The sequence below is a fragment of the Brevibacterium sp. 'Marine' genome (assembly GCF_012844365.1).
GTDB lineage: Bacteria > Actinomycetota > Actinomycetes > Actinomycetales > Brevibacteriaceae > Brevibacterium.
Genome location: NZ_CP051626.1, coordinates 1,209,890 through 1,671,262, shown reverse-complemented (window position 1 = coordinate 1,671,262; position 461,373 = coordinate 1,209,890). Strand labels below are relative to the sequence as shown.

Annotated in this window: 421 protein-coding genes, 7 tRNA genes, 3 rRNA genes and 1 pseudogene (1 of these 432 running past the window's edge); 159 read left to right on the top strand and 273 right to left on the bottom strand. The window is 64.8% G+C overall.

Features of this window, described 5'->3' with window-relative positions; genetic code table 11:
- Window positions 1-63 precede the first annotated feature (63 nt).
- Window positions 64-138, bottom strand: a pseudogene (locus tag HF684_RS18755) (nucleoside deaminase); the annotation flags it as partial.
- 12 nt (window positions 139-150) lie between these two features.
- Between HF684_RS18755 and HF684_RS07410 the strand changes: the two are divergent.
- Window positions 151-624: a phage tail protein gene (locus HF684_RS07410; RefSeq protein WP_169251977.1), complete on the top strand. Its 474-nt coding sequence runs from the start codon at window positions 151-153 to the stop codon at window positions 622-624.
- A gap of 35 nt (window positions 625-659) precedes the next feature.
- On the opposite strand, the gene HF684_RS07405 is transcribed toward HF684_RS07410, so the two are convergent.
- Entirely contained in the window at window positions 660-1,100 is a 441-nt protein-coding gene (locus HF684_RS07405; protein WP_169251976.1) for a YtoQ family protein, read from the bottom strand.
- Between the two features lie 364 nt (window positions 1,101-1,464).
- Between HF684_RS07405 and HF684_RS07400 the strand changes: the two genes are divergently transcribed.
- Both HF684_RS07400 and HF684_RS07395 read left to right on the top strand, forming a co-directional pair.
- Window positions 1,465-2,199 carry a dihydrofolate reductase family protein gene (locus tag HF684_RS07400; protein WP_169251975.1) on the top strand — a complete coding sequence of 245 codons (735 nt, stop codon included), beginning with the start codon at window positions 1,465-1,467 and terminating at the stop codon, window positions 2,197-2,199.
- 154 nt (window positions 2,200-2,353) lie between these two features.
- On the top strand, window positions 2,354-3,235 hold the full coding sequence (locus tag HF684_RS07395; RefSeq protein WP_169251974.1) for a helix-turn-helix transcriptional regulator: 882 nt from the start codon (window positions 2,354-2,356) through the stop codon (window positions 3,233-3,235).
- Window positions 3,236-3,251: 16 nt separating this feature from the next.
- Here HF684_RS07395 and HF684_RS07390 read toward each other — a convergent pair whose 3' ends face one another.
- From HF684_RS07390 to HF684_RS07350, 9 genes are all read right to left on the bottom strand, one after another.
- The gene (locus tag HF684_RS07390; protein WP_169251973.1) at window positions 3,252-4,205 is read right to left on the bottom strand and encodes an oxidoreductase; all 954 of its coding nucleotides are present in this window, start codon (window positions 4,203-4,205) and stop codon (window positions 3,252-3,254) included.
- 16 nt (window positions 4,206-4,221) lie between these two features.
- Window positions 4,222-4,593: a DUF2255 family protein gene (locus HF684_RS07385; protein WP_169251972.1), complete on the bottom strand. Its 372-nt coding sequence runs from the start codon at window positions 4,591-4,593 to the stop codon at window positions 4,222-4,224.
- Between the two features lie 70 nt (window positions 4,594-4,663).
- A complete protein-coding gene (locus HF684_RS07380) occupies window positions 4,664-5,521 on the bottom strand; it encodes an aldo/keto reductase (protein WP_169251971.1) in 858 nt (285 codons plus the stop codon).
- A gap of 10 nt (window positions 5,522-5,531) precedes the next feature.
- A complete protein-coding gene (locus HF684_RS07375) occupies window positions 5,532-5,960 on the bottom strand; it encodes a cupin domain-containing protein (RefSeq protein ID WP_169251970.1) in 429 nt (142 codons plus the stop codon).
- Between the two features lie 34 nt (window positions 5,961-5,994).
- Window positions 5,995-7,011 carry an aldo/keto reductase gene (locus HF684_RS07370; protein ID WP_348981440.1) on the bottom strand — a complete coding sequence of 339 codons (1,017 nt, stop codon included), beginning with the start codon at window positions 7,009-7,011 and terminating at the stop codon, window positions 5,995-5,997.
- Between the two features lie 91 nt (window positions 7,012-7,102).
- A complete protein-coding gene (locus HF684_RS07365; RefSeq protein WP_169251969.1) occupies window positions 7,103-8,092 on the bottom strand; it encodes a zinc-binding dehydrogenase in 990 nt (329 codons plus the stop codon).
- Between the two features lie 15 nt (window positions 8,093-8,107).
- Complete coding sequence (locus HF684_RS07360) at window positions 8,108-8,776, bottom strand: NAD(P)H-binding protein (protein WP_169251968.1); 669 nt, start codon at window positions 8,774-8,776, stop codon at window positions 8,108-8,110.
- 46 nt (window positions 8,777-8,822) lie between these two features.
- Window positions 8,823-9,614: a carboxymuconolactone decarboxylase family protein gene (locus HF684_RS07355; RefSeq protein WP_169251967.1), complete on the bottom strand. Its 792-nt coding sequence runs from the start codon at window positions 9,612-9,614 to the stop codon at window positions 8,823-8,825.
- Window positions 9,615-9,631: 17 nt separating this feature from the next.
- Window positions 9,632-10,183, bottom strand: a complete 552-nt coding sequence (locus HF684_RS07350) for a cupin domain-containing protein (protein ID WP_169251966.1) — start codon at window positions 10,181-10,183, stop codon at window positions 9,632-9,634.
- 135 nt (window positions 10,184-10,318) lie between these two features.
- Here HF684_RS07350 and HF684_RS07345 point away from each other — a divergent pair, with 135 nt between their 5' ends.
- The 7 genes from HF684_RS07345 to HF684_RS07315 all read left to right on the top strand — a co-directional run bounded on the left by HF684_RS07345 (window position 10,319) and on the right by HF684_RS07315 (window position 15,116).
- Window positions 10,319-10,903 carry a hypothetical protein gene (locus tag HF684_RS07345; RefSeq protein ID WP_169251965.1) on the top strand — a complete coding sequence of 195 codons (585 nt, stop codon included), beginning with the start codon at window positions 10,319-10,321 and terminating at the stop codon, window positions 10,901-10,903.
- 143 nt (window positions 10,904-11,046) lie between these two features.
- On the top strand, window positions 11,047-11,385 hold the full coding sequence (locus HF684_RS07340) for a carboxymuconolactone decarboxylase family protein (protein WP_169251964.1): 339 nt from the start codon (window positions 11,047-11,049) through the stop codon (window positions 11,383-11,385).
- Window positions 11,386-11,431: 46 nt separating this feature from the next.
- Window positions 11,432-12,454, top strand: coding sequence for a zinc-dependent alcohol dehydrogenase family protein (locus HF684_RS07335; protein ID WP_169251963.1), 1,023 nt, complete (start codon window positions 11,432-11,434; stop codon window positions 12,452-12,454).
- A 55-nt stretch (window positions 12,455-12,509) separates the two neighbouring features.
- The gene (locus tag HF684_RS07330) at window positions 12,510-13,772 is read left to right on the top strand and encodes an MFS transporter (protein WP_169251962.1); all 1,263 of its coding nucleotides are present in this window, start codon (window positions 12,510-12,512) and stop codon (window positions 13,770-13,772) included.
- Window positions 13,769-14,134, top strand: coding sequence for a cyclophilin-like fold protein (locus HF684_RS07325; protein WP_211168089.1), 366 nt, complete (start codon window positions 13,769-13,771; stop codon window positions 14,132-14,134). Before HF684_RS07330 ends, HF684_RS07325 begins: the two co-directional genes overlap by 4 nt.
- Window positions 14,131-14,349, top strand: a complete 219-nt coding sequence (locus HF684_RS07320) for a hypothetical protein (protein WP_169251961.1) — start codon at window positions 14,131-14,133, stop codon at window positions 14,347-14,349. The genes HF684_RS07325 and HF684_RS07320 overlap by 4 nt, the downstream gene beginning before the upstream one ends.
- A complete protein-coding gene (locus tag HF684_RS07315; protein ID WP_169251960.1) occupies window positions 14,346-15,116 on the top strand; it encodes a glucose 1-dehydrogenase in 771 nt (256 codons plus the stop codon). The genes HF684_RS07320 and HF684_RS07315 overlap by 4 nt, the downstream gene beginning before the upstream one ends.
- A gap of 358 nt (window positions 15,117-15,474) precedes the next feature.
- Here the strand turns inward: HF684_RS07315 and HF684_RS07310 are convergent, their stop codons facing one another.
- Genes HF684_RS07310 through ychF form a run of 3 tightly spaced genes read right to left on the bottom strand, consistent with a single transcriptional unit; the run spans window position 15,475 to window position 17,170 of the window.
- The gene (locus tag HF684_RS07310; protein ID WP_169251959.1) at window positions 15,475-15,795 is read right to left on the bottom strand and encodes a HigA family addiction module antitoxin; all 321 of its coding nucleotides are present in this window, start codon (window positions 15,793-15,795) and stop codon (window positions 15,475-15,477) included.
- Entirely contained in the window at window positions 15,770-16,051 is a 282-nt protein-coding gene (locus HF684_RS07305) for a type II toxin-antitoxin system RelE/ParE family toxin (protein WP_169251958.1), read from the bottom strand. The genes HF684_RS07310 and HF684_RS07305 overlap by 26 nt, the downstream gene beginning before the upstream one ends.
- A 33-nt stretch (window positions 16,052-16,084) precedes the next feature.
- Entirely contained in the window at window positions 16,085-17,170 is a 1,086-nt protein-coding gene (ychF, locus tag HF684_RS07300; protein WP_169251957.1) for a redox-regulated ATPase YchF, read from the bottom strand.
- Window positions 17,171-17,242: 72 nt separating this feature from the next.
- On the opposite strand from ychF, the gene HF684_RS07295 reads away from it, so the two are divergent.
- Entirely contained in the window at window positions 17,243-18,439 is a 1,197-nt protein-coding gene (locus HF684_RS07295; protein ID WP_169251956.1) for a DNA recombination protein RmuC, read from the top strand.
- 72 nt (window positions 18,440-18,511) lie between these two features.
- Here HF684_RS07295 and HF684_RS07290 read toward each other — a convergent pair whose 3' ends face one another.
- The gene (locus HF684_RS07290) at window positions 18,512-19,528 is read right to left on the bottom strand and encodes a 4-hydroxy-3-methylbut-2-enyl diphosphate reductase (RefSeq protein ID WP_169251955.1); all 1,017 of its coding nucleotides are present in this window, start codon (window positions 19,526-19,528) and stop codon (window positions 18,512-18,514) included.
- A 91-nt stretch (window positions 19,529-19,619) separates the two neighbouring features.
- On the opposite strand from HF684_RS07290, the gene xseA reads away from it, so the two are divergent.
- Both xseA and HF684_RS07280 read left to right on the top strand, forming a co-directional pair.
- Window positions 19,620-20,927 carry an exodeoxyribonuclease VII large subunit gene (gene xseA / locus HF684_RS07285; RefSeq protein ID WP_169251954.1) on the top strand — a complete coding sequence of 436 codons (1,308 nt, stop codon included), beginning with the start codon at window positions 19,620-19,622 and terminating at the stop codon, window positions 20,925-20,927.
- 52 nt (window positions 20,928-20,979) lie between these two features.
- Window positions 20,980-21,219, top strand: coding sequence for an exodeoxyribonuclease VII small subunit (locus HF684_RS07280; protein ID WP_169251953.1), 240 nt, complete (start codon window positions 20,980-20,982; stop codon window positions 21,217-21,219).
- A gap of 19 nt (window positions 21,220-21,238) precedes the next feature.
- On the opposite strand, the gene HF684_RS07275 is transcribed toward HF684_RS07280, so the two are convergent.
- Complete coding sequence (locus tag HF684_RS07275; RefSeq protein WP_248279165.1) at window positions 21,239-21,808, bottom strand: DUF4245 domain-containing protein; 570 nt, start codon at window positions 21,806-21,808, stop codon at window positions 21,239-21,241.
- A gap of 198 nt (window positions 21,809-22,006) precedes the next feature.
- On the opposite strand from HF684_RS07275, the gene glpX reads away from it, so the two are divergent.
- The 3 genes from glpX to HF684_RS07260 all read left to right on the top strand — a co-directional run bounded on the left by glpX (window position 22,007) and on the right by HF684_RS07260 (window position 25,313).
- A complete protein-coding gene (gene glpX / locus HF684_RS07270) occupies window positions 22,007-23,131 on the top strand; it encodes a class II fructose-bisphosphatase (RefSeq protein WP_211168088.1) in 1,125 nt (374 codons plus the stop codon).
- Between the two features lie 60 nt (window positions 23,132-23,191).
- The gene (locus HF684_RS07265; RefSeq protein ID WP_169251950.1) at window positions 23,192-23,818 is read left to right on the top strand and encodes a carbonic anhydrase; all 627 of its coding nucleotides are present in this window, start codon (window positions 23,192-23,194) and stop codon (window positions 23,816-23,818) included.
- Between the two features lie 91 nt (window positions 23,819-23,909).
- Complete coding sequence (locus HF684_RS07260) at window positions 23,910-25,313, top strand: class II fumarate hydratase (protein WP_025778098.1); 1,404 nt, start codon at window positions 23,910-23,912, stop codon at window positions 25,311-25,313.
- Window positions 25,314-25,539: 226 nt separating this feature from the next.
- Here the strand turns inward: HF684_RS07260 and HF684_RS07255 are convergent, their stop codons facing one another.
- On the bottom strand, window positions 25,540-26,847 hold the full coding sequence (locus HF684_RS07255; protein WP_169251949.1) for a PhoH family protein: 1,308 nt from the start codon (window positions 26,845-26,847) through the stop codon (window positions 25,540-25,542).
- Between the two features lie 211 nt (window positions 26,848-27,058).
- Window positions 27,059-27,820 carry an isoprenyl transferase gene (locus HF684_RS07250; RefSeq protein WP_169251948.1) on the bottom strand — a complete coding sequence of 254 codons (762 nt, stop codon included), beginning with the start codon at window positions 27,818-27,820 and terminating at the stop codon, window positions 27,059-27,061.
- Between the two features lie 104 nt (window positions 27,821-27,924).
- Between HF684_RS07250 and HF684_RS07245 the strand changes: the two genes are divergently transcribed.
- The gene (locus tag HF684_RS07245; protein WP_169251947.1) at window positions 27,925-28,710 is read left to right on the top strand and encodes a hemolysin III family protein; all 786 of its coding nucleotides are present in this window, start codon (window positions 27,925-27,927) and stop codon (window positions 28,708-28,710) included.
- A 129-nt stretch (window positions 28,711-28,839) separates the two neighbouring features.
- On the opposite strand, the gene HF684_RS07240 is transcribed toward HF684_RS07245, so the two are convergent.
- Window positions 28,840-29,223, bottom strand: a complete 384-nt coding sequence (locus tag HF684_RS07240) for a hypothetical protein (protein ID WP_248279164.1) — start codon at window positions 29,221-29,223, stop codon at window positions 28,840-28,842.
- Window positions 29,220-30,230, bottom strand: coding sequence for a mycothiol conjugate amidase Mca (gene mca / locus HF684_RS07235; RefSeq protein ID WP_169251946.1), 1,011 nt, complete (start codon window positions 30,228-30,230; stop codon window positions 29,220-29,222). The genes HF684_RS07240 and mca overlap by 4 nt, the downstream gene beginning before the upstream one ends.
- Window positions 30,231-30,353: 123 nt before the next feature.
- Here mca and HF684_RS07230 point away from each other — a divergent pair, with 123 nt between their 5' ends.
- Both HF684_RS07230 and greA read left to right on the top strand, forming a co-directional pair.
- Window positions 30,354-30,779, top strand: coding sequence for a DUF4307 domain-containing protein (locus HF684_RS07230; protein ID WP_169251945.1), 426 nt, complete (start codon window positions 30,354-30,356; stop codon window positions 30,777-30,779).
- Window positions 30,780-30,968: 189 nt separating this feature from the next.
- Entirely contained in the window at window positions 30,969-31,463 is a 495-nt protein-coding gene (gene greA / locus HF684_RS07225) for a transcription elongation factor GreA (RefSeq protein WP_025778091.1), read from the top strand.
- Between the two features lie 97 nt (window positions 31,464-31,560).
- Here greA and HF684_RS07220 read toward each other — a convergent pair whose 3' ends face one another.
- Window positions 31,561-33,030, bottom strand: a complete 1,470-nt coding sequence (locus HF684_RS07220) for an AI-2E family transporter (RefSeq protein ID WP_169251944.1) — start codon at window positions 33,028-33,030, stop codon at window positions 31,561-31,563.
- A gap of 63 nt (window positions 33,031-33,093) precedes the next feature.
- Here HF684_RS07220 and HF684_RS07215 point away from each other — a divergent pair, with 63 nt between their 5' ends.
- From HF684_RS07215 to HF684_RS07205, 3 genes are all read left to right on the top strand, one after another.
- Window positions 33,094-34,071: an SGNH/GDSL hydrolase family protein gene (locus HF684_RS07215; protein WP_248279163.1), complete on the top strand. Its 978-nt coding sequence runs from the start codon at window positions 33,094-33,096 to the stop codon at window positions 34,069-34,071.
- The gene (locus HF684_RS07210) at window positions 34,068-34,805 is read left to right on the top strand and encodes a Maf family protein (protein ID WP_169251943.1); all 738 of its coding nucleotides are present in this window, start codon (window positions 34,068-34,070) and stop codon (window positions 34,803-34,805) included. Before HF684_RS07215 ends, HF684_RS07210 begins: the two co-directional genes overlap by 4 nt.
- A gap of 123 nt (window positions 34,806-34,928) precedes the next feature.
- Window positions 34,929-36,740, top strand: a complete 1,812-nt coding sequence (locus HF684_RS07205) for a biotin carboxylase N-terminal domain-containing protein (RefSeq protein ID WP_169251942.1) — start codon at window positions 34,929-34,931, stop codon at window positions 36,738-36,740.
- Window positions 36,741-36,809: 69 nt separating this feature from the next.
- Here the strand turns inward: HF684_RS07205 and HF684_RS07200 are convergent, their stop codons facing one another.
- From HF684_RS07200 to HF684_RS07185, 4 genes are all read right to left on the bottom strand, one after another.
- The gene (locus HF684_RS07200; RefSeq protein WP_169251941.1) at window positions 36,810-38,087 is read right to left on the bottom strand and encodes a DUF6596 domain-containing protein; all 1,278 of its coding nucleotides are present in this window, start codon (window positions 38,085-38,087) and stop codon (window positions 36,810-36,812) included.
- On the bottom strand, window positions 38,087-38,428 hold the full coding sequence (locus tag HF684_RS07195) for a YciI family protein (RefSeq protein ID WP_169251940.1): 342 nt from the start codon (window positions 38,426-38,428) through the stop codon (window positions 38,087-38,089). Before HF684_RS07195 ends, HF684_RS07200 begins: the two co-directional genes overlap by 1 nt.
- A gap of 121 nt (window positions 38,429-38,549) precedes the next feature.
- A complete protein-coding gene (locus HF684_RS07190) occupies window positions 38,550-39,974 on the bottom strand; it encodes an NAD(P)H-quinone dehydrogenase (protein ID WP_169251939.1) in 1,425 nt (474 codons plus the stop codon).
- Window positions 39,975-40,043: 69 nt separating this feature from the next.
- Window positions 40,044-40,595, bottom strand: coding sequence for a gamma carbonic anhydrase family protein (locus tag HF684_RS07185; RefSeq protein WP_169251938.1), 552 nt, complete (start codon window positions 40,593-40,595; stop codon window positions 40,044-40,046).
- Window positions 40,596-40,878: 283 nt separating this feature from the next.
- On the opposite strand from HF684_RS07185, the gene HF684_RS07180 reads away from it, so the two are divergent.
- Window positions 40,879-41,127, top strand: coding sequence for a WhiB family transcriptional regulator (locus tag HF684_RS07180; RefSeq protein WP_009374875.1), 249 nt, complete (start codon window positions 40,879-40,881; stop codon window positions 41,125-41,127).
- A 164-nt stretch (window positions 41,128-41,291) separates the two neighbouring features.
- Here HF684_RS07180 and HF684_RS07175 read toward each other — a convergent pair whose 3' ends face one another.
- Together HF684_RS07175 and HF684_RS07170 are read right to left on the bottom strand one after the other, a co-directional pair.
- The gene (locus HF684_RS07175; protein WP_169251937.1) at window positions 41,292-42,806 is read right to left on the bottom strand and encodes a PAS domain-containing sensor histidine kinase; all 1,515 of its coding nucleotides are present in this window, start codon (window positions 42,804-42,806) and stop codon (window positions 41,292-41,294) included.
- Between the two features lie 185 nt (window positions 42,807-42,991).
- On the bottom strand, window positions 42,992-47,872 hold the full coding sequence (locus HF684_RS07170; RefSeq protein ID WP_248279162.1) for an NAD-glutamate dehydrogenase: 4,881 nt from the start codon (window positions 47,870-47,872) through the stop codon (window positions 42,992-42,994).
- Between the two features lie 141 nt (window positions 47,873-48,013).
- Between HF684_RS07170 and HF684_RS07165 the strand changes: the two genes are divergently transcribed.
- Window positions 48,014-48,478: a DUF2505 domain-containing protein gene (locus tag HF684_RS07165; protein ID WP_169251935.1), complete on the top strand. Its 465-nt coding sequence runs from the start codon at window positions 48,014-48,016 to the stop codon at window positions 48,476-48,478.
- A 48-nt stretch (window positions 48,479-48,526) separates the two neighbouring features.
- Here HF684_RS07165 and HF684_RS07160 read toward each other — a convergent pair whose 3' ends face one another.
- Genes HF684_RS07160 through HF684_RS07150 form a run of 3 tightly spaced genes read right to left on the bottom strand, consistent with a single transcriptional unit; the run spans window position 48,527 to window position 50,953 of the window.
- Complete coding sequence (locus HF684_RS07160) at window positions 48,527-49,018, bottom strand: hypothetical protein (protein ID WP_169251934.1); 492 nt, start codon at window positions 49,016-49,018, stop codon at window positions 48,527-48,529.
- Window positions 49,019-49,028: 10 nt separating this feature from the next.
- Complete coding sequence (locus HF684_RS07155; protein WP_211168087.1) at window positions 49,029-50,306, bottom strand: DNA-binding response regulator; 1,278 nt, start codon at window positions 50,304-50,306, stop codon at window positions 49,029-49,031.
- The gene (locus HF684_RS07150; RefSeq protein WP_169251933.1) at window positions 50,306-50,953 is read right to left on the bottom strand and encodes an SAF domain-containing protein; all 648 of its coding nucleotides are present in this window, start codon (window positions 50,951-50,953) and stop codon (window positions 50,306-50,308) included. Before HF684_RS07150 ends, HF684_RS07155 begins: the two co-directional genes overlap by 1 nt.
- A 159-nt stretch (window positions 50,954-51,112) precedes the next feature.
- Between HF684_RS07150 and HF684_RS07145 the strand changes: the two genes are divergently transcribed.
- A complete protein-coding gene (locus HF684_RS07145; RefSeq protein ID WP_169251932.1) occupies window positions 51,113-51,334 on the top strand; it encodes a helix-turn-helix domain-containing protein in 222 nt (73 codons plus the stop codon).
- 37 nt (window positions 51,335-51,371) lie between these two features.
- Here HF684_RS07145 and HF684_RS07140 read toward each other — a convergent pair whose 3' ends face one another.
- A complete protein-coding gene (locus HF684_RS07140) occupies window positions 51,372-51,887 on the bottom strand; it encodes a hypothetical protein (RefSeq protein WP_169251931.1) in 516 nt (171 codons plus the stop codon).
- Window positions 51,888-52,036: 149 nt separating this feature from the next.
- Between HF684_RS07140 and HF684_RS07135 the strand changes: the two genes are divergently transcribed.
- Both HF684_RS07135 and HF684_RS07130 read left to right on the top strand, forming a co-directional pair.
- Window positions 52,037-52,864 (top strand): LysM domain-containing protein, encoded by an 828-nt coding sequence (locus HF684_RS07135; protein WP_169251930.1) that lies wholly within the window; start codon window positions 52,037-52,039, stop codon window positions 52,862-52,864.
- Window positions 52,861-53,331 (top strand): Rv3235 family protein, encoded by a 471-nt coding sequence (locus tag HF684_RS07130; protein ID WP_169251929.1) that lies wholly within the window; start codon window positions 52,861-52,863, stop codon window positions 53,329-53,331. The genes HF684_RS07135 and HF684_RS07130 overlap by 4 nt, the downstream gene beginning before the upstream one ends.
- A gap of 18 nt (window positions 53,332-53,349) precedes the next feature.
- On the opposite strand, the gene secA is transcribed toward HF684_RS07130, so the two are convergent.
- From secA to mtrA, 7 genes are all read right to left on the bottom strand, one after another.
- Complete coding sequence (gene secA, locus HF684_RS07125; RefSeq protein ID WP_169251928.1) at window positions 53,350-56,040, bottom strand: preprotein translocase subunit SecA; 2,691 nt, start codon at window positions 56,038-56,040, stop codon at window positions 53,350-53,352.
- Between the two features lie 54 nt (window positions 56,041-56,094).
- The gene (locus tag HF684_RS07120) at window positions 56,095-57,336 is read right to left on the bottom strand and encodes a crosslink repair DNA glycosylase YcaQ family protein (protein WP_248279161.1); all 1,242 of its coding nucleotides are present in this window, start codon (window positions 57,334-57,336) and stop codon (window positions 56,095-56,097) included.
- A gap of 87 nt (window positions 57,337-57,423) precedes the next feature.
- The gene (gene raiA / locus HF684_RS07115) at window positions 57,424-58,086 is read right to left on the bottom strand and encodes a ribosome-associated translation inhibitor RaiA (protein ID WP_169251927.1); all 663 of its coding nucleotides are present in this window, start codon (window positions 58,084-58,086) and stop codon (window positions 57,424-57,426) included.
- A gap of 66 nt (window positions 58,087-58,152) precedes the next feature.
- Window positions 58,153-58,875: a ComF family protein gene (locus tag HF684_RS07110; RefSeq protein WP_169251926.1), complete on the bottom strand. Its 723-nt coding sequence runs from the start codon at window positions 58,873-58,875 to the stop codon at window positions 58,153-58,155.
- Between the two features lie 85 nt (window positions 58,876-58,960).
- Window positions 58,961-60,685, bottom strand: a complete 1,725-nt coding sequence (locus tag HF684_RS07105) for an LpqB family beta-propeller domain-containing protein (RefSeq protein WP_169251925.1) — start codon at window positions 60,683-60,685, stop codon at window positions 58,961-58,963.
- Window positions 60,682-62,562, bottom strand: coding sequence for an MtrAB system histidine kinase MtrB (mtrB, locus tag HF684_RS07100; RefSeq protein WP_169251924.1), 1,881 nt, complete (start codon window positions 62,560-62,562; stop codon window positions 60,682-60,684). The genes HF684_RS07105 and mtrB overlap by 4 nt, the downstream gene beginning before the upstream one ends.
- Window positions 62,559-63,239: an MtrAB system response regulator MtrA gene (gene mtrA, locus HF684_RS07095; RefSeq protein WP_025777175.1), complete on the bottom strand. Its 681-nt coding sequence runs from the start codon at window positions 63,237-63,239 to the stop codon at window positions 62,559-62,561. The genes mtrB and mtrA overlap by 4 nt, the downstream gene beginning before the upstream one ends.
- Before the next feature lie 259 nt (window positions 63,240-63,498).
- On the opposite strand from mtrA, the gene HF684_RS07090 reads away from it, so the two are divergent.
- From HF684_RS07090 to HF684_RS07070, 5 genes are read left to right on the top strand one after another with little or no spacing between them, the layout of a single operon-like run.
- Window positions 63,499-64,548: a hypothetical protein gene (locus tag HF684_RS07090; RefSeq protein ID WP_169251923.1), complete on the top strand. Its 1,050-nt coding sequence runs from the start codon at window positions 63,499-63,501 to the stop codon at window positions 64,546-64,548.
- Window positions 64,545-65,234 carry a DUF4129 domain-containing protein gene (locus HF684_RS07085; RefSeq protein ID WP_169251922.1) on the top strand — a complete coding sequence of 230 codons (690 nt, stop codon included), beginning with the start codon at window positions 64,545-64,547 and terminating at the stop codon, window positions 65,232-65,234. The genes HF684_RS07090 and HF684_RS07085 overlap by 4 nt, the downstream gene beginning before the upstream one ends.
- A complete protein-coding gene (locus HF684_RS07080) occupies window positions 65,231-66,490 on the top strand; it encodes a DUF4350 domain-containing protein (RefSeq protein ID WP_169251921.1) in 1,260 nt (419 codons plus the stop codon). Before HF684_RS07085 ends, HF684_RS07080 begins: the two co-directional genes overlap by 4 nt.
- Window positions 66,487-67,572, top strand: a complete 1,086-nt coding sequence (locus HF684_RS07075) for a MoxR family ATPase (protein WP_169251920.1) — start codon at window positions 66,487-66,489, stop codon at window positions 67,570-67,572. Before HF684_RS07080 ends, HF684_RS07075 begins: the two co-directional genes overlap by 4 nt.
- Window positions 67,573-68,859, top strand: coding sequence for a DUF58 domain-containing protein (locus HF684_RS07070; protein WP_169251919.1), 1,287 nt, complete (start codon window positions 67,573-67,575; stop codon window positions 68,857-68,859).
- Window positions 68,860-68,900: 41 nt separating this feature from the next.
- On the opposite strand, the gene HF684_RS07065 is transcribed toward HF684_RS07070, so the two are convergent.
- Window positions 68,901-69,899 (bottom strand): stage II sporulation protein M, encoded by a 999-nt coding sequence (locus tag HF684_RS07065; protein WP_169251918.1) that lies wholly within the window; start codon window positions 69,897-69,899, stop codon window positions 68,901-68,903.
- A 113-nt stretch (window positions 69,900-70,012) separates the two neighbouring features.
- Here HF684_RS07065 and HF684_RS07060 point away from each other — a divergent pair, with 113 nt between their 5' ends.
- Window positions 70,013-70,849 (top strand): RDD family protein, encoded by an 837-nt coding sequence (locus HF684_RS07060; protein ID WP_248279160.1) that lies wholly within the window; start codon window positions 70,013-70,015, stop codon window positions 70,847-70,849.
- Here HF684_RS07060 and ahcY read toward each other — a convergent pair.
- From ahcY to HF684_RS07045, 3 genes are all read right to left on the bottom strand, one after another.
- Window positions 70,843-72,303: an adenosylhomocysteinase gene (gene ahcY, locus HF684_RS07055; protein ID WP_169251917.1), complete on the bottom strand. Its 1,461-nt coding sequence runs from the start codon at window positions 72,301-72,303 to the stop codon at window positions 70,843-70,845. The genes HF684_RS07060 and ahcY overlap by 7 nt on opposite strands.
- Before the next feature lie 95 nt (window positions 72,304-72,398).
- On the bottom strand, window positions 72,399-73,883 hold the full coding sequence (manB, locus tag HF684_RS07050) for a phosphomannomutase/phosphoglucomutase (protein ID WP_169251916.1): 1,485 nt from the start codon (window positions 73,881-73,883) through the stop codon (window positions 72,399-72,401).
- Window positions 73,880-74,236, bottom strand: a complete 357-nt coding sequence (locus tag HF684_RS07045; protein ID WP_169251915.1) for a DUF3499 domain-containing protein — start codon at window positions 74,234-74,236, stop codon at window positions 73,880-73,882. The genes manB and HF684_RS07045 overlap by 4 nt, the downstream gene beginning before the upstream one ends.
- Before the next feature lie 88 nt (window positions 74,237-74,324).
- Between HF684_RS07045 and HF684_RS07040 the strand changes: the two genes are divergently transcribed.
- Window positions 74,325-74,687, top strand: a complete 363-nt coding sequence (locus HF684_RS07040) for a hypothetical protein (protein WP_169251914.1) — start codon at window positions 74,325-74,327, stop codon at window positions 74,685-74,687.
- A gap of 61 nt (window positions 74,688-74,748) precedes the next feature.
- On the opposite strand, the gene HF684_RS07035 is transcribed toward HF684_RS07040, so the two are convergent.
- Genes HF684_RS07035 through HF684_RS07025 form a run of 3 tightly spaced genes read right to left on the bottom strand, consistent with a single transcriptional unit; the run spans window position 74,749 to window position 79,573 of the window.
- On the bottom strand, window positions 74,749-76,206 hold the full coding sequence (locus HF684_RS07035) for a DUF5719 family protein (RefSeq protein ID WP_169251913.1): 1,458 nt from the start codon (window positions 76,204-76,206) through the stop codon (window positions 74,749-74,751).
- Window positions 76,203-79,295, bottom strand: a complete 3,093-nt coding sequence (locus HF684_RS07030; RefSeq protein WP_169251912.1) for a glycosyl transferase — start codon at window positions 79,293-79,295, stop codon at window positions 76,203-76,205. The genes HF684_RS07035 and HF684_RS07030 overlap by 4 nt, the downstream gene beginning before the upstream one ends.
- Window positions 79,292-79,573 (bottom strand): WhiB family transcriptional regulator, encoded by a 282-nt coding sequence (locus HF684_RS07025; RefSeq protein ID WP_035319769.1) that lies wholly within the window; start codon window positions 79,571-79,573, stop codon window positions 79,292-79,294. Before HF684_RS07025 ends, HF684_RS07030 begins: the two co-directional genes overlap by 4 nt.
- Before the next feature lie 508 nt (window positions 79,574-80,081).
- Between HF684_RS07025 and HF684_RS07020 the strand changes: the two genes are divergently transcribed.
- The 4 genes from HF684_RS07020 to HF684_RS07005 are packed head-to-tail and all read left to right on the top strand — an operon-like array spanning window position 80,082 to window position 83,379.
- Window positions 80,082-81,209, top strand: a complete 1,128-nt coding sequence (locus HF684_RS07020; RefSeq protein WP_101555251.1) for a coenzyme F420-0:L-glutamate ligase — start codon at window positions 80,082-80,084, stop codon at window positions 81,207-81,209.
- A 44-nt stretch (window positions 81,210-81,253) separates the two neighbouring features.
- On the top strand, window positions 81,254-81,946 hold the full coding sequence (locus HF684_RS07015; protein WP_169251911.1) for a hypothetical protein: 693 nt from the start codon (window positions 81,254-81,256) through the stop codon (window positions 81,944-81,946).
- Window positions 81,934-82,704 (top strand): CoA transferase subunit A, encoded by a 771-nt coding sequence (locus HF684_RS07010; RefSeq protein ID WP_127364167.1) that lies wholly within the window; start codon window positions 81,934-81,936, stop codon window positions 82,702-82,704. Before HF684_RS07015 ends, HF684_RS07010 begins: the two co-directional genes overlap by 13 nt.
- Window positions 82,705-82,716: 12 nt before the next feature.
- The gene (locus tag HF684_RS07005; RefSeq protein WP_101594807.1) at window positions 82,717-83,379 is read left to right on the top strand and encodes a 3-oxoacid CoA-transferase subunit B; all 663 of its coding nucleotides are present in this window, start codon (window positions 82,717-82,719) and stop codon (window positions 83,377-83,379) included.
- A gap of 172 nt (window positions 83,380-83,551) precedes the next feature.
- Here the strand turns inward: HF684_RS07005 and manA are convergent, their stop codons facing one another.
- The 8 genes from manA to HF684_RS06965 form a co-directional block, all read right to left on the bottom strand.
- Window positions 83,552-84,871, bottom strand: a complete 1,320-nt coding sequence (manA, locus tag HF684_RS07000; RefSeq protein ID WP_169251910.1) for a mannose-6-phosphate isomerase, class I — start codon at window positions 84,869-84,871, stop codon at window positions 83,552-83,554.
- A 290-nt stretch (window positions 84,872-85,161) separates the two neighbouring features.
- Complete coding sequence (locus tag HF684_RS06995; protein WP_248279158.1) at window positions 85,162-87,927, bottom strand: NlpC/P60 family protein; 2,766 nt, start codon at window positions 87,925-87,927, stop codon at window positions 85,162-85,164.
- A gap of 265 nt (window positions 87,928-88,192) precedes the next feature.
- Window positions 88,193-89,713: an LCP family protein gene (locus HF684_RS06990; protein WP_169251909.1), complete on the bottom strand. Its 1,521-nt coding sequence runs from the start codon at window positions 89,711-89,713 to the stop codon at window positions 88,193-88,195.
- A gap of 332 nt (window positions 89,714-90,045) precedes the next feature.
- Window positions 90,046-91,194: an acyl-CoA dehydrogenase family protein gene (locus HF684_RS06985; protein ID WP_169251908.1), complete on the bottom strand. Its 1,149-nt coding sequence runs from the start codon at window positions 91,192-91,194 to the stop codon at window positions 90,046-90,048.
- 38 nt (window positions 91,195-91,232) lie between these two features.
- The gene (gene purE, locus HF684_RS06980) at window positions 91,233-91,760 is read right to left on the bottom strand and encodes a 5-(carboxyamino)imidazole ribonucleotide mutase (protein WP_169251907.1); all 528 of its coding nucleotides are present in this window, start codon (window positions 91,758-91,760) and stop codon (window positions 91,233-91,235) included.
- A gap of 101 nt (window positions 91,761-91,861) precedes the next feature.
- A complete protein-coding gene (locus HF684_RS06975; RefSeq protein WP_169251906.1) occupies window positions 91,862-93,064 on the bottom strand; it encodes a 5-(carboxyamino)imidazole ribonucleotide synthase in 1,203 nt (400 codons plus the stop codon).
- Window positions 93,065-93,078: 14 nt separating this feature from the next.
- A complete protein-coding gene (locus tag HF684_RS06970; protein ID WP_169251905.1) occupies window positions 93,079-94,269 on the bottom strand; it encodes a nucleotide pyrophosphatase/phosphodiesterase family protein in 1,191 nt (396 codons plus the stop codon).
- Window positions 94,269-94,856, bottom strand: a complete 588-nt coding sequence (locus HF684_RS06965) for a DUF5998 family protein (RefSeq protein WP_169251904.1) — start codon at window positions 94,854-94,856, stop codon at window positions 94,269-94,271. Before HF684_RS06965 ends, HF684_RS06970 begins: the two co-directional genes overlap by 1 nt.
- 80 nt (window positions 94,857-94,936) lie before the next feature.
- On the opposite strand from HF684_RS06965, the gene HF684_RS06960 reads away from it, so the two are divergent.
- The 3 genes from HF684_RS06960 to HF684_RS06950 all read left to right on the top strand — a co-directional run bounded on the left by HF684_RS06960 (window position 94,937) and on the right by HF684_RS06950 (window position 101,345).
- Window positions 94,937-97,609 (top strand): bifunctional GNAT family N-acetyltransferase/acetate--CoA ligase family protein, encoded by a 2,673-nt coding sequence (locus HF684_RS06960; protein ID WP_169251903.1) that lies wholly within the window; start codon window positions 94,937-94,939, stop codon window positions 97,607-97,609.
- Window positions 97,610-97,886: 277 nt separating this feature from the next.
- On the top strand, window positions 97,887-98,441 hold the full coding sequence (locus tag HF684_RS06955) for a TetR family transcriptional regulator (RefSeq protein WP_169251902.1): 555 nt from the start codon (window positions 97,887-97,889) through the stop codon (window positions 98,439-98,441).
- Between the two features lie 147 nt (window positions 98,442-98,588).
- A complete protein-coding gene (locus HF684_RS06950) occupies window positions 98,589-101,345 on the top strand; it encodes a DNA topoisomerase IV subunit A (protein ID WP_169251901.1) in 2,757 nt (918 codons plus the stop codon).
- Between the two features lie 6 nt (window positions 101,346-101,351).
- On the opposite strand, the gene HF684_RS06945 is transcribed toward HF684_RS06950, so the two are convergent.
- Together HF684_RS06945 and HF684_RS06940 are read right to left on the bottom strand one after the other, a co-directional pair.
- Window positions 101,352-102,959, bottom strand: a complete 1,608-nt coding sequence (locus tag HF684_RS06945; RefSeq protein WP_248279156.1) for an adenylate/guanylate cyclase domain-containing protein — start codon at window positions 102,957-102,959, stop codon at window positions 101,352-101,354.
- Window positions 102,959-103,831 (bottom strand): biotin--[acetyl-CoA-carboxylase] ligase, encoded by an 873-nt coding sequence (locus HF684_RS06940; RefSeq protein ID WP_169251900.1) that lies wholly within the window; start codon window positions 103,829-103,831, stop codon window positions 102,959-102,961. Before HF684_RS06940 ends, HF684_RS06945 begins: the two co-directional genes overlap by 1 nt.
- 67 nt (window positions 103,832-103,898) lie before the next feature.
- On the opposite strand from HF684_RS06940, the gene HF684_RS06935 reads away from it, so the two are divergent.
- Both HF684_RS06935 and HF684_RS06930 read left to right on the top strand, forming a co-directional pair.
- Window positions 103,899-105,479: an acyl-CoA carboxylase subunit beta gene (locus HF684_RS06935; RefSeq protein ID WP_169251899.1), complete on the top strand. Its 1,581-nt coding sequence runs from the start codon at window positions 103,899-103,901 to the stop codon at window positions 105,477-105,479.
- Entirely contained in the window at window positions 105,476-105,856 is a 381-nt protein-coding gene (locus HF684_RS06930; protein WP_248279155.1) for a hypothetical protein, read from the top strand. Before HF684_RS06935 ends, HF684_RS06930 begins: the two co-directional genes overlap by 4 nt.
- A gap of 116 nt (window positions 105,857-105,972) precedes the next feature.
- Here HF684_RS06930 and HF684_RS06925 read toward each other — a convergent pair whose 3' ends face one another.
- From HF684_RS06925 to HF684_RS06915, 3 genes are all read right to left on the bottom strand, one after another.
- Entirely contained in the window at window positions 105,973-106,668 is a 696-nt protein-coding gene (locus HF684_RS06925) for a TetR/AcrR family transcriptional regulator (protein WP_169251898.1), read from the bottom strand.
- Between the two features lie 60 nt (window positions 106,669-106,728).
- Window positions 106,729-107,526 (bottom strand): nitrilase-related carbon-nitrogen hydrolase, encoded by a 798-nt coding sequence (locus HF684_RS06920; protein WP_169251897.1) that lies wholly within the window; start codon window positions 107,524-107,526, stop codon window positions 106,729-106,731.
- Window positions 107,527-107,679: 153 nt separating this feature from the next.
- Window positions 107,680-108,876, bottom strand: coding sequence for an MFS transporter (locus HF684_RS06915; RefSeq protein WP_169251896.1), 1,197 nt, complete (start codon window positions 108,874-108,876; stop codon window positions 107,680-107,682).
- A gap of 118 nt (window positions 108,877-108,994) precedes the next feature.
- Between HF684_RS06915 and HF684_RS06910 the strand changes: the two genes are divergently transcribed.
- Complete coding sequence (locus HF684_RS06910; RefSeq protein ID WP_169251895.1) at window positions 108,995-110,668, top strand: DUF885 domain-containing protein; 1,674 nt, start codon at window positions 108,995-108,997, stop codon at window positions 110,666-110,668.
- Window positions 110,669-110,676: 8 nt separating this feature from the next.
- Complete coding sequence (locus HF684_RS06905; protein WP_169251894.1) at window positions 110,677-111,426, top strand: GntR family transcriptional regulator; 750 nt, start codon at window positions 110,677-110,679, stop codon at window positions 111,424-111,426.
- Here the strand turns inward: HF684_RS06905 and HF684_RS06900 are convergent.
- The 6 genes from HF684_RS06900 to HF684_RS06875 all read right to left on the bottom strand — a co-directional run bounded on the left by HF684_RS06900 (window position 111,342) and on the right by HF684_RS06875 (window position 119,778).
- Window positions 111,342-112,142: an aspartate/glutamate racemase family protein gene (locus HF684_RS06900; protein ID WP_169251893.1), complete on the bottom strand. Its 801-nt coding sequence runs from the start codon at window positions 112,140-112,142 to the stop codon at window positions 111,342-111,344. The genes HF684_RS06905 and HF684_RS06900 overlap by 85 nt on opposite strands.
- Window positions 112,143-112,155: 13 nt before the next feature.
- Complete coding sequence (locus HF684_RS06895; protein WP_169251892.1) at window positions 112,156-113,673, bottom strand: NCS1 family nucleobase:cation symporter-1; 1,518 nt, start codon at window positions 113,671-113,673, stop codon at window positions 112,156-112,158.
- A gap of 331 nt (window positions 113,674-114,004) precedes the next feature.
- A complete protein-coding gene (locus tag HF684_RS06890) occupies window positions 114,005-115,495 on the bottom strand; it encodes an MFS transporter (RefSeq protein WP_248279154.1) in 1,491 nt (496 codons plus the stop codon).
- Between the two features lie 143 nt (window positions 115,496-115,638).
- A complete protein-coding gene (locus tag HF684_RS06885; protein WP_169251891.1) occupies window positions 115,639-116,922 on the bottom strand; it encodes an MFS transporter in 1,284 nt (427 codons plus the stop codon).
- A gap of 89 nt (window positions 116,923-117,011) precedes the next feature.
- Window positions 117,012-118,391, bottom strand: a complete 1,380-nt coding sequence (locus HF684_RS06880; RefSeq protein WP_169251890.1) for an LLM class flavin-dependent oxidoreductase — start codon at window positions 118,389-118,391, stop codon at window positions 117,012-117,014.
- Between the two features lie 55 nt (window positions 118,392-118,446).
- A complete protein-coding gene (locus tag HF684_RS06875) occupies window positions 118,447-119,778 on the bottom strand; it encodes an MFS transporter (RefSeq protein ID WP_169251889.1) in 1,332 nt (443 codons plus the stop codon).
- 308 nt (window positions 119,779-120,086) lie between these two features.
- On the opposite strand from HF684_RS06875, the gene HF684_RS06870 reads away from it, so the two are divergent.
- From HF684_RS06870 to HF684_RS06860, 3 genes are all read left to right on the top strand, one after another.
- Window positions 120,087-120,617, top strand: coding sequence for a flavin reductase family protein (locus HF684_RS06870; protein WP_169251888.1), 531 nt, complete (start codon window positions 120,087-120,089; stop codon window positions 120,615-120,617).
- A gap of 61 nt (window positions 120,618-120,678) precedes the next feature.
- On the top strand, window positions 120,679-121,755 hold the full coding sequence (locus HF684_RS06865) for an Rv2578c family radical SAM protein (RefSeq protein ID WP_169251887.1): 1,077 nt from the start codon (window positions 120,679-120,681) through the stop codon (window positions 121,753-121,755).
- A 46-nt stretch (window positions 121,756-121,801) separates the two neighbouring features.
- Window positions 121,802-122,524, top strand: a complete 723-nt coding sequence (locus tag HF684_RS06860) for a DsbA family oxidoreductase (protein WP_169251886.1) — start codon at window positions 121,802-121,804, stop codon at window positions 122,522-122,524.
- Window positions 122,525-122,636: 112 nt separating this feature from the next.
- Here HF684_RS06860 and HF684_RS06855 read toward each other — a convergent pair whose 3' ends face one another.
- Entirely contained in the window at window positions 122,637-123,293 is a 657-nt protein-coding gene (locus HF684_RS06855) for a TetR/AcrR family transcriptional regulator (RefSeq protein ID WP_169251885.1), read from the bottom strand.
- A gap of 133 nt (window positions 123,294-123,426) precedes the next feature.
- Here HF684_RS06855 and HF684_RS06850 point away from each other — a divergent pair, with 133 nt between their 5' ends.
- Together HF684_RS06850 and HF684_RS06845 are read left to right on the top strand one after the other, a co-directional pair.
- Window positions 123,427-125,823, top strand: coding sequence for an ABC transporter permease (locus HF684_RS06850; protein ID WP_211168085.1), 2,397 nt, complete (start codon window positions 123,427-123,429; stop codon window positions 125,821-125,823).
- A gap of 105 nt (window positions 125,824-125,928) precedes the next feature.
- Window positions 125,929-126,675 carry an MgtC/SapB family protein gene (locus HF684_RS06845; RefSeq protein WP_169251884.1) on the top strand — a complete coding sequence of 249 codons (747 nt, stop codon included), beginning with the start codon at window positions 125,929-125,931 and terminating at the stop codon, window positions 126,673-126,675.
- A gap of 13 nt (window positions 126,676-126,688) precedes the next feature.
- Here HF684_RS06845 and HF684_RS06840 read toward each other — a convergent pair whose 3' ends face one another.
- A complete protein-coding gene (locus HF684_RS06840) occupies window positions 126,689-127,291 on the bottom strand; it encodes a TetR/AcrR family transcriptional regulator (protein ID WP_248279153.1) in 603 nt (200 codons plus the stop codon).
- Window positions 127,292-127,381: 90 nt separating this feature from the next.
- Here HF684_RS06840 and HF684_RS06835 point away from each other — a divergent pair, with 90 nt between their 5' ends.
- Window positions 127,382-128,566 (top strand): ABC transporter permease, encoded by a 1,185-nt coding sequence (locus HF684_RS06835; protein ID WP_169251882.1) that lies wholly within the window; start codon window positions 127,382-127,384, stop codon window positions 128,564-128,566.
- A gap of 105 nt (window positions 128,567-128,671) precedes the next feature.
- Window positions 128,672-129,499 (top strand): hydrolase, encoded by an 828-nt coding sequence (locus HF684_RS06830; RefSeq protein WP_169251881.1) that lies wholly within the window; start codon window positions 128,672-128,674, stop codon window positions 129,497-129,499.
- Between the two features lie 45 nt (window positions 129,500-129,544).
- On the opposite strand, the gene HF684_RS06825 is transcribed toward HF684_RS06830, so the two are convergent.
- From HF684_RS06825 to HF684_RS06805, 5 genes are all read right to left on the bottom strand, one after another.
- On the bottom strand, window positions 129,545-130,720 hold the full coding sequence (locus HF684_RS06825) for an acyl-CoA desaturase (RefSeq protein ID WP_248279152.1): 1,176 nt from the start codon (window positions 130,718-130,720) through the stop codon (window positions 129,545-129,547).
- 105 nt (window positions 130,721-130,825) lie between these two features.
- Complete coding sequence (locus tag HF684_RS06820; protein WP_169251880.1) at window positions 130,826-131,476, bottom strand: response regulator transcription factor; 651 nt, start codon at window positions 131,474-131,476, stop codon at window positions 130,826-130,828.
- Window positions 131,473-132,825, bottom strand: coding sequence for a histidine kinase (locus HF684_RS06815; RefSeq protein ID WP_169251879.1), 1,353 nt, complete (start codon window positions 132,823-132,825; stop codon window positions 131,473-131,475). Before HF684_RS06815 ends, HF684_RS06820 begins: the two co-directional genes overlap by 4 nt.
- A 120-nt stretch (window positions 132,826-132,945) precedes the next feature.
- Entirely contained in the window at window positions 132,946-134,319 is a 1,374-nt protein-coding gene (locus tag HF684_RS06810; protein WP_248279151.1) for a cytosine permease, read from the bottom strand.
- Window positions 134,316-134,795 (bottom strand): nuclear transport factor 2 family protein, encoded by a 480-nt coding sequence (locus tag HF684_RS06805; protein WP_248279150.1) that lies wholly within the window; start codon window positions 134,793-134,795, stop codon window positions 134,316-134,318. Before HF684_RS06805 ends, HF684_RS06810 begins: the two co-directional genes overlap by 4 nt.
- A 310-nt stretch (window positions 134,796-135,105) precedes the next feature.
- On the opposite strand from HF684_RS06805, the gene HF684_RS06800 reads away from it, so the two are divergent.
- A complete protein-coding gene (locus HF684_RS06800) occupies window positions 135,106-136,371 on the top strand; it encodes an SLC13 family permease (protein ID WP_169251878.1) in 1,266 nt (421 codons plus the stop codon).
- A gap of 38 nt (window positions 136,372-136,409) precedes the next feature.
- Here the strand turns inward: HF684_RS06800 and HF684_RS06795 are convergent, their stop codons facing one another.
- The 3 genes from HF684_RS06795 to HF684_RS18750 form a co-directional block, all read right to left on the bottom strand.
- Window positions 136,410-137,915: an acetyl-CoA hydrolase/transferase family protein gene (locus tag HF684_RS06795; protein ID WP_169251877.1), complete on the bottom strand. Its 1,506-nt coding sequence runs from the start codon at window positions 137,913-137,915 to the stop codon at window positions 136,410-136,412.
- 10 nt (window positions 137,916-137,925) lie between these two features.
- Entirely contained in the window at window positions 137,926-139,275 is a 1,350-nt protein-coding gene (locus HF684_RS06790; RefSeq protein ID WP_169251876.1) for an MFS transporter, read from the bottom strand.
- A gap of 247 nt (window positions 139,276-139,522) precedes the next feature.
- Window positions 139,523-139,939 carry a hypothetical protein gene (locus HF684_RS18750; RefSeq protein WP_248279149.1) on the bottom strand — a complete coding sequence of 139 codons (417 nt, stop codon included), beginning with the start codon at window positions 139,937-139,939 and terminating at the stop codon, window positions 139,523-139,525.
- A gap of 50 nt (window positions 139,940-139,989) precedes the next feature.
- Here HF684_RS18750 and HF684_RS18745 point away from each other — a divergent pair, with 50 nt between their 5' ends.
- Window positions 139,990-140,385, top strand: coding sequence for a LysR substrate-binding domain-containing protein (locus HF684_RS18745; protein WP_248279148.1), 396 nt, complete (start codon window positions 139,990-139,992; stop codon window positions 140,383-140,385).
- 9 nt (window positions 140,386-140,394) lie between these two features.
- Here HF684_RS18745 and HF684_RS06780 read toward each other — a convergent pair whose 3' ends face one another.
- Both HF684_RS06780 and HF684_RS06775 read right to left on the bottom strand, forming a co-directional pair.
- Window positions 140,395-141,402, bottom strand: a complete 1,008-nt coding sequence (locus tag HF684_RS06780; RefSeq protein ID WP_211168084.1) for a formylglycine-generating enzyme family protein — start codon at window positions 141,400-141,402, stop codon at window positions 140,395-140,397.
- A 102-nt stretch (window positions 141,403-141,504) separates the two neighbouring features.
- Complete coding sequence (locus HF684_RS06775; RefSeq protein ID WP_167443931.1) at window positions 141,505-141,648, bottom strand: GPGG-motif small membrane protein; 144 nt, start codon at window positions 141,646-141,648, stop codon at window positions 141,505-141,507.
- A gap of 273 nt (window positions 141,649-141,921) precedes the next feature.
- Between HF684_RS06775 and HF684_RS06770 the strand changes: the two genes are divergently transcribed.
- Together HF684_RS06770 and ribA are read left to right on the top strand one after the other, a co-directional pair.
- Window positions 141,922-142,677, top strand: a complete 756-nt coding sequence (locus HF684_RS06770) for a CDP-alcohol phosphatidyltransferase family protein (protein WP_169251875.1) — start codon at window positions 141,922-141,924, stop codon at window positions 142,675-142,677.
- Window positions 142,678-142,705: 28 nt separating this feature from the next.
- Window positions 142,706-144,094 (top strand): GTP cyclohydrolase II RibA, encoded by a 1,389-nt coding sequence (ribA, locus tag HF684_RS06765; RefSeq protein ID WP_169251874.1) that lies wholly within the window; start codon window positions 142,706-142,708, stop codon window positions 144,092-144,094.
- Here ribA and HF684_RS06760 read toward each other — a convergent pair.
- The 5 genes from HF684_RS06760 to HF684_RS06740 form a co-directional block, all read right to left on the bottom strand.
- Window positions 144,009-144,854: a lysylphosphatidylglycerol synthase transmembrane domain-containing protein gene (locus HF684_RS06760; protein ID WP_169251873.1), complete on the bottom strand. Its 846-nt coding sequence runs from the start codon at window positions 144,852-144,854 to the stop codon at window positions 144,009-144,011. The genes ribA and HF684_RS06760 overlap by 86 nt on opposite strands.
- 25 nt (window positions 144,855-144,879) lie before the next feature.
- Window positions 144,880-145,776 (bottom strand): hypothetical protein, encoded by an 897-nt coding sequence (locus HF684_RS06755; protein WP_169251872.1) that lies wholly within the window; start codon window positions 145,774-145,776, stop codon window positions 144,880-144,882.
- Window positions 145,773-146,918, bottom strand: a complete 1,146-nt coding sequence (locus tag HF684_RS06750) for a glycosyltransferase family 4 protein (RefSeq protein ID WP_169251871.1) — start codon at window positions 146,916-146,918, stop codon at window positions 145,773-145,775. The genes HF684_RS06755 and HF684_RS06750 overlap by 4 nt, the downstream gene beginning before the upstream one ends.
- Window positions 146,915-147,298: a 6-carboxytetrahydropterin synthase gene (locus HF684_RS06745; RefSeq protein ID WP_169253801.1), complete on the bottom strand. Its 384-nt coding sequence runs from the start codon at window positions 147,296-147,298 to the stop codon at window positions 146,915-146,917. The genes HF684_RS06750 and HF684_RS06745 overlap by 4 nt, the downstream gene beginning before the upstream one ends.
- 94 nt (window positions 147,299-147,392) lie before the next feature.
- Window positions 147,393-148,412 carry a zinc-binding alcohol dehydrogenase gene (locus HF684_RS06740; RefSeq protein WP_169251870.1) on the bottom strand — a complete coding sequence of 340 codons (1,020 nt, stop codon included), beginning with the start codon at window positions 148,410-148,412 and terminating at the stop codon, window positions 147,393-147,395.
- A gap of 83 nt (window positions 148,413-148,495) precedes the next feature.
- On the opposite strand from HF684_RS06740, the gene HF684_RS06735 reads away from it, so the two are divergent.
- Window positions 148,496-149,284 (top strand): fructosamine kinase family protein, encoded by a 789-nt coding sequence (locus HF684_RS06735; RefSeq protein WP_169251869.1) that lies wholly within the window; start codon window positions 148,496-148,498, stop codon window positions 149,282-149,284.
- Between the two features lie 2 nt (window positions 149,285-149,286).
- Here HF684_RS06735 and HF684_RS06730 read toward each other — a convergent pair whose 3' ends face one another.
- Window positions 149,287-150,105, bottom strand: a complete 819-nt coding sequence (locus HF684_RS06730; protein WP_169251868.1) for a DUF4352 domain-containing protein — start codon at window positions 150,103-150,105, stop codon at window positions 149,287-149,289.
- Window positions 150,106-150,264: 159 nt separating this feature from the next.
- Here HF684_RS06730 and HF684_RS06725 point away from each other — a divergent pair, with 159 nt between their 5' ends.
- Together HF684_RS06725 and HF684_RS06720 are read left to right on the top strand one after the other, a co-directional pair.
- Window positions 150,265-151,686, top strand: a complete 1,422-nt coding sequence (locus HF684_RS06725) for a histidine kinase (protein ID WP_248279147.1) — start codon at window positions 150,265-150,267, stop codon at window positions 151,684-151,686.
- 149 nt (window positions 151,687-151,835) lie between these two features.
- A complete protein-coding gene (locus tag HF684_RS06720; RefSeq protein ID WP_169251867.1) occupies window positions 151,836-152,501 on the top strand; it encodes a response regulator transcription factor in 666 nt (221 codons plus the stop codon).
- A gap of 29 nt (window positions 152,502-152,530) precedes the next feature.
- On the opposite strand, the gene HF684_RS06715 is transcribed toward HF684_RS06720, so the two are convergent.
- Window positions 152,531-153,895, bottom strand: coding sequence for an MFS transporter (locus HF684_RS06715; protein ID WP_169251866.1), 1,365 nt, complete (start codon window positions 153,893-153,895; stop codon window positions 152,531-152,533).
- Window positions 153,896-153,953: 58 nt separating this feature from the next.
- Entirely contained in the window at window positions 153,954-157,064 is a 3,111-nt protein-coding gene (locus HF684_RS06710) for a cytochrome P450 (protein ID WP_169251865.1), read from the bottom strand.
- 111 nt (window positions 157,065-157,175) lie between these two features.
- On the opposite strand from HF684_RS06710, the gene HF684_RS06705 reads away from it, so the two are divergent.
- A complete protein-coding gene (locus tag HF684_RS06705; protein ID WP_169251864.1) occupies window positions 157,176-158,090 on the top strand; it encodes a LysR substrate-binding domain-containing protein in 915 nt (304 codons plus the stop codon).
- Between the two features lie 49 nt (window positions 158,091-158,139).
- On the opposite strand, the gene HF684_RS06700 is transcribed toward HF684_RS06705, so the two are convergent.
- Window positions 158,140-158,937, bottom strand: a complete 798-nt coding sequence (locus HF684_RS06700) for a PaaX family transcriptional regulator C-terminal domain-containing protein (RefSeq protein ID WP_169251863.1) — start codon at window positions 158,935-158,937, stop codon at window positions 158,140-158,142.
- 150 nt (window positions 158,938-159,087) lie between these two features.
- Between HF684_RS06700 and HF684_RS06695 the strand changes: the two genes are divergently transcribed.
- The 6 genes from HF684_RS06695 to HF684_RS06670 are packed head-to-tail and all read left to right on the top strand — an operon-like array spanning window position 159,088 to window position 166,817.
- Complete coding sequence (locus HF684_RS06695; protein ID WP_169251862.1) at window positions 159,088-160,461, top strand: MFS transporter; 1,374 nt, start codon at window positions 159,088-159,090, stop codon at window positions 160,459-160,461.
- The gene (locus tag HF684_RS06690) at window positions 160,458-162,035 is read left to right on the top strand and encodes a long-chain fatty acid--CoA ligase (protein ID WP_211168083.1); all 1,578 of its coding nucleotides are present in this window, start codon (window positions 160,458-160,460) and stop codon (window positions 162,033-162,035) included. The genes HF684_RS06695 and HF684_RS06690 overlap by 4 nt, the downstream gene beginning before the upstream one ends.
- A complete protein-coding gene (locus tag HF684_RS06685; protein ID WP_169251861.1) occupies window positions 162,032-162,856 on the top strand; it encodes a crotonase/enoyl-CoA hydratase family protein in 825 nt (274 codons plus the stop codon). Before HF684_RS06690 ends, HF684_RS06685 begins: the two co-directional genes overlap by 4 nt.
- A 2-nt stretch (window positions 162,857-162,858) precedes the next feature.
- Window positions 162,859-164,925: an acetoacetate--CoA ligase gene (locus HF684_RS06680; RefSeq protein WP_169251860.1), complete on the top strand. Its 2,067-nt coding sequence runs from the start codon at window positions 162,859-162,861 to the stop codon at window positions 164,923-164,925.
- On the top strand, window positions 164,922-165,890 hold the full coding sequence (locus HF684_RS06675; protein ID WP_169251859.1) for a 3-hydroxyacyl-CoA dehydrogenase NAD-binding domain-containing protein: 969 nt from the start codon (window positions 164,922-164,924) through the stop codon (window positions 165,888-165,890). The genes HF684_RS06680 and HF684_RS06675 overlap by 4 nt, the downstream gene beginning before the upstream one ends.
- A 42-nt stretch (window positions 165,891-165,932) precedes the next feature.
- The gene (locus HF684_RS06670) at window positions 165,933-166,817 is read left to right on the top strand and encodes an amidohydrolase family protein (protein WP_169251858.1); all 885 of its coding nucleotides are present in this window, start codon (window positions 165,933-165,935) and stop codon (window positions 166,815-166,817) included.
- A gap of 56 nt (window positions 166,818-166,873) precedes the next feature.
- Here the strand turns inward: HF684_RS06670 and HF684_RS06665 are convergent, their stop codons facing one another.
- From HF684_RS06665 to HF684_RS06650, 4 genes are all read right to left on the bottom strand, one after another.
- Window positions 166,874-167,455 (bottom strand): PadR family transcriptional regulator, encoded by a 582-nt coding sequence (locus HF684_RS06665; protein ID WP_169251857.1) that lies wholly within the window; start codon window positions 167,453-167,455, stop codon window positions 166,874-166,876.
- A 78-nt stretch (window positions 167,456-167,533) separates the two neighbouring features.
- A complete protein-coding gene (locus HF684_RS06660) occupies window positions 167,534-168,937 on the bottom strand; it encodes an aminomethyl transferase family protein (protein WP_169251856.1) in 1,404 nt (467 codons plus the stop codon).
- Between the two features lie 125 nt (window positions 168,938-169,062).
- Complete coding sequence (gene purU / locus HF684_RS06655; RefSeq protein ID WP_169251855.1) at window positions 169,063-169,938, bottom strand: formyltetrahydrofolate deformylase; 876 nt, start codon at window positions 169,936-169,938, stop codon at window positions 169,063-169,065.
- Between the two features lie 12 nt (window positions 169,939-169,950).
- Window positions 169,951-170,856, bottom strand: a complete 906-nt coding sequence (locus HF684_RS06650; RefSeq protein ID WP_169251854.1) for a methylenetetrahydrofolate reductase — start codon at window positions 170,854-170,856, stop codon at window positions 169,951-169,953.
- Between the two features lie 256 nt (window positions 170,857-171,112).
- On the opposite strand from HF684_RS06650, the gene HF684_RS06645 reads away from it, so the two are divergent.
- Entirely contained in the window at window positions 171,113-172,429 is a 1,317-nt protein-coding gene (locus tag HF684_RS06645; RefSeq protein ID WP_248279146.1) for an aromatic acid/H+ symport family MFS transporter, read from the top strand.
- 104 nt (window positions 172,430-172,533) lie between these two features.
- Here HF684_RS06645 and HF684_RS06640 read toward each other — a convergent pair whose 3' ends face one another.
- The gene (locus HF684_RS06640; protein ID WP_169251852.1) at window positions 172,534-173,742 is read right to left on the bottom strand and encodes an acyl-CoA dehydrogenase family protein; all 1,209 of its coding nucleotides are present in this window, start codon (window positions 173,740-173,742) and stop codon (window positions 172,534-172,536) included.
- A gap of 463 nt (window positions 173,743-174,205) precedes the next feature.
- Between HF684_RS06640 and HF684_RS06635 the strand changes: the two genes are divergently transcribed.
- Window positions 174,206-174,940 (top strand): phosphatase PAP2 family protein, encoded by a 735-nt coding sequence (locus HF684_RS06635; protein WP_248279145.1) that lies wholly within the window; start codon window positions 174,206-174,208, stop codon window positions 174,938-174,940.
- Window positions 174,941-174,946: 6 nt separating this feature from the next.
- Here HF684_RS06635 and HF684_RS06630 read toward each other — a convergent pair whose 3' ends face one another.
- The gene (locus HF684_RS06630) at window positions 174,947-176,803 is read right to left on the bottom strand and encodes an acyl-CoA dehydrogenase (protein ID WP_248279144.1); all 1,857 of its coding nucleotides are present in this window, start codon (window positions 176,801-176,803) and stop codon (window positions 174,947-174,949) included.
- A 174-nt stretch (window positions 176,804-176,977) separates the two neighbouring features.
- Between HF684_RS06630 and HF684_RS06625 the strand changes: the two genes are divergently transcribed.
- From HF684_RS06625 to rraA, 6 genes are all read left to right on the top strand, one after another.
- Window positions 176,978-177,205 (top strand): hypothetical protein, encoded by a 228-nt coding sequence (locus HF684_RS06625; RefSeq protein ID WP_169251851.1) that lies wholly within the window; start codon window positions 176,978-176,980, stop codon window positions 177,203-177,205.
- Between the two features lie 113 nt (window positions 177,206-177,318).
- The gene (locus tag HF684_RS06620; RefSeq protein ID WP_169251850.1) at window positions 177,319-177,597 is read left to right on the top strand and encodes a hypothetical protein; all 279 of its coding nucleotides are present in this window, start codon (window positions 177,319-177,321) and stop codon (window positions 177,595-177,597) included.
- A 145-nt stretch (window positions 177,598-177,742) separates the two neighbouring features.
- Window positions 177,743-179,050 (top strand): dicarboxylate/amino acid:cation symporter, encoded by a 1,308-nt coding sequence (locus HF684_RS06615; protein WP_169251849.1) that lies wholly within the window; start codon window positions 177,743-177,745, stop codon window positions 179,048-179,050.
- A 211-nt stretch (window positions 179,051-179,261) separates the two neighbouring features.
- Entirely contained in the window at window positions 179,262-179,702 is a 441-nt protein-coding gene (locus HF684_RS06610; RefSeq protein WP_169251848.1) for a hypothetical protein, read from the top strand.
- A gap of 83 nt (window positions 179,703-179,785) precedes the next feature.
- The gene (locus tag HF684_RS06605) at window positions 179,786-180,808 is read left to right on the top strand and encodes a D-cysteine desulfhydrase (protein WP_169251847.1); all 1,023 of its coding nucleotides are present in this window, start codon (window positions 179,786-179,788) and stop codon (window positions 180,806-180,808) included.
- Between the two features lie 38 nt (window positions 180,809-180,846).
- Window positions 180,847-181,314 carry a ribonuclease E activity regulator RraA gene (gene rraA / locus HF684_RS06600; protein WP_169251846.1) on the top strand — a complete coding sequence of 156 codons (468 nt, stop codon included), beginning with the start codon at window positions 180,847-180,849 and terminating at the stop codon, window positions 181,312-181,314.
- A 12-nt stretch (window positions 181,315-181,326) separates the two neighbouring features.
- Here the strand turns inward: rraA and HF684_RS06595 are convergent, their stop codons facing one another.
- Window positions 181,327-181,836 (bottom strand): hypothetical protein, encoded by a 510-nt coding sequence (locus tag HF684_RS06595; protein ID WP_169251845.1) that lies wholly within the window; start codon window positions 181,834-181,836, stop codon window positions 181,327-181,329.
- A gap of 184 nt (window positions 181,837-182,020) precedes the next feature.
- On the opposite strand from HF684_RS06595, the gene HF684_RS06590 reads away from it, so the two are divergent.
- Window positions 182,021-182,980: a VOC family protein gene (locus HF684_RS06590; RefSeq protein ID WP_211168082.1), complete on the top strand. Its 960-nt coding sequence runs from the start codon at window positions 182,021-182,023 to the stop codon at window positions 182,978-182,980.
- A gap of 92 nt (window positions 182,981-183,072) precedes the next feature.
- Here HF684_RS06590 and HF684_RS06585 read toward each other — a convergent pair whose 3' ends face one another.
- Window positions 183,073-185,181: a heavy metal translocating P-type ATPase gene (locus HF684_RS06585; RefSeq protein ID WP_248279143.1), complete on the bottom strand. Its 2,109-nt coding sequence runs from the start codon at window positions 185,179-185,181 to the stop codon at window positions 183,073-183,075.
- 220 nt (window positions 185,182-185,401) lie between these two features.
- Between HF684_RS06585 and HF684_RS06580 the strand changes: the two genes are divergently transcribed.
- The 5 genes from HF684_RS06580 to HF684_RS06560 all read left to right on the top strand — a co-directional run bounded on the left by HF684_RS06580 (window position 185,402) and on the right by HF684_RS06560 (window position 191,475).
- Complete coding sequence (locus tag HF684_RS06580; protein WP_169251843.1) at window positions 185,402-186,463, top strand: 2,3-butanediol dehydrogenase; 1,062 nt, start codon at window positions 185,402-185,404, stop codon at window positions 186,461-186,463.
- Between the two features lie 203 nt (window positions 186,464-186,666).
- Window positions 186,667-188,163 carry an SLC13 family permease gene (locus tag HF684_RS06575; protein ID WP_169251842.1) on the top strand — a complete coding sequence of 499 codons (1,497 nt, stop codon included), beginning with the start codon at window positions 186,667-186,669 and terminating at the stop codon, window positions 188,161-188,163.
- A complete protein-coding gene (locus HF684_RS06570) occupies window positions 188,160-189,569 on the top strand; it encodes a four-carbon acid sugar kinase family protein (RefSeq protein WP_248279142.1) in 1,410 nt (469 codons plus the stop codon). Before HF684_RS06575 ends, HF684_RS06570 begins: the two co-directional genes overlap by 4 nt.
- 65 nt (window positions 189,570-189,634) lie before the next feature.
- On the top strand, window positions 189,635-190,681 hold the full coding sequence (gene pdxA, locus HF684_RS06565) for a 4-hydroxythreonine-4-phosphate dehydrogenase PdxA (protein WP_169251841.1): 1,047 nt from the start codon (window positions 189,635-189,637) through the stop codon (window positions 190,679-190,681).
- 68 nt (window positions 190,682-190,749) lie between these two features.
- Window positions 190,750-191,475 carry a DeoR/GlpR family DNA-binding transcription regulator gene (locus HF684_RS06560; RefSeq protein WP_169251840.1) on the top strand — a complete coding sequence of 242 codons (726 nt, stop codon included), beginning with the start codon at window positions 190,750-190,752 and terminating at the stop codon, window positions 191,473-191,475.
- Between the two features lie 28 nt (window positions 191,476-191,503).
- Here HF684_RS06560 and HF684_RS06555 read toward each other — a convergent pair whose 3' ends face one another.
- Window positions 191,504-193,081, bottom strand: a complete 1,578-nt coding sequence (locus HF684_RS06555; RefSeq protein ID WP_169251839.1) for a BCCT family transporter — start codon at window positions 193,079-193,081, stop codon at window positions 191,504-191,506.
- Between the two features lie 227 nt (window positions 193,082-193,308).
- Window positions 193,309-194,280, bottom strand: a complete 972-nt coding sequence (locus HF684_RS06550; RefSeq protein ID WP_169251838.1) for an NADPH:quinone oxidoreductase family protein — start codon at window positions 194,278-194,280, stop codon at window positions 193,309-193,311.
- 176 nt (window positions 194,281-194,456) lie between these two features.
- On the opposite strand from HF684_RS06550, the gene HF684_RS06545 reads away from it, so the two are divergent.
- The 4 genes from HF684_RS06545 to HF684_RS06530 all read left to right on the top strand — a co-directional run bounded on the left by HF684_RS06545 (window position 194,457) and on the right by HF684_RS06530 (window position 199,363).
- A complete protein-coding gene (locus HF684_RS06545; protein WP_169251837.1) occupies window positions 194,457-195,479 on the top strand; it encodes a phosphotransferase family protein in 1,023 nt (340 codons plus the stop codon).
- Complete coding sequence (locus HF684_RS06540) at window positions 195,476-196,270, top strand: SDR family oxidoreductase (protein ID WP_169251836.1); 795 nt, start codon at window positions 195,476-195,478, stop codon at window positions 196,268-196,270. The genes HF684_RS06545 and HF684_RS06540 overlap by 4 nt, the downstream gene beginning before the upstream one ends.
- A gap of 83 nt (window positions 196,271-196,353) precedes the next feature.
- A complete protein-coding gene (locus HF684_RS06535; protein WP_169251835.1) occupies window positions 196,354-197,559 on the top strand; it encodes an acyl-CoA dehydrogenase family protein in 1,206 nt (401 codons plus the stop codon).
- 85 nt (window positions 197,560-197,644) lie between these two features.
- Window positions 197,645-199,363, top strand: coding sequence for an AMP-binding protein (locus HF684_RS06530; RefSeq protein ID WP_169251834.1), 1,719 nt, complete (start codon window positions 197,645-197,647; stop codon window positions 199,361-199,363).
- Window positions 199,364-199,462: 99 nt separating this feature from the next.
- Here the strand turns inward: HF684_RS06530 and HF684_RS06525 are convergent, their stop codons facing one another.
- The 3 genes from HF684_RS06525 to HF684_RS06515 are packed head-to-tail and all read right to left on the bottom strand — an operon-like array spanning window position 199,463 to window position 203,483.
- Window positions 199,463-199,696: a hypothetical protein gene (locus HF684_RS06525; protein WP_169251833.1), complete on the bottom strand. Its 234-nt coding sequence runs from the start codon at window positions 199,694-199,696 to the stop codon at window positions 199,463-199,465.
- A gap of 53 nt (window positions 199,697-199,749) precedes the next feature.
- On the bottom strand, window positions 199,750-202,353 hold the full coding sequence (locus tag HF684_RS06520; protein ID WP_169251832.1) for an AAA family ATPase: 2,604 nt from the start codon (window positions 202,351-202,353) through the stop codon (window positions 199,750-199,752).
- The gene (locus HF684_RS06515) at window positions 202,350-203,483 is read right to left on the bottom strand and encodes a metallophosphoesterase (RefSeq protein WP_169251831.1); all 1,134 of its coding nucleotides are present in this window, start codon (window positions 203,481-203,483) and stop codon (window positions 202,350-202,352) included. Before HF684_RS06515 ends, HF684_RS06520 begins: the two co-directional genes overlap by 4 nt.
- A 122-nt stretch (window positions 203,484-203,605) precedes the next feature.
- Between HF684_RS06515 and HF684_RS06510 the strand changes: the two genes are divergently transcribed.
- The 4 genes from HF684_RS06510 to HF684_RS18655 all read left to right on the top strand — a co-directional run bounded on the left by HF684_RS06510 (window position 203,606) and on the right by HF684_RS18655 (window position 209,286).
- Window positions 203,606-204,430 (top strand): ABC transporter ATP-binding protein, encoded by an 825-nt coding sequence (locus HF684_RS06510; protein ID WP_169251830.1) that lies wholly within the window; start codon window positions 203,606-203,608, stop codon window positions 204,428-204,430.
- Between the two features lie 86 nt (window positions 204,431-204,516).
- Window positions 204,517-205,560: an iron-siderophore ABC transporter substrate-binding protein gene (locus HF684_RS06505; RefSeq protein ID WP_169251829.1), complete on the top strand. Its 1,044-nt coding sequence runs from the start codon at window positions 204,517-204,519 to the stop codon at window positions 205,558-205,560.
- Between the two features lie 3 nt (window positions 205,561-205,563).
- Complete coding sequence (locus tag HF684_RS06500; protein WP_248279141.1) at window positions 205,564-207,699, top strand: iron ABC transporter permease; 2,136 nt, start codon at window positions 205,564-205,566, stop codon at window positions 207,697-207,699.
- Between the two features lie 51 nt (window positions 207,700-207,750).
- Window positions 207,751-209,286: an alpha/beta fold hydrolase gene (locus HF684_RS18655; protein WP_211168081.1), complete on the top strand. Its 1,536-nt coding sequence runs from the start codon at window positions 207,751-207,753 to the stop codon at window positions 209,284-209,286.
- Between the two features lie 86 nt (window positions 209,287-209,372).
- Here HF684_RS18655 and HF684_RS06485 read toward each other — a convergent pair whose 3' ends face one another.
- Window positions 209,373-210,272, bottom strand: coding sequence for a LysR family transcriptional regulator (locus HF684_RS06485; RefSeq protein ID WP_169251828.1), 900 nt, complete (start codon window positions 210,270-210,272; stop codon window positions 209,373-209,375).
- A 64-nt stretch (window positions 210,273-210,336) separates the two neighbouring features.
- Between HF684_RS06485 and HF684_RS06480 the strand changes: the two genes are divergently transcribed.
- From HF684_RS06480 to iadA, 7 genes are all read left to right on the top strand, one after another.
- Window positions 210,337-211,818 (top strand): malate:quinone oxidoreductase, encoded by a 1,482-nt coding sequence (locus tag HF684_RS06480; protein WP_169251827.1) that lies wholly within the window; start codon window positions 210,337-210,339, stop codon window positions 211,816-211,818.
- A gap of 209 nt (window positions 211,819-212,027) precedes the next feature.
- The gene (locus tag HF684_RS06475) at window positions 212,028-213,590 is read left to right on the top strand and encodes an ABC transporter substrate-binding protein (RefSeq protein ID WP_169251826.1); all 1,563 of its coding nucleotides are present in this window, start codon (window positions 212,028-212,030) and stop codon (window positions 213,588-213,590) included.
- 2 nt (window positions 213,591-213,592) lie between these two features.
- On the top strand, window positions 213,593-214,705 hold the full coding sequence (locus HF684_RS06470; protein WP_248279140.1) for an ABC transporter permease: 1,113 nt from the start codon (window positions 213,593-213,595) through the stop codon (window positions 214,703-214,705).
- Window positions 214,702-215,634: an ABC transporter permease gene (locus HF684_RS06465; RefSeq protein ID WP_169251825.1), complete on the top strand. Its 933-nt coding sequence runs from the start codon at window positions 214,702-214,704 to the stop codon at window positions 215,632-215,634. The genes HF684_RS06470 and HF684_RS06465 overlap by 4 nt, the downstream gene beginning before the upstream one ends.
- The gene (locus HF684_RS06460; RefSeq protein WP_169251824.1) at window positions 215,631-216,422 is read left to right on the top strand and encodes an ABC transporter ATP-binding protein; all 792 of its coding nucleotides are present in this window, start codon (window positions 215,631-215,633) and stop codon (window positions 216,420-216,422) included. Before HF684_RS06465 ends, HF684_RS06460 begins: the two co-directional genes overlap by 4 nt.
- The gene (locus HF684_RS06455) at window positions 216,419-217,255 is read left to right on the top strand and encodes an ATP-binding cassette domain-containing protein (RefSeq protein WP_348981439.1); all 837 of its coding nucleotides are present in this window, start codon (window positions 216,419-216,421) and stop codon (window positions 217,253-217,255) included. The genes HF684_RS06460 and HF684_RS06455 overlap by 4 nt, the downstream gene beginning before the upstream one ends.
- A 51-nt stretch (window positions 217,256-217,306) precedes the next feature.
- The gene (gene iadA, locus HF684_RS06450) at window positions 217,307-218,461 is read left to right on the top strand and encodes a beta-aspartyl-peptidase (RefSeq protein ID WP_169251823.1); all 1,155 of its coding nucleotides are present in this window, start codon (window positions 217,307-217,309) and stop codon (window positions 218,459-218,461) included.
- Window positions 218,462-218,467: 6 nt separating this feature from the next.
- Here iadA and HF684_RS06445 read toward each other — a convergent pair whose 3' ends face one another.
- The gene (locus HF684_RS06445) at window positions 218,468-219,379 is read right to left on the bottom strand and encodes a helix-turn-helix domain-containing protein (protein WP_169251822.1); all 912 of its coding nucleotides are present in this window, start codon (window positions 219,377-219,379) and stop codon (window positions 218,468-218,470) included.
- 18 nt (window positions 219,380-219,397) lie between these two features.
- On the opposite strand from HF684_RS06445, the gene HF684_RS06440 reads away from it, so the two are divergent.
- Window positions 219,398-219,808: a VOC family protein gene (locus HF684_RS06440; protein ID WP_248279139.1), complete on the top strand. Its 411-nt coding sequence runs from the start codon at window positions 219,398-219,400 to the stop codon at window positions 219,806-219,808.
- A gap of 44 nt (window positions 219,809-219,852) precedes the next feature.
- On the opposite strand, the gene HF684_RS06435 is transcribed toward HF684_RS06440, so the two are convergent.
- From HF684_RS06435 to HF684_RS06385, 11 genes are all read right to left on the bottom strand, one after another.
- Complete coding sequence (locus HF684_RS06435) at window positions 219,853-220,437, bottom strand: hypothetical protein (protein ID WP_169251821.1); 585 nt, start codon at window positions 220,435-220,437, stop codon at window positions 219,853-219,855.
- 1 nt (window position 220,438) lies between these two features.
- A complete protein-coding gene (locus tag HF684_RS06430) occupies window positions 220,439-221,977 on the bottom strand; it encodes a sodium/proline symporter (RefSeq protein ID WP_169251820.1) in 1,539 nt (512 codons plus the stop codon).
- Window positions 221,974-222,180 carry a hypothetical protein gene (locus HF684_RS06425; RefSeq protein WP_169250773.1) on the bottom strand — a complete coding sequence of 69 codons (207 nt, stop codon included), beginning with the start codon at window positions 222,178-222,180 and terminating at the stop codon, window positions 221,974-221,976. The genes HF684_RS06430 and HF684_RS06425 overlap by 4 nt, the downstream gene beginning before the upstream one ends.
- 157 nt (window positions 222,181-222,337) lie before the next feature.
- Window positions 222,338-223,915 carry a molybdopterin-dependent oxidoreductase gene (locus tag HF684_RS06420; RefSeq protein ID WP_169251819.1) on the bottom strand — a complete coding sequence of 526 codons (1,578 nt, stop codon included), beginning with the start codon at window positions 223,913-223,915 and terminating at the stop codon, window positions 222,338-222,340.
- A gap of 22 nt (window positions 223,916-223,937) precedes the next feature.
- Window positions 223,938-224,264 carry a hypothetical protein gene (locus HF684_RS06415; protein WP_169251818.1) on the bottom strand — a complete coding sequence of 109 codons (327 nt, stop codon included), beginning with the start codon at window positions 224,262-224,264 and terminating at the stop codon, window positions 223,938-223,940.
- Between the two features lie 53 nt (window positions 224,265-224,317).
- A complete protein-coding gene (locus HF684_RS06410) occupies window positions 224,318-225,832 on the bottom strand; it encodes an aldehyde dehydrogenase family protein (RefSeq protein ID WP_169251817.1) in 1,515 nt (504 codons plus the stop codon).
- The gene (locus tag HF684_RS06405) at window positions 225,829-226,725 is read right to left on the bottom strand and encodes a dihydrodipicolinate synthase family protein (protein WP_169251816.1); all 897 of its coding nucleotides are present in this window, start codon (window positions 226,723-226,725) and stop codon (window positions 225,829-225,831) included. The genes HF684_RS06410 and HF684_RS06405 overlap by 4 nt, the downstream gene beginning before the upstream one ends.
- 218 nt (window positions 226,726-226,943) lie before the next feature.
- Window positions 226,944-227,738 (bottom strand): Bax inhibitor-1/YccA family protein, encoded by a 795-nt coding sequence (locus HF684_RS06400; RefSeq protein WP_169253790.1) that lies wholly within the window; start codon window positions 227,736-227,738, stop codon window positions 226,944-226,946.
- A 195-nt stretch (window positions 227,739-227,933) separates the two neighbouring features.
- On the bottom strand, window positions 227,934-229,517 hold the full coding sequence (locus tag HF684_RS06395; RefSeq protein ID WP_169251815.1) for an AbgT family transporter: 1,584 nt from the start codon (window positions 229,515-229,517) through the stop codon (window positions 227,934-227,936).
- A 300-nt stretch (window positions 229,518-229,817) separates the two neighbouring features.
- Window positions 229,818-230,903: an inositol-3-phosphate synthase gene (locus HF684_RS06390; protein ID WP_169251814.1), complete on the bottom strand. Its 1,086-nt coding sequence runs from the start codon at window positions 230,901-230,903 to the stop codon at window positions 229,818-229,820.
- Between the two features lie 152 nt (window positions 230,904-231,055).
- On the bottom strand, window positions 231,056-232,648 hold the full coding sequence (locus HF684_RS06385) for a peptide chain release factor 3 (RefSeq protein WP_169251813.1): 1,593 nt from the start codon (window positions 232,646-232,648) through the stop codon (window positions 231,056-231,058).
- 125 nt (window positions 232,649-232,773) lie between these two features.
- Between HF684_RS06385 and HF684_RS06380 the strand changes: the two genes are divergently transcribed.
- Window positions 232,774-233,142: a hypothetical protein gene (locus HF684_RS06380; protein ID WP_169251812.1), complete on the top strand. Its 369-nt coding sequence runs from the start codon at window positions 232,774-232,776 to the stop codon at window positions 233,140-233,142.
- A 185-nt stretch (window positions 233,143-233,327) separates the two neighbouring features.
- Here HF684_RS06380 and hrpA read toward each other — a convergent pair whose 3' ends face one another.
- The 3 genes from hrpA to HF684_RS06365 form a co-directional block, all read right to left on the bottom strand.
- Window positions 233,328-237,626 (bottom strand): ATP-dependent RNA helicase HrpA, encoded by a 4,299-nt coding sequence (gene hrpA / locus HF684_RS06375; RefSeq protein ID WP_169251811.1) that lies wholly within the window; start codon window positions 237,624-237,626, stop codon window positions 233,328-233,330.
- Between the two features lie 60 nt (window positions 237,627-237,686).
- On the bottom strand, window positions 237,687-239,009 hold the full coding sequence (locus HF684_RS06370) for an Nramp family divalent metal transporter (protein ID WP_248279138.1): 1,323 nt from the start codon (window positions 239,007-239,009) through the stop codon (window positions 237,687-237,689).
- Between the two features lie 204 nt (window positions 239,010-239,213).
- Window positions 239,214-239,801, bottom strand: a complete 588-nt coding sequence (locus HF684_RS06365) for a DinB family protein (RefSeq protein ID WP_169251810.1) — start codon at window positions 239,799-239,801, stop codon at window positions 239,214-239,216.
- An 18-nt stretch (window positions 239,802-239,819) separates the two neighbouring features.
- Between HF684_RS06365 and HF684_RS06360 the strand changes: the two genes are divergently transcribed.
- From HF684_RS06360 to HF684_RS06340, 5 genes are all read left to right on the top strand, one after another.
- Complete coding sequence (locus HF684_RS06360; RefSeq protein WP_101555385.1) at window positions 239,820-240,248, top strand: DUF202 domain-containing protein; 429 nt, start codon at window positions 239,820-239,822, stop codon at window positions 240,246-240,248.
- On the top strand, window positions 240,245-240,607 hold the full coding sequence (locus HF684_RS06355; RefSeq protein ID WP_169251809.1) for a DUF202 domain-containing protein: 363 nt from the start codon (window positions 240,245-240,247) through the stop codon (window positions 240,605-240,607). Before HF684_RS06360 ends, HF684_RS06355 begins: the two co-directional genes overlap by 4 nt.
- Before the next feature lie 79 nt (window positions 240,608-240,686).
- Complete coding sequence (locus HF684_RS06350) at window positions 240,687-241,004, top strand: hypothetical protein (protein WP_229663872.1); 318 nt, start codon at window positions 240,687-240,689, stop codon at window positions 241,002-241,004.
- Between the two features lie 42 nt (window positions 241,005-241,046).
- Window positions 241,047-241,973 carry an AEC family transporter gene (locus HF684_RS06345; protein WP_169251807.1) on the top strand — a complete coding sequence of 309 codons (927 nt, stop codon included), beginning with the start codon at window positions 241,047-241,049 and terminating at the stop codon, window positions 241,971-241,973.
- Between the two features lie 68 nt (window positions 241,974-242,041).
- Window positions 242,042-243,214: a TIGR01906 family membrane protein gene (locus HF684_RS06340; RefSeq protein WP_248279137.1), complete on the top strand. Its 1,173-nt coding sequence runs from the start codon at window positions 242,042-242,044 to the stop codon at window positions 243,212-243,214.
- 225 nt (window positions 243,215-243,439) lie between these two features.
- Here the strand turns inward: HF684_RS06340 and ppk2 are convergent, their stop codons facing one another.
- Entirely contained in the window at window positions 243,440-244,342 is a 903-nt protein-coding gene (gene ppk2, locus HF684_RS06335) for a polyphosphate kinase 2 (protein ID WP_169251806.1), read from the bottom strand.
- Between the two features lie 67 nt (window positions 244,343-244,409).
- Complete coding sequence (locus HF684_RS06330) at window positions 244,410-245,696, bottom strand: MFS transporter (RefSeq protein WP_169251805.1); 1,287 nt, start codon at window positions 245,694-245,696, stop codon at window positions 244,410-244,412.
- Window positions 245,697-245,787: 91 nt separating this feature from the next.
- Between HF684_RS06330 and HF684_RS06325 the strand changes: the two genes are divergently transcribed.
- From HF684_RS06325 to HF684_RS06315, 3 genes are all read left to right on the top strand, one after another.
- A tRNA-Leu gene (locus HF684_RS06325) sits at window positions 245,788-245,864 on the top strand.
- A 56-nt stretch (window positions 245,865-245,920) separates the two neighbouring features.
- Window positions 245,921-246,322 carry a hypothetical protein gene (locus tag HF684_RS18740; protein WP_248279136.1) on the top strand — a complete coding sequence of 134 codons (402 nt, stop codon included), beginning with the start codon at window positions 245,921-245,923 and terminating at the stop codon, window positions 246,320-246,322.
- An 826-nt stretch (window positions 246,323-247,148) separates the two neighbouring features.
- On the top strand, window positions 247,149-247,658 hold the full coding sequence (locus tag HF684_RS06315; protein ID WP_169251803.1) for a thioesterase family protein: 510 nt from the start codon (window positions 247,149-247,151) through the stop codon (window positions 247,656-247,658).
- A gap of 405 nt (window positions 247,659-248,063) precedes the next feature.
- Here HF684_RS06315 and HF684_RS06310 read toward each other — a convergent pair whose 3' ends face one another.
- The 5 genes from HF684_RS06310 to HF684_RS06290 are packed head-to-tail and all read right to left on the bottom strand — an operon-like array spanning window position 248,064 to window position 254,113.
- Window positions 248,064-248,855 (bottom strand): fumarylacetoacetate hydrolase family protein, encoded by a 792-nt coding sequence (locus tag HF684_RS06310; protein ID WP_169251802.1) that lies wholly within the window; start codon window positions 248,853-248,855, stop codon window positions 248,064-248,066.
- Between the two features lie 25 nt (window positions 248,856-248,880).
- A complete protein-coding gene (locus HF684_RS06305) occupies window positions 248,881-250,485 on the bottom strand; it encodes a bifunctional 3-(3-hydroxy-phenyl)propionate/3-hydroxycinnamic acid hydroxylase (protein WP_169251801.1) in 1,605 nt (534 codons plus the stop codon).
- A 20-nt stretch (window positions 250,486-250,505) separates the two neighbouring features.
- Window positions 250,506-251,537, bottom strand: a complete 1,032-nt coding sequence (locus HF684_RS06300) for a VOC family protein (protein ID WP_211168079.1) — start codon at window positions 251,535-251,537, stop codon at window positions 250,506-250,508.
- Window positions 251,538-251,539: 2 nt separating this feature from the next.
- Window positions 251,540-252,406, bottom strand: a complete 867-nt coding sequence (locus HF684_RS06295) for an alpha/beta fold hydrolase (protein ID WP_169251800.1) — start codon at window positions 252,404-252,406, stop codon at window positions 251,540-251,542.
- A 30-nt stretch (window positions 252,407-252,436) separates the two neighbouring features.
- On the bottom strand, window positions 252,437-254,113 hold the full coding sequence (locus HF684_RS06290; protein ID WP_169251799.1) for an FAD-dependent monooxygenase: 1,677 nt from the start codon (window positions 254,111-254,113) through the stop codon (window positions 252,437-252,439).
- A gap of 197 nt (window positions 254,114-254,310) precedes the next feature.
- Between HF684_RS06290 and HF684_RS06285 the strand changes: the two genes are divergently transcribed.
- Window positions 254,311-254,943, top strand: coding sequence for a TetR/AcrR family transcriptional regulator (locus HF684_RS06285; RefSeq protein WP_348981438.1), 633 nt, complete (start codon window positions 254,311-254,313; stop codon window positions 254,941-254,943).
- A 268-nt stretch (window positions 254,944-255,211) separates the two neighbouring features.
- Entirely contained in the window at window positions 255,212-256,138 is a 927-nt protein-coding gene (locus tag HF684_RS06280) for an amidohydrolase family protein (protein WP_248279135.1), read from the top strand.
- A gap of 398 nt (window positions 256,139-256,536) precedes the next feature.
- Here HF684_RS06280 and HF684_RS06275 read toward each other — a convergent pair whose 3' ends face one another.
- The 6 genes from HF684_RS06275 to bioB form a co-directional block, all read right to left on the bottom strand.
- Window positions 256,537-257,325 carry an aldolase/citrate lyase family protein gene (locus HF684_RS06275; protein WP_169251797.1) on the bottom strand — a complete coding sequence of 263 codons (789 nt, stop codon included), beginning with the start codon at window positions 257,323-257,325 and terminating at the stop codon, window positions 256,537-256,539.
- Window positions 257,326-257,614: 289 nt separating this feature from the next.
- Entirely contained in the window at window positions 257,615-257,773 is a 159-nt protein-coding gene (locus HF684_RS06270; RefSeq protein WP_169251796.1) for a hypothetical protein, read from the bottom strand.
- Between the two features lie 172 nt (window positions 257,774-257,945).
- Window positions 257,946-258,815, bottom strand: a complete 870-nt coding sequence (bioD, locus tag HF684_RS06265) for an ATP-dependent dethiobiotin synthetase BioD (protein ID WP_169251795.1) — start codon at window positions 258,813-258,815, stop codon at window positions 257,946-257,948.
- Complete coding sequence (locus HF684_RS06260) at window positions 258,812-259,945, bottom strand: 8-amino-7-oxononanoate synthase (protein ID WP_169251794.1); 1,134 nt, start codon at window positions 259,943-259,945, stop codon at window positions 258,812-258,814. The genes bioD and HF684_RS06260 overlap by 4 nt, the downstream gene beginning before the upstream one ends.
- Window positions 259,942-261,288 carry an adenosylmethionine--8-amino-7-oxononanoate transaminase gene (bioA, locus tag HF684_RS06255; protein WP_169251793.1) on the bottom strand — a complete coding sequence of 449 codons (1,347 nt, stop codon included), beginning with the start codon at window positions 261,286-261,288 and terminating at the stop codon, window positions 259,942-259,944. Before bioA ends, HF684_RS06260 begins: the two co-directional genes overlap by 4 nt.
- Complete coding sequence (gene bioB / locus HF684_RS06250; RefSeq protein WP_169251792.1) at window positions 261,281-262,519, bottom strand: biotin synthase BioB; 1,239 nt, start codon at window positions 262,517-262,519, stop codon at window positions 261,281-261,283. The genes bioA and bioB overlap by 8 nt, the downstream gene beginning before the upstream one ends.
- Window positions 262,520-262,591: 72 nt before the next feature.
- Between bioB and HF684_RS06245 the strand changes: the two genes are divergently transcribed.
- The gene (locus HF684_RS06245; protein ID WP_169251791.1) at window positions 262,592-263,032 is read left to right on the top strand and encodes a hypothetical protein; all 441 of its coding nucleotides are present in this window, start codon (window positions 262,592-262,594) and stop codon (window positions 263,030-263,032) included.
- 224 nt (window positions 263,033-263,256) lie between these two features.
- Window positions 263,257-263,697, top strand: coding sequence for a carcinine hydrolase/isopenicillin-N N-acyltransferase family protein (locus HF684_RS06240; RefSeq protein WP_169251790.1), 441 nt, complete (start codon window positions 263,257-263,259; stop codon window positions 263,695-263,697).
- Between the two features lie 27 nt (window positions 263,698-263,724).
- On the opposite strand, the gene HF684_RS06235 is transcribed toward HF684_RS06240, so the two are convergent.
- On the bottom strand, window positions 263,725-264,114 hold the full coding sequence (locus HF684_RS06235; RefSeq protein ID WP_169251789.1) for a helix-turn-helix domain-containing protein: 390 nt from the start codon (window positions 264,112-264,114) through the stop codon (window positions 263,725-263,727).
- Window positions 264,115-264,226: 112 nt separating this feature from the next.
- Between HF684_RS06235 and HF684_RS06230 the strand changes: the two genes are divergently transcribed.
- Window positions 264,227-264,832: an NAD(P)H-binding protein gene (locus tag HF684_RS06230; protein WP_169251788.1), complete on the top strand. Its 606-nt coding sequence runs from the start codon at window positions 264,227-264,229 to the stop codon at window positions 264,830-264,832.
- A 115-nt stretch (window positions 264,833-264,947) separates the two neighbouring features.
- Here the strand turns inward: HF684_RS06230 and HF684_RS06225 are convergent, their stop codons facing one another.
- The 5 genes from HF684_RS06225 to HF684_RS06205 form a co-directional block, all read right to left on the bottom strand.
- Window positions 264,948-266,321: an NAD(P)/FAD-dependent oxidoreductase gene (locus tag HF684_RS06225; protein ID WP_169251787.1), complete on the bottom strand. Its 1,374-nt coding sequence runs from the start codon at window positions 266,319-266,321 to the stop codon at window positions 264,948-264,950.
- A gap of 91 nt (window positions 266,322-266,412) precedes the next feature.
- The gene (locus HF684_RS06220) at window positions 266,413-267,657 is read right to left on the bottom strand and encodes a S8 family serine peptidase (RefSeq protein ID WP_248279134.1); all 1,245 of its coding nucleotides are present in this window, start codon (window positions 267,655-267,657) and stop codon (window positions 266,413-266,415) included.
- Window positions 267,654-268,601, bottom strand: a complete 948-nt coding sequence (locus HF684_RS06215; protein ID WP_169251786.1) for a Ppx/GppA phosphatase family protein — start codon at window positions 268,599-268,601, stop codon at window positions 267,654-267,656. The genes HF684_RS06220 and HF684_RS06215 overlap by 4 nt, the downstream gene beginning before the upstream one ends.
- Before the next feature lie 8 nt (window positions 268,602-268,609).
- A complete protein-coding gene (locus HF684_RS06210; protein ID WP_169251785.1) occupies window positions 268,610-269,137 on the bottom strand; it encodes a DUF501 domain-containing protein in 528 nt (175 codons plus the stop codon).
- A complete protein-coding gene (locus HF684_RS06205; protein WP_169251784.1) occupies window positions 269,137-269,631 on the bottom strand; it encodes a septum formation initiator family protein in 495 nt (164 codons plus the stop codon). Before HF684_RS06205 ends, HF684_RS06210 begins: the two co-directional genes overlap by 1 nt.
- Before the next feature lie 422 nt (window positions 269,632-270,053).
- Between HF684_RS06205 and HF684_RS06200 the strand changes: the two genes are divergently transcribed.
- Window positions 270,054-271,061, top strand: coding sequence for a DUF559 domain-containing protein (locus HF684_RS06200; RefSeq protein WP_169251783.1), 1,008 nt, complete (start codon window positions 270,054-270,056; stop codon window positions 271,059-271,061).
- Between the two features lie 389 nt (window positions 271,062-271,450).
- On the opposite strand, the gene eno is transcribed toward HF684_RS06200, so the two are convergent.
- The 5 genes from eno to mfd form a co-directional block, all read right to left on the bottom strand.
- On the bottom strand, window positions 271,451-272,731 hold the full coding sequence (eno, locus tag HF684_RS06195; RefSeq protein WP_169251782.1) for a phosphopyruvate hydratase: 1,281 nt from the start codon (window positions 272,729-272,731) through the stop codon (window positions 271,451-271,453).
- A gap of 76 nt (window positions 272,732-272,807) precedes the next feature.
- Entirely contained in the window at window positions 272,808-273,650 is an 843-nt protein-coding gene (locus tag HF684_RS06190; protein WP_169251781.1) for a tyrosine-protein phosphatase, read from the bottom strand.
- On the bottom strand, window positions 273,647-274,153 hold the full coding sequence (locus tag HF684_RS06185; RefSeq protein ID WP_248279133.1) for a MazG nucleotide pyrophosphohydrolase domain-containing protein: 507 nt from the start codon (window positions 274,151-274,153) through the stop codon (window positions 273,647-273,649). The genes HF684_RS06190 and HF684_RS06185 overlap by 4 nt, the downstream gene beginning before the upstream one ends.
- A gap of 63 nt (window positions 274,154-274,216) precedes the next feature.
- Window positions 274,217-274,411 (bottom strand): CsbD family protein, encoded by a 195-nt coding sequence (locus tag HF684_RS06180; protein ID WP_169251780.1) that lies wholly within the window; start codon window positions 274,409-274,411, stop codon window positions 274,217-274,219.
- Between the two features lie 120 nt (window positions 274,412-274,531).
- A complete protein-coding gene (gene mfd / locus HF684_RS06175; RefSeq protein ID WP_169251779.1) occupies window positions 274,532-278,131 on the bottom strand; it encodes a transcription-repair coupling factor in 3,600 nt (1,199 codons plus the stop codon).
- 103 nt (window positions 278,132-278,234) lie between these two features.
- Between mfd and HF684_RS06170 the strand changes: the two genes are divergently transcribed.
- Both HF684_RS06170 and HF684_RS06165 read left to right on the top strand, forming a co-directional pair.
- Window positions 278,235-279,707 (top strand): arylsulfotransferase family protein, encoded by a 1,473-nt coding sequence (locus tag HF684_RS06170; protein ID WP_169251778.1) that lies wholly within the window; start codon window positions 278,235-278,237, stop codon window positions 279,705-279,707.
- A 122-nt stretch (window positions 279,708-279,829) separates the two neighbouring features.
- Complete coding sequence (locus HF684_RS06165; protein ID WP_169251777.1) at window positions 279,830-280,549, top strand: rhomboid family intramembrane serine protease; 720 nt, start codon at window positions 279,830-279,832, stop codon at window positions 280,547-280,549.
- Window positions 280,550-280,589: 40 nt separating this feature from the next.
- Here HF684_RS06165 and pth read toward each other — a convergent pair whose 3' ends face one another.
- The 6 genes from pth to HF684_RS06135 form a co-directional block, all read right to left on the bottom strand.
- Window positions 280,590-281,189 (bottom strand): aminoacyl-tRNA hydrolase, encoded by a 600-nt coding sequence (pth, locus tag HF684_RS06160; protein ID WP_169251776.1) that lies wholly within the window; start codon window positions 281,187-281,189, stop codon window positions 280,590-280,592.
- A gap of 189 nt (window positions 281,190-281,378) precedes the next feature.
- Window positions 281,379-282,023: a 50S ribosomal protein L25/general stress protein Ctc gene (locus HF684_RS06155; protein ID WP_127364097.1), complete on the bottom strand. Its 645-nt coding sequence runs from the start codon at window positions 282,021-282,023 to the stop codon at window positions 281,379-281,381.
- 148 nt (window positions 282,024-282,171) lie between these two features.
- A complete protein-coding gene (locus HF684_RS06150) occupies window positions 282,172-283,188 on the bottom strand; it encodes an alpha/beta hydrolase (protein ID WP_169251775.1) in 1,017 nt (338 codons plus the stop codon).
- A gap of 144 nt (window positions 283,189-283,332) precedes the next feature.
- Window positions 283,333-284,304, bottom strand: coding sequence for a ribose-phosphate diphosphokinase (locus tag HF684_RS06145; protein WP_025777652.1), 972 nt, complete (start codon window positions 284,302-284,304; stop codon window positions 283,333-283,335).
- Window positions 284,297-285,754, bottom strand: coding sequence for a bifunctional UDP-N-acetylglucosamine diphosphorylase/glucosamine-1-phosphate N-acetyltransferase GlmU (gene glmU / locus HF684_RS06140; RefSeq protein WP_169251774.1), 1,458 nt, complete (start codon window positions 285,752-285,754; stop codon window positions 284,297-284,299). Before glmU ends, HF684_RS06145 begins: the two co-directional genes overlap by 8 nt.
- Window positions 285,755-285,786: 32 nt before the next feature.
- A tRNA-Gln gene (locus HF684_RS06135) sits at window positions 285,787-285,858 on the bottom strand.
- Between the two features lie 64 nt (window positions 285,859-285,922).
- Between HF684_RS06135 and HF684_RS06130 the strand changes: the two genes are divergently transcribed.
- Both HF684_RS06130 and HF684_RS06125 read left to right on the top strand, forming a co-directional pair.
- On the top strand, window positions 285,923-286,315 hold the full coding sequence (locus tag HF684_RS06130; protein ID WP_169251773.1) for a hypothetical protein: 393 nt from the start codon (window positions 285,923-285,925) through the stop codon (window positions 286,313-286,315).
- A gap of 122 nt (window positions 286,316-286,437) precedes the next feature.
- A complete protein-coding gene (locus HF684_RS06125; protein ID WP_169251772.1) occupies window positions 286,438-288,972 on the top strand; it encodes a UvrD-helicase domain-containing protein in 2,535 nt (844 codons plus the stop codon).
- Between the two features lie 117 nt (window positions 288,973-289,089).
- Here HF684_RS06125 and HF684_RS06120 read toward each other — a convergent pair whose 3' ends face one another.
- The 4 genes from HF684_RS06120 to purN all read right to left on the bottom strand — a co-directional run bounded on the left by HF684_RS06120 (window position 289,090) and on the right by purN (window position 291,968).
- Window positions 289,090-289,272 carry an Rv0909 family putative TA system antitoxin gene (locus HF684_RS06120; protein WP_025779915.1) on the bottom strand — a complete coding sequence of 61 codons (183 nt, stop codon included), beginning with the start codon at window positions 289,270-289,272 and terminating at the stop codon, window positions 289,090-289,092.
- A 136-nt stretch (window positions 289,273-289,408) separates the two neighbouring features.
- A complete protein-coding gene (locus HF684_RS06115) occupies window positions 289,409-289,645 on the bottom strand; it encodes a DUF3017 domain-containing protein (RefSeq protein WP_240812112.1) in 237 nt (78 codons plus the stop codon).
- Between the two features lie 106 nt (window positions 289,646-289,751).
- On the bottom strand, window positions 289,752-291,296 hold the full coding sequence (purH, locus tag HF684_RS06110; RefSeq protein ID WP_169251771.1) for a bifunctional phosphoribosylaminoimidazolecarboxamide formyltransferase/IMP cyclohydrolase: 1,545 nt from the start codon (window positions 291,294-291,296) through the stop codon (window positions 289,752-289,754).
- 48 nt (window positions 291,297-291,344) lie between these two features.
- Window positions 291,345-291,968 (bottom strand): phosphoribosylglycinamide formyltransferase, encoded by a 624-nt coding sequence (purN, locus tag HF684_RS06105; RefSeq protein WP_169251770.1) that lies wholly within the window; start codon window positions 291,966-291,968, stop codon window positions 291,345-291,347.
- Window positions 291,969-292,070: 102 nt separating this feature from the next.
- On the opposite strand from purN, the gene HF684_RS06100 reads away from it, so the two are divergent.
- The gene (locus tag HF684_RS06100) at window positions 292,071-292,523 is read left to right on the top strand and encodes a hypothetical protein (RefSeq protein ID WP_127364092.1); all 453 of its coding nucleotides are present in this window, start codon (window positions 292,071-292,073) and stop codon (window positions 292,521-292,523) included.
- 107 nt (window positions 292,524-292,630) lie between these two features.
- Here HF684_RS06100 and HF684_RS06095 read toward each other — a convergent pair whose 3' ends face one another.
- The gene (locus tag HF684_RS06095; protein WP_211168077.1) at window positions 292,631-293,950 is read right to left on the bottom strand and encodes a DUF6350 family protein; all 1,320 of its coding nucleotides are present in this window, start codon (window positions 293,948-293,950) and stop codon (window positions 292,631-292,633) included.
- A gap of 115 nt (window positions 293,951-294,065) precedes the next feature.
- Between HF684_RS06095 and HF684_RS06090 the strand changes: the two genes are divergently transcribed.
- The gene (locus tag HF684_RS06090) at window positions 294,066-295,877 is read left to right on the top strand and encodes a hypothetical protein (RefSeq protein WP_169251769.1); all 1,812 of its coding nucleotides are present in this window, start codon (window positions 294,066-294,068) and stop codon (window positions 295,875-295,877) included.
- Between the two features lie 133 nt (window positions 295,878-296,010).
- Here the strand turns inward: HF684_RS06090 and HF684_RS06085 are convergent, their stop codons facing one another.
- From HF684_RS06085 to clpS, 10 genes are all read right to left on the bottom strand, one after another.
- A complete protein-coding gene (locus tag HF684_RS06085; protein WP_169251768.1) occupies window positions 296,011-297,429 on the bottom strand; it encodes an amidase in 1,419 nt (472 codons plus the stop codon).
- Window positions 297,430-297,480: 51 nt separating this feature from the next.
- Window positions 297,481-299,256 carry an ABC transporter ATP-binding protein gene (locus tag HF684_RS06080; protein WP_169251767.1) on the bottom strand — a complete coding sequence of 592 codons (1,776 nt, stop codon included), beginning with the start codon at window positions 299,254-299,256 and terminating at the stop codon, window positions 297,481-297,483.
- A complete protein-coding gene (locus tag HF684_RS06075) occupies window positions 299,249-300,076 on the bottom strand; it encodes an ABC transporter permease (protein WP_211168116.1) in 828 nt (275 codons plus the stop codon). The genes HF684_RS06080 and HF684_RS06075 overlap by 8 nt, the downstream gene beginning before the upstream one ends.
- A gap of 122 nt (window positions 300,077-300,198) precedes the next feature.
- On the bottom strand, window positions 300,199-301,146 hold the full coding sequence (locus HF684_RS06070) for an ABC transporter permease (RefSeq protein ID WP_169251765.1): 948 nt from the start codon (window positions 301,144-301,146) through the stop codon (window positions 300,199-300,201).
- Window positions 301,147-301,158: 12 nt separating this feature from the next.
- A complete protein-coding gene (locus HF684_RS06065) occupies window positions 301,159-302,664 on the bottom strand; it encodes an ABC transporter substrate-binding protein (RefSeq protein ID WP_169251764.1) in 1,506 nt (501 codons plus the stop codon).
- A gap of 126 nt (window positions 302,665-302,790) precedes the next feature.
- Window positions 302,791-303,396, bottom strand: a complete 606-nt coding sequence (gene rdgB / locus HF684_RS06060; protein ID WP_169251763.1) for an RdgB/HAM1 family non-canonical purine NTP pyrophosphatase — start codon at window positions 303,394-303,396, stop codon at window positions 302,791-302,793.
- On the bottom strand, window positions 303,393-304,115 hold the full coding sequence (gene rph, locus HF684_RS06055; protein ID WP_169251762.1) for a ribonuclease PH: 723 nt from the start codon (window positions 304,113-304,115) through the stop codon (window positions 303,393-303,395). The genes rdgB and rph overlap by 4 nt, the downstream gene beginning before the upstream one ends.
- Before the next feature lie 48 nt (window positions 304,116-304,163).
- A complete protein-coding gene (locus HF684_RS06050; protein WP_169251761.1) occupies window positions 304,164-304,985 on the bottom strand; it encodes an MBL fold metallo-hydrolase in 822 nt (273 codons plus the stop codon).
- Window positions 304,982-305,560, bottom strand: coding sequence for a DUF2017 family protein (locus tag HF684_RS06045; protein WP_169251760.1), 579 nt, complete (start codon window positions 305,558-305,560; stop codon window positions 304,982-304,984). Before HF684_RS06045 ends, HF684_RS06050 begins: the two co-directional genes overlap by 4 nt.
- Window positions 305,561-305,563: 3 nt before the next feature.
- Entirely contained in the window at window positions 305,564-305,869 is a 306-nt protein-coding gene (gene clpS, locus HF684_RS06040; RefSeq protein ID WP_169251759.1) for an ATP-dependent Clp protease adapter ClpS, read from the bottom strand.
- A gap of 52 nt (window positions 305,870-305,921) precedes the next feature.
- Here clpS and HF684_RS06035 point away from each other — a divergent pair, with 52 nt between their 5' ends.
- On the top strand, window positions 305,922-307,241 hold the full coding sequence (locus HF684_RS06035) for a nicotinate phosphoribosyltransferase (protein WP_025779884.1): 1,320 nt from the start codon (window positions 305,922-305,924) through the stop codon (window positions 307,239-307,241).
- A 111-nt stretch (window positions 307,242-307,352) separates the two neighbouring features.
- Here HF684_RS06035 and HF684_RS06030 read toward each other — a convergent pair whose 3' ends face one another.
- Both HF684_RS06030 and HF684_RS06025 read right to left on the bottom strand, forming a co-directional pair.
- The gene (locus tag HF684_RS06030; protein ID WP_169251758.1) at window positions 307,353-309,146 is read right to left on the bottom strand and encodes a DEAD/DEAH box helicase; all 1,794 of its coding nucleotides are present in this window, start codon (window positions 309,144-309,146) and stop codon (window positions 307,353-307,355) included.
- On the bottom strand, window positions 309,147-309,401 hold the full coding sequence (locus HF684_RS06025; RefSeq protein WP_035320920.1) for a DUF3039 domain-containing protein: 255 nt from the start codon (window positions 309,399-309,401) through the stop codon (window positions 309,147-309,149).
- Window positions 309,402-309,432: 31 nt separating this feature from the next.
- Between HF684_RS06025 and HF684_RS06020 the strand changes: the two genes are divergently transcribed.
- Window positions 309,433-309,948 (top strand): flavin reductase family protein, encoded by a 516-nt coding sequence (locus HF684_RS06020; RefSeq protein WP_169251757.1) that lies wholly within the window; start codon window positions 309,433-309,435, stop codon window positions 309,946-309,948.
- Window positions 309,949-310,122: 174 nt separating this feature from the next.
- Here HF684_RS06020 and gdhA read toward each other — a convergent pair whose 3' ends face one another.
- Window positions 310,123-311,469: an NADP-specific glutamate dehydrogenase gene (gdhA, locus tag HF684_RS06015; RefSeq protein ID WP_169251756.1), complete on the bottom strand. Its 1,347-nt coding sequence runs from the start codon at window positions 311,467-311,469 to the stop codon at window positions 310,123-310,125.
- Between the two features lie 141 nt (window positions 311,470-311,610).
- On the opposite strand from gdhA, the gene HF684_RS18650 reads away from it, so the two are divergent.
- Window positions 311,611-311,772, top strand: coding sequence for a hypothetical protein (locus HF684_RS18650; RefSeq protein WP_211168076.1), 162 nt, complete (start codon window positions 311,611-311,613; stop codon window positions 311,770-311,772).
- Between the two features lie 167 nt (window positions 311,773-311,939).
- Here HF684_RS18650 and rrf read toward each other — a convergent pair.
- The 4 genes from rrf to HF684_RS05990 all read right to left on the bottom strand — a co-directional run bounded on the left by rrf (window position 311,940) and on the right by HF684_RS05990 (window position 318,578).
- Window positions 311,940-312,058, bottom strand: a 5S ribosomal RNA gene (gene rrf, locus HF684_RS06005).
- A 183-nt stretch (window positions 312,059-312,241) separates the two neighbouring features.
- Window positions 312,242-315,362: ribosomal RNA gene (locus HF684_RS06000) — 23S ribosomal RNA — on the bottom strand.
- 424 nt (window positions 315,363-315,786) lie between these two features.
- Window positions 315,787-317,315: ribosomal RNA gene (locus tag HF684_RS05995) — 16S ribosomal RNA — on the bottom strand.
- Together the 16S, 23S and 5S rRNA genes form the textbook arrangement of a ribosomal RNA operon.
- Window positions 317,316-317,885: 570 nt before the next feature.
- Complete coding sequence (locus tag HF684_RS05990) at window positions 317,886-318,578, bottom strand: SOS response-associated peptidase (protein WP_169251755.1); 693 nt, start codon at window positions 318,576-318,578, stop codon at window positions 317,886-317,888.
- Between the two features lie 34 nt (window positions 318,579-318,612).
- Here HF684_RS05990 and HF684_RS05985 point away from each other — a divergent pair, with 34 nt between their 5' ends.
- The 6 genes from HF684_RS05985 (at window position 318,613) to HF684_RS05960 (ending at window position 324,786) form a co-directional block, all read left to right on the top strand.
- On the top strand, window positions 318,613-319,128 hold the full coding sequence (locus HF684_RS05985; protein WP_169251754.1) for a MarR family transcriptional regulator: 516 nt from the start codon (window positions 318,613-318,615) through the stop codon (window positions 319,126-319,128).
- Window positions 319,129-319,236: 108 nt separating this feature from the next.
- Window positions 319,237-320,403, top strand: a complete 1,167-nt coding sequence (locus HF684_RS05980; RefSeq protein ID WP_169251753.1) for an acyl-CoA dehydrogenase family protein — start codon at window positions 319,237-319,239, stop codon at window positions 320,401-320,403.
- A gap of 1 nt (window position 320,404) precedes the next feature.
- Window positions 320,405-321,460 (top strand): enoyl-CoA hydratase/isomerase family protein, encoded by a 1,056-nt coding sequence (locus HF684_RS05975; protein ID WP_169251752.1) that lies wholly within the window; start codon window positions 320,405-320,407, stop codon window positions 321,458-321,460.
- The gene (locus HF684_RS05970) at window positions 321,457-322,233 is read left to right on the top strand and encodes an enoyl-CoA hydratase (protein WP_169251751.1); all 777 of its coding nucleotides are present in this window, start codon (window positions 321,457-321,459) and stop codon (window positions 322,231-322,233) included. The genes HF684_RS05975 and HF684_RS05970 overlap by 4 nt, the downstream gene beginning before the upstream one ends.
- A 169-nt stretch (window positions 322,234-322,402) precedes the next feature.
- Complete coding sequence (locus HF684_RS05965; protein ID WP_248279131.1) at window positions 322,403-323,374, top strand: nitronate monooxygenase family protein; 972 nt, start codon at window positions 322,403-322,405, stop codon at window positions 323,372-323,374.
- Between the two features lie 344 nt (window positions 323,375-323,718).
- Entirely contained in the window at window positions 323,719-324,786 is a 1,068-nt protein-coding gene (locus HF684_RS05960; protein ID WP_169251415.1) for an IS110 family transposase, read from the top strand.
- Window positions 324,787-324,869: 83 nt separating this feature from the next.
- Here HF684_RS05960 and HF684_RS05955 read toward each other — a convergent pair whose 3' ends face one another.
- The 3 genes from HF684_RS05955 to HF684_RS05945 form a co-directional block, all read right to left on the bottom strand.
- Window positions 324,870-325,919: a phosphatase domain-containing protein gene (locus tag HF684_RS05955; RefSeq protein ID WP_169251749.1), complete on the bottom strand. Its 1,050-nt coding sequence runs from the start codon at window positions 325,917-325,919 to the stop codon at window positions 324,870-324,872.
- A 2-nt stretch (window positions 325,920-325,921) separates the two neighbouring features.
- The gene (gene trpS, locus HF684_RS05950) at window positions 325,922-326,920 is read right to left on the bottom strand and encodes a tryptophan--tRNA ligase (RefSeq protein WP_169251748.1); all 999 of its coding nucleotides are present in this window, start codon (window positions 326,918-326,920) and stop codon (window positions 325,922-325,924) included.
- A gap of 176 nt (window positions 326,921-327,096) precedes the next feature.
- Window positions 327,097-327,912, bottom strand: coding sequence for an exodeoxyribonuclease III (locus HF684_RS05945; RefSeq protein ID WP_169251747.1), 816 nt, complete (start codon window positions 327,910-327,912; stop codon window positions 327,097-327,099).
- Window positions 327,913-327,998: 86 nt separating this feature from the next.
- On the opposite strand from HF684_RS05945, the gene HF684_RS05940 reads away from it, so the two are divergent.
- Entirely contained in the window at window positions 327,999-328,487 is a 489-nt protein-coding gene (locus HF684_RS05940; protein WP_169251746.1) for a GNAT family N-acetyltransferase, read from the top strand.
- Window positions 328,488-328,591: 104 nt separating this feature from the next.
- Here HF684_RS05940 and HF684_RS05935 read toward each other — a convergent pair whose 3' ends face one another.
- Both HF684_RS05935 and glyA read right to left on the bottom strand, forming a co-directional pair.
- Complete coding sequence (locus HF684_RS05935) at window positions 328,592-329,473, bottom strand: bifunctional methylenetetrahydrofolate dehydrogenase/methenyltetrahydrofolate cyclohydrolase (RefSeq protein WP_169251745.1); 882 nt, start codon at window positions 329,471-329,473, stop codon at window positions 328,592-328,594.
- Window positions 329,473-330,747, bottom strand: a complete 1,275-nt coding sequence (gene glyA, locus HF684_RS05930; RefSeq protein ID WP_211168075.1) for a serine hydroxymethyltransferase — start codon at window positions 330,745-330,747, stop codon at window positions 329,473-329,475. Before glyA ends, HF684_RS05935 begins: the two co-directional genes overlap by 1 nt.
- A gap of 169 nt (window positions 330,748-330,916) precedes the next feature.
- Here glyA and purU (HF684_RS05925) point away from each other — a divergent pair, with 169 nt between their 5' ends.
- The 6 genes from purU (HF684_RS05925) to putP all read left to right on the top strand — a co-directional run bounded on the left by purU (HF684_RS05925) (window position 330,917) and on the right by putP (window position 337,980).
- On the top strand, window positions 330,917-331,768 hold the full coding sequence (gene purU, locus HF684_RS05925) for a formyltetrahydrofolate deformylase (protein WP_169251744.1): 852 nt from the start codon (window positions 330,917-330,919) through the stop codon (window positions 331,766-331,768).
- Window positions 331,769-331,974: 206 nt separating this feature from the next.
- Entirely contained in the window at window positions 331,975-333,597 is a 1,623-nt protein-coding gene (locus tag HF684_RS05920) for a phenylacetate--CoA ligase family protein (protein ID WP_169251743.1), read from the top strand.
- Window positions 333,584-334,006 carry a hypothetical protein gene (locus HF684_RS05915; protein WP_169251742.1) on the top strand — a complete coding sequence of 141 codons (423 nt, stop codon included), beginning with the start codon at window positions 333,584-333,586 and terminating at the stop codon, window positions 334,004-334,006. Before HF684_RS05920 ends, HF684_RS05915 begins: the two co-directional genes overlap by 14 nt.
- A gap of 11 nt (window positions 334,007-334,017) precedes the next feature.
- A complete protein-coding gene (locus HF684_RS05910; protein ID WP_169251741.1) occupies window positions 334,018-335,169 on the top strand; it encodes a hypothetical protein in 1,152 nt (383 codons plus the stop codon).
- On the top strand, window positions 335,166-336,323 hold the full coding sequence (locus HF684_RS05905) for a hypothetical protein (protein WP_169251740.1): 1,158 nt from the start codon (window positions 335,166-335,168) through the stop codon (window positions 336,321-336,323). Before HF684_RS05910 ends, HF684_RS05905 begins: the two co-directional genes overlap by 4 nt.
- Before the next feature lie 136 nt (window positions 336,324-336,459).
- On the top strand, window positions 336,460-337,980 hold the full coding sequence (gene putP, locus HF684_RS05900) for a sodium/proline symporter PutP (RefSeq protein WP_169251739.1): 1,521 nt from the start codon (window positions 336,460-336,462) through the stop codon (window positions 337,978-337,980).
- A gap of 427 nt (window positions 337,981-338,407) precedes the next feature.
- Here the strand turns inward: putP and rplQ are convergent, their stop codons facing one another.
- The 6 genes from rplQ to infA form a co-directional block, all read right to left on the bottom strand.
- Complete coding sequence (gene rplQ / locus HF684_RS05895; RefSeq protein WP_169251738.1) at window positions 338,408-338,935, bottom strand: 50S ribosomal protein L17; 528 nt, start codon at window positions 338,933-338,935, stop codon at window positions 338,408-338,410.
- Between the two features lie 23 nt (window positions 338,936-338,958).
- Window positions 338,959-339,957, bottom strand: coding sequence for a DNA-directed RNA polymerase subunit alpha (locus HF684_RS05890; protein ID WP_025777903.1), 999 nt, complete (start codon window positions 339,955-339,957; stop codon window positions 338,959-338,961).
- Window positions 339,958-340,109: 152 nt separating this feature from the next.
- Window positions 340,110-340,514, bottom strand: coding sequence for a 30S ribosomal protein S11 (rpsK, locus tag HF684_RS05885; RefSeq protein WP_025777904.1), 405 nt, complete (start codon window positions 340,512-340,514; stop codon window positions 340,110-340,112).
- A 51-nt stretch (window positions 340,515-340,565) separates the two neighbouring features.
- The gene (gene rpsM, locus HF684_RS05880) at window positions 340,566-340,934 is read right to left on the bottom strand and encodes a 30S ribosomal protein S13 (RefSeq protein ID WP_025777905.1); all 369 of its coding nucleotides are present in this window, start codon (window positions 340,932-340,934) and stop codon (window positions 340,566-340,568) included.
- Between the two features lie 214 nt (window positions 340,935-341,148).
- On the bottom strand, window positions 341,149-341,262 hold the full coding sequence (rpmJ, locus tag HF684_RS05875; protein WP_009884960.1) for a 50S ribosomal protein L36: 114 nt from the start codon (window positions 341,260-341,262) through the stop codon (window positions 341,149-341,151).
- A gap of 58 nt (window positions 341,263-341,320) precedes the next feature.
- Window positions 341,321-341,542, bottom strand: a complete 222-nt coding sequence (gene infA, locus HF684_RS05870; protein WP_009379245.1) for a translation initiation factor IF-1 — start codon at window positions 341,540-341,542, stop codon at window positions 341,321-341,323.
- Between the two features lie 368 nt (window positions 341,543-341,910).
- Between infA and HF684_RS05865 the strand changes: the two genes are divergently transcribed.
- On the top strand, window positions 341,911-343,056 hold the full coding sequence (locus HF684_RS05865; RefSeq protein ID WP_169251737.1) for an aminotransferase class I/II-fold pyridoxal phosphate-dependent enzyme: 1,146 nt from the start codon (window positions 341,911-341,913) through the stop codon (window positions 343,054-343,056).
- A gap of 33 nt (window positions 343,057-343,089) precedes the next feature.
- On the opposite strand, the gene HF684_RS05860 is transcribed toward HF684_RS05865, so the two are convergent.
- Window positions 343,090-343,974, bottom strand: a complete 885-nt coding sequence (locus HF684_RS05860) for a PaaX family transcriptional regulator (RefSeq protein WP_169251736.1) — start codon at window positions 343,972-343,974, stop codon at window positions 343,090-343,092.
- 79 nt (window positions 343,975-344,053) lie between these two features.
- Between HF684_RS05860 and HF684_RS05855 the strand changes: the two genes are divergently transcribed.
- Complete coding sequence (locus HF684_RS05855; protein ID WP_169251735.1) at window positions 344,054-344,293, top strand: hypothetical protein; 240 nt, start codon at window positions 344,054-344,056, stop codon at window positions 344,291-344,293.
- 35 nt (window positions 344,294-344,328) lie between these two features.
- Here the strand turns inward: HF684_RS05855 and map are convergent, their stop codons facing one another.
- The 27 genes from map to rpsL all read right to left on the bottom strand — a co-directional run bounded on the left by map (window position 344,329) and on the right by rpsL (window position 361,743).
- Entirely contained in the window at window positions 344,329-345,165 is an 837-nt protein-coding gene (gene map / locus HF684_RS05850; protein WP_169251734.1) for a type I methionyl aminopeptidase, read from the bottom strand.
- A complete protein-coding gene (locus tag HF684_RS05845) occupies window positions 345,162-345,728 on the bottom strand; it encodes an adenylate kinase (protein ID WP_169251733.1) in 567 nt (188 codons plus the stop codon). The genes map and HF684_RS05845 overlap by 4 nt, the downstream gene beginning before the upstream one ends.
- A gap of 49 nt (window positions 345,729-345,777) precedes the next feature.
- Window positions 345,778-347,079 (bottom strand): preprotein translocase subunit SecY, encoded by a 1,302-nt coding sequence (secY, locus tag HF684_RS05840; protein WP_169251732.1) that lies wholly within the window; start codon window positions 347,077-347,079, stop codon window positions 345,778-345,780.
- Between the two features lie 282 nt (window positions 347,080-347,361).
- Window positions 347,362-347,814: a 50S ribosomal protein L15 gene (rplO, locus tag HF684_RS05835; RefSeq protein ID WP_025777913.1), complete on the bottom strand. Its 453-nt coding sequence runs from the start codon at window positions 347,812-347,814 to the stop codon at window positions 347,362-347,364.
- Window position 347,815: 1 nt separating this feature from the next.
- Window positions 347,816-347,998 (bottom strand): 50S ribosomal protein L30, encoded by a 183-nt coding sequence (rpmD, locus tag HF684_RS05830; protein WP_025777914.1) that lies wholly within the window; start codon window positions 347,996-347,998, stop codon window positions 347,816-347,818.
- Complete coding sequence (gene rpsE, locus HF684_RS05825) at window positions 347,998-348,681, bottom strand: 30S ribosomal protein S5 (RefSeq protein ID WP_025777915.1); 684 nt, start codon at window positions 348,679-348,681, stop codon at window positions 347,998-348,000. Before rpsE ends, rpmD begins: the two co-directional genes overlap by 1 nt.
- Window positions 348,678-349,058 carry a 50S ribosomal protein L18 gene (gene rplR / locus HF684_RS05820; protein ID WP_025777916.1) on the bottom strand — a complete coding sequence of 127 codons (381 nt, stop codon included), beginning with the start codon at window positions 349,056-349,058 and terminating at the stop codon, window positions 348,678-348,680. Before rplR ends, rpsE begins: the two co-directional genes overlap by 4 nt.
- Window positions 349,059-349,060: 2 nt before the next feature.
- Window positions 349,061-349,597 carry a 50S ribosomal protein L6 gene (gene rplF / locus HF684_RS05815; protein WP_025777917.1) on the bottom strand — a complete coding sequence of 179 codons (537 nt, stop codon included), beginning with the start codon at window positions 349,595-349,597 and terminating at the stop codon, window positions 349,061-349,063.
- A gap of 17 nt (window positions 349,598-349,614) precedes the next feature.
- Window positions 349,615-350,013 carry a 30S ribosomal protein S8 gene (rpsH, locus tag HF684_RS05810; protein ID WP_025777918.1) on the bottom strand — a complete coding sequence of 133 codons (399 nt, stop codon included), beginning with the start codon at window positions 350,011-350,013 and terminating at the stop codon, window positions 349,615-349,617.
- Window positions 350,014-350,080: 67 nt separating this feature from the next.
- A complete protein-coding gene (rplE, locus tag HF684_RS05805; RefSeq protein WP_169251731.1) occupies window positions 350,081-350,650 on the bottom strand; it encodes a 50S ribosomal protein L5 in 570 nt (189 codons plus the stop codon).
- Window positions 350,650-351,018: a 50S ribosomal protein L24 gene (gene rplX / locus HF684_RS05800; protein WP_092015649.1), complete on the bottom strand. Its 369-nt coding sequence runs from the start codon at window positions 351,016-351,018 to the stop codon at window positions 350,650-350,652. Before rplX ends, rplE begins: the two co-directional genes overlap by 1 nt.
- Window positions 351,019-351,020: 2 nt before the next feature.
- A complete protein-coding gene (rplN, locus tag HF684_RS05795; RefSeq protein WP_025777921.1) occupies window positions 351,021-351,389 on the bottom strand; it encodes a 50S ribosomal protein L14 in 369 nt (122 codons plus the stop codon).
- A gap of 145 nt (window positions 351,390-351,534) precedes the next feature.
- Window positions 351,535-351,822 (bottom strand): 30S ribosomal protein S17, encoded by a 288-nt coding sequence (gene rpsQ, locus HF684_RS05790; RefSeq protein WP_025777922.1) that lies wholly within the window; start codon window positions 351,820-351,822, stop codon window positions 351,535-351,537.
- A complete protein-coding gene (gene rpmC / locus HF684_RS05785) occupies window positions 351,822-352,073 on the bottom strand; it encodes a 50S ribosomal protein L29 (protein WP_025777923.1) in 252 nt (83 codons plus the stop codon). Before rpmC ends, rpsQ begins: the two co-directional genes overlap by 1 nt.
- Before the next feature lie 2 nt (window positions 352,074-352,075).
- Window positions 352,076-352,492, bottom strand: coding sequence for a 50S ribosomal protein L16 (gene rplP, locus HF684_RS05780; protein ID WP_025777924.1), 417 nt, complete (start codon window positions 352,490-352,492; stop codon window positions 352,076-352,078).
- Between the two features lie 3 nt (window positions 352,493-352,495).
- Window positions 352,496-353,311 carry a 30S ribosomal protein S3 gene (gene rpsC / locus HF684_RS05775; protein ID WP_139468552.1) on the bottom strand — a complete coding sequence of 272 codons (816 nt, stop codon included), beginning with the start codon at window positions 353,309-353,311 and terminating at the stop codon, window positions 352,496-352,498.
- Entirely contained in the window at window positions 353,311-353,697 is a 387-nt protein-coding gene (gene rplV, locus HF684_RS05770; RefSeq protein ID WP_025777926.1) for a 50S ribosomal protein L22, read from the bottom strand. The genes rpsC and rplV overlap by 1 nt, the downstream gene beginning before the upstream one ends.
- 42 nt (window positions 353,698-353,739) lie before the next feature.
- The gene (rpsS, locus tag HF684_RS05765; RefSeq protein WP_025777927.1) at window positions 353,740-354,021 is read right to left on the bottom strand and encodes a 30S ribosomal protein S19; all 282 of its coding nucleotides are present in this window, start codon (window positions 354,019-354,021) and stop codon (window positions 353,740-353,742) included.
- A 15-nt stretch (window positions 354,022-354,036) separates the two neighbouring features.
- On the bottom strand, window positions 354,037-354,873 hold the full coding sequence (gene rplB, locus HF684_RS05760; protein WP_169251730.1) for a 50S ribosomal protein L2: 837 nt from the start codon (window positions 354,871-354,873) through the stop codon (window positions 354,037-354,039).
- A gap of 30 nt (window positions 354,874-354,903) precedes the next feature.
- Window positions 354,904-355,203, bottom strand: a complete 300-nt coding sequence (rplW, locus tag HF684_RS05755) for a 50S ribosomal protein L23 (protein ID WP_025777929.1) — start codon at window positions 355,201-355,203, stop codon at window positions 354,904-354,906.
- The gene (gene rplD / locus HF684_RS05750; RefSeq protein ID WP_169251729.1) at window positions 355,200-355,853 is read right to left on the bottom strand and encodes a 50S ribosomal protein L4; all 654 of its coding nucleotides are present in this window, start codon (window positions 355,851-355,853) and stop codon (window positions 355,200-355,202) included. The genes rplW and rplD overlap by 4 nt, the downstream gene beginning before the upstream one ends.
- Window positions 355,854-355,858: 5 nt before the next feature.
- The gene (rplC, locus tag HF684_RS05745) at window positions 355,859-356,533 is read right to left on the bottom strand and encodes a 50S ribosomal protein L3 (RefSeq protein WP_025777931.1); all 675 of its coding nucleotides are present in this window, start codon (window positions 356,531-356,533) and stop codon (window positions 355,859-355,861) included.
- An 11-nt stretch (window positions 356,534-356,544) separates the two neighbouring features.
- Window positions 356,545-356,853 (bottom strand): 30S ribosomal protein S10, encoded by a 309-nt coding sequence (gene rpsJ / locus HF684_RS05740; protein WP_009379191.1) that lies wholly within the window; start codon window positions 356,851-356,853, stop codon window positions 356,545-356,547.
- 530 nt (window positions 356,854-357,383) lie between these two features.
- Entirely contained in the window at window positions 357,384-358,577 is a 1,194-nt protein-coding gene (gene tuf, locus HF684_RS05735; protein ID WP_169251728.1) for an elongation factor Tu, read from the bottom strand.
- 116 nt (window positions 358,578-358,693) lie between these two features.
- On the bottom strand, window positions 358,694-360,799 hold the full coding sequence (fusA, locus tag HF684_RS05730) for an elongation factor G (protein WP_169251727.1): 2,106 nt from the start codon (window positions 360,797-360,799) through the stop codon (window positions 358,694-358,696).
- 99 nt (window positions 360,800-360,898) lie between these two features.
- On the bottom strand, window positions 360,899-361,369 hold the full coding sequence (gene rpsG / locus HF684_RS05725; protein ID WP_025777934.1) for a 30S ribosomal protein S7: 471 nt from the start codon (window positions 361,367-361,369) through the stop codon (window positions 360,899-360,901).
- Complete coding sequence (gene rpsL, locus HF684_RS05720; protein WP_025777935.1) at window positions 361,369-361,743, bottom strand: 30S ribosomal protein S12; 375 nt, start codon at window positions 361,741-361,743, stop codon at window positions 361,369-361,371. The genes rpsG and rpsL overlap by 1 nt, the downstream gene beginning before the upstream one ends.
- Window positions 361,744-362,299: 556 nt before the next feature.
- Between rpsL and HF684_RS05715 the strand changes: the two genes are divergently transcribed.
- Entirely contained in the window at window positions 362,300-362,773 is a 474-nt protein-coding gene (locus tag HF684_RS05715; RefSeq protein WP_169251726.1) for a Fur family transcriptional regulator, read from the top strand.
- A 120-nt stretch (window positions 362,774-362,893) separates the two neighbouring features.
- Window positions 362,894-365,098 carry a catalase/peroxidase HPI gene (katG, locus tag HF684_RS05710; protein ID WP_169251725.1) on the top strand — a complete coding sequence of 735 codons (2,205 nt, stop codon included), beginning with the start codon at window positions 362,894-362,896 and terminating at the stop codon, window positions 365,096-365,098.
- Between the two features lie 99 nt (window positions 365,099-365,197).
- On the opposite strand, the gene HF684_RS05705 is transcribed toward katG, so the two are convergent.
- The 5 genes from HF684_RS05705 to HF684_RS05685 all read right to left on the bottom strand — a co-directional run bounded on the left by HF684_RS05705 (window position 365,198) and on the right by HF684_RS05685 (window position 371,756).
- Window positions 365,198-366,013 carry a hypothetical protein gene (locus HF684_RS05705; RefSeq protein WP_169251724.1) on the bottom strand — a complete coding sequence of 272 codons (816 nt, stop codon included), beginning with the start codon at window positions 366,011-366,013 and terminating at the stop codon, window positions 365,198-365,200.
- Window positions 366,014-366,104: 91 nt separating this feature from the next.
- A complete protein-coding gene (locus HF684_RS05700; RefSeq protein ID WP_169251723.1) occupies window positions 366,105-367,640 on the bottom strand; it encodes a HAMP domain-containing sensor histidine kinase in 1,536 nt (511 codons plus the stop codon).
- Complete coding sequence (locus HF684_RS05695; protein WP_169251722.1) at window positions 367,637-368,353, bottom strand: response regulator transcription factor; 717 nt, start codon at window positions 368,351-368,353, stop codon at window positions 367,637-367,639. Before HF684_RS05695 ends, HF684_RS05700 begins: the two co-directional genes overlap by 4 nt.
- Window positions 368,354-368,368: 15 nt before the next feature.
- A complete protein-coding gene (locus HF684_RS05690) occupies window positions 368,369-370,498 on the bottom strand; it encodes a glycosyltransferase family 39 protein (protein ID WP_169251721.1) in 2,130 nt (709 codons plus the stop codon).
- Window positions 370,491-371,756: a glycosyltransferase gene (locus HF684_RS05685; protein ID WP_169251720.1), complete on the bottom strand. Its 1,266-nt coding sequence runs from the start codon at window positions 371,754-371,756 to the stop codon at window positions 370,491-370,493. The genes HF684_RS05690 and HF684_RS05685 overlap by 8 nt, the downstream gene beginning before the upstream one ends.
- 121 nt (window positions 371,757-371,877) lie before the next feature.
- Here HF684_RS05685 and HF684_RS05680 point away from each other — a divergent pair, with 121 nt between their 5' ends.
- On the top strand, window positions 371,878-372,567 hold the full coding sequence (locus HF684_RS05680; RefSeq protein WP_169251719.1) for a DUF1707 domain-containing protein: 690 nt from the start codon (window positions 371,878-371,880) through the stop codon (window positions 372,565-372,567).
- The gene (locus tag HF684_RS05675) at window positions 372,564-373,589 is read left to right on the top strand and encodes an ATP-dependent 6-phosphofructokinase (protein ID WP_169251718.1); all 1,026 of its coding nucleotides are present in this window, start codon (window positions 372,564-372,566) and stop codon (window positions 373,587-373,589) included. The genes HF684_RS05680 and HF684_RS05675 overlap by 4 nt, the downstream gene beginning before the upstream one ends.
- Before the next feature lie 183 nt (window positions 373,590-373,772).
- Here the strand turns inward: HF684_RS05675 and HF684_RS05670 are convergent, their stop codons facing one another.
- The 3 genes from HF684_RS05670 to HF684_RS05660 all read right to left on the bottom strand — a co-directional run bounded on the left by HF684_RS05670 (window position 373,773) and on the right by HF684_RS05660 (window position 382,465).
- On the bottom strand, window positions 373,773-377,645 hold the full coding sequence (locus HF684_RS05670; protein ID WP_169251717.1) for a DNA-directed RNA polymerase subunit beta': 3,873 nt from the start codon (window positions 377,643-377,645) through the stop codon (window positions 373,773-373,775).
- 68 nt (window positions 377,646-377,713) lie between these two features.
- Complete coding sequence (gene rpoB / locus HF684_RS05665) at window positions 377,714-381,193, bottom strand: DNA-directed RNA polymerase subunit beta (RefSeq protein ID WP_169251716.1); 3,480 nt, start codon at window positions 381,191-381,193, stop codon at window positions 377,714-377,716.
- A gap of 213 nt (window positions 381,194-381,406) precedes the next feature.
- The gene (locus tag HF684_RS05660) at window positions 381,407-382,465 is read right to left on the bottom strand and encodes a GNAT family N-acetyltransferase (RefSeq protein WP_169251715.1); all 1,059 of its coding nucleotides are present in this window, start codon (window positions 382,463-382,465) and stop codon (window positions 381,407-381,409) included.
- A 97-nt stretch (window positions 382,466-382,562) separates the two neighbouring features.
- Here HF684_RS05660 and HF684_RS05655 point away from each other — a divergent pair, with 97 nt between their 5' ends.
- Window positions 382,563-383,363, top strand: coding sequence for an MBL fold metallo-hydrolase (locus tag HF684_RS05655; RefSeq protein ID WP_169251714.1), 801 nt, complete (start codon window positions 382,563-382,565; stop codon window positions 383,361-383,363).
- A 28-nt stretch (window positions 383,364-383,391) separates the two neighbouring features.
- Here HF684_RS05655 and HF684_RS05650 read toward each other — a convergent pair whose 3' ends face one another.
- From HF684_RS05650 to HF684_RS05570, 17 genes are all read right to left on the bottom strand, one after another.
- Complete coding sequence (locus tag HF684_RS05650; RefSeq protein ID WP_169251713.1) at window positions 383,392-384,609, bottom strand: hypothetical protein; 1,218 nt, start codon at window positions 384,607-384,609, stop codon at window positions 383,392-383,394.
- Window positions 384,606-385,415, bottom strand: coding sequence for a hypothetical protein (locus HF684_RS05645; protein WP_169251712.1), 810 nt, complete (start codon window positions 385,413-385,415; stop codon window positions 384,606-384,608). The genes HF684_RS05650 and HF684_RS05645 overlap by 4 nt, the downstream gene beginning before the upstream one ends.
- Window positions 385,415-386,647 (bottom strand): hypothetical protein, encoded by a 1,233-nt coding sequence (locus tag HF684_RS05640; protein WP_248279130.1) that lies wholly within the window; start codon window positions 386,645-386,647, stop codon window positions 385,415-385,417. Before HF684_RS05640 ends, HF684_RS05645 begins: the two co-directional genes overlap by 1 nt.
- Before the next feature lie 186 nt (window positions 386,648-386,833).
- Window positions 386,834-387,220: a 50S ribosomal protein L7/L12 gene (gene rplL / locus HF684_RS05635; protein ID WP_025777952.1), complete on the bottom strand. Its 387-nt coding sequence runs from the start codon at window positions 387,218-387,220 to the stop codon at window positions 386,834-386,836.
- Between the two features lie 59 nt (window positions 387,221-387,279).
- Window positions 387,280-387,813, bottom strand: coding sequence for a 50S ribosomal protein L10 (gene rplJ, locus HF684_RS05630; protein ID WP_062244493.1), 534 nt, complete (start codon window positions 387,811-387,813; stop codon window positions 387,280-387,282).
- A 360-nt stretch (window positions 387,814-388,173) separates the two neighbouring features.
- Window positions 388,174-389,193, bottom strand: a complete 1,020-nt coding sequence (gene adhP / locus HF684_RS05625; protein ID WP_169251710.1) for an alcohol dehydrogenase AdhP — start codon at window positions 389,191-389,193, stop codon at window positions 388,174-388,176.
- A 127-nt stretch (window positions 389,194-389,320) separates the two neighbouring features.
- On the bottom strand, window positions 389,321-390,844 hold the full coding sequence (locus HF684_RS05620; RefSeq protein WP_169251709.1) for an aldehyde dehydrogenase family protein: 1,524 nt from the start codon (window positions 390,842-390,844) through the stop codon (window positions 389,321-389,323).
- 145 nt (window positions 390,845-390,989) lie between these two features.
- A complete protein-coding gene (locus HF684_RS05615) occupies window positions 390,990-392,267 on the bottom strand; it encodes a helix-turn-helix domain-containing protein (RefSeq protein WP_169251708.1) in 1,278 nt (425 codons plus the stop codon).
- A gap of 221 nt (window positions 392,268-392,488) precedes the next feature.
- Entirely contained in the window at window positions 392,489-393,184 is a 696-nt protein-coding gene (gene rplA, locus HF684_RS05610; RefSeq protein ID WP_169251707.1) for a 50S ribosomal protein L1, read from the bottom strand.
- A gap of 64 nt (window positions 393,185-393,248) precedes the next feature.
- Window positions 393,249-393,686, bottom strand: a complete 438-nt coding sequence (gene rplK / locus HF684_RS05605) for a 50S ribosomal protein L11 (protein WP_025776636.1) — start codon at window positions 393,684-393,686, stop codon at window positions 393,249-393,251.
- A gap of 258 nt (window positions 393,687-393,944) precedes the next feature.
- Window positions 393,945-394,784, bottom strand: coding sequence for a transcription termination/antitermination protein NusG (gene nusG / locus HF684_RS05600; RefSeq protein ID WP_169251706.1), 840 nt, complete (start codon window positions 394,782-394,784; stop codon window positions 393,945-393,947).
- An 83-nt stretch (window positions 394,785-394,867) separates the two neighbouring features.
- Window positions 394,868-395,146 (bottom strand): preprotein translocase subunit SecE, encoded by a 279-nt coding sequence (secE, locus tag HF684_RS05595; RefSeq protein WP_169251705.1) that lies wholly within the window; start codon window positions 395,144-395,146, stop codon window positions 394,868-394,870.
- Between the two features lie 95 nt (window positions 395,147-395,241).
- Window positions 395,242-395,314: transfer RNA gene (locus tag HF684_RS05590), tRNA-Trp, on the bottom strand.
- 120 nt (window positions 395,315-395,434) lie between these two features.
- The gene (locus tag HF684_RS05585; protein ID WP_248279129.1) at window positions 395,435-397,084 is read right to left on the bottom strand and encodes a metallophosphoesterase; all 1,650 of its coding nucleotides are present in this window, start codon (window positions 397,082-397,084) and stop codon (window positions 395,435-395,437) included.
- A 10-nt stretch (window positions 397,085-397,094) separates the two neighbouring features.
- Complete coding sequence (locus tag HF684_RS05580; protein WP_169251704.1) at window positions 397,095-398,204, bottom strand: UDP-N-acetylmuramate dehydrogenase; 1,110 nt, start codon at window positions 398,202-398,204, stop codon at window positions 397,095-397,097.
- Window positions 398,201-398,644, bottom strand: coding sequence for a MaoC/PaaZ C-terminal domain-containing protein (locus HF684_RS05575; protein WP_169251703.1), 444 nt, complete (start codon window positions 398,642-398,644; stop codon window positions 398,201-398,203). The genes HF684_RS05580 and HF684_RS05575 overlap by 4 nt, the downstream gene beginning before the upstream one ends.
- Window positions 398,641-399,090 (bottom strand): MaoC family dehydratase N-terminal domain-containing protein, encoded by a 450-nt coding sequence (locus HF684_RS05570; RefSeq protein ID WP_169251702.1) that lies wholly within the window; start codon window positions 399,088-399,090, stop codon window positions 398,641-398,643. The genes HF684_RS05575 and HF684_RS05570 overlap by 4 nt, the downstream gene beginning before the upstream one ends.
- A 184-nt stretch (window positions 399,091-399,274) precedes the next feature.
- Between HF684_RS05570 and HF684_RS05565 the strand changes: the two genes are divergently transcribed.
- From HF684_RS05565 to HF684_RS05555, 3 genes are all read left to right on the top strand, one after another.
- Window positions 399,275-401,014 carry a biotin carboxylase gene (locus tag HF684_RS05565; protein ID WP_248279128.1) on the top strand — a complete coding sequence of 580 codons (1,740 nt, stop codon included), beginning with the start codon at window positions 399,275-399,277 and terminating at the stop codon, window positions 401,012-401,014.
- A gap of 124 nt (window positions 401,015-401,138) precedes the next feature.
- On the top strand, window positions 401,139-402,395 hold the full coding sequence (locus tag HF684_RS05560) for a serine hydrolase (protein WP_248279127.1): 1,257 nt from the start codon (window positions 401,139-401,141) through the stop codon (window positions 402,393-402,395).
- Between the two features lie 333 nt (window positions 402,396-402,728).
- A complete protein-coding gene (locus HF684_RS05555; RefSeq protein WP_169251701.1) occupies window positions 402,729-403,325 on the top strand; it encodes a hypothetical protein in 597 nt (198 codons plus the stop codon).
- Window positions 403,326-403,348: 23 nt separating this feature from the next.
- On the opposite strand, the gene HF684_RS05550 is transcribed toward HF684_RS05555, so the two are convergent.
- From HF684_RS05550 to HF684_RS05505, 10 genes are all read right to left on the bottom strand, one after another.
- Window positions 403,349-403,732 (bottom strand): twin-arginine translocase TatA/TatE family subunit, encoded by a 384-nt coding sequence (locus tag HF684_RS05550; protein ID WP_169251700.1) that lies wholly within the window; start codon window positions 403,730-403,732, stop codon window positions 403,349-403,351.
- A complete protein-coding gene (gene tatC, locus HF684_RS05545; RefSeq protein WP_248279126.1) occupies window positions 403,720-404,547 on the bottom strand; it encodes a twin-arginine translocase subunit TatC in 828 nt (275 codons plus the stop codon). The genes HF684_RS05550 and tatC overlap by 13 nt, the downstream gene beginning before the upstream one ends.
- On the bottom strand, window positions 404,544-404,828 hold the full coding sequence (locus tag HF684_RS05540; RefSeq protein WP_169251699.1) for a twin-arginine translocase TatA/TatE family subunit: 285 nt from the start codon (window positions 404,826-404,828) through the stop codon (window positions 404,544-404,546). The genes tatC and HF684_RS05540 overlap by 4 nt, the downstream gene beginning before the upstream one ends.
- 24 nt (window positions 404,829-404,852) lie before the next feature.
- Window positions 404,853-405,800 (bottom strand): intradiol ring-cleavage dioxygenase, encoded by a 948-nt coding sequence (locus HF684_RS05535; protein ID WP_169251698.1) that lies wholly within the window; start codon window positions 405,798-405,800, stop codon window positions 404,853-404,855.
- 92 nt (window positions 405,801-405,892) lie between these two features.
- A complete protein-coding gene (locus HF684_RS05530) occupies window positions 405,893-406,852 on the bottom strand; it encodes a squalene cyclase (protein WP_169251697.1) in 960 nt (319 codons plus the stop codon).
- 85 nt (window positions 406,853-406,937) lie between these two features.
- Window positions 406,938-408,128 (bottom strand): M20 family metallopeptidase, encoded by a 1,191-nt coding sequence (locus HF684_RS05525; protein ID WP_169251696.1) that lies wholly within the window; start codon window positions 408,126-408,128, stop codon window positions 406,938-406,940.
- A gap of 54 nt (window positions 408,129-408,182) precedes the next feature.
- The gene (locus HF684_RS05520; RefSeq protein ID WP_211168073.1) at window positions 408,183-409,529 is read right to left on the bottom strand and encodes an amidohydrolase family protein; all 1,347 of its coding nucleotides are present in this window, start codon (window positions 409,527-409,529) and stop codon (window positions 408,183-408,185) included.
- A 109-nt stretch (window positions 409,530-409,638) separates the two neighbouring features.
- Window positions 409,639-409,712 (bottom strand) — tRNA-Met (locus HF684_RS05515).
- Window positions 409,713-409,739: 27 nt separating this feature from the next.
- Window positions 409,740-409,812 (bottom strand) — tRNA-Thr (locus tag HF684_RS05510).
- 134 nt (window positions 409,813-409,946) lie between these two features.
- Complete coding sequence (locus HF684_RS05505) at window positions 409,947-410,747, bottom strand: glycerophosphodiester phosphodiesterase family protein (RefSeq protein WP_169251695.1); 801 nt, start codon at window positions 410,745-410,747, stop codon at window positions 409,947-409,949.
- A 149-nt stretch (window positions 410,748-410,896) separates the two neighbouring features.
- Here HF684_RS05505 and HF684_RS05500 point away from each other — a divergent pair, with 149 nt between their 5' ends.
- On the top strand, window positions 410,897-412,069 hold the full coding sequence (locus HF684_RS05500; protein WP_169251694.1) for a hypothetical protein: 1,173 nt from the start codon (window positions 410,897-410,899) through the stop codon (window positions 412,067-412,069).
- Window positions 412,070-412,132: 63 nt separating this feature from the next.
- Window positions 412,133-413,347: a M20 family metallopeptidase gene (locus tag HF684_RS05495; RefSeq protein WP_169251693.1), complete on the top strand. Its 1,215-nt coding sequence runs from the start codon at window positions 412,133-412,135 to the stop codon at window positions 413,345-413,347.
- A gap of 80 nt (window positions 413,348-413,427) precedes the next feature.
- Here HF684_RS05495 and HF684_RS05490 read toward each other — a convergent pair whose 3' ends face one another.
- Together HF684_RS05490 and HF684_RS05485 are read right to left on the bottom strand one after the other, a co-directional pair.
- Window positions 413,428-413,979 carry a DUF1992 domain-containing protein gene (locus tag HF684_RS05490; RefSeq protein ID WP_169251692.1) on the bottom strand — a complete coding sequence of 184 codons (552 nt, stop codon included), beginning with the start codon at window positions 413,977-413,979 and terminating at the stop codon, window positions 413,428-413,430.
- A gap of 137 nt (window positions 413,980-414,116) precedes the next feature.
- Window positions 414,117-414,198: transfer RNA gene (locus HF684_RS05485), tRNA-Tyr, on the bottom strand.
- 160 nt (window positions 414,199-414,358) lie between these two features.
- Here HF684_RS05485 and HF684_RS05480 point away from each other — a divergent pair.
- From HF684_RS05480 to metE, 3 genes are all read left to right on the top strand, one after another.
- A complete protein-coding gene (locus HF684_RS05480; RefSeq protein ID WP_169251691.1) occupies window positions 414,359-414,850 on the top strand; it encodes a YajQ family cyclic di-GMP-binding protein in 492 nt (163 codons plus the stop codon).
- A 326-nt stretch (window positions 414,851-415,176) separates the two neighbouring features.
- Window positions 415,177-416,217: a methylenetetrahydrofolate reductase gene (locus HF684_RS05475; RefSeq protein ID WP_211168072.1), complete on the top strand. Its 1,041-nt coding sequence runs from the start codon at window positions 415,177-415,179 to the stop codon at window positions 416,215-416,217.
- Entirely contained in the window at window positions 416,214-418,532 is a 2,319-nt protein-coding gene (metE, locus tag HF684_RS05470) for a 5-methyltetrahydropteroyltriglutamate--homocysteine S-methyltransferase (protein ID WP_169251690.1), read from the top strand. Before HF684_RS05475 ends, metE begins: the two co-directional genes overlap by 4 nt.
- Window positions 418,533-418,599: 67 nt before the next feature.
- Here the strand turns inward: metE and HF684_RS05465 are convergent, their stop codons facing one another.
- Both HF684_RS05465 and HF684_RS05460 read right to left on the bottom strand, forming a co-directional pair.
- On the bottom strand, window positions 418,600-419,526 hold the full coding sequence (locus HF684_RS05465) for a RelA/SpoT domain-containing protein (protein WP_169251689.1): 927 nt from the start codon (window positions 419,524-419,526) through the stop codon (window positions 418,600-418,602).
- Between the two features lie 242 nt (window positions 419,527-419,768).
- Window positions 419,769-421,187 carry an FAD-dependent oxidoreductase gene (locus HF684_RS05460; protein ID WP_169251688.1) on the bottom strand — a complete coding sequence of 473 codons (1,419 nt, stop codon included), beginning with the start codon at window positions 421,185-421,187 and terminating at the stop codon, window positions 419,769-419,771.
- Window positions 421,188-421,366: 179 nt separating this feature from the next.
- Between HF684_RS05460 and rarD the strand changes: the two genes are divergently transcribed.
- Window positions 421,367-422,290: an EamA family transporter RarD gene (rarD, locus tag HF684_RS05455; RefSeq protein ID WP_169251687.1), complete on the top strand. Its 924-nt coding sequence runs from the start codon at window positions 421,367-421,369 to the stop codon at window positions 422,288-422,290.
- A 110-nt stretch (window positions 422,291-422,400) separates the two neighbouring features.
- Here rarD and HF684_RS05450 read toward each other — a convergent pair whose 3' ends face one another.
- The 4 genes from HF684_RS05450 to HF684_RS05435 form a co-directional block, all read right to left on the bottom strand.
- Window positions 422,401-423,468: a permease gene (locus tag HF684_RS05450; protein WP_169251686.1), complete on the bottom strand. Its 1,068-nt coding sequence runs from the start codon at window positions 423,466-423,468 to the stop codon at window positions 422,401-422,403.
- Window positions 423,469-423,536: 68 nt separating this feature from the next.
- A complete protein-coding gene (locus tag HF684_RS05445) occupies window positions 423,537-424,547 on the bottom strand; it encodes a polyprenyl synthetase family protein (RefSeq protein WP_169251685.1) in 1,011 nt (336 codons plus the stop codon).
- A gap of 94 nt (window positions 424,548-424,641) precedes the next feature.
- Window positions 424,642-425,943 carry a geranylgeranyl reductase family protein gene (locus HF684_RS05440; protein WP_169251684.1) on the bottom strand — a complete coding sequence of 434 codons (1,302 nt, stop codon included), beginning with the start codon at window positions 425,941-425,943 and terminating at the stop codon, window positions 424,642-424,644.
- Between the two features lie 2 nt (window positions 425,944-425,945).
- On the bottom strand, window positions 425,946-426,674 hold the full coding sequence (locus tag HF684_RS05435; RefSeq protein WP_169251683.1) for a demethylmenaquinone methyltransferase: 729 nt from the start codon (window positions 426,672-426,674) through the stop codon (window positions 425,946-425,948).
- Between the two features lie 82 nt (window positions 426,675-426,756).
- Between HF684_RS05435 and HF684_RS05430 the strand changes: the two genes are divergently transcribed.
- Window positions 426,757-428,121, top strand: a complete 1,365-nt coding sequence (locus HF684_RS05430; protein WP_169251682.1) for an isochorismate synthase — start codon at window positions 426,757-426,759, stop codon at window positions 428,119-428,121.
- Window positions 428,122-428,232: 111 nt separating this feature from the next.
- Here the strand turns inward: HF684_RS05430 and HF684_RS05425 are convergent, their stop codons facing one another.
- The 3 genes from HF684_RS05425 to menD form a co-directional block, all read right to left on the bottom strand.
- The gene (locus HF684_RS05425; RefSeq protein ID WP_282433933.1) at window positions 428,233-428,427 is read right to left on the bottom strand and encodes a Txe/YoeB family addiction module toxin; all 195 of its coding nucleotides are present in this window, start codon (window positions 428,425-428,427) and stop codon (window positions 428,233-428,235) included.
- Window positions 428,343-428,591, bottom strand: a complete 249-nt coding sequence (locus HF684_RS05420) for a type II toxin-antitoxin system prevent-host-death family antitoxin (protein WP_169251681.1) — start codon at window positions 428,589-428,591, stop codon at window positions 428,343-428,345. The genes HF684_RS05425 and HF684_RS05420 overlap by 85 nt, the downstream gene beginning before the upstream one ends.
- Before the next feature lie 109 nt (window positions 428,592-428,700).
- A complete protein-coding gene (gene menD, locus HF684_RS05415; RefSeq protein ID WP_248279125.1) occupies window positions 428,701-430,467 on the bottom strand; it encodes a 2-succinyl-5-enolpyruvyl-6-hydroxy-3-cyclohexene-1-carboxylic-acid synthase in 1,767 nt (588 codons plus the stop codon).
- Window positions 430,468-430,526: 59 nt separating this feature from the next.
- Here menD and HF684_RS05410 point away from each other — a divergent pair, with 59 nt between their 5' ends.
- Entirely contained in the window at window positions 430,527-432,053 is a 1,527-nt protein-coding gene (locus tag HF684_RS05410) for an alpha/beta hydrolase family protein (RefSeq protein ID WP_169251680.1), read from the top strand.
- Between the two features lie 15 nt (window positions 432,054-432,068).
- Window positions 432,069-432,776: a hypothetical protein gene (locus tag HF684_RS05405; protein WP_169251679.1), complete on the top strand. Its 708-nt coding sequence runs from the start codon at window positions 432,069-432,071 to the stop codon at window positions 432,774-432,776.
- Between the two features lie 21 nt (window positions 432,777-432,797).
- Here the strand turns inward: HF684_RS05405 and HF684_RS05400 are convergent, their stop codons facing one another.
- Window positions 432,798-433,949, bottom strand: a complete 1,152-nt coding sequence (locus HF684_RS05400) for an o-succinylbenzoate synthase (protein ID WP_169251678.1) — start codon at window positions 433,947-433,949, stop codon at window positions 432,798-432,800.
- 113 nt (window positions 433,950-434,062) lie between these two features.
- Here HF684_RS05400 and HF684_RS05395 point away from each other — a divergent pair, with 113 nt between their 5' ends.
- From HF684_RS05395 to HF684_RS05385, 3 genes are read left to right on the top strand one after another with little or no spacing between them, the layout of a single operon-like run.
- The gene (locus HF684_RS05395) at window positions 434,063-434,983 is read left to right on the top strand and encodes a 1,4-dihydroxy-2-naphthoyl-CoA synthase (protein WP_169251677.1); all 921 of its coding nucleotides are present in this window, start codon (window positions 434,063-434,065) and stop codon (window positions 434,981-434,983) included.
- Window positions 434,984-434,996: 13 nt separating this feature from the next.
- Entirely contained in the window at window positions 434,997-436,232 is a 1,236-nt protein-coding gene (locus HF684_RS05390; protein WP_169251676.1) for an AMP-binding protein, read from the top strand.
- Window positions 436,233-436,270: 38 nt separating this feature from the next.
- Window positions 436,271-437,203, top strand: a complete 933-nt coding sequence (locus tag HF684_RS05385) for a 1,4-dihydroxy-2-naphthoate polyprenyltransferase (protein WP_169251675.1) — start codon at window positions 436,271-436,273, stop codon at window positions 437,201-437,203.
- A 10-nt stretch (window positions 437,204-437,213) separates the two neighbouring features.
- Here the strand turns inward: HF684_RS05385 and HF684_RS05380 are convergent, their stop codons facing one another.
- Window positions 437,214-437,504 carry a DUF4229 domain-containing protein gene (locus HF684_RS05380; RefSeq protein ID WP_169251674.1) on the bottom strand — a complete coding sequence of 97 codons (291 nt, stop codon included), beginning with the start codon at window positions 437,502-437,504 and terminating at the stop codon, window positions 437,214-437,216.
- Window positions 437,505-437,588: 84 nt separating this feature from the next.
- On the opposite strand from HF684_RS05380, the gene HF684_RS05375 reads away from it, so the two are divergent.
- Window positions 437,589-438,020 (top strand): PLD nuclease N-terminal domain-containing protein, encoded by a 432-nt coding sequence (locus HF684_RS05375; protein WP_169251673.1) that lies wholly within the window; start codon window positions 437,589-437,591, stop codon window positions 438,018-438,020.
- A 437-nt stretch (window positions 438,021-438,457) separates the two neighbouring features.
- Here HF684_RS05375 and ccsB read toward each other — a convergent pair whose 3' ends face one another.
- From ccsB to HF684_RS05305, 14 genes are all read right to left on the bottom strand, one after another.
- Window positions 438,458-439,459, bottom strand: coding sequence for a c-type cytochrome biogenesis protein CcsB (gene ccsB, locus HF684_RS05370; RefSeq protein WP_169251672.1), 1,002 nt, complete (start codon window positions 439,457-439,459; stop codon window positions 438,458-438,460).
- 150 nt (window positions 439,460-439,609) lie between these two features.
- Window positions 439,610-441,277: a cytochrome c biogenesis protein ResB gene (locus HF684_RS05365; RefSeq protein WP_248279124.1), complete on the bottom strand. Its 1,668-nt coding sequence runs from the start codon at window positions 441,275-441,277 to the stop codon at window positions 439,610-439,612.
- The gene (locus HF684_RS05360) at window positions 441,277-442,041 is read right to left on the bottom strand and encodes a cytochrome c biogenesis protein CcdA (protein WP_169251671.1); all 765 of its coding nucleotides are present in this window, start codon (window positions 442,039-442,041) and stop codon (window positions 441,277-441,279) included. Before HF684_RS05360 ends, HF684_RS05365 begins: the two co-directional genes overlap by 1 nt.
- Entirely contained in the window at window positions 442,038-442,637 is a 600-nt protein-coding gene (locus HF684_RS05355) for a TlpA disulfide reductase family protein (RefSeq protein WP_169251670.1), read from the bottom strand. Before HF684_RS05355 ends, HF684_RS05360 begins: the two co-directional genes overlap by 4 nt.
- A complete protein-coding gene (locus tag HF684_RS05350; RefSeq protein WP_169251669.1) occupies window positions 442,634-443,275 on the bottom strand; it encodes a histidine phosphatase family protein in 642 nt (213 codons plus the stop codon). Before HF684_RS05350 ends, HF684_RS05355 begins: the two co-directional genes overlap by 4 nt.
- Window positions 443,272-444,633, bottom strand: coding sequence for a glutamate-1-semialdehyde 2,1-aminomutase (gene hemL, locus HF684_RS05345; RefSeq protein ID WP_169251668.1), 1,362 nt, complete (start codon window positions 444,631-444,633; stop codon window positions 443,272-443,274). Before hemL ends, HF684_RS05350 begins: the two co-directional genes overlap by 4 nt.
- A 69-nt stretch (window positions 444,634-444,702) precedes the next feature.
- The gene (locus tag HF684_RS05340; protein ID WP_169251667.1) at window positions 444,703-445,170 is read right to left on the bottom strand and encodes a MarR family transcriptional regulator; all 468 of its coding nucleotides are present in this window, start codon (window positions 445,168-445,170) and stop codon (window positions 444,703-444,705) included.
- Complete coding sequence (gene hemB / locus HF684_RS05335) at window positions 445,170-446,198, bottom strand: porphobilinogen synthase (protein ID WP_169251666.1); 1,029 nt, start codon at window positions 446,196-446,198, stop codon at window positions 445,170-445,172. Before hemB ends, HF684_RS05340 begins: the two co-directional genes overlap by 1 nt.
- Before the next feature lies 1 nt (window position 446,199).
- Entirely contained in the window at window positions 446,200-447,804 is a 1,605-nt protein-coding gene (locus HF684_RS05330) for a uroporphyrinogen-III synthase (RefSeq protein WP_169251665.1), read from the bottom strand.
- Entirely contained in the window at window positions 447,801-450,278 is a 2,478-nt protein-coding gene (gene hemA / locus HF684_RS05325) for a glutamyl-tRNA reductase (RefSeq protein WP_169251664.1), read from the bottom strand. The genes HF684_RS05330 and hemA overlap by 4 nt, the downstream gene beginning before the upstream one ends.
- On the bottom strand, window positions 450,275-450,970 hold the full coding sequence (locus tag HF684_RS05320) for a redox-sensing transcriptional repressor Rex (RefSeq protein ID WP_169251663.1): 696 nt from the start codon (window positions 450,968-450,970) through the stop codon (window positions 450,275-450,277). Before HF684_RS05320 ends, hemA begins: the two co-directional genes overlap by 4 nt.
- 27 nt (window positions 450,971-450,997) lie before the next feature.
- A complete protein-coding gene (locus tag HF684_RS05315; RefSeq protein ID WP_025777775.1) occupies window positions 450,998-451,243 on the bottom strand; it encodes a glutaredoxin family protein in 246 nt (81 codons plus the stop codon).
- Between the two features lie 72 nt (window positions 451,244-451,315).
- Window positions 451,316-451,414 (bottom strand): AURKAIP1/COX24 domain-containing protein, encoded by a 99-nt coding sequence (locus HF684_RS05310; RefSeq protein ID WP_009882927.1) that lies wholly within the window; start codon window positions 451,412-451,414, stop codon window positions 451,316-451,318.
- Window positions 451,415-451,676: 262 nt separating this feature from the next.
- Window positions 451,677-452,873, bottom strand: a complete 1,197-nt coding sequence (locus HF684_RS05305; RefSeq protein WP_169251662.1) for an acetoin utilization protein AcuC — start codon at window positions 452,871-452,873, stop codon at window positions 451,677-451,679.
- 59 nt (window positions 452,874-452,932) lie between these two features.
- On the opposite strand from HF684_RS05305, the gene HF684_RS05300 reads away from it, so the two are divergent.
- On the top strand, window positions 452,933-454,351 hold the full coding sequence (locus tag HF684_RS05300; protein ID WP_248279199.1) for a potassium transporter TrkG: 1,419 nt from the start codon (window positions 452,933-452,935) through the stop codon (window positions 454,349-454,351).
- Window positions 454,344-455,006, top strand: coding sequence for a TrkA family potassium uptake protein (locus HF684_RS05295; protein ID WP_169251660.1), 663 nt, complete (start codon window positions 454,344-454,346; stop codon window positions 455,004-455,006). The genes HF684_RS05300 and HF684_RS05295 overlap by 8 nt, the downstream gene beginning before the upstream one ends.
- A gap of 197 nt (window positions 455,007-455,203) precedes the next feature.
- Here the strand turns inward: HF684_RS05295 and HF684_RS05290 are convergent.
- The 4 genes from HF684_RS05290 to HF684_RS05275 all read right to left on the bottom strand — a co-directional run bounded on the left by HF684_RS05290 (window position 455,204) and on the right by HF684_RS05275 (window position 458,840).
- Window positions 455,204-455,274 (bottom strand) — tRNA-Gly (locus HF684_RS05290).
- 192 nt (window positions 455,275-455,466) lie between these two features.
- The gene (locus HF684_RS05285) at window positions 455,467-456,573 is read right to left on the bottom strand and encodes a hypothetical protein (RefSeq protein WP_169251659.1); all 1,107 of its coding nucleotides are present in this window, start codon (window positions 456,571-456,573) and stop codon (window positions 455,467-455,469) included.
- A gap of 276 nt (window positions 456,574-456,849) precedes the next feature.
- Window positions 456,850-458,502 carry a cation acetate symporter gene (locus HF684_RS05280; protein ID WP_035321537.1) on the bottom strand — a complete coding sequence of 551 codons (1,653 nt, stop codon included), beginning with the start codon at window positions 458,500-458,502 and terminating at the stop codon, window positions 456,850-456,852.
- Window positions 458,499-458,840, bottom strand: coding sequence for a DUF485 domain-containing protein (locus tag HF684_RS05275; RefSeq protein WP_169251658.1), 342 nt, complete (start codon window positions 458,838-458,840; stop codon window positions 458,499-458,501). The genes HF684_RS05280 and HF684_RS05275 overlap by 4 nt, the downstream gene beginning before the upstream one ends.
- Before the next feature lie 107 nt (window positions 458,841-458,947).
- Here HF684_RS05275 and HF684_RS05270 point away from each other — a divergent pair, with 107 nt between their 5' ends.
- Window positions 458,948-459,829, top strand: a complete 882-nt coding sequence (locus tag HF684_RS05270; RefSeq protein WP_169251657.1) for a LuxR C-terminal-related transcriptional regulator — start codon at window positions 458,948-458,950, stop codon at window positions 459,827-459,829.
- Between the two features lie 15 nt (window positions 459,830-459,844).
- Here HF684_RS05270 and proC read toward each other — a convergent pair whose 3' ends face one another.
- Both proC and HF684_RS05260 read right to left on the bottom strand, forming a co-directional pair.
- Entirely contained in the window at window positions 459,845-460,681 is an 837-nt protein-coding gene (proC, locus tag HF684_RS05265; RefSeq protein WP_169251656.1) for a pyrroline-5-carboxylate reductase, read from the bottom strand.
- A gap of 101 nt (window positions 460,682-460,782) precedes the next feature.
- Window positions 460,783-461,373, bottom strand: the 3' portion of a protein-coding gene (locus tag HF684_RS05260; protein WP_169251655.1) for a sugar phosphate isomerase/epimerase. Its footprint extends 411 nt past the window's final position; 591 of the gene's 1,002 nt are visible here — the last part of the coding sequence; its start codon lies off the right edge, out of view; it ends in the stop codon at window positions 460,783-460,785.

Here is a 461,373-nt window from a genome sequence, read left to right as displayed (position 1 = left end):
GGTGGTTCGACTCTATCGCAGGCTTCGGCCGTTGATGCCGTGCAGTCGCGCCTGCAACTCATGCACCTGCGCGCTGCTGCTGGCGCAGACGATGCGGCCGAGGCCCACCCACGCGTGAGCGGCCGAACACATCGGGCATATCCTTGACCCATGCCGTTCGAAGCCGTTTCATTCACCGATGTCTCCACCGCGGGGCTCGAGTCCTCCCCCGTCGCCGAGGCGCTGGCGGGCCTGCGTGCCAACGAGGCACGGTATTTCTCGAACAAGTACAAGCACACGTTCACCGTGGCCCCGGTCGCCGAGGCACAGGAAGCATTGGACTGGGTGGAGGAGATCCTTTCCTCCGAACGTGAGATCGTACCGACCTCGCCGGCTCTCGAAGTCAGCATCAATGATGTCGACGGCATCTATTGGGTGCACGTCTTCTACGAATCCGGACTGGCGGTCAATGTCCTGTGGACACGAGCAGACGATGGCAAGCGGGCCGTCGGCTTCAAACTTTCGGAGGGAATGGACGTGCCTCCCGAGCTGTCGGCATTCAAGTTCGCCCGTCAGAAGTCGAAACTCGCCGGTGAGATCCGCGGCTCCTTCTTCAAGATCAAGGGAGATCATCCCCTGCCGTAGCGGCCGCAGCTCATCGAGCTCAGTCCTCTTCGGGTTCAGGCTCTGAGGACATATTTCAGGGTTTCGACCACCTGATCGGTTGTCTGGCACCACGCCTTGGCTTCGGCATCGACTTCCTTGAGCGGATGCACGATGTCAGCATCGTGAAGGGTGACATAGGGTGTGCCGAGAGCTGCGCAATAGCCGGCGTCGAAGGCGGCATTCCACTGCTTGTACTTATCCCCGAAACGCACGACGACCATATCGGCCTTCTCGATCAGGGTGCGAGTGCGGATGGCATTGACCTTCGCCGACTGGTGGTCGCGCCAGTATGAGCTGTCATTCTCGCCGAGATGGTCACCAGCAGCATCACTGGCGGGGTGGTCCGTCACCGGAGCGGTGAACTCGATGCCGAGGCCGGCCGCCTCGGCGCCCTTTTGGATCTCCGCACGCCAATCAGTGTGTATCTCACCAGATAGGTAGACAGTGAAACTCATTTCGAATACTCCTGACTCGAGGGTCGATGGGACCGGACCGTCCCCTGCGACCTCCACCCTATCCAATGGCGGGAGTCCCCGTCGGGCTCCCGACTGCGGGCACTGGATCGTACGATCGACAACGACGTGAAGCCGGCAGCTCACGAGCTTCCACCCCGTTGTCCAAGTGTTCAACGACAGGCGAGGACCCGGCACGCGAGGGAGTCTCTCGCAGTACACCTTTCAAGCGGGACTCCCTCACACACCATAACTGTGGTGCCATTGAGGTCCGGCTCGCCCCGGAGCTGTCTGAACGACTCTCATACAATTTCGTCCGAAGTCCCGTGCCCGGCTCACGAACGTCAGACCACAGGAGGTCACACCCATGACTCGTCCACGCATCATCTGCCACATGCACATGTCACTCGACGGAAAGATCGTCGGCGACTACCTGCCGACCGACGTCGGCATGGCTTCCCAGCGGGAGTTCTATGCTCTGGCCTACGGCCCCGAGCGTCACTACCGCGGGCATAGAGGATGGCTCAGCGGCCGAATCACCACCGAGGACAACTTCACCCATTACCGCGAGCCCGCTCTGAACGAAGCGGCCGCGACCGTCCCCGACGGCGATTACATCGCAGTTCCGGATTCGACTATGAACTACTTCTCCATCGACCCGTCCGGCCAGCTGGGCTGGGAGAAGAACTCGATCGACTACTTCGATACCAATGCCCATGTCGTCGAAATCCTCTCCGGGAGGGCCAGCAACGCATACAAGGATCTGCTGCGCCGACTGGGGATCTCCTATCTCATCGCCGGAGACGACTCGCTCGACCTGGAGCTGGCCGTCGAGAAGATTGCGGAGAATTTCGGAGGTGAAGAGTTGATGCTCGGCGGCGGGGGCGGCGTGAACTGGTCCTTCATTCGCGCCGGACTCTGCGACGAAGTCAGCATCGTGCTCACCCCCGCCGCCGACGGTGCCAAGGGAGCCCAGACGCTGTTCGAAGCCGATGACCGCTACAGCGCCGCAGTGCCGACCGAGTTCGACCTGCAGGATGCACAGAAGCTCGACGATGGCAGCCTTTGGCTGCGCTACACCGTCAAGGGACCGATCAGTTGAGGACAGGCGGGCGCACGTCCCTATCGGTGGAGCTGACGCCTACCCCGTGTGCAGGTCCAGCCCTGACACGTGGAGCCCTCATCGAAAGCCGACGTGCAGTGCCAGGCCCTGGCAGTGACTGCCTCATGGCGACCCGTTGAATTATCGTTGAACCATGGACAATCGAGCCGAAACCCGCGAATTTCTTATGACGCGCCGGGCAAAGCTGAGCCCTGAAGACACCGGACTGCCAGACTTCGGCGGCATCCGCCGGGTCCCGGGCCTGCGCCGCGAAGAGGTCTCGCTGCTGGCCGGGGTCAGCGTCGAGTACTACACTCGCGTGGAACGCGGCGGGCTCGCCGGGGTCTCCGACGGCATCCTCGACGCCCTCGTCCGCGCGCTGCAGCTCGACGACGCCGAGCGGGAGCATCTGTTCGACCTCGCCCGGGCCGCTGGACCTGCGCCGAGGACGGCGCGGAAGAAGCGCGGCCAAGTCTCGGAAAGCCTCCAGAGGCTGCTGGACGGCATGACCGGCGTCCCGGCGTTCATTCGAAATGGCCGCCTCGACGTCCTGGCGATCAACGCGCTGGGCCAGATGCTCTACTCTGAGGCGTTCGTGCACGCCGCGCGGCCGGTGAACCTGGCCCGTTTCTGCTTCCTCGACGAGGGCGCGCATCGGCTCTACCCGGACTGGCAGAAGGCCGCCGATATCGCGGTCGCACTGCTGCATACCGAGGCCGGCCGAGACCCCTCCGACGAGGCATTGACAGAGCTGGTCGGAGAGCTGAACACGAAATCGGAGGATTTCCGCACCCTGTGGGCCAAGCACGACGTGCGGCTGCACCAGAGCGGCTACAAGGACTTCCGCCACCCCCTGGTCGGCGACCTGCGCCTGAGCATGGATGCTCTGGAGATGCCCGCCCAACACGGGCTGACGCTCACCGCCTACAGCGCCGAACCGAACACGCCCTCGGAGACGAGGATGCGGCGACTGGCCGAGCAGGTCCACGGCACCGGCGGCGCTCGCATCTCTGCAGGGGCGTCCGCTGCGGAATAACTCCGCTGCTTTGCGCTTACCCGGGCAGATCGGTGGCGGTGATCGCCGCCGAGATCCGCCATAGCTTCTCGGCGCCAGCGTGGTCGACGGCGTACGGCTCGACTCCGCCGGTCATTGCTCCACCAGACTCGAGGACGGCCGCGACGTCGCAGTCCTCGAGGAACAGGCCGCCCTGGCCCTCCAGCTCACCGGCCGTCGCCGCCCACAGCCCGGTCGCTGCTCCTTGGGACCAGGTTTTGAAGCCCTCCCCGATGAACTTGCCCTGCTCGTCGACCCAGCCCATGGCGACCTGCTCGGCGTGCGGGACGTCGCGCTGCAGTCCGGTGAGGATTTTGCCGGGATGGACTGTGAACGCTCTTACGCCGTCGCCGCGGCCACGGGCGTCGAGGCCCACGGCGAAGAGGCTGGTGGCGGTTTTCGACTGGCCGTAGGCCTTCCACTTGTCGTAGCCGCGCAGGAAGTGAGGGTCGTCCCAGCGGATGCCCGAGGCATGGTGAGCCGAGGACGAGTAGGTCACGACTCGCGCGCCCTGTGCGGCCAGCAGCGGGTAGAGCCGGGCGAGGAGGGCGAAGTGGCCGAGGTGGTTGACAGCGAGCTGGCCCTCCCAGCCCGGGCCGACGCGGCGCAATGGCGTGGCCATTACCCCGGCAGCGGTGATGACGATGTTCACGTTGCTGGTGATCTCAGCGATGTGCTCGGCTGCGCGGGCAACGGTGTCCAAGTCCCCGAGGTCGAGGCCGGACACTTCCTCGACTTCTTCAGCTGTAGGCGCGGAGCCGGGCCGCCTGACGGGCGCGATCACCCGGGCACCGGCGGCGGCGAGCGCTTTGACGCTCTCCGCGCCGAGCCCGGAGGAACCGCCGGTGACGAGGGCGGTCTTCCCTGTCAGGTCGACACCGTCCAGAACGTCAACGACGTCGCTGGACGCGTCGAAGCCGGTGCCGATCGGCCGCTGCTCCTGCGCGCTCATTCCCATGCCTTCTTGCTCATCGGGGGTCGACGCGGACGGTGGCCGCGCGAGTCCGGTCCGAGACCATCGGCGGCAGGTAGGGGCTGCCGGCGTACTTCTCGGAATACGCGGCATCGATGCTCTCATCGAGCTCGCCGGCGACCGGTGTGAACGTGACCTCGGCGTCGATGCCGCCGGCGGTGATCCGGCCCGCCTTCTGGTCCAGTGCGGACTGGTACCAGCGGGAGGCGGTGCCGTTGTAGGCGCGGACGTAGACCGCGCCGTCGACGATGACGGACCATATCCAGGTCAGCGTCCCGGGCGTCACACTGTCGGCCCGGTAGGGGGCGATGTGGAAATCGTCGGTGGTCGCGATGGTGTTCAGCTGCTTGATTGTCCAGGTACTCATGTTCTCGAGTCTCCTTTCACACGGACCCGCTGCCGGGCCGAGATGGCTCCGGCAGCGGGAACGCGGTTGGTCACTTTCCGCTGTAGACGGGGAAGGCGGCGGACTCGCCGTAGTCCTGGTCGTGCAGGCCCCGCAGGGCGCCCATGTCCTCATCGGAAATGGTGAAGTCGACTTCGGCGTTGGAACGCATGTGGTCGGGGTTCGCGGTCTTCGGCAGAGACACGGTGCCCAACTGGATCGTGTACCGGATGCACAGCTGCGGCACCGTCACCCCATACGCCTCGGCCATCGTCTTGACGTCGGGATTGTCGAGGATCTCGCCGTGCGCGATCGGGGAGTACGCCTCGACGAGTATGCCCTTGGACTCGCAGTAACTCAGCAGCTCCGACGGCGTATTGCCGGCATGGACCAGCAGCTGGTTGACATGCGGCGTGACCGTCGCGGTCTCCAACAGGCTGTCGAGATCGGACTGCAGGAAGTTCGACACCCCGATCGCACGGATCTTGCCTGCCTGGTGCGCCTCTTCGAGGGCCTTCCAGGCCTGGGCGTTGCCGTCGGCATAGTCGCCGTTGCGGAAGTCCTCCCACGGCTGCGGGGCATGGATGAGGAACAGGTCGATGTAGTCCAGGCCCATCGTCGACAGCGACTCGTCGATCGCAGCAACCGCGCCATCATAGTCCTTGACCTCCGCGGCGAGCTTCGTCGATACGAAGAGGTCCTCCCGGGAGACGCCTGAGGCACGCACACCTTCGCCGACGCCGCGCTCGTTGCCGTAGGCCTGAGCAGTGTCGATGTTGCGGTAGCCGATCTCGACCGCTGCCCTGACGGCGTCAGCAGCCTGGTCATCGTCGATGAACCACGTGCCCAGCCCCAGCTTGGGGATCTCGATACCACCGGGCAGGGTGTAGGTTTCGTTGAGAATGCTCATGATTATCATTTCACTTTCCGTTGTTTGACAGTTGGCCGTAGATCTCGTCAGTGACCGGCTCGAGCCATTCATTGCTCACGCCCTCGCCGGGGGTGATGAAGGCCAAGTGGGAGAACCACGCGTCGGCCTTCGCCCCATGCCAATGCTTGGTCCCGGCCGGCACGCGGATCGCCGTGCCCGGGACCATGCTGACCGGCTCCTCGCCCTCAGCCTGATACCACCCCGACCCGGCGGTGCACAGCAGGATCTGGTCCCCGCCGCCGTTTTCACCGTGGTGGATATGCCAGTTGTTCCGGCACCCCGGCTCGAACGACACATTAGACACGGGCACGCTGCCATCGGTCAGCGGGGCGAGGTAACTCTGCCCGATGAAGTACTGTGCGAAGGCCTCGTTGGACTCCCCGGTCGGGAAGATCTGGTCGAATCCGTTCTCACTCATTACATTCTCCTTCTATTCATGCGCGCCCGGCAGGTCACCAGGCGTAGGACTGCGGGGCGACGCCGGGACCGGGCCAGATCCGGTCCAACTCGGTCAGTGTCTCGGCGTCCAGCTCTATCGCCGAGGCGGAGGCCGTGGACTCCAGCTGTGCGACGGTGCGGGGCCCGGCGATGACGGCCGTGACGGCCGGCTGGTGCAGCAGCCAGGCTTGCGCGACATCGGATGGGTCATGCCCGATTTGGTTGCACAGTGCCTCGTACTCGGTGAGCTGGGCGGCGTACTGCTGGCGCTGCTGCTGCGCTCCGGATACGGTGCGGCGCACGGCGTCGGGGCCGGGCTCACTGCCTGCCAGCACGCCGCGAGCCAGCGGGCTCCAGGTCAGGAGGCCGATGCCGAAGTGCTCCAGCGCGGGAATCATCTCCTGCTCGATGGCCCGGTTAGCGAGGTTGTAGAAGCTCTGCTCCGACGCCAGACCGAACAATCCGCGCTGCTGGGCGGTCAGTTGGGCGGTAGCGACGTCCCAACCGGCGAAGTTGCTCGAGCCGACGTAGGTGACTTTGCCCTCGACAATGAGCTGCTCCATCGCCTGCCAGATCTCCTCGAATGGGGTACCCCGGTCGACGTGGTGCATCTGGTAGAGGTCGATGTGGTCGGTTCCCAGCCGGCGCAGACTAGCCTCACAGGCCCGTTTGATGTGGTAGGCGGACAGGCGGCGGTCGTTGGGACCGGTGCCCATCGGCTGGTAGGCCTTGGTGGCCAGCACGATCTCGTCGCGTTTTCCGGATTTCATCAGCCAGTCGCCGATGATCTCCTCGGAGGTGCCGAAGCCCTGGTTCATGTCCGGTGTCTGCGGACCGCCGTAGACGTCGGCGGTGTCGACGTGGTTGATACCGAGATCGACAGCGCGGTCCAGGACCTCGAATGCCTCATCCTTGCCGGTGGCGTCACCGAAGTTCATCGCGCCCAGCGCGATCCTCGAGACCAGCAGGCCGGACCGGCCCAGATGCGCGTACTCCATGGCTCTTGTCGTTCCCTCCTCGTGCCTGTTCATCGCTTGTGATTCCACGCTAGGCCGGTTCCCGCGCCGGTGGCAGACCCTGCTGGTACCACCCCTGACTCAGGCTCCCCGACGAGGGCCGGGATCAGTCGTCTATGGCGACGACGACCTTCCCGGCCGCCTGGCCCGAGCGCAGGCGACCCACGATCTCGTCGGGGCGACTCAGCGGCAGTGTGATGTCGATGACCGGGCGGATCAGCCCTCGTTCGACGGCGGGGATCATCTCGGGCAGGAGGCCGGCGATGATGCCCACGGTCTCCCAGTCGCGGCTGAAGCCGAAGGAGACGCCGTGGACGTTCAGGTGCCGGTAGGACAGGGCATCGATATCGATGGTAGACGCCGGACCGGCGAGCCGGCCGATATTGACGACGTGACCGTCGTGGGCAGTGGCGGGCAGGGTCTCGGCAAAGACCTGTCCGGCGATGTGGTCGAGGACGACGTCGACACCCTGGCCGTCGGTGGCGGCAAGCACCGCCACGGACAGGTCCTGCTCGCTCGTCACGATGACCTCGTCCACGCCGACCGAGGCCAGCAGCTTTCGCTTATCCGGACTGCGGGTCGTGCCGATCACCCGAGAGGCACCCAGGGTCTTGGCGACCTGGACGCCGATGAGGCCGATGCCGGTCGACGCCCCGGTGATCAGCACGCTCTGGCCGGCCGCGAACCCGGAGACCGCGAGCCCACCGTGCTCGGTCAGCAGCCCCGTTGGCAGGGCCGCTGCGATCTCAGACGCGAGCGAAGCGGGTCGGGGCATGACGAACCGGTGATCGGCGACGACGTACTCGGCGAAGGAAGAAGGGATCGACCCCATCACCGGGACGCCGACCCTCCAGCCGCTGGCCTCGTCGCCGACGCCGGCGATCTCGCCGGCGTACTCGAACCCAGCGACGAATTCCTCCCCATGCCCGCCCGCCGTGGGATCAGCCTCGGCGAGCATCGGCAGGTCGGCGTTGTTGACCGCCGCAGCACGGTTGCGGATCAGAACCTGCCCGGAACCGGGCTCGGGGATCGGGATCCGGTCGAGGACCCAGTCGGGTCCCCGTCCGGCGATCAGTGCGCGCATCGTGTCAGTCATCGAAGTCATCCCTTCCTACAGGCGGGCGACGGCGTCGACCGCGTCGGTGATCGGGGCGGTGCCATCGGTCAGTTCCACGACCTGCCGTGACACCCCGGGCCTGTGGACGATCTCGGCCAGGACGGCGGCGAGGTCGGCCCGGGACACGTCCCCATAGGCGATCGCCGGGCCCAGCGCGATGCGCCCGGTCCGCGCCCCGGTCGTGAGGGTGCCAGGGCGGACGATGACCCAATCGAGGCCCGTGGCCGCGAGGGCGACGTCGGCGTCCTTCTTGATGCCCATGTACTCCTCGAACGCGGCCGGCATGCCCTGACCGCGCCAGGCGTCGGGGAACGCCGAGACCAGCAGGAACCGGTCGACACCAGCCGCCTGGGCCGCCCTGGCAGCGAAGGCGACCCCGTCGCCGTCGACGACCCGGGCGACGTCGATGGGCGCACTGCTGGCCCCGGCCGCGTACACGAGGGCGTCCGCACCCCGTGCCACTTCTGCGAGCCGGTCCGGCACTCCGGACCGGACCTCGTCGGCCACGTCGAGCAGCACCGGCTCCGCGCCGACGGCGCGAAGCTGCTCGGCCTGCTCGGGGCGGCGGTGAATGGCGGCGACGACGTCGCCACGGGCGATCAGCTCGCCGACGAGGCGGGTGCCGACCCCGCCGGCGGCTCCGATCACGACGATCCGCGACATGATGCTTCCCTTCGTTCGGGTACGGGTCTCGCGGGTGCCGGGTGGGTCATCGGGACTCAAGGGTCTCGGTGACGACGGGCATAGCGGTGAACACCTTGGGCCAGCCGGTGAAGTAGGCCAGGTGCTCCATGAGCGGGTCGACTTCCTCGGCGGTGAGCCCGTTGTCCATCGCCCGGCCCAGGTGGTACGGGATCTGGTCGGCCTGGCTGGTTGCCACCAGAGCGACGACGGTGATCAGGCTGCGGTCGCGCGGCTCGAGGCCGGGCCGCAGCCACAGGTCATCGAAGACGGTCTGATCGGTGGCGTCAACGAGGCGCTGCGAGGTGTCGCCGTGCTGGTCCTGCACGTCGGTCTCCCGCGCGGACTCGGCCTCGGCGTCCTGGTCGAGCAGCTCAGGGTCGGTCTCGGGCAGCTCAGAGGCGTCGATGCCGCGCGACTCGTACACGGCGGCGATCGGGTCGACCGCGGCCACGGCATTGGGCCAGCCAGCGTAGAAGCCGAGGTGGGTGATGGCCTCGGACACTTCGGCAGGCCCCGCGCCGTCGTCGAGGGCCTTGTCGACGTAGAACCCGAGGTCGTCGGTGCTCCCGCTGGCCACATGGACGGCGATGGTGACCAGTCCGCGGTCGCGGGCAGAGAGACTCTCGTCGTCCCACAGGGCTTGCACCTGCTCGGCGTCATACTGCTCCAGTGCCGGGGCCACGGATCCGACGCGGTCGGTGCGGGCGGTCGGGTCGGCGTCTTCGGTTGGTTGGCCGGTGCATCCAGCCAGCAGTGCGGCACCGGCGGCCAGGGCGGCGGTCGAGAGCACGAGGCGTCGGGGGTGTCGGTGCGTCATCGTCGATCTCCTCCGGGTCATGCCTGGTCGAGGTACTGCTCGTCGGTCACGTGCTCCATCCATTCGGCGTTGTTCCCGTCGATGGTGTCCTGGACGGCAATGTGGGTCATCGCCTCCCCGTCAGTCGCGCCGTGCCAGTGTTTGACGCCGGGCGCGAACCACACGACGTCGCCGGCGGAGACCGTGATGCGGTTCTCTCCTTCCTCCTGGATCCAGCCGGTGCCGTCGGTGACGATCAGTCGCTGGCCAGCGGGATGAGAATGCCAAGCAGTGCGCGCACCGGTTTGAAACGTCACCTGTCCGGCACCGCCGGTCGAGGCGTCGTTCGGGTCATACAGTGGTTGGATCTCGACGTCGCCGGTGAAGGTCTCCGGGTCGCCGTCGGTGGGCTCTCGTTCCGCGGTGGAGGACACGGCGATGCCCGGCCCATCGGATGCGGGTGAAGCGGTGGTCTCGGTCGTCTCCGGCGCGGGGTCGGACTCGTCCTGAGTCGAGCAGCCGGTCAGCAGCGCGCCGGCCAGGGTCGCGGCGGCCAGGCCAGGGACGGTCCTGCGGGTGGTCGTCGTCATGATGGCTCCCATGTGGGGGTCGGATGCAGTGGTCCATCCAGATCACCAGAAGCCCGGCAGTTCTGGCAGACCCTGCGGTACGGGGGTACTGGCAGGGACTGGCACGCGGCTCAATATCGGTCTTGACTCGAGACCATGACTACCCAGCGGACCAGCAGACGCGCCGACGGGGCGCGGCCCGTGAGGCTGCGCTCCGGGCTCCGGGCCGCACTCGACGCGGTCACCGACGCCCCTGCGGCCGTGCTCACCGACCGGCTGGACGTGGTCGCGGTCAACGGGCTCGGCCGCGCCCTGCTAGCGCCCGTACTGGCCGATGACTGGCCGAACATGGCCCGGTTCCTGTTCCTCGACGAGGACGCCTCGACAGCGTTCTACCCCGACTGGGACCGCGTCGCCGACGAGCAGGTGCACCGTCTGCGCACCGCCGCAGCGAGGGACCCGCACGATCGTGCGCTGCACCGACTCATCGGGCAGCTGTCGACGACCAGCGGACCATTCCGCTCCCGCTGGTCGGCCAAGAGACACCGCGGATGCTGCCCGCCCCGAGTGGTCATCGACCACCCCGTCGTCGGACGACTGGACCTGACACGCGAGGAACTCACCCCAACGGTGGACACGGCGCTGACGCTGCAGATCGCCACCGCCGAGGCGGCCACGGCCTCGGCCGAACGACTGGGGATCCTCGCCAGCTGGGCTCTGGAGGCCCCCGGCCGAGTCTGACCGCGTCATGCCCAATCACCGAAACCGGCGGCTAGCGTGCCTGTCCCTGGCAGTACCCCCTCACGACCGGGCCTGGCACCCACGCGAGGCCGCGGGTTGTATTGAAGACGAACGAAGAACCGACCACGAGAAAAGGATCGATCATGAGCGACGAGCAGCAGAACACCGGCTGGACCGGCGGGAAGAACGCCTTCGGCGACTTCGCGTCCGGAATGGTCCACTACACCGACAAGGTCCTCTTTGACGAGGTCTGGGAGCGCGAGGGCCTATCCAAGCGTGATCGCAGCCTCGTGACGATCTCCGCGCTCACCGCGCTGGGGAAGATGGACCAGCTGCAGTTCCACCTCGCCTACGCCCGGCAGAACGGTGTCACCGACGACGAGCTCAAAGAAGCCCTCCTCCAGCTGGCGTTCTACGCCGGCTGGCCCAACGGCATGGGTGCAACCACCGTGCTGAAGAACATCGTCGAGAACGACAACTGACCCAAAGACACCAGCAGCAGTCACTGCAGCAAGGAGAAGAACCACCATGCGAGGAGTCGTCCTCCACTCACCCGGCGACGTCCGAGTCGAACACCGCGAGGATCCACAGATCGTCCACCCCACCGACGCGGTCATCCGCGTCACCGCCGCCTGCGTGTGCGGCTCGGACCTGTGGGACTACCGCGGCATCAACCCCGTGGACCAGCCCACCCCCATGGGGCATGAGTACATCGGCATCGTCGAACAGATCGGCGACCAGGTGACGAGCCTGACACCAGGCGACTTCGTCGTCGGGTCATTCTGGGCCTCCGACAACACCTGCGAGATCTGCCGAGCCGGCTACCAGCCCGGCTGCCCGCACGCAGAATACGTCGGACTCGGCGGAGCCCAAGCAGAGCGCCTGCGCGTCCCGCAGGCCGACGGCACCCTTGTCGCCACCCCAGGCGAGCCCGATCCGGACCTCGTGCCTTCCCTGCTGGCGGCCTCCGACGTCCTCGGCACCGGTTGGTTCGGAGCCTCGGCCGCCGAGGCCGGACCCGGCAAGACCATCGCCGTGGTCGGCGACGGCGCAGTCGGCCTCTCGGCAGTGCTCGCGGCCGGCCAGCTCGGCGCGGACCGCGTCATCGCCATGTCCCGCCACGCCGACCGGCAGGCCCTGGCCCGCGAGTTCGGCGCGACCGACATCGTCACCGAGCGCGGCGACGAAGGCATCGCGAAGATCAAGGAACTCACGAACGGCTACGGTGCCCACAGCGTCGTCGAGGCGGTCGGCACCCAGGAGGCGATGATGCAGGCGCTCGGATCCGTGCGCCCCGGCGGTCACGTCGGATACGTCGGCGTCCCCCACGGGATCGCGATCCCCGGCGAGCCGCTGTTCTTCACGCTCAGCCACCTCCACGGCGGCCCCGCACCCGTCCGCGCATTGCTGCCCGACCTCATCGACCGGATCTGGGACCGGCGGATCGACCCGGGCCGCGTATTCGACCTCGACCTGCCCCTGGACGAGGCCGCCGAAGCCTACCGGGCCATGGACGAGCGGCGCGCCACCAAGGCGCTCCTGCGCCCCTGAGACAAGCCCAACCACCACCGACGAGACGACCACGACCGACGGGAAAGACCAGGAGATGAGCGAGCCGACCACCAGCGCACCCGATTCCCCGCAGCGGCCCCTGCCGCGCAGGCGACTCGGGTTCGCCGCCGCCGCGGCCTCGCTGGTGGTCGTCTTCGCGGCCTCCGGGGCGCCGATTCCGCTCTACGAGCGCTACCGCTCCGCCGACGGACTGACCACCGGGGACCTGTCGATTGCGGCCGTGACCTACTTCGCCGCCGTCATGGTCGCCCTCGTCGTCCTCGGACGACTCTCCGACCATATCGGGCGCAAGGCCGTGGCGATGTCCGCGGTCGTCCTCGCCACCGCCGGGTCCCTGGCGCTGCTCGACGTCACCGGTCTCGGCGTGCTCATGGCCGGTCGTGCCTTCCAGGGGCTGGCATGCGGGCTCGGCTCCTCGGCAATAGCTGCCTATATCGTCGACCTCGCTCCCGAGAAGCCGAAATGGCTCAGCGCGACCGTCGTCGCCGGCGCCCCGCTGGTCGGCCTGACGATCGGCGCGGTCGGTGCCGGTGTGCTGGCCGAGTACGGGCCTGCGCCCGAGCAGACCCCCTACATCGCCGTAACCGTCCCGCTCGCCGCGTGCGCCTTCCTCCTGCTGCTCAGCCCCGACCCGACGACCCGCCGCGACGGCGCACTGCGATCGCTGCGGCCAAACGTGCACCTGCCGCAGACGATCCGGCCGCTGCTGCCCGCGGCGATCGCCGTATTCGTCGGCACCTGGGCGCTCGGCGGCTTCTACCAGGCCTTCAGCCCCACCATCTCCGCGCAGAGCCTGGGCACCACCAACACCCTCGTCGCCGGGATCGTCTTCGCCTCCTTCATGGCCCCCTACGCCTTCGGGGGGCCGCTCACCGGACGGCTGACCCCGGTGACCGCGCAGCGACTGGGCATCACCATCTTCGCCCTGGCCGTGGTCGGCGTCGTCATCGGACTGCGCACCGGGACCATCGCCGTTGTCATTCTGTGCGGCATCGGGGCCGGAGCCGCCCAGGGTGCGGCATTCACCGGCTCCATGCGCGGGCTTCTGCCCCGCGCCAGCGCCGCAGACAGGGCCGGGCTCATGTCCACCGTCTACCTCTTCTCCTACGGCGGAGCCGCCCTTCCCAGCCTCATCTCCGGACGGCTCACCGCCGCCGGTATGACTCTGCAGACCATCTCGCTGGGCTACGCCGCCCTCGCCGTTCTGGCAGCCCTCGTCGTCCTCCTCGCCTCCGGCCGGGGCCACACACTGGCCGCCACCCCCAGCACGAACCAGCCCACGACCACGACAGGATGATCGAATCCATGTACATCCGCATCGCCACAAGCGACACGACCTTGAGCGCAACGCTCGACGACACCGCGGCCGGCCGCGACCTCGCAGCCATGCTGCCCCTGACCCTGACACTGTCCGACTTCCACGCCACCGAGAAGATCGCCGACCTGCCCGGACGGCTGAGCACCGACGGTTCCCCCAGCGCGGCAGCGGCCAGGGCCGGGGACATCGCCTACTACGCGCCCTGGGGCAACCTCGCGATCTTCTACCGCGACTTCCCACGATCTGCCGGGCTCGTGATCCTCGGCCGCATCGACGAATCGTTCGCCGCGCTCACTCGCGCCGACGGCGAGCAGACCGTGACCATCGAGGCGGCCCCGTGACCCGCACGACCAACGCCGAAACCGACCCGACGCGGCTGACGACCCTCGCCGCCTCGGTGGTCGCGCTGACCCTCGGCCTCGAGGACTTCGACGCCAGCGAGAAGACCGCCGACCTCCCCCGCGACCTCGCCGAATTCGAAGGACAGCAGACTGCCGTCGATGCCGTGGACAGAGTCACGAACCACGTCGACAACGAAGAAGGAGAATCACCATGACCGAACTCACCTATGACTTCACCGGCAAGACCGCCTTCGTCACCGGCGGCAGTGCCGGAATGGGCGAGGCCACCGTCCGCGCCTTCGCCGAGGCCGACGCGAACGTTGCCATCATCGACCGCGACGCCGATGCCGCCCAACGCCTGGCCGACGAGCTCGCTGCCAAGGGCCGGAAGACCGTCGCGATCACCTGCGACGTCACCGACGAGGACCAGGTCGCCGCTGCCGTCCGCCAGACCATCGCGGAATTCGGCAGCCTGGACATGGCGTTCAACAACGCAGGGATCATGCTTCCCCCGGTAGACTCCGCCGACGAAGCCAAGGAGGCCTTCGACCAGATCGTCGGCGTGAACCTCAAGGGCGTGTGGGCCTCGATGAAGCACGAGCTGAAGCAGATGCGTCAGCAGGGCTCCGGGTCGATCGTCAACTGCTCCTCCCTCGGCGGCCTGGTCGGCGGCGACGGCCGCACCACCTACCACGCCACCAAGCACGGCGTCATCGGCGCGACCAAGTCCGTGGCCCTGCAATACGGGAAGCACGGCGTGCGCTGCAACGCCGTCTGCCCGGGCACCATTGAGACCCCGATGGTCGCCCGGATGGCCGCTGGAGGAGAACTCGATGTCGAAGCCGCCGCTGCAGGAGTGGCGCTCGGCCGTCTCGGCAAGCCCGAGGAGATCGCCGCTGCAGTGCTGTGGCTGTGCTCTGACGCTGCCAGCTACGTCACAGGAGCGGCGCTGCCCGTCGATGCCGGCCACACCGCGCAGTAGGCGTGGGAGGTTCTATGACGGACACGCCGGGATCCCTCATATGGGCCTGACGTTCGACGCTCTTGGATGAAGTTGTCCTAGGGATGCCGGACTTCGACCGAGGTTCCGGCACGTACGGCCATCTGAACAGGCCCGGATGGCGCTGCAGCGATGCTCAGAGCATCACCACTGGCGCTCTCAGCACTTCCGGCCTGTCCGCGACGCCCGGATCATCGCGATGCGGGTCGAAGGAACCACGACTCAAGCACCCGCTTTGTCTCGGGTGTGCATGACGTTTCCATGACATGCTCCGCCAAAGGCTCGCCCGCTTCAACCCCGCCGGCTTGTGCCTCAACTCGGAATGCCTCAGGCGGCACGATCACGCGACCTCGAGAGGCGTGATCGTCGCGATCTGGTCGCGTAGCACTCGCCGCTCGATCCGCAGTTCGTAGTGAGACTGCAGGTTCATCCAGAATTCCTCGGACGTCCCGAAGAAGCGAGCCAGACGGATCGCCGTGTCAGCGGTGATCCCCCGCTTGCCGTGCACGATCTCGTTGATGCGCCGCGGCGGCACCCCGATGGACACGGCCAGCTTGTTCTGCGTGATCTCGAAGCCCTCGATGAAGTCCTCCATCAGGATCTCTCCCGGATGGATCGGCTCGATCAGGTCGGCCTCAGTGGTAGTCGACGAGTTCGACATCGTCCGCGCCTCCTTCTCTCCAGACGAAGCAGAGACGCCATTGCGCGTTCACGCAAATTCTGTGCTGTCCACGACAGTCGCCGACGAGCCGCTCCAGACGGCTCCCCGGCGGGACCCGAAGGTCCTCGACATCCTTCGCCGCATGAATCAACTCGAGCTTCCGCAGCGTTGCCCGCTGCAGGGTGCGATCAACGCGCTTGACGTAGTGCTCATGCCAGATGCGCTCGGTGTCCTTGCTCCCGAACGATCTGATCACGAGACCAGTGCATGACGGGCACCGTCATTAACGCTAGACGTTAAACCGGAACTCCACGACATCGCCGTCGACCATGACGTAGTCCTTGCCTTCCATCCGCACCTTGCCGGCGGACTTCGCGGCAGCCATCGAACCGTTCGCATCGAGATCATCGAAAGACACGATCTCGGCCTTGATGAAGCCCTTCTGGAAGTCGGTATGGATGACGCCGGCCGCCTCGGGGGCGGTGGCACCCTTCGGAATCGTCCACGCACGGGATTCCTTGGGCCCGGCAGTCAGGTAGGTCTGCAGACCGAGGGTGTCGAAGCCGACGCGGGCGAGCTGATCGAGCCCCGCTTCATCCTGGCCGGTCGACTCGAGCATCTCCCGAGCCTCTTCTGCGTCGAGCTCGGCGAGTTCGGATTCGAACTTCGCGTCGAGGAAGATCGCCTCGACGGGAGCCACGAGGGCCCGCATCTCGTTCTTCCTGTCCTCATCGGCGAGCACCTCGTCGTCGACGTTGAACACGTAGAGGAAGGGCTTGACCGTCATCAGCTGCAGCTCACGCAGAGCGCTGACATCGAACTTGTCGGCCTGCATCGCCTGGTAGAGCGTCCGCCCGCCTTCGAGGATCTCGGTGGCGGCGTCGATCGCGGTCAGCTGCTCAGCAGGAGCGCGCTTGCCCTTGACCTCCTTCTCGATCCTGGGCCGTGCCTTCTCCAATGTCTGGAGGTCAGCGAGGATGAGCTCGGTGTTGATCGTATCGATGTCATCGGCCGGGCTGATCTTGCCGTCGACGTGGACGACATCGTCGTCGACGAATCCGCGGATCACCTGGCAGATGGCATCGGCTTCACGGATGTTGGCGAGGAATTGGTTGCCCAGGCCCTCGCCCTCAGAGGCACCACGCACGATTCCGGCGATGTCGACGAAGTCGACGGTGGCATTGAGGATGCGTTCGGAGGAGAAGATCTCCGCCAACCTGCTCAGCCGGGCGTCCGGCAGAGGGACCACGCCCACGTTCGGTTCGATCGTCGCAAACGGGTAGTTCGCCGCGAGAACTTGGTTCTTGGTCAGTGCGTTAAACATGGTCGACTTGCCGACATTGGGCAGTCCCACGATTCCGATAGTCAAAGCCACGGTATCCAAGTCTAGCCCTCGCCGAGGTGGTCCTCGAATTCTCGTGTCAGTGCCCTCTGTCACCCTGGGACCATGAATGCTTTCCCCGCTGCCGCAGTCATCATCGCCGTCATCGTGGCGATCGTCTTCGCCGCCGCGCTCGGATTCCTCCTCGGGCGCAGTCTCACACGGTCTCGCTATCTCGAGAGACTCACCCGCGCAGAAACCACGTCACACATCCTGTCCCAACGCACGGAAGACCTCGAGGCCGATGCGCAGATGGCCGGTGAGATCACCGCGGCCATCGGACCCTTGGCGGCAAGCGTGAAGAACCTGCAGGAGAATCTGCACGCCCAGGACCGCACACAGATCGAACAGATCACCCGACTGAATTCCCAGATCGGGCACCTCAGCCAACAGAACCTCCGCCTCCAGGAATCCACCGGGTCACTGGCCAACGCGTTGAACTCAACCACGCACCGCGGAGACTGGGGCGAGGTCCAACTCAAACGCATCGTCGAATACGCCGGCCTCCTCCCCCACGTCGACTTCGACACCCAGGTCAGCGCCGAACGCGATGGCAAGCGCCACCGACCCGATATGGTCGTCCACCTGCCCGGCGGCGGCACGATCGTCATCGATGCGAAGACCCCGCTGTCGGCACGAATGAACGAGGACTCCGCCGAGGCGCCCGACTCTGGCACAGACAGTCACGATCATGCCCGCGCGCTGCTGCGCCATGTCGATGCTCTGGCATCGAAAGAATATTGGAAGGCATTCGAGGCCTCCCCCGACTTCGTCGTCTGCTTCGTGCCCACCGACGGCCTGCTCTCCGCGGCCGCGGCAAGCTACCCGAAGATGATCGATCATGCACTGGGCAAGAACGTCGTCCTCGCCTCACCGGCGACTCTGCTGGTGCTGTTGAAGACCGTGGCGCTCAACTGGCGGCAGGCGGACATGTCCTCTTCGGCTGCCGAGGTGCTGCGGCTGGGCACGGAACTCTACGAACGCATCGGCACTCTGGTGACCCATGTGTCACGGATGGGAGCCAGCCTGGACCGGTCGGTCGAGGACTACAACCGGTTCGTCTCGTCCTTGGAGTCCCGGTTCCTCGTCACCGCCAGAAAGTTCCCGTCGACCGGGATCGTCGCCGACGAACTCGATGCCGTGGCCGAACTCGATACTCGCACTCGGGGCATCAGCGCCGAGGAACTCAGTCGTCCGCGGGCCATGGACTTCGACGATCGCGGTCCGACTCATCTGCGTGATCGTCAGACGGGGACGAACTGAAAATCGACAGCGATTGTCGACTCCGTTGAGTCGTGGGACTCCCCGTCGCGCCGCGCAGCGGAATTGCTCAGCTCACCCGAGCTTGCGCAGTTCCTTCGGCAGCGAGAAGATGAGGTCCTCTTCGGCGGTGACGACTTCTTCGACCGTGTCGAAACCGTAGTCGGCCAGCAGCTGCAGCACGTCTTGGACGAGGTTCTCGGGAACGCTCGCCCCAGAGGTGACACCGACAGTGGCGACATCGTGGAACCAGGTCTCGTCGATCTCACGAGCAAAATCGACACGGTGAGCCGTCTTCGCTCCGTGTTCGAGGGCGACCTCGACGAGGCGGACGGAATTCGAGGAGTTCGCCGAGCCGACGACGATGACCAGATCGGCGTCGGGGCCGATCTTCTTCACTGCAACCTGTCTGTTCTGCGTGGCGTAGCAGATGTCATCACTGGGTGGATTCTGCAGGTGCGGAAAGCGCTCACGCAGGATCTCAACGGTCTCCATGGTCTCGTCCACGCTCAATGTCGTCTGGGAGATCCACACCAGCTTCTCGGCATCGGGCGCCTCGATGGTGCGAGCCTCCTCGGGGCTCTGCACCACAGTGATGTGGTCCGGTGCCTCCCCCATGGTTCCTTCGACCTCTTCGTGTCCGGCATGGCCGACGAGGAGGATGCGGAAGCCGTCCCGAGCGAATCGGATGGCTTCTTTGTGAACCTTCGTCACCAGCGGACAGGTCGCGTCGATCGTCGACAGCCCGCGCCCAGCAGCCTCGGTGTGCACGGCCGGTGAGACTCCGTGGGCGGAGAACACGACCCGAGCACCTTCCGGGACCTCCGCGGTGTCATCGACGAAGACGGCCCCGCGTTCGGACAGGGTCTCGACGACGTGGCGGTTGTGCACGATCTCCTTGCGGACGTAAATCGGTGCGCCGTAATGCTCGAGGGCGCGTTCGACAGCGATGACAGCCCGATCGACGCCGGCACAATAGCCGCGCGGCGCAGCCAGCAGCACTCTCTTGTCAGCATTGACCGGAGTGCGGATCTCGCTAGGAGCCAGACGCCGGCGCGGAATGGTCGGGGCAGGTACTGAAACGACACTCACGCATTCAGTCTAAGCCGGAGGCGTCGACGGCGGCCAGGAATGGGCTGTGTCGGTGCCGTTCGTTAGGCTGGGTGTTCGGAAGGGGACCCACATGGCGCAAAGAATCTCCGGCACTCCCGGCACGCTCGGCGAATCCGTCGAGCCGAAGGAGCTCGCCGCCACCGCAGCCGAGACCACGGCGGAGAATCCGTGGCCGCTGAGTCTGCTGTCGTCGAAGATGAAGTCCTATATCGACCGCATGTCGAGCGTGTGGATCGAAGGGCAGGTCGTCGAACTCAACCACCGCGGCAAGGCCAGCTACCTGACCCTCCGAGACACCGATGTCGAGATGTCCCTGCCGGTCCAGATCTGGAAGAACGTCCTCGACCGGACCGGGGCGCCGCTGACAGAGGGCAGCCATGTCGTCGCCAACCTCAAAGCCGACTTCTGGACGAAGACCGGTCGCCTGACGATGCGAGCCAACGACATCCGTGCCGTCGGCCTCGGCGAACTCCTCGCCCGCCTCGAACGGCTGAAGAAGCAGCTGGGCGCCGAGGGACTCTTCGATCCCAACCGGAAGCGTCGCCTGCCGTTCCTGCCGAACCGGATCGGGCTGATCACCGGACGGGATTCGGACGCTCAGAAGGACGTCATCCGCAATGTGCACCTGCGCTGGCCGGCCGCCGAATTCGAAGTCCGCAACTGTGCCGTCCAGGGCCCGGATGCTGTACCGGGAGTGATGAAGAACCTCGCCGAACTCGATGCGGATCCGCAGATCGATGTCATCGTCATCGCCCGCGGCGGCGGGAGCATGGAAGACCTCCTGCCGTTCTCCAACGAAGCACTCGTGCGTGCCGTTTCCGCTGCGCAGACACCGGTGGTCTCGGCGATCGGACACGAAGCCGACCGGCCCATCCTCGACGAGGTCGCTGACATGCGGGCGTCAACGCCCACGGATGCCGCAAAGCGGATCGTTCCGGATGTCGCCGAGGAAGGCATGAATCTGCTGCGAGCCCGAGCCGAGCTCGAAGCCGCCGTCAACCGCATCCTCGACCGCGAACAGGAGATGCTCACCGCCGTGCGATCACGGCCGGTGCTCGCCGAGCCGCAGACGATGATCACCGCGTATGAGAACGAACTGACGATGATCCGCCGCCGCAGTCTGCAGGCAACGAACGGACTGCTCATCCAGGCGCAGAACGAGATCCGGCATCTGCGCTCCCAGGCCCGGTCCCTCTCACCCCTGCGGACGTTGGAGCGCGGCTACGCCGTGGTCCAGACCGACGACGGTCAGGCCGTCCGCAATGCCTCTGAGGTCGTCTCCGGTGACACCGTCCACGTCCGCGTCGCTCAGGGCCGTTTCGATGCGGAGATCACCGAAGTCACTCCGGAAACGGATGATTCGACGACCGAGGATTGACCACAGTTCCGCACTCTGCCCACGTTCCACTCACTCTGCGAAGGAGACACCGATGACCGAACCGACGATTCAAGAAGATCAGCCCGATATCAGCACGCTCAGCTACGAGCAGGCACGCGAGGAACTCGTCATGACCGTCAAGCGCCTGGAGACCGGCAATCTGCCGCTCGAAGAGTCGCTGCGGCTGTGGGAACGCGGCGAAGCACTGGCCGACCGCTGCCAGGCATGGCTCGATGGAGCGCGGGAACGCCTCGACAAGGCCCGTGAGGAGACATCGGACGACGCCGAGTAGAACTCCGGGTCCGCCGGAGTCACTTCAGTTCGGCGGCCACCTGGTCAGCGAAGGTGTTGACGGTGTCCGGTGCGGCAGTGGCGCTCAGGACGACATACATATCGCCCTTGTGCGTGACCCAGTATTCCTTCGCCTCTGCGGTCCGATAGATCTGGAAGTCGGCACCGCCGACAGTCACCTTCTCAGCAGCGACGGACTCATCGGTCTTCCGCTTCGCCCAGTTCTCACTCGCTTCGGCCTGTTCGATGCTCACCCATTGGTCGTCGGGACCGATGAACGACATGTACCACGAGGTGTACTCGGAGTCGCCCACACGATCGAGGCTGGCTTCATTCGAGGTCCATCCGCGCGGGATCTGCGGAACGATGAGGTCGAACTCGGCATTGCCCTGGGACTGCTCGGCGATTCCCTGGTAGTCGACGACGCGCTCGGAGTCGACTTCGGGCTGCGGGGCGAGGAACAGGATCCCGACGGCGACCGCCAGGCAGGCGAGGATCGCGATGACCATATTGACCCAGTTCGAGTTCTTGCGCAGGAAGCGCATCTCTTCCCGGGACCCCGGCAGCATCACTCCGGACTCGTCAGCCATGGACTCTCCCTTAGGACTCGGAGTCGTCTCGTCGACGACCGTTCGAGCACCCGTCTCGTCGGCAGCATTTCGGACATTCACATCGCCATTGTCCTCGGCTCGCGCGCGAAGGGCCAATTCCGGCCCGAGGACGTGACCGCGGCCACAAGGGGACACCGCTGTCGCGACCCCGATCACAGGGGTGGCACAATTGGAAGCATGAGTGACTCCAAAGAGCCTGTTGACGTGAAATCTCACCATGACCGAGGACGAGTTGACGAGGAGACTCCGCCTGTCGCAGTGACCGACTCATGGTCACAGAAGGCTCAGGTCGAGTCAGATGCTCCCGACCGCAACTTGGCTCTGGAGCTCGTCCGAGTCACCGAGGCCGCAGCCATCGCCGCCGCACCCTGGGTCGGCCGCGGCGACAAGAACGCCGCCGACGGGGCAGCCGTGGCCGCGATGCGCAATGTCATCTCCACCGTCCGCATGTCCGGCACCGTCGTCATCGGCGAAGGCGAGAAGGACGAAGCTCCGATGCTCTTCAACGGCGAACAGGTCGGCGACGGCGGCGGCCCGCACTGCGATGTTGCTGTCGACCCGATCGACGGCACTCGCCTGACCGCGTTGGGCATGCCCAACGCGATCTCGGTCATGGCCGTGACCGAAGACGGTGCGATGTATGACCCCTCCGCCGTGTTCTACATGGAGAAGCTCGTCACCGGCCCGGATGCCGCCGATGCCGTCGATCTGCGTCTGCCGATCGCCGAGAACATCCGCCGCGTCGCCAAGGCGAAGGGAACGAAGGATCCCGCCTCGGTGACGGTGATGATCCTCGACCGCCCCCGCCACCAGCAGATGATCGATGAGATCCGCGCCGCCGGAGCTCGCATCCAGCTCATCACCGATGGCGACGTCGCCGGAGCCATCGCCGCCTGCCGTCCCGGTACGGGCGTCGACATGCTCATGGGCATCGGCGGGACCCCGGAAGGCATCATCACCGCCTGCGCCATCAAGGCTCTCGGCGGAGTCATCCAGGGCCGTCTGTGGCCGCAGGACGACACGGAGCGCGAGGCCGCCGCCAAGGCCGGTCTCGATGTCAATCAGGTGCTCAACACCGACGACCTCGTCACCGGTGACAACAGCTACTTCGTCGCCACGGGCATCACCAACGGCGACCTGCTCGACGGAGTGAAGTTCCAAGGCGGACACGTCACCACGCACTCGTTGGTGATGCGATCGAAGTCGGGGACCGTCCGTCAGGTCTTCGCCGAGCACCAGGCCGCGAAGACCCACTCCTACGTGGAGGCCGCAGAAGAAGCCGCACGCCGCGGCCTGGTCTGACCTCCCAACGCACCCGGTCCCGGGCGCGATGCACACAACTCGGAAGCAGGTGCGAAAGCAATGCCCAATCAGGCGTGGAAACGACTCCTCGAGGGAAACCAGCGTTTCGTCGACGATGTCCCTCGGCATCCCAACCAGGACACTGCACGGCGCGAGTCCCTGTCGGACAGCCAGACCCCGTTCGTCACGCTCTTCGGCTGCTCGGACTCCCGCGTCGCCGCTGAGATGATCTTCGATGTCGGCCTCGGTGACATGTTCGTCGTGCGCAATGCCGGACAGGTCATCGACCCGGTCACCTTGGGGTCGCTCGAATACGGCGTCGAAATGCTCGGCACTCCCCTGCTCGTCGTGCTCGGACACGACAGCTGCGGGGCCGTGACTGCGGCCTACAACGCCTACGACTCGGGTGAGACTCCTCCCGGGTTCATCTCCGACGTCGTCGCCCGCATCCTGCCGACGGTGGCCAGGGCCCGCAAGAACGGACGGACCACGATCAACGAGACCGTCGGTCAGAACACCATGGACACCGTCGACAAGATCATGCAGCTGTCGACGATCATCAAGACCGCAGTCGACGACGGCCGACTCATCATCGTCGGACTCACCTACCAGCTCCACGACGGCCACACCACGGTCGTCGCCCAGTACGGAGGCGACGAGGCCGCGGTCTCCACCTACGCTTCTTAAGCGACCGACCGCCTCGGTGGTCACCCATTCAGGCTCTCAACGACCCTGAACTCCGCAATCATTTCCCCGGCACCCAACGGAAAGGACAACAATGACCGAAGAATTCCGCATCGAACACGACACCATGGGTGAGGTCAAAGTCCCCAAAGACGCCCTCTACAGCGCACAGACCCAGCGTGCCGTCGAGAACTTCCCGATCTCGGGCAAGACCCTCGAATCCGCTCACATCGCCGCACTGGCACAGGTGAAGAAGGCCGCAGCCAAGGCCAACGCCGAACTCGGCGTGCTCGACGAAGCTCGTGCCACAGCCATCCAGAACGCCGCCGATCAGGTCATCGCAGGCGAATTCGACGCCCACTTCCCCATCGACGTGTTCCAGACCGGTTCGGGAACCTCGTCGAACATGAACACCAACGAGGTTCTGGCCTCGCTCGCGACGAAGGCGCTCGAAGCCGACGGAATCAACGTCCACCCGAACGACCACGTCAACGCCTCGCAGTCGTCGAACGACGTCTTCCCCACCTCGGTGCACCTGGCCGTGACCAAGGCCCTGGTCAACACCCTCATCCCGGCCATGGACACCCTGGCGACTTCGCTGGAGAAGAAGGCGAACGAGTTCTCCTCCATCGTCAAGTCCGGCCGCACCCACCTCATGGATGCCACTCCGGTGACGCTCGGTCAGGAGTTCGGCGGCTATGCCGCTCAGGTCCGTTACGGAATCGAGCGCATCGAGGCTTCCCTGCCGCGCGTGGCAGAGGTCCCGCAGGGCGGAACCGCTGTGGGCACCGGCATCAACACCCCCGACGGCTTCTCCTCCCGCGTGGTCGAGATCCTCGCCGAGGAGACCGGACTGCCGATCACCGAGGCACGCAACCACTTCGAGGCGCAGGCCAACCGCGATGGACTCATCGAGGCCTCCGGCCAGCTGCGGACCATCGCCTACGGCTACATGAAGATCTGCAACGATCTGCGCTGGATGGGCTCGGGACCGAACACCGGCCTCGGCGAGATCGCCATCCCCGACCTGCAGCCCGGGTCCTCGATCATGCCCGGCAAAGTCAACCCGGTCATCTGTGAGGCCACCATTCAGGTCGCCGCTCAGGTCATCGGCAACGACACCTCCGTGTCGCTGTCGTCGACCAACGGCGCGTTCGAGCTCAACGTCGGCATCCCCGTCATGGCCTCGAACCTGCTCGAGTCGATCCGCCTGCTCGCGAATGCTTCGACCGTTATGGCCGAGAAGATGATCGACGGACTCACCGCCAATGAGGAACGTGCCCGCTTCCTCGCCGAGGCGAGCCCCTCCATCGTCACGCCGCTGAACAAGGTCATCGGCTACGAGGCCGCTGCGAAGATCGCCAAGCATGCCGTGGCCGAGAAGATGACGGTGAAGGAAGCGACGATCGCTCTCGGCTTCGTCGAGAACGGCTCCATCACCGAGGCCGACCTCGACAAGGCCCTCGACGTCACCACGATGATCGGCAGCTACAAGTAAGCCTCCGGTCTGACAGATCGAGACGGCGCCCGGACGGAATCGTCCGGGCGCCGTTTCGTGTCCGCGGCCCATTTCGAGCCCCGTCGACCGCTCACCCCAGCGTCGACCGCCCACTGCAGCGTCGACCGCTCACCGCAGCGTCGACCGCTCACCGCAGCGTCGACCGCTCACCGCATAGCGCGATACACCGGCGGTGACGTGAGCGGTCGGCGACCGGAACAGAGGCTCAGGACCGGAACGGGTCGAACTCCTCGAGGACATCGGTGACCAGAGCCGCGATCTCCGACCTCTCGGACCGTGTCAGCGTGACATGGGCGAACAGTTCGTGGCCCTTGAGCTTCTCGATCACCGCGGCGACTCCGTCGTGCCTGCCCACTCGCAGGTTGTCGCGCTGGGCGACATCGTGGGTGAGCACCACCTTCGAGTTCATTCCGATGCGTGAGAGCACGGTGAGCAGAACATTGCGCTCCAACGACTGTGCCTCATCGACGATGACGAATGCATCGTGGAGCGACCGTCCTCGGATGTGCGTGAGCGGCAGCACTTCGAGGATCTCTCTGTTGACCACCTCGTCGATGACGTTCTTGCTCACCAGCGCGCTGAGGGTGTCGAACACGGCCTCCGCCCAGGGGTTCATCTTCTCACCTTCGCTGCCGGGCAGGTAGCCGAGGTTCTGCCCGCCGACGGCGTAGAGGGGGCGGAAGACCATGATCTTCGAGTGCTTGTTCTCCTCGAGCACCTTCTGCAGGCCCGCCATGAGGGCCAGCGCGGACTTCCCCGTTCCGGCTCGCCCTCCCATCGACACGATCCCCAGGGCGTCGTCGAGCAGCATGTCGATGGCGATCCGCTGTTCCGCCGATCGGCCGTGGACGCCGAAGATGTCACGATCCCCGCGCACCATCGACACTCGGTTGCCGCTGCGCACACGTCCCAGTCCGGATCCGCGCGGTGAGGTGATGACGACACCGGTGTTGACCACCTCGTCGGAGACCTCCTCGGTGACGACCGACCCCGAATCGTAGAACTCGCTCATCTGCTCGTCGTCGAGGCCGAGCTCGCTCATCCCGGTGAACCCGGAGTCGACGGCCAGCTCCGCCAGATACTCCTCCGCGTGCAGACCCAGGGCCGAAGCTTTCACTCGCATCGGCACGTCCTTGGTCACGACGACCACGTCACAGCCTTCGGCAGAGAGGTTGCGGGCCACGGCCAGGATGCGGGTGTCGTTCTCCGTCCGGTCGAAGCCGACCGGCATCGTGGAGGCGTCGATGTGGTTGAGCTCGACCCGCAGCGTTCCGCCCGCATCGCCGACCGGAATGGGCTGATCCAATCGGTCGTAGTCGGAACGGAAGTCGTCGAGGATGTGGAGGGCTTTGCGTGCGGTGAATCCGAGTTCGGGATGATTGCGTTTGCCCTCGAGTTCGGAGACGACGATGAGCGGGATGACGACGTGGTGTTCGGCGAAGCGCAGAAGCGCTCCGGGATCCGACAGCAGCACCGAGGTGTCGAGAACGTAGGTGTGGACTTTTTCAGCCATGAGGACCTCTGAGGCGTGAGTTCCGCCGAGATCCGGTTCTGACATCCCCCGATCTCGGGTTGGTGTCGACCAACTACAGTCAACCTAACCCGGTTCGCCCTCGCAGACGGCAGCGGCACGCGTGTTCGGGCAAGTCGAGGTCATGAACTTCGAGTGAATGCGGGATTCCACCGTCACACGGCCGTGAATCCGCGCGGACCGCCGGCAGGCCCTATTTGCCGAAGCGGCGCTGCCGCAGACCGTAGTCGCGCACGGCACGGAGGAAATCCGTGCGACGGAAGTCCGGCCAGTAGGCTTCGCAGAAATAGAACTCCGAGTAGGCGCTCTGCCACATGAGGAAGCCGGAGAGTCGCTGCTCTCCCGACGAGCGGATGATGAGGTCGGGATCCGGCTGGCCCTTGGTGTAGAGGTGTTCGCCGATCTGCTCGGGAGACAGCTCGGAGATGATGGTCTCGAGATCCGTGCCGTCGTCGGCCTGAGTCCGCAGCAGGGATTTCACCGCGTTGACGATCTCCTGTCGGCCGCCGTAGCCGACGGCGACGTTGACGCGCATGCCGCAGTCCTCGGTCGTCGTCACGGCTTCCAAGCGGGCCCGCAGATCCGGTGGAACGATCTCGAGATCACCGACGAGTTGGACGCCGACGCCGTCGAGCGCTGCGATCTTCTCCACCAGATCCGAGATGATCTCGATGAGGATCGACACTTCTTCGGCGGAACGGGCGAGGTTCTCCTTGGACAGAACATAGAGAGTGACGATCTCCACGTCGATCTCGTGACACCAGCCGAGGAATTCGACGATCTTCGCCGCTCCGGCCCGGTGACCGTCTGCGGTCGTGGCCCCGAATTCTTTCGCCCACCGGCGATTGCCGTCGGTGATGACGCCGACGTGCCGCGGAACCGGAACCGACTTGTCGAGCTCACGCTTGAGCCGTCGCTCGTACAGCCGATAGAGCAGGTTCACGGGTCGCGCCACAGCTGTCCTCTTCCATATGGGTCGTCGGTCGGCTCGAACACTGTATAAGACTACTAGCCGACGATGCTGAACGCGGCCTCAGGCGCGCTGGCTACTATGGACCCATGAACGCTTCGCTCACCGATTCCTCTCCAGCCGTCCCCGACGGCTCCGGGCCCGTCGGTTCAGCCGGTGCGGATGATTTACCGCCCGCCGATGACCACCGCATCGCCCGTCGCCGCTCGGCTCTGCGAGCCGAACTGACGAAACTGGCCGGTCAGGTCAAGCCGAAGCTGCGTGGATGGTTCCACGCCGGTGCATTCCCTCTGTCGATGATCGGCGGCCTGGCGTTGGTGATCATCTCCCCGACGATCGAATCGCGTATCGCCGCCGCGATCTTCGCCGTCACCGGCATGCTGCTCTTCGGCACCTCCGCCGTCTACCACCGAGGCCGCTGGCGCACCCGCGCCCGCCTGGTCCTGCGGCGGCTCGACCATGCGAACATCTTCCTCATCACCGCCGGCACGTACACTCCGCTGGCCGTGCTGATGCTCACCACCGACCAGGCGATCCTCCTGCTGTCCGTGCTCTGGGGTGCCGCCGCCCTCGGAGTGGCCTTCCGTACGATCTTCACCACCGCGCCGAGGTGGCTCTTCGTGCCCATCTACGTCGGGTTCGGGGTCGCCGGAGTCGGATACATCCCTCAGATCTGGGCGACGAACTTCGCCGTCGGCCTCCTCGTCGTCCTCGGCGGTGTGTGCTATATCGCCGGCGCCGTGATCTATGGGATCAAGCGGCCGAACCCCTCACCGAAGTGGCTCGGCTTCCATGAGATCTTCCATATCCTCACGATCCTCGGCTACGGCTGCCATCTCGCCGCGCTCATCATCGCCGCCGTCGCCGCCTACTGAACTCCATTCGACTGAGTCCGGACGGTCCGCCCCGGCTCTTCGTCCTTCAGCTGAGTCTGCACGGACGCAACCGGCGCGATCACCCATCGGTGATCGCGCCGGTGTCTATGGGCACAGGACCTCAGAGCCTCAGGCTCGTCCATTCCGTTCGTCGGAGGATTCGGAGGAATCGATCGGCTCCTCCGTCGCGCCGCCTCGGCGATCTGCATCGGATGGTCCGGTATCGGCGGCTGCGTCGGAGTCGCGCTCAGCGGTCTCCGGTTCGGGTGCATCCGGCCCTGAGAGCGTCGACTGATTCGGAACCACATGCCTACGCAGCGGGATCGGGTAGGCATCATTCGCACCCGATCGGGCCCGCACCCGACGGACACGACGCAGAGCGTCCCGGATGAGGAAGATCGTCAGGATCACGATGACGAGGGTAGCCAGGAAGCCGATCGTTCCGGGTGTCACCAGATCCGGGTCCGGTGCGCCTCCGTCCGGAGTCGGGGTCGGAGAGGACGCGAATATCATGCGCGGGCATCGCTTTCGGTCGGGACTGCTGCTTCAGCGTCGAGGTCGTCGGCGGCCGGTGATGCCGGGAGCATCCCCTCATCGGGAACGCGACGACCGTCATCGAAGGTCACACAGGCGAACAGATCGGTCTCCTGGAAGTCGAGATCGCGGTTCAGCGGTTCACGGCCGGTGAGGTCGAGAGCCAGTTCGAACTCCTCGGTCGGCCAGTACGTGCGAGCGGCCTTGCGAGAAGCAGAGAAGAAGCCGCCCTCGGGGTCGATCTGAGTGGCATGGGAAAGCAGCGCCCGATCGCGAGCAGTGAAGAACTCGGAGCAGTCGATGCGGGTGCTCAACCAGTTGTGGCGTTGATTGTCGCGCTTCTTGAAATCCTCGAGGTGGTCGGCGAACGGGGATTCGAGTCCCGCCTCGAGCATCTTCTCGTGGATGGTGATCCACTTCTTCGCCGACAGGTCCTGATTGAAGTAGATCTTCTGCACCTGCCACGGCTCACCGAGCTCGGGATGAGAGGCCGCATCAGCGGCGGCCTCGACGGCGGCCATGGTCACGGCATGGTTCTTGATGTGGTCGGGATGAGGATAACCGCCGAGCTCGTCGTAGGTGGTCACCACCTGCGGCCGGAAGGTGCGGATGATGTGCACGAGGGGCAGCATCGCGACCTCATCGGGGACACGATAGAAGCATCCCGGAGGAGTCTGGTTGTCGAAATCACCGTCGGGCAGCCCCGAGTCGACGTGCCCGACCCAGACATGTTCGGCACCGAGAGCGGCGGCAGCAGTCGCCATCTCCTCACGACGGAGACCGGCGATATCGCGGCTGGCCTTCGGGCTCTGCAGCAGAGCGGGGTTGAGGATGTCGCCGGCCTCACCGCCGGTCATCGTGGCGATGAGCACCCGCGCACCCAGAGACGCGTACTTCGCGGTCGTTGCCGCACCCTTGGAGGATTCGTCGTCGGGGTGGGCATGGACGGCCAACAGGCGCAGCCCATGGTACGGAAGCGAAGTCATATCCTAAATGTCCCTTTCGATTCAGCCTGGTGGCCACCTCCTGCCGGCGCTGCGGCTGACATGATCGCCGGCAGAGGATCGACTACTCTAGATTAGTGCGCGAAGTACTTAATGAGGAATTCAATGACTGAGGTAACAGTGGCACCACCACTGCATGATGATCGCTACGGCCGGACCAGCAGGCCCACACGAGAGCTGAGTCGTCGAGCGAAGATCATCGCCGTCGTCGTCCTCGCCGCTGTGGTCGCCGTCATCGCTGTCTGGGCCTTCCGTCCGCAGACGAATCCCACGACACCGCGCACTCTTGACTATTCGGTTGTCGACAACTCGTCAACGCACGTCAGCGTCGGAATATTTCCGGATCAGGAACGCGACGTGCACTGCATCGTCCAGGCCACGAATGAGCACGAAGCGATCGTCGGCTTCACCGAGGTGACCGTTGCTGCCGATCCGAATGCCGATCCGAATTCGCCGAAGCGCGTCGACGTCGACCTGGCCACGACTCAGCTGGCGGCCTCCGGTCACGTGGACTCCTGCTGGTTCGAATAGTTCTCGCACGAGGATGCGGCTTGCGGCTGCGAACTTCCGGCTCGCGGCAGGCAACGTGATCGAGCTCATCATTTTTTCCCTGCAGATGCGTTACACTGTAGTTTCATTCAACTTCCGGGCGTGCCCATACGCCCGGTTTTTTCGTTGCCTGACACGCCCGTCAGTGCACCGACCGAAGAAGGAGAAGTCATGACCGAGGAAGTCACCCAGGAAGAGACATGGTTGACCCAGGAAGCCTTTGACCGCCTGTCGAAGGAACTCGAGCATCTCTCCGGACCGGGTCGTGCAGAGATTGCTGAGAAGATCGAAGCCGCCCGCGACGAGGGTGACTTGAAGGAGAACAGCGGTTATCACGCAGCACGTGATGAGCAGGGCAAGCAGGAAGCTCGCATCCGCCAGCTCGAGGTGCTGCTGCGCAACGCCAAGGTCGGCTCGAACGACAGCGACGGCAAGACCGTGGCCCCCGGAACCGTCGTCACTGCGACCGTCGCGGGCAACAGTATGCGGTTCCTGCTGGGCAACCGCGAGATCGCCGGGGACTCCGATATCGACGTCTTCTCGGAGAAGTCGCCGCTCGGAGCGGCTGTCCTCGGCGTCAAGGCCGGAGACACGACCTCATACGAGGCTCCGAACGGCAAGACCATCGAGGTCAAGGTCGATTCCGTCGAAGCCTTCACCGGCTGATCATCGACAGACACAAGTGGGCGGGTGCGATCGCACCCGCCCACTTCTCTATTCACTCCGGTTCAGACGCGTCCTGCCGGGTCGCCTGGTCCGAGGTTCAGGCGTCGTCGGGGCTCTTCTTCGGCCGTCCGGGCTCTGCCGAACCGGGCTCACCCGACGTCGTCGAACCGGTTGTTCCGGTTCCTGCCGAATCGGGCGGTTCGGTATCTGATGCGCGTTCGACCTCCGCGGATTCGCGGACGGCATCGGTGAGCCGTTCCTTCGCTGTCTCCAGGACAGCGGTGGCTTCTCGCTCGTCCGGGTCTCGCTTCGGGTCTCGCACCGGATCATCCTCTGCGGCCTCGGAGTCACCGGCGTTCGTGCGCACGATATAGCTGACGACGCTGTTGAGCACCGCCACCAGGGGAACGGCGAAGAGGGCACCGACGATGCCGAAGAGGAAGCCGCCTCCGGTGACCGCGAGGATCACGGCCAGCGGGTGGACGGACACGGCCTTGCCCATCAGGAAAGGCTGCAGGACCTGGCTTTCGATCTGCTGGACCGCGATGACCACGGCCAACATGATCACCGCGCTGACCAGTCCGTTCGAGACCAGAGCGACGAGCACGGCGACCGCGCCGGAGGCGATGGCGCCGACGACGGGGACGAACGAGGTGAGGAAGACGAGCACGGTCATGGGAATGACCAGAGGGATCCCGAGGAACGCAGCGCCGATGCCGATGCCGATCGCATCGACTGCGGCGACGAGGATCTGGACCCGCACATACTGCACGAGGGTCGTCCACCCACGCCGAGCGGCTCCTGTGGCGACGGGGCGGGCGGGAACCGGCAGCAGGTTCATGACCCACCTGAAGATGTTCTCTCCGTCATAGAGGAAGAAGAACGTCGCGAACAGGCAGACGGCCATACCGGTGAGGAAGGTGCCCACCGAGGAGGTGGCCTCCAGGGCACCGCCGAGAAGTTGGCTGCTGTTGTTCTGGAAGAAGCTCGTCGCGGTCTTGATCGCCTCGTCGATATAGCTCGAGATGGTCGAGGCATCGATGCCGAAGGGACTCGTGGCCAACCAGCCGCTGATTCCGGACACACCGGCGATGACCTGTCTGACGAGATCGGGCATGCCGGAATAGATCTGCTGACCGACGAGGCCGAAGAGGCCGAGCACGATGACGATGAACCCGATGAAGGAGATCGCAGCGGCCCCGCCGCGCGGTACACGCTTCTTCTTCAGCCACCCGGTCAGCGGAGCGAGCAGAGCGGCCAACAGCAGAGCGATGAGCACGGGCAGCACGACGCTGGAGATCTTCGACAGGAGCCACAGGGCCACGCCGATCGCCACGAGCACGACGATCGACCGCCACGACCACGCAGCAGCGAGTTTGAGACCCGGAGCCACATACGGTTTGGCCTCGGCCTCGATTCGACTGAGTGCGATCTCCTCGGGACTGACGGCCTGCGACGGGGTCATTTCGGATTCGGACTGGGAACGCGAGGATCCGCGTCCCCGCCGGAACGCCTCCCATGCCCCACGGAATCGGTTCGGAGGATGCTGCTGATCGTTTTCGGTCATGCTCCAACAATAGTTGTTGATGCACTGACAAAGGTGCAATGATGACGCCGGAGGAGGGAAACAGTGGGAAGACGCTTGATCTATACGCTGGCGACCATGGGAGCGACCGTCGTCGGCGCCGGTGCCTCGGCTGCGGGGCTTCTCCGCCACCAGGCAGGATCGCTCCGCAGCTCCTTCGACGACGACAAGAACCGTCGCTTCTCCACCTTCACCGAGGCGATCGCCGCTCCACGGGACAACGACGATGATGACTCCGCCGCCCTGGCCATCATCGGCGATTCTTGGCTCTGCGGGGTTGACGTCGACGCCGATCAGGCGCCCCCGACTCTCATCGGCCGCGGTCTGGCGCGGATGCTCGGCACCACTGTGCGGGTCCAGACCACGGCGCGGCCCTCGGCACTGTCGGATGATCTGCATCGGCAGGTCGACGAGATTCTGCGCTCGCCGTGGCTCTCTCGTCAGCTCTCGGATCGCTGGAGCGAAGACCGCCGATTTGCGATCATCTCGATCGGCACCGGCGACATCATCCACCCGATCCAGGCGACCATCGGCGTTCCCGTGCTCAACCAGGCCATCAACAGGCTCCAGCGCGAGGGCCGTTACACCGTATTCGTCCTCGTCTGTCCCAATCTCGGCGGTCTGCCGGGGCTGCGCGATCCGCTCAAGACGTCACTGCGGCGGACCTCTCGGGTCCTCGCCGGTTCTCAATGGCTGGCAGCGCTGGCCGCACGTGCGGTTCCGCTGCGGTCGACGGGATCGCTGAGCGGAACGACGCGCCGGTCTCTGCTCAATGGCTCGGGACGATTCCCCAGCGAACTCGGCTATGCCCAGCTGTCCTCGACTCTGCTGTCCGCGATCGCCGAACGCATCGAAGCACCGGTCGTCGTCGATCGCAGCCTCGACATCCCTGAGAAGGGCGAAACCGCCCGCCGACACGAACTGGTCCCCGGCGCCGAGGCGCAGTCAGATGCCGAAGAATCAGCGGTGACAGAGGACATCAGGGCCGAACCGGTCCCGAATCACTCGGAGACCGTCTCGTGATCCCGGTCGTCCTCGCCTCCCAGTCTCCTTCACGTCGCCAGATCCTCCGGGACGGCGGAATCGACCCGGTCATCATCGTCTCCGAGGTCGACGAACGTGCCCTCGAGGACGATTTCACCGGCTCCGTCGGCGAACTCACCACAGCGTTGTCGGAAGCGAAGGCTCGTGCGGTCATCGACCGGATCATCGGATCCGCTCCCCCGGCACTCGAGGGCGCGGACACCGTGGTCGTCATCGCCGGGGACTCTCTGCTCGAATTCGACGGGCGGGCCATCGGGAAACCGGGAACGGCAGAACGCACTCGCGACGTGTGGTCGGCGATCGCCGGCCGATGGACGCAGCTGCATTCGGGTCATACGGTCGCCGTCCTCCTCCGGACTCCGCAATCGAACGGCGCAGCCGGGCTGACGGGAGCTGACGACCGCAGAGACACTGCCGATCGCGCCGATCGAACCGCCTCGGCGCCATTCGAACTCAGCGCCCTGCGCTCGAAACGGTCGGCCACCTCGGTGCTCATCGGCTCACCCAGCCCGGAGGAGCTCGAGGCTTACATCGCCACCGAAGAGCCCTTTCACGTGGCCGGGGCGCTGACGATCGACGGATTCGGCGGAGCCTTCGTCGACCGGCTCGACGGCGACCATCTCACCGTCCTCGGACTCAGCCTGCCCGTCGTACGCGAACTGGTCACCGACATGGGCCTGTTCTGGCCCGATCTGTGGACTCTCCAGCGGTAGACTCGGTTCTGGTTCGGTGACACGCCCGAGGACATTGAAGTTCTCGTCCCAATTTTTTATCGCTGTCCTACAAACCCTTGGTGCTGTTCTCTAAATTGTTCTGTGATCATACAAAGGAGCACCATGACCACAGTCCTCTCCGACTCCACGACCTCGGTTCTGAGCACCACTGTTCCGACCGGGGCCGTCCGCCGAGTCCTCATCGCCAACCGCGGTGAGATCGCTCTGCGCATCATCCGGGCCGCCCACGACCTCGGCATCAAGGCTGTCGCCGTGTACACCCGCGCCGATTCCGATGCCGACTTCGTCGAACTCGCCGATGACGCGTGGCTGCTGGACGGATCCGGAGCCGGGGAGACGTATCTCGACATCGAGAAGATCCTCGCCCTGGCCAAGCGCTCCGGTGCCGACGCCGTCCACCCCGGCTACGGCTATATGGCCGAGAACGCACAGTTCGCGCAGGCCGTCATCGATGCCGGGCTGATCTGGGTCGGACCTCCCCCGGCAGCGATCGAGCTCCTCGGCGACAAGTCCGGAGCTCGGGCCGTCGCCGAGGCTGTCGATGCTCCGGTCGCTCCCGGTTCCGACGGGGCCGTGGCCGATCTGACCGAGGCCGCCGAGGTGGCCGACCGGATCGGGTTCCCCGTCGTCGTCAAGGCCGTCCACGGCGGAGGCGGACGCGGCTTCCGCGCCTGTGCTGCCGCCGAGGACCTCGAAGCCGCCTATACTGCGGCGACCCGAGAGGCGCAAAGCGCCTTCGGCCGCGGTGAGTGCCTCATCGAGAAGCAGATCGTGCGCCCCCGCCACCTCGAGACCCAGTGCCTGGCCGATGTTCACGGCAATGTGCGGGTCGTGTCCACGCGCGACTGCACTCTGCAGCGTCGCAACCAGAAGATCATCGAAGAGGCGCCCGCCCCGTTCCTCACCGCCGAACAGGAGCGCATCGTCTCCGAAGCCTCGGCTCGTCTGCTCGCCCACGTCGGCTACGTCGGCGCCGCGACCTGCGAGTTCCTCCTCGGCGAGGACGGCACCATCATCTTCATGGAAGCCAATGCGCGCATCCAGGTCGAGCACACCGTCACCGAGGAGGTCACCGGAGTCGACCTCGTCGGCTGGCAGGTGCGCATCGCCTCGGGTGAGGCTCTGCCGGATGAGTTCCCCGCTGTGCGCGGGCACTCCTTCCAGTTCCGCATCAACGCCGAGGATCCCACGACGTTCTTCCCCGCCACCGGCGCGGTGAAGAACTACCGTGCGCCGTCGGGTCCGGGCGTGCGGCTGGACTCCGGCATCGGCGAAGGCAGCGTCGTCGGCACGGACTTCGACCCGATGCTGGCCAAACTCGTCGTCACCGGCGCCACCCGTGATGAGGCCCTGGCCCGAGCACGTCGGGCCCTGTCCGAATACCGCATCGAAGGCGTCTCGACGCTGCTGCCGCTGCACCGGGTTCTCGTGGACGAGCAGGCATTCGCCGCTGATTTCAAGGTCTGGACCAACTGGCTCGAAACCGCTTTCGTCAATCCGCTTGTCGATCCACAGCTAGGAGAACAGATGAGTACTGCAACCGACAGCTTCAGTGTTGTGGTCGAGGTCGATGGCCGTCGGATGACCGTTTCGGTCCCCAAGGACGTCATCTCGGATCTCGGTCATGTTCCCAGCCCCAGCGTGCCACGGCGCAAGCGCGGGCTGAGCAGCCGCAAGGGGGCGAAGATCGCCGATGACTCGAATGCGCTCAACGCTCCCATGCAGGGCACCATCGTCTCCGTCGCCGTCAATCCCGGTGACACCGTCGAAGTCGGTGACACCCTTGCCGTCATCGAGGCGATGAAGATGGAGCAGCCGCTCAAGGCCGGTCACTCCGGCACCGTCTCCGAGGTGCTCGTCGACGCAGGTGCCTCGGTGAAGTCCGGTGAGCCGATCATCCGCTTCGCTGCCTGAGGAGCATCGACTCCGGTGTTCGGTTCGTCCCGAACGCAGGAGTCCCGCGTCCACCAGTCCCTGCCCGGGTCACCGCTGAAGATCGGTGATCCGGGCAGTGATGTATTCGGACTCGGCATCGTTTCCGGGGCACTCGAGACCGGCGGCATAGGCGTCCTCGGCCTCGGCCGTGCGGCCGAGCTCGTCGAGGGTGATGGCTCTGGCGATGTGGAAGGGCCTGTGCCGCAGCAGCCGCGGATCTTCGGCAAGTTCGTCCAGGGCGCTCATGGCAGCTTCGGGGCCCGAGACCTGCCCGAGGGCGATCGCGGTGTTGAGAGCCACGACCGGCGACGGGTCGAGGTCGGTAAGCATCCGATAGAGCACGAGGATCTGCTTCCAGTCCGTCTCGGCGAACGTCGCGGCGTCGGCGTGGAGGGCAGCGATCGCCGCCTGGATGGTGAAGGCACCGGCCTCCGGTTCCCCGGCGGCCGTTCCGACGAGTCCGGTGCCTTCGGCGATGAGGCGGGAGTCCCACCGGCTGCGGTCCTGGTCGGCCAACGGCACCGGCCGACCGTCCTCGCTCACCCGAGCACGATCACGCGCCCGTGTGAGCAGGAGCAGAGCCAGCAGACCGCGAGCTTCGGTCTGTTCGGGCAGATATCCGACGAGCAGTCGGGTCAGTCGGATGGCTTCGAGCTGCAGGTCGACTCGAGTATGGTCCGGTCCTGCAGTGGCGTTGATGCCCTGAGTGAAGATGAGGGAGAGGACGCGCAGCACTCCGGGCAATCGGTCACCGACCTCAGCGGGCGCAGGGCGGCCGAAGGGAATCCCGGTCTTGAGGATCCGCTGCTTGGCGCGGACGATCCGCTGCTGCATCGTCGCGGTCTCGATGAGGAATCCGGCAGCCACCTCGGCGGTGGTCAGTCCCGAGAGGAAGCGCAGGATGAGCACGATGCGTTCGTCCTCGCGCAGGGTCGGGTGGGAGCAGGTGAAGAACAGGCCGAGGCGTTCGTCGGGCATGTCTGCCGCGTCCAACTCCTCGCCGAGGTGCTCCGCGTGGTCGTCGTGGTCACCTGGTCGCAGCTCGTCCTCGATGCGCAGGCGGGCGAGGTGCCGGGTGCGCACATCATCGGAGCGGATGAGATCGATGGCGCGGTTCTTCGCCGTGGTCATCAGCCATGCCTGAGGGCGTTCCGGCACTCCCCTGCCCGGCCATGTCTCGACCGCGCGCAGCACGGCGTCGTGGAGGGACTCCTCGGCGAGGTCGAAGTCCCGGAACCGGGTGACGAGCGCCGCGAGCAGCCGCCCGTAGTCCTCCTCGCCGATGGCGCTGAGGACTCGAGCGGCCGAATCGGGGGCAGGGTCCATCAGTAGTCGGCCACCGGACGGATCTCGATGTGTCCGGCCTTGGCTGCGGGGCTCTTCTTCGCCCAGGCGATCGCCTCGTCGATGTCGGCGACGTCGATGACGTAGCTGCCGCCGACGAACTCGTTCGATTCGGCGAACGGACCCGAGGTGACAAGCGCTTCGCCTCCGGACCCGCTCACCCGAACCCCGAGTTCGGGTCCCTCGAGGGCGAAGCCGCCGACGACGACCCCGGCCTCGCTGATCTCCTTGTCGAATGCCATGAACTCGGTCGGATCCGCTCCGCCGTCCTCACCGCAGTCAGGATCCTGTGGGCGTCCCATCAGCAGAAGTGCGTATTTCATGTCGTTCTCCTTCGTCGTTCCTCATGTCATGCCGGGCGGCCTGACACCATGATGACGGTCGAGGAGCGAGAAGATCGACAGCTGCGGAGCAGAACTTTCCCGCGATCGTCGATTCGAGACTTCAGAGGTGGCGGTGGAGCTTCCGTGCCGCTTCGGTCAGCGATCCGCTCACCGAGGGGTAGACGACGAAGGAGGCGGAGAGCTGGTCGACGGTCAGCCGGTTCTCCACGGCCATGGTGATCGGCAGGATCAGCTCACTGGCCCGCGGGCCGACGACGACGCCGCCGAGGATGGAGCCGGATCCGCGCCGAGCGAAGATCTTGACGAACCCGTCCTCGATGCCGAGCATCTTGGCGCGCGGATTCGTGTCCAGAGGCAGCATCACGGTGTCGATGTCCGTCGGGTTCTCGCGGTAGTTCTGCTGAGTGAAGCCGACGGTGGCGATCTCGGGTGCGGTGAACACGTTCGAAGCGACATTGCGCAGCTTGAGCGGCTGCACCGCGTCGCCGAGTGCGTGGTTCATGGCGATCCGGCCCTGCATCGCGGCCACCGAGGCCAGCGGCAGCACACCGGTGCAGTCACCGGCGGCATAGATCCCGGCCCGCGAGGTCCGCGAGACCCCATCGACGACGATGTGTCCGGATTCGCTGACCCGCACACCGGCTTTCTCCAGGCCGAGGCCTTCGGTGTTCGGAATCGAACCGACGGCCATGAGGCAGTGGGATCCCTCGACGCGGCGGCCGTCGGCGAGCACCACCTCGACTCCGTCGTCGGTGCGGGTCACCGAGGCGGCGCGGGAGCGGGAGAGGACGTTCATGCCCTTGTTGCGGAAGACGAATTCGAGCACATCGGCTGCATCTTCGTCCTGCCCGGGCAGGACCTTCTCACGCGAGGACACGAGGGTCACCTCGGTGCCCAGGGCACGGTAGGCCGAAGCGAACTCGGCGCCGGTGACACCGGAGCCGACGACGATGAGGTGCTCGGGCAGCTCGTCGAGGTCGTAGAGCTGGGTCCAGGTGAGGATGCGCTCACCATCGGGCTGCGCAGTGGGCAGCTCACGCGGGTGGGCGCCGACTGAGAGCAGGATCGTCGAGGCCTCGAGGGTGTACTCGGTGCCGCCGGATTCGACGACATGGACCTGGTCGCGACCGGCCAGCGTCGCCGTGCCCTGAATGGCTTTGACACCGGCCCGGATGAGGCCTTCGTAGATGTCGTTGGCCTGGGCGTCGGCCAGCGAGAGGATGCGCTTGTTGACCGCTTCGAGGTCGGCGGTGACTCGGCGATCATCGGAATCGGTGTCCTCGGCGTTCTCGATCCGGATTCCGAGCCCGCCGGAGCGCTCGATCTCATCCATCATCTCGGCGGTGGCGATGAGCGACTTCGACGGCACGACATCGGTGAGCACGGCGGAACCACCACACCGATTCGCCTCGATGAGCATGACATCGGCACCGAGCTGAGCCGCGACGAGCGCGGCTTCGTAGCCGCCGGGGCCGCCGCCGATGATGACGACGCGATCTGCAGTGGAATCAAATTCAGTGTTCACACTCAGATTGTCTCAAATCGCCACGATGCTTGCGAACGGCCCCGCCGGATCGGTTCGGGATCGGTCCGATCAGCCCGGATCGACCACCTCGGCGGTGTCCTTGTGCAGGGTCGACAGGTGCACATAGGACTGGGCGTTCTGCCGGACCTTCTCCACTCCTTCATCCGTCATCTCCCGACGCACCTTCGCAGGGACACCGGCGACGAGCGACCGTGCCGGAATCTGTGTGCCTTCGAGGACGACGGCACCCGCGGCGACGAGGGACTCGCTGCCGATGTGGGCGTCGTTGAGCACTGTGGAGTGCATTCCGATGAGCACGTCGTCGTCGACGACGGCACCGTGGACGAGAGCCTGGTGGCCGATGGAGACCCGGGCGCCGATGACGACAGGTTTGCCGGCGTCGGTGTGCATGACGGTGTTGTCCTGGACATTCGAGTCCTCACCGATCGTGATCGGGGCGGCCTCGGCGCGCAGAACACAGCCGTAGAAGACGCTCGCTCCCTTCTTCACATGCACATCACCGACGAGAGTGGCGCCGGCCGCGACGAACGCATCCGGATCGACCTGCGGCGTGTGGCCGCCGACGGAGACGATGCGGGGGCCGGCGAGATCGTTGGTCATGAGTCCTCCATCGGTTCACGAGATGTCTGTCTGCATTCATCTGCTGTCTGCATGTGCCTTACAGTCTAGGCCCAGACGCCGCAGCAGGGGCGGAAAGACGAATCGCGGACCGATTTGCGCGATCGCCCTCATAGCAGGACAATGGTGAAAATTCTTGTCAGAAATTTCACACTGCCGGACCCTTGTGCGCCCAATTGCGTTATGTGAACCTTGACTGTGAGAGTTGCACGCCCGGAATTCGGGCGTGATCAACTGCGTTCACTGAATTCGTCGAAAGGTCACCATGGATTGGCGACACCGTGCAGCATGCCTCAATGAGGATCCGGAGCTCTTCTTCCCGATCGGCAACACCGGACCCGCGCTGCTCCAGATTGAGGAAGCAAAGACTGTCTGTCGCCGCTGTGAAGTCGCAGAGACCTGCCTGCAATGGGCCCTCGAATCCGGTCAGGATGCCGGAGTCTGGGGTGGTCTGAGCGAAGACGAACGTCGCGCTCTCAAGCGTCGCGCCGCTCGCGCCCGCCGCGCCGGCTGAGACGCCGGACATCGGGAGGCAGTCCCCTGAAGCCCCTGAAGCTGCCGGAACCCTCACCGCATCACCCAGCACCACCGAAGACTGAGTCCCTTGTCTCGACGACGAATGATCGTCGTCGAGACAAGGGACTCAGTCGTGTGCGGGTCACTTCAGTCGTGTGCGGCTCAGTCGTAGGAATCCGGGCGCAGCGGCACATCGAGGACGGCGACGGTTCCGCCGCCTTCGCGGGACTGCCATTGGATCGAACCGGCCAGATCGGCGGAGACCAGGGTGCGCACGATCTGCGTACCCAGACCATTGCCCGGATTCTGCGTCTCCCCCAACCCGATGCCGTCATCGGCGATCGTCACACTCAGATGGTCGCCATTGCGCTCAGGAGTCACCCACACGTGGCCGTTGAGCGTCTCCCCCGGTTCCAATCCCTCGAGGTTCTCGGTGGGGAATCCGTGTTCGATCGCGTTCGTGATCAGCTCCGTGATGGCCAGGGCCAAGGAGGTGGCATCGGCTGAGGAGATGGTACCGAAGCTTCCGCAGCGTTTGAGTTCGATGTGCACCAGCGGACTGGTCAGCTCGGGCGTCAGACGCAGCCCCTTGTCGACGACTTCGTCGAAGTCCACCTCGGATTCGACGCCTTGGCTGAGCACGTCATGGACCACTGCGATGATCGAGACGCGGCGCATCGCCTCGGTCAGCGCGCCTTTGGCCTCGGGGCTGTCGATCCGGCGGGTCTGCAGCCGCAGCAGGGCGGAGACGGTCTGCAGATTGTTCTTCACCCTGTGGTGCATCTCCTTGATCATCGCGTCTCGCGAGAGCAGCTCCCGCTTGCGGCGACGGATCTCGGAGACGTCGCGGGCCAGCACGATCGCACCGATGCGCTCCCCCTCATCCGTCAGCGGAATCGCACGCAGGGACACACTCGTGCGCCCGACTTCGAGCTCGGTCCGCCACGGGGCACGTCCGGTGAGCACCAGCGGGAGGGTCTCGTCGACCTGCCGCAGATCCGCACTGAGGTTCGAGACCACCTCGGAGAGGTAGCTGCCTTCGATCTCTCCTCCGTAGCCGAGCCGGTGCATCAGCGATACGGCGTTCGGGGATGCGTACTGCACATGCGAATCGCGGTCGAGGATGAAGATGCCGTCACCGACTCGAGGTTCGCCGTGCCGGGCTCCGGACGGGGCATCGCGGTCGGGGAACGTTCCCTGCACGATCATCCGCATCAGGGCCATCGCCGTTTCCCGGTAGTACTTCTCCAACCGGGACGAACCCCTGCGCCGGACCTCTTCCGAGTACCGGACGACGAGCGCTATGGCCTCACCGTCACGGATGATCGGAACCGCCTCGGCGAGGATATCTACATCGGAGGATCCTGCGCTGATTCCCATCTCTCGGGCCGCTGCGACGTGGGTGACATAGCTGCGAGTGCTGCTGGCCCGGTCGAGCAGCTCCTTCTCAAGGCCGGTCGCCCGCGCTCCGATCAGGTCCCGGTTGAACAGTGTCGCTCCGGTCGTCGATCGCGCATGGGCCAGCACCGTATAGGCGCCGCTGGGCGACGGCACCCACAGCACGAGGTCGGCGAAGGAGAGGTCGGCCAGCAGCTGCCAGTCCCCGACGAGCAGATGGATGTGTTCGACGTCCGACTCATCCGTGAGGCCCTCGGCCGCCAGCAGTTCGTTGAGCACGATACGTTCCTCCCAGGTGAGATCAGCAGACCCGGGAGAACCGCGGATCTGCTGAGATGTCGATGTTCAGACGCTACCACTGAATCGGTCCGCGTTCTCACGCGCCGAGGCCGTGCCGTCCGGACGCTCACGACCGACACGGCGGCCGCGGCCGACCGTGGGGTCGGCCGCGCCCGAGATCAGCGTCAGCCGTTGTGTTCGCTCTCCCAGGCCGAGGAGCGGACCATCGACCGCAGGGAGCGCAGCAGCACCGACAGCGGTGCCTGAGTGACCGTGTCGAGTCCGAGGATCGTCTCCGTCGTCTCCAGCACCCGACCGACGACCGTCTCGTTGCGTTCGAGCCATTCCGCCAGCCGCTGCTTCGCTCGCTCGTCCGGGGTTCCCGAGATCGGCGAATCCGTGGCGGCCAAGACCGTTCCGGTCACCGACAGGATCGCGGCGTAGTAGTCGTCGCGCATCGATCCGCGGGCCAGAGCCGACCACCGATCGCTGCGGTCGAGTTCGCCGATGAGGGTCAGTACCTGCGAACCGGAGAAGCGTTCGTTCACGGCGTAGTAGACCTCGGCGACATCCTCGGCGGATTCGTTCGCCCGGGCGGCCAGCTGGGTGATGTCGAGCAGCACGAACTCGTCGAGGAGGGCAGCCGAGCGCCAGGCGAGTTCGCTCGGCACACCTTCGTCGATGTAGCTCTGGGCCTTCGCGCGCATGGTCTCGGCGTCGTAGCCGTCGACGAGGTCCGGAACCCTGGAACGCAGAGCCTCGACGACCTTGCCGTACATCTCGATGCCGGAATCGACGTCGAGGCTGTCAGGTGCCTGCTGCACGAGCCAGCGCGACGACCGATCGAGGAGTCGCACATAGTCGTGCTGGAGCTTCACCTGCACCTCGGTGGGCACCTGATTGTCGAGCGCGCACACCGCGTCGAAGAAGTCGTCGAGGCCGAAGATCTCGGAGACCACGACGAACACGCGTGCGATCTGCGGCACCGAAGCCGGGGTCTCTTCCAGCATCCGGTAGATGTAGGTCAGTCCGCCGCGGTCGACGAGCCGGTTGACGAGCTTCGCCGTCGCGATCTCACGGTGCAGCGGGTGTTCGGGGATGAGCTCACCGTACTTCTCCTGCAGGGCCTCCGGGAAGTAGGACACGAGTTCGCGACGCATCCACGTCTCGTCCGGCACGGTGCTCGCAAGGACCTCGTCGGCGGCGTGCATCTTCACATAGGCCAAGAGCACGGCGAGTTCGGGTGACACGTAGGAGCTGAACTCGCGTTTGGCCAGTTCCTCGGCGTTCGGCAGGAATTCGACCGCACGATCGAGGTCGGCGTTCTTCTCCAGGTAGTTCAGCAGCCGACCGTACGTTCCCGACATCGATTCGGTCTGGGCCCGAGCCTCACCGAGGACGACGTTCTGCGAGTAGTTGTTCGCCAACACGCGGTCGGCGACCTGGTCGGTGAACGAGTGCAGCACCTGTTCCCGCTCCTCGGCGGCGAAGGCCCCCTTGTGCACGAGCGTGCGCAGGAGCAGCTTGATGTTGACCTCATGGTCGGAGCTGTCGACGCCGGCAGAGTTGTCGACGGCATCGGTGTTGACCTCGACGCCGCTCAGCGCAGCCTCGACACGCCCCAACTGGGTCACACCGAGGTTGCCGCCCTCGCCGATCACGCGTGCCCGCACATCGGCGCCGTCGATCCGGATCGCGTCATTGGACTTGTCGCCGACATCGGCATGGCTCTCGGTCGAGGCCTTGATATAGGTGCCGATTCCGCCGTTGTAGACGAGGTCGACGGATGCCCTCAGGATCTCGGACATCAGATCGGCCGGGCTGCGCTTTCCGGGTTCGACTCCGAGCACCGAGGCGGCCTCACGGCTGAGGTCGATCGACTTCGCCGAGCGGGAGAAGACTCCGCCGCCTGCGGAGATGAGCTCCCGGTCGTAGTCCTGCCAACTCGAGCGCGGCAGGTCGAACAGACGCTGGCGCTCGACGAAGCTGCGTGCGGCGTCGGGGTGCGGATCGAGGAAGATGTCCCGGTGGTCGAAGGCCGCGACCAGACAGATGTGATCGCTGCGCAGCATTCCGTTGCCGAAGACGTCGCCGCTCATATCTCCGATGCCCACGACCGTGAAGTCCTCGGCGGCGGTGTTGAGGCCGAGTTCGCGGAAGTGGCGTTCGACGGACTTCCACGCACCCCGGGAGGTGATGGCCATCGCCTTGTGGTCGTAGCCGACCGATCCTCCCGAGGCGAAGGCGTCGCCGAGCCAGAATCCGCGGCGTTCGGCGATCGCGTTGGCCACATCGGAGAACCGTGCCGTGCCCTTGTCCGCGGCGACGACGAGGTAGTAGTCGTCGCCGTCGTGGCGGACGACGCGCTCGGGATGGACGACGACGCTGGAGTCATCGGTGCCGTAGGTGAGGTTGTCCGAGACCTCGAGCATGCTTTCGATGAACACCTCGTAGGCGGCCTGACCGGCGGCCATCCAGGCGTCCCGATCGCTCATCGGCGGCAGCTGTTTGGGGAAGAACCCGCCCTTGGCGCCGGTGGGCACGATGAGGGCGTTCTTGACCATCTGCGCCTTGACGAGGCCGAGCACCTCGGTGCGGAAGTCGTCGCGACGATCCGACCAGCGCAGGCCGCCGCGCGCAACGGTGCCGAAGCGCAGGTGCACGCCTTCGACCTGCGGGGAGTACACCCACATCTCGAGCGCCGGCTTCGGCTTCGGTACGAAGCTGAGTTCGTCGGGCCGGATCTTGAGCACCAGTGCCGTCGGCAGGGCACCGGATTCGTCGATGTAGTAGTTCGTGCGCAGCGTCGCCCGCAGCAGCTCGAGTGAGGAGCGCAGCACTCGGTCGGCGTCGAGACTGGCGACCTCGCTGAGCGAGGACTCGATGGAGTCGTCGAGCTCGGTCATCGCCGTTTCGCGTCCGGCATCGTCGACGTCCGGATCGAACTTGGCGGAGAAGTAGTCGACGAGCAGCTTCGAGATCTGCGGATTGTCGCTGTAGACCTCGCCGACGTAGGCGTCGGAATAGGTGAAGCCTGCCTGGCGCAGGTATTTGCCCAGGGCGCGGATGATCGTCACATGCTGCCAGGAGAGTCCGGCGACGACGAGGCGGTCGAAGACTCCCGCTTCCTTCTTGCCGTCCCAGCCGGCCATGAAGGCCTCTGCGATGCGGTCGTAGTCGTCATCGGCCAACTCCTCGGAGAAGCTGAGTCCGAAGTCGTAGATGTACCGATGCGTTCCGTCGGCGAGGTCGAGTTCGTGGGGACGTTCGTCGACGACGTCCGCGCCGAACGCCGTGAGGAAGGGCAGGACCTCGGACAGGCTGACCCGGTCACGGCGGTAGAGGACGAGGCGGACGGAGGCGTCGGTGTTCTGGTCGGGACGGTAGAGTCGCACCGCCGGTCCCTGCCCGGCCTCGAGGGCTTCGAACCGGCCGACGTCGGCGACCGCCTCGGCGGGGGTGTGGTGTTCGCCGTAGCTGGGAGGGAACGACTTCGACCACAGGTCGGCTCGGGCGTGTGAGGCCCCGGTGTCGCCGGATTCGGCGGGAACGAGGAACGCGTGGACGTCTTCTGACCAGGAGCGCACGGCTCCGACGATGCGGGATTCGACCTCATCAGCTCCGATCTGCGGCAGCTGGGAGTCCCTGGCGACGCGGGCCACGAAGTGGATGCGCGCCAGGGCCGATTCGCTCAGCAGCACGTCGAAGTCGACGCTGTCGGCGTTGTAGAACTTGCGCAGCACTTCCTGCACGCGCACACGAGCATCGGTGTTGTAGAGGTCGCGCGGAAGATAGAGGATGACCGAGACGAAGCGCTGGTACGGGTCGGTGCGGACGAACACACGCGATTCCCGGCGCTCCTGCATGTCGACGATCTCCATGACGACGTCATAGATCTCCTCGGTGTCCTCATGCAGCAGATCCTCGCGGGGGTAGTTCTCGAGGACTCCGAGGAGCTCGTTGGCCGAATGGGATCCGGTGGGGAATCCGCTGGCCGAGAGGATCTTCGCGACCTTCCGATCGATGACCGGGATGTTGAGGACGCTGTCGTTGTAGAACTCGGGTTTGAACACGCCGACGAAGCGGCGTTCGCCGACGATCTCACCATCGGCGTCGAAGGTCTTCACGCCGATGTAGTCCATGAAGGAGGACCGGATGACCCGGGAACGCGAGTTCGCCTTCGTCAGCACCAGCACATGCGGTTCCAGGGCCTTGTCGGCGACGGCCCGGCTGAGCGGTGACTTCACGAGCGGGCGCAGGGCCGAGATGCCCATCGACGTGTCCTCGATCGGTTCGAGGCTGCTGTGCTCAGCGTCGTGGATGTAGTCGTATTCGCGGTAGCCGAGGAAGGTGAAGTGACCATCGAGCCAGGTGAGCAGGGCGGCGGCGGATTCGGCCTCGGAGGCCAGTTCCGGGCGCGGCGCGTGTGCGCTCAGCTCGGCGGCGATGTCCTTGGCCTTCGCGGCCATCGCCTGGGCGTCACGGGCTGCCGCAGCCACATAGTCGAGGACTCCGCGCAGGCTCTTTTCGAGTGCGTCGAAGTCGTCGTCTGAGATGCGGTCGATCTCGAGGCGGATCCAGGACTGCTGCTGTGGGGCACCGTCCGTGCTGTCGGCAGCGGCCTCGGAGACCGTCGGAATGCTCGCCGTGTCCGCGCTGAGCGCGGGAGCCTCTGCCGGCGAGAGGATCTTCTCGCCGGGGCCGGTTCCGGTGACCGTGATGATCGGGTGATGGACGCGGCGGATCGCTCTGCCGTTGGCGGCGAGGTCGCTGACGATCGAGGACACGAGATGGGGCATATCGGCGAGCACGATGGCGATGACCGTGTGGTTGTCGCGGAATTCCGGCGAGTCGACACTCGGATTGTAGATGGCGATCGCCGGCGACCGACCGTCGTATTCGGTGCCGAGCGCGAAATGACGGGCAGCCGCAGCCGCATACGCCTCGGGGTCGTCGGCCCCTGTTTCGAACCGCGGATAGTACGCTTCGAGGAAGTTCTCGGGAGCCGACTGTCCCCTCTGCTTCCTCCACTCTTCTGCAACGTCCGAAATTGAGACCTGAGTCACTGTTTCACCTCTATGATCAACGAGCATTCGTCATGCGATTCGACCTCGAATCGTCATTCCCCACACTATGCCCAAATATCGAGAAAGGCACGCCGAGCCGCATACGGTGGTGTACCGTTCATTCGCTGGCAAACTGGACCTATGCGATCTCTGACTCTCAATCATGAATACTCGGTTGATCTGTCGACTTTCCTGGCCAAACTCGCCGATCCCGGCGTGTGGGAGAAGCTCGGTTCCGAGGCCGGTGCCGAATTCATGGACCCCGACACCGAAATGACCGTGCGGACCCCGATGCCCAAGACCGAGCTGCCCGCGGCACTGGCCTCGAGGCTTCCGGAGAACACCGTGCTGGTCGAGGTGTACATGATTCCCGGGGATGTCCTCGGCGATGAGGCCGAGATCCGCATGACCGCACGCGCCGCAGGCGTTCCCGTCGAGATCGATGCCGTCCTCGAGCTGCGCGAGGCCGAGTCAGTGACGAAGCTGGCCGCTCATGCAGAGATCAGCTCGTCGATCCCGATGTTCGGGGCGATGATCGAACAGGCTGTGGTCCCGATCCTGCAGAAGCGACTGAGCGACCGCCTGCGCCGCTTCGAATCCGTCTGAGCCTTCAATTCCGCCTGAGGCGTCGATTTCGTTCGGGGTGCGACCGACTCAGTTCGCGTCGGCGAGCAGCTGCGGCAGCTCAGATGCGTCATACCACAGCAGATCCGAGGCGCCGAGGCAGTCCTCGGCCGCGCTGACGCCCGTGACCTGTCCCAGTCGGACCGCTTCGTCCCAGACGAGGTCTTCGTCGAGATGGAAGCTGGCTGCCCGGGTCATATCGACCTCGGCGACGGTGATGAGATCGAAGCCGTCGGTCAGCGGTTCGGCCGGGCTCGACTCGGGGGCGTCATAGGCCACGACGACACGCCGCGGCGGGACCGCCTCGGCGGTTGATTCGGTACCCGCCGCGTCGGTATCGGCAGGATCGAATGCCGCGTTCGCGGCCAGGGCGGCGGCGATGCACATGGCATCGAATTCGGCGGTTTCGAACTCTTCGCCGCGCAGGCCGCGCCCCTGAGCATCGGGGGCGACGGCGCGGACATCGGCCAGCGTCGAACGCAGCGCGGTCAGGGTGGTCGGAATATAGCAGCGAATGGCCATGCCCCTCATCCTAGTCCCGCGGTCCGGTCCCCTGGCTCACCCGCTTATTCTGTGTGCGTCCGCGACGACCGGTGCCGCGACGTTCACGGCCTCCTGGCGATCTGCGGGAGCGGCGCCGACCCGGCAGGAGCTCGTCGATCATCGCGGCGATGTCACCGACGAGGACGGACCTGGGATTCTGCTCGTGCAGGGTATGGCCGGCGAGCATCGCCGCCTCGGCGGTGGAGCGGTCGTCGGAGAGCAGGAAGTCCGGGGTGATGCGGACGAAGCGGTCGAGGACTTCCCTGATCCGCGTCTCGGCAGGATGGCCGACCGCGCCCGATCGCACCTTCGTGATCACCAGCCGCATCTTCTCCCGCACCGACTCGGCCCGCGGAGTGCCGAGGAGTTTGACCAGCCGTTGCAGACCGATCGGCTCTCCCGCGGCGAGGACGAGCACGATATCGGCGGCCTCGAGCGCGGCGCGGGTGGCGCAGTGACGGTCATAGAAGGGATCAGCAAGGTCATCATCGGGATCGATCCGATCGCTGACGTCGACGATGACCACCTCGTAGGCCTTGGCCAAGCGCTGCAGCACCGTCTCCAGAACGGAGGCTCGGATCTCCGGCCACCGCTCGGGCCGCGTGAGCCCCGTGACGACGTGGAAGTTCTCGCGGATCACCGCATGCGGCACCGAATGGCGGTGAAGACGTCCCGACGGGTCGGTCTGCGACCGGCAGAGGCTGGCCAGGTGCGAGGATTCCTCCGTCAGCCCGAGTGTGGACGCGACCATCCCAGAGACCGTATCGGCGTCGACGACGACGCTGCGCATGCCCTGACGGGACGCCTGATCGGCGAGATTGACGGCCGTGAGGGTGCGCCCGGGCGACGACCCCGTCCCCCAGACCGCGATGATCAACCCAGCTGCACCGACGCCGCCCGGAGGCGTCGGCGGCCGCGGCGGCACCACGGTGGCGGCGCGGATGTCCTCGATGGCGGCGGCCATCGTGGGTGCATCCGCATCCGTTGCGACGACCGAGCTGATGCCGACGGCCTCGAGTGCGTGCTCGTCATCGCCGAACCCGAGCACCTTCGCCCCCGACGCCGTGATCGCGGCGATCACCTCGGCGTCGAGTCCGGGAAAGTAGCGGCCGATGATGACGACGTCGGCGCCCCCTGTGCGACAGTGGGCAAGCAGCTCCACCTCGTCGGCGGGTCGGGCGACGATCGTGACATCGTCGATCTCGCTGAGCAGCTCGAAGAGGATGAGGTCGTATTCGAAGTCGACGGCGAGCAGAATCTGTGTCATCACTGCTCGCCGTCGTCTGCCGGAACGGACGGAGCACCGACGACCGAGAGCACGCTGCGTCCGTCGAGGGCGGCGAGTACGCCGGGCAGATCGACCGAGCCGACGAACACTTCGATACGGGCGCCGTCACCGGCCCCGAAGCTGCCGACGTCTCGACTGATATGAGCGACCGGAGCGGAATCGACGATCTGCTCCGGCGGTGTTCCGCCGTCGTCGAGCCCGTTCTGCTCCGGCTGCGCCCAGACGTCGACGAGGCTGCCCGAGTCGACGACGCTCGGCACGGAACCGGCGATGTCGATCGCCACGACTCGACCGTCGAGCTCGGACAGAGGCGCTATCGCCGAGGCGGCCAGCAGCTCTCCTGCCGCGACGACGCTGCGTACGCTCGTGTTCGGCGGCAGTTCGGCATCGGCGGCAAGGTATTTCTTGCCGAGATCGGCGAGGTTGACCTCCGCGACGGTGAGGTCGGCCGGTCTCAGGACCTCACCGGGAACGAGTGCGTGTGCGCTCGCCCAGACTCGCGTGGTCGAATTCGCCGAGGTGACGAGCAGATAGGTGCCGACGACCGCGAGGACGACGAGCATCGCTCCGACCAAGAGCCGAGCATCGGTCCAGCGGGGGCGTCGGATTCGTTTCGAGAGCTCCATTGCATCTCCAGATTCGCAGAAGTTTCACTGACAGAAACTGTTTCTCAGTGATAATATTGAGCATCAAATGATGCCAAAGCAAGGTTTTTGGCAAAATGCACCAACAAGCAGATGGACATCTGGTGGCAGATGGACATTTGGAACGGGAGAATTCACCTCATGGCCGTCGAAAGTCGCTTCCTGCCGCTGACCGATGTCGCCGAGCTGCTCAATGTCTCGATCGCTCAGGCTCGGGCCCTGGTCCGCTCCGGCGATCTCCGCGCCATTAAGGTCGGCGGGCGCGGGCAGTGGCGGGTCGAGAAGTCCGAGATCGAAGCCTATATCCAGCGCATGTACGAACGCACCGAGTACCAGATCAAGACCGGATCCATCGACGACTGACCTTCGCGCTTCGACTCTGCTCTTCATTGCGCCCGAATCATCCGAAAGGGTTCGTCCGGGCGTGGATGGCGCTGATCGCCGCAAAGGGAATGATCCGGCCGGCGATTTCGACATAGTCCGCGGCAACGAGGGCGCATCGTCCGCGAATCGCGCCCGAGCGGTCGGCGACGTCGATCGATACCTCTTCATGGGCCGCTGACCAGCGCCGCAGCGCCGATCCCATCCCCAATCGCTCCAACCCACCGACTTCGAACCGATGCACTTTCGTGGGCAGCCTGAGTCCGCGAACAGCCCTGAGCGCAATCGCGGAGACCTCGACCCCGGCGAGGACGACGATGTCCCGGCCGAGGAAGCACACTGTCCCGGTGATGTCACGATCGGACATCGTCACCTGCACCGTCGATCCCAATGATCCGCGCAGCCGCTCGAGCAGAGTCCTCTCGGCAGCCTGCCCGGCGACCTCATCACCGAATTCGCCCCTTCTGGCATGCGCCTGCGCCGCCGAGTCGGCGGCTTCGATATCCGCCAGGAGTGCATCGATGCGATCGTCCATAGTCGCCAAGCTTGCCCCAGCTGTAGTCCACTTTCAAGACTTGATTCGACGACACACCGAACTACAGTCATGTAGTTATAGACGATCCATTGACATCAAATTACATCTAACGGCACCATTAGATTCAATATCCAATGGAGGATGTCTAGATGTATCTCTTGATTGCATGTGCGGGTTCATGGCTGATTCTGCTCGGTTCCTTCTTCACCGCGTGGACACAATTGCCACCGCCGCGCACGACCGGCGACATCATCGTCATCGTCATCATCGGTTCTGGAGTGCTCCTGTTCTCGCGGATCGGCATCGTCTCGCTGCTGGCACTGCTGCTGCGGGTTCTCCCATCGGGCCGCATCCGGGCCGCACTGGCAGGAGCGGTCGTCACGGCGATGCCCCGGATACTCGCCTCGAGTGTCCTTGCCGTCGTCTCCGCCGGTTTGGCCGTCCACTCGGTTCACGCGGCACCGGTCGGAGACTCCGCGCCCGGACCCACATCGTCGCCGGACGCGGCCTCCGCTCCGGCCGATCCCGGATGGCCGACGGTCGGCGATGATGCACGGTCGCCGACCCCCGCCGACAATGTGGAGGGGTCCGACGTCGAGGAGCCGCCAGAGGAATCCGAGGCAGCCGATCGCCTACTTCCACCCGACCCCGGCTGGCCCGCCGAGCCGCCGGACGAGCGAGCATCGGATACGTCCGACGAAGCCGACGATGAATCACATCAGGCAGACGCACCCGACCACAGCGGGAATCCCAGCGAACCGGGTGAGAACGACGATTCCCCTGTTCCTGCGGATTCGGCAGCCGCCGCACATACTGTGACCCGAGGCGAGAGCCTGTGGTCGATCGCTGCGGAACTGACCGACACGCCGGCAGAGGTCCCCCAACTCGTCGCTGACATCTATACCGCCAACGAGGACACCATCGGACCCGATCCGAGCCTCATCATTGCAGGTCAGAGATTGGAGATCCGGACATGACCGCCCCGCTCACCCTCACCCGACCTCAGGCTTCGGCACCGCCTCGGCGACAGGTCTCACCGCGCTCCACGGCGCAGCCGCCTCGCCGGGTCAGCCGGCAGTCCCGAGGGCCGGACGATGCAGACGACCGGGCGAGGATCGCGGCCACGGCCACCTCGTTGGCGGTTGCCTGCCTCGAGGTCCTCTCCGGGGTCAGACGCAGCGAGACGATCGCCCGCTGGGTCGAACCGGAGCTGCTGGCGAAGATCGATCACCGTTGTCAGCTGCGCGCCGAGGTGGCGCCGCACCGGGCGACCGCGCCCGGCGCTCGTACGGTGAGGCCGGGGACAGCGCACGTCTGCCAGGTCAGCCCCGAGATTGCCGAGGTCACGGTCATCGTCGCCGCCGCAAATCGCGTCCGGGCGGTGGCAGTCCGCTTGGAACTGCTCACCACCCGGTGGACGCTGACTGCCCTGGAGACGATGTGAGCCGCTGAGGGCTCGGTCTCAGCTCTTGGCCTTCTTCTTCGCGCGGCGTTCGGCGCGGTTCGCCGGAGCCGGTTCGTCGTCGTCCTCGGTTTCGGAGATCGCGGCCGAACCGGTCTCGGACGGGGCCGACAGCTGCATCTTCGGAGTCGTGTGACGCAGCTCCTCGGCGTCGACCTCGACCTCGGCTTCGGCATCGTCGGAACCGGCCGATGACGTCACCTGAACCTGCAGCGTGTTGGTGAGGCGAACGACGTCCTCCTTGATCCCGTCCTGCATGGTGGTGAACATCTCGAAGCCCTCGCGCTGGTATTCCACCAGGGGGTCGCGCTGTGCCATCGCCCGCAGTCCGATGCCGTTCTTGAGGTAGTCCATCTCGTAGAGGTGCTCCCGCCACCGCTTGTCGATGACAGAGAGCACCACGCGGCGTTCGAGTTCGCGGGTGGCATCCTCGCCGAGTTCCTCTTCGCGCTGCGAATAGAACAGGGCGATGTCGGACTGGATCTCCTGGTTGAGACGGTTCTTCGTGAGGTTGCCGAGTCCGCCGAGTTCCTCGGCGAGGTCATCGGATGAGATCGACGGTGAGTAGATCTTTCCGAGGGCGTCGAAGAGCTCGTCGATCTGCCAGTCTTCGACCGGTCCCGTCGTCGCCTGGGCGACGTAGGCGTCGATGACCTCTTCGCGGAAGTTCGCGACCTGCTCCTCGAGGTCGGCCCCATCGAGGACCCGGCGGCGCTCGTCGTAGATCACGGTGCGCTGACGGTTGAGCACATCGTCGTATTTGAGCACGTTCTTGCGCTGTTCGGCGTTGCGCTGCTCGATCTGCGACTGAGCCGAGAGGATGGCACGCGAGACCATCTTCGATTCCAGCGGCACATCGTCGGGCACGTTCGCCGTCGCCATGATCCGTTCTGCGGCTCCCGAACCGAACAGGCGCATGAGATCATCGGTCAGCGACAGGTAGAACCGGGATTCACCGGGGTCTCCCTGACGGCCGGAACGTCCGCGCAGCTGGTTGTCGATGCGACGGGACTCGTGGCGTTCGGTGCCGAGCACGTAGAGTCCGCCGAGTTCGACGACCTCTTCGGCCTCTTCCTTCACCTTGTCCTCGGCGGCCTTGAGCACCTCCGGCCATTCGGACTCGTACTGCTCCTCGTTCTCGGCCGGGTCCAGACCGCGGCGTTCCATCTCTGCAACCGCGAGGAACTCGGCGTTTCCGCCGAGCATGATGTCGGTGCCGCGGCCGGCCATGTTCGTGGCCACCGTGACCGCGCTCTTGCGTCCGGCCATCGCCACGATCGAGGCCTCACGGGCGTGGTTCTTCGCGTTGAGGACCTCATGCTTGACGCCGCGTTTGGCCAGATGCTTCGACAGGTATTCGCTCTTCTCGACGCTCGTCGTGCCGACGAGGACGGGCTGACCGGTCTCGTGGCGTTCGACGATGTCGTCGACGACGGCGGCGAACTTCGCGACCTCGTTCTTGTAGACGAAGTCGGACTGGTCGACGCGCTGCATCGGTTTGTTCGTCGGGATCGGGACGACGCCGAGCTTGTAGGTGGACATGAATTCCGCGGCCTCGGTCTCGGCCGTACCGGTCATTCCGGAGAGCTTCTCGTAGAGACGGAAGAAGTTCTGCAGGGTGATCGTGGCCAAGGTCTGGTTCTCGGCCTGGACCTTCACTCCCTCCTTCGCCTCGATGGCCTGGTGCAGGCCCTCGTTGTAGCGGCGGCCCTTGAGCACACGACCGGTGTGTTCGTCGACGATGAGGACTTCGCCGTCGAGGACGACATAGTCCTTGTCCTTCTTGAACAGCTCCTTGGCACGGATGGAGTTGTTGAGGAAGCTGATGAGCGGGGTGTTCTCCGCGTCGTAGAGGTTCCCGATGCCCAGATAGTCCTCGACACGTTCGATACCGGGTTCGAGGACGCCGACGGTGCGCTTCTTCTCATCGACTTCGTAGTCGCGGTCGGTCTTCAGGCGCTTGACGACCTTGGCGAATTCGCCGTACCAGCGGTTCGCATCGCCTTCGGCGGGACCGGAGATGATGAGCGGGGTTCGGGCCTCGTCGATGAGGATCGAATCGACCTCATCGACGATGGCGAAGGCATGTCCGCGCTGGACCAGTTCTCCGGCCGACCACGCCATATTGTCGCGCAGGTAGTCGAAGCCGAATTCGTTGTTCGTGCCGTATGTGATGTCCGCGGCGTACTGTTTGCGGCGCAGATCCGACGGCATGTTCGCCTGGATGCAGCCGGTCTCCATGCCGAGGAAGCGGAACACGCGTCCCATCAGCTCGGACTGGTAGGTGGCCAGATAGTCGTTGACCGTGATGATGTGGACCGGATCGCCGGTGAGTGCGTTGAGGTAGGCCGGGGCCGTAGCGACGAGGGTCTTGCCCTCACCGGTCTTCATCTCGGCGATGTTGCCCAGGTGCAGGGCGGCGCCGCCCATGAGCTGAACGTCGAAGTGTCGCATGCCCAAGGTCCGGCCCGAGGCTTCGCGCACGGTGGCGAATGCTTCGGGCAGCAGAGAGTCGAGGCTCTCGCCGTCCTTGTAGCGTTCCTTGAACCGGCCGGTTTCCTCACGCAGTTCGGTGTCGGTCATCTCGCTGAACTCATCAGACAGCTGGTTGATGGCATCCGTGTATCGGCGGAGCTTCTTCAGAGTTCTGCCTTCACCTGTGCGCAGAAGCTTCTCGAGGAAATTAGCCACTTTTCTCCTAATCGGCATGTCTGCCGGACAACGACTCGAACGACTGTATAGCCCCTAGCTTAATGGCAGGTGAGTACCTTCGAGGTCCACGGCGGTCAGGCCCAGCCATGTGGCCATCGTCGTGAGCTCGTCAGCGAGCTCCGCGGTGTGCTCCTCCCCCGGCTCCCATGTCACCTGGTGAGCACGCAGTATTCCCGCGGCGCCATCCCGGTGCAGGTCGACTCGCCCGACGAGCCGATCGCCGAGGAGGAACGGAGTGACGTAGTAGCCGTGGACCCGTTTGGCCGCTGGTGTGTAGATCTCGATGCGGTAGTGGAAGTCGAAGAGCCATTCGATGCGCGGCCGGTAGAAGACCAAGGGGTCGAACGGTGCCAGCAGGGCGCGGGCGTTCACGGTGCGCGGGGTCCGAGCCTCGTGCCATTTCAGGGCCGGGACGCCTTCGACGTCGACTTCGCGCAGCTCACCTGAGTCGATGAGCTCACTGATGGCGGCGTCGGTCGGTGCGCGCCGCTGCCGAAAGTAGTCGGCGATGTCCTCGGGGCGGGAGATCCCCAGAGCACGTGCCGCGATGCGGGTGAGTTCGACGACATTGTTCTCTGCCCCGGAGATTCCGCGTGGAAGCTGCGCATTCGGGTCCAGTCCCAGCGAAGGTTCATCCGGGGGCCCATAGGTCAGAGGCAGCTGCGGCAGCTCGGGAGAGACGTCGCGGGCCAGGGCATAGATGCGTTCGAAGTGGTCATTGCGTCCGGCGGCGCTGATGATGCCTCCGGCGAACAGCGCTTCGAGGGCGACTTTCACCTGGCTGGGATTCCAACCCCAATGGCCGCGGTGGATCTCCGGCAGATCATGGTCGACCACCTCGGCGACTTCCCGGGCCGTCATCGGCCGGGCGGACAGGGCGGTGAGGACGCCGACTTGGAGGTTCCGGAATTCTTCGCCGGTCTCCGGGTGGCGCTGTCCGAAGTCGTTGCGCCACCATTCGCTGTGCGCGCGGGCGAAATGCTTCCACGTCTGCGGGGGCACGAAGGCCGCGGCATGGGCCCAGTACTCGACGCCCATGCGCGGCGAAGTGTAGAAGAGCCGGTCCAGGGTCTCCCGCGGGTAGGGACCCAGGCGGGAGTAGTACGGCAGATAGTGGGATCGGACGACTCGGGCGACGGAGTCGATCTGAGTCAGCCCCATGGTGGCGAAGACATTCTTGAGGTGTCGGGCGGTGACCTTGGCCGGTCGCGGCCGGTCCAGTCCTGTCGCCGCGATCGCCGTCCTGCGGGCCGCGGCCCGTGTCATCCTCTGCATACCCCCACGCTATACCCCAATTACTACCTGACGGCGGCCCAGCAACCTCGCGCGAGGTTGCTGGGCCGCCGTCAGGTAGTAATTGGGTCAGTCGATGGCTTCTTCGAGTTCGTGGTCGAGGGCGATGACTCCGTAGCTCCAGCCCTTGCGGCGGTAGACGACGGAGGGTTTGCTCGACTCCTCGTCGATGAACAGATAGAAGTCGTGTCCGACGAGCTCCATCCGGTTCAGAGCCTCCTCGATGCCGATCGGTGAGGCGGTGAAGGACTTCTCACGCAGCACGACCGGCGAATCGCCTTCGGCCTTGATACGGCCGTTCGTCTGATCGACGCCGCGGTCCTCATCACGCTTGGCCTCATCGGCGTCCGCATCGGGAATCATCGGCTCGGCCACCGGCATCTTCGCCAGCACCTCGGCAGTCGATTCCTTACGGTGATGACCCGACCGCGGCACCTTGTGCCGGTCCCTCGCTCGCCGCAGACGTTCGACGAGCTTCGCCCATGCCAGATCGAGTGCCGCATATTTGTCGCTTGCCATGGCCTCTGCCCGAATTGCCGGTCCCTTCGCCACAACCGTGAGTTCGACCCGCTCGCTCGTCTCGGGCTGGCGGGAGTTCTTTTCGTGAGTGACATGCACTTCGACACGCTGAGCGCGAGGGGCAAGCTGTTCGACCTTGGCGATCTTGTCCTCGATGTGGGCTCGAAAGCTGTCGGAGATGGTCAGTTGACGGCCGTTGACAACAATGTCCATGATGTGTCCTTAGCGACTCGCTCGTCGGATTCATCCGATCCCATGCCCTTGGATGGGTAAACACCGTTATACAGTAAAGGGAGAGACAAATCGAGTGCCCCCGCGACCGAGACCGAGAACAGCTCCTGCAGCGGGTCTGATCTGCACCGATGCTAGCAGACGTGCGCTTTCTGCCAAGGTTGCGCCGGTGGTGGAGAAGTCATCGATGAGCAGATCCGCAGACGCGGATCCGGCACCCGATACGCAACGTGTCTCCGAGAGCTCGGCGAGTCTCCTGCGGTCGAGATACTGCGTCCGCTCCGCATTCCGAGCCCGTTCGATCGCCCCGAGTCCGACCTGGTCGCGCGAACGCTTCGCCGCGAGCACGTCGTGGACTTCCAGAGGCAGCTCCGGTGACAGTTCCTTGGCCCGATTCGCCAGAGCCGCGGTATGCGATCCGCCCCGACGACGTCTGGCCCGATCCGAACTCGGTGCCGGGAAGAGTCGGATCGCACCACCCGCATAGCCGATGAGATCGAGGGCAGCGACAATCGACCGAGTCAATGCCAGGGCCAAGGGATCGAGGATGTCCCGACGTCCCTCGTCCTTGTACCCGACGACCATCTTCGAGATCTGCGAGTTGTATTCGCAGACCCCGACGATCGGGATCGTGCCGTAGCGCGGTTCCATCGCCCGTGGGATCCCACCGAGCAGCTGCAGGCAGCGGGTGCACAGCGAGACGTTCTCCCGCCCGCATCCGGCGCACCGGCGAGGCAGGAGCAGTTCGCCGACCTCCCCGAGCAGCCCCATGGGAGCAATCTACTCCATACCCGGCCCCACATGGCGGCTGCCTGCTGCCCTCCGTGCCACCTCCACCACCGCACTGCCCCTCGGGTCAGCCGGGGTACGAGGGATCCTTGGCGGTGACGTCGACGAGCTTCTGCCACGCGTTCGAGTTGTAGCTGTACAGCGCACCGTCGGAACCGGTGACGAGGATCGAGCGTCCGTCCGCTCCGCCGGCGATACGGCTTCCGCCGGACACCTCGCCGAGCTGTTCTGCAGGCCCGGTGACTCCGATGCGGAACGGCTGCGCAGCATCTCCCTCCTCTGCGGCCAGAGCCACGAGATTCGTCGATCCTGCCCAGGAGACGTCCTTGACCTCGTCGAAGTTCGCGCCCACTTCGATCGGTGTCTCGGAGACATGGCCGGATGGATTGCCCGCCTTGTCCCTGGGCACACCGACCACGTCGACACGGTCCGGCTCCCCCTTGTGCCGACTGAGCAGAGCGACACGGGTTCCGTCGCGTGAGACCTCGATATCGACAAGCCGTCGTCCGTTGAGGAAATCGGCGGCCACGGTGAATGACTCGCCGTCTCGACCGACGGCTTTGAGCTCGCCCTTGTTCTCTGCCTCGCCCGTCCACGTCGTATTGAAGCGATCGATGCTGGGGCGCACGAGCTTCTTGCCCTTGAGGATCGGGGTGGCATCGACGGCATCGGATTTCAACCGCATGAGCTGCTTGCCGTCATCGGCCAGATACACATAGAGCGAGTCGTCCAATGACACCGCAGGATCGCTGGCCTTCGCCTTCTTCAGATCCGGACTGTTCTCGACCTTGGCGACGGTCGTTCCCGAGACTCGGGAGAGGTGGTCATCGGCGAGAACCACGGGTGGCCCGTCCACCTGGACCGAGGTGTCGGTCTTCGGCTGCAGGCTGGCCGGAATCGTCTGTCCGCCGATGCTCAGCTCGATGGCCGAGATCGAGGGTATGACCTGCAGAGTGGTGGCGATCTGCTGCCGGATCAGCCCCTTCTCGCGGTCGGACGGAGCCGGATTCTGTGCTCCCAAGGACACATGGGCAACACCGTTCTCGATCGTGACCACATTCGAGTCGCCGAGCTTCGCCCCATCGGGGATCGCGGTGATCACCGCTCCCGAGAGGTAGGGCGCAGGACCGCTGAGCAGCTCGTTCATCAGCACAGTCGGAGTCGAGGAGGACCGGAGGAACCAACGGGAGTCAGGAACGAGATACGAATAGTCGGAGGTGAAGAACTGCAGCGAATAGTTGAGGAAGATCGTGCGGAAGTCGGTCTGGCTGATGAGCAGCCCGTCCGGCGCCGAGGATATCCTCCACTCCCCGTTCTCCTGCCGCAGCGAGAACTCCAGGGTGGAACGAGTGCCCGGTTCGGTCGAGTTGTACACCCCGGAGGAATCGACGAGGCCGACGACCGGAGGCGAGATGCTCATCGACTTCTGATCAGAGGTGGTCCCGACGTTCAAGGAATCGAGATCCGTGCCGTTGGGCAGCACCGACACCGATTCCTGCGGACTCCATTTCTGTGCCTCGCCTTCGGTGAGGAATGACCGGGCCACGGAGAAGTTGTTGCCGGCACCCGCTCCGGCCCGGAGGAAGCCGCGCACGATGTCCGATGGGCTGTCGCCGGGTTCGGGACCGTCGGGGATCCGCGCATTGTTCGCACCTGCATCACCCGAGTCGTCTTCGATATGGCCGACGGGTGATGAGGTCGGGATCGACGAGCAGCCGACGAGAGCCACGGCCGTGAGGACGGAGACCAGCATGGTCTTCACCCGGGAGCTCCTGGGCGTCGAGCGGATCATGAGCGTCCTCCTCTGCTGTCGTTCACGCTGTCGCCGTCCGGGTCCGGTTCGATGATGTCCGGGGACTGGTCGCCCGCCTCGGCGGTGTCCGGCTCGCCGATTCGCTCGGTCTCCTGAGGCGATGCGGACTGCGAGGCCGCGGCGGCGGGGGTGTCCTGATCGACGTCGAGCATCTCCGGCTCGGTTTCGACGACGATGGGGATCGATCCGGTCTGGATGCGGACGGATCCGTCCGAGGACAGAGGTCCCGCCACGAGTGCGGAACCGCGGATCTGCGCATCGCGAGGCGGCAGGGGCAGCGGCGAGGAGGTGATCTCCTGGTCGGGGCGACGCGGGATCGTCAGCCGGAAGCACGACCCCTCGCCCGGTTTGCCCCAGACCTGCAGCCAGCCGTTGTGCAGGTGGGCGTCCTCGAGTGAGATCGCCAGCCCCAGACCCGACCCGCCGAGGGTGCGCTTGCGTGCCGGATCGGCACGCCAGAACCGGTCGAAGACGTGTTCGACCTGTTCTTCGTTCATGCCGACTCCGTGGTCGCGCACGCTCACGGCCACCGCCTCGGCGTTGGAGGCGACATAGACGTCGACGGGGTTGTTCTCACCGTGTTCGATGGCGTTGACGACGAGGTTGCGCACGATCCTGGTGATGCGCACCCGATCGACCTCGGCCATGACCGGCGACGACGGTGCGTGGACGACGATGGCCGTCGCCATCTGTTCGGCCACCATCGACACGGTCTCGATCACGGAGGTCACGATCGCGCCGATATCGACGGGTTTGGGCACGAGGGCCGCGGCGCCGGCATCGTAGCGGGAGATCTCCAGCAGATCGGAGAGCAGGTTGTCGAAGCGTTCGGCCTGCGAGTTCAGCAGTTCCGCACTGCGTGCGGTGACAGGGTCGAGGTCGTCGCGGGAATCATAGATGAGGTCCGCGGCGGCACGGATCGTCGTCAGCGGTGTCCGCAGCTCATGGGAGACGTCGGAGACGAACTGCCGCTGCAGCACCGACAGCCGCTCCATCTGCTCGATCTGGTGCTGCAGGGTGTCGGCCATATCGTTGAAGCTCTCACCGAGGACGGCGATCTCGTCATTGCCGTGCACGGGCATGCGTTCGTCCAGGTCGCCATCCGCAATGAGCCTGGCCACCTCGGCGCCGGTGCGCACCGGGGTGACGACCAGCCGAGTGACGATCCAGGCGACGGCACCGACGAGGACGACGAGGACGAGGGCAGCGACGAACATCGACCGCTGCACGAAGTTGAGCGTGTCCTGCTGTTCACTGAGATCGCCGAGGTAGTACAGCTGGAACTGGCCGGCCCCCGGAATCTGCAGCTCCTGCGAGATGAGCAGCCCCGGCCCCGTGCCGTCGGGCAGGCTCACCGACTGGTAGAGCTTGTCATCATCCGGAGCTTTGCGGATGGCCTCGCGCAGCTCATCGGAGATGGGCACCTGCGGTGACTCTCCGTCTTCGTTCGCCCCACCGGCCGTGATCGTCGAGAACGAGGAATTCGGATCCTTCGGCTGCAGGGTCAGCGAATACACGGACCCCGCCGAACGGTTGTAGATCGATGACAGCTGCGAGCTCAGCGTGTCCTGAGTGATCGCCTGACCGTCGACCGGTGCCAGTGAGCGCAGCTCGGCCAGGATCGACCGTGTCTGTGAGGACAGGGAATCCAGGCGGGTGTCGAAGAGGCCGCGGGCGATCTGCTGGGACATATAGGTGCCGACACCGAAGATCGCCACCGAAGTGAGCACGATGGTGAGCACGACGATGCGGACCTGCAGGGAGTGGCTGAACGATCGGAGGATGAAATTCCAGAACGTCTTCAGTGCCGAGGCCGCGGTGCGGACGGGTCCGTCCGCGACCGACTCGGAAGTCACGCGGCTCGGCCGGCCTTATAGCCGACGCCGCGGACGGTGACGATGATGTCCGGCTTCTCCGGATCGCGCTCGATCTTCGACCGCAGGCGCTGCACATGGACATTGACCAGCCGGGTGTCGGCGGCGTGGCGGTAGCCCCACACCTCTTCCAGCAGGGTCTCGCGGGAGAACACCTGCCACGGCTTGCGGGCCAGGGCGACGAGGAGGTCGAATTCGAGAGGGGTCAGCGACACCGGCGATCCGCCCTTGGTCACCGTGTGGCCGGCGACGTCGACGACGACATCGCCGACGGTCAGCAGCTCGGGAGCCTGCGGTTCTGAGATCCGCAGGCGAGCCCGGACGCGGGCGATGAGCTCCTTGGGCTTGAACGGCTTCGGCACATAGTCATCGGCACCGGATTCGAGGCCGAGGACGACGTCGACGGTGTCGGACTTCGCCGTGAGCATGATGATCGGCACCGATGAGACCTCGCGGATCTCCCGGCAGACTTCGAGTCCGTCCTTGCCGGGCAGCATCAGGTCGAGGAGCACGAGGTCCGGATTGACCTTCTGGAACTCTTCGAAGGCCTGGTCTCCGGTGGCACAGAAGAAGGGCTCGAAGCCTTCGCTTTTGAGCACAATTCCGATCATCTCGGCCAAAGCCGTGTCATCATCAACTACGAGGATTCGAGCGTTCATGCTCCCATTGTCCCTTATGTTCGCGTGTTCTTCGGTTCTCGACACTCCTAGCCTATCGGGCATTGTCGACGACCTCATGCACCGCGTCCGATGACAGCGGTCGCCGATGCTTCGGCCGCGGCCCCGAACAGGGCCCGGCAGGGACCCGATCACGGACCCGACAGACTTCCGAGAGCACGGATCTGCGCGGTCGACGCGCACCGATCGGGACAGGGAGACCTCTCGGCGCTCTTCGGTGAATCATGGCAGGATTGGTGTGATGGGACAGACGAATGCATGGACCTCGGAGGTCGACTGGCGCACCGGCCGGTGGCAGCGTCGTTCGCCGTCCCCGCCCTCTCGCGGCTGGCAGCCGCCTCCACCGCGCGGGCTCCTGCCCAAACGCCCGCTGACCTTCATCGAGGCCCTGGATTCCGGATTCCGCCTGCTGCGTTTCATCCCGACTCTGTCCGTCGGCTCCTCTCTCATCGTCTTCACCCTCTGGAGCCTGCTGCTCACCGCGATCGGCACCGTCATCGCCGTGCAGTTCCTTCCGTTCTTCACCGACCTCAGCGGCAATGACGAAGCCGTCTCCGGCTTCATCGCCGTGGCCCAATTGGGGTCGGTGGCACTGAGTCTGCTCAGCCTCGGATTGGCCCACCTGCTCTCCGGACTCATCGCCACGGGCACCCGTGCCTCCTTCGGCGCCCGCCGAACCACCTTGTCGACGGCATGGAAGTCTCTCTCCGGTCGCCGCTGGCGCCTCGTCCTGGCCACGCTGCTCATGAGCGGAATCAATCTCGGCCTGCTGCTGGCCCTCACTGCTCCGACTCTGCTGTTCGCAAGCGCCGATTCGGCGATCCTCGCCTTCGTCTGGGCCGCCCTGGCCGCACTGCTGTGGTTCGTCGCGCTCATCTGGATCAACCTGCGGCTGGCATTCCTCGGTTCGGCGATCGCGGTGGAGGATCTGAGCGTCCGCGCCGGACTCCGACGCTCGTGGAGGCTGACCGGGCGCGGCTTCTGGAGGATGCTCGGCCAACTGGCGCTCGGGTACTTTCTGTCCAATCAGCTCGTCCAGCTCATCATCACCCCGATCGTCTTCATCATCTCGCTGGCTCTGGGCGTCGGGATGTCGACGACCACCGAGTCGACGACGGCGCAGGCGGCCATCGCGGTCGTCTCCGTCGGTCTGCTCCTCGGACTCACACTCATCTCCTCGGCCGTCCTCTTCGCCTATTTCGCCTGCCTGGTCACGGTCTGCTTCTTCGACCAGCAGATGCGGTCAGAGGGACTCGACCTCGTCCTCATCCGAGAAGAGGAGGACCGATGATCCTCTCCCCCATCGCCGAGGCGAGCATCGACCGGGACACCGGTCGCGAATGGGTCGAGCACGAACTGTCGAGATCCGAATACGCCGCCAACGATCTCACCCCCTTGGAGCAGATCGGCCGGTGGCTTGCCTCCCTGTGGGATTCGCTCGTCGGTGCCGCCCTCGGCGCGAACTCCCCCTGGCTGCTCATCGGCGTCGTCCTCGCACTCGCCGCGATCATCGCCGGAATCGTCTGGCGCGTTCGTCGGGCGGGATTCCGTCGTGTCGGCGTCCCGCTGTCAGCATTCGACCCGGTCGTGTCCCAGCCCGAACCGGGCCCGTGGCGCGCGAGCGCGGCCCGGGCCGCCCGCATCGGGGACTTCGAGACCGCGGTCATCGATCAATCCCGTGCGATCTTCGCGGTCCTGTCTCTCAAACAGGTCGTCTCGCTCGAGTCCTCTGCCACGGCGAGTGAGATCGCCCGTTCCGCCGAGGCGGCCCTGCCCGACCACGGTCCCGCCGTCCACGGTGTGGCCGAGGTCTTCAATGACCTCCGCTACGGGGAGGCGACCGCGAGGCAGGCACGTGCGAACCGCCGCCTCGACGAGGTCTATGCGGAGCTGTGCGCACTCGACCGGAGGCTGAGCGTCCTGCCGATCCGCCACCGCGACCGCCAGGGCGCAGGCCGGCAGGAGGCACCGGCATGAGCGCACAGTTGGACGTCGCCGCCCGTGGCACTCGCTCGACCGTGCGGATCCCGCTGCGTGCTCGTCTGCGTTCGGCTTCGGTGTGGATCGTCGCGGCCTTCGTCATCCTCATCACCGTGATCGCGCTCGTGCTGCTGACCGGTGATGACGAGTCCGAAGAGCCCCTGCACTATGATTCGACGGCGCGCACCGGCACGAAGGCCCTCGTCGAGACCCTGCGCGATCATGATGTCGATGTCACCACCACAGAGGATCAGGAGCAGGCTCGCACGGCCGCCGCCCGCGCCGACACCACCCTGCTCATTCCCACGAACACCGCTGCCCTGTCGCCCGGAGACATCGACGGTCTCCAATACGCCCTGGCCACCCACGGCAACCGGCTCGTCCTCGTCGACCCGGGTCCGACGGTCTCGGAGTTCACCGACCGGATCACCGTCAACGACAACCTCAGCCCGCTGGCGAACCCCGATGCGACATCCCCGGCGGCCTGCGACTCACCGCTGGCCCGCGGCGCCGGTGCCGTGACCACGGGCGAGGTCGAATACGCGGAGGCGAAGAAGGGCACCGACGGGATCACCGCCTGCTACCCGTTCACCGGGCCCGGGGTCGCTGAGGTCGACGGCGCCGAGGTGGCCCCCGGGTCTGCCCGCGGACAGTTCGTCACCGATACAGGCGGTTCCGTGCCGCTGACCGTGCTCGGCAATCCCGACTGGGTGACCAATGAGAACATCGACGAAGAGGGCAATGCTTCCCTCGTGCTCTCGCAGCTGTCCCAGACGCAGAACCTCGTCGTCTACTATCCGGCCTTCGACGGTTCGGGACAGCAGCAGCCCCCTCCGTCGACGATCGATTTCGTGCCCGGCTGGTTCCTCGCCGGAGTCATGTGGCTGGTCCCCTGCCTAGTCGTCCTGCTGCTCGTCATCGGGCGCCGATTCGGACCGCTGGCCCTCGAGCGCCTGCCGGTCGTCGTGCCCGCTGTCGAGACCGTGCACGGCCGGGCCGCGCTGAGCTCTCGCAGTCACGATCGGGACGGGGCTCTGCACACTCTGCGGACCGGTGCGCTGCTGCGCATCGGCAGACGGCTGAGCCTCGGCCCCGATGCCCGCACCCCCGACCTCATCGCCCGTATCGCAGCCGCCACGGGATCCGACCCGGGCCGACTCCACCACGTCTTCGTCTCCGCGTCGGCGCACACCGACGCCGAACTCACCGAACTCGTCCATCAGCTCACCCAGATCGAAAGTGAGATCCCATGACCCAGCCGCCCCAGGGCCCCACGACCCCTCAGGAACCGGTCGCCCCACAGCCGCCGGCCGCACCACGGCCCCAGGAGCCGGTCGCGCAGCAGACTCCCGCCGCGGACAGCGCAGCGACTCCGCAGGCGGAGCCGGACCCGGTCCGTGAGGCGTTCACCGGTGTGCGCACCGAGATCGCCAAGGCCGTCGTCGGACAGGACCAAGCAGTCACGGGGATGCTCATCGCGCTGCTGTGCCGAGGGCATGTGCTTCTCGAGGGAGTTCCCGGAGTGGCGAAGACCCTTCTCGTGCGCAGCTTCGCCGCCGCGGTCAGCCTTGACAGCTCGCGTGTGCAGTTCACGCCCGACCTCATGCCCAGCGATGTCACCGGGTCGTTGGTCTACGATGCGTCCGCCTCCGACTTCTCATTCCGGCCCGGCCCGGTGTTCACGAACATCCTCATCGCCGATGAGATCAACCGCACTCCGCCGAAGACCCAATCGGCTCTGCTCGAGGCGATGGAGGAACATCAGGTGTCCGTCGGCGGCCGCTCCCGGAAGCTGCCAGAACCGTTCCTCGTCGCGGCCACACAGAATCCCGTCGAATACGAAGGCACCTATCCGCTCCCGGAGGCCCAGCTCGACCGGTTCCTGTTCAAACTCGTCCTCGACCTTCCCGAGCGGGATCACGAATTCGAGATCCTCGACCGTCATGCCAGAGGCTTCGACGCCGGGTCCCTGACAGCGGCAGGTCTGCGTCCGGTCGCCGATGCCGACCTCATCGCCCGTGCTCGCGACGCGATTGCGAAGATCTACGTCGCCCCGCAGATCATCACCTATATCGTCGATCTCGCCCGAGCCACCCGCCAGACCCCGTCTCTGGCCCTGGGAGTCTCACCTCGTGGAGCGACGAGGATGCTCGGTGCCGCCCGTGCTCATGCGTGGCTGAGCGGCAGGCACTATGTCACCCCCGACGACGTCAAGGCGCTGGCCCATATGTCGCTGTCGCACCGGGTGATTCTGCGCCCCGAAGCGCAGATGGACGGTCTGGACGTCGGTCAGGTCCTCGATTCGATCATCGCCACCACCGAAGTGCCGCGCTGAATGACCACCCGCCTGTTCCTGCTCACTCTCCTCGGCCTCGTCCCCGTCATGCTGGTGCCCACGTGGCCGACGGCATCGATCGTGGCCGGGGTGATCGTCCTGGCCGCGATCCTCGACTTCTTCCTCGTTCCTCGGATCCACGGCTTGGAACTCCAGCGCACCCCGGGACCGATGGTCCGCCTCGGCGATGGCACCCATTGCACTCTGACCCTGATCAACGGAACGAACCGCCGACTGCGTCTCCACGTCCGCGACGCCTGGGCACCGAGCGCCGGCGCCGTCGCGACCCGCTCTCACCATGTGCTCGAACCCGGTGAGCTGGCAGAGGTGACCACCGAGCTGGAGCCGACGAGGCGAGGAGCGCTGCCGGGCGATCTGGTGACGGTGCGCAGCCGCAGTGTGCTCGGGCTGATCCACCGGCAGAAGAGCATCGATGTTCCCGCCTCGGTGCGGGTCCTGCCGCCGTTCGTGTCTCGGCGGGAGCTGCCGTCGAAGACGCAGAAGCTGCGCGAGCTCGAGGGGCGCTCGGCGGTGATGATCCGCGGAATGGGCACCGAATTCGATTCGCTGCGCGACTATGTCGACGGTGACGATGTCCGGTCCATCGATTGGCGGGCCAGTGCTCGCGCTCAGGACCTCGTGGTCAAGACCTGGCGACCGGAGAAGGATCGTCGCGTCGTCATCGTCGTCGATTCCTCCCGTTTCGCCGCCCGTCGCTGTGGCGAAGGCACGGTCTTCGACGCCGCTCTCGAGGCGTCTCTGCTGCTGACGGCACTGGCCACCGGTGCCGGCGACCGGGTCGATGTCATCGTCGCCGATGCCCGGGTACGTGCAGCCGCATCGAGCCATCGCGCTCACGACCCGGTCCATGACCTGTCGGTCGCTCTGACGCCGGTGCATCCGGAGCTCTACGAGGCGAACTGGGAGTCGATCGCCGCAGCAGTTCTGCAGACGTCCAGGCAGCAGGCGCTCGTCGTGCTGGTCACGCAGCTCGACGAAGCGACGGTCGCCGAGGACATCCTGCCCGTGCTGCCGACTCTGACGGCACACCACCGCGTCGTCGTCGCCGGGGTCGACGATCCGGCATTGTCAGCGTTGGCGTCCCAGCGCGGCGATGTCGACGATGTCTACACGGCTGCGGCCGCCGAGGCCGAGATGCTCGCGACGGCGTCGCTGCAGACTCGACTGCGCGGGATCGGCGTCGCTAGCGTCCATGCTCTGCCCGAGAAGCTTCCCGGAGCATTGGCCGACCTCTACATTCGGCTCAAAGTCACCGGCGGGCTGTGACCGGTGCCCCTGTCACCGTCGAGCTGTGACCGTGACGCCGGTCAGCGGTCGGTCGAGATGACCGAGTACCCGGCCTGGTGATCGTCCAGATCAGCACTGAGTCCGGCGGCGGCAGCCCGCTTGCCGAAGTACCAGGCATAGACGACGACCGCGGCGGTGTAGGCCACGCCGATCGCGATCTTGAGCGCCGGCGGAATCGGGTTCGGGGTCACGAACCCTTCGATGAGACCCGAACCGAACAGCAGCAGCACGAGACCTCCGGCGACGACGAGCAGCGACCGGGCCTCGCTGGCAAGCTTGTCACGGCGCAGCCTGGGCCCCGGCACCACCCAGGCGAAGAAGAGACGCAGGCCTGCGGCAGCGGCGAGGATGATGCAGCTGATCTCCGGAATCCCGTGCGGCAGGATGTAGAGGAAGAAGTCGGAGGCTTTGTCGAACTCGAACATCATCGCCCCGGAGAAGCCGACGTTGACCGCATTCGAGAACAGTCCGACGATGACGTAGCCGCCGGTGATGCCCAGGAGAACGAACTGGACGGCGATCCAGGCGTTGTTCGTCCACACGCCGACGGCGAAGAAGCCGTTCGGGTTCTCCTTGTAGTAGTCGACGAAATCGTGTTCGGCGAATTGTCGTCGGAACTCACGATCGCCGAAGGTCTCGAGCACTTCCGGGTGTGTTCCCGCCCAGATGCCCGACACGACGGCGACGGCGAGGAATCCGGCGGCCACGATGACGAAGTCCCAGCGCAGCCGGTACAGCGACAGCGGCAGACTGATGACGAAGAACCGTGACAGCCCCGACAGTCCTCCGCTGGGCACCGACGAGAGATGATTGCGACTGCGGTGGACGATGGCCGAGAGCCGTGCGGCTTCGAGAGAGTCGGGGGCCACCGTCGTGATCCGTGAGAGATCCTTCGACGCGGTCCGGTAGAGCTCAAGGAAACGGGTCGTCTGCTCAGGTGTCAGCGTGTTCTTCTTCGCCAATGCCGACAGTTCCAGCCAGTCATCGCCGTGCAGCTGGGCCAGCAGGTTCGGATCCATCCCTCCAGCCTATCGGAGACGACGCACAGGCACCTCCGACGCCGCGAGAGGCACCCAGCATGCTCTCGGCGAAACGTCCGCCTCGGAACGCGGCGATATGACACGATGGTCGGGTGAGTACTCTGATCACCGGTGAAGCCGTCGAACTCAATGTCCAGCCGGCCGCTCTGGCGGCTCGGGCATTGAGCGCTCTGATCGACTACATCGTCTATTCGCTGGTGAATATCGGATTGCTCATCGCGATGTTCTGGCTCATGCTCAAGGTGCTCGACCTCAACGGACTGCTTCTCGGCTCGCTCATGACCGTCATGACGATCTTCGTCTTCGTGCTGCTGCCGATGCTCGTCGAGGTGCTCAGCCACGGCCGCTCGCTGGGCAAGCTCATCCTCGGGCTGCGGGTCGTCCGTGACGACGGCGGTGCGGTGCGCCTGCGGCATTCCTTCATCCGCGCCCTGCTGTGGCCGTTCGAGATCGTCTCCTCAGGCGGTGGCATCGCAGCCCTGTCCGGGCTCCTCTCACCGCAGGCCAAACGCCTCGGCGACTATCTGGCCGGAACCATCGCCGTCAGCGAACGCAGCCGGCCTCTGCCGCCCATGCACACTCACGTGGCTCCGCATCTGCACGACTGGCTGGGCCGCACCGATGTGACGACGATCCCCGACGGCCTGCATCGGCGCATCGTCCAATTCCTCGCCATGGCACCCCAGCTCGGAGCGGAGTCGCGGTGGCAGCGAGCGATCGAGCTCGCCACCGAGCTCAATGCCTATGTCGCTCCGGCCCCGCCGGAGGGAACGTTTCCCGAACAGTTCCTGTCCGCGGTCATCCACCGCCGTCGCATTGCAGAAGTCGAGAAGCAGCGCCGACGTACGGATCGCGCGAATGCGTTCCGGTCCCGAGTCGACACGCTCCCCTACGGTCTCAGCCTCACCCGCCGCCGGTCCGGTCAGTAGCGGTAGTGCTCGGGTTTGAACGGTCCCGCCACGTCCACACCGATGTATTCGGCCTGTTCCTTGCTCAGTTCCGACAGCTTCGCCCCGAGAGCCGGCAGGTGGAGACGCGCCACCTTCTCGTCGAGTTCCTTCGCCAACCGGTGCACCGTGTTGCCGTAGTCGTCGTGGGCGTTCCACAGTTCGATCTGGGCGAGCACCTGATTGCTGAACGAGGCGCTCATCACGAATGACGGATGGCCGGTGGCGTTGCCCAGGTTGAGCAGCCGTCCTTCGGAGAGGACGAGGAAGTCCGTGCGGTCACGGTCGAGTCCCGCCTCGGCGGGAACGGGTACGCTCCACTCGTGGACCTGGGGTTTGATCTCGATCTTCGTCACTCCGGGCAGACGGGACAGCCCGGCCAGATCGATCTCCTCATCGAAGTGGCCGACGTTGCCGACGATGGCACCGGGCTTGAGCGTCTGCAGCACCTCGACATCGAGGACCCGAGTGTTCCCCGTCGTGGTGATGATGATGTCGGCTTGGGGAGCCGCCTCGGCGAGGAGGTCGACCTGATATCCGTCCATCGTCGCCTGCAGCGCACAGATCGGGTCGATCTCGGTGACGATGACGCGCGCACCCTGCCCGCGCAGAGCCTCGGCGGCGCCCTTGCCGACGTCGCCGTAGCCGATGACGACGGCGATCTTTCCTCCGATGAGGACGTCGGTGGCGCGGTTGAGTCCGTCGGGCAGCGAATGGCGGATGCCGTAGCGATTGTCGAACTTCGACTTCGTCACCGAGTCGTTGACGTTGATGGCCGGGAACGGCAGTCCGCCCTGTTCGGCGAGGCGGTAGAGGCGGTTGACACCGGTCGTCGTCTCCTCGCTCACCCCCTTGATCCCGGCAGCCAGGCGGGCGAACCGGCCGGGAGTCGCCTCGATGGACGTGGCGATCTGCTTGAGCAGGACTGCGAATTCCTCCGAGTCCTCGGCTCCGGCGGTGGGCACTCCCCCGGCGGATTCGAATTCCGTGCCCTTGAGCACGTACATGGTGGCGTCGCCGCCGTCGTCGAGGATGAGGTTGGGACCGTCTGCGAAGTCGAAGATCTTGTCCGCAGCCCACCAGTACTCTTCGAGGGTCTCGCCCTTCCACGCGAAGACCGGGACACCGGCCGGGGCGTCGGGAGTTCCGGAGCCGACGACGACGGCCGCCGCGGCTTCGTCCTGGGTGGAGAAGATATTGCAGCTGGCCCACCTGACGTCTGCGCCGAGGGCGACGAGGGTCTCGATGAGCACCGCGGTCTGCACGGTCATGTGCAGGCTGCCGGCGATGCGCGCCCCGGCCAGCGGCGCCGTCGATGCGTACTCCTCACGCAGCGCCATGAGGCCCGGCATCTCCCGTTCGGCGAGGCGGATCTGGTGCCGGCCGGCCTCGGCCAGGCTGAGATCGGCGACCTTGAAGTCAGTGGAATCGAGCACGGTACCTCCATACGGCGGGCTGTCGGATCGGCTTCGAGTCTATTGCCGGGTGGCCGGCTTGTCGCGTCGTGCCCGATCTGCGGACAGCACCGGCTTCAGGCGCGAGCGGTGACGAAGTCCGAGACCTGGCGGGTGAGTGCGTCGACCTGCGCCGGATCGGCGGCTTCGACATTGAGTCGGACGAGAGGTTCGGTGTTGGACTTGCGCAGGTTCACCCACCAGTCCGACCCCTGCAGACCGATTCCGTCGAGGTCATCGACGGTGCTGTCGGGGAAATCTCCGGCATGGGCGACGAAGTCGGCGAGCACGGCATCGGGATCGGAGACGGTGAAGTTGATCTCACCGGACTGTACGAACCTGTCGTAGTCGGCGACCAGACGAGAGGCGGGAGCCTGTGACCCGGCGAGGGCGGCGATGAGATGGCAGGCGGCGAGCATTCCCGAGTCCGCACCGAAGAATTCGTCGAAATAGAAATGTGCGGAGTGTTCGCAGGCGAAGACGGCTCCGGTTTCGCGCATGAGCGTCTTGATGCCCGAATGACCGACCTTCGACCTCAGTGCATGGCCGCCGGCGGCTGTGATCGTCTCGGCCACACTGCGAGAGGTGATGAGGTTGTGGATGACTGTCGGGCGGTCATTCCCGAGCGCTCGGGCCCGGGCGATTTCCCGTTCGGCGACGAGTGCGCCGACGGCTGAGGCCGACATCGTCGCCCCGGTCTCGTCGATGAAGAAACAGCGGTCGGCGTCCCCGTCGAAGACGAGGCCCAGGTCGGCTCCGTTGTCGACGACGGCGCGTGCGGCGTCGACGAGGTTCTCGGGTTTGAGCGGGTTCGCCTCGTGGTTGGGGAAGGTCCCGTCGAGTTCGGTGAAGAGACCGATGACGTCGAAGGGCACCGAGGCGGCTCCCGCGTCCGTGCCGAAGACCTCCCCGAGGAGGCGCCCGGCCATGCCGTTTCCGGCGTCGAGCACGATCGACAGTCCCGTGACCTCGTCGACGTGGGTGAGTTCGCGGATCCGTGCCGCGTACTGCTCCCGCATCCGGCATGCTGCGTTCTCATCGTCGGCGATGGTCCGGCCGTCGCTCTGCGGTGCGGTGATCGCAAGTTCCCTGACTCGCGAGAGTCCGGAGACCAGGCTGACTCCGGCGGCGCTGGGTCCACAGATTTTGATCCCGTTGTAGTCGGCGGGATTGTGGCTGGCGGTGATCATGGCGCCGGGCAGGTCGAAGATGCCGGAGGCGAAGTAGAGCTGATCGGTCGAGCACAATCCCAGCAGGACGGCTCTCGATCCGGCCGCGTCGACTCCGGCCGCGAAGGACTGGGCGAACCCGGGAGAGCTCGGTCGCATATCGTGACCGATGACCACCTCGGTGGAGGTGTGGATCTCTGCCATGGCGCGGGCCGTCGCCCAGCCGAGGGCGAACAGAATGTCCTCGTCGAGCTGATCGGGAATGCGACCGCGGATGTCATAGGCGCCGACGGCGGCGTCGAGCGCGACCGTCCGGGCCCGACCGAGTTCGGAGTCCGTCGGGATCTGCCGTGCGGGATCGGTACCGGACGAGCTCGGTTCGGGATGGTTCATGAGTCGCCGATGATGCGCAGGTGACCGTGTCGGCGTCCTGCGGCCGCCGGGTCGTCGGCCGGGGTCGGCTCGGTCCTGGGCGGGGTCCGATCGGCTCCGTCGGCGGCTTCGCGGACGGCGTCGGCGATGGCCAGCAGGTCATCGTGGCTGCGTTCGGGCGGGGCCTGCCCGGAGTCGATGCGGATGAGCTGCCAATCCACGGGTGGGGTCAGCTTCGCCGCATGTTCGGCGCACAGGTCATGAGCGCCCGGCTCGGCTCGCCTGCCCAGAGGTCCGATGACGACGGTCGCATCGGCGTGCACGTACGTCATGGTGGCGGCGGCGGGGCGCGAACAGCTGACTTTTGAACACATTCTCACGGCTGACACAGTCCCACACTCTACACGCCGCGACCCGCCGATTCGCTCAGGCACGGCGACCCCGCACGTAGAATGAGATGCTATGAGACCACGGCGACATCGCGACCGACATGGGCGGGGACTGCGGTCTCCGCTGCACCGGGCCGAGGTGCCCGCGCGGCAGAGTCGGGCGGAGAGTTTCGCCGCGGTCGCAGCCGCCGAGTTCGCCCGGATGCGCAGACGCGAACCCGCTCTCCTCGCCGAGGTGGTGCTGGCCGTCGATTCCGTCCCGCCGGCGAGTTCGACCGAACCGAGCTTCGGTCGCGTCTTCCCGCCGGCCGGGGACCGACCCACCCATATCGTCCTCTACCGGCGAGTGATCGAAGACCATGCCGGCAGCGAGGCCCGCGATGCGCTCATCGCCGAGGTGGTGGCCGACCAGATCGATATCCTCCGTCGCACCTGAGACTGCTCGGTGGGCTTCCTCAGCGCACCGAGCGGGCCCGCCCACATCAGTTCACGGGACCTCAGCCGAGACGGATATCCCGGTAGGCCACACCCGCCGGGGCCGGCGCCGGAACGACAGTGGAGATACCGTCCTCGGTGGTCACGACGAGAGTCGCATGCACCCCATCGGCCTGCGACCCCGAAGCTTGGGCCCCCTTGAGGACGAGCGCGCGCACCGACTCCTCGGAGACGTCGCTCGGATTGAGCACGGTCGTTCCCGTCGGATTGAGATCGATCGACCGCGGGTCGGTAAGCGTTCCGTCGTCGAGCATTCCCTGCACCTGCACTTGCCCCTGACCGGGCGAGAGATTCAGGGAGGATTCTCCCGTGCGCGGAAGCGCCACGAGCTGGGTGTCGGCGAGAGAGTCGGTTGACGGGATGCTGCCGAAGTCGGCGGCACCCTTCTCACCGTCCTTGCCGATGAAGGCCCCCGCCTGCACGCGCTGAGACGATTCGACGACGAGGCTCGTGGCATCGAGATCGCCGAGCTCGGCCTCGGCGACACCGCGGCCGACGACGGTCATGGACGAACGGGGGATGTCGATCTCACCGTCGGATCCGTACGCCTTCAGGGACACCTCGGCGAGATCGCTGCTCGGGTTCGCCACCCGCACCCGCACATCTTTGCCGCTGAGTCCGGTGAGCACCTGCTGGCGATCGGCCCCGGCACCGCCGGCGGCGAGGTCGATGCCCTGCGGTCTGAGGCCGTCGAGGACGGTCTCCTGGATCGAGCCGGCCAGCACTCCGCCGTCGACGGTGACATCGACGGCCAGGGCGTCGGCGCCTCCGGCCAGACCGCCCAGCGGAACGGCACGCTGCTCACCGGCCTTGATGCTCAGTTCGGTCGGTTCTGCAGTCTCACCGCCGGGAGTCATGAGGGCGACCTTCGCCTGGACGGGAACGTCTCCCGGATTGCTCAGCAGCAGCTGCGAATTCGAGCCGGTGGCGCCGGATCCGGCGACGATCCGGAAGCTGCTCGACGCCTGGGCACAGGTGAGTGTGGCGAGGCCGGTGAGGTCACCGGAACTGCCTTCGACGGTTTCGAGACCGGTCGTCAGGGCAGGCGCGCCGGGACGGGCGAAACCGGTGACGAGCTTCGTCGAGTCGACACTGTCATCGCCGGAGACGAAACCCTGACCCGAGGGATTGTCGAAGTCGATCGAACCACCCAGATCGGCGACCTGCAGGCGAGCCGAGGAGGTCGAACCGTCTGCAGCGCCGATCGGAGCGGAAGCGGAGACGACCCGGGTCGAGACCTTCGAATCGTCGACGAACTCGGCATCGGTGCCTTCGGCGTCACCGGCGGTGAGCAGAGGGCCCGGACAGACGACGCGGGTATCCGCGGTAGGCATGCGCACCTGTTCGGGGCTGCGGTCCAGCGTGCCGGGAGTCAGCGGAGTCAGGAACGAGGTCATGGCCACGAGCACTCCGGGCACGGCGATGGCCGCGAAGGTGACGATGCTGCGCTGATGCTTCATGCTCTCTCCTCCGCTCGACCGGACTTCTTCCCTGCCCGGCCGAAGGGAATGGCCACGATGAGGCTGAGCAGACCGAGCACCCATCCGACGATGACTCCGACCGGGTAGAGCGGTGAGTTCAGTGTGATGTCGACCGTCCCTCCGGACGCGGGCAGGTCGAACTCGCTCGCCCACTCCTCTGCGCCGGGCTTCGGCTGCGGCAGCGGCTCGCCGTCGATGCGGGCGGTGATTCCGTCTGAGGCGTCGGCAATGGTCAGTGTGCGCCCGTCCTGGCCGGCCGGCACCGTCGCGGTGGTGCCCGTCATCGCCGCGGTGGAGACCTGCCCTTCGGAGTCGCGGATGAGGAAACGTCCGCTGTAGGGCTTGTCGACGCGCCACAGCTGTCCCGACGAGGTGGGGCCGACCGGCAGGAGACCCTCCGAGACGGACACGGAGTTGGTCAGGCTGCCGGCGTTCGGGCCGATGAGGACGAAGTCGACCCCGAGCTCACCGAGGATGCTGCCGACGTCACCGGCGTCATCGGCCGAGAGCGCGGACGCGGCCTGAGCCACGAGCACCTGGTCGGGGGTGATCGGCAGCGGACGACGCTGCCACGGCCATCCTCCGACGGTCTCGGCCGAGGTCACGGTCGAGGTGCCCAGAACTGTGCCGTCGGCAGAGGAGACGAGAGTGGCCAGCACCTCTCCGTCGACATTGTCCAGACGGAGGGTGCGTGCCTGAGTCGCCCCGTCTGCGCGATCGGCGGCCAGGGCGGGGACAGTGCTCTCGGACGTCGCGGTGACCGGATCCGCCGAGGATGTGGCCCGTCCGGCGCCGATGGCGATGAGCCCGATGGCCGCCACGGTCACGAGCCCGACGAGGCCGCGCATGGGCGCACGACCAGCGGTCGCGGAACTCTCTTCGGTGCCGCTCTTCCGGGGCGTCGAACCCGCGGTCCGGCCGCGCCCGGGACGTCGTCCGGCCGCGCGGTCGGCGCCCAGAGACAGCAGCAGGATCGAGCCGAGGCTGACCAGAGTCAGTCCCGCTGCAGGGTAGGACCCGATGAGGTGGAACGGCCCCGTCTGCGCGGGCAGATGCACTTGGACCGCGGCGAGGATGAGACCGCCGAGGTAGAGCCCGACCGCCCAGGTCAGGCGGGAGAGTTCGAGCCGGGTTTCGATGAGGGCGAAGAAGGCCAGAATGAGCATCGGCAGCATGAGGACCGGTGCCCAGAGTTCGAGGACGCCGGCAGAGACCTCGCCGAGACCGAGGTCGGCGATGAGGTTCGCCAGCCAGGTCATGTCGGTCGGAGCGGGGAAGCCGACGGCCAGAAGATACGTCGGCGCAGAGTCCGTGGCCGTGGTCTGCCCGGGCATGGTCAGCAGCGTTCCGGGTTCGCGGACCACGGCCCACAGCCATGGCCATCCCAGGAACACGGTCGGGGCGAGCAGCCACAGATGACGCAGACCGCGACCGGCGACCAGCAGCACCGCTGTGCCGAGGATCGTGACCAGCAGGAGGAGCGGAACTCCGGCGGTGATGACGAACAGCAGCAGCCCGGTGCCGGCCGCTGCCGCTATCGATCCGGTGGCCAGGCTGCGGCGCAGAGTCAGCACCACCAGCGGTGCGCAGATCCAGACGAGGATCACACCGAGGCGACCGTCCGACAGCGCGGTCGTCAGCAGCGGGGACGCGATCCACAGCAGAGCGGCGAAGCCGCGCACCCAACGCCTCGCCAGCACGCTGCCGGCACCCGCGTAGGCGGTGACGGCGGCCAGGATCGGCGCGGTCAGAAGCAGGGAGCGGACCATGACGTCGACATGGCCGAAGAAGAGTAGGGAGAGAGCACCGATGACGAGATGATAGGGGTCGGCAGGCACTGCTGCACCGGTCGAGACGTCGAGGTGGCGGCCGAGCAGGCGGTCGACGATCTCACCGAGGCCGATATCGGTCGAGCCCAGGGCGCCGCCGTCGAGGTGACCGGGGCCGAAGAGTCGAAAGCTGATGACACCGCTCATCACCACGGCGGCAAGGATCACATAGGTCAGGGGTGCGCGGAGCAGACTCGAACCCCCGGAGATCTCCAGACGGGAGAAGGAGTCGATGGCCTCCTCGGTGTCGCCGACCGGGTTGAGTTCGGCATCGGCGTCGGGTCCGCCGGTGGGAACCTCTGCCGGGCGCGGCTCGTCGCTGTCTGTGCTCATCGTCCGGCGCTGGACGGCAAGTTCTTCGTCGTCGGCGTAGAGAGCGGCGACGTGGGTGGTGTTCGATCGCTTGGCCGCCCGGTTGCGGCGGGCGTTGGCACGGCGCAGCGGCGCGGTGGTCGACACGTCGGCGGGCAGGCCGAAGAGCGCGGAGAGGTGCCATCCGGCAGGCTTGAAATTGTTCGCCAGCAGCCCGCCGACGATTCGACCGAGGTGGCCGAGAGCCAGCAGGCAGAAAAGTGCGAACAGCCCCTGTCCGGCGAGGCTGAGGCGGTAGCGCTGCTCGGCCCGGATCTGGGCCTTCGACCTCGGCGGGTGGGGTGAGGAGCCGAGCCGGGCGGCCGAGGCCGAGGAGATCTCCAACCGCGCGCGGGGCGCCAGCAGAACTCGAGCGCCGAGGTCGCGGAGACGACGGGAGTATTCGAGACCGGAATAGGCGGGGCCGAGCACGCGGGACGGTGCTCCGATGCGCTCAAGTTCCGTGGTGGCCATGAGCAGGCCGGGCAGGTCGAGACCCAGCGTTTCGATCTGACTGTCACGCTGGCCCTGGTCGATCTCCCCGGAGCCCACGGGGTTGAACCGCTCCCCTGCCGAGGTGGTGCTCACTCCGGCGGAGACGATGCGACGGGAGGACATGAGCTTCGGTCCGACGGCGGCGATGGATTCGGTCTCTCCGATGGCGTCGAGCAGCTCATCGAGGCAGTCGGGTTCGGGACGGGAGTCAGGGGTGAGGAACCACAGGAAATTCGATTCCGCGACGTCCGGCATCTCGCCGGCTTCGCGGACCGTCCGACCCCCGAGATCCACCACAGGGACCTCGGGGAAGTGCGGACGAAGAGCTGTTTCGAGCTCGACCTTGCTGGCATCGTCGCCGGAGACGACGACGATGGTGACGGCTGGACTCACACGACCTTTTTCTTGAGCCGGCGGCGTTCGCGTTCGGACATTCCGCCCCAGATGCCGAAGCGCTCATCGTTGGCGAGAGCATATTCGAGACATTCGGAACGGACGTCGCAGGAGGCGCAGACCCGCTTGGCTTCACGAGTCGATCCGCCCTTCTCCGGGAAGAACGCCTCGGGGTCGGTCTGAGCGCAGAGGGCCTGGTCCTGCCAGGACAGTTCACCGTCGTCTGCAGCACCCAGGAGCAGCGACAGCGGAGAGACCGCGGAGTTGTCCGGCTGCAGCGGTGTCAGATCACTCGGATCGACGGCCAGCGGATCAGGCAGTGTCTCGGGTGTACGTGCTCCCGGTTCGATGAACCAGTCTTCGGCACGGCGGGAGGTGACTCCCGGTGCGGCGGTGAAGTCTTCTCTCTCCCGCCATTCTCTCTGTGCACTTTGCACGGTTTTCCCCTTTCTCACGCTTGAGCAGGTCCAGTACCGTGACTGAGGCGATCAGTCCGATGTACGGTCGAATCCTGAAGGATCCCTGCTCGGCGCGTTCCCCTTAGGTATAAATTACACGCGTGTCATTACCGCCCCGTCAAGCCCTTATGGAGTACTGAGACGCCCCATGAGACGCGATTCGAACACGCGTTCACATGCACACGCACCCAGAACCCCATATATAGGTCACGGTCCGGTCATAGGGCACAACCTGTGGGATCCGCCTGAACAAACCTGGAGAATTTAGAAAGTGGGCACCCGCAATGGGATTATGGAGGAATGAGAGTGGAATCACCGGCGGTCCGGCATGAATGATCGTCTGCTCACCGTCTACGCGCCTCCCGTCGAGGAAGAGATCGGGCAGGGTTCCGACCTCTCTGCGATCCTCATCAACGCTCTGCGGCGCAACCGCATCGACCTCAAGGACGGCGATATCCTCGTCGTCGCGTCGAAGGTCGTCTCCAAAGCCGAGGGCCGCCTGCGCACGGTCTCCGATCGAGCCGAGTTCGAAGAACTCGTCGCGGAGACCGGCACCCACCTCGTCGCCGAGCGCTCCTATCGCTCCGGCACCACCGTTCAGGTCGTGCGCACTCCGGCGGGCACCGTGCAGGCCGCAGCGGGCCTCGACCAGTCGAACTCCGGCGGCGCCGTCATCCTCCACCCTCTCGACAGCGACCGGTCCGCCGATGGCCTGCGCCGACGGGTCGAACAGGCCTTCGAGGTGCGCATCGGTCTGGTCATCTCGGATACGAGTTCGCGGCCGTGGCGGGTCGGTGTCGGCGATATCGCCATCGGACTGTCCGGGTTCTCCGGCCTGGACGACCAGCGCGGGCGCCCCGATGACGACGGACGCGTCCAGACCGTGACTGTGCGCGCTGTCGCCGACGAGATCGCGGCGGCCGCGGACCTGGTCAAAGGCTCCTCCCGCGGACTGCCGATGGCGTTGGTCCGCGGGGCCGGCGGATACCTCGACAACGGCAGCGACGGTGCCCGGGCGCTGTCCCGCGATCTCGGCGAGGACTGGTTCCGCCACGGTCACGTCGAAGCCATTCAGCGCGGGCTGGGCGTCACCGACCTGCCCGGCAGCGCCCCTGCCGGCGACAACAGCGACGACATCCTCGAACGCGTCTCTCGAGCGATCCGCGTCGTCCGCGCCGGGCAGTCGCGGACTCCCGGCCATGCGGCGTGGCGGATGCGCATCGAAGGCTCCGGATCGCGGATCACGCTCAGCCCCTCTGATTCACCGGCGACCGCTCAGTCGGGCGGTCCCCCGCTGCTCGAGGCGATGGTCGGGCTCGGATCTTTGGTCGAACGTCTCCACACCGCCCTCTTCGCCGAGGATCTCAGTGCTTCCACCCGCTATCACTGGGTCGACGGTGAGCTGGGGGCCTTCCCCCGCGGGGTGACGATCGACATCGGCCTCATCGTGCCCTGATCTGCCCGGCCGACACCACCCGACGTACACCGAAGAAAGCGGATATGGATCTCTCAGTCATTGCGCACACCGGCGGACCCGTCCTCATCTGGCGCGGCCCCGATTTCGATCGCCTCGATCTCACCGGCCCGGTCGTCTCCAACTGGGTGAATAAGGGAGTCGGTCTCTTCGGCGACTATGACCTCGGCCCGGACTTCACACTCTTCGCTCCGCTTCCGGAGGGACTGCACTGGCGCGAACTCGTCGCTATCCTCAGCGTCCTGCTGGCCGGAGGCCGCGTCAACATCGCAGCAGAACCGCCGACGGAGGACTTCATGGCTCTCGTTCCCGTCGGTCATGAGGATGATGACGCGGTGTCCGATGCCGACGAGGTCTTCGTCTTCAATCCCCCGGCCCTGGCGCTGAGCACTCCGGTCGATACCGATTTCATCGACGTCAATTCCGCGATCCGCGCCTACCCCGATGTCACTGCACGCCGCCTCGACGCTTCGGGAATCCTCGAAGTGGACGGTCAGGTCATCGACTGGACGCGCTCGGAGGCGACCGCGAAGACCCGCCCGCAGGGACTGCTCGTCTCGAACTCGACCCCGCTGCCAGGCGAATGGCCGCGCTTTCTGCAGCACCTCCTCGGTGGTGGTGAAGTCCTGCTCACCAGCAGAGTCGACGATGCTCGCATCACGGACCTGGCGGCCGGGCTGGGAGTGGTCCATGGCACACTGGGCACATGGACAAAGTAGTTGATACCCCCGCAGCAGCGGTGGCCGACATTGCAGATGGATCATCGATCGCCGTGGGCGGCTTCGGTGTCGTGGGCGTGCCCGAATTCCTCATTCGGGCTCTCCAGGACCAGGGAGCCAAGGACCTCGAAGTGATCTCGAACAACGCCGGCGTCGACGGCCGCGGCCTGGGCATCCTGCTCGCCGACGGGCGACTTCGCCGCATCATCGCCTCCTACGTCGGCGAGAACAAGGAATTCGCCCGTCAGTACCTCTCCGGTGAACTCGAGGTCGAACTCACCCCGCAGGGCACCCTGGCGGAGAAGCTGCGTGCAGGAGGCGCCGGAATCCCGGGCTTCTACACCATCACGGGCGCAGGCACCCAGGTGGCCGAAGGCGGCATGCCCTGGAAGTACGACTCGGACGGCAACGTCGTCACGGAGTCCCCGGCCAAGGAGACGAAGGTCTTCGACACCTTCGGCGAAGAGAAGGAATACGTCCTCGAGAAGTCCCTGGCCCCCGACTACGCACTTGTGCGTGCGGCAATCGGCGACCGGCACGGCAACCTCGTGTTCCACTCCTCGGCCAGGAACTTCAATCCCCCGGCCGCACAGTCGGCTCGCATCACCATCGCCGAGGTCGAAAAGCTCGTCGAACCCGGCGAGATCGATCCGGACATGGTCCACGTGCCGGGCGTCTTCGTCCACCGCGTGGTGCCGCTGACACCTGAGCAGGTGGCGGACAAGCCCATCGAGAAGCGCACCGTACGAGAAGCCTGAGGAGACACAGAAATGTCATTGACACGCAATCAGATGGCGGCCCGTGCCGCCCAGGAACTCGAAGACGGCAGCTACGTCAACCTCGGCATCGGCATGCCGACCCTGGTTCCGAACTTCCTGCCCGAGGGCGTCCACCTCGTCCTCCAGTCGGAGAACGGGCTGCTCGGCGTCGGCCCCTACCCGACCGAGGATGAGATCGACCCCGACCTCATCAACGCGGGCAAGGAGATCGTGACGATGAACCCGGGCGCCGCCTACTTCGACTCGGCGGCGAGCTTCGGCATGATCCGCGGCGGCAAGATCAACGCCGCGATCCTCGGCGCCATGCAGGTGGCCACGAACGGCGACATCGCGAACTGGATGATCCCGGGCAAGATGGTCAAGGGCATGGGCGGCGCGATGGACCTCGTGCACGGCGCCCAGCGCGTCATCGTCATCATGGACCATGTCGCCAAGGACGGCTCGCACAAGCTGCTGACCTCCTGCGACCTGCCGTTGACCGGAAAGGGCGTCGTCGAACGCATCATCACCGATATCGCCGTGCTCGATGTCAGCGGTGATTCCTTCACCCTCGTCGAACTCGCCCCGGGCGTGACCGTCGACGAGGTCAAGGAGAAGACCGGCGCCGAGGTGATCGTCCCCGCCGACGTCCCGACCGTCGAGGTCGCCGCCTGATTCAGAACTGACCGGCCGGCTGCTCTGCCCCGCGCGAGGAGTGTCCGAACGAGGACACCTGCCGATCGAACTGTGGTCACGTTCGGATGCTCTGAACGCTCAGAAGTATCCGAACGTGACCACAGTTCTGTGTTCAGCCGCCGGCGAGGAGTCCGGTCCGTTCGCCGCAGACTCAGCGGCCGGCTGCTCCGGAGTCCAAGCCGGTGGTCGCCACGAACAGGTCGCCGTGGCCGTCTGCCGTCACAATCGGTTCGTTCGCCGCGATGAAGGCGCTCTGCCCACGCTCGAGGGTGAGCGTCGATCCGAGCGAGCTGAGTGTGACAGCACCCGCGGTGCACAGCGCGATCGCAGCACCGCGTCGCTCCACGGTCGTCGCCCGTGGGCACCGCAGCGCCTGCAGAGCGAAATCGTCGGTGGGGCCGAGCAGCATTCCGGAGCGGTCGGGTTCGACCATCCGCGGGGTGCCGGCGCGGAAGTCCGTGATCGTCGCCAGCTGTTCGATGTCGACGTGCTTCGAGGTCAGTCCGCCGCGCACGACGTTGTCGCTCGAAGCCATGATCTCGATGCCCGTGCCGAAGAGGTAGGCGTGCAGAACCCCGGCGTCCATGGTCAGCGCCTCACCCGGCTGCAGGTGGACTCGGTTGAGCATGAGCCCGACCAGAGCGCCCGGATCGTGTGGGTAGTCGGTGACGAGCTCGCAGAACGTCTGTGCTGGGTCGACCGCACTGCCGGACCGGCTGATGTGCCCGGATGGCTGTTCGTCGATTCCGTGGGCGGCCACCTCGTCGACGAGCCCCGGTGTCCGCGGGTCGCTGAGGATGATTTCGACGGCACGGGACAGGGCCTTGGACTCACTGAAGGACTTCAGCGCGCCGATGATCGCTCCCAGGACGTCCAAGGACGGCGGAGTCAGCGGCTGAGAGAGCATCCTTTCGAACGTCGCCCGCACAGCCTTGCGCGGGCGGAACCCCGTGAGCGCGTGGAAGTCCGTGAGCGCGTAGATGAGCTCCGGTTTCGCCGAGGCGTCCTTGAAGTTCCGGTCGGGAGCGTCCAGCGCCGGACCGTTCGCTTCCTCGGCGGCGAATCCTGCCCGCGCCTGCTCGCGATTCGGGTGCACCTGGATCGACAGGGCCTTACTGGCCGAGAGCACTTTGAGCAGGAACGGCAGTCGCGTACCGAAGGACTCGAGGGAATTGCGGCCGAGCAGGCCCTCCGGGTCCCCCGCCAGATATTCGATGAGGTTGGGCCCGAGCCGAGGCTCGGCCTCGGTCGCCACGCCGCCCGCTGCCTCCTGAGCGCCGAGGCGGTTCTGATGTTCCAGCGGAGATGGGGCGCGAGTGCGGCTGACGTCGAGTCGAGAGGGGCTGACCGGGTGGGCTCCGAGCCAGAGTTCCGCGCAGGGGGTGCCGTCCGGAACAGTGCCGAGGATCGCGGGAATCGCGTCGGTGCTGCCCCATTCGAAGTTCTTGACCGTGTTGTGCAGACGATGCACTGCGGGCCCCCTTCTGACAGTTGAGAGTCGTCATCACATCCGGTGTGTTCCGGGTGTGCTTCGACAAGCCTAGTCCCACCATCACACGCCGAGGCGGCACTTCACCGACTGTTCAACCGAAGTCACGATCAATTCACCGCTTGTCACCTGGGCTGATGCTTTCACACCGGTCACCATCGCCCGCAGGATCGTGGGGAGAACCAGAGAGTGCCCCGAGGGCGATCCGCAGTGGGATCGTCCTCGGGGCACTGTCTGGCAGACGCTGTCCGCCCTGTCCTCGAAGCCAGGTGTCAGCCGACGACGCGGATGACCTTGGCTCCGCGGTTCAGCATCCAGCTGTAGCTGCGCTTCGTGGTGTTCGTCCGCGACGAACCGGCGTCGTACATCTGGCCCTTGGTCTCGGAGATGATTCCGATGTGACCGGGGATCCAGATGAGGTCGCCGGCCTTGGCGTCCTTGAGAGAGATCTCTTTGCCCGCGTAACGCTGCTGGCTGGTTGTGCGCGGCAGTTTGATGCCGTTCTTGCCATAGACGTACTGGGTGTAGCCCGAGCAGTCCCAACCGGTCTTCGGCGAGGTGCCGCCCCAGACGTACCTCACGCCGAGATTGGCCTTCGCGTCCTTGATGATGGACGCACGCTGGGCCGCGATCTTCTCGGCCTTGGACGGCTTGTCGTCCTTCTTGGAGTCATCCTTGGACTTGTCGTCCTTCTTGGAATCGTCCTTGGACTTGTCGTCCTTCTTGGAATCGTCCTTGGACTTGTCGTCCTTCTTGGAATCGTCCTTGGACTTGTCGTCCTTCGAGTCCTTGTCGTCTGCAGAACCTTCCCCGGAGTCTGCAGGCGACTTGTCATCGGTGGAATCGTCTCCTGGCGGTGTCGTGCCGCCCGGAGAGTTATCGTCGCTGACTCCCCCGGCGATCGACCCCTTGGGAGAGAACTCGGTGGTTCCGTAGCCTTCGGCCCAGACCAGACGTGCGCCCTGGAAGAGCTGCTCACCGCGGCCCTTCTTGTAGACCACGTCCGACTTGGGGTAACCGAGGTGACCCTTGACGGTCCCCTTGTCACCCCAGTACTTCATGATGGTGCCGGAGGTGTAGTGAGCGCCGGTGTCCTTCGACCAGTAGAACGAGCCCTTTTCGAAGCGCTGCGCGGCGCCCCCGCCCTTGAGGCCGCCCTTCTCCGCAGAGGTGGGCAGCCCCAAGTCGGTGACTGCATTGCCCTTGTACGCCGAGGCGATCGCCCCGGACAGGTGGTAAGCGCCGGTCTTCTTGGACCAGTAGACGGTGCCCTTCTCGAACTTCTGCGCCTTGGCGCCCGAGATGCCCTTGACGTCATATTCCTTGCCGAGAGCCTTGCCGAGCTTGTTCTTCTCGGCGTACTTCTCGATCGTGGTCTTCGCCTTCGGCTTCTCAGTCTTCTTGTCGTCGTCCTTCTTGTCGTCGTCCTTGCTGTCGCTGGGCTGCTCGCCGGTCTTCAGGATCGTGTTGACCGTCGAACGCATCTCGCCCAGCTTGGCGTAGAAGGCATCACCCGGGCACTCGGTCTGTCCCAGGTCGCGGTGTCCGACCAGGTTCGACTTCGTCGCCTTCGAGATTCCGTTGATCGAGAACTTCCACGCGATCGCCGAGGCGACGGCATCGCGGGTCTTCTTCGGCGGAGCCGAGCTGTTGTAGGTACCCAGCACGGAGATGCCGAAGGTTCCGGTGTTGTGCCCGGCGACGTGTGCGCCGATGACGGCCTTCGAGATGTCACCGCCGCGGGCCTGCCAGAGGCGACCGTACTTGTCTGCGACGACGTTGTATCCGATGTCGTTCCAGCCGCGACCCTGCTGGTGGTAGGCCTGGATACCACGGATGATTCCGGGAACGTCGGCCGCCGAGTAGCTGTTCGAGCCGGAGGTGTGGTGGACGACGGCCTGTTTGATGCCGCTGGCGTAGTCGGGGCTGCCGCGGTAGGCCTTGGCACCCCACGAGCTGCGTGAGCCGATCTTCGGCTTCGACACCTTCTTCGCCACGGTGTCGACCGTCGACGATCCGGGCACGTAGTTCTGATTGGTCACGGTCGCACCGGCGGCCGCGTCGACGTTCTCTGCAGATGCCGCCTCGGCGTCGGTCGAGTTATCGGTCGACTGCTCGGGCGCGGTCTCCGCGCCGGTGGAGTCGCCGCCGACCTGGTCGTCGAGTTCGACAGGATCGTTCTCGGCCACCGCCTGAGCGTCGCCGGCGTCTCGCTTCGGGTCGACGAGCACGAGCTCGGCCTCACTCGGCGCGGAATCACCGAGGATGCGCATCTGCACAGCAGAGGCGTTGGAGACCGTCATCGGTTCCGAGCCCTGATTCTGTGCCTCTTCCTGCTGCTCTTCGTCCAGGGTGTTCCAATTGCCCCATTCCGAGCCCTGCTTGGTGCGGACCTGGATGCGGATATTGGACTTCGCCTGGGAGAACGTGAAGCCGATGAGGCTCGGGTTGTTCGCGGGAACGTCGAGGACATCGGAGATGAGCGCGATGTTCACTCCGTCTTCGGTCTTCTGACGGACCGAACCGGAGATGTCGTCTTCGTCCTCAGTCTTCGACTCGTCGGACGAATCCTTCGCACCCTCGTCCCCGGCATCGTCGGACTTCTCGTCCTCGGACTTCGGGGACTCGTTCTCTGCGCCTTCGGCGGGAGCCTGCTCGGACTCGGACGGAGCCGATCCCTCGGACGGCACGGCCTCGTCGGCTCCGGAGGTCAGTCCGGCGGAGACATTGTTGACCGAACCCGCAGACGCCGACGCCGAGGCGTTGACGATATCGGGCACCTTGGCCGATGCCAGGGCAGTCTGCGACTTGAAGATGTTCGGCAGATTGCTCGTGGCGCTCTGGTTGGCGGCAGTGGCGGTGGAATCACTGGAATCGCGGGCACCGGGGACGTTGAGTCCCTCTTTGCTGACGTTCAGCGCCTCTTTGGACACATCAGGCGACGTCGTGGCTGCGGTAGCCGACGGTGCCGTGACCGCTAAGGTGCCGACCAGCGCAACAGAAGCGCAGCCCGCAACAGTGGGCAATAGATATTTCATCGTTACAGCCTTTTCGAGGAAGACAGGGAAGTTCAGGCCTCGAGGTCCCCTTCACCGTTGGCAGAACGGTGGGCAACCCCAACATCTCAAAATTGTTACACATTTTCGGCGTGTCAGACTAGCCACAGAACGGAATATTCTAATTACACGAGTGTGGTTCCCAGTATTGGCAAGCGACACACCGAGCAAAAGATTTTCCGGGAATCGTCATGGGATCGGCCGATTCGGTCATCGGACGCATCACGACCAGTCCCACAGCAGCGCCTCAGGGCACGTAGCAGATCGCCTTTGCGTCGGCTTCTTCGCCGTTGTCAGAAGAGGAGTCGCCGGCACCCTGTGCCAGCAGCTGCGGCCCTGAACCGGGGTTCGGATCGAGTTCCGCATCGACTCCCGCAGCGGCTGACAGGTCGCTTCCAGGAACCGAGAACGCGCCGTTGTCCTCGTCCGAGGATTTCGACGACTCCTCGATCTTATCGGCTACCAGCCGATGTGCCACATCGAAGTCGGGCCGCGACGGAGTGATGCGCGGCGGGGTGAGGTCGACGGACTCGATCTTCTGCGACTTGACCTTGAGCGCGAGATCGACGAACGAATCCACCTGAGACGACGGGATGTCCGTCGACACGGCCCCTGGAGTGGCTTTCGCGATCGACTGATAGCGAGTGAGCACTGTGGCCGGGTCGAGCTGCTTGACCATCGCCGTCTGCACACAGCGCTGGCGCACCATTCGCTCGTAGTCGCTGGAGAATTCGCGGGAGCGCGCGAACCACAGCGCGTGGAATCCGTCGAGCTTCTGCTTGCCCGGTTCGATCCACCCTTTGACCGGCCCGTGCTGGCCCGTGGTCGGATCGACCTTCGACGAGATCGGCACCCGTTTGCCGGAGACGAGGGTGATTCCGCCGAGGGAGTCGATGAGGTTCTCGAACCCCTTGAGGTTGATCATCGCGTAGTACTGGACCTCGAGGCCGGTGACACCCGAGACAGCATCCATCGTCGCCTGCTCGCCGGCCGTCTTCGGATCCTCGAACTCGTCCTTGTGCTGCTCGCCCTGCTGGAAGACGGCGTTGAGCAGACATTCGTCTCCGCAGTTGTACCCCTGCGGGTAGTGCTTGTGCAGTGGAGAGTCGTCGGGGAAGGGCACGTTCTCCATATTGCGGGGCAGACCGATGATAACGGGCTTGCCGGTCTTCGCATCGATCGAGACCAGAGACAGGGAGTCCGGGCGGATTCCTGTCCGGCCCTTTCCGGCGTCCGAGCCCAGCAGCAGGATGTTGTACCGGCCGTCGACGGGCTTGAGCGCCTTGCCCGAGGCGAACAGGTCGCTCATCAGTCCGCGCTGTGAGTTGAGGATCGTCGTCCCCCAGGCCAGAGGGCCCACAACGATGAGCAGGAGAGCGCAGAAGGCCGCGACGAAGCGTCTGCGTGCCTTCCGGGAGATCGTGACGATCCGGATCCGGCGCAGGGTGTCCAAGAGACACACCGCCCAGTTGATCGCGATCACGGGCACCCAGATGGTCAGGAAGGTGAGGATGAAGGGGTTCGTGCCGATGGTGAAGAGGAACGTCCGGCTGATGAGGACGATCACTCCGGCGATGAGGGCCAGGATCCAGCTGATGGCGGTGATCGACAGAGAGATCTTCGCCCAGCGGCGGTTGCCGAAGAGGAGCTGCACTCCCCCGGGCACGAGGGCCGTGACGAGCAGCAGAAGCCACGCCCGCACATCACGCGTCGGCTGCGAGGCATACGACGGATGGCGGATCGGGTCCACATATCTCGTTTCGGCCACTGACTTCCCTTCGCTTCGGGCTCTGCTCACGGACTGATTCCGGCGTCGACATCCTCAGGAGGCCACGCACAGGTCGCCTCGCCCCATCGGGTGCCCACAGCAGACAACTGTGCCAAAGTCACTTCAGAGTCCACTGTGTTCACCTATTGTGTCGCGTGAGAACCGTCGATTCCGGCACATCCGCGCCGCGCATGTCGCATTCTTCGCGTGTGCGATTCTTCACAGGCAGAAAGCGGGCGCGGCAGACTCCCATCTGGGGAATCTGCCGCGCCCGTTCGTCACCGACCGACTGACACCGCGCACGGTCGGCCGCGGAGAGTTCGGAGCCCGGCTCAGGCGAGGAGCTTGCGCCCCATCACCATGCGCTGGATCTGGTTGGTGCCTTCGTAGATCTGCGTGATCTTCGCATCGCGCATCATCCGCTCGACCGGGTGGTCGACGACGTATCCGGCTCCGCCGAGCAGCTGCACGGCATCCGTGGTGATCTCCATCGCGGCATCGGAGGCGAAGGCCTTCGCGGCGGCACCGAAGTAGGTGAGGTCGTCGTCGCCGCGCTCGCTCTTGGCGGCGGCGGTGTAGGTGAGCTGACGTGCGGCCTCGAGCTTCATGCCCATATCGGCGAGCATGAACTGGATCGCCTGGTTGTCGGCAACGGACTTGCCGAACTGCTGACGGTCCTTGACGTAGGCCAGAGCGTAGTCGAGAGCACCCTGGGCGACGCCCACGGCCTGCGCGGCGATCGTGACTCGAGTGTGGTCGAGGGTGCGCAGGGCGATCTTCAGACCCTCCCCGGGCTCGCCGACGATGCGGTCGCCGGGCAGGCGGACATTGTCGAAGAGGAGCTCTCGAGTGGGCGAGCCCTTGATGCCGAGCTTGCGCTCCTTGTCACCGAAGGTGAAGCCCTCATCGGACTTCTCCACGACGAAGGCGGAGATGTTGCGTCCGCGTGCTCCGTCGGGGTCGGTCACGGCCATCACCGTGTAGTAGTCGGAGACTCCGGCGTTGGTGATCCAGGTCTTGACCCCGTTGAGGATCCAGTCGTCGCCGTCACGTTCGGCACGGGTCTTCATCGATGCGGTGTCCGATCCGGCTTCGCGCTCGGACAGGCCGTAGGAGAATCCTGCTTCACCGGAGGCCACGGACGGGAAGTACTTCTTCTTGATCTCTTCGCTGCCTCCGAGCTGGACAGGCATGCTGCCGAGCTTGTTCACAGCCGGAATCAGCGAGGACGAGACGCAGCCGCGTGCGACCTCTTCGATGATGATCGACACGGCCAGCGCATCGGCGCCCATGCCCCCGTACTCTTCGGGGATGTGCGCGGCGAAGAAGTCCGTCTCGACGAGGGCGTCATGCGCCTCCTGCGGATAGCGGGAGTCTGCGTCGACTTCGGCGGCGAACGGCGCGACCTTCTTCTCGACGACGTTGCGGACTGCGGCGCGGATCTCTTCGTGCTCTTCGCTGGGCTGGTACAGGTCGAACATCATTCTCCTCAGACTTATCAAACGTTCAGCAAGCCCTATTATTCCTGCAGCGCCCGCCCTTTGTCGAGAGCTACCTGCCGCAGCTGGGACCGATAGTCATCGAGACGAGTGCGCAGAGCCTCGGCTTCGGCACCGTGACCTGCCCCGAGGATGCGCGCCGCCAGCAGACCGGCGTTCTTGGCACCGCCGATCGAAACGGTGGCCACGGGCACTCCGCCGGGCATCTGCACGATGGACAGCAGCGAGTCCATTCCGTCGAGGTGCTTCAGCGGCACGGGAACACCGATGACCGGAAGTGAGGTCATCGACGCGATCATCCCGGGCAGATGAGCCGCTCCCCCGGCACCGGCGATGATCACACGGATGCCGCGGTCGGCCGCGGACTTCGCCCAGTCGACCATGTCCTCGGGCATCCGGTGAGCGGAGACCACCTCGGCGCTCGATTCGATACCGAGCTCATCGAGGGCATCGGCGGCGGCCTTCATCGTCGGCCAGTCCGAGTCCGAGCCCATGACGATGCCGACCGGAGCCGCCGTGTCAGTGGAGCCTTCGTTCGCTGTGGTCATCAGTGCGTCCTTCGTTGCAGGCGATTGGAATCCGTCGGTGCGGACGGGTGGCGGATGGTGTCAGGGTACGGGTGGTGCCGGGGTGCAGACGGCGCCGGTACTCAGCGCGAGCCGGATTCGCCCTCGGCCCGGAGGTCCTCCGGAGCGGGCATCTGCGGGTGCGGATCGACATCGACGCCGGCGATGAAGTCCGCAGCATGCCGCGCACGGGCGAGCACGAGCTGTCGATCGTCGCCGTAGGCATTGACGTGGCCGACCTTCCGCCCCGGCCGCACGCCCTTGCCGTACAGGTGGACCTTCACTGCCGGGTCGTGCGCCATGACGTGCAGGTACGGCTGATAGAGGTCGTCGTGATCGGCGCCGAGGATGTTGACCATCACGGACACATCCTCCCGTGCCGCGGGGCTGCCGAGGGGAAGGTCGAGGACCGCGCGGAGGTGCTGCTCGAATTGGCTCGTCACCGCTCCGTCCTGGGTCCAGTGCCCCGTGTTGTGCGGGCGCATCGCGAATTCGTTGATGAGGAAGCCCTCGTCGGTCTCGAACATCTCCATCGCCATGACGCCGGTGACCTCGAGGGTGCCGGCGACCGTGAGGATCGCTTCGGTGATGGCCCGCGCCTTCTCCTCGGACAGATCCGGTGCCGGGGCGATGGCCTCCTTGCACACGCCGTTCTGCTGCCAGGTCTCGACGACCGGCCACACGGCGGTCTGCCCCATCGGGGAGCGCCCGACCATGACCGCGAGCTCGCGTGTGAAGTCGACCTTCTCCTCGGCGAGCAGCTGAGGAACCTCGTTCAGCCATTCGACGGCCTCGTCGAGGTTGTCGATGACACGCACGCCCTTGCCGTCATAGCCGCCGCGGGGCGTCTTGAGGATGAAGGGGTAACCGACGCGAGCGGCGAACGCCTCGACATCGGCGGCCGAGGTGATCTCCGCCCAGGCGGGGTTGGGCAGACCGAGTTCGTCCATCCTCCTGCGCATCCGGATCTTGTCCTGGGCGAAGATGAGGGCATCGGGGCCGGGGCGCACAGCGTGTCCGGCCGCGACGAGAGCCTGCAGGTGCTCCGGTGGGACGTGTTCGTGGTCGAAGGTGATGACGTCGACGGTCTCGGCGAAGGCCTTGAGCGTCGGATAGTCCGTATAGTCACCGACGGTCACCTCACTGATGACCTGCGTGGCGGGGGCGTCGGCGGTCTCCGCGAGAACGGAGAAGCGGACGCCGAGGGCTTCTGCGGCGGGGGCGAGCATACGTGCCAGTTGACCGCCGCCAATGACACCGATTCGAGGAAAAGTCACGTGTGCCATCCTATCGTGGACGTTCAGACTAAAAGGAGCGGGATCTGCAGTTCCTGCTCCGTGGTGGAGCCGTGGTGACCGATGAGCGCCAGCGCCGAGGCGGATTCCACATCCGAATCGACCACGGCGAAGCCGTCGGTGCAGATGACGAGGAAGTCCCCGATCCGCGGATGGACGTGCGGGGCGACGGGGCCGAAGTAGCCGCGGGCGATCGCTGCGGACTTCGGCAGGATGAGCCCGCGGTCGCCGATCGTCTCCTGCCAGGCCGAGAGCACGTCCGCTTCGGCGCCGTCAGCGGCGTAGAGGTGCAGTGCTCGCGGCTCTCCGCCGACGTGGCGCAGACCGGCCTTGAGCTCGGGAAGCTCGGCGAGGTCGAGACGACGTTCGTGGTCGACGTCGACCATTCCGTGGTCGGCGGTGATGAGCATGGTCGCGTCGTGCGGCAGGTCGGAGGCGAGTCGGGACAGAGCGAGATCGACGCGTTCGAGCTCTTCGGTCCAGGCCGCGGAGTCCGCACCGTGCACATGCCCGGTCTTGTCGAGGTTGCCCCAGTAGAGGTAGACGAGGCGACGACCGGGAGCCTTCGCCTCGGCCAGGGCCTGAGCGCAGCGTTCTTCCAGGGTCTTCGAGTCCCGGAATCGGCCGCCGCGCAGCGATGCCCGGTTGAGCCCGCGCCCGGCGAACTTCTTCTCGCCGAGGCTGACCACATCGATCCCGGTATCCGTGAGGCGTTCGAAGAGCGTCGCATCGGGAACCCAGCCGACCGGGTCGACATCGAGGTTCCACGTCAGCTGGTTGAACACTGCGTCCTTCTCCGGGTCGAGCACGCGGTAGCCGACCACCCCGTGTGCACCGGGCAGGCGGCCCGTGGCCAGAGATGACAGGGAGTTCGCCGTCGTCGACGGAAACCCGGCGGACAGTGTCCGGCGAGTCCCGGCCTGTGACCGGAAGAAGGGAGTGTATCCGCCGTAGCGGCGCAGCTGCTGCTCGCCGAGACCGTCGATGAGAACGACGATCGTCGCCCGGGATTCCCGGTCGAGCCCGAGCGTTCGGGCACGATCGGACATCGACCCGTCGAGGGCCTCGGCCGCACCGAGTCCCAGCGCCGCAGCGGGGACGACATCGGAGAGCATCGGTCCGGCATAGTCCGGAGGCCCCAAGGGCTCAGCGCCGGATGGGGACGGCAGTCCGTGCCGCGTCGAGTCCTCGATCATCAGCGACGCGACCGCAGCCGGGCGTGGAAGACCGCGGCACGCAGCTTCCCGGCGAAGTCGGCCATGCGGTCGACGGCGGCCTGCCCCTCGGCTTCGGCCGAGACCCGGAGCATGACATCCTCGGCGAAGAGCGACCCTCCGTAGCCGTGATCGCCCACGCAGTTGGGATCTCCGCAGGTCTCGGGGAACGCCTCGAAGCGCTTCGACGCGCCCCAGGACATCGTCAGCGAGACCTCGACTGGCTTGTCACCGGGTTCGAAGGCGGCCGGATCGGCGAAGGTGCGGCCGACCATCACGGTGCCCAGGCGATCGAGTTCGATGTCCTCGCTGCTCGTGACCGCGCGCGGCTTGGAACCGGGTTCCGCGTTCGGATCGTCATCGACGTGGGCCAACAGCAGTCGGGTCTCGGTGAGCACGAAGGCGGTCACATGCCGGTGGATGGATTCGATGTCGACATGGGTGTCGATGTGGACGAAGTGAGCCAACACCGGTTCGTCGTAGAGAGAGTCGGCGAGTATGCCTTGAGTGAGCTGCGGGTAGTAGCCGGCCGACTGCAGATCGTGAACGAGAACCTCGGGTAATGCCATGCCCACCATTGTGCCCCACTCCCCTGACACATCCCAGCGAGGACCGCCATAACCGGGCGTCCGACGCATATGCTGGAAGCATGGAAGACTATCCTGCCGGGTGGGAAGCCGATGTCGTCCTCCGTGACGGCGGCACCGCCCATCTGCGTCCGATCACCCCCGACGATGCCGCTGCCCTGGCCCGCATGCACGAGGCCCAGTCACCGGAATCCGTCTATCTGCGCTTCTTCGCTCCGCTGCCCCGGCTGCCGCAGCGCGATCTCGATCGCTTCGTCAACGTCGACCACCGCGACCGGGTGGCGCTGATCATGCTCATCGGCGATGACATCATCGGCGTCGGTCGCTTCGACCGGATCAGCGACACCGACGCCGAGGTGGCGTTCAACATCGCCGATGCCCACCAGGGCCGCGGGATCGGTTCGATCCTGCTGGAGCACTTGGCCGCAGCCGCGCGCGAATCCGGGATCCAGCGCTTCACCGCCGAGGTGCTGCCCCAGAACCGTTCGATGCTGCAGGTCTTCCAGGCCGCCGGCTACGAGGTCTCCCGCGGATTCGACGACGGCGTCGTGGCCGTGAACTTCGATATCGATCCCACGGCACGGTCCATCGAAGTGCAGGCGTCTCGGGAGCACAGGGCCGAGGCTCTGAGCGTGCGCACGGTCCTCCACCCCACCTCGGTGGCGGTGATCGGCGCCAGCCGCAAACGCAACTCCACCGGCCATCTGCTCATCCGCAACATCACGGCCGCGAAGTTCACCGGCGACCTGTGGGTCGTCCACCCCGAAACCGATCAGATCGCCGGAGTCCAGGCATATCCGAGCCTCGACGCGCTGCCGGGCAAGGCCGACCTCGCGGTCATCGCCGTTCCGGCCGAAGCCGTCACCGAGGTGGTCAAGGACTGCGCCGTGCACGGCGTCAAGGCCGTGCTCGTCATCTCCTCCGGATTCGCCGAGACCGGTCCCACCGGGGCCGAACTCCAGCGCCGCATGGTCGCGACGTCCCGCGCCTACGGAATGCGTGTGGTCGGGCCGAACTCCTTCGGACTGGTCAATGAGGCCGCCGACATCTCGCTCAACGCCTCCCTGGCCCCGTTCCTCCCGGCCTCCGGTACGCTCGGCCTCTTCAGCCAGTCCGGAGCGCTGGGCACCGCTCTGCTCGCGGCCGCGAAGACTCGCGGCTTGGGCATCTCCACCTTCGTCTCCGCCGGCAACCGCGCCGACCTCTCCGGCAACGACCTCCTCCAATATTGGGAGGAGGATCCGGCCACGCAGACCGTCGGCCTCTATCTCGAATCCATCGGCAACCCGCGCAAGTTCTCGCGCATCGCCCGCCGAGTCTCCCGCGTCAAACCCGTCGTCGTCATCAAATCCGATCTCACGGGCCGGGAGCTGCCGCCCGGGCATATCGTGCGCACCTCGTCCCTGGCACCGAACACCCTCGACCAGGTGCTCGAGCAGGCGGGCGTGATCCGCGCGGATACGATCCACCAGCTCTTCGACCTCACCCAGGTGTTCTCGACTCAGAAGCTGCCGGCGGGCCGACGGGTGGGGGTCATCGGCAACTCTGCGGCGATGAGCACCCTGATCATGCAGCGTGCCCGTTCAGAGGGCCTGCGCGTCGACACCGAGCCGGTGTCCATGCACCCCGAGGTCGATGCGGACACCTTCCGGACCGAACTCGATGCGATGTACGCCCGCGACGATGTCGATTCGGTCATCGTCACCTTCACCCCGTCGACCGGCGCGGAGGAGACCGAGATCGCCGGACTGCTGTCCGAATCAGCGGCGCGGTCGGGAAAGACCACGGTCGCCTGCTTCCTCGGCATCCACGGTGTCCAGGACGAACTGACCACGTACCTCACCGATGACAGCGGCAACCGGGTCTCTCACACCGTCCCCAGCTACATCGGACCCGAAGACGCCGTGTGGGCTCTGGCACGGGCCACGGACTATGCGCGGTGGAGGGCCGCCGACCATGGTCGCTACACCGAATTCGACGATATCGACGACAAGTCGGTGCGGGCGATCATCGACGCCGCCCTGGAAGGGGCACAGCCGGGAGCCCCCGTCCGGCTCGAACGCGACGACGTCCGGGATCTGCTCAGCGCCTACGGAATCGACGTTCTGCCCTATCTCACGGCCTCCTCGGTCGACGAAGGCATCGCTGCGGCGGAGAAGATCGGCTATCCCGTTGCGCTCAAAGCCGTGACCAAGGTGCTGAGGCACCGGATGGAACTCGGCGGTGTGCGCCTGAATATCGACACTCCCGAGGAGCTCGCCGAGGATTTCACCGCGATCCAGGACACGATCCGGCAGCTGGCCGGTGAGGAGGAGCCGCTCGTCGATGTCCAGGCCATGGCCCCGCACGGTGTTCCCTGCGTCCTCCGCGCCGGAGAAGACCCCCTGCTGGGCCCGCTGCTGGCGTTCTCATTGGCGGGAGACACGACGGAGCTTCTCGGCGATGTCGCTCATCGAGTCGCCCCGATCACCGACAAGGAGGCCGGGGACATGATCCGGTCGATCAAGGCCTCCCCGCGGCTGTTCGGCTATCGCGGTCTGCCGCCGATGAACATCGAACCGCTGCGCAATGTGTTGGAGAGGCTCGCGGTGCTGGTGGAGAACCATCCGCAGATCCTCGAGATCGTCATCCACCCGATGGTCGCCACGGAGACCGAGTCGCATGTGCTCAGCGCCCACGTCGACCTGCTGCCCGACCCGACTCGGATCGACGGCACACGTCGCCTGCTGAGCTGAGTCGGCGCAGAGAGGTGACCTGCTGAGCTGAAAGGAGAATCCACGCCCGCCGCAGGCTGTCTTCGAATTTCACTGTCCGAGCGCAAGATTGGCGCGTCCTATACCAATTCGCAGACTTGACGGGTAGTGTCTGTATCCGTTCACCACGAAATGTTATGAATTCGTGTTTTAGTGAGTGGCCGCTCCGGCGGCCACTGTCTGTGGCCAGACACTGGCCATCCACCGTCCCAGGCGTCCGCGGCCAGCGGGTGTCCCATGAGAGCGAGGCCTCACAGTCATGATTTCGCGCAGAGACGTCGTCACCGACTCCGCGATCGCCGTAGTCGCCGAACAAGGAGTCCGCGGACTCACCCACAGGGCGGTCGACGCCCTGGCCGAGCTGCCGGTCGGGTCGACTTCGAATGTCTACCGCACCCGCGACGCCCTGATCACCGGAATCATGGAGCGCATCGGAGAACTGAACTCCCAGCAGCTCGAACGCCTGCCGGAACTCGTGGCTGCTCCGGGCGCCGATGCCATCGAAGTCGCCATCGATTTCTGCATGAACTGGCTGACCACCGACCGCAATCGGTTCTACACGATGATGATGCTCAGCCTCGATCCGGCGCTGCCGCCCGAGGCAGTGGTCGCCAAGGAGAAGAACCTCCGCGCGATCAGGGAATTCATCATGCGCTTCGCCGGTGTCGACGCCGAATACGCCCAGCGGGTCAACAGCTCGGTCGCGGGCATGATGGTCAGCGAGCTCGTCGCCGGCACTGCGGATCGTTCGCATGTCGAGGCGTACCTCAGGGAGTTCTTCCAGTGGCTGCGCGGCAGCCGCGACAGCGCCTGAACTCCGACACGAACCCTCCGGGATCGCTCGATTGAGCAGGAGTTCGCAAATCGAACGCTAGAATCGACGGGTGCCCTCCCCCGCTGAGGTCCGGCTTCGGCGCGGGCGGGTGTTCGAATCGAACAGTTCGTGCGTCAAAGGAGTTCCATGCCCGAAGGCAGAGTCATCGAAGTCGACGTCTCCTCAGAGATGGAGAGCTCGTACCTCGAGTATGCGTATTCGGTCATCTACTCCCGTGCTCTGCCCGATGCCCGAGACGGTCTCAAACCCGTCCAGCGTCGCATCGTCTACCAGATGGGCGATATGGGACTGCGGCCCGACCGTGGGCATGTGAAGTCCTCCCGCATCGTCGGCGATGTCATGGGCAAGCTCCACCCGCACGGTGATTCGGCGATCTACGACGCCCTGGTCCGACTGAGCCAGGACTTCATCATGCGTGTGCCGCTCGTCGACGGCCACGGCAATTTCGGTTCCCTCGACGACGGTCCCGCTGCCCCGCGCTATACGGAGGCCCGGCTGACGACCGCGTCGATGCACATGATCGCCGGACTCGACGAAGATGTCGTCGACTTCGTGCCGAACTACGACAACACGCTGACCCAGCCCGAGGTTCTGCCCAGCGCTTTCCCGAACCTGCTCATCAACGGCGCCTCGGGCATCGCTGTGGGCATGGCCACGAACATGGCCCCGCACAATCCCGGGGAAGTCATCGCCGCCTGCGCCCACCTCATCCGCAACCCCGACGCCGGGCTCGCGGAGCTCATGCGCTTCATCCCCGGCCCGGACCTGCCCACCGGCGGTCGGATCATCGGTCTCGACGGAGTGCGCGAGGCCTATGAGACCGGCCGTGGCACGTTCCGCACCCGCGCCACCGTCTCCATCGAGAACATCAGTGCCCGCCGCAAGGGCATCGTCGTCACCGAACTGCCCTATCTCGTGGGACCGGAGAAGGTCGTGTCGAAGGTCAAGGACGCGGTCGGGGCGAAGAAGCTGACCGGAATCGCCTCGATCGACGACTATTCGGACCGCAAGAACGGACTGCGGCTGGTCATCGGCATCAAGAACGGCTTCAACCCCGAGGCGGTGCTCGCCGAGCTCTACCGGCAGACGCCGCTCGAGGAGTCCTTCGGCATCAACAACGTCTGCCTCGTCGAGGGTCAGCCCTCGACCCTGGGACTGCGCGATCTGCTCATGGTCTACCTCTCCCACCGCATCGACGTGGTGCGCAGGCGCACGGTCTTCCAGCTGCGCAAGGCCAAGGATCGACTCCACCTCGTCGAGGGTCTGCTCATTGCGATCCTCGACATCGATGAGGTCATCCAGCTCATCCGCTCCTCGGATGATGCGGCCACGGCGCGCACCCGCCTCATGGATGTCTTCGAGCTCTCCGAGCTGCAGGCGACGTACATCCTCGATCTGCAGCTGCGTCGGCTCACGAAGTTCTCCCGGCTCGAACTCGAGGCCGAACGTGACGAGCTGAAGAAGAGAATCGACTACCTCGAATCGCTGCTGGCCGATGAGGCGAAGCTGCGTGAGCTCGTCGCCGCCGAGCTCGAGTCCACCGCCGAGGTGATCGGCTCGCCTCGCCGCACCGTCCTCATCGAGGGGTCGATGAAGGAGCTGACGGCCAAGGGCAAGAAGGCTCCGACGAACCTCAAGATCGCCGATTCCCCCTGCCGGGTGCTGCTGTCGACGTCCGGACGCATTGCGCGGACCTCGGATGCCGCTCCGCTGGCACGCGAGGGTCGACGCTCCAGCCATGATGCGCTGGTCTCCGAGATCGTCACCACCACTCAGGGCAAGGTCGGTGCTATCACCACCACCGGTCGCCTGCACATGGTCGATGTCGTCGATCTGCCGGCCCTGCCGCCGGCCGCGGCACGGCCCAATGTCGCCGGCGGGGTGAAGATCGCCGAATACGCGGCGCTGGAGAAGAACGAGAAGATCATCGGCCTGGTCGACCTCGACCGCGAATTCGTCCTCGGCACCGCCGACGGCGTCGTCAAACGCGTGTCGGTGGCCGGGCGGCCGAACAAGAACGAATGGGAAGCCATCACCCTCAAGGGCAAGGACTCCGTCGTCGGAGTCGCTCAGCCCGAGGACATCGACGACTCCCTCTCCGTGTTCGTGACCTCGAATGCCCAGCTGCTTGCCTTCGACGCCTCCGGTCTGCGCGCGCAGGGCTGGAACGCCTCCGGGGTGGCCGGGATCAAGGTGGCCGCCGAGGCGAAGGTGATCTTCTTCGGAATGACCCCGAAGGCGGCGAAGACCGACGAGGACGGTGCCGCGGATGCCGAACTCGGCAGCTTCGCGGTCGTCACGATCGCCAGCGGTGAGAATTTCTACGGCGCCCCGTCGTCGTCGATCAAGGTCAGCGAATTCTCCGAGTTCCCGACCAAGGGCCGAGCCACCTCCGGGGTGCGCGCCCACAAGTTCCTCAAGGGCGAGACCGAACTGTCGCTGGCCTGGGTCGGCGACTCTCCGCAGGCCGCGGCCACCGCCGGCGGTGCACGCACGCTTCCGGCCGAACTGTCCCGTCGTGACGGGACTGGATCGCCGTTGGAGTCGAAGATCGATGTCATCGGCACCCTGCCCCGCCTCGGCGGCGCCGAAGCCCACGACCATTCAGCGAGCACCGACGATGGCGCCTCTGCCGATGCCTCCACCGAGGCGACTGCGGAGGCCGAGTCCGGGGCCGACCAGAAGGCGGCCGAGTCCGGCGGAAAGCGATCGACCGGCAAGGAGCAGCGGGGACAGCAGGGACTGGCCACGAGCCTCGATGAACTCGACCTCGACCTCGATGAGGCCAAGGATGAGATCGCACGGTCGAAGTTCGACACCGATGGTGCCGTGATCGTCTCCCACGATGATGACGACGGAGACGACGACTCCGCCCTGTTCTGAGTCCTCTCAGCTCTCGGGTTCGTCGTCGAGGTCGAGGCGCATCTGAGCCGCGGTGCCGCGCTTCATCTCACCGATGGAGGTCTCACCGAGTCCGTGCAGCGATATCGAATCGCGGGGTTCGAAGACGTAGTCATCCGAGGCCGAGAGCACTCGTGCGGTCTCCTCGTCGGTGAAGATCGTGCCGGGATCGGCCACCGCCGTCAGACGTGCGGCGAGGTTGACGCTGGAGCCGAAGATATCGCCGAGGCGGGAGAGCACCCTGCCCCAGACGAAGCCGACGCGAGCCTGCGGCAGATCCTCGGCGGCGGTGACGCGTTCCATCAGCGTCATGGCGATCTCGGCTCCGGCCAGAGGGGTCGACGCGGCGAAGAACACTTCATCGCCGACGGTCTTGATGACCCGTCCGCCGCCGGTGGCGACGATGTTGTAGGCCATGCCCTGGAACTCCTGGACCATGTCCGCCAACTGGCGCGGCTCCATCTTCTGCGACAGACGGGTGAAGGAGACGAGGTCGATGAATCCGACGGCGCGGGCCAACGGCATCGACGAGTCATACCAGCCCTGTCTGTTGTCCATGGCCAGTCCGTCGGAGACATTGACATTGAGACGGCCCATGACGTCGGCGAGATTGCGTCGCCAGGAGTAGGTGAGCATCTTCTGCAGCGGGTCGATCATCTCTTCGACGACGGCCAGGGCGTCCCGTCTCGCTTCCGGGTCGGTCAGCCCCTTCTCCTCGGTGAGGAACTCGACGAGGGTCTCCATCTGCCAGACGACGAGGCGGTCCGTCGTCTGTCCGATGGCCCGGGCCAGGGACAGTGCGGTGGTCTGGTCGATGAGACCGTCGGCGACGGGTTTGGCCCAGATCCGCAGGGCATGCGCATCGCTGACGGTGTAGGCCTTGTCCGTCGGCTTCGCCTGGGACATGCCGAGTGCCCGCCACATCTTCCTGGCCGAGACCGTGGAGATCCCGCCGAGTTTCGCGGCCTCCCGTCGGTCGAGGACGCGCTTGCCGTCGAGCAGGATCTCTTCGAGCCGTTCGGCCGCGGTCCTGGTCTCATAGATCGTGTCGTCGAAGTCGGGACCGTCATCATCGACCGCATCGTCGGCGTCGTCGACGATCGGCAGCGCTGTGGTGCGCGGATCCTCACGCAGTCCGCTGAAGAAATCCTCATCGACGTCGACGCCCGGTGCCGCGTCGGTGGAAGCCGTGTCGGTGGAAGCCGTGTCGGTGGAAACCGCATCGGCGGATGCCGGGTCCGGATCGGCCGTCACCTCGTCGGCGAGCTCTGCCCCGACCTCCCCCGCCTGCGGAGCGGAGCCTGTCAGACCGCCGACAGGTTCGTCGTCGCCGACGTCGTCGAACAGGGCGTCCGCGCTCGACTCGTCGTCCTCGCCGGTGAGGGCATCCGCGGGTCGGTCGTCCGCCTCGGGGTCCGCCGTCTCGGGCTCAGCAGCCGAGCGCACGTCGCGACCAGATGTTTCGCGCTCCGGCTGTGCCGCATCGTCAGACGGCTGACCGTCCGTGGAGGCGCCTTCACCGTCGGCGATCTCAGGACTGCCCAGCTGGTCGGGTTCGACGATGTCGAAACCGGCGGTGAAGTCCGACACCGCCATCAGCGATCGCTCCTTCCCGGAGCTGTCGGGGACGCTGCAGGACGCAGATGATGGACGTCTCCGGCGCTTAAGCACACACGATCGTCGATGATGAGGTCGGCACCGGAGTCGAGCCCCGTGGCGATGCCGATGATGTCGGAGCCGTCGGGCTTCTCCACGCGGACCTTCGAACCGAGCGTCACCATATGATCACGCACTCTCCGCGCTGTGCGGCTGTCGCGGAAATCCTCATCTCCATAGTCGATCAGCTCTCTGTAGCAGGGGATCAATGTGCTCAGAATTGAGACTAGCAACGCTTCATGATCAATTTCTGAACCGTCGACTCCGGTTTCGATCGCCAGAGAGCTCGCGTCCTCCCGTGGCAGATCCGCAGGCTCCGAACGGGTGTTCAGGCCCATGCCCAAGACGATCTGGGCACCGCCGGCCGAAGGTTCGACACGAGCGAGGATGCCGCACAGCTTCCTGCCGTCGGCGGTGAGCACGTCATTGGGCCATTTGATCGCGGCGGGCACCCCCACCTCGGTGACGGCGGAGTGCACGGCCTCACCGGCGATGAGCGGGATCCATCCCCAATGGGAGAAACCGGTCGGAGGTGTGAGCAGTATCGACCATGTCAGGGACCGGCGGGCGGGCACCGTCCAGGCCCGGCCCAGACGGCCGTGTCCGGCGTTCTGAAAATCTGTGCCGCGGATGGTGAACTCGGCCACCGGCGAATCGGTGCCGGCGCCCTCCCGGACCACTCGCGCAAGTTCGTCATTCGTCGATGCGCAGGTATCGTCCCAGATCAGCGGCGGGAGCGAGAGTCCGCGATCCGCAGCGGTGCGGCGCACTGAGTCGACGTCGACGAGAAGAGAGTTGTGTTGGCTGTTCACCAGTCCACTCTAGATTCTTTTGGTGAGAGTGCACAACGAAGTCTCACGTCATCGTTATTGTGGAGACATGACGGATACTCCACGGACCACAGCCGAGCGCATCGACGCTTTCACCCAGCGCAGGGAAGCGGCCCACACGGGCAATCAGCGCTCGGTGGACAATCAGCACAAGCGCGGCAAGCAGACCGCCCGTGAACGCATCGCGGCACTCCTCGATGCCGACTCCTTCCAGGAGATCGACGAATTCGCCCGCCACCACAATCACCAGTTCGGGATGCAGGACAACCGCCCCGACGGTGATGGAGTCGTCTGCGGTCTGGGCACGATCGAAGGCAAGACCGTCGCGGTCTTCGCCCACGACTTCACCGTCCTCGGCGGGTCGCTGGCCGAGGCGAACGGACGCAAGATCGTCAAGGTCCAGAAGCTCGCGCTCAAGCTCGGCTGCCCGATCATCGGCATCAACGACTCCGGCGGCGCCCGGATCCAGGAAGGCGTCGGATCGATTGCGCTCTTCGCCGAGATCTTCCGCCTCAACGTCGCCTCCTCGGGCGTGATCCCGCAGATCTCGCTGATCATGGGCCCCTCCGCCGGCGGCGCCGTGTACTCCCCCGCACTGACCGATGTCACGATCATGGTCGACCAGATCAGCCACATGTACATCACCGGTCCCGACGTCATCAAGACCGTGACCGGCGAATCGGTCGGCCATGAGGAGCTCGGCGGCGGACGGACGAACAACACCGTGTCCGGAAACGCCCACTACCTGGCCTCCGATGAGGATGACGCGCTCAACTATGTCCGCGATCTGCTCTCGTTCCTGCCGCAGAACAACCTCGATCCGGCCGATTCCGACGAGTTCGTCTCCGACCTGTCACTGACTCCCGAGGACGAGGCGCTGGATACGCTCATGCCGGATTCGCCATCGCAGCCCTACGACATCCTCGACGTCGTCACCACGATCCTCGATGACGGCGAATTCCTGCAGGTCTCGGAGCTCTTCGCCCCGAACGTCGTCACCGGCTTCGGCCGCGTCGAGGGCGTGAGCGTCGGCGTCATCGCCAACCAGCCCATGCAGCTGGCCGGCACCCTCGACATCGATGCCTCGGAGAAGGCCGCACGCTTCGTGCGCCTTTGCGATGCCTTCAATCTGCCGATCCTCACCTTCGTCGATGTGCCCGGGTTCCTGCCCGGCACCGATCAGGAGTACGGCGGCATCATCCGCCGCGGTGCGAAGCTCATCTACGCCTACGGCGAGGCCACCGTTCCGCTCGTCACCCTCATCACCCGCAAGGCCTACGGCGGTGCGTACTGCGTGATGGGGTCGAAGCAGCTCGGTGCCGATATCAACCTCGCCTGGCCGAGCGCGCAGATCGCGGTTATGGGTGCTCAGGGCGCGGCGAACATCGTCTACCGACGCAAGCTCAAGGCCGTCGAAGAAGCCGGTGAGGATGTCGAGGCGGCACGTACCGAGCTCATCCAGGACTACGAGGATGCGCTGCTCAACCCGTATCTGGCTGCCGAGGAAGGCTATATCGACGCCGTCATCAGGCCGAGCGAGACCCGCAGCCGAATCGTCCGTTCCCTGCGGGCGCTGAAGAACAAGCACGTCGACGCGCCCGCGCGCAAGCACGGTAACATCCCCCTATGAGCGATGATCTGCAGACCGACGCCGAGGCGAACCTGCCGGGCGAAGTCGACGCCGAGGTGACCGTGCCCGGTGAGGATTCCGTCACCGCGGAGGGTGTGGCCCCAGCCTCAGATGGGGCGCTGCGAGTGTCCTCTGCAGAGGGACGCTCGCAGGTGCGCGCCGATGACGGCGAACCGATCAGCGACGAGATGGCCAGTGCGGCGGCTGTGGCCGCGGTCGTGGCGATCCGTCAGGTGGCGGTCGCCTATGCGGCCCAGCAGGCCAGTGCGGAAGCCGAGTCCGAAACCCGCAAGGGTGATCGGGCCGGCTTCCGGGCTCCACGTCGAAATGTGCGCAAGCGTCTCCCCCAGACCTGGGACCAGCACCTGGGTCGCTGAGGCGCCGCCGGCCCCGGACTTCGTCGGACTCCCGTACTGGGGCCGGACTCCCGTGCCGACTGTCGCCTCAAGCGGCAGCGGCGAGCGACGGTCCTCAGTTCCAGTCGGCCGCTTCTCTAGTCGGCTTCTTCGCGGAAGAGCGCACGCAGTTCGTCGAAGAGCCTGTCGATCACGGGTCCCGGATCTCCGTCGACCCGCCGCATCCGGGTGAATGTCGCCTTGAGCGCCATCATCGCCAAGGCGGCGACGGCTTCGGCTCGCGGGGAGACTTCGATATCGTCGTCGGCATAGTCACCGGAGTGAGCCCCCATGACGTCGACCGGCGCCGAGGGGGTTCCGTCGAGGCGGCGTTGGATGATCTGCCGAAAGAGCCGTTCGTTGTTGCCCATCCGCGACATCTGCAGCGGTATCAGCGACGGGTCCTTTTTGAGCATGAGATGGTACTGGTGCATATCGTCGCGTTTCTCCATCCGAGTGGCGACGATGAATGCGAGCAGGTGTTCGAGGTCGGCGACGAGGCGTCCATGGGGTCCCCCGGCTTCGAATTCCTCGATGGCCGGTTGGTCCTCTTCGTCGAAGACGGTGTCCGCGCGACCGAGCAGCGCCTCGTCCTTCGATGAGTAGTAGTTGAAGAAGGTCCGTCGGGAGACTCCGCAGCGCTCACAGATGTCTTCGACGGTGACATTGTGATAGCCCTTCTCCAGGGCCAGGTCGATGGCGGCACGGCGCAGCGCCTGCCCGCGCTCGCGCTTCTTGCGTTCGCGCAGTCCCTCGACCGGCGGTGACGCTTTGACCTCTGAACCAGAACTCATGAGAACAGTATTGCAGTCAGCGCATTTTCACCGGAAATGCGCTGAGCGACCGTCTCGGGCTCAGTACCCGAGTTTCGCGTTCGTGAGCACCGGGACCGTCTCCGCCGCGGTGTCGGCGGCGTTGAGGTCGATCTCGACGATCTCGAGCCGTTCGGCGCCGTCGAGTGAGTTGAGCACCTCACCCAGGGGGTCGGAGACCAGACTGTGGCCGACCCCGGTCGGTCCTTTCTTCGGCACGGGGACCCCGGTGACGTCGGGATCGGCTTGGCCGAGGGCGGCGATGAACATGTTCGAGTCCAGTGCCCGAGCCCGGGCGAGGATCTCCCACTGTTCGGCCTTGCGCGGTCCTGCACCCCAGGAGGCGGCGACGACGGTCAGGCGTGCACCGCGACGGCTGAGTTCGGCGAAGAGCTTCGGGAACCGAATGTCGTAGCACAGGGCCAGGCCGATGTCCTCGCCGTCGACGGTGAAGAGCACCGGCTCCTCCCCCGCTTCGACGGTGTCGGATTCCTTGAAGCCGAAGGCGTCGTAGAGATGGATCTTCGCATAGTCGCTGCGCCGGCCGTCGGGGGAATAGACGGCGAGCAGGTTGATGACCTTGTCGTCCGTGGCCGCGAATTCACCGATGACGACGGTGATCGCGGTCTCGGCGGCGAGGTCACTCAGCGCTTTTCTCCACGACTCGGAGTGCTCCTCGGCGATGGTGCGCAGGCCGGATCCGAAGGCCGACATCGTCGCTTCGGGGAAGACGACGAACCGGGCTCCCGTCGCGGCGGCCCGACGGGCATAGGAACGGACCTTCTCGAGGTTGTCGGCCACCTCGGTGGTGGTGTTGATCTGAGCGAGCGCGAACTTCATCCTCATCCTCCGGTGGGCGGCAGACTTAGGGGACTCAAGCCTATCGCGATCCCACCACCCCCAAAACTCCCCTTATTGCTACCTGACGGCGGCTCAGCAACCTCGCGCGAGGTTGCTGGGCCCCCGTCAGGTAGTTCGGGGAGTGCGGGAGCCTCAGCCGAGGTACTCGCGGCCGGGACGACCGCCGCGGCGACGCCCGTGCCCCCAGACGTACACGCCGATGGCGAGGACGACGAGTCCGGCGCAGACGAGGAACATCCCGTTTCCGCCGGTGAACGGGTAGAGGAAGCCGAGGATGACGGGGCCGATGCCGGACCCTGCGTCGAGGAGGAGGAAGAACGAGGCGGTGGCGACGGGCACACGGCTCATCGGCACGGATTTGACGGTGATGGCCTGCATGCACGGCATGAGAGAACCGAAGCCGAGGCCGATGAGCACTCCGGCCAGGACGATCCCCGTCATCGTCGGCGACAGTGCCAGCAGGACATTGCCGGCGATATCGGCGATGAAGACGGGGAAGATCACCGCATTGTCACCGAAGGTGTCCTGCAGCCGACCGACGAACAGACGGGCGAACAGAGACGCCACGGCAAAGGCCACGAAGAACAGGGACGCAGCGGAGGCGACGCCGTGTTCGGCCGCATAGCCGGCGAGGAACACCAGCGCTGCGGCGTAGGCGATGCCGGCCAGAAGCATGACCGAGCCGATCCGCAGACCGTCCCGATCGACGAGTGTGCCGAGTTTGAGATGCCATTTCGTGCGCCGCTGAAAGTCGCTGATCTCCTGCACCGGCAGGCGGATGAGGAAACAGCAGATGAGAGCGAGGACGGACATGAACGCCGAGGCGACGAAGAGCATGACGAAGTCGAACTCGCGGGGCAGGATGACTCCCAGATACGGCCCGAGCGCCGTCGACAGGGTCGTCGCAGTGCCGAAGTACCCGGTGCCCTCTCCCCGGCGAGAGGCGGGGATGATGCTCTGGATGGCCGTCATGATCGCGGTGTTCCCGGCCCCGAATGCGATTCCGTGGACGATGCGCAGAGTCAGGAGCACAGAGAGGTCGCCGGCGTAGATATAGGCCAGGGAGGCGAGCACGGAGACCGCCATGGTGATGATGAGCAGCTTGCGCCGACCGATGAAGTCGAGATACTTCCCGGTGAGCACGCGAGCGACGACGGCACCGACGACGAACGAGGACGAGGCGAAACCGGCAGCGGCCTCACCGGCGGAGAACCGTGCCACCGCGTACCCTGCCATCGACGTCATGAGCAGGTAGAAGACCATCGACATCGAGAGGTTGAGCCCGATTCCGACGATGAAGTCCTTCGTCCACAGCTTCGCTCGTGCCACGGGAGATCGGTCTCACTTTCTGCTGTCTGCGGGGAACAGTGACACATTAGCGGGTTCGCGCTGATTGCGCGGTCCGGTTGACCGCTGATGTGACTCAGCTCGCGATAGGGTGGTCACCATGACTGAGAAGAGAACCCCGTCCGCCGTCGATGCGGTCGCCGAAGACTACGTCGATGACATGCTCGCCCTCTCCCCTTCCCTCGCCCTCTACCTCGGACTCGACGGTGCGCAGGGCTTCGACGACTTCTCGCCGGCCGGACTCGCCGCGGTCAACGACGTCACCGTCCGGACCCTGTCCCGCCTCGATGAGGTCGCCGACCGCCCCGACCTCGACGAGGTCGACCTCGTAACCATCGATGCGATGCGTGATCGCCTCGGGGTCGACCGCGACTACTTCGCCGCCGGGATCAAGCACGCCAGCCTCAACGTCATCGAATCCCCGCTGCAGCAGGTCCGCGATGCCTTCGACCTCATGCCCACGGAGACCGTGGCCGATTGGGAGACGATCTCGACCACGCTGGCAGCCGTGCCCGGCTCGCTTGCCGGCTACCAGGAGTCCCTGGCGATGGCGCGCGACAACGGGCGCGTCGCCGCCCGCATCCAGGTCGAGAAGGTCATCGAACAGGCCCGTGCCCTGGCCGAGCCCGGCAGCAACTTCGATCGTCTCGTCGCCGGAGCCGACGTTCCCGACGCTCTGCGTTCGGATCTCGACACCCACGCCGAGGCAGCTCGCAAGTCCGCCTCGGGACTGGCCGATTTCCTCGGCGAACAGGTGCTGCCCGCCGCTGGAGACGATGAAGCGTGCGGTCGCGACGCCTATGCGCTCTACTCCCGGGACTTCCTCGGTGCTGAGGTGGACTTCGACGAAACGTACGCCTGGGGACTCGAGGAACTCGAGCGCATCGATGCCGAGCAGCGCGAGGTGGCAGAGAAGATCATGCCCGGCGCAGACCTGTTCGAGGTCATGGACGCCCTCAACAACGATCCGCAGCGGACCCTGCACGGCACCGAGGCGCTGCGGACCTGGATGCAGGAGGTGGCCGATGAGGCCATCCGCGAACTCGGCAAGTCTCATTTCGATATTCCCGAACCCGTGCGCACGATCGAGTGCATGATCGCGCCTTCGGCGACCGGCGGCATCTACTACACGGGCCCGACCGATGACTTCTCCCGCCCCGGCCGCATGTGGTGGTCGGTCCCCGAAGGCGTCACGGACTTCGCCACCTGGCAGGAGAAGACCACCGTCTACCACGAGGGTGTCCCCGGCCACCATCTCCAAGTCGGCCAGGCCACCTACGTCTCCGACACCCTCAACCGCTGGCGCCGCCTCATGTGCTGGGTGTCCGGCCACGGCGAAGGATGGGCGCTGTACGCGGAGAAGCTCATGGCCGATCTCGGATTCCTCGACGACCCCGGCGATTATCTGGGCATGCTCGATTCGCAGCGGCTGCGTGCCGCTCGCGTGGTCCTCGACATCGGCTTCCACTTGCGTCTTCAGGCACCTGAGAGCCTCGGCGGAGGAATCTGGAACCGCGAGAAGGCCTGGCAGTTCCTCACGGACAATGTGGCCATGGACCGGTCGTTCCTGGCTTTCGAACTCGACCGCTACCTCGGTTGGCCCGGACAGGCGCCGAGCTACAAGATCGGCCAGCGTCTGTGGGAGCAGTACCGTGACGAGGCGAAGTCTGCGGCAGGATCCGACTTCGATCTCAAGGACTTCCACACTCGAGCATTGGGACTCGGCTCGGTCGGGCTCGATACTCTGGGCCGTGCCCTGAAGCGCTCACGGTGAGGAACCGGATGAAATCTGCTGAGAGTCCCCAGTCGGAGACCGTTCGGGTCACCGAGGCGCTGCGCAATGAGATCATCGAAGGTCATCGTCGACCGGGTTCGCGCCTCGTCGAACGCAACCTCGCCACCGAGCTCGGCGTCTCCAGGGTGCCCATCCGCGAGGCGCTGAAGAAGCTTGCCTCGGAAGGTCTGGTGACGAACCGGCCCAACACCTGGTCGACGGTCAGGGAGTTCTCCCCCAGCGACATCGCCGACCTCAACGAGGTGCGCACGGTCTTCGATGTCCTCTCCTTCGAACTCGCCGCTCAGCGCCATACCAGGGAGGGGCTGGCACGGTTGGAGGCCACGATGCTCAAGGGCCGGGAGCTCGCCGACGCCGGGGACGTCGCCGGTGCCCATCGCTGTGCCGCGGAGTTCCACGCCATCGTCACCGAGCTCTCGGGCAATGAACTCCTCGGTGAGATCGGCGCCCTGCTGGATTCACGGATGCGCTGGCAGCTGAGTCAGCATGATGACCTCGCGGTCGTCGCCACCGAGCATGCCGAGCTCTTCGACGCCATCGCCCGCCGGGATCAGGCGCTGGCCGGATCACTGGCCGGCCGCCACCTGGGAACGAGTCAGGAGCAGCACGACAAGCATTCGAAGCGGTTGGCCCGATCCGGTCCCGTCGAGGGTCAGGCCGACCCTGCCGCCGCCGACCCTGCCGCCGCCGATCCCGCTGAGGTTTCGGACGCTGGAGATCCGGCCGGCGCCGACTGACCGAACGGCCAGCCGCTGAGCTTCTTCTCCCGGGCAGGCGCATACGTGCGCACCTTCGACGTGCTCAGCCCCAGTCCGACGAGAGATTCGGCCAGGCGCACGGCGGCTGCGACTCCGTCGACGACGGGCACGGAACAGCGCTGCGTGATCGTCTCGCCGAGCTCCGCCATTCCACCGCAGCCGAGCACGATGACCTCGGCACGGTCACGGTCGACCGCCTCGGCGGCCTGATCGGCGATCGCCTCGATCGCGGCCTGCGGGTTCTCCTCGAGCTCGAGCACGGCCATCCCCGATGCCCGCACGGACACGCAGTGGGAGTCGAAGCCGGCCAACAGCAGTCGGTCCTCGATGAGCGGAACGGTCCGGTCGAGCGTGGTGACGACAGCGAAGCGGCGGCCGAGGAACATCGCCAGGGCCGCCCCCGCCTCGGTGATGTCGATGACCGGCACATCCAGCAGCTCCTGCAGGCCTTCGCGGCCGTGCTCGCCGTACCCGGCTTGGATCACGGCATCGAACTCGCCGGGGTATTTCAGAACCGCATCCATGACGCCGAGGGCTGCCAGATGGCTTTCGACATTGCCTTCACAGGATTCGGCGCCGAAGTCGGGAGTCAGACCGATGATCTCGGTTCCCGCCGAGGCGGCCTGCCGTGCCGCGCGGGCGATGCCCTCGGTCATGGACTCGGTCGTGTTGACGTTGACGACGAGGATTCTCATCAGTCGGCTCCGATCAGTGGTGGGTGGGGACGGCGATCTCCTCACCGTCGACCTCGCGGAAGGTGAAGTCGCGGCGGGCGATGACGAAGTAGATGAGGGCGGCGATCGCGGCCCCGGAGAACCAGGAGAACTCGGAGATCCCGGAGAAGGCGGGCACGAGAGCGAAGACGAGTGAGATCGCCGAGGCGGGGATGAAGGCTCCGATGGCTCTCCAGTTGACCCCGCGGTGGTAGAAGTACTCTCCGTCGCCGGCCTCGGTGTAGAGCTGAGGCACGTTGACCTTCGTCTTGCGCACCACCCAGTAGTCGACCATGATCACACCGAACAGTGGTCCGAGCAGGGCGCCGAGTCCGCCGAGGAAGTAGACGATGACCACCGGGGAGTCGTACAGGTTCCACGGCAGGATGACGAAGCCGATGACGGCGGAGATGATGGCGGCGCTGCGGAAGTTCAGGTGGCGCGGAAACAGGTTCGTCAGCGCGTAGGTCGGAGCGACGAAGTTCGCCATGAGATTGACCGCGACGGTGAGCAGGAGCAGCGACAGGGAAGCCAGCACGAGCAGGACCGGGCTGCCGATGGACTGGACGATATCGGCTGGTGAGGTGATGACGGTGCCGTCGATCTTGTACTGCGCGCCGGCCAGAGAGATCACGACGAGACCGAAGACGAGCATGTTCACCGGGATGCCCCAGAAGTTGCCGACGACGATCGATCCGCGCTTCTTCGCTGCCCTCGTGAAGTCGGAGAAGTTGAGGACGAAGGTTCCGTAGATGGACACCCACAGCGCACCTCCGCCGAAGATGTGCGCCCACATCTCCCAGCCGCTGAGCGCATCATCGGTCGACCACGCGATGGAGAAGTCGACGCGGATGAGCATCCAGACGGCCAGGGCGAGGAAGGTGACGAGGATGATCGGTCCGGCGATGGCTTCGTAGCGGCGGATCATCTCCATCCCGTAGCTGACGATGATGACTTGGATGACCCACAGCAGGGTGAAGGAGAACCAGCCGAGTCCGGAGAGTCCGAGGAACTCGGCATCGACCCAGGACTGCAGGCCCGGGAACATCGTCAGCAGCATGACGTTGAGGACGCTCGAGGCCAGGTAGGTCTGGATGCCGAACCAGGCGATGGCGACGATGCCCCTCACCGAGGCGGCCAGCTGGGCCCCGTGGATGCCGAAGGAGATCCGGCTCATCACCGGATAGGGCACTCCCGTCTTGTATCCCATGAAACCGGAGAGGGTGAGCAGGAAGAACAGCAGAGCAGCACCGACGAGGAGCGCCACAAGGATCTGCCAGGCTCCGAGGCCGAGAGCGAAGAGTCCCAGTGCGAACCCGTAGTTGCCCAGGGAGTGGACATCGTTGGCCCACAGGGTGAAGACGCTGTAGGCCGTCCAGCTGCGTCCCTCCTTGCGGGACGGGGCGAGGTCCGCATTGTAGAAGCGCGGACTGATGCGGTGGGCCGCCAGCTGATCGGGGCTGGGCCCCAGACGAGTGGGCACGGGGGCCTCCGCCGTCTCGGTCTTCCTCATGCAGTCCACTCCTTGGATCCGATCAATGCCCAACCGGGATACCAAAAAGCAAACACAGCTCTGTGGCACCGGCTATCTGACGAACTCAGAGTAACCCAGCTCACACCGCCATGGCAATGAGTCGGGCCGGACGAATTCGCTTTGAGCCGATGTTTGCGGCCATCCACCACGACAGCAACGGGCGAGGGCGTGATGCCAGCTCCACCGGACGAGCACGCCGAGCTATGGCATACCATTCGTGTTCAGCCTGGCCGTTTCACCTGGTCTTGGCCGTTTCAGCCGGTCGCCTGCGACGGACACAGTGGTGAGGCGAGAACACCCGGCGAGGCTCTCAGCTCTCGTGTTCGACATCCTTGGCGGTCGGGTCCCAGGCGACGATGCCGACGGCGATCGCGCCGGCCAGCGGTGCGCAGGCGACGATCCAGAACACTCCGGTGCCCAGGGAGGCCGCGAGGATCGGGAACATGATGAGCGAGACGATCGAGAACGCGCGCAGGACCGACTGATTGAATCCGATGCCGATTCCGCGCAGTCGCGTCGGATAGGACAGGGTCGCATAGTTCATGAGGTTCGCTCCCGGCCCGCCGGCCTGAGCGAAGACGAAGGCCGCGAGCATGGCCACGGCGACGAGGACGAGAGCCCCGTTCGGGATGCCCACCAGGGCCAGCGTTCCCAGAGCGAGTGCCTGGATGACGAATCCGATGAGGGTGATCTTCCGGGTGCCGAAGCGGTTGACGATGCTCATGCCCAACAGGCCGCCGATCGTTCCGAAGCCCAGGTTGATGACCAGTGAGGCGATGATCGTGATCAGCGGGGTCTGGTGGAAGAGCGTGGTGATGATCAGCGGGGTGCCGTAGGCCACGGCGTTGTAGCCGAAGGTCGAGAACACGGAGACGCAGAGCGCGACGATCGTGCGCACCCGGTAGCGCGGGGAGAACAGTTCGGCGAAGCCGGCCCACCGTCCGCCCTTGACCGGGGCGGACGAAGCGTTCGGGGTCTCGCGGGCGTCGGCGGGAGCGAGTTCGACATCGAGGTTGTGGTGGCTGCGCATGACTTCGACGGCGCCGCGCAGGTCGCCCTGGTTGGCCAGCCATTCGGGTGATTCGGCAAGGTAGCGGCGGCGGACGAGGAGGACGACGAGGGCGGGGACGGCACCGAATCCGACGACGATGCGCCACAGGATCGCATGCTGGTCATACGGCAGGGTGATGAAGATGATGAGCACGATGACGTAGCCCATGCCGGTGGCGAAATACCAGGCCGGTGACCAGGCGTTGACCCGCTGTGAGCGATTGCCTCTGCCTTTGAGCTTCGAGAATTCGGCGAGGAACGCCATCGCCACCGGCAGATCGAGTCCGACGCCGATGCCCATGACGAAGCGGAAGGCGATGAGGACCCATTCGTTCGGGGCCACGGCACAGCCGATGGCGGCGACGACGAAGAAGACCATATCGGCCATGAAGAGCCTGTAGCGCCCGAAGCGATCGACGAGGTATCCGCCGAAGAGTGCGCCGATGACGGCTCCGACCATGATCGCGGCGTTGACGAGTCCGGTCATGAAGCCGGAGAGGCCGAACTGCTCCTGGATGGCGGTGATGCCGAAGGCCAGGGAGGAGAAGTCGTAGGCATCCATGAAGATCCCGCCGAGGGCGAGGATGATCACGGCCGTCGTCTTCGTCCCCTGGGAGCCGAACTCGGCGAGGATCGAGTGGATATCGGCTGCGGAGGAGACGATGCGCGGAGTCGGCATCGCCGCCTGCCGGTCACGAGTGGATGCGGATGGTGTCTGTGCCGCATTCGCGGCGGGATCTGTCGAAGTCACAGTCGACAAGTATGGTGTCGCGGCGGCCGGGCGCCGTCATCTGCTGTCACAGTTCGTCACGAGCACCGTGGGAAGGACCGGTGGCGCCAGGAGCCCTGCCGACATGAGCACCATCGGCAGGCAGAGCACGGTTGGCCCGCCGCTCAGTCGAGGCGGTGTCCGCGCCTGTCCGGAATGAGGAACATCGCGAGGAACTGGATGAGATAGATGAGCGGCAGCAGCGCCAGCGCGAAGCCGAAGCCCAGATGTCCTGCGAGCAGGGCGATGACGACCGGGGCCAGTCCCCCGACGGCACGGCCGAGGTTGAAGATGACGTTCTGGGCCGTCGCCCTGATCGCCGTGGGATAGAGCTCGGCCAGCAGCGCCCCATGGCCGCCGATCATTCCATTGGCGAAGGCGCCCATGAAGAACCCGCCGGCCAACAGTGCGCTCGGATCGGTGAACTGGCTGTAGGCGAGGATGGTGACGATGGCTCCGGCCTGGAAGATCCAGAAGGCGGGCCGGCGACCGAGACGGTCGGCGACCTGACCGAAGATGAGGATCCCGGCGAGCATTCCCATCACCGTCACTGCCGTCCACAGCGACCCCTTGGTGACACCCAAGCCGATCTGCTCGGACAGATAGTTCGGCAGCCAGGTGATGATGCCGAAGTAGCCGAAGTTCTGCACACTGGTGAGGACCGTCAGCGCCAGGGTGATCGTCGCCGTCTCCCGATCCTTGAACAGTCCGGCGATCTTCGCTCCGAAGGAATTCGGCACTCCGCTCGCTTCGTGATCTCCACCGGCCGCCTCGGCGCCCCTCTCCCGCTGTTCCTGGGCCCGGACGAAGGTCTCCGGCTCCTCGACGCCGCGCCGGATGATGAAGGCGAAGACAGCGGGGACGAGCCCGATGACGAACAGTGCCCGCCACCCCCACAGGGCGATGACGGGAGCCGAGACGACGGCTGCGGCGAATACGCCGAGTTGGAATCCCACTCCCACCCATGAGGTGGCGCGCGCTCGCCGGTCGGCACGAACCGCCTCGGCGGCCAAAGCCATGCCGATGCCGAACTCACCGCCGATTCCGATTCCGGCGATGAACCGGTAGGCAGCGAGGTCCCAATACCCCTGTGCCAGTGCCGACAGCCCGGTGAATACCGCGAAGATGAGGACCGTCCAGGTGAGCACCCGCACCCGACCGTGCCGATCGGCAAGGGCGCCGAAGACGATTCCGCCGACCACGGCGCCGAGCAGTGTGATCGTCGACAGGGATCCGGCTGCGACGTCGCTGAGCCCGAAAGTGGCGATGATACCCGAGAGAGCGAAGCTGAGGATGAGGAGATCGAAGCCGTCGAGTCCGTAGCCGACGGCGGCGGCGACGAGCGCTCTGCGCCGGTATCCGCGATCCTCGGCAGTGTCTGTGGTGGTCAGCGGAGTCGATGCACTCATACGCGGTCTCAGTTCGGTTCACGGATCGGAAAACGGCCGCAGACCATTATGCCCCACGGCCGTTCCCCGGTACTTCAGCTTCTGTTCGCTCAGACGCGGGCACCCTCGCCGAGGCGGTACCGGGCACCCGTGTGATCGTCGGCCAGGCGGGGGCCGGCCCCGGTGAGCTGTTCGCGCACCGTGGCACCCGCGGTCGGTTCGGGCAGGAGTCCGCGGCGGCGCAATTCGGGTGAGACGTACTTCGTGAAGCGTTCGGCATCGGCCGGGCGCACGGCCGCGGCGATGTTGAATCCGTCGATATCGGCCTCGTCCATCCACCGCTGGAATTCGTCGGCGACCGTGGCAGGCGAACCGGTGATGACCGGCCCGCGTCCTCCGAGGGCGACGAACTCCGCAAGGTCGCGGATCGTCCAGGCCCTGTCTCCGGCCATGGTGGTGAAGGAGGCGAGCGCGGACTGGTTGGCGTCGGTGGACACGTATTCGAGGGTGTCATCGGGCGAAGCGCCCGAGAGATCGACGCCGGTCCATCCGCCGAACAGGGACAGTGCGGATTCGGTGTCCACGTAGCGACGATAGTCGGCCAGCCGTGCTTCAGCCGCCTCATCCGTGTCGTCGACGATGACGGTGGCCAGGGCGAAGATCTTCACTGCGTCACGGGCACGTCCGCGCTCTTCGAGTCCATCACGGACCTTGTCGACCCAGCTGCGCACGATCTCCGGTGTCGGTCCGGAGAAGAAGATCGCCTCGGCGTGGTCGAGCGCGAATTCCTGCCCGCGCTTGGACGCCCCGGCCTGGAAGAGCAGCGGGGTGCCCTGCGGTCCGGGGACGGCGAGCGCCTGGCCGGGGACGGTGAAGAACTTGCCCTCGTGGCCGATGTCGTGGACCTCGTTCGGGTCGACGAAGACGTTCGCGTCGGCATCGGCCTTGAGCGCGTCCGGGGTGATCGAGCCCTCGAACAGTTTGTACATGACCTCCATGAACTCATCGGCGCGGTCGTAGCGCTCATCGTGCGGGATCTGGCCCTTGAGTCCGAGGTTGCGGGCGGCGGAGTCGACGTAGCTAGTGACGATGTTCCAGGCCACCCGACCGTTGGTGAAGTGATCGAGGGTGGTCAGGGTGCGGGCGAGCAGGTAGGGCTTCTCGTAGGTCACCGAGGCGGTCACACCGAATCCCAGCGTCTTGGTGGATGCGGCCATGGCGGGAACGGCGACGAGGGGGTCGAGCAGAGGGAACTGCACTCCCCCACGGTTCGTGACATCGGCGTTTCCGCCGTACACGTCGTAGACGCCGAGGATGTCGGCGAGGAAGAGAGAGGAGAATCCGCCGTCTTCGAGGGTTGTGGCCAGGTCCGTCCAGAAGGACAGCTGGGTGAATTCGTCGACTCTCGATTCCGGATGGCGCCACAGTCCGGGTGACTGGTGGACCGGGGTCATCATGTCGAAGGCGTTGAGCAGGATCGGTTTTGTCATGGGTGTCTCCTCTGGGTGGTGCGATGAGTGTGGGCCGACGAATCGGCTGGTGGCTTCAGGCCGCGGTGCGCGCGAGCGTTCGGGCAGGATCTTTGGCGCCGATGGCGGCGATGAGCGAGAGGACGCACAGCAGGGTGAGGTAGCCGCAGATGAGCCAGGGCGAATGGCCCCCGGCGACGTAGAGCAGTGCCGCGACCATCGGCATGATTCCGCCGCCGATGACGGTGCCCAGCTGGTAGCCCATGTTCACACCCGAGTAGCGGACCTCGATGGGGAACTGTTCGGCGAACCAGGCCGCCTGGGGACCGTAGACGGCATCGTGGGCGAGGTTCATGCCGAGGATGACGACCAGGGGCAGCAGTCCCAGTGGGCCCGCATCGAGGAAGGCGAAGAAGAACCAGCCGAATACGGCGATGCCGATGAGTCCGACGATGGTCACGGGTTTGCGACCGATCCGGTCCGAGGCCCATCCCCATGCCGGTCCGGTCACCAGACCGACTGCCGAGGCGATCATCACCGCCGTGACTCCCGAGGTCGAATCGCCGCGATTCTCCGCCAGGTAGCTGAGCATGTAGACGGTGATGAGGTAGAAGACGCTGTTCTGTGCCAGGCGCAGCCCGATGGTGACGAGCAGGACGCGCGGGTGAGCGGTCAGCACCTCCCGCAGCGGTGCCTTGGCGACCTTTCCGGAGTCCTTGAGCTCCTGGAATTCAGGTGCGTCGGAGACGCCGAGGCGAATCCACAGTCCCAGTGCCACGAGCAGCGCGGAGGCGAGGAAGGGGATGCGCCAGCCGAAGGCTTCGAACGCTTCGGCGCTCATGAGGTTCTGGACGAGGAAGAAGGAGCTGGTGGCCAGCAGCATTCCCGCTGCGGATCCGATCTGTGTGAAGGATCCGAAGAGACCGCGCTTTCGGACGGGGGCGTGTTCGACCGACAGCAGGGCCGATCCGCCCCATTCGGCTCCTGCCGACAGACCTTGGACGATGCGCAGGACGACGAGGGAGGCTGCGGCCCACCAGCCGATGGCGTCGAAGTTCGGGACCAGTCCGATGAGCGTCGACGCCGTCCCCATGGACAGCAGGGACACGACGAGCAGAGCCTTGCGTCCGACACGATCACCGAGGTGGCCGGCGATGATTCCGCCCAAGGGTCGGGCGAAGAACCCGACGGCGAGGGTGGCGAAGGAGGCGAGTCGGCTGCCGAGTTCACTGTCTGAGGGGAAGAACTGGACGTTGAAGATCAGGGCCGCGGCGGTGCCGTAGAGGTAGAAGTCGTACCACTCGATGGTCGTCCCGGCGAAGGCCGAGGCCAGGACCCGCTTCTTCCCGGACAGGAACCGCTGCGGTGGGTCCTGGGTGCTCGGTGCGGTGACCGGCGTCTGCGTCATGCGGTGCTCCTCTGCGGCGGGGTTCGGTTCGGCTCGCTTCCAGTCGAGCGCGTGTTTCGTTGAGCAATCTATGCCCGGACGCCGCCGACACCTGCCTGCATGTGTCACGTCTCGACTCTCAGCGTCATATGTGGTCATAAGTCGTCTTCATATGACCCCGGCCACGACGTCGACGCCGTGGCTTTGCGATGATCGACTCCATCGACACCGATCAGACGGCCCCGTCGGCATTGTCTGCTCAACGTCTGCTCAACGAAAGCAGCGGGCACCTGAGACACCGACGACCACACGAGCACAGAGGTGAAGGAATGACGCTCTTGGCAGACCGCACCGCACAATCACCGGCCCCGGTGAACCCGGCAACACCCGAGGCTCTCCGCGAGACCTTCTCCCATTTCCCCCAGGGGGTCGCTTTCATCGGCGCCGAAATCGATGCGGCACCACTGGGCCTTGTCGCCTCCACCCTCACCGTCGGCGTCTCCCTCGACCCGCCCCTGGTCAGCGTCGCCGTCCAGAACACATCGTCCACCTGGCCCACCCTGCGACGAGCCCCCGAGCTGGGCATCTCCCTGCTGGGCACCGACCAGGAGCACCTGGCCAGGCAGTTGGCCGCCAAGGACCGCAGTCGACGATTCACCGGCGTCAGCCCTGAGGTCACGGCCGGAGGCGCGCTGACGATCCCCGGCAGCTCGGCGTTCCTCTGGACCAGGCTCTACGATGAGGTCGCGGCAGGCGATCACACGGTGGCACTGCTCGAGATCCTCGGCACCCGAAACGATGACGGCCCCGAGGCCCTGGTCTTCCACCGCAGTGAGTTCAAGGGACTGCGCGTTTCCTGACCTCGCCTGAACGCTATGCCCCACCCTTGACTCGCATTCGAACTCGTGTTCGAATTATGCCATGCGGTGGAACGAAGCGAGCGGCAGCACCGACCCCGGCACACCTGTCCTCTTCGGGACGAAGGGCCTGGTCCGGTCGGTGCAGACGCCGGAATTCTCAGGAATCACCTTCCACGAGGTGCTGGCGAAGTCGGCGCTGAACAAGGTTCCCCAGTCCAGCTCGATGCCCTTCTCCTGGACCGTCAACCCCTACCGCGGTTGCTCACACGCCTGCGTGTACTGCTTCGCCAGGAACACTCACCGCTACCTCGATCTCGATTCCGGAACCGACTTCGATCGCCAGGTCGTCGTCAAGATCAATATCGCCGACGTCCTCGCCGCCGAGGTGGCGCGTCCGACATGGGCGAGAGACCATGTGGCCCTGGGCACGAACACCGACCCCTATCAGCGCGCCGAAGGCCGCTACTCCCTCATGCCGGGGATCATCACAGCTCTGGCCGAGCAGTCGACTCCGATGTCGATTCTGACCAAGGGCACACTGCTGCGACGGGATCTGCCTCTGCTGGCCCGCGTTGCCGAAGACGCTCCTGTTGAGATCAGCATGTCGATCGCCGTTCACGACGACGCTCTGCAGCAGAGCCTCGAACCCGGCACGCCGACGACGAAGGCCAGGCTGGCCACCGTGCGCGCGGCCGCCGAACTCGGGTTCGATGTCACCGTCTTCATGATGCCGATCATGCCGAAGCTCACCGATTCCCGTGACCACCTCGAATCCGCTCTTCGGGCAATCAGAGACGCCGGGGCCGCGCGGGTCGTCTACGGCGCCCTGCACCTGCGCCCCGGTGCCCGCGAATGGTTCTTCGAATGGCTCGAGCGCGAACGCCCAGAGCTCCTCCCCCGCTATCGCAGGATGTACGCAGGCTCCTCCTACGCGTCGAAGGAGTATCGACGGTGGCTGGGCGAACGCATCAACCCGCTCATCGACCGCTATGGTCTGCGCGGACGCAGCGATGACGACTACCCGGCGACATCGAGAATGCACGGTCGACCGGGTGCGGACCGAACCTCGCAGCAGGCGGGTGCGCTGGCGGCACAGGTTCAGCTTTTCGCCGCTCCGAAACAGCAGGCGCTGTTCTGATCAGGAGGTCTGGAATAACTGCACAGCCGGCGCGGTTTGCCCTGATATGAAGATTGAGATCTGGTCGGACATCGCCTGCCCCTGGTGCTATATCGGAAAACGTCGCTTCGAGGATGCCCTCGACGACTTCGCTCACAAGGATGACGTCGACGTCCAATGGCGCAGCTTCCAGCTCGACCCGAGCCTGCCCGATCACTTCGACGGCACCGAGACCGAATACCTCAGCCAGACGAAGGGCATGCCCACCGTTCAGGTACGACAGATGTTCGACCATGTCACACAGCAGGCCGCCGGAGTCGGCCTGAACTACGACTTCGACTCGATCATCGTGGCCAACAGCTTCACCGCCCACCGCTTCCTCCACTTCGCCAAAACTCACGACCTCATGTCCGAGGCCAAGGAAACGCTGCTCTCGGGCCACTTCGAGAAGGGGCGCGACATCGGTGACATCGATTACCTCGCCGAGGCGGGGCGTGAGATCGGCCTCGACCCCGACGAAGTCCGCCGTATCCTCGCAACCGATGAATTCTCGGACGAGGTTCAGGCCGACATCAGTGAGGCCCGCGCGCTCGGCGCCAATGGAGTCCCGTTCTTCGTCATCGACCGCAAGTACGGCATCTCCGGAGCACAACCCGCGGAGGTCTTCTCACAGGCCTTCGAGACCGCCTGGAAAGAAGGACAGAAGCTCACGGTCCTCGCCGGCACTCCGCAGTCAGCGGCCGAGGACTTCGCCGACGGCGCGGCATGCGGCCCGAACGGCTGCAGCTGACTCAAAGATCTCCCTCCAATTGCTACCTGACGGCGGCCCAGCAACCTCGCGCGAGGTTGCTGGGCCGCCGTCAGGTAGCAACAAAGGGGGTCAGGGCAGAGCTGCCTGCCGATCAGAGCAGCGGAACGCTCGGGTAGCGAACGGCGCCGTCCGGGTCGGTCACCGGCGCTCCGAGCATCCCGGCTGCGGCATCGATGAGGAAGCGGCCGACCTGTGCCCAGCTGCCCTGGTTGGCGTCCTCATTCATCTTCGCCTCCTGGTCGGCGCAGACGCCGACGACCATGCTTCCCAGCAGGTAGGCGCGACCGCGCAGAACCCCTTCAGGGATCCCGTCGACCGCACCGTTGATGAAGCGCAGGTCATCGGGCAGGTCCGCGTCCCCGATCACCTCTCTGGCCACCTCGACGGCCGATGGGACCGCCGAGATCTGCGACATGAACTGCGCCCGCCAGCTCGGCTTCGGAAGACTGTCGAGCAGCTCGATGAGCGGGCGCAGACGAGTCGTGACGAGCTCGTGGATGTTCGGCGTCTCGTCCAGCTGCGACATCAACTCACGCCTGCGCCGAGACATTTCGTCGTGGTGGCGCTCGACGAGCGCGCGCAGCAGTCCGTTGCGGCCGCCGAAATGGTAGGCGATCGCCGAATGATTGGCTGCCCCGGCGTGTTCGACGATCCGCCTGTTCGATACCGCATCGATCCCATTGCGTGCGAACAGCTCTTCGGCGGCATCGAGCAGGGCATCCCGCGCCCGGTCACTCTGGATGGTCATTCCCACATCTTTCCATTCGCTCTCGAATTCACAAGTTTCCGATTTCACGATTTTAAGTCACGCGTCTTAAACTGGCGAAGTTCACAGTGGTCGACGAGGATCACACGATTTCCGATCCTTGAAGGGGACGACAATGTCCGATCGCCAACCACGGACGAGACGAGAAGCCCTCGAGTCCGAGCACCCGACATCGCACCTGGCTTCCGATTCCGGGTCCGGCTCGACTGTGACCACCGAGGACCAAGCAGCGGCCAAGCGCGCGAAAGCCGAATTCATCGGCCGCACCGTTGCGATCTTTCTCATGCCGCTCATCTTCGTGGGCATGATGATCACGAGCTACCTGGGAACGATGCACTCCCCCGAAGCCAACGACATGCCCATCGTCGTGGCCGGGTCATCGGCCAAGGCCGATGATGTGACATTTGCGATCAACGGCGCCGAACCCGACGCCTTCGATATCGAGACGACCGACGACGTCTACTCCGCTCGAGAAGACGTCTACAATCGGGACGCCTCGGCGGCGATCATCGTCACGGGCGATACCGCGACGATCGTCACCGCCAGCGGAGCCGGGGTCCAACAGTCGACCACTGTCGAGCAGCTCGTGCGTCCTGCCCTCGCGGCCGACGGGCTGAAGGTCACAACCGAGGACCTCGCCCCACTGCCGGACCGCGACCCCACGGGAATGGCGGCGATGTTCCTCATGACGTCCATCGTCATGGCCGGCTATATGCCCTTCAGCGTTCTGCGGTCGAATTCGCCTGAGCTGCTGAAGTTCAAACGCATCGTTCCGATCCTCGCCGGGTGGTCGGCTGCCATTGCCGGCCTCGTCTGGACCGTGGCCTGCCCGATCCTCGATGTCGTCGATGTCAAGGACACGGTGGCCGTCCTCGGCATCGCCTGGCTGGGCGTCTTCGCCATCTCCTCCGTCCAGCTCTTCATCACCCGCCTCGTCGGGGCCCTGGGCGTGATTCTCGGAATCCTCTTCCTCATGGTCCTCGGCATGCCGTCGTCGAATATGGCGATGCCGGTGTACAGCATGCCGGAGTTCTTCCGCTTCACCCACGAGTTCCTTCCGATGCCGGCGATCGGTGAGTCTCTGCGCTCCGTCCTCTACTTCGACGGCAACGGCGTCACCGGTCACCTGTTCGTGCTCGCTCTCGGGGCGGTGGCCGGTCTGCTGCTGACGAAGGTCTATGACCACTTCTACGCGAAGCGAAATTCGCACCCTGTGCCCCTGGATGTCAATGTGGCGGCGATCCACGGCGGTCGGAGGCCGGATACGAAGCTCATGCGCTATATCTCGCTGACGCTCTTCCCCTTGGCGATGGTGACGATGATGATCACGTTCATGCTCGGCGCGATGCATTCGCCGACACCGAAGGATATGCCGGTGGCGGTCGTGGGGTCCTCGGTCGAGCAGGCCGAGGACACGATCGAGCAGCTCGATGAACAGATGGACGGAAAGTTCGAGTTCACCGCACTCGATGACAAGGGCGAAGCACGTCGTCTCGTGGAGAACCGCGACGATGTCGCCGCGCTCGTCCTGCCCAGTGAGAAGAATCCCGAATTCGAGCTCCTGGCCAACCAGGCCGGCAACAACGCCTCCTACCGTGTGGCCGTCCAGGTCTTCGAGCAGGTGGCTCAGGCACAGAACTCCGATCTCACCGTCGACAACCTCGCGCCTCTGCCCGATCGGGACAAGAACGGCGTGGTTGTGATGTACGTGGCGATGGGCTGGATTCTCGCCGGATTCATGGTTGTCATCGTTGCCGCGAACGCCAATCCGTGGGTTCGGCCGCTGAAGCGGATGCTGCCGATCATCGTCGCCTACGCTCCGTTCATGTCGCTGGTCGTCGCGACCATCTCCGGTCCGATCACCGGAGCCGTCGACGGGCACTTCGCGGCACTGTGGGGCGCCGGCATCATCGCCATCGCCTGCATCTCCATGTTCGCCATGGTCTTCGAAAGGCTCCTGGGCATGTTCGCGATCATCCCGGTCATCGGCACGCTCATGTTCGCCGGTGTGCCGTCGTCGAACGGTGCGCTTTCGCAGTACATGGTGCCGCCGTTCTTCGCCACCCTGCACGACTTCCTGCCGATGGCCGCCTCGGTCGAGACGATCCGCTCGATCCTCTACTTCGACGGCGATGTCGTCACCGAACACCTGCAGGTCCTCGGCCTGTGGGGTCTGGTCTCGCTCGCGCTGGTCTTCCTCATCGACGGCGTCAAGCCGCCGCGCACTGCCCATGACTTCGGCAACCTCCATCTCGAACGTGAACGAGAGATCGCCAGGGAACAGCGGAAGCAGGCGCTGGCGCTGGGCATGTCCCCGGAGACATCGGATTCCGACGCCGAGGCGGTCGATGACCTGGCATCGTCCGGCGACTATTCCCACCAGACTGTCCAAGGATCCGTCGTCGATGACGAGGCCGACGCTCAGCAGTCCGTCCACAGAGCCCCGACAGCAGGCGACGGCCTGACCCGGCACCGCAGCCCCCACGAGGAATCAATCCCCTCCACAGTCTGACCTGCTATCTGACGGCGGCGCAGCAACCTCGCGCGAGGTTGCTGCGCCGCCGTCAGGTAGTAAATAGGGGTTGGTCGGTGGGCGTGGGGCTATGGTGAAGGCACTATGGTCAACTCCGCGTCGTTTGAGAACATCCTCAGCAGCACCGGGATCCTCGAGGCCGGCCTGCTGCTGGCCAGCTTCGTCCTGTGTTCCCTCATCGGCTTCGAACGGCAGTTCCGACAAAAGGCGGCCGGGTACCGAACTCATGTGCTCGTGGGCATCGGCACCTGCGCCTTCACCCTGATCTCCGCGTATGGATTCGCCGGAGTGCTCGAGAACGACGTCCGCCTCGACCCGTCACGGATCTCCGCGCAGATCGTCTCCGGAATCGGGTTCCTCGGCGCCGGAGTCATCTTCAAGGGACGCAACATGGTCCGCGGACTCACCACCGCCGCGACGATCTGGGTCACCGCGGCCGTCGGCATGGCCTGCGGCGCGGGAATGCTGCCCTTGGCCACGATGCTCACCGCCCTGCACCTGTTCACGCTGTTCGTCATTGCGCCCCTCATCCGCAAGATCCCCGACAGCGACCACCGCAAACTCCTGCGCATCACCTACCACGACGGGGCCGGTGTCCTCCGCGAGATCCTCGCCCTCGCCGGCCGAATGGGATTCGCGAACACCATCGTCGATTCGCGGCGCTTCGAGTCCGCCGATGGGACGCGAATGGTGCAGGTCGACGTGAGGTTCGACGGCAAACGGCCGCTGCACCTGCTCGTCGCACCGCTCATGGAGCTGAGTGGAGTCGAAACGGTGAGTATGCGCGAAGACCGCGTCCACTCAGTCGATGATGACGGCGATTCCGTCTGAGCAGCAGACAGACTCAGAAATCGACGCTCGAGAGCACGGCCTCGATTCCGGTCCGGACCCGCAGCCGGGAAGGCTCACCGAAGACGGTCGCTTGGACGACGGCCCCTTGGATCATGGCCAGCAGCCCCGGCACCATCACCGACGCCCGAACCCGGGCGGTTTCGGCGTCCACTCCCCGCTGATCCTGCAGATAGAGAGCGAGATAGTCGGTGAATTCCCCGATGAGGGATTCGAAGACACCGCCGGCGAAGCTCGCGAATTCTTTGTCATAGGAGGACTCACCCCACACCTGGACCATCACCGAGGCGAACGGATTGTCGATGAGCAGGGAGTCGATGAGCTCGAGGAACACCTCGACCGGAGCCGTCACCTCGCCTCCGGACTTGGCCGTCTCGAGCACCGCCATGCGCGGCTCCATCACCCGGCGGGCGACGTCGATCATCAGATCGGCCTTCGACGCATAGTAGACATAGACGGCTCCGGCCGACAGTCCAGCCTCCTTGACGATGTCGGCCATCGACGCGCCGGCGAACCCCCTGCGCGCAAAACAGGCCAGCGCGGCATCTTGAATCCTGGCACGCATCGCACTCTTGTGCTCCTCGGTGACCTTCGGCACATCTCCCCCAAAAACGAATGACCATTCTTGATATATCGTAGCCGATGGATTCATAATGAACGAGTATTCGTTTTCGATGATTGGACCGACATGCCGACCCAGATACTCAGCAGAGAAGACAAGGCCGCCCCCTCGGCAGTGAGCGAGACACCGGAGCAAGCGGCGCCGGCCGCTCCCCTGCAGTTCGGGCGGGCCCTGCTCGTCGCCGTCCTCGCAGCCGCCGTCGTCAGCCTCGTCATGCTCGCATTCAGCTGGCCGACCGTGACCTCGGACCCCAAGGATCTGCCGATCGCCGCGGTCGGGGACGAGGCGCAGATCGACCAGATCGCCGGCAACGCACCCGACGGCATGCTCGATCTCACGACCGTCGATACCCGCGCCGAGGCAGTCAGGCTCATCGAGGAACGTGAGGTCTATGGCGCCTTCGTTCTCGAGGACGAACCGGAGATCCTCATCGCCAAGGCGGCCTCCCCCGCAGTCGCGCAGCAGCTCAGCACAATCGGCACCCAGATGCAGCACAGCATCGACCAGCAGGCGATCTCGGGCCTCCAGGAGGGTTCGAAGAAGTTGCAGGAGCAGATGCAGAGGGCCCTCGAGGCCGCTGCCGCCGGTCAGGCCCCATCACAGGGCAGCCCAGCCGGCGATGGCGCCGATCCGGTCGCCTCCGCGCAGGAGGTACCGCAGGTCACGATCACCGACGTCGTGCCGCTGTCCGATGACGATCCCTCCGGTGCGGGCCTGGCCATCGCGGGTCTGCCGCTGACCCTCGGCGGCATCATCGGCGGTGTTCTGACGAGCATGGGCATCCGCTCACGGCGGATGCGCTTGGTCGGCACCCTCGTCTACGGAGTCGTCGGAGGTCTGGCCCTGGCACTGATCATGCAGACCTGGTTCGGCATCCTGCAGGCGGATTTCGCGATCAACGCCCTGGCGATCGGTTTGTCGATCGCGGCCACGGTCGGCCTGATCAACGGCTTCGTCTCGCTCATCGGCCCTGCCGGCATCGCCGTCGGTGCGGTGCTGACCATGTTCATCGGCAATCCGATCGCCTCGCTCAATCAGCCGAAGGAGTTCCTCGCCGGCTCCTGGGGAGAGATCGGCCAGTTCTTCGTCCCGGGTGCGGCGGGCACCCTGCTGCGCGATCTCTCCTACTTCCCCGACGCGCCCCTGGCGCTCCAGTGGTGGGTGCTCAGCGCTTGGCTCGCCGTCGGCATCGCACTCATCCTCGTCGGCCACGTCATCGCCCACAGAAAGGCGCACGCGGCCGCCCACTGACGAGCCGTGCAGGTGCTGGACTCCCATCGATCCTGGTCTTCGCTTGATCGGAGGACTAGGCTCGGTGGGAGTCTGTGGTTTCACATGTGAGACCGAGAGGATGACATGGTGGCACCGAGCGATGTGACGATCTGCCGCACCTGCGGGGTGGAGACGACGACGCCTCCGCCTGCACTATGTCCGATCTGCGAGGACGACCGGCAATGGGTTCCGGCCTCCGGCCAGCAGTGGACGGCTCGGGCAGAGCTCGAGTCCGAGGGCCATCGCATCAGCACTGCGGAGCGGGAACCGGGCCTCTTCGCCATCCGCGTCGAACCGAAGCTCGGGATCGGGCAGACCTGCTATCTCGCCTGCACCGATTCCGGCAATCTGCTCTTCGACGTCCCCGCTTATATCGACGCCGAGGCGGTCGCGGCGGTCCGCGAGCTCGGCGGAGTTGCGGCCATCGCCGCCAGCCACCCGCATATGTTCGGCACCCAGCTGGAATGGAGCGCCGCATTCGACGATGCCCCTGTCTTCGTGTGCCGGGCCGACCTCGAATGGGTGCAGCGGACCGGGCCGGCCATCTGCCCCTATTTCCACGAGACGGAGCCGGTTCCGGGAGTGAGGCTCCGGCGCGTCGGCGGTCATTTCCCGGGCAGTGCGGTGGCGATGTGGACGGGCTCCGACGGCACCGGAGTCATGCTCAGCGGAGATTCCATCGGCCCGGTGGCACGGACCGGGTGGGTGACCTTCATGCGCAGCTTCCCGAACTATCTGCCCCTGTCGGCCGCGGTCGTCAGGCGCATCGCCGCCTCGGTGGCAGAGCTCGACTTCGACCGCATGTACGGCAACTTCGGCCAGTCGATCGGTTCCGGAGCCCAGGCCGCGGTCCAGACCTCGGCGGAACGCTATGCCGAATGGGTCTCCGGCGAGAACGATCACCTCACCTGAATTCTCCGCCGGTCGGTGGGACAGGAGCCGAATGCGCCTCGTCGGTCAGCGAGACCGGAACTGCGCGGTGACCGGGCAGTCGAAGGGATCGGCTTCGCCGAGGCCCACCCGGTTGAGATAGGCGATGATGATCTTGTAGGACTCGAGCAGGGTCGTCTCCGTGTAGGTGATGTCCTTCCGGCGGCAGTATTCGCGGACCATCGGCTGCACCCGGTGCAGATTGACGCTCGGCATGCTGGGGAACAGATGATGTTCGATCTGGTAGTTCAGCCCGCCCATGAGGAACCCCATGAAGCGACCGCCGGAGATATTGCGTGACATCAGCGTCTGACGACGCAGGAAGTCGATCTTCACATCTTTGGGAACGATCGGCTGGCCCTTGTGGTTGGGGGCAAAGGAACCGCCCATATGCACGCCGAAGACGGCGAGCTGGACGAGGAAGAACACGCTGCCGATGAGGGGACCTGCCGCCCAGATGGCGAGCGCGGGGAACCCGATGAGGCGGATTCCGATGAAGACGCCTTCGATCCAACGGCGTTTGATCGATGACTGGCCGCGGACGATGGCTTTGATGGATTCGACGTGCAGCTGGAGACCGGCCAAGGTCAGCAGGGGCAGGAAGAACCAGCCCTGACGTGCCGCGAACCATTTGGCCAGGCCCGTGCGTTCACGTGCATCCTCAGGAGTGAAGACGAGGGCGCCGGGAGCGATGTCTCCGTCGACTCCGGCCTTGTTCGGATTGGCGTGGTGAAGCGCATTGTGCTTCTTCAGCCACCATCCGTAGCTGAGCCCGATGAAGAGGTTGCCGATGATCGTCGACACCCACTCCCCCACTTTTCCGCTGGTGAAGATCTGCCGGTGGGCCGCGTCATGGGCGACATAGGCGGTCTGGGTGAACAGGGCGCCGAAGACCACTGCGGTCGCCATCTGCCACCAGCTCTCGCCGATGAGGAAGAGCATGGCGAAGGACACGACGTAACCGAGTCCGAGGAGGACGAAGCGCAGGGTGTTCCAGCCCGGTCGTCTGGCCAACAGGCCCGCTTCTTTGACCTGAGCCATCAGCGCACTGAAATCGCTGGTGAATTCCTGCTCGGCGGTGCCCCTCTTCGCTCTCCTGCGTTCGAGCACTGCGGCCCGCGTGGACCGATCCGGTGCCGGAGTCGACAGTGCGGTCGCAGTTGGGGAAGACGGTTCGGAGGCCATGAGGTCAGACGGGTTCATGGTCCCCACCGTATGGATGTCCGCGCCGTTTTTCGTCACCCCTGGGAGCCGTTCTTCACCCCCTACTCGGGTAGGGGGTGTCCGAGCTGAGACCGTGTCCGGGGCTCAGCTGTTGGGGATGACGAGACCGGATTCGTAGGCGGCGATGACTGCTTGGGCACGATCGCGGGCGTCGAGTTTGTACAGGATCCGGGACACGTGGGTCTTCACGGTCTGCACTGCGATGTGCAGGCTCGCTGCGATCTCTGTATTCGAGGCTCCGCGGGCGACCTGGATGAGGATCTCGCGTTCCCGGTCGGTGAGTTCGGGCAGGGCCGTGCGGTTGGGCGTCTGCCCGCCGGTGGCGAAGTGCTCGATGACCCGTTTGGTCACACTCGGGGCCAGCAGCGCCTCGCCTCCGGCGACGATGCGCACCGCCTCGGCGAGTTCACCAGGTGGAGCGTCCTTGAGGAGGAATCCGCTGGCCCCGGCACGGATGGCGTCGAAGACGTAGTCGTCGATGTCGAAGGTGGTGAGCATGATGATCCGGGTCGCGGCATTCGCAGCGACGATCGCGCGGGTCGCTTCGATTCCGTCCATCAGCGGCATCCGGACGTCCATGAGGACGATATCGGGGGCAAGGTCGGCGACGAGTTCGACGCAGCGTGCACCGTCTTCGGCTTGTCCGATGACGTCGATATCCGGATGGGCGCTCAACAGTGCGGCGAAACCGGCGCGCACCATCGCCTGGTCATCGGCGATGACGGTCCTGATCATGAGATCTCCTTGTCCGTGCCCGACGCGTCCGTGCCCGACGTGTCCGTGCCCGAAGTGTCCGTGCCCGACGTGTCCGTGACCGGTGTGCCGGTGGTCGGTTCACTGCCGTCGGTGAGAGGTTCGCGCGGCGCCAGCGGCAGCACTGCTTCGACTTCGAAGCCTCCGTCGGCAGTGGCTCCGGTGCGGATCTCTCCGCCGACGGAGGCGGCGCGTTCGCGCATGCCGATCAGCCCCTGCCGGTCGTGCTTGTCATGTTTCGCGGCTTCGCCGGGGCCGTCGCCGTGATCGTTGGTGACGCTGATCCAGACGGCGGAACTGCCGCCGCGGATGCGGATGGCGATGGTGGAGTTGCGGGCGTGGCGGATGGCGTTGCTCAGCGCCTCTTGGATGATGCGGTAGCCGACGAGTCCGGTGCTGTCGCGCATGAGGTCGTCGATGGGTTCACCGCTGCGTTCGACGCTGACCTGGACTCCCGCCTGTCGGGCTTTGTCGACGAGCGGATCGATTTCGGAGAATTTCGGCTGGGGCGCCAGTTCGCCTCTGCCTTCATCGTTGCGCAGGACGCTGAGCAGCCCGCGCATCTCCGTCAGCGCGGTGCGGGCCGAGGTGGAGATGACGTCGAACTCTTTGGCCACCTCCGGGTCGATACCGGCATGACGGAAGGGTGCGCTGGAGGCCTGGATGTTGATGATCGACATGCTGTGGGCGACGATGTCGTGGAGTTCCCGGGCGATGCGCGCCTTCTCCTCGATGGTCACTCGTTTGGAGTGCTCCTCCGCGGTGTTCTCCTTCTCCTGGACCAGCTGGGAACGGATGAGCTGCCATTGTTGGATGATGACCGCGGCGAGATAGACGCCGCCGGCGATGCAGGAGTAGATGAGGATGTTGACGATGGCGCCATCGGTGCGGGTGTCTGCGACGAGCAGATGAGTGATGAGCACCGCGGCTGCCGAGCCTGCGATGCTGCCGAGCAGTGCGCCAAGGGCGACTCCCCAGTGGGCGCGGAGTCCGATGATGAGGATGATGACGATCTGAGTGATCATCATCGGGACCATCCACGGCCAGGGCACCCCGGACACGTGTGGCCCCAACAGCGGCAGCACCGTGCAGGCGGCGATCGACATGAGCGTGCCGAAGAGCGGGCGCAGCATGGACAGCGGCATCGATCCGACATGGACGATGGTGACGATGAAAGCCAGTGCGACGGGGGCATCGTTGACGGACACGGCGATCGACGATTCCACCGCCAGCATGACGATGGCCAGCACGATCACCGCGACCCAGGCCAGCGCCTCGGGGTTGAGTCGACGGTTCGGCGGCATGAACCTGTCGAAGACTTTTGTGACCATCACAGACACCCGGTTCCCTTCTGCGATTCCGGTCGACCGTTGCGATCATAGCGCCTGGACTGCTTCATCACCTGGGAACGGCACATGGTGGTCGGCCGGGCCGGGACCGGGCACGCCCGTTCAGTCTCTGCGGATTCCTTCGGCCAGGTGCGTATGTTCTGTTCCCGCAAATCTCTCCCGGCTGCCCCAGGACAGCACGAGGTAGAGCACGAAGGAGATGGCGAAGGACGGGATCGTCGCTCCGATCGGGCTCGGATAGGCGTAGGTGAGCACGTAGGAGGCAAGAGCGCCGAGGATCCATACGCCGACGGCCACCCAATTGATTCCACGCGTGTAGGAGTAGTCGCCGCCGGAGTCCTTGAGGATGTCGGGTGAGTAGGCACGGCACTTGATGATGTAGTAGTCGACGATGAGGATCGCGAAGACGGGGACGAAGAAGGCCCCGATCATCACCAGGAAGTCGGTGTACTGGTCGAGCAGGGCCAGCCACGTCGACCCGATGATCGAGATCGCGCCGAGGATGAGCGCCGTCGGCAGGAATCTCAGCTTCGTCTTACTCTGTGCGCCGACGACGGAATTGACCATTCCATAGACGACCATCGTGTTCGTGGCCATGACGGAGAGGAAGATGACGATGGCCAGTGCCCACCCGAACTCGGCGGCCAACGCCGTCGGGTCGAATTCGGCCGGGTCTCCCCCGTCGAGCAGGATGAAGCTGAACGCCGTGAGACCGAGCAGCATCGCCAGCACGGTCGAGCTCAGGTAGCCCAGCCCCGATCCGACGATTCCGGCTTTCTGGGTGCCGGCCAGCCGGTTGAGGTCACCGGAGAGCACGGTCCAGGAGATGGCTGTGGAGATGACGATATCGAGCGCGAGAACCGGAGTGAAGCCGAGTTCCGGCAGGCTCTCGATCCCTGCGTATTCGCTCGGTGAGTGTCCGGTGAAGGCGATGACGAAGACATAGGCCATGACCAGCAGGATGAGGAGAGCGAACCAGGGTTCGGCCCTCTCGATCCCTTCGTGGCCGAGGACCGCCAATCCGACGACGAGCGCCTGGCAGAGCACGGAGAAGAGGATCGGGTTGGAGAATCCCGTCGTCTGGGCGACGACGTAGTTGACGCTGATTCCCGCCAACATGGCCTGCACCCAGCTCCACCCCATGAGGATGATGACGTTGGCGGCGACGGGCAGGAAGCTGCCCTTGGCACCGAAGGCACCCCGGGTGATGGCCATGGTCGCCAGGCCCGTACGGGTGCCGATGTTGCCGATGAGCGTGAGCACGACGGTGCCGATGATCGTTCCGCCGATGATGACGATGACCGCCGTGGTGAAGTCGACGCCGGGGACGAACAGAGTTCCGGTCAGCAGGGTCGTGACGACGAGGTTCGCGGCCAGCCAGATCATGAACATCCGTCCCCCGCTCAGGGTGCCGCGGATGACCCCGGAGTCCTGACCGGATTCCAGTCGCTGCTCCAAACGGCGGTACCAGTTCACTGCGCGGCCTCCTCGGTGTCGGTTGTGCTTTGAGCGGCACCGGGCCCAGCGGCCGAGGAGTCCCCGGCCGCGTCCGGGACCGTGGAGAGGTGTTCGTGGATGCCGATGAGCTCACCATCGCCGAGGCGGCGGAAGATGATCGATTCGCGCTCCCGATACGATTCGCTGCCGTCCACCGTGTTCACAGTGGTGTCAACGGTATGGGAGAAGACGGCTCCGCCGGGGAAGGTCTGCACCAGCCGATCCGACGAGGTGCAGGCGGCCACTGACCATCCGTCGGCCAGCCACGAAGCCCACTCACTTTCGTACTCCGCACGAGTGTTCAGACGTCGGGTTTCAGGATGGAAGACGAACGAGGCGTCCTCCGCGAAGGCGGCGAAGTACGCGTCGGTGTCGGTGGCGGCAAAGGCCTCGACGATCGCCGAGGCGGCCGTGAGCACAGCGGATTCGCTGGGTTCCGGTATGGATTCGTGCATGGTCGACGGCGACCTTTCGTTGGCTGAGACGGAGAGTTGCGCACCCAGAACCAGTGGACTCCGAGGCGGTCAGTGAGAGCTGAGAAACACACTAGCGATCCAGTGACCAGGCGCACTATCCATGATGGACGAATTCTGTTCGACTCTATACGGGGCGGCGAAACTGCGGCAGAGTCCTTCCGGGGAACGTCGCTCTGAGTTCAGATGCCGAATGGGCCTGATCACACCAGGTGACATGCATTAATTTGTGTCGCGTGCCCCTGTGCCGGCGTATATTCGCCGGCTGACGTTCAATGGAGAGGCTGAGTCCATGAGTGCAGAACTGATCTGCGTCGTCGTCCTCGGACTGATGTTCGTCATCGGAACCTGGCGGGACATCAATATGGGTCTGCTCGGGTTCATCGCGGCTGCCGGCGTCGGCGGCCTCGTCCTCCACCAGGCTCCAGAAGAGTTCCTTGCGGGTTTTCCCGCCGATCTGCTCCTCACGCTCGTGGGCCTGACCTACCTCTTCGGCTTCGCGCAGAACAACGGCGTGATCGAAGTGATCGTCCGTTGGTGCGTGAAGCTCGTCGGCGGGCGGATCGGGCTCATGCCTTGGATCTTCTTCGTACTCACGGCGGTGCTCATCTCGCTGGGAGCGCTCTTCGCTGTGGCCATCATCGCGCCGCTGGCACTGTCGTTCGCACGCCGGCATAGGATCAATCAGTTCATGGTCGGTCTGCTCGTCGTGCACGGAGCCTTGGCCGGCGCCTTCTCTCCGATCAGCGTCTACGGCATCTTCATCAATGACTATCTGACGAAGAACGGTCTCACCCCGACTCCGCTGACCCTGTTCGTCGCCCCGTTCGTGTTCAACATCGTCTTCGCCGTCGTGGTCTGGCTCGTCCTCCACAGCAGGCCAGGACTGCGCGCCGATGCCGACGTTACGCTCGCAGAATCCGATTCCGCCTCTGACAGCGGAACGACGATTCGTCTCACGCGGTCCCAGATCCCGACTTTGATCGGGCTCATCGCCATGGCGCTGTCAGTGATCATCTTCAGTTGGGATGTGGGCCTGGTGACCATCACGATCTCGGTTGTACTCGCCGCCGTCGACCCCTCCGCTGGCAAGGCTGCGATGTCGAAGGTCTCGTGGTCGATCGTCATCCTCATCTGCGGAGTGCTCACCTACATCGCAGTTCTGCAGGAAGCCGGGACCGTCGAATGGGTGTCGGCCGGCATCTCGGCGATCGGCGTCCCTCTGCTGGCGGCACTGCTGCTGTTCTACATGTCGGGTCTGATCTCGGCGCTCGCTTCGTCCTTGGCGATCATCGGAGTCGTCATCGCACTGGCAGTGCCGTTCCTCGAATCGGGAGACGTGCATATCGGAGGATTCGTCGCGGCTCTGGCGATCGCGGCGACCATCGTCGATATCAGCCCGTTCTCGACCAACGGCGCGATGCTCCTGGCCAATGTCCACCCGAGCATTCGCGACCGCTACTACAGGCAGATGATCGGCTACGCCGGTCTCATGTGCCTCATCGGGCCCGGACTCGCCTGGGTGGTCGCCGCGGTTCCGACCGTGATAAGCGGCTGAAGATCCACCGCGGCGGGGCCGCGCAGGCCCGATGCGGCTCACATATGCCCGGTGGTGAGGAACTTCTCGTGCCAGGACAGAGCCTCGCCGAGGATGTGCGGGGTATGCCGGCCTCTCGGGTTCGCGGCGATCGACCGCTCAAGGTAATCGGTGAGGCGGTCCCGGTAGTCCGGATGGGCGCAGTTGTCGATGATCTTCCGTGCCCGGGCCACCGGCGGCAGTCCGCGCAGATCGGCCAGGCCCCGTTCGGTGACGAGGATCTGAGTGTCGTGCTCGGTGTGGTCGATATGGCTGGCGAACGGCACGATCGCAGAGATCGCTCCCGCCTTGGCCTGCGAGTTCGACACGAAGAAGTTGAGGTAGGCGTTGCGCGCGAAGTCACCGGAGCCGCCGATGCCGTTGATGATCGACGAACCGGTCACGTGCGTGGAATTCACATTGCCGTAGATATCGGCCTCGACCATCCCGTTGATGGCGATGACGCCGAGGCGACGAATGGCTTCCGGGTGGTTCGACATCTCCTGAGTGCGCAGCAGGATCCTGCCCTTGTACGACTCGATCCGATCGTTGAAGTCCGCGGCCCGCTCGGCCGAGAGCGAGAACGCCGTCGCCGACACCGAAGGGAGCTTGCCGCTGTCGATGAGGTCGAGCATTCCGTCCTGGATGACTTCCGTATAGGCGGTCAGACCCTCGAACTCACTGTCGGCGAGATTGCCCATCACCGCGTTGGCGACATTGCCGACACCCGACTGCAGCGGCAGCAGCTCCGGCGGCAGTCGATCTGCGGCGATCTCGTGGCGGAGGAAATCAACGAGGTGGCCGGCGATCGCCTTCGAGTCCTCGTCGGCAGGTTTGAACGGCAGGTTCCTGTCCGGAGCATTCGTCTCCACCACGGCGACGACCTTCGCAGGGTCGACGCGCAGGTACGGATCACCGATGCGCTGCATCGGCTCGAGCAGCTGGATCGGCAGCCGCTCGGGAGGACGGCGGGTTCCGTAGTAGACGTCGTGGAAGCCTTCGTAGCCGCGCGGATGCCAGTCGTTGACTTCGAGGATGACCTTATCGGCCAAGTCCAGCCACGTCTTCGAATTCCCCACCGAGCTGCCGGGCACCAGCAGGCCGTTGGGCAGGATCGCTGCGACTTCGACGACGGCGACATCGAGGTTGCCGTAGAAACCGAACCATGCCTGCTGGGCCGAATGGCTGAGGTGCGTGTCGACATACGCGGTGTCACCGGAGTTGATCGACGCCCGCATCGCCGGATCGGATTGGAACGGCAGTCTCTTGCTCACCGCGTTCGCCTCGGCGAGCACTCCGTCGAGCTCCGGCGCCGTCGATGCTCCCGTCCACAGTTCCACGCGGAAGTCTTCGCCCTGATCGTGGGCGGCGCGAGCGCGTGCAGCCACTGCCCCCGGCACTGCTTTCGGGTACCCCGAACCGGTGAAACCGCTCATCGCCACGCGTTGGCCATTGTCGATGTGGCGGGCCGCCTCCTCGGCGGTGACGGTCTTCGTGCGCAGTTCCGGGCAGGTGATTCTCGACATGGCTCGCAGTCTATCGGGCGGCCGTGTGCTCGGCCGAGGCGGTCCCGCTGTCGTTGCCGGAGACTCCGTATCCGCTGTCGAAACGTTCGGCGCCGACGTCGCCGAGTGTCGACTCGGGTTCGCTGCTTCGCATCGCGGGCTCAGCCTTCGACTGTCGAATCGCCGTCTGAGACAGGCTCGGCACTGGTATCGCGACGATCGTCGCCAACAGCAGAGCCAAGGTGAAGATCATCGTGCCGATGACCAGAGGCATACTCAGTGCCAGCACCCCGACGATCACAGCCGGCGCACCGGCCCCGGCGTAGAAAGCGAGATAGAGTGCCGCGGAGATGCCGGCCCGGTGCTTCGGCGGAGTGAGCACGTCGATCTCCCGGTTGGCTCCCCAGTAGCTCAGCCCGTGCCCGACACCCGTGGCCACGGCCGCGAACACCATGATGATCTTCACCGCCGCGGGGCTGATCTCCGGCAGATTCGATGACAGCAGGAGTGCCGCACCGAGCCCCATGAGCGTCAGCCCCAGGGTCTGCGCCGCACGAGGTTGGAGTTTCGGCGCTATCAGCTGGCTCGTGGCCGAGACGACAAGGACCGAGCCGACGATGAGTCCGGAAGTCAGGGTGTCCGAATTCGGGATGATCGATTGTGCCATCGACGGCAGCAGAGCAAGGAAGAGGCCAAGGGCCGTCCAGCCGATGAAGCCGGTCAGTGCGGCGATGTTGAAGTTTGTGCGCATGGCGCCGGGCACCGACGGCCACGTCGGCCTCCACCGCTGGCGTGTGATCGGCCGCTGCAGCGGCATCATCGCGATGAGGACCATGACGATGATGATGAGGACCACCATGACGAGGAAAGGCAGAACGAGCGGCGCGGTCGACAGAGATGAGACGACACCCGCGAGTATCGGGCCGAGTCCCGACCCCAGGACGAATGAGATCGTCGCCAGAGTCGATCCCAACCAGACTCTCCGTGCCGGTGAGGCCTCGACCATCAGAGCGATTCCGGCACCTGTGCCGAGTCCGAGTCCGATGCCGACCAGCGCCCTGCCGATGAACAGACCGGCGATTCCCGCGGTGTCGATCCCGAAGATCGCCGTACCGAACCCGACCAGCCCGATCGCGGCCAGCAGCACCGGCTTGCGGCCGAAGGCGTCCGCCGCCGATCCGAACAGCAGCAGGGACGGCAGACAGCTGAAGACATAGGTGGCGTAGAGCGACGTCATCAGGGATTCCGACATGCCGTGTGCTTCTTGCAGCAGCGGATACAGAGGGCTGGCCATATTCGCGGCCGCAGAGAGGATGAGCAGGACCAGCGCACCGAAGCACAGCTGTCGCCTCGTCCCTCTGATACGTGCGTTCTCAGCCAATCGGAACCTCCATCTCTTCGTCTCAGCATCTGTGGCCGCAGGGGCCGCAGGTGCGTCCCCAAGTCTGATCTGCGGATCGTGGAGACCAATTCGTCGCGCCCTGTCGGTTCCATGATGGAGCCACACGAGTATTGTTGTCTATCGTAAGAACTTACACGTAACCATTCGATAGGATCACATGATCGACAGTCGGCTCACCATGTTGAGCATGATCCACCGACACGGCACGGTCACGGCCGCGGCACACTCATTGCGCTACTCGCCATCGACGGTGTCCCACCAGGTCAAACAGCTCGCCGCGGAGCTCGGAGTCACTCTGCTCGAACAGCACGGACGCAATGTCAGGCTCACTCCGGCGGCCGAGGCGCTGCTGCGACATGTCGATGTGATGTCGGCAGAATGGGAGATGGCGCTGGCCGATCTCGGTCGCTTCTCCGAGACTGTGTCCGGCTCGTTGGGTCTGTGCGGTTTCTCCACCGCCGCCAGTCTGCTGCTGCCGCCGACGATGCGGGCTCTCAATGAGCAGTTCCCGCATATGCAGACCCAGACGATCGAGGCCGAACCCAGCGAATGCTTCGACTTTCTGCTCTCCGGAGATGCCGATATCGGCATTGTTGTCGCGGCTCCCGACATCCCTGCCGGCGGTGATGATCGGTTCAGTCACCACTTCCTCATCGACGATCCGCTCGATCTCATATTTCCCTCGACCACAGATTGGCGGACCGCGCATCGGTCACAATCGCCGAAACCGTCGACGAGACATGGATTCTGGGCAGGCCCGGCACCGGATACCACCAACTCGTCATGGCCAGCTGTGCGGCAGCCGGGTTCGCACCCCGCATCGGGCATTTCGCCGACGACTGGAACACCGGAACTGCGCTCGTCCACGGCGGCTTCGGAGTTTGTGTGGCCTCACGGATGTCGCGGTCACAGGATCTCCATCCGGTGCGCCGGATCCCCATCAGCGGTGACAATGCCCCGTCACGACATATCACGGCCGTAACTCGGACCGGGGCAGATACCCGTGAGACGGTGGCTTTCGCGCTCGAGACGCTGTCGGTTGAGACGAAGCGTCTGATGAGCAGCCTCGGGGAGGGACTTCGAGGTTGACTACAGCGCTCAGTGTGCCTCTCTGACGACGCGGAATCCGATATTCGATGCCGAGGAATCAGGTGTGTTCGAGGAGCGGGCTGCCACCCGATAGCGGTTGCAGTAGGAGTCGTGGCACAGGAACGATCCTCCGCGCATGATCCGCTTCTCTCCGGTGTCAGGGCCGCGGGGATCGGTGTGCGGGGAATGCTGGTAGTAGTCGCGAGCGAACCAGTCGGCGCACCATTCCCACACGTTGCCGACGGGGTTGTACAGCCCCAGTCCGTTGGGGGTGAAGTGTCGGGCCGGTGCGGTGCCGACGAATCCGTCGTCGAGGGTGTTCATACGCGGGAATTCGCCCTGCCAGATATTGCAGTTCCACTCCCCGTCGATCAGCAGCCGGTTGCCCCACGGGTAGCGGCGGCCCTTGAGTCCGCCCCGAGCCGCGAGTTCCCACTCGGCCTCGCTCGGCAGCCGAGTCCCGGACCAGTTGCAGAAGGCGCGGGCATCGTCCCAGCTGATGTGGACGACGGGATGGTCTCCCCGACTGTCGATGGTGGATCCGGGCCCTTCGGGTGCGGCCCAGTTCGCCCCTGAGACTTCGACCCACCAGGGCACACCCGGGGCCCGCCCGAGGACGTGAGCTCGTGCCCCTGGGTTGGACTCCAGGAGCATGGCGAACACCGCCGAGGTGCCCAGGTGCTCAGCAGTGGTGACATACCCGGTGTCGGCAACGAACCGGGCGAAATCATCGTTCGTCACGCTTGTCGTCGCGATCTCGAATTCGGTGAGGCTCACGCGGTGACGTGGTCCCTCACCGTCGGAGGGATGCCCGTCGCCGAAGGGATCGCCCATGTCGAAGGTGCCGCCGGAGGTCACGAAGTCGAAGCTCAACGCGGGCGTCGGTTCCGAGCGCACAGGCGGACCAGCGACAGGCTTCGAAGGATGACTGTCCGCCACGGCACGGCTGACCGCTGGGGCGCAGCACGAATGGCCGTTCTGTTCCCCGGCGGCGCTCAGATCTCCGGTCGTCGTCACGTCTGGGCTCCCTCTTCTCTCCGGTTCCGCCTCTGTATTGGGCAGAGTCTGGGTTCACCTTATGACCTCGGCAGGGGTCGGGGACAGTCCGGGACCTGCCAGTCAGGTGAAGAGGCTGACTCCGCCCGGCCCCACGAGGCAGCCGACGACGATGAGGACGATGCCCCACAGCAGCTGTTTGCGGAAGATCGCAAAGATGCCGGAGATGACGAGGATCGCTGCGATGATCCAGAGGACGAAAGCCATTTGAGCTCCTATTTCCATGTGAGACACCTCGGTCGAGGATGGTTCATCCTTGCACAGAAGAACGGGCGAAATGCGGCCTTCTTCGCCAACACGCCGGTTCGCCGGCAATCGTGACCGGCCCATGACTCTCACGGTGATTCTCGCCCCTGTCCCACCGATAGCCTCCCTGTGCGGCTGATCCGTGCCGGCATCGTCTATGGTGAATGTTCAGAGTCTGTCACGTCGATCACACCCGCAGGAACGCTTGCCGGTGCCTGAGGAAGGAGGCTTGTTGTGACCAAGCCACGGACCGACGCCTCTGCGAACACAGGCACGGGCAACGTCAGCGGCACCGGTGATACCGGATTCGGGACCGGGCCCCTGTCCGGCGCCGTACGCAGCGGAACCGTGGCAGCATCTCTTCTGGCCGCCTCGGCGATCACCTCTCTGATCCTCAACCCGGCGCTGGTGACAGTGCTCGCCGTGGTCGCGGTCGCGGCAGTCGGCATCGGTCCGCGCCTGCGTCGGGGGCGGCCGTGGACGCCGGCTGATACGGTCACGGTTTGCCGACTGGGCCTGGTCATCGTCTGCACCTCCCTGATCATCCACTCTCAGCCCGGTCTGAACTGGTCCGCTGTGGTCGTCGGTTCACTCGCTCTCGCCCTTGACGGACTCGACGGATTCGTGGCTCGCCGCACCCAGGTCACTGAGGCGGGCGCCGGATTCGACGAGACGGTCGATGCCCTGTTCATCCTCGTTCTCGCGCTCGCGCTCGTACCGTTGTGGGGGTGGTGGACGGTATTGCCGGGCATGTACTACTACGTCTTCCGCTTCATCACGGCGTTCCGTCCCCAGTGGCAGCAGCGGTTGCCGTTTTCGCAGATGCGCAAGGTAGTGGCCGCGGCGCAGGGCATCCTTCTCATCACGGCAGCCTCTCCCCTGGCCCAAGCCCACGATTGGATCGGCTTTGGGGCGGCCGGGCTGGCCTTGACCGCGCTGACCTGGTCGTTCGGCCGCGACATCGTCTGGCTCGAGCGACATGCACGATGACCGTTATCTTTCTTCCTATACTGCTGGCATGACGTCGACGCGCACCAGCACCGGCTCCCAACGCTTCGTGGCGGGCCCGGTGAGTTCGCTGCCCACGAAGCATGGGACATTCGCAATCAGGTCGTTCACCGTCGCCGCAGTCACCCACACGGTCTTGACGATCGGCGAGCCGGCCGAATGTGCCCGACCGCTGGTGCGCGTGCACAGCGAATGCCTCACCGGCGACGCTCTGGGCTCGTTCCGGTGCGACTGCGGGGACCAGCTCGATGCCGCCTTGGCCGAAATCGCCGCCGAGGGGCACGGAATACTTGTCTACATGTCCGGGCATGAAGGCCGGGGAATCGGACTGGCCGCGAAGCTGCAGGCGTATGCGCTCCAAGACGACGGTATGGACACCGTTGCCGCCAATCGAGCACTCGGTCTGCCCGACGATGCCCGTGACTACACGGCAGCGGCGGAGATTCTGCGCGAACTCGGCTGCTCGCGCATCCGCTTGCTGACCTCGAATCCGAGCAAACAGCTTGCGCTCGAGGAACTGGGCATCGACGTCGCCGATCGGGTTCGTCTGCCCGTGCCCGAACGCCCCGAGAACAGCGCCTACATCAGCAGCAAACGACAGCGGATGAACCATGATGCGCCGCCCGAAAGCGATGCGGGGCAGTCCCCTGTCAACCTGTCGGGATTCGGTGAGGACATCTATGCTTCATTGGCCGCGAACCAGGAGGTCGTCGCCCAGCTCGCACAGAGTCAGGACGGATTCATCGCAACTCGCACCGGTGATGCCTGCTTCGTCTCCGGAACCACGGATCGCACCCATCTGCACCGGATCCGCGCGCATGTGGGCACGGTCCTCGTCGGCGCCCAGACCGTCATCGCCGATGATCCGCAACTGACTGTGCGTGCGGTGCCCGGCACTGACCCTGTCCGCGTCGTCCTCGATCCGCACGCCCGGGTGCCGGTCACGTCAACGGTGCTGAGCACCGGTCCGACACCGACCTTGTGGCTGATCGGCGCCGAGGCGGCCCCCAGTTCGCACGTCGGTGGTCACGTCCGTGTGATCCGTCTTCCCTCCTCGGCGTCCCCGCAGGACATCATCGCCGTCGTCCGTGGCCAGGTGGCCGGGTCCGTCCTCGTCGAGGGTGGCGGACGCACGGTCTCATCGTTTCTTGCCGCGGGTGCTCTCGACCGGCTGTTCCTCACCACCGCTCCGGTCTTCATCGGCGATGGTGTGCCGGGCATCCGCTTCCAGGGCTCCGAGGTGATGGCGCAAGCTCTGCGGACACCGTTCCGTCGATTCGAACTCGGTGAGGATATGTGCACCGAATATCTGCTCAGTCAGGCTGCGGTTGCCCATTCGCAGCCGAGTCCGGGCGTGCAGGAACCTGCTTCTGTCGAGTCCCCGCAGTCCACACAGTGACGATTCCGGGCAAGGTGGAGATCGCCGCGAGCAGACCGTAGCCGGTCGAGGCCATCACCGCGGTCTCCATCGACACAGAGATTCCGGCCGCGATGAGACTGACGCTGAGTTCGCGCACGCCCCATCCTCCGACACCGATCGGGATGCTCATCGCAGCGAGTCCGACGACCGCGAGCACCGGCACGACAGGTCCCCCGAGCGCCGCCATGGCGATAACGAAGAGCATGAAGAGGGCCGCAATGCCCAGTGCCGAGGATGCCCAGATGGTGAGGGTGCGCCGCCAGTCCATTCCGCGAGTTCCCCACACGGAGATGACCAGGGTGGCGACGGAGACGGCTGCGGCCATGAGTGCCAGTCGGCCGGAGACGTCGATGAGACAGAGGGCGGCGGTGGCGAAGAGCAGCGTCGTCGTGCTCAATCGTTCGGCTCCGACGGCAGCCAGCGGTGACAGCCACTTCTTCGGCCCGGTGTGACGGTAGACGGCGACTCGGGCCGCATCACCGCCGAGTCCGCCGGGCAGGACCATGTTCAGCAGCGACGAGGAGTAGCAGTCGGCGAGCGCCCGTGACCACGTGATGGCGGTGCCTCTGTGCGCGAGCAGCAGAGTCCAGCGCAGCGCCTGGGCACCGGTCATGATGAATCCGCAGGCGAGTGCGGCCAAGACCGTCCAGACGTTGAGGACCTGCCATCCGTCCAAGAGCGCTTGAGCACCGACGACTCGCACCGTCAGCGCCAGCAGCGCGACGGTGATGGCGAACATAAGTGCCCTCTTCGCCCAGGTCACGTCACTGTGGTCCCGATCGGGTGGGCTGAGGGTTCGCAGGGGTCTCCTGCTCTCCAGCGCTTTCGGCTGCGTCGATGAGCACATCGCGGTGGTCGACTCTGACCCGCAGCCCCGAGTCCAACTGTGACTGCTTCTGCGTCCACCATGCTTGTGCGGCTTCGGCCAGTGCGGGATCTTCGTCGACCGCTGCATCGAGGCGTTCGGAGAGGAATCTGCTGAGGAAGGTCCGGTCAGCTGGGGCCTCGAGTCGCCAGGGGCTGGGGCCTTCGACGGCGGTGAGTCCGTTTCTGCGCGCGAGGCTCATGAGATGTTCGGGAGCATGGTGGCCCAGCCTTCCATCGCGGTGCTGGTGGGCGGTGAATGCCGCATCGATGGCTGCGTCGTGAGGATGGGCCGGCTCGAGTGTCCACCCGCCGACGAGGCTGAGCAGGAACAGTCCGAGGCCGTCGTGGTCGGTGAGAGTGCGAACGACGGCGGTGAGGTCTGTTTCGGTGAGGACGTCGAGGAGGGCGCTGCAGGTGAGCAGCAGCTTCGATCCCTGAAACTCCGAAGCAGAGAGCAGCTCGGTGCTGAGGGCCGGGAGCGCGGCGATCGGGGCACAGACTGTGCGGGCGTGCGGAAGGGCCGCTGCCGCGAGGTCAAGGGAGGTTTCATCGGAGTCGAGGAGGACCCAGTTGATCTCCCAGTCGGACAGGCGAGCGCGCAGAACAGCGTCGAACCACTGTGACGAGTTTCCGGTGCCGGCTCCGATGTCGATGGTGAGCAGTGACTTCGTGCCCGGCTCTGTTCCATCCCGAAGTCGGGCCACTGCGTCATCGAGCAGTTGCAGCGACTCCTGACGAGCCGCGTCATCGACGGGACGGCGCAGGTCCAGCCAGTCGGGTTCAGCCGCAGTCACAAGCTGCTCCTCTGCTTTTTGTCCGCCGCGGCGGGCTGTCCCAGCTGTTCTGCCGAGGCAGGTGGTGCGGTCGGATGTGAGTGCTCGGCGGTGACGCGCAGGACCGCGGCGGCGGTATCGGTCCAGGAACGAATGGCGTTGGCACGATTCCGGCGAGCGTCCTCGGCGAGGTCGGTGCGGAACTCGTCGTCGGTCAGCCAGCGGTGCAGTGACTGTGTCCATGCGCTGACGGTGCGAGGCAGGCCGAGTCCGGCTCCCAGGGGCTCTTCGGCTCCGGTTCCGGCGGTGACGAAGGCTGGGATTCCGGCGGCCGCTGCCTCGGCAACGACCATCCCAAAGGCCTCCGAGCATGAGGGCAGAAGCAGCAAATCGGCGTTGCCGTACAAGGCGCCGATCTCGGCCCGGCTGAGTTCGCCGACGATGTCGGCTCTGCCCGCGGGCAGGGCACGGCAGGCTGTCTGCAGCCGACGAGCGTATTCTGCGTCCACGAGCGGGCCGGCGAAGGTGACCCGCCACGGCTGTTCCGCGGCCGCCTCTTCGTGTGCTTCATCCTGCGCACGGACTTCGGATACCACTGGTTCCCCGGCCATCAGCTCTGTCAGAGCTTCGACGATGAGCAGCTGTCCTTTGTTCTCTTCGATGGCGCCGATGCACACGAAATGGGCTCCTCCACCGCCTGAGCTCTGTGGGCGTGCCGGGTTTCCGGGCACGGCCGCCTCGGCGCGGATCCCGTAGCGGGATTCCAGGCCCGCGGCGGTGAACCGGCTCGTGGTGATGACTGCGGGTGCGGCGCTGATGGCCTGCCATTCGCGGTCGCGGGCGGCACTGTCGTCGGCGTCTGCCAGGCAATGGATGAGCGGGATGAGCGGGATGAGCGGACCCTGCCCTCTGCGATATTTGTGCGCAGGGTCGGTCACCACCTCGGGCAGTGCGGTGGCGATGAGCCCGTCGAGGAGGACGGGCCCGGTCACTGCGTCGAGGACATCGTCCACGGCTGCGGACTCGGCCGGTCCCGGATCGGCCCAGGAACCGGGCACCGAATGGAGCACGACCTGGTCTCCGGCCGCCTCGGCGAGCGCTCGATTGTACGCCGATCCCCCGCTGATGCGGCCGAGATCGGGTTCGATGAGGTGGAGGCTCACGCCCGCTCCGGGACGGTGTACGTGATCGCTGCGCGCGGATTCTCCTGCAGTTCGATGCTGATGCCGATCTCTGGGCGGTCCGCCAGGGATGCGGCCAGGCGCTTTCCGATGTATTCGGCGACGGCTTCGGTCGTGCTCAGCTTCCCTGCGAAGTCCGGGTGTTCGTCGAGGTTCGCATAGCGCAGATGGGTCAGAGCCGCGTCGAGCAGGCTCATGGCCTCACCGATGTCGAGGACGACGGAATGCTCGTCCAGGCTCGGGCGGGTGAAGGTCGCCGAGACTTCGAGAGTGGCACCATGGACGCCTTGGGCGGGTCCGAAGAATTCGTCGGGCAGACTGTGGGCGATCATCACATGGTCGTTGACCGTGAGTCCGAACATCGTCTTCTCTTTCCTCTCGGGGTACCGGTTGGGTGCTTCGCCGCCGGGCTGCGGATGTGTGAGGTTCAACGCGTCCGCGGTGCCCGGGAATCGGTCAGCGGGCGTGGGCGCCCGTGTAGTCGATGACATGACAGAGTGCGACCTGGGCGAGGTTGCTGCTGCAGCCGTCGCCGTCACTGCCGCCGCTGAGTTCGTCCATGACCCTCGGCAGCTCCGTCCAATCGGAGACTCCGGTGATCAGGGAATCGAAGCGATCATCGTTCAGGGCTGCCAGCGCCGCACTCATCCGTTGGGCCCTGGTGCGGCGTGCTCGGTGTCCGGCGGCGACCTCGCCGACCTGTGAGGCGATGATGCTCAGTCGGCGGGCGTGGAAGTCTGCGCCGAGCGGCACGCTTGGGCTGTCGCTGCCGTACCAGGATGCTTCGATCACAGTGCCGTCGTCGCCGGTGATCTCGAGTCCCCGGGCCAGTCCTGCCTGGTTCCCTGAGGTATGGATGACAAGGTCACAGTCGGAGCACGCATCGTCAGGCGCGACCGCGGTGAAGCCGAGGTCAGTCAACAGTGCGCGCCTGTGCGGGTCGATTTCGACGACTTCAAGACGGTCGAGCGGCATCCGGGTTGCCAGCAGTGCGGTGGCTGTGCCGATCATGCCCGCACCGATGACGGCGACGCGGTCGGCGAAGCGCGGCGGTTGGTGCCAAAGGATGTTGAGGCCGGTTTCGACAGCGCCGGCCAACAGCGCCCGGTGGTCGTCGATGCCGTCGGGAATGAGGTGGACATCCTCGGTGGTCACAATGTGGTGGGAGTGGTGCGGCAGCAGGCCGAAGACGCGAGCGCCGATCCAGTCCCGCGGACCTTCATCGACGACGCCGACGCCGAGGTAGCCGTACGACACCGGGAATGGGAAGTCCCCGAGCTGGTGAGGAGCCCGCATCAGGTTTTCCACGCGGGTGGGGATGCGGCCGGTGTGGACGAGTGTTTCTGTGCCTTTCGACACCGCCGAGGCGGTGGTGGTGACCCGCAGCTCGATCCCCGAGTCGGGGTCCGCGTGTGGGGTGGGCACTTCACGCCAGCCCCCTCGTCGGGCGGCTTCGGTCCAGTACTGCCAAGCCATAACTCGATCGTACAGGTGCCCCTGCCCTGCCGTGGCCCGGCGACGCCTGTGATAGCCGGCGACCGAACCACTACCCTGGCCCCATGACTGATTTCCTCAAACTGCGGAAGTCCGCCCCGGACGGCTTCTTCGCCGCCGAGGCCGCCGGGCTGAGATGGTTGGCCGAACCGGGGGTGGTCCCGGTCGTCGAAGTGCTCGAGCACGGGCCGGATTTTCTGCGGCTGCGCCGTCTCGAAGAAACAGGTCCCGACGCCGAGGCGGCCGCCGCCTTCGGTCGCGACCTCGCTCGGCTCCACGATGCCGGTGCTCCCGGTTTCGGTTGGTCACCGGCCCCGCAGGCATTCTTCGGCCCCCTCGACAACCCTTTCGAAGTTCGCGCCGAGCCCGTCGGCGACTTCTCCGGCTATTGGGTCGAGCAGCGTCTGCGCCCACTGGTCACGGCGGTTGCCGGGGATCTCAAAGGTGAGGATCGGACCATGGTCGCCTCGGCGCTCGATGCCATCGCGTCGGGAGCCTTCGCCGGAATCTGCGGTGAAGGTGAGGAGGCACCGGCGCGCGTCCACGGCGATCTGTGGGCGGGGAATCTTATGTGGACACCGACCGGCGTCACTCTCATCGATCCGGCCGCACACGGCGGTCACCGGCTGGAAGACCTCGCCCTGCTCGCGCTCTTCGGCACCCCGTTTCTCGAAGAGATCTTCTCCGGCTACGAACGGACCCACCCGATGCCGGCCGGCTGGCGGGAGGACCTGCCGGCGCACAGCTTCTTCGCTCTGCTCGCTCATATCCTTCTGTTCGGTCGAGGTTTCCTCGGGCGGACGATCAGTGCCGCCCGGTCAGTCATCGCCCGGGCGGCACAGCTGGATCGGTGAGGTCACTGCAAGGAGATCTCCACCGGGTCGGAGAATATCCCGCCTGAGAAGGTCAGTATGTTCGGGTCAGCATCTTCGGGCACGTCGAAGACGAGGACGCCTTCAGCGGTGTTTCCGGGATTGATCTCTTCGAGGAAGAGGATGTTGTTCTCGGCCGCATAGATGCCGGCTTCTGAATCCGCAGAGTAGGTGTTGCCGGCATCATCACCGAGTTTGATGTCGTCTTCGAAGAAGAAGTTCGGATCCGATCCGGTGTTCTTCACCGACAGTTCGATCTGGACGAACTGTCCCTGTGCCTGGGCGTTGAGGAATTCGTCGCCGACCTGTGAGACACCATCGTCGACCTTGGCGACGGTGATCTCCCAGTCATCGGCGGCCACGGTGTCTCCGATACCGTATGAAGCTTCTTCGGCAGGCTTGTCCGCGGCTTCCTTCTCAGCGGCCTCATTCTCCGCAGGCTCCCCCGACTGCTGAGCGTCGGCCGAACCGCCCTCCGCAGTACCGGTGTCGTCTCCCCCGCCTCCGATCGCGCTGGCAACGGCGATGATGGCGATGACGACGAGCAGCCAGAACCACCAGCGCTTCAGCAGCGGCTTCTTCTGCTTCGGCGGCTTCTGCCCGTAGGGCTGCTGCTGCGAATAGCCGGCGGCTCCGTAGGCTGGTGCGTTCTGTTTGGGTGCCCATTGCTGGGGGTCGAAGTTATGGGCTGGCTGCTGGTGGTGGGTGTTGTGAGGGGGCTGGTGCTGCGGGGACCATTGGTGCTGAGGCTGTGGTGACTGCGGCTGGTGCGGGGTGTTCTGGGGATTCCGCGAGTGGGACATGACGCTCCTTCGAAGCTGGATCTGGCTGACTGCTCCAGCTTCGTCCGTTCCGAGCCCCGGCACGTCCGCAATCGGGCTGGATCACTCCAGCCGATCGGTTGACTTCGTCCAGCCTGAAGGTGGACTACGTGTGTCAGCCCTCGCGGTTACGATTCTCTTGTGTCAGAACAATCCGTCCCTCGCCGCAGAATCCCGCGCGGAGTGCGCATCGCCGGGAGCATCCTCGTCGGCGTCATTGCCTACCTCTTCGGGTTCCTCACCTCGTCGATGGCGGTGACGGCGAACGCCTGGGCCTTCTCCGACGGCGAACTCAACGACACCGGGCTCGTGGCCATCCTGCTGCTGTTCTTCGTGTGGGGGCTCGTCTTCCTTCGACACCGATGGCCATGGGTGCCCTTCATCGCGGGCGGACTGCTCACAGCGGGATGGGGCGATGCGCTGATGCTGCTCATTGCGGTCTTCCACCTCGTCATCCGAGCACCGAGGCGGCAGGCGATCACCGCCTCGGCGGTGGGCACCGGACTGATCGCGTTCTCCACGTTGAGGATGTGTCTGGCACCGGTCGAGCACAATCCCTTCAGCATCTTCTTCCTGCCCGACCCCGCGCAGGTCACGGGCCTCGAGGCGACCATCCCGCCGGAGGATTCGCACTTGGCGATCAGAATCATCACGATCGCGGCCGGAGTCATCGGGTTGTGTACGGCCCTGGGCGTCGGCGCGCTGCTGCGGCGGACTCGTCGGATGAGAGCGGTCGAATCGATCGCCGAACGTGAAGCCCTGCGCAATGAGTCACTCACCGCCGAGATCGCGCGGCAGTCCGAACGAGAGCTCTTGGCACGCGAGCTTCACGACACGCTCTCCCACCGGCTGTCGGTGATCTCTCTGCACACCGGTGCCCTTGAGGTCGGAGCAGGCACCGACCCCGAAGTCGCGTCGACGGCGTCTGCCCTGCGGGAGGAGGCCCGTGCGTCCATGGAGGATCTGCGCCATCTTGTCGGTGGCGTGAGGAACGGCAATCTGGCTTCTCCGCGACCGGGCCCTGGCAGCTCCTCACCGCCGAGCCGCGCGACGATGTCAGCGATTCCTGAGCTCATCTCCTCCGTGACCTCCACCGGTACGATCATCCGTCCTCTCGTCGTCATCCAGGACGTGGAATCATGTCCGCCTGCGCTCGACCGTGCGGCCTATCGCATTGTTCAGGAGGCTCTGACGAACGCGATGAAACATGCACCGAACCTGCCGGTGACAGTGGACGTCGCCGTCTCGGCAGCTCGCGGAATCCAGATCTCGGTGAGCAATCCGCTTCCTCGTGGTTCAGGTTCGGTCGGTGTTCCGCCTCGTCCTCGATACGCACCGGACTCGGCGCGGGAGCCCGGTGCCGGTGTGCCCGCTCACGGGTGGGCGCCGCCCGGGTCGAATCCGGTGCCGCAGGGAGCTCACCTGGGGTCGACCGGGTCGGGCTCCGGGCTGATCGGCATCCGGGAGCGCGCAGCGATGTTCGGCGGCGAAGCCTCGATCGGGGTGGTCGGCAATGAGTTCCGTGTGCAGGTGAGCTTCCGATCCTTCATCCCTCCGAACTGATTTGCACCCGGTTCGGGCCGAGTGGGATCTCGCCGGACTGATTCGCGTCCTGTCGGATCGTCGGCCGACAATCGCCGAACGGTCGATGTGGAACTGGGACTTCAGCACCGCGACGAGCCGTGACAGTGGCCTCGGGTATTGTGACGTTCATGAACCAAACCGCCCCGATCCGAGTCATGGTCGTCGATGATGACCCCATGGTCATCACCGGGATCACGGGAATCCTCCAGGTGGCCGACGACATCGACGTCGTCGCTTCGGCATTGAACGGGGAAGAGTCCATCGAGAAGGTGTCTCGGCACTTTCCCGATGTTGTGCTCATGGACATCCGGATGCCGGGAATCGGCGGGATCGAGGCCACGCAGCGTCTGCTCAACAGCGTACGACCGCCGAAAGTGGTGTCCCTGACGAGCATGAGCAGTGACGATCACCTCTTCAAGGCGCTCGAGGCGGGGGCAGCCGGATACCTGCTCAAAGACATCGGCCCTGTGGAACTCGCCGCCGCAGTCCGCAAGGTCCACGCCGGTGAGCCCATTCTCGCCCCGCAGTCCATGCGGCAGGTCATCGCCAAAGTCAGGTCGAGTTCCGATCATCGTCTGCAGCAGGAAGCCGTGGCACTGCTGTCGGAACTCACCGACCGCGAGCGGCAGGTCGCCGACCTCGTGGCCGAAGGTCTGTCGAATCAGCAGATCGCCGAGGAGACATTCATGAGTCTGGCCACGGTCAAGACTCACCTCAATCGGATCAACGTCAAGCTGGACACGAATAATCGCGTGCGCATCGCCACGATGGTGGTCAGGGCTCAGAAAGGCTGAAGCCCGCCAGTCGGCCCAGACCGGCCTATTCAGCGTTTCTCGATCCGCCACATCCCGGAGCTCTGCTCGTCTTCGTTCGCCACTGACAGGTCGATGCCCTTCCTGTCACGGACCAGCGACACCGCCAGCAGTGAGATACCCGCCATGACCAGCAGGTAGAGCGACACCGAGGCGGTGGTCCCTGTCGCCTGCAGCAGCCCCTGGGCGATCGTCGGGGCAAATGCCCCACCGAGGACGGCGCCCAAGGCGTAGGAGATGGCCACTCCGCTGAACCTGATCGAGGCGGGGAAGAGTTCGACATAGAGGGCAGCCTGCGGACCGTATGAGAGTCCCAGCCCGATGGAGAAGACTCCCAGTGCCAGATACAGCAGGCCGAGGTTTCCGGTGTCGATGAGCCAGAACAGTGGGAAGGCCGTGATGATGAGGATGATGAAGCCGATGACGTAGGTCTTCACCCGGCCGATGAGATCGGCCAACAGCCCCGAAGCCGCTGTGGAGATCAGCCAGATGAACGATCCGAACGTGATGGCCAGCAGCACATCCGTCTGGTCGAAGCCGACGGGGTCGGTCGCATATTTCGTGACGAATCCGCCGGTCGTCATGTACCCGCTGGCGTTGTTGCCGGCGAAGATCAGCGCGGCGACGAGAACCAGGGGAAGGTGCTTCTTGAGGAGCACGAGGATCGGAGCCTTGCGTTTGGCGGTCTCGGCGTTCATCTCCTGGAACACCGGCGTGTCTTCCACGGCACGACGCACCCAGTAGCCGACACCGATGAGGACGACGGACAGTAGGAACGGGATTCGCCACCCCCATTCCATGAAGGCCTCACCCGGAGAGATCACACCGGTCATCAGGGCGATCACGCCGGAGGACAGCAGCATTCCCAGCGGAACGCCGAGCTGAGGGTATGAGCCGGCCCGTCCGCGTTTGTCAGCATCGGCGTGTTCGACGGCGAGAAGTGCCGCGCCGCCCCATTCTCCGCCTGCCGACAGCCCTTGGACGATGCGCAGAAGGATGAGCAGAACCGGTGCGGTGATGCCGATGGTCTCGTACGTGGGGATGAGTCCGATGAGCGCTGTCGCCACGCCCATCGTGACGAGGGTGACGACGAGGATGGCTCGACGCCCGAGCCGGTCGCCGAAATGCCCGGACAGGAATGCACCCAGAGGACGGAAGAGGAACGAGATGCCGATAGTGGCGAAGGCGAGCATCTGGCCGATGCCCTCCCCCGCCGGTGCGAAGTACAAATGCGCGAAGACGAGTGCCGCCGCCGTCGAATAGGTGAAGTAGTCGTACCACTCGATGGTGGTGCCGATGACGGCGGCGAAGGCGACTCTGCGCTGGTTCGTCTTCTGCGTCGGCGCCGTTGTCGCCGAGGCCGGTGTCTGTGTCATGTGAACGTCCTTGTTCGGTTGTGGTCGGTTTTCATCGTCCGGACTGGAGAGGTCGCCGTCAGACGGCAGCGAATGTGGTGCCGATTGTGGTGAGTACTCCTTCGGCCCACTCGCATGCCGCTTCGGATGCAGGCACGGCTCCGCCGGCATCGTGGCGGCCGTATTCGGCTTCCCGCACCGCGCCGCGCGCTTCGAGAGCTTCGGTGAGAAGCTCGCTTCCGCGCGAGTAGGTCCGTGTGTAGCTGGCATCGCCGAGGCCGAACATGGCGAAGCGGATTCCCTGGAGGTCGACGTCCCGAGCCTTCAGCGTCTGGTAGAAGTCGGTGGCCGATCTCGGCACGTCCCCATCGCCGTAGGTGGAGCAGACGATGAGATGGAACCGATCGGGGTCGAGATCCTCCGGAGAGACCTCTGCGAGATCGGTGATCTTCAGGTCGTCACGGTCGCCGAGGAAGGCGCCGATCTCCTCGGCGACGAGTTCGGCATTGCCCGATTCCGTTCCGAACAGAATCGTGACGGGTTGACCAGCGGCCAGGCTCGCCGAAGAATTCGCCGAGGTGGCCTGCAGCGACTCGTCCAAACTGAGGTCGCCGGCTGCTGCCATGAGTTCGGCTCGCGAGGTGATCTTGGACCTGCACCGTCCGGGTCCGGCACCGAGGCGCTCCTTGAGATCGATGCGCCGCCATGAAGCGAAGTCGGTGGCAAGGGCATGCGGAGTCAGTCCGGGAGCACCGGTTGTCACCGATCCGGCGTTCCGTTCTGCCGCGATCTGCGCGGCCAGGCTTCGTGCATCGGCCCGCTGGTCGGGAATGGTCCCTCTGCCGTTGCCTTTGAGCCAGCCGATCGCGAAGAGACCGTCACCGATCCTTCCGTCGCCGGGAATCGGTGAGACGGGGCAGATGCCCTGTCGGGCACTCGTCATCGGATCCCGGACGAATCCGATGGCGGTGATGACCGAGTCGACGTCGAGGCGGATGCTGTGGTCGCCGGCGCGCCGCAGCTCGACCCCGGACACGGCACCGTCGCCGGTGAGCGCCTCGGGAATGGTCTCGAACCACCAATGGACGTGGATCGCATCGTGTGCAGTCGGTGATCCCGAGGTGCGGGTGAGTTCGGCGAGCGCGTCGAGCTTCGCGTCTTTTCCGGGGACTCGCGTGGTGAGGTCGACACCGTGGAGTTCGTGGACAAGGCCCGGGACTCGTCCGACTTCGCGGATCATGACGGGATCGAATTTCGCCGTGCCGGCAGGTGAGCGGCCGATGATGTCGATCCGAGAGATGTTCCGTCGCAGTGGGGTGTAGGCGCTGTCGTCGATGTCGCTGCCGTCGAGTGCCTGGGCGTCGCAGCTGAGGAGCCGGAGCACATCGATGGCGACATTTCCCTGACCGATCACGGCCACTCGTGAACCGAGATCGGGAGTGTGGGTCCTGCCGTCATCTTCTCTCTCGTCGGGATGGCCGTTGAGCAGGCGGGTGATTCTGCCGGCCGAATAGACGTGCTTCAGGTCGGCACCGGGGATGTCGAGGGGACGGTCGTGGGACAGACCGCTTGCGAGGACCACCGAGTCGTAGCCGGACTTGAGTTCGTCCATGGTCACGTCGACGCCGAGTTCGGTGTTGCCGATGAATGTCGCACGGGGATCGGCGAAGAGGCGGTCGAACTGTGCGGAGACGGATTTCGTCCCCTGGTGATCGGCGGCCACTCCGTAACGCAGCAGTCCGTAGGGGACGGGAAGTCTGTCGAAGACGTCGACTCGACTTCCCGGCACTTGGCGGAGGATCTCCTTCGCAGAGAAGCAGCCGGACGGGCCGGCGCCGACGACGGCGATTCTCGGGCCTTCTGTGTCCGGCGCGGCACCGGCACCGTCCTGGGAACCGGAATCGGTTCGGTCATCGCTCTTGGTGCGGGAGATTCCGTAGTTCGGAGTGTCTTCTGCCGAGTCCCAGGTGACCGGAAGTCTGAGCATGCCGCGGAAGACCCAGCCGCCTATTCGAGTTTCTCGGGTGCGGTCGATGTCGAGTCCCTTGACGGAGTTGAAGAGCAGGGGAAGTGCCACCTCGGCGATCTCCGCCCGTGCCGCCCAGTTGCCCAGGCACACGTGCACACCTTTGCTGAAGGCCAGATGCGGTTTGACTTCACGGTGGATGTCGAAGCGATGCGCGTCGTCCCAGACGTCTTCGTCACGATTGGCCGAGAGCACGCAGATGCCCAATTTCGCACCCGCGGGAAGCAGTTTGCCGGCGAGTTCGGTTTCGCATGTGGTCTGGCGGGAGTACATCCCGATGGGAGCAACCCATCGGATGGTCTCTTCGAACACGGTCGGCCACAGTGCCGGGTCAGCGATCGCGGCTGCTCGCTGTTCGGGATTGTCGAACATGGCCAAGGCGGCGACGCCGAGGGCGTCGCGCGGTTCGTTGAGACCGCCGCCGATCGTCATCTTGATATTGGCCCGGATCTGCTCGATGGGCATCTGATCACCAGGCATGGACAGCAGCCCGGAGATCAGCGAGTCGTCGCGGTGGGTCAGGTGATATTCGAGCATCTCGTCGAGCGCGGCGTCGACTTCGTCGAAGGACTTCTTGCCCTTCGCCCAGACGTCGGGGTCATCGGCGTAGTTGCCGGTGGCGTCGATCATCGTCTGCGACCAGCGCTGCAGATCCGACTGGTCGGCGTTGTAGAGGCCGAGCATGCGGCGCAGCGTCTCACTCGCGTACGGAGCGGCGAAGTCCCAGATGAGATCTGCTCCGGGGCCCTTGCCGATGAGTTCGGCCAAGAGGTCCTCGGCGACCTCGCGGTACATCTTCGTCCAGACTCGTTTGACGTAGCCCGGTTTGAGGACCGGCTGCCAGGCACGTCGCTGTTCGTAGTGCATGGGATCGTCGCGGCGCAGCATCGAGTGCCCCATGGCTCGAATCTGCAGCGACCCTTCCTCGTCTGCGGAGAAGACTTCCTGGTCGTGCTCGGTGGCACTGACGGCTTCGTAGCTGGTGATGAGATAGCGGTTGACCGCAGGAACCCAATGCACGCCGCCCTCGGCGCGCAGACGTTCATAGATCGGGAACGGGTCATCGTAGAGCTCGGGGATCGTCACCCAGTCGGCGACCGGGATCGCCGAAGCTGTGTGGTTCGCCCTTTCGGATTCAGTGGGGGCATGCAGTTGAGAAGTCATCGCCGTCTCCTCTTCGTCGAGTGTATCTGTGAGGCTGTTCACATCAGTATGTGCACTACGCTTAGAAAGGAAAAGCGGAATTAACCGGACAACTAAATCGGATTAGCGAATATGAACTCTGACCAGCCACCGAATTTCACACTGCGACAGCTGTCCTATCTGATGACGGCTGCTCGATTGGGGACGATCTCGGCTGCGGCGCGGGAGCTGCACGTGTCGTCGTCCGCAATCTCCGACGCCATCACCACGCTTGAACACGAGCTGCAGTCTCAGCTGTGCATTCGGCGGAAGTCGCAGGGTCTGGTGCTCACGGCCGCGGGCCGACAGGTCCTCGACAAGGCCCGCCCTCTGCTGGCCGATGCACGTGACCTCGAGCTTCAGCTGAAGACGACGAACGGCGAACTCGCCGGCCCGATCACCATCGGCTGCTATCCGACATTGGCACCGATGATCCTCCCGGTCCTGCTCGATGGATTCGGGCGACTGCACTCGAAGGTGAGCCTCGAGATCATCGAGAACACACAGGATCTGCTGGTCGGCAAACTCGACTCGGGCGAGATCGATCTGGCCTTCGTCTACGAGACCCTCGTCCCGGGCACACCGAACCGCGCCCAGCTCTTCGCTCAGCCGGCACACGTCGTCCTGGCCGCCGATGATGAGTTCGCAGATCGGGAGATGATACGACTCGAGGACCTCGAGAGGAGGGACCTCATCCTGCTCGATTCGCCTCCGTCGAGTCACCACACCCTGTCGATGTTCGCTGAACGACAGCTGCACCCGACGATCCGCCACCGCACGACGAGCTACGAGGTGGTCCGGACACTCGTCGCGCGTGGGCTCGGATACGGAATACTGGTCCAACGACTGTCGAACTCGAACAGCTACGAAGATCTGCCGCTCATCGTCAAAGAGATCGAGCCCGCAGTGAAGCCGGTCAGCGTCGAGGTGATCTGGCCCGCACACACGACCATCGCACCCAGGGTGCAGGCGCTCATCGAATTCGCCTTGGCGCAGGAGTGGATCTGAGACCAGACACCCTGTCCCTGTGGGCGGAGATACCGCCGATGCAACTCGCTTACTCCAAAGTGCCCGCGAAGAAATCATCGACCACGGACGCCTCCGTTCGGCTCATCTGATCATTGAGGTCTTTGAACAGTCGCGCCTGCCTCGTTCCCGGCCAGCCCTCCGGCAGCAGCTGAGCGGGAAGCTGCGGGTCCGCCCGAGTCAATCCCAACCACTCGCACTGCAGCTTCACTCGTGCCACTAATGCCTCCACCGGCGAGGCCGATTCCGGGTCATACTGACCCCACCTGTCGCCGAACGCAGCGTACTCTGCGGACAGTTCATCCAGATCGAAAGCTCCAACGAGCTGGTCGTCGGTCGTCGGGGGTTGCGGCTTGCCGCAGATAACGATCGGTGAGACCCCAGCCCGCCCCAAATCAAGCGCAGACGGCAACTCTTGTTCCCCCGGCGCCACCCAAGTGCCACCGTCGACCTGGCCGAACCCCGCCCACGACAGCTGGGACCAGATCTTCTGCCGCAGCGATCTCCGCGCCTCGGGAACCTGTAACCTCACCATCGTCCAGTTACCGTCCCAGCTATCGGGCTGCCAGTCGGCGAACATCTTCCGACCTCCCTCGCCGAGGATCCGAGAGCCGGTCTCGGTCAACGTGTAAAACGTCTTCCTGCCCTGCTTACGACGGGCGACGAAGCCCTTGGCAGTCATTCGCTGAAGTACCGACCTTGCCGCGGTCTCACCGACACCGAGCCTCTTCATGACGAAAACGATCGAAGCTCCACTGAGAGGACGAGACGATCCAAGCAAATGCTCCCCGACGAGAGCAAAGAAAAGCGACTGCGGACGAAGGCTCATGCCCCGATTCTATGTGAGCCTTCCATTCGAAAGTGGCAATTACCCGCAAACTATTGACGTTCCGTCGACAGTTTGCATAGTATCGGAACCGGTTCGATCGCCGCCGATCAGACCGTCAATCAAGTGAGCCGTTCAGTCAGCGAGGATTACATGGCTTCCGCGAACTCCACCTCAAGCAAATCAACACCGATGCTCAAGCGAGCTGCTGCGTCGGCATACCTTGGCAGCGTCATCGAATACTACGACTTCTTCGTCTATTCGGTCTGCGCCGCCCTCGTATTCAAGGACGTGTTCTTTTCCAACCTCTCCCCTGCAGTCGGCACTCTCGCCAGTCTGGCCACATTCGCCACCGGCTATCTGGCTCGTCCCCTCGGAGGCATCGTCTTCGGGCACTTCGGGGACAAGCTCGGCCGCAAACGCATGCTCGTGCTCAGCATGTTCACCATCGGTATCGCCTCAACGGCAATCGGCTTACTGCCGACCTACGAGCAGGCGGGCCTCACCGGACCAGTTCTCCTCATCGTCATCCGTGTCGTGCAGGGCGTGGCTATCGGCGGAGAATGGGGCGGAGCCATGCTCATGTCGGCCGAGCATTCGACGAAACACCGCGGCTTCTGGGCCAGTTTCACCAGTGCGGGCGCACCAACCGGGCAACTTGTCTCCGCGCTCGTCATCGCCGCAATCCTGGCGGTCATGGGCCCTGAGGAATTCATCGCCTGGGGCTGGCGTCTGCCGTTCCTCGCCTCGATCCTCCTGCTCGTCGTGGGCCTCATCGTCCGCTCGGCTGTCGCCGAATCTCCTGAGTTCCTCGCCGCGAAGGCGCGTACACCCTCCCGTCGCATCCCGATTATCGCCGCTCTGCGCGGACAACCGGTGACCCTGCTGTTCGCCGTCGGAGTAGGCCTGTCGGCCTTTATGTTCCAGGGACTGCTCACTACCTATTCTGTGGCGTACGGGGTGCAGATCGGTGTCGAACAGCAGACGATACTCAACGCCCTGTCCTTCTCCTCGTTCTTCGCGATCTTCGGCATCATCGGCTGGTCCCGACTGTCCGATACGATCGGTCGTCGACCATTGGTCATCGCCGGGGCCATACTCATCGCCGTGTGGGGCTTCGTACTCTTCCCGATGATCGAGACCAAGAACGGCGTCATCATCACCATCGGCATGATCATCGGCCAGGGCGTCATCCACCCGATGATCTATGGACCTTTGGCCGGTCTCTACTCGGAGCTCTTCGACACCGAGCACCGCTATACCGGGGCATCCCTCGGGTACCAGATCGCCGGAATCGGCGCAGGCATTTCTCCAGTCCTGTTCGCCGCGATCATGAGCTCGACCGAATCACCGTCCACCATCCCCTTATCGATCGTCATCACGGTCGTCGCCGCCATCAGCATCCTCTGCATCTGGAGGCTCGGCGAGACGAAATCCCGCAGCCTGTCAGCCCAGAACATCGTCGAGTCGCGGCCCAGCACTCAAAACGGCACTCCGTCAGCAGCAACGGAAGGGCAGGCCCCGTGACCTTCTGCCACCCCACTCTGACCCGACTCTCCGAAGTCCAGGCCATCGACTACGGCGACAAGCCTGCAATCACTTTCGCCGGTGTCCAACACACCTACACCGAGATGCACAAACGCACCTTGACCTGCGCGGCAGAGCTGCACGCGCAGGGAGTCCGTCGTGGTGATCGCGTTGCCTACCTCGGCCCCAATCATCCGGCCCTGATCGTCGCCCTGCTCGCCTGCCTCCGCCTCGGCGCGATCTTCATCCCACTCAATTGGCGACTCGCGCCACCCGAACTCGACTACCAGCTCGCTCTCACAGAAGTGTCTCTGTTGTACGTGGCGCCCGAATCGGCCAAGGTGGCAGCAGAGCTGCAGACCGATGTCGCCCAGGAAGCGGTGCCGTGGCACGCTGCGCCCAACTCGACGATGGGTCCGCTCTTGCCGGCGGCCGATGTCGACGGCGAGCACCCGGCGTTCCTTCTCTTCACATCCGGGACTACCGGGCGCCCCAAAGGCGCGGTCCTCTCTCATGCCAACCTGATGTGGAATTCTTTCAATCTTCTCCTCAACACGGACCTCACCGCCGACGACGTCACGCTGGTCACTGCGCCTCTCTTCCACGTAATCAGCCTCAACCAGCAGGTGATGACCAGTTACCTGCGTGGGGCGCACATGCTCATCGAACCGCGGTGGGACATCGACCGCGCGTTCGATGCCGTCGAGCACGAAGGGCTCACCTGGATGGCCGGGGTCACAACGATGTTCGCGGACATGCTGCAGTCGTCGAGGTGGGAAAGTGCTGACCTGTCCTCGCTGCGATTCGTCAATTCAGGCGGTGCACCGATCCCTGTCTCCCTGATCAAGAGCTACCAAGCGAGGGGCATCATGTTCTGCCAAGGCTACGGACTCACCGAGACCTCCCCGGGCTGCACTTTCCTGCCCGCTGCGCACGCCCTCGACAAGGCCGGATCGGCCGGACGTGCCGTGCCCTTCACCGAAGTCGATATCCGCGATGTCTCCGGAAATTCGTGCTCCCCCGGAGTCAAGGGCGAAATCGTCGCCCGCGGCCCCAACGTCACCAATGGCTATTGGCATGATTCGAATGCCACCGGTCAGGCATTCTCCCCTGGCGGATGGTTCCATACTGGCGACATCGGCTACCTCGACGACGACGGATTCCTCTTCATCGTCGACCGGCTCAAGGACATGTTCATCTCCGGTGGTGAGAACGTCTATCCCGCCGAGGTGGAGTCAGCGCTCTTCGAGCATCCAAGTGTCAGCGAAGCCGCGGTGGTCGCCGCAGCCGATGAGAGGTGGGGCGAGGTCGGCCATGCCTTCATCGTCGCAGCTGATTCGGACACCCGACCGACGCCGGATGAACTGAGCGACTACCTGATCGCTCGCCTAGCCAAATACAAGGTGCCGAAGTATTTCAGCCTCGTCGACGAACTCCCACGCACCGGCTCAGGAAAGATACACAAGGTCTCCTTGCGCGCCGCTGATGGGCTCGGCGCACACTCGAATCCCACAGCGACGACCACAAACCCGGAATATCCAGCACCATCCGCACCATCGAAGGACCACAGATGACCCACCTCCCCTCGTCCCGCGTCACAGGCGTCTCCGAAAAGCCGAAGTCGACCGAAATCTCCGAAGCCCTCCGGTTCGCTGCCGAGGGTGACATCGGAGTTCTGACTCTCGATCGGCCTGCCAAGCGCAACGCCCTCGACGATGCGACGATTGCCGCTCTCGGCGAATTCTTCCGCACCCCGCCCGCGGTCTCGGCCATAGTGCTGACATCCGTCGGCGAGCATTTCTGCGCGGGGCTCGATCTGTCCGAGATGGCTGAGCGCGACGCCGTGGGCGGACTCCACCACTCACGTTCCTGGCACACGACGATGAATGCGATCACCGAATCCGAGATCCCCGTCATCGCCGTCCTACAGGGCGGAGTCATCGGCGGCGGCCTCGAACTCGCGACCGCCGCGCACCTGCGGGTGGCCGAGGAGTCCGCATACTTCGCCCTGCCCGAGGGCAAACGCGGTCTCTTCGTCGGCGGAGGCGCCTCGGTACGGGTGCCCCGCCTCATCGGACTCAGCCGAGTCCAAGACATGATGCTCACCGGCCGCCGCTTCGACGCCTCCGAAGCCGAGAGCATCGGACTCGTCAACTACCGCGTCCCCGCCGGCGAAGGTCCGGCCAAGGCCCGGGAGCTAGCGGCGTCGATCGCTTCGAACTCCCCGGTGACGAACTATGCGATCACCCAAGCGCTGCCGCGCATCGCCGAAACCGGCCGCGACGAAGGTTACCTGCTGGAGGCACTCATGGCCTCCGTGGCCCAGTCGAGTGCCGAGGCAAAGGGGCTCATGCGTGCCTTCCTCGATGGCTCGGGCCCCAAAGTGAGGAAGTGAACATGGCTTCGATCATTCGAGAAGTCCCCTCCGGAGCAATCGGAAACAGCAGAATCGGCGACTTCCTGACCTGGGTGAACGAAAAGCACGGAATGTTTCTCACCAGCTGGAACGAGCTCTACAACTGGTCGGTCACCGACATCGAGGACTTCTGGGAATCTGTGTGGGACTATTTCGGCGTCTCCAGCCACACACCGTATGAGTCGGTGCTCGAAGAGCGTGTCATGCCTCATGCGAAATGGTTCACCGGTGCCACGCTCAACTATGCCGAGCACTCCCTCGGCGCCCCCGAGCAGGCAGACGACCTCGCCGTCACCGCGGTCTCCCAGACCCGCGACGGCTTCACCCTGAGCTTCGACGACCTGCGCTCCGAGGTCGCTCGAGTCCGTACCGGTCTCATCTCGCTCGGCGTGACCAAGGGAGATCGTGTCGTGGGCTACCTGCCCAACCAGCCCGAGGCACTCGTGGCGTTCCTTGCCGCTGCGAGTCTCGGCGCAATCTGGGCAAGCTGCGCGCCCGAGTTCGGCACCCAGTCGGTCATCGACCGCTTCTCCCAGGTCGAGCCCACCGTTCTGCTGGCGATCCCCGGCTACAGATACGGGGCCAAGGACGTCGCACGCTCCGACGAACTCGCCGAGGTGGTCGCCGCCCTGCCGACACTGGCCCACCTCGTCCACGTCGAATACGGATCGTTCAGTCTCGACGCGGAACTGCACGAGGCCTTCACAACAGGCGCCGGGCTCGACCATCCGATCGCCGTCGTCGACTACGTTGAGTTAGGGACCACATCTGCGGGAATCGACGAGCCGACGACGGTCGAAAGTTCTCCGGACACGGCACTCACCGGGGTCGAATTCGAGCCGGTCCCCTTCGACCACCCCCTGTTCATCCTCTTCTCCTCGGGAACAACGGGGAAACCGAAGGCCATCGTGCACAGCCACGGAGGCATTCTGCTCGAGACGCTGAAGAATCACGGCCTGCACTTCGACCTGGGCCCGGGCAGCCAATTCTGCTGGTTCTCGACGACCGCGTGGATGATGTGGAACGCGCTGGTCGGCGGACTCGTCGTCGGCTCGGGAATCGTCATGATCGATGGCAATCCGAACTACCCCGATTCGAAGGAACTGTGGCGCATCGCGGCGAATACCCGCACTACGCTCATGGGTATGGCTCCCGGATCGATCATGAGCGCACGCAAGGAAGGCACTCGTCCCACGGAGGAATTCGATCTGGCCTCCGTCGAACAGTTCGGAGCGGCTGGCTCCCCGCTGCCGGCCGAGGGCTTCGAATGGCTTGTCGAACAGTTCGGGCAGGATGTGTTGGTCAATGTAGGCTGCGGCGGCACTGATGTGTGCACCGGAATCCTCCAGGGCTCACCACTGGCCCCCGTGTATTCCGGTGAGATGACGGCGCCCTCGCTTGGATTTGCCGCCAAAGCCTACGACTCGGATGGGCAGGAGGTCCTCGACGAGCTCGGAGAGCTCGTCATCACCGAGCCGGTTCCCTCGATGCCCGTGACTTTCTGGGGTGAGGATGGCGATGACCGATTCGAGAAGGCCTACTTCGAGAAGTTCCCCGGTATCTGGCAGCACGGCGACTGGGTGCGCTTCTCCTCCGACGGTGGAGTCGTTGTCACCGGCCGCTCCGACGCCACCCTGAACCGAGGCGGGGTGCGGCTGGGCACTGCGGACTTCTATTCCGTCCTCGACACGCTCGACGAAGTGGCCGATGGCCTGGTGATCCACCTGGAAGATCCTGACGGCGGAATGGGAGAACTCGTGGTCTTCGTCCAGACCGAATCCGGCGTGCCCTTTACTGACGACCTGTCGGTCCGCGTCCGCAGGGAACTCAAGACTCGGCTCTCCCCTAGGCACATTCCTGACGAGATCGTTCCGGTGACGAAGGTGCCGCTCGGACGCACGGGCAAGAAGCTCGAAGTCCCGGTCAAACGCATCGTCCAGGGCGCCGCTCTCGACGAGGTCGCGAGCCTCGGTGCCTTGCAGGATCCGAACTCGCTCGACGAGTACGTCGCTTTTGCCGAAGCACGGAGGGAAAGGGATTCAGCATGAACGCTGCGGAGAACACGCGGTCGCCGAATCATCAGGATGAAAGACTCGCAATCGCTGTCGTCGGCACCGGAGTCATCGGGGCGGCCTGGGTATCGGGCTTCCTGGCCGCAGGTCACAGCGTCACCGCCTTCGACCCTGCTGATGGAGCCGAGGAACGACTGCTTGAGCAGGTGAAGAGCAATCTCGAGATGACCACCGGAGTCAGCCACTCGCAGCTGAATCGCCTGGCCTTTGCGTCCACACTCGCCGAGTCGGTCGGCTCTGCCGACTTCGTCCAGGAGAACGGCCCAGAGCGCCTCGAAGTCAAGCAGGCGATGCTTGCCGAGATCGACGCAGCGGCACCCGAGGCGACAATCATCGCCTCATCGACGTCGGGCTTCGCCCCGAGCGAGATCTCAGCGGAAGCGACGAAAGCTCCGAGCCGCATCGTCGTCGGACACCCCTTCAACCCAGCCCACCTCATCCCGTTGGTAGAAGTGGTCCCCACGCCCGGAGCCTCCCCAGAGCTCGTCGACCGGGCGCTGTCGATCTACCGGTCGATTGGGAAGAAACCCATCCTCGTCCGAGCCGAGCTCCCAGGCCACGTAGTCAACCGTCTCCAGGCCGCGCTGTGGCAGGAGACCTATTCATTGGTCAATGAGGGCGTGGTCTCTGTGTCAGACATCGACACTGCGGTCTCATACGGCCCCGGCCTGCGGTGGGCGATCCTCGGGCCGTTGGCTCAGCAAGCATTGTCCGGAGGCGCCGGCGGAATGCGTCACGTCCTTGACCATCTCGGACCGCCGCAAGAGGTGTGGATGCACGACCTCAAGAAGGTACATCTCGACGAAGATCTCAAGGGGAAACTCATTGCCGGCGTCGACGACGAACTCGTGGACAGGGACACCACTGCCATCGCTCGCCAACGCGATGAGATGCTCATCCGCCTGCTCGAGCTCAAGCAGCGCTATGAGGAGCTTCCCTGACCCGCACAGTTCCTGTTCACACCACCACGAGGAATGACACCGATGATCTACAAGTCAGCCATCGACACCGAAACGATCCGTGCCATCGACGTCCACACCCACGTCGAAGCCGACGACCACCAGCACACTTCGCTCGACCAAGAGCTACTCGACGCTTCGGCGGGGTACTTTCGGGCATCGGTTCCACGCACCCCGACCGTTGCCGATCTTGCCGACTACTACCGCGAGCGGAAGATGGCGGCAGTGATCTTCACGGTCGACGCCACGTCAGCGCTCGGCGGACATCCGCCGGTTTCATCCGAGATGATCGCCGAACAGGCGGCGGAACACAACGACGTCCTCATTCCCTTCGGATCTGTCGATCCTCGAAAGCCGGCCGAGGCGGTCGACCGCATTCATGACCTCGCGACGAACTACGGAGTCAGAGGCATGAAGTTCCACCCCAGTCTGCAGGGGTTCGATCCGAGCGACTCCGCCTACTACCCGATCTACGAGGCGTGTGCCGAACACGATCTCGTCGCGCTCTTCCACACGGGCCAGACCGGAATCGGTGCCGGGCTGCCCGGGGGCCGCGGGATCAAGCTGAGGTATTCGGACCCGATGCTCCTCGACGATGTCGCGGCAGATTTTCCAGGACTGACTATGATCCTCGCTCACCCGTCCGTGCCCTGGGCAGACGCATCGATCTCGATCGCCACGCACAAGGCCAACGTTTTCATCGACCTCTCCGGGTGGTCGCCGAAGTACTTCCCACCGCAGCTGACCCGGGCCATCGGATCGATGCTCAAGGAGAAGGCTCTCTTCGGTTCCGACTTCCCTCTCATCACCCCCGAGAGATGGATCAGCGACTTCGAGAAGCTGGGTGTCAAGGAAGACGCAGTGCCTCTGATCATGAAGGACAATGCTCTGCGCGTACTGCGCCTGTGAGAGTCAGACCGGGCTGCCGTCGGCCGGAAAAGCACAGTTGGCCGAGAAGCTTGCCTTCACCCCTCGAGGTGCTCGGTCAGCTTGAGCCCTCGCTGTGCCCACGCGATCTCACTTCGGGCACGATCAGCGAGTCCTTCGTAGGCGAACCGCTTGTAGGTGATTGTCATCTCACGGTCCTCGTCGGCCGTGACCGCAAGCCGCCGGTTGAGCATCGGTGATTCGAGCCCATCGATATTGGCGATCTCGTCTTCGATGTACTCGAGTTCACCTGTCCATACTTCGATGTGATTGCGAAGGAAGGAAATGCGCGCTTCGTGGTTCGCCGACTCGAGGTAGGCGGCTTTCAGATGAGATGCATCGCGCGTGCGCTGATACTTCAGAGGAGAATTCATCCACTCGATGAATGATGCCTCGCCTGACTTGGTGACGTGATAGACCCGACGCATCCCGGCGGTGCCTCGCGTCTGTTCTTCGGGAAGGATGAGTCCTTCTGCGGCCATCTTGCGCAGTTCCGGATAGATCTGCGAGTCGGGGGCGTGCCAGACATGGCCTACCGAAAGTGAGAACTGCTTGGCAAGATCATAGCCCGACATCGGTTCGATCCGGAGAAGCGCAAGGATGGCACTGCGTAGACTCATCTCGTTGATCCTGTTCTGTTTATCCGAAGACGAAGAGGGTCCGGGCTGTTCAACCCGGACCCTCTCACACTATCGTTCTCAGGCTTTGTAGCCGGTACGCCATCCTCCCTGGTAGGTCTGACGCGCAACAGTCGAGTATGGCACGGGGCTGACTACCGCGCGAACCTCGGTCTGCTCGTGTGGCTCGACTGAAGCCTTGGTGGTCCCGCCGTCCGGCTCGCCCCAAACGACCTTGAGCTCTGCCCCTTCGGGAACGTCAGGATCGACGACGGCCAGGGAGAGCCCCCGATGCTCGTTCGCCGAATAGCCTGTGAACATCGAGAAGCCGACCGTGTTGCCGTCGGCGTCGATGACCTTGTCGTAATTGGCCGAACCGTAGTTCGCCAGCGGAAGGTCGAAGTACTTGTAGTTCGGACCATCGACGTTCAGCGGCGAGGAGAGAACTTTGCCCAGATCGTCGGCGTCCCACGCGAGGGTGACCTTCCTGCGCTGCGCGGCCGGATCCATCTTCTCCAGGGCGCTGCGGCCGATGAAGTCGTGATCGAACTTGACGAACGATCCGTAGCCGAGTTCCCAAGGCGTCAGATAGTAGTCTTCGATGTTCTCCGAGACGAACGAACCTGCAAGAGTTCCGGTCGCTTCGTAGCTGTCGGCGCCGAGCCATTCGCGGAATGTCCGTTCTGCCTCGCCGGTGTAGATCGCGGGCAGCGGGGAGGGAATCCATCCCGATTCGAGGGTGTTCGATGGGTAGGCGCGCGAACCGACCTGGAGCATGCCGAACTGACTGCCGGCCTCAACGATAGCGTCACGGATGACCTTGTGGTCATCATATGGACCCCACAGCTCCAGGCCGGGGGCACCTGCCATGCCGTGACGCAGTGTGCGCACCTGTTTGCCTGCAATAGTCATCGACGCCATATTGAAGAAGCCGATCTTCTCCAGCGGTCCGCCGTTCAGCTCCTCGATGATGTCCCATGCTTTGGGGCCTTGGATCTGGTAGCGGTAGTAGCGACGACTGACGGGATCACCGTAGGGACGCGACGGAGATCGACGGTCGACCTCGATGTCGAGATCCTTGTAGTCGCCCGTCTCCGCGTGGAACATCAGCCAGTTCGACGCCGGCGCACGACCGACGTAGACGTACTCGTTCTCTGCTTCATGGAAGAGGATTCCGTCGCCGATGACGTGTCCCGACGCTGTAGTCGGCACGTACTGCTTGGCCTTGTTCACAGCGAACTTCGCAACCGAGTTGATTGCTGTGTCGGAAATCAGCTTGATGGCGTCAGCACCACGTAGGAAGACATTGTCCATGTGGTGCGATTGGTCATAGAGGACAGCCGTTTCTCGCCAAGCGCGCTGTTCCTTGATCCAGTTCGAGAAGTCTGCAGGAACAACAGGATAGATATAGGATCCGATCTGCGAGTTGCGGAGCAGTTCGACAGGATTGCTCTTGTCGAGAATCTGTTGGAGATTGTCAGTCATCGTCGATGAACCTCTCTTGTTGTCAGGGATGCTCCGTACTGAAGCATCCGTTCTTCTTTGGTGTTGGTCGGGAATTGATGCGTTGATGTGGCCGACTCCGACGGACGGGGGGAACAGGCCTCAGATCAGTCGAACACGATGGTCTGGTTGCCATGCCGGATGACGCGGTCATCGGCATGCAGTCGTACTGCCTTCGACAGCACTGCCCGTTCCACGTAGGCGCCTCTCGTCTGCATGTCTCCGGCAGTCATCGTGTGGTCGACCCGGGCGACGTCCTGTTCGATGATCGGCCCTTCGTCGAGATCCTTCGTCACGTAGTGGCTGGTCGCTCCGATGAGCTTCACACCACGTTCCTTGGCTTTCCTGTATGGCCCCGCGCCTATGAAGGCGGGTAGGAACGAATGGTGGATGTTGATCACGGGAACTTCGACATCATCGAGAAACGACTCGGACAGGATCTGCATGTACCTGGCAAGGACGACGAGATCGACGTTGCCAGCCAGCAGCTCGATGATGCGTGCTTCTGCCGCGGATTTGTCCGGCCCCTGCGAAGGTACGTGGAAGAACGGGACGCCGAAGCTTCGCACCGCATCGGCGACGTCGGTGTGGTTCGAGATCACCAGGGGAATCGAGACCGGTAGTTCACCGCGCTGATGCCTCCACAGCAGTTCGAGCAGACAGTGATCACTCTTCGAGGCGAGCACAGCCATGCGCTTGAGAATCTTCTGCTCCACAAGGCGGTAATGCACTCCGAGGGGATCGAGAGTAGACGCAAGATCCGCCTGAATTTCAGGAACCGCAGCAGAGAGCCCCTCCCTGTGGAAGACGACACGCTGAAAGAAGTCCCCGCCTTCAGGATCGGTCGTGTGTTGGTCGAGGGAGACTATGTTGCCGTCGTTTCGCGCAATGAATGAGGTGACGGTTGATACCAGTCCGGATTGATCGGGGCCGGTGACGATCAGGGTTGCGTAGTCTTTGCGCCTTTCGGCGAGGTCGGTCATTCGATCACCACCTCACGTTGCTGCGTCGAACTTCTGCGCCCACTCGGCGGTGGCCAGCAGTCCGCCGAAGGTATAGAAGTGCGTCTTCAGGGTCTCCGGTGATTCCAGCCCCTCAGCCCGGTCAGACAAGTCTCGAACGAACCTGTCTGGACCGGCGGTGCCGACGAGATTCGTCAGTGAGAACCCGTACTTCTTGACGATTCCTGCACTCGTCCCTACACCGAATCGTCGGGCGTAGCCGAGCAGTCTCTTGATACCCGCCGGACCAGGTGTGCCGATCCGGATGACCGAATCGATGCCATGTTTGCGAACATCTCTGACCCATTCGCTGACGCGCTGCGCGTCGAATGCGAACTGGGTGAGCACAACATGGTCCAGATTCTGTTCGGCCAACGCAGACGTCTTTGCGTCCAGGTGATACCAGAGAACGTCGTCGCTGATATCGGGATGCCCCTCGGGATAGCCACCGAGGCTGACTTCGGCAACGCCGTAGTCCTGCAGGATTCCAGTACGGATAACCGACAGCGAATCCTCGTAGGGACCTTCCGGCGCAGCGGGATCGCCCCCGACGACGAATATATGGTTCGTCGCATTGACTTGCTGCAACGCATCGAGAAAATCTCTGAGCTCCCGTTCGGACTTGAGCCGACGGGCGGAGATGTGGGGAACCGGAACGAATCCCATATCAGCGACGGCCTTCGACGCCTCGACTCGCATCGGGAGATCTTCATTGCCGAGGAAAGTCACGTTGATCCGAGTCCCCGGCGGGATCGCATGGGCCGCTTCTCTGAGATTGGGAATGTCCTTTCCTGTCATCTCGAGCGAGAAGTCGTCCAGTAGGTCCGTTGCAGTAAGTGACACCACGGTGAAAGTCCTTTCGTCAACACTGCTTCGTGTTTTCCAAATCACTATATGCATAGGTACTTAACTATGTCTATAGGTAACACTTCCAGCAGTCGATTCCTGCGTGCCCCACATGGATAGGAGGCGTCGACACCATCTGCAGAGGCAATCAGGCAACAGCCGGGCATTGCCGGCACAAACGGACGCTGATAATGTGCACCACATCACCATTTACCTATCGGAATAGGTATGCCGCAGCGAGGCGGCTCCAGCCGATACATCTGAATCGGAGAAATGCGTGGATCTACGAGAACGAATCAACAATTCCCACATGTCGGCGTATCAATGGCTGATCGTCGGCATCTGCACTTTCCTCAATGCACTCGACGGGTACGACGTCCTGGCCATCTCATTCACATCGAACGAAGTCAGCGACGAGTTCACCCTGTCAGGGACTGCATTGGGGCTCGTCATGAGCTCAGCACTCCTCGGTATGGCAGTCGGCGCACTGGTACTTGGCCCGATTGCCGATCGGATCGGACGCAAGAACATGATGATGTTCGCGCTCGTCGTCAATGCCGTCGGGCTGTTCTTCACCGCCACCTCGTCGTCGGCTGCTGAACTCGGCCTCTGGCGCGTCGTCACAGGGCTGGGCATCGGCGGCATCCTTGTCAGCACCAACGTCATCTCGGCCGAATACGCATCGCGCCGACGACGCGGCCTGGCTATCAGCATCTACGCCGCCGGCTACGGGATCGGCGCCGCCATCGGCGGAAGCATAATGATCAGCCTCATCGGAGCATTCGGCTGGCGGTCAGTCTTCGTCTTCGGCGGTAGCTTGACTGTCGTGTCTTTGATCTTCGTCGTTTGGCTGGTGCCAGAGTCCGCGTCGTACCTCTACAACAGGAAGCCGTCCGACGCGCAGAAGCGCCTCGACACCATCGCCTCGAAACTTGGATATACGGAACCGGTCGACCTCTCTGCAGCAGAAACGAATATGGAAGCCGGTGCGGGCACCGGCAAGGGCATGGGATCACTGCTCAACCGCCGCAATCGTCGAGTCACCCTCGTCGTCTGGGCTACTTTCTTCATCGTCATGTTCGGGTTCTATTTCGTCAACTCGTGGACTCCGCGCCTGATGAATGAGACAGGGCTCAGCGAGTCATTGTCCATGGTTGTCACTGTGGGCCTGACTGTAGGCGGGGCCATCGGTTCAGTGGTCTTCGGACTCTTCACCGCGCGCTGGTCGACCCGAACCGTCCTGATGGCCTTCTCGGTCCTGGCCGCGGTATTCATGGCAATCTTCGTCTTCACCGCACAGTGGCTGGCGATCGTCATCGTCTTCGGTGTGTTGGTGGGAATGTTCACCAACGGCTGCATCGCCGGCCTCTATGTCCTCACACCGCAGTCCTACTCGGCGCCGATGCGGTCGACGGGGTCAGGATGGGGAATCGGCATCGGGCGTTTCGGTGCCATCATCGCTCCGACAGCCACCGGCGCCCTGCTCGACAGCGGCTGGAGCCCGCAGGCGATCTACGTGCTCGTCGGCGTCATCTTGCTCCTGGCAGCGCTCGCATTGCTCGGCATGCGCGGCATCGATGTCGAAGCGAATCGAAAGCCGGAGCCTGTGACCAACACTGCTCCCTAGGGAGTTTCTCCTACGCGGAAATTCGAATCAAACGACGGAGAGTAGAGCCCACCAAGGGACTCCCCATCGGCGCTCGGGAGCCGAGAGGCTGACATGTCTGCGACTCAGACGAATGCGGATTCCCCCGTCAGTGCCCGACCGACGATGAGCGCAGTGACTTCGTGTGTGACCTCATAGGAATAGACCGCCTCGGCGTCGGCGAAGAACCGCGCCGCGCCGTTCTCGAGCAGGATCCCGTTGCCTCCGAGAACCTCACGAGCCAACGCAACGGATTCCCGCGCCATTCGGGCAGTCTGCATCTTCGCTAAGGCAGAATTCGCATCGACGAATTTGCCGGCGTCCTGCTGCGCCGAGAGCTGGACGACCATGCCCAATGATGCAGTGAGATTGCCCAGGATCCGCGCGAGCTTTTCCTGGACCAACTGGTAGCCGCCGATCGGCCGGCCGAACTGCTCACGCTTCTTCACGTACGCGAGTGCCGCGTCAAGAGCTCCGGCCTGCAGACCGGTGGCGATCCACGCCACGTCCGATCTCATCACACGCAGAATCCGGTTAACGTCACGCCAGGAATTCACCTCACGCAGTCGGGCCGATTCGGGGACCTCTACATCTGCAAACCTGATCGTAGAGTTCTCCATCGGACGCAGAGCGACCTTGCCGACCATGGTGTCCATACTCAGACCCCGGCTGACACGCGGAACCAGAAAGACTTTGACCTGGGAGTCCGCGACGTCGCGCGCGAAGACCGCGATCAGGTCAGCCGTCGACGCGCCTCCGATCCATCGCTTCGCGCCGTCGATGATCCACCGGCCTTCGCCGTTTCCTGCGTCCCCGTCGAATCGCGCAGTGGTGGCAAGACTTCCGGCGATGTCGGACCCGTGGTCAGGCTCGGTCAGAGCGAAGGCTCCCGAGAGGGCGAAGGAACGCACTTTCGGGTCGAGGTCCGCGACCTGCTCGGGCGCGCCGCCGTGGCGGACAGCGGCCCGGAAGAGTCCCGACTGACCGTTGTACATCGTGGCCACGGACACGTCGGTGCGCGCGAGGACATAGTTGCGGAAGCCTGAGAACATGCTCGAATCCGCTTCCACCTCAGCGACGCCTTCGGGTCGCATGAGGTCAAGTGACACCAGAGCCTCGCGTACGGCGGGAGGCATCGACGCTGACTCCCAGGCCCGAGACATAAGTGGGCCCACCTCCTCTGCGAGCACTGAGCGTAGCTTGTCAAGTGCGTCTCTGGCGGCTTGGCTCAGATGCGTCGAGGCAAACCCGTACGGGTCGAGTCCGATGGTTGTCCCCGAATCGATGATCGGCATTCTGCAGTATTTCCTTCCTTCGGCCTGTGTCCAGTGTGAGTGGGTTCACATAGAATCAAAAGCACAATAATCCTGATAACCAATCCGGAGATGCGAACATGCACACCTGACGAGTCCCGGATCTCAGCCTGCGTCAGCGCACCTTGGCCATCCGGACGGCCAACTTCAACGAGTCACCTCGGGCTGGTCAGCTCACCCTCTCGAACTCTTCTGAACAGATCCGCTTCATACAGCCGTCGCACCGCACCTCCGATCATCAAGTGATGGGGCCTCCCGTAGGACGAAAGTCAGATGACGACACGCTGGAGCAGGAGTGGAGTTGCCGCTGAGGGGAATGACCGCGCAACCGGTGCAGAATCAGACGCTGCGGTCGAACGACAACGTTGGAACTCCGAACAGAATTCACCGTTTCTTTATCCCCCACAGCAGAAGTGATTGTCCACTCCGTCTAAAATCGACCCTGATGGTTGCTGAACACTATGTCGAATCCGAGAAGACGATCAGCAGCCCCTCAGATCGCAGTCAGTGGACGGAACGAGCACAGGGGTTGCTGTCCTGGGCAACCTCATTCTGGGTCTTGGCGATCGCCTTCGTCATCGTCACAATCGCTGCGGCCGGTCCCCTGCGAGTCTGGGACTACAAGCTCAATCGACGATGGCTCTATCTCTTCGAACCCGACCTCGTCTGGTTCTTTCAGCACATCCTCGATCCCATCGCCGGTCAGGCCGTCTGCCTACCCGTTCTGGTGATCACCGCGATCGTTCTGGCACGCAGACGCCGGTCCTGGCGACCGATCGTCTTCGCGATCGCCGTCGAAGCGGCTTTCTATCTCGGCGTCGGTTCGCTCAAGGTCCTCCTCGCCCGACCGGCGACGACCCTGCACGATCCGCGGTTCTTCCACGGCGGTCTGATCGAGATCGGCGGCCGTGGAATCAGCTACCCGTCCGGGCACGCGGCCGAAGCCGTACTCATCTATGGTGCAGTCGCCTACCTCATCGCCACATACAGCAACGTCACCACACGCACCGTGCGCCTGCTGTGGTGGGGTGTCGCCGCGGTCAGCGTGAATTCAGTGGTCGTGTCCTTCACCCTCGGCTGGCACTGGGCCACCGACCTCATCGGGGGGCTGCTGATCGGCGGAGTCTTCCTGCGACTGCTCATCATCGCCGACAGGCGAATACCCGATCTCAACACCTGAGGGCAGTCACAGCCAAGTGTCATCGAGATCGGCGAACGTCGTCACTCTGCTTTCAACAAGATCGAACCACGGTCCGGTCTGCGGCAGTTCGTGGGCGAAGAAGTACCGCGCCGCGGCGATCTTGCCGTTGAGGAACGCCGACTCGCCGTGTTCGCCCGCGGTCGCTTCGGCCGCCATTCCCTGTTGCAGCCACAGCCACGCCATCACGGTGTGTCCGACTGCTTCCAGATAGGTCCACGCGTTGTCGAGCGCCGCCGCAGGATCCCCGCTCGACCATACCGTCGCGGTCACGGATTCGATGCGATCGACGGCCTTCCTCAGCGCTGCGGTCTCAGCGGACCAAGTCGAACGGCCGGCCGCCTCGGCGAGGGTCTCCCGCATCTGCTCCAGCAGCACCTGCAAACCCGCACCACCGTTCATGACGACCTTGCGACCGAGAAGATCCTTGGCCTGGATGCCATGCGTGCCCTCGTGGATCGGGTTGAGCCGATTGTCACGGTAGAGCTGTTCGACATCGTGATCGCGGGTGTAACCGGCCCCGCCGAGAACCTGGATGGCGTGGTCGTTGGCCTTCAGGCACCACACGCTCGGCCAGGTCTTGACGATCGGCGTGAGCACGTCCAGCAGCAGTGCGGCACGATCGCACTCCGCCTGGGCCTCAGCGGTTTCGGATTCGTCGAGCAGACGTGCGGCATAGAGGATGAGTCCGAGCCCGCCCTCGACGTAGCTCTTCGACGACAGGAGCATGCGACGGACATCGGAGTGCTCGGCGATCGGGACCGTCGGAACATCGGATCCCTTGGCACCGTCGGGACGACCCTGACGGCGGTCGCGGGCATAGCGGAGGGCATCGAGGTACCCGTGGTAGCCCAGCCCGACCGCACCGGCACCGACACCGATGCGGGCCTCGTTCATCATGTGGAACATGCAGGCCAGCCCCTTGCCCCGCTCCCCCACAAGGTAGCCGACCGCACCGGCAGAACCGGCCGGGGTGTGCGCCCCCTCGCCGAAGTTGAGCAGCGTGTTCGTCGTTCCGCGCCATCCCATCTTGTGGTTGAGTCCCGACAGCACGACGTCATTGCGTTCGCCGAGGCTGCCATCGTCGTTGACGAGGTACTTCGGAACGAGGAACAGACTCAGCCCCTTGACCCCTGGCCCGTCGCCCTCGGCACGGGCCAGGACAAGGTGGACGATGTTCTCCGAGAGTTCGTGATCGCCACCCGAGATCCACATCTTCGTCCCATGGACACGGAAGACATCGTCGCCGCTGTCGGGATCCGGTACAGCTTTCGTCGTGACGTCACCCAATGAGGAGCCGACCTCGGGTTCGGACAGGCACATGGTGCCGAAGAACCGGCCATCGAGCTCGGGCACAACGTACTTCTCGATCTGCTCCTCGGTTCCATATTCGAGCAGCAGATTGGCATTGGCCATGGTCAGCATCGGGTAGCTGGCGGTGCCGATGTTGGCCGCCTGGAACCAGGCGAAGCAGGCCTTCGCGATCGTCTGCGGCAGCTGAATGCCGCCGACGCTCTCATCCATCGTCGCCGACAGCAGGCCGATGCCGGCGAACTGGTCGAGCGCAGACTTGATCTCAGGAATCAGCGTCACCGCGGTACCGTCGAAAGTCGGCTCGTTGAGGTCGGACTTGCGTGCATGAGTGGCGAACCGTTCCTTGGCAAGCTCCTCGCTGGCTTCGAGCACGGAATCGAAGACCTCACGAGAATGATCGGAGAAGCGAGGACGTTCGCAGAGTTCGTCGACCTTGAGCCAGTCATAGAGTTGGAACTCGATGTCCTTGGCGGAGAGGATGGATTCTGTCGCAGTCGTCAAGACGCCATTGCCTTCAATCTGTTCGGTCACGAGACCAAGCTATGGCTAATCATTCGTTAAGTAAAGTGATTCGCTCTCTCACGGTGCAAGGATTTGGCTGATGCCCAGCCGTGAGGTCATCCAGACGCTCCCCACCTCTGGGTTTCGGCCCCCGGGAGAGCTATAATTCTCTCCACAATCTGCGTGGGAATGGGGCGAAGGATCATGACCGCAGACACGAATCGGCCGTCGAAGTTGGCTCAGACGTTCAAACAGATCTCGAAGGCGTTCAAGAGCGCCAATATCGGCCAGGGGCAGAAAGTCGGCTACCGAGAAGACAGTTCCGAAGAACGGCTGCAAGCCACGGCTGAGCACGAAGGAGTGAAGCTCTACCGCAATCCCGACGGCTCACATCTCGCCGTCGACGAATCCCACTCGAGCTACGATGACTGAACATCGGCTCAGTATCCGGCGCTGCGTCTGCAAGCGAGGCACCCCCTGGACGAATCAATGAAAACGACTATGGTCACGAGTACAGCGTCTTCGCAACAGTGAGGTGGTGACAGATGACCGACGAGACTGATTCACAGAAGAAGGTCGACAAGATCAACGACAAGCTCGACGAGCTCGGGGCGAGGGCCAGCGGACCCGATGTCGCCTATGGCGCGACTCCCGGATATGCCGACGATGTGTCCGAAGAGGACCTGGAGAAGCTCGCCGAAGCGGAAGGTGTGACCCTGCGACGCCTCCCGGACGGCTCGCATGAGGCGATCGACGAGTCCGCCGTGACTCCATCCTCGGACACTTCGAACGCCGAGGAATCCACGACGTCAGCTGAGAGCTGATTCGTCGGCTCGAGCGAACATCGACAACCCGGTACATGGTCATCCATGTGCCGGGTGTCGCTGTGCCCCAGGTAGGATCACCGGGGCCATGGCGCCACGCCGCACAGTCGGCGGAACAACGATGCTGATATGAAAGGCAGAGCCTATGCCCTCCCCCGCCGCCTCGCCTGCGCAGACCTCCGCGACGAAGACGGAGCCGTCAGGCTTCCTCCGGATTCTGCGCAACTACCGCTTCCCGATCTTCATCCTCACAGGGGTGGTCATCGGCGCGATCATCGGCCTCGTCTTCGGGAAACGCGCCACCGTCATCAAGCCGTTCGGCACGCTGTTCATCAATATGATGTTCACTCTCGTCGTGCCGCTCGTGTTCTTCTCCATCGCCTCCGCGGTCGCGGGAATGTCCTCGGCGGCGCGACTCGGCAAAATCATGGGCAGTATGCTCGGAGTCTTCGCCGTCACCGGCATCATCGCCTCCATCGTCATGGTCGCCGCGCTGCGCATCTTCAACGCCACCGCCGGCGTCGAAGTGGAGATGCAGGAGCCGGAGAACGTCGAGGACGTCGGGTCCATCGGTGACCAGCTCGTCCAAACCGTCGTCGTCGACGACTTCTCGAAGATCCTGTCCGCCGAGCACATGCTCGCCCTCATCGTGTTCGCCGTCATCGTCGGCTTCGCCACCAGCAGGATCGGCGACGCCGGCAAGCCGTTCGCCCAGTTCCTCAATTCCGGCACCGAGGTGTTCCTCAAGTTCACTTCAATCATCATGTACTACGCCCCGATCGGCCTCGGCGCCTACTTCGCCGCACTCATCGGCGACCTCGGCGCCCAGCTCGTGGGGGACTATGTTCGCGCCTTCCTCGTCTACTATCCGGTGGCGATCGCCTACTTCATCCTCGCCTTCACGTTCTACTCCTTCGTCTCCGGCGGCCGCCGAGGCGTCTCCCGCTTCTGGGGCAATATCCTCGAACCCACAGCGATCTCCTTGGGTACGTCGTCCTCGGTGGCGGCGATCCCAGCGAACCTGCGTGCCGGAGAGAAGATCGGAGTCCCACGGGACATCCGGGAGACGATCGTGCCGATCGGCGCCACGATCCACATGGAAGGATCGAGCCTGTCCGCGATCCTCAAGATCGCCTTCCTCTTTGCCGTGTTCCAGCGCGACTTCTTCACTCCGGAGAATATCCTCATCGCCATCGCCGTGGCGCTGCTGGCCGGAATGGTCATGGCAGGAATCCCCTCCGGCGGCTTCATCGGCGAGCTCATGATCATCACCCTCTACGGCTTCCCAGCAACGGCGCTGCCGATCATCCAGATCATCGGAACCGTCATCGATCCGCCGGCCACCACGGTCAATGCGGTCGGCGACCAGGCGAGTTCGATGATGGTCGCTCGCATCCTCGATGGAAAGGACTGGATGGATCGGACAGAGGACGATCACGATTCGATTCCGTAACCGCTGTGAATCTGTCACAGTCCGGAATCCACGGATTCGGACAAGACTCTTTCTGACGGAATGTCTCGGAGATGTCATCGCAACGCAATAGAACCTCCGTATTTCCGACGACGCGTCTCAGCTTCTGTTCAGGCTCGGGGACTCGGCTCTCACCTGGGATGACGATACTCGATTCCAGCAATGTTCCTGTCCCGGAAGAGGAGAAGTCACCATGCCCGCCTTCATCAGCACTCACGCCGCAAAGTGGGGCGTCGCTGCACTAGCCGGTCTCACATCTCTGGGCCTCGCAGTCGGTCCGGCATCGGCCTCCGTTGATTCAGCACCCGCGCCCAGTGCCGCTCAGGCACCCCAGAGTTCGGGACACCCGAAGGGTGCCGTCAAGTACGCGGACAAACTGATCACCGCCTACGGCATCGGTGATGACTCGGTCATGGATCGTCTCGCCACACGCAACGTCGTCGCTGCCCTCGCCGAACACAACGACGGGCACGCCACACGCTGGCACCGCACCTCAGCCGACTCCGGCAAGGGGTACACCTGGGTGTCCTACACGAACCTGGACACCCACGAGGTCATGACCCTGACGGTCAGAGACGCCAACGCCGTAGGCAAGGGCGGCGACGCCGTTCGTGAGGTCGAGTTCGTCGGCTGAGGACGACCCGCTGTCATGCCGTGGCCCGAATCCTGAACGGCGTCTTGTCAGCACTGCCGACCTGCTCGGTAGACTCGGGAACCATGGTCGCCTTGAACGAAATCCCCCGTCGCCGCTACACCGCCGGCCCGACACCGCTCGAGCATCTGCGGCGACTGTCCGCCGAGCTCGGCGGACCGCAGGTCTGGATCAAACGCGACGACCGGCTGGGGCTGACACAGGGCGGGAACAAGACACGCAAGCTCGAGTTCCTCATCGCCGACGCTCTGAAGCAGGGAGCGGACACGCTCATCACCGTCGGCGGGGTCCAGTCCAACCACTGTCGGCTGACCTTATCCGCTGCGCGCACCGAGGGCCTCGACTGTCATCTCATCGTCGAAGAGGACCTTGGTCCCGACGGCACCGCCCTCGGTCCGGCAGGGGCGAACCCGCCGGAGCACACGGGCAATTTCCTGCTCTTCGACCTCCTCGGCGCGGATTCGGTCACCGTACTCGGCCACGGAGCTGACCTCCTCGGCGAGGCCGAGATTCTGGCCGAGAAGCTGCGCGACGAGGGCAGGATCCCCTATGTCATCCCGGTGGGCGGGTCGAATCCGATCGGCGCGCTCGGCTATGTCGACTGCGCCCACGAATTGCTCGATCAATTCGCCGCAGTGGGGCTGGACTCCCCCACGATCGTCACGCCGAGCGGCTCGGCCGGAATGCAGGCAGGACTCGTCGTCGGGCTCCACAGCGAGGGAAGCACTGTCCCGATCATCGGCATCAACGTCAGCCGGACACAGGCGGAGCAGGAACCGAAGATCGTCAACCTCGTCGATTCCACGGCACGGTTCCTCAACCTGCCGCCTGTCCCCCGCGATGCCACGACGGGACTCGGCGACTATGTCGGGACCGGCTACGCCTTGCCGACACCCGAGATGGTTGAGGCCGTGCGACTCTTCGCCCGCACCGAGGGAATCCTCCTCGACCCCGTCTACACCGGCAAAGCTGCGGCCGGCCTCATCGACCTCATCAGATCCGGCCGCTTCTCTTCCGAAGACGCGGTCGTCTTCGTCCACTCCGGCGGAGTCCCCGGACTCTACGCCCGCACCCAGGCGTTCGCCTGAGCACCTCCCACCACCCACAATCGACGGAAGGCAGACAGATGACAGTTTCGACAGCAGACCTGTGGGACGAACGCGGCGACGACCTCTATTCGATCGCTCTGAACTTCGGCGACTTCGGAGCCAAGACCTCATTCTCCGGCCCGGCCCGCACGATCCGCTGCTTCCAGGACAACGGACTGGTCAAGCAGACCCTCAATCAGCCAGGCGACGGCGCCGTGCTCGTCATCGACGGTGACGGTTCGATCGCCACCGCCCTCATGGGTGACATGATCGCCGAGGCGGGGGTCCGAAACGGCTGGAACGGCGTCGTCATCAACGGCGCTATCCGCGACCGTGAAGCTCTGGCCGAGATGGAATTCGGAATCAAGGCTCTTGCCAGCAATCCGCGCAAGAGCGCGAAAGACGGTGCCGGTGAGATCGACGTGACCGTGGAGATCGGCGGCGCGACGATCCGCCCAGGAGCGATGGTCTTCGCCGACGCCGATGGGGTCGCCATAGAAAAGTAGAGGGGCAGAGGCTCAACGATGAATGGTGTCGAAGCTCTGTTGAGCCGAGTCCCAGATGTCGGCAACGTCGATCTGACCGTCAGCGGTGAGATCCTCGACGGTCGAACGGTCGTAAAGGTATCTCCATTCCCCCGCCGCGACGTCTCCCGTGACCACGAGGATGTCGTAGTCGAAGGCTGCCTGTGAGGTCGCCTGGACGATGAACGCCGTGGCTTCCAAGTCCTTGGCCCTGTTCTCATCGGAGGCGAACTCGACATGGAGGCGTTCGGGTTCGGCCTCCTGGTTGAAGTCGGGGTTCGTCTCGGACTCGAGACTCACCTCGACACCGTCCAAGGACTGCGCCACATAATCCGAGAGCTCATCAAGGGAATCGAAGCCCTGCTCCACGACATCCAGAGTCGCCGTCGGAGTCGTTTCGGGTTCCGACGATGAGCCAGAATCGGAGCCGCAGCCGCTGAGGGCGATGAGTGCGGCGGTCAGGAGCCCGGCGAGAGCAGGGGCGGACTTCGAATCGAACCTCATGGCACCAGCCTATCGACGAGGGTGCGCTGGTGCCGCATCGAGTCAGTCACTCAGAGCGTGGGGCTTCAATGGGATCGGGTTCCCTTCGGCGCGGATCGGGAATAGGGTCATCAGCCTATTTGTTGAATGTTCAACTAGATTGATCTAGACTGGACCCAACAGCCCATCCGCTCAGGAGAACAGCATGACCACCACCCCCATCCAGGCACCAACTTCCACCGCCCCGCAGAGACCCGCCGTCGATGAGAAACGACTCAGCGCGGCCACCGGAATGGACGCGGTGACCCTGCGCGTCGGCGACCTCGAGAAGATGTCGAACTACTACTCGAACGCTCTGGCGATGGAACCACTCGAAGAGACCGCCCGCGATGGCGAAGTCCACCGTGTGCTCGGCCGCGGCACCACTCCCCTGGTCAAGCTCGTGGCCACCCCGGGCCTGCCCGGAGTCGACGCCAAACAGGCCGGCCTGTTCCACACCGCCTTCCTGTTCGACACCAAGGAAGCCTTGGCCGCCACGGTCGCCCACGCCGCGCAGAACACCAACAGCACCTTCGTCGGCTCCAGCGATCACCTTGTCAGCCAGGCGTTCTACTTCACCGATCCCGAAGGCAACGGCATCGAGCTCTACGTCGACCGCGCCCGTTCGGAATGGACTCACTCGCTCGACGGTGAGGTCCAGATGGACACGCTCTACCTTGACCCGAACCGATTCCTCGAACGCCACCTGAATCAAGACGTCCTCGCGAACACTGCCGCCGAACCCGGCATCGTCGGCCACGTCCATCTGCAGGTCGGCAACATCCCTCAGGCTCGCGAGTTCTACGTCGATGCCCTCGGCTTCGAGCCGTCGCTGTCGTCAATGCCCGGAGTCCTCTTCGCGGCGGCGGGCGGATACCACCACCATGTCGCCATGAACACCTGGAACAGCCGCGGTGCCGGTCCTCGCGCGGCCAGCCTCGGCCTCGGGGACGTCGCGATCACCGTTCCCGGACGCGAGGACCTCGACGCGCTCGTCGCTCGCCTGCGCACGCACAACCTCGATTTCGCTGACGACGGACGCTCCGTGCGCGTCGTCGACCCGTGGGGCACGCAGGTGACCCTGGCCACCGGAACCAGCTCCATCGACGAGACACTGGCGCGCTGACGACCTGCCGGTGCGAACATCTCCACCGGATAGAACGCGCTGAGGCGGGTGATGCTCAACGGCATCACCCGCCTCAATCGTCTGCGCCGAGATCAGCTCGTGGAGCGCACTCGCTCGACAGCCGCCTGCGGATGCAGGTCCAGCCGACGCAGCAACTGAGCGTTGAGGGCGACGACGATCGTCGAGATCGACATCAGGATCGCACCCACGCTCATCGGCAGCACGAATCCGACAGGAGCGAGCACTCCTGCCGCCAGCGGCACCGACAGCAGGTTGTACCCGGCCGCCCACCACAGGTTCTGCTTCATCTTCCGGTAGGTCGCCCGAGAGAGTTCGACGATTGAGAGCACGGATCGCGGATCGTCGGAAGCGAGGATGACTCCGGCAGAGCCGATGGCCACATCGGTTCCGGCCCCGATGGCGATGCCGACATCGGCCTGCGCGAGCGCAGGAGCGTCATTGACACCGTCACCGACCATCGCCACGCGACGCCCCTCCCCCTGCAGCTCGGAGACCTTCGCCGCCTTGTCAGCGGGATGAACGCCGGCAAAGACACGGTCGATGCCGAGCTCGGAGGCTACAGACTGCGCGACCGCCTCGGCGTCTCCGGTGATCATCACGACCTGTGCACCGATGGCGTGGAGAGCATCGACGGCATCGCGAGACTCCGGCCGGATCTCATCGGCCAACTGCAGGGCACCGACGACAGATCCGTCGACGAGCACGTGGAGGATGATGGCACCTTCGGCGCGCCAGGCCTCCGCAGACTTCGCCTCGGGGGCATGGTGCGCCTCGAGCAGTCTGGGACCACCCACCTCGACCGTCTGGCCTGCGATGACGGCCTTGACCCCCACCGCAGGTGACGACGAGAAGTCGGAGGCTCTCGGCACGTCGATCCCCCGTTCAGCCGCAGCCGTGACGATGGCTGCGGCCAGCGGGTGCTCGCTGTCGGCTTCGGCCGCAGCCGCCAGGCCGAGCACTTCGCTCTCGATCCGCGTGGCCCCGGCACCCTCGACGACTTCGATGGCGGTGACCGTCGGCTGCCCCTTCGTCAGGGTGCCGGTCTTGTCGAAGAGCACGGAATCGACCGTGCGCATCGTCTCGAGCGCGAGCCGGTCCTTGACGAGGACGCCGGCACGGGCGGCACGTTCGGTGGCGATCGACACGACCAGCGGAATGGCCAGGCCCAAGGCGTGAGGACAGGCGATGACGAGCACGGTGATCGTGCGCACGACCGCCGAGTCCGGCATGCCGATGAGCGACCAGACGACCGCTGTGATCACGGCAGCGCCGAGAGCGAACCAGAACAGCCATGCCGAGGCTCGATCGGCGATGCGCTGGGCTCGAGATGACGAGCTCTGAGCGTCGGAGACCAGCTTCTGGATACCGGCCAGCGTTGTGTCGTCACCGATCGCGGTGATCTCGACTCGAAGCCCGGAATCGGCGGCGACGGTGCCGGCCACAACCGAGTCGCCTTCGCCGCGTCGGACCGTCGCGGATTCTCCGGTGACCATGGATTCGTCCATATGGGCCGAACCGTCGATGATCCGTCCGTCGGCGGGCACCGAGGCACCGGGTCGAACGAGGACGATGTCCCCGACGACGAGGTCGGACGGAGCGACGCTCACCGTCTCCCCATCGATGATCTTCTCGGCCTCATCCGGCAGCAGCGCGGCGAGACTGTCGAGCGCCGAGGTGGTCAGTGCCAGAGAGCGCATCTCCATCCAGTGACCGGCGAGCATGATCACGACCAGCAGAGCCAGCTCCCACCAGAAATCGAGCTGCGGGTCGAGCAGGCCCAGCGACGACCCCCAGGAGGAGATGAAGGCGACCGTGATCGCCAAAGCAATGAGCAGCATCATGCCCGGACTGCGCCCCTTGATCTCGTCGAGTCCGCCGGCCAGGAACGGCTTTCCGCCCCAGACGTACATGACGGTGCCGAGGATCGGCGAGAGCCAGCGAAGCGCACCGAGGATGCCGGTGTCGGGAACCGCGTATCCGACGAGGTGGCCGAACATCGGACTGAATGCGACGACGGGCACGGCGATGACGAGCATGATCCAGAACAGCCTCCGGAACTGCGCGACGTGATCGCCATGGCCGGCATGACCCGCGTGGCCCGAATGGCCGGAGTGAGCCTCGTGACCGGAGTGGTCGCCATGACCACTGTGGTCATGGCGAGCGTGATCGGAGTGGGCCATGGTCTCAGTGTGTGCGGAATGGCCTGTCTCAGCAGACTGCATTCCGTAATGACGATGATTCTGCGGCTTGTCCATACCCACAATCTATACCCCTAGGGGGTATAAATCAATGGTGATGCCCCTCATATGCAATCGCCTGCAACCCTGGCTCTCACGTCGCAAGCGCTCTAGCGTCGAAGAACACCGAATGGCACGGATACGCCCCACGAAAGGACTCATCATGAGGGCAGCACGATTCCACGCTCGCAAAGACATCCGAATCGAAGACATCCCAGAACCCGAATTGCGGCCAGGCACAGTCGCCATCGACGTCGCCTGGTGCGGGATCTGCGGAACCGATCTCCACGAATATCTGGAGGGGCCGATCTTCGTCCCGCCGGCGGGCCACCCGCATCCGATCTCCGGCGAATCAGCCCCAGTGACCATGGGGCACGAGTTCTCCGGCACGATCACCCACCTCGGCGAAGGCGTCACCGACCTGAACGTCGGCCAGAACGTCGTCGTCGAGCCCTACATCATTGCCGAAGACGTCGACACCGGCCCCGGCCAGAGCTATCAGCTGTCGAAGGACATGAACTTCATCGGCCTCGGCGGCCATGGCGGCGGACTGTCGGAGAAGATCGTCGTGCAGCGTCGCTGGGTGCACCCGATCGGCGATATTCCGCTCGATCAGGCTGCGTTGATCGAACCATTGTCAGTCGCCCACCACGCAGTCGTTCGCTCGGACGCCGCATCCGGCCAGACCGCCATCGTCGGCGGCGCAGGACCCATCGGCCTCCTCACTGCCGCCGTCCTCAAAGCCAAAGGACTGACCGTCTACATCTCCGAGCTCTCCGAGGCGCGCAAGCAGATGGCACTCTCAACAGGCGTCGCCGACGAGGTCTTCGACCCGCGTGAGTCCGACGTCGCCGAAACCGTCCGCGAGCGCACGGGCGGACGTGGAGCCGACGTGGGATTCGAATGCTCGTCCGTCCCCGCGGTTCTGGACATGCTCCTCGACGCCGTCCGTCCCGGCGGAGTCATCGTCAACGTCTCCATCTGGGGGCACAAGCCCGAGGTCGATATGCCGAAGCTGGTCCTCAAGGAGATCGACCTGCGAGGAACGATCGGCTACTCCGGCGACCACCCGGAGACGATCAGACTGGCCGCCGGCGGCACCATCGATCTCTCAGCCTTCATCACCGCACGCATCGGCCTGGACGAGCTCATCACGGGCGGCTTCGACGAACTCATCAGCAACAACGAGCACCACGTGAAGATCATCGTCGACCCTCGCGCCTGACCCCGCATTCACGCACCCTCCCCGCGGGAGGAACGCACCTCCGCAAACATTGCATCAACGTGCAGTTATGACTCATACTTGCTCATACTGTTCAACTTCGCTTCTGATCGTCGACTGCCCTCGGGCATCGCAGGTCGTGTCGAAGTCAATGAGAACCACACACCCTGGCTCGCCTGCGAGCCGGCCTCACCGCGGAGGACCCCATGGACCTGCAACTCATACTGGCGTTGGCCGCCGGCATCGTGACGATCGTCGTCATCGTGCTCGCAACCCGACTCGACGCCTTCATCGCCCTGCTTCTGGCGGCCGTCGTCACCGGCATCGTCGCCGGTCAGGATCTGCTCTCGATCATCGACTCGATCACCACCGGCTTCGGCGACACCCTGGCCAGCATCGGCATCGTCATCGGCCTCGGCGTCGGCATCGGCAAGATCCTCGAAGTCTCCGGAGCCGCCGACTCCCTCGCCCGCGCCTTCCTCCGTGCCTTCGGCAAGGGCCGTGAGCCGTGGGCGATGGGAACCGTCGGCTCGCTCGTGTCCATCCCCGTCTTCTGCGACTCCGGCTACGTGATCATGAATCCGCTGGCTCGTTCGATCGCCCGCGTGAAGAAGGGCGGCTACGTCACCCTCGCGCTGGCTCTGGGCTGCGGTATGACCCTGACTCATCACATGGTGCCGCCGACGCCGGGCCCTTTGGCTGCCACCGGCATCCTCGGTGCCGACATCGGATCGGTCATCCTCGCCGGCATCGTCTTCACCGTCATCCTCCTGCCCGTGGTCGTCGTCTACGCGCGCTGGATCGGGCCGAAGCTCGAACCCGTGCTCAACAGCAAGGTCAGGCACGACGTCTATTCCGAGGTCTCGGCCGCCTCGGCGGAGGGCACCGACGAAGGATCATCCAGGGTGTCCACCCTCACGGGCGACCATGAGCACTCCGGCGACAGCTCCACCGACTCCGCGACGTCGGAGGACGCGGCCGGCGCCGACCGGTCCGCTGGCCCTGTCAAGAAGCCCGGCGCCTTCCTCGGCTTCCTGCCGCTCATCGTCCCGTTGCTGCTCATCGTGGCCAACACGGTCGGCACCGCAATCGACAAGAGCGCACAGGGAGAGCTCGCCGGCGACGCGTACGAACCCTCCGCCTGGGTCGCTCCGCTGGCATTCTTCGGCAACCCGGTCGTCGCCCTGATCATCGGCCTCATCCTCGCCGTCTACACGCTGCTGCCCCGTGTGACCCCACGCAATCAGGTGCAGAGCTGGCTGGCCGACGGTGCCGCCTCGGCCGGTCTCATCCTCCTCATCACCGGCGCCGGCGGCAGCTTCGGACTGGTCCTGCGCGAATCGGGTGTCGGTGACGCCCTCGCCGAGGCGATCGCCTCGATCAGCCTGCCCGCGCTTCTCGTCCCGTTCCTCATCGCCTCCTTCGTCCGCCTGGCTCAGGGATCGGGTACGGTCGCGATGATCACCGCTGCCTCGGTGACGGCTCCGCTCATCGCCCCGCTGGGACTCGATCCGCTCGTGGCCGTCATGGCCTGCACCGCCGGTTCGATGGTCTTCTCCTACTTCAACGACTCCTACTTCTGGGTCGTCACCCGATTCGCCGGACTCGACGGCATCAACGCCATCAAGGGCTGGTCGGGAATCACCACTGCCGTGTGGATCTGTTCCCTTCCGCTGCTGTTCGTGCTCGACTTGATCGTATGAGCACCTCCCACATGCCGGATCCCGGCACGACGGCAGCTTCCCCCTCGGCGCAGGCGAGCCCGCGCATCCTCATCGTCGCCGACGACCTCACCGGCGGCAACGCCTGCGGGGCCCTGTTCGCCGAGGCGGGGCTGCGAACGATCACCGTCACCGACACCAGCCCGGCCGGTGGCGTCGATCTCGGAGGTCTGCTCGATGACTTCGATGCGGTCGTCGTCAACACCGACTCCCGCCACCTGCCGCCGCAGCAGGCCGGCACGGTCTACTCAGAACTCATCGAGTCCGCCGGTGCCGTCGACCTCGTGGCCTGCCGCATCGACACCACTCTGCGCGGCAACGTCGGGCCGGCTGCAGCCGCCGCCATCTCGGCGCGCAGGCGTGCACTGACCGCGCCCGACGGTCCGCAGTGCCGCGTCCTGGGACTGTGCGTGCCGGCCTTCCCTGCCGCCGGCAGAACCACCGTGCAGGGGCGGCAGCTGCTGGGCGGTCGCCTGCTCGAACACACCGAGCTCGCCTACGATGTCCGCTCCCCCATGCACACCTCCGTCATCGAGGAGATCCTCGCCGCCGGCACGGATCTCGACTGTCACGTCATCGCTATCGCGACCGTCCTGGCCGGCCGTGAGGCCGTGGCCACCGCCGTGCTCGACGCCATCGGGGAAGGGGCCGACGTGCTCATCGCCGATGCCCTGACCACCGACCATATCGAGCTCGTCGGTTCCGTCATCGCTGAGATCAGCCACGACCTCGCCGAAGCGGCCAGTCCGGAGATCCGCAACCGCGCAGGTCTGGCCGACGGTGAGCTGTTGGACTGGGTGACCATCGATCCCGGGCCCGGCAGCCTCGCCCTGGCCCAGTCACGGCTGCCTGCTCGTGCCGATGGCATCCTGCTCGGCATCTCGGGCTCGGCCACCGAGGTCACCCGCTCTCAGCTCGCGGCCGTGGCCGAGGACCCCACGGTCACGGTCCTCCGTGCACCCGTGGACGACGCGGGCCTGCCCGATGTCGAGGCCACACTGGGCCTCATCGATCAGGCCGCCTCGGCGCGGGCGATCGTCATCGCCACCGTCCTCGAGTCCAGCGATCTGCGCGAACTCACCGATGCCGAATCCGAGCAGACGACACGGCGATTGGCACTGATCGCCTCAACGGTCATCTCCACCATCCCGATCTCCGGCCTCTACACGACCGGCGGAGACGTCACCGCCACGGTGATGCGCGAGCTCGGCGCAATGGGGATGGAAATCGACAAGGAGATCGTGCCCCTGGCCGTGGGAGGCCGCCTCGTCGGCGGGCGCGCCGACGGACTGCCGATCGTCACCAAGGGCGGTCTCATCGGCAACGCCGCCACTGCCGTCGAATGTCTCGAATTCCTGTCGACCACCGCCCGCGTCAGACGAGACTGAATCGTGCACGACGAACCATGCACCCCCACCCGCCGCCAAAATCCGAACCATCTGAGGAGACAGCAATGACAGCACCAGCACTCGCCGTGACCGTGGGCGATCCCGTCGGAATCGGACCGGAGATCACCGCCACCGTGCTCGCGGAGTTCGCGGGCAGAGACGATCAGCACGGAATCGCCGTCGCGGATCTGGCCGTGATGAGACGTGCCGTCGACGTCCTCGGACTCGATGTCGAGCTGCGCGCCATCTCCGACTGGTCGACCCCGTCGGCCGGCGAAGGTGTCATCGACATCTTCGACATCGGCGTGCTCGGCGATGACCTTCCCGAGTGGGGCGTCGTCGACGCTCGCGCCGGCAGGGCTTCGGTGGCCGCGATCGAGATCGCCACCCAGGCGGCCATGGATCAGCAGGTCGCCGGCATCGTCACCGGCCCCATCAACAAGGAAGCCGTGTGGAAGTCCGGATCGCAGCACCTCGGGCACACCGAGATGCTCGGTGAGCTGACCGGAGTGACGAAGCAGGACACGATGTTCGTCGTGGAGAACACCAAAGTCCCCGACCACAAACTCCAGATCTTCTTTGCCACCCGCCACATGTCCCTGCGCAAGGCCATCGACGCCCTCACCGTCGAGACCCAGATCGACTCGATCGAACGCGCCCATCGTGCCCTGCAGCTCTACGGCGTCGCCTCGCCGAGGCTGGCCGTCGCCGCGCTCAACCCGCACGGTGGTGAGAACGGCGCCTTCGGCGACGAGGAGATCGAGATCCTCCGTCCGGCCGTCGAGAAGGTCAATGCCGGTGGCGCCTTCGAAGTCGCCGGACCGATCCCGGCCGATTCCGTCTTCCATCAGGGGCTGACCGGCCGCTTCGACGGCATCCTCTCGCAGTACCACGACCAGGGACACATCGCGTCGAAGACCTTCGACTTCGATGGGACGATCTCGGTCACTGTGGGCCTGCCCATCCTGCGCACCTCCGTCGATCACGGCACGGCCTTCGACATCGCTGGTCAGGGCATCGCCGATGCGGGCACCATGCGCTCGGCCTACCGGGCGGCGATCGGTTACGCGCCGTTCGTCGACGGCATCCGCGCGGAGTACCTGCCGAAGTAGGCTGAGTCATATGACCGACCGCGGCGACTGAGCCGCGGTCGGCTCCGTGACCGAGGAGAGGAAGACAGATGGCGATCCGATCAGGGACCCAGCGGCGCCGCGAAGCCATTCTCGGCCTGCTCAAGACCGGATCGTGGAGCATCCCCCGCCTGGCCGGGGCCCTCGAGACCTCGGAATCGACGATCCGCCGCGACCTGCGCGATATGGCCGCAGACGGTGAGATCATCCGCACCATCGGCGGAGCCGCTGCCGCAGGGTACGTCGAACCGCCGCTGGGTGAACGGATGGAACAGCAGGCCGAAGCGAAGGACGCCATCGCCGCCCGCGCTCTCGCACGCCTCGACGATGCGCGAGTGCGCACCGTCTTCCTCGATGCCGGATCGACGGCTGTGCGTCTGGCCGAGAGGATCAGGGACCGCAGCGAGCTCACCGTGGTCACCCGCGGCCTCGAGATCGCACTGACCCTTGCCCATCCTGCCGGACCCACTGTCATCATGATCGGCGGTGAGGTCTCGACCCTGTCTCACGGAACGACCGGGGCGCTGTCGGACCATGCACTGGCCCGCATCCATGTCGACATCGCGTTCCTCGGCGCTGATGCCGTCGACACCGCTCAGGGGCTCGGCGAACCGAGCCTCGACGAGGCCCGGACGAAGGAGCTCATCGCCGAGCGCGCCGGCGCTGTCATCGTCCTCGCCGACAGCTCGAAGGCAGGCCGCGAGGTCGCCGCCTGGGCACCGCTGCCGCCCGGTTGGACGTGGATCGACGAACACGGGGAGCACGCGCAGGGCTGACGGCTCGCAGCCGCCGATCCGACCGTTCTCACACCTTCTGTTCGCGCGCCATCTGCCGGACGTAGACGGGAGCGGCGACCAGCGCCGGCAGCATCACGAAGCCCACTGGCACAGCGGTGATGACGATCGCCGACTGCAGAGCCTCCACTCCCCCGTCGCCGAGGCTGATGAGCACGGCGGCTGTGATGCCGATGAGCAGAGCCCAGGTGGCGCGCAGCCTCGGAGAGGGTTCCCCGGAGGTCATGCACGACTGGGACATCGCAAACGACATCGAGTCCGTGGTCGTGGCGACGAAGGTCATCGTCAGGACGAGGAAGCCGAGGCTGATGACCAGCGACAGCGGCAGGTGACCGCTGATCGCCATGACCGCCGCGGGCAGTCCGCCCTCCATGAGCGGCTCCGAGATCGCCCCGTCCGACTTCTGCTCAAGGAAGATGCCTGTGCCGCCGAGCACTGTGAACCAGAAGGTCGTGGCCACGGGAGGCAGCACCGTCGTGCTGATGAGCAGATCGCGGACCGTGCGGCCCTTGGAGATCCGGGCGACGAAGATCGCCATCAGCGGCGCATAGCCGAGGAACCAGCCGAAGAAGAAGACGGTCCACCCGGACAGCCACTCGGTGTCTCCGCGGTAGAGGGTCATGCTGAAGAAGTCGGTGACGTAGAGGGCGAATCCGTCGAAGAAGCTCTTGACGACGAACCACGCCGATCCGAGCACGAGCACCGCGGCCATGAGGCCCAGCGCCAACCACACGTTCGCGGAGCTGAGGAATCGGATGCCGCGGTTGACTCCGGAGAAGACACTGACTCCGGCGACCGCGGTGAGCGTCGCGATGACGAGGAGCTGGACGGGATAGACGTCGGGGATCCCGAACAGCGAATTGAGACCGTAGGAGACCTGGAGGCCGAGGAAGCCGACCGGGCCGATGGTGCCTGCCGCGACTGAGATCACGCACACGACGTCGACGATCGCAGCGATCGGTCCGGTGGCCGCACGCCTGCCCATGATCGGATACAGAAGGCTGCGGGGGCGAAGCGGCATGCCTTTCTCGGCAGCGCGCATCATGACGATGGCACCCAGCGAGCCGAGAATCGCCCAGGCGAGGAAGCCCCAGTCGATGAAGCTTGTGGCCAATGCTGCAGCCACTGCGTCGACTCCGCCGCCGTCGGAGAAATACGGTGGTCTCGAGGTGTAGTGGTACATCGGTTCGGCGGCCGCCCAGAACACTCCCCCTGCCGCGAGCAGGGTCATCATGATCATCGCGATCCAGGAGAAGCGGTTGAAGTCCGGTCGCGCCTGGTTGCCCAATCTGGCCTTCGCCCAGGGAGTGAAGACGAGGACGAGCGCGATGAGGAATGTGGCCAGCAGCAGGATCTGCCAGTACATCCCGAAGATCTCGGCACAGGCGGCGAACCCGGCCCCCACCCAGCCCGACATCCGATCAGGGACGATGAGAGCGAGGGCGACGAAGCTCGCGAGGATCCCCACGCTCGCCCCGGCCACGGGCCGGTCGAGGCGGCGGGGGCCGATATGGCCGGGGTCGTCTGTCGCAGGAGGCGTCTCAGCCGCCTGATCGGCGGAGACCGTGCGGGTGCTGGTCTGGCTCATGGGTGGCGCTGCCTTCCGTGCCCCGCTGACTCTGCCGTCGGCTGCGGGGCTGTTGGGTATCGATGCTCGTTCCGTCTGGAATCGCAGCGGCCCAGTCTAGGGGGCGGAGCACCGAAACGGTCCGGCGGCCGAGGGATTTCCGCTCGATTGTGGGACGACTCACCCGCCTCGGTGGTCTGCCCTGGGACATCCGCGCCGTTCCCGGTTGAGCGCGGTCGTCGCCGGTCTCACTCCCCGTCGACCTCGAGCAGCACCTTGCCGATCACGGAGCGGGATTCGAGTTCCCTGATCGCTGCTGCCGCCTGCGCCAGCGGATACCTCGCATGGATGCGCGGATTGAGATGCCCGGCGGACACATACTCGGCCACGGCCTGCCACTGTTCGTCGATGAGAGACGGATGACCGACAGTCGCCGCGCCCCACGCGACACCATCGACGGAGATGTTCTTCAGCAGCAGGCGGTTGACCTTGATCGAGGGAATCTCGCCGGCGGTGAAGCCGAGGACGAGCAGCCGGCCGAAGGGTGCGAGCACTCGCGTCGAATCGGTGAAGCGGTCGCCGCCGACAGGGTCGAAGACGATGTCGACGCCGCCCGGGAAGATCTCCTTCGTCGCGTCTTTGAAGCCGTCGGCGAAGACGACATGCCTCGCGCCGATCTCACGAACCGCGTCGGCCTTCGCTTCGGTCGAGACGACGGCGACGACGTCGAGGCCCATCGCCGAGCCCAGCTGCACCGTGGCCGACCCGAGGCCTCCCGCAGCACCGTGGACGAGAAGACTCTGGCCCGGCCGGGCATCGGCGCGCACACGCAGCGCGAAGTCAGCGGTGAGCACGTTCATCGGCATACCTGCGGCATCGGCCAGAGAGACCGTGTCCGGCACCTTCACGGTGGCCTCGTCGGCGGCCACAAGGTACTCGGCGAAAGTGCCCGAGCCCGTGATCGCCGCGACCCGATCACCGACGGCGAACCGGGAGCCCGGCCCCGCCTCGGCGACAGTTCCGGACGCTTCGGAACCCAAGGTGAATGGCAGGTCATGCTTGACCTGATACATCCCGCGCGTCTGCAGCAGCTCGGGGAAGGTCACTCCGGCGTAGGCGACCTTGATGAGCACTTGGCCCGGCCCCGGAACCGGACGCTCCACATCGAGATGCTCCACATCATCGGGCCCGGTCAGAGCGGTGACGCGAATGGCTTTCATAGTTTCCTCGCTAACGTTGTGGCCCACGCGGAACGCCCCGGCTCCGGTGGCGGCGGTCTTCTCACGTCTATCACACCGCGCGGCTATGACCGTGATCACTTTCACGGCTTGACTCCCCCGCCCGGGATGAATACTGTGAACTCTACTGAACGATTGTTCACTCGGGAAGGTCAAGGATGACACAATCACCGGCAGGGTTCGATGTGGACAGCATCGGCCGATGGATCGAGCAGAGATTCGGGGTCAGCGAATTCGAGGTCGAAGTGATGTCGGTCGGTCGCTCGAATCTCACGTTCACCATCCTCGTCGACAGCAGTCCGCGGTGGGTGCTGCGACGCCCGCCCCTCGGCCACGAAGGCGGCAGTGCTCACAACGTCGCCCGCGAAGGCCGGATCATGGCTGCTCTCGACGACAGCAGCGTTCCGGTGCCGACCGTCCTCGACATCGTCGATGACTCGGAGGTCCTCGACGTGCCCTTCGTGTTCATGGATCACTGCCCCGGGTTCCCGATCAACACTCCCTCCGAGTGGGAGTCCATCCCTGCTGAGAATCGCCGCGACTGCGCCTTCGGCATGGTCGACGCCCTGGCGGCGATCCATTCCGTCGACGTCGATGCTGTCGGTTTGTCCGACCTGCGCCGGCCGGGCGGACTGATCGACCGACAGCTGCGCCGCTGGATCGGGCAGGTCGAGAAGATCGCGATGCGCGAGACCCCGATCATCCATGAGGTCCATGACGTCCTCCGCGAGGCCATGCCCGACCCGGTGGGCTCGCCCGTGGGAATCGCGCACGGGGACTTCAAACCGAACAATCTGATCTTCGGTCCTTCCGGCGCGGTCAACGCCGTCGTCGACTGGGAGCTGACAGCCATCGGTGAGGTGCTCACCGACCTCGGCTATTTCGTCGCCATGCTCACTGTGCCCGAGCAGTACACCAGCATCTGGGTGCCCCGAACCGATGACGGCTTCCCGACCACAGACGAACTCATCGACCGCTACCAGGAAGTCAGCGGTCACGAAGTCCACGATGTCGGCTACTACTCGGCGTTTGCGATGTGGAAGCTCGCCTGCATCCGTGAAGGCGTCTACACACGGCTGGCGACAGGAAAGATGGGTGACCTCGATCTCGACCCGGACGAGGCCGGAGCCGGTGTCGAAGACCTCGCTCGCCAAGCACTCGACCTCCTGGAGAGATCATGACCTCGCCTCTGGCCGGCAAGCGCGCAGTGGTCACCGGGGCCGCAGGCGGAATCGGTGCCGCAATGTCCGCCGAGCTCATCGCACGCGGGGCGACAGTCGTCCTCGCCGACCTCTCCCCCACAGCCGGCGGCACCGCCGCCGAACTCGGCCCCTCGGCATACGCATGGACAGGGGACGTGTCTACGGTTGAGGGGATCGCCGCGCTCATCGAATTCTCCGACGACCGCCTCGGCGGGATCGATCTGTACTTCGCCAATGCCGGGATCATCGGTCCGGCGATGCTCGGGGAGACCGATGCGGACTGGGATGCGATCATCGACATCAACATGCGTGCTCATATCCGCGCCGCGCAGGCCCTGGTCCCCCGCTGGCAGGAGGCCGGATCCGGATATTTCGTGGCGACCGCCTCGGCGGCGGGTCTGCTCACACAGATCGGTTCGGCCGCCTACTCGGTGACCAAGCACGCCTCGGTCGGATTCGCGGAATGGCTGGCCATGACCTATCGCGATGACGGGATCCGTGCCTCGGCGATCTGCCCGATGGGTGTGAACACGAATCTGCTTGACGATGCCGGATCCGGCGGAGGAACCGCCCAGAAGGCCGTAACCTCGGCCGGGACCGTCCTGGAGCCCGCCGAGGTGGCCGTCATCGTCCTCGACGCGGTCGAAAACGAGCAGTTCCTCATCCTCCCGCATCCCGACGTCCTCGACATGTACCGGATGAAAGGCAGCGACTACGACCGCTGGCTGCGGGGAATGTCCCGTTACCAGGCCCGACTCAGCGAACAGTGACACCGAGACTGACCACCGAGTGAGACCCGTCTGAGACCAGACCTCTCAGCAATGTGAGACCCATCGAGAAGCAAGGAGCCCCCGTGTTGGAAATCAGCGAACGCGGACGTGAGTATCAGCAGCGTCTGAACGCGTTCATGGACGAATTCGTCTACCCGGCCGAGCCGGTCTATGCCGAGCAGATGGCCGCGGCGGCCAGCCCTCACTCGCAACCGCAGATCCTCGAGGACCTCAAGGTCGAAGCGAAGAGGCAGGGCCTGTGGAACCTCTTCCATCCGCACCCGGAATGGGGACCCGGCCTGACGAACCTCGAGTACGCTCCGCTGGCCGAGATCACCGGACGCAGCCTGGAGATCGCTCCCGAAGCGATCAACTGCAATGCACCGGATACCGGAAACATGGAGGTCTTCACGGTCTTCGGCACCGATGAGCACAAGGAGAAGTACCTGGGGCCCCTGCTCGAGGGTGAGATCGCATCGGCCTTCGCGATGACTGAGCCGACTGTGGCCAGCTCCGATGCGACGAACGTCGAGATGAGCATGGAACGCACCGACGACGGGTTCGTGCTCAATGGCCGCAAATGGTTTGCGTCGAACGGAATGCACCCGAATTGTCGGGTGCTCATCGTCATGGGCAAGACCGACCCCACCGCCGAGGTGCACCGCCAGCAGTCGATGCTCGTCGTGCCGATCGACGCCCCCGGAGTCACGGTCGTGCGCAACCTGCCCGTGTACGGCTACGCCGACCGGGAAGGCCATGCCGAGATCGTCTTCGAGAATGTGCACGTGCCTCTCAAAGACATCCTCAAGGGTGAGGGCGAAGGCTTCGCCATCAGTCAGGCGCGCCTGGGTCCGGGCCGCATCCACCACTGCATGCGTGCCATCGGAGCCGCCGAACGTGCGCTCGAACTCATGGTCAGACGCGCCGAATCCCGGGTGACCTTCGGTGAGAAGCTGTCGAACCGGGCGAACATCCAGGACTGGATCGCCGAATCCCGGATCGAAATCGATCAGGCTCGATTGCTGACCCTGCACGCCGCGGACAAGATGGACAAGTACGGCAACAAGGTCGCGAAGAACGAGATCGCGGAGATCAAGGTCGTCGCACCGACGATGGCGCTGAAGGTCATCGACAGGGCCGTTCAGGTCCACGGCGGCGGCGGAGTCACCGAGGACTTCCCCCTGGCCCGCATGTGGGCGCATATGCGCACCCTGCGTCTGGCGGATGGACCGGACGAAGTGCACAAACGCTCCATCGCCCGCAATGAGATCAAGAAATACCGCGGCTGAGATCGGCTCTTCCGCGCTGCAGTGAGACCCCGCCGGGCCCGCGGCATGGTGTGCGAGCCCGGTACCACCTGCGAAAGGATGTTCAATGACGAACAGTTGGTTCGACGACCGACCATGGATCACCACTTTGGGCGATATCGCTCAGGAGCCCTATGTGCTGCCGGAATCGACGCCCTTGGCCGATCTGGCCGCCACGGTCGAAGCCCGCGGCGACGAGGAAGGCATCACCTACTACGGATTCACCCTGACCTGGGCAGAGTTCGACCGGTGGTCGACGGCATTCGCCGCCTTCCTCTCTGCCCACGGCATCAAGCCCGGCGACAGAGTCGGAATCTATGACCAGAACACCCCCGCGTTCGCGATCTCCACCTACGGGATCTGGAAGGCCGGAGGCACCGTCGTCCCTCTCAACCCCATGTACCGCGGCGAGCTCGAGCACATCTTCTCCGACTCCGAAGTCAAGGGACTCATCGTCTCTCAGGCCGCCTACCTCGATCGGGTCAAGGACTATACGGCAGACGTGCCACTCGTCGTGCTCAGCGACGACCGAAGCTTCCAGACGGACGGCCCCGAAGCGATCTACGCAATGTTCGACTCGCTTCCGCGGTTCGATGAGCTGCCGCCGGCCGAGGGACGTTTTGCATTCGCAGACGCGGTGCAGAGCAATCTCGATACCGACTTCACCCCGCACTCCCCCGCCCCTTCGGACCTCGGGCTCATCGCCTACACGTCCGGCACCTCGGGACGGTCGAAGGGAGCGGCAGCCACACATGCGAACATCTCGAGCAATTCGCGCTACTGCCTGCGCAACCCGATACTGGGCCCCGGTGACGGCTACGTCTCACTGGCGCCGCTGTTCCACATCACCGGTTTCATCTGCCAATTCCTTGCTGCTGTCGCCGGCGGCGCCCGTCTCATCCTCAACTACCGTTTCGAGCCCGGTTCGCTCATCGCCCTGTGCGAACGGGAGAAGCCTGCATACATGGCGGGCCCGGCCACGATCTACACAGCGATGATGGCCCACCCTGATTTCAGCGCCGAGAAGTTCGCTTCCTTCAAATCGCTCATGTCCGGCGGTGCACCGCTGCCCGAGGGGCTGGTGAATAAGTTCGAACAACGTGCCGAGATCTATGTCGGTCAGGGTTACGGCCTGTCGGAGACCTGCGCTCAGGTCGCCACCGTGCCGCACGGATTCCAGGCCCCGGTCGACCCGGACAGCGGGAACCTTGCCTGCGGTCTGCCGCAGGCGGACGTGATGATCCGCATCCTCGATGATGACGGTCAGCCGGTGGGGCCCGGGGACGTCGGGGAAGTTGCGATCTCCGGACCTCAGGTGGTCTCCAGCTACCTCAACAACCCGCAGGCCACGGCCGAGCAGATCCCGAACGGCGAGCTGCACACCGGCGATGTCGGGTTCATGAATGAGGACGGGTGGCTGTTCATCGTCGACCGGAAGAAGGACATGATCAATGCCTCGGGCTTCAAAGTGTGGCCGCGTGAGGTCGAGGATGTGCTCTACACACACCCGGCAGTGCAGGAAGCCGCTGTCGTGGGCATCCCCGATGACTACCGGGGAGAGGATGTGGCGGCCTTCGTCACGCTGCAGCCCGGCGGCGAGGCGACCGCAGAGGAGATCATCGCCTTCTGCCGGCAGAGGCTCGCCTCCTACAAGGCTCCGCACCGGGTGACGTTCCTCGATCAGCTGCCGAAGACGAGTTCCGGTAAGATCCTGCGGCGGACCATCCGCGCCGATGCCGTCGAAGCCGCCCAGGCGGCCCGAGCAGCGGCGGGTCCCGCCGACTGAAGGCAGCCGCCTCGAGTTGCGGACGATTCGTACCGGATTTTCAGCAGAATTCGACACGGATCGTCCGCAACTCGATCATTCGGGTCGCGTCGGTGTCGTTCAGGGGACGCGTGATGCCGGGTAGTTGTCTGCTTCGCTGACGATTTCCGGAGTCTGGTCGGCTTCCTCAACGATGCTTGCCAGTTCCCACCGGCCATGGACCGGACAGCGCTGGAAGCGGTAGGCACCGAAGCGGATCGATTTGAATGAGACCAGCGGAATCCAGCGCGTGCGGTAGTACCCGCCACCGGAGCAGCGGACGATGACTTCATCGGCATACGTCTTCTCGCTCATCACCTCAGGCTACTGCATGGTGCCTTAACGACGCCGAGGCGGGACGCTGAGGTTCAGCTCAGGCTGACGGTTTCGGCACCGCCGATGGAGGCGAAGCGGTCGGGCTGACAGGTGAGCAGGATGACCTGGGACTTGCGCCCGACATTGCCGAGGATGACGTTGAGCGCAGCCAGACGCTGCTCATCGGAGAAACCGAAGGCATCGTCGAGGATGACCGGGGCACCGGATTCCCCATCGACGAGCGTGGCCACGGCGAGGCGGCCGATGAGCGCCAGCTGTTCCTTCGTCCCGCCCGAGAGCGCCTCGAAGGCGACGGTGCGCCCGTGGAGCGTGCGAGAGACGATTTCGAGATTCTCGGAGATCTCCACCGACAGCCCCTGCCCGAAGATCACTCTCCCCAGCTTCTCGATCGCCTCCTTGAACGGGGCGACGTACCTCCGCTGAGCCTCTTCCTTATGGGTGAGCACGGTCTCGCGCAGCAGTCGGATCGCATTCGCCTGTCGCTGCAGACGCGAGAGCCGCGCACGCAGAGATGCCAAGGATTGCTCTGCGGCTTTGAGCTTGTCGTAGATGCCTTCGGCGGCACGATCGTCGATGAGTGCCGAGAGCTGGTCGACCTCTTGCCGGTCCTTCTCCTGCTGCTTCTGCTTGCTCTCGACGAGCTGGCGAGCGTTCTGCAGTCGCATCTCCAGGGTCTCGGGGTCGGCGGCCTCGTACTTCGAGCGTGCGGCCGCGGCCTCGTCTTCCAATTGCGTCAGCGTCTCCGCAGCGGCAGTCAGGGCTTCGTCGAGTGACTCATCGGAGTTCGCTTCCCTGTCCGTGCTGAGCCGGGTGCTGAGGTTCTGCAGCGTCGTCGCGGCCTGCTCACGCGTCGACTGCGCACGCACGGCCGCCACACGTGCCTCATCCCGGTCGGCACGGATGCGGTCGAGTGCAGTCCTGACCGTCTCGACCTGAGCAGTCGCGTCGTCGACTGCTGCCGTCGTCGATTCGACCCTGTCCTCGAGATCGTCGATCGACGTTGCCGGCTCGCTCGTGTCAGCCGAGTCTCCCGCCACGTGTTCGGCTCGGGTGAGGGCCGCATCGAGTCCGTCGCGGTCGTCGTCTCCGATGAGCACGCGCAGAGTCGATGTGGCCTCGGCCAACACAGCCTCGGCGTCGGTGCGCACTTCGCTGCGTTCGCGTGCTTCGTCGAGGGTGGTCACGCCGAGGCGGCCGAGTTCGGCATCGAGACGGGACTGTGCGGATTCGAGTGCCCGGTCGAGTTCGGCCGGAGACTGTCCAGGGCGAACGGTGATGTCGACAACGGAGTCGATATGGATCTGCAGGTCCGTGGTGACGGCGAATTCCTCGGCCACGTCCTTCGGCACATCGGTTCCGTCGATGCTCACTGTGGTGTCGCCGAGGCGATGGGCGATGATCTGGGCGGCAGCTGAGGTCTTCGCGTTCTGCGCAATGCGCAGCTCGGTGAACAGTCCTGCGAGTTTCTCCACGTCTTTCGCGGTCACAGTGATCGACCCGATCGTCGCTCTCGCTTCGGCAGCTCTGCGCTCCTGCTCGCGGATGTCGGTCAGCCTCTTCCGCAGAGCGTCGACCTGACTGCGAGCGCGGGTCCGATTGAGATCGGCGGCTGCGGTCTTCGCCTCCTCCTGAGCGCTGACAAGTGCGGCCTGTTTGGCCTCGAGGCTCTTCTGCGCTTCAGCGAGAGACGAGTCCTCTTCCTGCTGTGCGGTCGTGACCTTCTCGAACGCGTCGTCGGCAGTCTTGACCGCCCGTTCAGCATCAGTCACCTCGGTGATGAGTGCCCGGCGACGGTCTCGCGCCTCCTCGGCACGCTGGCGTTCTCTCTGTGCGACGCCTGCGCGTTCGAGAGCTCGATCGAGTTCGGTCTTGAGCCCGGACACGGACTGCACAGCCTGTTCGGCGTCTTCGCGTTCGGTCACGGCCGATTCCAGCTGAGAGCGCCCGTTCGTCAACCGTTCGGTTGCTCGAGCATGCCGGTCGACCAGCGCGTCCATGTCGGCACTGCGAGCCTTCAGCTCGCGATACTGTGCTTCGGAACCGGGGATTTCCTCGGTGAGTCTGCGCAGCTCACCTGTCTCCTTCCCTTTGGCCGTGAAATACCTCAGATATTCGGATTCGACCCTCTCGAGGAAGACATCGTGGTCGGCCAGCTCTTCCCCGGTCTCGCCCAGAGCTCCGTGCAGAGCCTTGATCTCGGCCAAGGACGCCTGGTCGAGGCTGTGGCCCTGCGCGACGTCGAGGGCGTCGAGCAGGTCGACGTCGACGGTCTCGTCGAGGATCGCCAAGAACCTCTCATGTGCTTCGGTGCCGCTGAGTTGTTCGGGCACGGGTGCGAGGATGCTCAGCTCGGTGAAGGGCTGTTTGATCCAGCGTTTGCTGTAGCGGAGTTCGTAGTCCCCGGTGCTCAGGTGCAGTTCGACCTGCGGGCCGACGTCGGAGCCGACCGGTTGAGTGTCTTTGACACTGGCCTTGCGAGAGCTGTCCTTGTCCTCGCGCAGCTGGGTGATGGCCTGATGGATCGAGGACTTCCCGACCTCGTTCGGACCTTCGACGATCGTCACTCCGGAGCTGAAGTCGACGGTGGCGTCGGTGATGGCGCGGTAGTCGATGAGGCGGATGGAATGGAGTCTCATGAGCCGCTCCTGGCGAATCGGTAGAGCAGACCGAGTGCGTCTTGGGCCGTAACTGCTGAGTCGTCGTCTGCTGTGGCTCGCGCGGAGAGCTCGTCGAGGGCCTCCTGCAGGTATCCGCTCAGTCCGAGATCGGCGAAGTCGTCGTCGGCAGCGACGACAGCCAGGTCCATGTGCCGCTCCCAGAGGGAGACGAGTGCGAACAGGTCGGCGAAGTGGTCGAGCTGTTCATCGAGGCGGGCTTTCGCCGCCGTCGGCAGAGTGCCGCGCAGGACCAGCCACACCGCCGTGCGGTCCTTGTCCGGAACGGCGTTCATCCGCTCTTCGAGCTCGGTGACATCCTCGGCGGAGTTGAGGTCGGCTTCGATGACGGTGAAGGCCCACGTGCCCACGTGGACCTTGTCGACCTCGGCCCGGTGGGTATCGGCGTCGATGTCGACGACGAGCACATTGCCCGGATCGGTCTCACGTCGGGAGGTCACCTCTGGTGCTCCCGGGTACCAGATGCGGTCGGCGACTTCGAAGGTCGCGTGCCGGTCACCGAGCGCGACGAACTGGGCGCGATCCTCACGGAGCAGAGACTGCAGATGGTCGGTGTCGATGGTGGCCAGCGATTCCCGGTCGGGGTCGAGGACGCTCACGGCTCCGTGGCCGGCGATGATGCGGATGCCACGGTCGGCCACCTCGGCGAGGTCATTCGTCGCTGCGGCGACGAGATCCCCCTGGGGATGTTTGGAGAACCAGGGGGCTCCGACGATGTCGACCCCGGGGACGACGGTGAACGGATCGCTGCTGCGCAGGACGTGCACATGGGAGGGCACTTGCGAGGAGAAGGCCTGAGAGTCGTAGATCGATGCGGCGTCCAAGGGGTCGTGATTGCCGGGAAGCAAAACGACAGGGACCGTGAACGCGTTGAGGACTTCGAAGGTGCGGGCGATGATGGCTCGGTCGAGCTGGTTCGTTTCGAACACGTCTCCGCAGACGAGGACGAACTCCGCGTCCGTCTCGGCGGCGAGCGCACCGATGCGGGCGACGGCGTCGAGGCGGGCACGGTGGAATCTCGGGCGCGCCTCTTCACTGAGGTAGTGCGCGGTCATACCCAGCTGCCAGTCCCCCGTGGCGATGAATCTCATCTGCTCCTCCTCGATCGGTCCCATCTTACGGTCGCGGGTTCACCCTATCGGCAGCCACTGACGTGAGTGATCTGCATCACATATATGCCCTCAGATCGGAACTTAGGTTAGGCTAAGCATTTGTGAACGCGATTGCACTGACTGCCACCGGCCTCAACCTGGGCTACGACCGCACCGAGGTCGTCCACGACGTGAGCCTGACGATCGTCCCGGGACGGGTGACCGCCCTACTCGGACCCAACGGGTCGGGCAAGTCGACCGTCCTGCGGTCGCTGGCCCGGCTGCACCCGATCGCCTCGGGCGATGTCGTCATCACCGAGGCTGATGCCGACACTCCGGCAAGCACTCTCACGGCCAGAGAATTCGCCCGGTTCGTCACCCTGCTGTCCCAGTCACGCCCGCACCCGTCGGGACTGAGCGTCCGTGAGATCGTCACCTTCGGCCGCCACCCGCACCGCAAGCGCTTCGCCGGGCTCACCGACGCCGATCGCGCTGCCATCGATCGCGCTCTCGTGCTCACCGGCACCATGACGATGGCCGACCGCCCGGTCGACCAGCTCTCCGGCGGCGAACTCCAACGCGTATGGCTGGCGACCTGCTTGGCTCAGGACACCGGTGTGCTGCTGCTCGACGAACCGACGAACCATCTGGACCTGCGCTACCAGGCAGAGATCCTCGACCTCATGCGCGAACTCGCCGATGACCACGACATCGCCGTCGGCGTCGTCCTCCATGACCTCGACCATGCCGCCACCGTCGCTGACCACGTGGTCCTGCTCGAGCAGGGCCGCATCCGCTCGGTCGGCACCTGCGAGGACGTCTTCACCGCCGAGACGCTCAGCGAAGTCTACGGACTGCCCATCGCGACACGCATCGATGCCGACACCGGATTGGTCCGGGTCGAGGCTCTCCACCGACGGACCCGCCGCCCGGCCGCAGCCATCTGAGCACCCCCACCGCACCATCTGACGTTCACACTCCGATATCGCACCACCCCAGACCCGATCGCTGATCGGCCCACAGAAAGAAGACCATGACCACAACTCCTCTGTCGCGCACCTCGTTCGCCGCCTTCGCATCGGCGACGGCGGTCTGCGCACTCGCCCTGACCGGGTGCGGGACGACCGACACCGATGCTCCCGCCGATGCGACGTCACAGACCTCGGCCTCATGCGCGGACGACTCGAGCACCACCTCGGCGGATCCGGTCACAATCACCGACGACACCGGTCACGAGATCACACTGGACAAGCCGGCGGCGAATGTCGTCTCGCTCGAATGGCAGTACACCGAGGATCTCCTCTCCCTCTGCGTCGACCCCGCCGCCGTCGCGGACGCGAAGGGCTTCACCACCTGGGACACAGCAGAGAAGCTGCCCGACTCCACCACCGACGTCGGCACGCGCCAGGAACCCAATGTCGAGTCGATCCTGTCGGCCGATCCGGATCTCGTCATCATCGAAACGACGAACCGCAAGGACAAGATCGTCGGTCAGCTCGAGGACCAGGGAATCCCCGTGATGGCGATGGCCGGCGCCGACGGCAAGGATCCCGTCACGTACATGAAGGACACGTTCACCACCGTCGCCGAGGCGACCGGTCGCACCGAACGCGCCGAAACCGTGCTGGGCGACTTCGATGCGAAGCTCGACGAATCGAAGAAGGCCATCGCCGAGGCGGACCCGGCGACCACCGAATTCGTCTACTTCGACGGCTGGGTCAATGGTTCGAATGTGGCGCTGCGCCCCTTCGGTCAGGGATCGCTCATCGGCGAGCTCGGCGAGGAGCTGGGTCTGAAGAACGCGTGGATCGGTGAGGTCGACCCCGCATACGGACTCGGCCAGACCGACATCGAAGGCATCTCGAAGGTCGGTGACGCGAACTTCTTCTACACCGGAACCGAGGACCCCGAGTCCGAGGACTATGTGGAGCTGCTGAAGAAGAACGACATCTGGGCGAACATCCCCGCCGTCAAGGACGACCGCACCACGGCCTTCCCCGCAGGGATCTGGACCTTCGGCGGACCCAGGTCATCCGAACAGGCCCTCGACGCATACGTCGACGCACTGACCAAGTAGACCGTGGCCTCTCCCCTGACCCGCCCGAGCGCCTCCCAGCAGACGACCGCGGCACCGGAACCGACCGAGGTTCCCGTCCGCGGTCGCGGCCTCGTCGGCGTCCTGTCGACCGTCGCCGCTCTCCTCGGACTCGTCGCCGTCCTCCTCATCGCCTCCGCATGGCATATCACGCAGGGGACCTCGGGGATCGGTGCCCGAGAGCTGTTCACGGCAGTGACCGGTACGTTCTCCCACGCCGAGGATGGTCCCAGTGCCCGCGACATCCTGCTGGGATCCCGGCTGCCGCGTGTGGGAGCGGGCATCCTCGTCGGCATCGCCTTGGGCGTTGCCGGCGCCCTGTTCCAGTCGCTGGCACGCAACCCTTTGGCGTCGCCGGACACGCTGGCGGTCACCGGCGGTGCATACTTCGCCGTCACCGTGGTCACTGCCTTCGGCATTGCGATTCCGCTCTGGGCCTCGGGCGGGGTCGCCTTCCTCGGCGGTCTGCTCGCCGCAGCCCTGGTCCTCGGCTTGGCTGGAGGCGCAGGCGCCTCGACGACTCGGCTCGTGCTGGCGGGCACGGCCACGGCGATGGCGCTGCAGGCGGGGACGTCGACTCTGCTCATCCTCTTCGCCGAAGAGACGACGAGTCTCTTCTCCTGGGGGTCGGGCACGCTCAACCAGCTCGACGGCACTGCGGCCCTGCGCAGCATTCCGGTCATCGCTGTCATCGCCGCCGCCGCGATTCTGCTGTCGAGGCGGCTGGATCTGCTCGGTCTCGGTGATGATGCCGCCTCGGTGCTCGGAGTTCCGGTCAGGTCGACTCGGGCCATCGGGATCCTGCTGGCCGTCATGCTCACCGCCACTGCGGTGACTCTGGCCGGGCCGATCGGCTTCGTCGGTCTCTGCGCTCCGGTCATCGCCAGGCTGCTGGCCCGCGTGGTACCGGGCCTCGGCCGTCATGCCGTGCTCTTTCCGGCCGCCGGTCTCATCGGCGCGATCATCGTCATCGTCGCCGATGCCCTGCTGCGCGCCGTCGTCGGCGCCACCGAAGCGATCACCCTGCCGTCGGGTGTGACGACGACCGTGCTCGGGGCGCTCGTCCTCGTTCTGCTGGCGCGGTCGATGCGCACGACATCAAAGGCGGCGACCACCTCGGCGGCGAATTCGACGGTGGTCGGTCCCCGACGGGCCGGCCTCGTCATCGTCACCGGCACTGTCGTTCTCGTCGCCGTCGCCGTGATCGGGCTGCTCACCGGGGAACGGTTCTACCTCCTCGGCGATATGCTGCTGTGGTTCCAGGATCGGGCGGCACCCGTCATCGGCTTCGCCTTCGATTCCCGGGCGCCACGGGTCGCGGCTGCCCTGGCGGCCGGTGCTGCGCTCGGACTCTCCGGCACCCTCGTCCAAGCCAGTGCACGCAACCCTCTGGCAGAGCCCGGCCTGCTCGGCATCACCGGTGGAGCCGGACTGGGAGCCGTCATCGTCGTCACCCTCATCCCCGGCGCCGGGGTCGGTCTCGTCTCCGCAGTCGGCATCGTCGGCGCCCTGGTCGCCTTCGCCATCGTCTACGGGCTGTCGTGGCGGGGCGGGATGAATACGGATCGTCTCGTCCTCATCGGCATCGGCCTGTGGTTCGGATTCACGGCTCTGACCACACTGTTCCTCGTCCGAGCGAATCCCTGGGACACTCCGGCGCTGTTTACCTGGCTCTCCGGGTCGACGTACGGACGGACGTGGGCCGATATCGCACCGGTCGCCCTCGCTCTGCTCGTCGCCGTACCACTGGCGGTCGTATGGACGCGCGAACTCGACCTGCTCGCCCTCGATGATGACACCCCACGACTGGTCGGAGTTCCGCGTGAACCGGTGCGACTGGCGGTGCTCATCACCGCTGCCGTGCTCGCAGCGGTGAGCGTATCGGCCGTCGGCGTCGTCGGATTCATCGGTCTCGTCGCCCCGCATGCGGCACGTGCTCTGGTCGGGGCTCGGCATATCCGGGTCGTGCCCACGGCGATGCTGCTCGGGGCCGTGGGCCTCGTCGTCGCCGACGCCGTGGGACGTACGGTCATCGCTCCAGCGCAGATACCGGCCGGGCTCATCGTCGCCCTCATCGGCGCCCCGTACTTCGTCTATCTGCTGGCACGTTCGCGGGCGTGAGCGCGGTGTAGAATCGTCCCTACTCTTATCCATCTCCGACAGGGGCGTCCGGTGGAGTTCGTCAAGTTCGATGGCATCGAATTGGCCGTGGACCGCTTCGGGCCGCCCCAAAGTGAATCGGTGCTGCTCATCGCCGGGGGTGCGCAGTCGATGGATTGGTGGACGCCCGATTTCTGCCGAATGCTCAGCGGGCAGGGCTTCCAGGTCATCCGCTACGATCACCGAGATACCGGTCGGTCGACCTCGAGTCCGCCCGGCCACCCGCAATATACCGGAGAGGAACTCGTCACCGACCCCGTTCGCATTCTGGACGAGTTCGGAATCGCGTCCGCTCATCTTATAGGGCTGTCCATGGGTGGCGGCATAGCCCAGGTCATCGCGGTCAGATTCCCCGAACGGGTGCGGACCCTCACGCTCGTGGAGTCCTCACCTGCCGGAGGAGACTCAGGGCGCCTGCCGCCGCCGACTGCGGAACTCCAATCCACCTTCGCCGCAGATCCGCCGGACGTCGACTGGTCCGACCGAGCTGCCGTCATCGAACATCGCATCGACGTCGAACGCCCGTACGCGGGGTCGTCGGGTTTCGACGTCCGCCGGACTCGGGAGATCGCCACAGCTGAGGTCGAGCGGACCGTGGACATGGAATCGTCGATGACCAATCACTTTCTCATCGCCACGAGTCCCGAGTGCGATCCGGCGGCCATCGACGCGCCCACTCTGATCATCCACAGCACCGACGACCCACTGTTTCCCGCAGCACATGGTCGGGCGCTGGCCGAGATGATCCCCCAAAGCGACATTCTCATGCTCGAAGGAGCGGGCCACGAAACTCCTCCTCCCAGCCATTGGCACACTGTGGTTCCTCGGCTTCTCGCACATATGCGGCAATCGATGGGCCCGGCCGGCGGGCTCGGCGGCGACCCAATGCTGTCCGACTTCGGCTGGTTGGACGACATCCGCAGGAGCTACGACATCGATGCCGAAGACTACGCCCGCGAAGTGGACGGACTGCTCGAGTCCAGCCCCCACCTACGGGCAGGTCTTCGCCTCTTTGCGGAGCTGATCGGCGAAGACTCGGAGGATCGCGTCGCCGACGTCGGCTGCGGCACAGGCTACGTGACCGGTTATCTCAATGGCTTGGGATTGAACGCTTTCGGCATCGACATCTCTCCTGAGATGCTGAAGATCGCTCGCCGTGACCATCCCTCATGCCATTTCGAATGCGGCACGATGACGCAGCTGAGTACAGAAGATGCAGGGCTGGCGGGCATTGTCGCCTTCTGGTCGATTGTGCACGTTCCCGACAGTGCCATGCCCGGCGTGATGGACGAGTTCAGACGGGTTCTGCGGCCCGGAGGCCTGCTGCTCGTGGGATTCCACGTCGGAGACGGTGCGAAACACACCTCACGGGGGTATTCCGGTCAGGGCGTCGACATCGACAGTTTTCTGAGACAGCCGAACACCGTCGCGCAGTGGATGCGCAATGCCGGATTCACTGTGCTCTCCGAGTTGGTCCTCAGACCCGCCGATCCTTCCCCGGGTGCACTCCTGCTCGCCCGTGCCGATTCTCAGCCGACTGCTGCGTGACAGGGCCTGCTTCCATTTCCGAGAGCGCTCACGAATGCGGTCGATTCGCGAAGGAACTCGGCGGCTCGAACCCGATCGCCCCGATCTCATCTGCTCAGATCCCACCCTGCGATGAAGTCGCGCAGGCGCTCGACGACGCGGCCGGGCCGGCGCACGGCCGAACACAGGGCGATCTCACGGACATAATCAGGCCCGTCCAGGGCCACCTCGGTGATTCCGTCGACCGGACGCACCGCGGGCGGGATCAGTGCCACGCCCATTCCGCGGCCGACGAATTCGCGGATCGTCGAGAATTCGGTGACCTCGATCTTCACCTCCGGATCGAATCCGCTCGCCCGACACCACCGGTCGGTCAGCACCCGCAGGTTATAGCTCGCAGGGGTGGCAATGAATTCCTCGTCGGCCAGCCGCTCCAGGGTGATGCTGCGAACGCCTGCCAACGGGTGCGCATCGGGCAGGGCCGCGATGATCGTCTGCCGCGCGAGCACCTCGTGGTTGACCTCGGCCGGAGGCGGAATGATGATCGCCAGATCGAGGGTGCCTCGCTGCAGATCAGCGACGAGTTCGGCACCGTGTGCCTGTTTGAGATCGAGTCGGATGCCGGGATGAGCACGATTGAACGCCGCGAGCAGATCGGGTACCTCACCGGCACCCATCGTCAGCGGAAATCCGAACCGGATCGTTCCGTGTTCGGGGTCGGCCGCCTCGGCGAGATCGACCAGCGCCGCATCGATCTCCGTCAGCGGGGCACGCACCGCGGCCACGAGATCCAGTGCCGCCGTCGTCAGACCGATGGCGCGTCCGCGCGGGACGGTCAACGGCACGCCGAGGTGGCTCTCGAGGGCGTGGATGCGTCGGCTCATCGTGGACTGGGGAATCCCTGCAGCGGCGGCGGCCTCGGTCAGATGCCCGTCCTGATCAGCCAGTTCCACGAGTTCCCGCAGTGCCGGCAGCGGAGCCGTGCGGGAATCGGATGATCGTTCCATATTCGGATCATACAGTTCCGATCACTCATTGGACGGATTATTCCTGCGGGCGCATGGTGAGAACATGACTGCGAACCCCCAGCACACCGACCACCTGCCGGATGCCGATGTCGTCCTCATCGGTGCGGGCATCATGTCTGCGACTCTGAGCTCGATGCTGACCCTGCTCGATCCTGATCTGCGGATCCTCGTCCTGGAGAAAGCCGAGGACATCGCCGGTGAGAGCAGCGACCCGTGGAACAATGCCGGCACCGGTCATTCGGGGTACTGCGAGCTCAACTACATGCCCGATCCGGCTGACGCGGCGAAGCCTGCCGAGATCGCCGGGCAGTTCCACCTCACCCGGCAGTGGTGGGCCCATCTCGTCCGACTCGGGCTCCTCGACCCGGCGGAGTTCGTCCATTCGGCCCCGCACATGAACCTCGTCTTCGGCGACACAGACGTCGCCTACCTGCGCCACCGAGTCGACACCCTCAAAGCCGATCCGCTGTTCTCAGAAATGGAATACACGGAGGACCCGGACACCATCGCCCAGTGGGCTCCGCTGACGATGGAGGGACGCGTCGACAGCGACGAACCCATGGCGGCGGCGCGGCATCCGCGCGGCACCGACGTTGATTTCGGGGCGCTGACCTCTCAGTTGTTGAGGATCGGGTCCACCGAGGTGCGCACGGGTCACGCAGTGACCGGGATCGAATCGCGCGCATCGGGCTGGACGGTCAGCGGTTCGACGCCGACGGGACCATTTGCCGTGCACGCCAAGACCGTGTTCGTCGGGGCGGGCGGTTTCGCGCTGCGGCTCCTGCAGAAGGCGAAGATCCCCGAAGTCCGCGGCTATGCGGTTCTGCCGGTCGGCGCCGCCTTCAACCGGTGCTCGACGCCGTCGGTCGTCGCCCGGCATGATGCGAAGGTCTACGGTCAGGCCGACGTGGGTGCCCCGCCGATGTCGGTGCCGCATCTGGATCGGAGAGTCGTCGATGGCAGGGAGCATCTGCTGTTCGGCCCGTATGCGACCTTCAGCACGAAGCTGCTCAAGCACGGTCGCCTCTCGGATTTCTTCACGACCGTCCGGCCGGGCAACCTGCACGTCATTGCGGCGGCCGGTCTGCAGAACCTCAGCCTCGTGTCGTTCCTCGTCAAGGAGCTTGCGGCCAGCCCGTCGCGGAAGTTCGCGCAGCTGCGTCGCTATGTCCCGTCGGCCCGACGCAACGAGTGGACCCTGCTGCCAGCCGGGCAGAGAGCGCAGCTGGTCAAACCGGATCCGAAGAGGATCGGCGTCCTGCAGCAGGGCACCGAACTCGTCGTGTCCGCCGACGGTTCGATCGCAGGCCTCCTCGGCGCCTCACCCGGAGCATCCACGGCGGTGCCGATCATGTTCGACCTGCTCGCGCAGGCTTTCCCTGCCCAGTGGCACGGCGGCTGGAAGTCACAGATCACCGAGGCGGTCCCCGACCTCGACCGCACCGACTGGACCGCAGAGGCGGTCGCCCACTCCCAGAGCGACACCGACGAGGCGCTCGGATTGACCGCGCTCAGCCCCGGTTGACCCGCGCGGACTTCCGCTGCGCGTATTCGGCGGGCGGATGATGAGGACGGCGGCCGACAGAAGCCGCAGATCAGAAGCCTCATCTCGCCGGTCGAGACGTTGGCGGAAATGCACAATGGAATTCCGCCAGCTTTGTGGCAGGTTGAATTGCATGGCGGGCCTTTCAACCCTAATGTGACTCACAACACTTACTGTTAGGGAGATCACATATGAGGCGCCTGTCCCGCAATCTCGTCGCAATCTGCTCCACCCTCGCACTGACCGCCGGGCTCGCTGCCTGCGGCAGCGGCTCCGACGAAGCCGGCGGTGCCGGCGACACGCTCGTGGCAGAAACTGCCTTCAACCTCAAGACGATCGATCCGCATCGACAGTTCGAGTTCACCGGATCGACGATCGACAATGCTGTCTACCAGACTGCTCTCGAGTTCGCGGACGGTGACCTCACCAAGCCGACCGACGGACTCTGCTCCTTCGAAATGTCCGACGACGATAAGGAGATGACGCTCACTCTCAAAGACGAGGACGCGACGTTCTCCAACGGCGATCCCGTCACAGCCGATGACATCGTCTTCTCCTTCAAGCGTCTTCAGGGCATCAAAGGCAATCCCTCATTTTTCCTCGACGGAGTCAAGGTCAAGAAGGTCGACGACAAGACGGTTTCGCTCACCAGCTCTGAGCCCAACCCTGCACTGCCCTACATCCTCCCCAACTCCTCGATCGGCATCGTCAACTCGAAGGTCGTCAAGAAAAACGAGGGAACTACTGATGAGAACGACGGCGCCGAACAGTTCCTCAATGAGAACTCGCAGGGCTCCGGACCGTACAAAGTGGAGAAGTACGACGCAGACAGCCAGGTCGTGCTGACCGCGAATGAGCACTACAACGGTCCCGAACCGAAGTACAAGCGCGTGGTGCTGCGCAATGTCTCTGCCGAGACCCAGCTGACCGATATCCAGTCAGGTCAGGCGCAGGTCGCTTTCGACCTCAACTCTGATCAGGCGAAGCAGATCGATGATTCGATGGGCAAGATCTCCAGTCTGCCCTCGACTCGCAGCCTCTACATCTTCAACAACACGGATGAGAAGATCGGCGGACCTGCAGCAGACCCGAATTTCCGCAAGGCTGTCATGGCGGCGATCGACTACGACAAACTCATCGACCTCGCTGGGAAGGGATCGCAGCGAATGGCCAGCCTCGTACCCAACGAGTTCGTCGGCGCCGTCGCAAAGGACGAAGCCCCAGAACGCGACCTCGCAAAGGCGAAGAAGCTGCTGAAGAAGGCCGGCTACGACGGAGAGAAGGTCCCCTTCCACTACTCGAGTGATCAGGCCGTCAACGGTGTCGATCTCGCGCAGCTCGCCGAGACTCTGCAGGCGCAGCTGAAGGAGGCCGATATCAACCTCGATCTCAAACCCGCACCGAGCTCGACTCAGCTCGACGGCTTCCGCTCGGCCAAGCAGCCGATGGGCATCGGGACCTGGGGTGCGGACTTCCCTGATCCGACGAACTACAACGTCTTCATTCCCGGCGGCAGCGTTGCCGAACGCGTGAACTGGAATGACGACCCGAAGCTGGAGAAACTTGCGGACGAAGCGGCCAAAGCGAAGGGTGATGCACGAGATGCCGCCTACGCGAAGCTGTTCAAAGCGACCACCGACACCGCGGTGTGGATCCCACTCGTCCAGCCGGTCAGCACCGTCGCCGTCGGTTCGAGCATCACGAAATTCGTATCCAACGCCGACGTCTCGTTCGACTTCGCAAAGGCAGAGTGAGGATGGCGGAAGCCGCCGCTGCGCCACAGCATGCTCATGTCGCGTCCGCTTCTGGTGAGGCGGACGCGGCTCAGCGAGTCAAACCGCCGAAGCTCCACCCGCTGATCCGATTCATCCTCATCCGGATCGGTATCTCGATCATTCTGATCTGGGGCGTGACCGTGGTGACGTTCCTGCTCACCAACCTCGTGCCCACTGACCCGGTCGCCGCCATCCTCGGCGACCGGGCCGCGGCAGATCCCGAGATCGTCGCGCAGACACGAGAGAAGCTCGGACTCGACCAGCCGCTCCTCGTCCAATACTTCACCTATCTTGGCAATCTGCTCCAAGGAGATCTGGGAGTCTCCAACCAGACGCGCACCCCGGTGCTCGCCTCGATCGGACAGGTCTTCCCCGCCTCGATCGAGCTCGGTATCGGAGCGATTCTCATCTCCGTCATCCTCGGATTGCTCCTCGGACTGCTCAGCGCACTCAAACAGAACAGCCTCGTCGACCACGCGATCCGCACCCTCAGCCTCATCGGCATCTCGGCGCCGACGTTCTGGATCGCCACCGTCGCCTACTTCGTGTTCTTCTTCAAGCTTCGAGTCGTCCCCGGCGCCGGACGGCTCGACCCGTGGATCACTCCGCCACCGAAAGTGACAGGCCTCTACACTGTCGATTCTCTGCTGGCCGGTCAGATGGCGACATTCTCCAATGCCCTCGGCCACCTCGTTCTGCCGTCATGCGTTCTCGCTCTCTTCACCGTCGGTCTGCTTACTCGATTCAGCCGCTCGAGCGTCCTCGACATCATCAGACTCGACTATGTCACTGCGGCCAAGGCTAAAGGTCTGCCGGCACGCACAGTGGTCTTCAAGTACATCTTCCGCGGAGCTCTGGTCCCGATCATCACCGTCGTCGGCCTGGCGTTCGGCTCCCTGCTCTCCGGTGCGGTGCTGACTGAGACCGTCTTCGCCTGGAACGGACTCGGCCAGTATGCCTACCGTGGGGCAACCACACTGGACCTGCCCGTCATCATGGGTGTGGGCCTTGTCATCGGAATCGTCTACATCCTCGTGAACTTCATCGTCGACCTGATCTACGGCTTCGTGGATCCGAGAGTAAGGGTGAGATGAGCATCGGCACCCCGAAGCAGCCCGCCAAAGCCCCCGTCACCGAGGCGGCCCGTCGTGATCCCGTCGAACCCGGGCTGAAGAGGTGGCAGATCCGCTTCCCTAAGGCCCTGCGCACTCCACTGGGTTTCGTGGGCGCAGGGATCCTCGTAATCTGGCTGATCGTGGCGATCTTCGCACCACTCCTGGCCCCATTCGACCCTTTGGCGCAGAACTTCCCAAGGTTGTCTGCTCCCAACGGTGAGAATCTGCTCGGCACCGACGCACTGGGCCGGGACGTACTCTCCCGACTCCTCGTAGCCGCCCGCACCACACTGCCTGCCGCGGTGTTCGTCGTCATCTGTTCGGCATTGCTCGGCTCGGTGCTGGGCGCTATCGCCGGGTACTTCGGTCGAGCCGTCGACGAGATCATCATGCGCATCGCCGATCTGGTGTTCGCCTTCCCCACAATCATCCTCGCCATGGTCATCGCAGCCGCCCTCGGACCGGGACTGAAGAACGCGATCATCGCGATTCTGCTAGTCTCATGGCCGTCCTACGCCCGTGTCACCAGGTCTCTGGTGATGACCGCACGCAGCAGCGAATACGTCATCGCCGGACGGCTGCTCGGATTCAGCGCGGGCAGATCACTGGCCCGTGAAATCGCCCCGAACGTCCTATCCCCCGTTGTCGTGCTCGCCACTCTCGACGTCGGTTCGGCCATTCTCACCATGGCCGGTCTGTCGTTCCTGTCTCTCGGCGCCGTTCCGCCGACGCCGGATTGGGGCGCAATGATCAGCGAAGGAGTCTCTCAGTTCGCGGCCTGGTGGATCGCGTTCTTCCCCGGACTCTGCATCCTCACCATTGTCATGGCATTCAACTTCATCGGCGACAGTCTGCGCGATACTCTCGACCCGCATACCTCCCAGGAAGTCGGTGAGACTACCGCATGAGCATGATCAGCATCAAAGACCTCAATCTGTTGGTCACCTCGGGGAAGAAGACCACTCATATTCTCGATGATGTCTCTTTCGACCTCGAAGCAGGTCGCATCACCGGAGTCGCGGGTGCATCTGGGTCCGGCAAGACCCAGACCGGCTTGGCGATCATGGGGCTCTCCCCCACAGGCGCGGAGCTGAGCGGAAGCATCGACTTCGATGGAGTCGAACTGGTGGGAATGCCTGCCAAACAGCACAATCGCCTGCGCGGAGTGCAGCTGTCGATGGTCTTCCAGGATCCGGCCTCAGCATTCCATCCCATGCTCACCGTCGGCGACCAGATCACCGATCACCTTCGACATCACCAGAAGGTATCGAAGAGAGCTGCCCTGGCCAAAGCCATCGCGATCCTCGGCCGAACCAGAGTTCCGCACCCGGAAGAAGCGGTGAAGAAATACCCCCACCAGTTCTCCGGCGGACAGCTGCAGCGTATTGCTTTCGCCTCAGCGATCATCTGCGACCCGAAGGTCCTCATCGCCGACGAACCGACTACAGCACTCGATGTCACCGTTCAGGCAGGCATCCTCCGACTACTGCGTGAACTCTGCGACGACCTCGACCTCGCTGTGCTCCTGGTCACCCACGATTTCGGGGTGCTGTCCTCGGTCGCGGACACCATCGTCGTAATGAAGAACGGCGTCGTCGTCGAAACCGGCGAACGGGAGGCCATCATCACCGCGCCCAGACACGAGTATACGCGCTCTCTCATCGAATCCCTGCCAGGTGCGGAGGTCTCCCCGTGACATCGATCGACCAAGCTCCAACCGCAACCGCCGGACGCTCCTCCGCAGCAGATGCACCTCTGTTGTCACTCGATTCCGTTGCGTGCGAATACAAACTCGACGGCGGAGGTCGCTTCCGGGCAGTCAACGGAGTGTCTTTGGAACTGGGTCGATCGGAAGTGCTCGGACTCGTCGGCGAATCCGGCTGCGGAAAGTCGACACTGGCCAAACTCATCTGCGGATTGGAAAAACCTGCGAGCGGCTCCATCACCTTCGACGGCACACCGGTCAGAGCACTCGGTCTGAAGAAGAGAGCGAAGGAACTGCTCGGCATTCAGATGGTCTTCCAGAATCCTTACGCGTCTCTCAATCCGCGCAGGCGTATCCGTGACCAGCTCGACGATGCGCTGGCGCTCAATCCTCACGGCACGTGGAGCGTCGAATCGCTGCTGGAAGCCGTCGACTTGCCGTCCGACTCAGCACAGCGCTACTCGCATTCGTTCTCCGGCGGACAGAGGCAGCGCATCGCAATCGCTCGTGCTCTGGCCGCAGGTCCGAAAGTGCTCGTCGGGGATGAACCCATTGCGTCACTCGATGCGTTCCTCCAGGCACGGATCGCTCGCATGATGCGAGACCTCGCCATCGACTCCGGTGCCTCGATGATATTCATCAGCCACGATCTCTCGGTTGTCCGCGACATCGCTGACAGGGTCGCAGTGATGGAAGCCGGCCGCATCGTCGAAGTCGCTCCGACCGACCAGATCTGGAATGAACCGCAGCACCCGTACACGAAGAAGCTGCTGGCCGCCATCCCCAAGGTCGATGGTAAGGGAATCATCCCGGGCAACGACTGACCGAACAGGCCGATACCGGACGCCGAGCGGCATCGAAAGGACACGAGAGGCATGGTCATTCTGATACGCGGGGCGGAGGTATTCGCACCCGAACCGCTCGGTGTCTGCGACATCCTCGTGGAAGGCTCACGCATCGCCTACCTCGGCGAGACGGACAGCCACACCGTCGCACAGCTGCCGGATTCGACAGTCATCGATGCCACCGGGCTGACTGCCGTGCCCGGCTTCATCGACCCCCATGTGCACATCATCGGAGGCGGAGGTGAAGGCGGGTATGCGACTCGCACACCCGAGATCGACGTCGCCGACATCATCCGCGCAGGTGTGACCACAGTCGTCGGATGCCTCGGCACCGACTCCATCACCCGATCTCACCGCGGCCTCATCGCCAAGGCTCGAGGTCTCGAAGAAGAGGGCATCACGACATTCGTCTACACCGGCAGCTACCAGCTTCCCGCACGAACTGTCACCGGTTCCGTCGCCGACGACATCGTCCTCATCGACAAAGTGATCGGGGCCGGAGAGATCGCCATCTCCGAACGGCGGTCGTTCCAACCGACGATCGAAGAACTGGCCGACGTCGTCAGCCAATGCCATGTCGGCGGGCTTCTCAGCGGAAAAGCCGGAGTCACTCACTTCCATACAGGTTCGCATCCGACTCGGCTGTCACCACTTCATCGCCTCCTCGACGACTATCCGATAGCTCCGCCTGCGGTGTATGCCACCCACATCACCCGTGATGTCGAGCTTATCGCCGAGGCGGTCGGCCTGGCAGCCAAGGGTGCTTATGTCGACATGACCGCTGGTACGTCCACTGTGGAATCTGTGAAGGCGTTCGCCGAGTTCGGCGGCAGTCTCGATCGACTCACTCTGTCATCAGATGCCAACGGAAGTCTGCCGAAATTCGATGCTCATGGACGCCTGACGGAATTGACAGTGGCAGATCAGTCGACGCTGTTCGAGCAGGTGTGGGCGTGCGCTGACACCAGTGGACTGTCCTTGTCTCAGGTCCTCTCGTTCGTCACCTCCAACACCGCAGATGCGTTGAAGCTTCCGCGCAAAGGTCGAATCCGACCGGGCTCTGACGCCGATCTGCTGTTCGTCGACGAAGAGCATTCCGTTCAGCACGGATTCGCCATGGGTCGCCCGACCATCAGCGGGGGCGAGCTGCTGGTCAGAAGCACATTCGATCAGAGGCCACGCTGAACCAGGTCAGCCCCGGTTGACCCGCGCGGACTTCCGCTGCGCGTATTCAGCGGGGCTGAAGCCGGTGACGCGAACGAAGTCCGTGCTGAAGTGCGATTGGTCGAACCATCCGTAGTGCGCTGAGAGGTCGGCCAGAGTTCCGTCCCAGCCGCGGTCGATCGCACCGACGGCGTCGATGACACGCGCCCGGGCCAGGACCTTCTTCACACCGACCCCGCAGAAGCTGCTGAACATCCGCTGCAGGGTACGTTCACCGATATCGGTTCTCTCCGCCAGGATCTTCAGGCTCACGACGTCGGGGTCGGAAAGTATGTCAAGCACCCGTTTCAGCCGTTCGAACGACGGGGTCATCTGCGGTCTCCACGACAGCAGCCAGCTCTCCACCGACGCGGCCAGCCCACCGAACTCCGGTGCCTCAGCCGTCTGCGACTGCGCAAACATCTCTGCCAGTCCGAGGTCGGTCTCCAACCTCGGAAACCACTGCTCGGCCGGGACCGTCGAATCACGGATGCTCGCCGGCTTCCCGTCGGAGAAGGCCAGAGTCGCGCCCGGCTGAAAGTTCACGCCGAAGACTCCGCCACGGCCGAAGATTCCCACATCGAAGCGCCGCTTCGTGACCGGACCGGTCACCCACGCACCTGGCCCGTCGACGTGGGCCCGACGGCTGTTGCCGAACTCGAAGGTCAGATGGATGGTCGGTTCGGACAGAGTCGCCGTCTGGTAGCTCTCACCGTCCGGCAGGTCCCATTCGACAGCCCAATAGCGTTTGACGAATGGACGCAGACGCTCGGAGACAACGCGCACGGACGAATAGCGCGCGTGCTCGAGCATCTCCCCCGGCTTGAGCACACGGCCGAGGAAATGCTGCGGCATCTCTTCTGCCGGTGGCGCATTTTTCCTAGTGACGTCATCGTCCATGACACAAGAATGTCAGACATGACTGACACACAGAAGACCGACACCGCCGACAACATCACTGCTGCCCCCGTCGCCACCTTGGCGATGGTCACCCTCGACGCCCCGAACGCCGCAGTGCTCGGAGAGTTCTACTCCTCCGTCCTCGGCTGGCCCATCGCCTACTCGGACGAGAACTATGCGATGCTCACCGGCCCGAGCCATGCTCTGGGCATCGGCACGATCCCGGACTATCAGCGGCCGAGCTGGCCCGACGACGGACACAAGCAGTTCCACCTCGACCTCGCCGCCGACGACATCCAGGCGGCGGCCGATCGCTGCGTCGAACTCGGTGCCACCCGAGCCGAACCGCAGCCGGGCGAGACCTGGGTCGTTCTCCTCGATCCCGCCGGTCACCCGTTCTGCATCTCGGACGCGAAGAACTGGGGCTGAGCACCCCGGCACCCCACCACACCCGCACGACCTCAGCTGAGCCCTCAGCTCTGTCCGGCCTTGTCCACCCGCACGATGTAGTGAGACCCGTCGAGACCGTCGACGAGGATCGTCGCCGAATGCTTCGCGTTCCCACCGGTGACGATCCAGTTGGGTTTGAGCACTCCGCGCAGACCGCCCGCGGGAGTGACCTCGATGCCCATTCCGAGCTTGACCGTCTTGACGACCTTCGCACGCGCCAATGATCGCGCGGTCCGCTCCGCCTCTCTCCGAGCCGGCAGCGGTCCCGACTGCTCGCCGATCAGACTCAACCACTCCGATGATCCCGCAGTGGCGCCGCGAGGGGTGAAGTCGGCGATCATGCCCCGTCCGGACACAGCATTGACGAGCACATCCAGGCGCTGCCCCGGTCCGGACGCATCCCGGCGGAAGAGCCCGCGAATGCGCACATCGAGCGCGGCCCACCAGAAAGGATGATGCGTCTGCCTGACCTCGGCGAGCGCGCCTGGAAGCTTGCGCTGGAAGACGGCGAGCGCCTCGGCGGCGGTGACAAGCGGTTCCATCCGCACCGGGTCCTCGACCTGCAGGTCCGGGCGAAGCGAGTGCCCGGTTCCGATCTCGGCACTCATCTCAGGCGTCCTTCGGAACCTGACCGGCCAGGGAATCGTTCTGACCGGTGAGCATGTGGGCGGGAATCGCACCGATCTTGTCGGTCTCCTGCATTGCCTCGAGAACGTGGCCAGGCACCGGATGCGACCGCTGGGTGGCCAGGGAGACGAGGATGAGAGCCAATGTCGAGCAGACGATGCCGATTCCCATCGGGTCGACTCCGGTGACGTCGACGAAACCGGTCAGCTGCCAGACGACGGAGGATACGGTGCCCAAGATCATCGAGGCGATCGCACCGGGCACGTTCGCCTTCTTCCACCAGGCGGCGGCGATGTAGACGGGAACGAACGCGGCACCGAGCACCGTGGTGGAGAAGATGACCACCTCGGCGACGGCAGGAGGATCGTTCACGGCGACGAGGTAGCCGATGACCGCGAGGGCGAGGACGGTGAACCGTGACACCCACACGGACTGCTGGTCGGACATGTCCTTCTTGACGAACCGTTGGAACAGATCCTGGCTGGCGATCGTGCCCGACTGCAGCAGCAGAGCGTCGGCGGTGGACATGATCGCAGCCATGATTCCGGCCATGACGATGCCCACGGCGAAGTCCGGCAGCACTGTGTCGGCGACTTCGAAGACCGCGAGCTCAGGGTTGTCCAAAGTCGGCAGCAGGATGAGCGCCATGATGCCGACGATGTAGGGAGCAGGGATGAACAGCAGGTTGAAGCCTGTGGCATAGAGGCTGGCGCGCCTGGCCACCGACGGCCGCTTCATCGCCATATGGCTGACGTTGACGTGCGGCCAGCCCATATAGCCGATGGAGAAGACGAGGACGGCACCGACGATGACTCCCCATTGGACGGATTCGATGCCGTCCGGTCCCCACATGGTCAGCAGGTTCGGGTTGATCTGCCCGACCGCCTCGTTGCCGGCCGTCCATCCGCCCACCGCCTGCAGGCAGGCGATGAGGATCCACACCATGCCGATGAGCATGATGATCGCCTGCACGAAGTCGGTGTAGGCCACGGCGAGGTAGCCGCCGAGGAAGGTGTAGAAGACGATGACGCCGACAGCGATGAGCAGCGCCCACGCATACGGGATGCCGGTGACCATTTCGAGTCCGCGCCCGCCGGCGATGAACTGACTCATCACATAGAAGAAGATGCAGAACACGGCGACCGGTGCGGCGATCGCGCGGATCCACTTCGACGGATACCGATGTTCGAGGTATTCGATCGACGTCAGCGACCCGAGGATCTGAGAGAGCTTGCGCATCCGCCGGCCGAGGATCGAGAGATTGAGGACACCGCCGCCGATGTCGCCCATCGCGTACCAGAGTGAGAAGTAGCCCTTCGTGTAGGCCAACGAGCCCGCACCGAGGAACATGTACCCGGACATCGACGATGACTGCAGACGCAGAGCAGTGACCGCAGCGCCCAAGCTGCGTCCGCCGAGCAGATAACCCTCGCTGCCCTTCGACCCGACCTTGAGCGTCCACACACCGATCCCGGCCATGGCGGCGAAGTAGATGAGCAGGAACCAGATTTCGATATTCATGCCGCTCCCCCGTTCCCCTTCGCCGAGGCGGCCCCGCCATCTCGTCCGCCCCCTCCGTTCGCGGTTGACGCCAGGGCCTGATCCTCGGCCACGTCCTCGGCCTTCCAACCGCGGGAGAGGAAGACGAAGACGAGGGTGTAGATCACCCAGATCGCAGGAATGCCGGCAATGATGACGACCGTCGCCGTCGGGAGACCGAACACGTAGACCACCTCGTTGTGATGCGGGGATACTGATGCTGTGAGTGAGATTACAACTTATCGCGAGAAGGCTGAGGCTGCCGCGCCGGGTTCGCATGGTGGGAACCCGCCCGAACTGCATGTCCGCACTTCAATGACCGGGCCGGCCCGCAGCGCGGCCTCACTCGACGGTGAACTGGCGCTCGTGAAGCCCCGTCGCCGCACCCGGAATAGCCGGTCGGCGCTCCGAGGTCTGCACGTTCCCGGCTTGGTCGATCGCGCGCACGGCGACCGTGTGCGTGCCGGTGCTCAGTCCCGTGTGCTCGCATCGCCATTGTCGCCACGTATCTGCGGTGAGCTCCGCGCTGAGTTCCGCTTCCGTCCAGTTCCCGTTGTCGATGCGCACCTGCACCTTCGCGATGCCCGTGTGCTGCGCCCAGGCCATTCCTGCGGTGACGATCCGGTCGCCGCTCTTGGGTGTCACGGTGGCGCCGGGGCGAGGCACATCGATACGTGAGGCCACCAAGACGGGTCCGTGCGTGGACCAGCCGCGAGTCGTCCAATACGCTTCCTTGTCCGCGAACCGGGTGACCTCGAGATCGGTCACCCATTTCGTGGCCGAGACGTACCCGTAGAGCCCCGGGACGACCAGCCGGGCCGGGTATCCGTGGTCGCGAGGCAGGGCATGGCCGTTCATCGCCACGGCCAGCAGGGCCGCGCGGTCGTCGGTGAGCACTTCGAGCGGGGTGGAGGCGGTGAATCCGTCATCGGAGCCTGAGAGCACCATGTCTGCGCCGGAGTGCGGTTTCGCCCGGGCCAGAAGGTCCCGAATCGGATAGCCCAGCCATTTCGCATTCCCCACCAGGTCGCCGCCGACTTCATTCGAGACGCAGGTCAGGGTCACATAGTGCTCCTGAAGAGGGAGGTCGAGGAGTTCGGCCATGGTGATCGTGAACTCGTTCTCGACCATGCCGTGGACGCGCAGCATCCACGTTCCCGCGTCGATCGACGGCGGGAAGAGCGCTGTGTCGATGCGGTAGAAGTCCGAGGTCTCCGTGACCAGCGGAGTCAGTCCGGACACGTCGAGTTCCGCGCCCGCGGGGATCTCCGGCGCCGAGGTGGCCGGCCGTGGCAGGACGAGTTTCGTCACAGTGCCTGCCGCACTGCGTGCCAATGAGGCCGCGGACTGTCCGGCCGCGACGGCGGCGATGCCGACCGCACTCAGTCCCGCGGCCAGCCCGAAGAACGCCCGCCGCCCGGGTCGGGCAGGTGATCGATTCTGCTGGTCGCCTCCTGCCGCCGCTGTATCGGCCGAGGAGTGATCCGCCGTGCCCGCGAGGTGGAGAAGGACGAGGAAGGCTGCGGCCCCGGCGGCGACTCCGCCGAGACTCGGCAGAGTGGCCGCAAGACCGGCACCGGAGCTGACGCCGACGACGGCGGGCAGCAGTCCGAAGCCGATGAGCAGCACGAGCGCGAGACCTCGACGACGGGCACCGATCCACCCGATGATCGCACCGCACCCGGCACCTCCTGCGACGATGGTGATGACGAGGGCGAGCTTGTCGTGGGTGCCGAAGACCGCGATCGCGGACTTGATGAGCACGGTGGGCATCAGCGGGATGAGAGCTTGGCCGATGAGCAGTGCCGGGGCTGACGCGACATCCAGGCTGCGGGCGATGAGTTCGGCGGTGCCGAAGTAGATGAGGGTCGCGACGACCCCGGTGACCACGGACAGCCACGCGCGCCGAGTGCCCGCCATCATGCCTCCCCCGTCCGCATTCTCAGGCCAGGGCGCGACGCAGACGCACGGCCGCCTCGGTGAGGGTGTCGATGCGATTCTCACGGTCGGGTTCGGGCAGCGTCTGAGCCGAACGCAGACCGTGTTCGAGGAGCACGACGACCTGGTCGGCGAGGTTCTGATCGGCGAGCTCCGGGACCGGTCGGGCCTCGGAGCCGACCTGCGAGAATTCGGTCAGGGCCTCACGGATGGCGGCACGCCTGCTCGGTGCCGGCGGGGCCGCCTCGTCGAGTTGGGCAGTGGTCAGGGAGATGATCCGGATGCGCAGACGGCGCACCTCCGTCTCGAGTTCCGCCGCTGCTGTGGTCATGGACTCATGATAGTCCTCATCGAACGGTGCAGCGGCGGAACATCAGACGATGCTCAGGCGTCTCCCACCCAGACGGTCATGGTCTCCTGATAGGTCTCCAGAGCTTCCGGGCCGTTGTCTCGGCCCCAGAATCCGGACTGTCGCATTCCGCCGAACGGGGTGGCTTCGGTGCCTTCGCTGTAGCCGTTGACGGCGAGTGTGCCCACGCGGATTCGGCTGGCCCACCACCGCACTTGGGCGATGTCCTCGCACCACACGCTCGAGGCCAGCCCATAGGGTTCGCCGTTGATGAGGTCGACGGCGTCGTCGCGGCTGGTGCGTCTCAGCAGCTGGGTGACGGGGCCGAAGATCTCTCCCCGGCCGAGTTCGCTGTCATCGGGCACGTCTTCGATGACGGTCGGCGGGTACCAGGTGCCGGTGGCCGGGACATCGGCACGAGCGTTGAGGATCCGAGCTCCCTTCTCCACGGCTTCGTCGACCCAGGCGGTGATGCGGTCGTGGGCGCGAACGTTGATCACCGGCCCGATGTCCGTGTCGGCGTCGAACGGGTCGCCGACGGTGAGTGCCTCGGTCGCGGTGATGAGCGCGGTGCGGAATTCGGCGAACCTCTCGTCATCGTCGCCGACGTAGATCACCCGAGATGCGGCGGTGCAGTTCTGGCCGCTGGTGCCGAAGGCGGCGCCGGCGATGTCGGCGGCGATCGCCTCGAAGTCCGTGGCGTGCGCGGAGTCGACGATGTAGCCGGCTCGACCGCCGAGTTCGAGGGAGACCTTCTTGAGGTTCGACCGGGCCGAGGACTCGAGGAAGGACCTGCCGACGGGACCCGAACCGGTGAAGGTGAGCACGTCGATGTCGGGGTGCAGGCCCATGGCGGCGCCTATCCCTGGGCCGGTGCCCGTGAGCACGTTGAGGATGCCGTCGGGCACACCTGCCTCGGCGGCGAGCCTGGCAAGGTGGAGGGCGCTGAGCGTCGAATCCTCGGAGGTCTTGACGACCATCGCATTGCCGGCGGCCAGAGCCGGGGCGATCTTCCACCCGAGCATCGCCACCGGATAGTTCCACGGCAGGATCGCTCCGACGACCCCGCTGGGCACCTTCGTCACCCACCCCCAGCCGTCGGGACTGCGCAGGTAGCGACCGTCATCGCGGGAGATGAGGTCGGCGCTCAGGCGGAGGTTCGCGGCGACGTCGGGGACGTCTTCCTCGAGGCTGCTGAGGGCGACCTTTCCGGCTTCGATGCCGTCGAGATAGGCGATCTCTTCGACGTCGGCCTCGACGAGTTCGGCGAGGCGGCGCAGCACTCGGGCCCGCAGCGTCGCGTCCTCGGCCCAGTCGGCCTCGTCGAAGGCGGCGCGTGCTGCGGCGACGGTGTCATCGAGCTGCTCAACGCTGGCCGCGGAGAGACTGCCGATCACTGTTCCGTCGCTCGGTGAGATGAGACCGATCTCGTCTCCGGCACCGGTGACGGCGCGGCCGCCGATCCACTGTCCGAGGTCGCTGTCGATGATGGCCCGCAGTGCGGTGCGACCGCGGTCGATGAGGGTGTTCTGCGCTGATGACGTGGTCATGGTGTGTGTGTCCTCTCCAGTTCGGCGATCGCATCGAGCAGCGCCGCCAGTGCTTCGGGGTCGGCGGTCGGCAGGGGCGGACGCACCGGTCCCTGTTCGCGGCCTCGTCGACCGAGCGCCTGTTTGATGAGTGAGATGAAGGCGGAGTCGCCCTCGATGAGTCCGAGGGCCTGCCCGAGGCTCCTCCACAGCTCGACGGCTGTGGCCCAATCACCCCTGTCGGCCAGCTCCCACAGTCTCTGGCAGTGTTCGGGCAGCAGCCAGGCCGAGGCCGCCACCCAGCCGCTGGCGCCCTGGGCGAAGCCCTCGAGTGCGATGCCGTCGGCGCCGACGAAGATATCGGTGTCCTCGCCGAGGCGGCTGCGCAGCTCCCGGATCCGTGTGGCCTCGCCGGAGGTCTCCTTGACGCTCCAGAGCCGGCCGGTGTCCTGGAGCGCGGCGAGGTGGTTCGGGAGCAGGTCGGTTCCGGTGGAGTGGGGATTGTTGTAGACCATGACCGGCAGTTCCGACGTGGTGAGGACGGGTCGCAGGGCGGCGATGACGGCGTCAGGTTCGAGTCCGCCGTAGAAGGGAGGGGTGACCATGACGGCGTCGGCGCCCCAGCCGGCGGCATCGGAGATCTGGGCCGACATCTCCGCCGGAGTGTAGGCCATGCATCCGATGGCCACATGCGCCCGACCGTCGAGGGCGGAGACGATGGTCTTGATCTGTGCTTGGCGCTCGGCGGCGCTCAGCGCCAGCGCCTCCCCTGTGGCGCCGAGGCCGAGGAGTCCGCTCACACCTGCGGCGAGCACCTCCTCGATGCGACCGCCCAGGGCGTCGAGGTTCTGGTCTCCGTCTTCGGTGTAGGGAGTCGTCGGAACGGCGAAGACACCGCGCATCGGATTCGTCATCGAATCGTCCTCTCTGCCATGAGATCTCTGGTCCGCACTTCAACGATGAAGCCGGTCCGCCGACGCTTGTCGGCGGTATCTCAGACGATAGGCAGAAAAGTGATCACAAGCAATGGGGGCTCGCAACGCACGACGAAGGGCGGACCCCCGATCCGGGGATCCGCCCTTCGTTCAGCCATCGACGGCAGCTGACCTGGCAGCTGCGGTCGGCGCTGCTCTCAGTCTCTGAAGTAGGAGATGAGGCGCAGGATCTCGATGTAGAGCCACACGAGGGTGACCATGAGCGAGAAGGCGCACATCCAGGAGTACTTCTCCGGGATCTTGTGCTTGACGCCCTCTTCGATCATCTGGAAGTCCATGATCAGGGTCATGGCGGCGAGCACGGTGGCGACGATGCCGATGATGACACCGAGCGGGAACGTCATTCCCATGATGTTGACCTCGACGCTGCGGGCGCCGCCGGTGCCGGTGAACATGGCGATGCCGAAGTTGATGAGCGAGAAGATCGCGTAACCACCGACGGCGATCATCATGAACTTCATCATCTTCGAGCCGTAGCGCACACCCTTGAACTTGAACAGGGCGAGCATCACGCCGAAGACGCAGAGCGTGGCGAGCACGGCCTGGATGACGATTCCGGAGTACATGGACTCGAAGATCGCGGAGATGCCGCCGAGGAAGACGCCTTCGAATGCGGCATAGCCGATGATCAGGGCCTTGCTCGGCTCCTTCTTGAAGGCGTTGACGAGGCCGAGCACGAGCGCGATGAGCATCGCCGGGAAGGCGAGCATCGGCACGAACCAGCCGACGGCGGCTCCGGCGAGGAGGATGCCGAAGAGCACTCCGGTCTTCATCATCACATCGTCGTAGGTCATCGCTCGGTCGGCGACCTGGGGTCCGGCGTTGCGGTTCTGCGCGGCCGGCTGATTGAACAGGTTGTTGAGTTCCTGATCGGACATGACCGGCTGATTGCGGCCGGCCTGGGCGCCTTGGTTGATCGCCCGGTTCATCATGGGGTTACTCACGGTCGAGATCCTTTCGATCTGAGCAGAATGTGCACAGCCGAGAAGCTGCACATCAGTCGTTCACGATCACAGTCTAACCGGACGGTCTGGACGGGAACTGAGGATTCCGGCCTGTGGCACCCGACGTTGCATGATCGTGATCATGTCGTGGACAACGCCCGCATCGGCCGGAGAATTCCCGGTTCAGCCCATCTGGTAGTGGGTGGCCGAACCCGGGCCCCAGGGGATGCCGGTGGCCCACCAGATGAAGAACAGCAGTCCCCAGAGGACGAACATGGAAAACGACAGCGGGATCGTGAAGGAGAGCACCGTGCCGATGCCCGCATCCTTCTTGTACCGCTGGACGAAGCCGAGGACGACGACGAAGTACGGGCTCATCGGGGAGATGATGTTCGTCGTCGAGTCGCCGATGCGGTAGAGCGCCTGAGTGGTCTCCGGGGCGATGGACAGGAGCATGAACATCGGTACGAGCACCGGAGCCATGAGCGTCCACAGTCCTGATCCGGAGGTGAGGAACAGGGCACCCAGCGCCACGAGCAGCCAACCGCCGAGCAGGATGACGAACGATCCGGTGTTGAGCGCCCCGAAGACCTCCGCCCCTTTGATCGCGAGGATCTCACCGAGGTTGGACATCTTGAACAGGGCCAGGAACTGGCTGGCCGCGAAGAACAGGACGATGACCGGAACGAAGGGCAGCAGACCCTTGCCCATCATCTCGGGGATGTCGGCGGTGCGCTTGATCGACCCGGTGGCGTAGCCGTAGACGATGCCGACGATGAAGAAGCCGAAGCCGATGATCGCGGCGATTCCGGCCATCAGGCCCGATTCCGGACCGAAGCCTCCGGCTTCGTCCCGGAGGAACGATCCGGCGGGCCAGGCGAGGGCGAACAGCACTGCGGCGCAGACGACGATGGAGATGACGGCGATGACGATTCCGCGCTTCTCCCTGGCGTCGAGCGCCATCTTGACGTCGAAGCTGTCCGGATCGTCATCGGTCTCCTCGTCGAGTTCGATCTGGTCGGCGCGTTTGGACAGGACCAGCTCGGTCACCAGGGTCACGGCGATGGCGACGACGAACATGGAGACGAAGTTGAAGTAGAAGTTCGCGACCGGGCTGACGGTGTAGTCCGCGTCGATGATCTGCGCGGCCGAAGTCGAGAGACCGCCGAGGATCGTGTCGAGCGAATTGACCATCGGCGCTGCCGAATAGCCTCCCGAGGTCGCGGCATAGGCGACGAGGCAGCCGAGCAGCGGATTGCGGCCGACAGCTTTGAATGCGAGCCCGCCGAGGGGAATCATGATCATGTACGAAGCATCGGAGGCGATCGACGCGGCGGTTCCGGCCAGGGCGACGATGAACGTGATCCACCGCGGTGAGGCTCCGGCGATGGTGCCGCGCAGCATCGCCGGGATGAGTCCGGACTGTTCGGCCACGGCCACGCCGATGAGCACGATGAGCACGAGTCCCAGCGGTGGGAAGGTGACGAAGTTGTTCGTTGCTCCCGCGACGATCTCTCGCAGCGATTCGGTGGCGAAGAGGTTCGTCACCGTCACCTTCTCGTCCGTGGCCGGGTTGACGGCGTTGAGACCGGTGGACGAGAAGATCGCCGAGAGGATCATGACGATGACCGCCAGCGACAGGAACAGCCAGAACGGGTGCGGCAGTTTGTTGCCGGCCTTCTCGATGATGACGAGAACGCGCATGAGCCAGCTCAGCTCGGAACCGTCGTTCCTCTTCTCTGCGGTCGCAGGTGTGGTGCTCGACATCAGTTCTCCTCGGTCGGTGTGGCGCTGGCGAATGCGTTGAGCCCGGTGTCGCTCATGTGAGTGCGATCACCTCAAGGTGCAAGTCTCATGGACAATCAGCATTGTGTCGCGGGAATCTCATATTCCGGATGTTCGGAGGCTGACCGGCGCACCCGTCCCCCGCGAAGGCGGCCGTGTGGTCTCGTACTCACCGACGTTGGTGAATGTGACAGGGCGCCGACCGCAGAAGTCTGCGGTCGGCGCCCTGTCAGCCGGACGGCGGCTCAGCTCTCGGGCTGAGGGTGGGCCGCCTCGGCGAGATCAGCGTTCGATGTCGCCGCGGATGAAGGCTTCGACGGCCTCGTGGGCGGCGTCGTCGTCCTTCTGCTCCGGCGGCGACTTCATGAAGTATGACGAGGCGGAGATGAGGGCTCCGCCGATTCCGCGGTCGAGGCCGATCTTCGCCGCACGCACGGCGTCGATGATGACGCCGGCAGAGTTCGGCGAATCCCACACCTCGAGCTTGTATTCCAGGGACACGGGAGCGTCGCCGAAGTTGCGGCCCTCGAGGCGGACGAACGCCCACTTGCGGTCGTCGAGCCATTCGACGTAGTCGCTGGGTCCGATGTGGACGTCGCGGTCGGACAGCTGAGCCGACGTGTTCGAGGTCACGGCCTGGGTCTTCGAGATCTTCTTCGACTCAAGGCGCTGACGCTCGAGCATGTTCTTGAAGTCCATGTTGCCGCCGACGTTGAGCTGGTAGGTCCGGTCGAGGACGACGCCGCGGTCTTCGAACAGCTTCGCCATCACACGGTGGGTGATGGTCGCACCGATCTGGGACTTGATGTCGTCACCGACGATCGGGACACCGGCGGCACGGAACTTCTCGTCCCATTCCTTGGTGCCGGCGATGAACACGGGCAGGGCGTTGACGAAGGCGACCTTCGCGTCGATGGCGGCCTGAGCGTAGAACTCGACGGCCTGCTGGGAACCGACGGGCAGATAGCACACGAGGACATCCGCCTCGGCGTCCTTGAGAGCCTTGACCACGTCGACGGCCTCACGGTCGGATTCGACGATCGTGTCGCGGTAGTACTCACCGAGACCGTCGAGGGTGGGTCCGCGCAGGACCTCGATGCCGGTCGGCTCCACGTCGGCGAGTTTGATGGTGTTGTTCTCGCTGGCGGTGATGGCCTCGGCGATGTCGACGCCGACCTTCTTGCCGTCGACGTCGAAGGCGGCAACGAAATCGATGTCACCGACGTGATAATCCCCGAATTCCACGTGCATGAGGCCGGGAACCTTCGTCCCGGGCGACGCGTTCCGGTAGTACTCCACGCCTTGGATCAGGGACGAGGCGCAGTTGCCCAGTCCGGCAATCGCGACTCGAATCGATTTCGTTCCCACAATTCTCCTTTGTCTGTACGGGTTTCACCGAGCGGCGGGAGGGTCCCACACGGGCGGTTGGCCCTGCGGGGCTTCGCTTCGGCCCCGACTAACCATAATAATGTCCGCGTCAAAATGCCGAACACCGGCATCCGAACACGGCAGCGTTCGTCTCAGCTGACGACCAGAGGTTCGAGGACCAGGTCGGGGTGGTTCTTCTGCACGCCCTGCAGCCGCCACCGGTCGGAGAACAGCGCCAGCAGCTCTCCGTCGGAACGGTGGAGGACCTCGACCGAGCGCTCCCGGGCCAGGGTCGGCACGCATTCGGCTGTGGTGCGTCGGGCGAGGGAGAAGTTCAGACGCTCCAGGGTGCAGGGAGCGTTGAATTCGTTGGTCATCCGGTCTTCGGCCACTTCGAACTGCATGGGGCCGACCGCCCCGAGCACGGGCGCCTGGTCACCGCGCAGATCGGAACGCAGCACCTGGATGACACCTTCGTGGTCGAGCTGTTCGATGCCGCGGCGGAACTGCTTGTACTTCGAGGAGTCCTTGGCGCGAATGACCATGAAGTGCTCGGGAGAGAACGTCGGGATTCCGGGGAACTCGACCTTCTTGTCGAGGTAGAGGGAATCACCGACGCGCAGCGCGGAGGCGTTGACCAATCCGACGACATCGCCGGGGAACGCTTCGTCGACGACGTCGCGGTCGCGGCCGAAGACCTGCTGAGCGTACTTCGTGGCGAAGGGTTTGCCGGTGCTGGCGTGGGTGAGCACGGTTCCGCGTTCGAAGACTCCCGAGCAGACGCGAATGTAGGCGAGCCGGTCGCGGTGGTTCGAGTCCATTCCGGCTTGGACCTTGAAGACGAAACCGGAGAACGGTTCGTCGACGGGACGCGGTTCGTCGTTCTTGTCCAGGCGTGCCTCTGCCGCTGGGGCGAGGTCGACGAGGAGGTCGAGGAGTTTGTGGATGCCGAAGTTGAGCACGGCCGAGGCGAACATCACCGGGGTCGACTTGCCCGCCAGGAAGGTCTCCTGGTCGTGGTTCTGGTCCTCCATCTCCAGCAGATCGGACTCATCGACAGCGGTCGTCCAGGCATCGCCTTCGAGGTCGGCAGCCGCCTCGTGGGTGTACGTGTCCTCACCGGCGATCGTGGCGCCTCCGTCGGTGCGGGTGTACTTCGTGTACTCGCCGCTGGCGCGGTCGAGGACTCCGCGGAAGTCTCCGGACTGGCCGACGGGCCAGGTGATCGGGGTGGGCAGGAGGCCGGTGCGCTGCTGGACCTCGTCCATGAGTTCGAGCGCGTCGAGGCCGGGACGGTCCCATTTGTTGACGACCGTGATGATCGGGATGTTGCGGTGGGCACAGACTTCGAAGAGCTTCATCGTCTGCGCCTCGAGGCCTTTGGCGGCGTCGATGAGCATGACGGCGCAGTCGACGGCGGAGAGCACACGGTAGGTGTCCTCGGAGAAGTCGGCGTGGCCCGGGGTGTCGACGAGGTTGAACACGGCGTCGCGGTACTCGAACTGCAGAGCAGCCGAGGAGATCGAGATTCCGCGGTCCTGCTCCATCTGCATCCAGTCGGAGACGGTGGCACGGCGACCGGCCTTGCCATGGGTGGCTCCTGCCTGGCCGATGGCACGGGCGTGGAGGGCGAGCGCCTCGGTGGTCGTCGATTTGCCCGCGTCGGGGTGCGAGATGACAGCGAACGTGCGGCGGCGGGATGCCTCGCGTCGGATGTCCTTGTCGGAATACTGGCCAGAAGTCACCGCAATATCCTATCGTTCTTCGTCACTCTCCGGCGTGTCCGTTCAGTCACAGTGGCCGAGGCCGGGTCTGCCGGTCCGCGTTGCGTCCAGCGTCCTGTCGGAATCGGCCCATATGCTGGGGGGCGATGTCTGAGGAATTCGTCGAATATGCCGGCCGTTCGGAACCGAAGGAACGGTGGCTCAAGGCCCTGCCGCTCATCGTTGCGGGAGTCCTGGGTGTCCCGCTGCTGTGCGCGGCGATCTGGTTCTCCTGGCAGATAGCGCAGACGACGAAGTACCTCTTCGATCTCGGCACCTCCGGCGGCGAGGCGGCCGGAATGGTGCTGCTGAGCCTCTCGGGAGCCTTCTGCCTCGTCTTCTATCTCGCGTTCCTCTTCATCGGCACCCGCCGTCGCACGTGGAAGTGGCGCATCTGGTGGAGTGTCGCGACCCTTCTTGCCGCCGGAGCTCTGCCGCTGTGGTGGCTCTTCAGCGGCTTCTTCGCCGACGTCTGACGTTCGCGGGCCCCGGCGGCAGCTACCGCCCTGCATCCCTGACCACAGTTCGCATTCCCTACCCGCCGCGGCAGAACCTCCCGCCCGCGGCTTGTCCTACAGGTACTCACGCATCAGTCACTCTTCGCGCCAAAACATCCCGCTGCAACGGTGCGTTCTGCCACCAAGGGTGAGGGATGGTGTACTCAGAGCTGGGAGAGAGCCTTCGCGATGCGCTTCTCCGACACCGGATGTGCCGTGCCCAGCGAGTTCGCGAACAGTGAGACGCGCAGCTCTTCGAGCATCACGACGACCTCGACCCATTCAGTGGGCAGAGACACGATCAGCTGCGACCACTCGGCCTTCGCCAGTGCCGGGAAGCGGTTGCCGATCTTCCTGACCACATCGCTGCTGCAGCCGGTGACTCGATCCATGAGCTGCTTGTCACGGATCGGCGAGTCCTGCATTCCGCCGATGCGCCCCACTTCGGCCTGCACCCAGCGGGGCAGCTCGCGCAGCATCTGCGGAGTCATCGCCGCAATGGCGCCTGCAGTCATCCGGGCGGCTCGCCATGCCTGCACATCGGCGAGGTTCGACAAGATCGCCAACGAGGAGGCTTTCGAGACGAGCTTGTCGAGCTCGGTCGCCGCCTTCAGCGCCTTCATCAGGGACGGCAGCAGCGATGAACAGGTCAGCGGCAGCTCGGCGTCGACGTCCTTGCGCAGCCGCGCGAACTCATCGGCGGTGGCCACCCATGACGTTTCGGCCGGCCCCAACCGGTCGGCGACGAGTCCGCGGATCCCCACTCGAATCAGCCCGACCAGCAGTTCATCGGCGGTCGTCTGATGACCGGCGAGGATGAGCTTCTCCTGAGTGGTCAGCCCGTCCTGCAAGTACTTCAGCGCATCAGCAGTGTGCCGGCTCAGCAGGGTGATGATCGCCTCTCGCGTGGCCAGGCGTGCTTGCGCTGCGGTGTCGAAGGCAACCAAGTCCACCGAATCCGTACGGTCGGCAAGCCCTGGAACGACGCCGGCTGCGGCCTGATCGGGGTCGGCCAGTTGACCGAACGACCAGTCCGTCAGCCCCGTCTTCGGGGTGAACGCGCTCTGCTTCTGGCGGGCCTTGCGCACCTGCGGTGTGGCCTTCGTCGTCAGTGCGGTCAGGTCCTCGCCGAGACCAACGGTCTTCTTTCCATCGACGACCCGGAAGGTCAGCCGCAGATGAGCGGGAATCCGCGATCGGTCGAAATCGTCGGCGGTGACCGTGATCGGAACGAGGTCGTTCAGCCCTCCCCCGCCGGCGCGTTCGCTCAGAAACGCGGCGAGCACCTCCGGCAGGCTTCCCTGGTACGGAGTGAGCGCCGGCAGAATCTCGCGGGCGACGTCGGGAGCGGGAACGAAGTAGCGGCGCTTGTTCTTCGGCAGCGACCGGATATAGGCGGCGACGAGTTCTTCGCGCAGGCCCGGGACCTGCCAACTGAATGCGTCCGCGTCGACCGCGGGCACCGCCTCGGCGGGGATCTCCACGGTCACCCCGTCCTCGGTGCTGCCGGGGTCGAACGAGTAGCGCAGTTTCGCCCGCGTACCGTCGGTCAGTTCCCATTCCATCGGGAAGTCCGAGGCCACCGAAGCGGTCAGCTCCTCACTGTCGTCGCTGAGCAGCACCGAGGTGGTGAGGTCGAGCAGGTGCGCGTCCCGTCGCTTCTGCTTCTTCCACCAGCCCCGGAAATCCGCCGCCGAGGTGATCCCCTCCGGAATCCGTTCGTCGAAGAATTCGTACAGGGCATCGTCTTGATCGAGCACGCGACGGTTCCGTGTCCGCGATGCCAGATCTTCGGCCTCGTCGATGACGGCCGCATTGTGGTCGAGGAAGCCGAAGCGTTCGTGCCAGTCGCCTTCGATGAGACCCTTGCGGATGAACGCGTCCCGGGCGGCCTCGGCGTCGATGGTGCCGTAGCCGACGCGGCGGTCGCTGACGAGTGTGACCCCGTAGAGGGAGATCTTCTCGTACACCATCGACGCGCCGGCCTTCGTCGACCAGTGCGGATCCGAATGCTGGCGGGTGACCAGGTCACCGGCGGCTTCGACGACCCAGTCCGGGTCGATCGCGGCCACGGTGCGTGCCCACAGACGGGAGGTCTCGACGAGTTCGGCGGCCATGACGAAGTCCGGGTTGACCTTGAAGAGTCCGGACCCGGGGAAGATCGCGAACCGGGTGCCGCGAGCCCCCTGATAGTCCTTGTGCCGCTCCGACCGTGAGCCGATCATCGTCAGCAGACCGGTGAGCAGCGATCGGTGGATGGCGGCGGCGTGCGGGTCGAGTTTCGCGGCCGCCACCTGCTTCCCGGTGTTCGCTGCCGGTCCGGTCGCCCCCTGCTTCTTCGCGCTGCGTTTGGCGGCGCTGAGTTCGGCGAATCCGATTGACCCGTTCGCGCCCCGCCGGCCTTGAGCATGTCCTTCGCCCCGACCGCCACGGGTGTCCTGATCGCCACGAGCAATCTGGCCCCTGCGACCACGACCGCCACGACCATGGTCGGAACCGTCAGCGGACTCAGCAGGATTCGCCTTGCCGCCGTCGCCGTCGAGGTCTGTCCCATCGGACGTCGCGTCGTCGCCCGGCTGCCAGACGGATTTCTCGATCCTGATCCCTGCGGAGCCGAGCAGAGAGCGCAGCTGTCCGACGAGATCCTGCCATTCACGGATGCGCACGAAGTTGAGGAACTCGTCCTTGCAGCGCCGACGGAACTTCGATGATCCCATGTCCGCCTGCAGGCTCTGCAGGTAGTTCCACAGGTTGAGGTAGGACAGGAAATCACTGCCCCGGTGAGTGAACCGGGCGTGCTTCTCATCGGCTGCGGCACGGAATTCGGCCGGTCGTTCCCGGGGGTCCTGGATCGACAGTGCGGCGACGATGACGGTGACCTCTCCCCCGCAGCCGGCTTCCGCGCCGGCGATGACCATCCTGGCCAGGCGGGGGTCGATCGGCAGCACGGTGAGTTTCCGACCGATCTCGGTGACGTGGATCTTCCCGGCAGAGTCGCTGGTCAGCGCCCCGAGTTCGGTGAGCATCGTGCGTCCGTCGCGGACCGCTCTGGCCTCCGGCGGGGTGAGGAACGGAAAGTCGAGGATCTCCTGATCACTCGAGGCGAATCCCAGTGAGGCCATCTGCAGGATGACGCTGGCGAGGTTCGTGCGCAGGATCTCGGGATCGGTGAATGCGGGCCGCGACTCGAAGTCATCCTGTGAGTACAGCCGGATGCAGATACCATCGCTGGTGCGCCCCGAGCGGCCCTTGCGCTGGTTCGCACTGGCTTGGGAGATCCGTTCGATCGGCAGTCGCTGCACTCGGGTGCGGTTGGAGTAGCGGGAGATGCGGGCGGTGCCGACGTCGATGACGTATTTGATTCCGGGCACCGTCAGCGAGGTCTCGGCGACGTTCGTGGCCAGGACGATGCGAGGTCGCGAATGCGGTTGGAAGACCTTCTGCTGCTCGCCGGCCGAGAGCCGGGCGAACAGCGGCACGACCTCCCAGCTGCTCATCCGCGGGCGTCTGCGCAGGTGGTCGGTCAGGGCATCGGCGGTGTCACGGATCTCGCGTTCACCGGAGAGGAAGACGAGGATGTCACCGGGGTCCTCGGCGGCGAGTTCGTCGACGGCGGCGATGATTCCATCCGTCTGCTCCTCGACTCCGGTCTCGTAGTTCCCGGATTCGCCGGGTCCGTCGACATCGTCATCGGCAGGATCGTCCCCGAGCGGCCGGTACCGGACCTCGACCGGATAGGTGCGGCCTTCGACGGAGATGATCGGAGCGTCGTCGAAATGAGCGGAGAACGATTCGGGGTCGATCGTCGCCGAGGTGATGATGACCTTGAGATCGGGACGTCGGTCGAGGACTTCCTTGAGATAGCCGAGGAGGAAGTCGATATTGAGGCTGCGTTCGTGGGCTTCGTCGATGATGATGACTTCGTAGTCGCGCAGCAGTTTGTCCCGCGAGAGCTCGGAGAGCAGGATGCCGTCGGTCATCACCTTCACCCGGGTGGAGTCGGCGACCTGCGCAGTGAATCGCACCTGATAGCCGATGGTGCTGCCGAGCTCCTCATCGAGTTCGTCGGCAATGCGCTCGGCCACGGTCCGGGCGGCGATGCGCCGAGGCTGGGTGTGGCCGATGAGTCCGTCGATCCCGAGGCCGAGGTCGAGGCAGATCTTCGGCAGCTGGGTGGTCTTTCCCGATCCCGTCTCACCGGCGATGATGACGACCTGGTTGTCCCGGATCGCCTCGGCGATCTCATCCTTCGCCGCGGTGACCGGCAGATCCTCGGGGTAGGAGACGGTGACCGGATGAGCCGCGCGGGCGTCCTTGAGTCGGGCCCGGCGCTGCTGATGGTGCGCTGCCGTGGTGCTGCGTCGCTGAGACGCACGCCCACGTCCGTTCTTCCCGCGCCGAGGCGGCCGTCCCGGATTCGTGTTCGCTGGAGTGGTCGACGGGGTCGGGTTCTGTTCTGCCATTGCGTCTCCCAGCTTAGCGGCAACCCCACTGCAGAGGCAGACGACCGGGCAGAGCCCAGGTCAGCTTCCGCCGCCCCACAGCGGTGCCAGCGCCGAGTAGAGCTGCTGGATGCCGAGGATGATGAACAGCAGTGCGGTGATCGCCAGGGCGACGTTCGTGTGCAGCTTGTTCGCCCATTCCTTCGGGATCTTCTTGCCGTTGAGCAGCCCGAGGAGGGTGATGGCCAGGAACGGCATGAACAGCGAACCGAGGACGCCGTAGGCGAGGATCAGCCCGATCGGCTTGCCGAGGATGAACAGCAGCATCGGCGGGAACGTCAGCCACAGCACATAGAACTTGAAGTACTTGCCGCCGGTCAGGGTGTCGGGGTGCCCGCCCGGCTTCTTGCGCATATGCCCCCAGAAATCGGCGAACATCAGGGACACACCGTTCCAGACGCCGATGATCGAGGAGAAGGACGCGGCCCAGAAGCCGACGAGGAATCCGATGCCCACGACCTCGCCGTAGCGGGCCTTGAGGACGTCGGCGAGGTCGAGCAGCCCCTTGTCCTCGGCGGAGATCGAGACTCCCGCGGCACGGACGACCTCGGCACCGACGACGAGCATGGCGATGACGAAGATGCCGGTCATCACGTACGCCATCGAGTTGTCGATGCGCATCACCTTCATCCACTTGGGGGTGTGCCAGCCCTTCTCGCGCAGCCAGTAGCCGTAGGCGGCCAGCGTGATGGTGCCGCCGACGCCTCCGGCGAGCGCAAGCGTGTAGATCACGCCGCCCTCGGGGATGATCGGGATCAGACCGGTGAGCATGTCGGGAATGTTCGGGGCGGCGATGATCGCCAGCCCCACGACGGTGATGAACATGATTCCGACGAGGACGGCGGTGATCTTCTCGAACACGGCGTAACGGCCGAACCACACCATGGCGAAGCCGGCCAGGCCCATGAGCACCGACCATACTGTCAGGTTGATCCCGGGGAAGAGCGCGGCCAGCGGCAGTGCCGCCGAGCTCATCGCGGTGGCTCCGTAGACGAAGCCCCAGATGATGATGTAGGGACCGAAGTACCATGTGGTCCAGCGGCCGAGTGATCGCCAGCCTTCGAAGATCGTCTTTCCGGTCGCGAGGCTGAACCTGCCGGCGCCTTCGACGAGGACGATCTTGAGGATGACGCCGACGATCACCGCCCACAGCAGTCCGTAGCCGAACTGGCTGCCGGCCACCAGGGTCGCCACCATATCGGCGGCTCCGACACCCGTGGCCGCGACGACGAGGCCGGGACCGATGACCTTCCATTTGGCCGGGCCCGAGGCCTCTTCGATTCCCGATACGGTCTCCGCATCACCCGCGTCGCCGGGGCCGGAACCGTTCGACTGCTCACTCATGGTGTCTTTCGCTTTCGTCTTCGGCCGCGCACAGACTCACGATGTGGTCGGGGGTCGCTCATCGGGCTCTCCCGCACATCGGCGACGCAGCGGTCTCCGTATTTCCTCAGTCATGATAGGTGACAACCGTGCTTTCGTCTCAGCGGCGTCTCACCAGTCGCCTCTCACGACGGTCCGCCTCGGAATGACGCGGAGCGTTCCTGCTCAGAACCGGTCGGCGATGCTGCGCAGGCGTTCGAGATACGCATCCTGGTCGAAGTCCTGCGGCAGGTTCGGAGCCTCCTCGGAGAGTCCGGCGGCACCGTCGATACCTTCCCGGACGATGTCGATCTGGCCCACGTGCCGAGTGAGATCGACGAGGACGTGGACCATGATCTGTCCCAGGGTGGTCTCGTCGCGGCCCTTCGGCCAATGCGGCACCCGCCCCGGCGAATCGAGACTGAGCGACTCGACGGTCTCGTCAGCGAACTCGGCGACTCGGGAGTAGAGGTCGAGCAGGTGCTCGGTCGTCTCGAACTCTGTCGCGCACCAGTCAGCCTGTGGGTCGAGGTCGATGTCGGCGTCGGTGACGAGCTCGTCGGGATTCGGCCAGGCGCGGCCGAAGGTGTCGCCGAAGTAGACGATCTCGACCTGCGCCATGTGTTTGAGTGCGCCGAGGAGGTTGAAGCCGGTCGGGGTGCGCGGCCATCTCAGCGACCTTTCGTCGAGTCCGGACAGCTTCCACCGCAGGTTCGTCCGGCCTCGGTCGAGGGACTGCTGCAGGAAGGACTTCATCGACTCGTCGTCGCCCATGAGCTCAGGGTTCCACACATGCCGCACACCGTCTACCGCTATCCTCGAAGGGTGAGTGAGAACAATTCTTCGCAGGACTCCCGCAGCCGCATCGCCCGTCGGGTCTTCCCCGACGGCGTCGACCCCGATCCGCGCTTCACCCTCGCCAACGAACGGACCTTCCTGTCCTGGATCCGCACCGCCCTGGCCTTCATCGGCGGCGGCATCGCCGTCGAGGCCTTCACCTCGGAGATCTTCTCGACCGGTCTGCGGGCGACCCTGTCGATCGTGCTCATGGTCATCGGGTTCATCCTCGCCGCCGGTGCCGCGTTCCGCTGGCACCGCATCGAATCGGCGATGCGGCGCAAGACCTCCCTGCCGCTGCCGCTCATCATTCCCATCGTCAGCCTCGCCTCGGCGTTGGGTGCGGGTCTGCTCGTCCTGGTGTTCGCCGGCCTGCTGCGATGAGTCCTCGCACTCCGCGACCGCGGCGGCCCCGGCCGCTGCCGCACCCCGATCCGGGGCTGCAGCCCGAACGCACCACGCAGTCATGGCTGCGCACGAGCCTGACCATGACCGTCGTCAGCCTCATCTTCATGCGCTTCATCCATGTCTTCGGAGGCTGGTCGGTCGCGCTCTTCGTCGTGTGCATCGGCCTGGCCATCGCTGCGCTGTCCATGCAGGTCAGGCGCTACCGGCTCGGCTCGGACTCGATCCAGGCCGAGCGCAGCCGCCCGACCCCCTGGGCCGTGGCCTTCCTCACCGCTTCGGTGTGCCTCATCGCGGTCATCAGCATCGCCTCGGTCATCAAGATCTCGCTGATGTGATCACCAAGACGCCGCATCGGAGTTCCTCGTTATGAGACCACCGTCCGAGCCGATGACCTGCGCGCCTAAACTGGTCCGTATGAAGGATGCACGCGAAGTCTCCACCGCCCCGCTCGTCGCCGTCGGACTCATCGGCGGTTTCCTCACCGCCCGCGAAACCGGGATCCGTCCCCTCGGCGGGGTCGTCCTCGCCGCCGCGGGCGCCTACGCAGCCCGCTCCTGGTATGTGAAGAAGGGCTGGCCGGCCGCCACCGGGCTGAGCTTGGCCTACCTCGGCGGGTTCGGCGCTTCCCATCCCCTGGCGAAGAAGATCGGTGCGTGGCCGGCCGTGTTCGCCGTCAGTGCGGTCAGCGCCGCAGCGTCCTATGTCGTCTCCGATATCGCCGAGGCGGACTGACACCACCGCCCCAGACGCAGGAAGCGAGGACCCGAGCAGCCCATGCTGGCCGTATTCGAAGGTTTCGCCGTCATCGCCGGAGTCATTCTCGTCGGGTTCGTCCTCGGCCGCTCCGGCGTTCTCGGTCCTCACGGCCAGCAGGTCATCGCGAAGCTCGTCTTCTACGCCGGCACCCCGACCCTGCTCTATGTCACGGTCTCCGAGACCGACCTCGGGCTGATCTTCAACACCGCCCTCTTCGCCACCGGCGGGTCGGCGCTCATCGTCGGTGCCGCCCTCTTCGCCCTCACCAAGTGGATCCGAAGACGCAGCACCGGCGAAGCGATGTTCTCCGCGTGGGCCACCAGCTACGTCAACATCGGCAACCTCGGCATCCCGATCGCCGCCTATGTCCTCCATGACATCGGCTACGTCGCCCCGGTCCTGCTCTTCCAGCTGCTCATCCTCGCCCCCATCGGCATGGCCGTGCTCGACGGCGCGGGCAAGAAGCAGCATGATTCGCACTGGTACTCCGCGATCCTCCAAGTGCTCAAGAACCCCATCGTCCTCGGCGCCGCAGCCGGAGTGGCCGCCTCGGCGACGGGTTTCGAGCTGCCGCGGTTCATCTTCGAACCCATCGACATGATCGGCGCCACGGCCGTGCCGGGCGCCCTGCTGGCCTTCGGCATCTCGCTCAAGGACGGATGGGGAATACCCGTCAAGGGCAGCCGCGCACAGCTGAGCTACATCACCGGTGCCAAACTCATCGCCCAGCCGGTCATCGCCTGGGCCATCGGCGGCCCCCTGTTCGGCTACACCGGGATCGACCTGTTCGCCATCGTCGTCACCTCCGCCCTGCCGACCGCGCAGAACGTCTACATCTACTCGATGCAGTACCGACAGTCCGAGGCACTCATGCGCGATGCCGTCTTCATCACCACGGTCCTGTCCGTTCCGGCGCTCGTCATCATCGCCGCCCTGCTCGGCTGACTCCGCGAAATCGACCGCCGTGGCGTGTCCTCCCCCGCTTGGACCCGGTGGTCGCTGACAATGGGGATGTGTCCAGAGACGAGAAGAACGAGACCGAAGACCTCCTGAGCAGGCGGATGAGTTCAGGGTCTGCCAGTGCTGCCGATAAGCAGTCGCAGGCTCCTCTGGAGGCGGCGAATGATCCCTCGACCGACACCGAGGCGTTCGATCCGATCACGGATCCCATCGCCGAGGATGCCCCTGAGCATTCCGCGGATGCGAAGCCCTCGACGGGTCCGGTGAGGGTGGCTCCCGCCCATTCGACGAATCCGCACTCCCAGCCCGCGACCGCGAGCACGCGTGCCGCCGAGCAGAATGCCGCGCAGAAGTCCGCCGGCACGGATTCGGCCGCCGCTGCATCGACGGCCGATACCGGAGCCACCCGTGAGGTGCCTCAGAATGCGCGCACCGCGGTGATGAGCGAAGCCGATTGGGCAGCGGTGTCGAAGGCGGCGACGTCGACCGATGTCCGCGACCCCGAGGTGCCCGAGCGGCGCCGGTCGGTGCTCGATGTCATCGGCACGATCTGGATCATGCTTGCCACCCCGTTCGTCCTGCTGGCTCTGGCGGTGCGTTTCGTCGCCTCCGGGATCTTTCTCAAATTCGAGTACTTCCGACCCGGGTTCCCGGCCGACCAGTTCGGTTTCAGTGCCGCCGACCGTGAGCACTACGGGACCTATGTCATCGACTACCTGCACAACTTCGATTCCCGGCGCTACCTCGCCGACATCGTCATGCCCAACGGAGAGCCGATCTTCATCTCCGACGAGCTCAGCCACATGGCTGACGTCAAGGGTCTGATCTCGCTGCTCTACCTTGTGGCTCTCGTCGGGATCATCGGGTCCGTGCTCTTCGGCATCTACATGTGCCGCAAGAACGGATCGGGCATCCACGCGGGAGTGCGTCTGGGGTCGATCTTCAGCATCATCTTCATGGCCGCCGTCGCCGTCGTCGCCGTGCTCGGCTGGGACAGCTTCTTCCGCGGGTTCCACAAGGTGTTCTTCGCCGATGGGACGTGGGAGTTCTACGCCGATGATTCGCTCATCCGCCTCTTCCCGCCCCAGTTCTGGGTCGATGCGGGCATCGCCGGCGGCGGGCTGTTCGTGCTCCTGGCGATCATCCTCTTCCTGCTCAGCTTCACCGGTCACAAGAAGCGCCGTGCGCTGCGCAGGGCACGGAAAGACGCCGCAGCAGAAGTCTGATTCTTCTTCACTTCGCGCCGGCGGTCCGGCTCCGGGCGGCGGCCCGGTTCCGGGCGGCGCTCCGGTTCCGGCGGCACAGCAGCGCGTCACTGCACAGCGGGTTCGAGTCCCGCTCCACGGTTCCGGCCGGGTGGTCTTTCCCCTTCCACCCGGCCGAATCTCTGTCCGGAGTCAGTCGACCGGACCAGCGATCCCCCGCCTCGGTGACGGTGGACGGTGACTGAACTAGTCGTCGACGGCGTCGCGGCCGCGACGGACGAGCAGCGGGTCGGCGTCATAGACGACCGATCGGTCTTTGTCCGCGTAGTCGAACTGATTGAGGAAGTAGCGCATCGCATTGAGGCGGGCGCGCTTCTTGTCGTTGCTCTTGATCGTGATCCACGGAGCGTGATCGGTATCCGTGCGGCGGAACGTCTCTTCCTTCGCTTTCGTGTAGTCGTCCCAGCGATCGAGGGACTCGAGGTCCATCGGTGAGAGCTTCCACCGCCGCACCGGATCGATCTGACGGATCGCAAACCGGGTCCGCTGCTCTCTCTGGGTCACGGAGAACCAGAACTTCGTGACGTGGACTCCGGAGTCGATGAGCATCTTCTCGAACACGGGGGCCTGCTCCATGAAGGTCTCGTATTCGTCGTCGGTGCAGAATCCCATGACCCGCTCGACATTGCCCCGGTTGTACCAGGATCGGTCGAACATGACGATCTCCCCGCTCGTGGGCAGGTGGGAGATATAGCGCTGGAAGTACCATTGGCCGGCTTCGCGGTCAGAGGGTTTGTTGAGTGCGACGACGCGGGCGGCACGCGGATTGAGGTGTTCGGTGAAGCGTTTGATCGTTCCGCCCTTGCCGGCGGCGTCACGACCTTCGAAGACGATGACGTGTTTGGCGCCCGTGTCCTGACCCCAGTACTGGAATTTCAGCAGTTCGACCTGCAGTTTGTACTTCTCGAGTTCGTATTCTTCGCGGTCCAACTGTTCGTCGTACGGGTACCCTTCCCGCCACGTTTCGACGGCCCGGCCCATGGGGTCGATCAGGTGCGGATCCGTCGTCTGGCTGTCCGCGACGGCGTAGCCTTCGAGGCGGAGTTTGTCGATGTACTCCCGCAGATTCTCTTGGAACAGACTGTTCACGAGATCCTTCCCTTTCACTGTCGACACCGGAGTGTGCCTCGTGCACGATAATGTGCCGAGATGAATATCAGGTTATGCGATCGACGTCGCGTCGCGGGATGATTCCGACGCTCAAAAGTGGGGCCAGCGCGATGAGTCCGAAGGACAGCGGATAGCCGAACGCCGTCACCAGGGCACCGAATCCGGGACCGAGCAGAGCCGACATGACGAACTGTCCCGTGTTCTGGGCTCCCAGCGCCTTGCCTGACCACCGCGGTCCGGCGGCTTCGGCCACCGAGGCGAAGGCCAGACCGTTGTCGGCCACCGACACAGCAGAGGCGAGGATGAAGACGATAGCTGCGAGCGCGGGCAGCTGTGTCAGCGACAGGACGGCGATGGCGACCACGACGATCACGGCCGCGACGGCGACGATGCGCATGAGGCCCACGCGTGATTCCGTGCGGTCGGAGAGTCCGCCGACAACCATGCGACCGACAGCGCCGACGATCTGCGCGATCGCGACGATCGCTCCGGCGGCGCCCGCGCCGATCCCCTGGACGACGATGAGCCAGACGAGTCCGTAGGTGGAGAACGCGAACTGCGGGACGACGAGGAGCGCGGAGACAGCGTGGATGCGCCACAGGAAGGAATCGCTGCGGTAGGGATTGATCGCCGAGGCGGCGCTGAGCTTGCCCTCCCCCGCCGAGGTGGCACCCGGTTCGGTGTCATCGGTGTGCGTCGTCTGGGGATCGGTGTCCTGGTCGAGTTCGGCCACCTCGGTGCGGGTGGGCGTCTGGTCCGGTGGGTTGCGGATGACGGCGAAGCAGACGAGGCCGAGCGCCCCGGTCACAGCGGCGACGAACCACAGGTAGGCGGGGAATCCGCCGGCCGCGGCGATTCCCGGGATGGTCACGGCGGCCACGCTTGTGCCCAAGGGCTGGGACATCTGACGGATGCCCATGGCCAGCCCTCGGCGGTGGCGGGGGAACCACCCCATGACGACGCGGCCGGACGCCGAATTCACGGAGGCGGCGGCAGCACCGGAGGCGGCGATGACGATGACCATCCAGATCGGCGAGTCGACGACGAGGACAGCGGCGGCCGAGAACGCAGCGGTCAGCCCGATCCCCAAGGTCATCGCCAGTCGTTCGCCGAAGCGGTCGGCGAATGCGCCCCAGGCGATGAGGGTGAGGATGAGGCCGAAGCTCGGAGCGGCTGCGACGGTGCCGGCCTGGGTGAGTGTGAACCCGAGGTCGGAGTGCATATAGGGGATGAGGAAGGCGGGTCCGGCAATCGCGATGGTCGCCGCCATCTGCGTGAGGACACCGACGACAAGGATTACCCAGGCCTGCCCGGTGGGTCCGTTCGTCGTCATCGTTCCAGGTTAGACGTGTGCCCGGATCGTCCGCGGAATGTCTCAGATCGCGGTGGCAGGGCTTTGCCGATAAAGTGTGTTCTGAGCATTCCCCCCTATAGCCCAATCGGCAGAGGCAGTCGACTTAAAATCGATTCAGTGTGGGTTCGAGTCCCACTGGGGGGACCAGAGATATTTGAGCTGACCTGCAATAACATTCTCTGCATCGATAGGCCGATTCCGATGTGGAGTCGCAAACCCCACGCTTAGCCATCCTTTTCGTTTCGGATTTCGCCGAATCGATGGCGAGCTTGCCGAGTTTTCGCGCGAAACCCGCGTTAATGAGCGTTGTCGTAGGCTTCGACGACAGCTGCTGGAATGCGACCACAGTTATAAACGTCATGGTCGTTTTCTCGGTCCCACTTGCGAATCTCTTCGAGATCGGCTCGTCCTCGCCGAATGTCAAGGGGGCGCATCTTGAAGCCGACTCCGAGCTGGTCCGCGACAAGCGCGGCACCCTTGCCTTCCGAGCCGAGCGGCGCGAAGGCGAGCTACGATTTGTCAGCCAAGTGTCAGGAAAACAACCCGCCCCTGGAAACCTGGCGCTGGCAAGACTTGGGATCGTCTACTTGAACGTTCGAGGATGAAAGGACTACCCCGCCTCACGCCTGAAAGTCGGCGACCACGTTGATCTTCGCCGACAACTCGAGAACAAGTACGATCCCATGCGATTGCTGTCGCTCGTCCCGGCTCGAAACACATCTACGGATACGTCAACAGAGGATTCGCTCGCCGCCTCGCGAACCCCATCGACTCGGGAATAGAGTTCGAGGGAGTGGTCATGGGTCGAGCAGGTGTAACGATTGCGATCATGCCTGTTGAGGTCGCTGAGCAACTGGACTTGTAGCTACGACTATCCGCCGCAACTGGCCCATCAGCAGCATCGTCGCCATGGGGATTCATGTAGCCACGTTGAACGGAATATTCGCGGTTCGAGCATCTAGGCGGCGTCTGGTCTGCGATGCAGATGTCCAAAGGCCGCGGTGGCGCCCTGTCGGCTCGATAACCGCCAAACGGGCAACATGCCCGAGATGAAACTAGAGAGCCACCCACTGTGACTAACACATCACCGGTCGTCTGCATTCGACTCCGAATAGCCATATCCGGAGCCTGAGCAGAGTCACCGCTCGCATAAATCACGATCGCGAACGGCACTCCCCCGAGCTGCCAGGGTTTCAATCACGCAGCTGTCTTACTCACCATCGCTATCCGCTCTACGCAGAAGTTCAGTTCTTGAACGCTCAAGACTGAGTTATCTTTACCTCTCCGCGGAGTCCTGCATTCCACGTACCTTTGTCACGCGACTTCACTAGCTCGAAAAAGGCTCTGGCATCTGCGACGCAAGACCAGGCATCGAACACGCGGGCATCGTAATCGTAGCGTCACAAAGCTACTTGTCGGTAGGCTCGCGGTATGCACTTCGCACGAATAGTACTGCGGCTATTACTCTCCCGTCGGCGACCGTCAATCACCAAATGGGAGAACTCCTCCTTGCCGCTTCGGGTACTGCCCACGGAGATCGACATCAACTTCCACGTCAACAACGGCATGTACCTCATGATGATGGACCTCGGCCGGTTCGACGCCTTGGTGCGCAGCGGCATCTGGCGCACGATCCGGGCTCGCCGGTGGACCGGCGTCATCAGCGATGAGACGATCAGTTTCCGCAAGTCCCTCAAGCTCGGCCAGCGCTACAGCGTGGAGTCGAAGATCGTCGGCCTCGACGACCGTGCGGTGTACTTCGAACACCGGATCGTGTCGCAAGGTGACGTCTATGCTCGCGGAATTGTCGCCACCCGTCTCCTGACCCAACATCGCGCCTCGGTGCCGCTGCAAGACCTCGTCGGTGTCTTCGGCGACCCGCCCGAAGGACTGGAATTACCCGAGTGGATACACGAGTGGCGCGGCCACAACGCCAAATGACGCGAGCTGTTGCCGACGTTTGCTCCGGTAGATTTCCCGAGCGGCGCGACGACGCGTACCCCGGCTCCGGGCACATTCTTGGCTCGCTATTGCTCCGCCGATACCGCTCGAAGCACCGGTGATCTGTTCTTCCTATTCGACGGGTAGATGTATCTGCCGATTGGACCAATCGCGTACCTCGGGCTCGCCCAGCAAAAACTCCTATTAGCGTGGAACTCTTGCTCGAAAGGTCACCGTCTTGACGCCGGTCGGAGCGAGACAGCCAAATTCTTCGCTTCGGCGGAAGTTTCCGCATGCGGCGACCGAGCTGCGATACTTGCAAGAACGCGCACCCACAAAATTGAGCGATGGCAGCTGCTCAGAGACAGTTCCACTTCGCGGGATTCGAACTGTTCAGTCACGGCTCTAGCAGTTCGCAGAGCTCGTGAAGGTGACCGGTTCAAACCCCTCGGCGACGACGTGCCAATCCGCTCCCCCGCTGAGGGGAACTGCCGCCGCAACCGCACCGGCGAGCACCGTGTCCCCCGGTGTGAGCACGTGTCCGTAGCGCCCGATCGCGGTCGCCAACCAATGTAGGGCCACGAACGGATCGCCCAGGACTGCCGACCCGGGACCCTCGCAGACCGTCTCGCCGTCCTGCACAAGCGCGATGTCGGTGCCGATCAACGCCGTCAGTCCCTCGGGAGTCGCCGGCCTCCACGGCCCCACGACGATTCCCGCGCTCGAGGCGTTGTCCGAGACCGTGTCGACGAAGCTGATCGTCCAATCCGCCACCCGCGAGTCGATGATCTCGGCAGACAGTGCAACCGCTTCCACCGCTTCACGCACCTCGGCAATGGTGGGCGCAGCCGAGAGTTCGGTCCCAATGCGGAAAGCGAACTCCGGCTCGACCCGAGGTGCGATCAGCTTAGAAACGTCGATTTCTCCGTCGTTGGGTGTCACCATCCGGTCGGTGATAACACCGAAGTCGGGCTGGTCGACACCCAGTTGTTCTTGCATGGCCAGGGATGTCAGTCCGATTTTGCGTCCCACAATGACTTCCCCGGCGTCGAGGCGACGCTGGATGTTGCGCGTCTGCACGGCGTACGCCTCGTCGATGTCGAGCTGCGCGTACTTGCCCGCGCTCGGTTGCGGAATCGGCACGAGGGAGTGCTGCGCCTGCCAGAGTTCATCGGCGAGCTTATCCACATCAATCATTGGTCTTCCTCGAATCTCTCGTCGCTCAGCCGACGGTCGCGGTGCGTAGGTGCGTTGAATACTGCTGGGTCAGCGGTGGCGCGGCCAGGCCGCGCGACCTGCCTGCCGAGGCATATACGTAGCGGTCGGGGCGTAGTGCCACAGCAGTGGCACTGTGGTCGCGCAGCCACCGCCCCAGGGAACCGTCATAGTCGATGAGTGCTCCGGGGCGAGGCGTCGAACCCGGGGCCAACAGCTCGACGACTGGAACCCCGCAGCGACGCCACGCATCGATGCCGTCCGGATCATTCGCTGTCCCTGAAGTCACCACTGCCCAACCTTTCGGCAGGGCGTCGTCGAGCAGTTTGGTATCCCCATGGGCATCGAGGACATGCGGCTGAGGGATCAGCCACCCGATGGGATCACGGCGGAGGTACGGGGCACCGCCGAGCATTCCACGCGTGTACCGAGCGTCGGGGAACCAGTCCCCATCGCTGATGACCCGGCCAATCTTCGGAAACTTCGCGAATGCACGCATTGCTGGGTTCCGCAACGCCGCGATGAGGCGCCGGCGCTCGGTGATGATGCGCCCACAGGCCACGGCGGAGAAGGTCAGCTTCCGCACATGAGGCTTGCGTTCCTCTTCGTAGCTGTCGAGCGCGGCGTCGGGCAAGCTGCCTTGCAGGACGGCTGCCAGTTTCCACGTGAGGTTCGCGGCGTCGCGGACTCCCGAGGCCATGCCCTCCCCGACCCAGGGCGGCATCACATGCGCGGCATCTCCGGCGAGGAACACGCGTCCGCACCGCCAGTCCTCGGCGAATCGCACGTGGTGGCTGTAGATGACGGCGCGCAGCACCTCGACGTTGGCGGGTTCGATGCCCTGTTGGTTGAGAAGCTCGTCAATCGCCTCATGAGTGACCAGCCGTTCCTCGTCGTCGCTCGGCAGGACCGGGAACTCCCACCGGTGGTGATCGAGCGGAGTGGGACAGTCCACGGCCGGGCGCTCGGGGTTGCAATGAAATCGCAGACGATTGACCTCCGGCCATTCCCTGAGTACTTTCGTGTCGATGACGACCCAACGATCCTCGTAGGTCCGCCCTTCGAATCCGACGCCCAGTCTCCCCCGGGTCGGACTCGACCCTCCGTCCGCCGCGATCACATACTTCGCGCGGACGGTGCCGGTGCTCCCGTCCTCGCTGGACCGGAACTCAATCGTGGCGCCGTCGTCGTCTTGGCTCAGCCGCGTGGCTTCGTGCCCGAGGAGAACGCGCACATTCGGGTACCGGGAAACACCATCGCGCAGGGTCTGCTCGAGCGCGGGCTGATAGATGAACAGCTGGGTCGGATGCCCGTGGCCGCGCGGCTTCGGGGTGTAGCTGAGGAACGAGCGCCCGTCCCGGCCGACGAAGTCGATGGGACAGTCGAAGAGCATGTCGTCCTTGAGCTCATCGGCCAGACCCACGCTCTGCCAGATCCGGATGACCTCCTCGTCCGTCGCGATCGCCCTTGCCCGGTTGTACAGATCCTCGTCCTTTTCGATGACAACGGTGTCGACCCCCAGCCTGCCCAGCATGTTCGCTGCGGATACGCCGACGGGCCCGTACCCGATGATCGCCACCTGAGTCTCGATAGCCCGGTCCGAGGAGGGCATCTGTGGTGTCTCCTTGGCCATCACAGATCGCTCAGCTCGGGAACGACGAACTCTTGTTCCTTCAGCGACTTCACGATCTGACGGAACTGCCTCATCTTCGACACCACGGTCTCACCTTCAGGAGTATGCCCCCATATGGAGATTCCGTTGTACGTGTTCGGTTCCCAGATCGCCTCGAGCTCAGGAGTGATCAGCACCGGATTCCAGCCGACTTCGAGTTCGAAACCGGAGGGAGTGATGCAGTAATAAGAGAGTTCCCGGTCATTCGTGTGCTGTCCTACCGCCCAGGCCATTCCGAACCCGAGCTGTCTGACCCGAGCATGCGAATCGATCATGTCCTCAAGTGTGGCCACCTGGATGTTCATGTGCTGGATCGAGGTCCGGATTGGGTCCATCTTGATGCCATTGATGTTCGCGATCGCGATTGAGTGGTGGCGTTCGTTGACCCGGAGGAACCGGATTTTGAGCATCAGGCCGCTGACGTTCTCATCGATGAAGTCGGTGATCCGTGCGTCGAAGACCGTGTTGTAGTACGAGCGCAGCTGTTCCGGGTGCTTCGTCGTCAATGCCAGGTGACCCATTCCCGAGTCATCAGTGACGAATGAACTGATCTGCATGTTCAACGGCTCGTCCGATCGCACGGCCGTCGTGAAGATCTCTGTCTTGATTCCCTTCGGCCCGGGGAACCGCCACAGCCGCTCGACCCCGCGCAGCCGGCACTCGTCCGGTGAGCCCTCTTCGACGGGAACGCCGCGCGCGGTGACACGACGCAGCACCTCGTCGAACGTTTCGTGATCGTCGATCTCCCATCCTGCGGCGACGAGGTCCTCGGCGGGACCGCGCTGCAGCAGGAACCGGCACGAATGGTCGTCCATCCGGAATCGCATCACGTCGGCATCGAGGACATCGACGTGGAGGCCGATGGCATCGGCCCCGAATCGATGCCAGTCTGTGAAGCGCTCGGTCTCGATGACGACGTAGCCGAGGTGGATGGCGCCGAAGATGGATGACGTCGATCCGCTGCGGCCCGACGTCGTCGTGTGCATAGTCATGATCAGTCCTCCTTCGTGAGGAAATCGGTGGTGAGGCGATTGAAGAGGTCCGCCCGCTCCCATTGGACCCAGTGCCCGGCCCCGGACACCACATACATGTCGGCGTTGCGCATGGCCGAGACGAGTTTCTGCCCGCCTTCCGGCCGGTTGACCCGGTCCTCCTTGCCCCAGACGACGAGCGTCGGGGTCGCAATTCGGTTGAGGTTCTTGTGCCGGAGAAGATCCATTCGCGCGATCTTGCGAAGCAGTCCCGGCCGGGTCGGTCGAGCCAGCGGCGGGTGCGCGATGACTTCAGGATCGAGGCTCGCGTGGTAGCGTTCGTCGATGACCTCGGCCGGCACCGAGGCCCCATCGAAGACAAGATACTCGCGGATGAAGCTCTCGAGCTTCTTCCGCGATGGCCCTTCGGAGTCGTAATAAGACAGGAGCGACTTCAGACCCGCGGTCGGCAATGACTTCGAAGTGCCGATCCCGCCGGGTCCCATCAGGACGAGTCTGTCCACGCGGTCAGGCCGGTCGAGTGCACAACGCAGCGCAGCGGCTCCGCCGTAGGAGTTCCCGACGAGGTGAGCTCGCGGAATATCAAGGGCATCGAGCAGACCTCCGATGAACAGGGCGAGGTCGCCGAAGGGATCAGTCGCATCGATCCCCTTCGTCGACCGCCCGTATCCCGGCATATCGGGAACGATGACCCGGAAGCTGCGCGCAAGTGCGTCGATGTTCTGCGAATAGTTCGACAGTCCGGTGGCACCGGGTCCGCCGCCGTGCAAGAGCACGACGGGATCGCCTTCGCCGGCCTCCGTGACGAAGATCTCACGGTGTCCGACGCGGACTGTGCTGTCTAAGCGGGGTGGGGCCTGAGGCTCCATGGTGTCCTCCTTGGGTTTCTGACTGAAGGTTCAGTGCGGGGTGGTCACAATCGTCTGCAGCGCAGCGGAGCTCGTCGCCGAGGAAGCTGGCGCTCCTCGCAGCTGCTGACTGAGCTCGTCGATCCGGCCCGGCAGGTCGTTGCCTCGCCAGGCGACGTGCGTGTCGCTGCGAACGATGAGCAGATCATGCTCGAATACGGGATCGGTCGGGCGCACGGCGTCGACGAGCACGAAGGGCACAGGTCCCTGCACCAGCGGCGCGACGTCGATGCTCTGGTTGAAGCGAATGAGCGTGTAGTCCGGTCCAAGACGGTCGAGGATGCTGATGCCGTCGACGCTGAAGTGGGGAAGCCGACATCCGGGCACCGTCGATGGAACGTGGGAACCCATGTCATAGGTCGGCGGGGTCTGGCCGTGGTCGGGAATGATCGGTGAGTCCTCGTAGTAGTACCCGAAGTTGAGGCCCTCGGGCGACATCTGCGCGATGTTCGCGGCCAGCAGCTTCCTGCCCAGTCGGCGGCGGACGATACGTCCGATGAGTCCGCGCGAGGTTAGGATCCGCGGCACTCTCTGCTTCGCGACGAGGTCGGCGTTCTCTTCCATCTTTGCCATCGCCAAACGCGATACCTGGTCGGTCAGCGGCTGGCGCTCGGCTTCATAGGCGTCGAGGATGCCGGCATCGGCCCACCCGGAGTGCACCGCACTGAGCAGCCAGGACAGGTTCGTCGCATCGGCAATTCCGGCATTCATCCCGTAGCCGGCGAAGGGCACCCACAGGTGGGCGGCGTCTCCGGCCACAAAGAGTCGACCGTCTCGGAAGCGGTCAGCGACGAGACGTCGGCCCACCCAGTCCTCATTGCGAATGATCTCAAAGTCGAAGTTGGGGCCGACTCCCAGCGCGTCCCGGATTGACTGCTCGAGGTCAACGGTCTCAAAGTCCGTCTCGCCCGGGTCTAATGCCCGGTGCACCAGCCACAGGTCCTGCCCGTCGATGGCGACCACATTGGCTTTGACCCGACTATTGGCGATCCATGTCATCCACGCGGGCCTGCGGGATCCAAACAGCTCCCGCACCCCGGCCGAGCGGATCAGGGTGGACCGGGTCCGCGAGATCTCTCCGTCACCTTGGAATCTCACCCCCATCTGCTTGCGGACTCGGCTCGAACCGCCGTCGCAGCCGATGAGGTGGCCGACCCTCAATTCGAACTCATCATCGGTCTTCACAGGGCGACAGACAGCAGTCACACCGTCGGCGTCCTGAGTGGAGGAGACGAACTCAGTCTCCGGCAAGAAGCGGACGTTCGGCAGCGAGAGCAAACACTGCCGGAGGATCGGTTCGAGCCACATTTGGCTCTCCCGCACCATGGGTTCCGGGGTGGGCCACTCGCTGTCGTAGAACCCCGGGTGCGAACGTTCTGATCGGGATGGCATGACGATCCGGGTCAGCTCCGGCCCGCTCACCGAGGTGGCATAGAGAGTGTCCGTCGGATACGCGTCCGGGAGCCCTGCTTCGCGGACCTGATCGGCGATGCCGAAGCGGCGGAAGATTTCCATTGTGCGGGAGGCGATGGTGTTGCATTTCGCATCGGGCGGGTCCTCGGCGCTCCGGCTTTCGACGACGGTGACGTCGACACCTCTCAGTCCTGCATCGATGGCCAGGCACGTTCCTACAGGGCCTGCCCCTACCACGAGTATGGACGCGTCCATGGCTACCTCCCCGGCGAGATTTTTTCGTCACTTCTGACGATATCATCATTTTCCTGCAGCCGCACCGCTGCACTCAGATCAGCCCCACCGACGGTCGGTCATCATCCAGTCGCAGCCCGCCGCATTCTCGGTCTCCCGCAGACAATCTCGCACCCCCGACTGCTGATGGCGAAGCTGGTGACGGTATCCTCAGAACTGTGACCAACCGACTCGATCGCCGCAAACAACGAACCCGTGCAGCCCTCGTACGGGCGGCACAGCAACACCTGGCCTCGGGAGACATGGGCGTGAGTATCAAAGAGCTCACCGATGCCGCCGATGTCGGCTTCGGCTCGTTCTACAACCACTTCAACTCGAAAGAGGAGCTGATGGCGGCAGCCGTGGAGGCGGCCCTCGACGATTGGGCTAGCCTGGCCGATGCCGCGGCCAGCGACGTCGACGACCCGGCCGAATACATCGCGACCGGATTCAGAATGACTGGTCGCCTGCAGCGGGCCAATCCCGAACTGGTCCGGGTGCTCTTGCGGTCGGGAACGTCGATCCTCTCTCGTGATCGTGGCTTGCGCAGTCGGGCCATTGAGGGTCTGAGGGCAGGCGTCGAGGCCGGACGGTTCACCCGCCTGGATCCGGACATCACGGTGATGGTCCTCGGTGGAGCGCTCCTCGGTCTGCTCCAGCTGCTCGAAGATCGGCCGGATGACAACGGCAATGCGTTCTCGGATACTGCCGCGGAGCGAGTCCTCGTGATGCTCGGCATCAACCAGTCAGAGGCGGAGAAGCTCGCGCATACGGCTCTGCCGGCACTGCCCGATCTCCTGCCGGAGATCTAGCGCCGACGGGGTTGACCGGTTCTACATCGACATCACCGGGTGGAGGTCCTTCATTGTCACCACCCGTTTCCGGTTGCTGACCAGGACAGTGGCCGCGAGACACACGAGCGTCGTCACCACCAACGCCACCACTGACTGCACAGCAATGCCTACATTCTCTGTCGCTGCACCGAAGCGGAGCAAAAAGAAGGACTATTGTGCGGGCGCATTTGCTCCCTTAGCGTGAACAGTCGACAGAACAGACACCACTGAAGAATTGAGTCACACCGTGAACGCCGGTCGAATCGATACCCACCACCACTACATACCTGGCTTCTATCGCGACTTCATGGACGCCAACGGCCTCACTGCCGGCGGCTGGCCCACACCGAGGTGGAGCCTCGACGCCGCGCTCGCACTGATGGACGACGAGCAGATTTCGACCGGCCTGCTGTCTTTGAGTTCGCCCGGGACACACTTCGGAGATGATCAACAAGCTCGCGACCTCGCCCGACGCGTCAACGATTTCGGTGCCGAGCTCGCCAAGGACCGACCAGACCGCTTCGGACTGTTTGCCACCTTGCCGCTGCCCGATGTCGACGGATCGATCGCCGAGGCCACACGCGCTGTCGATGAACTGCATGCCGATGGTGTCGTGGTCCTCTCAAACGTTCGCGGCAGGTATCTCGGCGATCCGTCCTACGCGCCACTGTGGGAGATGCTCGCCGAACGCGAAGTCGTCGTCTTCGTCCATCCCGAGGCACCGCAATTGACAATGCTCCCCGGCCTACCGAGTCCATTGCTCGACTTCCCATTCGACACGACACGGTCCGCACTGCACCTAGTCGCCAACGGGGTCTTGAGGCGCCACCCTAACCTTCGCATCATCCTCAGCCACGCGGGAGGTTTCCTGCCTTACGCAGCGTACCGGTTCAAAGGAGCCGCGCAATTCAACGACGACGTCACAGCGGAGACGATTCTTCAGGATCTACGCCGGTTCTACTTCGACACCGCATTGTCCTCATCTCCCACTGCTCTGCCATCGCTCCTCGCTTTCGCAGAACCCACACATATCACGTACGGCAGCGATTTCCCCTTCGCGCCGAACACCGCAGAGTTCGACGCGATGCTCGACGATTACGAGGCAGATGCTCCGACCCATCACGCCATCAATCGAGGCAACGCTGAAACTCTTTTCCCCCGTCTTGCCGTGTGACACCGGGCTGTCAACGAAAGACTCTGATCGCGTCAACCAACCTCATCCACCGCTCCTGCCGGTCCAGAGCACTCGCCCGCTGCTGAGGTCGACCGCGGCGAGACCGCCCCCGGAGGTCATCGTGTGGAGATCAGCGCGATGGTACCCAGGATCGTTGTTCCGGACAGGTCTTCGGCGCCGAAGTCCGAACCATGTCGGCTCGGCGAATCCGGATACTCCAGAGGATCATCCGAGTCGTTCGTGCAGGCGGCCACTGTCGCCAGCATGACCAGGCACAACGCGGATGTGAATATGGTTCGCTATCGGAGCCTCATAAGCTCTCAACCTATCCAGGCGAGCGCGGTGCCCCACGATTGTGTCCGAATCGGCACACTCCGCAGCTCAGCGTCCTGTCGGTCTCAGTAGGCGATGCCCCTGCTCGGGTCGCCGTTGCCGCGGGCAGTGGCAAGATCCTCGCGGAAGGCCCGGCCTGCGGCCCCGATGTCCCCTGCCGAGGTGATGAACCGGTATCCCTGTTTGCGGCGGACTCGCGCTTCCGTACCGTTGCCGCAGTGGATACCGGGAATCTTGCCTGCCGCGTCGGCGGCCTCACGAATGCGTCTCACCGCCTCGGCGTGGGCCTCATCGGGTTGACCCGGGAGCGCGCCCACGGCGAAGGCGAGGTCGGCGGGACCGACATAGACCCCGTCCACGCCGTCGACGGCGCAGATCGCGTCGAGGTTCTCCAGCCCCTCCTTGTTCTCGATCATGACGAATAGGAGCGGTCGCTCGGCACGCGTGTCCTGGACGACTCCGGAGATGAGCTCGGAGGTCGGCCCCCAGGAACGGTCGCCACCGCGGCTGGGATAGTCGAGTGCTGCTGCTGCGGCTGCGGCCTCGGCGGCGGTGGAGACGAGTGGAACGATGATCGCCTCGACGCCGGCATCTGCGAGCGCACCGATCTCGGTGAAGCGATTCGCAGCCACGCGCGCCGTGACCAGGGCCGATCCGCTTGCACGGATGGCATCGGTGAGTCGAAGGACATCCGTGGGACGGCTCAGTCCATGCTGCAGGTCGATGCTCACATAGTCGAACCCGGCCGCGGATCCGATCTTCGCGAGCTCCTGGCTCGAGCTCATCACCCACAGTCCGTTGTAGACCTCACCGGCGGCCAGTCGGGCGCGGTGGGCTTCGATCGCTTCAGTCATGCCGGCATCGAACCACACGCCGCCCGCAGGCGCCACCCACGACCGTAATGTGGATCACGCGTGGAGACGGGACGGAAAAGACTGAGGGCGGGCGCACCCGCCGCTCACGCATACCAGTTCACGCTCTGTGGGTGACCAACCCTTCCGACACGGTGAGCAGCACGTTCGCCCCGCCCAGCGTCACCGGGTTCGCCTCGAGCGGATCGACGTCGAGCACCGCAAACGAGGCGGGCCCACCGACGGCGAGATATCCCCCGTCTTCGGCGATCGCCCGGCGTGGTCCCGTCGTTTACTCGGCGGCGGTGAGGGCCTGATCCGGGAGGATCGGGGCGGTCTCCGGCTCGTCGACGGGCCGGCGCAGTTGCGCATCGGCCATGATCTTGAGTATTTCGTAGGGCGCGACGGGATAGTCGGAGCCGAGCGCGAGGATCGCACCCGCATCGAGCACATCACGGGTGCACCAGGCACGAGCCGCCCGCTCCTCGCCGAGGCGCTGCGACCAGTCGTCGCTGCCATCGGCCCTGGTGTAGTGGGTGCAGTGGGGGGGGACCAGAGATATTTGAGCTGACCTGCGACGATTCACAGTGACGACCAGGCTGATTCCTTCACCGCCTCTGCGATCAGGACAGCCGCAGCCACCCAGGTGCCCGGGCAGTGAACTCGTTCCGATCGAGCCTGTCTCCGACCCCGGCGGGAATCGCTCCGAGCACAGGTGCCATCGCCGACAGTGCAGCCAAATTGTCACGGTCAACCGGAGACGCCTTTTCGGGCCACGAACCGATGATGATGCCGGTGGTCGAAACCCGCCGTCTCTCAAGGGCTTCAGCGGTGAGAGCGGTGTGGTTGAGAGTCCCTAAGCGTGAGCGGACGACGATGGCGGCACCGACCGAGTTTTCTCCCTCCGACAGTCCGGCTGCGATGTCGGCGAGGGTAAGCCCTCCGAAATCGACGAGGACTCCCCCGGACCCTTCGACGAGGACATGGTCGGCATCGGTTCGCGCCAGTGCCGTACGTATGAAGTCCACATGCTCGGCCGCGCTCGGCAGATTCGAGACTCTGTCGGCTCCTGAAAAGTCCGGAACGGGTCGTACAGCGCCAGCTGACTCATCATCGGCTGACTCGGGGTCTGCTGGCCATGGGTCGGCTGATTTGGCATCAGCTGATTTGTCGTCGGCCGACTTGTTCTCGTCCGATTCGGCTTTGGCGGCGGGAACCGGAGCCATCGGCAGGCGGAGGGTGGTGTTCGTGAACGTATAGATGCCGGTCAGCCGCGCCACCGCCTCCGCGTCAGATTCTGTGACGACGTCGCAGTAATCGGACTCGAGCTGCTCACGTGCAGGATCGTCGGCCCTGATATGCCCCGTCTGGATCGGCTTGCACATGATCACTCGACGCCCAACCGCCGTCAGTGCCGCGGCCAGCGCCGCGGTGGCGATGGTCTTGCCGACGCCGGTGTCCGTTCCCGTGACGAGCAGAAAGCGCGGGATCATGCTGCCGACTCCGCAGCGCAGATTTCGGTGATCGCCCGAATGCGCTCACAGGCATAGGCCAGCTCATCAGGGCTGAATCCGGCGCGAGCGGTCAGCCGCAGACGCGTGATGCCGTCGGGCACCGAAGGTGGGCGGAAACAGCCGACGAGGATGCCTTCCTCGCATAGCAGTTCGCGTGCCCGGACGCCGGATTCCGGGCTCGGCATCGGAACGGACAGCACCGCACCGGCTGGAACCGGCACATCAAGCACGGCTGCCAGTTGTGCGCGGGCTGCCTTCATCGAGGCCACCCGCTCAGCGGTGATGAGGTCGAGAGCGGCACGCGCAGCGGCCGCCCCGGCAGGGGAAAGACCGGTGTCGAAGATGAAGGTACGTGCAGTGTTGACCACAGCATCACGGATGAGATCGGCTCCCAGCACAGCCCCTCCTTGGGAGCCGAGCGCTTTCGACAGCGTTGCGGTGACAACGAGACGGTCGCGGAATTCGCTCACCGCGGCAGCCGCCCCCATTCCGACGAATTCCTCGGTGCCGGTCACACCGATCCCGTGGGCTTCGTCGACGAGCAGCAGAGCGTCGTAACGAGCGCAGAGGTCAAGAAGTCGGGGCAGGTCCGCGGCGTCACCGAAGACGGAGTACACCGATTCGACGATGACAAGCGCCTCGGACTGCTGACGACCAGCCAGTGCGGCTTCAACGGCGCCCTGGTCGTTGTGGGCGACGATACTCGTCGGAGCTTTCGCCAGACGGCAGGCATCGATGAGTGACGCATGGTTGTGGGCGTCGGAGATGATGAGAGTATCGGGACCGGCCAGAGCAGTGACGGCAGCGATATTGGCCAGATAACCGCTGGAGAAGGTCACACACGCAGGGTGCCGCAGCCGTTCGGCCAGCGCAGCTTCCAATCGGTGGTGGGCGTGTGTGGTTCCGGTGACGAGTCGGGACGCGCTGGCCGAGGTGCCGATGCGTTCGATCTCCTCGATCGCTGCGGCACGCACCAGCGGATGCGCCGAGAGTCCGAGGTAGTCGTTCGAGGCGAGGTCGAGTCCGTCGAGCACGAGGTCACTGCGGTCCAGACCGGCAGCACTTCGGCGCTCGGCCGCGGCGGAAAGGCGGGAGAAGAAGGCGTTCACGATGCAACCTCGAACTCGCACCCATCCCCGTGTGCCGCGGCTGCCGCGACCATCGCCGCCGTGACGGTGTCCACCACCTCTGGAGACGAGATATATGGAGGCATCGTATAGATGTGCCGCCGAAACGGCCGCAGCCACACCCCATGTTCGGCGGCTATGCGCGTGGTCAGCCCCACGTCGACCGGGCGGTCGAGTTCGACGACGCCGATACCACCGGTCACACGCGCCTCGGCCACGTGCTCGAACCCTCGAGCGGGAGCGAGCCCGGATTCGAGAGCCGGGGCGATGCGTGCGATGGCCGCCTCCCACCCGCCCTCGTCGGCGGCGAAGAGCAGACTGATCGAGGCAATGGCTGCCGCGCAGGCCAAAGGATTAGCCATGAACGTAGGCCCGTGCATGAGCGCTCGGTGGGACGAAGCGGTGATGACGTCTGCAACCGTTTCACTGCACATCAGCGCCGCCAATGTGAGATAGCCGCCGGTCAGAGCCTTGCCCAGGCACATGACGTCCGGGGTGATCCCGGCGGCCCGACAGGCGAAGTCAGAGCCCGTGCGTCCGAAGCCGGTGGCGATCTCGTCGGCGATCAGCACGGCATCGATCTCAGTGGCCAACCGTCGCAGTGACTGCAGGGCGGCTGGGTGATACGGGCGCATGCCTCCGGCACCTTGGAAGAGGGGTTCGACGATGATGCCGGCGATCTCTGCCCCGTGCGCATCGACGAAATTTTCAGCCTTGATCACCCATGCGTCCACTTCGGCGGGGGAAGCCTCCGGCAACGGCGGACGAGGTAGGAACAGCTGAGATGCCAGCAAACCTGCGAAATCAGTGTGCATCCCACCGACCGGATCACACACACCCATCGCTCCCGTCGTGTCACCATGGTAAGCGCCTTCGAGTGCGAGGAAACGTCTGCGATCGCGCCCGCGAGCCCGTTGATATTGGACGGCCAGCTTGAGCGCGACTTCGACCGAGACCGAGCCCGAGTCGGCCAGGAAGACATGGTCGAGTCCCGGGGGTGTGAATGCGACGAGGCGCTCGGCCAGGTCGACAGCCGGGCCGTGCGTCAGACCGCCGAACATGACATGTGAGAATGACCCCAGCTGAGCGGTCAGCGCCGCGTCCATGAACGGATGCCGGTAGCCGTGGACGACCGACCACCACGAGCTCATGCCGTCGACAAGCCGGTGAGAGGCACCGGCGACATCGCACAGGTCTACGTAGGGACCAGCCGCGCCGGTGACTGAGAAATGCGCGCCGGCGTCGAGCGGAGCGTAGGGATGCCATAGGAGCCCGGAGTCGCGTTCCAGAGTGCTCAAAGGATCACGTCGCGCAGGATCAGGCATTGGGTGAGAGCTCCGTCCCTGCGCCTCGACGACGGATCGTCGGGATCGTGACGTCGGAACCGTCTGCCTCGAGACCGACGGGCGGCAACGGCTTGCCGCACGGCAGAGTGCCGGCTGCCGATGGCACCGAGGCGGGCGCATTCGCCATGCCGGCGGCGGTGGTGTCGTCACTTCCATCGGGGGTTGCGCTGCCGAAGGCCGCCAGATGGGCGGCCCGGTGGGACTTGAGCTCATCACGCAGTTGTTGGGCACTGTCCGCGCCGACGATCTCGAATCCGCCGTCGACGATCATGTCGAGGTCCTCTTCCGCGGCCTGTCCCTCCGAGGTGAGGTAGTCGCCGAGGAAGAGGGAATTGGCCACGTGCAGCGACATCGGCTGCAGCGAACGCAAGTGCATCTCCCGGCCGCCGGCGATGCGCAGCTCGCGGTCCGGGCAGAGGAACCGGACCGCACAGAGAATCCGCATACAGTGCTGCGGGGTAAGCGTCCAGGTACCTTCGAGTGGCGTACCGTCGAATGGAATGAGGAAGTTGACCGGGATCGAATCGGAGTCGACGGCCTTGAGCGCTTCAATGGCCTCGATGATCTGTTCGTTCGTCTCCCCCATTCCGACGATGAGCCCCGAGCACGGGGAAAGTCCTGCACCGCGGGCCTTGTCCACAGTGTCGACGCGATCGGCGAATGTATGAGTCGAGCAGATGTCGGCGTAATGGGACTCAGCGGTGTTGAGGTTGTGGTTGTACGCGTCGACCCCGGCGTCCTTGAGCCGCTTCGCCTGACCGTCCTTGAGGAACCCGAGGCACGCGCACACCTCGACGCCGGGCGATGAGGATTTGATTTCCTCGACCATGCCAGAGACTCGTTCGACGTCCCGGTTCGAGGGACCGCGTCCTGAGGCTACGAGGCAGACCCGCGAGGCTCCTCCTGCCAGACCGAATTCCGCCTGCCGCTTCGCCTCTTCCCTGGGCAGCCACGAGTATTTGAGGATGTCGGCTTCGGAACCCAAGCGCTGCGAACAATAGCCGCAGTCTTCTGGACACAGCCCTGATTTGAGATTGACGAGGTAGTTGACCTTGACGAGATTGCCGAAATGTTCGCGGCGCAGCCGTGAGGCAGCCGCGATCAGATCGAGCAGATCCTCATCGGGCGACGACAGGATCGCGCAAGCGTCGGAGGCGGTGGCCGAATCGCCGGCGAGCACGCGCTCGGCGAGTATTTGATAGCTATCCATATTGCCATTATTGAACACTGTTCAGGAGGGTGCAAAATCCCACGTTGTTGCCCGAGCAGGCAGAATGGTGTGATGACTTACGCGCTCCTCACCGTCAGCGGCCACCCACAGTGCGTCGATGGAACGGACGACCCGCGCCTCGCCGAGGCGGACGGACCGGCCGCACTCCTCGACGTCGACAGCGATGTTGCGGACTCTGGAGCACCGCCGCTCGGCGAATGCATCAGCGCTCCCTGCCGCCCCCTCGCCTACCGCGAGATCGGTGGCGAATGGACGGAGGTCGGCTTCGAAGCCGCCGATCATTGGGTGCAGATGGGTCCGGACCTGCGCAGCCGCCTCGTCGCGGACTATCTCTCGACGCTCGACGTCGCCGAGTTCAAACAGGCGACGAACGGCGGCAGCGCCTCGATCATCACGAACAACTGGGTCTACTCCGGCCAGCCGCGGATCTATCGGGTCGCAGGGGGCCTGCGTGATTTCGTCACCGTGTTCGGACAGCTCGCTCGTGCTTGATGTGCCGCACTCGGTGTGCCGCCTTCATCGCCTGCCCGGGCCGATCGAGACGACCTTGATAGCATTCACCCCACACCGATGACCCGCATCGGACCGATGCCCTCTCGGCCCCCTGCGTCCAAGGACGGACAGCACATGGCGCATCAGAGATCGAGCCCAATTCCCCTGAGTCCGCCTCCCACTCCCCTGAGTCGACGATCGGTGCTCATCGGTGGTTCGGCGTCTTGGGCATCCAGCGCATGGTGCTCGACCACGCGGAGAGACTCGAGGACGCCCTCGACCTCTTCGACGGCCACAATGTCGATTTCACCGGTGGGCCAGGACTGCACTATCTGATCGCCGACGGCACGGGGGCGAAAGCCGTCGTCGAATACGACGCCGGCACGATGCAGGTCATCCGTCCTCCGCAGGGGCAGCCGTGGATGTGCTTGGAGAACGTCCACATGTCCACGACGACCGAAGATCAGCGCGGCGGACAGTGGCGCTACTCCACCTGCGCGGACACGCTCTCGGCCGCCGCTGGGAAGGTTTCCGTCAACGAGGCGGTCGGCCTGCTCGACGATGTGCGCCAGGCCCACACTCAATGGCAGAGCGTCTACGACCTCGGCGAAGGCACCCTGCGGGTGATCGCGGAGAAGTCACACGACTTCACCCTCTCCAGCTGATCGCTCGAGCTCTGGCTTGGGAACTGTTCACATGCCCGCGGACACCTGTGCTTCGTCGCGGCGGTCCCGGTTCTCGACGATCTCCGCGACATTGACCTCTGCCCACGTCCGGAGTGCGGCCACGGGTTCCTGCAGTGACCGGCCGAGGTCGGTGAGCGAATACTCCACCCGCGGCGGCACCTCGGCGAAGACCTCGCGCTCGATGAGGCCGTCGGCGACAAGCGACCGCAGGGTCGAGGTCAGCACCTTCGGGGTGATTCCGCCGATGGCCAGACGGATCTCGCTGAAGCGCTTCGGACCGGCATCGAGGATGTCGACGATGAGCACCGTCCACTTGTCCCCGACTCGATCGAGAACCACTCGGGTCGGGCATTCGGGGTCGAAGGCATCGCCTTCCCATCGAACTCTCACACTCATGGCTCAATAGTATCCTTGAGGTACTCGATACCCCAAAGATACCTTTGGAAGCTCAGACTACGACTTCCACCGTGCATCGCAGGCGCGCTGCACGTCGAACGAAGGGACTCATATGAAGATCGCACTCTTTGGAGCATCGGGAATGATCGGCTCGCGCGTCGTCGCCGAGGCGGCCTCCCGCGGGATCGAGGTCACCGCCATCACCCGCTCCGGCACCGAGGTGGCAGGAGCCGCCCGTTCGCTGACCGGCGATATGGCCGATGCGGAGCTCGGAGCACGCTTGGCCGCCGACCACGATGTCATCGTCTCCACCACCGGACCCAGCCGCACGGGCGGGGACCACCAGGAATGGCTCGACGCTCTGTCGACCGTGGCGAAGGCCAGCGGTGAGACCCGACTGTTCGTCGTCGGCGGTGCCGGTTCCCTGTTCGCCGGGGACACGATGCTCAAGGACACCGAGGGTTTCCCTCCCGCGTACAAGGCCGAAGCAGAGACCGGCACCAAGGCACTCGAACTGCTGCGTGCGGCGAACCCGTCCCCGTGGACGCTCATCTCCCCCGCACCGGAGATCGCTCCGGGTGAGCGCACCGGTTCCTACAACGTCGAGCTCGAGGTGCCAGCGGGCGACTCGATCTCGGCCGAGGACTTCGCTGTAGCCATGGTCGATGAGATCTCCGAGCCTGCGCACATCGACGCCCGCTTCACCGTGGCGAACTGAGCAGGCTCACTCACTGCAGGGCATGCAGAAATGACTGACGCCGGGGATGCAATCGCATCCCCGGCGTCAGTCGTCTCATCAGGGCGTATCGCCGGATGGCACCGGCTGCCTCGAATCAGGCCTTGGCAGGCTCCTTCTTCGGAGCCGGCTTCGAGTTGGCGGCCTCGACGAAGTTCTTGCGCGGAACGTCGAGATCTGCCAGCGGCATGGCGTCGCGGCCGAGCACGGCGCTGGCGAACCAGTTGCCGAAGACCCTGACCTTGCGGTCCATGGTCGGGATCGCGTAGCCGTGGTACGCCCGGTGCATGAGCCAGGCGAGGAGTCCGCGGGCTTCGAAGTCACCCATCTGCGAAACACCCTTGTACAGACCCAGGCCGGCAACCGTACCGATGGTCTTGTGGAAGTACTGCTTGAACTCGGTCTCTCCGCGCAGTGCGGCGAGCACATTGGCAGCCAGCACCGGGGCCTGCCGCACAGCGTGCTGAGCGTTGGGCACGCAGAAGCCTGCCACTCCGCCGCCGGACAGGTCGGGAACAGCGGCATTGTCGCCGGCGGCCCAAGCACCTTCGACGACTCCGTCATCGCCCTCGACCCGCAGGTCGGCGCGCACGGTGACGTTGCCGCGTTCGTTGATCGGCAGGTCGGAGTCGATGAGCATCGGGTTGGCCTTGACACCGGCGGACCACACGATCGTGTCGGCGTCGAACTCTTCGCCGTTCGAGAGCTTGATGTGCTTGTCGGTGCAGTCCTGAAGGAAGGTCTCGAGGTAGACGTCGATTCCGCGTTCGCGCATGTGCTCGACAACCCAACGGGCCTGAGCTTCGCCGACCTCGGGCATGACGCGGCCGAGGGCCTCGACGAGGACGAAGCGGACATCGGCCTCGGTCAGCGTCTCGTACTGGGCGATGGCCGAACGGACCATGTCCTCGAGTTCGGTCAGCAGCTCGATGCCGGCGAATCCGCCGCCGACGAAGACGAAGGTCAGAGCCTTGCGGCGCTCTTCGTCATCTTCCATCAGAGCGGCATCGGCCAGGCGGGACAGCAGGTGGTCGCGCAGCGCGACGGCTTCCTCGATGCGCTTGAGCGCGATCGCGTTCTCCTTCAGGCCCGGGATCGGCAGCGCACGGGCAACCGAACCGGAGGCGAGGATGATGTGGTCGTAGTCGAGTTCGAACGCTTCATCGTTCTCGGGTTCGATGGTGGCGAACTTCTCAGCGTGATTGATCGAGGTGACCTTCGCGGTGATGACCTCAGCACCCGGCAGGTTGCGGCGCAGCGGCACCACAGCGTGACGGGGCTCGATCGACCCGGCTGCCACCTCGGGGAGGAACGGCAGGTAGGTCATGTACGGATTGGGATCGACCACGGTGACGGTGGCTTCGCCCCGACCGAGGTTCTTCAGCAGATTCTGAGCGGTGAGTAGGCCGACAGAGCCGCCACCGACGACGAGGATTCGTGGACGCAGTTTTGAGTTTCTGATGAGTGCCATAATCCCATGCTAGACCCTTGTGAAAACTTTCACTAATTGTTTGTCTCGCGGACTCGAACACCCCAGATCAGAGCAGTTTCTGCACCTGGTCTCAGCGACGACGGCGGGCGAAGGAGACGACCGAGACGATCATGAGAACCAGGGCGATCAGGGCACCGGCGCCGAGGACGGCGAAGCCGAGAGTCGGTGTCGACTGTGTGGCGACGATGTCGGTCGGCGCGAGTGCCTTCGGGCTCTCGGACTCATCCGGAGCGGCGGTTTCGGTCTCTTCGGCCTTCGCATCCCCGCGACGATGCATCTTCACCCAATCCGCCAGTTCATCCTCGGCGGAGGACACGTCCTTGGGCACTTTCGCTTTGACGGCGCCCTGCGGGTCGACGCGCCCCCACCCGACGATCGGGTCGGGCTTGTCCTTCTTGCTCACGCCCTTGTGCCCGTCGACCGGTTTGGCGCTCGACTGCAGTTTGGCTCGGACCTCATCGGCGCTGAGGTCGGGGTTCTCGGAGCGGATGAGCGCTGCCACACCCGAGACGACGGGTGAGGCGAAGGAGCATCCCTGGCCTTCGGCGTAGCCGCCGCTGTAGTACGGGATGGGAATGTCCTCGGCCGGCCCCATGAGGTCGACGGCGGTGCCGGGGGCGGTGGAGTCGTCGAGGACCTTTCCGTTCTGGTCGAGTCCGCCCACCCCGATGACACCGGGAACCGTCGACGGCGACCACGCCTGGGTCGCTCCCTGTGAGGCGTTGCCGACGCAGGCGACGACGAGCACGTCCTTCTCATAGGCGTAGGCGAAGGATTCGTCCCAGCTCTCCGGCCAGCCCGGATCGTCCCAGCCCAGGGACATGTTGATGACCTTCGCACCGGAGTCGACGGCCCACCGGATGGCCTGATCGGCCTGTTCTCGAGTCGATCCGGACTCCTTCGGACGGTCGGGGCCCAGCCACATCGACGCCGACAGGATCTCTGCGTCCGGGGCGACGCCGGTCGGTCCGGCACCGACTCCTCGGCCGGCGATGACTCCGGCCACGGCCGTGCCGTGGTGGATCGTGGTCTTCCCGCCGATCGGGGTCTTTCCGTCCTTGCCCAAGCCGCTGAAGTCCTTCGACTTCTTCACCACGCCTTTGAGGTCTTCGTGGTCGGTGTTGACGCCAGAGTCGATGACTGCGACTTTGACGCCCTTGCCCGTGGACTTCTTCCAGACCTTGTCGATCCCATAGTCCTTGATGAACCACTGGCCGGGCCCGGCCTTCGGCGCGGCCATGACCGGCTGGGTGGTGCCGACGACGAGTCCGAGGACGACAGTCGTGACGGCGAGGAGTCGGGCGGCGGCTCTCACGAGCTCGTCAGCGCAAGATCGAGCGCGGTCCCGTCGAGGATGTCGGTTTCGGAGATCCGAATGTCCAGCGATCCCCCGGCAGCCGTCACTGCCTGGTCGAAGCGGGCGACGATCCGGGCGAAGAGCAGCGATCCGGCGCCGATGACATCAACGCGTCCCGGGTGCATATACGGCAGATCCGTGCGAGCCCGGCGGTCCATGGCCAGCAGCTTTCGGGATTCGTCTGCCACGTCCGCGACGCTGATATGCGCTCCGTGGATGCGCTCTCGCTGGTAGCTCTCGAGTCCGAGCACGCCTGCGGTGATGGTGGTGACGGTGCCGGCGACACCGATGAAGGTGCGCGGTGCGGAGAAGTCGACGATACGGGCCGCCTGATCGAGCTGGCCGTCGATATCGGCAAGTGCCGCCTGGATCTGAGCTTCGTCGGGTGTCTCGACGGGCATATGGCGCTCGGTCAGACGCACCGACCCGATGTCCATGCTCACTGCCGCTTGGACATCGTCGTGGCCGAGGACGAGTTCGGTCGATCCGCCGCCGAGGTCCATGACGATATACGGTCCGTCGGCATCCGTGAGCCCGGCAGTGGCGCCGAGGAAGGACAGTCTGGCCTCTTCCTCACCGGCGATGACGTCGGGGACGACGCCGAGGATCGAGAAGATCCCGGCGAAGAACTCGTCACGGTTCTTCACGTCGCGGCTGGCCGAAGTCGCAACGAATCTCAGCTTCTCCGGCTGGTAGTCGGCGGCCACCTCGGCGAATTCCTGCGCGACGGCGAAGGTGCGCTCGAGCGCCTCCGGAGCGAACTCGCCGGTGGCGTCGACGCCTTGGCCGAGGCGGACTATCCGGGTCTCACGGCGCAGGTCTGTGAGGGTGCCGTCAGCGGCGACATCGGCGATGAGCAGACGCAGGGAGTTCGTCCCGCAGTCGAAGGCGGCAACACGCATGGCAGGTCCTAGTCGGTCGGTTCTGTGGTGGCAGCGGCCTCGGCCAGCGGCGGCACGTCGCTCATGAACGACAGCGCGCGATCACCGATCGGGTTGACACCGAGCCCGGCGGACAGCGAATGTCCGACGAGGGCGTGGAGGCATTTCACCCGGTTCGGCATTCCGCCGGCTGAGTAGTCCTTGATCTCCTCGACGTCCGCCAGGCCTGCTGCGGACCCGACCTCAGAGCGGACGTCGAGATAGGCGCGGTGCGCGGCGGCATAGGCGGCAGCAAGTTCCTCATCTTCACCGATCTCGGCGGTCCAGTCGGCCATGATTCCCGATGCTTCGAGGCGCGAGCATTCGGCCACATAGGCGGGATGGGTGAGGTAGAAGGTCGTCGGGAACGGTGTGCCGTCTTCGAGGCGGGGTGCCGTGGCGACGACGAGCGGTTCACCGGCGGTGCTGCGAGCGGCGATGCCGACGACGCCTCGGGGAATGCGTCCGAGTTGGTCTTCGAGGACTGCGAAATCCGCCTCGGTGCACTCTGTGATCATCAGCTCTTCTCCACGGTGTTTCCGGTCTCCTGAATGGACTCCAGCAACTCAAGGTACCAGGCCTGCTTGCGAACCGGCCGTGCGGACTCGGTTTCGTCGTCCACAGCTTCTTGGTTCGTGACGATGACCGCGTTCTTGCCCTTCTCCACGTAGTACTGGTCTTCGCGGGCTTTGCGCTTGATGTAGTCGGGATCCCTGAGATTCTCGTTCTTCTCCTCGAGGCTCTTGACCTCAGCTTTCGTCGTCTCGATCTCATCGTTGAGAGCGGCGATCTGCTGGGCCTGCTTGAGCGCGGAGTTCAGGGGCGAGAGGAAGGCGAGGAGGACGACGGCGATGACGAGGAGGAAGATGCCCGTGCGCAGCGATATGCGGCGGCTCCGCGCCTCGGCGTCCATGCCGGCATCCGCTTCGATGACCGGTTTCGGGCGTCGGCGAGGGGTGGCTTTGCCAGGAGCCGATTTCGGGGCACTTCGTCTGGGCTTGCTCGGGACCATGCTTCTTTCCTCTGCGACTGGGGATCGGGGAAGAGTGTCGCAACATCTCCAAGTGTGCCGTGTCCGCATTCTCTGCGCGAGGATTTCGGACCCGTGGCGTGTTCGATTCCCACGTATCTTCCATCACGTTGCAGCGTGCTCGCTGACCCTCTGCATCCGGAGCCTCCCCTTCACCTTTACCGCCACCTCCTCCCGGCGGCCGCTTCTCCTACACCTGGCAACGCACCCCACACCGTTCACGGCAAACCCCCTCGTTCCTGCACTGGGTTATGCGGCTAACGGTGATGTATGCCCGCAATCTCCCGCCCTCGGGTCTCCGATGCCTGCCGGTCGCTCCGCGCAAACCTCGACTATCCACAAGGTTATCCACAATGCAAGAGTGATCTATTGTCTTTTGTTGTGATTAGGCGCATTTTAGTGACATGTACAAACTGCTGAGCACCGAGGAAATCGTCCGACTCGGATTCAACCACGCGGACATCCGACGCGCCCGTGCCTGTTGTCTGCGCAGACTCTCACGCGGCATGTACTTGGTCAGCCGAGTCTGCGAGCGAGACTTCCACCGCCCTCTCTGGGCCAGCATCGACGAGCGGATCCATGAGGTCTTCATCGACCACGGCGACATCCGCGACGAGGTCAACGAACTCAACGCTTCTCTGTCTGGGCACTTCAGCCAACGGGCCGATCAGAGAACGGACGATTCGAAACCCGACCCGCCGGAGGAGATCTACTCGCACATCTCGGCGGCTCTCATCCACGGCCTGCCGGTCGCCTACCCCGTCACACACCAGATCGAGGTCGTCCGTCCCGGCGTCAACCGTCGCTTCAAGAGCATCCATGTCCGCGGCAATCAGATTCCCCAGGCTCATCGCGCCACGATCGGGGGTGCCGAGCTCACCACGCTCGAACGCACACTCATCGACGTCGCCCGCAGCTACAACCTCGACGTCTCCGTGCCCATGATCGATGATGCGCTGCACCGAGAGCTGACGAGCAGAGAGACGATCCTCACGACCCTCGCCCAATGTCTGGAGAAGCGCAACGGCTCGAAAGTGCGGTTGGCCATCGATCTGGCTGATTCCCGTCGCGAATCCCCCGCCGAGGCGGTCGCCGCCGTGCGATTCTACGAACACGGCATCACGGGGCTGGAGCCCCAAGTCACATTTCATGCCGATTCGTTGAGGCGCGATATCCGCGTCGACTTCTGTCACCGCCGGGCGCGTCTCATCATCGAGATCGACGGCATCGGCAAGCTCTATCTGGGCTCAGGTGTTCCCCGACAAGAGCTCGAAGCGGAACGTCGCCGTGAGCAGTGGCTGCGCGACCAGGGTTGGCAGGTGATTCGGATCAGTTGGAAGGAACTGTTCGAAGAGGCGAAGTTCCATGACATCCTCTTCGCCATCCGCCGCGCGCAGAACGCCACCGCCTGAATCGATGTCGCATCCCGCACCGCTGCTGTCACACACTCCCATTGCGTCGAGCACGCAGTCTCGAATCGCGCGATCTGCGGAGTTTCATCCCTCACCGTTGACGGCAACTTCTACAGGTGCTCGACCACCCCTCACCCGTAGTCTCTCGTCAGAGTAGTGCACCGGTGACATTTGCGAGGAATGCGCAGGTTAGCCGCCAAAGGGCGGAATTGAGACGACTGGTGACAGATGGTGGCACGAAAACCGACTACCGGCAGCAGGGAATCATCGCGGCAGGCAGGTGTGGGAGACCATGAGGTGGGGAGGCCGACGTGAATAGCGCCGAGGCGGGACCGGAGATCGATGTGATCGTCCGGCCCCGCCTCGGGGAGTTCAGGGCCCTGCTGACCTCAGGCTTCGAAGCGCGGGAAGGCGCTGCGGCCCGCGTAGCGTGCGGCATCGCCGAGCTGCTCTTCGATGCGCAGCAGCTGGTTGTACTTCGCGACGCGCTCGGACCGGGCCGGCGCACCGGCCTTGATCTGACCGGCGTTGGTCGCCACGGCCAGGTCGGCGATCGTCGTGTCCTCGGTTTCGCCGGAACGGTGCGAGATCATCGTGGTGTAGCCGTTCGTCTGAGCCAGAGACACAGCGTCGAGGGTCTCGGTCAGGGTGCCGATCTGGTTGACCTTGACCAGCAGCGAGTTCGCCGTGGCGTTGTCGATTCCGCGCTGCAGACGCTCGGGGTTGGTCACGAACAGGTCGTCGCCGACGAGCTGGACCTTCGAACCGATCGTCTCGGTCAGGGTCGCCCAGCCGTCCCAGTCGTTCTCGTCGAGGGGGTCCTCGATCGACACGAGCGGGTACTTCGCCAACAGCTCTTCGTAGTAGGCGGCCATCTCCTCAGCGGACTTCTTGCCGCCTTCGAACTCATAGGCTCCGTCGGAGTAGAACTCCGAAGACGCCACGTCGAGGGCCACGGCGATATCGCGTCCGGGACGGTGGCCGGCGATGTCGATGGCCTCGATGATGAGGTCGAGTGCAGCGGCGTTCGAGTCGAGGTTCGGAGCGAATCCGCCCTCGTCGCCGAGCCCGGTCGAGAGTCCGCGTTCCTTGAGCACGCCTTTGAGCGCGTGGTAGACCTCGACGCTCCACTGCAGCGCTTCGTGGAAGCTGGCGGCGCCGATCGGGGCGATCATGAATTCCTGGATGTCGACGTTCGAGTCGGCATGGGATCCGCCGTTGAGGATGTTCATCATCGGCACGGGCATGACATGCGCATTCGGTCCGCCCAGGTAGCGGTAGAGAGGCAGATCGGCCGAGACCGCTGCTGCGCGGGCTACGGCCAGCGAGGTGCCGAGCATCGCGTTCGCGCCGATGCGGGACTTGTTGTCGGTGCCGTCGAGGTCGATGAGCGCTTGGTCGACGAGACGCTGATCGTCGCTTTCGAGTCCGACGATGACTTCATGGATTTCGTCGACGACACCGTCGACGGCCTGGGTGACGCCCTTGCCCAGGTAGCGCTCGGGGTCTCCGTCGCGCAGCTCCACGGCTTCGAACTCACCGGTGGAGGCACCGGAGGGAACTCCGGCGCGACCGACGGACTCATCGGCCAACAGCACTTCCACCTCGACGGTGGGATTTCCCCGGGAATCCAGGATTTCACGGGCGTTTGCGGCAACGATCTCGGCCACTGAGTACTCCTTAGCATTCGGTTTCACATGGGGAACATGTGCCTGCAGGACAGCTTAATGCACCGCGCGTCCGGGCTCACCCTCGGTCCGAGCCCCGGTTGGACTCGGACTCGAGCAGGCAGTGCCGCAGTCGTTCGGGCGTCGCCGGGTCCATCCCGTGCGCGAGCAGATAGGCTTCGACTCCCCCTGGCACTCCCCCGTCCTTCGCCGAGGCGGCCCCGTGCTCGGCTGCGATCCGATCGAGGACCTCGTGCATGAGTTCGGGAGGAGCAGCGGTGGCGGTCTGGGCGAGGTTGCCGGAGATCCCGGCATCGGAGAAGTTCCGGGTGATCGCTTCCAAGAAACCCCCGGACAGATGGGTGGAGGTGATGGCGTATTCGGCGACGATCTCCTGTCGTCCCACGCCGAGGAGGTCGAGCAGGAACGCTCCGATCACGCCGGTGCGATCCTTCCCGGCAGAGCAGTGGAAAACCACGCCTTCGGTGCAGTGTTCGGCGATCAGATCGACGGCGGCTGCCAGTCGGTGGCCGAAGTGGACGATCATGAGTTCGTAGATGCGGCCGAGGCTCCGGTCGCGCAGATCCATTCCGGTCGCCTCGGCGGCGGCTTCCATCTCTTCCCTGCTCAGCGGTCGGCTGGGGAAGAAATGATCGTCGAAGACAGGCAGCTCGATAAGACGGACGTCGAGTCCATCGAGCGCATCGGGCAGCTTCGCCCGCTCGCCGATATCACGCAGATCGATGACTGTGCCGATGCCGAGTCCGCCGATGTCCGCACGCCCCCGATCGCTCAGCTGCGCCAGACCGTCAGCACGGAACACCTTCCCGGATCGCACTCGATGCTCCCCTGCCTCGGTGGCGGGTCCTCCGAGGTCACGGAAATTGAAGGTGCCTTCGATCGCGAGTCTCTCCAGACTCATGGGGTTCTGCCCTCGTCCCGCACCGCGGCCTTCTCCTCTGCTTTGATCCGACGGTACTCGCGTTCGACCTCGTCCAACGATGCCATCTCGTCCCCGGAATCATCGGTGAACGCCAGGGGATGACGACGGATGAGTTTGGCCTCGAGGCCATCGATGATGGCGCCGAGGCTGTGCCCGTATGCGTGCCCGCTGCTCTCATCGAGCAGGGCGGAGTGGAAGAGCACCTGGTAGAACACGTCGCCGAGCTCTTCGATGACGGCCGCCCGGTTCTCAGGAGTGGGTTCTGTCGTGAATTCTTCGAGAGCGTCGATGAGTTCGTCGGTCTCCTCCCGAGCGTATTTCTCCAGGCTCTGGTGATCCTGCCGGCTCGACCAGGGGCAGCGTCGCCGCAGAGTCGCCATCGCGTCGATCACCGCTTGCAGTCGCGGTTCGACCTGTCCCGGCCCCGGCCCAGTCCAGTCCGTTCCCTGTTCGACCGAGCTCTGCTCGTCACGTTCACCCACGAAAGATCCTCCTGCCGGCACGAAAGACCCTCACCGCAACAACGGTGAGGGCCGGTTCGCCGGTCACTTCGAGAATTTGTCCTTGACCGTTGCGCCGAGGTCCTTGACGGACTCGCCGACATCCTTGGCCTTGGCCTTGAGCTGATCGGTGGCGCCTTCGGCCTTGAGTTCGTCATCACCGGTCACATCACCGACGGTCTCCTTGGCACGACCGCCGAGATCTTCGGCCTTGTTCTCGAACTTGTCGTCAACACCCATGGGGATACTCCTTAGTAGACAGCTGCGTGAGTGGCACTTGCTGCGGATGCCTCCGCGCTTCGCACTCTACGCCACTGCACGGGCACGTGGGACGGTCGACGATGAACAGTCGGCGAGTTCTCAACCGTTGCTCGCGGCACCGGTCTCCTTGATCTCAGTGGCTTCGGACTCGATGACCGGCAGGATCGCGTCGAGGAACTGGTGTGCCCACCGCAGGATGTCAGAGTCGGTCATCTCCTTGGTGTCGAATCCGCTGCCTGCCATCGGTTTGGGCACGAGGACCGAGCGCAGCGCCGGTTTGAGCAGCGACTTCGGATACAGACGTTTGAGCCGGACCACTTGGGAGTCGGAGAGTTCGACGGGCCCGAAGCGGATGAAGTTGCCCTGCATGACGATGTCGTTGACCCCGGAGGCTCGGGCGCGGATGCGCAGCCTGGCCACATCGGCGAGGACACCGACGGGTTCCGGATAGGGGCCGTAGCGGTCGGTGAGTTCGTCGAGGACCTCCTGCAGCTGTGCTTCGTCGGTCGCTGCGGCCAGCTTTCGGTAGGCCTCGAGTCGCAGTCGTTCGTGATCGACGTAGTCGGCCGGCAGGTGGGCGTCGACGGGCAGTTCGATGCGCATGTCGGCCTCGGGTTCGGTCTCCTCACCGCGGAACTTCGCCACGGCCTCGCCGACGAGCCGAACGTAGAGGTCGAAGCCCACACCTTCGATATGGCCCGACTGCTGACCGCCGAGCAGGTTGCCGGCTCCGCGGATCTCGAGGTCCTTCATCGCCACCTGCATTCCGGCTCCCAGTTCGGTGTGCGCGGCCAGGGTCGTCAGACGGTCGTGTGCGGTCTCGGTCAGCTGCGTGTCCGGCGGGTAGAGGAAGTAGGCGTAGGCGCGTTCGCGTCCACGGCCCACACGTCCGCGCAGCTGATGGAGCTGAGAGAGTCCGTAGCGGTCCGCATTGTCGATGATCAGCGTGTTCGCGTTGGCGATGTCGATTCCTGTTTCGACGATCGTCGTGCACACGAGCACGTCGTACTTCTTCTCCCAGAAGTCGACGATGACCTGTTCGAGTCGCGTCTCGTTCATCTTGCCGTGGGCGATGGCGATTCGCGCCTCGGGCACCATTTCGGCGATGTGACCGGCAACGGCTTCGATATCGCGGACCCTGTTGTGGATGTAGAAGACCTGGCCTTCGCGCATGAGTTCGCGGCGGATCGCTGCCTTGATCTGCTTGTCTTCGCGTTTGCCCACATAGGTCAGCACCGGGTGCCGCTCTTCCGGCGGTGTGGCCAGGGTCGACATCTCGCGGATGCCGGTCACGGCCATTTCGAGGGTGCGCGGGATCGGGGTCGCCGACATGGCGAGGACGTCGACGTTCGTCCGCAGCGCCTTGAGCGTCTCCTTGTGTTCGACGCCGAAGCGCTGCTCCTCGTCGATGATGACGAGCCCGAGTTCCTTGAACCGCACTTCGCCGCTGAGCAGCCGGTGGGTGCCGATGACGAGGTCGAGTCTGCCGTCGGCCAGATCCTCCTTGACCTTCTCCGATTCCTGTTTGGTCTGGAACCGGGAGAGAGCGCCGATGGTCACGGGGAATCCCGAGTAGCGTTCGGCGAAGGTCTCATAGTGCTGTTGGACGAGCAGCGTCGTCGGCACGAGCACGGCGACCTGTTTGCCCTCCTGGATCGCCTTGAACGCGGCACGGACCGCGATCTCCGTCTTCCCGTAGCCCACATCGCCGCAGATCAGACGGTCCATCGGCACGGTCTTCTCCATGTCCGACTTGACCTCGTCGATGGTGGTCAGCTGGTCGGCCGTCTCCACATAGTGGAAGGCGTCCTCGAGTTCGCGCTGCCAGGGGGTGTCGGGCCCGAACGCGTGGCCGACGGTGGCCTGGCGGGCGGAATACAGGCGGATGAGTTCCCCGGCGATCTCCTTGACTGCCTTGCGGGCCTTCGCCTTCGTCGTCTGCCAGTCGGCGCCGCCCATCTTGTTGAGGTTCGGGCTCTCCCCGCCGACATAGCGGGTGACCTGGTCGAGCGCATCGCTGGGAACGTAGAGGCGGTCGCCGGGCTGTCCGCGTTTGGCGGGTGCGTATTCGATGATGAGGTATTCGCGGGTGTGCTTGTTCGCACCCTTGCCCGCGGTCCGCTGCGTCATTTCGACGAATCGCCCGACACCATGCTGGTCGTGGACGACGTAGTCGCCGGGTGCCAGATTGAGCGGGTCGACCTGGTTGCGCCGACGGCGGGTGGGCAGCTTGCGCATGTCCCGCGTCGAGGTGGCCGCCGCCCGACCGAGCACATCGGCCTCGGTGAGCACGGCGAGTTTGAGATCGTCGAAGACGAATCCGCCGAAGGAGGCGGCTGTCGTCACGGTCACCAGGGCTTCGGGCAGATCGGTGGGGTCATCGACGAAGGTGGCGGGCACTCCGGCTTCGGAGAACACCTCGACCATGCGTCGGCCGGGCCCCTGGCCCTCGGTGAGCACGAGGACGCGCCACCTGTCGTGGATGAGTCCTTTGACGTCGGCGAGGATCGCCTCGACGTCGCCGGCATAGCCCTTCGGGATGCGCGCGGGAACGGAGAAGATGTTCTCCTCGGGGCCGGCGAGTTCCTCGTCGGCGGCGAATCCGCCGATCTCCCACCAGGCCAAGCCGATGAGGCGAGCGCCCTCGGCCATCTCGGTCACGGTGCGGAAGCTGGCGGCCGACAGGTCGATCGGGGTCTCTCCCCCACCGGCGGCTCCGGTCCAGGCGGCTTCGAGGAATTCGTTCGTCGTCTCCACGAGATCCGCGGCGCGGGCCTCGACGCGTTCTGGTTCGGTGATGATGATCTTCGATCCGGCCGGCAGCAGAGCGATGATCGGCTCCATCCCGTCGGCGAGGACGGCGGTGAGCGACTCCATGCCTTCGACGGCGACTCCGCCAGCGATCTTGTCGAGCATATCGGCGGCGCTGGGGACCTCCTCGGCGAGTTCTGCGGCCCTCTTCCGCACCGAATCGGTCAGGAGCAGCTCCCGGCACGGCGGTGCCGACAAGCGCAGGGGTTCGTCACCGTCTTCGGCGGGTACTGAGCGCTGGTCACTGACGGAGAATTCGCGGATCTCGTCGACCTCGTCGCCGAAGAACTCCACACGCAGCGCCCGCTCCGAGGTGGCCGGGAAGATATCGACGATTCCGCCGCGGACCGCGAATTCGCCGCGTCGGGAGACCATGTCGACGCGGGAGTAGGCGAGTTCGGTGAGCCGTTCGGCCAGCGCATCGATCTCATATTCGTCGCCGACGGCGAGCTCGACCGGTTCGATGTCGCCGAGCCCCTTGGCCAGGGGTTGGAGGAACGCGCGCACGGGCGCGATGATGAAGGTCAGTTCCCGACCGGGAGTGGGATGGGCCAGGCGGCGCAGCACCTCGAGACGCTGACCGACGGTGTCCGAACGCGGCGACAGCTTCTCGTGCGGCAGGGTCTCCCAGCTGGGGAAGATCGCGATCGACGCCGACGGCACCCAGTCGGCGAGCGCCTGGGTGAGGTCTTCGGCCTCACGCGTCGTGGCCGTGACGATGAGCTGCGGCGCAGAGGCCCCGTCGGTGGTGACGGTGCGGCGCAGGATCGACGGCCACAGTCCCTTGATCGCCGCGATCGTGCCACCGGCGGTGTTCGCGTCGTTGAAGGCCGCGACGAGTTCGGTGATGGTGGGATTCCGGCGGGTGAGATCAAGTCCGTTGAGCACCCGAACAGTCTAGGCCACGCAGCTGACACGACACATTCGGTGCCCGATTCGAAACGGCTGAAGGGCGCGGGGGTCGAAAACGTGTGAAGATGAGCATATGCCGATGAAGAGAACAGTCCTATCAGGCTTGGCCGCAGCGGTTCTCCTGCTCACCGGGTGCACGGCCGATGCCGATGACGACGTCGCCGTCGCCGAACGCTGGGACTTCCACTCCCGCCCCGAACTCGCCCCGCCGAAGGTCGACATCGACTCAGGGTCCTTCCCCGACGACGACGGAGATCTGGAGACGTTCCTCGCTCCGAAGGGACAGACGCAGACCGACGACAAGTCCTGGGTGGGCGGCCTCATCCTCGACTCCGCCGGTGACCCGGTGTGGATTCGAGACGAGGCCGAGGCACTGTGGGATCTGCGCGTCCAGGAGTATCAGGGGCAGCCGGTGCTCACCTGGTGGGAGGGGCTGGCCGAGACCCCGCACACCGCCGGTGAGGTCGTCGTCCTCGACACCTCGTATCAGGAGATCGCCCGTGTCGGCATGGGCGGAGAGCTCCCCAAGGACACCTCCGACCTGCATGAGACGACCATCACCGCCGATGACACAATGTTTCTCATCTCCTATGTGAAGACGCAGACGGATCTGCGCTCCGTCGGCGGAGACCGGAACGGCTGGGCCTGGGAGGGCATCGTCCAGGAGGTCGACATCGAAACCGGTGATCCTCTGTTCGAGTGGCACTCCCTCGATGCCGTCCCCGTCGACCAGTCCGAGGCGGAGCTCAAGGACGGGGAAGGAACGAAGGACGAGCCCTTCGACTACATCCACCTCAACTCCGTGTCCGAGGACGACGACGGCAACTCCCTGCTCGTCTCGGCACGCAACACTCATGCGGTCTACCAGCTCGACCGGACGAGCGCCGACCTCAACTGGGTCCTGGGCGGCAAGGCCTCGGACTTCGAGATGGGCGACGGCGCACAGTTCGCCTGGCAGCACGATGCCCAGCGCCGGTCCGATGGAACGCTGACCCTGTTCGACAACCATGCCGCGCCTCGGCTCGGCGACACCCGCGGCCTGCGCCTCGACGTCGACGAGAAGAAGAAGCGCGCCGAGGTGGTCACGGAGTATCCCGCCCCCGACGACCGTTCGTCGGGCAGTCAGGGCAACTTCCAGGAGCTGCCGGGCGGCAACGTCGTCCTCGGCTGGGGTTCGGAACCCTACGTCTCCGAGTTCTCCAAGGACGGGAAGCTGCTCGCCGACCTCACCTTCACCGGCGGATCGAACTACCGGGCCTACCGCTTCGACTGGCATGCCCAGCCGACTGCTCCCCCGACCGCTACGAAGTCGCGACCGCAGGCCGACATCACTCGGGTGCACATGAGCTGGAACGGTGCCACCGAGGTGGCTTCGTGGAGGGTGCTCAGCGGAGACGACGAGGAGCACCTGATCGAGAACACCGAGGTCGAACGCACCGGCTTCGAGACGGCGGCGGACATCACCCCGAACGGCTCGACGATCGTCGTCGAAGCCCTCGACGCCGACGGCAAGTCCCTCGGGTCGACCAGAGCGGAGTCCCGGAACAGATAGTTTCAGGGACTTGCCGGGTCGTGAATATTGCGAGTCGATAACGCGACTAACGGTACGATCACGATTGCCCCGGCGGCCCGGATGTTCGGGGTTCTCCAATCTTCATCACTCACAATTGGACCATGAGCTCCGACCACTCCCCTCGTTTCTCCGCCGAGGAATCCCGCCTCCTCTTCGGCCCTGACTCCGCCGATTCCGGATCTCCCCGCTCCGGTCGTTCCGCGAATCCCCCAGTCGCGCACCTGAACACCACCGTCGACCGGCCGCATCTGCTCTCCCGGTTCTCTCCGGTGCTGATCGTCCTGGCCGTCATGTGGGTCATCGAGATCGTCGATACGATCCTCCCCGTCGACCTCGACGCTTTCAGCATGCAGTCATGGAATCCGCTCTCGCTCTACGGCTTGGTCACCTCGCCGCTGCTGCATTCGGGATTCGGCCATCTGCTGGCCAATACCTTCCCGTTCCTCGTCCTCGGCATCGTCATCGCCTTCGAGGGCAGGCGGCGTTTCTGGACGGTCACGGGCATCACGGCGCTCAGCTCCGGGCTCGGGGCGTGGCTGACCACACTGCCCGGCCAACACATCGTCGGCGCATCGGGCATCGTCTTCGGATTCTTCGGCTACCTCGCGCTGCGCACCTGGTTCACCGATGACCTGCTGCGCAAGATCATCTACTTCGCCATCGGCCTGTTCATCTTCGTCACTTACGGCGCATCGATGATCTTCGGCATGCTGCCCCAGACCAACGACATCTCCTGGCAGGGCCACCTGTTCGGATTCGCCGGCGGCATCGTCGCCGCATGGTGGCTGCACCGCCGCCCGGAGACGCAGAAATCCGCCTGAGTCCAGGGCACCCTATGCTCGATCAGCGCCCGACGTGTGATCAGCGGGAGTGGAACTTCTGCTGCATATCGGTGAGTCCGTTGACGATGAGCTCTTCGACGGCGTCGGCGAGGTCGGAGACGAAGATCGGCAGCGTCGTGCGTTCGTCCTTCGAGAACGGGCGCAGCACATAATCGGCGGTGTCCTGTCGTCCCGGCGGTCGTCCGACTCCCGCTCGCACCCGCAGATAGTCCTTCGTCCCCAGCACCGAGGTCATCGAACGCAGACCGTTGTGCCCGCCCTCTCCCCCGCCGAGCTTGGCTTTGATGGCGTCGAAGGGGATGTCCACATCGTCATGGACGGCGATGATCCGGTCGGTGTCGATTCCGTAGAAGTCCGCCAGTGCGCGCACCGGTCCGCCGGATTCGTTCATATATCCCGTCGAGGTGGCCAACACCACCCGCGGACCGGGCAGTCCCGGAACGCTGCCGGCAGGCAGCCGCCCGGTGCCGACGTTCGCGCGCAGCTTCGTCCGCGTCAGCGTGGTTCCGAGGCGAGAGACGAGTTCGGCGATGACCATCTGTCCGATGTTGTGCCGTGTCGTTTCGTATTTGGCTCCGGGATTGCCCAGTCCGAAGACCAACCATGCGTCGTTCGACATTGCCGTCCTTGTCCGTCCTGTTTGTGCCCGCTGACCGGGTGGTGATGCTTCTGCTCGCCGCCGGGCGAGACAGCTGCCGGGTTCTCTCCTGAGAAACATATTCGGTGGGCCGCCCATCGGGCGACCCACCGAACAGCGTAGTCAGTCAGTGCTCCTCACGGCACCTTTGGGTGCAGCGAGGAGAGAAGATCACTCCTCTTCGGAGGCCTCTTCTGCACCGGACTCCTCAGCGGCCTCGTCCTCGGTCGACTCTTCAGCAGACTCTTCCTCGGCATCGGACTCGGTGTCCATCTCGATCTCTTCGGAGACGTTGACGATGAGCTGCTCTTCGTCGGCGACGAGCTCGACGCCTGCAGGCAGCTCGACCTGACCGGCCAGGAGGTGCTCGCCGGCGGGACGGCCTTCGATGGAGACCTCGATGATCTCGGGCAGCTTGGTCGCATCGGCCTTGACGGCGATGGTCGACTCTTCCTGCGAGACCATGGTGCCGGGAGCGGCTTCTCCGACGACGTGGATCGGCACGTCGACCTCGATCTTCTCGCCGCGCTTGACGATGATCAGGTCGAGGTGTTCGATATCGCGACGGACGGGTTCGATCTGCACGTCACGCGCAATGGCGAGGACGTTCTTCGATCCGTCGGTGCTTTCGATCTCGAGCAGAGCGTTGGCGTGCTTGAGAGCCAGCATGGTGGCGTGGCCCTCGAGCGACACGTGCACGGGATCTCCGCCGTGACCGTAGATGACAGCGGGGATGCGTCCCGCGCGGCGGATGCGGCGCGCTGCGCCCTTGCCGAACTCGTTGCGAGCTTCGGCCAGAAGTTTGAAGTCAGCCATTTTCTCTCCTTCGTGGTGAACTTACCTTCGAGCACCACGGCGAAACAGCCTGAGCACCCACGCGAACGTCGAACCCCGTGGGCTCGCTTCGTGGGACAGGACCGCGTCGATCACGGAGACATCAGTCTCCCTCGCCGAGGCAACCCGGCTATTCTACGGCACCGTCCGTCTCGGCACCAATCCGAGAGGTCACAGCCGCAGCACACGCGTCGATTCCCGATTCGGTGAGAAGGATGTCGTAATGGTTCGTCCCCTGCACGTCGACGATGTCCATCCGCGGCCACTGACGAGCGAAGTCCTCGGTCGTCTCCGGCGGGTACAGTCCCGGCTCGGCGGCGACGAGGTCGCGTTCGGCGAAGAGGAAGACCACCTCGGCCTGGGAGTCATCACTGCCCATGACCGTATCCAGGGCTTCCCGGTAGGCGGAGCCGGTGTACATATCGGCCGAATCGGCCTGCATCGCCTCCACCGAGGTCGACGGCTGGAACGAGTGATCGTCCTTGGCCGCCAGATCGTAGACGAAGCTCTCGGTCGCCACGGTGTCGAGGCCGTCGACGAACGCGGGATGAGCGGCGAAGAACGCCAAGTACTCCTCCACACTGCCGAAGCTCATCGACAGCCGCTCAGCGGCCGGGCCGAGGACCGCGGCGATGAGGTCGTCGGTGTCGAGGTCCTCATCGTTGAGATCATCGACCAGGCCGTCACCATGGGGCTGCCCCACGGGCAGGGGAAGTCCCCCGTCGATGAGGACGGGTCCGCGGAATCGGCGGGCCGCCTCGGCGCCGGTCTCAAGGTTCTGCCCGTCCGCCGTTCCGGCCAGGGTCATCGCGACGAACCCGCCCATGGAATGCCCGACCAGGGTGACCGGGCCCTCCGGAGCGAAGGCATCGACGGCGGCGATGACATCCTGCGCATGGGCGGCCATCCCGAACGGGCCGGGCAGGGTACGGGAGTCGGCTCGTCCGCGCAGGTCGGGGCCGATGATGCGGACGCCGGGCAGGGCGGAGACGAGGCCCGCGAAGAAGAGATGGTTGGAGGTGATGCCGTGGATGACGCATACGGTGGGGACACGGCCGGGACCGCTCGCCACCGGCTCCCACACTCCCACGGACAGCTGTCCGCCGGGGACGTCCACGCGGTACCGGTTGTAATCGTGTGAGGACATCGTCCCTGATCCCTTCGCCGAAGTCTTGCCTCCAGTGTAGGACCTCACGGCAGTTCAGACGATGCGAACCCCGAGCCGCATCGACTCGGGATTCGCATCAGATCCGGCGCGATTGCGCGGATCACGGGGCCTCAGCCTTCGGGATCAGACCTCGAAGAGGCTCGTGACCGATCCGTCTTCGAAGACCTCGTGCACGGCACGGGCGATGAGCGGAGCGATCGAGAGCACGGTGAGCTTGTCGAAGATCTTGTCCTCGCTCAGCGGCAGAGTGTTCGTGACGATGACCTCTTCGGCCACGGAGTTCGACAGGCGTTCGACGGCCGGGCCGGAGAACACGGCGTGGGTGGACACGACGATGACGCCCTTGGCACCGGCTGCCATGCAGGCATCGGCGGCCTGGACGATGGTGCCGCCGGTGTCGATCATGTCGTCGACGAGCACGCAGGTGCGCCCCTCGACCTCACCGACGACGCGGTTGGCCTTGGTCTCGTTCGGTCGGGTGATGTCACGGGTCTTGTGGATGAAGGCCAGCGGCACTCCGCCCAGCGAGTTCGACCAGTTCTCGGCGACCTTGATGCGGCCGGCGTCCGGCGAGACCACGGCGAGGTCGCCCGGGTACTTGTCCTTGACGTAGCCGGCGAGGATCGGCATCGCGATGAGGTGGTCGACGGGGCCGTCGAAGTAGCCCTGGATCTGCGCGGTGTGCAGGTCGACGGTGATGATGCGGTCGGCGCCGGCGGTCTTGTACAGATCGGCGACGAGGCGGGCGGAGATCGGTTCGCGTCCGCGGTGTTTCTTGTCCTGCCTGGCGTACGGGAAGAACGGGGCGATGACGGTGATGCGCTTTGCCGAAGCACGCTTGAGCGCGTCGACCATGATCAGCTGCTCCATCAGCCATTCGTTGATGGGAGCGCAGTGGGACTGCAGGACGAAGACGTCGCTGCCGCGCACTGACTCGGAGTAGCGGACGTAGATCTCGCCGTTCGCGAAGTTGTAGATGTCGGTGGGGAGGAGTTCGGTCCCCAGATTCTCCGCGACTTGTTCGGCGAGTTCGGGATTCGCCCGACCGCTGACCAGGACGAGCTTCTTATCGCCCGCCGTCGTTATCTCATTCACTGATCCGTTCCCCTTCGGATGCGTTTTCGGCCGCCTGCGCTGCAGGCGTGCCGGGACGGTTTGTCTGGACCCAGCCCTCCAGGTTGCGCTGCGGGGCCACCGAGATGGCCAGCGCTCCTGCAGGGACATCCTTGCGCACCGTCGTGCTTGCACCCGAATAGGCGCCGTCGCCCACGGTGACAGGGGCGACATACATGTTGTCCGAGCCCATGCGTGCATGCTTGCCGATGACGGTGCGGTGCTTGTTGACGCCGTCGTAGTTGACGAACACCGAGGCGGCTCCGATGTTCGAGCCCTCTCCGATCTCCGCATCGCCGACGTAGGAGAGATGGGGCACCTTCGCACCCTTGCCGATGTCGGCGTTCTTCGTCTCCACGAAGGTGCCGATCTTTCCGGACTCGCCGAGTTTGGTGCCCGGGCGCAGGTAGGCGAACGGTCCGACGTTGGCTTCCGGGCCGACGACGGCGAGTTCGCCGTGGGTGCGCACGACCTGTGCGTTCTCCCCCACTTCGGTGTCCTTGAGCGTGGTGTCGGGGCCGACGACGGCACCGGCTCCGATGTCGGTGGCGCCCAGCAGCTGGGTGCCCGGCAGGATCGTCGCATCGGCGGCGATGGAGACATCGACGTCGATCCATGTGGTGTCGGGATCGATGATGGAGACTCCGGCACGCATGAACTTCTCGCACTGCCGGCGGTTGAGCTCTTTGCCGAGGTTCGCCAGCTGCACGCGGTCGTTCGCTCCCTCGACCTGCCACAGGTCGTCCGTGGCGGTGGCGGCGACGGACAGACCGGCCTGGCGGGAGAAGCCGATGACATCGGTGAGGTATTTCTCACCCTGCGCGTTGTCGGTGGTCAGAGAGGCCAGGCCCTGCCGCAGTGCGGAGGCGTCGAAGGCGTAGATTCCGGAGTTGATCTCACGGATGGCCCGTTCGGTCTCGCTCGCATCCTTCTGCTCGACGATGCTCAGCAGGGATCCGTTCGCATCGCGGACGATGCGGCCGTACCCGGTCGGGTCGTCCACCTCGGCGGACAGGACGGTCACGGCGTTGGCGTCGGATTCATGGATCTCGACGAGCCCGTTGATCGTCTCCGTGGTCAGCAGGGGCACATCGCCGTAGGTGACGACGACGGTTCCGCTGAGGTCCTCGGGCAGCTGTGTCAGTGCGCATTCGGTGGCCCGTCCGGTGCCCGGGACGTCATCCTGGTCGGCGATGAGCAGGCTCTGCTGGGAGGTGACGGAAAGGGAGTCGAGGTGGGCGACGAGCTGATCGCGTTCGTGGCGGACGACGACGATGAGATGGTCGGGAGAGGTTCCCGCCGCTGCGGCGACGGAGTGGTGGAGCAGGGAGCGTCCGCCGATGGGATGCATCACCTTGGGAAGAGCCGACTTCATTCGAGTGCCTTGGCCCGCTGCCAGAACGATGACGGCGGTCGGATGAGTCTGCGACATAGTTGAATCCTTCGCATGTCGGTTTGGGCCAGCTCCGCCCATAGGATTCGAACCTATACTGCACGGCTCCAAAGGCCGGCGTGCTGCCATTACACCAGGGCGGAACAGCGTGCACCAGTAGAGGGGCCCGCGCTCACGAGACACCATCATGCCACTACGATTAACTGTATGGAAATTCTACGCGAGATTCTGCTGACCCTGCATCTGCTGGGCATGGCCATCATCGTCGGCGGCTATTTCACCGTCGTCCGCTCCCCCAGAGTGATGCCGGGAATGCTGCACGGCGCCTATCTGCAGCTGATCACAGGTCTGCTGCTCATGGGCCTGGCCGAGATGGGCGATGACGACGTCAATCATATGAAGCTCGGCATCAAACTGGTCGTGGCGATCCTCGTCACCGTCTTCGCCTTCATCGGCAACAAGAAGCAGAAGGCCTTCGCCGCCTCTGCCCCTGCCGAAAGCGGGGCAGGCGTGAAGGTGGCGAACCCGTCGGCAACCATGGCTCACCTGGTGGTGGCCTTCGCGGTGATCAACGTCATCGTGGCCGTCTTCATCCACTGACCCTCCCCAATTGCTACCTGACGGCGGCTCAGCAACCTCGCGCGAGGTTGCTGAGCCGCCGTCAGGTAGTTCTGAGGGGCGTGGAGGTCGTGTCCGGGGCTGACGGTATCGTTGGGGGCGACATGACTGCTGCAGCTGAACACACGAACCATGCCGCCGGCGCCGACTCCCGGGCGGCCGAACTCCTCACCGGGCTCAACCCCAGGCAGCGCGAGGCCGTGATCCATACGGGATCCCCGCTGCTCATCGTCGCCGGGGCCGGATCGGGCAAGACGACCGTGCTCACCCGACGCATCGCCTACGCCCTGGCCACCGGTCGAGCCCATCCCGGCGAAGTCCTGGCGATCACGTTCACGAACAAGGCCGCCAAGGAGATGGCCGAACGCGTGTCCTCGATCGTCGGGCCCGCTTCCCGCGCCATGTGGGTCTCGACCTTCCACTCCTCGTGCGTGCGCATCCTCCGCCGCGAGGCGAAGGTGCTGGGCATGAAGTCGAATTTCACGATCTACGACGCCCAGGATGCGCAGCGGCTCGTTGCCCAGATCCTGAAGGAGCTCGGACTCGACACGAAGAAGTACGCTCCGCGGGCGATCCTGCACCGGATCTCGAACCTCAAGAACGAACTGCAGACCCCCGATGACTTCATCCCGCGGCCCAACAATCCCGCCGACGAGGTGCTCGCCGACGTCTTCAAGCGCTACACCTCCCGCCTGCGGCTGGCCAATGCCTTCGACTTCGACGACCTCATCGCAGAGACCGTCCATCTCTTCGGCGCCTTCCCCGAGGTGGCCGATTCCTACCGCCGTCGGTTCCGCCACATCCTCGTCGACGAGTACCAGGACACGAACCCGGCACAGTACGCCCTGATCAAGGCCCTCGCCGGTGACGGTGCGGGAGGTCCGACGGGAGCCGAACTCACCGTCGTCGGCGACGCCGACCAGTCGATCTATGCCTTCCGCGGCGCCACGGTGCGCAATATCGTCGAATTCGAGAAGGACTTCCCGAACGCGGACACCATTCTCTTGGAACAGAACTACCGGTCGACGCAGAACATCCTCGACGCCGCCAACGCCGTGATCGCGAACAACGACGACCGTCGGGAGAAGAAGCTGTGGACCTCGGAGGGCTCCGGCGAACAGATCGTCGGCTGGGTGGCCGAGAACGAACAGGGTGAAGCCCGGTTCATCGTCGACCGCATCGATGACCTCATCGATGAAGAGAAGTACACCTACGGAGACTTCGCGGTCTTCTATCGCACCAACGCACAGTCACGCGCCATCGAAGACGCACTGGTCCGCTCCGGAATCCCGTACAAGGTCGTCGGCGGCACCCGCTTCTACGAGCGCAAGGAGATCAAGGACGCCCTCGCTTATCTGCGCGTCGTCGCCAACCCCGATGACGACGTCAACCTGCGCCGCATCCTCAATGTGCCCAAACGCTCCATCGGCGACCGCACCGAGGGCATCATCGCCGACTTCGCCGACCGAGAGAACATCAGCTTCTATACCGCCCTGGGCCGCCTCGACGAGATTCCGCATCTGAGTTCGCGCGCCCTGACGTCGGTGCAGAAGTTCTACGACCTCATGCAGGATCTGCGCTCCACCGCCGAGTCCTCCCCGCTCTCCCGCGTCATCGAGGCGATCCTCGAACAGTCCGGATACCTCGAATCCCTGCAGAAGAGCACCGACCCGCAGGACGAATCCCGAGTCGACAACCTCGCCGAGCTCGTCGCCGTGGCCGAGGACTTCGTCGCCACTCGCGAAGCCGCCGCGGTCGCCGAACCGGACACCCCGGATGACAGCGACACAGACAACGGCGCCGAGGCGACCGCCGAAGATCCGACCGCTGCAGAGACCGAAACCCCCGCCGAGGCGGTCGATCCCGACCTCGATGACGCCGGTTCCGCTGACGCCTCCACCGCCCCAGGCGTCGGCGCGGCGGCCATCGATCAGTTCCTCGAGCAGGTGGCTCTGGCCTCGGATACGGATCAGATCCCCGATGCCGAACTCGGCCAGGTCACGCTGATGACTCTGCACACGGCCAAGGGCTTGGAGTTCCCGGTGGTCTTTCTCACCGGGCTCGAAGACGGAGGATTCCCGCATTCGCGTTCCTTTGAGAATCCGCAGGAGCTGTCGGAAGAACGACGTCTGGCCTATGTCGGGCTCACCCGAGCTCGGCAGCGGCTGCTCGTCACTCGCGCCGAAACACGGAGCATGTGGGGTCAGCCTCAGTACAATCCGCCGAGCCGGTTCCTCTCCGAGATCCCGGAGAACCTCATCAACTGGGAGAACACGGGAAGCTTCTCCGGTGGCTTCGTGTCCGGAGGCTTCGGCTCCGGTGGTTACGGTTCCAGTGGATTCGCCTCCGGCGGCTATTCCGGCGGTTTCGGGTCGTCGCGGTCGTCCGGCGGCAGTTCCCGCTCACGCTCGAGTGCGAGTTCATCGACACCGGTCGCCGGATTCCCCAACCGGATCCGCCCCAACCGCGAGGTCATCTCCGTCGAGGTCGGTGAGAAAGTCTCACACGAGTCCTTCGGGCTCGGCACCGTCACCGAGGTCAATGGCGTCGGAGACAAGACCGTGGCCGTCGTCGACTTCGGCTCGGCCGGATCGAAGCGGCTGCTGCTGCGCTACGCCCCGATCGACAAACTCAGCTGAGCCGACCGCTTCGGTGGACGCACGGTCCGGCACCGTGCCGCGAATAGAGAGAGCGCCGAGGAGAACTCACGTTCTCCTCGGCGCTCATCCATGCCGGACGCGGCTATGGCTCAAAGATCATTCGTTGCCCAATTTGCCATCGGCACCTTCGCGACCCTGGTTGATCTGGTCTTCGAATTTTCCGCCGGTGGCGTTGTTGGCGGCGTCAGCAGCCTTGTCCAGGCCCTGGTCGCTGATCTCTTCACCCTTATCGCTATTCAGGGCGTCCTTGGCTTTGTTCGTAAGATCGTCGAGTCCCATGCTGTCTCCTTTCATCGGAAAAGGTTCTGAGCGAACCTCTGACGCCACTCACCTTGCCATTGTTACCGGCGTGGCAACACCTGCGCGTCGCAGTTCTCAGCGAATGCACATAAAGAATGTCGCCGAGACCGAATCATCAGCGGGTCAATGGCACGAGGAACGCCAGCACGACCAGCAGTCCGGCGAACAGCAGACAGGTGGCGATGTCAACGGTCTTCGACCGGTTCGTCCACACATCGGTCCACGGCGGCGGCATCGCCCGGAACCCGGCGAGCCCGGCGGGGACGACCGCGAGGACGACAGCACCGAGGCGGAAGTCGACGATGGAGCACGCCGCTGCCGCGGCGACGCCCAGAAGACAGCCGAGCAGCACCCAATCACGCCTGGTGGGATGCGCGTACCGCCGTTTCCAATAGATCCATCGTTTCGAGATCGGCCCTCTCCCCCGCCGTGCATGGCGGGGATGAGGCCGTTTCATCTCAGTGGAAGAAATGGCGGCTCCCGGTCAGGTACATCGTGACTCCGGCCGCCTCCGCAGCCGCGATGACCTCATCGTCGCGGATCGATCCGCCCGGCTGCACCACGGCGGTGACTCCTGCATCGATGAGGATCTGCAGACCGTCGGGGAACGGGAAGAACGCGTCCGAGGCAGCGACCGCTCCCGTGGCGCGTTCGGCTCCGGCACGTTCGACGGCGAGTTTGGCCGAATCGACGCGGTTGACCTGACCCATTCCCACACCCACCGAGGCACCGCCCTTGGCGAGCAGGATCGCGTTCGACTTCACGGCCCGCCCGGCCTTCCAGGCGAATTCGAGGTCCGCGAGGACCTCGGGTGAGGCTGCCGGACCGGCGGCCAGGGTCCAGTTCTCGACGGAGTCGCCGTCGGCTTGGAAAGCGTCACGGTCCTGGACGAGGAATCCACCGCTGATCGGCTTGACTTCGGCTGTGGGCACATCGATGTCGCCGAGTTCGAGCAGTCGCAGGTTCTTCTTCGTCGCAAGTACCTCTAGCGCCTCGGCGCTGAACGACGGAGCCGCCAGGCATTCTGTGAAGATCGGCTTGATCGAGGCGGCCAGTTCGGCGTCGACCTCCCGGTTCGTGGCGATGACACCGCCGTAGGCCGACAGCGGATCGCATTCGTGGGCGGCCTTGTGCGCCGCGGCTGCGGTCTCACCGACGGCGAGTCCGCAGGGATTCGCGTGCTTGATGATGGCCACGGCCGGCTGGTCGAAATCGAACGCGGCGCGGATTGCGGCATCGGTGTCCGTGTAGTTGTTGTACGACATCGCCTTGCCGCCGAGCAGTCTCGCCCCCGCGATTCCCACGGTTCCATCCGAGTAGACGGCCGCCGCCTGGTGCGGGTTCTCTCCGTACCGCAGGTCGGCGATCTTCTCCCCGGTGAGACCGGCGAATGCGGCCTTCTCATCGGTGGCGAGCTGCGCGGCGAACCAGGAGGCGACCGCCGCGTCGTAGGCCGCGGTGTGGGCGAAGGCGCGGGCGGCGAAGGTGCGACGGGCCTCAAGGTCGAAGCCGTGACCGGCAGCAGCGTCGAGAACGGCCGAATAGTCGGCCGGATCGGTCACGACGGTGACCGTGGGATGGTTCTTCGCTGCCGCACGCACCATCGAGGGGCCGCCGATGTCGATCTGTTCGATGCAGTCATCGAAGCCGGCTCCGCTGGCGACGGTGTCGGCGAACGGGTAGAGGTTGACGACGACGAGGTCGAAGGGTTCGATCTCGAGCTCGGACAGCTGCTCGAGATGCTCGGGCTTGCGGGAGTCAGCGAGGATGCCGGCGTGGACGCGGGGGTGCAGGGTCTTGACTCGTCCTTCGAGGCATTCGGGGAACCCGGTGAGCTCTTCGACCTTCGTCACCGCGGCTCCCGCCTCGGCGATCTTCGCAGCCGTGGATCCGGTCGACACGATCTGGACTCCGGCTGCGTGGAGACCGCGAGCCAGCTCCTCCAGCCCGGTCTTGTCGTAGACGCTGATCAGCGCTCTCTTGATCGCGCGGGTTCCTGTCACAGATCCTCCTCGAGGTTCGGTTGCCGGTCGGTTCTTCTCACGGCGGGGTCAGTGGGCGGTCATCGCCGAGGCGACATATCCGCGGACATGTCGACCGTCGACGACGAGGTCGGTATGGGCCAGGTGTGCGAGCAGGCGCACGAGTTCGTCGCGTTCACGGGCTTTGATGTTCTCGTGCACGGTCTCCTCGGTGTCGTCATCGCCGATGGGCACCGCGTACTGGGTGATGATCGGTCCGGTGTCGACTCCTGCGTCGACGAGGTGGATGGTTCCTCCGGTCAGCTTCACCCCGTGGGCGAGCGCGTCGCGGACTCCGTGAGCGCCCGGGAACGATGGCAGCAGCGCCGGGTGGGTGTTGATGATCCGGGATGGGAAGGCGTCGACGAAGACGGGACCGAGGATGCGCATGAATCCGGCGGAGATCACCCAGTCGGGGGCAAGCTCGGCCACCGTGTCCTTCAGTGCCCGGTTCCATTCGTCACGGTCGGCGAAGTCCTTGGGTCGGACGACGAATGTGGGAATCGCATGCCGTTCTGCCCGCTGCAGGACCCCGGCGGTGGTCGAGTCGGCTCCGATGGCGACGATATCGACTCCGCGGGTCCCATCGGCGAATGCGTCGATGACGGACTGCGTGAGGGTACCGGATCCTGATGCCAGAAGAACGATGCGCACCCGCACAGTCTAACGTCTGCAATACGTGGACGATGCCCGGCGGTCACCGTGCGGACACGGGCTGCCGAGGCATTTGTCAGTCGACTGTGAGAAACTGATCCGGTGACGTCACCGCAGAATACCGAAGAGAAGAAGGCGCCGACTCCCGAAGAGGAGGCACAGGCCGCACCCGCACGGCATGGACTGGTCCTGATACTGCTGATCCTCGCCTCGGTGCTGACGTTCACGTATCAGCTGCCGTTCAAGCTCGCCGCCATCGGCTTCGCCGTCGCCGCGGTCGTGTGGTCGGTGAAGTACATCGTCGCCGTCGTCAGGGCCAAGCAGCGCCGGAACATGTCCTTAGGCATCCTCGGCGGTCTGCTCAGCATCTATCTCATCTTCTCCACGATGTCCTCGGTCATCCTCTGGCCGGTGCAGTCGAAGTACGAAGAATGCCTGCGCGATGCGATCACCCAGCAGGCCCAGATCTCGTGCACGAGCGACTATCAGTCCGGCCTGGGCGACTGGTTCAAGCAGATCACCGGCCAGGACCTCGATCTGCCCGGCACCAACTGATCCACGGGGCCCGGACTCGATCCTTCAGTGCTGGCCTTCAGCGCTGTTCCCCTCACCGAGGATGCCCTCGACTCACGCTTGACCCCTCACCGAGGCGGCATTCCCGTCTATCGCGGTTCGTCGTCGCTGACGACGCTGTCGACCGGCTCCGGCCCATCCTCGCCGAATGCCTCTGATCTGTCTGCCTCGTCGAAGGCATCCTCGTCGTCGTCTCCATCCTCGTCGTCATCGGCGGAATCCGAGTCGACGGCGTGCAGACCGGAGAGTCTGATCAAGAGGAGTCCGACGGTCATGCCCGCACCGATCCATCCCGTGATCGCCGGTGCCGACGTCAGTGCCGAGGGTCCGAACCCGGACAGACCCAGTGGGCCCATGGCTCCGCCGGCGAACAGGGCGAGGACCTCGAAGGTGACGAACAGTATCCCGATCGCGATTCCCAGTCCGGTCCACGACTGCTCGGCGATGTCGCGGGCTCGGTCGCGGCCGAGGATGACGCACAGCAGGCCGAGCAGCACAAGGAGTCCCGGTGCGGCCGCCGTCCACGCCGGATAGTCCCCGCTCAGCAGCTGCAGCACGTGCACATCGGGCACCGGAGCAGAGGTCGAGGTGAATGCCGAGCTCGTCCCGGCCCCACCGATGCCCACTCCCGTCCCGGCGGTCCATGACACGGCTGAGTAGATGATGCTCGGAGCGAAGAGCGCCTGGACGACGATGAGGCCGATGCCGGCGGCGACCGGTGAGCTGTAGACCTGCAGAGTATCGGCGACGTCGCTCCAGCGGATCGCGATTCCGACGAGGAGCACGATCACGCCGAGTGCCACGGTTGCCCACAGCAGACGGCGGACGAGTCGGACGGCGACGTTCCAAGTCTCATCGGCGATCATGGACAGTCCGGGAATGTCACCGATTCCGCGGACCCGAATGAGTGCCCAGGCCACAGCCGTGAGGAGGAAGAGGACGAGCCGGAGGAATCCGAATGGCGTCACCGTGGCCTGCCCGACCAGGATCGCCAGCACCAGCAGAGGACCCGTGTAGGCCACGACGTAGGTGCCCAGAGCCGTTCCCATGAGTGCCCACCATCCGCCGGGGTCGTCCTCGCTCTCGGTCGGACTGTCCGCTGCCGTGCCGCGGGCGACTCGTTTGGCGCCCGCCGCCACCAGCAGCCACAGGCCGAGGGTCACGAGACTCGGTGCGAGTGAGAAGTCGAATCCGAGGGTCGAGACGCTCAGCCCTGACACCGTCGCCCACAGTGCGAACGCCCATTCGGGAATCGCCGAGTAGGGCAGCTGCGAGCCGAGTCCGATGATCCAGAAGACGGTGGCGATGACGAATCCTGCGGGCACGACGATGAGATCGATCTTCACGACTTCCATGAGGACCGCGAGGATCGTCCGACGGTAGGGCTGAGGGTGTGGAGAAGTGTGCATCAGGACCATTTTCGCTTAACCCGTCTCGGCTTCCCGGTATTGACCACGCGATTCCCTGTTCCGGGAAGTACAATTGCGCCAGGACAGGCTTGTACACGCAAAGGATGACCCCACGATGAGCAACGGGAACGATCACCCCAATTTCCCGCCACCACCCAGCGAGCCTCCGGAGACCGGCGGACCGAAGCCTGAGTCGGAGCCGCCGACGGACGAGGACCTTCCGGATTCGACCTCCGGCGACACCCCCTCGGCGTCCGATGGTCCGACTCAGTCCGGCAGCGGCGCCTCGGTGCCCGATGACCAGGCACCTCCACTGGGATCCCCGACCGGCGATACGCCGTCACGTCCCACCGTCGCCCCTGCCTCTCCACAACAGAGCCAGCCACCGCAGTACTCGGGTCCCGGAGCCCAGAACGATGAGCCCTTCGGCCCCGGTCCGCAGGGCGGAGCGAATGGCCCGCACGGCCCACAGGCGGGCCCCTACCCCGGTGCCCCGTCTCCCGGTGGCCCGGCACAGAGTGGGCAGGTCCCGAACAACCAGGACCAGACCCCGCAGCAGCCGAACGGCGGTTACCCCGGTGCCCGGCCGCAGGACGGGCAGCAGCCAGGCGGCCAACAGTCGGGCGGCCAGTACTCGAATGCGGCTTATCCGGGAGCGCAGAATCAGCCCCCGTACCCCGGCGCCCAGAACCAGCCGGGTCCGTACAACTCCGCCCAGAACCAGTCCGGGCAGTATCAGACGGGGTCGGGTCCGAACGCCCAACAGACAGGGTCCGGCCCGTCCCAGGGGATACCGCAGCCGGCTCCGGCCCCGGGCTTCGCCGGCGGGCAGAGCACTGCCACGCGGGCCGAGAATCGCCCCGAGAAGAAGAAGGGCAAGCTTCCCCTCTTCATCACTCTCGGCGCGGTCGCACTCGTCATCATCCTCGTCCTCGTCGGGTTCTTCGTCATCGGCAGCGTGAACAAGAACAAGTACGGACCCGACAAGGTCGCCGAAGACTACGTCGAAGCCCTGAACAAGGGTGACTTCGCGGCCGCAGAGAAGATCGCACCCTCCGCACGCCCGGAGGGCACGAACCTCGACCTGCTGCAGAAGGAATTCACCGATTCCTCCTCGGCGAAGATCGAGAAAGCCAAGGTGGAATCGTCGAAGACAGACGGAGACAAGGGAACCGTCGTCGTCTCCTACGAGCTCGACGGCAGCCCCTACAATGTCGAGCTCTCCGCGACGAAGGACGGCAAGCAGGACCTGTTCTTCGACAAGTGGACGATGGAGGGCCCCGACCTCAACGTCATCTCTCTCGATATTCCCGCCGCCGACGGTCTTTCCGTCAACGGCGAGGACTACAAAGCGAAGTCGGGCACCACCTCGTTCGCCGTCTACCCCGGTAGCTACGACTTCACGATCCCGAAGAGCAAATGGATCTCAGAGGCGTCCGATACGGCCAAGGTGAACTTCCCGAAGGCCTTCGCTCCCGGTGGACAGCCGAATACGGGTCAGGTGTCACCCACCACCCTCAACCTCGATCTGTCCCCGACCGGCGCCTTCGACAAGGAAGTTCAGAAACAGGTCGAGAAGGAGCTCAAGAAGTGCTTCGACAACAAGAGCATCGAGCCGAAGTGCGACTTCATCAAGTACGACCCGACCGAGATTCCCGTCGGCGGTTCGGACAAGAAGCTCGATGATCTGGCGAAGAAGAACACCGCCGACTGGAATATGAAGGAGATGCCGAAGGTCAAGGCGAGCTTCGGCACCGGAGACACGAGCACCGGCTCGTTCTTCACCGAGGAGCCCGGCAAGTTCGACTTCTCCGTCGACGGCAAGAGGGCCGGATCCTCGTACTTCTCCAACGGCAACTCCCTGTCGGTGTCCGGAAGCGTGAAGATCGACGGAGACAAGCTCTCAGTCGAATTCTTCGACTTCTGATCCCGGAGTCCGCCGCCTCGGTGCCGTGCGCCTCCCCAAGGTGAGGCATCACCGTCACCGAGGCGGCACCTGAGACACAGCGGGCCTGTGACGACCGTTCCCCGGTCGTCACAGGCCCGCTGTCGTCGTTCTCTCAGCCCACCACCGACCGTGTCGGCAGCTCGAGTCCGGCCGCGGCCTCGAACCAGGCGCCGGCGGCCATGACGAGTTCGTCGGCGAACCGCCGTCCGGCGATCTGCACACCGATGGTCCGACTGTCATCCATGAACCCGGCCAGCACCGTTGCCGCCGGCTGTTCGGACATGTTGAACGGCATGGTGAACCCGATATGGCCCATCGGTTCGTGCACCTGCGGGTACGGCATGGGCTGCTCGGCCGGGAATGCCGCATCCGGAGCCGTCGGAGAGATCACCAGGTCGAATTCGGCTGTGGCGGTGATCGTCCGACGCCGGATCTCCTGAACACTGTGATAGCAGCGCATCAGCTCGACTCCGCTGGTGTCGGCCCCGTCCTGAGCCCACTGTCGGATATAGGGCAGGATGAGCGCCTGTTCGTCGACGGGCAGCGCCTTGAGGTCGGCCCACGATCGCACCCGCCAGAACAGGTCCATGTCATGGAGCAGATCATCGTCGATGAACGGATCGAGCGTGACGATTTCGGCTCCGGCAGCGGAGAACCTCTCGGCCGCCTCGGTGACGGCAGAACGCACCTGTGCATCGGCGGCGACGCCGCACCCGGCGTCGAGCTGGACACCGATGCGCAGTCCCTGCGGATCGAACGTCGCAGTCGACTCCCTGCCCGGCAGAGATTGCGCGTCATCGGAGGCGAAGCGCGGAAGCCGCGAATAGTCGCGATCGTCAGGGGCGGAGATGATGTCCATGGCGGCTTTGACATCGGCCGTCGTCCGCGCGAGCGGTCCTGCACACCTGCCCAGATAGGGGGCGTCGAGCGGGACTCGACCGAAGCTGGGTTTGAGTCCGGCCAGACCGAGCCAGGTGCACGGCAGGCGGATGGACCCGCCGATGTCGGAGCCGATGTGGATGGGTCCGTATCCGGCCGCCGCTGCGGCTCCGGCGCCGGCGCTCGACCCTCCGGTCGTCAGGTTCGGGTCAAGGGGCGAGCGGGTGATTCCGTGCAGAGAGGACACACCTGAGGAGAGCATTCCCCAGTCGGGCATCGTGGTCGATCCGAGGATGACGGCGCCGGCTTCTTCGAGGCGCTGGGTGATCGGCGCGTCGTGGTCGGCCACCGGAATCTCCGCCCACGCATGGCCGCTGGGCAGCGGGACTCCGCGGCGTGCGATGTTCTCTTTGATCGTCACGGGAACCCCGTCGAGGTCGCTCAGCGGGCGGCCCTCACGCCAACGGGCGGCGCTGGCCGCGGCGGCGTCTCGGGAGCGGTCGTCGTCGCGGTGGAACAGCGCATTGATGGTCGGTTCGCAGTCGTTCATGCGGTCGACGACCGCGGAGTGCACATCGAGCGGGTCGAAGTCCCCGCCGGCGAAACCGGCCGCCAGTTCGGCCGCACTGTGGTCGGCAAGCGTTGTGGTCATGTGCTGCCCTTTCTCTCGATGGTTCGTCGCTGCTCGCATGCGCCCAACCCGCTATCCGGCGGCGAGCGCCTCGGCCAAGCTCGGCGTGGCGGCGATGAGGCTCCGTGTGTACTCCTCCTGCGGGTTCGCGTAGATGTCCTCCGTGGCCCCCGATTCGACGATCTGCCCGGCCCTCATGACGATGACGTCGGAGCACAGGTGTTTGACGACGCCGAGGTCGTGGGAGACGAAGAGGAGGGTCAGCGCGTACTCGTCGACTAGGTCGGTGAGCAGGTTGAGCACCTGCGCACGCACCGAGACGTCGAGGGCGGAGACCGGTTCGTCTGCGACGAGGATCTGCGGTTTGGTCACCAGTGCGCGGGCGATCGAGATGCGCTGCCTCTGCCCGCCCGAGAACTGGTGCGGGTACCGGCGCAGGGAGTCCGCTTCGAGGTCGACGGCTGTGATCATCTCCTCGACCCGTGCGTCCCGTTCGTCCTTGTCGATACCCGCAGCGATGAGCGGTTCAGCGACGATATCGGCGATGCGCATTCGCGGGTCGAGCGAGGCGAACGGATCCTGGAACACGATCTGCAGGTTCTCGCGCAGGCGACGCAGAGCCTGAGAGCTCGCGGCTTCGACCCGGATGTCACCGACGCGCACATGCCCGGTGGTCGGTCGGTCGAGACCGGAGAGGATGTTCAGCAGAGTCGACTTCCCCGACCCCGACTCGCCCACGATGCCCAGCCGGGCCCCGGCCGAGACGCTGAAGTCGATCCCGTCCAGAGCGGTGACGTCCGATCGTCTGCGGCCGAAGAGTCCGCGTCCGCGGAAGACCCGGGTGACGTCCGAGACGTCGATGAGCGGCGCCGATTCCCGCACCGAGGCGGTCCCGTTGTCGTCCCGCACCGAGGCGGTCCGGTCGTCGTCCCGCACCGAGGCGGTCCCGTCCACGGAATCCCCCGGCTCCACCAGCTCTGCCGACGACTCTGCCGCATCAAGCCGCGGACCCGAGTAGGTGAGCGCGGTTTTGAGCGTGAAGAGCCGACCGCGGTCGTCGGTGGCATCAAGGTCGGAGGACGCCAGGAGCCCGCGCGTGTATTCGTGCTGGGGTGCGGTGAAGATCTGGTCGACGCTGCCGGTCTCGACGATGCGGCCGCGGTACATAACGATGACCCGATCGCAGATTCCGGCGACGACGGCGAGGTCGTGGGTGATGAACAGCAGCCCCGCCTCGACGGCCGAGACCCTTTCGGCGATGAGGTCGAGCATCCTCTTCTGCACCGTGACGTCGAGGGCGGTGGTGGGTTCGTCGCAGATGAGCAGCCTCGGCGAATTGGCCAGGGCGATCGCGAGCATGACGCGTTGCCGCTGCCCGCCCGACATCTGGTGCGGGTAGGCGAACCGGGCACTGTCCGGGTCGGGCATGTGGACGTCGTAGAGCAGTTCGCGCACACGTGCCGGGATCTGCGCTCGGGGCACCTTGCCGTGGATGCGCAGCACTTCGGCGATCTGATCGCCGATGCGCATGAGCGGATTGAGGGCGCTCATGGGTTCCTGGAACACCATGGACACGATGTCCGAGCGCAGCCCGGCCAGGGTCTTCTCGTTCGCCTCGAGCAGGTTCCCGGAGTGCCCCTGCAGGTGCACCTGGCCGCGGGCGTGCAGCTCTTCTGGCAGCAGACCCATCACGGATTGGGCGGTCAGCGATTTCCCCGACCCGGATTCGCCGATGAGTCCGACCCGCTCGCCCGGCGCCAGGCTGAGGCTGACATCGTGGAGCACCGGTGTTTGTGTTCCGGCGGGGGTGATGGTGAGGTCGCGGACCTCGAGCAGGTTCTCAGGCACCTCGAGCCTCCATCTTCGGATCGAACCGGTCACGCAGACCATCGCCCAAGAGGTTGAATCCGAGCACGGCGAGCGCAATGAACACGCCCGGCCACAACGCGAGTTCGGGGTGAGTGGACAGGTACTGCTGGGACTCCTGCAGCATCCGGCCCCACGACGGCGTCGGAGCCTGGGTGCCGAGTCCGAGGAAGGACAGCCCCGCCTCGGCGAGGACCGAGATCGCGAACGCCACGGATGCTTGAACGATGACCATTCCGGCGATGTTCGGCAGCACATGGACGACGGCGATGGCCGGGATCCGACGGTTCGACGCTCGTGCGGCCCGCACGTATTCGGTGCCCAGGACCTGCAGCGTCCCGGACCTCGCGACTCGAGCGAACCCGGGGATCGCGGCGATGCCGACGGCGACCATCGCCGGGCCCGTCCCCGGCGAGTAGACGGCGGCGAAGATGATCGCCAGCAGCAGGGCCGGGAAGGCCAGCAGGATGTCGTTGGCGCGCATGATCACCGCGTCGATCCACATCCCCCACGGCTGCTTCGCGAAGAGGGCGGAGATGATTCCGATCGGGGTGCCGATGAGCAGGGCGATGCCGACGGCGACGACGCCGACGAGCAGCGTAATCCGTGCCCCGACCATCACCCAGGTCAGCGTGTCCCGGCCGAAGGTGTCGGTGCCGAGCGGATGGGCGGGGCTGCCGTTCTGCAGCCGGGCGGCGGGGTCGATCGCGTTCGCATCGTACGGAGTCCACACGAAGGAGACGAGGGCGAGTGCGACGATGAGCACGACAAGGCCCGCACCGATGACCATCGATGCGTTCATCCGCCGCCCGCCCTTGCGGGACCGGGCCGAGCCGCCGTTCGCCGAGGCGGTCGCGGCGGTCGCGTTGGGATCGACGGGATCGACATGGTCGCGGGGACTCTGGGCACCGCTCGGGGTCGGGTTCATGCGGCGTTCCTGATCCGGGGATCGACGATGGGCACGAGGATGTCGACGATGAGGTTGATGATGAGCACGAGCAGGACGAGGACCATGACGATACCCTGGACCGCCACAAGGTCGCGGTTGGCCACGGCGCGGACGAGCTCGGATCCGATTCCGGGCAGAACGAAGATCTGTTCGATGATCACGGCTCCGACCAGCAGGGTAGCCAGCTGGACTCCGGCGACGGTGATGACGGGGATCGCCGCATTGCGCAGCCCGTGGACGAACAGTGCCTTCGTCCGGGTCAGTCCCTTCGCACGGGCAGTGCGGATATAGTCCTCCCGCATCACGTCGAGGACGGCCGAGCGAACATAGCGGGTGAGGATCGCCGCCTGCACGAGCGTCAGCGACACGACCGGCAGGACCAGACGAAGCAGGAAGCCGCCGAGGCCCTCGATCGGAGCCATCCAGCCTTGGGACGGGAACCACCCGAGGGTCAGCGAGAAGATGATGACGAGGATGATCGCGGCCAGGAAGTTCGGAATTGCGATGCCGACCTGGCTGAGGCCTGAGATCGTCACACCGATCCAGTTGCGCTGCTCGAGGGCGGCGAAGGTGCCCAACGGAACAGCGATGACGATGGACAGCACAATGGCGGCGATGACGAGGATCGCGGTCACTTGGACGCTGCCTACGATGACGGGGGTGATCTCGGCACCGGTGACGTAGGAGGTGCCGAAGTCTCCGGTGAGCATTCCTCCCGTCCAGTCGAAGTACCGGATGAGCGGTGGCCGATCGAGCCCGTACTGTGCTTCCAGCGCCGCCACTGCGTCCGGGGTGGCGTTCGTCCCGAGCGCCACCTGTGCCGCATTGCCCGGCAGCAGACTCATCAGGGCGAAGACCACCACCGAGGCGACGAGGAGGGACAGTGCGAACTGGACTGCACGGTTGATTGCGTAGGTGAGCATCGACGTGTGCGGTCAGGCCCAGCTGAGGTCGGCGATCTTGAACGCGTCGGAGACGCGGTTGGCGGGTATTCCCTCGACGCCGGACTTGGCGATGACGAGGTTCGGGAACAGGAACAGGAAGTCCGAGGCGGCATCCTCGGTGATCGTCCTGGCGATCTCCTTCATCCCCGAGATGTATTCCTCTTCGGTGCCGGTGTCGGCCTTCTCCGCGAGCTTCGTGATCGTCGAATCGTCGTAGCCGATGTAGTAGTCCTTCGAGAACACGGTGAGGATGTCGCGTGGTTCTGCGTGGTTGATCACGGACATGTCGTAATCGTGTTCGGTGAACGTCTTGTCCAACCACACGGCAGGGAACTCCTGCGTCTCGGTCTTCGCCTTCAGCCCGACCTCATCGAGCTGGGCGGAGACGATTTCGGAGATCGCTTTCGCGTACGGCAGGTTCGGCACGGTGAAGGCGAACTCCTCACCCTTGATCCCGGCCTCGTCGACGAGCTGCTTGGCTTTCTTCGGGTCGTACTTCCACTCTCCGGTGAGGTCTTCGTAGTACGGGTCGGTCGGGGGCACCATCGAGCCGATGAGCTCGCCGTAGCCTGCCCACGCCGTGTCGAGGACCGCCTTGCGGTCGATCGCATACATCACGGCTTCACGGGCCTTTTTGTCTTCGAAGATGCCTTCGGCGTTGTTCATCGACAGCACGACTTCGCCGTTGGTGGTGCCGGAGACGATCTGATAGTCGTCGCTCTGGAACTCTCCGGCCAGTTCGGGCGCCTGGAGGTTGGAGACGAGGTCGATCTCTCCTGACTTCAGAGCGTTCGAGGCCGAGACCGCATCCTTGAAGTATTTGAACTGGACCGAGTTCAGGGACGGCTTCTCGCCCCAGTAGTCGTCGCGGGCGGTGAAGTCGATGGACTGTCCGCGCGTGAATTCCTCGATCGCAAAGGGGCCGGTGCCGATGGCTTCGTTCGCCAGGTCGTCGGTTCCCTCGGTGTCGAAGACGGCACCGACGAGACTGGTGAGGTTGAACAGCCAGGTGTTCGACGGCCTTTTGAGCTCGATCGTGACGGTGGAATCGTCCGGTGTCTCGATGGACTCGACGATATCCATCTTCGACTTCAGCGCATTCTTCCAGTCGTTCTGCACTCGTTCATAGGAGTACTTCACGTCTTCGCTGGTGAAGTCCGCACCATTGGAGAACTTCACACCTTCCTGGAGTTCGAAGGTGTAGGTCTTGCGATCATCGGACAGCGACCAGTCCTTGGCCAGGGCGGGCTGGATCTCCCCCTCGCCGTCCAGGCGGACGAGCGATTCGTAGACGTTCTCCATCAGCGCTTCGGGAATCGCGACTCCAGAGGTGGAGGTGAAGTCGAGGTTGACCGGTTCGGCGGTGAAGGCGATCGTCATCGAGTCCTTCTTCTGCGCATCGCCTCCGCTGTCGGAGGCGCCGGCCGAACAGCCTGTGATCAGCAGACTCGTGGCGGCCGCTGCCGCCACCCATGTCATGATGCGCGGAGTCTTCATTGTTCTCCTCGATTTCGCCGACCACGAAGAAGGTCGTTCGCCAACACTCAAGCATCGTCAGTGTATCCGAAGTTCTCAGCTGCTGAGGCGGTTGCGTTCAGATGCTGGGCGTCGTGGGCGAGCGATTCAGAGATTCGGCTCCTCGGCGAGAATCGCGGCCAGGGCGTCGAAGGCGAATCGGCGGTGGGAACGTGAGTTCTTCTCCTCAGCACTCATCTCGGCGGCACTGAGCTCAGAGCCGTCAGGGACGAAGATCGGGTCGTAGCCGAAGCCGTTCTCACCCTTGGGTGCGGTGGCCAGCCGTCCGGGCATGACTCCCTCGGCGGTGAACTCGCGACCGTCGGCGGTCACAGCGGCAGCCGCGCAGCGGAACTGCGCTGCGCGGTGTTCGGCCGCGATATCGCCCAGCTGGGCGAGCAGGAGTTCGAGGTTCGCGCGGTCGTCGCCGTGTCGGCCGGCCCAGCGAGCGGAGAAGATCCCCGGTGCGCCGCCGAGCACGTCGACGCTGATTCCGGAATCGTCGGCGATGGCGGTGTGTCCTGTCGCGGCGGCCGCGGCACGGGCCTTGATGAGCGCGTTCTCCGTGAACGTGACGCCGGTTTCGGCGACATCGCGAAGTCCCGCCTCGGCGGCGGTGAGCACCTGGGTGTCAGCGCCGAGGACTGGCCCGAGGATGGTCAGCAGCTCTCGCTTCTTGCCCTCATTGTGAGTGGCGAGGACGAAGGTCGTCATCCGGCGAGCACATCGGACTGCATGCGGGTGAGTTCGGTGCACCCGTGGCCGGCGAGGTCGAGCAGTTTGCCGAGTTCGTCGCGGTCGAACGGTGCTCCCTCGGCCGTGCCTTGGACTTCGATGAACTTGCCGGACCCCGTCATGACCACATTCATATCCGTTTCGGCTCGCGAGTCCTCGACGTACGGCAGGTCGAGGAGGGGCTGTCCGTCGATGATGCCGACGCTCACGGCCGCGACCGAGTCGATGAGCGGCTGGTGGGCAGCAGGGATGAGCCCGGTCGAGCGTCCTTTGTCGATGGCCTTCGCCAGCGCGACGTAAGCGCCGGTGATCGAGGCGGTGCGGGTACCGCCGTCGGCTTGGAGGACATCGCAGTCGAGGACGAGGGTGTTCTCCCCGAGCTTGTCCATGTCGATGACCGCCCGCAGGCTGCGGCCGATGAGGCGCGAGATCTCGTGAGTGCGTCCACCCTGCTTGCCCTTGACCGACTCGCGGGTGCTGCGGGAGTCGGTGGCGCGCGGAAGCATGGCGTATTCGGCGGTGACCCAGCCGCGCCCTTGGCCCTTGAGCCAACGCGGCACGCCTTCAGTCAGCGAGGCCGCGCAGAGGACGCGGGTGTTGCCGAACTCCACGAGCGCGGACCCTTCGGCGGTGTTGATCCAGTCCGGGGTGATCCGGACGTCACGGAGTTCGTCTGCTGCACGGCCGTCTGCTCGCACTGTCTGCCTCTTTCGTCTCGATGGTGGTGGCTGCTGGTCGTCGCCGATTCACACGGTCCAGGTGGCTCCGGGTTTCGCCAGCTCGATGGGTCCACGGTACTCCCCGGCCGCCTCACCGCGCACGATGGAGCAGTCGGTCCAGATCGGGATGTGGGTGAGCACGAGCGCGGATGCCTCGGCATTCTGCGCCACACGTCCGGCGCGCTTGCCTGTGAGATGGATGCCGCGCGCCGTGTCGCGGTCTTCCTGGAAAGCGGCTTCGCAGAGGAAGAGGTCCGCACCCTTGGCCGCCTCGACGAGGTTCTCGCACTCATCGCTGTCACCGGAATACGTGATGACTTTGCCGACCGCGTCCGTGATCCGCAGGGCGTAGGCCTCCACCGGGTGGTCGACGAGGAAGGATTCGATCGTCAGCGATCCGATCTGATGTCGACTGCCGTGGTCGATATCGGTGAACTCGAAGGCGTGGTCGAAGTCCGAGTCGTCTCCCCCATTGGCGACCGGGGACTTGCCGGGATCCGTGTAATAGGCCCGGAAGAGGCGCTCCTTCGCGCCGGCCGGAGCGAACACCGGAGTGCGGGTGCGGATCGTTCCGGTGTCGGAGATGTCGCCGTTGAAGTACTTCGGGTCGAAGCAGTGTTTGACGTAGAGGCCGGTCATATCCATGCAGTGATCCGGGTGGAGGTGGCTGAGCACGATGCCGGAGAGGCGATCGGTGTCGATCGTCTCCTGCAGAGGGCTGAGTGCACCGGACCCGAGGTCGAGGATGATGCGAGTGGGTGTGTCCTCATCGGTCTCGATGAGGTAGCAGCTGGCGAGGGCGCCGCGCCCCGGGAAGGAACCCGCGGTGCCGATAGCGGTGAGTCTCATATCTCGTCATCCCCCTGCATCTGGTTGAGCAGGGCCGTTGTCAATCGGTCCTGAATCCACGTCAGGAAGTCGTACAGGGTCAGGGTGAGGTCTTCGGACTCGGAGAGGTCCTCACGGTGGGCGTACTTCTCCTCCTGTGCCTCCTCGGTATCGATCTCGAGGCGCACGGCGAGGACGAGTCGCAGATCGTTGAGTCCCTTCATCCAGGCGAGCACCTCGTCGCGGGTCAGGGAGATGTCGTTGCCCTTGCTCAGTCCCAGCAGCACGATGCGCACATTGTGTGCCTTGGCCTGTTTGAGGTCGAACTCGGTGAGGCGGCGGAACTCCGCCGAACGTTCGTCATCATCGGGATCGACGTCGGGCAGCAGTCGCAGCAGTGCCGGGTCCTCCGGGCGCGGCCGGTCGACGAGTCCGAGCCGGGCTTCCCAGTTCTCCGAGTCCGGGCGGTCGTCATCGCTGTCACCGTCTTCGGCCAGCAGGGCCGCGAGATCGGTGAACACGGTGAGCATGAGCGAGCGTTCGTTGTCCTGCAGTGTGAGGACGACGTCGTCCCCTCGTGCGTCGATAGCGGCCATGTGTCAGTCGGATCCTGAATCGGGTTGGCACGCGGCCCACAGGCCGTACTCGTGCATCGCTTGGGTGTCTCGTTCCATGGCTTCACGACCTCCGCTGGCAACCACGGAGCGCCCGTTCTCATGGACTTCGAGCATGAGTGAGTGGGCCTTCTCCTCGGAGTAGCCGAAGTAGGTCTGGAACACGAAACTGACATAGCTCATGAGGTTGACCGGGTCGTTGAAGACCACTGTCCTCCAGGGCTTGGCCAGATCCTCGGCGGGTCGGACGTCGACCTCCGGCTCCAGGACTGGTGTCGTTGGATTGCTCACGTTTCCACCATACGGCAGAACACTGACACTGTCGTGACGTAAGATCGCGCCTATGAGTGATCTCACACGGACCGATTCGACGGCTTTCTTCACGGATCAGTACGAATTGACGATGGTGCAGGCGGCCCTCGAATCCGGTGCCGCCCACCGCAAGAGCCTCTTCGAGGTGTTCGGCCGCAGTCTTCCCGCAGGTCGCCGCTACGGTGTCGTCGCCGGTACCGGCCGGATCCTCGAGATGATCCGCGACTTCCGCTTCGACGATGCCGAACTCTCGTTCCTCAGCAGGGAGAACATCGTCGATTCGCGCACCATCGACTGGTTGGCCGACTATCGGTTCTCCGGCAATATCCGCGGCTATGCCGAAGGGGAGATCTATTTCCCCGGCTCACCGCTGCTCACGATCGAATCGACATTCGCCGAGGGTGTCATCCTCGAGACGCTCATCCTGTCGGCGATGAACTATGACTGTGCAGTCGCCTCGGCGGCGTCCCGCATGGCTCAGGCGGCCGGCGATCGACCCTGCGCGGAGATGGGCGGGCGGCGGACGAACGAGCATGCGGCCGTGGCTGCGGCTCGGGCCGCTGTCATCGGCGGTTTCGCCTCGACGTCGAACCTGGCCGCCGGCCTCCAGTACGGACTGCGGACGATCGGCACCTCGGCTCACTCGTTCACGCTCCTCCATGATTCCGAGCGAGAGGCCTTCGCCGCCCAGCTGAAGTCGCTGGGCACCGAGACGACTCTGCTCCTGGACACCTACGACGTCGAGGAGGCGCTGGCCACGGCGATCGAACTGGCCGGGCCGAACCTCGGCGGCGTGCGCATCGATTCCGGTGACCTCATCGAACAGGCCAGCGAGGTTCGTGAGAGCTTGGACCGTCTCGGTGCCCGCGACACGACGATCACCGTCACGAGCGATCTCGATGAGTACGCAATCGCTGCACTGGCCGCCTCCCCCGTCGACTCCTACGGAGTCGGCACACGAGTGGTCACCGGTTCAGGCGCCCCCGCCGCCGGGCTGGTGTACAAGCTCGTGGCCCGCGCCGATGAGGCAGGCGAGTGGACCTCGGTGGCCAAACACTCCTCCGGCAAGCCCTCACGCGGCGGACACAAAGAGGCGCTGCGCCTCATCGACGGTCCGATCGCGGTCGAGGAGGCCGTCGGCATTCCGAGCCTGCCCGATGACCTCGGTGACGGTCGTCGGCTCAGCGTCGATCTCGTCGTCGACGGAGAGGTCGATGAGTCGTTCACCGGTGCGGCAGGCGTGAAGAAGGCCTGCGCCCGACATGATGAGTCGTTGGCGGAGCTGCCGCGTTCGGCCAGGCGCCTGCAGGACGGCGAGCCCGCCATCCCGACAGTGTTCTATTCAGCCTGATCCGGACCCGGCCCACCGCGAATCGATGAAGCCGCCGAGGCAGACGCACTGTCTGCCTCGGCGGCTTCATCGGTCCCATGCCGACCGGGCTTCCCCCGCCGGCAGCCGGTGTCACTTTTTGCCGATGAACCAGCCCTGCAGCTTCTTGATCCGAGCCTGGATCTGCTCCCGTGTGGCTTGAGCGACGGCCGGTCCCCCGCATGCCTTGCGCAGCTCGACGTGGACGTTCTGGTGAGGTGTGCCGGTGCGTCTGGACCAGGCGCCGACGAGGCTCTGAAGCTGGTTGCGCTCTTCCTTCATCGCGCGGTGCTCGAGTTCGCTCGTCTCCACCTCGGGTGCCGGAGGGGCCGCCGCAGTCTTGCGCTTCGCCTGCCGTGCCTGCTGAGTGCTCAGCAGCTCACGCACCTGATCGGGTTCGAGCAGACCCGGAATGCCGATGAAGTCGAGTTCGTCCTCGGAGCCGATGGCTCCGCCGGTGCCGAATTCGCCGCCGTCGTAGAGGACGCGGTCGAACAGTGCCTCAGCACCGAGCGCTTCGAAGGATCCCAGCTGGTCCGACGAGGCGCCTTCGTTCCGATTCGCCTGCTCCATGGCCTGCTCGTCGAAGACGACGACATCGTTCTCGTCCTCGTTCTTCGGGCGATCGAGGGCATGGTCGCGTTCGGCTTCCATCGAGTTCGCCAGGGCCAGCAGCACGGGCACCGAGGGCAGGAACACCGAGGCGGTCTCGCCGCGTTTGCGGGCACGTACGAAACGGCCGATCGCCTGGGCGAAGAACAGCGGCGTCGACGAGGAGGTCGCATAGACGCCGACACACAGTCGGGGAACGTCGACGCCTTCGGAGACCATCCGCACGGCGACCATCCATCGGTCGGTGGAGTTCTGGAACTGCTCGATCCGCTCCGAGGCTCCTGCTTCGTCGGACAGAACCACAGTCGGTTTCTCTCCGGTGATCTCGTGTAGGCGCTTCGCGTAGGCTCGGGCGGCCTCCTGGTCGGTGGCGATGACGAGACCGCCGGCATCGTGGACGGTGCGCCGGACTTCGGTCAGTCGGATATCGGCGGCCTTGAGGACCGCCGGGATCCAGTCGCCCTTCGGATCGAGGGCCGTGCGCCAGGCCTGCGAGTTGATGTCCTTCGTCGTCTCCTCGCCGAGGACGTGCGACATCTCGTCGCCGGCCTTGGTCCGCCAGCTCATGGCGCCGGCGTAGGCGAGGAAGAGGACGGGGCGGACGACGGAGTCTTTGAGCGCACGACCGTAGCCGTAGGAGTAGTCCGCCACCGAGGTGCGGATGCCGTTCTCGTCGGGAGCGTAGGTGACGAACGGGATCGGTGAGGTGTCCGACCGGAACGGGGTTCCGGTCAGGGACAGTCGGCGGACCGCGGGGCCGAAGGCCTCCCGCACGGCATCGCCCCACGACAGGGCGTCACCTCCGTGGTGGACCTCGTCGAGGATGACCAGAGTGCGGCCGGCGGCCGTCCGGTTGTGGTGGAGCACGGGTTTGGCAGCGACCTGCGCGTAGGTCAGAGCCACGCCGTGGTAGCCGGGCGCGTGTTTGCCCTGGGAGTTCTTGAAGTGCGGGTCGAGCTTGATGCCCACGCGTGCCGCCGAATCGGCCCACTGCACCTTGAGGTGTTCGGTGGGAGCGACGACTGTGACACGGTTGACGACTCTTTGGGCCAGCAGTTCGGCAGCCAGCCGCAGAGCGAAGGTGGTCTTACCTGCTCCTGGGGTCGCGACCGCGAGGAAGTCCTTGGGCTGCTTCTCGAAGTAGAGTTCGAGAGCCTCCGCCTGCCAGGCACGCAGCTTTCCCGCCGTTCCCCACGCCGCGCGCTCGGGGAATGCCGGTGGAAGCTGTTCTGCCGCGGAGGTCCCTGGTGCTGTTGGGAGACGATCCGCGGACATCTACTCCTGCGGTCCTTCGGACATCGTCTCGTAGATCTCTTTGCACTTGGGGCAGATCGGGAACCGCTCGGGGTCGCGCGTGGGCACCCACACTTTTCCGCACAAGGCGATCAGCGGAGTCCCGGTCACCATGGACTCCATGATCTTGTCCTTGGGCGCGTAGTGGCTGAAGCGCTCGTGGTCGCCGGGCTCGACTAGCTGCTCGGACTGCTCGCGCTCGATCGTTGCTGAACCGCCTGAAGCTGGAATGGTCATGGCTCCATTGTAGTTCCCTAGAATGAGACTCATGGACCAGGCCTACGACGATTCCCTCACAGAACGTTACCGCGAGCTCAGCGACGACATCGCTGCGGCGGTCGCCGTGGTCTCCGCTACCCGCGGCAGTGCCATGCATGCGATCACCGTCGATTCGTTTCTCGACGTGTCGTACGATCCCCCGACAATGGCGGTGAGCGTCTATTCCGGCTCTCGGATGATGGAGACTCTGGAGACGAGTTCTCACTTCGCGATCTCGCTGCTCAACTCTGACCAGCGCGACATCTCCGAACGCTTGGGGGCTTCGGGCCAGCCGCTGTACGGGTCGCTCAAAGGCATCGACACCTTTCCCGCCCCGCAGGCCGGGCAGCCGGTGCTCACCGAGGCGATCGCCTGGTTCGAACTCGAACTCACCGAGGTGCTCGAGGTCGCAACGCACAATCTCGTCGTCGGTGAAGTGGTCTCCATGGGTGCGGGTGCCGATGCGGGAACGTCCCGTCCCCTGCTGCGCTGGCGCAAAGGCTACGGGACGATCGGGAAACGCTGACCGGGCCGACGGACGGGGCGTACTCCCGCCGGCGAGGCCTCGTCCTACTGACAGAATTGGAGCAGTTCGGTTCGACTGCGCACGGCCGATACGACAGAGGCCCTGCTCAGGACCATCGTGCTTCTCTTGGAAGCGCAACCGTCCTGAGCAGGGCCTGTCAGGTGGGTCAGTCGATCACACGACTCCCTGAGCGAGCATGGCCTCGGAGACGCGGATGAAGCCTGCGATGTTGGCGCCGGCGACGTAGTCTCCGGGCGAACCGAATTCGTCGGCAGCGGCGGCACAGCTGTCATGGACATCGCCCATGATCTCGGCCAGGCGGGCCTCGGTGAAGTCGAAGTCCCACGAGTCGCGGCTGGCGTTCTGCTGCATTTCGAGAGCACTCGTGGCGACGCCGCCGGCGTTCGCGGCCTTGCCGGGAGCGAAGAGCACGCCGGCATCGGAGAAGATCTTCACGGCTTCCGGAGTGCAGGGCATGTTCGCACCTTCGGCGAGGGCGATGACGCCGTTCTTGACGAGCGTCGCTGCCGATGCTCCATCGAGCTCGTTCTGAGTCGCACATGGCAGTGCGACGTCGACCTCGACGTCCCAGACGTTGCCGCCGTCGTGGTAGCTCGCGCGACCCCCGCGCTGCTCCACGTATTCGGAGATGCGTCCCCGCTGTTCGAACTTGATGCGCTTGACGAGTTCGATGTCGATTCCGTCCGGGTCATGGATGAAGCCGGCCGAGTCGGACATCGTGATGACGGTGCCGCCGAAGGCCGTGACCTTCTCTGCTGCGAACACCGCGACATTTCCGGATCCGGAGATCGAGACGGTGCGGCCGTCGATGTTCTTCTTCGCGGCGGCGAGCATGTCCTTGAGGAAGTACACAACGCCGAAGCCGGTGGCTTCGGTGCGGACCATGGATCCGCCGTAGGACAGCCCCTTGCCGGTGAGCACACCTGCTTCGTAGGAGTTCGTCATGCGCTTGTATTGGCCGAAGAGGTAGCCGATCTCCCGACCACCGACGCCGATGTCCCCTGCGGGCACATCGCGATATTCACCGATGTGACGGTACAGCTCGGTCATGAACGACTGGCAGAACCGCATGACTTCGCGGTCGCTGCGGCCCTTCGGGTCGAAGTCAGATCCGCCTTTGCCGCCGCCGATGGGCAGGCCGGTGATGGCGTTCTTGAAGATCTGCTCGAAACCGAGGAACTTGACGATGCCGAGGTTCACCGAGGGGTGGAACCGCAGTCCGCCCTTGTAGGGACCGAGAGCCGAGTTGAACTGCACGCGGAAAGCGCGGTTGATCTGCACGACTCCGGAGTCATCGATCCAGGGAACCCGGAAGATGATCTGGCGTTCGGGCTCGCAGAGCCGCTCGAGCGCGGAGAGTTCCAGGTATTCGGGGTGCTTGTCCACGACGGGGCCCAGGGAATAGAGAACTTCCTGTACCGCTTGGTGAAACTCCGACTCTCCAGGATTACGCTGGAGCACTGTGTCGAAGATTGGCTGCAGTGATGGATGTAGACTCATGCGCACAAACCTACCGTGACCCGTATAACAACACTCCAAGCGACCAGATATTGGACAGCGTTGTCCGGCCACTTCAAGTGGGATATAAGTCATCCTCGCAGTTCCAGGGCCACTGAACAGGAAAGAATGGACACAAGGCACGTGGACATCTCGGAGATCTGGCCGCCGTTCGCACTTCATCTGCGATCGGGCAATATGGAACTCTCACCCGTAAAAGAGGCCGATATTCCGGAACTCGCACAGATCGCGCGAGGCGGAGTGAAACGTAATGGAATCGAAGCCTTCACCCCTATTGCTACCTGACGGCGGCGCAGCAACCCCGCGCCAGGTAGCCCGGCCCCCATCAGGTAGCAATAAGCCCGACCAACGCACCCACACGCGAATACACACAACACACCCGATCGTGAATACAGGAAAGGCCCTGCCCCTGACCCGAAGATCAGAAGCAGAGCCTCCCCACTAAAAAATTATTGCGGCAGTCACTTACTCTCCCACAACCACCAAGTTGCAGTACCATCAGCGCGAATGGGCTTAGCTACCGGGATCGGAACGGTTAACCGGGCGTTTCCCCACCACTATCACCACCGCAAAACCACACAGACCACACTCACCCAAACCCATGTTCGGGTGGTAGTGGTCCAAGAACCGCACAGCGAACGCGAACACCAAAAACAATGTCATGCGCACCCCACAAGGGCGCATTCTCTCATCACAACTAGAAAAGATTACTCACAGAAACACTCTCTCGCACACACCAACCCCACTTGGAATGGTTGGTGAGTGATCGGTGTATTAGTACCAGTCAACTCCACACATTGCTGTGCTTCCATACCCGGCCTATCAACCCCATCATCTATAGGACACCTCCCCTGACAAAAGTCAGTTGGAAATCTCATCTCGGAGCCGGCTTCCCGCTTAGATGCTTTCAGCGGTTATCCATCCCGAACGTAGCCAACCAGCCATGCTCCTGGCGGAACAACTGGCACACCAGAGGTTCGTCCGTCCCGGTCCTCTCGTACTAAGGACAGACCTCCACAAATTTCCTACGCACGCAGCGGATAGGGACCGAACTGTCTCACGACGTTCTAAACCCAGCTCGCGTACCGCTTTAATGGGCGAACAGCCCAACCCTTGGGACCGACTCCAGCCCCAGGATGCGACGAGCCGACATCGAGGTGCCAAACCATGCCGTCGATATGGACTCTTGGGCAAGATCAGCCTGTTATCCCCGAGGTACCTTTTATCCGTTGAGCGACCACGCTTCCACAAGCCATGGCCGGGTCACTAGTCCCAGCTTTCGCTCCTGCTCGACACGTCCGTCTCACAGTCAAGCTCCCTTGTGCACTTACACTCGACACCTGATTGCCAACCAGGCTGAGGGAACCTTTGGGCGCCTCCGTTACTCTTTAGGAGGCAACCGCCCCAGTTAAACTACCCATCAGGCACTGTCCCTGAACCCGATCAGGGTCCGAAGTTAAGGAATCCACTATGGTCAGAGTGGTATTTCACCGATCGACTCCACCCCAACTAGCGTCAGGGCTTCACAGTCTTCCACCTATCCTACACAAACCACACCAACAGAATCCCAATACCAAACTATAGTGAAGGTCTCGGGGTCTTTCCGTCCTGCTGCGCGTAACGAGCATCTTTACTCGTAATGCAATTTCGCCGAGTTCGTGGTTGAGACAGCAGAGAAGTCGTTACGCCATTCGTGCAGGTCGGAACTTACCCGACAAGGAATTTCGCTACCTTAGGATGGTTATAGTTACCACCGCCGTTTACTGGGGCTTAAATTCTCCGCTTCACCCTTACGGGTTAACAGGTCCTCTTAACCTTCCAGCACCGGGCAGGCGTCAGTCCGTATACATCGACTTACATCTTCGCACGGACCTGTGTTTTTAATAAACAGTCGCTTCTCTCTGGCCTCTGCGACCACCACCAGCACATCCCCAAGCAAGTTGGGTTCACCGGGATGGTCCCCCTTCTCCCGAAGTTACGGGGGCATTTTGCCGAGTTCCTTAACCACGATTCTCTCGATCACCTTAGTATTCTCTACTCGACCACCTGTGTCGGTTATAGGGTACGGGCAACACACACCCTCACGTCGATGCTTTTCTCGGCAGCAGAGGATCACCAGATCACCCCACCAATGTGGGGCGCCCATCAGCTCTCACACACTTGTGGGGACGGATTTACCTACCCCCACGTGCTACAACCTTAGACCGTGACTACCATCGCACGGCCTGGCTACCTTTCTGCGTCACACCTCACGCTTACCGACTCCACACTCAGGTCCCACCCGCAACCCCAACATCAAGTCCGAAGACTCAAAGGAGGAATTGGATGGTTAGTCTCATGTGTTTTGGTACTGTCGGTTGTGTGTCGGTACCAGAATATCAACTGGTTGTCCATCGACTACGCCTGTCGGCCTCGCCTTAGGTCCCGACTTACCCAGGGCGGATTAGCCTAGCCCTGGAACCCTTGGTCATCCGGTGGACGGGTTTCTCACCCGTCTTTCGCTACTCATGCCTGCATTCTCACTCGAATCGCCTCCACCACTCGTTCACACGGCGACTTCACCGGCAACTCGACGCTCCCCTACCCAACACCACACCATTACGGCGTCCGTGGTGCTGCCACAACTTCGGCGGTGTACTTAGCCCCGCTACATTATCGGCGCTCAATCACTTGACCAGTGAGCTATTACGCACTCTTTCAAGGATGGCTGCTTCTAAGCCAACCTCCTGGTTGTCTTCGCAACTGAACATCCTTTCCCACTGAGCACACGCTTAGGGGCCTTAGTTGATGGTCTGGGCTGTTTCCCTCTCGACAATGAAGCTTATCCCCCACTGTCTCACTGCCACGCTGAACCTTGACTGGCATTCGGAGTTTAGTTGACGTCAGTAACCCGGTAGGGCCCATCAGCCATCCAGTAGCTCTACCTCCAGCAAGAACCACGCAACGCTGCACCTAAATGCATTTCGGGGAGAACCAGCTATCACAGAGTTTGATTGGCCTTTCACCCCTAACCACAGGTCATCCCCTCCATTTTCAACTGAAGTGGGTGCGGGCCTCCACGCGCTCTTACACACGCTTCACCCTGCCCATGGCTAGATCACTCCGCTTCGGGTCTAGGACACGCGACTCAATTCGCCCTATTCGGACTCGCTTTCGCTACGGCTACCCCACACGGGTTAACCTCGCCACGCACCGCTAACTCGCAGGCTCATTCTTCAAAAGGCACGCCATCACAGTCATCAAGATACTGCTCTGACGGATTGTAAGCACATGGTTTCAGGTACTCTTTCACTCCCCTCCCGGGGTACTTTTCACCATTCCCTCACGGTACTCATTCCGCTATCGGTCATCAGGAAGTATTTAGCCTTACCAGGTGGTCCTGGCAGATTCACACGAAATTCCACGAGTTCCGTGCTACTCGGGCAACGCACACACCACGACAGGTCAATGTTTCGTCTACGGGACTCTCACCCACTCCGGTCCTGTTTCCCACCAGGTTCGACTACACCAACCACGCTCGCGGACCAGTCATGCTGAACCGGACCATGCACACCCCACAACACCCTGACAGCAACACCAGCACGCTTGACACTGACAAGGTTTAGGCTCATCCAGTTTCGCTCGCCACTACTCCCGGAATCATTGTTATTTTCTCTTCCTGCGGGTACTGAGATGTTTCACTTCCCCGCGTTCCCTCCACATGCCCTATATATTCAGACACGGGTCACCACCCTCACGAGTGGCGGGGTTTCCCCATTCGGAGACCCTCGGATCAACGCCTGTTTATCGGCTCCCCGAGGCTTATCGCAGATTTCCACGTCCTTCATCGGCTCCTGATGCCAAGGCATCCACCATGCGCTCTTACACACTCACCCAACCCCCTTTCAGGAATTGGCTTCGTGTGCGCGAAAAATTGTTTCATTCACCTTCACTAGATGATGACAAGAAAAATCACATTACATAAACAACACAAAAATTGTGTTGTTTGATGCTCGCGTCCACTATACGATTCTCAAACCACTACCAAACACCGGCCACCACACAACACCATTTCGCTGCTGTTTGGCCGTCGGGTTGGTCCTGTTGGTTGAAACCACACCCACACACACTGTGTGGGGTTTGTGATTCCAGGACCCAATAACGTGTTCGTCCTAGCCCACCCGATCACCACCGTCGTCATGGCACACAGGCCACACCACGCTGGAAGGTATGAGCGAAAGAAGTGATGTTCCACCCTTGAGCTCCCAACCAGATGACGCATTCGGTCACTGCGTTGGGGTTCTGATGTGTGCTCCTTAGAAAGGAGGTGATCCAGCCGCACCTTCCGGTACGGCTACCTTGTTACGACTTAGTCCCAATCACCAGTCCCACCTTAGACGGCCCCCTCCCACAAGGGGTTGGGACACCGGCTTCGGGTGTTACCGACTTTCGTGACTTGACGGGCGGTGTGTACAAGGCCCGGGAACGTATTCACCGCAGCGTTGCTGATCTGCGATTACTAGCGACTCCGACTTCACGTAGTCGAATTGCAGACTACGATCCGAACTGAGACTGGCTTTAAGGGATTCGCTCACCCTCACGGGTTCGCCTCTCTCTGTACCAGCCATTGTAGCATGCGTGAAGCCCAAGACATAAAGGGCATGATGATTTGACGTCATCCCCACCTTCCTCCGAGTTGACCCCGGCAGTCTCCTATGAGTTCCCACCATCACGTGCTGGCAACATAGAACGAGGGTTGCGCTCGTTGCGGGACTTAACCCAACATCTCACGACACGAGCTGACGACAACCATGCACCACCTGTACACCAGCTCCAAAGAGAAGAACTGTTTCCAGAACGGTCCAGTGTATGTCAAGCCTTGGTAAGGTTCTTCGCGTTGCATCGAATTAATCCGCATGCTCCGCCGCTTGTGCGGGCCCCCGTCAATTCCTTTGAGTTTTAGCCTTGCGACCGTACTCCCCAGGCGGGGCACTTAATGCGTTAGCTACGGCGCGGAGAACGTGGAATGTCCCCCACACCTAGTGCCCAACGTTTACGGCATGGACTACCAGGGTATCTAATCCTGTTCGCTCCCCATGCTTTCGCTCCTCAGTGTCAGTTACAGCCCAGAGTCCCGCCTTCGCCACCGGTGTTCCTCCTGATATCTGCGCATTTCACCGCTACACCAGGAATTCCAGACTCCCCTACTGCACTCTAGTCAGCCCGTACCCACTGCACGCGCAACGTTAAGCGTTGCGTTTCCACAGCAGACGTGACCAACCACCTACGAGCTCTTTACGCCCAATAATTCCGGACAACGCTCGTACCCTACGTATTACCGCGGCTGCTGGCACGTAGTTAGCCGGTACTTCTTCTGCAGGTACCGTCACCTTACGGCTTCTTCCCTGCTGAAAGCGGTTTACAACCCGAAGGCCGTCATCCCGCACGCTGCGTCGCTGCATCAGGGTTTCCCCCATTGTGCAATATTCCCCACTGCTGCCTCCCGTAGGAGTCTGGGCCGTGTCTCAGTCCCAGTGTGGCCGGTCGCCCTCTCAGGCCGGCTACCCGTCGTCGCCTTGGTAGGCCATTACCCCACCAACAAGCTGATAGGCCGCGAGCCCATCCCCGATCGAAAAACTTTCCACCAACCCTCATGCGAGGGATGGTCGTATCCGGTATTAGACCCAGTTTCCCAGGCTTATCCCGAAATCAGGGGCAGGTTACTCACGTGTTACTCACCCGTTCGCCACTCATCCACCAGGTGCAAGCACCCGGCTTCAGCGTTCGACTTGCATGTGTTAAGCACGCAGCCAGCGTTCGTCCTGAGCCAGGATCAAACTCTCCATAAAAAACTTTATGTAACGAATGAATCCCAGCAAGACAGCCAACCCCTCACGGGGTGAGAAGGTTGACCCATAAAATTACTGACCAAACACACCATCCACCCCACACAGCAGGAGGTTCGGCGAAGAACCACCCACCAGGGGCGAACCAATGTTTGGCCAGGTGATTGTCTTACCAGAAAATAAATTGTTCTGGCATCACAACTTGTTCAAACAAACACGCTATTGGATTCTCAAACCACAAACACACACCCATCACCACACCACACAAAAAGACAGTGTGTTCACTGGGGGTATCAGTTTCTGTTTGCACTTTTCGTCTTGCGACTCGCTGTGCCAGCGGATGTCTACTCTACATGGTTGTTTCGATCCGTGCAACTCGAAGTTCATCTTCGGTTTGCCCGTATCGGTCCCGATCAGAGCGACTGTTGCCGTTCCTTGCGGCCTGGCAACCTGCACAACAATACACACATCTGCGGTCGCCTGCAAAACCGCTCCGGCCATGCCCACTCCCCCGCCTGGAGGAACCCCGAGAATTCGGGCCAGAGTCTCGCCTGCACCCGCAGCAACGGAGACCTACGCCACGGGTTCGGCGAGTTCCGGAGAATCGTTGCGGACGTTTCCGACGGCTTTGCCGACCTTGTGTCGAGTGACGCTTGCGGGATCGACCTGATCGAGCGTCGCCGCCAGCAGTACCGGCACATCATTCGTCAGGACTCCAGGATCGATCCAGTCACTGATCTGGTCGCGCCCGAGGAATACGGGCATCCGATGGTGAACATCGCTGAGGTGGCCCGCGGATTCCATCGTCAGGATCGTCGTCGAGACCAACCAAGACTCATCCGGCTGCTTCCAGAACTCGAAGAGCCCGGCCATGAAGAGCGGGTCTTCGCCGGCGGCGGTCATCATCCATGGCTGCTTGCCGTCCTCGGTGTTCTCCCATTCGTAGTAGCCCGGGATCGGCAAGGCACAGCGACGACGTCGGATGGCCTGCCGGAACATCGGCTTCTCGAGCACTGTCTCGGATCGTGCGTTGAATGCCTTGAACCCGATCTTGGGATCTTTCGCCCACGCCGGAACCAGTCCCCAGGAGGCGGTTTCAAGACGGCGGTGCAGCTGCCCGTCCTCGTCGAGTCGTTCGACGACGATCGGCACGAATGATCCCGGGGGCACGTTGAAGCGCGGCGCGTATTCATAGGAGACGACATCCAACCGCAGCTCATCGGCGAGATCTGCCGGATCGAGAGACATATTGAGTCGACCGCACATGCGCCCATCTTCTCACTTCACTACACTGTCGACAATGGCGGCAGAAGAGAATACAGGCAAGGCGTTCGACCCGATCGAAGAGTCCCGTCGGCAATGGCTGGCCCACGGGTGGGACGACGCAGCCGACGGCATGACCACGGTGATCTCGGTGATGAGAATCCACCAGCTGTTCCTGGCCCGAGTCGACGCAGCTCTCAAGCCCTTCGCACTGACATTCTCGCGCTACGAAGTCCTCACGCTTCTGTCCTTCACCAGAGCCGGGACCCTGCCGATGTCGAAGATCTCTGCACGCCTGCAGGTGCACGCGACCTCGACGACGAACTCCGTCGACCGCCTCGAGAAAGCCGGGCTCGTCGCCAGGCGCAGCCACCCCGATGATCGCCGGACGACTCTCGTCGACCTCACTGATGCCGGTCGTGAGCTCGCCGCTCAGGCGACGAAGGCGCTCAACGCCGAGGTCTTCTCCTCCCCCGATTTCAATGGGATTGACCTCGACTCTCTGCTCCCCTATCTCGAAACACTGCGCTCTGGACTCGAAGCCGGCAGCTGAGCGGACCGACGGACGGGCCGCCTCGGCGAGGAATTAGTTGGATGTCCAAGTAATATGGACGTATCGTGGTGTCGATCACCGAATACGCGTCCGATTCTTGGAGGAATCATGTCCCGCAGTACAGCCGCTGCCCTACCTTTCGGTCTCACCGACGAACAGCAGACCGTCGCCGGGATGGTGCGCGAGTTCGCCGATACCGAAGTCGCCCCACATGCCCTCGAATGGGACGCCGAGCACATCTTCCCCGTCGACGTCATCAGGAAGTCCGCCGAGCTCGGCATGGGCGGCATCTACGTCAGCGAAGAATCCGGCGGAACCGGAATGGGCCGGATGGATGCGGCGCTGATCTTCGAGGCGATGTCGACCGGATGCCCCTCCGTCGCCGCCTATATCTCCATCCACAATATGGTCGCGTGGATGATCGACAAGTTCGGCAACGACGAGCAGAAGGCCACATACCTCGAGAAGCTCGTCTCCATGGAGCACCTCGGCAGCTACTGCCTGACCGAACCCAACGCCGGCTCCGACGCGGCCGCCCTGCGCACCTCCGCCCGCGAGGACGGCGACCACTACGTGCTCAACGGAGTCAAGCAGTTCATCTCCGGCGCGGGCACCTCGGACACCTACCTCGTCATGGCTCGCACCGGCCAGGACGGAGCTCGCGGAATCTCCGCATTCATCCTCGAGAAGGGGATGGAGGGCCTGAGCTTCGGCCCCAATGAACAGAAGATGGGCTGGCGCGCCCAGCCGACCCGACAGGTGATCATGGAGAACGTGCGAGTTCCGAAGGAGAACATGCTCGGTGCACCCGGTCAGGGTTTCAAGATCGCGATGTCCGGGCTCGACGGCGGACGTCTCAACATCGGTGCCTGCTCGCTCGGCGGCGGGCAGGCAGCTCTGGAGAAGGCCATCGCCTATATGGGTGAGCGTCAGGCCTTCGGCACCGAGCTCGCCGGCTTCCAGGCTCTGCGCTTCGAGGTCGCGCAGATGCAGGCCGACCTCGAAGCTGCCCGCTCCCTGCTATGGCGGGCAGCAGGGGCCTACGATACAGGCGATCCGAACACCTCCCTGCTCTCGGCCATGGCCAAGCTCAAGGCCACCGACACCGGCTTCGACGTCGCGAACAGGGCACTCCAGTTGCACGGCGGCTACGGCTATCTGACAGAGTATGGAATTGAGAAGCTGGTGCGTGACCTGCGAGTCCACCAGATTCTGGAAGGCACCAACGAAATCATGCGCGTGATCATCTCGCGCAAGAGCACAGGAGTGGGCTGATATGACAGAACCTTCGGCAGAGCAGGCGGACGCCTCCGTCATCACCTCGGTATCCAACGGGGTCGGCCGAATCGAACTCAACAGACCGAAGCTGATCAATGCGCTCAGCCAGGACATGGTGGGCGCCATCGATGACGCCCTGAAAGCATGGCGCGACGATGATGCGGTCAAGCTCGTCCTCGTCACCGGTCGCGGCGAACGCGGACTGTGCGCGGGCGGCGACATCAAGGCCGTGTACAACGACATCGTGGCCGGCAGCGACGAGAATGCGAAGTTCTGGAATCGCGAATACAAGATGAACCATGCGATCTCCGAATTCCCCAAGCCCTACGTCGTGATCATGAACGGCATCACGATGGGCGGCGGGGTCGGCATCTCCGGACACGGATCACACCGCATCGTCACCGATTCGACGAAGGTCGGGATGCCGGAGACCGGAATCGGGCTCTTCCCCGACGTCGGCGGCACCCACCTGCTGGCCAACGGTCCCGGAGAGTTCGGAACGCACCTTGCGCTCACCGGACAGCCCGTCGGAGCCGGCACCGCGATCGGTCTCGGACTCGCCGACTATTTCGTCCCCGATGCGCAGATCCCCGATCTCATTGCCGACCTCACCGCCGGTGAGGATCTCGAGTCCGTCCTCGGCAAATATGTCGGAGAGGCACCTGCCGATGATCTCGCCGAGGAGGCCGACTGGATCAACGCCTGCTACGTCGGCGACGACGCCGAGGCCATCGTCGCGGCTCTCGCCGCGCACGAGAACCCCGATGCCCGGGCCACCGCGGAGCTCATCGGCACGAAGGCCCCCACCTCGGTGAAGGTGACCTTGGCCGCGATCCGCAATGCGGAGACGATGTCGCTGGCCGAGGTCCTCGAACAGGACTACCGCGTCGCCGTCACTCTCACCGGACTGCCGGACCTCAGGGAAGGCATCCGCGCACAGGTCATCGACAAGGACCGCAATCCGCAGTGGAACCCCGCATCACTTGCCGAGGTCAGCGACGAGCAGGTCCATTCCATCCTCACCACCGATCACGCAGATAAGGTGTTCTCATGAGCGAATTCGAAACCATCCTCACCGACGTCGCCGACGGCGTCGCCACGATCACGATCAACCGGCCGAAGGCGCTCAATGCGCTCAACCTGCAGGTGCTCACCGATATCACCGAGTCGGCCACAGGCTTCGACGCCGACGACTCGGTCAAGGCGATCATCATCACCGGCAGCGACAAGGCCTTCGCCGCCGGCGCCGACATCAAGGAGATGTCGAGCCTCGACTTCTCGACGGCATTCAAGGCCGATTGGTTCGCCGGTTGGACCCGGCTGACCGATGTCCGCAAGCCGGTCATCACCGCTGTCGGCGGCTACGCCCTCGGCGGCGGCTGCGAGCTGGCGATGATGGGCGACATCCTCATCGCCTCGACGAAGGCGAAGTTCGGTCAACCCGAGATCAACCTCGGAGTGCTGCCGGGCATGGGCGGATCGCAGCGCCTGACTCGCGCGATCGGGAAGGCGAAGTCCATGGACATGTGCCTGACCGGTCGGATGATGGGCGCCGAGGAGGCCGAACGCTCCGGTCTCGTCGCGCGCGTCGTCGAACCCGAGGAGCTGCTGACCACGGCCAACGAGATCGCGCAGACGATCGCGGCCAAGTCCCGAGTCGCCTCGGCAATGGTCAAGGAAGCGGTGAACACCGCCTTCGAGACCACCCTTGAGCAGGGGCTGCGCTACGAGCGTCGTCTCTTCCACTCTTCCCTGGCCACGAACGATCAGTCCGAGGGCATGGCCGCCTTCGTCGAGAAGCGGGACCCGAACTTCACGGATTCCTGATCCAGCTTCTTATCACTGCCGAAGGCGCAGACTCCCCCGAGAGTCTGCGCCTTCGTCGTCTGATCAGCCGAAATGCGGGCCAGGAGATGAAAGAGAATGTGTTCCGTCTCGCATTTAACAATCGTTCAGTTAGAGTGGGCGTATGCATTCATCTTCGCAAGGAGGCACCGTGACAAGTTTCACCGATCTGCGCTCCCAACTCCGTCTGCCCGTCGTCGGCTCCCCCATGTTCATCGCCTCGGGGCCCGAATTGGTCAAGGCCCAGTGCCAGGCCGGAATCGTCGGATCCTTCCCATCGCTGAACGCCCGTCCCGCCTCGCAGCTGACCGACTGGCTCGATGAGATCTCCGAGTCGAACGCCGCCCACACCGCGGCGAATCCGCAGCAGCCAGCCGCTCCGTTCGCAGTCAACCTCATCGTCCACCGGTCGAACAATCGCCTCGAAGAGGACCTCGCCGAGGTGGTCCGCCACCAAGTGCCGATCGTCATCACCTCCCTCGGTGCCCGTGAGGAGGTCAACGAAGCCGTCCACTCCTACGGCGGCGTCGTCCTCCACGACGTCATCAACAACCGCTTCGCCAACAAAGCCGTCGAGAAGGGCGCCGACGGCGTCATCGCCGTGGCCGCCGGTGCCGGCGGGCACGCCGGGGCGCAGTCGCCGTTCGCTCTGGTCCAGGAGATCCGCTCCTGGTTCGATGGTCCCCTGCTGCTGTCGGGCGCCATCGCCCACGGCCGTTCGATCCTCGCCGCTCTGGCCGCCGGTGCCGACTTCGCCTACGTCGGCTCGGCCTTCCTGTCCACGCCCGAGGCGAATGTCGTCGACGACTACCGTCAGATGATCGTCGAATCCGGCGCCGACGACGTCGTGTACTCGAACTACTTCACCGGGGTGAAGGGCAACTACCTGCGCGGGTCAATCGTCGCCTCGGGCCTCGACCCGGACAATCTGCCCGACGCCGATCCCACGAAGATGGACTTCAGCTCCTCTTCGGGATCGGATTCGAAGGCCTGGAAGGACATCTGGGGCTCGGGCCAGGGCATCGGCGCGCTCGGACAGCAGCGGAACACTGCCGAACTCGTCGAGACCTTTGCCGCACAGTTCGATGAGGCGAAGCAGCAGCTGCTCGCACAGCTGCACTGACCCGACCGAGCGCCTCAAAGACCACCTCACCCTCAATTGCTACTGTGAGTATTGATAGTGGCTGGTCTGGGACTGGCTGGCAGAGTAGGAACTGACCGTCCCATCGATCATCATGACTCTAATTGCTACTGACTCCAACGATGTCCTCGTCGGGATCTGTCTGATGATTGGTGGGCGGTCGGCACCGGCTCGGCCCACATCGATAACTTGATCAGAAGGTTGTCCGTTCCTGACCGAACGTGACTCATCACAGTGGTGTTTCGACGTGACTATCTCCCGGACCGGAGCCGACCGTTCGACGGTCGGACCTCATCCGTTCCGACACAGGAGAAGCACGAACCGTCATGACTATCATCTCGCATTTATACGCGTTTGTCGTTGGCGTCGACACCCACGCGAAGAACCACGTCTACAGTGTCCTCACCAAGTCTGGTGAGCACATCGATACTGCCACGTTCCCGACGACAAAAGCCGGCATCAAACGAGCCCTGACGTGGGCCGGGCGTCGTACCGGCGGGGACCTTGAGACCCTGTGGGTGATCGAGGGTATCGGCACGTACGGGGCGATCCTGGCCGATCATGTCGCCGAGGCCGGGTACACGGTCGCCGAGGCTGCCAGCATGAATGCTCGCGACCGGCATGCCACGGGCAAGGACGACCGGATCGATGCCCGACGGATCGCTGGCGCGGTCCTGTCGCTGGATGAGTCGCGGCTGCGGTTTCCCCGGCAGGCTGATGGGCCGCGTCAGGGACTGCGGATCCTGGTCAAGGCGCGGGAGTCCATGACTCGGGAGAAGACCCGGACGATCAATGCGCTCACTGCGCTGTTGCGTGGTCATGACCTCGGTGTCGATGCGCGTCGGAAATTGTCTGTCGTCACGATTCAGACGGTGGCGAAGTGGCGGATCAGGGACGAGTCTGTGGCACTGACCGAGGCTCGTCGGGAAGCCATCCGGTTAGCCAAACGTGTCGTCGAGCTCGATGCCGAAATCAAGGACTACGCCGCCCGGATCGAGGCCTTGGTCAAGGACAGTCCGGGGGCGGCGTTGCTGGCTGAGCCGGGGATCGGTCCGATCACTGCGGCTGTGTTCTACCTGGCGTGGTCGCATCATGGGCGGGTGCGTTCCGAGGCTGCGTTCGCGAAGTTGGCGGGGGTCTGTCCGATACCGGCGTCGTCGGGGAATGTGGTGAGGTTCCGGCTGAATCGCAGTGGTGATCGTCGGTTGAATTCTGCGTTGTACATGGTGGCAGTCACGCGGCTTTCTCACCATAAGAAGTCCCAGGCGTACATGGCTAGACGGCTGAGTGAGGGGAAGACGAAGAAGGAGACGATCCGGTGTATGAAGCGTAGTTTGGCCCGTTCGGTGTATCGGATTCTCGAGGCCACGAACCCGATCGGTCAAGCCGCTTGACCGACATAGAAGGATCCTGACGGCGGCTCAGCAACCTCGCGCGAGGTTGCTGAGCCGCCGTCAGGTAGCAATTGAGGTTTCGTTCAGATGGTCGAGATGATTCCGCGTTCGGTCAGGCGGGAGGCCAAGCCGGCGCCGTCGGGGGCATAGATCCACGGCACACCTTGGCCGCGACCGTGACGCTTCGACCGGCCGCCGGCCCACACCGCCTCACCGACGGTGAGCTGCCGGATCGCGACGGCGGCGACGTTCTTCGGATGGTTCTCGACGAACTCTCCGTAGATCTCCTCATCGTTCTGCCCGTCGTCTCCGATGAGCAGCCACTTCATCCACGGGAACTCCCTGGCCAGGCGTTCCAGCGAATTGCGTTTGTGCTCCTTGCCCGACCGGAACACCCGGGTCGTCGTCGGCCCCCAGTCGGTGAGCAGCAGCGGACCCATCGGGTAGAGGTTGCGGGAGAGGAAGCGCTTGAGCGTCAGCGCCGAATTCCATGCACCTGTCGACAGGTAGACCATCGGAGTGTCCGGCCGCATGAAGGTGATCCGGTCATAGAGCACGGCCATTCCCGCCACCGGGGACCTCGCATGCTCGCTGAGGACGAAGGTGTTCCACGCTGCGAGGAAGGGACGCGGCAGAGAGGTGACCATGACCGTGTCGTCGATATCGGAGATGATGCCGAAGGTCGAGTCCTCGCCGATGATGCGCACGGCCGCGGAATCGACGAGCGAACCGTCGGTCCACAGTTCGATCTCCGTCTCCCCCGGTTCGAAGTATCCGGGGATGACGGTGTCGATGATGCCTCCGCGATCGGAGGTGACCATATGCTCTTCGTCATTGACACGCACCCAGGCGGTGTCATTGGGCAGAGGCACGCTGACGAAGGACTTCCATCCACGGATGCTCGCGTGGACGTCGGCGGCCGGCTGTCCGTTCGGGGTGAGCACCAGGCGTCCTAGCACCCGCACCCAACCCGTCCCACCGTATGTGTCGTAGGCGATGACGGTGCGATGGTAGGCGTGATCGGTGGCCCGATTCTGGATCCAGCCGTTGAACCGATCCTCCACCCGCGCAGCGGTGTGGAGCATGTCCGGTGTGAGGTTGAGCGGTCCGTCCTCGGGTTTCTTCTTCGCCACGATCAGATGAAGCCGATCTTGTCATAGACATCGCGGAGTGTCGCCTCAGCGATGGCGCTGGCCTTCTCCGCCCCGCGGTCGAGGATCGTCTGCAGCTGCGCTCGGTCTTCGAGGAGTTCCACCGTACGCTCCCGCACCGGCGTCAGGGTCTCCACGGCCACCTCGGCGAGGTCGACCTTGAGGTGACCGTACATCTTCCCTGCATATTCGGCGACGATATCGTCGACAGGACGCGAGGTCAGGGATGAGTAGATCGTCAGCAGGTTCGACACTCCCGGCTTGTTCTCCGGGTCGAAGGCGATCTCGGTTCCGTCATCGGTCACCGCGGACTTGATCTTCTTCGTCAGTGCCTTCGCGTCGTCGAGGATGTCGATGCGGCCCTGCGGGCTGGGCTGGGACTTCGACATCTTCGCACCCGGATTCTGCAGGTCGTAGATCTTCGCGGTCGCCTTGAGGATCTGCGCCTCGGGGACGGTGAAGGTCTTGCCGAAACGATAGTTGAACCGTTCGGCGAGGTTGCGGGTCAGCTCGAGGTGCTGACGCTGGTCCTCACCGACGGGAACGAGCTGCGGGTTGTACAGCAGGATGTCAGCAGCCATCAGCGCCGGGTAGGTGAGCAGCCCCAGGGACACATGCTCCTGCTTCGCGGACTTGTCCTTGAACTGGGTCATCCGGCTCGCCTCACCCATCGAAGTGGTGCACTCGAGCACCCAGGACAGCTGCGGATGGGCAGGCACCTGGGACTGGACGAAGATCGTCGACTTCTCCGGATCGAGACCGGCGGCGATGAACTGCGCGGCCGTGCGCAGCGTGCGTTCCCGCAGCTCTGCCGGATCCTGCTCGACGGTGATCGCGTGCATATTCGCGATGAAGTAGAAGGCATCGTGCGACTCCTGGTGAGTCACGAACTGCTGCAGGGCTCCGATGTAGTTGCCGAGATGAAGGGAATCGGAGGTGGCTTGGATACCTGAGACAGTGCGCGGCTGTGAAGAGTTCGTCATAGTCCTATGATGCCATCTCACCTGCCGGGGACCGATCAGGCCTCCGGCCTGGTGTCGGGGATCATACTGACGTCCCGGGCAGCAGACTCGGGACCGGCCCGCAGGCTCCGTCGACGAGCAGATCTCGGGGAGCCGCCTCGGCGAAATCTGCCTGCGGGCCGACGAATACGGCCCGGTCAGGCCTTGACGGCCGGGAGGTCGTAGTCGATGACCAGCGGGGCGTGGTCCGACCAGCGTTCGGCCCAACTGTCGGCCTTGTCCACGGTGGCTGTGACCGCGACATCGGCGAGGGCAGGAGTGGCCATCTGGTAATCGATGCGCCACCCGGTGTCATTGTCGAAGGCCTGACCGCGCATCGACCACCAGGTATAGGGTCCGTCGACGTCGCCGCTGAGTGTGCGGTGGACGTCGACATATCCGATCTCACCGAAGAACCTGTCGAAGTAAGCGCGTTCCTCCGGCAGGAATCCTGACTTCTTCCGGTTGGCCTTCCAGTTCTTCAGATCACGCTCGGTGTGGCAGACATTGAGGTCGCCGGTGATGAGCACATGGTCCGCCGTCTCGGCCAGCTGCGGCATACGTTCGATCATCCGGTCGAGGAACCGGTACTTGTCGTCCTGTTTGGGAGTGTCGGCCTCACCCGAATGGACGTAGGCGGACACGAGGGTGAGAAGCGAACCGTCACCGAGGCGGAAGTCCGTCTCCACCCACCGTCCGGCCCGATCGAAGTACCCGTCATCGCCGAGTCCTTCACGCACCGACTCGGGTTCGCAGCGGGCCATCACGGCGACGCCGGCTCGGCCCTTGGCCTCGGCATCATGGCTGATCGTGGTGTAGCCCGTGTCGGCGAGGACGCTGTGCGCGATATCGTTCGCGGCGCGCACCTCCTGGAGGGTGATGAAGTCCGGTTTCGCGGCATCGACCCAGGTGGGCATCCCCTTTCGCCATGCTGCGCGGACTCCGTTGACGTTGACTGAAGCAATCCGAATCATGTGATCTATGATGACATGGAGCGCTCTATTCTTCCGGAACAGGGCGTTATAGAGTGAGGGTAAGCACGAACACATCAGGAGGCGCAATGGCCGTTGACGAAACTATCGATACCGAGCAGCTGAGCATCAGTCCGCTCGATGAGGTCGACGCCCGCGAGATGCGCGAATTCCTGCTCGATGCCCAGGCGAACTTCTGGGGAGACCGTGATCTCAGCGGTGACCACGACGCCTACTGGTTCCGGCAGTTCGTGACCTCAGGACTCGTCGCCCGCTATCGTTCGGAGATCGTCGGCTACCTGCTCGGCGTCATTCCCCATGACGGTCCCGCGTACATCCACCTGGTGGCAGCGCGTTCGGACTTCCGTCACCAGGGAATCGGCCGTCACCTCTACAAGCACTTCATCGACCATTCGCGTCAGCTCGGGGTCTCCTCCGTGCAGGCGACGACGATGCCGGAGTCGTCGGGTGCGATCTCCTTCCACTCCTCCATGGGCTTCAGCGGTGAGCTCATCGAGGACTATGCCGGCCCCGGCAACCCCCGCGTCTTCTTCGAACTCAAGTTCTCCGACGACTGATCACCCGGCAACGACCTCCCTGAACTAGACCTCCCAGAACTACCTGACGGCGGCCCAGCAACCTCGCGCGAGGTTGCTGGGCCGCCGTCAGGTAGTAATTGGGGTCAGGTGGTTGAGCGTTGGGCGGTGTCGACGACGTTCTTGAGCAGCAGGGCTCGGGTCATCGGACCGACGCCTCCCGGGTTCGGTGAGACCCAGGACGCCACCTCGGCGACCGCCGGATCCACGTCTCCGACGATCTTCGACTTCCCCGTCTCCGGGTCCGTCTCCCGCGAGACACCCACGTCGAGGACGATCGCGCCGGGCTTGACCGCCTCCGCCTTCACGATGCGAGCGGCACCGGCGGCCGCAACGATGACATCGGCCTGAGCCAGCAGCTCGTCGAGGTTGCGGGTGCCGGTGTGTGTCAGAGTCACCGTCGCATTGTGCTCACGTCGGGTCAGCAGCGACCCGATCGAACGGCCGACGGTGACCCCGCGGCCGATGACGACGACGTGCTTGCCGGCCAGTTCGATGCCGTTGCGGGAGATCAGTTCGATGACCCCGCGCGGAGTGCACGGCAGCGGGGTCGTGATCTCCGAGTTGACGTTGAGCATGAGACGTCCGAGGTTCGTCGGATGCAGTCCGTCGGCGTCCTTGGCCGGGTCGATCGCCTCGAGGATCGTGTCCGTATCGATGTGATCCGGCAGCGGCAGCTGCACGATGTAGCCGGTGCACTCGTCATTGCTGTTGAGTTCGTCGATGACAGCCAACAGCTCATCTTGGCTCACCGACTCCGGAAGGTCACGGCGGATCGACTGGATCCCGACCTCGGCGCAGTCACGGTGCTTGCCCGCGACGTACCACTTCGACCCGGGGTCTTCCCCCACCAGGACGGTGCCGAGGCCCGGGACGATCCCGGACTCGGCCAGGGTCGCCACCGCCTCGGTGAGTTCGTCCTTGATCTGCTTCGCGCAGGCTCTGCCGTCGAGAATCTGTGCGCTCATCAGTACTGCTCCAGTCCATCGTAGAGGGGGAAGTCGTCGCTGAGCTTCTTCACGCGGGCAGCCAGCGCTTCGACGTCGGCGCCGGGCTTGAGCGATTCGGCGATGACGTCGGCGACCTCGGTGAACTCCTTGTCCCCGAAACCGCGGGTGGCCAGTGCCGGGGTGCCGATGCGCAGGCCGGAGGTGACCATCGGCGGGCGCGGATCGAACGGCACGGCATTGCGGTTGACGGTGATGCCGACCGCGTGGAGAAGATCCTCGGCCTGCTGTCCGTCGAGGGCCGAGTTGCGCAGGTCGACGAGCACGAGGTGGACATCGGTGCCGCCGGTGAGCACGGTGGCCCCGGCTTCGGCGACATCGGAGGCCAGCAGACGGTCGGCCAGGATCTGAGCACCGCGGACGGTGCGTTCCTGACGTTCCTTGAACTCGGCGGAGGCGGCGAGCTTGAAGGCCACGGCCTTGGCAGCGACGACGTGCATGAGCGGTCCGCCCTGCTGGCCCGGGAAGACAGCGGAGTTGAGCTTCTTCGCGTACTCCTCCTTGCCGAGGATGAAACCGGAGCGAGGTCCGCCGATCGTCTTGTGCACTGTCGAGGACACGACATCGGCGAACGGCACGGGGTTCGGGTGCAGACCGGCGGCGACGAGCCCAGCGAAGTGGGCCATATCGACCCACAGCTTGGCATCGACTTCGTCGGCGATATCGCGGAAAGCCTGGAAGTCCAGCTGACGAGGGTAGGCCGACCAGCCGGCGACGATGACGTCGGGGCGGTGTTCGAGAGCCGTCTCGCGCACCTTGTCCATATCGATGCGATAGGTGTCGGGGTCGACCTCGTAGGAGGCGACGTCGTAGAGACGCCCGGAGAAGTTGATCTTCATGCCGTGGGTGAGGTGTCCGCCGTGGGCCAGGGACAGGCCGAGCATCTTGTCACCCGGACGGGCCAGAGCGTGCATGACTGCGGCGTTGGCCGAGGCACCGGAGTGGGGCTGGACGTTCGCGTAGTCGGCCCCGAAGAGGCTCTTGGCGCGGTCGATGGCGAGGTTCTCTGCCACGTCGACGTATTCGCAGCCGCCGTAGTAGCGCTTGCCGGGATAGCCCTCGGCGTACTTGTTCGTCAGCACCGACCCCTGTGCTTCCAGCACGGCGCGGGGGACGAAATTCTCCGAGGCGATCATCTCAAGCGTCGACCGCTGGCGGCCCAGCTCGAGATCGAGGACTTCGGCGATCTGCGGGTCGATGTCGGCAAGCGAGGCCTGCATCGAGTTTTCGGTCATGAGTACTCTCCTGTGGCATCCGATGATGGGAGCGAAGCAACGCGCATACTGCGGCCGTCACCCGGCACCAATGCTAACAGCGACATCGCCGGCTTCCGGGGCCGCGACCGCCATTCGGATGCCGACTCGGAGTGGGCGTTGAGCGCAGCCACCGATTAGGATCGAGACCATGAGCTGCGAATGGATCCTGAGAGTCACCTGCCCCGATTCGACCGGCATCGTCCATGCCGTGACCGGGGTGCTCGCAGGCCTCGGCGGCAACATCACCGAATCGCAGCAGTTCTCCTCCCCCGATTCGCGTCAGTTCTTCCTGCGCGTCCAATTCTCGACGCCGGCGGGGACCACCGCCCAGCCCGTGGAAGACGCCCTCGCCGAGGTGGCTCCCCGGTTCGCGATGACCGTGAGTCTGCAGCCGGTGGAGAAGAGGACCCGCACACTGATCATGGTGTCCAAGGCCGCGCACTGCCTCAACACTCTGCTGTTCCGGCATTCGGCCGGTCAGCTGCCGATCGACATCGTCGGCGTCGCCGGCAACCACGACGACCTGCGTCCGCTCGCGGAGTTCCACGGCCACGATTTCCACCATATTCCGATCACGCGGGACACGAAGGCCGATGCCGAGGCGAGGCTCTCGGCTCTCGTCGACGACCTCGATGTCGAACTCATCGTCTTGGCCCGGTACATGCAGATCCTCTCCCCCGACCTCTGCGACCGCCTCGAGGGTCGGGTCATCAACATCCACCATTCGTTCCTGCCCAGCTTCAAGGGCGCGAAGCCCTACCATCAGGCCCATGCCCGGGGTGTGAAGATCATCGGGGCGACCGCCCACTACGTCACGAGCGACCTCGACGAGGGTCCGATCATCGAACAGGATGTGGCCCGCGTCGATCACAATCAGGCGATCGCCGATTTCGTCCGGCACGGTCAGGACGTCGAAGCGGCCGTGCTCGCCCGGGCCGTTGCCTGGCATGCGGAGGGCCGGGTGCTCATGGACGGCCACCGCACCGTCGTCTTCGACTGAACCATCACCTCGCCGAGGCGACGCGCCCCTGACCGGGCCCGCCGCGGTGGGCGGATCGACCGATTCGGTCCACCTCGCCGAGGCGATCCGGCGTCGGGTGGGCCGCCTCGGTGATGGTCGGGGTTCGCCCCGTCGTTTGATGCGGTTCTGACACATCTTCGAAGTTTTCCGTGTGCCCGGACCTGAGGCTGGGTTAGCCTCGGAACATGAGAGAGACCCACCTCACACCGGAAGCCGAACTCCGTCGTCTGCCGATCCCCCGCGGACCGGTCAACCTGGCCCGGCAGGCTGTGCTGCGGCTGGCGAACGTCGGGCTCACCGCCGCCTACGGCGCCTACCGGGCACACCCCGCGATCTGGCGCTTCACTGCCCGCCATTACAACCCGCGGCTCGAACCTTTCGCGAAGCTCAATGCTTGGATGATCTGCCAGCAGGCCTCCCTCGATGTGCCGGCATACCAGGACTTTCTTGCGCGTTCCGGATTCGAGTTCCGGTGGTGGGATCTCGAGGCCTACACGCCGACGTCGAAGGACGAGTTCGTTCGCCGCTACAGCGAGGAACATCGCTGCTGGGACGGTCGGATCGACCGTGTCGGCACCGTCGTCGACGAATCCTCGGGTTCCTCGGGCACCCCATTCAACTGGATGCGGTCGAAGAAGGAGCTCGACACCGTCCATAAGAACGTCGCCGGCTACGTCACGATGCTCTTCGACCACACGGACCTGTTCTGCATCAACGCCTTCTCGATGGGGGCCTGGGCGACGGGGACGAATACGGGTCTGGCCATGGCCAAGGTGGCGATGGTGAAGAACACGGGCCCGGATCTCGAGAAGATCCTCGACACGATGCAGCATTTCGGACCGAATCACTCCTACCTCATCAGCGCCTATCCCCCGTTCCTCAAGCATCTCGTCGACCGGATGGACACCGAACCCGAGAGATGGGCCGACTTTCGGCTCAATGGGTTCGTCGGCGGAGAAGCGATGACGGAAGGTCTGCGCGACTACCTCGAGGCGCGTTTCGAGCGGGTCTATTCCGGGTACGGCGCCAGCGACCTGACGATCGGGATGGCCGGCGAATCCGACCTCTCCGTCGTCATCCGTCGGGCCTTGGCCCACGATCTCGACTTCCGTGCCGATGTGCTCGGCCCCGACGAGTCTCGCGTGCCGATGGTCTTCCAGTACAACCCGTTGGAGACCTATTTGGAGACCACCGACGACGGTGAACTGGTCGCCACGATCAACTCGGCGGCGGTGATGAGTCCACGGCTGCGTTACAACATCGGAGACGAGGCCACGCTCATCGACTTCCCGACCATGGTCGAGCTCACCCGTCGCCATCCGGATCTGGCGCGAGCGTGTTCGGCGGCGTTCGCCGGCAATGGGATGAAGCTGCCGTTCGTGCTGCTGTTCGGGCGCGCGGATTCGACGATCTCGTATATGGGCGCCAACATCTATCCCCTCGACATCGAGAACGGGCTCTACCGAGACAATCCCCGGGCCCACCTCATCGAGTCCTTCCGCATCGAACTGCGTGAGATCGCCGGGTACGAACAGCGCCCCGCCCTGCACATCCAGCTGCGGGAAGAGTCCCCGTTCATGGACGGGGCTGCGCGGCAGGACCTGGCTGAGACGATCCGGGCCGGGGTGCTCGGGCACCTCGCGTCGGTGTCGAGAGACTTCGCGCAGAGCCTGGAGGAGGACCCGACGACCGCGGAGATCCACGTCGAGGTCCACGATCACGCCACAGGCCCGTTCGAAACGGCGAACACGAAGATCAAGAACGTCTATGTCCAACGAACGCAGGAGGGTGACGATGCGATCGAATGATTTCTCCCTGGCCCCGCCGCAGGCCCGAGCCGAAGCGTTCTTCCTCGGCGCGAACCGCTACCGCAACCCGCTGGCGATGATGGGCCAGCTGCGGAGGTGGCCGCGGGTGGCCAAGGGGCTGAAGGCCTCAGCCGGCTACCTGTGGCATCGCAGCTACTTCGAGTTTCCAGACCGGATCGGACTGATGGTCGCCTTCGCCACCCGTGACGATCTTCTCGCCTATGCACGCACCCCCGAGCATCGGGAGATCATGAGGTGGCTGGTCGGCAGCGGCAAGGACTCACCGGCCCGAGGCGGCTTCATCCGGATCCTCACAGCCGACGAATGGGGATACACGAATGGTGAGTTCCGAGCCGAGGACGGTCGGCTGGGTATGATCGACGATTTCACGAAACTCAGTTCCGAATGAGACCGCGGCGGGTGCGTTCCCGGGCCGATCTCGCCGAGTTCATCGACCTGGCCCCACGCCTGGCGCGGGCGCGCGGCGAAGAGGACCACTATGTTCCACTCTTCGCCGCCGATATCCGCGACTGGTTCGCCGGGCGCGGATGGTTCGACGAACCCGTCGAGCTGTGGCTGTTCGACACCGCTCAGGGGGAAGCGGCGGCCCGCGTCATGTGCCACCGGTCGGCTGCATTGGCCGCCGAACTGGGTTCTGCTGACGCAACCGCTGCGCCTCTGTTCTTCGGCGCCGTCGAAGTCGCCGACGAGGAGGCGCTGGACGTGCTGATCGCGTTCCTCGTCGAGCGAGCCGAACAGGTGGGAGCAACACGGATCTTCGGTCCCGTCTCTCCCCTGCCGAACGTCACCGGCGGTCTGCTCACCGACGGTGTCCGCCATCCCGGCTTCTTCGACACAGCGTGGAATCCCGCCTTCTGCTGGCCGGCGTTCGCCGCGGCCGGTTTCGAGACCTGGGGTCCCGCACACACGTGGGAGGTGCCCGTCGGATCCATTCCCGCAGCCCGCGCGACTGCGGTCACCGCTGACGAATGGCGTCGCCAGGGGCTGCGTCGCCGCCCTGTCTCCCGTCTCGGTCTGCGCCGTTTCGCCGACCGGCTGCTGCCTTGCCTCAACGCCGCCTTCTCCGAACTGCCCTATTACACGTCCATCACACCCGCTCAGCTGCGCTCGCAGATGCAGGGCCTGTCCTCCCTGATGGATCCGGATCTCATCATCGACATCACCGGTGCCGGCGATCCTGCCGACGCCCCGCCTCGCTGCTTCGCTCTCGTCATTCCCGACCCGGTGCCGGTCCTGCGTCGCCACGGCGGCCGCCTCGGTGTGCGCACCATCCTCGACCTGCTCGTGCACCGTCGCACGATGAGCGACGCGGTGCTCATCATCCAGGGCACCGACCCCCGCTATCAGGGGTCGGGCCTGCTCAGCCTGGCCATCCGCGAACTCAACTGTGCACTGGTCGCCAAGGGATATCGACGACTGCGGGTCACGTTCATCGCCGAGGACAATCCCGCCTCGGCGGCGGTCTTCGCCCGTTCCGGGGGCAGGCAGCTGCACCGGCTCGTGTTCGTCGACCGCACCCTGCCTCCGTCCCCGCCCGAGGAGCACCATTGACACTGACCGCCGCCCTCGTCGAGTCTCTCTTCACAGTCGCCGCCTCCGCCCCATCCGCCCACAACACCCAACCGTGGGTTCCTGAGATCACGAGCTGCACGCCCGCCGTCGCCGAGGTCCGGGTCGGGGTCGACCCGGCCCGTCTGCTGCCGCACGGGGACCCGCGCAGTGAGGATCTCCACCTGAGCATGGGCTGCTGGGTGGAGTCGCTGGCGATCGCCGCCGCCGAGGCGGGGGTGCACACCGAATCGGTCGCCGTCCGAGGGCGCGGGCCCACCGTGGACATCCGGGTGCGCCTGGCCACTGCGGAATCCGTCGCGGACCCCACCGCCTGGGATTCGGCGCCGGCGGACGGCAGTGCGTGGCCCGGGTTCGGGAACGCGGACCTGGGCCATCGGCAGGTCGACCGCGGCCCCTTGGACCGGGCAGAGGCCCGCTTCGCCGAGGCGACCGCGATCTGCCGCGGCGCCATGGCCGACACAGCGGTCGACCTGGTGGAGATCCCCGACCGCGCCTGGCGGGCATGGCTGCGTCGTGCCGCTCTGCATTCTTTCGGTGATCGGCCGGTGTTCGCCGAAACCCTGCGCTGGCTGCGCTTCGATCCCGCCGACCCGCGCTACCACCGGGACGGACTCACTGCCGAGTGTCTGCGCATCCCGGCGGCAGGGGCTCGAGCCGCGGCCCTGCTCGATCAGGCATGGCTGCACTCCTGGATCGTCGGCCTGACATCGGTGGGGCTCAGACCATTCGCGCTGGCGGACTCCGCGATGCGGTCGTTCGCGAAATCGGATCAGGACGCACCGCTGTCAGCGCTGCCGCGTTCATTGCGTGCAGGACTTCGTGCGACCTCTGCGGCAAAGCCCGCCTCGGCTGCTCGTCGCGAACGACGTCATCCTCATCATCTGGTCCTGTCCGTCCCCGATCGACCGACGCTGTCGGCCGCGGACGAGGTGGAGGTCGGACGGATCCTGCTGCGGATCTGGCTGACGCTCGACCGGCACGGGCTGCGGGTCGATGTCCACTCCGAACTCAAGGACAGCCCGACTCTCCGACGCGAACTGGCCACCTTCCTCCACGGTCGGCCGATCGCGGCCTTCTCGGTGGGGGCCTCCACCACGCCGGTCCCCCGAGCACCCCGTCTGCCGTCTGTCTGACGCATCCGTCTATCGAGCCCTGCCCTCGGAGGCAGGTCGAGGTGTATCCTCACACCAGGTAGGCGCACAGGCAATTCACACCTTCGACCTCTTGTGCTGTAGGGTCGGCTCGGCCTATCGAAGGAGCTGAGCTCGGATGTCAGAAACCACTTTCCGCACGATCGCAATCGTCCTCTACTTCATCGGCATGCTGGCCATCGGCTGGTTCGCCTATCGCAGAACGAGGAACAGCCTCGATGACTATATGCTCGCCGGCCGTGGACTGCGGCCCGGCGTTGCCGCTCTCAGCGCCGGCGCCTCGGATATGTCCGGTTGGCTGCTGATGGGTCTGCCCGGCGCCATCTACGTCTCCGGTCTCATCGAAGCCTGGATCGCCGTCGGCCTGACCGTCGGCGCGTGGATCAACTGGAAGATCGTCGCACCTCGACTGCGCGCGTTCACGGAGAAGGCCGGCGATTCGATCACAATCCCCAGCTTCTTCGAACAGCGGCTGAAGGATCGGACACGACTGCTGCGCATCGTGTGCGGCGTCATCATCCTCGTCTTCTTCACCTTCTACGTCTCCTCGGGCATGGTGGCGGCCGGCAAGTTCTTCGAGTCGAGCTTCGGACTCAACTACCTCGGCGGAATGCTCCTCGTCGCCGCAATCACCATGGTCTACACACTCTTCGGCGGCTTCCTCGGCGCGACTCTCACCGACGTCGCACAGGGGCTGCTGATGTTCGCCGCTCTCATTGCCGTGCCGATCGTCGCCGTCATCAACGCCGGCGGACCGTCGACCGTGATCAGCAACGTCTCCGAGATCGACCCCGGCCTGCTCAGCCTCGTCGGCTCGGGCGACTTCTGGACCTTCGCCACGATCGCATCCATCGTCTCCGCCCTGGCCTGGGGACTGGGCTACTTCGGACAGCCGCACATCATCGTGCGCTTCATGGCGCTGCGCACACCCGCCGATGCCGGCGTCGCCCGGCGCATCGGCGTCGGCTGGATGGCGATCTCCGCCCTCGGCGCCATCGCCACCGCCATCGTCGGCATCTCCTACTTCTCCCAGCACGCGGACATGGAGCCCGCCGATGCCGAAACCGTCTTCCTCGACCTGGCGCAGATCCTCTTCCACCCGTTCATCGCCGGCCTCGTGCTGGCAGCGGTGCTGGCTGCGATCATGTCGACGATCTCCTCGCAGCTCGTCGTCACATCGTCGGCTCTCATCGAGGACCTCTTCAAGATCGTCGCCCTGCGGACCGGTTCCACACGAACTCTGCACGACAAGACCTATGTGCTGCTCGGCCGCCTCGGCGTGCTCGTCGTCGCCATCATCGCAGTGGTGCTCGCGATCTCGCCGTCGAACAGCATCCTCGACCTCGTCGCATTCGCGTGGGCAGGCTTCGGCGCGTCCTTCGGCCCGATCGTCCTGCTCACACTGTTCTGGAAGCGACTGAGCAACTGGGGCGCCCTGTTCGGCCTGCTCTCCGGTGCGGTGGTGGCCTTCGTCTGGGGGCAGGTGAGCACCCCGATGACGGATGCGATCTACGAGATCATCCCCGGCTTCATCGTCAACCTCATCGTCGCCATCGTCGTCAGCCGCTTCACCTACAAACACGATGCGGCCTCTGACATCGAGTTCGACGAATCCGTGGCCCTCTCCCGGGTGAAGTGAGAACAGACTCGTGACGTGAGAGCCGACGCACGACGTAAGAGTCGACGCAAGCACAGCGAAGGCCGGGGCATGATCGTGCCCCGGCCTTCTTCGTGCCCCGGCCCTCGTCATATCGAGACGTGTGTATGGCCCATGGCCTACCCACCGTCGGTGCTCTGAACAGATCGCGCCTCAGGTTGCGTACCGGAATAATCGCTATTCGTTCCAATCATCTGAATCGAGAGCGATGATTGGAACCAAAAGAGATTATTCACGCGAAGGTGGCCGGACAGGTGCGTGCAAACTGACCCCGCCGAGGCGGCCTGCACGTCCTTGCCGATCCCCGCACCAGCGCTGAATACACTTCGGGCGGGCACCTGTGCAGGTGCCCGCCCGAAGTGTATGACTCACGGCGTGGGAGATCCCAGCCGGGAGTCGGTCGAGGAGTTTACTTCTCCTCGGCAGCCTCGTCAGCGGTCTCGGCGTCAGCCTCGACAGCGGCGTCCTCGGCGGGCGCCTCGTCGACGACCTCGGCCTCAACCGGTGCCTCTTCTGCCGGAGCGGCAGCAGCGGCGGTCGCCTGCTCGGCTTCCTTCACGGTTGCCTGCTTCGGCGAGTAGGGCTCGAGGACCAGTTCGATGACGGCCATCGGGGCGTTGTCGCCGGGGCGAGGACCGATCTTGGTGATCCGGGTGTATCCACCGGGACGCTCGGCCATCGTTTCGGCGATCGAGGTGAAGAGCTCGTGCACGATCGACTTGTCGGAGATCTGGCCGAGCACGCGACGACGTGCGGCCAGGTCACCCTTCTTGGCGTTCGTGATCATGCGCTCGGCAACCGGGCGCAGGCGCTTGGCCTTGGTCACGGTCGTCTTGATCTGCTTGTGCTCGAACAGCTGGGCTGCCAGGTTGTTGAGCATCATGCGCTCGTGTGTGGGCGATCCGCCGAGACGGGGACCCTTGGTTGGGGTTGGCATTGTCAGTTACTCCTAGGTCTTAATCAGTACTGTTCGTCTTCGACGTAGGACTGGTCCTCATCAACGAGACCGGCTTCGAAGCCGGCAGGACTGTCCTTGAGGCTCAGGCCGAGCTCGTTGAGCTTCGCCTTGACCTCGTCGATCGACTTCGAACCGAAGTTGCGGATATCCATCAGATCGGCCTCGCTGCGAGCAACGAGCTCACCGACGGTGTGGATGCCTTCGCGCTTGAGGCAGTTGTAGGAGCGCACGGTCAGGTCGAGATCTTCGATCGCCAGCGCCAGGTCGGCGGCCAGTGCCGCGTCCACAGGCGAGGGTCCGATCTCGATGCCTTCAGCTTCGACGTTGAGCTCTCGAGCCAGGCCGAAGAGTTCGACCAGGGTCTTGCCCGCAGATGCGATGGCATCGCGCGGGGTCATCGAGGGCTTGGTTTCGACGTCGAGGACCAGTCGGTCGAAGTCGGTGCGCTGTTCGACACGCGTTGCTTCGACCTTGTAGGTGACCTTGAGAACCGGGGAGTAGATCGAATCGACCGGGATCCGGCCGATCTCTGCATCCGCGTTCTTGTTCTGAGCGCTCGAAACGTATCCGCGTCCACGTTCGATGGTCAGTTCCATGTCCAGACGACCCTCACCATTCAGCGTGGCGATGTGCAGGTCCGGGTTGTGGATCTCGACCCCGGCGGGAGCAGAGACATCGGCAGCGGTCACGGTGCCAGGTCCCTGCTTGCGCAGGTAGGCGACGACCGGTTCGTCGAATTCGGACGATACGACCAGGGACTTCAGGTTGAGGATGAACTCGGTGACATCCTCCTTGACTCCCGGTACGGTGCTGAACTCGTGGAGCACTCCGTCGATCCGGATGGACGTGACGGCGGCACCAGGGATCGAGGACAGCAGGGTCCGGCGAAGCGAGTTGCCGAGGGTGTAGCCGAATCCGGGCTCGAGCGGTTCGATGGCGAACCGTGAGCGGTTATCGGAGACGACTTCTTCCGTGAGCGTTGGGCGCTGTGCAATGAGCACGTGGGCTTCCTTTCAGCGAACATCCGCTATATGACGTTCGCACTGCACGTCATGGCTCTGCGGCCATGAAGAACGGTTCGGGTTATCTGGGAATCCGTTCTGCGACCGATGTCGGACAAGTGCCCGTCATCCGTTGCAGTTCCACGGAAGGATCAGCCGCGGCGGCGCTTGGGGGGACGGCAGCCGTTGAACGGAACGGGGGTGACATCCTGGATGGTTCCCAGTTCCAGGCCGGCGGCCTGCAGCGAACGGATGGCCGTCTCGCGGCCCGAGCCCGGTCCCTTGACGAACACGTCGACCTTCTTCAGGCCGTGTTCCTGTGCCCGGCGAGCAGCCGATTCAGCAGCCATCTGAGCGGCGTAAGGGGTCGACTTGCGCGAACCCTTGAAGCCGATCTCACCTGAGGAGGCCCAGGAGATGACAGCACCGGTCGGATCGGTGATCGACACGATGGTGTTGTTGAAGGTTGATTTGATGTGAGCCTGGCCGGCAACGATATTCTTCTTCAGCTTGCGGCGAGGCTTGCGCACTGTAGCGGCGCGTGACTTGGGAGGCATATGTCCTACTCCTGATCGAGGTGGTTGGCGCTGGCCAACCGGGTGAGCGTGTTACTTCTTCTTACCGGCCACGGTGCGCTTGGGTCCCTTGCGGGTACGCGCATTCGTCTTGGTCCGCTGACCGCGAACCGGCAGACCGCGGCGGTGACGCAGGCCTTCATAGCTTCCGATTTCGACCTTGCGGCGGATATCGGCGGCCACCTCACGACGGAGGTCACCCTCAACCTGGAATGTGCCCTCGATGTAGTCACGCAGCTGGACGAGCTCTGCGTCGCTCAAGTCCTTCACACGGGTATCAGGGCTGATTCCCGTTTCGGTCAGGGTCTGGCGCGCACGGGTGCGGCCCACACCATAGATGTAAGTCAAGGCGACTTCCACACGCTTTTCACGCGGGATGTCGACTCCGGCAAGTCGTGCCATGGGTACTGTCTCCTGTTGTAGTTTCGGAGGTGCTGATGCAGACCTGTCCTTGGTCTCCCAAGGTCTCCGGCCCCCGACCGGAGGTATCGTCCTGTGTCCGTTCCGCGGAAGCTCTCACTTCTCGCGGGTCCGAACGCAGATGGCGAGGTCTGCGCGGGTGTGGTGCTGCTGAAGCCCCTCTCGGAGGAGCCTCGATCTGCTCGGAACGAGCTGCTCAGCCCTGGCGCTGCTTGTGGCGCGGGTTGGAGCAGATGACGATGACCCGGCCGTGACGGCGGGTAATCTGGCAGTTCTCGCAGATCTTCTTGACGCTGGGCTTAACCTTCATCGTTTTTCCTTCTTTCGGTCCCTGCCCGGCAGGACAGGACGCGAATGATCGAAGATCCTTACTTGTAGCGGTAAACGATTCGTCCGCGCGAGAGATCGTATGGAGACAGCTCCACGATGACCCGGTCCTCGGGAAGGATGCGGATATAGTGCTGACGCATCTTTCCGGAGATATGTGCGAGCACCTTGTGCCCGTTGCTCAGCTCAACCCGAAACGATGCGTTCGGCAGAGCTTCGACAACGGTGCCCTCGATCTCAATGACCCCTTCTTTTTTGGCCATATCGTTCGCTAACCTCGTATTCCCGCGAAACCTTCGCGTTCGACGTAATCGTGTATCACCGACTCAGTGCCGGTGACCCCTCGGCCTGCCGTCCTCGTCACCACATGAAAAGATGTGGATGGCAGAAGCCGCCCACAACTGGAAAAGGGTGAGTTGAATGAGAACAGACCAATCATCAACCCTACACTACGAAGAAAGATTCTTCCACACGGTGTTCGCTTCTGGGCGTGAAGTCCCTTACAATCCTATCCTCGCCGAGGCGGCCGACCCCTCCCGTGACCGCTGAAGTCGAATGCACCCCGCCTTCGCCGCCGCGACTGCTAGCGTGAGTACCGCACCCGACGCAGTCCCCGAAGAGGAGTACACAGATGTCCGATTTCGATGCCATCACCGAGGAATCCCTGGTCACGAAGGGTGGGCGCAAGTGGTCGTCCTTCCCCGGTTCCATCGGAGCGTTCATCGCCGAGATGGACTTCGGGGTCGCACCCGCAGTGCGTCAGTCGCTGCAGACCATCGACGACCGCGACCTCTACGGCTACGCTCCTGCCGATCTCGTCGCCGATCTGAAGACCGCGACCTCGAGCTTCTGCTCCGAGCACTACGGCTGGCGCATCCCCGTCGGCCACATCGAACTGGCCAGTGATGTGCTGGCCGCGTTCCTCGGCGTGCTCACCCACCTCACCCCGTCCGACACTCCGATCGTGCTGCCGACACCGGCCTACATGCCGTTCTTCGACGTCGCGCGGGTGACCGGCCGCGAACTCATCGAAGTTCCGATGCTGCGCTCGGAATCCGGCTGGTCCCTCGATCTCGACGCCATCGCCTCGGCCCTGACGCCCGGCGCGACGTTCGTCCTGTGCAATCCGCACAATCCGATCGGCAAGGTCTACACCGAGGCCGAGCTGTCGGCACTCGCGGACGTCGTCGAGGAAGCCGGAGCCCGCGTGTTCTCCGACGAGATCCACGCTCCCGTCGTCTATGCCCCTGCTCGGCATATTCCGTATGCTGCTCTCACCGAGGCGACCGCCGCACACACGGCGACCGCGACGGCTGCGTCGAAGGCCTTCAACATCCCCGGCCTCAAATGTGCTCAGCTCATCCTCACCTCTTCTGCCGACCGTGACGTCTGGGCCGAGAAGGGGCAGTTCGTCTCCGGTGCCGCCTCGAATCCGGGAATCCTGGCGACGACCGCCGCATACTCCCGTTCGAAAGACTGGCTGAGGGAGGTCAACGGCTACCTCAAGGGAAACCGGGATCACTTCACCGATCTCGTCGGCTCGCTGCTGCCGGGCGCTGCCTACATCGAACCGGAAGGCACGTATCTGGCGTGGCTGGATCTGCGCGGCTACGGCTTGGAGTCGGGCCTGTCCGATCACATCCGATCCCGCGCCGAGGTGGCCGTGACCGAGGGTCGCCTGTGCGGTGAGGTCGGGGCCGGGCATATCCGGTTCAACTTCGCCCTTCCTCGTCCCCTGCTCACCGAGGCGGTTGAGAGGATCGCCCGGATCCTCTGAGCTTCGGACTGAGGCACGCCAGCATTCGGTGCTTCAGTGCTCGGGCAGCCATTCGATGAGGTCGAAAGAGGAGCTGGCTCCCGCACACTCGCGGATCTGCTGATCGAAGCGCAGATAGTACTCGAGATTGCACTGCTGCATGAGAGCGCGGAACCGCACGGCCGGCTGAGTGCCGTCGACGAGGGCCTCGGGCAGCAGCGGGTGGGTGATCACGGCGCGGGCGATGTCAAAGTACAGATCGAAGAAGCCTCTCAAGCTCAGCTCCGGACATCCGGTTCCCGGCGCTGATCCGCCCGAGGTCAGTGCGTTCATGCGCTGCTCCAACGGAGGCAGCTGGGCGAGAGCGGAGTCGAGTTCGAAGGCCCGAGTCGTCATCCTGCGAGCCGCGGCGGTGGAGTCGGGTGTCAGCTCTCCCGCCTCGGACCAGCTGGGATCTGACATCTCGGGCAGCCGCGCCGACAGCTGAGCGGACCGGTCTGCGAAGCCGATGAGGATTCCCGGCCTCAGCTGCCTGTATCCCAGGCTCCGGGCAATGTACTGCAGTCGGTCCCGCAGACCGCGCGAAGACTCCGGAACGGAATACAGCACAGTGTGGAAGCGACCCTCATAGTCCGGAAAGACATGGTCGCCGGCAATGTCGCCGAAGTCCGAGAGGATGTGTTCGCTCAGGCGGTAGACGGAGACCCGCCCGATTCGTTCGCTGCTGATGATGCCTCGTTGGACCATCCGCACGAGTTGATTGTGCACGCTCGAGGAAGAATACCCGTGCTCGCCCAACACACTGACGATGACGGGCCCCGGCAGTCCGCTCGCCTGCAGACACCCGAAAGCGGAGATCACATCGAAGGCGATACGTGTCATCCGATAGCGATCGCCCACATCTGTCCGACGTTTCGGGACATCGTGGACACTCGTCATGGCCAGATCCTACCGTGAAAACACAAGGATCGGTGCCGACAAGGACCGAGATCGCAGCGAAGCGACGAGGAGCCACGACATGGATGACGAGAAGCACTCAATCGATCAGCGCGCGTACCAGATGTCCCGCACATCGGGACTGCTGGCGGGGGCCATCACGGCCTTCATCGCCTTCTGCGCGTTCCAGATCTTCGGGTTCACCATCGCCGAGACCGCAACATGGATGTTCGCACTCGGGCTGATGGCTGCGTCCGGAACCTTCGCCGCCGTCTACTTCGTCGGCAGGTCGACCCTGAGGAGGCAGATGGCGGCCACCTGAGTTCGGGCTCGGGCCCCCTCCCCAAGGATCTCCCCTCAGATGCCGTTCGGAGGCACGGGAGCGATTCCGAACGGCGCCAATCCGGCTGCTCCCCCGTCGGCGGCCGTGAGTACCCAGACTCCCCCATCGTGGCGAGCCACGCTGTGTTCCCAGTGGCTCGCCCGTGAACCGTCTGCCGTGACGACCGTCCAATCATCGGCAAGGGTCCGCGTGTCCGCGCCGCCGGTGGTGAGCATCGGTTCGATCGCCAGGCACATTCCGGGCTTGATCTTCGGGCCGTTCGAGCGTGCACGGTAGTTGAGCACCTCGGGAGCCATGTGCATGGAGGTGCCGATCCCGTGTCCGGTGAACTCCTCGACGAGACCCAGGTGGGGGAAGGAATCGGAGACGAAGTCATCGATGGCGTCTCCGATGTCGCTGACTTTCGTCCCGGTTGCGAACGCCGCGATGCCTGCCCACATGGCCGCCTCGGTGGCGGATGAGAGCTCACGATCGGCGGCAGTGCCCGCTTCGTCGCCGCCGACGATCATCGTCAGTGCGGAGTCCCCGTGGAAGCCGTCGACGATCGCGCCCCCGTCGATCGAGACGATGTCGCCGGCGTGGAGGACACGAGGCCCCGGGATGCCGTGGACGATCTCCTCGTTCACGGAGATGCACACGACCGCAGGAAATCCCTGGTAGCCCTTGAAGTTCGACCGTGCCCCGGCGGAGTCGATGACAGCCTCGGCCGCGGCGTCCACCTCGGCTGTGGTTGCCCCGGGAACGGCCGCGGACCGGGCCGCTGAGAGCACTTGTCGTGTCAGCTGCCCGGCCCGATGCATGAGCTCAAGCTCCGCGGGAGTCTTCAGCTCGATACGTGGTCCGAAGATCATCGAATGGTCGACAGGATGCGTTCGGTGATGTCTTCGACTTCACCGAGGCCGTCCACCTGGCGCAGAAGTCCGCGGCTGCGGTAGATATCGGTCAGCGGCTGCGTCTGCTCTTCGTACACATCGAGTCGGTGCCGGATGACGTCTTCGCTGTCATCGCTGCGGCCCTCGGTCTGAGCACGAGCGAGCAGGCGGGCGACGACCTCGTCGGTGTCGGCCGTGAGCTCGACGACGTGCTCGATGGCTTTGTCCTCGGCCGCGAGGATCCGATCGAGCTCATCGACCTGGGCACTGGTGCGGGGGTATCCGTCGAGGAGGAACCCATCGGCGGCATCATCCTGTGCCAGACGGTCGGCGACCATGGAGTTCGTGACCTCGTCCGGCACGTATTCGCCGGCATCCATATAGCGTTTGGCCAGCTTGCCCAGCTCGGTCTCACCCTTCACATTCGCCCGGAAGATGTCTCCGGTCGAGATCGCCGGGACGCCGAGCGCCTCGGACAGGCGGGCGGCCTGCGTTCCCTTGCCGGCGCCGGGAGGGCCGATCAGGATGATGCGTGAACTCATAAGGTGTCCTTCCAATGGGATGTCCGCTGAACGTCAGCGTCCGGTCATATCAGCGCAGCAGCCCCTCATAGTGGCGCTGCTGCATCTGCGCGTCGATCTGCTTGACCGTTTCGAGGCCGACGCCCACGACGATCAGCAGGGAGGTGCCGCCGAACGGGAAGTTCTGATTGGCGTTGATGAGCACCAGCGCGATCAGCGGGATGAGGGCGACGAAGGCAAGGTAGAGCGAGCCGGGGAAGTTGATGCGGCTGAGCACGTAGCTCAAGTATTCGGCGGTCGGGCGACCGGCCCGGATACCGGGGATGAAGCCTCCGTACTTCTTCATATTGTCCGCGACCTCTTCGGGATTGAAGGTGATGGCGACGTAGAAGTAGGCGAAGAAGATCGTCAGCAGGGCGTACACGGTGATGTAGAGCGGATGGTCACCGCGTGTGAAGTAGGTGTTGATCCATTCGACCCACTTCGATTCGGGATCGAAGAACTGCGAGACCAGGCTCGGCAGGTAGAGCACCGAGGAGGCGAAGATGACGGGGATGACACCGGCCATGTTCACCTTGATCGGAATATAGGTCGAGGTTCCGCCGAACATCCGACGGCCGACCATGCGCTTGGCGTACTGGACGGGAATCCTGCGCTGCGACTGCTCGACGAAGACCACGAGGGCGACGAGCACGAGACCCACGACCATGACGATGAGGAAGATGTCGACGCCCTGCTCGCGGAAGATCGCGCCGAGCGAGGAGGGGAAGGCCGATGCGACGGAGGTGAAGATGAGCAGCGACATTCCGTTGCCCACACCGTGTTCGGTGATCTGCTCGCCGAGCCACATGATCAGCCCGGTGCCTGCGGTCAGAGTCAGCACGAGGACCGCGATGCCCCACCAGGTGTCGTTGGCGATGAGGTCCTGGCAGCCTTCGACATTGCCGAAGAGCGCACCAGAGCGGACGGTCGCCACAAGCGTGGTCGAGTTGAGGATCGCAAGGCCGATGGTCAGGTAGCGGGTGTACTGAGTCAGCTTCGCCTGACCCGATGCGCCTTCCTTGTGGAGGGCTTCGAAGCGCGGAATGACCACGCGCAGCAGCTGGACGATGATGCTCGCGGTGATATAGGGCATGATGCCCAGGGCGAAGATCGACAGCTGCAGCAGCGCGCCGCCGCTGAAGAGGTTGATCATGGCGAATCCGCCCTCATTGAGCTGAGGCGAAGCCACACATTCCTGCACCTTGGTGTAGTCGATGCCAGGCGAAGGAATGAACGAGCCGAGTCGGAAGATGACAAGAATGCCCAGGGTGAAGAGGAGTTTGTTCCTCAAGTCGGGCGTTCTGAAGGCCCTCCGGATTGCGCCGATCAAGCGTCCTCCTCGTTGGGGGATGAAAAGTCAGAGTCGTGGTCGCGACCTGGCGATTGAGACAAATACCTGCAAAAGACTACCAGGGTATGGCCTGCAGGCCGAAACCGACGAAGCTCGGTGCAGGGTCCTCCCAGGCTTCAGGTCCAAGGGGAATCGCAGCGGTCTCGGGCCGGATCACAGACCGTCTCCGTGACCTTTCCGAGCATGCAGAAGGGGGCGGCCACCGAAGTGACCGCTCCCCTTTCCGGCGATGAGGCCGGGATACCGTCCGCGTGGAACGGATCAGGCCTCGTTGGCGCTTCCGCCTGCAGCTTTGATCTTCTCGGCTGCAGAGCCGGAGAACTTGTCTGCTGTGATGTTCAGGGCCACGGTGATCTCACCGGTGCCGAGAACCTTGACGGGCTGCTTTGCGCGCACAGCGCCCTTCTCCACGAGATCGGCGACGGTGACGTCTCCGCCCTCGGGGAACAGGCTGGACAGCTTGTCGAGGTTGACAACCTGGAACTCCACCTTGGCGGGGTTCTTGAATCCACGCAGCTTGGGCAGACGCATGTGCATCGGAGTCTGGCCGCCCTCGAAGCCGTGCGGAACCTGGTAGCGGGCCTTCGTGCCCTTGGTTCCGCGTCCGGCAGTCTTGCCCTTCGAAGCCTCACCACGACCGACGCGGGTCTTGGCGGTCTTGGCTCCGGGGGCAGGGCGCAGATCGTGCAGCTTCAGCGAGTCGTTGTTCGACATATCAATCGACCTCTTCCACAGTCACGATGTGGCGGACAGCGTTGATCATTCCCCGGATCTCGGGGCGATCTTCCTGCACCACAACGTCGTTGGTCCGCTTGAGACCGAGCGAACGCAGCGTGTCGCGCTGGCTCTGACGGTATCCGATTGCGGACTTGCGCTGAGTAATCTTGAGCTTTGCCATCAGGACTTCGCCCCACTTTCAGCGGCTGCTCGCAGCAGTGCGTGCGGAGCAACCTCGTCGACGGGCAGGCCACGGCGAGCCGCAACCTCTTCCGGACGCTCGAGGCCCTTCAACGCGGCGATCGCGGCGTGCACGATGTTGATCGCGTTCGCCGAGCCCAGCGACTTGGACAGGACGTCCTGGACGCCTGCCGCATCGAGGACCGCACGAACGGGTCCACCGGCGATGACTCCGGTACCCGGAGCGGCCGGACGCAGCAGGACGACACCTGCGGCTTCCTCGCCCTGGATCGGGTGCGGAATGGTCTTCTGGATGCGGGGAACGCGGAAGAAGTTCTTCTTCGCTTCCTCGACGCCCTTGGCGATGGCGGCAGGAACTTCCTTCGCCTTGCCGTAGCCCATGCCGACCATACCGTCGCCGTCTCCGACCACGACGAGAGCCGTGAAGGAGAACCGACGTCCGCCCTTGACGACCTTCGACACGCGGTTGATCGTGATGACGTGTTCGATGAACTGGTTCTTGTCTTCACGGTCGTTGCGACCGCCGCGTCCACGGCCTTCGCCGCGTCCGCGACCCTGACCGCCCTGTCCACCCTGGCCGCGGCCACGGGAGGAACGGTCACCGCTGTTGTCGGTGCGGGTCTCAGCAGCTGCCTGCTGTTCCTTGTTCTCTTCAGTGCTCATAGGGCCAATCCTCCTTCACGGGCACCTTCGGCGATTGCCTGCACACGGCCGTGGTAGGCATTGCCTCCACGGTCGAAGACGACGGATTCGATTCCGGCGTCCTTGGCACGCTGAGCAACCAGCTCGCCCACCTTGCGGGCTTTGCCGGTCTTGTCGCCTTCGAATGTCCGCAGGTCGGCTTCCATGGTGGAGGCCGAGACCAGGGTCTTGCCGACGGTGTCGTCGATGACCTGGACGAAGACGTGGCGCGTGGAGCGAGTCACTGAGAGGCGAGGGCGCTCGGTCGTGCCGCTGACATGCTTGCGCAGTCGAGCGTGACGACGCTTGCGAGCAGCTGCCCTGCCTTTGCCGTAGCTTTCCTTCTTGCCAAAGGCCATCTTTACTTACCAGCCTTTCCGACCTTGCGACGGACGATTTCGCCGGCGTAGCGCACACCTTTGCCCTTGTAGGGCTCTGGCTTGCGCAGCTTCCGGATGTTCGCAGCGGTCTCACCGACGAGCTGCTTGTCGATTCCGTGGACAGCGACCTTGGTCTGGCCGTCGACGCTGAAGGAGATTCCCTCCGGCGGTTCGACGACGATCGGGTGGCTGTAGCCGAGGGCGAACTCGAGGTTCGATCCCTTGGCCAGGACACGGTAACCGGTTCCGACGATCTCGAGGGCCTTGGAGTAGCCATCGGTCACACCGACGATCATGTTGTTGATGAGCGTACGGGACAGTCCGTGCAGCGAACGCGATTCGCGCTCTTCGTCCGGACGGGCCACTGTGATGACACCGTCTTCGAGCGATACGGTGATCGGCTCGGCGATGGTGACGGACAGCTCGCCCTTAGGTCCCTTGACGGCGACATCCTGGCCGTCGACCTTGACCTCGACGCCGCTGGGAACGGAGATCGGGTTCTTGCCAATACGTGACATGTTCTTCTCTCCTTCCTTTACCAGACGTAGGCGAGGACTTCCCCACCCACACCCTTCTTGGCGGCCTGACGGTCCGTCAGGAGGCCTGACGAGGTCGACAGGATGGCGATGCCGAGGCCGCCGAGAACCTTGGGCAGGTTCGTGGACTTCGCGTAGACGCGCAGTCCCGGCTTCGACACCCGGCGCAGGCCGGCGATCGAACGTTCCCGGTTGGGTCCGAACTTCAGGTCCAGGAGCAGCGTCTTGCCGACTTCGGCGTCTTCGACGCTCCAGCCGGTGATGTAGCCCTCGGTCTTGAGGATCTCGGCGATGTTCGACTTGAGCTTCGAGAACGGCATGCTGACGTCCTCGTGATAAGCCGAGTTGGCGTTGCGCAGACGCGTAAGCATGTCTGCGACTGGATCAGTCATTGTCATTTGGGCACGTGCCCTTCCTCGTTACGGTTTCCGCCCACATGCTGTGCTTGGACCTGCAACGTAGCGATTATTTTTGCTTGAACGGGAACCCGAGGTGACGCAGCAGTGCACGTCCCTCGTCGTCGGTTGCCGCGGTGGTGACGACGGTGATATCCATACCGCGGACGCGGTCGATCCGGTCCTGGTCGATCTCGTGGAACATGGACTGTTCCGTGAGGCCGAAGGTGTAGTTACCGTGTCCGTCGAACTGACGATCCGAGAGTCCGCGGAAGTCGCGGATACGCGGCAGTGCCAGAGTGATGACGCGGTCGATGAACTCCCACATCCGGGCTCCACGCATGGTCACGTGGGCGCCGATGGGCTGACCTTCGCGCAGTTTGAACTGAGCGATGGACTTGCGGGCACGGGTCACAACAGGCTTCTGACCGGTGATCAGAGTCAGGTCGTTGATCGCGCCTTCGATCATCTTGGAATCGCGTGCTGCGTCACCCACACCCATGTTCACGACGACCTTGGTCAGACCGGGAACCTGCATGGGGTTGGCGTAGTTGAACTCATCCTGCAGTTTCGCAACGATCTCTTCACGGTAAATCTGCTTGAGACGCGGTGCGGGACGGCTGGTGGTTGTTTCCGTCATCAGATCTCCTCCCCGGTGCGACGCGAGAAGCGAACCCGAATGGTCTTGGTGCGACCATCGCGTTCGACGCTCTCCTCGCGGTATCCGACGCGGGTGGGCTTGTTGTCCTTGGGGTCAACGAGCGCCACGTTGGACACGTGGATGGGGGCTTCGTGGGTCTCACGGCCACCAGCGGTGCCGCCGGCCTGAGTCTGCGTAGCCTTCTTGTGTTTGATCACGCGGTTGACGCCCTCAACGAGGACGCGGTTGCGTTCGGGGTAGACGGCAAGGACCTTGCCCTGCTTGCCACGATCGCCACCACGGGACTGCCGAGCGCCGGCGATGACCTGGACGAGGTCGCCCTTCTTGATATTGAGCTTGTTCGCCATGCTCACAACACCTCCGGTGCCAGGGAGACGATCTTCATGAACTTCTTGTCGCGGAGTTCGCGTCCCACGGGTCCGAAGATACGGGTGCCGCGTGGTTCCTCATCGTTCTTGAGGATGACAGCTGCATTCTCATCGAACTTGATGTAGGAACCGTCGGGACGACGACGTTCCTTGGCAGTGCGAACGATGACGGCCTTGACGACGTCACCCTTCTTCACGTTTCCGCCCGGGATTGCATCCTTGACGGTTGCCACGATGGTGTCACCGATCGAGGCGTAGCGCCGACCGGAGCCACCCAGGATCCTGATTGCCAGGATCTGCTTGGCGCCAGTGTTGTCGGCGACTTTGAGTCGCGACTCTTGCTGAATCACTATTTTCTCCTGTCGTCGCGCTGGTTCTCACGCCTTGAGCGCGAGCCTTGCGGAACGGATTCATTGACATTTCACCCCGTTCCCGGTAGCCGCCCGCGGCCTGCAGGAGGCCGCGGGCGGGACCGGGTGGGTGGGGTGGCGTTGACTACTTGGCGCGTTCGACGATTTCGACGAGCCGCCAACGCTTCGCGGCCGAAAGGGGCCGCGTCTCGGCCACGAGGACGAGGTCGCCGATACCGGCGGTGTTCTCTTCGTCGTGAACCTTGTACTTGACCGACTTGCGCATGACCTTGCCGTAGAGGCGGTGCTTCATGCGCTCCTCAACCTCGACGACGATGGTCTTGTCCATCTTGTCGGATACGACGTAACCACGTGCGGTCTTGCGGGAGTTGCGTTCCGCAGCAGTGGCCTCGGTATTCGTGGTCTCCGCCATCACTTGCTCTCTTCCTTGGCATCAGCGGGGTTCGGACGGATGTCCAGCTCCCGTTCGTTGAGCACGGTGTAGATACGAGCGATGTCCCGACGCACGGCCTTGAGGCGACCGTGGCTCTCCAGCTGACCGGTGGCCGACTGGAAACGCAGGTTGAACAGCTCGGCCTTGGCCTTCTTGAGCTCTTCCTGCAGACGCTCGTTGTCGTAACCGTCAAGCGCGTCGATGGAAAGGTTCTTCGAACCGATAGCCATTCTCACTCACCACCTTCGCGGGCCACGATACGGGCCTTCAGCGGAAGCTTGTGGATCGCCAGGCGCAGAGCCTCGCGAGCAACTTCCTCGGACACACCGCCGAGTTCGAACATGACTCGACCGGGTTTGACATTGGCGATCCACCACTCCGGCGAACCCTTACCGGAACCCATGCGGGTCTCGGCAGGCTTCTTCGTCAGCGGGTGATCAGGGTAGATGTTGATCCACACCTTGCCGCCGCGCTTGATGTAGCGCGTCATGGCAATACGTGCGGCCTCGATCTGACGGTTGGTGACATAAGCCGGCTCGAGAGCCTGAATGCCGTAGTCACCGAAGGACACCGTCGTGCCTCCCTTGGCGGCGCCGCCCCGGTTGGGGTGGTGCTGCTTGCGGAATTTCACTCGACGAGGGATCAGCATTTCTCAGCCCTCCGATCCGGCCTCAGCCGCGGGGGCTTCGGCACTGTTCTCAGTATTACGGGCCTGGTCGCCTCGGCGCGGTGCGCCTTCCTGACCACGTCCGCGGCCTCCACGACCGCGCCCACGGCCACGCGGGCCACGAGCAGCAGGAGCCTTGGCCTGCTCGGCAGCAAGCTCCTTGTCGGTCATGTCGCCCTTGTAGATCCACACCTTGACGCCGATGCGACCGAAAGTGGTGTGGGCTTCGTGAACGCCGAAGTCGATGTTCGCACGCAGGGTGTGCAGCGGCACACGTCCTTCGCGGTAGAACTCGGACCGGCTCATCTCAGCACCGCCGAGGCGGCCGGAGCACTGCACGCGGATGCCCTTGGCACCTGCGCGCTGAGCGCTCTGGATCGCCTTGCGCATCGCACGGCGGAAGGCCACGCGGCTGGCGAGCTGTTCGGCAACGCCCTGAGCGACGAGCTGTGCGTCGACCTCGGGGTTCTTCACCTCAAGGATGTTGAGCTGAATCTGCTTGCCGGTGAGCTTTTCGAGCTGACCGCGGATGCGGTCTGCTTCGGCTCCGCGACGACCGATGACGATGCCCGGACGTGCGGTGTGGATGTCGACGCGAACACGGTCACGCGTGCGCTCGATGTTGACTTTCGAGATGCCGGCTCGTTCGAGACCGGTGTTCATCATCTGGCGGATCTTGACATCTTCGAGCACGTAGTCGCGGTAGCGCTGCCCCGGCTTGGTCGAGTCAGCGAACCACTTCGACTTGTGATCCGTGGTGATTCCGAGTCGGAATCCATTCGGATTGATCTTCTGGCCCATTAGCGGTTCCCCTTCCGGCTCTTGCGCTGAGGCAGGTCGTCACCGCTGGCCAGGACCACTGTCACGTGGCTGGTGCGCTTCTCGATGCGAAATGCGCGACCCTGGGCACGCGGACGGAACCGCTTCATGGTCGGCCCCTCATCCACGAAGGCTTCGGAGATGACCAGTTCGTTCTCGTCGAACGCAACGCCTTCCTCGTCGGCCCGGACACGCGCATTGGCGATGCCGGAGGCCACGAGCTTGTAAATCGGATCTGATGCCGACTGTTCTGCAAACTTCAACACTGCAAGTGCTTCGGTCGCCTGCTGACCACGAATGAGGTCGATGACGCGCCGAGCCTTGCGAGGCGTAACGCGCAGGTAACGCGCCTTAGCCTTGGCTTCCATCGCTTCCTTCTCTCTTCTCTAGGATCGAAAGAGTGCCCCGCCTCAGCGGCGGCGCCCCTTGCGATCGTCCTTTTCGTGGCCACGGAACGTCCGTGTCGGTGCGAACTCGCCGAGCTTGTGTCCGACCATCGACTCAGTGATGAAGACGGGGACATGCTTGCGTCCGTCATGTACTGCGATGGTGTGTCCCAGGAAGTCCGGGATGATCATCGAGCGACGAGACCAGGTTTTGATGACATTTTTGGTGTTCTTCTCGTTCTGACGAGCCACCTTCTGGAAGAGGTGTTCGTCGACGAAAGGACCCTTTTTGAGGCTACGAGGCATAAGTCAGTACTCCAATCAGCGCTTCTTGCCGGTCCGGCGACGGCGCACGATGTACTTGTCGCTCTCCTTGTTCGGCCGGCGTGTGCGGCCCTCCAACTGACCCCACGGGCTGACTGGGTGACGACCACCCGAAGTACGGCCCTCGCCACCACCATGCGGGTGGTCGATCGGGTTCATCACGACACCGCGGACGGTCGGGCGCTTGCCCTTCCAACGCATGCGGCCTGCTTTGCCCCAGCTGATGTTCGACTGCTCGGCATTGCCGACCTCGCCGACCGTCGCACGGCAGCGCGCATCGACGTTGCGGATTTCGCCCGAGGGCATCCGCAGCTGTGCGAAACGGCCGTACTTCGCCACGAGCTGCACGGACGAACCGGCAGAACGAGCGATCTTGGCACCGCCGCCGGGACGCATCTCGACTGCGTGCACGACGGTGCCGACCGGGATGTTGCGCAGGGCAAGGTTGTTGCCCGGCTTGATGTCTGCACCCGGACCGGCTTCCACCTGCGCGCCCTGCTTGAGGTTCTGCGGGGCGATGATGTAGCGCTTCTCTCCGTCTGCGTAGTGCAGCAGAGCGATGCGAGCCGTACGGTTCGGGTCATATTCGATGTGTGCGACCTTCGCCGGAACGCCATCTTTGTCATGGCGGCGGAAGTCGATGACACGGTACTGACGTTTGTGACCGCCGCCCTGGTGGCGAGTGGTCACGCGTCCCTGACTGTTGCGGCCGCCGCGCTTGGGCAGCGGGCGCAGAAGCGACTTCTCCGGTGTAGACCGGGTCACTTCGACGAAGTCGGCGACCGACGAGCCACGGCGGCCCGGGGTCGTCGGCTTGTGCTTACGGATTCCCATGAGTCTTGTCCTTCTTTGACGAAGGATCGCTTAGAGCGATCCACCGAAGATGTCGATCGATCCGTCCTTGAGGGCGACGATGGCACGCTTGGTGTCCTTGCGCTTTCCCCAACCGGTGCGGGTGCGGCGGCGCTTGCCCTGACGGTTCAGGGTGTTCACCTTGGCGACCTGCACATCGAAGATCGTTTCAATGGCTTGCTTGATCTCGGTCTTGTTCGAGTCCTGGTCGACGAGGAAGGTGTACTTGCCTTCGTCCATCAGGCTGTAGGTCTTCTCCGAGACGACCGGAGCGACGATGATGTCGCGCGGGTCCTTGAAGTTCAGACTCATGATGCGTCCTCCGATTTGCGGTTTCCGCTCAGGAACGCGGCAAGAGCTGCCTCGGTGAACACGATGTCATCGGCGAGCAGCACATCATAGGTGTTGAGCTGATCGGAGGTGAGCACGTGAACGTGGGGCAGGTTGCGCACGCTCAGGTAGGTGAGCTCGTCGTCACGCTCGAGCACCACGAGAGTGTTCTTGCGCTCGGACAGGCCGGCCAGTGCGGCCTTCGCCTGCTTGGTCGACGGGGTGTCGCCGGTGACCAGGTTCTTCATCACGAAGACCTGATCGAGGCGTGCACGGTCGGACAGGGCTCCGCGCAGAGCGGCGGCCTTCATCTTCTTGGGGGTCCGCTGCGAGTAGTCGCGCGGGACCGGTCCGTGCACGATTCCGCCGCCGTTGTACTGGGGAGCGCGGATCGAACCCTGACGGGCGTTGCCGGTTCCCTTCTGGCGGTAGGGCTTGCGACCGCCACCGCGAACTTCGGAGCGGGTCTTCGTCTTGTGCGTGCCCTGACGGGCCGCAGCCAGCTGTGCAACGACGACCTGGTGGATCAGGGGCACGTTGGTCGGCACGCCGAAGACCTCGGCGGGCAGATCAACCGAACCGGCCTTGGCACCAGCGGCATCGATGACGTCGACTGTCTTGACATCAGTCATTACGTTCAGGCCTCCTTCACGGCCGAGCGAACGAGGACGACTCCACCCTTGGGGCCGGGAACGGCGCCCTTGATGAGCAGGAAGTTGTTCTCGTTGTCCACGGCGTGGATCGTGAGGTTCTGGGTGGTGTGCTTGACAGCGCCCATACGGCCGGCCATGCGCATACCCTTGAACACGCGACCAGGTGTCGCGGCTCCGCCGATCGAACCTGGCTTGCGGTGGTTGCGGTGCTGACCGTGGGAGGCACCGACACCGGCGAAGCCGTGACGCTTCATGACACCGGCGGTTCCCTTGCCCTTGGTCTTCGCGGTCACATCGACCTTGATTCCGGCTTCGAACGTGTCGACGCCGAGTTCCTGGCCGAGTTCGTAGTCAGCAGCGTCTGCAGTGCGCAGTTCGACCAGGTGACGGCGTGGGGTCACACCGGCCTTCTCGAAGTGGCCTGCGGTCGGCTTGTTGACCTTGCGAGGATCGATTTCGCCGAATGCGATCTGCACAGCGGGGTAACCATCGGTTTCCTCGTTGCGGACCTGAGTTACGACGTTGTTTCCGGTGGCCACAACGGTCACCGGCACGAGGTTGTTCTGCTCATCCCAGACCTGGGTCATGCCCAGCTTGGTTCCCAGCAGGCCCTTGACCTTGCTGGTGGTCGGGAGAGCGGATGAACGAGTGTTCGCCATTGCTGCCTCCCTTAGAGCTTGATCTCGATGTTGACGTCGTCAGCGAGGTCGAGACGCATCAGCGAATCGACTGCCTTCGGCGTCGGGTCGACGATGTCGATCAGACGCTTGTGCGTGCGCATCTCGAAATGCTCACGGCTGTCCTTGTACTTGTGCGGCGAACGGATGACGCAGTACACGTTCTTCTCCGTTGGCAACGGCACGGGGCCCACTACAGTCGCACCTGCGCGAGTGACGGTGTCCACGATCTTGCGTGCAGCACTGTCAATCACAGCGTGGTCGTACGACTTGAGCCGAATGCGGATCTTCTGTCCCGCCATGGCGTCGTCTCTTTCTTTAGTTGCTTCCGGCCATCAACTCGCAGAGGTCTGAAGACTCCCTGCCGTCTGTGCCGGCTGACCATGACCGACCCCCGAGGTCGGGCGTGTCGGCTGTTCCCGGCGGAGAAATTCTCACTTCTCCCCCAACCACCGACGGCGCTTCTACTCATTGGCTGCTCGGTCCGAACCCGCATGATGCAGATTCATCGATCCGATAGTGTTTCGGGCTGTTCGCGGTATCACTACCGCAGTGCAGGGGTCAACGCCCAAAACGCAACTTCACTATCTTGTCATAGAGCACTTCACCCGCGCAATTCCGGGGACCGTGCCTGTGAGGGAACTCTCAAGGATCCCGTGAAGCGCATCTGATCTCGCCTCGCGCTCCGCGACCCTCGGCAACTCACCCACCTGCACCGTCCGACCGAACACTGACGAACATCGCCTGGGTATGACGAACATCGCCCGGGCATGCGGAAGGGCCGCAGCTCCGAAGAGCTGCGGCCCCAACCGATGGTACTCAGTGAGTCAGATCAGGCGTTGATCTTGGTGACTCGACCGGCGCCGACGGTGCGTCCACCCTCGCGGATAGCGAAGCGGAGGCCGTCTTCCATGGCGATCGGCTGGATGAGCTCGACCGACATGTCGGTGTTGTCGCCGGGCATGACCATCTCGGTGCCCTCGGGCAGCGTGATGACGCCGGTGACGTCCGTGGTCCGGAAGTAGAACTGCGGACGGTAGTTCGAGTAGAACGGGTTGTGACGTCCGCCCTCGTCCTTGCTCAGGATGTAGACCTGAGCTTCGAACTTGGTGTGCGGGGTGATCGAACCCGGCTTCACGATGACCTGACCGCGCTCCACGTCTTCGCGCTTGGTGCCGCGCAGCAGCAGACCGACGTTCTCACCTGCACGGGCATCCGGCAGGGTCTTGCGGAACATCTCGATGGCGGTGACGGTCGTCTTGGACGACTTCTCCTTGATGCCGACGATTTCGATTTCGTCGTTCGGCAGGAGGACACCGCGCTCGACACGACCGGTGACGACGGTTCCACGACCGGTGATCGTGAAGACGTCCTCGACAGGCATGAGGAACGGCTTGTCGACGTCGCGCTCCGGCTCCGGAACGTTGTCGTCGACAGCTGCCATGAGATCCTGAACGCTCTTGACCCACTTCTCGTCGCCTTCCAGCGCCTTGAGAGCGGACACCGGAATGACCGGAGCGTTGTCTCCGTCGAAGTCCTGGCTCGAGAGCAGGTCGCGGACCTCGAATTCGACGAGCTCGATGAGCTCCTCGTCATCGACCATGTCGGACTTGTTCAGAGCCACGACGATGTAGGGAACGCCGACCTGACGCGCGAGCAGCACGTGCTCACGGGTCTGGGGCATCGGGCCGTCGGTAGCGGCGACGACGAGGATCGCACCGTCCATCTGAGCGGCACCGGTGATCATGTTCTTCACGTAGTCGGCGTGACCCGGGGCATCGACGTGAGCGTAGTGACGCTTCTCCGTCTGGTACTCAACGTGCGAGACGTTGATGGTGATGCCGCGCTCCTTCTCCTCAGGTGCGTTGTCGACCTGGTCGAAGGCGCGAGCCTCATTGAGATCCGGGTACTGATCCGCCAGGACCTTGGTGATCGCAGCGGTCAGGGTGGTCTTTCCGTGGTCAACGTGGCCGATGGTGCCGATGTTGACGTGCGGCTTAGTCCGTTCGAAACTAGCCTTTGCCACTGGGTTCCTCCTCGTGGTTGGAATAAGATATGCGGTTCATATCTTAGACCTTGTGTTGGTTATCTTTCATTCCGGAGACCATGTTCTTGATCACCGGGGCGACCGGAATTCGGAGATTACTCTCCGCCGCGCACCTTCTGGATGATCTCCTCGGCAACAGCCTTCGGGACCTCCGCATAGCTGGAGAAAGTCATCGAGTACACCGCACGGCCCTGGGTCTTCGACCGCAGATCACCGATGTAGCCGAACATCTCCGACAGCGGGACCACAGCCTTGACGACCTTCACACCGGAAGCATCGTCCATCGACTGAATCTGTCCACGCCGGGAATTCAGGTCGCCGATGACGTCACCCATGTATTCCTCAGGGGTACGCACCTCGACGTCCATGACCGGTTCGAGAAGAACCGGGTTCGCCCGCTGGACGGCCTCCTTGAAGACCATCGAACCGGCGATCTTGAATGCCATCTCCGAAGAGTCGACATCGTGGTAGGCGCCGTCGACCAGAGTGGCCTTGACACCGACCATGGGGTAACCGGCCAGGGCACCGAGCTGCATGGCGTCCTGGATGCCGGCGTCGACGCTCGGAATGTACTCGCGCGGAACGCGTCCGCCCGTGATGGCATTCTCGAACTCGTAAATCGTATCGCCTTCGACCTCGAGAGGTTCGAAGGTGACCTGGACCTTCGCGAACTGTCCCGATCCACCCGTCTGCTTCTTGTGGGTGTAATCGTACTTCTCGACAGTGCGACGGATTGTCTCACGGTAGGCGACCTGGGGCTTGCCGACGTTCGCCTCGACCTTGAACTCGCGACGCATGCGGTCGACGAGGATGTCGAGGTGCAGCTCGCCCATTCCGCGGATGACGGTCTGGCCGGTCTCCTCGTCAAGTTCGACCTGGTAGGTCGGGTCTTCCTTGACGAACTTCTGGATGGCCGAGGACAGCTTCTCCTGGTCGCTCTTGGTCTTCGGCTCGATGGCCACGGAGATCACAGGCTCCGGGAAGGTCATCGACTCGAGAGCGATCGGGTTGGCCGGGTCGCTGAGCGTGTCGCCCGTCGTGGTCTCCTTGAGACCGATGAAGGCGTAGATGTGGCCGGCGAACGCCTCTTCGACAGGGTTCTCCTTGTTGGAGTGCATCTGGAAGAGCTTGCCGACGCGTTCCTTCTTGCCCGACGAGGTGTTGAGCACCTGTTCGCCGGACTTCACATGACCGGAGTACACGCGCACGTAGGTCAGCGATCCGAAGAACGGGTGAGAGGCGACCTTGAAGGCCAGAGCCGAGAACGGCTCGTCCGTCGAAGGCTTGCGGGTCAGCTCCTCTTCGTCGTTGCTCGGGTTGTGTCCGATCATCGGAGGCACGTCGAGCGGTGAGGGGAGGTAGTCGATGACCGCGTCGAGCATGGGCTGCACGCCCTTGTTCTTGTAGGCGGAACCACACATGACCGGGAAGGCCTCGGACTTGATGACGAGTTCGCGGATGCCGGCCTTGATCTCAGCCGTCGTGAGCTCTTCACCCTCGAGGTACTTCTCCATGAGCTCTTCCGAGTTCTCGGCGACGTCCTCGACGAGCTGTGCACGATACTGAACAGCCTTGTCCTTGAGATCCTCGGGGATCTCGACCTCAGTCATGTCCTGACCCATCTTGGTCTCGTCGGGCCAGATGTAGGCCTTCATCTCGAGCAGATCGACGACACCGGCGAATTCGCTTTCGGCACCGATCGGCAGCTGGATGACCAGCGGCTTCGCGCCGAGGCGCTCCTTGATGGTGTCGACGGTGAAGTAGAAGTCAGCACCGAGCTTGTCCATCTTGTTGACGAAGCACACGCGCGGAACGTCGTACTTGTCGGCCTGACGCCACACGGTCTCCGACTGGGGCTCAACGCCCTCCTTGCCGTCGAACACGGCGACGGCACCATCGAGGACGCGCAGCGAACGCTCGACCTCGACCGTGAAGTCGACGTGACCGGGGGTGTCGATGATGTTGATCTGGTTGTTGTCCCAGTAGCAGGTCGTCGCGGCCGACGTGATCGTGATGCCGCGCTCCTTCTCCTGGTCCATCCAGTCCATGGTGCCGGCGCCGTCGTGGGTCTCGCCCATCTTGTAGTTCACGCCGGTGTAGAAGAGGATGCGTTCAGTCGTAGTTGTCTTACCCGCATCGATGTGGGCCATGATGCCGATATTACGGACCTTGTTCAGGTCGCTGAGCACGTCAAGTGCCACGGTGTCTCTCTCTCAATCGATGATTTGCTCGACTCCCCTGTGCCGCCGGTCGACGGCACTCGCGGACGAGGTCCGCCGACCGGCGCGCAGGGCAGGCGATTACCAGCGGTAGTGGGCGAAGGCCTTGTTGGACTCGGCCATCTTGTGAGTGTCCTCGCGGCGCTTGACTGCTGCGCCGAGGCCGTTGCCGGCGTCGAGGATCTCATTCATGAGCCGTTCGGTCATGGTCTTCTCACGGCGCTGGCGGGAGTATCCCACGAGCCACCGCAGAGCCAGAGTGGTCGAACGAGCCGGACGAACATCAATCGGCACCTGGTAGGTTGCACCGCCGACGCGGCGGGAGCGGACCTCGAGGGACGGACGGATGTTGTCGAGAGCCTTCTTCAGGTTGACAACGGGATCGTTGCCGTTCTTCTCGCGAGTGCCCTCGAGGGCACTGTAGACGATCCGCTCTGCGGTCGAGCGCTTGCCGTCGAGCAGGATCTTGTTGATCAGCTGCGTGACGAGCGGTGAGCTGAAGACCGGGTCAACGACGATCGGTCGCTTGGGTGCAGGACCTTTGCGTGGCATTACTTCTTCTCCCTCTTCGCACCGTACTTGCTGCGGGCCTGCTGGCGACCCTTGACGCCCTGGGTGTCGAGCGAACCGCGGACGATCCGGTAGCGGACACCGGGCAGATCCTTGACGCGGCCACCGCGCACGAGCACGATCGAGTGCTCCTGCAGGTTGTGTCCCTCGCCCGGGATGTAGGCGGTCACCTCGATCTGGCTCGAAAGCTTGACACGAGCGACCTTGCGAAGAGCCGAGTTCGGCTTCTTGGGGGTGGTGGTGTACACACGGGTGCACACTCCACGACGCTGCGGGCTGCCCTTGAGGGCAGGAGCGTCCGATCCTGCTGTATTGACATGCCGTCCCTTGCGGACGAGCTGTTGGATTGTCGGCACTAAGCGTTCTCCATTTGCTTCTCGATAGACCTAATTCCCAATGCCGGCCACGACCGCAGTCGCCTCTGTGAACCGTGGGACATATCCGACCGGACACCGGGTGAAGCTTGGCTCCCGATGCCAGTAACCACGCGAGTCATCGACCCCTGCGCCCGGGTGTGTCGCAAGGACACGGAAGCACAGAGACGACATCTCGGCGGCCTGCATCGACGACTTCTCTCAGGGATTCCGAGCCTCACAGAACACTCGGCAGGATCGATCGACGACGCAGATAACACAATCAGTCGCCTACCAGAATATCTCTCTCGAGCACGTCTGGTCAAAATGGCGATCATCCATGCTACCTCTCCGCACCGGCGAAATCACGCAGCACTCCCCTCGCCCGATCAACCACACGGCTCACCAGCGTATTCACAGACCGGCGGCGCACTTCTCAGCACTCGGCGGAACATGGTCGCCGCGTGGGCGGATTCACAGCGATTCCGGTCGGCCGCCTCGGCGAGGACCCATCCCCACTTTCCTTGACTCGTTCAAGAGAAGCAGGCATTCTGGTGCTGTGAACGGGACGAAGCATGAACACGACGACGCCGCTGCGGCTCTGCGGCAGACGTCGCTGCGCGTGACGAAACAGCGAGTCGCAGTCCTCGGTGCCGTGCGGGATCACCCGCATGCCGACACCGAGACCGTGATCCGCTCGGTGCGGGAATCGCTGCCGGCGGTCTCCCACCAGGCTGTCTATGATTCGCTTCACACTCTCACCGAGGTGGGGCTCGTCCGCTGCATCAGGCCCGCGGGCTCGGTGGCGCGGTACGAGCGTCGCATCGGGGACAACCACCATCATCTGGTGTGCCGATCGTGCAATCTCATCGTCGATGTCGACTGCACGATCGGGCAGGCTCCGTGCCTGACCCCGTCCCATGATGCCGGCTTCGTCATCGAGCAGGCCGAAGTGACGTTCTGGGGCCTGTGCCCCGACTGCGCGGCCGCCGGTGCTCAGCCGACCGGCGACGATCAGTTCTCGGTCGTGTGACTCCGGCTTCCGTTCACCACCACCCGTCTTCTCCCGAGGACACGACTATGCCCTTTCTGCGAGGGTTGCCCATCCCGTCATCCGAGTCGTCGAATGCGACTCGACTGTGAAAGGAACACGATGACCCAGACGACCACCGGCGGCTGCCCGGTCGCACACACTTCCACGGAACCGGCGGCGCCGGATTCCGACCAGTTGGTCAATCCCGTCCAGGGTGATGCCAATGCTCAGTGGTGGCCCAATCGGCTCAACCTCAAGATCCTCGCCAAGGGTCAGCCGGCACGCGACCCCATGGACCCCGACTTCGATTACGACGCGGAGTTCAACAGCCTCGACTACTACCAGCTCAAGGCCGACATCGAAGCACTGCAGAAGGACAACCAGGACTGGTGGTCCGCTGACTTCGGGCACTATGGTCCGTTCATGATCCGCATGGCCTGGCACTCGGCCGGCACCTACCGTGTGCAGGACGGCCGCGGAGGCGGCGGCGAAGGCCAGCAGCGCTTCGCACCGCTGAACTCCTGGCCCGACAACGTCTCACTCGACAAAGCCCGTCGCCTGCTGTGGCCGGTGAAGAAGAAGTACGGCAAGAAGATCTCCTGGGCCGACCTCTTCATCCTCGCCGGCAACGTCGCACTCGAATCGATGGGCTTCAAGACCTTCGGCTTCGCCGGCGGCCGCAAGGACGTCTGGGAACCCGACAACGATGTGTACTGGGGCTCCGAGACCGAGTGGCTGGGCACCGACAAGCGCTACGTGGGCAACCGTGAGCTGCAGAAGCCCCTGGCCGCGACCACCATGGGACTCATCTACGTCAACCCAGAAGGCCCCGAAGGCGAACCCGATCCGGTCAAGGCCGCGATCGACATCCGCGAGACCTTCGGACGGATGGCTATGAACGACGAGGAGACCGTCGCTCTCATCGCCGGTGGACACACCTTCGGCAAGACGCACGGCGCCGGCCCCGAATCGCACAAGGGCGCCGACCCGGAAGCCGCCGCGCTCGAAGAGCAGGGTCTGGGCTGGAAGTCCGACTTCGGCTCGGGCCAGGGCAATGACTCCATCGGTTCGGGCATCGAGGTCACGTGGACCTACCACCCGACCCGCTGGGACAACGAGTTCTTCCACATCCTCTTCGCCTACGAGTGGGAGGTCTTCGAGAACGAAGGCGGACACCTGCAGTGGCGGCCCAAGGACGGCGGCGGAGACGATATGGTCCCGATGGCCCAGGGCGACGGGCGCCGCGAGCCCCGTATGCTCACCACCGACCTGTCGCTGCGCTTCGACCCGGCGTACGAGAAGATCTCGCGCCGCTTCAAGGATGATCAGAAGGCGTTCGAGGATGCCTTCGCTCGTGCCTGGTTCAAGCTCACCCACCGCGATATGGGTCCGGCGACCCGTTACCTCGGCCCCGAAGCTCCGAGCGAGGAGCTCATCTGGCAGGACCCGGTCCCGGCCGGCACTCCGCTCGATGGCGCCGGCCTCGAGGCCGTGAAGGCTGCCGTCCGTGAGTCCGGTCTGACCGTCTCGCAGCTCGTGTCGACGACATGGGCCGCGGCATCGTCGCACCGCGTCTCGGACATGCGCGGCGGCGTCAACGGCGGTCGTCTCCGTCTCGAACCGCAGCGCAGCTGGGAGGCCAATGAGCCTGCCAAGCTCGCCGAGGTGCTCCCTGTTCTCGAGGGCATCGCGGAGTCCACCGGAGCATCGTTTGCCGATGTGCTGGCGATCGCCGGTGCCGTCGGAGTCGAAACCGCTGCCGCAGCAGCCGGGCACCCGATCACGGTTCCGGTCTCGACCGGTCGCGGCGACGCCACCCAGGAGCAGACCGATGTCGACTCCTTCGGCTACCTCGAGCCGACTCACGACGGCTTCCGCAACTACCTCACCGAAGGTCTTCCGCTCAAGGCCGAGTACCTTCTGCTCGACAAGGCCAGCCTGCTGGGTCTGACCCCGCCCGAGCTCACGGTTCTCATCGGCGGCCTCCGCGTCCTCGGTGCGAACTACGAGGACTCCGAACTCGGTGTCTTCACCGATCGCCCCGGCGAGCTGACGAACGACTTCTTCGTCAACCTGCTCGACCTCGGCAATGTGTGGAAACCAATCGGACCGTCCGAGACGGCCAATGTCTACGAGTGCTTCTCCCCCGAGGGCGAGAAACTCTGGACCGGCAGCCGGATCGACCTCCTGTTCGGAGCGAACTCCGAGCTTCGCGCGATCGCCGAGGTCTACGGCTCGGATGACGCGAACGAGAAGTTCGTCGCCGACTTCGTCAAGGCCTGGACGAAGCTCGTCGACGCCGACCGCTTCGACCTCAAACGCTGATCCGGCGACGGTCGCCGAGGTGACCGACGCGTCAGCATGACGATGCCCCCACCGACCGGTGGGGGGCATCGTCTGTGCTGCGCTGATATCAGGCGGCGTTCACTCGTCCCGGTTGAGGACGGCGAATCCGGTGAAGATCCGCTCGAAGTGCGTGACGGCGGCGTTCTCGATCGTCGTCTCGTGGGTGCCCGCCGAGGTGGAGTCAGCGCTCGCGTCCGATCCGTCGGAGTCAGAGGCGCTGCCGTCCGAGCTGGTTCCATCGGAGCTGGACCCGTCGGACGAGCCCCCGGAGTCGGTGCTGCCGTTCTGGTTTCCCGGCATTCCGTTGGACTGTCCGCCGGGCATGCCTCCGCCGTTCGACTGCCCCCCGGGCATGCCTCCGCCGTTCGACTGTCCGCCGCCGTCCCGAGCACCGCCCTGTTGGCCGCCCATTCCGCCGGGTCCGTTCTGGCCTCCCGGCCCCTGGCTCGTCCCCGAATCGTTCGACGCCATGGCCGTCGACGCACCGATCGCTCCTCCGGCGAGACCGCCGACGACGAAGAGGGCCGATCCGGCGACCACCGCAGGAACGAGCGGGACGCGTCGCTTCTGCTTGCGTGGTCCCCCGGGGCTGCCGGACTGTGCAATCTGGGCGGACCGGTCATAGGGGTTCACCCACGGCCGCTGTCCCTCCGGGATCCCGGCCTGCGGATCGGGTGCCGAGCGCGTGGTCTGCTCGGCCCATTCGTTCGCACGGCCTTGGTCGGTCGGTTGCGACTGCATGGCCCAGTCGGGTCCGGCATGAGGTCCTGCCGTGCCCTGCGCTTCGATTCTGCGAGTGGTGTCCGCGCCGTTCGAGTCCGGCGCTGCATTCTCCACGTGGTCCCGGTTCTCCGCGTGGTTGCGGTTCTGGTCGGGGTTCTGGTTCTCGGTCATGGAATCTCCTCTGATTGTCGGTGATTCCACTTTCGGTCCCCTCGCTGTAGGCCTTCCCAGTCATGCCTGTGGCCAGCCTGTGCGATTGGCCTCAAGCGGCAGGCAGACGCAGCTCGAAGGTCGTACCCGCGTCCGTGCTCGACATCGAGATGCCGCCGCGCATGAGTTCGACTAGTCCGGCGGCGATCGACAGTCCCAGCCCCGAGGAGCCTCCCTTGGCTCCGTCCTGCCGTGCCCGCGAGGGGTCTCCACGCACGAAGCGGTCGAAGACTCGGTCCCGGATCTCGGACGGAATGCCCTGACCATCGTCGCTGATGCGGATCGCCACGACATCGCTGGGCAGCTGCCCGGAGACCGGTTTCCGGGCCGCCAGTGCCTCAACGTGCACGCTGGTGCCCGGGGGCGTGTGCACGCAGGCGTTCGTGAGCACGATCGACACGACCCGGCGGACCTGATCGGCTGCTCCGCGCACCTCGAGGGCCTCCGGGGGGACATCGAGGGAGATCGCATGGTCGGGGTTGACCACATGGGCGTCTTCGACGAGTTCGACGAGCAGGGAGGAGACGTCGACGGTATCCTCTCTCGTCGGCTGGCGGCCGGCTTCGAGCCTGGCGAGGAGAAGGAGATCATCGACGAGGGAGGACATCCGCATCGCTCCGGAATCGATCTTGCCCAAGGAGGTGGTCACCTCGGCGGGCAGATCATCACGGTACGGGCGGGTGAGGTCGGCCCAACCGCGGATCGTCGCGATCGGAGTGCGCAGCTCATGGGAGGCGTCGGCGACGAAGCGGCGCATCTGCTCCGTGCCGCGGTAGCGCTCCTCGAGCGCGGAGCCGACGTGGTCGAGCATCCGGTTGACCGAGGCTCCCACATCACCGACCTCCGTGCCCGGCACCGCGAGCTCGGCGGGAACCCGCAGGGCGAGCTCGGGTTTGCCGGCGCTCAGCTCAAGGTCGGTGACCTCCCTGGCAGTGCGGGCGACGTCACGCAGGTCCCGCAGCTGGCGGTGGATGATCACGGCCATGAGCGCGGCCGTGGCGATGACGCCGATGAGGACGACGAGCGCGGTCGTCCAAGCCGTGCGCTCGAGCGCGGAATCGACACTGCTCTGCGGAACACCGTAGACGGTGGTGGTTCCGCCGTCGTCGAAGGCCACGACCCGGTAGGCGCCGAACCCGGGCACCCGCACGGACTCATGGGCGGATTCGGCGCCCTCGGGCTCGACCTCGAGCAGGGCGTCGATCGCTTCTGCGGACAGCGCGCGCGGACGGGTCAGTCCCGCCTCGGCGATGAGCCCCTCTCCCCCGTCACCGGAATCGACGACGACGAGAGCACCATCGCCGACCCCCGGCTGGAAGAGATAGCGCAGAGCCGAATCGACCGCCGCCGCCGAGTCATCGCCCCCACCGGAGGTGCCCGGATTGCCGCTCGCCCCGGGGCCCGCACCGGGGCCGTCTCCCGAACGTGCATGCGAGGTCATCGATGTCAGTTGGGCGTCGAGGTCGGTCATCAGCGAACCGCGCACACTCAGCCAGGAGGCGGTGCCGATTCCGGCGCCGACGAGGAGGAGGACGAGTCCGGCGAGGACGATGAGCCTCGTCTGCAGCCGCCACCGGCGCAGAGTCACTGTTCCGCCCGCATGATGTAGCCGGCCCCGCGCTTGGTGTGGAAGAGATTCGGCAGGTCGGGGAACGGGGTGTCGATCTTCTTCCGCAGGTAGGAGACGTAGAGTTCGACGATGTTGCCGTTGCCGCCGAAGTCGTAGTCCCACACGCGATCGAGGATCTGGGCCTTCGACAGCACCACCCGCGGATTGCGCATGAACAGCAGCAGCACCTCGTACTCGCGAGCCGTCAGCTCGATCGGATGACCGGCGCGGGTGACCTCGTGAGAGCGTTCGTCGAGTTCGAGGTCGCCCACGCGCAGCACATCATCCTCATCGACCGGACCGTTCGAAACCCCCCGGCGCAGGCGCACCTCGATCCGGGCGATGACCTCATCGAGGTTGAACGGCTTCGTCACGTAGTCGTCCCCGCCCAGCCGCAGACCCGTCAGCCGGTCGTCGACCTCGTCTCTGGCGGAGAGGAAGACCACCGGAGTGTCGATGCCCTCGGCTCGGATCTTCTCGATCACGGCGAACCCGTCGAGGTCGGGCAGCATGACGTCGAGGACGATCGCGTCGAAGCGTGCGCTCCTGGCCAGCGCCACGGCCTCGCGGCCGGTGCCGACTCCCTCGGCTTCCCAGCCTCTGACGTGGCAGGCCATGACGAGGAGCTCGGAGAGATTCGCTTCGTCGTCGACGATGAGGATGCGCGCCGGCGGATTCGCTGTCGGGTTCATAGCTCGATTATCCCCTCAACCTGCACTGAGATCGTAGAGCGAAACGGAGTCGACGGTCGTCGCCTCGTAATTCGCCTCGACCCAATCCGCGATCTGGGACGAGGCAGAGTCCGAGCTCCCGCCGGGGCCCTGGCCGCTGGAGCCCGATCCGATGTAGTAGTGGATCTTGCCGTCGGCCACGAGCTGTTTGAACTCGGCGAGGGTCGGTGACGGATCGGTGCCGTTGAACCCGCCGATCGCCATCACCGGCTCTTCGAGCGCGAGCTGGTATCCCGCAGCCTGGTTCGCCCCCGTCGTCGCAGCCACCCATGTGTAGTCCGAGGCATCCTGTTCGAGCAGCTGTGTGAGTTCGTCCGAGGGTTCGGAGGCGCCCAGCAGACCGCCCATTCCGCCGCCACCGCCTCCGGGCGTGCCGTCCGTGCCGCCGGCGCCGGCCTCGGAATTGCTGGTCCCGCCGGGCGAGCCACCGGGCGTGCCGTCCGTGCCGCCGGCGCCTCCGCCCGGCCCGGCTCCTCCGCCGGGCATTCCGCCACCACCGGGACCACCGCCCAGACCTGCGCTCGTGCCGGCGATCGTGACGATCGATCCCTGCGTCGACCCCGCGATCGTGCGCACGGCCAGCTGAGCCGGAATCGCAGCGCTGCCGAGGATGGCCACCGCGACGAGCACCGAGACAAGTGCCGTGCCGATCCGCCGGTGCGCGGTGACGATGAGGACCAGAGCGCCGAGGATCGAGACGATGAGCACACACCAGCGCAGCACGCCCGGGATCCCGGTCATCTGCGAGCTGATGATGAACTGCCACGCCCCGGTCAGGGCCCAAGCCACCGCCAGCAGCAGACGTGGGAGGAATCCGTCACGGGCGAGCAGCACCGCGACGCCGAGGCCGATGACGGCGGCGATCGCAGGAATGAGTGCAACCGTGTAGTACTCGTGGACGATCCCGTTCATATTCGACAGCACGAGCCACGTGACGATCAGCCACGCACCCCACATGAGCAGTCCCGCGCCGAGGCTGCCCGTGCCGATTGCGGCGGACGCGCTCACCGCACGGCCGGCCTCCCTGTCACCGTCCGTGACGGTGGGAACACGGCGACAGCGGGCCGCCTCGGCGAGGGTGAGGAGAACGACCGTCACGACCAGGAGGAACAATGCGGTGGGCAGGAACCACGACACCTGCTGGCCGAAGCTGCCGGTGAATAGGCGGGTGATGCCCGTTTCGCCCCATCCGCCGCCCTGACCGCCTCCTCTGCCGACGGAGCCGGTCTCGTTGCCGGTCAGCCGTCCGAAGCCGTTGTAGCCGAAGGTGAGTTCGAGGAAGGAGTTCGACTGGGAGCCGCCGACGTAGGGGCGGGAGCCGGCAGGGGTGAGTTCGACGAGGGCGATCCACCACCCGGCGCTGACGATCATCGACCCGAGCGGGACGAGCAGCCACAGCAGGCGACGGGGCCAGGAAGTGCGGGCGAAGAGCACCCAGGCCACAGCGAGGCCGGGGACGATGAGGAGGACCTGGAACTGTTTGGTCAGGAAACCCAGCCCGAGGCAGACTCCGGCGAGGACGAGCCAACCGACGATGCGGCGGGCCGAGGGTCGCCGGCGAGCCCCGGTGAGCGTGCGCAGGGCGTGCTGGGTCGCGACGACGGCACCGATCATCAGGGTCACAAGCAGCGCGTCCGGGTTGTTGAACCGGAACATCATCGCCACGACCGGGGAGACGGCGAAGATCGCACCGGCGCCCAGCGCGGCAGCCTTCTCAAGTCCCGGTCCGACATGGGACCGCAGGCTCAGCCGCAGCGAATGGACGATGAGGAGTACGCTCACCCCGGCCAGGAGGACCTGAGGCAGCAGCATCGAGAACGATGAGAAGCCGAAGACGCGGGCGCTCAGGGCCATCAGCCACAGTGAGGCTGGGGGTTTGTCGACGGTGATCGCGTTCGCCGAGTCGAGGGAGCCGAAGAGGAACGCCTCCCAGTTCTCCGATCCGGCCTGCACGGCCGCCGCATAGAAGGAGTTCGCCCAGCCGTTGGCCGTGAGATTGGCGAGGAACGCCGCGATCATGCCGAGTGTGAGCACGGTGAGTGTGATCGGGTACCAATGCCGTCGCAGTCCGCGGGCGCGGGCATATAGGGTGGGGGTCTCAGACATGGTCGATGTCCTTTTCGTTCGGGTGCGCCGTTCCGGCTGCAGCAGTCGTGGTGGCGCGGTGGACGCTGTGGTGGGAACCGCGGGCGAAGACCCATGTGCGCATGAGCACGAACCGGACCACCGTGGCGGCGAGGTTCGCCGCCGTCAGCACGGCGAGCGTGCCGACAGTTGCCCCCGGTCCGGTGAATCCGTCTGCGACGGCCAGACCTGCCGAGGTGAAGGCCAGGCACAGGCCGAAGGCCGCCATGCCTTTCAACTGGGAGGTCAGGCGGCGGTGCGGAGATCTCACTCCGAAGGTGTGGCCCCGGTTGAGGGCCGTGTTCGCGATCGTCGAAAGGAGCAGCGCAAGGATGTTCGCCGCGGGCTCCGAGACGAATTGGATGCCGAGGAGGAACAGCACGGCGTAGAGCACGGTGCTGATGATCCCGACGTCGATGAAATGGAGGATCTGTGCTCCGGTGTTCGGTGCGGGGACTGCGTGACTGACCCGGGTGCGTCCGCCGGTGCGCAGCCGGACGATGCCCTTGATGTCCTTCCAAGCCGTGCTGACCACGTCGACGGAGGAGTCCGGGTCATCCGTCCAGTCCGTGCCGAACTCGTGGATGCGGTACCCGGCCCACTCGGCGCGAGCGAGCAGCTCAGTGTCGAAGAACCATTCAGAGTCCTCGACCTGCGGCAGCAGTTCCTTCGCTGCCCGTGCCGACAGCGCTTTGAAACCGCATTGGGCGTCACTGAACCCGACGCCGAGGCTGAGCTTGAGCAGTCGGTTGTAGCAGCGGGAGATGATCTCGCGTCTGATCCCGCGCTCGACCGCAACACCGGGCTGCAGCCGAGAGGCGATGGCGACATCGGCCAGCCCCGACCGGATGATCTCGACCATCGGGTCGAGGACTCGGATGTCTGTGGCCAGATCCACGTCCGTGTAGGCGACGACGTCCGCCGACGAGGCCTGCCACACCTGGTTCAGTGCGCGACCGCGGCCCTTCTGTTCGAGGCGGACGTACTCGACCTGCGGGTACGTCGCCGCCAGGGTCGCGGCGATGATGGGCGTCTCATCGGTGCTCGCATTGTCGGCGATGATGATTGTGACCTCGGTTCCGCGGGAGGGTTCGACGGCCAGGAGGGTCTCGACCGAGGCGGCCAGCGAAGCCTCCTCGTTGTACACCGGGACGACGAGGTCGACGGTCGTGGTCGGTCGGGTGGCCGTGTCGGCTGTCTGCGTCTCCGGCTGCTGCCAGGCGCTGCTCTCATGTCTCATGCCCTCCACATTCGCGGCGGTCGATAGGCCCAGCATTGGTCGAAGCTGTGGCCCTGCTGTGGAGTCCTCGTCACCGCAGTCCTCCCTGCTCGCGAATGTGAAGACCGCTACACTGGGCTTCATGGCCGATGACGACTCCCCTCCTCCTCAGCGGCGCATCCGCGCCTCCGACCAGGACCGCGACGATGTCCTCTCAGTGATCACCGATGCCGTGACGAACGGTCGCCTCGACCCCGAGGAGACGGCGCAGCGACAGGATGACGCGATCGGAGCGAAATTCCTCGACGAGCTCATCCCTCTCATCGACGACCTCCCCGAGGGCGACTCGCTCCACCGGAAGCTCGCCCGCCAGACCGGTCAGACGCCGGGTCCCACAGATCCGGGCTCCCAGCTGCAGCGGCGCGGACCGAGCGAACTCTCCCCGGCTGCGGAACCGGGATCGGCTTCGCCGATGAACTCCGTGGCCATCATGTCCGGACGTCAGCTCGACGTGCCTCCCGGCACCGCCGAGGTCACCACCTACGCCCTCATGGGCGGTGACAACATCGACCTCTGCGAGGTCATGGGTCCCGGAGTGACCGTCGAACTGAACTCATATGCGATGTGGGCCGGCAACGACATCTTCGTGCCGCCGGGAGTGCGCATCCGCGACGAGACCATCAACATCATGGCGGGCAATGAGGTCCGCCGATCCGCGCAGGGTGACGGGTCCAACGGGACCGTGATCCTCAAGGGCTTCTCCCTCATGGCCGGACACGACGTCCGGCTCGCCAAAGGCTATCGAGCAAAGGATCAGGGTCAACTGGAATGAAGATCGGTGTACTCACCTCGGGAGGCGACTGCCCGGGCCTCAACGCTGTCATCCGCGGCATCGTCCGCAAAGGCATCCGCGCCTATGACGCGGAGTTCGTCGGCATCCGCGACGGCTGGCGGGGTCTGCTCGACGACGACATGTTCGATATGACCATGCTCGACGTGCGCGGACTGTCCGGACGCGGCGGAACCATCCTCGGCACCTCCCGCACCCACCCCTATGAGGACGGCGGACCCGAGCGGATGCGGGAGGTCATGGCCGCCCACGGCATCGATTCGCTCATCGCCATCGGCGGCGAAGGCACCCTGGCCGGCGCCTCACGTCTGGTCCATGAAGAGGGCCTGCACATCGTCGGCGTGCCCAAGACCATCGACAACGACCTCGGCAACACGGACTACACTTTCGGCTTCGACACCGCCCAGTCCATCGCCACCGAGGCCATCGACCGACTCCGCACCACCGCAGAGTCCCACCACCGCTGCATGGTCATCGAGGTCATGGGACGCAATGTCGGATGGATCGCCCTGCACGCCGGCATGGCGGCAGGCGCACACGCGATCCTCATGCCCGAGTTCCCCGTCTCCTTCGAACAGATCTCGGACTGGGTGCGCTCGGCCAGGGACCGCGGGCGCGCACCCATCGTCGTCGTCGCCGAAGGGTTCATCCCCGAAGGATTCGACTCACAGGTCGCCGACCACGGCGTCGACAACAAGGGACGGGTCCGCCTCGGCGGGATCGCGAACTACCTGGCCCCGAAGATCGAGGAGATCACCGGCATCGAATCTCGGGCGACGATCCTCGGACACCTGCAGCGAGGCGGCTCCCCCACCGCGTACGACCGGGTCCTGTCGACCCGGTTGGGCATGGCTGCGGCCGACCTCGCCCAGCACGGGCACTGGGGCAAGATGGCCAGCCTCAAGGGCACGGACATCGTCTCGGTGGAGATGTCATCGGCCGTCGACAGCCTCAAGTCCGTGCCGCTGCATCGCTGGGAAGAGGCACAGGTTCTCTTCGGCTGAGTGAGTCCGACATCTTCACCGAGAAACGGGTGGAGTGTCGAAACACGGGCGCACACACCCGCGTTTCGACACTCCACCCGTTTCTCGATGTCGCAGCGTGAATAGCAGGAGGGGCGTCCACCGTGTGGTGGACGCCCCCTCTTCGCGTGCCTCTCTCAGACGCTGCGACTCAGCCGCTCAGTCTCAGCTGAACGCACCGTAGTCGTAGTCCTCCAGCGGGATGGCGGAGCCGGAATCGGCGCCGATGCCCGCGTAGAAGTCGCCGTAGCTGTTGGTGAACATCTCGGCCTTGGCCTCTTCGGTCGGCTCCACCACGAGGTTGCGGTGGGTCTGCAGGCCGGTGCCGGCAGGGATGAGCTTACCGAGGATGACGTTCTCCTTCAGCCCCATGAGCGTATCGGACTTGCCTTCCATGGCCGCCTCGGTGAGGACGCGGGTGGTCTCCTGGAAGGATGCGGCCGACAGCCACGACTCGGTGGCCAGCGAAGCCTTCGTGATGCCCATCAGTTCGTCACGAGCCGAGGCAGGCTGGCCGCCTTCGGCGACCACACGACGGTTCTCCGCCTGGTAGCGGCCGCGGTCGACCAGCTCACCGGGCAGCAGGTTCGTGTCGCCCGACTCGATCACGGTCACGCGACGCAGCATCTGCCGCACGATGACCTCGATGTGCTTGTCGTGGATGCCCACACCCTGCGAACGGTAGACCTTCTGAACCTCCTCGACGAGGAAGCGCTCGGCCTCACGGCGACCGCGGATGCGCAGCACCTGCTTCGGATCGACGGCACCGACGATGAGCTGCTCTCCGGCCTTGACGTGCTGGCCGTCCTCGACCATGAGACGGGCACGCTTGGACACTGCGTGCTCGATCTCCTCGCTGCCGTCATCGGGGGTGATGATGACGAAGCGGGTCTTGCGGCTGTCGTCGATCTTCGCCCGTCCGGTCGCCTCGGCGATGGGAGCGAAGCCCTTCGGTGTGCGAGCTTCGAAGAGCTCGGTCACACGCGGCAGGCCCTGCGTGATATCACCGGTCGAAGCGGCGGCACCACCGGTGTGGAACGTACGCATCGTCAGCTGGGTACCGGGCTCACCGATCGACTGGGCAGCGACGGTGCCGATGGCCTCGCCGATGTCGACGAGCTGACCGGTCGCCATCGAGCGACCGTAGTGCTCGGCGGAGATCTGCGCATCGGAATCGGCAGTCAGCACGGAGTGGACCTTGAGCTCCTCGATGCCGTTGGCCACGAGCATATCCACCACAGCGCCGGTGACATCGGACTTCGCCGGCAGGAGCACATTGCCCTCGGCGTCAGTGACATCGGAGACGGTGAGACGCCCGTAGACGCTGGTCTCGGCGTACTCGTGCGGAACCAGGTTGCCCTCGTGGTCGCGTTCGGCGATCGGCAGGGTGATGCCCTTGTTCGACTCGGCCTCTGCGGCACGGATGATGACATCCTGGGACACGTCGACGAGACGACGGGTGAGGTAACCGGAGTCAGCGGTACGCAGAGCGGTGTCGGCCAGGCCCTTACGCGCACCGTGCGAGGCGATGAAGTACTCGAGCACGGCGAGTCCCTCACGGTAGTTCGACACGATCGGACGCGGGATGATCTCACCCTGCGGGTTCGTCACCAGACCACGCATACCGGCCAGCTGACGAACCTGCATCCAGTTGCCGGATGCGCCGGACTCGACCAGGCGCAGCACCGAGTTCTCCGCGGGGAAGTTCGTGCGCATGATCTGGTCGACCTTCTCGGTCGTCTCCGTCCACAGCTTGACGAGCTCGTTGCGACGCTCGTCGTCGGTCAGTGCACCGAGTTCGTACTGCTGCTGAACCTTCGTATCGATGACTTCGGCATCGTCGATGATCTCGGTCTTCGCCTCGGGTGAGACGACGTCTGACATTGCGATGGTGATGCCCGAGCGGGTAGCCCAGTGGAAGCCGCCGGCCTTGAAGTTGTCCAGCGTGTGTGCGACCTCGACCTTCGGGTATTCCTCGGCCAGGTGGTTGACGATCCGGCTCAGGGCCTTCTTGTCGATCGTCGAGTTCACGAAGGCGTAGTCGGCAGGCAGGTACTCGTTGAACGTCGCACGACCGAGAGTGGTCTGCACGTCCAGCGGGTCTCCGGCCTCCCAGCCCTCGGGAAGCTCCATGTCCGCGCTGGGAACGACGTCTTCCAGGCGGATGGTGATCGGCGAGCCCAGGTCGAGCTCTCCGCGGTCGAAGGCCATGATGGCTTCGCCCATTCCGGAGAACGCGCGTCCTTCGCCGGGCAGTCCCTTGCGCTCGGAGGTGAGGTGGAACAGACCGATGATCATATCCTGCGAAGGCATGGTCACGGGCTTGCCGTCCGAGGGCTTGAGGATGTTGTTGGCCGAGAGCATGAGGATGCGGGCCTCGGCCTGCGCCTCGGGGCTCAGCGGCAGGTGCACAGCCATCTGGTCACCGTCGAAGTCAGCGTTGAACGCCGAGCAGACGAGCGGGTGCAGCTGGATGGCCTTACCCTCGATGAGCTGCGGCTCGAACGCCTGGATGCCCAGGCGGTGCAGGGTCGGTGCACGGTTGAGCAGCACCGGGTGTTCGGTGATGACCTCTTCGAGGACGTCCCACACCTGCGGATGCTGACGCTCGACCATGCGCTTGGCCGACTTGATGTTCTGAGCGTGGTTGAGATCGACCAGACGCTTCATCACGAAGGGCTTGAACAGCTCCAGCGCCATGGTCTTGGGCAGACCGCACTGGTGCAGGTGCAGCTGCGGACCGACGACGATGACCGAACGGCCCGAGTAGTCCACACGCTTACCGAGCAGGTTCTGACGGAAACGTCCCTGCTTGCCCTTGAGCATGTCCGACAGCGACTTGAGAGGGCGGTTGCCCGGTCCGGTCACCGGGCGTCCGCGACGTCCGTTGTCGAACAGCGAGTCCACGGCCTCCTGCAGCATCCGCTTCTCGTTGTTGACGATGATCTCGGGAGCACCGAGGTCGAGCAGACGCTTGAGGCGGTTGTTGCGGTTGATGACGCGACGGTAGAGGTCGTTGAGGTCCGAGGTCGCGAAGCGTCCACCGTCGAGCTGGACCATCGGGCGCAGCTCCGGCGGGATCACCGGGACGACGTCGAGGACCATGCCCTCGGGGTTGTTGTCGGTGGTCAGGAACGCGTTGACGACCTTGAGCCGCTTGAGTGCACGGGTCTTGCGCTGTCCCTTGCCGGTGGCGATGAGCTCGCGCAGCTTCTCGGCTTCGCCTTCGAGATCGAAGTCGATGAGGCGCTTCTGGATCGCCTCGGCGCCCATGGCACCGGTGAAGTAGAGGCCGAAGCGGTGGAACATTTCGCGGTACAGGCTCTCGTCGCCTTCGAGGTCGTTGACCTTGAGGTTCTTGAACCGATCCCACACCTGCTCGATACGGTCGACCTCGCGGTCGGCGTTCTTGCGCAGTTTGTCCATTTCCTTCTCGGCGGTGTCGCGCAGCTTCTTCTTGGCCTGGGCGGTTCCGCCTTCGGCCTCGAGCGCGGCGAGATCCTCTTCGAGCTTCTTGGCACGACGGTCGATGTCGGCGTCACGGCGGGTGCCGATCTGCTGCTTCTCGACGTCGATCTTGTTCTGCAGGCTGGGCAGATCGCGGTGACGGGAATCCTCGTCGACCGAGGTGATCATGTAGGCCGCGAAGTAGATGACCTTCTCGAGGTCCTTCGGAGCCAGGTCCAGCAGGTAGCCCAGACGCGAGGGCACACCCTTGAAGTACCAGATGTGGGTCACGGGAGCGGCGAGCTCGAGGTGGCCCATCCGCTCACGACGCACCTTGGCACGGGTCACCTCGACGCCGCAGCGTTCGCAGATGATGCCCTTGAAGCGGACTCTCTTGTACTTTCCGCAGGCGCACTCCCAGTCACGGGTGGGGCCGAAGATCTTCTCGCAGAAGAGTCCGTCCTTCTCCGGCTTCAGGGTGCGGTAGTTGATGGTCTCAGGCTTTTTCACCTCACCGTGTGACCAGCCGCGGATGTTCTCCGTGGTGGCAAGACCGATGCGCAGTTCATCAAAGAAATTGACGTCAGGCACGTAAATCCTCTTTCCTGGCGATGAACGAATCGTTCATCAAAAAGTTGTGTCGGTTGAAGTGGAAGTCCTCAGACTTCTTCTACGGTCTGTGCTTCGCGGCGGGAGAGGTCGATGCCGAGCTCTTCGGCTGCGCGGTAGACCTCGTCCTCCGACTCGCCCATCTCGACATGGCCTCCGTCGGAAGACAGGACTTCGACGTTGAGGCACAGGGACTGCATCTCCTTGATGAGGACCTTGAACGACTCCGGGATTCCCGGGTCAGGCAGGTTCTCACCCTTGACGATGGCTTCGTAGACCTTCACACGGCCCGGGATGTCATCGGACTTGATCGTCAGAAGCTCCTGCAGGGTGTAGGCGGCGCCGTAGGCCTCGAGGGCCCAGACTTCCATCTCACCGAAGCGCTGACCACCGAACTGCGCCTTACCACCGAGCGGCTGCTGGGTGATCATCGAGTACGGTCCGGTCGAACGCGCGTGGATCTTGTCGTCGACGAGGTGGTGGAGCTTGAGCATGTACATGTAGCCGACCGAGATCGGGTACGGGAACGGCTCACCGGAGCGGCCGTCGAACAGCTGGGCCTTGCCCGAGGAGTCGATGAGGCGGTCCCCATCGCGGTTCGGGGTCGTCGAATCCAGCAGTCCGCGCAGCTCCTGCTCGTGCGCACCGTCGAAGACCGGGGTGGCCAGGTTGGTGCCGGCCTCGGCTTCGCGAGCGGCGTCGGGCAGCTCGGCGGCCCACTCGGGGTTGCCCTCGATCTTCCAGCCCTGCTTCGAGATCCATCCGAGGTGGATTTCGAAGACCTGTCCGATGTTCATACGACGGGGAACACCGTGCGGGTTGAGGATGACGTCGACGGGGGTGCCGTCGGCGAGGAACGGCATGTCCTCGACCGGCAGGATCGTCGAGATGACGCCCTTGTTTCCGTGACGGCCGGCCATCTTGTCGCCGATGGTGATCTTGCGGCGCTGGGCCACGTAGACGCGGACCATCTGGTTGACGCCGGGCGAGAGCTCGTCGTCGTCCTCACGGTCGAAGACGCGCACACCGATGACGGTGCCGATCTCGCCGTGGGGAACGCGCAGCGAGGTGTCGCGGACCTCTCGCGACTTCTCACCGAAGATCGCGCGCAGCAGGCGCTCTTCCGGGGTCAGCTCGGTCTCACCCTTCGGGGTGACCTTGCCGACGAGGATGTCACCGTCGGTGACCTCGGCGCCGATGCGGATGATTCCGCGATCGTCGAGATCGGCCAGAGCGTCGGGCGAGATGTTCGGGATGTCCCGAGTGATCTCTTCGGCACCGAGCTTGGTGTCGCGCGCATCGACCTCGTGCTCCTCGATGTGGATCGAAGAGAGCACATCGTCCTGGACGAGACGTTGCGAGAGGATGATCGCATCCTCGTAGTTGTAGCCTTCCCAGGACATGAACGCCACGAGGAGGTTCTTGCCCAGCGCCATCTCACCGTTCTCGGTGGACGGTCCGTCGGCGAGGACGGTTCCGGCTTCGACGCGGTCGCCTTCGTCGACGAGGATGCGCTGGTTGTACGAGGTGCCGTGGTTCGACCGCTTGAACTTCGCAGCCTTGTAGGTCAGCTGGGTTCCGTCATCGGCGAGCACAGTGACGTAGTCGGCCGAGACCTCGGTGATGACACCGGACTTCTCGGCGGTGATGACATCGCCGGCGTCGACGGCGGCACGGTATTCCATGCCGGTGCCCACGACCGGGGATTCGGCCATCACCAGCGGCACGGCCTGACGCTGCATGTTCGCTCCCATGAGGGCGCGGTTGGCGTCGTCGTGCTCGAGGAACGGAATCAGAGCCGACGCCACAGACACCATCTGACGTGCGGAGACGTCCATGAAGTCGATCTGGTCGTGCTGGACCAGCTCGGCCTCACCGCCGCCGCCCTTCGGACGGGCCAGGACCTCGACCTCGGCGAAGCGCTGGTCGTCGGTCAGCGGTGCGTTGGCCTGGGCGATGTTGAACTCGAGTTCGTCATCGGCGGTCAGGTACTGCGTCTCATCGGTCACGACTCCGTCGACGACCTTGCGGTAAGGCGTCTCGATGAAGCCGAAGGGGTTGATGCGGGCGTAGGACGCCAGCGAACCGATCAGACCGATGTTCGGACCCTCGGGGGTCTCGATCGGGCACATGCGGCCGTAGTGCGAGGGGTGCACGTCACGGACTTCCATGGCGGCACGGTCGCGTGAGAGGCCGCCCGGTCCCAGTGCGGAGAGACGGCGTTTGTGGGTCAGACCCGCGAGCGGGTTGTTCTGATCCATGAACTGCGAGAGCTGCGAGGTGCCGAAGAACTCCTTGATCGCAGCCACCACGGGGCGGATGTTGATCAGGGTCTGCGGGGTGATCGCCTCGACGTCCTGAGTCGTCATGCGCTCACGCACGACGCGCTCCATCCGGGACAGGCCGGTGCGGATCTGGTTCTCGATGAGCTCACCGACGGCGCGGATGCGGCGGTTGCCGAAGTGATCGATGTCATCGAGCTTGACGCTGATCTCGACCTCTTCGCCGTCGCGGGTGCCCTTCGCCGTGTCCACTCCTGCGTGCAGCGACACGAGGTAGCGGATAGTAGCGACGATGTCGTCGGTGGAGAGCACCGAGTCCGACAGCGGGGCTTCGACGCCGAGCTTGCGGTTGACCTTGTAGCGACCGACCTTGGCCAGGTCGTAGCGCTTCGGGTTGAAGTACAGGTTGTTGAGCAGGTTGCGGGCGGCCTCAGCGGTCGCGGGCTCTGCCGGGCGCAGCTTCTTGTAGATGTCGAGCAGCGCTTCGTCCTGCGTGGTGACGGTGTCCTTGGCCATCGTCTCGCGGATCGATTCGAACTCGCCGAACTCCTCGAGGATCTTCGCTTCGGACCAGCCGAGAGCCTTGAGCAGCACTGTCACGGACTGCTTGCGCTTGCGGTCGAGGCGCACGCCGACCTGGTCGCGCTTGTCGACCTCGAATTCCAGCCAGGCACCGCGGGACGGGATGATCTTCGCGGAGAAGATGTCCTTGTCCGTGGTCTTGTCGACGCTGGATTCGAAGTAGGCGCCGGGCGAACGCACGAGCTGGGAGACGACGACGCGCTCGGTGCCGTTGACGATGAACGTGCCCTTGTCGGTCATGAGGGGGAAGTCACCCATGAACACGGTCTGGCTTTTGATCTCGCCCGTGTTGTTGTTCATGAACTCGGCGGTGACGTACAGCGGCGCCGAGTAGGTCATATCGCGTTCCTTGCACTCATCGATCGAGTACTTGGGAGCTTCGAACCGGTGCTCACGGAACGACAGCGACATGGATCCGCCGAAGTCTTCGATCGGCGAGATCTCTTCGAAGATGTCTTCGAGACCCGAGGTGGTGGCGACGGAGTCGTCTCCGATCTCGATGGCCTCGGCGACGCGGTCCTGCCACGCCTCCGATCCGATCAGCCAGTCGAAGCTGTCCGTCTGCAGACCGAGCAGATCGGGAACCTCGAGGGGCTCGCGAATCTTCGCGAAGGAAATTCTCTTGGGGGGATTAGCGGTCCTGGTGTTGTCGTTGGCGGCGGCCAATTGGTTCCTTCCGAGTGCTTCACCATCTGATACTTCGTCTGCCCACTCGCTCCGGCGACGTCCACGGGGTGTGTCAGATTTCGACTCCCGGCGTCGGCATGGTTCACTTGAGTGGAAATGCTGTGCCCACCGCTATATGAAGGCACACCACAGGCAGAACGATGCAAATATCAAGCTTATAGCATCAGGTCAAGCCTGGCAAGACGGACAGTTTCAGGGCAGATTCTTCGTCCACAGTCCCACCCATGCCCAGGTGCCGAATCCCGCCTGATCGTTGATCGCCAGCATCCACGAGTTCTCCACGGCGTTCCAGGTGTACACGCGCTCGACCGCCGAATGCTGCGCGAGGCTGCGGTGATTGGCGACCTTGAGCCGGGCACCGAGGCGGTGCCCACGGTGCTCGCTGAGCACCAGGGTTCCTCCTTGCCAGCCCACGGTCGGTCTGTCGGCTGAGGACCCGACCTGTGTGTACCCCGCCGGTTCCCCGTCGAGGAGGGCGAGTGCCGTGGCCATGGATTCTCCCTTGGCCGTCTTCTCTGCATCGAGGGCCCTCACGCGCTCACCGTCCCAGCTCTCCTCTCCCCCGAATTTCGCAGCTCCCGGCACGTCGGTGCTCAGCCGGCGTTTGCACAGAGCGATGTGCTCCAGTCGATGCTCCGGGACCGGCCCTCGCCAGGTCTCGATGACGTAGTCGTCGACGTGGGCACCGAGGTCGAGTTCGGCCGCGGTTGCAGTCGGCGCGACCGAGCACCGTTCGATCTGTGCGAGCCCGTACCCGCGGCTGCTGAGAAAAGACACCTCCGGCAGAGCGGCCGGCAGCGTCCCGGCACCGGTTTCGGCGGCCAGACGGGCACCGCGCAGATTCGCAGCCCTGACGGATTCCGGAATCTCGCAGAAGCTCGACAGCGCTGTCCGGCCCTCTGCTCGCAGCTCGGCCTCCATCACCGTCAGCAGCGCGGCACCCAGTCCACGACGGCGATGGTCCGGATGCACTCCGCACCAGACCTCCGCAGTGTCGGTATTGCTGGTCAGGCGAAGTTCGGCCACGCCTTTGGCCACGATCACCCCATCGATGCGCCCGATCCAGGTGAGAGTGGTCCGATATTCGCTCGTGCTGGTCAACGCGTGCCGCACCTCGTCGGGAATCGGGTCGAAGTCCTCCCCCAGCCCGGAGGCACGGTTGATGACGGTGTCGAAGTCCAGCAGCTCGGGCATCAGTGCCTCGATCGCCGCGGGATCGACGTGTCCCGACCTGATCCGGGTGATCTCCATCTGTGACCTCTGTCGTCGCAGGTGGCCGCCTCACTGCGATGCCTCCTTCGCGCATCGTCGCGCTGACAGCCGGTGGGTGACATTCTAGACTGCGAACATGACACGAGTGAGAGTTCTCAGCTTCGATCCTGCCGCGGTCAACTGCGGAGTCATCATCGGCACCGATCGCACCCTGCTCGTCGATGCCGGGCCCGGCCCCGCGGCTGCCGAGCACCTGCTGGAGCGGGCGGGCCGCCTCGGCGAGGAGATCGGCGGTGACCGTCCGCGCGCGATCGAACTCGCGATCACCCACGACCATTGGGATCACTTCTTCGGCGCCGCCGCCGCCGTATCCGCCGGGGTCACCGCCGTATACGCGTCATCATCGTTCGCTTCGGATCAGGAAGCCACGGCCTGGATCGCCCTCGACGGAGTTGCGGGCGGCGACTTCCCGGAGGACTATCGGTCAAGCCTCCCCGACAATCCCGGCGACCTCGTCGTCGACGTCTCCCCTGTCGATCCGTCCCCCGGGGACGTGCGACACCTCGACCTCGGCGACTGCCCGGTCGAATTCCATGTCCTCGGCGGTCATTCGACGGCCGATCTGGTGATCCGGCTGCCCGAACTCGGAATCGTCTTCGCCGGCGACCTCGTCGAAGAGGCGGCCGCCCCTCAGGCCGGTGCCGATGCCGCCTTGAGCGAGTGGGCCGAGAGCCTGCACACCCTGCTGTCGTTTCCCGAGGCGACAACGTTCGTTCCCGGTCACGGGGTCCCGGTCGATCGTGATTTCCTCGCCCGTCAGCTCGCCGATGTCGAGGGGCTGATGGTCGATCAGGGAGACGCCGAGGTGGCTCTGCCCGCCCGTTCCATGCCGGGCGACCATGATCGGACGATTCCCCGGGAGCATCGCCTGGTCTGACCGGACGGGTCGAGTATGCGGCCCGGGATCAGGAACCCCGACGGTGCAGGGCGGTGACGAGATCGCCGCCGATGGCCCCGAACAGCGTCTGCGCCCAGACGCTGTCACCCTCGACATAGGGACGGTCGCCGTCGAAGATCCACTGCAGTTCGCGGCCGGACTGCAGATCGGACAGGCAGCTGCCGCAGACGGGGACGCGGACGCTCTTTCCCGCCAGGTGACCCTTGCGCTCGGTGCTCACCTGCCGATTCGACCGTGCTTCCCCGTGCAGAGGGTTGACCGTGCACAGACTCTGCGGCAGTCCCCGGGTCCGTGCCGACCTCGTCGGGCCGGAGGCCCGTGCGACATCGGGCTTCCGCGCCCGTGCTCCGTGCTTGGCCGATCTGTGCAGCTTCACCTCGGCGATCTCACGACCGGCCTGACGCAGCAGCACCATGGCCCCCGCGAGGTCGATGCGTTCAGCTTCGGTGTCGTCGACGATCGTCCTGGCCATCTGGTAGGCGTCGAGTGCCCGTTCCACTCCCTCGGTGTCCGTCGCACCGAGGTTCTGGGTCTGCAGCTGCGTGATCTCTTCGGCCAGTTCCGTCGTGTCCTCGTTCAGTCCTTCCCGCAGCGTCTTCCGCTGCAGATCATCGACTCGGTCGAGCAGTCGGGCGGGCAGTTCGAAGCGGCGGCGGGTGCGCGCGGCTTTCGCCCTCTCCCGCCGTGAGCGGGCGAACCAGATGACGGCGATGACAAGGGCCAGAACCAGAACCGCTCCCCCGAGGAACAGCGTTGCCGTGGAGCTCGCCCCGTCGACAGTCTGCACTTCGCTGCCCGGTGCCTCCTGGCCAGTCTCCCGTTCGGGTGCTGCCTGCGGGTCGGCGTAGAGGTCGAGGAGCATGTTCAGCTTCGTCTGCGACGGCGTGCTGTGGCTCCATTGGTCACGTCCGACGGACATCTGCTCCATCACCTGCATCTGCAGGTCGTGCTGGTCCTCGAAGGTGTAGTCGACGACGAGGTCGGTGTTCGTGTCGATCATGATGAATGCACCTTCACCGCCGTTGTAGACCTTGACCTGCTCGAGCAGGTCCCGGTCGGCTCCGTCGTCTCCGGAGACGATGACGTAGACATCGAAGTCGAGGCCGTCGATCTTCGTCTCCGCCTTCTGCAGCAGGGTCTCATTCACCTCTCCCTGCGCGGACTTCGTCACGTAGACGGGGTCGGTGCTGAGCGCCTCGGCGATCGTCTGGGCCTGTTGGGTCACTGGTTGGCTGTCCGTTTCTTCAGTGCGCGGCGGATGAAGTGGATTCCGGCTCCGACTCCCCCGCCGACGAGGATGCCGACGACGGCTCCGGCCACGGCGCCGCCGGTGCTGTACTCGAGGTCGTGTGGGTCGGTCGCGGTATCCCGCTTGACCAGCAGCGGGTTGCCGTTGTCATCGTGCTTGTACGAATAGCTCGAGGCGAGGTCCTCGGTCTCTGCGGAGCTGAGCTGTTCGACGCCTTTCAGCGCGCTGCGGGACTCAGTGTCGTCGAACTCACCACTGAGATGGGCCATCCGGGGTCGGTACACCCCTTTCTCGCCCACGCCCATGATGCCTGAGGCGTCGACGGTGAGCACAGCCGCCTCGGCGTCGTCCATCTCGGTGACGATTCGGGCCGCGAGCAGATCGAGGTCGCCGTCCGCGTCGTCGAGGTCTGAGGTGTTGAGGAAAGCGACGTAGATGGGGGTGTCGGCATCGGCGACGGCGGCCCTGATCTCCGCGATCTCATCGTCTTCGATCTCGAATTCCGGGTAGCCGTCGAAATAGACGGGATCCTGGGCCAACGATTTCGCGATCGCCTGGTACCGAGACGGATCGTAGTCGGGGTCGATGGCGCCCTCGATGCGGTCGGTGAAGATCGAGTCGACATCGATCCGTCCGCTGTCGATCGTCTCGATGCGCTCGGCCTTCGTCTGGTCGAAGAAGTGGCCGCTGAGCAGGGCGGCGCCGATCGACACGGCGGCGACAGCGATGACGGCGATGACCCAATCGAGTGGGTTGATCGAACGGGCAGTTCCGGTGGCCATCATCGGCTCCTTCCGAGGGCGGAGTGCCGTGGGCTCATGGTCTCCAGCACCGCCTCGTCGAGGGGCTGGAAGCTGCCGAAGCCGGAGAGCGCGTAGGCGTCGTCGCGTTGGAAGTACGGGACAGCGCGGGTGGAACCGGGGCGCTTGGGCACCATCAGTCGTTCCGGATCGTGGCCGGCCGCCAGGTCCTCGCGACAGTCGACGCACAGCGCCGCGGTGAGGCTGCGCCCGGACTGTCTGAGCACATGATCATCGATGTCTCTGCGGTGGTGCGGGAAGAGGAAGCAGAAGCGCGGTTCGTCGTCCAATCTGTTGGAGCGCCTGCGCAGCCCTCGACGCACCCAACGGTCGAGGGTGACGAGGGCGCACACTGCGTGGCGGTGGGCGAAGTCGACGGATTCGGCCCAGTCCGGATGGGCTGTGGTCAGGACGGCCAGAGCGTCCTGGATTCGTCGCCCTCGGTCATACAGAGCCCACGTGTCGTCATCGGGATGCTCGGGTTCGGGGATCGGGGCGGCCGCCTCGGTGACGGCTTTCTGGAGGTTGCGGGACTTGACCAGTTCCGGTGTCGTCGTCAGCTTCGTCCGCCAGGAATAGCGATTGCGGCGGTGCAGCAGCCATAGGGTCGCGCCGAGCGCCGCGGCGGCCGTCGCACCGAAGACGAGCGCGTCGGGGTCGGAGTGGTCGAGGCCGAAGCGTTCGATGTAATCCTCGCTGCGGGTACCGACGTCGCGGGTGTCGAAATCCGGGGCAGAGGGTGGTTCGGTCCCGTCGGCGGCGGCGACGAGGACCTGCAGATAGTAGGGGACGGCGAGTTCGACGGGGATGAAGTCATCGCTGCGGGACCTCATGAGTTCGGGTGCGCCCGAGGGGACGACGGGTCCGTTGTCGGTGACGAGATAGGCGAATGAGCGGGCTGAGGTCTCGCCTTCGGTGAAGAGGACAAGGGTCTGCTTCTTCCCCGACTCTTCGTGCATGGCGAAGGCGAAGTCGGAGGTGAACTTCGCCCAATCGCCGTAGCCCATGGTCTGGAGGCCGGGAGTGATCGCGAGGTAATGAGTCAGACCGGTGTCCTCGGTCTGCTGTGAGGCCCGCCGGATGGCGGTGAGCTGGTTCTCGGTCAGTCCGGGTCTGACGATCTCATCGATATAGAGGGGTTGCTGCGCCCAGGTGTCGCGGATGCGATCGCGCAGCTGCTGCTGCGCGCGGGCGTAGCTCGTCGTCTCGGTCACCATACAAGGATAGTTCAGGTTCTGCCAAGCCTCCGTCCGACGGTGTTCCGAATCGGTCACATGGCGGCGGGACGGGATGGGCATTCGCGGCGGGGGTGGGCCGCCTCGGCCGGGATGCAAAGAACCCCCACGGTGGACCGTGGGGGTTCGAAGCCTCAGGCAGCAGTCAGACCGCTGCTCGGGAAATCACTTGAGGGTGACGGTGGCGCCGGCAGCCTCGAGGGTTTCCTTGGCCTTCTCGGCGTCTTCCTTCGAAGCGCCTTCGAGGACGGCCTTGGGAGCTCCGTCGACGAGGTCCTTGGCTTCCTTGAGTCCGAGGGAGGTGAGTCCACGGACTTCCTTGATGACGGGAACCTTCTTCTCGCCGGCCGATTCGAGGATGACGTCGAATTCGGTCTGCTCTTCAGCGGGAGCGGCGTCTGCGCCACCGGCTGCAGGGGCAGCGGCAACGGCGGCCGGAGCGGCAGCCTCGACGTCGAACTCTTCTTCGAACTTCTTGACGAACTCGGACAGTTCGATGAGGGTGAGCTCCTTGAAAGCCTCGAGGAGCTCGTCGGTGGTGAGCTTAGCCATGGTGGCTAGTCCTTCCTGTTTTGGTCACGATCAGTGACCGGTTCGGTTTGGGGTGATGCTCAGGCGTCGGAAGCAGGAGCGTCGTCCTGCTTCTCGCGGAGGGCATCGACAGTGCGCACGGCCTTGACCAGCGGAGCGGTGAAGAGGTAAGCCGCCTGGTGGAGGCTTGCCTTCATGGCACCGGCTGCCTTTGCAAGCAGCACTTCGCGGGATTCGAGGTCGGCGAGCTGGTTGACCTGTTCGGGGCTGAGCGCGGCTCCATCGAAGTAGCCGCCCTTCACCACGAGCTTGTCGTTCGCCTTGGCAAAGTTACGCAGAGCCTTGGCAGCCTCAGGTGGTTCGCCGTTGACGAACGCGATCGCGGTGGGCCCATTGAGGTGCTCATCGAGACCGGTGACTCCGGCTTCCTTGGCTGCAATCTTGGTCAGCGTGTTCTTTACCACGGCGTAGCTGACGTTCTCACCGAGAGAGACGCGCAGTTCTTTCATCTGCGCGACGGTGAGACCGCGGTACTCGGTCAGCAACACAGCGTCGGAGTTCTCAAACTGCTGTTTGATCTCCTCGACTGCGGCTGCCTTGTCTGGCCTCGCCATGGTGTTCCTTTCATAAGTCGTCCGGCCTGTCCCGACAACAGAAAAAGCGCTCCACGCAGGATGGCGTGAAACGCTTGGCCGACGATTCCATGAGGAATCCGACGGAAGAATCTCGAGCTCACCTGCGTGGGTCACTCCTCACGGAGTCTTCGTCTGCGGGCACCGAGATTCGATGGCGAATCACGGTGATTCCACAGAGACCGACGGTCTTGGGTGTCTCAAGTCTAGCGAAGTCATTCCCGGCAAGTCCAATCCGCCCGCCGAGACTCCTCCCACACTACCTGACGGCGGCGCAGCAACCTGGCGCGAGGTTGCTGCGCCGCCGTCAGGTAGTTCTTAAGGCGCGGGTGTGTGGGCGTGTCAGTATTCGATCACGACACGGCCGTCGATCTTGCCGTGGATCATCTCGTCGAAGATCGCATTGATGTCACCCAACGGCCGCTTCGTGAACGTCGGATGGATCTTTCCGGCGGCGTAGAACTCGAGAGCTTCGACCATGTCCTGGCGCGTGCCGACGATCGATCCGCGAATCGTCAGACCCTTGAGCACGATGTCGAAGATCGGTGCAGGGAAGTCTCCGGGCGGCAGACCGTTGAAGACGATGGTGCCGCCTCGGCGGGTCATTCCGATCGCCTGACCGAACGCAGCGGGATGGACCGCGGTGACGAGGACTCCGTGGGACCCCCCGACCTTCTCTTGGATGATCTCAGCAGGATCCTCGGCGAAGGCATTGACGGTGATTTCGGCTCCGTGCTTCTTCGCCAGCGCCAGTTTGTCGTCGGCGACGTCGACTGCGACGACGCGCATACCCATGGCCACGGCGTACTGGACGGCGATGTGTCCGAGTCCGCCGATGCCGGAGATGACGACCCATTGTCCGGGTTTGACCTCGGTGCGCTTGAGTCCCTTGTACACGGTGACTCCGGCACACAGGACAGGGGCGATCTCATACGGATCGGCACCATCGGGAATGGTCGCGGCGAACTTCGTGTCGACGAGCATGTACTCGCCGAAGGATCCGTCGATGCCGTAGCCGCCGTTGACCTGAGATTCGCAGAGCGTCTCCCATCCCTGACGGCAGTGTTCGCAGGTTCCGCAGGCTGACCACAGCCAGGCGTTGCCGATCATCTGGCCGACCTCGACATCGGTGACGCCTTCGCCGACTTTTTCGACGATGCCGACACCTTCGTGACCGGGAATGAGTGGAACCTTCGGCTTGACCGGCCAATCGCCATGTGCGGCATGGAGGTCGGTGTGGCAGACGCCTGAGGCGATGAGCTTGACCAATGCCTGGCCGGGACCGGGCTCGGGAATCGGGTTGTCACCGACGACCAGTTCCTGGCCGAAGCCTTCTACGACTGCTGCTTTCATTTCGGACATCATTCGCTCCTTTGTGATGATGAGGATTCATTTGGCAAACGGGGCTTGAGTCTGTGGTGGAACTACCCGACGGCGCCCCAGCACCGTGGCGCCAGGTTGCTGCGCCGCCGTCGGGTAGCAATAGGGATCAGAAGAAGCCTTGGGCGTTCTCCGAGTAGCTGACGAGCAGGTTCTTCGTCTGCTGGTAGTGATCGAGCATCATCTTGTGGTTCTCGCGACCGATGCCCGAAGCCTTGTACCCGCCGAAGGCCGCATGAGCCGGGTAGGCGTGGTAGTTGTTCACCCACACGCGACCGGCCTGGATCTCGCGACCGGCCCGGTAGGCGGTGTTGCCGTCGCGCGACCAGACACCGGCGCCGAGGCCGTAGAGCGTGTCATTGGCCGTGGCCATGGCGTCGGCGTAGTCGGAGAATGTCGCGACCGAGACGACGGGCCCGAAGATCTCCTCCTGGAAGATGCGCATCTTGTTCGTGCCCTTGAAGATCGTCGGCTGCACGTAGAAGCCGCCGGCCAGATCCCCGTCGAGTTCGGCCTTACCGCCGCCGGTGAGCACCTCGGCGCCTTCCTGACGGCCGATGTCGAGGTAGGACATGATCTTCTCGAACTGGTCGTTCGAGGCCTGGGCGCCCATCATCGTGTCCGTGTCGAGCGGATTGCCCTGGACGATCTTCTTCGTCCTGGCCACGACCTTCTCGAGGAAGGGATCGGCGATCGATTCCTGGACGAGCGCACGCGACGGGCAGGTGCAGACCTCGCCCTGGTTGAGAGCGAACATCGTGAAGCCCTCCTGGGCCTTGTCCGCATACGAATCGTCCCTGGCCAGCACATCCTCGAAGAAGATGTTCGGGGACTTGCCGCCGAGCTCGAGCGTGACCGGGATGATGTTCTGCGAGGCGTACTGCATGATCAGGCGGCCCGTCGTCGTCTCTCCGGTGAATGCGATCTTCGAGATCCGCTTGTTCGATGCCAGGGGCTTGCCTGCTTCGAGCCCGAAGCCGTTGACGATGTTGAGGACTCCCTCGGGAAGCAGGTCGGCAATGAGTTCCATCAGGACCAGGATCGAGGCCGGAGTCTGCTCGGCAGGCTTGAGGACGATGGCATTGCCTGCGGCCAGCGCCGGCGCGATCTTCCACACGCCCATGAGGATCGGGAAGTTCCAGGGAATGATCTGACCGACCACGCCGAGCGGCTCATGGAAATGATAGGCCACCGTATCGTCATCGATCTGTGAGAGTCCGCCTTCCTGTGCCCGGATTGCTCCGGCGAAGTAGCGGAAGTGATCGATGGCCAGGGGAATGTCGGCGTTGAGGCACTCACGGACGGCTTTTCCGTTGTCCCAGGTCTCGGCCACCGCAATCATCTCGAGGTTCTCCTCGATGCGGTCGGCGATCCGATTAAGGATGTTGGCCCGTTCGGCGACCGAGGTCTTGCCCCAGGCCGGAGCCGCCTTGTGCGCGGCGTCGAGAGCGAGTTCGATGTCCTCAGCGGTGCTGGCCGGGACCTCGGTGAAGGTCTTGCCGGTGACGGGGCTGGGGTTCTCGAAATAGTTGCCCTTGACCGGCGACACCCACTGACCGCCGATGAAGTTCTCATACCGGGACTTGAAGGTGACGAGCGACCCGTCCTGACCAGGCTGTGCGTAGACAGTCATTGCAACTCCTTTGATGCGTCTGATTCCACCGGATTGTCTCCGTGTGACCACGACGCTACCGAGCCCAACGTTGCATGTGGGTTGCATCACATCGCCGAGGCGGCCGCCCCGTCCCGCACACCGAACCGCAATCGGTTCGCCGAGTTCAGAGGCCCAGCGCCTCCAGGCGCACGACCGCGGCGTTGCGTTCGGCGGCCTCGGGCGGTGCCAGACGCAGCACTGTCATGAGGACTTCGACGTCGTCGCGGAAGTCCGGCAGGTTCGCGAACCGCCACAGCTGCTGCCAGGTTCCGTCCTGGAGCAGGGTCTCGCGCATAAGCGCATCGACCTCCGCCGCGATCTCGCGGACTCCCGGCGCTTCGGAATCCGGCAGGACGGTCCCCCTGAACTGCTCGAGGGCCGAATCCGTGTCACCGCTGGCCAGAGCCTGCACGGTGAGCTCCAGATCCGAATCGACGTCCCCGCGCACCCGATAGGGGCGGGCGTCGATGCGCAGATCGCCGAGGCTGCCGATCGTTCTGCGCAGACGATTGATCTCCGCCCGGACCGTGACTTCGCTGCCGCCGACCGACCACAGCCGCTCCACCAGTCCGGCACCGCTGATGCCGTCGGGATGCCTGTGCAGCAGCAACAGGATCTCGGCGTGCCGACGACTCAGGGGAATCCGCGTTCCATCGGGGTCCTCCAAAGCGGGGCTGGGACCGAGCACTGTCAGTCTGGTCCCGGCCGCCTCGGTGCCGGTGTGCATCTGCTGCCGCGTGAAGAGCTGGGACAGCTGAGCCCCGGCGGCCTTCGCCGTCGACGACAGCAGCGGCAGCACGATGGAGGACACGGCGTCGTCTCCCCCGGTGACATCGATGATGCCGATGACCTGCCCGGTCAGCGGGTGGGCGACGGGGACGGCGCTGCAGCTCCAGGAATGGACGTCGGGGGCGAAATGCTCGGCGCGGCTGACCTGCACGGGCCGGCCCGATCGCAGGGCCAGGGCCGGGGCGGAGGTGCCCATGACCTCCTCGGACCAGTCCGAACCGGAGACGAATCCCATGGCTTCGGCGCGGTTGCGCACGCCCCGCTCCCCCTCAACCCACAGCAGTCGCCCCTGTTCGTCGCCGAGGGCGGCCAGCAGTCCGGCGTCTTTGGCGGGTTCGATGAGATGGGACCGCAGCAGCGGCATGATCGCGTGGAAGGGATGTCGCCGGCGCACCTCGGCGAGACGATCGGTTTCGAATGCGACATGGACCTGCACGCTGTCGGGGTCGCGCAGCCGGGCCAGAGACCGGTCCCATGATTCCAGGACCGAGGTCCGCACCCCGGGCCCTGACGACGGCAGGTGGAGGCTCGTCTCCGACGGTCCTGCCAGACGCTCATGTGCGCGTCGAACGGCGCTCTGATAGGTGTCTTCGAGCAGCAGCGTCGAATCCATGGCGGACGGTCCACCTCCATCGGCGGGTGTCGGAAGAGTGTTTCAACTGCTCATAATCTAATCGCGAACCTGCCTGTGAACAAGGCCCCGTCCGCTCCCAGAACTACCCGACGGCGGCCCAGCTACCTCGCGCGAGGTTGCTGGGCCGCCGTCAGGTAGCAATTGGGAAAGGGAGAGGGCGGGAGCGATTGCTCGCTTCCCGCCCTCTGTCAGTGCATCGATCAGATGCGCAGACCCGAGTGGTCGACCGGAACGGCGGGGCCGTTCGAGGTCGTGATCGTGGCCTTGCTGATGTAGCGGCCCTTCGACGAGGACGGCTTCAGACGCAGGATCTCTTCGATCGCAGCATCGAAGTTCGCCTGCAGAGCTTCCTCGGAGAAGGAGACCTTTCCGATGATGAAGTGCAGGTTCGAGTGCTTGTCGACGCGGAATTCGATCTTTCCGCCCTTGATGTCGTTGACGGCCTTGGCGACATCCATGGTCACGGTGCCGGTCTTCGGGTTCGGCATCAGGCCGCGAGGACCCAGCACCTTACCGAGACGACCGACCTTGCCCATCATGTCGGGGGTCGCAACAGCGGCATCGAAGTCGGTGAACCCTCCGGCCACCTTCTCCAGCAGGTCATCGGAACCGACGTAGTCAGCACCTGCTTCACGGGCAGCTTCTGCACGGTCGCCGGCAGCGAACACCAGGACCCGAGCGGTCTTACCGGTACCATGCGGAAGGTTGACGGTGCCGCGCACCATCTGGTCCGCCTTGCGGGGGTCAACACCCAGGCGGAGAGCGACCTCGACGGTGGCGTCGTACTTCGCCACTGTGGTCTCTTTGGCCAGGGCGATCGCCTGAGCCGGTTCGTAGTTCACATCTGCGGCGATCTTCTCAGCCGCGGCCTGGTAGGCCTTGGAACGCTTTGCCATCTGCTTTACTCCTTGCAGTCGTGGTGTGGGCTGCGTGGGCCCTGCCACTGTGTGGGGTGAGGTCTCAGACCTCGATGTCGGTGGTGATGCCCATGGAACGCGCGGTTCCGGCGACGATGCGGTCGGCCTGATCCAGGGTGTTGGCGTTCAGGTCGGGCATCTTCGTGGTGGCGATCTCGCGCACCTGGTCGGCGCTCAGGTGAGCGACCTTGACGGTGTGCGGGGTGGCCGAACCCGACTTCACTCCGGCGGCCTTCTTGATCAGTTCGGCTGCCGGCGGGGTCTTGAGCACGAAGTCGAACGAACGATCTTCGTACACGGTGATCTCGACGGGAACGATGTTTCCGCGCTGGGATTCTGTGGCGGCGTTGTAGGCCTTGCAGAATTCCATGATGTTGACGCCGTGCTGGGCAAGCGCCGGACCGATCGGAGGAGCCGGGTTAGCGGCACCTGCCTGAATCTGGAGCTTGACGAGGCCGGCTACCTTTTTCTTGGGAGGCATGTACGGTCCTTAATCTTGAGGTTTCGATGTGCCAGACATATACAGCACATCGTTCGATGGCGGCCTTCCGATAAGGGCCGCAATCAAACCACACCAGTATTCCATGCGCGCACGCCTGTGGGCAAATGCTCGTGAGGGGCATCACCGAATCGAATTCTCGCCGAGGCGGCCCCACCGGGGAACGGCGAAGGGGCCCGGATACTTCCGGGCCCCTTCGGTCGGGATCGCGCCGAGGCGATCAGTCCACGTGTGCGGTCGTCAGAGCTTCGAGACCTGGTCGAAACCGAGTTCGACGGGAACATCGCGTTCGAAGATCGACAGCAGCACGGTGAGCTTCTGCGACTCCGGACGGATCTCCTGGATCGTGGCGGGGTGCCCCTCGAAGGAGCCCTCCTTGACGAGCACCGACTCGCCGACCTCGAACTCCACCTCGGTGACGGGTGCGGACTTGGCAGCGGCTTCGGCGGCCGGGCCCTCGGCAGCGGCGGCTTCGGCCTGGCGCTCTTCGAAGATCGGGGCGAGCATCGAGAAGACCTCGTCGATCGACAGCGGGGTGGGGTCGTAGGCGTTGCCGACGAATCCGGTGACACCCGGAGTGTGGCGGACGGCGCCCCACGACTCGTCGGTCAGTTCCATGCGGACGAGCACATAGCCGGGGATCCGCACCCGGCGAACCTGCTTGCGCTGTCCGTTCTTGATCTCGACGACGTCTTCCATCGGCACCTGCGACTCGAATATGAACTCTTCGAGGTTGAGGCTGACTGCGCGGTTCTCGAGGTTCTGCTTCACGCGGTTCTCGTAGCCTGCATAGGAGTGGATGACGTACCAGTCACCTTCCTGCATGCGCAGCTCGGCCTTGAATTCCTCGGCCGGATCGACCTCGTCGGCGGCGGCAGCATCCTGCTCGCCGTCGGCCGAGTCGGCAACGTCAGCGGACTCAGCGTCATCCGAGTCCGTCGCGTCTGCGGTCTCGGCGGCGAGTGCCTCGGCGTCGTGGGCCGTCTCTTCGGTTTCGGGCACCACAGCGGCACCCGACTCCTCGGGAGTGACGTCCTGGGTCTCAGGGGTCTCCTGCTCAGGTGAGTTGGTATCCGACACCGATCAATTCCTCGCTTCGCGTTTTGTGATTCCCGATTGGGGGTGAAGTTTGAGCTTAGGGGTGGGTCACGGCTGAGGCCGTGTCACCACAGGGGCCACAGCGGAGTTCCGCCGAACACCCATCCGACGAGTTTGCCGAAGACCAGGTCGAGGCCCGTGACGAGAAGCATCATGAACAGGATGAAGCCCAGCACGACGAGCGTGTAGTTGAGCAGCTGCTTCCGGGTCGGAGTGACGACCTTCTTGAGCTCTGCCACAACTTCGCGGAAGAACTGCAGGATTCGTCCGAAGAATCCGAGCTTCTTGGGACCGGAGGCACTGTTGGGTGCGCTGCCAGTCTTCTTTGCCGGTGTGTCGCTCACACATCCCCACTCGGTCGGTTTCGTTTGGCTTCACAATTGTTCGTGCCGGTCGAGGACGGCGCCTGGCCGATGAGACTTCGGCAGAGTCAACTGCGCAGGGGTGACAGGACTCGAACCTGCAACCTACGGTTTTGGAGACCGTTGCGCTACCAATTGCGCCACACCCCTCTGATCGGCCCAGAGATCGAGTCGATCCCTGTGGTGTCCGACCACGAGAAACGAGCATACCGTGCCCGACCGTCGTTCGTCGAACCGAGGGTCGACGCAATGTCTCGAACGTGTCGATGCTCACTCACCGACCGGTTCGTCGACCGGCGGCTGACCCACGAGGGGTCTGGGTTCGGGGAAGCGCATCCACGGCTCGATCTGCACCTGTTTGTCCGGTGTGACGGTGATGATCTGCACGTCGATGGGGCGCTTCGTCTCGTTGTCGACGCGGATGATGCTCAGTTCCGCGTTCATCTTCAGCGGTCCCGGTGTCAGTGCATTCGCCAGGGCGCCCCCGGTCGTCGAGCTGACGTAGCGAGTGCCCGAACCGAAGTTCTCCGGTCCGACCCGTCGGTGCCAGTGTCCGCTCAGAGCGTAGTCGGCGCAGCCCGAGCGCAGACTCGGTGCGCCGACGGCGGGGTCGTGGATGAGCATGATGTCGAAATCGGCCGCGCAGGCTCCGTCGCGCAGTCGCTGCGCATACTGGTCGGCGGTGAGGTCCGTCTCCAGCTGCGGACCGGACCCGAAGACGGTGCGACGCGGGTCGGCGGCGCCGAAGAAGGTCACCCCGGCCAGCTCCGCCGCGGAGTCCTCGAGCACCGCCCAGCCGCGGGTCTTCGCGTGCTCGGTCGTTTCCATGGAATCGTGGTTGCCCTTGACGATCATGCGCGGCAGCTTCTCCGGCAGTTCGTCGTCGAGGACGTCGAGGCAGTAGTTCTCTGCCGATGTGCCGGTCATGGAGATGTCCCCGCCGTCGATATAGGCATCGGCCCTGCTCATTCCCGCGACCGCACCGACGACGCGCGCCATTCCGATGTTGCAGTGGATATCGGATCCGTAGACGAACGTGGACACGCCCTTTCGGCCTTCGCCATCGCCGCTGTCGGCGGCGGGTGCGCCGACTCCGGCGGGCGGGACGAGCCCCCGATCGGACCAGTTGCCGGTGATCGGACGGGAGTTCCATTGCGCCCGCAGCGCCTCGAGAACGTCGTCGTAGAAGGCGTCGTTGTCCTCGGCGAAGTCCTGCACCGCGCCGAACGCCGTGTCGATGATCCCGCCGAGGCGGCCGGTGACCTGGGATCCGGCCAGTGGCGTGTCCGCGAATGCCGGATCGGCGACGATCGGCTTCGGACGGTTGAGCACGGCGATCCCCAGCCCGGTGAGGACGAGCACGAGCACCAGGCCGATGCCGAGGAGTTCCTTGCCGGCGAAGGCGCGGATGACGATATCGGCTCGGGCGGGTCCGAGGAAGAGGGCAAGGCCGACGAGTCCGCCGGTGATGAGGCAGACGGCCAGAGCCCATCGGGTGAGGATCTCCTGGCTGAGACCGCCGATGACCTGGTCGATCTGCGCCTGCGGGGCCGAGAACAGCGAAGCATAGGAGGCGATGTCACCGCCGAGGGCGTCGACGGTTCCCCCGCCGGGGTCGGCTACCGCTTCGGGGTCGGCTGCCGGCCGCTCTTCGTCGTCCGAGTCGCCGGACACGGGGATCTCCCCGACGTCGACATGGAGTCCCAGACCGAGGGGGATGACATCCTCGGCGGGCACGAGCAGTCTGCCCAGGGGGCCGAAGTCGACGGTGAGCCGGGAGTCAGCGGTGACCCGGTACTGCGCCTCATGCGGGCCGAAGGTGAGATCGGCTCGAGAGGTGAACAGCGCCCAGGGCAGAGTCACGAGTGCGACTGCCGCGAGGGTGATGACGAGTGCGGTGATTCTCCGACGTGATGACACGACCACCAGTCTAAGGACGCTGCCCGTCGTCGATGGAGCAGCCGATGAAGGTCGGTTCGGGTTCGAGGGTGATGCCGAACGCGTCCTCGACGCCGGCGACGATCGTCGCCGCGAGATCGATCACATCGGCCGTGCTCGCGTGTCCCCGGTTCGTCAGAGCCAAGGTGTGCTTGGTCGACAGCGTCGCCCGCCCTTCACCGAGGCTGTAGCCCTTGGAGAAGCCGGCGTGCTCGATCAGCCAGGCCGCCGAGGTCTTCGTCTTCCCCTCGATCTTCGCCCCGCTGAGCGGGTCGGTCACCGGGTAGCGAGGAGCCTCGGCCGGCAGGATCTCGGGGTTGTCGACGATGGGGTTGGTGAAGAACGACCCGGCAGACCATGAATCATGGTCGTCCGTGTCGAGGACCATGCCCTTCGACCGGCGCAGCTCGATGACGTTCTCGCGCACGTGGGCGGCCGGGACGCGGGTGCCGATCTCGACGTCGAGTGTCGATGCGAGCTGAGCGTAGCGCACCGGCAGCGACTCGTCGCTGCGCTGGAGGTCGAAGGTCACCGAGAGCACGACGAACTGCGGCGTCCCGGCCGCGATCTGGGCGCGTTTGAGCGCCGAGGTGCGGTAGCCGAATTCGAGTTCGCCGGCGGTGAGGTGGCGGATCTGACCGGCGACTCGGTCGAAGACCTCGACGGAGGAGATGAGCTCGCCGACCTCCGTGCCGTAGGCACCGACGTTCTGGATCGGAGTCGCGCCGACCGATCCGGGGATCCCGGACAGTGCTTCGAGTCCGGACAGCCCCAGGCCGAGAGTGTGGGCGACGAAGGCATCCCAGTCCTCCCCTGCCTCGGCGGTGACCCGGGTGTCGGTCGGCGAGGTCTCGGTCGTCTCCACTCCGGTGGTCCGGACCACGCAGACCGCACCGTCGAACCCGGCATCGGCGATGAGGAGATTCGATCCGCCGCCGATGAAGAGGACTTGCACCTTCTCCTCACCGCTGAGGCCGAGCGGGTGGGCGGTACAGAAGTCGAGCAGTTCGTCTCGGGTGTTCGCGACAGTGACCTGCGGGGCCGGCCCGCCGAGGCGGAAGGTGGTGAAGCCGGAGAGTACCTGCGGGTGGGATTCGGTCACGCCGAGATCCGAACCTGGGTGCGGCTGAGGACATCGGCACCACCGGACTTCACGGTGATGTCGATGCGGGCGGTGCCGACGGCGGGGTCGACGGCCCCGACCGTGGCGGTGAGCTTCAGCGACGTCGTGGGGCTCGCCGGTGATCCGGAATCGGCGTCGGGGACGACGACGGGCGCGGAGAAGCGGGTCCGGTAGTCGACGATCGCACCGGGGTCGCCGAGCCATTCGGCCACCGGGGCGATGACCGCCGCCATCGAGAGCATTCCGTGGGCGATGACATCGTCGAGACCGACCTCGCGGGCAAAGCGTTCGTTCCAGTGGATCGGGTTGTGATCGCCCGAGGCCGCGGCATAGTCGACCAGGGAGGCACGGGAGAGCGGGATCTCGGATTCCACGACGGTGTCTCCGATGGTCAGCGTGGAGAAGTCGATGGGGCTCATTCTCCGTCTCCTCTCACGACGATGGTCGAGGTCACGGTGACGACGGGCTGCTCCGCGACATCGGTGATCTCGGTGCGGGTGGTGATCATGGCGTTGCTGCCCGCGGCCCGGACTCCGTCGACATGGGTGACGGCCGCCAGGACGTCGCCGGCGACGATGGGACGGGTGAAGGAGAACTGCTCGGAGCCGTGGACGACCTTCGAGAAGTCGATACCCGAATCGGGGTCGGAGATGTAGGCGGCTTCCGATTTCTGCGCGATGATCACGGCGAAGGTGGTCGGGGCGACGACATCGCGGTAACCCAGTGCGGTCGCCGCTTCGGTGTCGAAATGGTAGTCGGCCTTCGCTCCGGTGGCGAGCGCGAACTCCGCGATCGCCTCCCTGGAGACCTCGTAGGGCTGCGGCAGGGAGAACGTGGCCCCCTGCTTCTCCGTATTCACCGGCATATGCGCTCTCTCTTCTGCTGGGGTCGGTATCGACACCAGCCTAAAGCACGGCCTCCGGATGAGGTTCACCGGCGAAGAATTGATCGCGCGTTCGTATCCGGTTCACACAATTCCTGCACCATCGGGCTCATGGCTTCGAAACTGGTATATGTTGTCCACATCACATTTGGTAAGGAGTAGTGCGATGACGAACGAATCCCCCAGCGCAGACCTGACGAGCCCCGAGGCGCAGACACCGCAACCCGGTGTGCGAGTCAAAGACGCTGTCGCGGTCCCCTCACCGCAGGCTCCGGGTCCCGACGCCCCCGCCGCCGGTGCGCCGGCAACCGCTGCGCCGGCAGCTGCGACAGCCGCTTCGGGACCGGCCGCTGCCGATGACGCCCCACCGCAGGTCGAGGTGGCCGTGGCCACCGACGCCGCTTACGCCGGCAAGGAAGCCGACAGGGTCCAGCTGCGTCGACCGCTGCGCAACGTCTCCGAGGTCCGGCACTTCTTCCGCACGAATCAGACCCCGATCTTCTTCGTCGGAGCCACTCCGTTCAACCTGCTCGGTCTCGACCGGTGGGTGCGCAATTTCTCGTACATCACCTACTACGACGGCTGGGACGGCGGGCATCCGCGCGTGTTCTCCCCGCGTTACAAGCCCTATGTCGAGTTCGAATCGGGTGAGGCGATCAACAACTGGCTGCTGCTCAACGCCGAGGTGCGTGCTCATATGACGCGCAACATCCCCCATGGTGAGCGGGTGAAGGTCGCGATGGTCTTCTTCGACGAGGAGACGGAGCGGATCTGCCGAGAGCTCGGCTACGATCTCATCCTGCCGTCGGCCGCTCTGCGCAATCAGCTCGATTCGAAGATCGAGACGACGAAGCTCGGCAATGAGGCCGGTGCGTTCTCCGTGCCGAACGTGCTGACCACCGCTGACACCTATGACGAGCTCAATGAGCGGGCCGCCGAGGCGGGGCTGGGCACGGATCTCGTCGTGCAGACCCCCTACGGCGATTCCGGGAAGACGACGTTCTTCATCTCCGATGCCTCCGGTTGGGAGACGCACAAGGACGACATCATCGGCGAGCAGCTGAAGGTGATGAAGCGGATCAACAACACTCCGGTCGCCGTCGAGGCGGTCATCACCTCCAGCGGTGTCGTCGTCGGCCCGTACCTGACCGAGCTGGCGGGCTTCGCCGAACTCACCCCGTACAAAGGCGGCTGGTGCGGCAACGAGATGAAGCCCGATGTCCTCAACGCAGAGCAGCGGGCGCAGACCCGTGAGCTCGTGCGCAAGATGGGCGAAGGTCTGCGCAAACGCGGCTACCGCGGGTTCTTCGAAGTCGATGTCCTCGTCGATCTCGACAACGACGACTGCTACCTGGGTGAGCTCAATCCGCGCATCTCCGGGGCCTCGGCGATCACGAACGTCACGGCAGGCGCCTATGCCGATGTGCCGCTGTTCCTGTTCCATCTGCTCGAATACCTCGATGTCGAGTTCGACCTCGACGTCACCGAGATCAATGAGCGCTGGGAGGAGCTCTCCGGAGCCGATGAGTGGAGCCAGATGATCATCAAGGAGACGGCTCCGATCACCGAGTACATCACGCATTCCCCGCTGACGGGTCAGTACTATCTCGACCAGTACGGGACGCTGACGTACAAACGTGCCGCGCTCGACTGGCACCCGCTGCAGAACGGCAGCGAGGTGTTCTTCCTGCGCATCTTCGGGGCCGGAGACTACCGCTGGAAAGGTGCGGACCTCGGAGTCCTGGTGACGAAGAATCCCCTGCAGACGAATGTCGGCGGACCCGATGCGCTGAGCATCCGGGCCAAGCACTTCATCGACTCGATCCGCGCGATGTATGCCGGAGTCCCGGTCGTCGCCGACGATCCGTCGCCGGCCCTCGGCGGGCCGGGAGCCAAGGGCGACTGAGCCCACACATCCACGGTGGACAGAGCCGCCTCGGTGGTAACCTCAACACGAACCGAGGCGGCTCCCAGCTGCCGTCCGCGGACACATTCCGCGCACGAACCGAGGCGAGAATCAGAGGTGCAGAGTGATCGAACCGTCACCGGAGCAGACCGCGGCCACTCCCCCGGCGGACCAGACCGTGACCCCATCGGCACCCGCCGACCCGGCGGCCGGAATCGACCGGGACAACTGGCAGGATCCCGACAACGTCCGCTGGTCCTTCCAGAACGTCGCTCGGGTGCTTCCCACGACGCCGATCTCCCGGGGCGCCGGACCGGTGGCGGAACTGCCCGCGGCCCCGCGGGACCTCGGCGAGGTCGAAGTTCCCGCAACCGAGTATTCGGAGGCGCGCAGTGTCCGCAGCGTCATCGAATCCACCGATACCGATGCCTGGATGCTCATGCACAACGGGACCGTGCTCACCGAGGAGTACTTCGGGGACATGACCCCGTCGACCGAGCATCTGCTCATGTCGGTGTCGAAGTCGCTCGTCGGCACCGTCGCAGGTGTCCTCGCCGGTTCCGGTGACCTCGACCCGAACCGCCTCGTCACCGACTATGTGCCCGAACTCGCCGAGTCCGGCTATGCCGGCGCGACCGTTCGCCATGTCCTCGACATGCGTTCGGGCATCCGCTTCTCCGAGAACTACCTCGACCCGAAATCCGAGGTCAGACAGGTCGAGGAGCAGATCGGCTGGGCCGAAGCGAAGCGGAAGAACCCCGGCATCGGCATGTACGAGTTCCTCACCACGCTGGAGGCGAAGTCCGAGCACGGCGGAGTCTTCGAGTACCGGTCGTGCGAGACCGATGTGCTCGGATGGGTGTGCGAGAAGATCGCCGGCGAACGCATGCAGTCCCTGATGTCACGGGTGCTGTGGTCGCGGATCGGCGCCGAACATGACGCGATCATCGCCACCGACCAGTACGGGGTGGGGATGTTCGACGGCGGCATCAACACGAGTCTGCGTGATCTCGCCCGATTCGGCTACGTCTACATCAACCGCGGCCAGTCGCTGACCGGACAGCAGGTGGCTCCGACGACGTGGATCGGCGATACGCTGACCACTTCCGAGGATGTGCGTCAGGCGTTCGCCGATGGGCCCGGAGACAATCGGATGCCGGGCGGGGCGTATCACAACCAGTTCTGGTTCCCGTTCCCCGACTCCCATGCCTTCCTGGCGCTGGGCATCCACGGGCAGATGATCTACATGAATCCGGGCGCCAACGTCCTCGGCGTCAAGCTCTCGAGCTGGGGGCTGCCGCAGGATGCGACGAAGATGTTCCCGACGATCCGCGCGTTCGAGGCTCTCGCGAGGGCCGTCAACTCCCCCACCGCTGAGTAGCCGGGAGCCGGCGGGCCGCCGTCACGCACCGTCACCCGCGACCTGCACCGTTGCACTCGCTTCGCACCGGCGGCGTCATCTCCTACAGGTGCTCGATCATCGCGGCTCGTTCCTCGCATAACCTCCCGTTGCAGCAGGTGTGTGTGCGGGGAATCGTGAGGGATGCTCACGTCGCTGCCAGAGTCGGGGTCGTCCCCCGGTGCGAATGTGCCCGAATCGCTACAGGTGTCGCCGGATCCGCACACCGAACCGGGGGTTCTCGACAACCGACCGTGGCAGAATCGTGGTGTATCGACAACGCTTGTGATCGCCGAAGCGCGAAGGAGAAACACGATGACCCCGACTCGCCGGACCACCTGGATGCCCCGCCTGCTGACAGCGGCCGCTGGAGCCGCTCTCGCCCTGTCCCTGACCGCATGTGGGGGTTCCGGAGGGGACGAACCCGCAGAGGACCAGAAATCCGAAGCGGCGCAGACCGACGAGGGAGGATTCGGCGGCGGCGCCGTCGAATCGGAAGCGGCCGAAGCGTCCGAATCCGAACCCGCCGAGGCGGAACCCACCGACACGAAGTCGACCGATCCGTTCGCCGATGCCGCGAAGACGACGAACTGGGCCAGCGACGACGGCATGAAGATCGACAAGAAGGGCAACGGTGTCGTGCCCGCCGCATCCATCGAAGCCGACCTCATCGACCTGTTCGAGAACAAGCTCGAATTGACGGTCAAAGAAGCCAAGTGCGACTCGGATATGGACCTCCGCGAGTGGTACGGCTTCAAATCGTGCCAGGTCACCGTCAAAGACAAAGACGCCTACAAGGGTCGGAAGAAGTATTTCGGCACCGTCAAGATCGTCGATCACAAGGACCAGATGGTCAAGTACGAGCTCATGTTCCCCGGCATCGACAAGGACGACTTCGACTTCAAGGACTGATCGCCGAGGCGCCCCCGCTCCCCTCACCGCCCGGTCGCCGAGTTCTCGTCAGCGCTTACTTCGTCGCCCGTGCGGCTGTCGTCCGTACGGGCGATGAAGCGTCTCCGCGGATGTCCGGACGAACCGGTGATGACATAGCTGCCGGCCGCCTCGGCGGGCTCCGGATTCGGTGCGTCGAGGGCGTCGCGGATGATCCGCCGCGGATCGTATTGTCTCGGATCGAGCGCCTGCCAGTCTTCAGCGCCCACGGATTCGGCGGCTCGTTTCCGCGCGGCCTCGGCCTGGGCACGGAGCAGGCGAACCATTTCGCCGAGTTTCTCAGCGTAGTGGGGCAGCCGGCTCGGGCCGAGGATGATCGCGGCGATGATGCCGACGAGGACGATCTTCTCGAAGCTCAGGCCGAACATGTCCGGCTCCTTTCCGTGGGCGCGGTCTGCGCTCGTCCGGTCTCCAGCTCATCTGCAGTCGGTGCCTCGAGGTTCGAGCGGTACCCGCGGGTCCGGTCGTGGAGCCATGCGATGGCGAGCGCTGCGAGGAAGAGCAGGACCATCGGGGCGGCGACGAAGAACATGGACAGCACATCGGCGGCGGGGGTGACCAGGGCGGCGAAGACGACGATTCCGACGATGCTGACCCGCCAGGCCTTCGCGATCGAACGGGCAGGGAGCAGTCCGATGAAGTTGAGGACGACGAGGAAGACCGGAAGGACGAAGGCGATGCCGGTGGCGATGACGATCTTGAAGACGAAGTCGAAGTAGTAGGACGCCTGAAGGATGGTGCTGTCCTCGCTCGAGGCGAATGAGGTGAGCACCTCGACCATCCGCGGGAAGACGTAGAGGCCGGTGAGGCAGCCGACGACGAAGAGAGGAAGTGCGGCGCCGAGGAAGCCGAACGTGTACTTCTTCTCCTTCGCGGTCAGCCCCGGGGTGAGGAATCCGAAGATCTCCCCCAGCCACACCGGGCTGGAGAGGATGATTCCGGAGTACACGGCGATGCGCAGCTGCAGGTCGAAGGCCCCGGTGACGCTGTCGTAGTTGAGCGAAGCGCTGCGAGATGCGGCGAGGTCGGTGATCGGAGCGCGGAGGACGTCCATGACGAAGTCCGACGTGAAATAGCCGACGACCGTGCCGACGAGCAGTGCCACCGCCGCGCGCACCGCCCGTGTCCGCGCCTCCCGCAGGTGCGCGGACAACGGCATCTTCGCCGCGGCGGCGGTGCTCATGATCGCGGCCGCGTCTGATCGGCTGGGCCGGCCTCGGCGGTGGAGTCGTCCCTCGCCGAGGCGGGCGCAGGGGTGGGATCGGTGACGATCGGGTCGGTCACCGCTTCGTATCGCGGCGCAGCCGCCGCCTCACCCGACCGGGTGTTGGCCGATTCGTCCTTGAGGATGCGCACGGACTGTCCGAGGCTCTTGGCGAGCGCGGGCAGCTTGGCCGCGCCGAAGACGAGGATGATGATGGCCAGGATGACGAGGGCGTGCCAGCCCGTGAGATTGTGCAGCATGATGATGAGCCTTTCTCTGAGTTGTCAGGGATTTTCGGGGGCGCCTTCGGGAGGGGTTCCTCCCTGGCCTCCGCCTCCCGGGGCACCGCCGCCGGTCGGTTCGGTGTCGGTGTCGACGGGGACGTCGAGTGTGGCGGTGTAGCCGGAGTCGGTGTCACCGCTGATCGTGGCGATCTGGTGCTCGCCTCCGTCGTCGCCGAAGACGTTGTCGTCGTCGAGGCTGACAGCCGAGAGGTTCTTCACCGATCCGTCATAGGCGTCGAGTTCGTAGACGGCATTGCAGGCGTCTTCGGGCAGGGCCATCTGCGAAGTGGCGATGGCATTCTCGGCATCGGTGATGGAGTCGACGTCCGGGTAGACCTCGAAGTGGATGTGCGGCCACCTGCCGGAATAGCAGGCAGGGAAGATCGAGGTGAAGGTGACCTCGCCGTTCTCATCGGCGACCTGGACGCCGCGCAGCCAGGTGGCGTCCTCGACACCCTCGGAATACATCGAGTAGCGACCCTGAGCATCACAGTGCCACGCGTAGACGGCGGCACCCTCGAACGGGGCATTGTCACCGGCCATATCGGTGACTGTGAGGGAGAAGGTCAGAGGCACCCCGTCGACGGTGTCGGACCCGTCGATGTTCGAACGGATGTCCGAGCGCACGATTCCCGAGTCTTCGAGGATGTCCGGACCGTTCGTTCCGTCCGCCGGGTACGGGCCGGCCGTCTCGTCGGGGATCTCGGTGACCGATCCGCTGCCGCTCGAGGCCGAGCTCGTCGAGCCGGAGGCCTCGGAGGTGCAGGCGGCCAAGGCCATTGTGCCGACCCCGGCGCCGACGAGCCCGAGGACTCCACGTCGGCTGAAGAGAGTGCGGATGTCGAACGAGGCGCCCTGGTCGACGACCTCCTCCTCAGGTCGGTCGAGGAGCCGTCCTTCGTAGGCGGGTCCGTTGGGGGTCTGGTCCGGTTCGGGTACGCGAGCCATGAGCTGTCCTTCCTTCGATGATGTGATGACACCATCGTGGACATCGGCTCTGGCGCGGGACTGTGGCGTTCCTGGGCGGCGACTGTGGAAGCTCAGACCGGCTGTGTTCCATCCCACCAGTCGAGGACCCGTTGGGCCTGCAGAGTCACCCATCTCGAGGGTTCGCCGACCGGGGCGTCGACGTGGAACCAGACCTCGCCTGCCAGGCGGTGTTCCTGGTCCCAACGGCCGTCGTCACTCCTGCGGGAGCGGATCGACTCCACGGCTTCGGTCATGCGCGGGTCCGCCTCGGCGCCGTCGATGCTCGTCGCTTCCCGGAAGTAGTCGAGTGCGGGCAGAATCCCGTAGAACCACCGTCTCGGATGGAACAGCGCGAGGGCACGACCGTCGAAGGGTTCACCCGTGCTGCGCCTGCGGAACAGGTCCCTCGACAGCAGGTATTCCTCTCCCCTGGCCCGCGCCTCGGCAACTCGTCCTGTGTCACCCGTGGTCCTCTGGTAATCGAGGAGTGCCACCAGCGCATTGAGTGTGGAGTGGTAGGACGCGACCGTCGACCCCTCGACCCATTCGCAGTTCCACCCTCCGTCTTCGAGCTGGTGGTCGATGAACCAATCGACGAGGCCGTCGACATCGGCACCCAACCACAGGCCGTTCGACAGGGTCCACGAGTTGATGCAGACGTCGACTTCGCCGTCCCAATACGGCAGGTTCTCGTATTCCCAGCGTACGGATTCGAGCTTCTCGGCCGTGCCCTCCAGCGCCGAGGCGGCCATCCCCCACTCGCGCAGATCCTTCAGTGCCCACGTGGTCGCCGTCCATGGCTGTGATCCCTCATCATCGAAGGCGAAGTCGGAGGGGAAGAAGGCCCCGCCGGCCCATTGCCCGTCCGGATCCTGCTGGGACAGCAGCTCGGCGCCGAAGCCTTCGCGTTCCACTCGTGCGCGGGTCGACTGCCAGATCGCGTCATCGGCACCGAGCAGGTCGCGTTCGACCTGCCAGCGCAGGGCCGGGTCCGAGTCGAGCAGCCAGTCGGACAGTTCTGTGCTGATCATCGTCGATCTCCCACGTCGGTCGAACAGTCTCTTCGAGACTAGACCCCGAAGCGTGCGAAGACCATACCCCCGGCTCGCACTCCGCTCAGCTGCGCAGTGTCCGTTCCCACGCCAGGGTTGCCAGCGCTGCGGCCTGGTCCGGGAGATGGGCATCATCGAACTGGACTTCCGGCGAATGATTCGTCGCAGCCGTCTCCGGATCGATGCCTTCAGGCGTGACGAAGAAGAACACGAAGGTGCCGGGCACCTGTTCGAGCACGAAGGAGAAGTCCTCGGACCCCATGAGCGGGTCCGGCACCTGCACCACTCGGTCGGCGCCGAAACGATCGGTCAGAGCTCGCATGGCGAAGTCGGCTTCGCCGCTGTCGTTGACCGTGACGGGGTACTGCTCCGTCCACACCACCTCGGCCGTACACCCGTGAGCGGCAGCGATCGATTCCGCGAGCCGTGTGGCGCGTTCGGGGAACCTTCGCGTCGTCTCGTGGGAGAGTGTGCGCACGGAGGCTCCGAGCTTCGCCGAGGCTGGGATGACGTTGACGGCCTCGCCTGCTTCCAGCTGCGTGACCTGGGCGACGATGGGATCGAAGACGCTGAATGAACCGGTGACCATCGAGTGAATCGCCTGTCCGAGTTCCAGAACCGGACGGACCGGGTCGACGGCGTCTTCCGGCCGAGAGCTGTGACCGCCGCTGCCGTGCATCGTCACGTGCAGCGTATTCGCCCCGGCCATGATCGTGCCCGGTTTGGTCACGAACGTTCCCGGCACCCCCGGAGCCACGTGGATCGCGTAAGCCGCATCGGGCTTGTGTCCGATGGCGTCGTACATCCCTTCTTCGAGCATGATCTTCGCCCCGCCCAGGCCCTCTTCGCCCGGCTGGAACATGAAGGCCACGGTGCCGCGGAGGTTCGCACGGTGGGCACAGAGAAGACGGGCTGCCCCGACGAGACCGGCCACATGGAGATCATGTCCACAGGCGTGCATGTTCCCGTTGGTCGAGGCGAATTCCAAACCGGTCGCCTCGACGACGGGCAGGGCATCCATGTCTCCCCGCAGCAGCACCGTGGGCCCAGGCAGCTCTCCACGGAGAACTGCGACGATCGAGCTCAGCTCTCGACCGAGGGTGATCTCGAGCGGCAGGCCGTCCAACGCGTCGAGGATTCGCTGTTGGGTCTCCGGCAGGTCGAGGCCGACTTCGGGGTTCCGATGGAGGTCGCGACGCACCTCGCGCAGGTCGTCGGCGAGGACTCGGGCTTCGCTGGAAAAATCGAGTGTCACGATGGGCTGTCCTTCTGAGGTCGGGGCGGGAAAGGGGTGGAGAGTCGGCACGGGTCAGTATGAGATCTGAGCCCTCGCCGGCGGGTCGGGGAACCACGCCTCACGGTCCTTGACGAGGGCACCGCCCTGGAGGACCGCTTTGACGTTGTCCGGGTCTGCCAGCGGCGTGATATCGGCGATGGGATCGAAGTCGACGACGATGATGTCGGCGAGTCTGCCCGATCGGAGTGTGCCGATGTCTGCATCGAGGCGGAGGAGTTCGGCGGCATTGCGGGTGCCGGCCACGATGGCCTCCATCGGGCTCAGACCGAGTTCGACTGCATGGACCGGTTCCCGGAGATTCTGACCGTGCGGGCACACTCCTGCGTCCGTGCCGAGAGCCGTCCGCACACCGGCGTCGAGCGCTGCCGCCACACGTTCGCGTGCGATCGCCGACCACTTCACCTTCTTCTCATAGAGATAGGCGGGAACATCCCTGGGATCGGGCACACGCAGCGCGCTGGAGAGCGTGGGAACGAGGAACGTCCCGTGTTCGAGCATGAGATCGATGCCCTCATCGTCGATCCCATAACCGTGTTCGACCGATGCGGCACCACCGCGAACGGCAGCTTTGATCCCCTCGGTGCCTTGTGCGTGGGCGGCGACCGGCTGGCGCGAGCGCTTCGCAGTCTCGGCGACGATGAGACGCACATGCTCCTCGGGGACGCCGATGTCGTCCGGGGTGTCGGTGGGACTCGACACTCCGCCGGTCGTGCAGACCTTGATGACGTCGGCACCGCCGCGGATGAGGAGCCTCACCATGCGCTTGACGTCGTCGTCGGTGTCGATGATCGGGTCCATCGGCAGACCCATCGGGACCGGACGTCCGTTGGGCAGAGTGAAATCGGTATGACCGCCGGTCGGAGAGAGGGGGACGACGGCGATGTGCATCCGCGGTCCGCGGATGAGATCGGCTTCGACGGCATCTCTGACTCCACGGTCGATTCCGCCGAGGTCGCGGACCGTCGTCACACCGGCCATCAGGGTCTGATTCGCTCGCACCCCCATCCGGAACACGCGCTCGGACTCGAATCGCGCCGCCTCGGCGGGTTGGTCTTCGACGGCCAGCCCCAAGTGGACGTGCGCATCGATGAACCCCGGCAGAATGGTCTTGCCCGTCAGATCGACGACGGTGGCGTCCGGAACACCGTCCGTGGGTTCGGCACGTCGGCGGGCCGGGCCCGCATAGACGATGCGGGCTCCGTCCACCTCGATCTCGGAATCGAGGACGACCTCGCCCCCGGTCCCATCGATGAGTCTGGCACCGCGGAGGATGAGTCGGCCGACGCCTTCAGGCGTGGTGGGAAGGTAGGCAGACGCCCTGCTTGACTCGCTGTCATCATGGCCGGTGGCGTGCTTCACACGGCAAGACTGGCACGGGCGGAGCGAATCGCGCAATATCGGAGCTGGGAATTCCCGAATACAGAAACTCCCCCACCGGACTCGTCGTCGCGATGAGGGAGTTGAACGGTAGCGGGAGGGGGACTCGATCCCCCGACCTCACGATTATGAGTCGTGCGCTCTAACCAGCTGAGCTACCCCGCCCCAGCGCCGCATTCGAGGCGGCACGAGAGCCCCGAAAGGGAATCGAACCCTTGACCTTCTCCTTACCATGGAGATGCTCTGCCGACTGAGCTATCGGGGCAACAGGTACGAATTTACACGGGTTCGCGCTGCCAGGGCAAATCGGGGCGAAGTGACGTCACTCACACGCGATCGGTGCCGTCTCGGTTCATTCCGCAGACGGCGCAGAGTCACCCTCACCGCCGGAGGAGACCCCTACTGCACCGGGTCGAAGCGCCCCGCCAGGAAGCCCTGCAGACGACCGGGATGATTGGTGATGATCCCGTCGACCTCGGCGGTGAGGAGCTCCCGCCACTCGTTCATCTCGTCAGCGGTCCAGACGAAGACGCCGAGGTCGTTGTCCATGATCTCGGTGACCACCGATCTGCGCATCGTGAATCCCTTGTACGAAGGATTGATCGCCACCGCTCCGAGTTCCCGAGCGATCTCGATGTCCTCGGGCTTGGGAACCATGCGCAGCAGGAAGCGAGCCACCATCGGCAGCATATCCCGACAGGTCTCAAGCGTTTCGATATTGAACGATTGGACGATCATGCGGTCGGCGATGCCGGTCTCGACGACGAGTTCGGCGATCCGCGCCACCGCACCGGAGGACCACTCCCCCTTGAGTTCGAGCAGGAGTTCGCCGCCTCGGTGCTGGATGTCGCGCATCACGGCGGCCAAGGTGGGGATCCGCACTCCGTGGAATCCGGGGCCCATCCATGATCCCGCGTCGACGAACGACAGCTCCTCGGCGGTCAGGCCGGCCACGGGGCCCTTGCGGTTGGTGGTCCGGTCCAGATCCGCATCGTGCAGGATCACGGGAACCCCGTCGGCGCTCGTCGAAGTATCGACCTCGATGAAGTCGACGCCGAGGGCTCGCGCGGCATCGACCGCGGCCAAACTGTTCTCGGGCACGACCGCCGAATACCCTCGATGCGCGATCACCAGCGGCCGGCGCCCCGCGCCGGGACGTTCAACGATGCCTCGCTCGTGGAGGAACTGCAGAAAACTCATGCCTTCAGCCTATGCCCTGCCCTCGATGGCCGTCGCCCCGCTGCAACGGTCAAGTCCCGGCTATCAGGAAATCTCGCCGAAACCTCCGAGCGCGGCCCGCGACGTAGTATCTTGTGAGCTGGTTCACTCAATGACTGTAAGGATCGTCCATGGAAGCCATCTTCGCTGCCGCAATCGTCCTCGCCTTCATCGCTCTCGGCGAGCTGGTCTCGATCTGGTCGAAAGCGCGGATCCCCAGTCTGCTGGTCGCGATGCTCGGCATCTTCGTCTTCGCCAAGATCGGCATCGTTCCGGAGTCGATCGTCGACGATTCGATGCTCGTCCAGATCTACACGATCCTCGTCGCTCCGCTGCTGTTCCATATGGGCACGCTCATCCCGCTGCGGGTGATGGCCAAGCAGTGGCGTTCGGTGATCATCGCCGTCTCGGGCATGCTCGTCGCCGTCCTCCTCATCCTCGCAGTCGTCGCCCCGATCTTCGGCTTCGACACCTTCGTCGCCGGTTCCGGACCGCTGGCCGGCGGCATCGTCGCCACCAGCCTGACGACCGAGGGGCTCACGGCTCAGGGGGCCGCCTCGGCGATCATCGTCCTCCCCGCGCTCGTGCTCATGCTCCAATCCCTGCCGTCGATGCCGCTGACGAACTTCCTGCTCCGCCGCTATGCGACGAAGCTGCGCGACAGCGGCGAACTCCACGAGCTCGCCGCCGCCCATCACGAGGAGGAAGAGGAGGCCGCGCAGAAGAAGAAGCTCGTGACCCTGCCGTCCTTCCTCGTCGACAATCAGCTGTTCATGCTCTTCCTCATCCTCGTCGGCGGATCGATCGCAACGCTGCTGGCCGTGCCCACGCACATCCCGTCCTCGATCCTCGCCCTCCTGCTCGGCATCGCCGCGGCCGCGATCGGTCTCTCACCCGACAAAGCCATGGAGCGGTCGAACTCCTTCGGCGTCGCCATGGCCGGCGTCATCGCGATCGTCATGGCCCCGCTGGTCTCCGCGTCCGTGCAGGACGTCATCAACGCGTTCCTGCCGACGATCACCATCCTCGTCGTCGGCGGTGCCGGCATCGTCATCGGCGGCTTCGTCGCTACGAAGCTGCTGCGCTGGAAGGCCCCGCTGGGCATGTCGGTGGCGCTGACAGCGATGTACGGCTTCCCGGCCGACTATCTGCTCACCAATGAGGTCGCCCGGTCCATCGCCCGCGACGACGATGAGAAGGAAGCGCTGCTCAATGTCATGCTTCCGCCCATGCTCGTCGGAGGCTTCACCTCGGTGTCGGCCGGCTCCGTCGTCATCGCCAGCGTGCTCGTCAGCCTGCTCTGACCACTCTGCCGACTGCCAGGGCTCTCGCCCCGACGACGCTGACTCCCCACCGGAAAGGCCACCATGCACGATCTGCTCGCCGATGGCCGGGCTCTGCTCCCGACGCTGCAGGAGCTGCGACGTTCCCTGCACACGTTCCCAGAGGTCGGTCTCGACCTGCCCCGCACGCAGGCGGCGGTCCTCGATGCCCTGTCCGGGCTCGATCTCGAGGTGACCACGGGTGTGGGCACCACCTCGGTGGTGGCCGTCCTGCGCGGATCGCACCCGAACAGGCCGGCCGCCGCTCCAGCGGTGCTGCTGCGCGGAGACATGGACGCTCTCCCGGTGACCGAGGAGACGGATGAGCCGTTCGCCTCGACGAACGGACATATGCACGCCTGCGGACACGACCTGCACACGGCTGGTCTCGTCGGAGCCGCGCGACTGCTCCACGCGCATCGCGACCGGTTGGCCGGGGACGTCGTCTTCATGTTCCAGCCCGGAGAGGAAGGCTGCAACGGAGCGTCGGTGATGATCGACGAAGGTGTGCTCGACGCCTCCGGCACGAGGGCGATCGCCGCGTTCGGAGCGCATGTGTTCCCGGGCCCGCGCGGCGTGGCCGCCACCCGGCCGGGAACTCTGCAGGCGGGGTCGAACACCCTGCGGGTGACCATTCACGGTCGCGGCGGTCACGGTTCCCAACCGCAGACCGCGGTCGATCCGGTGCCGGCCCTGGCCGAACTCGTCACGGCGCTGCAGAACATGGTCAGCCGCCGCATCGACGTCTTCGACCCGATCGCGATGTCCGTGACCCAGCTGCACGCCTCGGACGCGATCAACGTCATCCCCGCCTCGGCTACCATGGGCGCGACCGTGCGTACGCTGTCCGACGAATCACTCGACATCGTCCGTACCCGGTCGAAGCAGCTGGCCGACGGCATCGCCGCGGCCCACGGATGCACTGCGGAGGTCGACTTCGCCGTCCAATATCCGGTCACGGTCAACGACACCGACGAGACCGCATGGGCGATGGACGAACTCCGCGGCTTCCTCGGCGAGGACCGGGTGCAGCTCCTCGAGCAGCCGATCATGCCGAGCGAGGACTTCTCGTTCGTCCTCCGCGAAGTCCCGGGCACGTACCTCATGTTCGGGGCCGAACGCACGGACGTTCCCGCGGAACGACAGGGAAACAACCACTCCCCCTTCGTCATCTTCGACGATTCGGTGCTCGGCGATCAGGCGGCGCTCCTGGCCCACCTGGCGGTCGAACGCCTGGCGAAGGAGACGCACACGGTCTAGCCGCAAGCGTGCGCGGCGGCTTGCACGGCGGCGTGCGCGGCGGAGTCCAGCTGGTGTGGCTGCCGATGCCCGATCCCGCATCAGCGACGGAAACGATGCCACCATCGCCGAGGTGAACCCACCGACTCCGGATCGACGGGCTGATCCCCCGGTTCCGCCTCGGGATCCCCGGGTTCCGCCTCGGTGACGGAGTCGTTCTTCTTCGCATTCCGACGCCGCCGCCATGCGGCGACCTCCTTCTCCACGTCGCGGGGCGGAGTGAACACGGGCGGGCCCTCGCGCAGATCCATGACGGCCTCGCGGACTCGGGCGTTGAAGCCGGCGAGGTAGTCTCGGACGTCAGATTCTTCGGTGAAGGCGTCGACGGTGTCCTCGAGGACGGCGTTCTCCTTGCGCAGCTGGAAGGCGGCCGGAGCGACACCGTTGATGCCTTCGGAATCCATCTTCTGCTTGATCCACCAATCGGGATCGGATGAGCCGTGCAGACCGGTCAGCGGTTTGCCGAGGCCCGGCAGATCGTCGAAGTCACCGCGCTTGATGGCTCGGTCGAGAGCGGATTCGACGACGGCGTTGCGTTCCTCGAGCGAATTCAAACGCCGAGGCGGCTGCGCATCGTCCGTGTCATCGCTCATCGGTTCGGCCCTCCTCGACGGAGCTTTTCCGCTTTGTCCTCACACGGTAGGCGTCGGTCGGGCGACTGGGCAAGGGAACGGGTGGAAAATGAGAGAAGCTCCGTGACCCCTCGGTCACGGAGCTTCTCCGTTCTGCGTGGCAGATATAGGATTCGAACCTATGAAGGCAATGCCGGCTGATTTACAGTCAGCTCCCTTTGGCCGCTCGGGCAATCTGCCGCAGTCAGCGCTCGATGAGCACCTGAAAAGAATACAAGGCCCGGACCCGAATCACCAACTCGGTAGACGCAGATCACAATTCGGGGCCTCGACTAGACTCGGGGGCACCAGCCTCGCCCGTTTCAGGCGGGCACCACCGATTGCAGACAAAGGAGCATTCATGGCCAGCGAATCCTCATTCGACATCGTCAGCAAGGTCGACCGTCAGGAAGCCGACAACGCGCTCAATCAGGCGGCGAAGGAGATCAACTCCCGCTACGACTTCCGCGGCACCGATGCGTCGATCGCCTGGAGCGGGGAAGCCGTGCAGATGAAGGCCAACAGCGAGGACCGGGTCAAGGCCATCCTCGACGTCTTCCAGTCGAAGCTGGTCAAGCGCGGAATCTCACTGAAGTCCCTCGAGGACGGTGAGCCGTACCCCTCCGGCAAGGAGCACCGCATCGACGCGTCCCTCAAGGAGGGCATCGACAAGGACAATGCGAAGAAGATCTCGAAGATCATCCGCGACGAGGGCCCCAAGGGCGTCAAAGCGCAGATCCAGGGCGATGAGCTGCGCGTGAGCTCGAAGAAGCGCGACGATCTGCAGGACGTCATCGCCCTGCTCAAGGGACAGGACCTCGACGTCGACCTGCAATTCACCAACTACCGCTGAGCCGGTGTCGCTCGGGGAGACCTACCCCGAGCGCCTCCGACGCGAGCTGCACTCCCCCGAGATCGGAGCCTGAGCGCAGCTCGCGTTTGTGGTCAGTGCGCCGAGGAGATGCCGCAGAATTCGCAGATCCACCTCGGCGAATCGGACCACAAACGGAGACTCCGCAAACACGACCGCATACCCCATTAACACGCTGACTGCCTGACTGTGACGGACTGTGTCCCCATCTGACCGAACCATACGTTCCTTGACCCGCACGTGACGGGCTGTGACGCCGATCATCGGCTCGGCCCCCGCGCATCCGCCGCCGCTGTGAAGATGGCGGCATGTCCACCACACTCATCACGCCGCGGATCTCCGCCTCGGCACCGGCTTCTGCGATCGAACCGCACCCGGAGGCTCGGCACCGTCTGCGCCGAGCGCTGTCCTTCGAGGTCATCCCACCCAGGTCCGAAAAGCAGGCCGCACGGCTGCCCGAACTGCTGCGATTCCTCGACTCGCTGAGCCCCGATTACCTTGCCGTGACCTCCTCAGCAAATAGCGGCTGGCTGCAGGGCACTGCGGACTTCATCGCCGACATCACCGCCACCACCTCCCTTCGACCCTTGGCGCATCTTGCCTGCACGGCCGGCACCGAGGCGCAGCTGCTGCCCTGGATCGACCACCTCCTCGGCGTCGGGGTGCGAGGATTTCTCGCCATCCGCGGGGACTTCCCCGCCGGAGAATCGAGCCTGCCGCCCGGGCACCTGCCCCACGCCGATGCCCTTGTGCAGCTGCTGCGCACCGTCGAGACCGACAACGTCGCCCGGCTGGCCGCCGGACGCCTCGGCATCGGCGTCGCCGCCTATCCTTCCGGGCACCCCGAGTCCACAGGGCCGGAAGAAGACCTCGACGTGCTGGCCGCCAAACAGCGCAACGGTGCCGACTTCGCGATCACGCAGCTCTTCTTCGACCCGCACGCCTACGCCAGGCTGCGCCGTCGCGCCGAGCATGCCGGCATCACCATTCCGATCATCCCCGGCATCCTGCCGATCACCGACATCAAACGACTGCACACGATGGGACGCCTCTCCGGACTCCCCGTCCCCGACCACCTCATCGCCCGCTTCGATCACGCCGGAGATGCCGCCGCCGCTCGACGCATCGGGCTCGAGATCACCGCCGAACACACGGCCGCGATCCTCGACCAGGGGGCCGACGGCCTCCACTTCTACACCTTCAACGACCAGAACACGACCGAAGACCTGCTCACCGCACTCGAACAGAAAGGAATCTCAGTGAGCTCATTCCCACCCCAACCCCCGCCTCGGCGCTGGCCGCCATCAACCGATCTTGAATCAACGACAGCGAAGGAGAACCACGCATGACCGCCCCATTCCCGACCGCCACGATCACCGGCTATCCGCGCATCGGTCCCCGACGCGAGCAGAAGAAGGCCCTCGAATCGTATTGGGCCGGACGCATCGACGCCGCTGAGTACGCCCAGGCCGTGCACACTCTGCGCATCGACACCTACCACCGACTGCGCGAGCTCGGGCTCACCGAGGACTATGCGATCCCCGTGTCCTACAGTCACTACGACCACCTCCTCGACACTGCGCTGAGCGTCGGCCTCATCCCCTCCGAGACCACGGGCACCGACTTCGACCTCGACGAATACTTCGCCCTCGCCCGCGGCACCGCGCAGCGTTCCCCGCTCGAGATGACGAAGTGGTTCGACACCAACTACCACTACCTCGTGCCCGAACTCGAGGACTCGACGAACTTCAAGGCCCACCCGCAGCACCTGCTCTCCCTCGTCTCAGAGGCCCGGGCAGCCGGCCACCTCGTCCGCCCCGTCCTGGTCGGACCGGTCACCCTGCTGACCCTGGCGAAGACCGCACCCGGTACCACTGCCTCGCCGCTGGATCGGCTCGAAGAGCTCACCGCGGTCTACCTCGACGTCATCTCCATCCTCGCCGCCGCCGGCGTCGACTGGGTCCAGCTCGACGAACCGGCGCTCGTCACCGACGACCCCGGGTTCACCGATGAGCAGCTCGCCGAGGCGGCCGGGCGCGCCTATGCCACCCTGTCCGGGGCGGGCACCCACCCGAAGATCTTCGTCACCGCACCCTACGGATCACTGAGGTCCGGGCTCTCGACGCTGGCGACCTCGGGCGTCGACGCCCTCGGCGTCGATATCTCCGCCGCCACCCGCGCCCACGACCCCACCTACCTCGACCGTGTGGCCGCCGAGGTGCCCGAGCCGACCCACCTCGTCGCCGGCATCGTCGACGGACGCACTGTGTGGGCCGCTGACCTGCGAGAGAGCCTCGATGCGCTCACTGGTCTGGGACGAAAGTCGCTGAGCGTGTCCACGTCGACTTCCCTGCTCCACGTCCCCTACACAGTGGCCAACGAATCCGCGCTCCCGGTCGACGTCGCCTCGTGGCTGTCCTTCGCCGAGGAGAAGGTCACCGAGGTCGAAGCCCTGGCCACGGCCCTTTCCTCCGGACCCGAGGCGCGCGCCGCGGCGTTCAACCGCTCCGACCGTGCCCGTCGCACCCGGGCCGAATCCTCCCGAGTGCACAACGCCGAGGTGGCCGCCCGCACCGCAGCCGTGGCCGGTGACAGCGGCTTCCGCACCGACTATGCGACGAGACGGCGGGCTCAGTCGGCCCTCGAGGTCCCGTCCCTGCCGACGACGACGATCGGGTCGTTCCCGCAGACGGCCGAGGTTCGTCGGGCCCGCGCCGATCACCGAGCGTCTCGGATCGACGATGCCGCATACGAGCAGGCGATGAAGGCGGAGATCGATCGGGTGGTGACCCTGCAGGAGGACCTCGGACTCGACATCATCGTCCACGGCGAACCCGAACGCAATGACATGGTCCAGTACTTCGCGGAGAACCTCGACGGCTTCGCGACCACGGACAACGGTTGGGTCCAGTCCTACGGTTCACGCTGCACCCGGCCGCCGATCCTCTTCGGCGACGTCTCTCGCCCCGCGCCGATCACCGTCGAGTGGTCGAGCTACGCCGCGACGCGGACCCAGCAGCTCGTCAAGGGCATGCTCACCGGTCCGGTGACGATCCTCGCGTGGTCATTCGTCCGCGATGACGTCCCACTGGCCGAATCGGCCGACCAGATCGCACTGGCGCTCTCGGACGAGGTCGCCGACCTCGAGGCGGCCGACATCGGCATCATCCAGGTCGATGAGCCGGCCCTGCGAGAGCTTCTGCCGCTGCGGGAGGCCGACCGTCAGGCCTATCTCGACTGGTCGGTGCGTTCCTTCCGGCTCGTCACTTCTCGCGTCGCTCCTGGCACGCAGATCCACACCCATCTGTGCTATTCGGAGTTCGGTGAGATCATCGAGGCGATCAACGCCCTCGACGCGGATGTCACGAGCATCGAAGCGGCTCGGTCACGAATGGAGGTTCTCAACGACATCGCCGACTTCGACTTCGTGCGCGGCATCGGGCCGGGCGTCTACGACATCCATTCGCCGCGGGTGCCCTCGGTGCCCGAACTCACCGAGCTCATCGATGCGGCACTGGCGAAGGTCCCGGCTGAGCGGCTGTGGATCAATCCGGACTGCGGTCTCAAGACCCGCAGCTATTCCGAGGTCCGCGCCTCACTGGCCAATCTCGTCGCCGCCCGTGATGAGGTTCGTGCCAGGAAGGCACACACGGTGGCGGTCTGATCCGGCCGGGCGGGAGGGCGTGCCTCGGTTCCGTGCCACAGGGCGCGCCGCCCGTCCGACGCCGCCTTCAGCCTCGGGGCAGCTCGAGGGGAATGTAGTACAGGCCCTTCGAGTCCTCTTCCGCACTGACCCGCAGCCGATCGTCGACGGCGATGTAGTCGTTGACCTTGATGGTCCCCTTCGTCTCGCTGAGCTTGCGTACGGCGAAGGCCGGGATGAGACCTTGACGGCCCGAACCGTCGACGGCCAGGGCGTATTTGGGTCCGGTGGCACGCACCCGGACGTCGATGGCGCTTTCCTGTTCGCGCAGCGCCACCGGATCGAGTTCGTGTTCGGGGTCGGTCAGTGCGGTGAGCTCGACGGCCAGCGTGTCGGCCATGTCATCGACCGTGGCGAGCATGTTCGCCATGGCGCGAGCGAATTCGCCGTGCAGCTTGCTCGGCTTCATCGCCGCACCCGGCTTGTACATGTCTTCATGGGTCAGTTCGCTCCAGGCGTCCTGGAGGCGGGTCTTGACCTGAATTTCGGCGAACACCGGCTGCCCCTGGTCCGAGGGGATACGGAGGATGACGTGGCAGGCTCGGTAGCCGCTGGCCTTCGGAGGGTCCGTATAGTCCCGCGACTCGATGAGTTCGAAGGAGCCGAGTTGGTCGGGGTCGCGCAGGGCCGCGAACATCATCTTCTGGTCGCGTGGGGATTTGCACAGAACCTTGATGCCGACGATGTCGCGGATCTGATCCTCGACGTCGTCGGTGTCACGGATGTCGAGCTGCGGATCCTCATCGAACTTCTCTGTCAGCTTGGCCAGGGTCCGCGCGGCGTCCTTGATCCGATGCCCGTCGACGTCGAGGCGTGAGATGTCCTTGTCCTTGAGTAGGCCCTTCTGCTGTTCGGTCAGCCAATGCTTGATCCGCACAGCCGCCGTCTGCCAGGCGTCGAGGCGTTCGACGTAGGCTCGTTCGACGATCGTTCTCAGCCGCGAATCGTCGCTCACGGTGCCTCCCTGCCGGTTGACGGCGCGCAGACTGGTGCGCAACGGACGTCTCCGACTCTACGCGCCGGAACCATCCCACACCGGCAGCGACTCGTCACCCCGTTGCACCGGGTGGAATCGGTACGAACGGTGACCGATGTCGTTCGGAGTGTAGGCGTGCCGCGACCGGTGAGGGATACTTGAGCCCTGGGAGACGACACAATCGTGCGTGGTGCGCGATCGGCGCGAAATGCTCCGAACCTTCAGCTGCCGGCGGACGGCTGGCCGACGGATTCGGCAGTGACGTGGCCGCGCGCCTCGGCGAGCATCGCCTCACGGGTGGCGAGTTTGATCCGCTCACGTCCCACGGTCTCACCGGCCGCCTTCTCGGCGGCCTCGACGCGGTGGTAGCCCTCCCAATCGGCGAATTCGACGCCCTTGGATTCGAGAAGGTCGACGATGGCCGATTCGTCCGGGTACACGGGATCGGTGAGCACACCTGCGGCACGGTCGTCGAGGATGTGGCCGATGGTCTCGAGCGCATCGCCCTTGGTGTGGCCGATGAGCCCGACGGGTCCGCGCTTGATCCATCCGGTGGTGTACACGCCCTGAACGACATCGGCTTCGGCGGCCGTGGTCTGATCATCGGAGTCGACGACGCGCCCCTCATGGTTCGGGATCACGCGTTTGCGATCGTCGAAGGACAGCTGTGGCAGCTTTGTGCCCGCATATCCGACGGCACGGTAGACGGCGTCGATCTCCCAGTCGTGGAAGCTGCCGGTGCCGGTGGCACCGCCGGAGCCGTCGAGTTCCATGCGTTCGGTGCGCAGCCCCGTCACCGTGTCCTCGCCGAGGATGGCGACCGGTGCGTGCAGGAAGTGCAGGTGGAGACGCCGCTTCGCTCCGGTGGGTTCACGCATGGTGAAGTCCGTGAGCGTCTTGGCGACCTGCTTGGTCTGGTTGCTCGACTCGATCGCCTGCATCGACCCTTCGTCGAACTCGAAGTCCTCCGGGTAGACGATGAGGTCGACGTCCTTGACGGCGCCGAGTTCACGCAGCTCCAGCGGGGTGAATTTCGCCTGGGCCGGTCCGCGACGGCCGAAGATGTGGACATCGGTGACCTGCGAGGACTTCAGCCCCTCGTACACGTGATCGGGGATCTCTGTGGTGTGCATATCGTCGGCCTGCTTCGCGAGCACGCGGGCGACGTCGAGGGCGACGTTGCCGTTGCCGATGACGGCGACGCGCTGCGCATCCAGCGGCCAGGACTGCGGGACGTCGGGGTGCGAGTCGTACCAGTTGACGAAGTCCGCGGCACCGTAGGATCCGGGCAGATCGATGCCGGGCAGATCGAGTGCGGCGTCGACGAAGCAGCCGGTGGAGAAGACCACCGCGTCATAGCGGTCGGTGAGCTCTTCGAGGTGGAGGTCGACTCCGTATTCGACATTGGAGAACAGGCGGATATCGCCTCGGTCGAGGACCTTGATCAGGGCGTTGATGATGCCCTTGATCCGCGGGTGGTCGGGAGCGACTCCGTAGCGGACGAGTCCGAAGGGAGTCGGCAGGCGATCGAAGAGATCGATGCTCAGATCGAAGTCGCGCTCTGCCTTTGTCATGAGGTCGGCCGCGTAGATCCCAGCAGGACCGGCGCCGACGATGGCCACCCGGAAGGGACGAGTCATTCTCACACCTCTCTTTTCAGTCCCATCGAGTCTATCGTCAATGTAGGTCATCCTTACAATGACGTGACCAAACTCGCATTGTCCCCGGCAGAGCAGCAGACAGCGGGCATCCACACGCCGCAGTCTCACCGGCGGTCCCACCGTCTCCCCCGCAGCCTGTCCTCACTAGACTGAAGCCCGTGAGCCAGAACCCTGCCCCCGATGAGAGCGCAAGACGCCGTGCCGGACTGATCAACGGATTCTCCGCCTACCTGCTGTGGGGTGTGATGCCGCTGCTCTTCGCGGCCGCGGCACCCACCGGCGCACTTGAGCTCGTCTCCCACCGAGTCATCTGGTCGCTGGTCTTCTGCGCGATCCTCCTCATCTTCACCGGCGGTTTCCTGCGCACCTGGCGGATTCTGCGCTCACCGCGTCTCTTCGGCGTTCTGCTGCTGGCCTCGGTGCTCATCGCCATCAACTGGACGACGTTCATCTTCGGGGTCGAAACCAACCAACTCGTCGAGATCTCGCTCGGCTACTACCTCAACCCGCTCATCTCCATCGGCCTGGGCGTGATCTTCCTCGGCGAGAAGCTGCGGCGCCTGCAGTGGACTGCGGTGGGCTTCGGTCTGCTCGCGGTCATCATCGTCGGCATCGGCCTCGGCCGCGTCCCGTACCTCGCGTTCACCGTCGCCCTGTCCTTCGGCCTCTACGGACTGGTGAAGAACAAGGTCGGCAGCCGAGTCGGCGCGCTCGAAGGCATGGCCGTCGAAAGCCTCGTCCTCGCCGTGCCCTCGGCGATCTACCTCATCGTTCTCGGCTCGCTGGGGCTGCAGACGTTCAGCGGGTTCGGCGGTTGGCACGTCTTCGTCATCATCATCACCGGCCCGGCCACCGCGATCCCGCTCATCCTCTTCAGCGCCGCCGCCCGCCGCATCCCCCTGTCCTGGGTGGGCATGCTCCAATACCTCACCCCGACCATCCAATTCACCCTCGGCGTCACTGTGCTCGGAGAGATGATGTCGACGACTCGTTGGATCGGCTTCTTCGTCATCTGGATCGCCGTGATCCTGCTGTGCACGGACATGATCCGCCACAGCCGACGCCCCTCTATTACTACCTGACGGCGGCTGAGCAACCTCGCGCGAGGTTGCTCAGCCGCCGTCAGGTAGTAATTGGGGCGGGCCCCAGAATTACCTACACCGTCACCGAGGCGGTCCCACCGTGCCGTGATTCAGCTCAGGACTGCCAGCGCTCCTCCGGCCAGTACCGCGGCGACCGCGACGGCCGCGCCCATTGCTGCCGTCGTCTTCCACCCCATCGCCTTGCCGACCATGACCATCGACGGAATGCTCAGGGCCGGCAGCGCGATGAGCAGTGCACCCGTGACACCGACGCCGACGCCGAGTGGCACGAGGGTGAGGATGATCGGAATCTCTCCACCGGTGGGAATGACCAGCAGGGTCGCCACGACCGCCACGATCAGGACCGCGCCGGCACCCAACTGAGCTTCGAGCCCGAAGACCCCGGTCAGCCACGGTGCGATGAGTCCGATGACGAACACGAGCGCAAGGTGTTCGGGCACAAGGATGAGTGTGAACCTGGCCAAGGACCGCAGGTAGCGGGTGGGCAGCGACGACAGACGCGCCGAGGCGGCGTCGGGCTCGGGTGCCACCTCGGCGGGACCGCTCACCCACCGTCCGATGAGAGCAGCCGCACCGACGGCGATGAGGAGCGCGAAGACGATGCGCACGACCATGTACTGCCATGGCAGGACGAGGGCCAAGAAGATGAGGACTGCGGGGTTGAGCAGCGGATTGCCCACCCAATAGGCAAGAGCGGCCGACCGCCGGACGCCCGAATCCCGCAGACCTGCGGCGACCGGCGCCGCACAGCAGGTGCACATCATCGACGGCATCGACAAGACGGCACCGACGAGGGACTGACCGGTGTGGCTGCGACGATTGAGCAGCCTCAGCAGCCAGTCACGCGGCACCAGGGCATCGACGGCGGCCGCGACGAGCAGCGCCACGAGCAGGGCCTTCCACACGGCGGTGAAGTACACCAACGTGAACTCCCACGCACCGGACAGCGACACCGAGTCCCCGGCGGCGTCGAAGAGCGGCGAGCCCTCCCACAGCGAGGTCTGGCTCAGGGTGAGAGTCTTGTCCCAGTACGGCAGCCATTTCGACCAGCTCAGGCCGACGACGAGCAGCAATGCGAGCACGCCGAGTCCGACCCAGTCGGCGGCACTGAGTCTCTGCGGGGGCCGAACTGGTGCCGAAGCCGAGGTGTGCGTCATCGCGGTATGTCCTTTGTGCCTGTGCCGAAACGGCCGAGAAACTGATCAGAAGCGGTCGGAAGAAGGTTTCAGGAGGTGCGGGCGACGACGGAGTCGGCGAAGGCGAACAGCGAGTCCTTGACACGTCCCTCCGGCAGCGGGGCCAGAGCCGACTTGGCCTCATCGGCCCAGCGCAATGCTTCTGCTCGGGCCTTCTCGGTCACTGGATGGGCCGCCAGCGCAGCACGAGCGGCTTCCAGAGCGTCATCGGAGGTCAGATCCGCATCGAGGAGGTCGACCACCTCGGCGGCGGCGGCATCACCCTCAGCGGCAGCGGCCCTCACGTAGAGCACGGGCAGGGTGGGCACGCGTTCGCGCAGATCCGTGCCCGGGGTCTTGCCCGACTCGGAGGATGTCGTGGTCAGGTCGATGATGTCATCGGCGAGCTGGAAGGCCACGCCGACGCGTTCGCCGAAGACCCGGACGGGCTCGGCCAGCGCCGCATCGGCTCCGGAGAACATGACGCCGAAGCGCGCCGAGGTCGCGATGAGCGATCCGGTCTTGTCGGCGAGCACCTGGATGTAGTGCTCGATCTCGTCGGCGTCCTCCGGCGGGCCGGCGAATTCGTTGAGCTGACCGAGGACGAGACGCTCAAATGTCTCGGCCTGGATGCGCACGGCTTCGGGGCCGAGGTTCGCGGTGACGCCGGAGGCCTTGGAGAAGAGCAGATCGCCGGTGAGGATCGCCACCGAATTGCCCCACACCTCATGGGCGGCCGGTGCTCCGCGGCGCACGGGCGCGTCGTCCATGACGTCGTCATGGTAGAGCGATGCGAGATGGATGAGTTCGACCGCGACGGCCGCGTCGATGATGTCGTCGTTGTTCGCATCGCCGAGGCGGGCGGTGAGCAGAACCAGGTTCGGACGGGCGCGTTTTCCGCCGGCGGCCAGCAGATGCTTCGATGTCTCGTCGGGCAGTCTCCGCGTCTGTTCGGTGACCTCGTAGAGACGGGCCTCCACGGTTTCCAACTGAGTCGAGATCTCTGCCGCGAGCTGGGCGTCGTCACCGGTGAAGGTGGCCGGAGAGGCTAGGTGGCTCATGTCCTCGTCATTCGTCGTAGTCGTTCTCGGCATGCCGTTGTCACAGCCCTTGCGCTCGGAGTTCCTCACTGTGGTCTCACCGTGGTCCGTGCGCTCAGACATTGCTGGTGGCCGGGACGATTCGGGTCAGGGCGGAGATCACCCTGTCGATGAGATCGGCCTCGGAGACCTTCGGGTCGCGGTAGAGGTTCGCCAACAATTTGACGACGAACTCCATCACAACGTCAACACCCATACCGTACTTGATTCCGAACTGCATGAGCGCAGGATGGCCGATGATCGAGGCGAAAACCCGGCCCAGGGTGAAGTATCCGCCCAGGGAGTCCCCCAGCAGCGACGGGTACTCCTCGAGACGACGACGCATCACGGCCTGCGGGTAACGGGAGTAGGTGGAGATCACCTCGGCGGCGATGCGTGCGGACTCCAGGGCGTAATCGATGCCTTCGCCATTGAACGGATTGACCATTCCGCCCGAGTCGCCGACGAGCAGCAGACCGCGGTGGAAGTGCGGTGTGCGGTTGAAGGCCATCGGCAGGGCCGCGGACTTGATCGGTCCCAGGGAAGTGGTTTCGTCGATGCCCCACTCGTGCCCCATGTCAGCGATCCACTGGTTCATCATTCCGCGCAGATCCACGGACTTGAACTGCGGTGAGGAGTCGAGCAGTCCGGCACCGATGTTCACGGTGCCGTCGCCGAGGGGGAAGATCCACCCGTATCCGGGCAGGGTCTCGGATTCCCCGGCCGCATTCGTCGACCGCATCTCCACCCAGGATTCGATGTAGTCATCGGCATGCCGCGGCGTCGTGTGATAGGCGCGGGCGGCGATTCCCATCGGGCGATCGTCGCGCTTCTCCAGTCCCATCGAGACGGCCAGCCGGGAGGAGACTCCGTCAGCGGCGATGACGATCGGTGCCCGGAAGTGGGCCTCGGGTCCGACACGGCGACCACGGTGGTCGGTGCCGGATGCGTGGACTCCGCGGATCCATCCGTCCTCGCCGACGTCCGGCGACATGGCGCGAACCTGTTCGAAGAGCCGTGCCCCGCTGCGCTGAGCGTGGCGGGCGAAGGCTTCGTCCATGCTCATGCGCGGGCGGGTCACCCCGTAGTTCGGTGTGCCGTCGATATCGGGCCAGTCGAGTTCGAGACGGTGGCCGCCCCCGATGAGTCGCAGGCCCTTGTTCCTGTGCCAGCCGTCGGACTCCGACAGCTCCATACCGAGGTAGCCGGCCTCTTTGACCGCACGCGGGGTCAGGGCATCGCCGCAGATCTTGTCGCGCGGGAACCCGGACTTCTCCAGGATGATGACCTCGTGCCCGGCCTGGGCGAGGTAGGCGCCGATCGCGGAGCCGGCCGGGCCGGCACCGACGACGACGACTTCGGCATCGAACTCATTCATCGTCAAAGCTGGGCCGGCTCCGCGGTGTCGGCCGCCTCGGCGGGTTTGAGAGCGTGGTGGACGGCGACGATTCCGCCGGTGAGGTTGCGGTACTTCACCTGGTCGAAGCCGGCGTCGAGGATCTGGTGGGCGAAGGCGTCCTGGTTCGGCCACTCACGGATCGACTCGGCGAGGTAGACGTAGGCTTCCGGATTCGAGGACACGGCACGTGCCACGGCGGGCAGGGCCTTCATCAGGTATTCCTTGTACACGAGGCTGAAAGCGTCGAGTGTCGGAGTGGAGAATTCGCAGATGACGAGGCGTCCGCCGGGTTTGAGCACGCGCAGCATCTCGGTCAGAGCCTGATCGACGTCGTTGACGTTGCGGATGCCGAAGGAGATCGTGACGACGTCGAAGCTCGAATCGGCGAAGGGCAGGTCCATCGCATCGGCGTAGATGAAGTCGATCTGCGGGTGCCGGCGGCGGCCCTCGGTGAGCATACCGGTGGAGATGTCCCCGGCCACCACTTCGGCGCCGTGGTGGGTGAACGTCATCGAGGAGGTGCCGGTGCCGGCAGCCAGATCGAGCACGCGCTCACCGGGCCCGGCGGCCACGGAATGGGCGACGGTGCGCCTCCAGACGCGGGTGAGTCCGAAGGAGAGGACGTCGTTCGTGAGGTCGTATCGGGAGGCGACATCATCGAACATCGACGCGACGTCGGCGGGCTGTTTGTCCAGCTTGGCACGGTTCATGACCATATTCTCTCAACACCTCAACCGGGAGGGCGAATCCGGATCCCTGGCAGGGTTGATACTGAACTAGAATCGAGGCGACATGACTTTGACTTTCGGCACTTCCGACATCCTCTCCGCCCCTCCCCGTCTGCGCGTGCGGTCCCGTTTCGTCGACGACGTCGATCCCGGACCCGGCTTCCCCTTCGAGTCGGGTCTGCCCACCACCGTGGAGCAGACGCTCGAACTGCTGCCGACCGACGGCTTCTCCTGTTGGGTCCGAGACACCTCCGGTCTCATCGGCTTCGGCCGCACCCTGCGCATCCGTGCTCGCGGTCGGCAGCGATTCACCGAGCTCTCGGATGCGTGGAAGGCCATCACCGAGGCGGCCCAGATCGAGGACGAGGTCGATCTGCTCGGATCCGGGCTCATGTGCTTTGCCACGGTCGCATATTCGGGCGAATCTGCGGTCGATTCGATCATCCACGTCCCCGAGTTCGTTCTCGGCCGCCGCGGCGGCCGCGTGTGGCTGACCTCGATCTCGACGGCCGAAGAGCCGCCGCTGCCTCCGGTCCTGCAGGCCGAACCGCTGCAGCGCGTGCAGTCGGCCCGCGCCGAAGCCGGGCACCTCGGTCCCGAGAAGTGGGCTCGGCTCGTCGAGCAGGTCGCCGGCATGCTCACCCCGATCGATACCTCCGCAGAAGTGGATGCATTCTCGGAGGATCCGACTCTGCGTAAGATCGTCCTCGCCCGCGACGAGGTCGTCACCACCGATGAGGACATCGACGTGCGTGCGGTGCTCGGCGCACTCAACCGCAGCTACCCGAGCTGCTGGACTTTCGACATCGCCGGTCTCATCGGGTCGACCCCGGAACTGCTCATCGGGGTCGAGAACGGCAGAGTGACCTCACGTGTGCTGGCCGGGACCTACCGCGTGGAGAAGGACCCGATGGAGGAGATGCCTGCGGCCCGGAGGCTGCTGAGCGCGCACAAGGACAGCACCGAGCATGCCTTCGCCATCGCTTCGCTGCAGCGCAGTCTCGGTTCGGTCGCCGAGGATGTCACCGTCGATGAGCGCCCTCACCTGCTGCCCTTGGCCAATGTCATCCATTCGGCGTCGGACGCGCAGGCGAACCTTGCCACCGAGTCCGGGCTCACCGCCCTCGACGTCGCCGCAGCGGTCCACCCGACCGCGGCCGTCGGCGGGTACCCGCAGGCGAGCGCGGTGGCGCATGTCGATGAGCTCGAACCCCTCGACCGCGGCCGTTACTCCGGTCCCGTCGGGTGGATGGACGGGCGCGGAAACGGCCAGTTCGGCATCGCACTGCGCTGCGGTCAGCTCGAGGACCGCAATCGGATACGGCTGTATGCCGGGGCCGGAATCATGCCGGATTCGGATCCCGCCACCGAGGTGGCCGAGACGGATGCGAAGCTCAAGCCGATGCGTCGGGCGCTCGGTTTGGACTGAGGGTCCTCATAGTCATCGGAACTCCCCGACGCTGTCCCGCGCCCAATCGGCGAAGGTGAGCGCCGGGCGGCCCACGAGGCGGGCCATGTGCCCACACCGAAGGCCATCGACTCAGTAGTGGTAGCGGGCCTGAAGAATCACGAGGTCTTCGTCGACGACGAGATAGACCAGTCGGTGCTCATCGGTGATGCGCCGCGACCACGAGCCCTGGGCTCCGTACTTCAGCTGTTCGGGCTTGCCGATCCCCGAGAACTGTGCAGGCGGACACGGTCGTAGGCATCGAGCAGGCGGCGAGCGTTGGTCGATGAGCGGAACAGGTAGGCGGTCTCTTGCCATGCGGCGTACTCGGCGGCCGGCATCAGAACAGCATTTCCCTTGCGAGAGACGATCTCGATGGCAACACGGTCTTCATTCACTCGCTCTATGAGCGGGAACAGGATCTTGCGCGCCTCGCTTGCGCTGATGGACATGATGAGAGCCTCCCCTTTCGAACGAGTGGTACATGTTTTTGGTACCACCAATCGCAATGATCGGTCACAGGAACCACCCAGCGATAATCCCGCATAAGGCTGCGCAGTCTCAGTCGAGTCGGACTTCGATGATGCGACGCGTCCCGGCGGTGGTCGCGCTGCGATCGTCGGCGGCGCCGAGGCCCTCGTCCATGGCCCGGTCGAAGCTCACCAGGTCGCTGACTCGCATGTACCCCCAACCGTAGGCTGCGGCGAGATCGGCGAATCCGCGACCGTGCGGGACCGTGAAATAGCGTTCCAGGAAACCGTCGAGGTGGGGCTGAGAATGTTCGAGCCCGGAGAAGATCGCTCCCCCGTCGTCGTTGAGTACGACGATCGTCACATCACCGGCATCCTCGGCGCTCGGGCTGAGCAGTCCGCCGATGTCGTGGAGCATGGCGATATCACCGATGAGCAGGAAGACCGGCTCCCTCAGGCCCAAGGACAGACCTGTCGCCGTCGAGATCAATCCGTCGATTCCGGCGAGTCCGCGAGAGGCGTGGATGCGGGCGCGGATGTCGGTGGCGTCGCTGAGGTAGCGCACCGAATTCGAGCTGGCCACGAAGAGCGTGAGGTCCTGCACGGCCAGCCGCTCGGTGATCGTCCGTGCGGTCGACTGGAATTCCCTCGCCGAGGCGTCACCGGAGGTCTCGGCCCCAGTCGGTTCCGGGCGGCATTCCGCGGCCCGCTCTGATCGTGCGGCTGCCACGAGGGACGTCCCCGCGTCGATCCAGGCGCGCACCCAAGCCGACCCCGAGGCGGCAACCCCCTCTGCCTCTCCCGTGGCCGTCAGCCCACCGGGCCTCTCGTCGCGGGCGGTCAGATCGAACGCATCGATGGCGTCGGGAACGTGCTGCACAGTCACGGATTCGTCGGCCAACAGTGCCGCCACGGGCCTGGTCAGGGTCGGTTTTCCATGGACGATGACGGTGCGGATCGCCTCGCGCAGATCGGGATGATCGCTGAGCACACGGGCATGGGCAGGCACGATGGTCGACGGCTCGGCTGCTCCGGTGGCCGACAGGTCAGCAGCGGTGCGAGCCAGCGGACTCGACGGTTCGGCAAGCACCGGAAGATGCTGGTCGGCGGCGAGCGCATGCAGAGATTCGGCCGGATACCCGCCGGCGTCCCCGGCGACGAGGACGGTCCCGTCGGTGATGGTGACTCCGACGCGCGCACGGGACTCCGACACGGTCGCCCTCACACGTCGCCCTGCGTCGTTCCCAGCCAGCGCGCCGATCTCGTCCGTCCACGCGTTCAGCTCCCCCGGGGTGGGAACCAAGGGGGTGTCGAACTGCACATTGAACTGGACGGGGCCGGCCGCCTCGGTGACGGTGCCTCTGTGTGATCCCAGTGCCGCGGCCACGGCGTCTGACACGGATCGGGCGACCGCCTCGGTGCTGTCCCCGGCGGGCACATCAAATCGGGCACGGACGTCGGAGAGCACCTGTGACTGGTCATCGATGGTCTGGTTGGCTCCGGTACGGCGCAGCCGAGCGGGACGGTCGGCGGTCAGCGCGAGCAGCGGCAGATGCCCGTAAGAGGCTTCGAGGACGGCGGGATGGAGGTTGGCCACGGCCGATCCGGACGTCGTCACGACCGCCACGGCGGACTCACTGCCGCGCGCACGCAGACCACGGGCCAGGCCGAGGGCGAGGAAGGCGGCATCGCGCTCATCGACGCGCACATGGGTGCGGATCAGCCCCGCCTCGTTCAGCGGTGCCACGGCATAGACCAAGGGCGCGGACCGTGAACCGGGGGCGAAGACGACCTCACTGACACCGGCGTGGACCAGGCTTCGGGCAATCTGCTGCGCCACCGCGCTCGAATTCGACATCACCTGATATTCAACCACCTGACCACCTGTGGTTCACCTCTGCCCTCTAACCTCGAGAAATGCGCCGCTCGTTGATCATCGCGATGGGAGCACGTGCCATCCGCACACTGACCGCGGCCCGCTCCCAGCGCGGACGCTATCCCGCCCGCGACCAGACCACCTCCTTCCTCGGACCCGAGCCCCGCGGGAAGGACGCCCGGACCTGGCATATCCGGGACAAACGGAAACTCTCGCCGAGGCTGCGCGAATTCTTCCTCTACTCCCCCGCACTCGGCCGCACCGTCGGAGTCCGTGTGCTGCTGCCGGGCATCCCCTCCGAGGTCAGCCCCGTCATCCACCTCTTCCACGGCGGCGGCGATGATTTCCGCTCATGGACGGATTTCGGATCCGCCGAGGAACTCACCCTCGACTCCCCGTACCTCGTCGTCATGCCCGACGGCGGGGCGGGAACGTATTCGCGCCTGGCCGTCGGCAGCGAGGTCCACGACTGGCCGCGCTTCCACACCGAGGAGATCCCGGCCTTCCTCAAAGCGAACTTCTCCGTCGACTGGGCGCCGGGCAGCCAGCTGCTGGCGGGACTGTCGATGGGCGGATACGGGGCGATGAAGTATGCGGCCTGGCATCCCGACAGGTACGGATCGGCCGCCGCGTTCTCCTCACCCCTGGATCCCCTGTCGACCGTCCCGGCCTTCGATATCATCGCGATGCGCGAAGGAGCCCGATCACTGAGCCTGTTCGGTGACCCCGGCGCCGACCGCAGCGAATGGCTGGCGAATTCCCCGTATGCTCTGGCCGAGAACCTCCGCGGCCTCGATCTGTGGTTCAGTGCCGGCTCCGGCAGCCTCGAAGGGGCAAAGGATCGCGACCTGCTGGAGACGATGATCAGCTCGCAGGGCGAGCGCTTCTCCGCGCGACTCAACTCCCTCGGCATCCGGCATTCCTGGTTTCCGCGCACCAGCGGCCTGCACAACTGGACGAGCTGGGAACGCGAACTCGGCGCTTGGCTGAAGACCCTCGCCAAACGGCGCAACTATGCGAGTTCGGATCGCGGACGGACCGATCGCGTGGCCGATGGCGGACAGTTCACCTTCCTCACCGGTCATGCCCTCTTCGACATCCACGGGTGGCGGGTGGAGATCTCCCGTCGTCGCGCGCAGGTCGTGCGCTTCGACGCCGTCAGCGCCGCCGGCTTCTCCCTGAGCGGAACCGGCAGCTTCCGTGTGCGCACTCCCGGGCTCTTCGATCCCGGACGCCGTTACGACATCAGCGTGTCCGGGCCCAGCGGGGACAACGCCTATCAGCAGAAGGCGGACAAGAAGGGGCGACTGACGTTCACCGGTCGGCTGGCCGCGGCCATGCATGATCCGATCATCCCCGGCAAGCGCACTGCCCACTTCGCCAGGCTGGGACAGGACGAGGTGACCACGGTCAGGATCGCCTCGGTGACGGTCGATGAGGCGGTCGATCGCAGGCGGTCCACAGCCGATGTTCCAGATCCGGCACAGACAGAATCCACGAACGATCCCGCTGGCGTCTATATTGAGAGCGGTCGCGAATCGTCGGCCGCCGATTCCTCAGAACGCTGACTCGAGAGGTCATCCATGAAACGCATACTCCCAGCCATCGCTCTTTTCGCCGGACTCTCCCTCGTCGGCTGCACGGGCGGAGGAGACAAACCGGATCAGGCTGACGGCGGCGACTCCTCGCAGGCGGCAGCCGAAGAGACCCCGCAGGCAAGCAAACTCGACGAAGCGAAGCTCAAGGAAATCCTCGAGTCGACCAAGGCCGAAGGCCAGTCGTTCAAGGCCGTCGACGGTGCAGGCAATGCCTCCAGCGAGGCAACCAAGGCCCTGGAGAGCTCCGAGTTCGAACCGGCCAAGTGCAAAGACATCACCATGAACCTCCTCAACGCCAATCTCGCCGCCAAGGGCACCACCGTCGCTGGAACTTCCACCGACAACATCCTCTCCGCAGCCCTGTCGAGCTATGACGATGTGGACGGAGCACAGACCCAGATCGAGGGTGCCTCGACGATCGCAGAAGAATGCAGCGATGTGAAGATCAAGACCGCCGGCGTCGAGATGTCCATGAAGTACAAGACTTTCGACGCCGAAATCGACGGGGCAGACGAGACCAATGGAATCGTCGCTTCCGTGGAGGCCGGCGGACAGACAGCCATGAATCTTCGCATGGTCTACGCCCTCGTCGGCAACAACGTCGTGGCCGTATCCAATATCGCCGATGTCGAAGAAGCGACCGTGACGAAGACCGCCGGAGCCTTCGTCGAGTCCGTGAAGAAGGCCGGCTGACCCGGCTCAGCCAGCGTCAGTTCAGCCGCGCAGAGCGCTCCAGCAGTCCTGGAGCCGGTCGGCCCACCACTCGAATCGTCCCGGATCCACCCGCAGCTGGTGCAGGCGGTCTGGGTCCGGGACGATTCGCGTGACCGGGACAGCACCGTCGACCGGTGTCAGCGCTTCGTGTTCGGCGACGATATCGGCGGTGAAGAGACGGCCGGTGCCCAGTCCGCAGGCCACTCGTTCGCCGAGGATGTCCCGGCTGCGGTCGGTGTGCGGCAGTCTGGCGGCGAGTTCGGCACCGGCGGCCAGGCCGACAGAGGATTCGAGAGCCGAGGACACGACGGCCGGCAGGCCCGAAGCACTGATGACATCGAGGGCGGCGCCGATTCCGCCCAACGGCTGGACCTTGACGATGATGACCTCGGCTGCCCCGAGCTCTGCCACGCGCAGCGGATCCTCGGCCTTGCGGATGGATTCGTCGGCAGCGATGACGATCGGCAGTCCTCGCCGGGAGAGTTGCCCGCGCAGCTCGGCGAGCTGCTCGACCGCGGGCACCGGCTGCTCGAAGTATTGGAGATCCAATTCGGCGAACGCTTCGCAGGCCTCGAGAGCTTCGGTCGGTGAGTACCCGGCGTTCGCGTCCAGGCGCAGCGTCGTATCCGGGAAGAGCCTGCGGAACTCCCGCAGGCGCTTCAGATCCTCTGGGAGGGAGCCGATACCGTGTTCGGCGACCTTCGCCTTGACGGTGCCGACCCGGCCATAGCGAGACAGGATCGGTTCGACCTGATCCGGTGGGCAGGCGGGCAGGGTGCCGTTGACGGCGACGGTCTCACCGTCCGCCACCGCAACCGGAGCGCAACCGCGCCCCTGATCGGTGGAGGGCACCGCCTCGGCGAGGGCGGCGGGCTGCGGGATCAGCCCGGAGAATTCGAGGGAGGCGCGCAGCCACCGGCTGGCCTCCTCGGTGTCGTATTCGACGAACGGGGAGAACTCCGCCCACCCGGCAGGGCCCGAGAAGAGCGCCACCTCCCGCTCCGTGATCCCCCTGAACCGCGTGACCATCGGCAGCCGCACCACATGCAGGTCCTCGATGACCTCATCGAAGCGTCGGGGAAGATCGAGCGGTGCTGAGGAGAGGGAAACAGGTTTGGGTGCATAGGAATGCGAACGGTCAGAATCGGCCATGAGCCCAGACTAACTCTCACCGTCCCTGCCACGCCTGCCTGCCGCTGGGAACCGCACCATTCGCCACCCGGGCCCGGACTGTGGGCGAAGGTCCACGCGCTAGGCTGGGGACCATGACGGTTTCAGAAATCTTCGACCCTTCTGCCTGGCGTGAAGTCTCCGGCTTCGACTTCACCGATATCACCTACCACCGGGCCATCGATCCTGCCACCGGCAGCGACATCGGCTGTGTGCGCATCGCCTTCGACCGCCCCGAGGTCCGCAACGCCTTCCGTCCGCACACCGTCGACGAGCTCTACCGCGCCCTCGACCATGCCCGCCAGACCTCGGACGTCGGCGCCGTGCTGCTCACCGGCAACGGTCCGAGTGAGAAGGACGGCGGCTGGGCGTTCTGTTCCGGCGGTGACCAGCGCATCCGCGGTCGTTCCGGCTACCAGTACGCGTCAGGTGAGACCCGCGAGAGCGTCGATCCGGCCCGTGCCGGACGCCTCCACATCCTCGAAGTCCAGCGGCTCATCCGCACCATGCCGAAAGTCGTCATCGCCGTCGTCCCCGGCTGGGCCGCCGGCGGAGGGCACAGCCTCCACGTCGTGTGCGATATGACCATCGCCTCCCGCGAGCACGCGAAGTTCAAGCAGACCGATGCCGATGTCGGCTCCTATGATGCGGGCTACGGCTCCGCCTATCTGGCGAAGATGGTCGGGCAGAAGAAGGCACGTGAGATCTTCTTCCTCGGCCGCACCTACTCTGCTCAGGAGATGGCAGATATGGGTGCCGTCAACGAAGTCGTCGACCACGCCGACCTCGAAGCCGCCGCCCTGCAGATGGCTCGCGAGATCCTCGGCAAGTCCCCGAACGCACAGCGCATGCTCAAGTTCGCCTTCAACCTCGTCGACGACGGACTCGTCGGCCAGCAGGTCTTCGCCGGTGAAGCCACCCGACTGGGCTATATGACCGACGAAGCCGTCGAAGGCCGCGATGCCTTCCTGGAGAAACGCGACCCCGACTGGTCGCCGTTCCCCTGGTACTACTGAACCGAGTCCGCGCATGACCGCACGCGAACTGCAGCCCGCCGAGCTGCCCGAGGCCATCGATCGGGCACTGACCGGGACGTCGATCCTCATCCTTCCGTCGGATCGCGACGGCGCCGTCACCGAGGCGGCTTTCCGCAATTGGGCAGGACCGGGCCCTGCTCCGGCGCTGATCCTCTTCACCTCCGGGTCGACGGGGAAGGCGAAAGCGGTGGCGTTGTCAGCAGACGCTCTCACAGCCTCGGCCCGGGCGACCGAACGGTTCCTCTCCGGACCCGGCGACTGGCACCTGTGCCTGCCGGTCAACCACATCGCCGGGTTCCAGGTCGAGCTGCGCGCCCGCTTGGCCGGCCGAGCCCCGGTCAGGGCCGCCTCGGCGAGGTTCACCGCCCAATCCTTCGCCACCGAGGTCACCGCCTTGGTGGAGCGGGCGGGCGACCGACCGACGTACACCTCGATCGTGCCCACCCAACTCCACCGGATCCTCGAGGACGGCTCCGCCACCGAGGCGGCCGGACGGATCGCGCACATCCTCCTCGGCGGAGCGGCGATCTCACCGTCGCTGCTCGACCGGGCCGAAGCCGCGGGGCTGGCGATCGTGCGGACCTACGGGATGAGCGAGACGGCGGGCGGCTGCGTCTATGACGGCGTGCCCTTCGACGGGGTCGAGGTGACCATCACCGAGGCAGGGACGATCGACCTGACCGGACCCGTCGTCGCCGACGGCTACGTCGAGATCGGCGACGACGGGACCATCGGCCCGGTCGACTCCCCCGACCTCACCGTCGACGAAGCGGGACGGCGGATCATGCACACCAGTGATCTGGGACGGATCGACTCCGGCGTGCTCAGTGTGCTCGGTCGCGCCGATGACATCATCGTCTCCGGGGGCACGAACGTCTCCCCGCACGCCCTGGAGACCGGGCTGCTGCCGAGCTGGCAGAAGGCGGGAATCGCGGAGATGCTCGTGACCTGGGTGCCCGATGAGGAATGGGGCAAACTCATCGTCGCACTCGTCCGGACTGCCGACGACGGTGGAGTCGAAGCGGAGAATCCGCGAGAATCGGCACAGCGACTCAACGCCCTCGACCATGGGATGACGGGGTATCTGCTGCCGCAGCTCGTCTTCCCGGTCGCGGAGATTCCGAACCGCTCGATCGGCAAACCCGATCGCCAGGCGGCGGCCCGGATCGCCGCGGATCTCATGGCGAACGATCCGAATACCCATACCGGTGAACAACCGGTAATATAAGACGGCTCCACAAACCGACAGGAAGGTGAGCGAGACCTATGGCTGATGCCGCCCAGTGGATTTCTGGAGCTCGACTGCGAACTCTGCCCCTGGCTCTCGCACCCGTCCTCATCGGAACCGGTGCCGCTATCGGTTCCCTCGGCGGATTCACCGCGTTCATCCTCGACGACATCTCCGGCAACGACGAGCATGTCAGCCTCACGCAGATCCTGCTGCGCGGGTTTCTCGCCCTCCTCGTCTCTCTGTGCCTGCAGATCGGTTCGAACTACGCCAACGACTACTCCGACGGCATCCGCGGCACCGATGACGAACGTGTCGGACCCGTCCGTCTCACGGCGACCGGGCTGGCCGAACCCCATGCGGTCAAACGGGCGGCTTTCATCTTCTTCGGCCTGGCCGGGGTTGCAGGCATCGTGCTCATCCTTATCTCGCAGGCGTGGTGGTTCCTCATCGTCGGGGCCGCCGCCGTCGCCGCCGCCTGGTTCTACACCGGCGGCAGACGCCCCTATGGCTACATGGGCCTCGGTGAGGTGTTCGTCTTCGTGTTCTTTGGCCTTGTCGCCACCTTAGGCACGATGTGGATGCAGGTCGGTCACCTCAGCCTCAGCGGTTGGGCCGGTGCCGTCGCGATCGGATCACTGGCTTCGGCCGTGCTCATGGTCAACAACCTCCGCGACATTCCCACCGACATCGAGGCGGGCAAGATCACTCTGGCCGTGAAGATGGGCGACAATGCCGCGCGCATCGCCTACGCGGTGCTCGTGCTGCTGCCCTTCGCGCTGCTGGCGCTGGCGATCCTCGACGGACATCCCGCCGTCGCCTTGGCGATCCTCGCCCTCGTCCCAGCGCTGAGTCCGCTCAAGACGGTGCTCAGCGGCACGACGGGTCCAGGGCTGATTCCGCCGATCAAATCCACCGGACTGACCGGATTGGCCTTCTCCGCGCTGATGGGCCTCGGTTTGGCGCTCTGAGGCGCCAGGTTCAGTTGGACTGGCCGCCGTCTTCTCCGAGACGCTCTTCGACGATCTCGTCCTCTGCCGCCTCATCGGCGCCGACGCGCTTAGGCTTCGACGCGCGCTTGGCCACCTTCGCTTCGATCTCGGTCGCCGCCTTGGCGCGCATCTTGCCCAGCAGCAGATAGCTCAGCAGTGCCCCGATGATGATGGCGGCGATCGCCATGACCAGATTGAAGCCGAGGAACGGAAACAGGACGAGGCCGGCGGCGATGATGAGGCCGAAGCGTGCGAGTGTGTAGAGCCAGAAGGTGCGCATTGTCCTAATTTTAGCCTCCGATCGTGACAGTCTTGTCACCGCCCGCTGGAGGCCGCGCTCAGGTTGGTGGACTATCCTTGGTGCATGGCTCGATTACTCATTGCCGCGATCGTCCTGGCGGCAGCGGTGACACTGTACGGACTCTTCGATTGTCTGCTGCGCGATCGGGGTCTGATTCGAGTCCTGCCCAAACCTGCGTGGGCACTGATCATCCTCATCATTCCCGTCCTCGGATTCATCCTCTGGTACCTGTTCGGTCGCGGTTCGGAGGACAAGCCCACGCGCGGCACACGCCCTCGCGGTCAGGTCGCCCCCGATGACGATCCGGACTACCTGCGACAGGTGGACCGCGAACTCAAGCTCGGCAAGCACGCGCCTCCGGCGGAGGACGGCGATGAGACGAATCCCCCGCACGATGACTCCACCGAATCGGACGACGACAGCGGTCCCGCTGACTCCTCCGCCGACTCCGATGACCGGGGCACCAAAGGCGACGGCCGCGGCCGCTCCAACTGAGCACATCCTCGGCGCACTATCGCCTCAGCGGTGCGAGACCATCCTCGCGTGAAGACCCATCTGGTGTGCGAGACCATCCTCGCGTGAAGACGCCTCCGCGATAAGAGACCCCTCGCGGGCCAGCTGCTGTTGTGAACCAGGTGCGTTGCCATGCTGCGATTCGGCGAATAGTCATTGCTTTCTCTGAATTGCACACCGAAGAACGTGGTGATTTCAGAGCAGACTGAGCCGAAACTGTCGTCCGCCGCCTGATCACGGCATCGAACCAACACGCAAACGGCACAGTCTGAGATGGAGAGCCCAGTTTCAAACATGGGCTGTTCGCCGCAGACTGGGCCGTCAGCAGTTATGGCTCCCGGGTGCGGGTGGTCGCTCCCGAGTGCGGCGGTGGCTCCCGATGCAGGACGTCAGAGCGGCCCTGAGAGCGACGCAGCGCCTCAGTCGAGGCCGGAGTATGAGTGCAGGCCGTTGAAGTACATGTTGACGACGGTGAAGTTGAAGATCACCGAGGCGATGCCGATGAGGTTGAGCACCGCCACCTTCGTCGGACCCCAACCGCGGGTCGCACGGGCGTGCAGGTACGCGGCGTAGATGACCCAGACGACGAACGTCCAGATCTCCTTCGAGTCCCAGCCCCAGTAGCGGCTCCAGGCAACCTCGGCCCAGATGGCACCGGCGATGAGGGTGAAGGTCCAGGTGATGAAGCCGACAGCTGCGATCGTGTACGAGGTGCGCTCCAGGTCGGTGCTCGAGGGCAGACGGTGCAGGAACCGCAGCCACTTCGGGTCCTTGGTCTCATGCACGCTCTTGAGGATCTGGAAGACCGCGAGGATCGCAGAGATGTAGAGCAGTGAGGTCGAGAGGATCGCGATCGGCACGTGGATGGCGATCCAGTACGAATCCAGCGCCGGGATGAGCTTCGCGGCAGGGGTGTAGAAGACGGTGATCGCCAGTCCCAGGCACAGCAGCACTCCCCCGGAGACGAACGTTCCCAGGTAGCGGACGTCCTTCTTCGTCAGCACGAGGAGGTAGACGATGACGGTGATCGCTGTGGCCGTCAGCACGTACTCCATCATGTTGCCCCACGGCACACGAGCCACCGACAGGGCACGGGTGAGCACGCCGCCGACATGGAGGAGCATGGCGAGCACGAGCAGCGAGGTGCCGATGCGGGCTCCGCGGTGCCGGTTCTTCCGGGACGACTCCACCGCGCCGGAGTCGTCGCCCGGCCGGTCGAGGACCGCAGTCGTCGCCGTCTTCCGATTCGTCCGCCGCACCGTGCTGGCCTTGGCCGAGGTGGTGATCTCGGATTCCGAGGTCTTGAGTTCGCGTTTGCCGAAGAGATCGAAGGCGTAGAAGATCATGGCGACGGCGTAGACGATCATCGCCGAGATGATCAGCTGGTTCGACCACATTGCGAGGTCAGTGTTGACGTCCATTCATCCTCCGCACCACAGGAGTGCTCTTCTATCGCATGCTGCTGCCAGACTGTCTGTCTGTCCTGATGTCGTTGTGCGCCCGTCCGATTCCGCGAGGAGACCGGAGGCAACACACTCCGCGGCTATTCTACTCCCCGTAGTACTTCGGGTTCATCTTTCGTCGTCCTCACCGTCTGCGCCCTCATCGGGCTCCGGATCGCGCAGGGCCTTCACCAGGTCATCGACGGCGCGTTCGACCATCGGATCCTCACCACGGGCCAGGGCGGCCACCTCGGCGTCGCCGTTCCTGATCCGCACCCAGACGCGGCGGCGGGGAATGAACAGGGACAGGCCGAGCCCACCCAGAACGAGGATCGCACTGATGAGCATGAGCGCCTGCGTCGGGTCCTGGGAGATGTCGACGGCGATGTACTTCTTGACTCCGTCGAAGGTCACCGAACCGCCGTTCGGCAGGTTCTGCGTCTCCCCCTCGGCGAGCTGGATGACGAGCGGATTACCCGACTCATCGGTCATCTCCGTCATGTTGTCGGCATCGAGGGTGTACACGGACTGCGGGACTCCCGAATCAAGGCCGAGGTCACCGGTGTACCCGCTCATCACGAGGTAGGGATTGCGCAGCTCGGCGAAGCTCGAGATCAGCTCCCCGTCCTCATTCTGTCCGGCCGTGGGCAGGAACACGCCGACGAACCCCATCTGCGTGCCGGCCGAGTCCGGGACCTTGATGACGCCTTCGGAGGTGTAACCGGGGTCTCCGCCGTCCGGGATGAACACCTGCGGACCGGACTGGACGATATCGCCCTTCGCATCTCGCACGGTCACCTCGGGGGCGTAGCCGTTGCCGGTGAGGTAGACGCCGACGCCGCCCACGCGCACCGGTTCGTTGACCTTGAGCACGTGCGATTCGGTCTCCCCGTCCGCCGTCGTCGTCACCTTCGCATCGAAGGTGCGCGGCTGACCGAACTGATTGCCCGCCGCCTGATCGTCGAAGGTGGAGGTGAAGGAATCGAGCTTGAGCCGGAAGTCCGGCAGATTGTCCGCATCGTAGTAGGAACCGGGTTCGAAGGAATCGTAGGAGACCAGCGAGTTCGAGAACGTCTCACCCTCGACGAGGATGCGCTGACCTTCGTAGCCGAACAGCGAACCGATCGCCATCGTCAGGGTCGCCATGAGAAGCGCGATGTGGAAGACGAGGTTGCCGGTCTCGCGGAGATATCCGCGCTCTGCGGCGATGTGATCGGACTGCCGATTGATCCGGTAACCGGACTTCTTCAACCGGGCTTCCGCGGCGTCGAGGAAGGCCTCGTCCGCGTGTTCACGGGTGTGTGCGTCTGCCTGCTCCGAGGTGAAGGAGGCGTATCCGGGCATCCGGGACAGCCGCCTCGGTGCTTTGGGCGGGGACGAGCGCATCGCCTTCCAGTGCTGTTTGGTGCGCGGGACGACGCAGCCGACGAGCGAGATCATCAGCAGCAGATAGATCGCGGAGAACCAGATGGACGAGTACACGTCGAACATCTGGATGGTGTCGAGGAACTGCCCCCACGCACCGTTGTTCTCCAGGAAGGTGTTCACCCGGCCCGGGTCCTGGATCCGCTGCGGCAGCAGAGAGCCGGGGATCGCAGCGAGCGCGAGGATGAGCAGGAGGATCAGAGCCACACGCATCGTCGTCAGCTGCGTCCACGCCCACCGGCACATACCGCGGAACCCGAGCTGCGGCTGCGTCACCGTCGACTTCGCGACAGGCTTGTCCCCCTGCTTCGCCGTCGATGTCGCACCCGATGTCGACTGCGTCTTCTCCGAGTCGTCGGTTGAGCCCGCCACTAGATCACCACTTCGAATCCGTTGATGAGACCTTGCAGAGAGGTCATCCACATGTTCCATACGCCGCTGGCCATGAGCACACCGAGGATGATGAGCATGATGCCCCCGGCGCGCACGATCGCGGTCTGATGCCTGCGCACCCAAACGAGTCGTCCGGCGCCCTTGTGGATCGCCAGCGCCAGGAGGATGAACGGGATGCCCAGACCCAGGCAGTAGACGAAGGCCAGCAGCGCTCCGCGCCAGATCATCCCGTCACCGCCGAAACTCACCGACATGCTCAGCACAGCTGACAGGGTCGGACCCACACACGGTGCCCAGCCGAGGGCGAAGGTCGCTCCGAGCACCGGTGCACCCCAGAGCCCGGCCTTCGGTCTGGCACGGATCCGATGTTCGTTCTGGAGCAGGCCGAAACCGCCCATGAACACGAAACCGGCGAGGATGACGATGACGCCGAGGACGCGGAGGATGATCGACTGCCACTGGGAGAACAGCGCTCCGAGCGCGGAGAAGCTGGTTCCCAACAGCACGAAGACGACTGTGAAGCCGAGGACGAACAGGCTGATGCCCACGACCACTCGCCACGTCTGCTTGTCCTTCAGCGAGGATCCGGACAGCCCCGTGACGTACCCGACGTAGCCGGGCACCAGGGGCAGCACGCACGGAGAGACGAACGAGACGAGACCGGCCAGGGCCGCCGCGCCGGCAGCCAACAGCAGCGGTCCCGAGAGGACGGTCTGGGCGAAGTCCGCCCCGAGCCCACTCACTCGGACAGCACGTCCTCGATGAGTCCCTTGAGAGTCGACGAGTCGACCTCGCCGACGACTCTGGCTGCCGCCCGACCCTGCGCATCGAGGACAACCGTCGAGGGGGTGGCCTGCGGAGGCAGGACGCCGGAGAGCAGGGAGACCATCTCACCGTTCGAATCGAGCATGTTCGGGTACGGCACCTGGTAGTTCTGAATGAACGCGTTGGCCGCGGCCTCTTGGTCGCGGACGTTGACGCCGATGAACTGGGCCTTGTCCCCGAACTCCTCGGACACCGATTTCAGGTCCGGGGCTTCCTTCCGGCACGGCGGGCACGCCGCGTACCAGAGGTTGACGACGACCGGAGTCGGGCGCAGATCTGCCAGCGACATCGACTCTCCGTCGAGGGTCTCGAAGCTCAGTTCAAGAGGCTTCCCCCGATCCTCGACCGCCACCTGCGAGACGACGCCCGAACCGGAGACGTAGCCCTGGTCGGATCCGGCCTGATCGGCCAGCTCATCGTTCTCGCTGCAGGCGCTGAGCGCCAGGGCCGTGCCGGCGGCGAGCGCCGAGGTGAAGAGGGCCCGCCGGTTGAGGGGATGGCGACCGAGACTCATGCTCCCGCCACCGCGGTGCCCGGCTGCAGATCCGCACAGATGCTCTCGTAACTCACGGACACCAGTGTGGAGGAATCGAATGTGAAACTGGTGATAGAAGCCAGGTCACATTCACGTCTGCGCGGGTCGTGGACGAGCGAACGTCCCTCCCCCGACAGGCGGGTCATCCAGATCGGAAGCTGGTGGGAGACGATGACGCCCTCTGCGTCGGGGCCATGGAGGTGGAGTTTGGCACGCAGACTCGCCATCGCCGCCCGCATCCGCAGCACGATCTGCTTGTACGGCTCTCCCCAGGACGGGATGAGCGGGTTGTAGAGGCGCACCAGGTTCTTCGGTTCGGCGAGCCTGCGGGCATTGAGCTTCTGCCCCTCGAAGGAGTTCGCCGCCTCGATGACCCGGTCGTCGTCGAACACCGGCAGGTCGAGGGACTTCGACAGCGGACGAATCGTCTGCTGGGCCCGCAGCAGCGGAGAGGCGACGAGTTCGACCGGACGAGTGGATGCGGCGTGGAAGTGCTCGGCGACGCGCACGGCCATCTCATGTCCGCGCTCGGTGAGGCCGAAATGCGGCAGACGACCGTAGAGGACGCCCTCGGGGTTGTCGACTTCGCCGTGGCGGACGAGGTGGATGGTCGTCATGACTGCGCCTTCCCGGCCTCCGGAACTGCGGCCGCGGCCTTGGCCGCCGCAGGCAGGGCGCTGATGATCCGGTCGAGGATCTCATCGGTGTGGGCGTACGAGAGGAACCAGGCTTCGAACGCGCTCGGGGGCATGTGGATGCCCTGATCGAGCATGGCATTGAAGAATGCGGTGTAGCGGTCGACGTTCTGCGCCCGGGCCTGGTCGTAATTCGTCACATCGGTGTCGGTGAAGAACACGGAGAACATCGAGTTCGCGGACTGGATGACGTGGGCGACGCCTTCGGCCTCCAGGCTCGCAGCGACTGCTGGACGGAGAATGTCCGCGGCACGACCGATATGCGAGTACACGTCCAGTTCGGTCGTCAGCGTGAGCGTGGCCAGCCCGGCAGCGGTGGCCACCGGATTGCCCGACAGCGTTCCGGCCTGGTAGACGGGCCCGGACGGGGCGAGGTGCGCCATGACGTCGGCGCGACCGCCGAAGGCCGCTGCCGGGAAGCCGCCGCCCATGACCTTGCCGAAGGTGAACAGGTCGGCCGGCCCGTCAGGATAGCCGAGGGTGTCGGCTTCGTATCCGTACCAGCCGGCGGCGGAGACGCGGAAGCCGGTCATCACCTCGTCGCTGATCATCAGCGCGCCATGAGCCTTGGTCAGGCGGCGGATCGTGTTCGTGAAGCCGTCGCGGGGAGGCACGACGCCCATATTGCCGGGGCTCGCCTCCGTGATGACGCAGGCGATGTCCTCGCCGTGTTCGGCGAACACGGCTTCGAGCCCGGCAGCGTCGTTGTAGTCGACGACGATCGTGTCCTGCGCCTGGGCTCCGGTGACTCCGGGAGTGTCGGGCAGGGAGAAGGTGGCCAGTCCGGAGCCGGCCTGGGCCAGCAGCGAGTCGACGTGACCGTGGTAGCAGCCCGCGAACTTCACGACCTTGGACCGGCCGGTGTATCCGCGGGCCAGGCGGATCGCCGACATCGTCGCCTCGGTGCCCGAGGACACGAGACGCACCTGGTCGACGGGATCGACGCGGCGAACGATCTCCTCGGCGAGTTCGACCTCACCGGTCGACGGAGTGCCGAAGGAGAAGCCCTTGACGGCGGCTTCATGGACGGCGGCGACGACCTCGGGGCGGGAGTGGCCCATGATCATCGGCCCCCAGGATCCGATGAGGTCGATGTAGTCGTTGCCGTCGGCGTCGCGCAGCCACGCACCGGTCGCCTCGGTGATGAACCGGGGGGTTCCGCCGACGGCCTTGAACGCGCGGACCGGGGAGTTCACTCCACCGGGGATGACCGCCTCGGCGCGGGTGAAGAGGGCGGCGGACCGATCGGTGGTGTGACCGTTCGTCTCTGCTGTCGTCATGGTTCTCCTCTGATTCTTCGCGGGTCGGGTTGCGTCCCGGGATCGTTCTCAGTTACGCGTGCGGACGGCTCAGGCGCCGTCGATGTCGGTCATATGGTCGAACACTTTGGTGAAGATCCGGCCCAGGGTCGTCATCTCCTCGGGGTCGAGGAGATCGACGAGGTGGCTGCGGACTCCGGAGACATGGTCGGGAGCGGCGGCCTGCAGCAGCTGCCATCCGGCCTCGGTCATCACACAGTTGACTCCGCGGCCGTCCTCGGGGATGGCGGAGCGCTCCAGCAGTCCCCGCTTCTCCATGCGGGCGACGCTGTGGGTCAGCCGGGATCGGGACATGGTCGTGTCGGTGGCCAGCAGCGCCATCCGCATCGTCCGGTCATCGTGTTCGGACAGACGCACGAGGATCTCATATTCGGGCAGGCCGATGCCGTGCTTGTCCCGCAGCTCCTTGTCCAACTGTGTGCTCAGCAGCTGCGAGCCGTTGAGGTAGCTGCGCCAGGCCCTCTGGTCGATGGCCGACAGCCAGCGTGGCTCGCTCATCACCGGCCTCCGGCTGCTGTGCGGTTCGGCAGGTGACCTTCGGCCTCGGTTCGGAGGCGCTGGGCGACCTCGGTGGCCCAGTAGGTCAGTATCGCGTCGGAGCCGGCACGTTTGAAGGCGATGAGGGATTCGTCGATCGCCTTCTCCCGGTCGATGGCTCCGGCGGCGGCCGCGAATTCGATCATCGCGTATTCCCCGGACACCTGGTAGGTCCACACGGGGACGATGGATTCCTGGGCCACCTCGGCGAGCACATCGAGATACGGCAGGCCGGGCTTGACCATGACGATGTCGGCGCCTTCGGCGAGGTCGAGGCCGAGTTCGCGCAGCGCTTCGCGACCGTTCGCGGGATCCTGCTGGTAGGTCTTGCGGTCGCCCTTGAGTTCGGAGTCGACGGCTTCGCGGAAGGGACCGTAGAAGGCGGAGGCGTATTTCGCGGTGTAGCCCATGACGACGGTATCGGTGAATCCGGCGGCGTCGAGTGCCTCACGGCAGTAGGCGACCTGACCGTCCATCATGCCCGACAGCCCGAGCACCTCGGCCCCGGCGCGGGCCTGGGCCAGTGCCATCGAGGCGTAGCGGTCGAGGGTGGCGTCGTTGTCGACTCCCCCGTCCCGATCGAGGACTCCGCAGTGACCGTGGGAGGTGAATTCGTCGAGGCACAGGTCCGCCATGATCACGGTGTCATCGCCGAGTTCGGCGGCCAGCAGCGACAGCGCCCGGTTGAGGATTCCGCCGGGGTCGTCGGCCTGTGAGCCGACCTCGTCCTTGTGTTCGGGGATGCCGAAGAGCATGAGTCCGCCGACGCCGGCCGCCACCGCTTCGCGGGCGGCCTCGAGCAGGGAGTCCAGCGTGTGCTGGACGACTCCGGGCATTCCCCCGAGCGGCAGCGGTTCGCTCAGCCCCTCCTTGACGAACATCGGCAGGATGAGGTCGGAGGGGTGGAGGCGCACCTCGGAGACGAGCCGGCGCAGGGCCGAGCTCGACCGCAGCCGACGGGGACGGACTGTTCCTGGGACCAATGACATGTCAGGCCTTCCTTCTGCGGCGCTTCTGGCTCGGACGCTGCGGGGAGATCCCGGCTTCCACGTCGTCGGCGCGCTGGGTGAGTGCGAAATCGACGAGTCCGTCGATGAGCGAGGTGAGGTTGGCTTCCTCGGCGAGGACGTCGACACGCAGTCCGTGTTCGGCCGCGGTGTTCGCCGTCGCCGGGCCGATGCAGCAGATCACCGAGGTGGGGGCGGGTTTGCCGGCGATGCCGACGAGGTTGCGCACCGTCGATGAGGAGGTGAAGAGGAAGGCGTCGAAATCGCCGGCCTTGATCGATTCGCGGATCGGCGCCGGCGGCGGAGAGGCGCGGACCGTGCGGTAGGCGGTGACGTCGTCGGGGTCCCAGCCCTTCTCCAACAGCCCGGCCACGAGCACCTCGGTGGCGATGTCGGCACGGGGCAGGAGCACCGTGTTCATTGGGTCGATGTCATCGACGAAGTCCGGCCAGGCTGCGGCCAGGCCACGTGCGGAGTGCTCCCCATCGGGGACGAGGTCGGGGGTGATTCCCCAGTCGACCAGCGCTGCGGCGGTACGGCCTCCGACGGCTGCGACCTTGACTCCGGCCATCGACCGGGAGTCGAGCCCGAAGTCTTCGAACCACATGCGCACCGCGCGCACGGCGTTGACGGAGGTGAATCCGACCCATTCGTAGGATCCGTCGACGAGGCCGCGGATCGCCTTCTCCATCTGGGTCGGTGTGCGCGGCGGCTGGACGGCGATGGTGGGCACGACGGTGCCGACAGCACCGAGTTCGGCCAGGGCTTCTGCCGTGGAGGTCCCCTGTTCCTTCGTCCGTGGGATGAGCACCTGCCAGCCGAAGAGCGGTTTGGATTCGAACCAGCTGAGTTCTCCTCTGGATTCCACTCCCTGTCCCATGATCACCACCATACGATCCGAACCTGTCTGCGCCATGGACAGCGCCTGTCTCAAGGTCGTCTCCACGCTTGTCTGCTCGACCGTGGAGATGCCCCACCCGAGGAGGACATTCGTGTCCTCGTCCCAGCCATCGGCGAGCAGTGCCTCGATGGCCTGTTCGTGGGCGGCGGCGCTGCCGGTGAGGACATGTGTGGTGTTGCGGTGGCGGGAGACGTCGACATGGGTCTGCGGTCCGGCTTCGATGAAGCGCACGGATCGGACGCGGTTGGTCGTCAGCGCGGTTCCGGTGTAGGCCGCTGTCGAGGCGGAGAGTCCGACTCCGGGCACGATCTCGACCTCGACCTGTTCCTTGCGGCAGACTCCGGCTTCAGCGGTCGTGGTCGTGAAGATGATTCCGTCGTCCGAGCTCAGCCGCACCACGGTCTTGTCCGGGCGGGCGAGTTCGGCCATCCGCCGGCCGCGGGTCGAGGCGGCGACTCCGAGGTCGGCGGCATCGATGAGCGTGGCGGCCTGCGGCACATAGGCGGTGACGATCTCGGAATGGACGTCGGCGTCGTAGACGACGGTTTCGGCGGTGGCGAGGATTTCGGCGCCGCGCATCGTCATCAGACCCGATTCGCCGGGTCCGCTGCCGATGAAGACGACGCGCGGGGCTGCCGGCAGGAGTCGGCGCGGCTGCACCTGGCCCGTTGTCGGTTGGCTGTTCATCCCTGCTCCTGAACCTTGACTGGGGTGAGGTGATCGGCGCTGGCTGCAGGATCGATGCCGAGCCTGCCCAGGAGGTCCTCGGCGGCGGCGGTGCCGAGTTCGTCCGCGACACGGGCCAGTTCCTTCTCGGTCACCGACAGCTGCTGATCGCCGGCGGTGCTCCAGTCGACGTCGAGGAGTGCGGGCAGTTCGGCACTCTGACGGGTACGGGCGAGCTTGCCGTCATCATCGGCCATGACGGCGTCGACGATGAATTCGGTGCCTTGGATCTTCGCCAGCGCGCCGATGGGAGCCGAGCAGCCGGCTTCGGCGCGGGAGAGGATCGCCCGTTCGCAGGTCACGGCGAGGTCGGTGGTCTGGTCGTGGATCCGACGCAGAGCGGCCCGGACCTCGGCATCCCCGTCGAGGATGTCCGCGGTGGTGGCGAAGGCGCTGTCGGCGCTGCGCGTCTCCACCGCCAGTGCTCCCTGGCCGGGCGCCGGGAGCATGACGTCGAAGTTGAGCGAGTCGGTGGCCTCGGCGAGACGGCCGATGCGACGGACGCCGGCCGCGGCGAGGACGACGGCATCGAGGCGGCCGTCGCGGACGTGGGCGATGCGGGTGTCGACGTTTCCGCGCACACCCCGGACCTCGATATCGGGACGTGCCGCACGCAGCTGCACGGCACGACGCGGCGAACCGGTGCCGATGACGGATCCGGCGGGAAGGTCGGCCAGACCGAGCCCGTCACGGCCGATGAGGACATCGGCCGGGTCGACGCGCGGCGGGATGGCTGCCATCTGGATTCCCGCCTCGGGGGTGGTGGGCAGGTCCTTGAGCGAGTGCACGGCCAGATCGATCTTGCCCTGGTGGAGGGCCTGTCGGACGGCGGAGACGAAGACTCCGGTGCCGCCGAAACCGGCCAGGGGCGACATGTTGACATCGCCCTCGGTGACGACCTCGACGATCTCGACGCGCCAACCGGTCAGCGCCGCGATCTGGTGGGCGATCGCTGTGGACTGGGACCGGGCGAGCTGGGACCGGCGGGTGCCCAGACGCACGGTGCGACCGCTGAAGTGTTCGGGTTCGACGATGTCGAGGGTGTGATCGGCAACCGGGCGGATGCCGTCGGCTTCGACGTGGTGGGCGCTGGCGGCCTTTGCGACCTTCGTCTCGGGCGTGGTCTTGGCGTGGGCGACCTTGTTGACCGGCAGGTCGAAAAGCTGCATGAGCGCTTGGGCGTAGTCGACCTCGGATTCGGTCACGGCGAGTTCCTTGACCTTCACGGTCGGGGTGTGGATGAGCTTCTCCGCCACGCGGTGCAGGGATTTTCGGATCTCTGCGAAGGCCTTGTCGTCGACGGAGTCACCGAGCTTCTTCTCCAGGCGCTGGGTCTCGGAGGCGAGCACATCTTTGGCGTGGGAGCGCAGAGCGGTCACGGTCGGAGCGACCGAACGCTCCCGGTAGCCGGTGGCGATGTTCTCCAGCTCGGCGGAGATGATGGTGCGGACTTCGTCGATGGTGCCGGCGACCTTCGCGTCGCTTTCCCTGTCGGATCCGCGCAGGAGTTCGCGGATCTCTCCGAGACCGAAGAGGGCGACATGTTCGAACTCGCGGACGCTGGGGTCGATGTCGTGCGGCAGGGCGAGGTCGATGAAAGCCTTGTTCGCGGCGCCCTTGGGGTTCTGTGAGAGCCCTGCGACGATGTCGTCACGGCTGACCACGACTCCTCGAGCACCGGTGCAGGAGACGATGAGGTCGGCGTCGGCGATCTCTTCGGCCATGATCCGCGGGGTGAGTTCGCGCGCTCGTCCGCCCACCTCGGCGACGAGGCGTTCGGCCTTGTCGAGGGTGCGGTTGAGCACGGTGATGTGGGCGACGCCTTCCTTGTGCAGTCCGGACACCACGAGGCCCGACATGGCTCCGGCGCCGATGACCAGGGCATTGGCGGCGCGCAGGGAGCCGATATGCGCGGCTGACGCTTCGAGGCCGGCACCGAACAGCGACCGGGCGACATCACCGAGGTCGGTCTCCGAATGGGCGCGCTTGCCGACCCGCAGCGCCTGCTGCAGCGCTTGGGAGAGTTCGGACGTCAGTGCCTTGTCCGACTGCGATTCCGTGAACGACGAGCGCAGCTGACCGAGGATCTGAGCTTCGCCGATGGCCATCGAGTCGAGCCCGCAGGCGACCTTGAGCAGGTGCTCCATGGCCTGATGGTCGTAGTGCGCGTAGAAGTGCCCGGCGATATCGGACCACTCTTTGTCGATCGAGGACACGAGTGCATTGCCGAGGTCGGCCAGTCCCCCGTGGAAGGCGGAGACATCGGCGATGAGTTCGAGACGATTGCACGTCGAGAGCACCGCGAGTCCTTCGACATTCTCTCCGGCCAGGGCGTCGCGGCGCAGAGTGCCGACCTCACCGGCGCCGAAGGCCATGCGATCGAGCATGTCGATCGGAGCCGACTGATGTGAAATGCCGAGAACCAAGAGAGTCAATTCCTGTGCTCCTCAAAACCAGGGTTGAGCGGTGCCGTGTCCAGCGCCGAATAGTATGCGAGTACTTGCAGCTCACTGGCCAAGTCGACTTGATGGACACGGACGGTATCCGGTGCGTCGAGCACGGTGGGTGAGAAATTGAGAATGCCGCGCACACCTGCTTCGACGGCCTTCTGGGCCGCCGCGGATGCCGCGGCTGCGGGGACGGCCATGACCACCAGGTCGATGTGCTCGGACCAGGCGGGCAGGTCGTCCAGGGAGGAGACGGTCAGGGCACCGATGGAGGTGCCGATCTTCTCCTCGTCGATGTCGAACACGGCGGTCAGCCGCAGACCGCGGCGCCGGAATCCGGCATAGTCGGCCAGCGCCGAACCGAGGCGTCCGGCCCCGATGATGGCGACGCGCCGGTCGCGGTCGAGGCCGAGGAACGTCCGCAGGGTCGCGGCCAGCTCCGGACAGGAGTAGCCGACCCCGCGGGTTCCCGATCGCCCCAGCTGAGACAGGTCCTTGCGCAGAATCGACGGGGACACACCGCTGCGCGCGGCGAGGTCCTCCGACGAAATTGTGTCCTGGCCGGTGGCGGCGACCGTCTCGACGGTCTGCAGATAGATCGGGAGCCGGGATATCACGCGCTCGGGGACGTCCTTGCGAACGACACCCTCAATCCTGTTGGCGGACAGAATCTCGCCCACGAATCCGCCTCACTCCTTCAATCGATCTCATGCGCCCAAGGCGTCGAGCGCCTTGGACAGCCGATCCTTGTCGACTCGATGAAAACTGTGTTGTCGCCCGTTGAGGAGAACGACCGGAACGTCCCAGCCGTACTGTGCGGCCAGATCGTCATCGGTGTCGATGTCGATCTCCGTCACGGTCACATCTCTGCCCGCGGCCACCTCGGTGACGGTCTGGAGCGCGTCAGCGCACAGATGGCAGTCGACACGCGTGAGAAAGGTCAGGTCGACCATGGCTCACTCCTCATCGGGTGCAACAAACCCCGCCGAGAAATCACTCGAGCGGGGGCGTAGGACCGTCGGGTCTTACTTCTTGTTGCGACGCTGGTGACGTGTCTTGCGAAGCTGCTTGCGGTGCTTCTTCTTCGACATACGCTTGCGGCGCTTCTTGATGACTGAGCCCACTCGGGTACCCCTTGTGCTTGTCGGTGGAGGGTGAACTTCAGGTGCCCACCCATTGAACTAACCGTGCAATTCTATCGCTTGGCCGCCTGCTTTCCCAAAACTGTGTCCAGATCCACAACGGCCGCGCCGGGCGATCCGCGCGGGCCCGGGGATCGGGTTCGGTTCGGGCGGCGTACGCGGCAGGGCCGGGTCCGGTTCCGCCGGGGTCGGCTCCGACCGTGCCGGGATCGGCTCCGACCGAGCGGTCGTCGGCCGACGGGGATCAATCGAAGTAGGGGTCGAGGGCGTAGAAGGGGAAGATGTTCTTCCGGGTGCCCATCACGGCACGGTCGAGTTCCGCTTCGGGATCGAATCCCTTCGACCAGGGTTCGAAGGCCCCGTCGAATCCGTCGGTCATCGACAGCGGAGCTTCCCGCCCGGTCGTCGTCTGCGCGTACGAGGCCCAGCGTCCCGGGATCCGCGCCCCGGGATCGATATCGCGCCCGGCGGCGACGGCCAGGAGGTTCGTCCAGGCTCGGGGCACGACGTCGATGATCGCGTATCCCCCTCCCCCGACGGACAGCCAGCGGCCGTCGGCATGGTCGACGGCAAGATCGCGGATGCGTTCGGCGGCGATGCGCATGGCGTCGACGCTCAGGCGCATATGGGTCAGCGGGTCCTCCCGGTGGCCGTCGCAGCCGTGCTGGGAGACGATGACCTGGGGTTCGAAGGCGGCGACGACCTGCGGGACAGCGGCATCGAAGGCGCGCAGCCAGTCCGCGTCCCCTGTGCGCGGGGGCAGGGCGATATTCACCGCCGAGGCGGCCGCCTTGAGTCCCCCGATATCGGCGGGGAACCCGGTGCCGGGGAAGAGGAACTTCCCCGATTCGTGGATCGAGATCGTGAGCACTCGAGGGTCGTCCCAGAAGAAGGCCTCGACCCCGTCGCCGTGGTGGGCATCGGTATCGAGGTACACGATGCGTTCGTATCCGGCGTCGAGGAATTCGGTGATCGCTCCGGCTGCATCGTTGTAGACACAGAAGCCGCTGGCCTTGCCCGGCATCGCATGGTGCATGCCGCCGCAGAAGTTCACCGCGCGACGAAACTCCCCGGAGATGATCGCGTTCGCGGCATCGACGCTGCCTTGGAACAGCAGCGCCGAGGCGGTGTGCATATTCTCGAACCCGGGAACATCCTCGGTGCCGATGCCGTACCTGTTCGCGCCCTCCTCCTCGAGCCCCTCCTCGGTGCCGGCCTGCTTGACCGCGGCGATGTAGTCGGGGTCGTGGAGGCGGGCGAGCTTCGCCTCGTCGATCTCACCGATGGGATTGACGTGGACGTTGGCCGCGTCGAAGAGTCCGAAGTCGGCGGCGAGCTTCGCTGTCAGGTCGAGCCTGAGGGGGTGCATGGGGTGGCTGGGACCGAAGTTGTAACCGGTCACTTCGTCGTCCCAAACGACATACACATCATTTTCGGCCATGCCCACCATGCTATATGGCACAGCTCACTTGCACCGATTCCGGGGCCACCGGCTCTACCATGGTGCCTGTGCCCAAGAATTCCTCGCCTCGCTACGACCGGCTGCTGAAGCCGGGCCGGTGGGTCCGTGACTTCGTCGACGACCTCGCCGTCGCGTCACCGGCGCGCCTGGCCATCGGGTCCTTCGTCGCCGTCGTCGCCGCGTTCGCGATCCTGCTGATGCTGCCGGCGAGTGTGCGTGAGCCCGGTTCGGTCGATCAGGCCACGCACATCGCGAACTCCGTGTTCGTGGCGGTCTCCGCCGTGTGCGTGACCGGGCTGACCCCCGTCGTCACGGAGGAGTACTGGTCGGACTTCGGGATCTCGGTCATCACAGCCGGCATCCAGGTCGGCGGTCTCGGGATCCTCACTCTCGCCTCGGTGCTGGGCATGGCGGTCTCCCGCCGCCTGGGTGTGCGGCAGCGCCTCATCGCTCAGCAGGCCACCTCGGCGCTCAATCTGGGGCAGGTCGGCACCCTGCTCAAAACGGTCGTCGTCACCATCGTCACCGCCGAGGCGATCCTCGCGGTGCTCATGTTCCCGCGGTTCCTCATGCGCGGGGAATCGCTCGGCGATGCCACCTGGTACTCGGTGTTCTATTCGATCTCGGCCTTCAACAACGCCGGGTTCACCATCCATCCCGGCGGAGCGGCTCACTTCGTCTCGGATCCGTGGATCCTGTCGCTGATCATGGTCGGCGTGTTCGTCGGGTCGCTGGGCTTTCCCGTCGTGCTCATGGTCACGATGTTCTGGAATCGGCCGAGCCGCTGGGATCTGCATACGAAGCTGACGCTGACGACCACGACGGCGGTCCTGGCCGTGGGGCTGCTGCTGTTGGCGCTGTTCGAGTCGGCGAACCCTGCGACGCTCGGCGACAAGAACGCCGGTCACACATTCATCGAAGTCCTATTCATGGCCGTGATGCCGCGATCGGGAGGGTTCTCGACGATGAAGATCGCGGACATGAGTCAGGCTTCGCACCTGCTCATGGACCTCATGATGTTCATCGGCGGCGGATCGTCGTCGACGGCCGGGGGAATCAAGGTGACAACGGTGGCAGTGCTCATTTTGGCAGCATTCGCCGAGGCCAGGGGCCTGCAAGACGTCCACGTGTTCGGTCGGCGGCTGACCTCCTCGACGATCAAACTCTCGATCTCGATCCTGCTCACGGGTGCGATGATCGTCTTCGTCGGCACGCTCGCAATGCTTCAGATCAGCTCCGAACCTCTCGATCGGGTCCTGTTCGAGGTGATCTCGGCGTTCGGCACCGTCGGGCTGAGCTCAGGAGTATCGGCTTCCTCACCGAATCTCGGCCTCTATGTGCTGGCGGTGATCATGCTCATCGGCCGACTCGGTACGATTACACTTGCGGCAGCACTGTCCATGCAGGACTCCGCCCGTCTCTACCGCTACCCCGAGGAAAGGCCGGTCGTTGGCTAACGAACACACCTCAATCCTGGTCATCGGACTGGGACGCTTCGGGTCCTCGACTGCGGCGACTCTGGCCAAGCTCGGTCGCGAGGTGATGGCCATCGAGCACAATCCCGAACTCGTCAAGGACTGGAGCGGCAAACTCACGCACGTCGTCGAGGCCGACTCGACGAACATCGACGCTCTGCGCCAGGTGGGAGCCGGTGACTTCTCGACCGCCGTCGTCGGCATCGGAACCTCGATCGAGGACAGCGTGCTGACCACGGCCAACCTCGTCGACCTGGGCGTCTCGCAGGTGTGGGCGAAGGCGATCTCGCCGTCGCACGGCAAGATCCTCCACCGCATCGGCGCCCACCACGTGCTCTATCCGGAGTCGGATGCCGGCCGCCGCGTCGCTCACCTGGTCAGTTCGCGGATGATGGAGTACATCGAGTTCGACGAGGGCCATTTCGCCGTGGTGAAGATGCGTCCGCCGCGGGAGATCCAGGGCTTCACCCTCAGCGAGTCCGGTGTCCGCGACAAATACGGTGTGACGATCGTCGGCATCAAGAGTCCCGGCCGCGACTTCACCTACGCCGACCCGACGACGCGGGTGGGCAAACAGGACCTGCTCATCGTCGCCGGGCACGTCGAGCTGCTGGGTCGGTTCGCCGGGCGTCCGTAGTCTGCGGGGCGGTGCCAGAGGTAACCGCGGGTTCAAAGTGTGAAAGCAGTGACTTTGATCAGGGCATCTGCATTTCGAAGCAGTTGGTGCACCAGTCACGTCCGACAACACCGCAGTGGCACACCCCACGTGAAGCGATCGCCCCGCATCATGGGTCTCGGAACGCTGGCACAGGAAGTGTGAGTGCGCGGCATGAGAGCGGGCGACGGGAATCGAACCCGCGTCATCGGCTTGGGAAGCCGAAGCTTTACCATTAAGCTACGCCCGCGCGTCGCCACCGAATTCAAACTGTTCGCCCAGGCAGAGCCCCGTGCGATCATGCCGTGGTCAGCGACTCGAACCAGTCTACAGCGTCTGGCTCGAGGTGCATCCGACAACCGCGGGTTCAAAGTGTGAAAGCAGTGACTTCGATCAGGGCATCTGCATTTTCAAGCAGTTGGTGCCGTGGTTGGGTGCGAGCTCAGGAGCGCACCCGTGGGGCAATGAACTTCCTCAGGTGCGGTGCCTGCCCGAAGAGTTTGGTCGCGCATTCTTCAAGGTGAGTCACCTCGGTGAAGTTGAGACGAACGATTCGGTAGCCCAGCTCCAGCAACCGGTTGTACTGACGAACCTCTTTGCGCATCAGCCCAGCTCCGTTGTCGGCATATTTGGAGAAGCCGTCGACGAGAACGATCGTCCGCGATTCTCTGTGCAGAAAGTCCACACGAGCGATGACTGCGCGCCTATCCCAGATCCTGGCCTGCTGACTGAATCCGGTCAGCCTCAGCTGCGTGAGGTTGTACGCGAAGCGACTCTCTCCGTAACTCTCCGACAGCGGACCGATCGCCGACAACAAGCGCTGCGCTCTCACCTGGCCTTTCGACAGTCTGCCCAGCACGGGCAGGAAATCCTCGGCGATTCGGCGCTCGGCCAATGCCGGCGTGTCCGGTGGGTAACCGAACCTGGCCGCTGCGTCCGCTCCTGCGTCGGAACCGAATGTCGATCTGCGCAGACAGGACTCCAGCGCGACGAAGCCCTCCGGTTCACCCAGCTGGCCGATGAGGTCGAATGCGGTGCGAATGGGCGAGGTGAGCGCCATCTTGCCGATGCGGACGACGTCCTCGTCAGGAATGGTCTTGGAGGTCCTCGACACATCGGCACTGCTGTGCCGCCTCGTCGGATGAGCGATGAAGACCTTCCCCCGAGGCGGTCGATGCAGCGGAAGGTCATGGACGAATGCGGCGGAGACTCCCCAGATCACGTCGTCGAATCGGTAGTGCGGGTACGAAGCCACCCGCAGCTTCGCGAACATGTCGAGGAGTTCGAAACGAGGCCTCCCCGACTCCGGGTCGGTCTGCTCGACGACTCTGTGAATCCACGCTTCATCCGTGATGAACCCCGCTATCGCGCCATGTCTGGGATTCGAACAGCGGGCGATGACCGAATACATCCCTTGAGTGAGTGCCAAAAGGCAGCAGTCGATGGCGTCACGGATGCATCTGCTCTGCACCCCACGCGCCCTGAGTTCACTGGTGCGGACCACGTTGTACATGCGGCAAGACTGTCGCTGCGAATGAGACTCTGACAAGGCTTCCTCAACCGCCTGTGGAATCGCCCTCGGCATCCACACCCATGAGGCGTCCGAGTCCGCATGCTGTCAACAGTCCACGGAGCTCGAGTCACCGGTGCCTCCGGACCCGCGTGGTGCTCGATCGCAGCCGAGTTCTCAGCGCAATGACGCATGCGCCGAGGCGGTCACGACGCGGCCACAACGCTGCGGTATCCACAACCGCGTGTTCGAAGTGCATGCGTCCTGATCGGAATCGGGTCGCCTGCACTTCGAACACGCGGTTGGCGGACGGGGTCAGTGCTCGACGGCCTCCTCGGCGCCGAACCCGGTGTGGGCACGGACGTCCATCTCTGCGGCAAGCTCGGGGCTCTCGACGGTCCGGTCGGTGACCGACGCGATCCAGCCGAGGATGAACCCGAGCGGAATCGAGATGATGCCCGGGTTGGACAGCGGGAAGATCGCGAAGTCGGCACCAGGGATCATTGCGGTCTCGGAACCGGAGACGACCGGCGAGAAGGCAATGAGCACCATCGCCGAGATCAGGCCGCCGTAGATCGACCACACCGCACCGCGAGTGGTGAAGCGCTTCCAGAACAGCGAGTACACGATCGTGGGCAGGTTCGCGCTGGCGGCGACGGCGAAGGCCAGCGCCACAAGGAATGCGATGTTCTGCCCCTGCACTCCGATGCCGCCGATGATCGCGACCGCACCGATGACGATGACCGTGCGACGGGCGATCTTGACCTCCGCATCGGAGTCCTCGACCTTGCCCTTCTTGATGACGTTCGCGTAGATGTCGTGGGCGAACGAGGCCGCCGCCGTGATGGCCAGACCCGCCACCACCGCGAGGATCGTGGCGAACGCGACCGCGGAGATGAAGCCCATGAGGATGGGCCCACCGAGGTGGAGCGCGAGCAGCGGTGCCGCCGAATTCACTCCGCCGGGAGCATTGTTGATCGCGTCGGCACCGACGAGCGCGGCGGCACCGTAGCCGAGGACGAGGGTGAAGAGGTAGAACGCGCCGATGAGCCAGATCGCCCACACCACGGAACGGCGCGCCTCCTTCGCCGTGGGAACCGTGTAGAAGCGCATGAGGACGTGCGGCAGACCGGCAGTCCCGAGCACGAGGGCCAATGCCAGGGAGATGAAGTCGAGAGGATTCTCGCCGTACTTCAGTCCCGGCTCGAGCACCGCCTCACCGACGCCGCCGGCCGCGTTCTCCACTGCCGAGGCCAGCAGCGTGGAGAGATTGAAGCCGTTGAGGGCGAGCACCCAGACGGTCATGGCGAAGGCACCGGCAATGAGCAGGACCGCTTTGACGATCTGCACCCAGGTGGTGCCCTTCATTCCGCCGACGAGGACGTAGATGATCATCAGCGCACCGACGACGGCGATGACGAGCGACTGACCGACCTTGCCGTCGATGCCCATGAGCAGGGAGACGAGACCGCCTGCTCCGGCCATCTGGGCGAGGAGGTAGAAGAAGCAGACCGCCAGAGTCGACAGTGCTGCGGCCATGCGCACGGGACGCTGCTTGAGCCGGAACGACAGCACATCGGCCATGGTGAACTTGCCGGTGTTGCGCATGAGCTCGGCAACGATGAGCAGAGCAACGAGCCAGGCCACGAGGAAGCCGATCGAGTAGAGGAATCCGTCGTAGCCGTTGACGGCGATCGCACCGCAGATGCCGAGGAAGGACGCAGCTGAGAGGTAGTCGCCGGAGATGGCGAAGCCGTTCTGCGGTCCGGTGAACGACCGGCCGCCGGCGTAGTAGTCCGAAGCGGATTTGTTGTTGCGGCTGGCCCGCAGGACGATGAACATCGTGACCGCGACGAATGCGGCGAAGATCGTGATGTTGAGGACCGGGTTGTTCTCGACCTCGGTGGTCGCTGCGCTGAGGAGGTCGACTCCCGAGGCGACGAAGTCTCCGATTGCCAGAGTGCTCATGAGCGGGTTCCTTCCGATTCGGCCAGCAGTCGTTCACGGATCGCCTCCGCGGGAGGATCGAGCTTCTTATTGGCGAACGAGACGTAGAACATCGTGATCGCGAAGGTCGTCACGAACTGCAGCAGCCCGAAGACGAGCCCGACATTGATCTCCCCCACGACCTTCGTCGACATGAAGTCATGAGCGTAGGTGCTGAGGATCACGTAGAGGAAGTACCAGACGAGGAACGCGATCGACAGCGGGATCACCACCGAGAATCGTCTGCGCTTGAGGGCCTTGAACTCCGGGCTCTCCTCCTCTGCGAGGAAGTCAACTCCGGTGTTGACAGGGTCAGTCATTCTTTCTCCTTTGAATGGACAGAACATCAGTGTCCTGAATCACATGACCCCAAGGTAACGTTCAGCATGCACTGGGGAATACCACCGAAAGTTGGTAGCTTGTTCACATGAATGCGCATGCCAAGGAAACACGGGCACTCAAGGTCGAGACCCGTCGCCTGTTCGTCGAAGCCGTCGACTCCCTGCATGAGAGCGGCACGGGCGACGTCGTCTTCGGAGGCATGGTCGAACAGGGTTCGGTCGCGGTCGAAGCCGTCGCCGGCGCCGGCAAGGACCTGCTCTCGTCCCTCATCGTCAGCACCGGGCGCGGCCTCGGCGGACGGGCCATGACCGAAGGCACCCCGCAGCTGACCCGCGACTATGAGATCGACCCGCTCATCACCCATCACTACGACGAGGAGGTGCTCGGTGAGGGCATCCGCGTCCTCGTTGCCGTCCCCACCCTCCACGGCGGTGAGGTCACCGGCATGGTCTACTGCGGCCATCGCGCGGACTACGACGCCGCCGCCCCGCAGACAGGAGACCTCGTGAGGCGAGTACGACAGCTCTCGGTCGATCTCGCTCGACTCGGCTACCGGCAGGAACCGCGCGGCCCGGTCAAGGAGGAACCGCTCTATCCGGATCTGGATCCCTCGGGACGTGAAGCTCTCCGGCACACCTATGCGGAGCTGCGAGCCATCCGCTCCGGCATCGTCGACGAGGAGACCCGGGAGAAGCTCACTGGCGTCGAGGCGCGCCTGGCCGATATCCTCTCCGGACACAATCCGGAGAACTTCCAAACCCCGGTGCCCGCGGTGCGGCTGTCGCCGAGGGAGACCGACATCCTTTCGCACGTCGCCCTGGGATGGCCGAATGCCCGCATCGCCGAGGCGCTGTCGCTGCGCGAGTCGACGGTGAAGTCCTATCTCAATACGGCGATGGTCAAGCTCTCGGCACGGACCCGGCATGAGGCCGTGTCGATCGCCCGCTCGTCCCACGTCCTCCCCTGAGCGGGGAGAATCGGCTCAGCCGTTGATGACCTCGGAGTTCTCCCGTTCCATCTCCACGGAACGGTCCGCCGCCGCCTGCGCGGCCACCTCGGCGATATCGAAGATCCCGGAGTCGAGGAACTGCTGGAGACCGGCCAGGGTCGTGCCGCCCTTGCTGCTCACGGCCTGACGCTGAGCGGCGGGATCGGGCTTCTCGGTCAGGAGTCGGCCGGCGCCGTCGGCGGTGGCCACGACCATCTGGCGAGCGACGTCCTCACTGAGGCCCTGCTTGACGCCGGCGGCGATCATGGCCTCGGCGAGAAGGAAGAAGTACGCGACCCCGGACCCGGAGATTCCGGTCATGGCAGGTATCTGGGATTCGTCGAGATCGACGACGATGCCGGCGCCCGACAGCAGGGACCTCAGTGTGTCCACGCTGGCGGCGGTCACCTCGGCGGAGGGGGCCAGCGCGATGACGCCGTGACCGATGGCGCTCGGAGTGTTCGGCATGATCCGGACAATCGGATTCCCAGGGGCGAGCTTCGCCAGGTCCGCAGCGGCGACACCGGCGGCCATGGACACGAGCACGGAGTTCGAGTCGAGGTCGTCGGCGAGTTCGCGCACGGTCGCGGCCATCATCCACGGCTTCACACCGAGGAAGACGAAATCGGCTCCGGCTGCGGCCCTGCGGTTCGCCTCGGGATCGTCCTCCACCGAGGTGACCGCCGCAGTCGGCAGATCATGGAGGAGGCGCTGCGCCGAGGCGGTCGAGTTCGTCGTCGCGCGGACGGTGATGCCCGCGTCGGCGCTGAGGATTCCCTGGATGAGGGCCGTGCCCATGTTGCCGGTTCCGATGGAGGCGATGGTTGTCAAAGTGCGCCAGCCTTTCGTTGGGGGTGGAGTGGTCGGTGGGTGTTCCTGCGTGTGGGCGTGCCGATGCAAGGTTCGACGGGAGGTCGTGATCGGTCCCGGGGTCAGCTCTCGCCGCCGGATGTGCCGGATCGCGAGGGCTTGTGCTCGGTGGTGCGGGTGTGGCTGTGGGTGTTGCGTCGGGGAGCATCAGCCTCGAGGCCGAGGTGCTCGCGGGCGAAGGCGATGGAGTCGGCGAGCATCTGCTCGCGGACGGACTGTCTGCGCACGAATCGGGTGTTGACCTCGACGACGACATCGCCCTTCCAATTGTGTTTGGCCAGGTACTGCAGGGTCTCAGCGACGGGCATCGTACCTTCGCCCGGAACGAGGTGTTCGTCCTTGAGGGAGCCGGCACCGTCGGTGAGGTGGACGTGGCGGAGCTGATCGAAGATCTCGCCCACCGTCTCCAGGGCGTTCATGCCGGCGGTGGAGGCGTGGGAGAAGTCGAAGGTGAGGTCGTCGTAGTCCTCGTCCAAGGGGTTCCAGTCGGGATAGTAGACCTGGATCTCGCGCAGGCCTGCACGCCAGGGGTACATGTTCTCCACGGCCAGTCTCACTCCGGTCTCGTGGGCGACCTGGCGGACGCCGTCGACGAAGCCGAGGGCATATTCGCCCTGCCATCGGAACGGCGGGTGGAGGACGACGGTGTCGGC

Bases quoted from the DNA above. Each gene is read 5' to 3' on its own strand.
- rpsM (WP_025777905.1), bottom strand. From the start codon at position 340,934: ATGGCACGACTTGCCGGAGTCGACATCCCGCGTGAAAAGCGTGTGGAA.
- HF684_RS06875 (WP_169251889.1), bottom strand. From the start codon at position 119,778: ATGACGCAGACGCCGGTCACCGCACCGAGCACCCAGGACCCACCGCAG.
- HF684_RS06570 (WP_248279142.1), top strand. From the start codon at position 188,160: ATGAGCACCTCCCACATGCCGGATCCCGGCACGACGGCAGCTTCCCCC.
- HF684_RS05685 (WP_169251720.1), bottom strand. From the start codon at position 371,756: ATGAGACATGAGAGCAGCGCCTGGCAGCAGCCGGAGACGCAGACAGCC.
- HF684_RS05660 (WP_169251715.1), bottom strand. From the start codon at position 382,465: ATGGAGATCACCCGGATCAGGTCGGGACACGTCGATCCCGCGGCGATC.
- HF684_RS05445 (WP_169251685.1), bottom strand. From the start codon at position 424,547: ATGAGCCACCTAGCCTCTCCGGCCACCTTCACCGGTGACGACGCCCAG.
- HF684_RS06870 (WP_169251888.1), top strand. From the start codon at position 120,087: ATGACGCTCTTGGCAGACCGCACCGCACAATCACCGGCCCCGGTGAAC.
- rpsQ (WP_025777922.1), bottom strand. From the start codon at position 351,822: ATGGCGGAGACCACGAATACCGAGGCCACTGCTGCGGAACGCAACTCC.
- HF684_RS06665 (WP_169251857.1), bottom strand. From the start codon at position 167,455: ATGAGTCTACGCAGTGCCATCCTTGCGCTTCTCCGGATCGAACCGATG.
- infA (WP_009379245.1), bottom strand. From the start codon at position 341,542: ATGGCCAAAAAAGAAGGGGTCATTGAGATCGAGGGCACCGTTGTCGAA.
- HF684_RS06970 (WP_169251905.1), bottom strand. From the start codon at position 94,269: ATGATCGAGGACTCGACGCGGCACGGACTGCCGTCCCCATCCGGCGCT.
- HF684_RS05845 (WP_169251733.1), bottom strand. From the start codon at position 345,728: ATGAGTTCACGCATCATCCTGATCGGCCCTCCCGGCGCCGGCAAGGGA.
- rplX (WP_092015649.1), bottom strand. From the start codon at position 351,018: ATGGCGAACAAGCTCAATATCAAGAAGGGCGACCTCGTCCAGGTCATC.
- HF684_RS06585 (WP_248279143.1), bottom strand. From the start codon at position 185,181: ATGGCCCACTCCGATCACGCTCGCCATGACCACAGTGGTCATGGCGAC.
- HF684_RS06805 (WP_248279150.1), bottom strand. From the start codon at position 134,795: ATGCACGAATCCATACCGGAACCCAGCGAATCCGCTGTGCTCACGGCC.
- HF684_RS06615 (WP_169251849.1), top strand. From the start codon at position 177,743: ATGCCCTCCCCCGCCGCCTCGCCTGCGCAGACCTCCGCGACGAAGACG.
- HF684_RS07195 (WP_169251940.1), bottom strand. From the start codon at position 38,428: ATGAAATACGCACTTCTGCTGATGGGACGCCCACAGGATCCTGACTGC.
- HF684_RS06745 (WP_169253801.1), bottom strand. From the start codon at position 147,298: ATGTTCGGACTCACGGTCAACGACCATGTGATGATCGCCCACAGTCTG.
- HF684_RS07120 (WP_248279161.1), bottom strand. From the start codon at position 57,336: ATGCAGAGGATGACACGGGCCGCGGCCCGCAGGACGGCGATCGCGGCG.
- HF684_RS05440 (WP_169251684.1), bottom strand. From the start codon at position 425,943: ATGAATGAGTTCGATGCCGAAGTCGTCGTCGTCGGTGCCGGCCCGGCC.
- rplV (WP_025777926.1), bottom strand. From the start codon at position 353,697: ATGGAAGCCAAGGCTAAGGCGCGTTACCTGCGCGTTACGCCTCGCAAG.
- HF684_RS07350 (WP_169251966.1), bottom strand. From the start codon at position 10,183: ATGACGACGACCACCCGCAGGACCGTCCCTGGCCTGGCCGCCGCGACC.
- HF684_RS06045 (WP_169251760.1), bottom strand. From the start codon at position 305,560: ATGGCCGCTATCGACGCACGAGGGGACGACGTCGTCCTCACACTGCAG.
- purU (WP_169251855.1), bottom strand. From the start codon at position 169,938: ATGACCGACCTCGCCGAAAGGCGCAAAGACTACGCAACCCTGATCGTC.
- trpS (WP_169251748.1), bottom strand. From the start codon at position 326,920: ATGACGAACTCTTCACAGCCGCGCACTGTCTCAGGTATCCAAGCCACC.
- HF684_RS06715 (WP_169251866.1), bottom strand. From the start codon at position 153,895: ATGACACAGACACCGGCCTCGGCGACAACGGCGCCGACGCAGAAGACG.
- rpsE (WP_025777915.1), bottom strand. From the start codon at position 348,681: ATGAGCACTGAAGAGAACAAGGAACAGCAGGCAGCTGCTGAGACCCGC.
- HF684_RS06200 (WP_169251783.1), top strand. From the start codon at position 270,054: ATGTACAAACTGCTGAGCACCGAGGAAATCGTCCGACTCGGATTCAAC.
- HF684_RS07105 (WP_169251925.1), bottom strand. From the start codon at position 60,685: ATGATCCGCTCGACGCCCAGGAGCTCCCGGGTGAAGACCATGCTGGTC.
- metE (WP_169251690.1), top strand. From the start codon at position 416,214: ATGACCGCCCCATTCCCGACCGCCACGATCACCGGCTATCCGCGCATC.
- HF684_RS06700 (WP_169251863.1), bottom strand. From the start codon at position 158,937: ATGAGCCTTCGTCCGCAGTCGCTTTTCTTTGCTCTCGTCGGGGAGCAT.
- HF684_RS06330 (WP_169251805.1), bottom strand. From the start codon at position 245,696: ATGACGACGAACGGACCCACCGGGCAGGCCTGGGTAATCCTTGTCGTC.
- HF684_RS07315 (WP_169251960.1), top strand. From the start codon at position 14,346: ATGACCGAACTCACCTATGACTTCACCGGCAAGACCGCCTTCGTCACC.
- HF684_RS07400 (WP_169251975.1), top strand. From the start codon at position 1,465: ATGACTCGTCCACGCATCATCTGCCACATGCACATGTCACTCGACGGA.
- HF684_RS05620 (WP_169251709.1), bottom strand. From the start codon at position 390,844: ATGACTGTCTACGCACAGCCTGGTCAGGACGGGTCGCTCGTCACCTTC.
- rplA (WP_169251707.1), bottom strand. From the start codon at position 393,184: ATGGCAAAGCGTTCCAAGGCCTACCAGGCCGCGGCTGAGAAGATCGCC.
- HF684_RS06965 (WP_169251904.1), bottom strand. From the start codon at position 94,856: ATGGCATTACCCGAGGTTCTCGTTCACGATCTGCAGTCGGCCGGCTAC.
- HF684_RS06180 (WP_169251780.1), bottom strand. From the start codon at position 274,411: ATGGGTGTTGACGACAAGTTCGAGAACAAGGCCGAAGATCTCGGCGGT.
- HF684_RS05535 (WP_169251698.1), bottom strand. From the start codon at position 405,800: ATGGCTCGCGTACCCGAACCGGACCAGACCCCCAACGGACCCGCCTAC.
- gdhA (WP_169251756.1), bottom strand. From the start codon at position 311,469: ATGAGTCTACATCCATCACTGCAGCCAATCTTCGACACAGTGCTCCAG.
- purU (WP_169251744.1), top strand. From the start codon at position 330,917: ATGAGCTGCGAATGGATCCTGAGAGTCACCTGCCCCGATTCGACCGGC.
- HF684_RS06530 (WP_169251834.1), top strand. From the start codon at position 197,645: ATGACGAACAGTTGGTTCGACGACCGACCATGGATCACCACTTTGGGC.
- HF684_RS06360 (WP_101555385.1), top strand. From the start codon at position 239,820: ATGCCGCACACCGTCTACCGCTATCCTCGAAGGGTGAGTGAGAACAAT.
- HF684_RS07035 (WP_169251913.1), bottom strand. From the start codon at position 76,206: ATGAAGCATCAGCGCAGCATCGTCACCTTCGCGGCCATCGCCGTGCCC.
- HF684_RS05960 (WP_169251415.1), top strand. From the start codon at position 323,719: ATGACTATCATCTCGCATTTATACGCGTTTGTCGTTGGCGTCGACACC.
- HF684_RS07145 (WP_169251932.1), top strand. From the start codon at position 51,113: ATGGCCGTCGAAAGTCGCTTCCTGCCGCTGACCGATGTCGCCGAGCTG.
- HF684_RS06670 (WP_169251858.1), top strand. From the start codon at position 165,933: ATGATCTACAAGTCAGCCATCGACACCGAAACGATCCGTGCCATCGAC.
- HF684_RS05395 (WP_169251677.1), top strand. From the start codon at position 434,063: ATGACGGTTTCAGAAATCTTCGACCCTTCTGCCTGGCGTGAAGTCTCC.
- HF684_RS06440 (WP_248279139.1), top strand. From the start codon at position 219,398: ATGACTGACACACAGAAGACCGACACCGCCGACAACATCACTGCTGCC.
- rpsJ (WP_009379191.1), bottom strand. From the start codon at position 356,853: ATGGCGGGACAGAAGATCCGCATTCGGCTCAAGTCGTACGACCACGCT.
- hrpA (WP_169251811.1), bottom strand. From the start codon at position 237,626: ATGGCAGAACAGAACCCGACCCCGTCGACCACTCCAGCGAACACGAAT.
- HF684_RS06645 (WP_248279146.1), top strand. From the start codon at position 171,113: ATGTCGGCGTATCAATGGCTGATCGTCGGCATCTGCACTTTCCTCAAT.
- rplL (WP_025777952.1), bottom strand. From the start codon at position 387,220: ATGGCTAAGCTCACCACCGACGAGCTCCTCGAGGCTTTCAAGGAGCTC.
- HF684_RS07220 (WP_169251944.1), bottom strand. From the start codon at position 33,030: ATGACCGAAAACGATCAGCAGCATCCTCCGAACCGATTCCGTGGGGCA.
- HF684_RS07020 (WP_101555251.1), top strand. From the start codon at position 80,082: ATGAATGATCGTCTGCTCACCGTCTACGCGCCTCCCGTCGAGGAAGAG.
- HF684_RS06395 (WP_169251815.1), bottom strand. From the start codon at position 229,517: ATGTCGAGCACCACACCTGCGACCGCAGAGAAGAGGAACGACGGTTCC.
- HF684_RS05410 (WP_169251680.1), top strand. From the start codon at position 430,527: ATGCGCCGCTCGTTGATCATCGCGATGGGAGCACGTGCCATCCGCACA.
- HF684_RS06695 (WP_169251862.1), top strand. From the start codon at position 159,088: ATGGCTTCCGCGAACTCCACCTCAAGCAAATCAACACCGATGCTCAAG.
- HF684_RS05645 (WP_169251712.1), bottom strand. From the start codon at position 385,415: ATGGCCACCGGAACTGCCCGTTCGATCAACCCACTCGATTGGGTCATC.
- HF684_RS05935 (WP_169251745.1), bottom strand. From the start codon at position 329,473: ATGAGCGCACAGATTCTCGACGGCAGAGCCTGCGCGAAGCAGATCAAG.
- HF684_RS05420 (WP_169251681.1), bottom strand. From the start codon at position 428,591: ATGTCCATCAGCGCAAGCGAGGCGCGCAAGATCCTGTTCCCGCTCATA.
- HF684_RS06190 (WP_169251781.1), bottom strand. From the start codon at position 273,650: ATGAGTCTGGAGAGACTCGCGATCGAAGGCACCTTCAATTTCCGTGAC.
- HF684_RS05540 (WP_169251699.1), bottom strand. From the start codon at position 404,828: ATGCTGCACAATCTCACGGGCTGGCACGCCCTCGTCATCCTGGCCATC.
- HF684_RS06290 (WP_169251799.1), bottom strand. From the start codon at position 254,113: ATGGACGCGTCCATACTCGTGGTAGGGGCAGGCCCTGTAGGAACGTGC.
- HF684_RS05675 (WP_169251718.1), top strand. From the start codon at position 372,564: ATGAAGATCGGTGTACTCACCTCGGGAGGCGACTGCCCGGGCCTCAAC.
- rplO (WP_025777913.1), bottom strand. From the start codon at position 347,814: ATGTCGAACAACGACTCGCTGAAGCTGCACGATCTGCGCCCTGCCCCC.
- HF684_RS07090 (WP_169251923.1), top strand. From the start codon at position 63,499: ATGGGACAGACGAATGCATGGACCTCGGAGGTCGACTGGCGCACCGGC.
- rraA (WP_169251846.1), top strand. From the start codon at position 180,847: ATGACAGTTTCGACAGCAGACCTGTGGGACGAACGCGGCGACGACCTC.
- HF684_RS05375 (WP_169251673.1), top strand. From the start codon at position 437,589: ATGGCTCGATTACTCATTGCCGCGATCGTCCTGGCGGCAGCGGTGACA.
- HF684_RS06640 (WP_169251852.1), bottom strand. From the start codon at position 173,742: ATGCCGATCATCGATTCGGGGACAACCATCGGACTCGACCCGTACGGG.
- HF684_RS05915 (WP_169251742.1), top strand. From the start codon at position 333,584: ATGCGATCGAATGATTTCTCCCTGGCCCCGCCGCAGGCCCGAGCCGAA.
- HF684_RS05555 (WP_169251701.1), top strand. From the start codon at position 402,729: ATGACCCCGACTCGCCGGACCACCTGGATGCCCCGCCTGCTGACAGCG.
- HF684_RS06635 (WP_248279145.1), top strand. From the start codon at position 174,206: ATGGTTGCTGAACACTATGTCGAATCCGAGAAGACGATCAGCAGCCCC.
- HF684_RS07070 (WP_169251919.1), top strand. From the start codon at position 67,573: ATGACCACCCGCCTGTTCCTGCTCACTCTCCTCGGCCTCGTCCCCGTC.
- HF684_RS06650 (WP_169251854.1), bottom strand. From the start codon at position 170,856: ATGCATATAGTGATTTGGAAAACACGAAGCAGTGTTGACGAAAGGACT.
- HF684_RS06070 (WP_169251765.1), bottom strand. From the start codon at position 301,146: ATGCTCACCTACGCAATCAACCGTGCAGTCCAGTTCGCACTGTCCCTC.
- hemL (WP_169251668.1), bottom strand. From the start codon at position 444,633: ATGACGACAGCAGAGACGAACGGTCACACCACCGATCGGTCCGCCGCC.
- HF684_RS07390 (WP_169251973.1), bottom strand. From the start codon at position 4,205: ATGAGCGCGCAGGAGCAGCGGCCGATCGGCACCGGCTTCGACGCGTCC.
- HF684_RS05435 (WP_169251683.1), bottom strand. From the start codon at position 426,674: ATGAACCGTGCCAAGCTGGACAAACAGCCCGCCGACGTCGCGTCGATG.
- HF684_RS05570 (WP_169251702.1), bottom strand. From the start codon at position 399,090: ATGCCGGTGAATACGGAGAAGCAGGGGGCCACGTTCTCCCTGCCGCAG.
- HF684_RS06150 (WP_169251775.1), bottom strand. From the start codon at position 283,188: ATGTCCTCACACGATTACAACCGGTACCGCGTGGACGTCCCCGGCGGA.
- rpmD (WP_025777914.1), bottom strand. From the start codon at position 347,998: ATGGCAAAGCTCAAGATTACTCAGCGCAAGTCCGCAATCGGATACCGT.
- HF684_RS06365 (WP_169251810.1), bottom strand. From the start codon at position 239,801: ATGGGCGACGACGAGTCGATGAAGTCCTTCCTGCAGCAGTCCCTCGAC.
- HF684_RS06235 (WP_169251789.1), bottom strand. From the start codon at position 264,114: ATGAGTGTGAGAGTTCGATGGGAAGGCGATGCCTTCGACCCCGAATGC.
- HF684_RS06605 (WP_169251847.1), top strand. From the start codon at position 179,786: ATGGTCGCCTTGAACGAAATCCCCCGTCGCCGCTACACCGCCGGCCCG.
- HF684_RS06085 (WP_169251768.1), bottom strand. From the start codon at position 297,429: ATGACCACAACGCTTGCCGACCACAGTGCGGCCGAACTGGCGGCCGGT.
- HF684_RS06350 (WP_229663872.1), top strand. From the start codon at position 240,687: ATGAAGGATGCACGCGAAGTCTCCACCGCCCCGCTCGTCGCCGTCGGA.
- HF684_RS06030 (WP_169251758.1), bottom strand. From the start codon at position 309,146: ATGTCCGCGGATCGTCTCCCAACAGCACCAGGGACCTCCGCGGCAGAA.
- HF684_RS05305 (WP_169251662.1), bottom strand. From the start codon at position 452,873: ATGGCCGAAAATGATGTGTATGTCGTTTGGGACGACGAAGTGACCGGT.
- HF684_RS05340 (WP_169251667.1), bottom strand. From the start codon at position 445,170: ATGAGCGAGCCACGCTGGCTGTCGGCCATCGACCAGAGGGCCTGGCGC.
- HF684_RS05550 (WP_169251700.1), bottom strand. From the start codon at position 403,732: ATGTTCGGCCTGAGCTTCGAGAAGATCGTCCTCGTCGGCATCATCGCC.
- HF684_RS06680 (WP_169251860.1), top strand. From the start codon at position 162,859: ATGGCTTCGATCATTCGAGAAGTCCCCTCCGGAGCAATCGGAAACAGC.
- HF684_RS06410 (WP_169251817.1), bottom strand. From the start codon at position 225,832: ATGACCACGTCATCAGCGCAGAACACCCTCATCGACCGCGGTCGCACC.
- HF684_RS06575 (WP_169251842.1), top strand. From the start codon at position 186,667: ATGGACCTGCAACTCATACTGGCGTTGGCCGCCGGCATCGTGACGATC.
- HF684_RS05860 (WP_169251736.1), bottom strand. From the start codon at position 343,974: ATGACGAGTGTCCACGATGTCCCGAAACGTCGGACAGATGTGGGCGAT.
- HF684_RS05450 (WP_169251686.1), bottom strand. From the start codon at position 423,468: ATGACGCACACCTCGGCTTCGGCACCAGTTCGGCCCCCGCAGAGACTC.
- HF684_RS05575 (WP_169251703.1), bottom strand. From the start codon at position 398,644: ATGAGCCCCATCGACTTCTCCACGCTGACCATCGGAGACACCGTCGTG.
- HF684_RS05980 (WP_169251753.1), top strand. From the start codon at position 319,237: ATGTCCCGCAGTACAGCCGCTGCCCTACCTTTCGGTCTCACCGACGAA.
- HF684_RS06930 (WP_248279155.1), top strand. From the start codon at position 105,476: ATGAGCGATGATCTGCAGACCGACGCCGAGGCGAACCTGCCGGGCGAA.
- HF684_RS07240 (WP_248279164.1), bottom strand. From the start codon at position 29,223: ATGATATTCGCGTCCTCTCCGACCCCGACTCCGGACGGAGGCGCACCG.
- rplK (WP_025776636.1), bottom strand. From the start codon at position 393,686: ATGCCTCCCAAGAAAAAGGTAGCCGGCCTCGTCAAGCTCCAGATTCAG.
- HF684_RS07165 (WP_169251935.1), top strand. From the start codon at position 48,014: ATGCGATCTCTGACTCTCAATCATGAATACTCGGTTGATCTGTCGACT.
- mca (WP_169251946.1), bottom strand. From the start codon at position 30,230: ATGACTTCGCTTCCGTACCATGGGCTGCGCCTGTTGGCCGTCCATGCC.
- HF684_RS06090 (WP_169251769.1), top strand. From the start codon at position 294,066: ATGAGCAACGGGAACGATCACCCCAATTTCCCGCCACCACCCAGCGAG.
- HF684_RS05615 (WP_169251708.1), bottom strand. From the start codon at position 392,267: ATGGATTCGACGCTGCTGCTCGAAGACACCTATCAGAGCGCCGTTCGA.
- HF684_RS07245 (WP_169251947.1), top strand. From the start codon at position 27,925: ATGAACGCTTCGCTCACCGATTCCTCTCCAGCCGTCCCCGACGGCTCC.
- rpsC (WP_139468552.1), bottom strand. From the start codon at position 353,311: ATGGGCCAGAAGATCAATCCGAATGGATTCCGACTCGGAATCACCACG.
- HF684_RS06515 (WP_169251831.1), bottom strand. From the start codon at position 203,483: ATGAGATTCATCGCCACGGGGGACTGGCAGCTGGGTATGACCGCGCAC.
- HF684_RS05480 (WP_169251691.1), top strand. From the start codon at position 414,359: ATGGCCAGCGAATCCTCATTCGACATCGTCAGCAAGGTCGACCGTCAG.
- HF684_RS07345 (WP_169251965.1), top strand. From the start codon at position 10,319: ATGACTACCCAGCGGACCAGCAGACGCGCCGACGGGGCGCGGCCCGTG.
- HF684_RS07365 (WP_169251969.1), bottom strand. From the start codon at position 8,092: ATGACTGACACGATGCGCGCACTGATCGCCGGACGGGGACCCGACTGG.
- HF684_RS05355 (WP_169251670.1), bottom strand. From the start codon at position 442,637: ATGAGTCTCGGTCGCCATCCCCTCAACCGGCGGGCCCTCTTCACCTCG.
- menD (WP_248279125.1), bottom strand. From the start codon at position 430,467: ATGTCGAATTCGAGCGCGGTGGCGCAGCAGATTGCCCGAAGCCTGGTC.
- HF684_RS06985 (WP_169251908.1), bottom strand. From the start codon at position 91,194: ATGTTCGACCTGTACCAGCCCAGCGAAGAGCACGAAGAGATCCGCGCC.
- HF684_RS07375 (WP_169251970.1), bottom strand. From the start codon at position 5,960: ATGAGTGAGAACGGATTCGACCAGATCTTCCCGACCGGGGAGTCCAAC.
- HF684_RS06610 (WP_169251848.1), top strand. From the start codon at position 179,262: ATGCCCGCCTTCATCAGCACTCACGCCGCAAAGTGGGGCGTCGCTGCA.
- HF684_RS05350 (WP_169251669.1), bottom strand. From the start codon at position 443,275: ATGACGACCATCCACCTCGTCCGCCACGGCGAAGTCGACAACCCCGAG.
- HF684_RS06445 (WP_169251822.1), bottom strand. From the start codon at position 219,379: ATGGACGATGACGTCACTAGGAAAAATGCGCCACCGGCAGAAGAGATG.
- HF684_RS05865 (WP_169251737.1), top strand. From the start codon at position 341,911: ATGTCCGATTTCGATGCCATCACCGAGGAATCCCTGGTCACGAAGGGT.
- HF684_RS05970 (WP_169251751.1), top strand. From the start codon at position 321,457: ATGAGCGAATTCGAAACCATCCTCACCGACGTCGCCGACGGCGTCGCC.
- HF684_RS05390 (WP_169251676.1), top strand. From the start codon at position 434,997: ATGACCGCACGCGAACTGCAGCCCGCCGAGCTGCCCGAGGCCATCGAT.
- HF684_RS07255 (WP_169251949.1), bottom strand. From the start codon at position 26,847: ATGGCTGAAAAAGTCCACACCTACGTTCTCGACACCTCGGTGCTGCTG.
- glpX (WP_211168088.1), top strand. From the start codon at position 22,007: ATGAGTGACTCCAAAGAGCCTGTTGACGTGAAATCTCACCATGACCGA.
- HF684_RS07200 (WP_169251941.1), bottom strand. From the start codon at position 38,087: ATGGACCCTGCCCCCGATTCGGCCGCTCGAGTCCTCAGCGCCATCGGC.
- HF684_RS06210 (WP_169251785.1), bottom strand. From the start codon at position 269,137: ATGATCACAGAGTGCACCGAGGCGGATTTCGCAGTCCTCGAAGACCAA.
- rplF (WP_025777917.1), bottom strand. From the start codon at position 349,597: ATGTCACGTATTGGCAAGAACCCGATCTCCGTTCCCAGCGGCGTCGAG.
- bioB (WP_169251792.1), bottom strand. From the start codon at position 262,519: ATGGATAGCTATCAAATACTCGCCGAGCGCGTGCTCGCCGGCGATTCG.
- HF684_RS07140 (WP_169251931.1), bottom strand. From the start codon at position 51,887: ATGGACGATCGCATCGATGCACTCCTGGCGGATATCGAAGCCGCCGAC.
- HF684_RS06480 (WP_169251827.1), top strand. From the start codon at position 210,337: ATGACTGCGAACCCCCAGCACACCGACCACCTGCCGGATGCCGATGTC.
- HF684_RS06120 (WP_025779915.1), bottom strand. From the start codon at position 289,272: ATGGGACTCGACGATCTTACGAACAAAGCCAAGGACGCCCTGAATAGC.
- HF684_RS05920 (WP_169251743.1), top strand. From the start codon at position 331,975: ATGAGAGAGACCCACCTCACACCGGAAGCCGAACTCCGTCGTCTGCCG.
- HF684_RS05945 (WP_169251747.1), bottom strand. From the start codon at position 327,912: ATGATTCGGATTGCTTCAGTCAACGTCAACGGAGTCCGCGCAGCATGG.
- HF684_RS06685 (WP_169251861.1), top strand. From the start codon at position 162,032: ATGACCCACCTCCCCTCGTCCCGCGTCACAGGCGTCTCCGAAAAGCCG.
- HF684_RS07410 (WP_169251977.1), top strand. From the start codon at position 151: ATGCCGTTCGAAGCCGTTTCATTCACCGATGTCTCCACCGCGGGGCTC.
- HF684_RS06740 (WP_169251870.1), bottom strand. From the start codon at position 148,412: ATGGCTTGGCAGTACTGGACCGAAGCCGCCCGACGAGGGGGCTGGCGT.
- HF684_RS05655 (WP_169251714.1), top strand. From the start codon at position 382,563: ATGACACGAGTGAGAGTTCTCAGCTTCGATCCTGCCGCGGTCAACTGC.
- HF684_RS06900 (WP_169251893.1), bottom strand. From the start codon at position 112,142: ATGAGAATCCTCGTCGTCAACGTCAACACGACCGAGTCCATGACCGAG.
- HF684_RS05280 (WP_035321537.1), bottom strand. From the start codon at position 458,502: ATGAGCACTCTGGCAATCGGAGACTTCGTCGCCTCGGGAGTCGACCTC.
- HF684_RS05400 (WP_169251678.1), bottom strand. From the start codon at position 433,949: ATGGCCGATTCTGACCGTTCGCATTCCTATGCACCCAAACCTGTTTCC.
- HF684_RS06345 (WP_169251807.1), top strand. From the start codon at position 241,047: ATGCTGGCCGTATTCGAAGGTTTCGCCGTCATCGCCGGAGTCATTCTC.
- HF684_RS06050 (WP_169251761.1), bottom strand. From the start codon at position 304,985: ATGAGACTCACCGCTATCGGCACCGCGGGTTCCTTCCCGGGGCGCGGC.
- HF684_RS06020 (WP_169251757.1), top strand. From the start codon at position 309,433: ATGGACCAGGCCTACGACGATTCCCTCACAGAACGTTACCGCGAGCTC.
- HF684_RS07405 (WP_169251976.1), bottom strand. From the start codon at position 1,100: ATGAGTTTCACTGTCTACCTATCTGGTGAGATACACACTGATTGGCGT.
- HF684_RS06520 (WP_169251832.1), bottom strand. From the start codon at position 202,353: ATGAGACTCCATTCCATCCGCCTCATCGACTACCGCGCCATCACCGAC.
- HF684_RS06405 (WP_169251816.1), bottom strand. From the start codon at position 226,725: ATGACGAATCCGATGCGCGGTGTCTTCGCCGTTCCGACGACTCCCTAC.
- HF684_RS06945 (WP_248279156.1), bottom strand. From the start codon at position 102,959: ATGGCGGTGTCGGACTTCACCGCCGGTTTCGACATCGTCGAACCCGAC.
- HF684_RS07045 (WP_169251915.1), bottom strand. From the start codon at position 74,236: ATGTGTTCAAAAGTCAGCTGTTCGCGCCCCGCCGCCGCCACCATGACG.
- HF684_RS07380 (WP_169251971.1), bottom strand. From the start codon at position 5,521: ATGAGCATTCTCAACGAAACCTACACCCTGCCCGGTGGTATCGAGATC.
- HF684_RS06865 (WP_169251887.1), top strand. From the start codon at position 120,679: ATGCGGTGGAACGAAGCGAGCGGCAGCACCGACCCCGGCACACCTGTC.
- HF684_RS06675 (WP_169251859.1), top strand. From the start codon at position 164,922: ATGAACGCTGCGGAGAACACGCGGTCGCCGAATCATCAGGATGAAAGA.
- HF684_RS07150 (WP_169251933.1), bottom strand. From the start codon at position 50,953: ATGGAGCTCTCGAAACGAATCCGACGCCCCCGCTGGACCGATGCTCGG.
- xseA (WP_169251954.1), top strand. From the start codon at position 19,620: ATGGCGCAAAGAATCTCCGGCACTCCCGGCACGCTCGGCGAATCCGTC.
- HF684_RS06835 (WP_169251882.1), top strand. From the start codon at position 127,382: ATGCCGACCCAGATACTCAGCAGAGAAGACAAGGCCGCCCCCTCGGCA.
- HF684_RS06620 (WP_169251850.1), top strand. From the start codon at position 177,319: ATGACCGACGAGACTGATTCACAGAAGAAGGTCGACAAGATCAACGAC.
- HF684_RS07280 (WP_169251953.1), top strand. From the start codon at position 20,980: ATGACCGAACCGACGATTCAAGAAGATCAGCCCGATATCAGCACGCTC.
- rplR (WP_025777916.1), bottom strand. From the start codon at position 349,058: ATGGCCTTTGGCAAGAAGGAAAGCTACGGCAAAGGCAGGGCAGCTGCT.
- HF684_RS06920 (WP_169251897.1), bottom strand. From the start codon at position 107,526: ATGAAGTTCGCGCTCGCTCAGATCAACACCACCACCGAGGTGGCCGAC.
- HF684_RS06825 (WP_248279152.1), bottom strand. From the start codon at position 130,720: ATGAACCCGTCTGACCTCATGGCCTCCGAACCGTCTTCCCCAACTGCG.
- HF684_RS06035 (WP_025779884.1), top strand. From the start codon at position 305,922: ATGAGTGATCTCACACGGACCGATTCGACGGCTTTCTTCACGGATCAG.
- HF684_RS06315 (WP_169251803.1), top strand. From the start codon at position 247,149: ATGCACTTCGCACGAATAGTACTGCGGCTATTACTCTCCCGTCGGCGA.
- HF684_RS06950 (WP_169251901.1), top strand. From the start codon at position 98,589: ATGCCCGAAGGCAGAGTCATCGAAGTCGACGTCTCCTCAGAGATGGAG.
- HF684_RS06625 (WP_169251851.1), top strand. From the start codon at position 176,978: ATGACCGCAGACACGAATCGGCCGTCGAAGTTGGCTCAGACGTTCAAA.
- hemB (WP_169251666.1), bottom strand. From the start codon at position 446,198: ATGTCATTGGTCCCAGGAACAGTCCGTCCCCGTCGGCTGCGGTCGAGC.
- katG (WP_169251725.1), top strand. From the start codon at position 362,894: ATGACCCAGACGACCACCGGCGGCTGCCCGGTCGCACACACTTCCACG.
- HF684_RS06435 (WP_169251821.1), bottom strand. From the start codon at position 220,437: ATGAGTGCCGAGATCGGAACCGGGCACTCGCTTCGCCCGGACCTGCAG.
- HF684_RS07370 (WP_348981440.1), bottom strand. From the start codon at position 7,011: ATGAACAGGCACGAGGAGGGAACGACAAGAGCCATGGAGTACGCGCAT.
- HF684_RS06975 (WP_169251906.1), bottom strand. From the start codon at position 93,064: ATGGCACACGTGACTTTTCCTCGAATCGGTGTCATTGGCGGCGGTCAA.
- HF684_RS05940 (WP_169251746.1), top strand. From the start codon at position 327,999: ATGGCCGTTGACGAAACTATCGATACCGAGCAGCTGAGCATCAGTCCG.
- HF684_RS06430 (WP_169251820.1), bottom strand. From the start codon at position 221,977: ATGAATATCGAAATCTGGTTCCTGCTCATCTACTTCGCCGCCATGGCC.
- HF684_RS05405 (WP_169251679.1), top strand. From the start codon at position 432,069: ATGAAACGCATACTCCCAGCCATCGCTCTTTTCGCCGGACTCTCCCTC.
- HF684_RS05430 (WP_169251682.1), top strand. From the start codon at position 426,757: ATGACTTTGACTTTCGGCACTTCCGACATCCTCTCCGCCCCTCCCCGT.
- HF684_RS05380 (WP_169251674.1), bottom strand. From the start codon at position 437,504: ATGCGCACCTTCTGGCTCTACACACTCGCACGCTTCGGCCTCATCATC.
- HF684_RS06910 (WP_169251895.1), top strand. From the start codon at position 108,995: ATGACTGAGAAGAGAACCCCGTCCGCCGTCGATGCGGTCGCCGAAGAC.
- HF684_RS07395 (WP_169251974.1), top strand. From the start codon at position 2,354: ATGGACAATCGAGCCGAAACCCGCGAATTTCTTATGACGCGCCGGGCA.
- pdxA (WP_169251841.1), top strand. From the start codon at position 189,635: ATGACAGCACCAGCACTCGCCGTGACCGTGGGCGATCCCGTCGGAATC.
- HF684_RS07180 (WP_009374875.1), top strand. From the start codon at position 40,879: ATGGATTGGCGACACCGTGCAGCATGCCTCAATGAGGATCCGGAGCTC.
- HF684_RS06380 (WP_169251812.1), top strand. From the start codon at position 232,774: ATGTCTGAGGAATTCGTCGAATATGCCGGCCGTTCGGAACCGAAGGAA.
- HF684_RS07135 (WP_169251930.1), top strand. From the start codon at position 52,037: ATGTATCTCTTGATTGCATGTGCGGGTTCATGGCTGATTCTGCTCGGT.
- rplJ (WP_062244493.1), bottom strand. From the start codon at position 387,813: ATGGCGAGGCCAGACAAGGCAGCCGCAGTCGAGGAGATCAAACAGCAG.
- mtrA (WP_025777175.1), bottom strand. From the start codon at position 63,239: ATGAACGCTCGAATCCTCGTAGTTGATGATGACACGGCTTTGGCCGAG.
- HF684_RS05990 (WP_169251755.1), bottom strand. From the start codon at position 318,578: ATGTGCGGTCGACTCAATATGTCTCTCGATCCGGCAGATCTCGCCGAT.
- HF684_RS06545 (WP_169251837.1), top strand. From the start codon at position 194,457: ATGACACAATCACCGGCAGGGTTCGATGTGGACAGCATCGGCCGATGG.
- HF684_RS06935 (WP_169251899.1), top strand. From the start codon at position 103,899: ATGACGGATACTCCACGGACCACAGCCGAGCGCATCGACGCTTTCACC.
- HF684_RS05475 (WP_211168072.1), top strand. From the start codon at position 415,177: ATGTCCACCACACTCATCACGCCGCGGATCTCCGCCTCGGCACCGGCT.
- HF684_RS06225 (WP_169251787.1), bottom strand. From the start codon at position 266,321: ATGGCACTCATCAGAAACTCAAAACTGCGTCCACGAATCCTCGTCGTC.
- HF684_RS07360 (WP_169251968.1), bottom strand. From the start codon at position 8,776: ATGTCGCGGATCGTCGTGATCGGAGCCGCCGGCGGGGTCGGCACCCGC.
- HF684_RS06850 (WP_211168085.1), top strand. From the start codon at position 123,427: ATGTCCGATCGCCAACCACGGACGAGACGAGAAGCCCTCGAGTCCGAG.
- HF684_RS06550 (WP_169251838.1), bottom strand. From the start codon at position 194,280: ATGAAAGCCATTCGCGTCACCGCTCTGACCGGGCCCGATGATGTGGAG.
- manB (WP_169251916.1), bottom strand. From the start codon at position 73,883: ATGAACCATCCCGAACCGAGCTCGTCCGGTACCGATCCCGCACGGCAG.
- HF684_RS06275 (WP_169251797.1), bottom strand. From the start codon at position 257,325: ATGACTGAAGCGATCGAAGCCCACCGCGCCCGACTGGCCGCCGGTGAG.
- HF684_RS06795 (WP_169251877.1), bottom strand. From the start codon at position 137,915: ATGTCGAGAATCACCTGCCCGGAACTGCGCACGAAGACCGTCACCGCC.
- HF684_RS07295 (WP_169251956.1), top strand. From the start codon at position 17,243: ATGAATGCTTTCCCCGCTGCCGCAGTCATCATCGCCGTCATCGTGGCG.
- HF684_RS07265 (WP_169251950.1), top strand. From the start codon at position 23,192: ATGCCCAATCAGGCGTGGAAACGACTCCTCGAGGGAAACCAGCGTTTC.
- HF684_RS06295 (WP_169251800.1), bottom strand. From the start codon at position 252,406: ATGGAGCCTCAGGCCCCACCCCGCTTAGACAGCACAGTCCGCGTCGGA.
- HF684_RS07075 (WP_169251920.1), top strand. From the start codon at position 66,487: ATGACCCAGCCGCCCCAGGGCCCCACGACCCCTCAGGAACCGGTCGCC.
- adhP (WP_169251710.1), bottom strand. From the start codon at position 389,193: ATGTCCGAAATGAAAGCAGCAGTCGTAGAAGGCTTCGGCCAGGAACTG.
- HF684_RS06820 (WP_169251880.1), bottom strand. From the start codon at position 131,476: ATGATCAGGACCGTCATCGCCGATGACCAGGCGATGGTGCGCGCCGGT.
- rplE (WP_169251731.1), bottom strand. From the start codon at position 350,650: ATGACGGAAACAACCACCAGCCGTCCCGCACCGCGTCTCAAGCAGATT.
- HF684_RS05275 (WP_169251658.1), bottom strand. From the start codon at position 458,840: ATGACTGACCCTGTCAACACCGGAGTTGACTTCCTCGCAGAGGAGGAG.
- HF684_RS05300 (WP_248279199.1), top strand. From the start codon at position 452,933: ATGGTGCCTGTGCCCAAGAATTCCTCGCCTCGCTACGACCGGCTGCTG.
- HF684_RS07325 (WP_211168089.1), top strand. From the start codon at position 13,769: ATGATCGAATCCATGTACATCCGCATCGCCACAAGCGACACGACCTTG.
- HF684_RS05460 (WP_169251688.1), bottom strand. From the start codon at position 421,187: ATGACTCGTCCCTTCCGGGTGGCCATCGTCGGCGCCGGTCCTGCTGGG.
- HF684_RS06420 (WP_169251819.1), bottom strand. From the start codon at position 223,915: ATGGCGGGCACTCGGCGCGCGTGGCTGTCCGTGGTCACCGGGGTCGTC.
- glyA (WP_211168075.1), bottom strand. From the start codon at position 330,747: ATGACCGAAAACTCGATGCAGGCCTCGCTTGCCGACATCGACCCGCAG.
- HF684_RS06560 (WP_169251840.1), top strand. From the start codon at position 190,750: ATGGCGATCCGATCAGGGACCCAGCGGCGCCGCGAAGCCATTCTCGGC.
- rpsG (WP_025777934.1), bottom strand. From the start codon at position 361,369: ATGCCACGCAAAGGTCCTGCACCCAAGCGACCGATCGTCGTTGACCCG.
- glmU (WP_169251774.1), bottom strand. From the start codon at position 285,754: ATGTCGCAGACTCATCCGACCGCCGTCATCGTTCTGGCAGCGGGCCAA.
- HF684_RS06555 (WP_169251839.1), bottom strand. From the start codon at position 193,081: ATGAGCCAGACCAGCACCCGCACGGTCTCCGCCGATCAGGCGGCTGAG.
- HF684_RS06170 (WP_169251778.1), top strand. From the start codon at position 278,235: ATGAAGAGAACAGTCCTATCAGGCTTGGCCGCAGCGGTTCTCCTGCTC.
- HF684_RS06830 (WP_169251881.1), top strand. From the start codon at position 128,672: ATGGTGGCACCGAGCGATGTGACGATCTGCCGCACCTGCGGGGTGGAG.
- HF684_RS06955 (WP_169251902.1), top strand. From the start codon at position 97,887: ATGATTTCGCGCAGAGACGTCGTCACCGACTCCGCGATCGCCGTAGTC.
- HF684_RS07330 (WP_169251962.1), top strand. From the start codon at position 12,510: ATGAGCGAGCCGACCACCAGCGCACCCGATTCCCCGCAGCGGCCCCTG.
- HF684_RS06860 (WP_169251886.1), top strand. From the start codon at position 121,802: ATGAAGATTGAGATCTGGTCGGACATCGCCTGCCCCTGGTGCTATATC.
- HF684_RS06885 (WP_169251891.1), bottom strand. From the start codon at position 116,922: ATGAGTGCATCGACTCCGCTGACCACCACAGACACTGCCGAGGATCGC.
- rplC (WP_025777931.1), bottom strand. From the start codon at position 356,533: ATGGCGAACACTCGTTCATCCGCTCTCCCGACCACCAGCAAGGTCAAG.
- rpsH (WP_025777918.1), bottom strand. From the start codon at position 350,013: ATGACAATGACTGATCCAGTCGCAGACATGCTTACGCGTCTGCGCAAC.
- bioA (WP_169251793.1), bottom strand. From the start codon at position 261,288: ATGCCTGATCCTGCGCGACGTGATCCTTTGAGCACTCTGGAACGCGAC.
- HF684_RS07185 (WP_169251938.1), bottom strand. From the start codon at position 40,595: ATGACCAACGATCTCGCCGGCCCCCGCATCGTCTCCGTCGGCGGCCAC.
- HF684_RS07130 (WP_169251929.1), top strand. From the start codon at position 52,861: ATGACCGCCCCGCTCACCCTCACCCGACCTCAGGCTTCGGCACCGCCT.
- iadA (WP_169251823.1), top strand. From the start codon at position 217,307: ATGGTCATTCTGATACGCGGGGCGGAGGTATTCGCACCCGAACCGCTC.
- HF684_RS07085 (WP_169251922.1), top strand. From the start codon at position 64,545: ATGATCCTCTCCCCCATCGCCGAGGCGAGCATCGACCGGGACACCGGT.
- HF684_RS06925 (WP_169251898.1), bottom strand. From the start codon at position 106,668: ATGAGTTCTGGTTCAGAGGTCAAAGCGTCACCGCCGGTCGAGGGACTG.
- HF684_RS05270 (WP_169251657.1), top strand. From the start codon at position 458,948: ATGAATGCGCATGCCAAGGAAACACGGGCACTCAAGGTCGAGACCCGT.
- HF684_RS06880 (WP_169251890.1), bottom strand. From the start codon at position 118,391: ATGACAAAACCGATCCTGCTCAACGCCTTCGACATGATGACCCCGGTC.
- greA (WP_025778091.1), top strand. From the start codon at position 30,969: ATGACCGAGGAAGTCACCCAGGAAGAGACATGGTTGACCCAGGAAGCC.
- HF684_RS06660 (WP_169251856.1), bottom strand. From the start codon at position 168,937: ATGACTGACAATCTCCAACAGATTCTCGACAAGAGCAATCCTGTCGAA.
- HF684_RS06400 (WP_169253790.1), bottom strand. From the start codon at position 227,738: ATGATGAACCGGGCGATCAACCAAGGCGCCCAGGCCGGCCGCAATCAG.
- HF684_RS06460 (WP_169251824.1), top strand. From the start codon at position 215,631: ATGAGCATGATCAGCATCAAAGACCTCAATCTGTTGGTCACCTCGGGG.
- HF684_RS05855 (WP_169251735.1), top strand. From the start codon at position 344,054: ATGGATGACGAGAAGCACTCAATCGATCAGCGCGCGTACCAGATGTCC.
- rplW (WP_025777929.1), bottom strand. From the start codon at position 355,203: ATGAGTCTGAACTTCAAGGACCCGCGCGACATCATCGTCGCTCCGGTC.
- HF684_RS06065 (WP_169251764.1), bottom strand. From the start codon at position 302,664: ATGAAGACTCCGCGCATCATGACATGGGTGGCGGCAGCGGCCGCCACG.
- HF684_RS05330 (WP_169251665.1), bottom strand. From the start codon at position 447,804: ATGAACAGCCAACCGACAACGGGCCAGGTGCAGCCGCGCCGACTCCTG.
- HF684_RS06720 (WP_169251867.1), top strand. From the start codon at position 151,836: ATGAACCAAACCGCCCCGATCCGAGTCATGGTCGTCGATGATGACCCC.
- HF684_RS05500 (WP_169251694.1), top strand. From the start codon at position 410,897: ATGGAAGCCATCTTCGCTGCCGCAATCGTCCTCGCCTTCATCGCTCTC.
- HF684_RS07110 (WP_169251926.1), bottom strand. From the start codon at position 58,875: ATGGGGCTGCTCGGGGAGGTCGGCGAACTGCTCCTGCCTCGCCGGTGC.
- HF684_RS05385 (WP_169251675.1), top strand. From the start codon at position 436,271: ATGGCTGATGCCGCCCAGTGGATTTCTGGAGCTCGACTGCGAACTCTG.
- HF684_RS07065 (WP_169251918.1), bottom strand. From the start codon at position 69,899: ATGGATCCGAACCTGCTGGCCCAGCTGCACGGCGATGACTGGCTGGAA.
- ccsB (WP_169251672.1), bottom strand. From the start codon at position 439,459: ATGGACGTCAACACTGACCTCGCAATGTGGTCGAACCAGCTGATCATC.
- pth (WP_169251776.1), bottom strand. From the start codon at position 281,189: ATGTCGAACGACGCATGGTTGGTCTTCGGACTGGGCAATCCCGGAGCC.
- HF684_RS05705 (WP_169251724.1), bottom strand. From the start codon at position 366,013: ATGACCGAGAACCAGAACCCCGACCAGAACCGCAACCACGCGGAGAAC.
- HF684_RS06580 (WP_169251843.1), top strand. From the start codon at position 185,402: ATGAGGGCAGCACGATTCCACGCTCGCAAAGACATCCGAATCGAAGAC.
- HF684_RS06505 (WP_169251829.1), top strand. From the start codon at position 204,517: ATGACCACAACTCCTCTGTCGCGCACCTCGTTCGCCGCCTTCGCATCG.
- HF684_RS06995 (WP_248279158.1), bottom strand. From the start codon at position 87,927: ATGAAATATCTATTGCCCACTGTTGCGGGCTGCGCTTCTGTTGCGCTG.
- putP (WP_169251739.1), top strand. From the start codon at position 336,460: ATGTCAGAAACCACTTTCCGCACGATCGCAATCGTCCTCTACTTCATC.
- HF684_RS06130 (WP_169251773.1), top strand. From the start codon at position 285,923: ATGGAAATTCTACGCGAGATTCTGCTGACCCTGCATCTGCTGGGCATG.
- map (WP_169251734.1), bottom strand. From the start codon at position 345,165: ATGATCTTCGGACCACGTATCGAGCTGAAGACTCCCGCGGAGCTTGAG.
- HF684_RS07160 (WP_169251934.1), bottom strand. From the start codon at position 49,018: ATGGCCATTCGCTGCTATATTCCGACCACCCTGACCGCGCTGCGTTCG.
- rplQ (WP_169251738.1), bottom strand. From the start codon at position 338,935: ATGCCAACCCCAACCAAGGGTCCCCGTCTCGGCGGATCGCCCACACAC.
- raiA (WP_169251927.1), bottom strand. From the start codon at position 58,086: ATGGACATTGTTGTCAACGGCCGTCAACTGACCATCTCCGACAGCTTT.
- HF684_RS06475 (WP_169251826.1), top strand. From the start codon at position 212,028: ATGAGGCGCCTGTCCCGCAATCTCGTCGCAATCTGCTCCACCCTCGCA.
- HF684_RS07205 (WP_169251942.1), top strand. From the start codon at position 34,929: ATGACCACAGTCCTCTCCGACTCCACGACCTCGGTTCTGAGCACCACT.
- HF684_RS07010 (WP_127364167.1), top strand. From the start codon at position 81,934: ATGGACAAAGTAGTTGATACCCCCGCAGCAGCGGTGGCCGACATTGCA.
- HF684_RS05505 (WP_169251695.1), bottom strand. From the start codon at position 410,747: ATGAGTTTTCTGCAGTTCCTCCACGAGCGAGGCATCGTTGAACGTCCC.
- HF684_RS06355 (WP_169251809.1), top strand. From the start codon at position 240,245: ATGAGTCCTCGCACTCCGCGACCGCGGCGGCCCCGGCCGCTGCCGCAC.
- HF684_RS06815 (WP_169251879.1), bottom strand. From the start codon at position 132,825: ATGGTCACAAAAGTCTTCGACAGGTTCATGCCGCCGAACCGTCGACTC.
- HF684_RS06960 (WP_169251903.1), top strand. From the start codon at position 94,937: ATGGAAGACTATCCTGCCGGGTGGGAAGCCGATGTCGTCCTCCGTGAC.
- HF684_RS07275 (WP_248279165.1), bottom strand. From the start codon at position 21,808: ATGGCTGACGAGTCCGGAGTGATGCTGCCGGGGTCCCGGGAAGAGATG.
- HF684_RS05695 (WP_169251722.1), bottom strand. From the start codon at position 368,353: ATGAACCCGACAGCGAATCCGCCGGCGCGCATCCTCATCGTCGACGAC.
- HF684_RS07260 (WP_025778098.1), top strand. From the start codon at position 23,910: ATGACCGAAGAATTCCGCATCGAACACGACACCATGGGTGAGGTCAAA.
- HF684_RS06705 (WP_169251864.1), top strand. From the start codon at position 157,176: ATGAACTCTGACCAGCCACCGAATTTCACACTGCGACAGCTGTCCTAT.
- HF684_RS06730 (WP_169251868.1), bottom strand. From the start codon at position 150,105: ATGTCCCACTCGCGGAATCCCCAGAACACCCCGCACCAGCCGCAGTCA.
- HF684_RS06590 (WP_211168082.1), top strand. From the start codon at position 182,021: ATGACCACCACCCCCATCCAGGCACCAACTTCCACCGCCCCGCAGAGA.
- ribA (WP_169251874.1), top strand. From the start codon at position 142,706: ATGACGTCGACGCGCACCAGCACCGGCTCCCAACGCTTCGTGGCGGGC.
- HF684_RS05975 (WP_169251752.1), top strand. From the start codon at position 320,405: ATGACAGAACCTTCGGCAGAGCAGGCGGACGCCTCCGTCATCACCTCG.
- tatC (WP_248279126.1), bottom strand. From the start codon at position 404,547: ATGAGCACCGCCGCCGCGGCGAAGATGCCGTTGTCCGCGCACCTGCGG.
- HF684_RS07015 (WP_169251911.1), top strand. From the start codon at position 81,254: ATGGATCTCTCAGTCATTGCGCACACCGGCGGACCCGTCCTCATCTGG.
- HF684_RS07385 (WP_169251972.1), bottom strand. From the start codon at position 4,593: ATGAGTACCTGGACAATCAAGCAGCTGAACACCATCGCGACCACCGAC.
- HF684_RS06155 (WP_127364097.1), bottom strand. From the start codon at position 282,023: ATGGCTGACTTCAAACTTCTGGCCGAAGCTCGCAACGAGTTCGGCAAG.
- HF684_RS06415 (WP_169251818.1), bottom strand. From the start codon at position 224,264: ATGACCACAGCAGCGGCGGAACTCGAGACGGAGGTGCGCCGTCTGCGC.
- HF684_RS05690 (WP_169251721.1), bottom strand. From the start codon at position 370,498: ATGTCTGAGACCCCCACCCTATATGCCCGCGCCCGCGGACTGCGACGG.
- HF684_RS06895 (WP_169251892.1), bottom strand. From the start codon at position 113,673: ATGAGGAAGACCGAGACGGCGGAGGCCCCCGTGCCCACTCGTCTGGGG.
- HF684_RS05490 (WP_169251692.1), bottom strand. From the start codon at position 413,979: ATGAGCGATGACACGGACGATGCGCAGCCGCCTCGGCGTTTGAATTCG.
- HF684_RS06305 (WP_169251801.1), bottom strand. From the start codon at position 250,485: ATGCCCTCCTCGGACCGGGCTATCGAGACTCAGGTGGCGATCATCGGG.
- HF684_RS06905 (WP_169251894.1), top strand. From the start codon at position 110,677: ATGAAATCTGCTGAGAGTCCCCAGTCGGAGACCGTTCGGGTCACCGAG.
- HF684_RS07310 (WP_169251959.1), bottom strand. From the start codon at position 15,795: ATGTCGAACTCGTCGACTACCACTGAGGCCGACCTGATCGAGCCGATC.
- purE (WP_169251907.1), bottom strand. From the start codon at position 91,760: ATGACCACAGCGAACGAAGGCTCCACTGACACGGCGGCTCCGGTCGGC.
- HF684_RS06370 (WP_248279138.1), bottom strand. From the start codon at position 239,009: ATGAGTGAGCAGTCGAACGGTTCCGGCCCCGGCGACGCGGGTGATGCG.
- HF684_RS06465 (WP_169251825.1), top strand. From the start codon at position 214,702: ATGAGCATCGGCACCCCGAAGCAGCCCGCCAAAGCCCCCGTCACCGAG.
- HF684_RS07340 (WP_169251964.1), top strand. From the start codon at position 11,047: ATGAGCGACGAGCAGCAGAACACCGGCTGGACCGGCGGGAAGAACGCC.
- rplB (WP_169251730.1), bottom strand. From the start codon at position 354,873: ATGGGAATCCGTAAGCACAAGCCGACGACCCCGGGCCGCCGTGGCTCG.
- HF684_RS07355 (WP_169251967.1), bottom strand. From the start codon at position 9,614: ATGACGCACCGACACCCCCGACGCCTCGTGCTCTCGACCGCCGCCCTG.
- HF684_RS06230 (WP_169251788.1), top strand. From the start codon at position 264,227: ATGAAGATCGCACTCTTTGGAGCATCGGGAATGATCGGCTCGCGCGTC.
- rplD (WP_169251729.1), bottom strand. From the start codon at position 355,853: ATGACTGATGTCAAGACAGTCGACGTCATCGATGCCGCTGGTGCCAAG.
- HF684_RS06300 (WP_211168079.1), bottom strand. From the start codon at position 251,537: ATGACTATGCACACGACGACGTCGGGCCGCAGCGGATCGACGTCATCC.
- HF684_RS05985 (WP_169251754.1), top strand. From the start codon at position 318,613: ATGGCGGCAGAAGAGAATACAGGCAAGGCGTTCGACCCGATCGAAGAG.
- HF684_RS06525 (WP_169251833.1), bottom strand. From the start codon at position 199,696: ATGAGCGAGAAGACGTATGCCGATGAAGTCATCGTCCGCTGCTCCGGT.
- HF684_RS05530 (WP_169251697.1), bottom strand. From the start codon at position 406,852: ATGATCAGCACAGAACTGTCCGACTGGCTGCTCGACTCGGACCCGGCC.
- HF684_RS06075 (WP_211168116.1), bottom strand. From the start codon at position 300,076: ATGAACGCATCGATGGTCATCGGTGCGGGCCTTGTCGTGCTCATCGTC.
- HF684_RS06760 (WP_169251873.1), bottom strand. From the start codon at position 144,854: ATGTTCGCCATCACCGTCGCGCTGCTGGCGCTGACGGTGCGAGTCGTC.
- HF684_RS06800 (WP_169251878.1), top strand. From the start codon at position 135,106: ATGAGTGCAGAACTGATCTGCGTCGTCGTCCTCGGACTGATGTTCGTC.
- HF684_RS06735 (WP_169251869.1), top strand. From the start codon at position 148,496: ATGACTGATTTCCTCAAACTGCGGAAGTCCGCCCCGGACGGCTTCTTC.
- HF684_RS06215 (WP_169251786.1), bottom strand. From the start codon at position 268,601: ATGCGTGTTGCCGCCTTCGACTGCGGGACGAACTCCCTGCGTCTGCTC.
- HF684_RS05680 (WP_169251719.1), top strand. From the start codon at position 371,878: ATGGCCGATGACGACTCCCCTCCTCCTCAGCGGCGCATCCGCGCCTCC.
- HF684_RS06025 (WP_035320920.1), bottom strand. From the start codon at position 309,401: ATGACCATTCCAGCTTCAGGCGGTTCAGCAACGATCGAGCGCGAGCAG.
- HF684_RS05565 (WP_248279128.1), top strand. From the start codon at position 399,275: ATGACGAACGAATCCCCCAGCGCAGACCTGACGAGCCCCGAGGCGCAG.
- HF684_RS07155 (WP_211168087.1), bottom strand. From the start codon at position 50,306: ATGACACAGATTCTGCTCGCCGTCGACTTCGAATACGACCTCATCCTC.
- rpsS (WP_025777927.1), bottom strand. From the start codon at position 354,021: ATGCCTCGTAGCCTCAAAAAGGGTCCTTTCGTCGACGAACACCTCTTC.
- HF684_RS06595 (WP_169251845.1), bottom strand. From the start codon at position 181,836: ATGAGGTTCGATTCGAAGTCCGCCCCTGCTCTCGCCGGGCTCCTGACC.
- HF684_RS06540 (WP_169251836.1), top strand. From the start codon at position 195,476: ATGACCTCGCCTCTGGCCGGCAAGCGCGCAGTGGTCACCGGGGCCGCA.
- rpmC (WP_025777923.1), bottom strand. From the start codon at position 352,073: ATGGCTATCGGTTCGAAGAACCTTTCCATCGACGCGCTTGACGGTTAC.
- HF684_RS07080 (WP_169251921.1), top strand. From the start codon at position 65,231: ATGAGCGCACAGTTGGACGTCGCCGCCCGTGGCACTCGCTCGACCGTG.
- HF684_RS05495 (WP_169251693.1), top strand. From the start codon at position 412,133: ATGCACGATCTGCTCGCCGATGGCCGGGCTCTGCTCCCGACGCTGCAG.
- HF684_RS07230 (WP_169251945.1), top strand. From the start codon at position 30,354: ATGACTGAGGTAACAGTGGCACCACCACTGCATGATGATCGCTACGGC.
- rpmJ (WP_009884960.1), bottom strand. From the start codon at position 341,262: ATGAAGGTTAAGCCCAGCGTCAAGAAGATCTGCGAGAACTGCCAGATT.
- rpsK (WP_025777904.1), bottom strand. From the start codon at position 340,514: ATGCCTCCCAAGTCACGCGCCGCTACAGTGCGCAAGCCTCGCCGCAAG.
- HF684_RS06470 (WP_248279140.1), top strand. From the start codon at position 213,593: ATGGCGGAAGCCGCCGCTGCGCCACAGCATGCTCATGTCGCGTCCGCT.
- HF684_RS06205 (WP_169251784.1), bottom strand. From the start codon at position 269,631: ATGGTCCCGAGCAAGCCCAGACGAAGTGCCCCGAAATCGGCTCCTGGC.
- HF684_RS05315 (WP_025777775.1), bottom strand. From the start codon at position 451,243: ATGGTCGACCTGACCTTTCTCACGCGTGTCGACTGCCATCTGTGCGCT.
- HF684_RS06845 (WP_169251884.1), top strand. From the start codon at position 125,929: ATGGTCAACTCCGCGTCGTTTGAGAACATCCTCAGCAGCACCGGGATC.
- HF684_RS06310 (WP_169251802.1), bottom strand. From the start codon at position 248,855: ATGATTGATGTGGATAAGCTCGCCGATGAACTCTGGCAGGCGCAGCAC.
- HF684_RS06125 (WP_169251772.1), top strand. From the start codon at position 286,438: ATGACTGCTGCAGCTGAACACACGAACCATGCCGCCGGCGCCGACTCC.
- HF684_RS06855 (WP_169251885.1), bottom strand. From the start codon at position 123,293: ATGACCATCCAGAGTGACCGGGCGCGGGATGCCCTGCTCGATGCCGCC.
- HF684_RS06165 (WP_169251777.1), top strand. From the start codon at position 279,830: ATGAGCTCCGACCACTCCCCTCGTTTCTCCGCCGAGGAATCCCGCCTC.
- HF684_RS07040 (WP_169251914.1), top strand. From the start codon at position 74,325: ATGAGACCACGGCGACATCGCGACCGACATGGGCGGGGACTGCGGTCT.
- HF684_RS06485 (WP_169251828.1), bottom strand. From the start codon at position 210,272: ATGGAACGATCATCCGATTCCCGCACGGCTCCGCTGCCGGCACTGCGG.
- HF684_RS06775 (WP_167443931.1), bottom strand. From the start codon at position 141,648: ATGGCTTTCGTCCTCTGGATCATCGCAGCGATCCTCGTCATCTCCGGC.
- HF684_RS07335 (WP_169251963.1), top strand. From the start codon at position 11,432: ATGCGAGGAGTCGTCCTCCACTCACCCGGCGACGTCCGAGTCGAACAC.
- bioD (WP_169251795.1), bottom strand. From the start codon at position 258,815: ATGATCCCGCGCTTTCTGCTCGTCACGGGAACGGACACCGGCGTCGGC.
- HF684_RS06095 (WP_211168077.1), bottom strand. From the start codon at position 293,950: ATGCACACTTCTCCACACCCTCAGCCCTACCGTCGGACGATCCTCGCG.
- HF684_RS06245 (WP_169251791.1), top strand. From the start codon at position 262,592: ATGACTTACGCGCTCCTCACCGTCAGCGGCCACCCACAGTGCGTCGAT.
- rdgB (WP_169251763.1), bottom strand. From the start codon at position 303,396: ATGACGACCTTCGTCCTCGCCACTCACAATGAGGGCAAGAAGCGAGAG.
- rplP (WP_025777924.1), bottom strand. From the start codon at position 352,492: ATGCTGATCCCTCGTCGAGTGAAATTCCGCAAGCAGCACCACCCCAAC.
- HF684_RS06710 (WP_169251865.1), bottom strand. From the start codon at position 157,064: ATGACTTCTCAACTGCATGCCCCCACTGAATCCGAAAGGGCGAACCAC.
- HF684_RS07005 (WP_101594807.1), top strand. From the start codon at position 82,717: ATGTCATTGACACGCAATCAGATGGCGGCCCGTGCCGCCCAGGAACTC.